General features: G+C 44.4%; 320 protein-coding genes, 6 tRNA genes, 1 pseudogene and 1 riboswitch (2 of these 328 cut by a window edge). Of the genes and pseudogenes, 183 read left to right on the top strand and 144 right to left on the bottom strand.

Annotation, left to right across the window (positions count from 1 at the left end; genetic code table 11):
- From K1Y79_RS03305 to pdxR, 7 genes are all read right to left on the bottom strand, one after another.
- Positions 1 to 396, bottom strand: the beginning of a protein-coding gene (locus tag K1Y79_RS03305) for a sensor histidine kinase (protein ID WP_220248571.1). 627 nt of this gene lie to the left of the window's left edge; the window shows 396 of its 1,023 coding nt (coding positions 1–396); the start codon lies at positions 394 to 396; its stop codon lies off the left edge, out of view.
- Between the two features lie 93 nt (positions 397 to 489).
- Positions 490 to 1,650, bottom strand: coding sequence for a DUF3095 domain-containing protein (locus K1Y79_RS03300; protein WP_220248570.1), 1,161 nt, complete (start codon positions 1,648 to 1,650; stop codon positions 490 to 492).
- Positions 1,651 to 1,682: 32 nt separating this feature from the next.
- On the bottom strand, positions 1,683 to 2,393 hold the full coding sequence (locus K1Y79_RS03295; RefSeq protein ID WP_220248569.1) for a hypothetical protein: 711 nt from the start codon (positions 2,391 to 2,393) through the stop codon (positions 1,683 to 1,685).
- A 342-nt stretch (positions 2,394 to 2,735) separates the two neighbouring features.
- Entirely contained in the window at positions 2,736 to 3,902 is a 1,167-nt protein-coding gene (locus tag K1Y79_RS03290; RefSeq protein WP_220248568.1) for a PKD-like domain-containing protein, read from the bottom strand.
- Between the two features lie 88 nt (positions 3,903 to 3,990).
- Complete coding sequence (locus K1Y79_RS03285; RefSeq protein WP_220248567.1) at positions 3,991 to 5,100, bottom strand: DUF5074 domain-containing protein; 1,110 nt, start codon at positions 5,098 to 5,100, stop codon at positions 3,991 to 3,993.
- 194 nt (positions 5,101 to 5,294) lie between these two features.
- A riboswitch (cobalamin riboswitch) is annotated at positions 5,295 to 5,486 on the bottom strand.
- Positions 5,487 to 5,659: 173 nt separating this feature from the next.
- On the bottom strand, positions 5,660 to 6,418 hold the full coding sequence (locus K1Y79_RS03280; protein WP_220248566.1) for a hypothetical protein: 759 nt from the start codon (positions 6,416 to 6,418) through the stop codon (positions 5,660 to 5,662).
- A 110-nt stretch (positions 6,419 to 6,528) separates the two neighbouring features.
- A complete protein-coding gene (pdxR, locus tag K1Y79_RS03275) occupies positions 6,529 to 7,950 on the bottom strand; it encodes a MocR-like pyridoxine biosynthesis transcription factor PdxR (RefSeq protein ID WP_220248565.1) in 1,422 nt (473 codons plus the stop codon).
- A 102-nt stretch (positions 7,951 to 8,052) separates the two neighbouring features.
- On the opposite strand from pdxR, the gene K1Y79_RS03270 reads away from it, so the two are divergent.
- From K1Y79_RS03270 to msrB, 5 genes are all read left to right on the top strand, one after another.
- Positions 8,053 to 8,553 (top strand): cupin domain-containing protein, encoded by a 501-nt coding sequence (locus K1Y79_RS03270; protein WP_220248564.1) that lies wholly within the window; start codon positions 8,053 to 8,055, stop codon positions 8,551 to 8,553.
- Between the two features lie 27 nt (positions 8,554 to 8,580).
- Positions 8,581 to 9,468 carry a dihydrodipicolinate synthase family protein gene (locus tag K1Y79_RS03265; protein ID WP_220248563.1) on the top strand — a complete coding sequence of 296 codons (888 nt, stop codon included), beginning with the start codon at positions 8,581 to 8,583 and terminating at the stop codon, positions 9,466 to 9,468.
- Between the two features lies 1 nt (position 9,469).
- Positions 9,470 to 9,700, top strand: a complete 231-nt coding sequence (locus K1Y79_RS03260; protein ID WP_220248562.1) for a thioredoxin domain-containing protein — start codon at positions 9,470 to 9,472, stop codon at positions 9,698 to 9,700.
- Between the two features lie 435 nt (positions 9,701 to 10,135).
- Entirely contained in the window at positions 10,136 to 10,813 is a 678-nt protein-coding gene (gene msrA, locus K1Y79_RS03255; protein ID WP_236059470.1) for a peptide-methionine (S)-S-oxide reductase MsrA, read from the top strand.
- 22 nt (positions 10,814 to 10,835) lie between these two features.
- On the top strand, positions 10,836 to 11,351 hold the full coding sequence (gene msrB, locus K1Y79_RS03250) for a peptide-methionine (R)-S-oxide reductase MsrB (RefSeq protein ID WP_220248560.1): 516 nt from the start codon (positions 10,836 to 10,838) through the stop codon (positions 11,349 to 11,351).
- A gap of 129 nt (positions 11,352 to 11,480) precedes the next feature.
- Here msrB and K1Y79_RS03245 read toward each other — a convergent pair whose 3' ends face one another.
- Both K1Y79_RS03245 and K1Y79_RS03240 read right to left on the bottom strand, forming a co-directional pair.
- Complete coding sequence (locus tag K1Y79_RS03245) at positions 11,481 to 12,428, bottom strand: hypothetical protein (protein ID WP_220248559.1); 948 nt, start codon at positions 12,426 to 12,428, stop codon at positions 11,481 to 11,483.
- Positions 12,429 to 12,859: 431 nt separating this feature from the next.
- Complete coding sequence (locus K1Y79_RS03240; protein ID WP_220248558.1) at positions 12,860 to 13,375, bottom strand: GNAT family N-acetyltransferase; 516 nt, start codon at positions 13,373 to 13,375, stop codon at positions 12,860 to 12,862.
- A 261-nt stretch (positions 13,376 to 13,636) separates the two neighbouring features.
- Here K1Y79_RS03240 and K1Y79_RS03235 point away from each other — a divergent pair, with 261 nt between their 5' ends.
- The 5 genes from K1Y79_RS03235 to K1Y79_RS03215 all read left to right on the top strand — a co-directional run bounded on the left by K1Y79_RS03235 (position 13,637) and on the right by K1Y79_RS03215 (position 18,515).
- On the top strand, positions 13,637 to 14,368 hold the full coding sequence (locus K1Y79_RS03235) for a hypothetical protein (protein ID WP_220248557.1): 732 nt from the start codon (positions 13,637 to 13,639) through the stop codon (positions 14,366 to 14,368).
- 95 nt (positions 14,369 to 14,463) lie between these two features.
- Positions 14,464 to 15,303, top strand: a complete 840-nt coding sequence (locus K1Y79_RS03230) for a helix-turn-helix domain-containing protein (RefSeq protein WP_220248556.1) — start codon at positions 14,464 to 14,466, stop codon at positions 15,301 to 15,303.
- A 216-nt stretch (positions 15,304 to 15,519) separates the two neighbouring features.
- On the top strand, positions 15,520 to 16,311 hold the full coding sequence (locus K1Y79_RS03225; RefSeq protein ID WP_220248555.1) for an SDR family oxidoreductase: 792 nt from the start codon (positions 15,520 to 15,522) through the stop codon (positions 16,309 to 16,311).
- Positions 16,312 to 16,563: 252 nt separating this feature from the next.
- The gene (locus K1Y79_RS03220; RefSeq protein ID WP_220248554.1) at positions 16,564 to 16,944 is read left to right on the top strand and encodes a response regulator; all 381 of its coding nucleotides are present in this window, start codon (positions 16,564 to 16,566) and stop codon (positions 16,942 to 16,944) included.
- A gap of 77 nt (positions 16,945 to 17,021) precedes the next feature.
- Positions 17,022 to 18,515 (top strand): acyl-CoA dehydrogenase family protein, encoded by a 1,494-nt coding sequence (locus K1Y79_RS03215; RefSeq protein ID WP_220248553.1) that lies wholly within the window; start codon positions 17,022 to 17,024, stop codon positions 18,513 to 18,515.
- Positions 18,516 to 18,555: 40 nt separating this feature from the next.
- Here the strand turns inward: K1Y79_RS03215 and K1Y79_RS03210 are convergent, their stop codons facing one another.
- A complete protein-coding gene (locus K1Y79_RS03210) occupies positions 18,556 to 18,822 on the bottom strand; it encodes a hypothetical protein (protein ID WP_220248552.1) in 267 nt (88 codons plus the stop codon).
- 371 nt (positions 18,823 to 19,193) lie between these two features.
- Here K1Y79_RS03210 and K1Y79_RS03205 point away from each other — a divergent pair, with 371 nt between their 5' ends.
- Positions 19,194 to 19,703 carry a hypothetical protein gene (locus tag K1Y79_RS03205; protein WP_220248551.1) on the top strand — a complete coding sequence of 170 codons (510 nt, stop codon included), beginning with the start codon at positions 19,194 to 19,196 and terminating at the stop codon, positions 19,701 to 19,703.
- A 27-nt stretch (positions 19,704 to 19,730) separates the two neighbouring features.
- Here the strand turns inward: K1Y79_RS03205 and K1Y79_RS03200 are convergent, their stop codons facing one another.
- Positions 19,731 to 19,976 (bottom strand): VF530 family protein, encoded by a 246-nt coding sequence (locus K1Y79_RS03200; RefSeq protein WP_220248550.1) that lies wholly within the window; start codon positions 19,974 to 19,976, stop codon positions 19,731 to 19,733.
- A 67-nt stretch (positions 19,977 to 20,043) separates the two neighbouring features.
- Positions 20,044 to 22,749, bottom strand: a complete 2,706-nt coding sequence (locus K1Y79_RS03195) for a PAS domain-containing sensor histidine kinase (protein ID WP_220248549.1) — start codon at positions 22,747 to 22,749, stop codon at positions 20,044 to 20,046.
- A gap of 131 nt (positions 22,750 to 22,880) precedes the next feature.
- Between K1Y79_RS03195 and K1Y79_RS03190 the strand changes: the two genes are divergently transcribed.
- The 5 genes from K1Y79_RS03190 to K1Y79_RS03170 all read left to right on the top strand — a co-directional run bounded on the left by K1Y79_RS03190 (position 22,881) and on the right by K1Y79_RS03170 (position 28,650).
- Positions 22,881 to 24,659 (top strand): ABC transporter ATP-binding protein, encoded by a 1,779-nt coding sequence (locus tag K1Y79_RS03190; RefSeq protein WP_220248548.1) that lies wholly within the window; start codon positions 22,881 to 22,883, stop codon positions 24,657 to 24,659.
- 131 nt (positions 24,660 to 24,790) lie between these two features.
- Positions 24,791 to 25,870, top strand: coding sequence for a 23S rRNA pseudouridine(2604) synthase RluF (rluF, locus tag K1Y79_RS03185; protein ID WP_220248547.1), 1,080 nt, complete (start codon positions 24,791 to 24,793; stop codon positions 25,868 to 25,870).
- A 65-nt stretch (positions 25,871 to 25,935) separates the two neighbouring features.
- Positions 25,936 to 26,469, top strand: a complete 534-nt coding sequence (locus tag K1Y79_RS03180) for a DUF1877 family protein (RefSeq protein WP_220248546.1) — start codon at positions 25,936 to 25,938, stop codon at positions 26,467 to 26,469.
- A gap of 165 nt (positions 26,470 to 26,634) precedes the next feature.
- Positions 26,635 to 27,888 carry an AAA family ATPase gene (locus K1Y79_RS03175; RefSeq protein WP_220248545.1) on the top strand — a complete coding sequence of 418 codons (1,254 nt, stop codon included), beginning with the start codon at positions 26,635 to 26,637 and terminating at the stop codon, positions 27,886 to 27,888.
- 9 nt (positions 27,889 to 27,897) lie between these two features.
- Entirely contained in the window at positions 27,898 to 28,650 is a 753-nt protein-coding gene (locus K1Y79_RS03170; protein ID WP_220248544.1) for an RloB family protein, read from the top strand.
- A gap of 467 nt (positions 28,651 to 29,117) precedes the next feature.
- Here K1Y79_RS03170 and K1Y79_RS03165 read toward each other — a convergent pair whose 3' ends face one another.
- Positions 29,118 to 29,783: a M48 family metalloprotease gene (locus K1Y79_RS03165; RefSeq protein WP_220248543.1), complete on the bottom strand. Its 666-nt coding sequence runs from the start codon at positions 29,781 to 29,783 to the stop codon at positions 29,118 to 29,120.
- 3 nt (positions 29,784 to 29,786) lie between these two features.
- On the bottom strand, positions 29,787 to 30,287 hold the full coding sequence (locus K1Y79_RS03160; protein ID WP_220248542.1) for a hypothetical protein: 501 nt from the start codon (positions 30,285 to 30,287) through the stop codon (positions 29,787 to 29,789).
- A 594-nt stretch (positions 30,288 to 30,881) separates the two neighbouring features.
- Between K1Y79_RS03160 and K1Y79_RS03155 the strand changes: the two genes are divergently transcribed.
- The 13 genes from K1Y79_RS03155 (at position 30,882) to K1Y79_RS03095 (ending at position 88,604) form a co-directional block, all read left to right on the top strand.
- Positions 30,882 to 34,019: a non-ribosomal peptide synthetase gene (locus tag K1Y79_RS03155; protein WP_220248541.1), complete on the top strand. Its 3,138-nt coding sequence runs from the start codon at positions 30,882 to 30,884 to the stop codon at positions 34,017 to 34,019.
- 45 nt (positions 34,020 to 34,064) lie between these two features.
- Positions 34,065 to 35,705, top strand: coding sequence for an ATP-binding cassette domain-containing protein (locus K1Y79_RS03150; RefSeq protein ID WP_220248540.1), 1,641 nt, complete (start codon positions 34,065 to 34,067; stop codon positions 35,703 to 35,705).
- 42 nt (positions 35,706 to 35,747) lie between these two features.
- Positions 35,748 to 37,358 carry an MBL fold metallo-hydrolase gene (locus K1Y79_RS03145; protein WP_220248539.1) on the top strand — a complete coding sequence of 537 codons (1,611 nt, stop codon included), beginning with the start codon at positions 35,748 to 35,750 and terminating at the stop codon, positions 37,356 to 37,358.
- Positions 37,359 to 37,488: 130 nt separating this feature from the next.
- A complete protein-coding gene (locus K1Y79_RS03140) occupies positions 37,489 to 60,651 on the top strand; it encodes a non-ribosomal peptide synthase/polyketide synthase (RefSeq protein WP_220248538.1) in 23,163 nt (7,720 codons plus the stop codon).
- 17 nt (positions 60,652 to 60,668) lie between these two features.
- Complete coding sequence (locus K1Y79_RS03135) at positions 60,669 to 69,527, top strand: non-ribosomal peptide synthetase (protein WP_220248537.1); 8,859 nt, start codon at positions 60,669 to 60,671, stop codon at positions 69,525 to 69,527.
- A 40-nt stretch (positions 69,528 to 69,567) separates the two neighbouring features.
- Positions 69,568 to 78,216, top strand: coding sequence for a non-ribosomal peptide synthetase (locus tag K1Y79_RS03130; RefSeq protein ID WP_220248536.1), 8,649 nt, complete (start codon positions 69,568 to 69,570; stop codon positions 78,214 to 78,216).
- Positions 78,217 to 78,234: 18 nt separating this feature from the next.
- Positions 78,235 to 80,694: a TonB-dependent receptor domain-containing protein gene (locus tag K1Y79_RS03125; RefSeq protein ID WP_220248535.1), complete on the top strand. Its 2,460-nt coding sequence runs from the start codon at positions 78,235 to 78,237 to the stop codon at positions 80,692 to 80,694.
- Positions 80,695 to 80,745: 51 nt separating this feature from the next.
- The gene (locus K1Y79_RS03120; protein ID WP_220248534.1) at positions 80,746 to 81,972 is read left to right on the top strand and encodes a Fe(II)-2OG oxygenase family protein; all 1,227 of its coding nucleotides are present in this window, start codon (positions 80,746 to 80,748) and stop codon (positions 81,970 to 81,972) included.
- A 9-nt stretch (positions 81,973 to 81,981) separates the two neighbouring features.
- Entirely contained in the window at positions 81,982 to 83,373 is a 1,392-nt protein-coding gene (locus K1Y79_RS03115; RefSeq protein ID WP_220248533.1) for a serine hydrolase domain-containing protein, read from the top strand.
- A gap of 30 nt (positions 83,374 to 83,403) precedes the next feature.
- A complete protein-coding gene (locus K1Y79_RS03110) occupies positions 83,404 to 84,567 on the top strand; it encodes a glycosyltransferase family 9 protein (protein ID WP_220248532.1) in 1,164 nt (387 codons plus the stop codon).
- 126 nt (positions 84,568 to 84,693) lie between these two features.
- The gene (locus K1Y79_RS03105) at positions 84,694 to 85,053 is read left to right on the top strand and encodes a hypothetical protein (RefSeq protein WP_220248531.1); all 360 of its coding nucleotides are present in this window, start codon (positions 84,694 to 84,696) and stop codon (positions 85,051 to 85,053) included.
- A gap of 714 nt (positions 85,054 to 85,767) precedes the next feature.
- Positions 85,768 to 86,994: an FAD-dependent oxidoreductase gene (locus K1Y79_RS03100; RefSeq protein WP_220248530.1), complete on the top strand. Its 1,227-nt coding sequence runs from the start codon at positions 85,768 to 85,770 to the stop codon at positions 86,992 to 86,994.
- A complete protein-coding gene (locus K1Y79_RS03095; protein ID WP_220248529.1) occupies positions 86,991 to 88,604 on the top strand; it encodes a hypothetical protein in 1,614 nt (537 codons plus the stop codon). Before K1Y79_RS03100 ends, K1Y79_RS03095 begins: the two co-directional genes overlap by 4 nt.
- A 725-nt stretch (positions 88,605 to 89,329) precedes the next feature.
- Here K1Y79_RS03095 and K1Y79_RS03090 read toward each other — a convergent pair.
- Positions 89,330 to 89,413 (bottom strand) — tRNA-Leu (locus tag K1Y79_RS03090).
- A 246-nt stretch (positions 89,414 to 89,659) separates the two neighbouring features.
- Here K1Y79_RS03090 and K1Y79_RS03085 point away from each other — a divergent pair.
- From K1Y79_RS03085 to K1Y79_RS03060, 6 genes are all read left to right on the top strand, one after another.
- Complete coding sequence (locus K1Y79_RS03085) at positions 89,660 to 91,012, top strand: hypothetical protein (RefSeq protein WP_220248528.1); 1,353 nt, start codon at positions 89,660 to 89,662, stop codon at positions 91,010 to 91,012.
- Between the two features lie 35 nt (positions 91,013 to 91,047).
- The gene (locus tag K1Y79_RS03080; RefSeq protein WP_220248527.1) at positions 91,048 to 94,218 is read left to right on the top strand and encodes an RHS repeat domain-containing protein; all 3,171 of its coding nucleotides are present in this window, start codon (positions 91,048 to 91,050) and stop codon (positions 94,216 to 94,218) included.
- A gap of 19 nt (positions 94,219 to 94,237) precedes the next feature.
- Positions 94,238 to 97,774, top strand: coding sequence for a DUF6443 domain-containing protein (locus tag K1Y79_RS03075; RefSeq protein WP_220248526.1), 3,537 nt, complete (start codon positions 94,238 to 94,240; stop codon positions 97,772 to 97,774).
- A 518-nt stretch (positions 97,775 to 98,292) separates the two neighbouring features.
- Positions 98,293 to 98,697: a DUF3592 domain-containing protein gene (locus K1Y79_RS03070; RefSeq protein ID WP_220248525.1), complete on the top strand. Its 405-nt coding sequence runs from the start codon at positions 98,293 to 98,295 to the stop codon at positions 98,695 to 98,697.
- Between the two features lie 61 nt (positions 98,698 to 98,758).
- A complete protein-coding gene (locus K1Y79_RS03065) occupies positions 98,759 to 99,169 on the top strand; it encodes a hypothetical protein (protein WP_220248524.1) in 411 nt (136 codons plus the stop codon).
- Between the two features lie 60 nt (positions 99,170 to 99,229).
- The gene (locus tag K1Y79_RS03060; RefSeq protein WP_220248523.1) at positions 99,230 to 99,955 is read left to right on the top strand and encodes an SDR family NAD(P)-dependent oxidoreductase; all 726 of its coding nucleotides are present in this window, start codon (positions 99,230 to 99,232) and stop codon (positions 99,953 to 99,955) included.
- Between the two features lie 72 nt (positions 99,956 to 100,027).
- On the opposite strand, the gene K1Y79_RS03055 is transcribed toward K1Y79_RS03060, so the two are convergent.
- The gene (locus K1Y79_RS03055; protein WP_220248522.1) at positions 100,028 to 101,431 is read right to left on the bottom strand and encodes a S41 family peptidase; all 1,404 of its coding nucleotides are present in this window, start codon (positions 101,429 to 101,431) and stop codon (positions 100,028 to 100,030) included.
- 24 nt (positions 101,432 to 101,455) lie between these two features.
- Positions 101,456 to 102,628, bottom strand: a complete 1,173-nt coding sequence (locus tag K1Y79_RS03050) for a helix-turn-helix domain-containing protein (RefSeq protein WP_220248521.1) — start codon at positions 102,626 to 102,628, stop codon at positions 101,456 to 101,458.
- Positions 102,629 to 102,776: 148 nt separating this feature from the next.
- Here K1Y79_RS03050 and K1Y79_RS03045 point away from each other — a divergent pair, with 148 nt between their 5' ends.
- From K1Y79_RS03045 to K1Y79_RS03035, 3 genes are all read left to right on the top strand, one after another.
- Complete coding sequence (locus K1Y79_RS03045) at positions 102,777 to 104,249, top strand: nitrilase-related carbon-nitrogen hydrolase (protein ID WP_220248520.1); 1,473 nt, start codon at positions 102,777 to 102,779, stop codon at positions 104,247 to 104,249.
- A gap of 41 nt (positions 104,250 to 104,290) precedes the next feature.
- On the top strand, positions 104,291 to 104,866 hold the full coding sequence (locus tag K1Y79_RS03040; protein WP_220248519.1) for a C40 family peptidase: 576 nt from the start codon (positions 104,291 to 104,293) through the stop codon (positions 104,864 to 104,866).
- A gap of 115 nt (positions 104,867 to 104,981) precedes the next feature.
- A complete protein-coding gene (locus tag K1Y79_RS03035) occupies positions 104,982 to 106,202 on the top strand; it encodes a PQQ-dependent sugar dehydrogenase (RefSeq protein WP_220248518.1) in 1,221 nt (406 codons plus the stop codon).
- Between the two features lie 91 nt (positions 106,203 to 106,293).
- Here the strand turns inward: K1Y79_RS03035 and hmpA are convergent, their stop codons facing one another.
- From hmpA to K1Y79_RS03020, 3 genes are all read right to left on the bottom strand, one after another.
- Positions 106,294 to 107,499 carry an NO-inducible flavohemoprotein gene (gene hmpA, locus K1Y79_RS03030; RefSeq protein ID WP_220248517.1) on the bottom strand — a complete coding sequence of 402 codons (1,206 nt, stop codon included), beginning with the start codon at positions 107,497 to 107,499 and terminating at the stop codon, positions 106,294 to 106,296.
- 336 nt (positions 107,500 to 107,835) lie between these two features.
- A complete protein-coding gene (locus K1Y79_RS03025) occupies positions 107,836 to 109,572 on the bottom strand; it encodes a RagB/SusD family nutrient uptake outer membrane protein (RefSeq protein ID WP_220248516.1) in 1,737 nt (578 codons plus the stop codon).
- An 18-nt stretch (positions 109,573 to 109,590) separates the two neighbouring features.
- On the bottom strand, positions 109,591 to 112,665 hold the full coding sequence (locus K1Y79_RS03020) for a SusC/RagA family TonB-linked outer membrane protein (RefSeq protein WP_236059468.1): 3,075 nt from the start codon (positions 112,663 to 112,665) through the stop codon (positions 109,591 to 109,593).
- A 389-nt stretch (positions 112,666 to 113,054) separates the two neighbouring features.
- On the opposite strand from K1Y79_RS03020, the gene K1Y79_RS03015 reads away from it, so the two are divergent.
- The 7 genes from K1Y79_RS03015 to K1Y79_RS02985 all read left to right on the top strand — a co-directional run bounded on the left by K1Y79_RS03015 (position 113,055) and on the right by K1Y79_RS02985 (position 123,881).
- Positions 113,055 to 114,668 (top strand): DUF6377 domain-containing protein, encoded by a 1,614-nt coding sequence (locus K1Y79_RS03015; RefSeq protein WP_220248515.1) that lies wholly within the window; start codon positions 113,055 to 113,057, stop codon positions 114,666 to 114,668.
- A 92-nt stretch (positions 114,669 to 114,760) separates the two neighbouring features.
- Entirely contained in the window at positions 114,761 to 115,312 is a 552-nt protein-coding gene (locus K1Y79_RS03010) for an RNA polymerase sigma-70 factor (protein WP_220248514.1), read from the top strand.
- An 81-nt stretch (positions 115,313 to 115,393) separates the two neighbouring features.
- Positions 115,394 to 116,440 (top strand): FecR family protein, encoded by a 1,047-nt coding sequence (locus tag K1Y79_RS03005; protein ID WP_220248513.1) that lies wholly within the window; start codon positions 115,394 to 115,396, stop codon positions 116,438 to 116,440.
- A 91-nt stretch (positions 116,441 to 116,531) separates the two neighbouring features.
- Positions 116,532 to 119,708: a SusC/RagA family TonB-linked outer membrane protein gene (locus K1Y79_RS03000; RefSeq protein ID WP_220248512.1), complete on the top strand. Its 3,177-nt coding sequence runs from the start codon at positions 116,532 to 116,534 to the stop codon at positions 119,706 to 119,708.
- 20 nt (positions 119,709 to 119,728) lie between these two features.
- Positions 119,729 to 121,630 (top strand): RagB/SusD family nutrient uptake outer membrane protein, encoded by a 1,902-nt coding sequence (locus K1Y79_RS02995; RefSeq protein ID WP_220248511.1) that lies wholly within the window; start codon positions 119,729 to 119,731, stop codon positions 121,628 to 121,630.
- A 91-nt stretch (positions 121,631 to 121,721) separates the two neighbouring features.
- Entirely contained in the window at positions 121,722 to 123,206 is a 1,485-nt protein-coding gene (locus tag K1Y79_RS02990; protein WP_220248510.1) for a family 43 glycosylhydrolase, read from the top strand.
- Positions 123,207 to 123,683: 477 nt separating this feature from the next.
- Positions 123,684 to 123,881: a hypothetical protein gene (locus K1Y79_RS02985; RefSeq protein ID WP_220248509.1), complete on the top strand. Its 198-nt coding sequence runs from the start codon at positions 123,684 to 123,686 to the stop codon at positions 123,879 to 123,881.
- A 210-nt stretch (positions 123,882 to 124,091) separates the two neighbouring features.
- On the opposite strand, the gene K1Y79_RS02980 is transcribed toward K1Y79_RS02985, so the two are convergent.
- Entirely contained in the window at positions 124,092 to 124,976 is an 885-nt protein-coding gene (locus K1Y79_RS02980; RefSeq protein WP_220248508.1) for a hypothetical protein, read from the bottom strand.
- 416 nt (positions 124,977 to 125,392) lie between these two features.
- A complete protein-coding gene (locus tag K1Y79_RS02975; RefSeq protein ID WP_236059466.1) occupies positions 125,393 to 126,190 on the bottom strand; it encodes a M57 family metalloprotease in 798 nt (265 codons plus the stop codon).
- Positions 126,191 to 126,353: 163 nt separating this feature from the next.
- Here K1Y79_RS02975 and K1Y79_RS02970 point away from each other — a divergent pair, with 163 nt between their 5' ends.
- From K1Y79_RS02970 to K1Y79_RS02960, 3 genes are all read left to right on the top strand, one after another.
- Positions 126,354 to 126,977, top strand: coding sequence for a hypothetical protein (locus K1Y79_RS02970; RefSeq protein ID WP_220248507.1), 624 nt, complete (start codon positions 126,354 to 126,356; stop codon positions 126,975 to 126,977).
- Between the two features lie 606 nt (positions 126,978 to 127,583).
- Complete coding sequence (locus tag K1Y79_RS02965) at positions 127,584 to 128,993, top strand: MAC/perforin domain-containing protein (protein ID WP_220248506.1); 1,410 nt, start codon at positions 127,584 to 127,586, stop codon at positions 128,991 to 128,993.
- 99 nt (positions 128,994 to 129,092) lie between these two features.
- Complete coding sequence (locus tag K1Y79_RS02960; RefSeq protein WP_220248505.1) at positions 129,093 to 129,317, top strand: hypothetical protein; 225 nt, start codon at positions 129,093 to 129,095, stop codon at positions 129,315 to 129,317.
- Positions 129,318 to 129,537: 220 nt separating this feature from the next.
- Here the strand turns inward: K1Y79_RS02960 and K1Y79_RS02955 are convergent, their stop codons facing one another.
- The 4 genes from K1Y79_RS02955 to K1Y79_RS02940 form a co-directional block, all read right to left on the bottom strand.
- Complete coding sequence (locus K1Y79_RS02955) at positions 129,538 to 129,999, bottom strand: hypothetical protein (protein WP_220248504.1); 462 nt, start codon at positions 129,997 to 129,999, stop codon at positions 129,538 to 129,540.
- 14 nt (positions 130,000 to 130,013) lie between these two features.
- Positions 130,014 to 130,520 carry a hypothetical protein gene (locus K1Y79_RS02950; protein WP_220248503.1) on the bottom strand — a complete coding sequence of 169 codons (507 nt, stop codon included), beginning with the start codon at positions 130,518 to 130,520 and terminating at the stop codon, positions 130,014 to 130,016.
- Between the two features lie 239 nt (positions 130,521 to 130,759).
- A complete protein-coding gene (locus K1Y79_RS02945; protein WP_236059464.1) occupies positions 130,760 to 131,743 on the bottom strand; it encodes an ISAon1 family transposase in 984 nt (327 codons plus the stop codon).
- Positions 131,736 to 132,089 (bottom strand): ISAon1 family transposase N-terminal region protein, encoded by a 354-nt coding sequence (locus tag K1Y79_RS02940; protein WP_236059462.1) that lies wholly within the window; start codon positions 132,087 to 132,089, stop codon positions 131,736 to 131,738. Before K1Y79_RS02940 ends, K1Y79_RS02945 begins: the two co-directional genes overlap by 8 nt.
- 921 nt (positions 132,090 to 133,010) lie before the next feature.
- Here K1Y79_RS02940 and K1Y79_RS02935 point away from each other — a divergent pair.
- Both K1Y79_RS02935 and K1Y79_RS02930 read left to right on the top strand, forming a co-directional pair.
- A protein-coding gene (locus K1Y79_RS02935; protein WP_220248502.1) for an IS3 family transposase occupies positions 133,011 to 134,122 on the top strand; the annotation gives its coding sequence in 2 pieces (ribosomal slippage) (positions 133,011 to 133,263 and positions 133,263 to 134,122; 1,113 coding nt in all).
- Between the two features lie 42 nt (positions 134,123 to 134,164).
- Complete coding sequence (locus K1Y79_RS02930) at positions 134,165 to 134,368, top strand: hypothetical protein (protein WP_220248501.1); 204 nt, start codon at positions 134,165 to 134,167, stop codon at positions 134,366 to 134,368.
- 417 nt (positions 134,369 to 134,785) lie between these two features.
- Here K1Y79_RS02930 and K1Y79_RS02925 read toward each other — a convergent pair whose 3' ends face one another.
- The gene (locus K1Y79_RS02925; protein WP_220248500.1) at positions 134,786 to 139,015 is read right to left on the bottom strand and encodes a tetratricopeptide repeat protein; all 4,230 of its coding nucleotides are present in this window, start codon (positions 139,013 to 139,015) and stop codon (positions 134,786 to 134,788) included.
- A gap of 436 nt (positions 139,016 to 139,451) precedes the next feature.
- Entirely contained in the window at positions 139,452 to 139,685 is a 234-nt protein-coding gene (locus K1Y79_RS02920; protein ID WP_220248499.1) for a helix-turn-helix domain-containing protein, read from the bottom strand.
- Between the two features lie 472 nt (positions 139,686 to 140,157).
- Here K1Y79_RS02920 and K1Y79_RS02915 point away from each other — a divergent pair, with 472 nt between their 5' ends.
- From K1Y79_RS02915 to K1Y79_RS29085, 4 genes and pseudogenes are all read left to right on the top strand, one after another.
- Positions 140,158 to 141,099, top strand: a complete 942-nt coding sequence (locus tag K1Y79_RS02915) for an ATP-binding protein (RefSeq protein ID WP_236059461.1) — start codon at positions 140,158 to 140,160, stop codon at positions 141,097 to 141,099.
- A gap of 140 nt (positions 141,100 to 141,239) precedes the next feature.
- The gene (locus tag K1Y79_RS02910) at positions 141,240 to 141,659 is read left to right on the top strand and encodes a response regulator (RefSeq protein WP_220248498.1); all 420 of its coding nucleotides are present in this window, start codon (positions 141,240 to 141,242) and stop codon (positions 141,657 to 141,659) included.
- Between the two features lie 1,316 nt (positions 141,660 to 142,975).
- Positions 142,976 to 143,233, top strand: a complete 258-nt coding sequence (locus K1Y79_RS02905; RefSeq protein ID WP_220248497.1) for a hypothetical protein — start codon at positions 142,976 to 142,978, stop codon at positions 143,231 to 143,233.
- A pseudogene (locus K1Y79_RS29085) lies at positions 143,130 to 144,122 on the top strand (recombinase family protein); the annotation flags it as partial. The gene K1Y79_RS02905 and the pseudogene K1Y79_RS29085, both read left to right, overlap by 104 nt.
- Positions 144,123 to 144,702: 580 nt before the next feature.
- Here the strand turns inward: K1Y79_RS29085 and K1Y79_RS02895 are convergent.
- From K1Y79_RS02895 to K1Y79_RS02885, 3 genes are all read right to left on the bottom strand, one after another.
- A tRNA-Leu gene (locus tag K1Y79_RS02895) sits at positions 144,703 to 144,786 on the bottom strand.
- Positions 144,787 to 144,899: 113 nt separating this feature from the next.
- Positions 144,900 to 146,036 (bottom strand): glycoside hydrolase family 76 protein, encoded by a 1,137-nt coding sequence (locus K1Y79_RS02890; protein ID WP_220248496.1) that lies wholly within the window; start codon positions 146,034 to 146,036, stop codon positions 144,900 to 144,902.
- Positions 146,037 to 146,209: 173 nt separating this feature from the next.
- Entirely contained in the window at positions 146,210 to 147,022 is an 813-nt protein-coding gene (locus tag K1Y79_RS02885; RefSeq protein WP_220248495.1) for a 2,3,4,5-tetrahydropyridine-2,6-dicarboxylate N-succinyltransferase, read from the bottom strand.
- A gap of 90 nt (positions 147,023 to 147,112) precedes the next feature.
- Between K1Y79_RS02885 and K1Y79_RS02880 the strand changes: the two genes are divergently transcribed.
- The 5 genes from K1Y79_RS02880 (at position 147,113) to miaA (ending at position 151,962) form a co-directional block, all read left to right on the top strand.
- On the top strand, positions 147,113 to 148,243 hold the full coding sequence (locus tag K1Y79_RS02880; RefSeq protein ID WP_220248494.1) for a glycosyltransferase family 4 protein: 1,131 nt from the start codon (positions 147,113 to 147,115) through the stop codon (positions 148,241 to 148,243).
- Between the two features lie 3 nt (positions 148,244 to 148,246).
- Positions 148,247 to 148,816 (top strand): L-threonylcarbamoyladenylate synthase, encoded by a 570-nt coding sequence (locus K1Y79_RS02875; protein WP_220248493.1) that lies wholly within the window; start codon positions 148,247 to 148,249, stop codon positions 148,814 to 148,816.
- A gap of 30 nt (positions 148,817 to 148,846) precedes the next feature.
- Positions 148,847 to 150,280 carry a CCA tRNA nucleotidyltransferase gene (locus tag K1Y79_RS02870; protein ID WP_236059459.1) on the top strand — a complete coding sequence of 478 codons (1,434 nt, stop codon included), beginning with the start codon at positions 148,847 to 148,849 and terminating at the stop codon, positions 150,278 to 150,280.
- A 118-nt stretch (positions 150,281 to 150,398) separates the two neighbouring features.
- Complete coding sequence (locus tag K1Y79_RS02865; protein WP_220248492.1) at positions 150,399 to 150,974, top strand: plasmid pRiA4b ORF-3 family protein; 576 nt, start codon at positions 150,399 to 150,401, stop codon at positions 150,972 to 150,974.
- Positions 150,975 to 151,065: 91 nt separating this feature from the next.
- A complete protein-coding gene (miaA, locus tag K1Y79_RS02860) occupies positions 151,066 to 151,962 on the top strand; it encodes a tRNA (adenosine(37)-N6)-dimethylallyltransferase MiaA (protein WP_220248491.1) in 897 nt (298 codons plus the stop codon).
- An 80-nt stretch (positions 151,963 to 152,042) separates the two neighbouring features.
- On the opposite strand, the gene K1Y79_RS02855 is transcribed toward miaA, so the two are convergent.
- Both K1Y79_RS02855 and K1Y79_RS02850 read right to left on the bottom strand, forming a co-directional pair.
- On the bottom strand, positions 152,043 to 153,632 hold the full coding sequence (locus K1Y79_RS02855; protein WP_220248490.1) for an OmpP1/FadL family transporter: 1,590 nt from the start codon (positions 153,630 to 153,632) through the stop codon (positions 152,043 to 152,045).
- Positions 153,633 to 153,726: 94 nt separating this feature from the next.
- Positions 153,727 to 154,743 (bottom strand): hypothetical protein, encoded by a 1,017-nt coding sequence (locus tag K1Y79_RS02850; protein ID WP_220248489.1) that lies wholly within the window; start codon positions 154,741 to 154,743, stop codon positions 153,727 to 153,729.
- Between the two features lie 233 nt (positions 154,744 to 154,976).
- Here K1Y79_RS02850 and proS point away from each other — a divergent pair, with 233 nt between their 5' ends.
- The 3 genes from proS to K1Y79_RS02835 all read left to right on the top strand — a co-directional run bounded on the left by proS (position 154,977) and on the right by K1Y79_RS02835 (position 160,203).
- Positions 154,977 to 156,449, top strand: coding sequence for a proline--tRNA ligase (proS, locus tag K1Y79_RS02845; protein WP_220248488.1), 1,473 nt, complete (start codon positions 154,977 to 154,979; stop codon positions 156,447 to 156,449).
- A gap of 68 nt (positions 156,450 to 156,517) precedes the next feature.
- Positions 156,518 to 159,445 (top strand): sensor histidine kinase, encoded by a 2,928-nt coding sequence (locus K1Y79_RS02840; protein WP_220248487.1) that lies wholly within the window; start codon positions 156,518 to 156,520, stop codon positions 159,443 to 159,445.
- Entirely contained in the window at positions 159,442 to 160,203 is a 762-nt protein-coding gene (locus tag K1Y79_RS02835; protein WP_012793534.1) for a LytR/AlgR family response regulator transcription factor, read from the top strand. The genes K1Y79_RS02840 and K1Y79_RS02835 overlap by 4 nt, the downstream gene beginning before the upstream one ends.
- A 294-nt stretch (positions 160,204 to 160,497) precedes the next feature.
- Here the strand turns inward: K1Y79_RS02835 and K1Y79_RS02830 are convergent, their stop codons facing one another.
- Positions 160,498 to 162,036, bottom strand: coding sequence for a trypsin-like peptidase domain-containing protein (locus K1Y79_RS02830; RefSeq protein WP_220248486.1), 1,539 nt, complete (start codon positions 162,034 to 162,036; stop codon positions 160,498 to 160,500).
- Positions 162,037 to 162,356: 320 nt separating this feature from the next.
- A complete protein-coding gene (locus K1Y79_RS02825) occupies positions 162,357 to 163,349 on the bottom strand; it encodes an acyl-CoA reductase (RefSeq protein ID WP_220248485.1) in 993 nt (330 codons plus the stop codon).
- 93 nt (positions 163,350 to 163,442) lie between these two features.
- Between K1Y79_RS02825 and K1Y79_RS02820 the strand changes: the two genes are divergently transcribed.
- The 5 genes from K1Y79_RS02820 to K1Y79_RS02800 all read left to right on the top strand — a co-directional run bounded on the left by K1Y79_RS02820 (position 163,443) and on the right by K1Y79_RS02800 (position 167,959).
- Positions 163,443 to 163,790 carry a 4Fe-4S dicluster domain-containing protein gene (locus K1Y79_RS02820; RefSeq protein WP_220248484.1) on the top strand — a complete coding sequence of 116 codons (348 nt, stop codon included), beginning with the start codon at positions 163,443 to 163,445 and terminating at the stop codon, positions 163,788 to 163,790.
- Positions 163,791 to 163,968: 178 nt separating this feature from the next.
- Positions 163,969 to 164,958 carry a D-alanine--D-alanine ligase gene (locus tag K1Y79_RS02815; protein ID WP_220248483.1) on the top strand — a complete coding sequence of 330 codons (990 nt, stop codon included), beginning with the start codon at positions 163,969 to 163,971 and terminating at the stop codon, positions 164,956 to 164,958.
- A gap of 34 nt (positions 164,959 to 164,992) precedes the next feature.
- Positions 164,993 to 165,814: a PASTA domain-containing protein gene (locus K1Y79_RS02810; protein WP_220248482.1), complete on the top strand. Its 822-nt coding sequence runs from the start codon at positions 164,993 to 164,995 to the stop codon at positions 165,812 to 165,814.
- 53 nt (positions 165,815 to 165,867) lie between these two features.
- Entirely contained in the window at positions 165,868 to 166,176 is a 309-nt protein-coding gene (locus K1Y79_RS02805; RefSeq protein ID WP_220248481.1) for a rhodanese-like domain-containing protein, read from the top strand.
- A gap of 151 nt (positions 166,177 to 166,327) precedes the next feature.
- Positions 166,328 to 167,959 (top strand): FAD-dependent oxidoreductase, encoded by a 1,632-nt coding sequence (locus K1Y79_RS02800; RefSeq protein WP_220248480.1) that lies wholly within the window; start codon positions 166,328 to 166,330, stop codon positions 167,957 to 167,959.
- Here K1Y79_RS02800 and K1Y79_RS02795 read toward each other — a convergent pair.
- The 7 genes from K1Y79_RS02795 to K1Y79_RS02765 form a co-directional block, all read right to left on the bottom strand.
- The gene (locus tag K1Y79_RS02795) at positions 167,954 to 169,153 is read right to left on the bottom strand and encodes a hypothetical protein (protein ID WP_220248479.1); all 1,200 of its coding nucleotides are present in this window, start codon (positions 169,151 to 169,153) and stop codon (positions 167,954 to 167,956) included. The two genes, K1Y79_RS02800 and K1Y79_RS02795, sit on opposite strands and share 6 nt — an antisense overlap.
- A 42-nt stretch (positions 169,154 to 169,195) precedes the next feature.
- Positions 169,196 to 170,044: a type 1 glutamine amidotransferase gene (locus K1Y79_RS02790; RefSeq protein WP_220248478.1), complete on the bottom strand. Its 849-nt coding sequence runs from the start codon at positions 170,042 to 170,044 to the stop codon at positions 169,196 to 169,198.
- A gap of 17 nt (positions 170,045 to 170,061) precedes the next feature.
- Positions 170,062 to 171,162 carry a carboxylate-amine ligase gene (locus K1Y79_RS02785; RefSeq protein WP_220248477.1) on the bottom strand — a complete coding sequence of 367 codons (1,101 nt, stop codon included), beginning with the start codon at positions 171,160 to 171,162 and terminating at the stop codon, positions 170,062 to 170,064.
- Between the two features lie 95 nt (positions 171,163 to 171,257).
- Positions 171,258 to 172,364, bottom strand: coding sequence for an ATP-grasp domain-containing protein (locus K1Y79_RS02780; RefSeq protein ID WP_220248476.1), 1,107 nt, complete (start codon positions 172,362 to 172,364; stop codon positions 171,258 to 171,260).
- An 84-nt stretch (positions 172,365 to 172,448) separates the two neighbouring features.
- Positions 172,449 to 172,631, bottom strand: coding sequence for a hypothetical protein (locus K1Y79_RS02775; protein WP_220248475.1), 183 nt, complete (start codon positions 172,629 to 172,631; stop codon positions 172,449 to 172,451).
- 239 nt (positions 172,632 to 172,870) lie between these two features.
- Positions 172,871 to 173,716, bottom strand: coding sequence for a hypothetical protein (locus tag K1Y79_RS02770; RefSeq protein WP_220248474.1), 846 nt, complete (start codon positions 173,714 to 173,716; stop codon positions 172,871 to 172,873).
- 228 nt (positions 173,717 to 173,944) lie between these two features.
- The gene (locus tag K1Y79_RS02765) at positions 173,945 to 177,247 is read right to left on the bottom strand and encodes a TonB-dependent receptor (RefSeq protein ID WP_220248473.1); all 3,303 of its coding nucleotides are present in this window, start codon (positions 177,245 to 177,247) and stop codon (positions 173,945 to 173,947) included.
- A 369-nt stretch (positions 177,248 to 177,616) separates the two neighbouring features.
- Here K1Y79_RS02765 and K1Y79_RS02760 point away from each other — a divergent pair, with 369 nt between their 5' ends.
- On the top strand, positions 177,617 to 178,819 hold the full coding sequence (locus tag K1Y79_RS02760) for a bifunctional 3,4-dihydroxy-2-butanone-4-phosphate synthase/GTP cyclohydrolase II (RefSeq protein WP_220248472.1): 1,203 nt from the start codon (positions 177,617 to 177,619) through the stop codon (positions 178,817 to 178,819).
- A gap of 100 nt (positions 178,820 to 178,919) precedes the next feature.
- Here K1Y79_RS02760 and K1Y79_RS29395 read toward each other — a convergent pair whose 3' ends face one another.
- From K1Y79_RS29395 to ggt, 6 genes are all read right to left on the bottom strand, one after another.
- Positions 178,920 to 183,647, bottom strand: a complete 4,728-nt coding sequence (locus tag K1Y79_RS29395; RefSeq protein ID WP_220248471.1) for a translocation/assembly module TamB domain-containing protein — start codon at positions 183,645 to 183,647, stop codon at positions 178,920 to 178,922.
- A 197-nt stretch (positions 183,648 to 183,844) separates the two neighbouring features.
- Complete coding sequence (locus K1Y79_RS02750) at positions 183,845 to 184,717, bottom strand: TraB/GumN family protein (protein WP_220248470.1); 873 nt, start codon at positions 184,715 to 184,717, stop codon at positions 183,845 to 183,847.
- Positions 184,718 to 184,719: 2 nt separating this feature from the next.
- Entirely contained in the window at positions 184,720 to 185,766 is a 1,047-nt protein-coding gene (locus tag K1Y79_RS02745; RefSeq protein WP_220248469.1) for a hypothetical protein, read from the bottom strand.
- Between the two features lie 7 nt (positions 185,767 to 185,773).
- Positions 185,774 to 186,202: a hypothetical protein gene (locus K1Y79_RS02740; RefSeq protein ID WP_220248468.1), complete on the bottom strand. Its 429-nt coding sequence runs from the start codon at positions 186,200 to 186,202 to the stop codon at positions 185,774 to 185,776.
- Between the two features lie 6 nt (positions 186,203 to 186,208).
- A complete protein-coding gene (locus tag K1Y79_RS02735; RefSeq protein WP_220248467.1) occupies positions 186,209 to 186,739 on the bottom strand; it encodes a DUF1572 family protein in 531 nt (176 codons plus the stop codon).
- Positions 186,740 to 186,754: 15 nt separating this feature from the next.
- Positions 186,755 to 188,455 (bottom strand): gamma-glutamyltransferase, encoded by a 1,701-nt coding sequence (gene ggt / locus K1Y79_RS02730; protein WP_220248466.1) that lies wholly within the window; start codon positions 188,453 to 188,455, stop codon positions 186,755 to 186,757.
- A 196-nt stretch (positions 188,456 to 188,651) separates the two neighbouring features.
- On the opposite strand from ggt, the gene K1Y79_RS02725 reads away from it, so the two are divergent.
- The 3 genes from K1Y79_RS02725 to K1Y79_RS02715 all read left to right on the top strand — a co-directional run bounded on the left by K1Y79_RS02725 (position 188,652) and on the right by K1Y79_RS02715 (position 194,588).
- Complete coding sequence (locus tag K1Y79_RS02725) at positions 188,652 to 191,423, top strand: TonB-dependent receptor (RefSeq protein WP_220248465.1); 2,772 nt, start codon at positions 188,652 to 188,654, stop codon at positions 191,421 to 191,423.
- A gap of 171 nt (positions 191,424 to 191,594) precedes the next feature.
- Positions 191,595 to 191,999, top strand: coding sequence for a toxin-antitoxin system YwqK family antitoxin (locus K1Y79_RS02720; RefSeq protein ID WP_220248464.1), 405 nt, complete (start codon positions 191,595 to 191,597; stop codon positions 191,997 to 191,999).
- Between the two features lie 75 nt (positions 192,000 to 192,074).
- Complete coding sequence (locus K1Y79_RS02715) at positions 192,075 to 194,588, top strand: M14 metallopeptidase family protein (protein WP_220248463.1); 2,514 nt, start codon at positions 192,075 to 192,077, stop codon at positions 194,586 to 194,588.
- 171 nt (positions 194,589 to 194,759) lie between these two features.
- On the opposite strand, the gene K1Y79_RS02710 is transcribed toward K1Y79_RS02715, so the two are convergent.
- Positions 194,760 to 195,362 (bottom strand): redoxin domain-containing protein, encoded by a 603-nt coding sequence (locus K1Y79_RS02710; protein ID WP_236059457.1) that lies wholly within the window; start codon positions 195,360 to 195,362, stop codon positions 194,760 to 194,762.
- Between the two features lie 151 nt (positions 195,363 to 195,513).
- Here K1Y79_RS02710 and K1Y79_RS29250 point away from each other — a divergent pair, with 151 nt between their 5' ends.
- A complete protein-coding gene (locus tag K1Y79_RS29250) occupies positions 195,514 to 195,645 on the top strand; it encodes a hypothetical protein (RefSeq protein ID WP_262903153.1) in 132 nt (43 codons plus the stop codon).
- A gap of 143 nt (positions 195,646 to 195,788) precedes the next feature.
- Here K1Y79_RS29250 and K1Y79_RS02705 read toward each other — a convergent pair whose 3' ends face one another.
- The 9 genes from K1Y79_RS02705 to K1Y79_RS02665 all read right to left on the bottom strand — a co-directional run bounded on the left by K1Y79_RS02705 (position 195,789) and on the right by K1Y79_RS02665 (position 204,080).
- Positions 195,789 to 196,751 (bottom strand): YihY/virulence factor BrkB family protein, encoded by a 963-nt coding sequence (locus tag K1Y79_RS02705; protein WP_220248462.1) that lies wholly within the window; start codon positions 196,749 to 196,751, stop codon positions 195,789 to 195,791.
- 15 nt (positions 196,752 to 196,766) lie between these two features.
- On the bottom strand, positions 196,767 to 197,825 hold the full coding sequence (mltG, locus tag K1Y79_RS02700) for an endolytic transglycosylase MltG (protein WP_220248461.1): 1,059 nt from the start codon (positions 197,823 to 197,825) through the stop codon (positions 196,767 to 196,769).
- 85 nt (positions 197,826 to 197,910) lie between these two features.
- Positions 197,911 to 198,237, bottom strand: coding sequence for a preprotein translocase subunit SecG (secG, locus tag K1Y79_RS02695; RefSeq protein ID WP_220248460.1), 327 nt, complete (start codon positions 198,235 to 198,237; stop codon positions 197,911 to 197,913).
- Between the two features lie 10 nt (positions 198,238 to 198,247).
- Positions 198,248 to 199,492, bottom strand: a complete 1,245-nt coding sequence (locus K1Y79_RS02690; RefSeq protein ID WP_220248459.1) for a hypothetical protein — start codon at positions 199,490 to 199,492, stop codon at positions 198,248 to 198,250.
- A 48-nt stretch (positions 199,493 to 199,540) separates the two neighbouring features.
- Positions 199,541 to 200,056: an LPS assembly lipoprotein LptE gene (gene lptE / locus K1Y79_RS02685; RefSeq protein ID WP_220248458.1), complete on the bottom strand. Its 516-nt coding sequence runs from the start codon at positions 200,054 to 200,056 to the stop codon at positions 199,541 to 199,543.
- A 53-nt stretch (positions 200,057 to 200,109) separates the two neighbouring features.
- Complete coding sequence (locus K1Y79_RS02680; RefSeq protein WP_220248457.1) at positions 200,110 to 201,369, bottom strand: sigma-54 interaction domain-containing protein; 1,260 nt, start codon at positions 201,367 to 201,369, stop codon at positions 200,110 to 200,112.
- A 72-nt stretch (positions 201,370 to 201,441) separates the two neighbouring features.
- Complete coding sequence (gene miaB / locus K1Y79_RS02675) at positions 201,442 to 202,863, bottom strand: tRNA (N6-isopentenyl adenosine(37)-C2)-methylthiotransferase MiaB (protein ID WP_220248456.1); 1,422 nt, start codon at positions 202,861 to 202,863, stop codon at positions 201,442 to 201,444.
- 85 nt (positions 202,864 to 202,948) lie between these two features.
- On the bottom strand, positions 202,949 to 203,575 hold the full coding sequence (locus tag K1Y79_RS02670; protein WP_220248455.1) for a response regulator transcription factor: 627 nt from the start codon (positions 203,573 to 203,575) through the stop codon (positions 202,949 to 202,951).
- A complete protein-coding gene (locus K1Y79_RS02665; RefSeq protein WP_220248454.1) occupies positions 203,559 to 204,080 on the bottom strand; it encodes a sensor histidine kinase in 522 nt (173 codons plus the stop codon). The genes K1Y79_RS02670 and K1Y79_RS02665 overlap by 17 nt, the downstream gene beginning before the upstream one ends.
- Positions 204,081 to 204,739: 659 nt before the next feature.
- Between K1Y79_RS02665 and K1Y79_RS02660 the strand changes: the two genes are divergently transcribed.
- Positions 204,740 to 207,964, top strand: a complete 3,225-nt coding sequence (locus K1Y79_RS02660; protein ID WP_220248453.1) for a TonB-dependent receptor — start codon at positions 204,740 to 204,742, stop codon at positions 207,962 to 207,964.
- 68 nt (positions 207,965 to 208,032) lie between these two features.
- Here the strand turns inward: K1Y79_RS02660 and K1Y79_RS02655 are convergent, their stop codons facing one another.
- On the bottom strand, positions 208,033 to 210,207 hold the full coding sequence (locus K1Y79_RS02655) for a TonB-dependent receptor domain-containing protein (RefSeq protein WP_220248452.1): 2,175 nt from the start codon (positions 210,205 to 210,207) through the stop codon (positions 208,033 to 208,035).
- Between the two features lie 124 nt (positions 210,208 to 210,331).
- On the opposite strand from K1Y79_RS02655, the gene K1Y79_RS02650 reads away from it, so the two are divergent.
- From K1Y79_RS02650 to K1Y79_RS02640, 3 genes are all read left to right on the top strand, one after another.
- Positions 210,332 to 211,762: a sensor histidine kinase gene (locus K1Y79_RS02650; RefSeq protein WP_220248451.1), complete on the top strand. Its 1,431-nt coding sequence runs from the start codon at positions 210,332 to 210,334 to the stop codon at positions 211,760 to 211,762.
- A complete protein-coding gene (locus K1Y79_RS02645; RefSeq protein ID WP_220248450.1) occupies positions 211,759 to 212,451 on the top strand; it encodes a response regulator transcription factor in 693 nt (230 codons plus the stop codon). Before K1Y79_RS02650 ends, K1Y79_RS02645 begins: the two co-directional genes overlap by 4 nt.
- A gap of 219 nt (positions 212,452 to 212,670) precedes the next feature.
- The gene (locus K1Y79_RS02640; protein WP_220248449.1) at positions 212,671 to 215,070 is read left to right on the top strand and encodes an ABC transporter permease; all 2,400 of its coding nucleotides are present in this window, start codon (positions 212,671 to 212,673) and stop codon (positions 215,068 to 215,070) included.
- Between the two features lie 12 nt (positions 215,071 to 215,082).
- Here the strand turns inward: K1Y79_RS02640 and K1Y79_RS02635 are convergent, their stop codons facing one another.
- Positions 215,083 to 216,078 (bottom strand): hypothetical protein, encoded by a 996-nt coding sequence (locus K1Y79_RS02635; protein ID WP_220248448.1) that lies wholly within the window; start codon positions 216,076 to 216,078, stop codon positions 215,083 to 215,085.
- Positions 216,079 to 216,601: 523 nt separating this feature from the next.
- On the opposite strand from K1Y79_RS02635, the gene K1Y79_RS02630 reads away from it, so the two are divergent.
- Together K1Y79_RS02630 and K1Y79_RS02625 are read left to right on the top strand one after the other, a co-directional pair.
- The gene (locus K1Y79_RS02630; RefSeq protein ID WP_220248447.1) at positions 216,602 to 218,044 is read left to right on the top strand and encodes an amino acid permease; all 1,443 of its coding nucleotides are present in this window, start codon (positions 216,602 to 216,604) and stop codon (positions 218,042 to 218,044) included.
- Between the two features lie 101 nt (positions 218,045 to 218,145).
- The gene (locus K1Y79_RS02625; RefSeq protein WP_220248446.1) at positions 218,146 to 221,382 is read left to right on the top strand and encodes a S41 family peptidase; all 3,237 of its coding nucleotides are present in this window, start codon (positions 218,146 to 218,148) and stop codon (positions 221,380 to 221,382) included.
- A 99-nt stretch (positions 221,383 to 221,481) separates the two neighbouring features.
- Here K1Y79_RS02625 and K1Y79_RS02620 read toward each other — a convergent pair whose 3' ends face one another.
- The 4 genes from K1Y79_RS02620 to K1Y79_RS02605 form a co-directional block, all read right to left on the bottom strand.
- Positions 221,482 to 222,387 (bottom strand): hypothetical protein, encoded by a 906-nt coding sequence (locus tag K1Y79_RS02620; RefSeq protein ID WP_220248445.1) that lies wholly within the window; start codon positions 222,385 to 222,387, stop codon positions 221,482 to 221,484.
- A 207-nt stretch (positions 222,388 to 222,594) separates the two neighbouring features.
- Positions 222,595 to 224,304 (bottom strand): M56 family metallopeptidase, encoded by a 1,710-nt coding sequence (locus tag K1Y79_RS02615; protein ID WP_220248444.1) that lies wholly within the window; start codon positions 224,302 to 224,304, stop codon positions 222,595 to 222,597.
- Positions 224,305 to 224,319: 15 nt separating this feature from the next.
- On the bottom strand, positions 224,320 to 224,721 hold the full coding sequence (locus K1Y79_RS02610) for a BlaI/MecI/CopY family transcriptional regulator (RefSeq protein WP_220248443.1): 402 nt from the start codon (positions 224,719 to 224,721) through the stop codon (positions 224,320 to 224,322).
- A 127-nt stretch (positions 224,722 to 224,848) separates the two neighbouring features.
- The gene (locus K1Y79_RS02605; protein WP_220248442.1) at positions 224,849 to 225,235 is read right to left on the bottom strand and encodes a VOC family protein; all 387 of its coding nucleotides are present in this window, start codon (positions 225,233 to 225,235) and stop codon (positions 224,849 to 224,851) included.
- A 125-nt stretch (positions 225,236 to 225,360) separates the two neighbouring features.
- On the opposite strand from K1Y79_RS02605, the gene K1Y79_RS02600 reads away from it, so the two are divergent.
- The 6 genes from K1Y79_RS02600 to K1Y79_RS02575 all read left to right on the top strand — a co-directional run bounded on the left by K1Y79_RS02600 (position 225,361) and on the right by K1Y79_RS02575 (position 230,910).
- On the top strand, positions 225,361 to 226,359 hold the full coding sequence (locus K1Y79_RS02600) for a GlxA family transcriptional regulator (RefSeq protein WP_220248441.1): 999 nt from the start codon (positions 225,361 to 225,363) through the stop codon (positions 226,357 to 226,359).
- Between the two features lie 98 nt (positions 226,360 to 226,457).
- Complete coding sequence (eat, locus tag K1Y79_RS02595) at positions 226,458 to 227,789, top strand: ethanolamine permease (protein ID WP_220248440.1); 1,332 nt, start codon at positions 226,458 to 226,460, stop codon at positions 227,787 to 227,789.
- Between the two features lie 18 nt (positions 227,790 to 227,807).
- Positions 227,808 to 229,184 (top strand): ethanolamine ammonia-lyase subunit EutB, encoded by a 1,377-nt coding sequence (locus tag K1Y79_RS02590; RefSeq protein WP_220248439.1) that lies wholly within the window; start codon positions 227,808 to 227,810, stop codon positions 229,182 to 229,184.
- Positions 229,181 to 229,963, top strand: coding sequence for an ethanolamine ammonia-lyase subunit EutC (gene eutC, locus K1Y79_RS02585; protein WP_220248438.1), 783 nt, complete (start codon positions 229,181 to 229,183; stop codon positions 229,961 to 229,963). Before K1Y79_RS02590 ends, eutC begins: the two co-directional genes overlap by 4 nt.
- Positions 229,964 to 230,053: 90 nt before the next feature.
- Entirely contained in the window at positions 230,054 to 230,611 is a 558-nt protein-coding gene (locus K1Y79_RS02580) for a sigma-70 family RNA polymerase sigma factor (protein ID WP_220248437.1), read from the top strand.
- 44 nt (positions 230,612 to 230,655) lie between these two features.
- Positions 230,656 to 230,910 carry a hypothetical protein gene (locus K1Y79_RS02575; RefSeq protein ID WP_220248436.1) on the top strand — a complete coding sequence of 85 codons (255 nt, stop codon included), beginning with the start codon at positions 230,656 to 230,658 and terminating at the stop codon, positions 230,908 to 230,910.
- Between the two features lie 34 nt (positions 230,911 to 230,944).
- On the opposite strand, the gene K1Y79_RS02570 is transcribed toward K1Y79_RS02575, so the two are convergent.
- Complete coding sequence (locus tag K1Y79_RS02570; RefSeq protein ID WP_236059455.1) at positions 230,945 to 231,346, bottom strand: hypothetical protein; 402 nt, start codon at positions 231,344 to 231,346, stop codon at positions 230,945 to 230,947.
- Positions 231,347 to 231,438: 92 nt separating this feature from the next.
- Here K1Y79_RS02570 and K1Y79_RS02565 point away from each other — a divergent pair, with 92 nt between their 5' ends.
- A complete protein-coding gene (locus K1Y79_RS02565) occupies positions 231,439 to 231,645 on the top strand; it encodes a hypothetical protein (RefSeq protein WP_220248435.1) in 207 nt (68 codons plus the stop codon).
- 188 nt (positions 231,646 to 231,833) lie between these two features.
- On the opposite strand, the gene msrA (K1Y79_RS02560) is transcribed toward K1Y79_RS02565, so the two are convergent.
- Entirely contained in the window at positions 231,834 to 232,484 is a 651-nt protein-coding gene (msrA, locus tag K1Y79_RS02560) for a peptide-methionine (S)-S-oxide reductase MsrA (RefSeq protein ID WP_236059453.1), read from the bottom strand.
- Positions 232,485 to 232,691: 207 nt separating this feature from the next.
- Here msrA (K1Y79_RS02560) and K1Y79_RS02555 point away from each other — a divergent pair, with 207 nt between their 5' ends.
- The 7 genes from K1Y79_RS02555 (at position 232,692) to K1Y79_RS02525 (ending at position 244,642) form a co-directional block, all read left to right on the top strand.
- Positions 232,692 to 234,809 carry an endonuclease MutS2 gene (locus tag K1Y79_RS02555; RefSeq protein WP_220248434.1) on the top strand — a complete coding sequence of 706 codons (2,118 nt, stop codon included), beginning with the start codon at positions 232,692 to 232,694 and terminating at the stop codon, positions 234,807 to 234,809.
- Positions 234,810 to 235,393: 584 nt separating this feature from the next.
- The gene (locus K1Y79_RS02550; RefSeq protein WP_220248433.1) at positions 235,394 to 235,834 is read left to right on the top strand and encodes a MarR family winged helix-turn-helix transcriptional regulator; all 441 of its coding nucleotides are present in this window, start codon (positions 235,394 to 235,396) and stop codon (positions 235,832 to 235,834) included.
- A 284-nt stretch (positions 235,835 to 236,118) separates the two neighbouring features.
- Positions 236,119 to 237,000, top strand: a complete 882-nt coding sequence (locus K1Y79_RS02545) for a helix-turn-helix domain-containing protein (RefSeq protein WP_220248432.1) — start codon at positions 236,119 to 236,121, stop codon at positions 236,998 to 237,000.
- A gap of 330 nt (positions 237,001 to 237,330) precedes the next feature.
- Positions 237,331 to 238,512: an efflux RND transporter periplasmic adaptor subunit gene (locus K1Y79_RS02540; RefSeq protein WP_220248431.1), complete on the top strand. Its 1,182-nt coding sequence runs from the start codon at positions 237,331 to 237,333 to the stop codon at positions 238,510 to 238,512.
- Positions 238,513 to 238,615: 103 nt separating this feature from the next.
- Positions 238,616 to 241,786 carry an efflux RND transporter permease subunit gene (locus K1Y79_RS02535; protein WP_220248430.1) on the top strand — a complete coding sequence of 1,057 codons (3,171 nt, stop codon included), beginning with the start codon at positions 238,616 to 238,618 and terminating at the stop codon, positions 241,784 to 241,786.
- A gap of 33 nt (positions 241,787 to 241,819) precedes the next feature.
- A complete protein-coding gene (locus K1Y79_RS02530) occupies positions 241,820 to 243,244 on the top strand; it encodes an efflux transporter outer membrane subunit (RefSeq protein ID WP_220248429.1) in 1,425 nt (474 codons plus the stop codon).
- A gap of 414 nt (positions 243,245 to 243,658) precedes the next feature.
- Positions 243,659 to 244,642, top strand: coding sequence for an alpha/beta hydrolase (locus K1Y79_RS02525; RefSeq protein ID WP_220248428.1), 984 nt, complete (start codon positions 243,659 to 243,661; stop codon positions 244,640 to 244,642).
- Between the two features lie 170 nt (positions 244,643 to 244,812).
- Here the strand turns inward: K1Y79_RS02525 and K1Y79_RS02520 are convergent, their stop codons facing one another.
- Complete coding sequence (locus K1Y79_RS02520; RefSeq protein WP_220248427.1) at positions 244,813 to 245,703, bottom strand: AraC family transcriptional regulator; 891 nt, start codon at positions 245,701 to 245,703, stop codon at positions 244,813 to 244,815.
- A gap of 373 nt (positions 245,704 to 246,076) precedes the next feature.
- On the opposite strand from K1Y79_RS02520, the gene K1Y79_RS02515 reads away from it, so the two are divergent.
- Together K1Y79_RS02515 and K1Y79_RS02510 are read left to right on the top strand one after the other, a co-directional pair.
- The gene (locus K1Y79_RS02515; RefSeq protein ID WP_220248426.1) at positions 246,077 to 247,006 is read left to right on the top strand and encodes an AraC family transcriptional regulator; all 930 of its coding nucleotides are present in this window, start codon (positions 246,077 to 246,079) and stop codon (positions 247,004 to 247,006) included.
- A 170-nt stretch (positions 247,007 to 247,176) separates the two neighbouring features.
- Entirely contained in the window at positions 247,177 to 248,265 is a 1,089-nt protein-coding gene (locus tag K1Y79_RS02510; RefSeq protein WP_220248425.1) for a hypothetical protein, read from the top strand.
- 62 nt (positions 248,266 to 248,327) lie between these two features.
- Here the strand turns inward: K1Y79_RS02510 and K1Y79_RS02505 are convergent, their stop codons facing one another.
- Together K1Y79_RS02505 and K1Y79_RS02500 are read right to left on the bottom strand one after the other, a co-directional pair.
- Positions 248,328 to 249,860 (bottom strand): serine hydrolase domain-containing protein, encoded by a 1,533-nt coding sequence (locus tag K1Y79_RS02505; RefSeq protein ID WP_220248424.1) that lies wholly within the window; start codon positions 249,858 to 249,860, stop codon positions 248,328 to 248,330.
- Positions 249,861 to 249,990: 130 nt separating this feature from the next.
- A complete protein-coding gene (locus tag K1Y79_RS02500) occupies positions 249,991 to 250,233 on the bottom strand; it encodes a hypothetical protein (protein ID WP_220248423.1) in 243 nt (80 codons plus the stop codon).
- Between the two features lie 354 nt (positions 250,234 to 250,587).
- Between K1Y79_RS02500 and K1Y79_RS02495 the strand changes: the two genes are divergently transcribed.
- The 3 genes from K1Y79_RS02495 to K1Y79_RS02485 all read left to right on the top strand — a co-directional run bounded on the left by K1Y79_RS02495 (position 250,588) and on the right by K1Y79_RS02485 (position 255,880).
- Positions 250,588 to 254,541, top strand: a complete 3,954-nt coding sequence (locus K1Y79_RS02495; RefSeq protein WP_220248422.1) for a caspase family protein — start codon at positions 250,588 to 250,590, stop codon at positions 254,539 to 254,541.
- A gap of 149 nt (positions 254,542 to 254,690) precedes the next feature.
- Positions 254,691 to 255,443: a hypothetical protein gene (locus tag K1Y79_RS02490; protein ID WP_220248421.1), complete on the top strand. Its 753-nt coding sequence runs from the start codon at positions 254,691 to 254,693 to the stop codon at positions 255,441 to 255,443.
- A 35-nt stretch (positions 255,444 to 255,478) separates the two neighbouring features.
- Positions 255,479 to 255,880 carry a hypothetical protein gene (locus tag K1Y79_RS02485; RefSeq protein WP_220248420.1) on the top strand — a complete coding sequence of 134 codons (402 nt, stop codon included), beginning with the start codon at positions 255,479 to 255,481 and terminating at the stop codon, positions 255,878 to 255,880.
- A 107-nt stretch (positions 255,881 to 255,987) separates the two neighbouring features.
- On the opposite strand, the gene K1Y79_RS02480 is transcribed toward K1Y79_RS02485, so the two are convergent.
- The gene (locus tag K1Y79_RS02480; protein ID WP_220248419.1) at positions 255,988 to 256,566 is read right to left on the bottom strand and encodes a hypothetical protein; all 579 of its coding nucleotides are present in this window, start codon (positions 256,564 to 256,566) and stop codon (positions 255,988 to 255,990) included.
- 293 nt (positions 256,567 to 256,859) lie between these two features.
- Here K1Y79_RS02480 and K1Y79_RS02475 point away from each other — a divergent pair, with 293 nt between their 5' ends.
- A complete protein-coding gene (locus K1Y79_RS02475; RefSeq protein WP_220248418.1) occupies positions 256,860 to 257,459 on the top strand; it encodes a hypothetical protein in 600 nt (199 codons plus the stop codon).
- Positions 257,460 to 257,509: 50 nt separating this feature from the next.
- Here the strand turns inward: K1Y79_RS02475 and K1Y79_RS02470 are convergent, their stop codons facing one another.
- Positions 257,510 to 259,267: an amidohydrolase family protein gene (locus K1Y79_RS02470; RefSeq protein ID WP_220248417.1), complete on the bottom strand. Its 1,758-nt coding sequence runs from the start codon at positions 259,265 to 259,267 to the stop codon at positions 257,510 to 257,512.
- Between the two features lie 64 nt (positions 259,268 to 259,331).
- On the opposite strand from K1Y79_RS02470, the gene K1Y79_RS02465 reads away from it, so the two are divergent.
- Together K1Y79_RS02465 and K1Y79_RS02460 are read left to right on the top strand one after the other, a co-directional pair.
- Entirely contained in the window at positions 259,332 to 260,138 is an 807-nt protein-coding gene (locus K1Y79_RS02465; protein ID WP_220248416.1) for a patatin-like phospholipase family protein, read from the top strand.
- A 111-nt stretch (positions 260,139 to 260,249) separates the two neighbouring features.
- Positions 260,250 to 261,008 (top strand): basic secretory family protein, encoded by a 759-nt coding sequence (locus tag K1Y79_RS02460; RefSeq protein WP_236059451.1) that lies wholly within the window; start codon positions 260,250 to 260,252, stop codon positions 261,006 to 261,008.
- A gap of 117 nt (positions 261,009 to 261,125) precedes the next feature.
- Here the strand turns inward: K1Y79_RS02460 and K1Y79_RS02455 are convergent, their stop codons facing one another.
- On the bottom strand, positions 261,126 to 261,761 hold the full coding sequence (locus K1Y79_RS02455; protein WP_220248415.1) for a hypothetical protein: 636 nt from the start codon (positions 261,759 to 261,761) through the stop codon (positions 261,126 to 261,128).
- Between the two features lie 55 nt (positions 261,762 to 261,816).
- On the opposite strand from K1Y79_RS02455, the gene K1Y79_RS02450 reads away from it, so the two are divergent.
- Positions 261,817 to 263,637, top strand: a complete 1,821-nt coding sequence (locus K1Y79_RS02450; protein ID WP_220248414.1) for a glycoside hydrolase family 15 protein — start codon at positions 261,817 to 261,819, stop codon at positions 263,635 to 263,637.
- A 224-nt stretch (positions 263,638 to 263,861) separates the two neighbouring features.
- Here the strand turns inward: K1Y79_RS02450 and K1Y79_RS02445 are convergent, their stop codons facing one another.
- Positions 263,862 to 265,451, bottom strand: coding sequence for a hypothetical protein (locus K1Y79_RS02445; protein ID WP_220248413.1), 1,590 nt, complete (start codon positions 265,449 to 265,451; stop codon positions 263,862 to 263,864).
- A 226-nt stretch (positions 265,452 to 265,677) separates the two neighbouring features.
- Here K1Y79_RS02445 and K1Y79_RS02440 point away from each other — a divergent pair, with 226 nt between their 5' ends.
- The 7 genes from K1Y79_RS02440 (at position 265,678) to K1Y79_RS02410 (ending at position 272,881) form a co-directional block, all read left to right on the top strand.
- Positions 265,678 to 265,962, top strand: a complete 285-nt coding sequence (locus K1Y79_RS02440) for a hypothetical protein (protein ID WP_220248412.1) — start codon at positions 265,678 to 265,680, stop codon at positions 265,960 to 265,962.
- Positions 265,963 to 266,134: 172 nt separating this feature from the next.
- Positions 266,135 to 266,323, top strand: a complete 189-nt coding sequence (locus tag K1Y79_RS02435; protein ID WP_220248411.1) for a hypothetical protein — start codon at positions 266,135 to 266,137, stop codon at positions 266,321 to 266,323.
- A 163-nt stretch (positions 266,324 to 266,486) separates the two neighbouring features.
- A complete protein-coding gene (locus K1Y79_RS02430; RefSeq protein ID WP_220248410.1) occupies positions 266,487 to 266,771 on the top strand; it encodes a hypothetical protein in 285 nt (94 codons plus the stop codon).
- Between the two features lie 67 nt (positions 266,772 to 266,838).
- A complete protein-coding gene (locus K1Y79_RS02425; protein WP_220248409.1) occupies positions 266,839 to 267,126 on the top strand; it encodes a hypothetical protein in 288 nt (95 codons plus the stop codon).
- Between the two features lie 72 nt (positions 267,127 to 267,198).
- Complete coding sequence (locus tag K1Y79_RS02420; RefSeq protein WP_220248408.1) at positions 267,199 to 269,592, top strand: outer membrane beta-barrel family protein; 2,394 nt, start codon at positions 267,199 to 267,201, stop codon at positions 269,590 to 269,592.
- A 23-nt stretch (positions 269,593 to 269,615) separates the two neighbouring features.
- Complete coding sequence (locus K1Y79_RS02415) at positions 269,616 to 271,169, top strand: hypothetical protein (RefSeq protein ID WP_220248407.1); 1,554 nt, start codon at positions 269,616 to 269,618, stop codon at positions 271,167 to 271,169.
- Positions 271,170 to 271,222: 53 nt separating this feature from the next.
- A complete protein-coding gene (locus tag K1Y79_RS02410) occupies positions 271,223 to 272,881 on the top strand; it encodes an O-antigen ligase family protein (protein ID WP_220248406.1) in 1,659 nt (552 codons plus the stop codon).
- Positions 272,882 to 273,065: 184 nt separating this feature from the next.
- Here the strand turns inward: K1Y79_RS02410 and K1Y79_RS02405 are convergent, their stop codons facing one another.
- From K1Y79_RS02405 to K1Y79_RS02370, 8 genes are all read right to left on the bottom strand, one after another.
- Positions 273,066 to 273,932, bottom strand: coding sequence for an STM4011 family radical SAM protein (locus K1Y79_RS02405; RefSeq protein ID WP_220248405.1), 867 nt, complete (start codon positions 273,930 to 273,932; stop codon positions 273,066 to 273,068).
- Complete coding sequence (locus K1Y79_RS02400) at positions 273,929 to 275,233, bottom strand: STM4012 family radical SAM protein (protein WP_220248404.1); 1,305 nt, start codon at positions 275,231 to 275,233, stop codon at positions 273,929 to 273,931. Before K1Y79_RS02400 ends, K1Y79_RS02405 begins: the two co-directional genes overlap by 4 nt.
- Positions 275,230 to 276,036: an STM4013/SEN3800 family hydrolase gene (locus tag K1Y79_RS02395; protein ID WP_220248403.1), complete on the bottom strand. Its 807-nt coding sequence runs from the start codon at positions 276,034 to 276,036 to the stop codon at positions 275,230 to 275,232. The genes K1Y79_RS02400 and K1Y79_RS02395 overlap by 4 nt, the downstream gene beginning before the upstream one ends.
- Positions 276,030 to 276,659: an HAD family hydrolase gene (locus tag K1Y79_RS02390; protein ID WP_220248402.1), complete on the bottom strand. Its 630-nt coding sequence runs from the start codon at positions 276,657 to 276,659 to the stop codon at positions 276,030 to 276,032. Before K1Y79_RS02390 ends, K1Y79_RS02395 begins: the two co-directional genes overlap by 7 nt.
- 2 nt (positions 276,660 to 276,661) lie before the next feature.
- Complete coding sequence (locus K1Y79_RS02385; protein WP_220248401.1) at positions 276,662 to 277,768, bottom strand: STM4014 family protein; 1,107 nt, start codon at positions 277,766 to 277,768, stop codon at positions 276,662 to 276,664.
- A 3-nt stretch (positions 277,769 to 277,771) separates the two neighbouring features.
- Positions 277,772 to 278,689 carry an STM4015 family protein gene (locus tag K1Y79_RS02380; protein ID WP_220248400.1) on the bottom strand — a complete coding sequence of 306 codons (918 nt, stop codon included), beginning with the start codon at positions 278,687 to 278,689 and terminating at the stop codon, positions 277,772 to 277,774.
- Positions 278,690 to 278,885: 196 nt separating this feature from the next.
- Positions 278,886 to 279,605, bottom strand: coding sequence for an AAA family ATPase (locus K1Y79_RS02375; RefSeq protein ID WP_220248399.1), 720 nt, complete (start codon positions 279,603 to 279,605; stop codon positions 278,886 to 278,888).
- 134 nt (positions 279,606 to 279,739) lie between these two features.
- Positions 279,740 to 280,069: a hypothetical protein gene (locus K1Y79_RS02370; RefSeq protein ID WP_220248398.1), complete on the bottom strand. Its 330-nt coding sequence runs from the start codon at positions 280,067 to 280,069 to the stop codon at positions 279,740 to 279,742.
- 110 nt (positions 280,070 to 280,179) lie between these two features.
- Here K1Y79_RS02370 and K1Y79_RS02365 point away from each other — a divergent pair, with 110 nt between their 5' ends.
- On the top strand, positions 280,180 to 283,338 hold the full coding sequence (locus K1Y79_RS02365) for a SusC/RagA family TonB-linked outer membrane protein (protein WP_220248397.1): 3,159 nt from the start codon (positions 280,180 to 280,182) through the stop codon (positions 283,336 to 283,338).
- Positions 283,339 to 283,349: 11 nt separating this feature from the next.
- Positions 283,350 to 284,960: a RagB/SusD family nutrient uptake outer membrane protein gene (locus K1Y79_RS02360; protein ID WP_220248396.1), complete on the top strand. Its 1,611-nt coding sequence runs from the start codon at positions 283,350 to 283,352 to the stop codon at positions 284,958 to 284,960.
- Between the two features lie 189 nt (positions 284,961 to 285,149).
- Here K1Y79_RS02360 and K1Y79_RS02355 read toward each other — a convergent pair whose 3' ends face one another.
- Complete coding sequence (locus tag K1Y79_RS02355) at positions 285,150 to 285,992, bottom strand: zf-HC2 domain-containing protein (RefSeq protein WP_220248395.1); 843 nt, start codon at positions 285,990 to 285,992, stop codon at positions 285,150 to 285,152.
- Positions 285,931 to 286,809 (bottom strand): RNA polymerase sigma factor, encoded by an 879-nt coding sequence (locus K1Y79_RS02350; RefSeq protein WP_220248394.1) that lies wholly within the window; start codon positions 286,807 to 286,809, stop codon positions 285,931 to 285,933. The genes K1Y79_RS02355 and K1Y79_RS02350 overlap by 62 nt, the downstream gene beginning before the upstream one ends.
- 1,573 nt (positions 286,810 to 288,382) lie before the next feature.
- Between K1Y79_RS02350 and K1Y79_RS02345 the strand changes: the two genes are divergently transcribed.
- The 10 genes from K1Y79_RS02345 to K1Y79_RS02300 all read left to right on the top strand — a co-directional run bounded on the left by K1Y79_RS02345 (position 288,383) and on the right by K1Y79_RS02300 (position 300,362).
- Positions 288,383 to 288,541, top strand: coding sequence for a hypothetical protein (locus tag K1Y79_RS02345; RefSeq protein ID WP_220248393.1), 159 nt, complete (start codon positions 288,383 to 288,385; stop codon positions 288,539 to 288,541).
- A gap of 110 nt (positions 288,542 to 288,651) precedes the next feature.
- Positions 288,652 to 290,175 carry a pyridoxal phosphate-dependent decarboxylase family protein gene (locus tag K1Y79_RS02340; RefSeq protein ID WP_220248392.1) on the top strand — a complete coding sequence of 508 codons (1,524 nt, stop codon included), beginning with the start codon at positions 288,652 to 288,654 and terminating at the stop codon, positions 290,173 to 290,175.
- Positions 290,176 to 290,186: 11 nt separating this feature from the next.
- On the top strand, positions 290,187 to 292,013 hold the full coding sequence (locus K1Y79_RS02335) for an IucA/IucC family protein (protein WP_220248391.1): 1,827 nt from the start codon (positions 290,187 to 290,189) through the stop codon (positions 292,011 to 292,013).
- 18 nt (positions 292,014 to 292,031) lie between these two features.
- Positions 292,032 to 293,855, top strand: a complete 1,824-nt coding sequence (locus tag K1Y79_RS02330) for an IucA/IucC family protein (protein ID WP_220248390.1) — start codon at positions 292,032 to 292,034, stop codon at positions 293,853 to 293,855.
- Between the two features lie 35 nt (positions 293,856 to 293,890).
- Positions 293,891 to 294,655 carry a creatininase family protein gene (locus tag K1Y79_RS02325; RefSeq protein WP_220248389.1) on the top strand — a complete coding sequence of 255 codons (765 nt, stop codon included), beginning with the start codon at positions 293,891 to 293,893 and terminating at the stop codon, positions 294,653 to 294,655.
- Positions 294,656 to 294,658: 3 nt separating this feature from the next.
- Entirely contained in the window at positions 294,659 to 296,002 is a 1,344-nt protein-coding gene (locus K1Y79_RS02320) for a GNAT family N-acetyltransferase (RefSeq protein WP_220248388.1), read from the top strand.
- On the top strand, positions 295,980 to 297,308 hold the full coding sequence (locus K1Y79_RS02315; protein WP_220248387.1) for a lysine N(6)-hydroxylase/L-ornithine N(5)-oxygenase family protein: 1,329 nt from the start codon (positions 295,980 to 295,982) through the stop codon (positions 297,306 to 297,308). Before K1Y79_RS02320 ends, K1Y79_RS02315 begins: the two co-directional genes overlap by 23 nt.
- 19 nt (positions 297,309 to 297,327) lie before the next feature.
- Positions 297,328 to 298,734, top strand: coding sequence for an MATE family efflux transporter (locus tag K1Y79_RS02310; RefSeq protein WP_220248386.1), 1,407 nt, complete (start codon positions 297,328 to 297,330; stop codon positions 298,732 to 298,734).
- 15 nt (positions 298,735 to 298,749) lie between these two features.
- Positions 298,750 to 298,989 (top strand): acyl carrier protein, encoded by a 240-nt coding sequence (locus K1Y79_RS02305; RefSeq protein ID WP_220248385.1) that lies wholly within the window; start codon positions 298,750 to 298,752, stop codon positions 298,987 to 298,989.
- Complete coding sequence (locus K1Y79_RS02300; protein ID WP_220248384.1) at positions 298,986 to 300,362, top strand: AMP-binding protein; 1,377 nt, start codon at positions 298,986 to 298,988, stop codon at positions 300,360 to 300,362. Before K1Y79_RS02305 ends, K1Y79_RS02300 begins: the two co-directional genes overlap by 4 nt.
- 86 nt (positions 300,363 to 300,448) lie before the next feature.
- On the opposite strand, the gene K1Y79_RS02295 is transcribed toward K1Y79_RS02300, so the two are convergent.
- Positions 300,449 to 302,797: a TonB-dependent receptor gene (locus tag K1Y79_RS02295; protein WP_220248383.1), complete on the bottom strand. Its 2,349-nt coding sequence runs from the start codon at positions 302,795 to 302,797 to the stop codon at positions 300,449 to 300,451.
- 392 nt (positions 302,798 to 303,189) lie between these two features.
- Here K1Y79_RS02295 and K1Y79_RS02290 point away from each other — a divergent pair, with 392 nt between their 5' ends.
- Both K1Y79_RS02290 and K1Y79_RS02285 read left to right on the top strand, forming a co-directional pair.
- The gene (locus K1Y79_RS02290) at positions 303,190 to 304,905 is read left to right on the top strand and encodes an ABC transporter ATP-binding protein (protein ID WP_220248382.1); all 1,716 of its coding nucleotides are present in this window, start codon (positions 303,190 to 303,192) and stop codon (positions 304,903 to 304,905) included.
- A 338-nt stretch (positions 304,906 to 305,243) separates the two neighbouring features.
- On the top strand, positions 305,244 to 306,872 hold the full coding sequence (locus tag K1Y79_RS02285; protein ID WP_220248381.1) for a hypothetical protein: 1,629 nt from the start codon (positions 305,244 to 305,246) through the stop codon (positions 306,870 to 306,872).
- A 5-nt stretch (positions 306,873 to 306,877) separates the two neighbouring features.
- On the opposite strand, the gene K1Y79_RS02280 is transcribed toward K1Y79_RS02285, so the two are convergent.
- From K1Y79_RS02280 to K1Y79_RS02270, 3 genes are read right to left on the bottom strand one after another with little or no spacing between them, the layout of a single operon-like run.
- Positions 306,878 to 307,660: a galactosyltransferase-related protein gene (locus K1Y79_RS02280; RefSeq protein WP_220248380.1), complete on the bottom strand. Its 783-nt coding sequence runs from the start codon at positions 307,658 to 307,660 to the stop codon at positions 306,878 to 306,880.
- A gap of 2 nt (positions 307,661 to 307,662) precedes the next feature.
- Positions 307,663 to 309,117, bottom strand: coding sequence for a glycosyltransferase family 4 protein (locus K1Y79_RS02275; RefSeq protein ID WP_220248379.1), 1,455 nt, complete (start codon positions 309,115 to 309,117; stop codon positions 307,663 to 307,665).
- A gap of 13 nt (positions 309,118 to 309,130) precedes the next feature.
- Complete coding sequence (locus tag K1Y79_RS02270; protein WP_220248378.1) at positions 309,131 to 309,679, bottom strand: class I SAM-dependent methyltransferase; 549 nt, start codon at positions 309,677 to 309,679, stop codon at positions 309,131 to 309,133.
- Positions 309,680 to 309,793: 114 nt separating this feature from the next.
- On the opposite strand from K1Y79_RS02270, the gene K1Y79_RS02265 reads away from it, so the two are divergent.
- Positions 309,794 to 311,137, top strand: coding sequence for a UDP-N-acetylglucosamine 2-epimerase (locus K1Y79_RS02265; protein ID WP_220248377.1), 1,344 nt, complete (start codon positions 309,794 to 309,796; stop codon positions 311,135 to 311,137).
- A gap of 119 nt (positions 311,138 to 311,256) precedes the next feature.
- On the opposite strand, the gene K1Y79_RS02260 is transcribed toward K1Y79_RS02265, so the two are convergent.
- Positions 311,257 to 312,108 (bottom strand): polysaccharide deacetylase family protein, encoded by an 852-nt coding sequence (locus tag K1Y79_RS02260; protein ID WP_220248376.1) that lies wholly within the window; start codon positions 312,106 to 312,108, stop codon positions 311,257 to 311,259.
- An 89-nt stretch (positions 312,109 to 312,197) separates the two neighbouring features.
- Here K1Y79_RS02260 and K1Y79_RS02255 point away from each other — a divergent pair, with 89 nt between their 5' ends.
- On the top strand, positions 312,198 to 314,576 hold the full coding sequence (locus tag K1Y79_RS02255) for an outer membrane beta-barrel family protein (protein WP_220248375.1): 2,379 nt from the start codon (positions 312,198 to 312,200) through the stop codon (positions 314,574 to 314,576).
- On the opposite strand, the gene K1Y79_RS02250 is transcribed toward K1Y79_RS02255, so the two are convergent.
- The 3 genes from K1Y79_RS02250 to map all read right to left on the bottom strand — a co-directional run bounded on the left by K1Y79_RS02250 (position 314,573) and on the right by map (position 317,468).
- Entirely contained in the window at positions 314,573 to 316,276 is a 1,704-nt protein-coding gene (locus K1Y79_RS02250) for a biosynthetic peptidoglycan transglycosylase (RefSeq protein ID WP_220248374.1), read from the bottom strand. The two genes, K1Y79_RS02255 and K1Y79_RS02250, sit on opposite strands and share 4 nt — an antisense overlap.
- 262 nt (positions 316,277 to 316,538) lie before the next feature.
- Positions 316,539 to 316,610: transfer RNA gene (locus K1Y79_RS02245), tRNA-Met, on the bottom strand.
- A gap of 93 nt (positions 316,611 to 316,703) precedes the next feature.
- A complete protein-coding gene (gene map / locus K1Y79_RS02240) occupies positions 316,704 to 317,468 on the bottom strand; it encodes a type I methionyl aminopeptidase (protein ID WP_220248373.1) in 765 nt (254 codons plus the stop codon).
- A 93-nt stretch (positions 317,469 to 317,561) separates the two neighbouring features.
- On the opposite strand from map, the gene K1Y79_RS02235 reads away from it, so the two are divergent.
- The 4 genes from K1Y79_RS02235 (at position 317,562) to K1Y79_RS02220 (ending at position 322,258) form a co-directional block, all read left to right on the top strand.
- Positions 317,562 to 318,398 carry an AraC family transcriptional regulator gene (locus K1Y79_RS02235; RefSeq protein WP_220248372.1) on the top strand — a complete coding sequence of 279 codons (837 nt, stop codon included), beginning with the start codon at positions 317,562 to 317,564 and terminating at the stop codon, positions 318,396 to 318,398.
- Positions 318,399 to 318,535: 137 nt separating this feature from the next.
- Positions 318,536 to 319,384 carry a rhomboid family intramembrane serine protease gene (locus tag K1Y79_RS02230; protein ID WP_220248371.1) on the top strand — a complete coding sequence of 283 codons (849 nt, stop codon included), beginning with the start codon at positions 318,536 to 318,538 and terminating at the stop codon, positions 319,382 to 319,384.
- A gap of 191 nt (positions 319,385 to 319,575) precedes the next feature.
- Positions 319,576 to 321,063 (top strand): PQQ-dependent sugar dehydrogenase, encoded by a 1,488-nt coding sequence (locus tag K1Y79_RS02225; protein ID WP_220248370.1) that lies wholly within the window; start codon positions 319,576 to 319,578, stop codon positions 321,061 to 321,063.
- A gap of 223 nt (positions 321,064 to 321,286) precedes the next feature.
- Complete coding sequence (locus K1Y79_RS02220; protein WP_220248369.1) at positions 321,287 to 322,258, top strand: YeiH family protein; 972 nt, start codon at positions 321,287 to 321,289, stop codon at positions 322,256 to 322,258.
- Between the two features lie 200 nt (positions 322,259 to 322,458).
- On the opposite strand, the gene K1Y79_RS02215 is transcribed toward K1Y79_RS02220, so the two are convergent.
- Positions 322,459 to 323,601, bottom strand: a complete 1,143-nt coding sequence (locus K1Y79_RS02215) for an alkene reductase (protein WP_220248368.1) — start codon at positions 323,599 to 323,601, stop codon at positions 322,459 to 322,461.
- A 128-nt stretch (positions 323,602 to 323,729) separates the two neighbouring features.
- On the opposite strand from K1Y79_RS02215, the gene K1Y79_RS02210 reads away from it, so the two are divergent.
- Positions 323,730 to 324,152, top strand: coding sequence for a winged helix-turn-helix transcriptional regulator (locus K1Y79_RS02210; RefSeq protein WP_220248367.1), 423 nt, complete (start codon positions 323,730 to 323,732; stop codon positions 324,150 to 324,152).
- A 15-nt stretch (positions 324,153 to 324,167) separates the two neighbouring features.
- On the opposite strand, the gene K1Y79_RS02205 is transcribed toward K1Y79_RS02210, so the two are convergent.
- Positions 324,168 to 325,652, bottom strand: coding sequence for a hypothetical protein (locus K1Y79_RS02205; protein ID WP_220248366.1), 1,485 nt, complete (start codon positions 325,650 to 325,652; stop codon positions 324,168 to 324,170).
- A 112-nt stretch (positions 325,653 to 325,764) separates the two neighbouring features.
- Positions 325,765 to 326,019, bottom strand: a complete 255-nt coding sequence (locus K1Y79_RS02200; RefSeq protein ID WP_220248365.1) for a DUF3253 domain-containing protein — start codon at positions 326,017 to 326,019, stop codon at positions 325,765 to 325,767.
- A 217-nt stretch (positions 326,020 to 326,236) separates the two neighbouring features.
- On the opposite strand from K1Y79_RS02200, the gene K1Y79_RS02195 reads away from it, so the two are divergent.
- The 5 genes from K1Y79_RS02195 to K1Y79_RS02175 all read left to right on the top strand — a co-directional run bounded on the left by K1Y79_RS02195 (position 326,237) and on the right by K1Y79_RS02175 (position 331,206).
- Entirely contained in the window at positions 326,237 to 327,103 is an 867-nt protein-coding gene (locus tag K1Y79_RS02195; RefSeq protein ID WP_220248364.1) for a helix-turn-helix domain-containing protein, read from the top strand.
- A gap of 80 nt (positions 327,104 to 327,183) precedes the next feature.
- Complete coding sequence (locus tag K1Y79_RS02190; RefSeq protein WP_220248363.1) at positions 327,184 to 328,044, top strand: NAD-dependent epimerase/dehydratase family protein; 861 nt, start codon at positions 327,184 to 327,186, stop codon at positions 328,042 to 328,044.
- A 367-nt stretch (positions 328,045 to 328,411) separates the two neighbouring features.
- Positions 328,412 to 329,446: a sensor histidine kinase gene (locus K1Y79_RS02185; RefSeq protein WP_220248362.1), complete on the top strand. Its 1,035-nt coding sequence runs from the start codon at positions 328,412 to 328,414 to the stop codon at positions 329,444 to 329,446.
- Positions 329,421 to 330,182 (top strand): LytR/AlgR family response regulator transcription factor, encoded by a 762-nt coding sequence (locus K1Y79_RS02180; RefSeq protein WP_220248361.1) that lies wholly within the window; start codon positions 329,421 to 329,423, stop codon positions 330,180 to 330,182. The genes K1Y79_RS02185 and K1Y79_RS02180 overlap by 26 nt, the downstream gene beginning before the upstream one ends.
- 190 nt (positions 330,183 to 330,372) lie before the next feature.
- The gene (locus tag K1Y79_RS02175) at positions 330,373 to 331,206 is read left to right on the top strand and encodes a phosphatidylinositol-specific phospholipase C/glycerophosphodiester phosphodiesterase family protein (protein WP_220248360.1); all 834 of its coding nucleotides are present in this window, start codon (positions 330,373 to 330,375) and stop codon (positions 331,204 to 331,206) included.
- Between the two features lie 118 nt (positions 331,207 to 331,324).
- Here the strand turns inward: K1Y79_RS02175 and K1Y79_RS02170 are convergent, their stop codons facing one another.
- Entirely contained in the window at positions 331,325 to 334,204 is a 2,880-nt protein-coding gene (locus K1Y79_RS02170) for a LamG-like jellyroll fold domain-containing protein (RefSeq protein WP_220248359.1), read from the bottom strand.
- A 710-nt stretch (positions 334,205 to 334,914) separates the two neighbouring features.
- Between K1Y79_RS02170 and K1Y79_RS02165 the strand changes: the two genes are divergently transcribed.
- The 4 genes from K1Y79_RS02165 (at position 334,915) to K1Y79_RS02150 (ending at position 339,017) form a co-directional block, all read left to right on the top strand.
- On the top strand, positions 334,915 to 335,124 hold the full coding sequence (locus K1Y79_RS02165; RefSeq protein WP_220248358.1) for a hypothetical protein: 210 nt from the start codon (positions 334,915 to 334,917) through the stop codon (positions 335,122 to 335,124).
- 150 nt (positions 335,125 to 335,274) lie between these two features.
- On the top strand, positions 335,275 to 337,032 hold the full coding sequence (locus K1Y79_RS02160; RefSeq protein ID WP_220248357.1) for an SWIM zinc finger family protein: 1,758 nt from the start codon (positions 335,275 to 335,277) through the stop codon (positions 337,030 to 337,032).
- A gap of 240 nt (positions 337,033 to 337,272) precedes the next feature.
- On the top strand, positions 337,273 to 337,935 hold the full coding sequence (locus tag K1Y79_RS02155; RefSeq protein ID WP_220248356.1) for a putative polyvalent protein kinase domain-containing protein: 663 nt from the start codon (positions 337,273 to 337,275) through the stop codon (positions 337,933 to 337,935).
- Positions 337,936 to 338,105: 170 nt separating this feature from the next.
- The gene (locus K1Y79_RS02150) at positions 338,106 to 339,017 is read left to right on the top strand and encodes a hypothetical protein (RefSeq protein WP_220248355.1); all 912 of its coding nucleotides are present in this window, start codon (positions 338,106 to 338,108) and stop codon (positions 339,015 to 339,017) included.
- Between the two features lie 140 nt (positions 339,018 to 339,157).
- Here K1Y79_RS02150 and K1Y79_RS02145 read toward each other — a convergent pair.
- Positions 339,158 to 339,242: transfer RNA gene (locus tag K1Y79_RS02145), tRNA-Ser, on the bottom strand.
- Positions 339,243 to 339,388: 146 nt separating this feature from the next.
- Between K1Y79_RS02145 and K1Y79_RS02140 the strand changes: the two genes are divergently transcribed.
- Complete coding sequence (locus K1Y79_RS02140; RefSeq protein WP_220248354.1) at positions 339,389 to 341,431, top strand: T9SS type B sorting domain-containing protein; 2,043 nt, start codon at positions 339,389 to 339,391, stop codon at positions 341,429 to 341,431.
- A 21-nt stretch (positions 341,432 to 341,452) separates the two neighbouring features.
- Here K1Y79_RS02140 and K1Y79_RS02135 read toward each other — a convergent pair whose 3' ends face one another.
- The 6 genes from K1Y79_RS02135 to K1Y79_RS02110 all read right to left on the bottom strand — a co-directional run bounded on the left by K1Y79_RS02135 (position 341,453) and on the right by K1Y79_RS02110 (position 345,490).
- Positions 341,453 to 341,902 (bottom strand): MerC domain-containing protein, encoded by a 450-nt coding sequence (locus K1Y79_RS02135; RefSeq protein WP_220248353.1) that lies wholly within the window; start codon positions 341,900 to 341,902, stop codon positions 341,453 to 341,455.
- A 253-nt stretch (positions 341,903 to 342,155) separates the two neighbouring features.
- Entirely contained in the window at positions 342,156 to 342,731 is a 576-nt protein-coding gene (locus K1Y79_RS02130) for a histidine phosphatase family protein (protein WP_220248352.1), read from the bottom strand.
- Positions 342,732 to 342,788: 57 nt separating this feature from the next.
- Positions 342,789 to 343,457, bottom strand: a complete 669-nt coding sequence (locus K1Y79_RS02125; protein WP_220248351.1) for a response regulator transcription factor — start codon at positions 343,455 to 343,457, stop codon at positions 342,789 to 342,791.
- Between the two features lie 59 nt (positions 343,458 to 343,516).
- Positions 343,517 to 344,257 (bottom strand): sensor histidine kinase, encoded by a 741-nt coding sequence (locus K1Y79_RS02120; protein ID WP_220248350.1) that lies wholly within the window; start codon positions 344,255 to 344,257, stop codon positions 343,517 to 343,519.
- 33 nt (positions 344,258 to 344,290) lie between these two features.
- Positions 344,291 to 344,953 (bottom strand): hypothetical protein, encoded by a 663-nt coding sequence (locus tag K1Y79_RS02115; RefSeq protein WP_220248349.1) that lies wholly within the window; start codon positions 344,951 to 344,953, stop codon positions 344,291 to 344,293.
- Positions 344,954 to 344,977: 24 nt separating this feature from the next.
- A complete protein-coding gene (locus K1Y79_RS02110; RefSeq protein ID WP_220248348.1) occupies positions 344,978 to 345,490 on the bottom strand; it encodes a hypothetical protein in 513 nt (170 codons plus the stop codon).
- Positions 345,491 to 345,738: 248 nt separating this feature from the next.
- Between K1Y79_RS02110 and K1Y79_RS02105 the strand changes: the two genes are divergently transcribed.
- The gene (locus K1Y79_RS02105; protein ID WP_220248347.1) at positions 345,739 to 346,365 is read left to right on the top strand and encodes a MarR family winged helix-turn-helix transcriptional regulator; all 627 of its coding nucleotides are present in this window, start codon (positions 345,739 to 345,741) and stop codon (positions 346,363 to 346,365) included.
- Between the two features lie 25 nt (positions 346,366 to 346,390).
- On the opposite strand, the gene K1Y79_RS02100 is transcribed toward K1Y79_RS02105, so the two are convergent.
- Positions 346,391 to 347,872: an aminotransferase-like domain-containing protein gene (locus K1Y79_RS02100; RefSeq protein WP_220248346.1), complete on the bottom strand. Its 1,482-nt coding sequence runs from the start codon at positions 347,870 to 347,872 to the stop codon at positions 346,391 to 346,393.
- Positions 347,873 to 347,995: 123 nt separating this feature from the next.
- On the opposite strand from K1Y79_RS02100, the gene K1Y79_RS02095 reads away from it, so the two are divergent.
- On the top strand, positions 347,996 to 348,265 hold the full coding sequence (locus tag K1Y79_RS02095; protein WP_220248345.1) for an ArsR/SmtB family transcription factor: 270 nt from the start codon (positions 347,996 to 347,998) through the stop codon (positions 348,263 to 348,265).
- A gap of 61 nt (positions 348,266 to 348,326) precedes the next feature.
- On the opposite strand, the gene K1Y79_RS02090 is transcribed toward K1Y79_RS02095, so the two are convergent.
- Positions 348,327 to 349,754 (bottom strand): aminotransferase-like domain-containing protein, encoded by a 1,428-nt coding sequence (locus K1Y79_RS02090; RefSeq protein WP_220248344.1) that lies wholly within the window; start codon positions 349,752 to 349,754, stop codon positions 348,327 to 348,329.
- A gap of 169 nt (positions 349,755 to 349,923) precedes the next feature.
- On the opposite strand from K1Y79_RS02090, the gene K1Y79_RS02085 reads away from it, so the two are divergent.
- The 12 genes from K1Y79_RS02085 (at position 349,924) to K1Y79_RS02030 (ending at position 359,973) form a co-directional block, all read left to right on the top strand.
- Positions 349,924 to 350,454: an ArsR/SmtB family transcription factor gene (locus tag K1Y79_RS02085; protein WP_220248343.1), complete on the top strand. Its 531-nt coding sequence runs from the start codon at positions 349,924 to 349,926 to the stop codon at positions 350,452 to 350,454.
- A 4-nt stretch (positions 350,455 to 350,458) separates the two neighbouring features.
- Positions 350,459 to 351,364: a DNA-3-methyladenine glycosylase family protein gene (locus K1Y79_RS02080; RefSeq protein ID WP_220248342.1), complete on the top strand. Its 906-nt coding sequence runs from the start codon at positions 350,459 to 350,461 to the stop codon at positions 351,362 to 351,364.
- 1 nt (position 351,365) lies between these two features.
- Positions 351,366 to 351,854, top strand: a complete 489-nt coding sequence (locus K1Y79_RS02075; RefSeq protein ID WP_220248341.1) for a methylated-DNA--[protein]-cysteine S-methyltransferase — start codon at positions 351,366 to 351,368, stop codon at positions 351,852 to 351,854.
- Between the two features lie 223 nt (positions 351,855 to 352,077).
- A complete protein-coding gene (locus K1Y79_RS02070) occupies positions 352,078 to 353,484 on the top strand; it encodes a pyridoxal phosphate-dependent decarboxylase family protein (protein ID WP_220248340.1) in 1,407 nt (468 codons plus the stop codon).
- 38 nt (positions 353,485 to 353,522) lie between these two features.
- Entirely contained in the window at positions 353,523 to 354,440 is a 918-nt protein-coding gene (locus K1Y79_RS02065) for an EamA family transporter (protein ID WP_220248339.1), read from the top strand.
- A complete protein-coding gene (locus tag K1Y79_RS02060) occupies positions 354,421 to 355,353 on the top strand; it encodes a GNAT family N-acetyltransferase (RefSeq protein WP_220248338.1) in 933 nt (310 codons plus the stop codon). The genes K1Y79_RS02065 and K1Y79_RS02060 overlap by 20 nt, the downstream gene beginning before the upstream one ends.
- Before the next feature lie 109 nt (positions 355,354 to 355,462).
- Entirely contained in the window at positions 355,463 to 356,020 is a 558-nt protein-coding gene (locus K1Y79_RS02055) for an NUDIX domain-containing protein (protein WP_220248337.1), read from the top strand.
- 95 nt (positions 356,021 to 356,115) lie between these two features.
- A complete protein-coding gene (gene rlmB, locus K1Y79_RS02050; protein WP_220248336.1) occupies positions 356,116 to 356,910 on the top strand; it encodes a 23S rRNA (guanosine(2251)-2'-O)-methyltransferase RlmB in 795 nt (264 codons plus the stop codon).
- Between the two features lie 11 nt (positions 356,911 to 356,921).
- A complete protein-coding gene (locus tag K1Y79_RS02045; RefSeq protein WP_220248335.1) occupies positions 356,922 to 357,767 on the top strand; it encodes a hydroxymethylglutaryl-CoA lyase in 846 nt (281 codons plus the stop codon).
- Between the two features lie 10 nt (positions 357,768 to 357,777).
- Positions 357,778 to 358,755 carry a GSCFA domain-containing protein gene (locus K1Y79_RS02040; RefSeq protein WP_220248334.1) on the top strand — a complete coding sequence of 326 codons (978 nt, stop codon included), beginning with the start codon at positions 357,778 to 357,780 and terminating at the stop codon, positions 358,753 to 358,755.
- 116 nt (positions 358,756 to 358,871) lie between these two features.
- Positions 358,872 to 358,944, top strand: a tRNA-Lys gene (locus K1Y79_RS02035).
- A 240-nt stretch (positions 358,945 to 359,184) separates the two neighbouring features.
- Positions 359,185 to 359,973 carry a hypothetical protein gene (locus K1Y79_RS02030; protein WP_220248333.1) on the top strand — a complete coding sequence of 263 codons (789 nt, stop codon included), beginning with the start codon at positions 359,185 to 359,187 and terminating at the stop codon, positions 359,971 to 359,973.
- Between the two features lie 480 nt (positions 359,974 to 360,453).
- Here K1Y79_RS02030 and K1Y79_RS02025 read toward each other — a convergent pair whose 3' ends face one another.
- From K1Y79_RS02025 to K1Y79_RS29475, 3 genes are all read right to left on the bottom strand, one after another.
- On the bottom strand, positions 360,454 to 361,920 hold the full coding sequence (locus K1Y79_RS02025; protein WP_220248332.1) for a M56 family metallopeptidase: 1,467 nt from the start codon (positions 361,918 to 361,920) through the stop codon (positions 360,454 to 360,456).
- A 6-nt stretch (positions 361,921 to 361,926) separates the two neighbouring features.
- On the bottom strand, positions 361,927 to 362,283 hold the full coding sequence (locus tag K1Y79_RS02020; RefSeq protein ID WP_220248331.1) for a BlaI/MecI/CopY family transcriptional regulator: 357 nt from the start codon (positions 362,281 to 362,283) through the stop codon (positions 361,927 to 361,929).
- 103 nt (positions 362,284 to 362,386) lie between these two features.
- Entirely contained in the window at positions 362,387 to 362,701 is a 315-nt protein-coding gene (locus K1Y79_RS29475) for an ACT domain-containing protein (RefSeq protein ID WP_394370760.1), read from the bottom strand.
- Between the two features lie 285 nt (positions 362,702 to 362,986).
- Between K1Y79_RS29475 and K1Y79_RS02010 the strand changes: the two genes are divergently transcribed.
- The 3 genes from K1Y79_RS02010 to K1Y79_RS02000 all read left to right on the top strand — a co-directional run bounded on the left by K1Y79_RS02010 (position 362,987) and on the right by K1Y79_RS02000 (position 365,283).
- Positions 362,987 to 363,847, top strand: a complete 861-nt coding sequence (locus K1Y79_RS02010) for a chromate resistance protein ChrB domain-containing protein (RefSeq protein WP_220248329.1) — start codon at positions 362,987 to 362,989, stop codon at positions 363,845 to 363,847.
- A gap of 66 nt (positions 363,848 to 363,913) precedes the next feature.
- Positions 363,914 to 364,432 (top strand): hypothetical protein, encoded by a 519-nt coding sequence (locus K1Y79_RS02005; protein WP_220248328.1) that lies wholly within the window; start codon positions 363,914 to 363,916, stop codon positions 364,430 to 364,432.
- Between the two features lie 446 nt (positions 364,433 to 364,878).
- Positions 364,879 to 365,283 carry a hypothetical protein gene (locus K1Y79_RS02000; RefSeq protein WP_220248327.1) on the top strand — a complete coding sequence of 135 codons (405 nt, stop codon included), beginning with the start codon at positions 364,879 to 364,881 and terminating at the stop codon, positions 365,281 to 365,283.
- Positions 365,284 to 365,342: 59 nt separating this feature from the next.
- On the opposite strand, the gene K1Y79_RS01995 is transcribed toward K1Y79_RS02000, so the two are convergent.
- A complete protein-coding gene (locus K1Y79_RS01995; RefSeq protein WP_220248326.1) occupies positions 365,343 to 365,882 on the bottom strand; it encodes a hypothetical protein in 540 nt (179 codons plus the stop codon).
- A gap of 556 nt (positions 365,883 to 366,438) precedes the next feature.
- Here K1Y79_RS01995 and K1Y79_RS01990 point away from each other — a divergent pair.
- Positions 366,439 to 371,496: a PAS domain S-box protein gene (locus K1Y79_RS01990; protein WP_220248325.1), complete on the top strand. Its 5,058-nt coding sequence runs from the start codon at positions 366,439 to 366,441 to the stop codon at positions 371,494 to 371,496.
- Between the two features lie 32 nt (positions 371,497 to 371,528).
- On the opposite strand, the gene K1Y79_RS01985 is transcribed toward K1Y79_RS01990, so the two are convergent.
- On the bottom strand, positions 371,529 to 373,082 hold the full coding sequence (locus K1Y79_RS01985; RefSeq protein ID WP_220248324.1) for a phosphatase PAP2 family protein: 1,554 nt from the start codon (positions 373,080 to 373,082) through the stop codon (positions 371,529 to 371,531).
- Between the two features lies 1 nt (position 373,083).
- Positions 373,084 to 374,043, bottom strand: coding sequence for a hypothetical protein (locus K1Y79_RS01980; RefSeq protein ID WP_220248323.1), 960 nt, complete (start codon positions 374,041 to 374,043; stop codon positions 373,084 to 373,086).
- Positions 374,044 to 374,799: 756 nt separating this feature from the next.
- Between K1Y79_RS01980 and K1Y79_RS01975 the strand changes: the two genes are divergently transcribed.
- Positions 374,800 to 375,249 (top strand): DoxX family protein, encoded by a 450-nt coding sequence (locus tag K1Y79_RS01975; RefSeq protein ID WP_220248322.1) that lies wholly within the window; start codon positions 374,800 to 374,802, stop codon positions 375,247 to 375,249.
- A gap of 154 nt (positions 375,250 to 375,403) precedes the next feature.
- On the opposite strand, the gene K1Y79_RS01970 is transcribed toward K1Y79_RS01975, so the two are convergent.
- Both K1Y79_RS01970 and K1Y79_RS01965 read right to left on the bottom strand, forming a co-directional pair.
- Positions 375,404 to 376,393, bottom strand: coding sequence for a glycoside hydrolase family 5 protein (locus K1Y79_RS01970; protein WP_220248321.1), 990 nt, complete (start codon positions 376,391 to 376,393; stop codon positions 375,404 to 375,406).
- Positions 376,394 to 376,640: 247 nt separating this feature from the next.
- Positions 376,641 to 378,242 carry a C1 family peptidase gene (locus K1Y79_RS01965; RefSeq protein WP_220248320.1) on the bottom strand — a complete coding sequence of 534 codons (1,602 nt, stop codon included), beginning with the start codon at positions 378,240 to 378,242 and terminating at the stop codon, positions 376,641 to 376,643.
- A gap of 657 nt (positions 378,243 to 378,899) precedes the next feature.
- Between K1Y79_RS01965 and K1Y79_RS01960 the strand changes: the two genes are divergently transcribed.
- The 7 genes from K1Y79_RS01960 to K1Y79_RS01930 all read left to right on the top strand — a co-directional run bounded on the left by K1Y79_RS01960 (position 378,900) and on the right by K1Y79_RS01930 (position 388,263).
- Positions 378,900 to 379,796 (top strand): DUF6263 family protein, encoded by an 897-nt coding sequence (locus K1Y79_RS01960; RefSeq protein ID WP_220248319.1) that lies wholly within the window; start codon positions 378,900 to 378,902, stop codon positions 379,794 to 379,796.
- 167 nt (positions 379,797 to 379,963) lie between these two features.
- Positions 379,964 to 380,506, top strand: a complete 543-nt coding sequence (locus K1Y79_RS01955; protein WP_220248318.1) for a hypothetical protein — start codon at positions 379,964 to 379,966, stop codon at positions 380,504 to 380,506.
- 252 nt (positions 380,507 to 380,758) lie between these two features.
- Positions 380,759 to 381,427, top strand: coding sequence for an RNA polymerase sigma factor (locus K1Y79_RS01950; protein WP_220248317.1), 669 nt, complete (start codon positions 380,759 to 380,761; stop codon positions 381,425 to 381,427).
- Between the two features lie 459 nt (positions 381,428 to 381,886).
- A complete protein-coding gene (locus K1Y79_RS01945) occupies positions 381,887 to 382,216 on the top strand; it encodes a hypothetical protein (protein ID WP_220248316.1) in 330 nt (109 codons plus the stop codon).
- Between the two features lie 54 nt (positions 382,217 to 382,270).
- Complete coding sequence (locus K1Y79_RS01940) at positions 382,271 to 383,407, top strand: FecR family protein (protein ID WP_220248315.1); 1,137 nt, start codon at positions 382,271 to 382,273, stop codon at positions 383,405 to 383,407.
- Positions 383,408 to 383,544: 137 nt separating this feature from the next.
- Positions 383,545 to 386,832: a SusC/RagA family TonB-linked outer membrane protein gene (locus K1Y79_RS01935; protein WP_220248314.1), complete on the top strand. Its 3,288-nt coding sequence runs from the start codon at positions 383,545 to 383,547 to the stop codon at positions 386,830 to 386,832.
- A 15-nt stretch (positions 386,833 to 386,847) separates the two neighbouring features.
- Positions 386,848 to 388,263 (top strand): RagB/SusD family nutrient uptake outer membrane protein, encoded by a 1,416-nt coding sequence (locus tag K1Y79_RS01930; protein ID WP_220248313.1) that lies wholly within the window; start codon positions 386,848 to 386,850, stop codon positions 388,261 to 388,263.
- Positions 388,264 to 388,302: 39 nt separating this feature from the next.
- Here the strand turns inward: K1Y79_RS01930 and K1Y79_RS01925 are convergent, their stop codons facing one another.
- The 3 genes from K1Y79_RS01925 to K1Y79_RS01915 all read right to left on the bottom strand — a co-directional run bounded on the left by K1Y79_RS01925 (position 388,303) and on the right by K1Y79_RS01915 (position 390,746).
- Positions 388,303 to 388,542, bottom strand: a complete 240-nt coding sequence (locus K1Y79_RS01925; protein ID WP_220248312.1) for a hypothetical protein — start codon at positions 388,540 to 388,542, stop codon at positions 388,303 to 388,305.
- 28 nt (positions 388,543 to 388,570) lie between these two features.
- Complete coding sequence (locus tag K1Y79_RS01920) at positions 388,571 to 388,981, bottom strand: MauE/DoxX family redox-associated membrane protein (RefSeq protein ID WP_220248311.1); 411 nt, start codon at positions 388,979 to 388,981, stop codon at positions 388,571 to 388,573.
- A gap of 280 nt (positions 388,982 to 389,261) precedes the next feature.
- Positions 389,262 to 390,746, bottom strand: coding sequence for an MFS transporter (locus K1Y79_RS01915; protein ID WP_220248310.1), 1,485 nt, complete (start codon positions 390,744 to 390,746; stop codon positions 389,262 to 389,264).
- Positions 390,747 to 390,914: 168 nt separating this feature from the next.
- On the opposite strand from K1Y79_RS01915, the gene K1Y79_RS01910 reads away from it, so the two are divergent.
- Positions 390,915 to 393,155: a patatin-like phospholipase family protein gene (locus K1Y79_RS01910; RefSeq protein ID WP_220248309.1), complete on the top strand. Its 2,241-nt coding sequence runs from the start codon at positions 390,915 to 390,917 to the stop codon at positions 393,153 to 393,155.
- Here K1Y79_RS01910 and miaE read toward each other — a convergent pair.
- Positions 393,152 to 393,748, bottom strand: a complete 597-nt coding sequence (miaE, locus tag K1Y79_RS01905) for a tRNA-(ms[2]io[6]A)-hydroxylase (protein ID WP_220248308.1) — start codon at positions 393,746 to 393,748, stop codon at positions 393,152 to 393,154. The genes K1Y79_RS01910 and miaE overlap by 4 nt on opposite strands.
- A 26-nt stretch (positions 393,749 to 393,774) precedes the next feature.
- Between miaE and K1Y79_RS01900 the strand changes: the two genes are divergently transcribed.
- From K1Y79_RS01900 to K1Y79_RS01890, 3 genes are all read left to right on the top strand, one after another.
- A complete protein-coding gene (locus tag K1Y79_RS01900) occupies positions 393,775 to 394,884 on the top strand; it encodes an aminotransferase class I/II-fold pyridoxal phosphate-dependent enzyme (protein WP_220248307.1) in 1,110 nt (369 codons plus the stop codon).
- Between the two features lie 51 nt (positions 394,885 to 394,935).
- A complete protein-coding gene (locus K1Y79_RS01895) occupies positions 394,936 to 397,359 on the top strand; it encodes a penicillin acylase family protein (RefSeq protein ID WP_220248306.1) in 2,424 nt (807 codons plus the stop codon).
- Positions 397,360 to 397,431: 72 nt separating this feature from the next.
- Positions 397,432 to 397,504: transfer RNA gene (locus tag K1Y79_RS01890), tRNA-Lys, on the top strand.
- A gap of 81 nt (positions 397,505 to 397,585) precedes the next feature.
- Here K1Y79_RS01890 and K1Y79_RS01885 read toward each other — a convergent pair.
- The 21 genes from K1Y79_RS01885 to K1Y79_RS01785 all read right to left on the bottom strand — a co-directional run bounded on the left by K1Y79_RS01885 (position 397,586) and on the right by K1Y79_RS01785 (position 425,777).
- The gene (locus K1Y79_RS01885) at positions 397,586 to 398,284 is read right to left on the bottom strand and encodes a hypothetical protein (protein WP_220248305.1); all 699 of its coding nucleotides are present in this window, start codon (positions 398,282 to 398,284) and stop codon (positions 397,586 to 397,588) included.
- Positions 398,285 to 398,861: 577 nt separating this feature from the next.
- A complete protein-coding gene (locus K1Y79_RS01880; protein WP_220248304.1) occupies positions 398,862 to 400,346 on the bottom strand; it encodes an Hsp70 family protein in 1,485 nt (494 codons plus the stop codon).
- A 50-nt stretch (positions 400,347 to 400,396) separates the two neighbouring features.
- Positions 400,397 to 400,957: a hypothetical protein gene (locus K1Y79_RS01875; RefSeq protein WP_220248303.1), complete on the bottom strand. Its 561-nt coding sequence runs from the start codon at positions 400,955 to 400,957 to the stop codon at positions 400,397 to 400,399.
- A gap of 655 nt (positions 400,958 to 401,612) precedes the next feature.
- Positions 401,613 to 402,482 (bottom strand): helix-turn-helix domain-containing protein, encoded by an 870-nt coding sequence (locus K1Y79_RS01870; protein WP_220248302.1) that lies wholly within the window; start codon positions 402,480 to 402,482, stop codon positions 401,613 to 401,615.
- A 94-nt stretch (positions 402,483 to 402,576) separates the two neighbouring features.
- Positions 402,577 to 402,987, bottom strand: a complete 411-nt coding sequence (locus K1Y79_RS01865; protein ID WP_220248301.1) for a nuclear transport factor 2 family protein — start codon at positions 402,985 to 402,987, stop codon at positions 402,577 to 402,579.
- Between the two features lie 386 nt (positions 402,988 to 403,373).
- On the bottom strand, positions 403,374 to 404,816 hold the full coding sequence (locus K1Y79_RS01860; RefSeq protein WP_220248300.1) for a S41 family peptidase: 1,443 nt from the start codon (positions 404,814 to 404,816) through the stop codon (positions 403,374 to 403,376).
- Between the two features lie 231 nt (positions 404,817 to 405,047).
- A complete protein-coding gene (locus K1Y79_RS01855) occupies positions 405,048 to 405,728 on the bottom strand; it encodes a hypothetical protein (RefSeq protein ID WP_220248299.1) in 681 nt (226 codons plus the stop codon).
- A 25-nt stretch (positions 405,729 to 405,753) separates the two neighbouring features.
- On the bottom strand, positions 405,754 to 406,593 hold the full coding sequence (locus K1Y79_RS01850; RefSeq protein ID WP_220248298.1) for an alpha/beta fold hydrolase: 840 nt from the start codon (positions 406,591 to 406,593) through the stop codon (positions 405,754 to 405,756).
- 87 nt (positions 406,594 to 406,680) lie between these two features.
- A complete protein-coding gene (locus K1Y79_RS01845) occupies positions 406,681 to 409,137 on the bottom strand; it encodes a TonB-dependent receptor domain-containing protein (RefSeq protein ID WP_220248297.1) in 2,457 nt (818 codons plus the stop codon).
- Positions 409,138 to 409,278: 141 nt separating this feature from the next.
- Positions 409,279 to 413,271, bottom strand: coding sequence for a non-ribosomal peptide synthetase (locus K1Y79_RS01840; RefSeq protein ID WP_220248296.1), 3,993 nt, complete (start codon positions 413,269 to 413,271; stop codon positions 409,279 to 409,281).
- A gap of 12 nt (positions 413,272 to 413,283) precedes the next feature.
- Complete coding sequence (locus K1Y79_RS01835) at positions 413,284 to 414,042, bottom strand: glycosyltransferase (protein ID WP_220248295.1); 759 nt, start codon at positions 414,040 to 414,042, stop codon at positions 413,284 to 413,286.
- Positions 414,043 to 415,695 carry a DUF2141 domain-containing protein gene (locus K1Y79_RS01830; protein ID WP_220248294.1) on the bottom strand — a complete coding sequence of 551 codons (1,653 nt, stop codon included), beginning with the start codon at positions 415,693 to 415,695 and terminating at the stop codon, positions 414,043 to 414,045.
- A gap of 2 nt (positions 415,696 to 415,697) precedes the next feature.
- Entirely contained in the window at positions 415,698 to 416,444 is a 747-nt protein-coding gene (locus K1Y79_RS01825) for a class I SAM-dependent methyltransferase (protein WP_220248293.1), read from the bottom strand.
- Between the two features lie 22 nt (positions 416,445 to 416,466).
- Positions 416,467 to 417,813, bottom strand: a complete 1,347-nt coding sequence (gene hemW, locus K1Y79_RS01820; protein ID WP_220248292.1) for a radical SAM family heme chaperone HemW — start codon at positions 417,811 to 417,813, stop codon at positions 416,467 to 416,469.
- A 2-nt stretch (positions 417,814 to 417,815) separates the two neighbouring features.
- Positions 417,816 to 418,400: an adenylyl-sulfate kinase gene (gene cysC, locus K1Y79_RS01815; protein WP_220248291.1), complete on the bottom strand. Its 585-nt coding sequence runs from the start codon at positions 418,398 to 418,400 to the stop codon at positions 417,816 to 417,818.
- 29 nt (positions 418,401 to 418,429) lie between these two features.
- Complete coding sequence (locus tag K1Y79_RS01810) at positions 418,430 to 419,248, bottom strand: Stf0 family sulfotransferase (RefSeq protein ID WP_220248290.1); 819 nt, start codon at positions 419,246 to 419,248, stop codon at positions 418,430 to 418,432.
- A 4-nt stretch (positions 419,249 to 419,252) separates the two neighbouring features.
- Positions 419,253 to 420,467: a nucleotide disphospho-sugar-binding domain-containing protein gene (locus K1Y79_RS01805; protein WP_220248289.1), complete on the bottom strand. Its 1,215-nt coding sequence runs from the start codon at positions 420,465 to 420,467 to the stop codon at positions 419,253 to 419,255.
- Positions 420,468 to 420,479: 12 nt separating this feature from the next.
- Positions 420,480 to 423,614 (bottom strand): non-ribosomal peptide synthetase, encoded by a 3,135-nt coding sequence (locus tag K1Y79_RS01800; protein ID WP_220248288.1) that lies wholly within the window; start codon positions 423,612 to 423,614, stop codon positions 420,480 to 420,482.
- A 4-nt stretch (positions 423,615 to 423,618) separates the two neighbouring features.
- Positions 423,619 to 423,888 (bottom strand): acyl carrier protein, encoded by a 270-nt coding sequence (locus tag K1Y79_RS01795; protein WP_220248287.1) that lies wholly within the window; start codon positions 423,886 to 423,888, stop codon positions 423,619 to 423,621.
- Between the two features lie 6 nt (positions 423,889 to 423,894).
- Positions 423,895 to 425,307, bottom strand: coding sequence for a class I adenylate-forming enzyme family protein (locus tag K1Y79_RS01790; RefSeq protein ID WP_220248286.1), 1,413 nt, complete (start codon positions 425,305 to 425,307; stop codon positions 423,895 to 423,897).
- A 2-nt stretch (positions 425,308 to 425,309) separates the two neighbouring features.
- Complete coding sequence (locus tag K1Y79_RS01785; protein ID WP_220248285.1) at positions 425,310 to 425,777, bottom strand: tail fiber domain-containing protein; 468 nt, start codon at positions 425,775 to 425,777, stop codon at positions 425,310 to 425,312.
- Positions 425,778 to 426,003: 226 nt separating this feature from the next.
- On the opposite strand from K1Y79_RS01785, the gene K1Y79_RS01780 reads away from it, so the two are divergent.
- Positions 426,004 to 426,651 (top strand): LuxR C-terminal-related transcriptional regulator, encoded by a 648-nt coding sequence (locus tag K1Y79_RS01780; protein ID WP_220248284.1) that lies wholly within the window; start codon positions 426,004 to 426,006, stop codon positions 426,649 to 426,651.
- Here K1Y79_RS01780 and K1Y79_RS01775 read toward each other — a convergent pair.
- Positions 426,629 to 427,288, bottom strand: coding sequence for a response regulator transcription factor (locus K1Y79_RS01775; protein ID WP_220248283.1), 660 nt, complete (start codon positions 427,286 to 427,288; stop codon positions 426,629 to 426,631). The two genes, K1Y79_RS01780 and K1Y79_RS01775, sit on opposite strands and share 23 nt — an antisense overlap.
- Positions 427,289 to 427,529: 241 nt before the next feature.
- Between K1Y79_RS01775 and K1Y79_RS01770 the strand changes: the two genes are divergently transcribed.
- The 8 genes from K1Y79_RS01770 to K1Y79_RS01735 all read left to right on the top strand — a co-directional run bounded on the left by K1Y79_RS01770 (position 427,530) and on the right by K1Y79_RS01735 (position 432,300).
- Positions 427,530 to 428,285 (top strand): 4'-phosphopantetheinyl transferase family protein, encoded by a 756-nt coding sequence (locus K1Y79_RS01770; RefSeq protein WP_220248282.1) that lies wholly within the window; start codon positions 427,530 to 427,532, stop codon positions 428,283 to 428,285.
- Between the two features lie 157 nt (positions 428,286 to 428,442).
- Positions 428,443 to 428,871 carry a hypothetical protein gene (locus K1Y79_RS01765; protein ID WP_220248281.1) on the top strand — a complete coding sequence of 143 codons (429 nt, stop codon included), beginning with the start codon at positions 428,443 to 428,445 and terminating at the stop codon, positions 428,869 to 428,871.
- 6 nt (positions 428,872 to 428,877) lie between these two features.
- Complete coding sequence (locus K1Y79_RS01760) at positions 428,878 to 429,711, top strand: SOS response-associated peptidase family protein (RefSeq protein ID WP_220248280.1); 834 nt, start codon at positions 428,878 to 428,880, stop codon at positions 429,709 to 429,711.
- Between the two features lie 226 nt (positions 429,712 to 429,937).
- Positions 429,938 to 430,204 (top strand): hypothetical protein, encoded by a 267-nt coding sequence (locus K1Y79_RS01755; protein ID WP_220248279.1) that lies wholly within the window; start codon positions 429,938 to 429,940, stop codon positions 430,202 to 430,204.
- A gap of 46 nt (positions 430,205 to 430,250) precedes the next feature.
- On the top strand, positions 430,251 to 430,526 hold the full coding sequence (locus tag K1Y79_RS01750; protein ID WP_220248278.1) for a hypothetical protein: 276 nt from the start codon (positions 430,251 to 430,253) through the stop codon (positions 430,524 to 430,526).
- Positions 430,527 to 430,924: 398 nt separating this feature from the next.
- Positions 430,925 to 431,251: a helix-turn-helix transcriptional regulator gene (locus tag K1Y79_RS01745; protein ID WP_220248277.1), complete on the top strand. Its 327-nt coding sequence runs from the start codon at positions 430,925 to 430,927 to the stop codon at positions 431,249 to 431,251.
- Between the two features lie 294 nt (positions 431,252 to 431,545).
- Positions 431,546 to 431,791, top strand: a complete 246-nt coding sequence (locus K1Y79_RS01740; protein ID WP_220248276.1) for a hypothetical protein — start codon at positions 431,546 to 431,548, stop codon at positions 431,789 to 431,791.
- A gap of 260 nt (positions 431,792 to 432,051) precedes the next feature.
- Positions 432,052 to 432,300, top strand: coding sequence for a hypothetical protein (locus tag K1Y79_RS01735; protein WP_220248275.1), 249 nt, complete (start codon positions 432,052 to 432,054; stop codon positions 432,298 to 432,300).
- Between the two features lie 54 nt (positions 432,301 to 432,354).
- On the opposite strand, the gene K1Y79_RS01730 is transcribed toward K1Y79_RS01735, so the two are convergent.
- From K1Y79_RS01730 to K1Y79_RS01705, 6 genes are all read right to left on the bottom strand, one after another.
- Positions 432,355 to 434,943, bottom strand: coding sequence for an alpha/beta hydrolase family protein (locus K1Y79_RS01730; protein ID WP_220248274.1), 2,589 nt, complete (start codon positions 434,941 to 434,943; stop codon positions 432,355 to 432,357).
- An 89-nt stretch (positions 434,944 to 435,032) separates the two neighbouring features.
- A complete protein-coding gene (locus K1Y79_RS01725; protein ID WP_220248273.1) occupies positions 435,033 to 435,494 on the bottom strand; it encodes a hypothetical protein in 462 nt (153 codons plus the stop codon).
- A gap of 7 nt (positions 435,495 to 435,501) precedes the next feature.
- Positions 435,502 to 436,992 carry a RagB/SusD family nutrient uptake outer membrane protein gene (locus tag K1Y79_RS01720; protein WP_220248272.1) on the bottom strand — a complete coding sequence of 497 codons (1,491 nt, stop codon included), beginning with the start codon at positions 436,990 to 436,992 and terminating at the stop codon, positions 435,502 to 435,504.
- Between the two features lie 10 nt (positions 436,993 to 437,002).
- Positions 437,003 to 440,368 (bottom strand): SusC/RagA family TonB-linked outer membrane protein, encoded by a 3,366-nt coding sequence (locus K1Y79_RS01715; RefSeq protein ID WP_220248271.1) that lies wholly within the window; start codon positions 440,366 to 440,368, stop codon positions 437,003 to 437,005.
- Positions 440,369 to 440,494: 126 nt separating this feature from the next.
- Positions 440,495 to 441,628: a FecR family protein gene (locus tag K1Y79_RS01710; protein WP_220248270.1), complete on the bottom strand. Its 1,134-nt coding sequence runs from the start codon at positions 441,626 to 441,628 to the stop codon at positions 440,495 to 440,497.
- 103 nt (positions 441,629 to 441,731) lie between these two features.
- Entirely contained in the window at positions 441,732 to 442,289 is a 558-nt protein-coding gene (locus K1Y79_RS01705; protein ID WP_220248269.1) for an RNA polymerase sigma factor, read from the bottom strand.
- A 1,351-nt stretch (positions 442,290 to 443,640) separates the two neighbouring features.
- Here K1Y79_RS01705 and K1Y79_RS01700 point away from each other — a divergent pair.
- From K1Y79_RS01700 to K1Y79_RS01680, 5 genes are all read left to right on the top strand, one after another.
- Positions 443,641 to 446,031: an outer membrane beta-barrel family protein gene (locus K1Y79_RS01700; protein ID WP_220248268.1), complete on the top strand. Its 2,391-nt coding sequence runs from the start codon at positions 443,641 to 443,643 to the stop codon at positions 446,029 to 446,031.
- A gap of 615 nt (positions 446,032 to 446,646) precedes the next feature.
- A complete protein-coding gene (locus K1Y79_RS01695; protein ID WP_220248267.1) occupies positions 446,647 to 453,579 on the top strand; it encodes an amino acid adenylation domain-containing protein in 6,933 nt (2,310 codons plus the stop codon).
- Complete coding sequence (locus tag K1Y79_RS01690; protein WP_220248266.1) at positions 453,563 to 455,449, top strand: class II aldolase/adducin family protein; 1,887 nt, start codon at positions 453,563 to 453,565, stop codon at positions 455,447 to 455,449. The genes K1Y79_RS01695 and K1Y79_RS01690 overlap by 17 nt, the downstream gene beginning before the upstream one ends.
- Position 455,450: 1 nt before the next feature.
- Entirely contained in the window at positions 455,451 to 459,764 is a 4,314-nt protein-coding gene (locus tag K1Y79_RS01685) for a non-ribosomal peptide synthetase (RefSeq protein WP_220248265.1), read from the top strand.
- A 40-nt stretch (positions 459,765 to 459,804) separates the two neighbouring features.
- On the top strand, positions 459,805 to 461,373 hold the 5' portion of the coding sequence (locus K1Y79_RS01680) for a non-ribosomal peptide synthetase (RefSeq protein WP_220248264.1). The gene runs 1,083 nt beyond the window's last position; the window shows 1,569 of its 2,652 coding nt (coding positions 1–1,569); the start codon lies at positions 459,805 to 459,807; the stop codon falls past the right edge of the window.

Genomic DNA, 461,373 nt, shown 5'->3' with positions numbered 1-461,373 from the left:
ATATAACAAATGCAGGAACATGTAGAACATCAGGTTGATAAGTATACCCCTGACTTCTACCATCAGCATCACCGGACCGAAACTGAGTGTTGAGATCAGTAACTGCTGACCGAAAGCCAGTAATAACATAACTCCCATCCCGAATACAAGGCTGCTAAATAACCGGGTAACGGAGATGCCTTTATAGATATCTCTTTTGGAATACCTGGGCAGCGTATAGATGTTGTAATACCATACGAGCAGGGAAAATATAGCAGTGATGGCAGAGTTAACCACTGCTTCCCTCGTATTGAAGTGATGCTCCGCTATCTTGGGTACGGAGGCCAGTACTCCCAGAAATATGGAACTGAGCCAGATGATAAGCGGCGATACTTTAAATGAACGTTGATTAGTCACTGTAAATAATTGGCTGAAACAATACCGTTGTGCTCCTTCAAAGATATAGCTTCTTCTTTCCCGGGGATAATCGCAAAAGGGCAACCGGTCAGATTAAGCCGAGAGGTGGACAAATTTGAGCTTCAACACACCGGCGGCCTTGGTATATCCTCCTTCTGCGCCATCTACAAAATGGATGTGTTCATCCTTGTAGTCTCTAACATAGCAGGACATCACCGATTCTTTGCTGGCATAGAAAGCATAGAGTATACGCCCGGCATTTTCAAGTATATTGAGTTGCGTCACCAGTTCCTGCCGCTGGGCTTCTGTGCCGGCAATGACCGTATTAATCTTACCATCTATAACCAGCGTATCCGACATTTCAACCAACCGGCTCAGGTAAGTTCGCCCGGATTTAGTGCGGAAATACAAACGCCCTAGCAGGTTAGTCAGCCAGGTCTTCATCTGCTCTACGAATTTCTTTCTGCCAAACCTTGCTCTAAGTTCCAGCCCCAGTTTTGTAAAGGTGCTTTTCAACCGGAGTTGTGGGATGGAGATCGGCTGCCTTTTCTCAGGTAGTCCGTAGATGGTGTCTATATGTGTGATGACCTCCCTGAATACGGCGGATTGTGTTTCTTCTGCGGTTGATACCACGATCAGCGACACTACCTCATAATGGCTTTCCGGTGGTTTGATTTTGTCCCACCGGCATTGCATCCCAGTAAGATCCACTTCATTATCCGGCAGGAAATCTCCGGGCAGCAGGTAGTCTTCTCCTTTGATCTGTTTTTCGGCATAGTTAAGACCATTGCCTAATATAACCGGGATATGGAAGTTACCGCTGCTATTAAACTTTGTAATCCGCAGGGTGTGTCCGGCGGCATAGATATCCCTGACTGCAACTGTTCCTATCCGGAGATCTATATCAAAGCTCTCCTGTGTATTCTTTTTATACAACAGGAGCGCTTTGATAGCGGTATCCTTGATGGAAGCCGGTACGATAAAGGTCGCTCCGTCACCTCCGAAGAAAAATGGAACAGTAATATTGGCCCTGAAACTGATATTAAGTACCGCTACAATGCTGCCAGTAGCCACCAGGTTAACGGTTTCGTGCAGTCCGCTTTGTACAACGGCTGTCGATCCTCTGATATCAGTAATGATCACATGCCAGTCTTCAGGTACATGGTAAAACAAATGGGCTTCCGTTAACAGCTCACTCAGCGGAATACGATTTACCGGTAACCTGGAATAAAACTGATCATTGTTGAGTGACATAAACTGTATCTGAGCCTTTTTTGCTGAGAGAGTTAAAGATGTAATCTAAATTCCATAACCATTGCAGGGCCTGTTTTTCTGTCCTTGATCTGTGTATCAGGTACTTTTTCCCCACTATCAGTATATACGTTGGTAGTCTGCTGTATGGATGATACCAGGAATTGTGCACCAAAACTAGCTTTACCAGGTATTACTTCAAAAAAGGGGCCTATGCCTGCCAGTTCGCAGAAGGCATGTCCTTTGATCCTGGCATACTGTTCTTCAGCGCCGGCAGGAGAAACCATGGATTTAATATTCATAGGTCCCCATGTTGCTCCTACAATGGGCTGTAGAAAGAATGATTTTGATAGTGGAATGATGTACTGCACGATCGGACCAACCAGCATACTAAATCCCCTGTTGTACACACCGGCGCTTTTCTTATCCGCTATGTTCAGTCCTGCGGTAATACTCAGGCCAACAGACAGTTTATCAATCACATGATAACCACCCTTGCCGGAAAGTGTAGCTGCTGTACCTATATATTGGCCCATAGGCGCTACGGAGCCGCTTATACCAAGTCCGCCGCCTATCCACCAGGAGCCTTTGTTGATCTTCAGTGTATAAGGCTTATGCCTTTTCATGCTTTGTGATGGATCTATCTCTTGTGCAGCGCAGACCTGTACGGCGCTGAGCCAGCATACGGCTGTCATAAATAAGGTGAAGAGCCTGCTGGCAGGAGTTAAGCTGTAAGTGTTTTTCATCGGAAACTATTGGAGATTGATTAAAGATTCTGGAACAATGAACTTAATAAGTGGGATTTGCTCGATTTGCCATTAACGATTAAAGCTTAAAGGTTAATAATTACAACTTCAGCATCTGGAGGACAATGCTTCTCTGAATTGGTCTGATTTGGTTGAATCATTGGATACTGGTAGACAAATGTAATAACTTCTTTTAAATGTTGGCAAATTAACGCATACGCGAAATGCATCATAGATCCGGATATCCGGAGACCGGCAGACTATATGTTACAACAACAGATAGCAATAGCTGTTCCTTCGGGGAACGGCTGTTGCTATCTGTAATAAGTTGCTGGGAATGGGTTATTTCAGGTTGAGATCTACCAGGCCTGTTACCTCAGTAGATACTTCTCCCAGCCAGCCGGCTTCTGCGCGCATTCCCGTATGTACGCGGATAAAGTCTATTCCCGGCAGATGTACTGTCTTACCTGATTTGTCCACCGCCCAACTAATCCTGATCGCTGCATTTTCAGCATCGTCTTTTACATTGTCGGTATAGCCCCAGGCAAACGGCAGACTCACAAACATGCTGCCTTCTCCGGATATATCTCCCACATGTTTGTTGGTCAGACAGGTACCGGCAAACGAAATACTGTCACCTTTCCATTGTGGATAATACGACCCCGCATGGAACACATTTTTCGATACATACCCGGATTTACCCTGGTTATCTTTCCATCGGAGGTAGGTAGTATCGCTCAGGTACATACCGTCGGGCATAGGCGTTTTACCTTCGTCAGGCTTATAGTAGGTGATTTGATAATCATGTATCGTTTCAGGACTATTGTATTCCGCGCCTGCTATTTCATACCATTCGTCATCAGGCAGACCATTGCCGTTAACATCTGCAGATACCATTACTATACCTGGTTCTGACCAGTTATCAAAGGCATTACCCTTTACCAGGAAGCTGTAATCATCCGGCTTATTAATGATCGTATGACCGAGTCCCAGTACAACGTATCCACCGAAGCCTCCCAGCGAGATCATCCCCCTGTTATTCAGGGATTCCTGCGCTTTCGCAATTACCTGGGCGGCCGTATTACCTTGTTCCCATGCAGGCATACTGTTGATGAACTGTCCGGGAGCGGGGGAGTAGTCAAACACGGTAAGTATGCTGTTCTCATAGCTTTTTTCTGCCACGGTAACAACTACTTGCTGCTTTGTGGTACCTGCATTATTACTTGCTGAAAATTCAAGGTTGTAGGTGCCTCCTTCGGCAAATACATAGAGCAGATTTTTGTCAACACTGACGGTATCATTGTTAAGCGTCCACAGGAAGCGCGTAGTTGCAGAGTCGCCGGTAACCACAGGCTGTACTCTTAGCCATTGGCGGCTATCGACTTTAAAGCCCCCATCAGGAAACGTAATGGTGATCTGAGGCGCTGATGGCTGTTGGTTTTCCTCGTCTTTTGAACAACTGCTGATGCCAATTATAATCGCTAGTGCAGCCGGTAAAACTTTTCGCATGGTTTTCATTTTGGTTGTAATGGTATATTAAATTCACTCCTTCCGTCACCTGACTGTTGACGGAAGGAGTGAATACTATTGAGCTGTTTTATGGTTGGAATACTGGCATTGCCGGGAAATACCAGCCGTTGAATACTTTTGAATTGATCAAAGCACCGGTAGTAGCGTTGTAACGCAGTACTGTATTTACGCTGCCGGAATACGGACCGTTGATCGTTGTTACGACCAATGTATTGTTATGCTTATCATAGGCAGCGCCCGCTCCGTAGAAGTATTGACCGGTAGGCAGTGTAATAAAAGGCGTTGCCAGTGAAGCCGTATTACCAATTACGTAACGGTACAAAGTTGTGCCGCCCATAAATCCGTTATTGCGCACAATAAAGATGGTGCTATCTGTTGTGGAAGAAGTGATAGCGCTATGACGCCATGCACCCCAGGGAGATGATATAGTGAATGGCAGCTTTACAGCACTACGTGCCAGTGTTGTTGGATTGATACGCAGCAGGGAGTCTGATTTAGCTGCGTATACTGCGCCGTCTTTCCCCTGTGCGAAGCAGAGATTAGCCACGCCGAAGTTTCGCGCCACTGTCAGCGTTGCTGCATTATAAGCTACGATTCCTTCTGTTTGAGCGTGTACAAATATGTAATTGCCAACTTTGATCATATCGCCGGAGTAGCTGTTGATACCTGGCAATTTTGTACCGGCTACCAATCCTGGCAATGTAATAGGATATACGCCTCCACCGGTAGTCAATAAACCTTTCGTACTGTCCAGTCCGAGGAAGGCATGGCCGTCGTTGTCGGGCGTCGTGGTAAGTCTGGCTGTTTCTACCAGCGTGCCGGCGTCTGTTACTACCAGCGGACCGCCAGCTTTTACTACGATATAGAGCTTGTTCCTGAATACTGTGGCAAATTGCAGTGTATTGGTAGATCCGCCTAATGTCTTGCCCGGGTTCTCTGCTGCATAGACATTCAGCCGCAGGGTGTCTGCGCTGTAATCATAGAAGTGCAGATCACCGGATCCATGTCCGTACCAGCCTTCATTGGCAATAAAGAAGCCATTGGCATATTTGCCGGTAATAGCAGCTGGGTTAGCACCTATAGTAGTAGGCGTCAGCGATTCGTTGTCGTCCTTTTTACATGCATGCAAGAAGGTCAGTGCTGCTACGAGCACAGGGAAGTAATGTTTGATTTTCATATAAAAGGTTGAGTGGTTAAGCACTTTCAAACCTTTCATTCAAGCAGCTGATGAAGTGAGTAATGCATATACAGGCACGCCTGCCTCTTGCGAACAATAGCACAGCAATGAGACATTACAACGATCACATCATACGTACAACAAGCTTATGGAAGCATGTAGGACACACTCTTCGCCTTTCACCCGAAAGCGCTTGAATGAAATTGCAGCAGGCAGGTCTTCTGACTCCCTGATTTTTCGGTGGCCTTCCCATCCTGTCGGACAGTGGCTTGGAGAGAACCGAAACTTCGCTCAGGTTACAGCTACGGGGATAGTTCCGGATTTACACCGGATTCCCTTTTAATACCCGGCTTACAGCACAGGTAACCAATTGCAGGAACGAACTTACGTCAAATTTATGTAACACCCAACTTCATCAGAAGCGCCGGTGCTGCAACAGTGCGGTAGCTTGCAGTAAAACAGACTAAAAAGGGGGTGACTTTCTCAAGGGGGTTAAAATAACCAGGGCATTCCATATAATGAAATGCCCTGATGTTGTATAATAGTGGGTTAGTAAGTCTTATTCTATAATAGTAGCTGGTTGTGACAACAACGTTTTACCATCTTTATAAATTTTTAATACGGCAGGTGTTTGGTTATCCACACCCAGTAAAGTGAAATCACACTCATAAAGGTAACCATCATTTTTGAATTGATAGCGATGATTACCCCCTGTTCCTTCATGCAATACTTTCCCGTTTTCAATTACCAGGTCTGGTACATCGCCTTTACTGCTTTGTATCTTCCAGGAGCTATACCGGTAATTGTCCTTTCCCATATCATCAATCCTGATCCTGAACTTAGCTGTCTCCAGTACGTACACCGGTCGTTGATAATTCCTGACTGCCTTGTTCAGCTCTTTTCTATCCTCAGCAATCAATGCTTCTCTCTTTCTTTTTTCAATGGTAGACTCATAATTTACTGCAACAAGTTTACCATCTCCGTTTAACCATACTTTTCCCTGATCAAGCATCATGCCGCGCCATCCCATATCCTTCCAGTCTTTGTCGGGTTGCGACTCAATGATCAACTTTGTCAATGCTGCATCGAATATATCATTATACCGTTCCAGAAATTCCTGTTTGGTTTTTACCGGCGGAATCGGAGCATCCCGCCTGAGTGGGAATACCACCTTCTCAGCAAGCGCTGTCTTATTCTGCTTTTTTACATTGTTGATGAAATCGGCAATCACCTGCTGATTGTTATCAGTAGTTGCCTGTCCCCGGGCATTGATAAAGTGAGTGGCCAGTAATAAAATGGCTATTAATGTTTTTTTCATAGTTAGCTTACTGGAGGTTAGCACAAATGGATAAGCTGATTTTCTATCTGCAAGGTAAATCATTCCTGCATTTCATCGCTGATTCTTGTTGAATGAATGTGTCATTTTTATCAGATATATGCTGCCAGCGCTGCAATACCTTCTTCCAGCTGTACTTCACTCAGTGCGCCATAACTTAACCGCATGCCATTTACCGGTGTATCTATGCTGTAGTTATCAGGTGTAATAATGCGGATACCTTTGGCGGATAGCTTTTCCTGTATCACCTGCCAATTAACCGGTGAAAGAGGGGTAATCCAGAACGCCAGTCCACCTTCAGGCAGATGATATGTTACCTTGCCAGCCAGGTGTTTGTCCAGTAATGTTGCTGTAAAATCTCTTTTGGCTTTGTAAAGGCTGGTCGCTTTTCTGATGTGCCTTTTGATAGTACCATCTTTAATAAGCTGCAATACCGCTTGTTCCATGATAGCGTCGCCCTGTACATCAATGATCCTGCGCAACGCGCCTACCTGTCTGATCAGATCCACATTATTACTGACAAGATATCCTATGCGGAGGGCGGGAGCCACCACTTTACTCATCGTTCCGATATAGACATACTGGTTTAATTCGCTGAAGCTGGATAATGGCATAACGGGCCGGTAACCAAAACAGAACTCGTTATCATAATCGTCTTCTATAATCGTGAAGCCATATTCATTCGCAAGTTTGATCAGCGCCAGGCGGCGTTGCAGACTTAGTGTAACTGTTGTGGGATATTGGCGGTGCGGAGTCGTATAGATGGCTTTGATTTTCCTGCGGGATCTGAGGTGACGGATGACTTCTTCTATGATCATACCATCGCTATCGACTGATACTGGTAATAGCCGCGCGCCAGCGCTTTCTGCTGCTTTCCAGGCAGGTTTGTATCCCGGATTCTCCACCAGCACATAATCCCCTTTCTCTATCAGGCACTGAAATGCCAGGTACATAGCCATCTGACTGCCCCTGGTAATACAAATGCCGTCTTCTGTAATACTAATGCCGCGTTGGTGATTCAGCATGTGCATGATGGCTTTCCTGAATGCGGCATCTCCATATTCATCTCCATAGCCCATCATCTGCCACCTGGCTTTGCGGTTGAATATCTGCCGGTATGCCCTTGCGAGTTCTGTAACTGGCGCAATCTTGCTGTCGGGATGCCCGTCATCAAACTGTATATGATAACGGTTGCCTGTAGCCTCAGCAACTGTGATTGCTACCGGTACAGCTGGTTGCTTGCCGGAAAAAGCAGGTAAGGTTGCTGAAACAAAAATACCCTTCCGCTCGCGCGATACTACCCACTCTTCGTTGATCAACACCTGGAGTGCCTCTATCACCGTATTCCTGTTCACATTCAGTAACGCGGCCAGATTTCTGCTGCCCGGCAACGCATCCCCGGCTTTTAGTCTGCCGGAATGAATGTCTTTGATAATAGCATCTGCTATCTGAAGGTATATCGCTTTATCTGACTGATTGTCTAGCTGGATTTCCAGTTTCCAAGGTCTTAACATCTGGACTATCTGTTTTTGTAAAAACTGTATCAGTTTACTGGTCCAAAGGTAAACTACTTTTGTCATGCAATCCTGATACGATCACCAAAAAAACTAAAAAATATGTCTGATACAACAACAACGGTGTCAACCACCCCATCTGAGAAGGACCAGCAGAAACAATTCAGTTCCAAAGACTTTCATGAAACATTTGCCAGGCCGAAATTCGTCAAACCTTCACACCTGATACATAAGAATGTAGAACGTGCAGGCGAGCACAATCAGTTTTCTACAGAGCGTAAACACCCTGTATTTTTCGTAGATCTGCCCAGTAAGAATGTTAGTATGACAATCGGCGGACTACTACCAGGCCAGCTCACAAACCGCCACCGGCATACTTATGAAACAGTACTCTATGTTATTGAAGGCAAAGGCTGGACAGAGATAGAAGGAGAGCGTGTGGAATGGCAGGCTGGGGATGCTGTTTATATCCCTTCCTGGGCATGGCACCGGCATCAGAATGTAAGTGATACGCTGCCAGCAAAATACATTGCCTGCGAAAATGCACCACAACTGCAGAACCTTGGCGTAGCACTACGTGAAGAAGAAGGAAGAGATTTATAATAACTGCTTAAAGATTAGCTGAACAGCATGACAACTACAATATTAAAAGGCGTGATCGCCTATGCTATTACACCGTTTGACCGTAATGAGCAGCTAGACGTTCCTTTATTCAGGAAGCTGGTTGAGCGGCTGGTAACCTCCGGCGCTCATGCCATTGCGCCACTTGGCAGTACTGGGGTATTACCTTATCTGACTGACGAAGAAAAGGAAGCTGTTACAGAAGCCACTCTGCAACAGGTAGCAGGAAGAGTACCAACCCTGGTAGGTGTATCTAACCTGACTACAGAGCGGACTATCTATCATGCGAAGTTTGCGGAGAAAGCTGGCGCATCTGCAGTGATGATCATCCCAATGAGTTACTGGAAGCTGACGGATGATGAGATAGTGGCCCACTACGATGCGGTTGCCAGCCGTATCAATATACCGATCATGGCATATAATAATCCGGCAACAGGTGGTGTGGATATGTCAGCCAGTCTGCTAAAGCGCCTGCTTGAAATACCTAACGTCACGATGATTAAAGAGAGCACAGGTGATGTACAGCGGATGCATTACCTCCGTCGGGAGCTGGGAGAGGAAGTAGCCTTCTACAATGGTTCTAATCCGTTAGCACTGGCTGCTTTTGCCGCAGGCGCTACTGGCTGGTGTACTGCAGCTCCCAACCTGATCCCCACATTGAACACTGCCCTGTTTGAGGCGGTCACGGATGGTAATTACAGCAATGCCAGAAGCCTGTTCTATCAGCAGGTGGATCTCTTGAAGTTCATCGTGGCTACCGGTCTTCCCCGGGCTATTAAAGCAGGTCTTGAATTATTGGGGCAGGAAGCCGGAGAACTTAGAAGCCCTCTGAAGCCGCTTACAGCCAATGAGCGCAAAGTATTACAGGATATTCTTTCAACAATCAAAAATCAATAAAATGGGAAAAGCAATTTTTTATCACGCTGGTTGTCCGGTATGTGTAAGTGCAGAACAGGATATTTTACAATTTATTCCGGCTGACCAGGTAGAAGTTATTCATCTTGGAACTGATAAGGAAAAGGTGAAAGATGCAGATGCAGCAGGTGTGAAGTCAGTACCGGCGCTGGTACTTGCAAATGGTAATGTGTTGCACATCAACTTTGGTGCAGGAATAGATGACCTGAAGTAAGTTCATCTGCATTATCATGAAAAAGAGGCACTTCACCTGATGGGAAGTGCCTCTTTGATTGTTGTCAGTATTGTTATTTCCGGCGGACAATTAGAAGTTGATCAATGTTGAATCCGCAGCCCAGTTCTGGTTTACCTTGATCTGGTAATCCGGCCCTGACGGATAGGTAAAATTCCTGCACCATAAACCTCATGATAAACCATATGAGACTGGATATACTGTCAGCAAGGAAGGCAATTCTGTCAGGAATAGCAGCTTAAGCCAGGCTATTTCTCAGTTTGAATGATTTTTGCAGATAATTATTATGTTTTAGTTAAAGTTATAAGCGTGTTAAAATCCGGTTTTCGACACATCCCCACTGACGATCCGGCGTCGTTTTACGTATATAGTATTAGGGGTTTCACAATAAAAGATGAAATAAATATGAGGCGAAACATGATAAAATGGTCAGGCGTATACCTGATCCTACTATTTATCTTACCATTCTGGGCATGTGCGCAATCACATCCGGATATTAGTAAGAGTAACACATTTAAAGAAATGGAGAAAGCTGCCGCTAAGGCAGAGACTGGCAAAAAGCAGGATACTGCTACATTTGCCGCGGGCTGTTTCTGGTGTGTAGAAGAACAGTTTAAACAGCTGCAGGGCGTTATTAGCGTCACGTCAGGCTATACCGGCGGTACTGTTCCGTATCCGACATATAAACTTGTATGTACTGGTACGACAGGTCATGCAGAGGCCTGTAATATTATTTATGATCCTTCTAAAATTTCCTATGATGAGTTGTTAGCAGCCTTTTTTATAGCCCATAATCCTACCACGCTGAACAGGCAGGGGAATGATGAAGGCACTCAGTACCGGTCTGCTATATACTACCACAACGAAACACAGCATAAGCTGGCTGACTACTATATTAAGAGGCTGGATCAGGAAAAGGCTTACAGCGATCCGATCGTTACAGAAGTTGCGCCTTACGGCAAGTTCTACAATGCTGAGGATTATCACCAGAACTACTATGAAAATAATGCGTCCGTGCCTTATTGTCAGTTTGTGGTAAAGCCCAAACGCGACAAATTCCGGGAGGTATTTAAAGGTAAACTGAAACAGGAATGATGTTTGTTTAAATCATACGAAAATGAAAGCAGGTTTTGTTATAGCATTTTTTGCCCTGTTGCTTACAGCATGTCAGGGAAATGCACAAAAGAAGAAAGATATGAACAGGGAAAACAATCCATACTACTCACGTACAGACACAACTCATATAAACGTCAGTAACGCTGAATGGAAGAAGATACTGCCATCTGACCTTTATAATGTAGCCAGGGAACAGGGTACAGAACGAGCCTTCACAGGTAAATACTGGGATGCTGATGTTAAGGGTACATATTATTGCGCTGTTTGTGGCAATAAACTGTTTCGCTCGGATGCAAAGTTTGCCAGCAGCTGCGGATGGCCAAGTTTCTTTGAGCCGGAAAGGGAAAACAGTGTTATTTATAAAGATGATAATTCCTACGGTATGCACCGTGTTGAAGTAGAATGTGCCAGGTGTAATTCTCATCTGGGACACATCTTTGACGACGGACCAGCACCAACTTATAAGCGCTTTTGTATGAACTCCGTTTCATTGGATTTTGAACCGGGATTGAAGTAAGATTGAACTGTGTTAATTTTCCGGTAGGAATAATGATGACTACTTATGCAAACGGCTTACTGCCAAATAAACAGAAAAGACAGGCCATCGTCCTGTCTTTTCTGTTTATTTGCATGGGATAATACCTGCTTAAAATGGTATTTCAGGAAACTGATTCCATGTCGTGTCCAGCGAAATGGCGAAGCCGGTACCGCCGCCTAATGGTGCATATATGTTTCCGGACATCAGCGTTCTGTAACCACGGGAATATGGTACATAACGCATATCTTTTCTTTTGCGCTCACCGGTAACTTTATCAGAGTAAATGATTGTTACAGTCACTTCGCTGTAAGGATTCAACAAGTGTGTAGAAAAATTAGTGCGGCTATTCCGTTTCAGCAGCTTTCCAGGATCCAGGAACGGCTCGTCAAATGAATTGTAATACACACTCGTGCTACGGAATGCAGGAGAAGCATATACTTGCACACTGGTATCGCCGGGCCAGCCTGGCGCAGGCGCATCCAGTATATTCACTTCAACCTTACCCATGATACGGTTAGGCCACAATGGAATAGTCTGCGTCTGACCATAGCCGGTCACAGTAAAGCTGTTATTTCCAACAAATATGTCTGGATCTGATGCCTGCTCATCAGGCGAAGATGACTCAGGAATACGCAATCTCAGACCGTAAAAATAGGTCGTATCCAGTATCTGCACTGGTCCTGTAGATGCAATAAGGGAGATCATGTAGCGGTTAGCTGGAAGTGTATCCACCAGTGTACCAAAATCAGTAGCGGTATCCGCTGCGTTCTGATAGACCATCTTTACATACTGCCCCATATCTGTATAAAGCAGGAAGTAGAGGTGAGAAACTTTTCCAGCCAGTGCAGTGTCTCTGAGACCATTGGTAGTACCGCCGTTTCGGCCTCCGGGATCGGGCAGTTGTTCCAGCTTGTGTAGGAAGCCGGTAACGCTGAAGTTCACCGGAAATTTCTCACCACTGTTAGCGGGTGGATTAGGCGCAGATGGCACTGTGTCTTTTTTACAGGCGAACAGGGATACGGACAGTACTGCGACTGCCAATAGCAACTTTCTCATGGATGCATTTGTTTTTGAGGTGAAAGAGATTTAATAAACATGATGGATTGCCTGCGCTGTGTTTTTACAGGCAATAAAGTATAGGAGCAGCGTTTATCACTGCCGGGAATAGTTATGTTATATGTTGATAGAAATAGCTACAGATAAGACCAGGGCATTAGTATGCACTGTCATGGATAAAGAATCATGTCTTCATATTAAAGCTGATTAAACTGATAATGAATTGGTAAACCGGGCCAAACAATCACGATTTCAGGTAAAGGGCTACATCTAAAGTAGTTAATGGTTAACGAATGCGAACTTAGTAAAGTTTTAACATAAAATGATCAATGCCGGGAAAATTATTTTTATTTTTTACAAACTTCTCAAGTGAAAGATTAAAGAAAGCCGCAGGAGTTATCCCTCCGGCTTTTTGTGCTGCAATTGCCTTTTTAGGATGGCTTTGACAGTACCTTCTCATATGCTCTTCTCGCTGAACCTCTGAAGTACACTTCTCCGCAATACTGATAACCCAACTTCTCAAAGATGCGCATCATTGCCGGATTATCAAAGTTGGTATCAACCTTTACGCTAAACACATTATTTTCTATAGCATATGCTTCCACTGCCTCCATCATTTTTCCGGATAAACCTTTGCCCACATGCTGCTCTGACACTGCTACCCGGTGAACAACTACGAAATCTCCATTCGTCAGCCATTTTCCTTCAATATCTGCATAAGTTGGTTCGTCGTTTATCAAAACTGCGGCATAGCCAACAATCGTATCACCGTCTGTTAACACAAAACCGACTCCTGTTTCTACATCATTCCTGACCACTTCAGGATTCGGATATCCGTCCTGCCATTGTTTGCTGCCATCTGCTTTTCTGCGTGAGATTGCCTGTTGCAGAATTTCCCATATACGGGCCTCATCTGCCGCTACTGCTTTTCTGAATGCGTATGCCATTTGCTTAGTCTGTTTAGTTATAATACAACACTTAATGATACACCATTGACGTGTTGTCGTCGTTGGCTACCATGATCAATTCACCGAAATAAATAGCAAAGGTACATAGTTGGGCGTAAAAAGCAGCCTTTGTGCAGACGGAGTATTCCGTCCTTTCAGACTTCAAAAGGCAGTTTGAAGTATTAGTTTGGTAAAATGCCTACATTGGCAAATATTAGTTTATGTTTGAATAAATCAGATATCCGGAATAAGAGATAAAAAATGAACAAAGTGAGTCAACAGCAGGTAACCCTCTTAAGGCAGCGAGTCCCTATAGGACTTTCGGACGGTTTGCGGTTGCTGAAACAGACAGATAATGATATTGATCTTGCTGAGCAAATATTCAAGGAAGAAATGCTCAAAATGGTGGTAAATAAGACCGGCATCGAGCCGGATATTGCATTAATGCACTTGCATCAGCAGCGCTATCATGTGGATGCTGCCTTGCAGGCAATCAATGAGGAGCGCTTCTCATTGACAGAACGTATTTATAGGCGTCACGGTAATAAAGAATTTGCTTTAGAGCGCATCGTTGATACTGTTAGAAAAGCATATCATATAGATCTTAATAAACATTTGGAATTAAAGGATGTGCATAACGTGCCGCGTGAAGTATGCTGCCTGCTTGTGGTAATGGATTGGTTATGTTATACGGACTACGAGGGCTTCGATATAGGGTTAACTTTTGAGCTGACGACCATTACTACACATGTAGAAGAAGTGTTAGCACTTCCAGCACTGGCTCAGGTGCTTGAACGTGCGGCAGATATACGGACTTCTATTTTTAATGACTATGATGCGGAGATTGCGATTGAGAACTACATTACAGCAGCAAATGCATTAGCTAAAGATGTTAGCTTTCAGGAATGTGAAAGTACGTTTCTGTCTCAAAGAGTGCTCCTGATAGAACGTCTGTATGACCTGGTAGGCAATAACATCAGCAAGTTTCCATAATCTGTATTAACAGGAGATGTTGATCCGGTAATGTCTGTGCGGCAGTCACCAATTTCCGTGTAATTATTTACCTTCGGCTTCCCAACCAGCAGTCAATGAAAAATTCCAGCGATATTCCTTTGCATACATTGCCGGAACTGCCGTTTCTGGCTTCAGACCAGCGTACCGCATTCGGTGAGCATTGGTCCAGTCACCGGATCGATTTTTATGCGGTTATCTGGTTCACTGAAGATGCGGATGTTCATTTTATAGATTTTGAACCTTACCCGGTCAGGAAACATACTATTTATCTGCTAGGTCAGCATCAGGTACATGCTATTCCTGCCGAAGTCCGTCCTAAAGCGAATATCATTGTCTTTTCTGCTGCCTTCTTTCATCGCATAGAAGAACCGTTCCTCCGGCAATTATTTCTTCCTTTTGACAATAGGGGTATTATCGTGCCGCCTGATATGTGTGTACCCCTGACCCATCTTTTCAATCTTATCGTACTTGAAAATAACGGTGTGTCAGATCTTACTTTGCTGCTGAAATATACTACGGCTTTCCTGTGGCATCTATACCGGTTTGCTAGCCATCAACTTTCTTACACAGCCGGAGAAGACAGCCGCATCAGCAAGTTGTATGCGCTGCTGCAGACGCATTTTACAGAAGAACGTTCTGCCGGATTTTATGCGCAGCAACTGGGACTTACGACAAAACGCATCAATGAAATTCTGCGCGGGAAAACAGGGATGACCATCAGTCAGTTGTTATACCAGCTTTTACTGATTGAAGCCAAACGTGCATTGTTTCATGGAGAAATGTCTGTAAAAGAAATTGCGTATCAGCTGGGCTTCGCCGATCAGTCCTATTTTGCCAGGTTCTTTAAAAAACATACTGGTATCACTCCGGAACAGTTCAGAGAAAAAGAAAGTCCGCGTTTACAGACACTGTAATACGCTCAGATGTTCAGATTGTGCTAATGGTCGTGCAGATTGTGCTGTGTTTCCGGTGCTTTTTTAGGGAACTTAGACTATCACCGGGCAGATTATCTGGTACTACAATTTTCCGAATCAGACAATGTGGATCGGTCGATCGCTAGGGGGATGAAATCACGTGGCGCATCCTCTGCACAGGTCAGGTATTATTTCACACATTAAAAACTTATATAGATGGGACGTTTAAAAGATAGAGTAATTGTAATCACAGGAGCAGCAATGGGTCTTGGTTATGCAGCAGCATTGGAATCAGCGAAGAACGGCGCAATATTATCCCTCGTAGACTATAATGGTGAATCTCTGGAAAAGGCAAAAAGCGACATCTTGCAGCAATATCCGGATACCAGGATACTGACAGTAGTAGCGGATGTTTCTGATGAAGTAGCAGTGAAGAAGTATGTAGATGAAACTGTAAGGGAATTTGGTACCATTCATGGTTTTTACAATAATGCAGGTATCGAAGGAAGGCAGGCATCGATGGTAGAGTATGACCTGGATGTATTTAAAAAGGTAGTAGATATTAACCTGATGGGCGTCTATTATGGTATGAGATATATCATTCCCATCATGCAGCAGCAGTCTTATGGTAGAATTGTGAATGTAGCTTCCGTGGGAGGTATCAGAGGCGTAATGAATCAGACACCCTATGTGGCAACGAAACATGCGGTATCAGGAATTACTAAAAATGCTGCATTGGAATATGGTCGTTTTGGTATTCAGACCAATGCTATCGCTCCGGGTGCAATACTTACCCCGATGGTAGCTGAAGCTTTCCGACAGGTGAATCCGTCAGATCCGAAAGCAGCAGAAGCGGAGTATGCAGCTGCCAATCCAACCAAACGACTTGGTTTACCAGAGGAAGTAGGTAAGCTGGTTGTTTTCCTGCTCAGTGAAGATTGTTCATATGTAAACGGGCAGACTATCGCTATTGACGGTGGCCAGTCTAACAGCTATGGCAACGTCTGAATAGTTGCAACGAATCATTTCCTTTTTCCAATTGCAGTGTTCGATGAAAATACAAATGCCGGGGAGTTACTTCTCCGGCATTTGTATTTTCATCGAACACTGCTATAAATTTATTGTGTTAATTACTAGAAATATGAGTAGGATTATCTAATTTTAAATTGATAACTCAATGCCGACTACCTCATTCGGTAGGCAGAATGTGAATGCCTGTAGCAATTTATTACCATTAAGAGAATAACTGTTAAACTCACTATGCAGAAGATAATCGTACTTGATGATGATGACAGCATACTGGAGGCTGTATCTTTAGTATTAAAGCGGAGATCTATGGAAGTGCTTGCGTTGAAAGATGCTGCACATATTGAACAGCATTTGCAGAGTGAAAAGCCGGGCCTGCTGTTGATGGATATTTTCCTCGGCCGGTATGATGGACGGGGAGTATGTCGCAAACTAAAGAACAATCCATTATTTAAGCAATTACCCATTGTGCTGTTTACTGCACAGACTTATACGCCTGAGTCTGTTGAAGAAAGCGGTGCGGACGCCATTTTAAATAAACCCTTTTCGATTAATGCACTAGCCAGTATTATTGAAAAATTGATCATGAAAACTTCAAATATCCATACACGATAGCTATCGCCCCGGCTTGCTTTGTTTTTAAAATGGTAACTTTGACGCAATACGGCGTTAATTTAAAGCAGGGAATTTTTATGGGGGATACAAGTCTACATAGTTTCATAGCAGATTTTGAGCAGAAACTCAGGAAGATATTTTATGAGTCAAACGATATCAATCAACTGAGTCTGCAACGTGGACTGCCCGATAATATCTGGAAAGATATTATGGACATGGTGCCATTATCTGTAGGTATACCGGCTGAGTATGGTGGACGAGGTTGTATTGTTAAAGAATGTCTTTCCTTGCTATCGGCTGCCTCATACGAATCATTGCCGCTATCTCTGACTTTCGGTATTAATATCGCACTGTTTCTTGAACCGCTGGCCAAATACGGAAATGAAGCAGTAAAGAAACAGGTATTTGATAGCTTCCTTCATCAGCAAAGTATGGGCGGATTAATGATCACAGAGCCTGATTTCGGTAGTGACGCCCTCAATATGACCACCGCCTACCAGGAATATGATGACTCATTTGCCATAAAGGGTATGAAGCACTGGCAGGGGCTAACAGGCCAGGCTAATTTTTGGCTCATCGCCGCCAGGCAGGACATTGGAAAAGGGAATCTATCACGAGATATAGACTTTTTCCTGGCTGACAACAGTCGTCCGGAACAGAATATTGTTGTGGAATCCTACTTCAGCAATTTAGGTCTGTATATGATTCCGTATGGACTTAACCGCATAGACATATCCGTACCTAAGTCACACCAGCTGATCAAGAAGACGACGGGTATCAAGATGATGCTCGATATACTGCACCGCAGCAGGATGCAGTTTCCCGGTATGGGCATGGGCTTTATCAGGCGTATGCTGGACGAGGCACTGGAGCATTGTAAAAACAGGATGGTAGGGGCCAGTAACCTCTTTTCCATGGATTCCATCAAGTTCCAGTTGTCCCGTATACAAACAGCTTTTACTATCTGCTCAGCCATGTGTTATAAAAGCAGTAATATCAGCAGTATTGCAAATAATCTAGCTGCAGAAGGCCTGGAAGCAAATAGTATGAAGGCGCTGGTGACAGATCTGATGCATGAATCAGCGCAGTTATGTTTGCAGCTGTCAGGCGCAAACGGATATAAGATCAGTCATATTGCGGGGCGTGGAATTGTTGATAGCCGGCCATTCCAGATCTTTGAAGGGTCTAATGAAATGTTATACACACAGATTGCAGAAGCAGTGATCAAGGAAATGAAGCGTATGCAGATCAGGAATCTATATACCTTCCTGTCGGCATACCAGACCACTAAACGCGCTTCTCCTCATTTTAAAGAACAGCTGGATTTTAACGTTACAGAAACGCTTACGCAAAGGAAACTGGTAGATCTGGGTAAGATTATCAGCAGACTGATTTGTACGGGATACACATTGGAACTTGAAGACGTAGGTTATCGCTCAGATCTAGTACAGAGCTGTATCGGGAATATGAAAGTAGATATTGCTCATCTCATCTCTAATTTATATATAGAGAATGTAGCTACGCCGGTAGATGATTATAGGGAAGATAGTAACTGGGCAGCATTTATCTAAGTTGCTGGCAGCGCATAAGTATGCTGGTGTGGTATAACTACTACACCAGCGTAAAATGAACGGTCTCATCATGAAGCCTGTGCAGCATGATCTCATCACCATTCATCTCAATGCGGAACAGACTTTCATTGGCTATCTCCTGCAAAGCTTGCAGATAGAAAATGCCATCCAACATATGAATAACAAAAGGAACATTAGCGCGCCTATCTACAAAAAGAGAGCTATTCAGAAATCTGAATTTATGTTGCCCCGATTTTTCGTAATAAGATTTGCTATAAAGTATTGTGTATATCTCGTTTACAGTCATATTTTATATTTGGGTGATAAGGTTGCCTGGGAAAATAAGTATCACATCCTCAATTACAATAAGCACTTAGGGTAGACAAGAAATTATTGTGTCTGTTGATCAACTGTTTCCAAATAATGATTGAGATGATGTGGGCGGTAAAAAGAAGGCTAAATAAAGAAAACTTGCTTACTAGTGCCAATGGACTCAAACATCTTTGCTTAAAGGTATACCTATTTATCTTGGCAACCTAATTTATTATTGCTGAGGCAATTATTTAACATTTATCCTGTTAATAAATGTGTAAGAATAAGACTTACAATAGGTGTTATAACGCTTGTTTTCGCGTTTAAGTACCTCATTCTGACTTTGTCTTCGTACCTTAGATAGCTATGAAGCTAACCGAACAAGAAGAAATTCACACATTCGAGAGATGTATTACCTTTCTAAATGATATCGGTATTCAGACATCGTATCGTACTATTGATCATGAAAGTTTCCTGCCGGGATTACTCATAGAGAACGGGTCCATTGTAATTGACAAAGAGGTGCTGCAATATCCGGGAGATATTCTGCATGAAGCCGGCCATATTGCAGTAGTACCTTCCAAAGAGCGCAAACATCTTACAGAAGGTGCAATCATCAAAAGAAGAAACCGTGAAGCAGAAGAAGTGATGGCTATTGCATGGTCCTACGCAGCCTGCATCTATTTGAAAATAGATCCTTCCTATGTTTTTCACCAAGATGGTTATAGAGGCGGCAGCATCAGTATAATTGACAGCTGCAACAAAAATGAATATATGGGTATGCTGATGCTGCAAAGTGTTGGCATGGCTGCAGAGGCAAAACAATCAGCAGACAATCTTTCTTATCCTCATATGGAAAAGTGGTTGCGGGAGTAATAGCAGTATTTGTTGCCCGCTCAGCACTTATGGCTGTTGTTTCAACTTCCCTTCAAGTAAAGCATTTTTATAGAAATCTTCTACCTTAGTTCTTGCCCAGGGCGTCTTACGCAGGAACTTCAGACTGGATTGCACGGACGGATTGCTGATAAAACAGTTGATCCGGATCTGATATCCTAACTCATCCCATCCATAGCTTTCTACCAGCTGAGTAATGATTTTTTCAAGTGTGATGCCATGTAGTGGGTCTTTCGATGTATGTCCTGTGTCCATTTGCTATTCTTTGCAGGACAAAGATACTGTACATCCTGCAAAGAAACCGGCAGGATTTCTACTGGCATTACTCAACCGGCAACGTGATTGTAAAACCTGCTCCTTCATTTAACTGTCCGGTTGCCGCGATCGTACCTTGATGCCTTTCCACGATCTTTTTACATAATGCCAGCCCCAGCCCAGTGCCCTCATATTGATCTTTTGAGTGCAGGCGTGTAAATGTCTGGAAGATACGTGCGGCATACTTTGGAGAGAAGCCAATCCCATTATCCTTTAAGACAATTACCAGTTGCTTTTTCCCATCCTTTCTGGTAAACGATGAGGTAATTGTAATGACAGGAGCTCTTTCCGGATAAGAAAATTTCAGTGAGTTAAAGATCAGGTTATAGAACAACTGATACAGCAAAATACCTGCGCCATTCACTGTTGGAAGATCATCGAATACAATACTGGCATGTTTCTGTTGTATTAGTACTTCCAGGTCTGTTTCTACCTGGTGTACCACATCAGTCAATGATACTAATTCGAATGGTATCTCACTGCCGGCAATGGAGGAATATTTCAGTACGCCTTCAATCATACTGAGCATCCTGTTGGTTGCTGCAGAAATTTTATCGATATATATGCGGCCGTTGGCTGATATGTCGCTTTCCTTGTCAAATTCCAGCCTGTTTGTGAACAGTTTTACTTTTCTTACAGGTTCTTTCAGATCGTGTGACGCTACATGGGCAAATTGCTGCAGGTCTTCATTAGATCGCTGCAGTTCCCCCGTTCTCTCCCTGACCAGATTTTCCAGCCTGTCCTGACTGGCCTTAAGGTCATCGATATTGGTGAATGTGCCTACCCAACGGTTAATTTTCTGCTGCTGACTAAGTATCGGACTACCGGATACGCTGAACCATTGGTAACTGTCATCTTCAGCGCGAAGCTGTATTTCGGCACTGAACGCAGTGCCATGCAAAAGGCTTTGCTGCCACGTTGCGATCGTGGCGGTACGATGTTCCGGATGAACATATGTAGTCCAGCCGTCGCCATTGGAAAGCTCAGGGGTGCTACCTGTATATTTATACCAGGTGTCGGTAAAGAAGTCAAACTGACCGTCTGTGTTGGCTGTCCAGATAAGTTGCGGTAACGACTGAGTGAGTGAGCGAAATAGTTCTTCATTTTGTTTCAGGGCTTCTTCTGCCGCTTTGAGCTCAGAAATATCCCTGGTAGTACCAGCTATGGCAATCACTTCTCCATTCACACCAAATACTGGTGCAAAAATATAATCGTATATGCGTTTACCTAATGTAGCATGCGGGAATGACACGTCACCTCTGATTAGCTTCCGGGTGGCCACCACCTGGTCTATTTCACGTTCATGCATCTCAGCATGCCAGGGCTCATACCCATTTTCCAGCAGCCTTTTTCCGATGGACTGCTCCCAGGTAAGTCCCCACATATCCAGCAGGGCCTTGTTAGCATAGATAAATTCGTAATTCAGATTGAATACATATACCAGGTCGGGCGTACTGCTGGACACTGCTTCGAGCAAGCGTTTTGCCTGATCAGATTCATTTTTTGCAATACGCAGCTCATGTTGGGCATCTATCCGGAATGTAATATCAGCAGCTGCGCCAAACCATTCTATGATTTCGCCCTGCTCATTCATAATAGGAATGGCCCTGGAAAACACCCATCCTACAGCGCCATCGGCCTGTATTACCTGGTGTTCCAATTCAAATACTGCTTTTTTCCGGATGGCTTCCCTGATAGTCGCCCAGACTTTTTCTTGTTCCTGCAGGGGAATATAGTGTTCAATCCAGTTCTGAATAGGCTCGCCGGTATCGGCCAGAAAACCTCTGCCATCCAGCTGATGCATAGTAACCCAATCAGCGCTCATACGGTAGATGACATTAGAGGAGGTTCTTACCAGGGCACTATACAGCTTTTCACTTTCGGTAAGCTGCTGTTTGGAAGCTATCTGTGCGGTGATATCATTGGCGATAATTAACACACTATTAATCTGTCCATTGCCTTCTATAAACGGCAGACAGATAAAGTTGTAGTAATGCGTATTTTGTGTTCCGTTTACATTTTTTACGATAAATGGGGTTTCATCTCCATTGACGATCTTATTATTAACATACGCCTCTCTGAACATGGCTGCAATAGGCTGTTGCTGCGCTGGTGGCAGAACTTCTGCAAGCGGTCTGCTCAGCGCGTTTCTGTCAATACCCCATGCCTGGAAAAGAGTTTCATTGGCGACAGTCAGGATCATATCTTCACCTTGAAGGATGAAAACAGGTTCTGCAGATTGTTCAATAATGGTACGTGCAATTTCCGTCTGTTGACGCGGCGCCAGTTGTTCCGTTGTTTTAAGAACAGTGCATAACACACCGCCGGTAACGCCATTTTCGATATATATTGGGGTGTAATAATAATCATTACTGGTAGCGGACACTCCTTGTTCAAGTACCTGCCTGATTATTGACAGACTAGGAGCCTCTGCCCATGCTGGAGCAAATGTTTCGCCCGCAACAGGGGAATGGCCGCCTGTATGACGTAAATAGGCATCATTACAAAACTGAAAAAGTGCTGAGCCCCAAAGAAGTAATTGAGGCTGTGGTGCATGCAGGCACATTGACAGCGCTGTGCATAAACTCTGCGGCCAGTTAGGGGGAGCACTTAACGGGTGGTCGGTCCAATCTTTCTTCAGAATATATTTGCTGCCTTCACTGCGACCTAAAAAGCCTGGCATTTCGGGCTGCCGGGGATTCAAAATGCTCATAATGCCGGGAAAATACAAATAATTACCATAATACCAAGGCCATTATGCCATACTTGGCAGGCTGTTGCTTATATCATATTGATCATCATTCCCGCTTTTATATCTTTGCACTTTATTTAACAAATATTACTATGGCAAACCCATATGTATCTCTGTTGCGTACCGCATGGCGTTACGCGCGGAAGGAGCGGAAGAAGTATGTAGTGGTGTATGCCATGTTTGTCGTTTCTGCTATTATTTATGCCCTATACCCTGTGCTGCTGGGATGGTTTATCAGTAAAATCCAGCAGGAAACGCAGCAGGTATTGCATTATGCACTTTTGTATGCAGTCAGCTATTTTTGTCTGAAAGTTGTAGAATGGTGTTTTCATGGCCCCGCCCGCATTATGGAGCGGGAACTTGCATTTAACCTGAGCCGCAACTTTCTGCAGGAAAGATATCACCAGGTATTGCATCTACCAGTGAAATGGCACCAGGACCATCACAGCGGAGCTACTATTAATCGTATCCGCAAAGCCTACGAGGCACTAAAGACATTCTTTGACCACGGGTTTATGTATTTACGGGCAGTAGGTAAGCTCATTTTTTCCGTAGTTGCTATCATTTACTTCTCACCACTATTCGGAGCTATTGGTGTAGGGCTCGGTATCATCACTATCTGGGTTATTTTCAGGTTTGATAAGCCCTTTATCCGTACACTGGATGAAGTAAACGAAAAGGAACACGTAGTATCATCGACCTTATTCGACAGTCTATCCAATATTATGACGGTTATTACGCTCCGGCTGGAAAAAAGCATGGAAACCGGTCTGTTGGGAAAAGTGCATCAGATCCTTCCGCCGTTCAGAAAAAATATTCGCGTGAATGAATGGAAATGGTTTGTAGCAGACATACTGATCACTGTGATCTACTGTGTGGTCGCTGTTGGTTACATCTTACAGAACTGGGAACCGGGTAAAGTGTTTTACGTAGCTGGACTAGTGACGTTACTCGGGTATGTGAACCAGTTTACAAGCGTATTTTATGACTTTGCCTGGCAGTATACGGATATTACCCAATACAATACATCTGTGCAGACTGCCGCCAATATCGATGCTGCCTTCAGGCAGCACCATCGTCCTGACGCGCCTACAGACCTGCCGGCTGACTGGCAGGTGATAGATATCAGAAACCTGAACTTTTCGCACCGGGAGCAATATGATGCAACCCATGCACCGCAAAGCCTTCACCAGCTCAATATCAGCATACCGCGTGGTAAGCGTATCGCATTAATAGGAGAGAGCGGCAGCGGTAAAAGTACGCTGTTGTCATTACTGAGAGGTTTATATGATCCACAGCCAGGTATGACCCTCGATGTAGATGGGAAGTCGTATGATATGGATACGCTGAATGAAACCGTAACGCTTTTTCCGCAGGAACCTGAGATCTTCGAGAATACCATCGCTTACAACGTGACTTTAGGCCTGCCGTTCAGCGAAGAAGACATCAACTCGGTATGTGAAAGCGCTCATTTTACTGACGTGATCAAACAACTGCCGGGAGGGCTGGAGTCTGATATCCGCGAGAAAGGCGTAAACCTTTCCGGCGGACAAAAACAGCGGCTTGCACTGGCACGTGGTATCCTTGCTGCCAGGGAAAGCGATGTAGTATTACTGGACGAGCCTACAAGCAGTGTAGATCCGAAAACAGAGGTGATGATATATAGCAAATTATTCAAAGCCTTTGCAGATAAAGCAGTCATATCCTCTATTCACCGGCTGCATTTGTTATCACAGTTTGACTATGTCTATGTTCTGCAACAGGGACATATCGTAGCTGAGGGTACATTTGAGGAACTAAGGGAAAATAGTCCTGTATTCCAGGAGCTATGGCGGCATCAGAAAGAAACGATGGGAAAATATTATCATTAACAGTGGGGGTTTTGTAAGCCGGGGACGGTTCTCCGCACCTTAAAACCGGTATCTCCCGACGGTTTTTTCCATTCAATTACCGACCTTTGCACCTGGAATGCACTTGCATACCGTCTAAAATAAATACGTCATTGGACCAATCTATCAGTTTAAATAAGTTCATTAGTGATACCGGCTATTGCTCCCGTCGGGAGGCAGATAATCTCATTACGCAGGGGCGGGTACTACTAAATGACCGGAAGGCTGTACTGGGAAACCGGTATAAACCCGGAGATACGGTTGAAGTAGATGGTAGCCTGATCACAGCTGCCAAAAAGGAAAAGCGTGTATATCTGGCACTCAACAAGCCGCCGGGAATCACTACGACCACTGAATTACATGTCAAAGATAATATCATCAGTTTTGTAGGTTATCCTCAGCGGATATTTCCTATTGGCCGTCTTGACAAAGATTCTGAAGGGCTGATCTTCCTGACCAATGACGGAGATATCATCAATAAGATATTACGGGCTGCCAATAACCACGAGAAGGAATATGTTGTAAGGGTAAATAAACCCATCAATACCACCTTCCTGCAACAGATGTCTCAGGGAGTGCCCATCCTTGATACTGTTACCTTGCCATGTAAGGTACAGATGGTTGGGCGCCAGACTTTCCGCATCATTCTGACCCAGGGACTCAATCGCCAGATCAGGCGTATGTGTGAATACCTTGGTTATGCCGTAGTAGGCTTGCAACGTGTGCGTATTATGAACGTCAAGCTTGATAAACTTCCGCTGGGAAAATGGCGTTATCTGACCGATGCAGAAATGGCCTCCCTGAAAGAAAGTATTGCCGATTCCAGTGGAGAAAGTGATAAGGTAAAACCAGCAGCCAAACGTAGGAACGTTGCAGCTCCTGCAACCGCTGATAAAACGCAGCAAGCCGCTCCCGCACCCAGGAACAGACCTGCTGACCATCGCCAGAAACATAAAGCTGCGAAGCCAGGTACTAAAGAGCCGCAACCTGCTGTTGGGGGAAAGAACAGAACAGCTGAATTTCATCAGAAGCATGCATCAGCAAAACCAACTGCAAAGGATCACACTCCTAAAAAGGGACAAAGCACTGATAAACCAGGTAAGAAAGAACATGCTACGCAGAAATCTGCGCCTGCCCGCAAGGGAAGAGCAACTGGTCAGGTAAAGAAGACAGGTAAGGGGAGATCCAGATAAAACCAGGCGGTCGTAATATGCCGGAAATATTTTTTTCCGTAGTTTTGCTCCCCAAATTTTGTCGTATGAGTCAAAGTATAACGCTATACCGTATATCCCCGCAGCATTTTGAGATGTTAAAGGCAGATCCGGAAGGAACGGGCATACTCAACATCTCAAAAGAGCATATCGTATTTCCACAAACTTTTGAGGCGATCAGATTTATTTTATCAAAAGAGCAAGATGAGGAGACCGAATCTTTAATAAAGCAAATCTTTTATCCCGAAGCTTATATAGAAAGGAAAGTAGATATAGCGGGCATGGAAATGCTGTCTGATGACCTTGACCTGGACGATACTGCCATTTACTATAATCACGTAGATGATGTAGCAGATATGGATGCTTTTCTGCAAACCATCTCCGTTGAACAATTCCACAAACGCTACGATCCGCAGGAATTGAATAAGAACAATATTTATCCTAGCAAGGTCTGGACGGAAGAAGGTGCGCCCGATCGGGCATTTACCAGAAGTCACCTGGCCGGAGAATTTGCAGACCTGAAAAGTTTTATGGCAGCCGCGAAGTTGGATGGGGATTATGTTTTGTCATATGTGTGGTAAAGCAATCTTCACGATATACCTCAATTGCCTGCTAAGGTGATAAGATTCCCCACAGCAGATTAATAGCCCCAAATTGCCCTGTTTTTTTAAAAATTGCATAAAAATTGCAAATAGCTAAAAAGTTAGGTATTTTTGAAGGGGTGTATCATCATGAAAATATAGCTTATGATTGTGGATTTTAGCTTATCCAACTATAGATCTTTTAATGGCATGCAAACCCTTAGCTTTAAAGCGACCGGTTTGACATCCGTTGATGAATCAGTCGATAGGATGAATTTAATCGATGGCCACGGAGCTGATTATCTGAAAATTGTCGCTATTTATGGGGCTAATGGAAGCGGCAAATCCAATATTATTGAGGGACTCCAGTTTTTTAGCGCGATGATTGTCAGTTCCATCGAAGTTGACGATCTCCCTAAAATGACAATTCAACCATTCCTTTTTTCATCTGAAGAGACAGAAAACTTCGGATATTTCCAGATCATCCTGATATTAGGAAATAGTAAATATCGATATGGCTTCACCATTGGAAAAAGAGGAGAAATTCAAACAGAATGGTTATTTGGTCCGGCGTCACATAACGAAACTTATTACTTTAAACGAAGCACCTTAGGAATTGAAGTTAACCCGGAATGGTTTCCTGAAGGAATAGAATTACCCAAAGACAAATTACGCGAAGATTCCCTGTTTCTGACATTTTGTGCAGCTTATGATGGTAAAATATCACGTGCTATCCGGGATTACTTTAAGTCGCAAGTTAGTTTTGAGGGCTACTCAAGATATCCGGAATATATTTTTGACAGATCAAATACAAGATATGACGAGTCTTCCACAGATGAATTGGTGATTGATGGCAAAAAGGATTTGGTATTGACCTGGTTACGTGAGGCAGGTATGAATTATTCTGACATTGCGGTAGAAAAGACAGATGATGAAAGAAGAAGACCTCGAATAAATTTATACAAACATGTTTATGACAATGAAGGTAAGGTTGTCGGACAACGAAAATTGAATCTTGTCAGAGATGAGTCTCAGGGAAGTAGAAAATATTATAGATATATTGGGAGATTGATTTCAAAATTTGAAAATGGGGGGCTCTTTGTTTCTGATGAAATTGATAACAATTTCCATCCGTCATTATTGAAGAAGCTGATTTCTTTATTTCAAAATAAAGAAATCAATAAAGCTAATGCTCAATTACTGTTTACCAGCCATGATACAAATCTTATGAGTCCGGATTACATGCGGAGAGATCAATTTTATTTCGCAGAGAAGACTTTACTGGAGGATACCAGACTGTATTCTTTGTCTGATTTAAAAGGTATAAGAAACAATGCAGACTTCGCACGACAGTATCTGAGCGGCGCATATGGAGCGCTACCTATACTGGGAAATTATTTGGAGGAAACCGAAAAATGATATTAGCTAATGGCACAAAATCCGTGGGATATTAAAACCAACGATGAAAGACCATCAGAAACAATTAATGTATTTATAATTTTTTGTGAGGATGCCGTTAGTGAACCTGAATATTTCAGGTCATTTCAGACCGATAAGCTAAAAGTAAACCCTATTGGGAATGCGCGATGGGGTAAGCTAAATCTATACGAAACAATTAAGCAGTGTCTTGCCGATGGCCTAATGGAATTTAAAGCTGACGCATACAGGATCAAAGAAGGTGTTACAGATAATATCTGGTGTGTTTATGATCGTGACGCCAATAATAAAGACCTTGACTTAGTAACAGAAGAAAAGAAAATCCCCTGGAGTGTTTCGATACAAACGGCGACCGAAACAGGCTTAAACATCGCCTGGAGCAATGATGCATTTGAGCTATGGATTTTACTTCATTTTGAGGATATAGAACCAGGTAAGCCTGTCCACAGAGACTATATATATCAGCGTTTGACAGAAATTTTTAAAATAATCCAACCGAGAAGTCCTGAATTGGATGAACTCACCGGAAATCCCCAATTTTACTATAAATACGGTTTCAAAAGACTTAAATATTTTGCAGATCATGTTCTGTCTAAAATGAAACCTTTGACTCCGGTTGCTATAGAAAGAGCCGAAAAGTTAGCCGCTTATTATCAGAATGATATTCCCTTTCATGAGCGAAACCCCTGCACAATGGTTCATTTGCTCGTAAAGGAACTAATGGCTAATGACGGTGTTGCCTAAAATAACCTTTTTATCCCGATCATCTTACGTTCATCCTACGTTCATAAACGTAAGAAGAACGTAAGATACCCTTGTTAAAACCGACACATCCCGCCCTTTTTTTTGCCTCCGCAAATCAACACCTTTCTCCGTATTAATCATTGAATTTTTACGTCCCTTACACCACGTATCGGCGTCCTATGGACACGTTTTGGCGTCCTATGGACATCGTCTGAAATCGAAAAAGCAATATTGCTAACATTGTATCAGCAATGGCGAAAGCTATCGTGGAATGGTGATGTAAGCTGTTAGAATAGCAGTTTAAAGCACACTGGTTGCAGTGGTACAGGTGTTTAATAATGGTTTATTATCAGCAAGTTTGTTCTTTGACATATTGGGTAAATTATATCCAGGCAGTCTTGTCAGGATGTTATTTTTGATACTGACTTCTTAAATCTTAAAGTGCAGGTTGGGGTAATCGATTGATATTAATTATCGCTACAGCTCTCGCATCTGGACGGATCATAAGACCCTTTGACAGCGTCATTCCAGCCTTGTCTGATGGTGGCAGCCCGTGCTCGTTTATTTGGATGCGAACTTGTATCATAGTCAGTTCCGTAATACAAGATGCATTTAACTGCAGCCTCCTGATTTGCGCCTAATTTTTTTAGTATGTATCCACTCCAGTAGTCCGCATCAAGTTCACTCTTTAGCTGAGAGGTGTATCTGTTGAATCCTGCGATATGATGACCAACTTCATGTGCTATTATCGAAATAGCCGCCCATTGTGTTCCTGTTGATTTGTTTACTTTGTTCAGGAACAGCTGATCCGCGATAATCATTCGTACACCATTTTCGCCAATGGAGGCAAAACAATTGTCCTCTTCCGCCGCAATAAATACTTTTATCGGGACACTAAAATTTAAAGTGTTTTTTATTTCCTGTATCACGTCAGGAATACCAGAATTATCACCTTTTACGGCTTCTCTGGTAATATATTCTCTCGTTCCACCGATATTATAAAATCCGCTTTTCAAACTGAATCCGCAAAAGGACTTTCCGCCAAGCGCCGTAATTTTCACAGTTTTTTGCGCACTGGCGGGCATGCAGAAGAAGGTGACAAGGCTAAGCGTGCAAGCAATAATTCTATTCATGTGTCAGAATTTTGGTTTATAGCCAGACGCCGTTTTAGGTATTGATATTTTCAATGCTTTGTCCTCATCAATTCCAGCAGTTAATTCCTCTATTTCATCTGTGTCAATCTCAGAATTTTCTTCGTTGCCAGACCTCTTATCAGGTGCCGGACGAACGATCTCCGTAGACTGTTCTACCGCACATCCTCTTACTATCTGTGCATACCAATTGTTGACATACTGGCATTGTAGGCCATACCATTGATTAAGGGAACTTAACATCTGCCAGCGGCAATTCTGTACTACCTGAGGATTGACCGGAACAGCCTGTCCCCATTGGTTCGTTACATAGGCCGGGCACCGAACGTTTGGTATATTCTGCCAGTACTCATTCTGATAAATCTGGTTTACTTGTCCTGCATACTGTTGGAGTTGGCTGACTGCTTGTCCGCAAGTTACATTCTGGGCAAATGAACTTGTAGAGAAATAGCAGCCTACCAGTAAGGCTGAAACTATTTTCTTCATAACCTATATTTGGGGTGGTGTAAAAATAAATCGTAGCTCATGCTAATACTGACCGAAAGTTCGGATAATTGAGTTTTATAGAAAATACCAAGTAGTTTGTATTTTTAAGTAGTTCTCTAACCCTATCGTTCCTACACTATTTGACTGCAATGACAGGTGTTGTGAATCGTAAATTTCAAAAAATGTTTTTTTTTTAAATAGTTCTTTCTTACTTTTAAAACTACTGGAAAAACAGTGATAGCTAAATCACAAGAAGACATTGTTAATAGGTAGTTCCACTATTAACCCGAGTATAGTACTATATGTTTGTCATCCAATTATTAACCCGTAGAGATAATTTAAAATCACGCTCATGAGGCCAAGTTTACCAACTGAAGTATTTAATTAACAAAACTTTAGAAGATAGTCCATTCCCGATTAATGAAGAACAAGTGCAGAGATAATCATCTTCTATCTGAGGTGTATTAATCTGTTCAGGATGCTTTTTTATTGATGAAGATTTTACCGTATTAAGTATATCCGGGATGTTTTTAGCCTGCTGACTATAGACGATTCTTACAAGGATCTGTCTATATCAGATCCATATACACTGCTATGAAGATGTGCCAACCCTCTTTAACCCAGGAATTAATCTGGCTTGACCAGTTAATTTCTAATAACCCGTCAAAATACAATATTGGTGGTTATGTTATACTGCGAGGAAGTTTATCTCAGGAACTGTTTGAACAGGCGCTGAAAACGGTGCTTGGCATGCAGGAAATCTATTCCGCTATATTTACTGCCAAAGGTAAAGAGTTATCCTGGCATACCTCTGATGCTGCTACAGGTTTCAAGCTACAGGTAGTTGATTTCTCTGAAACAGAAAATGCTCCTGCGCTTGCCCGCGAGTGGATGGAGGAAGATTTTAGTATACCGTTTCAGATCACCGGTAATAACGACCACCTGTTCAGGATAACATTGTTAAAAATTACCGCAGATACACATTATTGCTATGCCAAAATACACCATATAATTGCAGATGGCTGGTCTTTTAAGCTGTTGCTTAATCAACTGGGTACTGCTTATGATGAACTATCCGCAGGAAAAATGCCTGCTGTCCGGCAATACCGTTACAGCGACTATGTAGCAGATGATGCAGCTTATCAGCAATCGGAAGCTGCTGCGGATGATAAACAATTCTGGTTGGACGAATATGCTACACAGCCCGGCGAATTATTTAAGGCAAACGTGCCGAATACCCAGGATAGTGCCCCTGCCGGTACTGCTACGCTATTCGTGCTCGCTGATCTGAAGAAACAGTTGCAAACTATCGCAGAAAACCATAAATCTTCTGTTTTCCAGGTCATTATGGGCCTTTTGCTGGCTTACCTGGCACGTACCAGGCAGCAAACCCACATCGCCGTAGCTCTTCCTGTGCTGAACCGGTCTAAAAAAGTGTACAAACAGACCGCAGGTGTATTCATGAACCTGATATGCCCTGTGTTTGATATTGATGTCCAGGGCAGACTGCCCGAGCTGTTGAATGAAATCAGAACAAAGATGTATGCCTGCCTGAAGCATCAAAGGTATCAGTATGGTAATCTGGTAAAAGATCTTCAGACATCGCATGCAGGGAAACCCGTTTATCAGCTCAGGGTATCATACGAGGACTTTGATTTTAATACCGCATTCGGCGGACTTACAGCCAGTACAACTGCCTTGTCTAATCACTATGAGGTAGAGCCGCTATCCATTTATATAAGAGATTATAACGACCAGGGGTTTGATGTACGGTTTATCTATAATAAAGCGTACTTCAATGAAGAGATGATTAACGCTATGTCCGCCGCACTCATGGAGCTGATATCAGCTGTGCCCCACCTGGCCGGCACGCCCGTGAAGGAGTGGCCTGTTATCAGCGAGGAAGAAAAAGCAAGGATATTGTCTTTTGCAAAAGGAGAAACCCGCAGCTGGCCTCAGGATACATTTGTCAGCATGTGGCGTCAGGTGGCAGATAGCCTGCCCGGCAACATCGCTGTAACTGCGGGTAAAGACCAGTTCACTTACAGGGATATTGACCTGCAGGTACGTGCAATTGCAAATGTTTTATTAAATAGTCACTCCTTTAAGTGCGGTGATACCATTGGCCTTTTGTTACCCAGATCTGCCGACATGGTAACCGGTATGCTGGGATGCATGACGGCGGGTGCGGTATATATGCCCATTGATCCGGAAGAACCTGCCGACAGGATACATACCTTCCTGAAGAATGGCGCTTGCACAAAGTTGATAGTTTCAGGGGATCTGGCAAAAGACTTTCAGTCCGGTGACATTGAAGTGATCAGGCTGGAACAGATAGATGTCAATAATGATAATGTTGTTTTGCCTGCTACAGTAGACATCCTACCGGAAAGTCCCTGTTATGTGATACACACCTCCGGGTCCACCGGCGTACCCAAAGCCGTAGCAGTCTCTCATCATTCTTTTATGAATTATGTCTGCCATTTTCAGCAATACTTCGGATTGACGTCGGAGGATGTGGTGCTGCAACACGCTGCTGTCAGTTTTGACATTGCTATGGAAGAAATATTCCCGATACTGGGAGTAGGTGGCCGGTTATGTATCCTTGACGACAGGAAGAACATCAGAAAGATCATCGAAACAATTGAACAGGAGAGGGTCAGTGTTATCAGTTCTACTCCGCTGGTGTTAAAGGAACTGAATGATCAACTGGCAGATACATCCTTGCGGCTTGTTATCAGCGGGGGCGATATACTCAGACCAGCATATATTGACCGCTTCCTGTCTAAAGATATTCCTGTATATAATACTTATGGCCCCACTGAATGCACCATCTGTGCCACCTATCACAAGGCCGAGAGGAATGAAGCCTCAATAGCCATTGGCAAACCCATCGCCAACTGTAATGTCTACGTCCTGGATAAAGATGGTGAACTCCAGCCTGTGGGTGTAGAAGGTGAAATATGCGTAGGCGGATCGGGAGTAGCCATTGGATATAAGAATGATAAAAACCTTTCCCTGGAAAAGTTTATTGATCATAAACTTGCGCCCCAAGGAAAATTATACCGCACTGGTGATATAGGTAAATACAGTGCCGACGGCCTACTGCATTACACCGGCCGGCACGATATACAATTGAAAGTAAGAGGTATCCGGATTGAGCCCCGGGAAATCGAGCGGTCCATCATGGAATGCCCCGGCATACGTTCGGCTGTAGTGATAGCTGCACAAGACCCGGGATATGGTACCATACCAGTGGCTTTTGTCATCTTTGACAATACCGGTACTGCGGATATACAATTGCCTGCATTACGGGCGTTGCTGCGGTCACGCCTCCCTGAATATATGTTACCTAGTCGTATTATACCTGTAGCCGATATTCCATTGAACGCCCAGGGAAAACCCGATCAGACGGCACTGCTCAAACTGATGCAAACGGCTGCGCCGGATACAAAAGAGCGGCCGCTGAAGATGCCGGCAAACCACACCGAACAGGTGCTGATGGACATCTGGATAAGTATATTAGACACCACAGCGATCAGCGTAACAGATAACTTCTTTGACCTTGGTGGGCATTCGCTGAAAGCAGCTGCACTGGTGAGTGAGATCTATGACAGATTTGATGTAGATATCAGCATCGGTGAAATATTTGCTGCGCCTACTATCCGGCAGCTGGGCGATCTGATCAGCCAACAGGAGGATAATCAGTTCGAGTACGTAGAGCTGTGTTAACATCGTAAACCCGGATGAATCAAAATACAAGTCAGATAATTCATCATGAATATTTTTAGATTGTTTCAGGCCCGGTCAAAGGGATTCTATGCTTTCCTGATATGTTTAAGTCTGATCAGCAGTCTGACGAATGTAGGCATATTGCTGTTTATTAACTCCGCTATCCGCAGTGTGGCCAGCCAGGGAATGGTAGAAATACAGTCGGCAGTAGCATTCTTCCTGTTAATTGGAAGTTCTTTCCTCGTTTCCTTCTTTTTCCAGAAGTATATGGTGGACATGACCAATGATATTACTTACGGCATTGAACTGTCCATACTGGAAAAGATCAGGCACGCCTCCTACGAGTCCTTTGAAAAATTGGGATACGAAAAAATATATGCCGCTATCAGTGACGCCAGGATACTCAGCCGTATGCCAACTGTCTTTATCAATCTGATCAACTCATTTATCACCATAGTCTGCACACTTGCTTATCTGTTTTATACTTCCTTTTTCAGTGGTCTCGTGCTGCTGGGTATCATGATTGCCTTACTGGCCATATACATGTACCGCGACAAGCACATTGCCAAAAATCTGGAAAAGGTGCGTGATCTGCAGGATACATATTATGGTTACCTGCGCGAACTATTACAGGGATTTCGCCAGGTGAGGGTGTCGTTGAATAGAAGCCATACGCTTTTTGACAGGTACCTTTTTGCCAATCGCACGGAAAGTAGGAAGCTGAATACAAAGGCTTCCCGCCAATATGCCTTTAACGAATTAACAGGCGTTTATAGCTGGTACATCCTGTTAGGCAGTATTGTATTTATCCTGCCGGTATTTATGAAAATGGATCCGATGCAGATTGTCGGTTTCGTGACAGCCGTGCTGTTCATGATGTCCCCACTTTCGCAGATTATTATCTTTCTCCCATCTTACGCTAGTTTCAAGATAGCGCTGAACCGTATCAATAAGATAGATAGTCAGCTGCAGGTCAACTTACCCCTGAAGCCTGCAGATCCCGTTGCTGTACAGTTTGAGTCGCTTCGCTTTGAGAACATTAAGTATAGCTACGACACAACCGATCCAAGGTCATTCCACCTCCACCTGTCCGAATTAACTATCAGTAAACAGGAGATACTGTTTCTGATCGGAGGTAATGGCAGCGGCAAAACAACGTTTATTAATCTATTAATGGGTCTTTACCAACCCCAACAGGGAAAGATATTCATTGACGAAAAGGAAGTGTCCTGGGAAGCGTACTGCCGCTTTGTAAATAATATGAGCGTCGTATTCACGAATCAGTATCTGTTCCGGGAAAACTATGACCAGCACGATCTGTCAGCTAATAACACCTTACTGAACCAAATGACGCAGCAGTTCAACCTGACCGGCGTGCTGAAAGTGCATACGGATGAAAACAGGGTTGATACAAACCTCTCCCGCGGACAACAGAAACGGGTTGCATTGCTATTGGCATTACTGGAAGAAAAGCCAATTATCGTGCTGGATGAATGGGCGGCAGAACAGGATACAATAAATAAGGATGCTTTTTATACCGAGTGGCTCGAATTGTTAAGGCGAATGGGAAAGACCATTGTCATAGTCACACACGATGATGACTATTTCAGCTGCGCCGACCGGGTAATAAAGTTCAAGGCAGGCAGTATTATGAACGAAAGAATGAATGATAAAGTAGCTAACTGAAAGAAGGATAATTAAATAATTTCCACATAAAAACGAATACGTATGAATGAGCCAAAAGTATATCTTAAACCTAACGTTGTGCTCGAACCATTAATCGATAAATGGTATGCATGGAGCCATTTGATTTCTCCCGCCACAGCTGCGATGAATATTACGGGCAGACACATTAAAATTATGGATTCGTTTATTGCCGCTCCTGAAGTGCATGAAGACGCAGTGAGGAACCCCCGGTTGCTTGGCGGCCCTTTTATGGATATCCCCAAGGAAAGAGCAGCAGAAGTGGTTGCCCTTAAAGCAGATACCCTCCAGCGCAGGAAGGATATGCTGGAACTGTCCAACGCTATCAAAGAGCTGGACATGATGTTATGGAAAGAAGCCAAAGGATTTGGCATAGAAACACTGTATAAAAAAGTGCCGGAGACCCTGAAAGGATATGTTGAGTTGTTCTATGACCGTAATGGAAATCCCGCATTCCGCTTCTTTGAATCATTATTATACAAAAGCCGTTTTTACAATAAAAACGCCCAGAGCATTGCGCTATGGGTAACAGATAACGATCACCGCCCGTTCTGTCTTAGTACTCCACGGCTGGATGAACCCAATGTACTTCAGTTAGATCTGAGTTTTGATCATCCAGGAATAGACGAACTTTCCAGGATGAAAAGAACACCAGCGCCTTTAAGTTACATCAAAGCGCAACTGGGAATAACAGAAGAACAAGCCCCGCTGTTTGAAACGTTCTTCACAGAAACTCCACATCCTACCTATGACAGGTACACCGGCGACAAGATCCGTATGCGCTACTTCGGACATGCCTGCATCTTGATTGAAACAAAAGATGTATGCATCCTTGCCGATCCCCTGATTAGTTACTATGGTTATCATTCTGATGTGGAGCATTTTTCAGATGCTGACTTGCCAGATGTTATCGATTATGTAATCATTACCCACAACCACCAGGATCATATATTATTTGAAACACTGCTGCCTCTGAGACACAAAATCAAAAATATCATTGTACCAAGAGCGAAAGAAGGTCGTCTCGAAGATCCGGATCTGAAGCTGATGTTCAATACGGTTGGTTTCAACAATATCATTGAGCTGGGCGAAATGGAAACAGTTCAGTTCTCAGACGCAACCATCACAGGTATACCTTTTACAGGAGAACACAGTGATCTGAATATTGTATGTAAACTATGTCACCTGGTAAGTATTGGCGAGTTTAAGTTATTGTTCATGGCAGATTCCAGAATTACTGAGCCTAATCTGTATAAACATGTGCAGGAACAAACAGGAGATGTAGATGTCATATTCCTGGGAATGGAATGTGACGGAGCCCCGCTCTCGTGGTTATATGGTCCTTTGCTCACCAGACAGGTACCCAGAGATCAGGACCATAGCAGAAGACTCTCAGGTTCTGATTGCGAAAGAGGCATGTTCCTGGTAGATATTTTCCATCCAAAGGAAGTGTATGTCTATGCGATGGGACAGGAACCATGGATCGAATTTATTACCAGCACCAAATACACGTCTGAGTCTAATCCGATCGTACAGTCTGATAAACTGGTGAAATTATGCACAGAACGAGGCATAGTAGCCGAAAGGCTGTTCGGTGAAAAAGAACTGCTCTATGAACGTGAAATGGTATTTTAAAGCATATTAAGATGTTGTTCGTATAACCCGCGGGCAACCGTTGTCAATAACCCGACCCTGTTGCATCAGCTTGTATAGTTGATGCAACAGGGATCTTTCCGCGTTTTAATTAAAAAATGTGTTAACTCATATGTACACTGATAAAGTAAAAAGTATCCTGGACCGTGCCAGAGAGAGTGGTGTAAGTTTTTTCGTAGAGGAGGAAAAACTGAAAATGAAAATTCCGAAAGGCAAACGTATTCAACCGGATTTACTGAAAGAGATAGATGAATGGAAAACGATCATAAAAGATTTTTTCATCAGCAACAGGCATCCGTCGCCTAACGATATCAGGTATATAAAACCCCGGGACAAAGATCTGGCGGTACAGCTCCCCTTGTCCTACGCACAGGAAAGATTGTGGTTTATTGACAAATTGCAGGGTACCATCCATTACCATATGCCGTGGGTGTTCAGGTTGGAAGGTGTACTTAATCTGAATGCACTGGAAAATGCTTTCAGGGAAATAGTCCGCCGACATGAGACACTGCGGACCGTGATCCGGGAAGAAGCCGGCGCTGGTCGCTTACACCTGCTTCCTGCGGAAGACTGGCAGCTGACCTTTGTAAACGCAGGTGATTTGTTGTCAGCAGGCACTGATATCGCCTCATACATAGGAGAGCAGATGACGACGCCTTACGACCTGGCTGCAGATTTTATGCTGAAAGTATACGTCATTAACAATGGCGAGAACGAGCATACTGTTTTGACCCTGGTACATCACATCGCATTTGACGGATGGTCCGTTTCCATACTGGTGAATGAACTGACTCAGCTTTACAGCAGCGCTGTTAACGGAAACAATTCAGTGCTGAACGAGCTGCCGGTGCAGTATGCAGATTATGCTTTATGGCAGCGTACCTACCTGAACGATCAGTTGATGGACGAGCAGCTGGCCTATTGGAAGCGCCAACTGAAAGACTTAACCCCGTTATCATTCCCGACAGACTATACCCGGCCTGCTATCCAGAGTACAAAGGGGAATACCATCTATTACAGGCTGGATACAAAGCTGAGTAAAGCATTACGACAGCTCGCCCAGCAGGAAGAAGCAACGCTGTATATGACAATGCTGGCGGCGTTCAAAGTACTGTTGTACCAGTATACCGGCCAGTCTGACATTTGTGTGGGCAGTGCTGTTGCCGGAAGAAAGCAACCAGAGTTGAAATCCCTGATCGGCTTTTTCGTAAACACATTGGCAATGCGCACTGAAGTGCGTCATGGCATGCCGTTTACGACTTTATTGCAACAGGTGAAGGCTACAGTACTTGAAGCGTATAACCAACAGGATATCCCGTTTGAAAAGGTAGTGGAATCGCTGAAGATTGACAGAGACCTGAGCCGGAATGCATTGTTCCAGCATATGTTTGTATTCCATAACACGCCACCTGTAAAACAGATAGACCTTGGCAATATTAAACTTACCCCCGATCAGCATGCGGTTATTGACAGTTCAAAGTTTGATTTCGAATTTAGTGTGACAGATGATGAAGATGGCATACACCTGAAAGTAAACTATTGTACTGACCTCTTTGAACAGTCAGGCATAGAGCGGTTGATAAAACACTATGAACGTCTACTTCAGATAGTTACTACCGATAAACATGAAGCTGTCGGACGTCTCTCCATGCTCTCAGTAGCGGAAAGGCAACAGCTGCTGTATGATTTCAATGACACAGCTATTGACTATGGCGTCAGCGGAACTATCGTTGACCTTATCGAAGCGCAGGTAGCGCTTACGCCGGACCATATAGCACTTGTACAGGATGACCGGCAACTGACTTACCGGCAACTGGATCACATCAGTAACCAGCTGGCGCATTACCTGATCCAACAGGGCGTAAGCAGAGAAAATCCCCTTACGCCGCTCTGTATGGACAGGTCGCCGGAAATGGTCATTGCCATACTCGGTGTGTTAAAAGCCGGTGGAGCATATGTACCTATAGATCCTGCTTTCCCTGCCATCCATATTGCCAATATATTGGAAGATACTGGTGCAAGACTTATTGTAACTGCCGGATTGACCGGGAAATTGCGTACAATTTGTGATGGTTTGCAGGTGGTCGATTTGCAGACAGATCTGGGCATAATAGAAAGGCAGCCGGGAAAACCTCCTGCTAACCGGATAAACATCCATGACCTCGCTTATGTAATTTATACTTCCGGATCCACCGGAAAACCTAAAGGCGTACTAAATGAACATGCCGGCTTGCTAAACCGCCTGTTATGGACGCAGCAGTATTTTAATCTTACACAGGATGATTGCGTATTGCAGAAAACGACTTATACCTTTGACGTATCCGTCTGGGAAATATTATGGCCGCTCTTCTCAGGCGCAAGACTGGTGCTCGCCAAACCAGAAGGACAGAAGGATGCGCGTTACCTGAAAAAACTGATTGACGACCAGCATGTCACCTTATCGCATTTTGTTCCTTCTATGCTCGAACTCTTCCTGGAAGAAACCGGGCCCGCATCCTGTCCTACCCTGAAGAAAGTATTATGTAGTGGTGAACAGTTGAAGCCAGCACATGTTAAACGCTTCCATGAAAAGTTACCCCATGTGGCGCTGTATAACTTGTACGGTCCTACGGAAGCTGCAATAGATGTAACATGCTGGGCTGTACCTATGGCACAAGAGATAAGAACAGTGCCCATTGGAAAGCCTGTAGCCAATACCAGTTTATTTATATTAAACGGTGTTGCCGAACTGGTACCTGTTGGCGTACCAGGTGAACTGTGTATAGGCGGCGTTCAGGTAGCACGGGGTTACCTGAACCGTTCCTCACTGACGGCAGAGAAATTTATTGATAGTCCATTTCTGACGGGTGACAGGTTATATCGCACCGGCGATATGGCCCGTTGGTTACCTGATGGAAATATAGAATATTTAGGCAGGATAGATGACCAGGTAAAGATCCGCGGTTACCGGGTAGAGCTAGGTGAAGTAGAAAGTGTATTACAGGCAGCTCCCGGCGTAAAGCAGGGCGTAGTGGTGGCCCGTGAAGATGGCAGTGGCAGCCGCAGATTAATAGGCTTTGTAGTACCATCCGGTATGTTTGACCGCACAGCTATCCAGCGGTATCTGTCAGAGCAACTACCTGAATACATGGTACCATCGCTGTTGTTGTCGCTTGATAAGCTACCACTGACATCAACAGGTAAGGTGAACCGTCAGGCGCTTCCTGCTGCAATTGCCGATGACCAGCGGCCGGACTCCTATGTGGCAGCGCAGACGTTACTGGAGCAGCAGTTATGCGGTATCTGGCAAAAGATACTGGGTGTACACCGTGTAGGTATCACTGACAACTTCTTTGAGCTGGGCGGTCACTCGTTGCTGGTGATCCGTGTGGTAGCAGCCATCCGGCGCGAACTGGAACGGGAGTTAAGTGTAAAAGACCTGTTCCTGTATCCGACCGTATCTGCATTAACCGCTTACCTGGAAAGTACAACAGGAACGACATTATTGCCTGCTGTTACGCCTCGTTTAAGTGATGAAGCTATTCCGTTATCGTTCTCCCAGGAACGTCTATGGTTCATAGATAAATTGCAGGGTAGCAGACAGTACCACATGCCATGGGTATTCCGCCTGCATGGGTCACTGGATGTAGCTGCGCTGACAGATTCATTCCGTGCAATAGTAGACCGTCATTCAGTACTGCGTACGGTAGTATACGAGTCAGAGGGTATCGGTTATCAGCAGTTGCTACCCTCGGCAGACTGGTCGCCGGTATACATGCGTGCATCTGATTTGTCAGCATCTGGGCAGGATCTGGAGGAATACCTATCAGCAGAACTGGACCGCGCTTATGATTTATCCAGGGACATGATGCTGCGTGTACACCTGATTGAAGAAGGTCCGGATGATCATGTATTACTGGTAATGCTGCATCACATCGCTTTTGATGGCTGGTCAGTGTCCTTACTGGTGAAGGAGCTAGGATTGTTATATCGAAGCTTGCAATCCGGAGAAGGCATACCGTCGTCCTTACCTTTACTACCGGTACAATATGCAGACTATGCTGCCTGGCAGCGCCATTATCTGTCGGGTGCATTACTGTCCGGCAAGCTGTCCTATTGGAAGCAGCAGTTGTCAGGCGTAAGTGTGCTGGAATTACCGTCAGACTATGTACGTCCGGCCGTACAGTCAGGAGCAGGGGGAGAAGAGCGGTTATTGTTACCGGCATCTTTGTCTACCGCATTAACAGGGCTGAGCCAGTCTGCAGGTGTTACCCTTTACATGACGTTGTTATCTGCATTCAAGGTGCTATTGTATCGTTACAGTGGCCAGGAGGATATCTGTGTAGGAACACCGGTAGCAGGCCGTCATCAGCAGGAAGTGGAATCGCTGATGGGCTTCTTTGTGAATACGCTGGCATTACGGAGTCAGGTAAGTGGAGGGCAGCGGTTTATTGACTTACTGGCGTCAGTGAAAACGACGACATTGTCAGCTTACGATCACCAGGACGTACCATTTGAGAAAGTGGTGGAGGTACTGGGTGTGGAAAGAGATATGAGCCGCAGTGCCGTGTTCCAGGTAATGTTTATCATGCAGCAGGATATAGCTTATCCTGATCTGGGAACCGTAACGCTTGCTCCGGTGGAGCGTACAGAACTGCCATCCAGATTTGACCTGGAAATGAATGTGACCCTCTCATCCACTGGTTTAGAGTTACAATTAGTATACAGCAAAGATCTTTACAAGGCAGATAGCATCCAACGCATGCTGGGCCATTACGAGCAATTACTGCATGCCATTGTAGCGTCGCAGGATACAACTATAGACAATCTGCCGATGTTAACATCAGCAGAATATACCCAGATACTGACGGACTTTAATCCATCTCCTCAGACCTGGCATACACCATCCGGAACAACAGTGCTGACATTGTTTGAAGAGCAGGCAGCTTTACATCCGGATGCAATAGCGTTGGTATATGAAGATCAGCAGTTGAGTTATAGCGAACTGAATGCGTACGCCAATCAGCTGGGCAGCTATCTGCGTACACGGGGTATAGGTCCGGATGTACGGGTGCCGGTATGTGCAGACAGGTCGCTGGATCTGGTGGTAAGTATATTAGGTATATTAAAGTCAGGAGGTGCATATGTACCGATCGACCCAGACTATCCGGAAGATCGTATTCGTTACATGCTGCAAGACACCGGGGCAAATATACTACTGAGTGCAGTCCGTAACCAGTCTTTATCGCTGCATGAACTGTTTAACGGAGAAGTGATAGATGTTATCAATAACCGGGAAACAATCAGCAGGGAGCCATCGGAGAATCTTACTCCGGTATTGGGTTCCTCACACCTGGCTTACATCATTTATACCTCCGGTTCCACAGGAAAACCAAAGGGAGTGATGGTGGAACATGGTAACCTGGCGAGTGTAATGAATGCCGGAACAGTGTTATTTGACTTTAATCAGCATGACGTCTGGACTGCCTTCCATTCTTTCAGCTTTGATTTTTCTGTGTGGGAGATCTTTATGCCGCTTTGTACAGGGGCAAAAGTTATCATGCCGGCAAAGGATACAGTGATGGATGTTTCTGCTTTTGGCAACTTGCTGGAACATCATCAGGTAACAGTATTAAACCAGACACCTTCTGCCTTTTATGCGCTACAGGAGCATCTGTTGAAAGCGTCCCGGCAGTTGGATATCAGATATGTGATATTTGGTGGAGAAGCCCTGTCGCCGGCATTGCTGGAGCAATGGGCCGTGCAGTATCCGGCATGTAACCTGATAAATATGTATGGTATTACAGAGATTACCATACATGCTACGTTTAAACAGATAGATGAAGATTGTATTGCGACGCATACAAGTAATATCGGACATGTTATTCCCACTTTACAGGCTTATGTACTGGGAAACAACCTTCAGCCTGTACCAGTAGGCGTTCCTGGTGAACTATATATCGGTGGACAGGGTGTCGCCAGAGGATATTTCAACAATGCAGACCTGACAGCAGCCCGTTTCATCAGTAATCCATTTGTGGAAGGGCAGCGCTTGTATAAATCAGGCGACCTTGTACGCCGCCTGCCTGATGGTGAAATGGAATACCTGGGAAGGATAGATGACCAGGTAAAGATCCGCGGTTACAGGATTGAGCTGAATGAAGTATCGCTGGCACTACAGCAGGCCCCTGGCATCAGGCAGGCAGTGGTGATAGCCCGTGATGACAGCTTTGGTAATAAACAATTGCTGGGATATGTTGTGCCGGATATCAGCCTGGATAAGGCAGCCGTATTTGCATACCTGCGTACACAGCTTCCTGAATACATGATTCCTGCATTCCTGGTGGCGGTCAGCCATATTCCGCTGACAGCAAACGGAAAGGTTGATAAAAAGAAGCTGCCGCCTATTGATACAGCAGTTATACCTGCAGCTGACTATACAGCACCGGTAACTCCCTTGCAGGAGGATATTGCAGCGGTATGGCAGGCAATTCTTAATATAGAAAGAATTGGTATCCACGATAACTTTTTTGAATCGGGCGGCCACTCGCTGCTGGTCACAAGATGTGTATCTGCCTTGCGTAGCAGGCTGGGAATCGAAGTGAGCGTAAGAGACATATTCGTTTATCCAACTATAGCTGCTTTATCCGCACAGCTTACACAGCAGCAGCCCAAAGATCTGCTGCCACCAATTACACCGCAGCCACGTCCAGCAAGAATACCTTTATCCTTTGCGCAGGAACGCCTCTGGTTCATTGATAGTTTACAGGGAAGTGTACAGTATCATATGCCATGGGTATTCCGCATATACGGTATACCGGATCTGAAAGTGATGGAACATGCTTTCCGGCATATCATCAACCGGCATGAAGTAATACGTACGCTGATTCATGAAGAAGATGGCATTGCCTACCAGGAAGTGATCAGTGAGCAATCCTGGAAGTTGCGCTTCACAGATGAAAGCAGATTAACAGACAGCAACATACTGCATAATTATATTCAGCAACAGGTCAGTGAACCCTTTAACCTGTCTGCAGATTATATGCTCAGAGCTGAGTTGATCCGCCTGGATGATGAAGAATATGTACTGCTTGTTGTCATGCACCACATCGCTTCTGATGGATGGTCGCTACCGATTATGTTACATGAGATGGTGGCAATATACGACAGCTTCATGCAGAATGCTGTACAGGTTTTGCCGGCATTACCTGTACAGTATGCAGATTATGCATTGTGGCAACGCAATTACCTGGAAGGGCGGGTAATGGATCAGCAGTTACAGTACTGGAAAGAGCAGCTGAAAGATGTTATTCCGCTAAAAGTACCTACAGATTACCCGCGGCCACTTGTACAAAGTACCAGGGGTAGTGCTGTATATCATAAATTAGATCCCATACTGAGCGAACAGTTGCAGCAGTTCTCAAAGAGAGAGGGTGTTACACTGTTTATGACACTGCTTACGGCATTTAAAGCGCTGTTACATCGTTATACGGGTGAAAAAGATATTTGTACAGGTAGTCCTATTGCCGGCAGAAAACAACTTGAAACTGAAGAGCTGATTGGTTTCTTTGTCAATACGCTGGCACTTCGCTGTACAGTCAATGAAGAAGATACGCTGCGCAGATTACTGGAACAGATAAAGGCGGTTACATTGGAAGCTTATGAGTACCAGGATACTCCTTTTGAAAAAGTGGTCGAAGCAATTGCCGGTAAAAGAGAAGTGGATGCTAACCCGCTGTTTCATATCGTATTCGCCTTACAAAATACACCCGAATTGCCAGCACTTGAATTGAACGGCCTGGTCTTATCCAATGAGGTACTCGAAGATCAGACTGCTGTATTTGACTTGCTGTTTGAACTGAGGGAGACGCCTGAAGGCATATTGCTGAAGCTTCGGTATTCGACGGCTTTATTTAGCGAAGCAACCATCCACGGATACATTGCGCATTATGAGCAGATATTATCCACCCTGGTTGAAAATGCAGAAAGGAAGATAGGTGACATAGCACTTGTAACTGCTAAGGAGCGCGAACAACTTTTGTTCCATTTCAATCAGCCCCCCGTGCTTTCCGCTTATCAGAAGACGGTGGTAGCGCTGTTTGAGGAGCAGGTAAGGAAAAGCCCTGACGCTACTGCCCTGGTATTTGAGAATGTACAACTAAGTTATAGGAGGTTGAACGAGCAGGCTAACCAGTTGGCCCGTTACTTAAGAAATAAAGGCGTAGGCAGAGATACTGCTGTGCCGGTGCTGATGTACCGATCTGCCGATCTGATTGTCAGCATCCTCGGTATATTGAAAGCTGGTGGCGCTTACATGCCTGTGGATCCCGAATACCCGGTTGAACGTATCCTCTTTATGCTGAATGATACCGGGTCTTCACTAGTGCTTACAGAAACTGCCTGCCTGTCACAGCTGCGGCAGTCTGGTGATAGTTACCCGGAAATAATAGATATACAGGCACAATGGCCTGTTATTGCACAATACACAGGCGAAGACCTTCCGCCGGTCAACCAGGTATCTGACCTTGCTTATATCATGTACACCTCAGGTTCTACCGGAAAGCCCAAGGGAGTGCTGGTAGAACATCTTAATATCGTTAGTCTGGCCACCGACCAGCACTATGCCGGATTCAGCGCTGAAGATATATTACTTTCCACAGGTTCGCCTTCATTCGATGCTTCTACTTTTGAATACTGGAGTATGTTGCTGAACGGCGGGCAGTTGGTAATCTGTTCCAGGGATACCCTGCTGACGAATGAATTGCTGAAGGAAGTAATGACTGGCAGAAACGTCAGTAAGATGTGGTTTACGGCAAGCTGGTTTAATCAGCTGGTAGAATGGGACATCAGCATTTTCAGTCAGTTGGATACAATACTGGTTGGAGGAGAAAAATTGTCTGAAGATCATATTCAACGGTTAAGAAGCGCATATCCGGACCTGAAGATTGTGAACGGGTATGGTCCTACGGAGAATACAACATTCTCACTGACCTATCTGATAAAAGAAAGTGGCAAAATCGGTGTTATTCCGATAGGTCGTCCGTTGCAGAACCGTACAGCCTATGTACTGAATCCTCAGCAGCAATTATGTCCTGTAGGCGTACCGGGAGAGTTATATGTTGGTGGTGCAGGGGTGGCGCGTGGTTACCTGAATCGTCCGGAGTTGACCGCAGAACGTTTTGTAAAAGATCCGTTCAGCGAAGATGCAAACGCCCGCCTGTATAAGACCGGCGACCTGGTAAAATGGTTACCTGATGGTAATATTGCTTATCTGGGCAGAATAGACGACCAGGTAAAGATCCGCGGCTATCGTATTGAACCGGGTGAAGTAGAAAACGTGCTCAATGAATTTGATGGGATATCCGCAGGCTGCGTCATTGTAAAGCAGGATAGCTTTGGCGGTAACAGGCTGGTCGGGTATTATGTACCGGAACGGCAGGTATTGCTGGAGAAAGAAGGTGAGTTGTACAGGCAACAGGTAGAGAGCTGGCAGGAGTTATACGAGACAGAATACGGAAAGACAGAAACAGCAGTAATAGCTGATGAGGAATTTAATATCATTGGCTGGAATGACAGTTTCACTGGTCAGCCAATCCCTGGCGCGCAGATGCGTGAGTGGCTGGATGATATACTGAACGTGATATTGTCCTGTCGTCCGGAAAATGTGCTGGAAATTGGTTGTGGAACAGGTCTGATTTATTATGGCCTGTCAGATCATATCCGGCATTATACGGGTACAGACTTTTCTTCTTCCTCTGTACGTCAGATTCAGCAACGGATTTCAAAGGGCGAACGTGTGTACTGTGACACCGCATTGCATGTATGTGCTGCACACGAAGTAGGCGCTTTGGATATCCCGGAGACAGACACAATAATACTCAACTCTATTGTGCAGTATTTTCCGGGTGAGCAGTATCTCACTACTGTAATCTCTTCCTGTCTCGAAAAGCTAAAGGGAAGTGGCAGGATAGTTATTGGCGATGTAAGGGACAAACGGCTGTTAAAGCATTTTAAAGGCCGGCTGTCGCTTCACAGCAATATGGAAAGTGTGCCCAAACGCGTATTTAACTTCGGACTGGAACAAGAGGTACTGACCGAAGAAGAACTGTGTATATCTCCTGAATATTTTTATGCACTGAAATCGCTGTATCCCGCTATCAGCCATGTGGACATCCGCTGGAAAAATTGTACAGCGGAAAATGAGCTGACGTTGTACCGTTATACCGTCATACTCCATATACAGGCGATGCCGCCGGTATTAGTGCAGGAATGGCTGGACTGGGAAACGCCAGGTATGGCAGATAATGTACATACATTGTTATCATCCCGCGCAACTGCTGTCAATATCCGTAATTTGCCAAACTACCGCTTAGAGAAGGAACGGTTGTTATCAGCGGGTATCGACGATCCAACTGTTAGCTCAAGTGGGGAGCTGAGAGAATATATATTACGTCGTTCAAAGACAGTTGATGAAGCGGAACAGCTGATATCAGCAGCCCGCGCTCAAGGGTATCATTGCACGTACTTATTACATGAAGATGCATTAAAGCTGAATATTATTTTATCCTTGCAGCCGGTAATGCAGGCGATAGCGCAGGTATACCAGGCGGAAAGTTCTTCCTTCAAAGCAGGAACATATACCAACATGCCGTTGTATGGAACTATTATCCAGCAAGTGCAGAAAGAGCTACGCAGCTATATGCTGGGCATGCTTCCTGACTATATGACGCCTTCAGAACTGCTGTCTTTACCTTTCCTTCCATTGACAGATAATGGTAAGATAGACCGTCAGTTATTGTTATTACAGGGCGGTACACAGGAACACGTTGCTGCCCTTCATCAGCTACCATCCGGAGAAACTGCTTTACAGCTGGCTGCTATCTGGCAGGAATTGCTGGGCATCAGTCGTATTGGTATCAACGATGATTTCTTTGAACTGGGAGGACATTCACTCCTGGCAACCCGGGCAGTATCTGCTATAAGGAAACAGCTGGGTATGGAAATCATGGTGAAAGACATGTTCCTGTATCCGACTATAGCCAGGCTGTCAGTCTACCTGGAAAGCCGTCTTCAACGCCCGCTGTTACCACCAGTTACTGCCCGTACGCACGATACGATGATCCCCCTGTCTTTTGCACAGGAACGCCTCTGGTTCATTGACAAACTGCAGGGAAGCGTTGCTTACCATATGCCATGGATATTCCGTTTAACGGGTAATCCGGATATTGCTGCGCTGGAACAGGCCTTCCGTGAGATAGTACGCAGGCATGAAGTACTACGTTCTGTACTCAGGCAGGGTAATAAAGCGCCTTACCAGGAAATTATTGACGGCACGGCATGGAGGATGGAGTATTATGAAACACCTGCTTTGACAGATCCAACAGCATTTGAGCAGTACGTGCATAAGTGGTTCCATGTGCCGTTTGACCTGTCAAATGATTATATGCTGCGGGTCAGACTACTGAAACTGTCCGCAGAAGAATACGTATTGCTTGTACTTTTCCACCATATTGCTTTTGATGGCTGGTCTGTATCTGTTATGGTGAGGGAGATGATTGCACTATACCGGTCGTACCGTGATGGACGTGAGTCTGCATTGCCGGAATTAACAGTACAATATGCTGATTACGCGTTATGGCAGCATGAACACCTGAACGGAGAAATGCTGGAAACACAGCTGGCATACTGGAAAAACAGGTTGCAGGATATCAAACCATTATATCTTCCAACGGATTATCCCCGGACGGCTATTCAAAGTACCCATGGCGATACCAAATATTTTTACCTGGATAGCTCGCTGACTGCTCAGTTACGGCACTTATCCAGAGAGCAGGGTGTTACGCTATTTATGACCATGCTGGCGGTATTCAAGGTGTTGCTTTACCGGTATACCCATCAGGAAGATATATGTACAGGCGTGGCTATTGCCAACCGTACACAAAAGGAAACAGAGTCTTTAATAGGCTTCTTTGTCAATGCTCTGGCATTACGAAGTAAACTGAATAATAAAACTGTCTTCAGCGACTTCCTGCAGCAGGTAAAAGCTATTACGCTGGAAGGATATACTTACCAGGATGTGCCGTTTGAGAAAGTGATTGAGGCAGTGGTAGGTAAGCGTGATGTAGTTGGTAATCCGCTGATACAGGTGATGTTTGTTTTACAGAATACGCCGGAAATTCCTTCGCTGGAAGTAGGCGATGTAACTTTTACAGGGGAAGTGTTTCAGAACGTGACTTCCAAATTTGATCTCACCTTTGACTTGCGCGAGAAACCTGATACGATAGAGTTCAGGGTGGAGTTTTGTGATGAGCTGTTTACAGGTGAGACTATCACAAGAATGTTTGGCCATTATGTACACTTGTTGGAGGCAATTGTACAGCAGGTATCAACGCCGGTAGGACAACTGAGGATGTTAAGTCTGGAAGAGGAACAGACTTTACTGTCTCAGTTTAATAAGCCGCAATCCGCACTACCTGCGCAAACATTTATCAGCTTATTTGAACAACAGGTGCTGATTACTCCACAGCACACCGCTGTATTTGCAGCAGACGCCATACTGACTTACCAGGAGTTGAACGAGCGCGCTAACCGTTTCAGTAATTATCTGCAGAGGTACAATCCGGGGCAGCATGCGCTTGTGCCTGTGTGCCTAGATCGTTCGGCATTGATGATGGTATGTATTCTGGGTATACTCAAAGCAGGATATGCTTACGTACCAATTGATCCGTCTTACCCGCAGGAACGGATCAGATTTATGCTGGAAGATACCGGTGCGTCGCTGGCAGTGAGCGTAAAGCAACACAGCGACCTGTTACAGCATGCTGGTAATCTGACCACTGTAATTGAAATAGATGAACAGTGGGATCAGATTGAATCATGTTCTGCGGAGAAAATAACGGAAAGCCCGCAGCCGGGACAGCTGGCCTACACCATCTATACTTCCGGGTCAACAGGCCGTCCCAAAGGCGTGATGGTGGAACATGGCAATCTGCTTAATTACCTCCTGAACAGTAAAAGGCGTTATATCGATGAAGATAACAATGAAGCAGGCAGTCTGCTGAATCTGCCTTATACTTTTGATGCCTCGCTGACCAGTATGTTTGTTCCGCTATTGGGAGGAAAGTCTGTAGTGATAGGCACAAATGAGGCATTGAAGGTATTTGAATCCCGGTTATTCATGGATGCTGCTCCTTATGACTTTATCAAACTGACACCATCTCATATGTCGCTGTTGCAAAACGCTATAGGAGCTACAGCGGGCGGTGTGTTAACCAAAAGACTCGTAATCGGTGGAGAGGCATTACAGCGTTCACATATTCAGTTTCTGCTTGACAGCAACGAGAACATGGAAGTAATTAATGAATATGGGCCTACTGAAGCAACAGTAGGATGCAGCGTATATTCATTTAATACCAGATATGGAAGAACAGATTTTGATCACCACGTACCTATCGGAAAACCGCTGGATAATGTAACGATGTATATCCTGAGCGCCGATATGTTACCAGTGCCTGTTGGTGTGGCAGGTGAGATCTATATCGGGGGCGCCGGGGTAGCGCGTGGGTATCTCAATCGCCCTGAGCTTACTGCCGCCCGTTTTATTAAAGATCCGTTCAGTAAGGAAGCTGGTGCACGGCTATATAAGACCGGCGATATGGCGAAGTGGCTGCCGGATGGCAATATGGTATATTTAGGAAGGATGGATGACCAGGTGAAGATCCGGGGTTACCGTATCGAACCAGGCGAGGTTGAAAACGTATTAAGTGAAAGTCCGGGATTAGCTGCCGCATGCGTAGTGGTAAAACAGGATACGATCGGTATGAATAAGCTGGTAGGTTACTATGTGGCAGACAAGCAGCTGCTGCGGCAGAAAGAAGATACTTTATACCGGCAACAGGTGGAGAACTGGCAGGCGCTATATGAAACAGAATATGGCAAAACAGAAGCAGTTGCAGCTGAAGACGAGGAATTTAATATCATCGGCTGGAACGATAGCTTTACAGGTCAGCAGATACCTTCGCATGAAATGCGGGAATGGCTCAATGACATACTCGAGGTAATACTGTCCTGCCGGCCGGAAAATGTATTGGAAATCGGTACGGGTATGGGCTTGATATATTATGGTTTGTCAGATCATATCAGTCACTATACAGGTACAGATTTTTCTTCCTCTTCCATTCGGCAAATTGAACGACATATATCCCGGAAGGAACGACCTTACTGCCAGACCTCATTGCATGTATGTGCTGCCCACGAAGTAGCAGCGCTGGCAACCGGTGAAATTGATACCATCGTACTTAATTCAATTATTCAATATTTTCCCGGCGAGGCATACCTGACAACAGTTATTGCTTCCTGTATCGGGAAACTGAATGGGCATGGTCAGATCGTGATTGGCGACGTCAGGGATCTGCGGCTGCTGAAAAGCTTTAAAGGCCGTCTGGCTCTGGAAAGGAACAGTGAAAGCTTATCTAAGCGTGTCTTTGGATTCGGTATTGAACAGGAGCTGCTGAACGAAGAAGAGTTGTGTATATCGCCTGCGTATTTTTATGGTCTCCAGTCACTATATCCGGAGATCAGTTATGTCGATATCCGCTGGAAGCAATGTGTCGCTGAAAATGAACTGACATTATATCGTTATACCGTCATATTACATGTGGGTGAAAAGCCAGCTGTTCAGTCACCGAAATGGCTTGACTGGGAAACTACCGGTGTGGCGGAGAAAGTCAGTGACTTGCTCGACGCAGGTGCGGAGATGATCAGTATACGTAATCTACCCAATTACCGGCTTGAAAAAGAACGTCTGCTGCTGGCTGGTCTGGAAGTTCCAACTATCCAAACGAGCGGTGAATTAAGGGAATATATTTCCCGCCCGTCATCAGCCATTGAATCAATAGAGAAGCTGATATTGATGGCGCAGTACCAGGGATATTACTGCAGATACCTATTGCATGAAGATGTCATGAAACTGAATCTGGTATTATCCCGGGAGTCATTAAGTACTGCTATTGAACAGGTTTTTAGTGAAACCAACGTTCCATTTGAAGCCGGTGCATATACAAATATGCCGCTATATGGAGCGATTATCCAGCAAATGCAGCAGGAAGTGCGCAACCATTTGCAGGAGGTGTTGCCTGACTACATGGTTCCTTCAGAGTTGATTGCGATACCATTAATGCCATTGACAGAAAATGGTAAGACAAACCGTCAGCTGCTCATTGCACACATCGGGCATCAGGAGAATACTACTACAGTACATCAGCCGCCATCCGGTGAGTTGCAGGAACACCTTGCTGCCATCTGGCAGGAATTGCTGGGTATTACCCGCATCAGCGTATATGACGATTTCTTTGAGCTGGGAGGACATTCACTGCTGGCAGTGAGAATGGTGGTGGCTATACGCAAGCAATTACAGATAGAGGTCGATATACAGACTTTATTTGTGCATACAACTATTGCCAGTTTATCCCAATACCTTGAACAGCATCATACCGCTGCCCTTTTGCCGGCGATCACAACTCAGCCACGGGATCAGGCAATGCCATTGTCTTTTGCACAGGAACGTTTATGGTTTATTGACAAGCTGCAGGGTAGTAAGCAATATCATATGCCATGGGTATTTCGTCTGCACGGGCCGCTTGATGTGGAAGCGCTGACAGCGGCATTCCGGGTAATAGTAGAACGCCATGAGGTATTACGTACTGTCATTGCTGAATCCGATGGCGTCGGTTATCAGCATCTGCTGCCATCATCACAATGGTCTGCTGATTATATAAGTCAATCCGATCTGGCTGTCATGGGCGCAGATATAGAAACATATCTGTCAGAAGAATTGAACCGGCCCTATGACCTGTCCCGCGATATGATGTTGCGTGTACATATAATCAACAAAGGTCCGGAAGAACATGTCCTGTTTGTGATGCTCCATCATATCGCTTTTGATGGCTGGTCAGTATCATTGCTGGTCAATGAGTTGAGTTTATTATATCGAAGCCTGCATGCAGGTGAAGGTATTCCATCTTCATTACCTGTCTTACCTGTACAGTATGCGGATTATGCGATATGGCAACGCAACTACCTTTCCGGTGATGTACTGGCGCGTAAGCTGGACTATTGGCGCGGGCAGCTGTCAGGAGTTGCTGTACTGGAACTGCCGCTGGACTACGTGCGTCCTGCTATTCAGCGTACGGAAGGTGATGAAGAACGACTTGTACTGGACCCATCACTGTATGCTGAACTTTTAAAGGTAAGCCAGCAAGAAGGCGTGACCCTTTATATGACTTTGTTATCCGCCTTTAAGGCGTTGCTATACCGTTACAGCGGGCAGGAAGATATCTGTGTTGGAACGCCCGTAGCAAACCGGCAGCAGCACGAGGTGGAAACACTGATGGGCTTTTTTGTAAATACCCTCGCATTGCGTAGCCAGGTGCATGGTAAAATGAGTTTCCGTAGTCTGCTGCAAGCCGTGAAGTCCACTACATTATCAGCATATGATCACCAGGATGTACCATTTGAGAAAGTAGTGGAAATACTGGGCGTAGAGCGTGATATGAGTCGCAGTTCCGTATTCCAGGTAGTATTTGTTATGCAGAATACGCTGGAAACAGGAGAACTTGATATGGGAGATCTGATGATCACAAGCGAATCCGGAAATGAGGTTACTTCCAGGTTTGATCTGAAGCTAAGCGCTACGGAGCTGGATGGAAGTATTACGCTCAGTATTAATTATCGTGTTGATCTTTTCCGTAAGGATACCATCAACAGGATGCTGGCACATTATGAGCAGATGTTGCTTTCTGTTGTATCCGATGTGAACAGGCAGATAGGCGCTATTAAAATACTGAGTGTTGCTGAGGAGCGTATGTTGCTCTCCACATTCAATAATACAGACGTTACTCTCCCTGATAAGACAATCATACAGTTGTTTGAAGAGCAGGTCAAACGTACGCCAGATCATACTGCACTTATGTTTGAAGGTGCGACATTGACCTTCGCTGAACTGGAGGAGCGCGCAGCGAAATTGGGTCATTATCTGCAATCCTGTAATATTGGTCCGGAGACATTTGTCCCTATCTGTATAGACAGGTCGCTGGAAATGATGGTGGGGATTCTGGGCATTTTAAAAGCCGGTGGTGCATATGTTCCTATTGACCCTAACTATCCGGAAGAGCGTATTGCTTTTATGCTGGAAGACACCGCCGCCCATGTTGTAGTGACGCTTGGGAAGTTCAGACATCTGTTACAGGCCAGAGGACAGGTAAATACCATCATTGCGTTGGACGAAGACAGCGAAATGATCAGTATGATGCCTGCGTCACCTGTAAACAGTGGTTTGCAGCCGGGCAACCTGTTGTACGTTATATACACGTCCGGTTCCACCGGAAAGCCCAAAGGAGTGTTATTGGAACACCGCTCATTGGTTAACTTCCTTTTCCATCAGGCACAGGTGTTTAACATCAGTAAAGAGGACAGGATACTTCAGTTCTATAATTTCTGTTTTGATGCTTCTGCAGAGCAGATATTTCTACCACTGATTACCGGGGCCACCATGGTGCTGATCAGAGACACTATCAGACTTGATCTGCCCAGGTTTGAGGCGTTTATGAGAGAATACAGGATTACTCACTTACAGGCTACACCCGGATTCCATTACAATCTGAGCGCAGATAAATATGGAGGTCTGAAACGTGTCGTGTCAGGTGGCGAGATCTGTAACATCGAGCTTTGGGAACGCTGGAAGGGAATCTGTAGTTTTTACAATAAGTATGGTCCTACCGAAAGCGCTATTTCTGCTACAGAGTACCACTGTTCAGCTGATATTGATCTGTCAGGAATGAGGACAGTACCTATAGGTAAACCTGTATCCAATACCAGAATTTACATATTGGATGCAGGTGGCACTCCTGTACCGGTAGGTGTATCGGGCGAATTGTGTATAGGCGGTGTGCAGGTAGCACGGGGCTATTTGAACCGTCCCTCACTGACGGCAGAGAAGTTTATTGATAGTCCATTCCTGACGGGTGACAGGTTATATCGCACCGGCGATATGGCTCGTTGGTTACCTGATGGAAATATAGAATATTTAGGCAGGATAGATGACCAGGTAAAGATCCGCGGTTACCGGGTAGAGCTAGGTGAAGTAGAAAGTGTATTACAGGCAGCTCCCGGCGTAAAGCAGGGCGTAGTGGTGGCCCGTGAAGATGGCAGTGGCAGCCGCCGGTTAATAGGCTTTGTAGTACCATCCGGTATGTTTGACCGCACAGCTATCCAGCGGTATCTGTCAGAGCAACTACCTGAATACATGGTACCATCGCTGTTGTTGTCGCTTGATAAGCTACCACTGACATCAACAGGTAAGGTGAACCGTCAGGCGCTTCCTGCTGCAATTGCCGATGACCAGCGGCCGGACTCCTATGTGGCAGCGCAGACGTTACTGGAGCAGCAGCTATGCGGTATCTGGCAAAATATACTGGGTGTACACCGTGTAGGTATCACTGACAACTTCTTTGAGCTGGGCGGTCACTCGTTGCTGGTGATCCGTGTGGTAGCAGCCATCCGGCGCGAACTGGAACGGGAGTTAAGTGTAAAAGACCTGTTCCTGTATCCGACCGTATCTGCATTAACCGCTTACCTGGAAAGTACAACAGGAACGACATTATTGCCTGCTGTTACGCCTCGTTTAAGTGATGAAGCTATTCCGTTATCGTTCTCCCAGGAACGTCTATGGTTCATAGATAAGTTGCAGGGTAGCAGGCAGTACCACATGCCATGGGTATTCCGCCTGTATGGGCCACTGGATGTAGCTGCGCTGACAGATTCATTCCGTGCAATAGTAGACCGTCATTCAGTACTGCGTACGGTAGTATACGAGTCAGAGGGTATCGGTTATCAGCAGTTGCTACCCTCGGCAGACTGGTCGCCGGTATACATGCGTGCATCCGATTTGTCAGCATCTGGGCAGGATCTGGAGGAATACCTATCCGCAGAACTGGACCGCGCTTATGATTTATCCAGGGACATGATGCTGCGTGTACACCTGATTGAAGAAGGTCCGGATGATCATGTATTACTGGTAATGCTGCATCACATCGCTTTTGATGGCTGGTCAGTGTCCTTACTGGTGAAGGAGCTAGGATTGTTATATCGAAGCTTGCAATCCGGAGAAGGCATACCGTCGTCCTTACCTGTACTACCGGTACAATATGCAGACTATGCTGCCTGGCAGCGCCATTATCTGTCGGGTGCATTACTGTCCGGCAAGCTGTCCTATTGGAAGCAGCAGTTGTCAGGCGTAAGTGTGCTGGAATTACCGTCAGACTATGTACGTCCGGCCGTACAGTCAGGAGCAGGGGGAGAAGAGCGGTTATTGTTACCGGCATCTTTGTCTACCGCATTAACAGGGCTGAGCCAGTCTGCAGGTGTTACCCTTTACATGACGTTGTTATCTGCATTCAAGGTGCTATTGTATCGTTACAGTGGCCAGGAGGATATCTGTGTAGGAACACCGGTAGCAGGCCGTCATCAGCAGGAAGTGGAATCGCTGATGGGCTTCTTTGTGAATACGCTGGCATTACGGAGTCAGGTAATAGGAGGGCAGCGATTTATTGACTTACTGGCATCAGTGAAAACGACGACATTGTCAGCTTACGATCACCAGGACGTACCATTTGAGAAGGTGGTGGAGGTACTGGGTGTGGAAAGAGATATGAGCCGTGGTGCCGTGTTCCAGGTAATGTTCTCTTTGCAGCACGCAGTAGAAACGGAAGATTTCGATCTTGGTAATGTAACCTTGTCCGCACTGGAGAGCACAGAACTGCCATCCAGATTTGACCTGGAAATGAATGTGACTCTTTCCTCAACTGGCTTAGAGTTACAACTGGTATACAGCAAAGATCTTTACAAGGCAGATAGCATCCAACGCATGCTCGGCCATTACGAGCAATTACTGCATGCCATTGTAGCGTCGCAGGATACAACTATAGATAACCTGCCAATGTTATCAGCAGCAGAGAATACCCAGATACTGACGGACTTTAATCCATCTCCTCAGACCTGGCATACACCATCCGGAACAACAGTATTGACATTGTTTGAAGAGCAGGCAGCTTTACATCCGGATGCAATAGCGCTGGTATATGAAGATCAGCAGTTGAGTTATAGCGAACTGAATGCGCGCGCAAATCAGCTGGGTAGTTATCTGCGCGCCCGTGGTATAGGACCTGAGGTGCCAGTACCAGTATGTGCAGACAGGTCACTGGAACTCATGGTATGTATACTGGGCGTATTAAAATCGGGAGGCGCATATGTACCGATTGATCCTGATTATCCGGAAGATCGTATTCGATATATGCTGGAAGACACTGGTGCTGGCGTAATACTAAGTGCAATCCGTAAGAGGTCGTTATCGCTGAGCAAATTGTTTGGCGGAGAAGTGATAGATGTGATTAATTGGGGAGTAATCAGCACGGAGCCATTGGAGAACCTTGTTTCCGTATCGGAACCTGCTCATCTGGCTTATATGATTTATACATCCGGTTCTACAGGAAAACCCAAAGGTGTGATGGTAGAACACGGTAATCTGTTAAATATCGTATACAGCTGGCGTAGGCAGTATGAATTAAATCAGTTTAAACCAGTGCTTTTGTCACTGGCCAGTATATCTTTTGATGTTTTCACCGGCGATTTTTGCAAGGCATTGACAAATGGTGGAACGATGGTGTTGATAGATAAGGAGCAGCACATGGATATGCGTTACCTGCAAAGGACGATACAGGCAAATCAGGTGAACATACTTGAATCTACACCGGGGCTGGTCCTGAACCTGGTGAAACAGTTTGAGCAGTCAGGCAGTGGGATAGAACAAATCCGTTTATTGGTGATCGGTTCAGAAATGTGTACAGCAGCTCATTATGAAGAATTGCGCAGTAGCTGTAAGGCTCATACCAGGTTATTGAACAGCTACGGAGTAACGGAAGCGACTATTGATACGTCTTACTTTGAGGGTGAGCTGAATGGCGCAGGTATCGTTCCGGTGGGACCTGCTATGGACAACATGCGTTATTATATCCTGGATGCCTCAAAGCAAGTTGTACCGGTAGGCGTGCCTGGAGAGCTGTTCATTGCAGGCACAGGTGTGAGCCGCGGGTATGCAGGGGCAGCAGCTAAAGAAAATATCCGGTTTACGGATGATCCTTTTTACCCCGGTAGCAGGATGTATCGTACCGGAGACCGAGCGAGGTGGCGTGCTGATGGTCAGGTGGAACTGATTGGCAGAATAGATAGCCAGGTTAAGATATCCGGTTACCGGATTGAGTTATCTGAAATAGAAAGTGTGCTGAATACGTCGCCGGCGGTAAGGCAGGCAGTCGTGGTAGACAAGGCTGACAGCTTAGGGAATAAGCGTCTGGTTGGTTTCATAGTGCCCGAAACAGTACTGGATAAACAGCAATTATCAGACTACCTCAGGCAATATTTACCTGCATACATGGTACCATCCGTGTTTGTAAGTATTGACCAGGTTCCGGTTACGCCGAATGGCAAAACAGATAAAGACAAACTGAGAAAGAAGGACATCTCAAACCTTACTTTACATATTGCCTATGAGCCGCCCCGTAATTTGCTGGAAGAGGGACTGGCAAATATCTGGCAGGAATTACTGAATGTGCCGCAGGCTGGCATTAACGATAACTTTTTTGAACTGGGAGGCAACTCTATTATCACCATACAGGTAGTAAGCAGGGCTCGTCGCCTGGGTTATGAATTGCAGGTAAGCGATTTGTTTAACTACCAGACTATCGCGGGAATTTCAGCTGCGCTGGAGCAACGTAATGCAGTCTCTGAAGATGGTCAGCCGCTTAGTGGAGAATGTGGTTTGTTGCCCATACAGCAGGCATATCTGGAAAATGCCGGCCGTGAGCAATCTCCGGATAATCAATCTGTATTACTGTCTATCCGCAAAGAAATTACGCTTGAAGTTGTAAATGAAGTTGTAAACCGGCTTTTATTACACCATGACAGCCTTCGGTTTGTCTATCACCAGGATGAAGCAGGTAACTGGCGACAGGCTTATGGAGATCAACCTGCATCAGTAATGTATTGTGATTTGTCGTTCCTTTCTGCGGGAATTATGGAGTCTTCCATGATGGAATGCTGCAATAACTATCAACGTCAGCTGGACATATTAAAGGGCGTCCTGATGAAAGTGGTATTGATACAGACCAACGTTAATGAAACGTATAACCGCCTGTTCATTACGATACATCGCCTGGCTATTGATAATGCCTCCTGGCATATTCTGCTGGAAGACCTGGAGACCTTATTCACTGCAGCCCAGGAAGACAGACGCCTGACCACACTTGTCAGAACAGCTTCTTACCGTCAATGGTACCAGCAGCTGGTGCGATATGGACAAAGTAGACGGCTGCAGACACAGCTTGCCCACTGGCAACAATCGATGACAGCATATCAGCCCCTGCCTGCGAATGATAAGCCTGGTAGGGAAGCAGCAGGACACTGTATCGCCAGGTTAGGCAAAATGCTGACACAGCATCTACTGGAGGAGATATCGCCGGTGTATCATACCGAGGTTACTGATATACTGCTTGCGGCGCTGGCTAAGGCACTGTGTGAATGGAGCGGGCGCTTATCAGTAGTGATCGGTATGAATGGAGATGGCCGTGTGGGATTGCCTGGTGATATAGATGTACGTCGAACCATTGGCTGGTTTAACGCAACATATCCTGTGCAATTGAAGTATGAAGCCGAACTGGGAGCCGCTTCACTGATAAAAGGTGTAAAAGAGACATTACGCCAGGTACCTGACAATGGAATTGGATATGGGGTGTTGCGGTACCTGCTGAAAGAGGAGGTGTTGCAAAGCAATACGTGGGATCTTTTGTTCAGTTACACCGGACAGGCCGATAATGTATTGAGGAGTGGTCAGTGGTTACAAGAGGAAATGGAACCTATCGATGCGACTGTATCAACCAATTATCCCGGAAAAGAGCGCATCCGTGTTGACGTAAAAGTATTGGCTGGAGAGTTAGTGGTACGATGGGATTTTAATGAACAGTATCACACTTCCACAGCCATCCAGGCACTCTCGGTTGCGTACATGGCTATACTGGAAGAGCTGATCAAGCATTGTCAGGATAGGAAGGAGCAGGGTGTAGCAGAGTATACGCCAGCAGACTACGGTTTGTCCGGAGAGATTACCCATGAGGAACTCGAAGGATTTTTAAATAACGATCAGTCCGGGACACCAGAGGCCGATCAGGACGACATTATGATTTTTTAACCCGCCAACAACTAAGTATGGAAATCAAAGAATTTATCAATAAACTTCAGCAGCATAGTTTTTCGTTAACCGTAGATGGCACAAGACTTATTCTGAAGGCCGACAAGCACAAGCTGACCGAAGCGGAGGTCAATGCTGTGAAGAATAACAGGGAGATCATCGACTTTATACGCAACAATAAAGAGAAGCTGATTGAATACATTAATGAGATAAAAAAACGTCCTGACAATAATATATCGTCTATTTACCGTTTAAGCTCTCTACAAGCGGGGATGCTGTTCCACAATCTCTATAATGCGGAGACAGGCGCATATCGTAACCAGTTAAAGTGTGATCTGCATGGATTGAAAGAAGCGGCTTTTACGCAAAGCTGGCAGTACCTTCTCAGGCGGCACAGCATTTTGCGCAGCAGTTTTTATTACGACGCCTTTAAGATCCCCGTACAGTGTGTACACAGAGAAGTAAGTATGCCGGTTGAGATTATCGATTACCGGCATCTGCCGGATGAAAGAAAAATAGAACAGGCACTGGCGTATGAAGAGGCTGACCGCCAGCAGGGATTTGACTTCAAAGCGGCCCCACTGATGCGTGTCGTACTCCTCCGGCTGGAAGATGACCACTACAGGATGTTATGGAGTTCGCATCACATACTGATGGATGGTTGGTCTATGCCTGTATTAATAGAAGAATTTCTACGCGCTTATGAAGCGTATGCCGCTGGTCAGGAACCTGCGGAAGGTGAAGAAGACCGCTATGAAGATTATATCCGTTACCTGGAACGTCGCGATAAGGAGGCAGAAGAATCGTATTGGAAGCAATACCTGTCCGGGTTGGAGGCAGGAACAATGCTGCCTTTTATTGCATCTTCTTCCCGAAGAACACATGGAGTAGGAGAGTTCCGTGAGGAAGTGATGCATTTTGGACCAACGCTGGCAGCCAGTGTAAACGACTATGCAAGAAAGAACAGAATCACAATCAATACACTGATGCAGGGCATCTGGTCCTACCTCTTGCATCAATATACCGGCAGTTCCGATGTTACTTTTGGCGTAGTGATGTCTGGTCGCCCGGAAGATTTACCGGGTGTTGAGAGGCGTGTTGGCATGTATATTAATACACTGCCATTGAGATCGGTTTTATGCGAGGACGGTGCCATACCGCAATGGTTGCAGCGCTTACAACAGGACCAGTCAGGTTCTCAGCGGCATCAATATTCATCTCTCTCAGATGTGCAGCGCTGGGCTGGTGTACAGGGAGATCTTTTCGATAGTATCATGGTTTTCCAGAACTATCCCGTATCTGATATGATTGCAGCGGCTGACTGGTCATTAAAAGTCGAAAACCTGGTTGGACTGGAACAGACGTCCAACTATCCGCTATTGCTGCGGTTCTCGCTGGATAGAGATATTACGTTGCAGCTCATTTACAAGGATGACCTGATTGCGCCGGTATATATCCGCCAGCTAAAAACACATTTTGAACAGGTACTTTTGCAGATCCTTTCACAGGAAGATCTTATACTGAAGAATATCAGTTTGCTGGACGATACCTCGCGGCGTCAGTTGTTATATGACTTCAATGATACAGCTGTAAGTTGGCCAGCGGAAACAGGTAAAACGCTGGTAGCATTATTTGAGCAACAGGTGCAGCGCACGCCTGATAAGATAGCTGCGTTCTACGAAGATCAGCAATTAACTTATAATGAATTGAACATACGCGCTAATCAGCTAGCGCATTACCTGCGCAGGGCAGGGGTTGGCACAGAAACGCTGGTACCGTTGTTTGCTGACCGGTCACTGGAAATATTAACTGGCATACTGGGTATTTTAAAAGCCGGCGGTGCATACGTGCCTGTTGATCCGTCTTATCCCGAAGCGCGGATACGTTATATACTTAATGATACCAAGGCCGCTGTAATGGTTACAAATGCGGGTCAGCTATCTACAACAGGACTGTTTGATGGCAGGGTAATCGATCTGGTCGCAGATAAACTACTGATAGCAGATGAACCTATCACAGACCTGGCGAATGTAACAGGTCCGGATAAGCTGGCATATATTATTTATACTTCCGGTTCTACGGGTAATCCGAAAGGAGTAATGATGGAACATGCAGGAATTGTAAACTTCCTGCTTAACCAGCGGGCTGCATTCGGTATAAATGAAACAGACAGGATACTCCAGTTTACAGGCTATTCATTTGACGCGTCTGTGGAACAGATATTTTCCGCGCTTACCACGGGCGCTACATTAATTGTTGCGCCGGACTATGTGCGGCTGGACAGGGAGCTGTTTGACCAGTTCATGCATACTAATAAGATCACACATCTGCATGCTACACCCGTGTTTTTACGGACCTTGTCGCCGGAAAGATATAAAGAGCTGAGAAGAGTAATCGCTGCCGGCGATGTATGTAAAAGAGAGCTGGCAGAGCGTTGGGCACCTTTCTGCAAATTTTATAACAAGTATGGTCCGACAGAGGCAGCCGTGTCTGTAGCTCAGTACCAGTATAACTCCGCATCTGTCATCACGGGCATTAATACCGTTCCTATTGGTCAGCCGCTGGCCAACACACAGATCTATATCCTGGACCGTAATGGTGTGCCTGTTCCGTTAGGCATAACAGGAGAATTATGTATAGGCGGTGTGCAGGTTGCCAGGGGGTATCTGAACAATGAGACGCTGACAGCCCAGAAGTTTATCAGCGATCCCTTCAGAGCTGACAACAGGCTGTATAAAACAGGTGACCTGGCCCGCTGGCTGCCAGGAGGTATTATAGAATATATCGGGCGTACAGATGACCAGGTGAAGATTCGGGGATACCGTATTGAGTTGGGTGAAATTGAGCATGTACTGCAGCAGTACCCAGGTGTTCATCAATGTGTAGCCATCGTGTCAGGAGACAATAATGACAATAAGCGATTGATTGCATACGTGAACACGTCGGATGACTTCAACCAGGAAGAAGCGATGAAGTATCTGAAGAGCAGGTTAGTAGAGTATATGGTACCATCCCTGGTTGTAAGATTGGAAGCCATACCGCTGACAATTAACGGAAAGGTAGACAGGAAAAAGCTGGCCGCGTTAGATAACAGTTCATTGCTGGCCATCCGTTATCAGGCACCCCGCAATGAAATGGAACAGGGATTGGCCACAATCTGGCAGGAGTTACTCAGTGTGGAAAAAGTGGGTATCAATGATAACTTCTTCGAACTTGGAGGAGACTCCATCATCACGATACAGGTGGTAAGCAGGGCGCGCCGCCTGGGTTATGAATTACAGGTGGGCGATCTGTTTAATTATCACACAATTGCCCGTATTTCCGCAGCTTTGCAGGAGCGGAGCGGCGTAGTAAAAGAGGAAGGCCAGTCCGCTGAAGGAGAGTGCGGTTTGCTACCTGTGCAACAGGATTATCTGCAACGCACCAAAGAGGACGTCTCTCACTATAATCAATCTGTACTGCTGAGCATCAGTAAAGAGATATCCGCAGCTGTGCTCAACGAAGTGACAGGACATATCCTATCACATCATGACAGTCTCCGGTTCAGGTATTACCAGGATGACAATGGCCAATGGCATCAGTCTTATACTAACCAGCAAACCGAAGTGTTTATTGCAGATCTTTCTTCCTTGGTATCAGAAGATCTGGGGACAGCTATTAAAGAACGTTGTGATTATTATCACCGCCAGCTGGACATTGAGCAGGGTATTCTGGTCCGGGTGGTACTGATGCAGACAGCCGATGCTGAAACGTATAACCGCCTGTTTATTACCATACATCATCTGGCAGTAGACGGCGTTTCATGGCGTATCCTGCTGGAAGACATGGAAATGCTGTTGTCTGCAATCCAGGATGGCAGCCGGTTAAAGTTGAGCCGTAAGACGGCTTCTTACCGGCAGTGGTATGAGCAGTTGGTACAATATGGGCAGCGCAAAAGTCTTCAAAGGCAGCTTGCATATTGGAAGCAGCTGCAGGATGCTTATGAGCCGTTACCAGTAGATGCCGCAGACAGAGAAACAGCATCTTCAGAAAGTCATGTGAGCCGTTTAGGCAAGCAATGGACAAATCAGTTATTGCAGGAGGTATCTCAGGTATATCATACCGAAATAAATGATATGCTGCTGGCAGGATTGACGAAAGTATTATGTGAATGGAGCAGTCGGTCATCATTGGTAATCGGGTTGGAAGGTCATGGTAGAATCGGCCTGCCTGGTGACATTGATTTGAGTCGCACGATAGGCTGGTTTACGGCAAAGTATCCGGTACGGCTACCATACGAAACGGCAGCAGGTACTGACCAGTTAATAAAAGGCGTGAAGGAAGCCCTGCGCCAGACTCCAGATAAAGGCCTTGGATACGGAGTAATCCGTTATCTGGTGAAAGAAGAGGCGCTTCAGGGAGACAGCTGGGATGTTTTGTTCAATTACCTCGGCAGAGCGGACAACGTTTTAAGTGGCAGCCAATGGTTTCACCCGGCGTCAGAAAATACCGGACAGGGAAGCGCTGAAAAACATATGGCGGCTGAAGGCATTAGCATCAATGCTGTGGTGGCAGATGGTGAGTTAGTCATTCGTTGGGATTACAATACCCGATATTATAATGCAGCAACAATCAGTGAATTGTCAGCGGCCTATGTAAAAGGTCTGGAAGACCTGATAACTCATTGCCTGAAGAGGAAAGAACAAGGTGTAGTTGTATTCACACCTGCTGATTATGGTTTGTCTGGCGAAGTCGGTTATGACGAACTGGACGTATTTCTACACGAGCCGCTATCTGACGGACAAACCAGGCAATCGCAGATTGAAAGCTGTTATCGATTAAGTCCGTTACAATCGGGCATGCTATTTCATAATTTGTATGATGGAGAAGCGGAGGCTTATCGTAACCAGCTGAAATGCGATCTGTACGGCTTGCAGGAGGAGGCGTTTACTAAAAGCTGGAGGTATCTTTTAAAACAGCATAGTATTCTACGCAGTAGTTTCCATCATGATAGTCTGAAGATACCTGTACAATGTGTATACCGGGAAGTTGATATACCCATCGAAATACTCGATTACAGGGAAATGACATCCAGGCAGCAGGAGGATCTGATAAAGGCGCGTGAAGAAGCTGATCGTCAGCAGGGATTTGATTTCAGTAGCGTGCCGCTGATGCGTATAGTGTTAATCAGGCTAACTGAAGACCGGTACCGTATGCTTTGGAGCTCTCATCATATACTGATGGATGGCTGGTCAATACCAGTATTGATAGAGCAGTTTCTACGTGCATATGATGCATATGCTACAGGACAAGAGCCGGAAAGCAGTCCGCAAGATCAGTATGAAGATTATATACGCTATCTGGAGCGCCGGGACAAAGATGCTGAGGAAACTTACTGGCAGGCATACTTGGAGGAGCTGGAGGGCGGAACCACCTTGCCTTTTATTACTACAAACGTAAAGGGTGCGCATGGTGCCGGTCAGTACAAGGAAGAGACACTTTCTCTTGATGCAGAAGAGGCCACACAGATTGTGGCATTTGCAAAAAGCCGCCGGTTGACTGTTAACACCCTGATGCAGGGGGTATGGTCCTACCTGTTACATCAATACACCGGCAGCAGTGATATTGTGTATGGAGTGGTGATGTCTGGCCGTCCTGAAGATCTTCCCGGAGTAGAGACGCGTGTGGGGATGTATATCAATACGTTGCCTTTACGGTCAAGATTGAAAGAGGATCAGCCTGTTGGCGATTGGTTGCAAAACTTACAGCAGGACCAGTTGCAATCCAGGATTTATCAATATGCTTCATTGACAGATCTGCAGAAATGGTCAGGTGTACAGGGCGATCTTTTCGATAACATCATGGTTTTTCAGAATTACCCTGTTTCAGAAGTATTGACAGCGGCAGACTGGCAACTGAAAGTAGATGATCTGGTAATGCTGGAACAGGCAAATTATCCTTTTTATATTTCAGTGGGCGTGGCAGGGAAGATTAATGTGAATTTCTTCTATAATGTTGCATTGTTTGAAGCTGCTTATGTGGAACAGATTAAAACGCATTTCCGGCATGTGCTGCTACAGTTCATACGCGAAGATAATCCGTTATTAGGAGATATCAGGTTGTTGAACGATGCAGCGCGCAGTAACATGATTAATATGTTCAGTAATGCAGCTGGCATAAGTCCGGCAACAACATATAAGACTGTAGTCGAACTGTTTGAAGCGCAAGCCACGCTGACGCCGGATCATACGGCAGCTATCTATGGTGATCAGGAGTTAACGTTCGCAGCACTGAATGCACAGGCAAATCAGCTGGCACATTACCTGATTGAAAAAGGCGTCGGTGTCGGAACGCTGGTGCCGGTATATGCTGAGCGCTCATTGGAACAGCTCATTGCAATCATTGGTATTATGAAGGCAGGAGGAGCTTATGTACCGCTGGACCCTGCACATCCGGAGCAACGCATAGCTTATCTGCTGGATGACACGGCCGCAAAAATAGTAATTACCGGACCTGCAGATAAAAAGCTTGTTCCGGAAAATGCATCAGCGCTTACCCTGGTAGATCTTGTTGCAGATGAAGAGTGCTTGTCTGCCGGCTCAGCCGCCAATCCGGAGATTGCTATTGCTGACACAGATCTTGCTTATATTATTTATACCTCCGGCTCTACGGGCAGGCCCAAGGGCGTGATGATAGAACATCGTAGCTTGTCTAATTACCTGTTGAATAGTCTGAAAAGATATACGGGTGCTGGCATGGGGAGCTTTGCCCATCTGTCTTATACCTTTGATGCATCCCTGACAGCGATGTTTGTGCCGTTATTAAATGGCCGATCGGTCATTCTGAGCGATGTTCAGCCATTAGAGGTATTCAAATCCGCCGCATTTACAACAGGCAATTTTGATTTTGTAAAGATGACGCCTGCCCACCTGCAGTTACTGGAAGATGTTATGTCATCCACAGTAATGAATATGCCTGGAAAGATTGTGCTTGGAGGCGAGCAGCTGAATTATGACCAGATACAGTACCTGGAAAATGCTGATGAGGAGATTACTATTATCAATGAATATGGTCCTACGGAAGCAACAGTAGGGTGTTGTGTATATCACCTCTCTAACAGAGATTTGACGGGAGTGTATGGAGCGGTACCGATAGGTCAGCCGTTGGATAACGTAAACTTGTATATCGTTGACAGGAATAATGAACCGGTAGCCCTGGGAGTAGCAGGCGAGTTGCTGATTGGCGGAGTGCAGGTGGCCAGGGGTTATCTGAATAATCCGGCATTAACAGCAGAAAAATTCATTGCAAGTCCGTTTATACCTGGTGACCGGTTATATAGAACAGGGGACCTGGCGCGCTTGCTGCCGGATGGGAATATTGAATTTGTAGGCAGGATCGATGAGCAGTTGAAGATCAACGGTTACCGGATAGAACCGGCTGAAATAGAAGCAGCTTTAAGAAATATCCGTGGAGTGAGAGAGGCAATCGTATTGCCAGGTAGTGCTGAAAAAGGACAAGGAGCAGGTATGAGGGCCTATGCGCAGGTGGATAGGCAGCACTTGCCATTACTTGCGAATTACCAGGGACTGTTGCATAATAAAGTAGTAACAGCTACAGACCTTCATGTATTGCCTAATGGCTTGCCAGTTCTCAGTGCAAATATCAATGAAGTAAGATTTCTGTATAAAGAGATCTTCCAGGATCAATGTTATATCAAGCAGGGACTGTATCTCAGGGATAACAGCTGTGTGATAGACATAGGCGCAAATGTGGGCTTCTCAACGCTATTCCTGCATCTGTTACACAAGGACATCACCATATATTCTTTTGAGCCAATACCGGAAGTGTATCATTATCTGGCGCAGAACCGTGCATTATACAATGTAAAAGGTAAGTCATATCAATGTGCTATTTCAGATAGCAATATGTCAATAGAGTTGACTTATTATCCGGAGGTAAGTATTGTATCTGGTATCAACGAAAGCAGCGCAGAGGCGAAGGAATTGGTAAGAGCATATGTGGAACATGCCGGTATAGGAGACCTGAGCGATACAGAGATTGATGCGATGCTGGATGCTAAGTTAACACATAAGCGGATCACCTGTCAGGCGAGGACAGTGTCCCAGGTGATCAGGGAGGAACAGCTTACAATGGTTGATCTTTTGAAGATTGACGTGGAAAACTCGGAAGAGTTTGTGCTGGCAGGCATTGAGGAAGAAGACTGGAATAAAATTAACAGTGTGATTATCGAAGTACATGATGTGGAAGGACGTCTGGACAGGATAACAGGTTTGCTGGAACGTCAAGGTTTCCGTCTATACACAGAAAAGGAACCATCGCTATCAGGAGACAATATTCTGTACAACATCTTCGCGTTCAGGCATGAGATCACTCCGAATATACCCGCATATACCGAACCTGATATGCAGATAGCTGAACAGTGGCAACATCCTGACGATTTCATCGGCACGATAAAGTCAGCATTGCAGCAACACCTGCCAGCATATATGATTCCGGCGCACGTTGTACTACTGGATAAAATACCTTTAACGCATAACGGGAAAACAGATAGGAAGGCGCTGCTGTCCTTGCCTGTCAATGTGGGCCGTCAGGAACAGACCCGTGCCTATACCGAAACAGAGCTGCAATTGATAGCTATCTGGAAAGAATTACTGGAGCTGAAAGAAGTAGGCGTCAATGATGACTTTTTCCACATAGGGGGCGATTCGCTGTTGGCAATACGTATGATATCTGCTATAAGAAAGCAACTGGGAGTGGAAGTGTCAATCAGTGCGTTCTTTGAATTGCTGACAATCGAAGAAGTTGCAAGATACATCAAAATGAACCGGCAGGATGAAGTGACAACTGCTGAAGATTATGAAACGATCCAGCTTTGATCACTGAGAGGAAACAGTTAATAAACACAAACAGTTCACCATGTCTGAATTTAATCTTGCGAGGGTTGTAAGACTACTTGAAAAGGCCAACGATACAGGAATCAGGATCTCCTTCAAAGAAGACAATATTATAGTGGAAGTGCAGAAGGGGAAGATGGCTGATATCAGTATTTTAAATGAATTAAAGGCAAATAAGCCGCTGCTGATAAATTACTTCAGGAACTATGCTGCCAGGAATAATCATCTTTTAGAGACAAGCCCTGTGCAGCATATTGGAGAAAGACCAGCGGGGTTAGCGCCACTTTCCTTTGCGCAGGAGCGCTTATGGTTTATAGATAAAATGCAGGGCAGCGTTCAGTATCACCTGCCCTGGATCTTCCGGTTGGAAGGACACCTGGACATTACTATCCTGGAGAAGGCTTTTAAAGCTCTTCTAGTCCGCCATGAAATATTGCGGACTGTTATCAGGGAGAAAGAGGGAGAGGTGTATCAACAGGTAATGCCGGCAGATAACTGGACGTTGACACTGGTGGAAGCAGATGAGATAGTGCAGATTTATGGTAGTGTACAGGCATACCTGCATCACCAGATTGCACAGCCGTATGATTTGTCTAACGACCCGGTACTGAAGGTATATGTGATCCGGCAATCGGCCACTGAACATCAGCTATTGGCATTGCTGCATCATATTGCCTTTGACGGCGGATCAGTACCTGTGATGGCACGGGAACTCACAGCATTGTATCAAAGTTACAGCCAAGGACAGCCGGTAGATTTACCTGCCCTCCCGATCCAATATGCTGATTATGCCATCTGGCAGCGGAGATCCATGCAGGGTGAGGCATTACAGCAAAAGTTACATTTCTGGAATACGCAGCTGAAAGACCTGGCTACCCTTGAACTGCCGACGGACTTTACCCGGCCTGCGGTACAATCAATCAGCGGCGATGAGCTATCCATTACGCTCAGCAAAACGTTGAAGGATGATCTGGTAAAGCTGTCCCGTAAGGAAGGAGTTACACTGTATATGACCTTGCTGGCAGCATTTAAAGTACTACTGTACCGCTATACAGCGCAGGAGGATATATGTGTGGGTACCCCTGTGGCAGGACGTCAGCGCCAGGAAGTAGAAACACTGATAGGCTTCTTTGTCAATACCATTCCCCTGCGGAGTCAGTTGTCGGCAGATGAGCCGTTTCATACGCTGTTGCAGCGTCTCAAATCTGTGGTCTTACAGGGATTTGATCACCAGGAGATTCCTTTTGAGAAAATTGTGGAAGCGCTAGGTTTGAAAAGAGAATTAAACCGGAATGCAGTATTCCAGGTGATGTTTGCCATGCAGCAGGCAGCCGGCGATACACCTTTGACCATGGATGGTATACAGTTGTACCTGGAAGATCATACAGTGACCACCGCTAAGTTTGACCTGTATATGAACGCGACAGAGTTTGAGGACGGCCTCCGGGTAAGGATTACTTATTGTACAGACTTATTCCGACAGGAAACCATCAACAACATGTTGCAACATTTTGAGCAGGTGCTGAGGGCTGTAACGGCCAATGCACAGGTAAAGGTGGGCGCAATTACTTTGCTGACACCCGATGAGGCGCTGGCGCTGGAAGCAATATTAGCTGGTGTTAATACCGGTGATAAAGTCGGGATAGTAACAGACCTCTTTGAGCAGCAGGCAGCGGCATATCCTGATCGGAGTGCGGTGGTGTATGAGTCATCTGTACTCACTTACAAGGAATTGGATGAAAGAAGTAATCAGGTGGCAACGTACCTGGTAGCGAAAGGCGTTGGTTCGGGCATATTAGTGCCCATTTGTATCGACAGGTCACTGGAAATGATTATCGGTATACTCGCTATATTAAAAACAGGCGCAGCTTATGCGCCGGTTGATCCCGCATTTCCCGATGACAGATTATCGTATATACTTGAAGATCTGGCAGCAACAGTGATATTGAGTGCAGGAGAGCAGGTACCGCGACTGAAGGCCTTTCTTGGCGAGCATACCGCCGTTGAGGTAATTGCGCTGGATGATAATCTGGCAGCTTTTACACAATACAAAGCCGATCGTCCTCAGAGAAATATTGTGTCTTCAGATCTGGCTTATGTGATCTATACATCAGGTTCCACCGGGAAACCCAAGGGAGTGATGGTAGAACATGGTCAGCTGGCTGTTTACCTGGAAAGTGTAGTTGAGAGATTCCGTTTAAAGGAGTGTAATAGTTTTGCGATACTGGCAAGTTTTGCGGCAGATGGCGTTATAACAGCCATGTTTGCCGCTTTATGTCATGGAAGCGTCCTGCATGTACTCAGTCTGGAATGTATTACCGATCCCCGACTGATGCAGGCTTATCAGGAAGCGCATGGTATTGAATGTTATAAGATGACGCCTACTATGCTGGAGGCGCTACTTGAATACAAAGATGTGCATGCAGTCATGCCACGCAAGAAACTGATGATAGGCGGTGAGGCGTTTACCTGGGAGTTGATCCACCGGGTCTGGCCATTATTGCCGGAGGGATGCAGCATTCTGAATCACTATGGCCCAACAGAAACGACTGTAGGCGTAGTAACCTATGAATTTCCGGATCCGCAGGCTTATGAGCGCAACCGGTTGGTGCCGATAGGTACACCTTTATCAAACGTACAGGCATTTATACTGGATAAACAATTATTACCGGTGCCGACCGGCGTAGCCGGCGAGCTATATATTGGTGGCCCTCTTGTAGCCAGAGGTTATCTGAAACGGCAGGAACTGACGGATGAAAGATTTATCAGCCATACCATATCAGGCCGGACGATCAGGTTATATAAAACCGGAGACACCGTTAGGTATCTGCCCGATGGCAATATTGCATACCTCGGTAGAACTGACGACCAGATTAAGATTCGCGGTTACAGGATAGAACCAGGGGAAATCGAAAGCGTATTAAGAGAGGTGGAGAATGTGAAGATGGCAGCGGTTAATGTAATGGAAGATGATCAGCATAACAGGTCCCTGGTGGCCTATCTGGTTACAGAAGGGGATTTGGATAAAGATACGCTGGCAGCATATGCCAGGAAGAAGCTTCCTGAATATATGGTGCCCGTGTACTGGATTAAACTGGATGCGTTTCCACTGACCGTTAACGGCAAACTTAACAGGAAGGCGTTGCCTGCTGTCAATGCAGACCATGTAGCTAAACGACCCTATACAGCCCCGGGGGATGATACAGAAATCGCACTTGCAAAGATCTGGCAGCAGTTACTGAACACAGACAAGGTAGGTATATACGACAACTTTTTTTCGCTAGGTGGGCACTCATTACTGGTCACCAGGATGATCGCAGCCATTCGTACACAATTGAAACTGGAGATCAACATCCGTGATGTTTTCCGCTATCCGGAGATTGCCGCATTAGCTGCTTTTTTGAAGACACAGCAGGAACAATATGTATTGCCACCTGTATCACCTCAGCAAAGAGGCGGATTGATTCCTCTTTCATTTGCCCAGGAAAGACTATGGTTTATTGACAAATTACAGGGCAGTGTACAGTATCATATGCCATGGGTCGTACGTGTCAAGGGCGATCCCGATATACAGGCGCTTGAATATTCATTCAGAGCAATAATCGAACGGCATGAAGTATTAAGAACAGTTATCCGTGAGTCAGACGGAATAGGATACCAGGAAATTCTATCCGCGGAAAACTGGCAACTACACCACCTGCAGGAGACGGAAATAGCCGGAGCTGGTGATACGATGGAAGCGTATATTACCAGAAGGATAGCGCAACCATACGATTTATCACGTGACTGGATGTTACAGGTGGACGTAATCAGCTGCAATGAGGGGGATCATCTGTTACTGATCCTGTTACACCATATTGCCGGCGACGGCTGGTCTGTGTCTGTAATGATCAGAGAACTGGCCTCGATATATAACAGTTATAAGCAAAAAATACCTGCTGTATTACCTTCTGTAAACGTACAATATGCAGACTATGCATTATGGCAACGCCGCTACCTGGAAGGGGACGTATTGCAGAAGCAGTTGCAGTACTGGAAGGGCAGGCTGACTGACGTGGTTCCTTTCAGGCTGCCTACTGATTTTCCCCGTCCAGCGATCCAGAGCGTCAATGGAAAGGCTGCGTTATATACACTTGATAAGGAACTGACCAGGCAATTGCAGCTGTTTTCACAGAAGCAGGAGGTGACCCTGTTTATGACCCTGTTGTCTGCTTTCAAGGTATTAATGTACCGTTATACCGGGCAGTATGACATCTGTGTGGGGACCAGTCTGGCCAATCGTACGCAGCAGGAACTTGAGCACCTGATAGGCTTTTTCGTCAATGCATTGGCATTGCGCAATCATATAAATCCGGCTGACTCTTTTAGTGCCCTGCTTCAGCAGATCAGGACCTCCACGCTTGAGGCCTATGATCATCAGGATGCACCATTTGAGAAAGTTGTAGAAGCTGTGGCAGGAGGACGTGATATTGGTAATACGCCTATCTACCCCGTGATGTTTGTACTACAGAATACACCGGAAACAGCGAAGCTGGACTTTAATGGTCTGGAGCTGGAAGGCTACGAGTTTCAGCATGTAACATCGAAGTTTGATCTGACTTTTAGCTTAAGGGAGACAGCTGATCATATCAGGATACATGTTGAATATTGTTCTGATCTCTTTGAAGAGACGACCATCAGGCGTATGATCAGTCACTATGAGAATCTGTTGAGGGCTGTTATCCGAAACTGTGAAGTACCCGTAGGTAGAGTACAGTTTTTGTCTGCCAGTGAGAGACAACAGTTACTGGTTGACTTCAACCAATCCGCTGTTTCATATCCTGAAGCTGGCAAGACTGTGGTTGATCTGTTCGGGGAACAGGTTATAGCTACGCCGCAGGCAATTGCCATAATAACAGCAACAGCGCAACTAACATATCGTGAGGTAGATGAGAGGGCTAATGAGTTGTCCCGTTACCTGATTGAACAGGGAGTTGGCAAAGATGCGCTGGTGCCTGTATGTATCCCGAGAAGTGTGGAGATGGTCATTGGTATATTAGGAGTACTAAAGGCAGGCGCTGCTTATGTGCCACTGGATCCCACATACCCGGCGGATCGTATTGCCTACATACTAGATGACACCCGCGCTTCGGTTGTTATAACCACAACAGCATATCGGCATCAGGTCAGGAAGGGGCAACTGCACATAGTAGATCTTCAGGAGATGAAAACCCTGCAGAATGAAGAATTTAAGCAGGTATCATCATCACCTGCTATTAAAGATCTGGCTTATGTAATCTACACTTCCGGATCAACTGGTAAACCGAAAGGAGTGCTGATACAACATGATAGTCTGATGAACTATCTGCTGAACTGCCGCAAGCGATATATGGGTACTACTGCGGGAGAGGGGAGCTTTTTCCATCTTTCCTACACCTTTGATGCTTCGCTGACAGCATTGTTTCTGCCGCTTATAACAGGTCGCTCTGTAGTGATAGCCCCTGCAGAAGTAGCAGCGGCAGAAGTGTTTCTGGATCCATTGTTTTATTCCCGGACATATGAATTTATCAAGGCGACACCCGCACATATGGGTCTGCTGGAATATGCTATGAAAGGTCATCCGGGAATTACACGAAGGCTGGTGTTAGGAGGGGAAGCATTGCAGGCGGGGCAATTACAGTACTTGGCAGCGGAGGGTATGGAAATGGAGATAGTAAATGAGTATGGTCCTACAGAAGCTACAGTAGGTAGTAGTGTGTATGTGCTGAACACAGCGTCAGGGCAATTGCCGGCAGTAATACCAATTGGCAAACCACTGGACAATGTTACCATGTACATACTGAATGAATTGCTCGAGCCATCGCCCGTAGGTATCGCCGGTGAATTATGTATAGGTGGGGTACAGGTGGCGCGAGGGTATTTGAATCATCCGGAGCTGACCGCCGAGAAATTTATCAATAGTCCGTTCAGAGAAGGGGAGCGTTTGTATAGAACTGGCGACCAGGCAAGATGGCTGGCAGATGGTAACGTGGAATTTATAGGCCGAATTGACGAACAGGTGAAAATACGTGGTTACCGGGTTGAGCCGGGGGAAGTGGAAAGTGTGGTGAATAAACTGGATGCTGTTAAAGTTTCGGCTATAGTAGTGAAAGAAGATGCCAGCTTGATGAAACGACTGGTTTGTTACTATGTACCTCATCCGCAGGCGATCAGTTCGAGAAAGGCAGAGTTCTTTGAAAGAAGAGTCAATACCTGGAAGGAACTGTATGAAACGACCTATGGACGAGCAGAGAATGAGGAGAAGATAGACGATGAATTTAATATAGTCGGATGGAATGATAGTTTTACTGGCGGTGCTATTCCTGCCCCGGAAATGAAGGAGTGGCTGGACGATATCAGGTCGGTTATTCTGTCGGAGCGTCCTCAGCATGTGTTGGAGATAGGATGTGGTACAGGGCTTATTTATTACAGTATTGCTGGACATATTACTAAATATACAGGGACAGACTTTTCTGCCGGATCTATTAATAGTATTACCCGGCATATCAGCGGAAGGGAAGACAGGTACTGCGAGACAACTTTGCGGGTATGTCCTGCGCACGAGGTAAGCGCCATGCCGGAAGAAGGGATTGATACCATTATTCTTAACTCGGTAATACAATATTTTCCCGGAGAGGATTATCTGACAGGAGTAATACGTAATGCAGTTAGTTCGCTAGCGGGAAAGGGCCGCATTATTATAGGAGATGTGCGTGACAACCGCTTATTGACATTGTTCAAAGCCCGTTTAACTATCGATAAGTTGAAACGTACAACCGGTATAAGGGAGTTTGCCTGGAGGACAGCGCAGGAGACCTTGAAGGAAGAGGAGCTTTGTTTATCGCCTGCTTATTTCTATGCACTGAAAACGATTTTACCTCGTATCAGTCATGTGGAGTTGAGATGGAAACAGGGAGACAGCTTAAATGAACTGACCTTGTATCGTTATAATGTAGTGATCTATGTTGACTGGAACAAGCCGCAGGTTACCCCTGAGTGGCAGGATTGGACAGGGGTATCAGACCAGCAAGGTGTAATATCACAGTTAGAACAGCGGGTACCTGTCTTAGCTCTTAGGCATATGCCTAATGTAAGATTGTGGAAAGAGCGGTATATCAGTGAGGCATTAACCGATAAAACATACGGTACTATACATGATCTTGTGAAAAAGATGCAAAAACCAGATGAGGAGGTAGCAGCGGCAGCAGGTATATTGAGTTTCGCAGGAGCGGCAGGATATACGTGTCATCTGTATCCGGATAAGGACCCGTTGAAAATGCATATAGTGATGAGCTTAGCGTCTGTTGAGGGATTTATTAAGCAGGAGAGCGATAATGTGTCCGATAGTGAACAAGTGACTAATAATCCTGTGTTCACAGAGATCAATGCATTATTACAAAGAAGAATGCGGGCATCTTTGCAGCAACGGTTGCCTGAATACATGATACCAGCAGAATTTATAGCAGTGGAGCAGCTGCCACTTACAGGAAACGGCAAAACGGACCGGAAGTTCCTGAGCAGCACCGAAGATTTGCGTACTGCCGCCAACAATGGTTATCAGGCTCCGGGCAATGAGTTGGAACAAAGAATAGCAGACATCTGGCAGGAGCTGCTGGGAGTAGAGCAGATAGGCGTAGACGATAATTTCTTTGAGCTGGGGGGGCATTCAGTATTGATGGTGCAATTGTTACATAGATTTTCAGATTGGCATATAACACTGAAGGATCTGTTTGTGCACCAGACAATTAAGCGACAGGCGGAACTGATTACCAAACGTGGAGATCATTCTGAAATATTTATACAAAAAAGGAGTGTTTTAAATAATCATTTATTATTATTGCGGTCAGGGAAAAAAGATCTCCCTGTATTTATTGTTCCCGGTTCAACAGGTGTAAGTGATTCCTATGAAGAACTTGCATCGTCAATCAAAACGGAATACCAGGTTTACGGCATACAGATGCAGGGTGCTTTTCCTCAAGAAGACCCATTGAAAGACCTGGAGACATTAGCCGCAAAACATATTGAATGGATAAGAGAAGTTCAGCCCAAAGGCCCATACAGGATTATAGGCCACTCTTTTGGTGGATATGTAGCATATGAGATGGCCAGGCAGCTTGAAATAGCGGGAGAGGAACTCGGCTTACTTTCGATTATAGATGTAGAAGCTGCATCCGTTAAGAAAAATCCGGAGTCAGAAGAGGAAATGATTGATCTGCTGATGCTGATGGCAGGAAGGATATTTGAGCGTTATGGAATAATTGAGCGGCCCTATCCACGGTGGATTGAGGAACTAAAAGCACAGCTGTCCGGCTTGCAGACAACAGATAACATGATCATGGCGATCATGCAATTTGCCAAAGACCGCTTCGCAGGAAAGAATGTAGCAATAGATGCACTGTTTCAGTTACTCAGATTACAGACAACCAACGCATTAATGTCCCGCAGCATTAATATGATGAAACTGAAAGCTTCGCTCGTGCTTGTAAAAGGAGCAGCAGAAGACTGGTCGGCTTTTGCACATGATCTGGGTTGGGAAAAATGTTTTGATAGTGTAGAAGTGTTTGTTGTACCCGGCAACCACGCTGACATGTTGCAGAAGAGTGCAGGAAAAATGGGAACGATCTTTACTGAAAAACTAAAAACCTTACAATAGAAGTTTATTCCGGTCGTTATGGTAAAAAGAAACATCCTGTTTTGTTTGACTATCTTTTTGATATTGCTGAATGATTGTTATGCCCAGGAAAACACGCAGGCTCATATAAAAGGAACCGTTAAGGATGGACGTACAAAAGAAAATGTACCCGGTGCTTCTGTGCTGCTGGAAAGTATTTCCGACTCTTTAAATAAAAAGACAGCATTAAGCAATAACAATGGTGCTTTCTCTTTTGACAATGTCACTAATGGTAGTTACAATCTTACCATCAGCTACCTGGGATTTAAAAAGCATAGGGTTGAACAGATCCTGGTAGACAAGCAAAACAGAGAAATTGTGCTTGGAGATATCCTGCTGGAACAAAGCAATGCAGCTTCACTGAATGAAGTAGTGGTAAGTTCACGTAGAGCATTTGTTGAGCAGAAGATAGACCGGGTAGTAGTAAGTGTAGATGCGCTGATTGCTAATACTGGTACGACTGCCTTTGAAGCCCTGAACAATTCTCCTGGCGTAACAGTCGATGATGGCGGTAATGTTAATCTGAGAGGGAAGGAAGGGGTAAGGGTTTTTATCGACGATAAGCCGACCTTTCTTACCGGCAGAGAGCTGGTGAGTTATCTCAAATCACTTCCTTCCGGCGTGGTAGACAAGATTGAGATTATGTCAAATCCTCCTGCAAGATATAATGCAGATGGTGCTGGTGGTATTATCAACATCCGGACGAAACGTTCCAAAACGAAAGGTTTTAATGGCAACGTCAATGCCAGTTACAGCCAGGGGGTATATCCACAGACCAACAATTCATTTAACTTCAATTACAGGAATGATAAATGGAGTCTCTTTGGCAATGCAGGTTATTCCCTGTTGTACAATTTTGTAAATTCCGATCGTACCCGCCGGTATGACTACAAGGATACTTCTCAAAACTACACCTTGCAACAGCATTATGTGGAGAAGAGCCGGCGGCAGGGTGTAAACTATAAGCTGGGCGCAGATTATAAGATCAGTGACAATAGCAGTATCGGCGTTATGTTTGCAGGTAACAATATGTCTCCGTACAGAGAGAATGGCAATTATGATATCGCTTTTCTGAAGCCACGGGGAAGTGTAGATTCTTCTATTTATATACTGAGTAAACTGAAGGAGAGATCCAGGAATCTGACTGCAAACGTAAACTTCCGTCATCAGTTTGGTAAAGCCGGCAATGTACTTACGGTAGACCTTGACCATCTAAATTACAAATATGAGCAGGATCAGCTGTCTGCAAGTACGACCTATCTTCCTGATCAGACGATATCTGCCTATTACAATCTTACGTCAGATAATCCTTTCCGTGCGAGAATTTACAGCGGAAAGGCAGATTACGCTCAGGAGATCTTCGGAGGCATTAAATTCGAGGCAGGAGCCCAGGCCATCTTATCTGAGAGAAACAGCGAAGGGATATACTTTAACAGTGTAGGGGATGTATTGCAGCCAGCTTCACATCTGAACAATAAGTTTGGTTATAAAGAAAACATCAATTCCCTGTATGTTAACTTTAATAAAGACTATAAGCGGTTTTCACTGGTGGCTGGTCTCAGGTTGGAGAATACAATTTCGGAAGGCCATATCTTTGAGACGGCTACCATGCCCGATTCATTGTTCAAGATTGATTATACCAACCTGTTCCCGAATGCTTACCTCTCTTACAAGCTGGACACGGCAGGCGTTAATGTACTGACTTTATCAGCAGGAAGAAGAATCTCCCGTCCTGGCTATCAGGATTTGAATCCGTCTGTATTTTTCTTTGATAAATATACCTCTTATACGGGCAATCCATTACTGCGACCAGAGTATGCCAACAACTTTGAGTTATCATACAGTAATGCCGGCGACTATACGGTTACCCTGGCTTATAGTCGTGTAGGAGGAACTATTACGCAGATTTATGAGCAGGTAGACAGCGCCTTGATTGCCAAGCCTGTCAATATCGATCTGGTGACGAATTTTGGTATCAATACGAACCTTTCCTTTGATCTGACAAAATGGTGGAGTGCTAACCTTTATCTTGAACTGGTCAGGGCTACCTTTAAAGGCAGAGTGGGAGCGGATGAATATATTGATAACAGTCGTACGACGTTCCGGGTGAATGGCAGTACTCAGGTAAAGTTAGGTGGAGGATGGAGTGCAGAGCTGAGTGGATTGTATAAGAATAAAATGGTCATCGGACAGGCTGTATTGGCCCCTGCATGGCGTATGAATGCAGCGGTGCAGAAGAAAATATTCAAGAATAAAGCAACACTTACCCTGACAGGCCAGGACATCTTCCGCAGTTGGATAGTGAATCGAGACATTTTTATACCGGAGGGCGTAGTATCGCTTTCCAACAGGTTTGACACCCATCGTATCACGCTCGGAGTTAATTACAGATTTGGTAAATCCGGTAATGCGCGAGAGCGTAAAAGTGGTATCCAGGATGAACAGAACAGGGTTGAATAAAGAACCCTTACAGATATACCCGCGTTTAGTATAACCCGTAAAACCGCCAACATGAACTGGATAAATTATCGCAGTACAAAGCCGTTGACCTATGCACGAGAAAATATTGCTGCATTCCCTGAAACATGCATATTGCAACTCTCTGCACAAGAGACCGAATTGTTTACCCAAATGGCCCTATCGATTAAGGCCAACCCATACAAAACAGAAGAACAGGAAGACTTTATTCTCGGAGCGAAGCAAATAGCCGCAGCCTTTTCACCAGCAGCTCGTCAGTTTATTGATCAGCATCTTCAACAGGGATTTGGGGCCGTACAGGTGAAAGGCGTTCCTATTGATGAAGATTTGCCGGAGACTCCTTCTATTGGTGGGCCACTGTCACCTGATTATAAGAAAACATTTGTGTCAGAAGCCATGTTAATGGCACTGGGCGCGCTTACAGGCGCAGAACCCTTTAATTTCAGGCAGGAAGGACAGGGGAAAGCGCCATTGATTGACAATATCGTACCTGTTTACAAACTGAAAGCACAAAAGGGAGCAGGCGGCTTCGACAATAACTTCCCTTTTCACTGTGAAAGCGCCTGGCACAGGAAGAGGCCTGATTACCTGATACTCCAAGGTATAAGGGAAGCGCCTGATGCTAGAACGCTGGTTTTCTCCACACAAATGTTTGAGAACAGCAAATGGCAGGATAGCAGCCTGGATATCAGCAACTGGTTCCGTCTGAAAGCACCTGATTTGTATGTACAGATGGAACAGGCGGGTATACCGATGGGTACCGCCAGCTATTCATTTGAGCCGCCATTATGCAGGGAAGCAGGTAGCTTTAGGTTGAATATTAACTTCAACGGCACAGACTGTATAGATATGGATGCGGTGAACTGGTTGTCTGAGCTGGAAGATTTTATAGAAGCAAAGACGGTAGGCGCGGTGATTGCGCCAGGTAATGCCTTACTACTGAATAACCATATTACCTGTCACACAAGGACCGGTTATACACCTACTTTTAATGGAATGGACCGCTGGTTTCTGCGTGGATATTTTAAGAAGGATTTATGGTCTGGAAGTACATCTACCGCAAACAACGGTGCATATGATGCTAAAGCTTTCAGTGAGTTAATGGAACTTGGCTGGATTACTAATGACGGTAACCTTACCAGTACCTTTGCTAAGTATATTTATCATCCGGAGGAAACGAGGCAGCTGACAGGCAGGATGGCAGAACTGGCAGCACTTGCGTTTCATTACACTCCTATGGCCGGAAGCCGCCTTGTTTAATGCACATCTATGAGGATAAGAAAGATCATTTACATCACTGGTATTAGCTTAGTTGTTGTTCTGCTGGCAGTGATCATTTACGTAGGTAACAGCACTTTTCCCATTATCAGTGGTTATGCTGCCAAAATAATGTGCTCGGAAGTCTTCATAGGCGGGCGTCAACCTGACCGTGTAACAGCGCAGGACCTGAGCGCTTTTCCGTTATCATTGGCCCGCTGTAGTGTTGATTATAAGGATAGCAGCGTAACTGCCAGTGTATTTGGATTTTCCGGGAGGAAGGCGCTTTACCGGAAAGGAGTAGGAGCTACATTGATCAGTGAGTTAGCAGAAGATGTTATTCGCAGACAATCATTTGCCATCCCTCCACCAGATACAATAAATATGTCAACGGTAGCATGGCCGATGGGAGATAAGGTTGCAGACACCATTCCCGCTAATGTAGATAACCAACAGCTTAATGAGGCCATAGACTTTTTATTTACCGAACAGGATAGCAGCCGTAGGAAGCTGACCCGTGCCGTGGTAGTTGTCTACCGGGGGCAGATCATTGCCGAAAGATATGCACCTGGCTTTTCGCAACACTCAATGCTACTCGGTTGGAGTATGGCGAAGAGTGTGACCGGTGCATTGGCCGGCTTGCTGGCACAAAACGGGCAACTGGATGTGGATGCTCCAGTTCCGGTTAGCGACTGGCAGCAGCCAACTGATAAGCGGCATGCTATTACTACAAAAGATCTCTTGCAGCAATGCAGTGGGCTACGCTTCGACGAAGACTACAGTAAACGGTCTGACGTAACCAGCATGCTTTACCTTAAAAGCTGTATGGGATGCTTCGCAGCAGATCATTCACTGGACACTGTGCCGGGTACCAGATTTAGATATACCAGTGGAAATACCAACATCGTTTCGCAGATTATCAGGAATGTAGTCGGGGAGCAGGACTATCATGCTTTCCCGTATAAGGCACTGTTCTACAAACTTGGAATGTATCACAGTCTGTGGGAACCGGATGCATCAGGTACTTATGTGGGTTCTTCCTACATCTATGCCTCTGCCCGGGATTGGGCGAGGTTTGCATTATTATACCTCAATAAGGGCCGTTTTAATAACGAACAGATATTGTCTGAGAATTGGGTGAAACAAACAATCAGTCCTGGTCCGGCAGCCAACTTTGATCGTTACGGATATACCTTCTGGCTAAACACAGGAAAGCAGAAGGGTGATGGCCACAGAACTTTTCAGGATGCACCTGACGACATGTTTTATGCTGACGGTTTTCAGGGACAAAACATCTTCATTATACCATCAAAAGATCTGGCAGTAATTAGGCTGGGAATGACGCTCAGAGGTGGCTACCGCGCCAACCGCACATTACAGTTAATACTGGCGGCTATTCATTGACATTGATTACCAACTTTAAAAGTGTCTATTATGAATGTTTTAGAGAATACACTGGATGTAATCCGGAAGAATACTGCTAATATTCATGTGGAGAATATCAGGAATGTACTGATAATATACGAAGAGAAAACCTTTTACATTGGGGATACCTGCATTCTGTTTGATAACCTGAGATATGTCAGGACATTTTTCCACAAAGCTAAGGTAGAACTGAATTTCCTCAATAAAAAGAATATGAGGTACTATCATGCCCTGCTCGCCAATAACCCGAACTTCGACAGCATCAGGGATGATGACTGGGCAGACATTGATTTCAGCAAATATGACCTGTTGATATGTGTGACTTACAAAGAGCAGGCATTGCTGGAGTTTCTGCATGATACATATCAGGACCTCCTGACCAAAGATCAGTTCAGACTGGCAATATGCTCATTTTCAGAAGGAATACTGGTACCTCTGAAGAATATTACCTATGTATTTCCGGAGTATCAACCCCTCAGGGATTATACCCTGGCTTCCAGTGCGACCACTCCCTGTGAATTATACTTAACCACAGAAGAAAATGAGTGGGCAAACACCTGGTTAGCCTCACAAGGAGTTGGCGAAGAAGATGATCTATATATTATGTTTGATTCTGCCTCTGAAAGACATAAACTGCTGGATATCCGTGTTTATTTTGACTTACTTGGCTGGTTGCTGGAACAGCCGAATGTTAAAGTGCTGATCTTTGACGAAAAGGATATTGGTAAAAGCGCCTTCTACCTGGAATGGCTTGGGGAGGAAAAAATGAACAATATCATTATTTCAAAGAAGCTTGGATTCCGGGAAGATCTGACCCTCATTGGCTCTAAGTACACAAAGGTGGTTTTGGGTCCGTGTACCGGGTTAATGCACTGTGCTTCCAGTATCTTCAATAATTTGCTTATCAATGGCTTAGCTATCGATAATATCCCGCTGCTGGTTACTTATACCGGACAGTATATAGGAGAGAACAATAATATTAATGTCTGGTGGGGAAATGCTCCCTTGGTGAATTGTCTGCTGTTAAAAGAGATTGATCAAAGGAAACAGATTGTGCTACTGAGGGATCTGACAGCGGAAGAGCGTAATGTAAAGGATTCGCTGCCCTGTAGTGAGTATACTTTCGAGATGCTGGTGGACTTTTTGAGTGCCCGGCTGCCCGTGAGTTTGTAAAACTACCAGGTAGTTGGTATTTTTACAACTTCGGAGACTAAATGCCTGGCTAGTGTGGCACCAGACGCTACTATTTGGCTGTTGCACCGCACTCATTTGGTTTCCTTTTAACTAAATCTTATGAAGATGTACAAACTATTATGTGGATTCCTGCTGCTTTTTTGTCTGCAGACCAAAGCGCAGTCTAAAGACTCGTTGAATGCAAAACTGGCGGAAGCCAAACGTGAGATATTGGCAGATGTCGTTATTAACGACAACGCTAATAAAGCATTTGATGTTTTAACACAGAAAGCTGCAGAGGCCTACCAGCATGACGGATCAAGCAAAAATCTGGCTAAAATCATTGAACGTTACCGCGCCTTGCTGACAGAAATCAAAGGTGCACAGACGCCGAAGACCAACAATACTGAGGAGTTTGAAGTTAGCTACGAATCTATCAAGAAAGCTAAGCTGAAACTTTGCCCGCTCTATCCTTTTTGTAACTAAGGGATAAGTTTAGTCTTGCAGAACGAAACAGAGCTGTAAAACAATAATAAATGGAAAGGTCGGAGGCATTTCTCCTGCCTTTCCATTTATGTTATAATCATTGGCAGTGTCAAAGTACATATCGACTGTCGTGTCAGAATTGTGAGTAAGAAGGATACCGGTTATTGGAAAGCTGGAGATAGGAATCAGTTAATCCTCAAAAAAAGGATAATTACGAATAAATAAAGTCAACTTATTTACATGTCAACTATGCCTAGGGTATTGAATTACTCCTGAATGAATACAATCACATTCTGCATATGTACACGATGATCATATATATGCGACTGCACCTAGATTTATACTTATAATCACAAAATTTGTTGTCTTTCTGACAACAAATGAACTTCTAAAAGTATGACTCCGAAATAAATGATGTTACCCAACTATAGTTTGAGCAACTTCAAATGATATTTTGTGTGTTACTCAGCCGAATTGAAGCTGACATTCTTTAATCATGAAATTAGCATTGCTTCTATTATCAATGTATAATAGTCCGGTATCTGCCGCTGGCTTACATCAAAGATAGTTATAGAGACAGCAGGCTTTAGGTAATATATTGAAATATATACATGTATAATTTATTGATATTTTCTAAAGAGCCATTTTATTAAGTAAATTTAATTTTGCTTAATTGCGGCTTAATTGTATTTTTATACTGCCAAAAACATTTGCATGAAAAAGGTCGATGTCCTAATAGTTGGTGGGGGTATCTTGGCTTGGGTCTTAGCTCAAAGAATCAGTCGATTGAATACGGTCAAAAGTGCTGTAATTATTTCGTCTCGCGAATTACACACGTCGTCACTTAGAAATCAATCTTGGTTGCAGAGTGGCCTTTTGTATAACCTCGATGACAGTGTGGAGCGCGAAGTCGCAGAACTTTGTATATTTCATGGCCGCAAACTTATGGACTTGCGAAATGAAAGAATGTTACGTCAAGCAGCCATAATGGCGGTGAAGTCAGAAGAAGAAGCAGAAAAAAAGATATCATTTCTTCGTGCCCATGGATTTATATATCCTAATCATTATCTCAATACAAATGAAGCAAGGGAGAAATTGGGAAATGATTTTTTAAACTCTGAAAGCTATAGCAAAGGATCTAAATTTATTTGGACGCCGGATCAGCCATTTGATGAAGGTGGGTTGTTAAGATTCTGTGAGGATTCAATAAGTTTTGCCAATTTTAAATTCTCATCTATAAAAGGAAACGCAGTTCTAAAAAAGAATGCATTAACAAAAAATGGTTATTCAGTTCAAGTGGATAATGAAGAATTTGATCCAGGTGTTTTATTTGTTTTGACTGGTTTGAATACTATACGCTTCCTCGAACCTTTAGGCATTGAAGAAAATATAAAAATTAAGGCTAGACGATGTGTATTAATGAAGTCTCTGAATTTTATAGATCTTAAAGTGCCAATTTTCATTAATAAGATTAATAATACAAATATTAACACTGTCAAGGATTTATCCGGCAAAAAGCTTCATTTACTCGGTGATTCTATTTATACTCCTGTTGAAAATATTCACCAGTTGCCGAAAGATATGAATGTAACGACGCAAGATAAAGAGTTGTTCCTTCAAAATTTTTGTCAATCAGGAGGATATCCAGACTTAAAAAGTAAATTGGAATTATTCCTTGAGGATGACAATAATTTTAGTGTATGTTACAAAACCGAAAGTGCCGCTTATTTGCCATGGATATATGACAGCAATACCTTTGATCAATGCGGTTATAAAAATATCTACATGGCAGGGCCAGGAAAAGCAACACTTGCTTTTCATACAGCTACAGAGCTGCTACGGATTGCAAAATTAGGTGAAGGAATTGAACAAACTAGCCAACTAAGAACAAACGGGAATAGTGAAATTAAAATGTGGTTTGAAGAAAAACAAACAAAATGAAAAATCTATTTAGAGAGATGTTGATCAAGTTAATTGATGACACTAAAGTCCTGAATCGTACCCAATGGAGCCAATACTTAATGGTTTCCGAGGCTGCTATTTCTCAATGGTTGACGGGAAAAACATTCCCTAAATCCGAGCATTTGCGCAATATTCTATCCTATTTGAATGATTTTGAAGATGCAAAAATACAAGACTCTCTATATGATTTTTATGAGATGTCTAACTTGCCGGTGACGGAGTCACTACCAGAAGATCAACAGGAAAAATTACGGGGCGTTAGAAGCATTTCAGATTATATCAACTTGGCTGATTTCTATGCTTTTCAGGTCGAATTAAGCCGTGTACATGGGGCTTTAAAAAAGGAATTTATATATCTATGTACTGAATTCGCTCGTTCCTTAAAGGAGTTTTCAAGTGTTAACTCAGAACGATCTGATATTAGAATCTTACGTGATGCATTGTTGAAAATTGAAAATGCACACATTAATGAATTCTTTAGCAAATTTATTCAAGAAAAGGTACCAGAACTAGAGGTTGCCGAAGAAAATCCAATTGAAATTCCAAGAGACGCTAAATGCAGTGGAGAAGAAAGCATTGGTTCAAAAATTATCAAGCCGTTACATAATCTGAAAAGCATTTATAGAATGGATGCTCCTAATTCTGGACCCGAATATAAGTGCGAGATTTTCATGTTGCATTTTGATGAAAATAGAGGACAAAAAATTGAGATTCCAGAGATAGAAGCAGAAGAAATTGTTTTTTACAAAATTGGTGGAGAATGCGAATGGATTTTTAAAGATTCAGAAACTCTTGATTTTAGGTCGAATAATATTGGTTGGCTCAAGTGTAATCAAAAGCTCGACTCTAAGGCTGTCTTACCTAAATCTCAACTAAATATTCATAAAAGTGGTTACGGTGTTTTGATTTTGTATAATGAAAGCGGGATAAAGTTTGAGAGCGGATTTAATTCGGAGAAGAGCAATCACTATTCCCATAGTCATTATTTTGATTATTATATAAATAAACTCCCGAGCAAGAAAGTAGATTACATTAGTTTGTTCAAAACATCTATGTCTAATGCCGTGTTTGATTTAAATAAGTTTAGTAATACAGTTTGGGAGGAAATTTATTTGAATAGCATTTTTGAGAAATGGCCTGCTTTCCGAGAGTCCGTTATATCCTTGAAACTTATAAATGTGCCAGCCCATCGAAAAAAGGAGAAAGCTGTGCGATTAAGTTCTCACTATGGTTATGAAATAATTATACCGATTTATTCGAGTTTGAATATTTTAACTTATCAGTCACCGATGGACAATAATAATCATGAAGATTTGCTCGTGAATATAGATAGTCCGGAAGTAATTAGAACTGAGATTAATGGACTTCATAAAGCCGGCTGTGCCAATTTGTATGTTTTAAATTGTGAAGTACCTCATTACTTTTATGGTGGGGATCAAGATACAATATGTCTTAATTTTAAGATTAAAAGACACACTGTGACTAATGCGGTTGATGGTAATCTAATTATTAAAAATCCAATTGTAGATATTGACAACCCGAATAAGTTCTATGAAAAAACTATTTTAAGAGATAATTTCGTGGGATAGTTCGGTATTGTATTACTCCATGTATAAGAGGTGTTGATTGTTGTTCCCATTTATTATCTGAGTCACTAATACGAGGATAAGTCACTATATTTTTTTCTGCTTAACAGCATATTTGGGTTGAGTGTCTTGTTAATTCGGATAGCTGAAACGTTTGGAGATATTTTTTATATAGAAACTGCTTTTACGGGCTTACCGGAAAAATTTAAGTTCCAAATAAAGCATATACATGTGAGGTCTTATTATTAAATGGATATAAGTGCTTCCATCGTTACAGTTGTATTCAAAGGAGTCAATACAGGTGAATATGTTCCTCTATTGTTCATACGAGCAGTGGGTAGCTGGTGGGAGGTAGTATGGCGGTTTTTTTTTGCTAAGGGCGCTATCTCTTCAATAGTTGGTAAGGGAGTCCGTTCGAAGCAGTATTTGCTAGCATGCGTCCGACTACGATTATAGTATTCAATTCAATTCAATTGTTTGAAGTATGATGTCCAGCTCATTAACGCTAATTACTAATAAATTAATGTCAACTAATACCCTTATTTTGTAACATCAGTATATTCATACTGTGATCATATGACGGTGTGAGTATTTGAAATTGGATGAGATGAAGAAAAAATAAAACCCGGAATCGAACCTATTCTAGCATGAAAATAAACGACTTATAAAAATGTTATAAACATTGAAAAACAGAAAAACCGCTACTAGAGCGGTTTTTCTGTTTTTAGTGCCCAGAACTGGATTCGAACCAGCACACCCTTGCGAGCGCTGCGACCTGAACACAGTGCGTCTACCAATTTCGCCATCTGGGCATCTATTGTTCCGTGTCAGGGACGCAAATGTATATACTTTTCTAATCACAATGAAATATATTTCTAAATCTGTATAAATTTTTTCCGTTATCTACTATTTGCTACCGTCAATTATTATTTGAACTTTATCCCCGCCTTCCGTGTTAACCAAATACTCAGATAATCAGCAACCACCAGTATCAAGCATTCTACTGTAGCACACTTACGTTTTAACACCAATAACCTTATATCAGTGAACCACGTTTTATGAAAAAACTTTTAACCCCACTGTTACTATTGATAACAGTCGCTTCCTTCGCACAGGACACCTCCTTGCCCAGGCAATACTATGTGAAAGTCCGGCAGAAGACGACCAAAATTAATAGCCTTATTCAGCAAAAGACCCAAAAGTCTTTGGATTGGTTTGTCTCACAGGAACAACGCATGCGGACAAAACTTATAAAAGCAGATCCAGCTGCCGCCCACCGGATCTTTGACCGGTCTATCGACAGCCTCCGGCATCTCCGTAAATTAGCAAAGGCTGGTTTGAAAACGGGGAGCAGCGTGCAAATATCCTACAACAGCCATCTCGATACATTGCAGGTAGTTGCCAGGTTCCTGTCGCCGTCTGGAGATCTGCAGGAACGCGTAAGTGAGTTGCAGGATGCCATTGGTCAATCCGCGCAGATAGGCCGTTATATGCAGGAACGACAGCAGTTGCTGAAAGAGCAGTTGTCCCGGTATTCCATGTTCGGAAAAGAGTTGCTGCAGCTTGGCAAACAGGTTTACTATTACAAAGAGCAGGTGCATACGTATATTGATATACTACAAGATAAAGATAAAGCTACTGAAAGGGCGATGGCGCTGTTGAGAAAGTCTACCGCATTCAAAGCGTTTTTTAATAAACACTCTGCACTTGCCAACCTTATGGGCGCTGGCAGCGCTATGAATGCTGAACAGGCGCTCGCTGGACTACAAACCCGAAGTCAGGTAGAAAGACTGTTGCAGCAACGGATAGGCACCGATGCCGGTGCCCGACAGCTTGTTACCGGACAAGTCAGTCAGGCCAGAGAACAGATCGAAGGATTGAAAGAGAAGTTTCCTACCCTGAATAATAGCGCAGAAATGCCCGATTTTATGCCGAACCCGATGAAGGGTAAGCGATTGCTGCAACGGATCGAATTAGGCGGAAATGTACAGTTCCAGCGAACGAATAACTGGTTCCCGGCTATTGGAGATATCGCGCTTCAGGCGGCGTATAAATTTAATGGAAAAGGCAGTGCCGGTATTGGTGTAGCCTATAAGTTAGGCATGGGGTCGCTCGATAGAATCGCCCTCTCCAGTAAAGGAGCGGGGTTGAGATCGTTTGTTGACTACAGGATCAGAAATGCTTTTTCCTTGAATGGTGGTATGGAAATGAATTACTATTCGGCCCTCTCACACATCGCGCAACTCAGGAACTGGAACGGCTGGCAGACAAGTGCCTTGTTGGGCGTACGGTATTCTTACAAAGTAAGCCCCAAACTCAAAGGTAATATCACCCTGTTGTATGATTTTCTTGCAAGACAACAAGCACCTTTTACGGAACCACTGAAGATCCGTTTCGGCTACTCCCGCTAAATATTATTGCTATCACCTGCTTAAGTTCTACAGACATGTTGTTATATCAATCCCTTACGGGAGCACACCGTTTCCCGGGCGCTGTTTTTATAGTATTCCTGCTGTTGTCGATGCAGCTGCCTTTAATGGCCCGACAGCAACAGCACCTATTGCCGCAGCTAGTTCCACAGTCCCATGATGTTCTCGCTATCCAGAATAGTGTCCGCATCCCAGCGTCAGAAAGTATCGGTATTCCAGACATTAGTATACCCCTGGCAGATCTGCGTATTGGCTCATTCCCATTACCGATCAGGCTCCGGTATCATAGAAGTGGCTTAAAGGTTGACGAAATTCCCTCTTCCGTCGGAGATGGCTGGTCCCTGCACTATGGAGGTGTCATCTCCTTCCGGCAGAATGGCCTGCACGATTTTAAGCCTGGCGGACTCTTTGACAGTGGTACAACATCCCTTTCCATGACTAACCTGAAAAGTTTCCTGAAAGGCCATATGAGCGACGTACAACGAAACATCTACCTGGAACAGGTTGTTAACGGTAACGCTGATGCTGCCTTCGACCAGTATTATTATAATTTCTCCGGTACACAGGGGACCTTTTACTTTGATACAATGATGAACGTTGTTACCGCACCCAAACGGGACTTCCGCATCTTCAGACTTAACAACGAGATCAGTATACTCGACAACCAGCACAATAACTACTACTTCGCGGCTGTTGAACCATCAAGGGCGGAAGACTCCTCTATAGCACAGTATAATCCCGCATTTAATGATATCGCTGCCTATTATCTGTCGCGGATTGTTACCAATGAAAACAGAACAATTCTCTTCAAGTATAAAAAGTATAGCTATACTATACAACAAAAAAGGTCTGCTATCCAATTCACCCCGGCTACTGGTATCTGCGGAGCCGATAACGGTATGAATACTTATTCTCATACCAGAGAGATCAGCTGCCTGCTGCCAGATTCTATCATCTTCGATCAGGGAATAGTAAAGTTTATCGTCAGCACCCTGCCAAGGGAAGATATAAAAACACTCCAGGATAGTGCCGCTGTGCCCTATATTTCCGGACTCAGGATCTTTGCAGGGAATAATAAAAAGATCAAAGACTACCGCTTTGTGCAAAGCTACTTTGATACGAATAAACGGCTGAAATTATCTGCTATACAGGAATGGAATGGTTCAACCCTGGATAAACAATGGCTGTTCAGCTACTATAACGAAAATGATACCTTCCCGGCCTTATTCTCTAACGACCAGGACCACTGGGGATATTACAATGCCGCCGGTAATACAGGCCTGATACCAGACGTCAATTACGCTGCATTAATCCCCGGTTGGACAGATCCTGTACTAAACTACGCACGTCGTCATTCTGATAGTGCTGCTGTCTACGGTATGCTGCAATCTATTGTGTTTCCTACCGGAGGCAGCGTTGCTTATGAATATGAACCGAATCAGGTGAAGGTGGAGGACTACACGCAACTGACTTTGCTTTCTCCCTTTCTTACTACGCCCGTAGGTACGCCAGCGCCATACCTGGTCGGAGGAGTAAGACTGAAAACAATCATCACAAACGACAGTACCGGCACTCCATCAAGCTATAAAACATATAGTTATGCAGACAGCCTTCGTAATATTGCATTGCCGGATATTCCATACTATATTTCCAACCTTCAACATAATAGGGATAGCGCCGGAAGCTGCGTGTCGTGCGCCCTTTCGGCAACCGTCTTTGATCATAGTATCCGGGCACATGAAGGTGTTCCTATTGTATATAGTCGCGTCACGGTGTATGACTCCAGCATAGCCGGCATGCAGGGCAAAACAGAAAATGTATATCTCCTGCCGGTGAATGCTGCTAATACCGACACACTTCCTGATATACCGCCTGTAACTACATCATGGTATATGGTGCAACTGCTCAACCGGAAAGTATATACTATCATGGACAGTGCTTACCAACTCGTAAAAGAACATCGTCATACATATAATGAGCTGAATAGGCAATACCTTACCACCGGTATCCAGGCTGGTTACACCACCTATTGCCCACTGGAAGGTCCTGCTAATAACAGCTATCAGGTGTCTCAACGTGTGCTGTTCTCGGATCGCTTCAGTTTGTTACAGTCGTCTGAAACAGACTACTTCTCCGGACAAACCCTCACCAGGCAAACAGATTACAGCATTACTAGTGACAGGCATACACTACCCTCTATCGTTACAAAACCGAATAGTAAAGGTGAACAGATACATGAACGTACCATCTATTCGTTTGACTATGATACTGCTGCTATCACTACCGCAGACGCCATCGGCATACGTAATCTGAGACGTCTGAATGTATTAAAGCCCATCGAACAGATACAGTATCGCACAATTGATGGCATTGATTACGTCACCGGCGCTACCCTGACTACTTACCGGCAAGACCGTCCTTTCCCCGATAAGGTCTACCAGTTAAGCCTCAATACACCGCTACCTATGTCGGAGTATACACTCAGTTCCATTACTGGCGGTAATTTGATCAAAGACAGCAGATATGAACTGATCACAACATTCAGCAGTTACGATGCAAATAACAATGTTACTGAAATGACTGGTATAGATGGCATCCCGGTCTCTTACCTGTATGCTTACAAGCAACAGTATAAAATAGCGGAAGTTTTGAATGCGCGCAGATCTATGGTACTCTATACCTCTTTTGAGACAGAAGAAACTGGCGGATGGAGCTATTCAGGTACGCCTGTTAGTGATACCACCTCTCCGGTCGGAGAAAGGTGCTATGACTTGTCCAGCGGTACATTGTTTGTCGCCGGACTGAATTTTCCTACAGGTATACTTACTTACTGGAAGAAAGGCAATACCCCCATTTCCTTTCCATCAGAAATACCATTCACTCCGGTAAGAGGACGTACTGTCAATGGATGGACCTTTTTCCTCCACTGGATATCCGGCGGCTTTACGCAGCATATCACATTCCCTTCCAGCGGTATTATAGACGATCTCCGGTTTTTCCCTATGAGCGGACAAATGACGTCTTACAGCTATCAGCCACATACAGGTATGACGAGCGTCTGCGATGACAGGGGTAATATCACTTACTATTCTTATGACGAAACCGGCCGGTTAAATATGGTGAAGGATGGGGAGAAAAATATCATCAAACTGATAGATTATCAATATCAGCAACCTATTACACAATAACCTGATCAGCAATTGTCATATGCGCACACATCAACTTGCTATAGGGCTTTTATTGCTTTGTATAAAGCAATCCGCTATTGCCCAGCACATACCTGTAACCGTTCCTCCATATACTCCTGTAACAACTCCGGCGCCGCTGCCTGATCAGCGTACAAAGATCAGTTACGTCCGCACATGGCTGCCCCGTATGCGTACCGCAGATCCCGCAGCTGTTATGTCGCCGGCGGCTGGACGGTCTGAGGTCAGGCAGTCAACTACCTACCTCGACGGACTAGGAAGGCCCTTACAAATAGTGGAGAAACAGGGTAGCCCATCCGGTAACGACCTCGTGATGCCTGCTTTACATCAGGTGGAGGGAAAAGCTTATTATCAGCACCTGCCGTTTGTACCTCTAACTGGCAATACCAACGACGGTACTTTTAAGGCCGATCCATTCCAGCTACAGGAAGTATTCTATAGGAATACAACACTAAATCCCGGCATCAATGGAGAAAGCTATTTCTTTCACCAGACGGAATATGACACCTCACCACTCGGGTATACTCAAAAGACCTATCTCCCCGGCAATGCTTACACAAAAGCCGCCGGTAATAAACCCCGCCTCCTACGGCGAATTACAAATACAACCCACGATTCTGTCAGAATCTGGGGTTTTGCTGATGGCGATCTGCTACCTGTTACCAACCAGCTGTATGCTCCCGGAATGTTATACAAAAAGGTTACGATAGATGAAGATGGCCATCAAATGATTGAGTACGCTGATTTTGAAGGACATATTATTCTACGTAAGCTACAGGCGGAAGATTCACCGGGCACTGGCCACGCCGGCTGGGCTTGCACCTATTACACATACGATGATCTTGGAAAGCTCCGGGTAGTTATCCCGCCAAAAGCTGTACAGGCCATTCAGTCCGATTGGATTATCACGCCTGCCATTGCTGACCAGTTATGCCAGCTGTATCGTTATGATGCACGCGGCAGGATGATCATCTCTAAACAACCCGGGAGTGATTCGCTCGAGCAGATCTTTGATATCAGGAACCGGCTGATCGCCGCCAGGACCGGTGTACTGAAAAGCAGATATACCTGGGAATTGTACTACTATGACGATAGTAACAGACCCCGCTCCACCGGACACCTTATTAGCACTGCCTCCCGGGACTCTCTGGTGAAAAGGATCAATGCGGCCCCCTATGATCCTGCCAAACCTGTTCCCGGTGTCAATACCGACTCAAATTATACACTCATCTCCCAGGTGATGTATGACAACTATATCTATGGCGGTAACCTGGCCTACTCAGGCGCAGATGCACTGAAAGTAGAGGCAGGCAGCAATCAGTATACCGATCCGCCCTCGCCTGTAGCTGTGAATATGCCCCACAGGCTCGTAACTGGACGCGTTACAACTATCCCCGGACTTACCCGGCAGTTCCTCACCCGCTATCATTACGATAACAAAGGAAGACTGGTACAGTCGGTTGCAGATAATGCGATGGCCGGTTATGACGTCACCAGTTATATGTACGATTTCGAGGACAAGTTAATTTGCACCTACCTCCGTCAGGCAAGTCCGAAAAGTATTGTTACTCAGCAAACAACCCTGCTGACCATCTATCACTATGATGCGGACGGAAGGCTCGATACTATCACTAAACGATTAAATGATAACCCCGCATTACAGTTATCAGTAGCTGCTATGGACTATGATGCGTTGGGCCGGCTCAAGACCAAGAAACTCTCTGTAAGCGCCGATAGCGGGCCACAGGAATCGCAGGTATATGAGTATGACCTGCGTGGCAGGCTGACTGGTATTAACCGGCCGTTTGTTAATACTCCCAATAGCACAGCGAACTGGTTCGGACAAACACTTTCATATGAGTCAGGCTTTACAAATAACCAATATAATGGATCTTTGTCAGGTATCAAATGGAAGAGTGGTAGCGATGGTACAGCGCGTGCTTATGGATATAGTTACGATCATATGAACAGGCTGACAACAGCAGACTTCAACCAGCAGAACAGTGGAGGTAGTGTATGGTCGGCAGATAAAACTGATTTTTCCATGACAGGCGTATCTTATGACATTGGCGGAAATATACGCGCTCTGCGGCAGAAAGGGATGAATGGTATGGCAATACAGACTATCGATAGTTTGAAATACGGGTATCATGAAAATACCAACCGCCTTAGCTATATCACAGATGACGCTAATAACCCACAGACGATATTGGGCGACTTCAGGGAAACTGTTAATACTACCAGCGCTGATTATACTTATGATCCCGATGGAAATATGTCTAAAGACAGGAATAAGGATATTGACAGTATTATCTACGACCAGAACAATCAACCTTCAGTGATCTTCACAAAAAAGGGAATGATCTATTTGCAGTATAATTCTGTTGGAGAACTCCTGAACAAGATCATTATTGATACCAGTGCACAACAGGGTAGTACCCGTGTAATTAACTATGTGAATGGCTTCGTGTATGAGCGTGATACGCTTCGGCATATTGCTCATGCAGACGGTCGCATACGTGCCATCTATACGCCGTCGCAACCAATAAAGTATGTGTATGATGTTTTTGTGAAAGATCACCAGGGTAGTGTACGTGTGGTGCTGGGTCATAACCGCGATACGGCTGATTATTTTGCTTCTATGGAATCTGCCAGGAGTGGTGTTGAAAATACCCTGTTCAGTAATATAGACAATACCAGGGCTGCATTACCCAGCGGATATCCTGTTGATAATACCACAGATCCTAATAGTTATGTGTCGAAACTTAATGGAGTAGATGGCGCTAAAATAGGGCCATCCCTGGTATTGCGTGTTATGAAAGGCGATACAGTTGCTGCCGTTACAAGGGCATTTTATAAAACTGCTGCGGCCAATACTTCTGGTAATACCGCTGAAACCATGGTCGCTGCTTTATTACAGGCCTTTAACACCGTGAGTGTTTCACAGGGCGCACACTTCTCTGGTGGCCCCAATTCTCCATTAGCCACGAGCTTTAGCGGTAATGCCTATCAGCAGCTGGTAAACCAGGAACCTGCGCAGAATTATCCGTTGTGGCCCAAAGCATATCTCTCCTTCGTTTTGTTTGATCATCAGTTTAACATGGTGCCGGGCAATAGTGGTGTACGGCAGGTACAGGGCCCGCCGGATGTACACCTGAATGTAGTGCTTCCGCAGATGGTGATAGAAAAGTCTGGCTTCCTCTACATCTATCTGAGTAATGAGTCTGCGGCAGATATGTACTTTGATAACTTCACCGTGCGCCATCTGTCTGGTCCGTTGCTGGAAGATACTCATTATTATCCTATGGGTCTACTCATGGAAGGCATCAGCTCAAAAGCACTGAAAGGCACTTCCTATCTGGAGAATAAACATCGTTACAAAGGCAATCAGCTCCACAACAATGAAATGAGACAAGGTCCTGGACTGGACTGGTACAACGAAAATAATAGGATGTATGATGTGCAGACAGGCAGGTGGTTTTCAATACCATCAAGGCCCAATAACCTGTTAAACCCTTATCAGTACAATATAAAATAACGAATATCATAGCTGGACAGATCATAGGTGATATACATTTGCTGCAGCATTCAGCGTATCATCCGTTCGTTCGTAAAAGTCAATTGAATCCAGCATTCCTGCGGATGTGCTAAAAGAAATCCAATATGAAAAATCCCGTTTGGCAGTATGGGGATTACATATTGGGATTTTCTGGTAGCTACCACCCGGCATATTGTCCATAACGGTCTGGCAGCGTACCTGGTGAGGGGTAATGGATGACTGCGTTACCCCCGAAGGTATAAGGGTATAACAAGGGTAGTACTAGGGTAGTCCAAGGGTAGTCCAAGCGACGAACAAGCGACGAACAAGCGACGAAGAAGCGACGAAGACAAGATGGACTTGATTAGTATTTTTTACCCGGTCAGGAGGAAGACAGTTCTTATATGGGAAATAATCTATATTGCGGAGGTTGCCGCAAGAAGAGAGTCTGAGCTCCAACTCGTCTCACTGGCCTGTATGTACTGGCAATCAATCAAAATAACATTCAAATTTAGCAAATGCGGTACCCGATATTTTTGGTAGTGGGTCTCCTATTGCTGGTCGCCTCACTTGTCAGGCTGAAAGCAGCCATTGAATTTGCCAAAGGTGCAGAGCGGGTTACCGGCGTCGTTACTTCTCTCGTGCCCTTTGAAGAAGCTTATTACCCGGTATTTGCCATCAGCACAAAGGATGGTACCGATATTACCTATCAGCATAATGAAGCTAGTTACCCGGCCGCCTGGTATATAGGGGAGAAAACGACTTTCCTTTACCACCCGGACCGTGGCTCGCAGGTAGTTATGATCGGTTACTTCCAGGTGTTCGGCATGGCTATATTGCTGATAGTTGTAGCGTTACCGCTGATTATCATCAGTGCTGGATATTATTTACTCAATCCACAGCGTCAATTACTCAAACAGTAATGAGCGGTAATCCTGCAGGTAGCCCTTCAATGACTTTCACTGTAAAAATAGGCAATAACTGATGTTACTCTATTCATTTGTACTGATCATTGGCATAATATTACTCGCTCTCGGCCTGGCCGATCTGCAACGTTGCCGCAGGTTGTTAAGGCAAGGTAACTGGCTGGTAGGTATAGTAGTGAGGTTGTTGGAGGATCAGGGGGCGGATGCGAAACACTACCGTCCTTTTTTCGAGATCAGGACCGCAGACAATCAACTGCTTACCTATGAAGGTATATATGGGACCTCCATGCGGCGGTGGAAACCAGGGCAGAAAGCCGTGTTTGAATATCTGCCTGGGCAGTATCCCGCTGTGAAGATGTTGAGTTACTGGGGTATATTCTGGTGGCCTGTTTTGCTGCTGGCTATCGCTGCCGACCTTATCGTAGTGGCAGCCGGATATTTTTTGCTGAGCGGCTATTTCCAGGTATAATACTGACGCGGTGTCAGCCTTTTTCGCCCAAATCGGACAAGACTATCTATATTTACGTGTATGCAAAGAAAAACTGTTCTCCTGCTCGGTGCTAACTCAGACGTCGCAAAGGCGGCCATGCTGAGGTATGCCGCAAAGGGATTTCGCATAATGGCTGCCTCCCGCAATACAGATGTACTTTCGTCTTTTGTCAGTCAGCATCCTCCACTCAGGGAATTGGCGACCGTCTTATACTTTGATGCCGCTGATGTGGACAGCCATGCTGCATTTTATGCGCAGCTGCCCGAGAAGCCACATATCGTAGTATACGCAGCCGGTTATCTCAGGCACAATGAAGAAGCCCTGCAGGATTTTGCGGGTAGTCTGCAGATGATGCAGGTCCATTATATCGGGGCAGTGTCTATACTCAATATTATTGCGATGGATAAAGAGAACGCAAGACTGGACAGGATTATCGGTTTATCCTCCCTGTCAGGTGTGCGTGGCCGGAAAAGTAACTTTATATATGGCAGTACAAAATCAGCTTTCACACAATACCTGGCCGGCCTGCGCCAGTACCTTTTTAAAGGCAGGGTAACGGTCAATGTGATCGTTGCTGGGTACATCCGCAGTAAGATGACCGCAGGATTGAATCTGCCGGAGTCGCTGATGCTGGAGCCTGACTTTATTGCGAAGGCAGTTGTAGAAGCCGGCAATGGATTCATCATCGTACCGGGATTCAAATGGAAGATCATTTATAACATTCTGAGAATAATGCCGGAAAGACTGGTGGCAAAACTGCCCTGAGCAATATCGCTGACGAATGAATGTATAACATATTGGCAGCGGCGCAGCATACAGATGTTGCGCCGCTGTTGTTTACCGTGCCCCGGCAAGTTGCAGCGCCTTTTCCATCACAGGATCCCGCCGTTGTAGTATATCTTCAGCCGAGGGAATAATGATATGGTCTGCCGGAATCCCCCTGTCAGTAGCAAATGGCTGTTGCAACTTCATATAGTAACCTAGCAAAGGAACGTCCAGTCCGAGCCGCGTGTGTGGGAGTGTTACCATAGCGAAGCCACCGCTGGAATTACCTTGCATGGCCCCGCCGCTTTCTTCACCAATAAATACTGCCCGGCGGTTATCTTTTGCGATAGCTGCAAATTCTGCTGTCACCGAAAAGCTACGCCCGTTCTGTAGAATATATACATTACCGCCAAAGGCATTAGTCGCAGGCATCAGCGTATCCAGGCCTTCCTTGTAAGTGAAATGGTAGGCCTCTCCAACTTTTACGACAAACTGTTTCAGGTAGTCTATCTCGGCCGGAAACGTAGCATGTGCTGCAAACGAGTATGGCCCTGTACCTGCTACTGTCAGCTTCTCATAATAACGGAAAGGGGAACGGGCAAGGAAAGCGTAAAGCGTTTGTCCCAGTTTGTCGGTTCCGCCTTCATTATCACGCAGATCTATGATAAGGGTACTTATTTTCTGATGGCTGAACTGCCCGAATGAGCTGTCCAGGAATGCTGCGAACCCTTGCATGCCTTCTTTTTCCATAAATACCGCAATGCGTAATAATGCGACGCCCTTAGCAGGATAGGTTAACGCATATGGCGCTGCTTCTTTTGTCTCAGTTGTAATCTGTTTAGCATTTATGGATTTTAAGACGGTTTTTACGCGTTTGCCCCCTTGTTCCTTGTAACTGATGGTAAATTTGGGGAAAGCGCCTGTAAAGGTTCCGTAATGTCCGGCAAAGGCATTATTCAAAGCGGCATACCTGGCACTACTCACATTGCCATCAGCATATAGCTGTCCGGATAGCCTTTCCGTCAGCCGGCTGATTGGCTCTCTATTGATACTGAGTATGCGCACGCCGGCAGGCAGCGTAGATACCTGGCTGTAACTTCTCAGTACAAACGCCTGTCCTTCTCTGAAGTAGAGCTGCAATGGGAAGTAACCCTCCTCGAAAAATGCATAAGGATCATCCGGTTTACCTTGCCGGTGAAACTTGATATGACCATCACCTATAGCCGCAATCAGGGGATTCACCAGCCTGAAAAACGCATGTTCGGTCATACCCTTTTTAAGCTGCTGCCCGATACGGGTAAAGTGCCGGTCTACCTCTTCTTTGGAACGGTAGCGGTATAAGCCGGGATGTGCCTCTTCAAGTGCCTGACGGATAACTGTCAGATCTGCCCGCAGTTCCTGTGCCGTAAATACCTTTTGTGCTGCAGCAGATATGGCTGTCAATAGCAGGCATATTCCCAATACCATTTTTTTCATACGATGTTCTTTTTTTCTGCGAAGCTAGGCCGGACTTAGTCCTGCATCGACCGTGCCGACAGGATTGGACCTCTTTTTACAGCTTTTCTGGTATGCCGACGGAGTCATACCTGTCAGCTTTTTGAAGGTTGTATTAAAGGTGGCCTTGGAATTGAATCCACAATCCATCGCGATGCCCAGTATACTGAAGTTCCCGGCTTCCGGCTCCGCTAACCGTTGTTTTACGGCCTCAATCCGGAAACGGTTGATGAAATCATGAAAACTGCTGCCGGATTGTTCATTGATAACCTGGGAGAGATGGTGACGTGATACCTGTAATTGTTCTGCCAGCATAAAAATAGTCAGGTCTGGCTCCAGGAAGGGGCGACGCACAGACATATGTTCCAGCAGTCGTTCGTATAGTGTTTGCTTTTCGGCCATCTGCAAACCAGACTTCCGGTATTTTGGTGTAATAGCTTCTTTTGTATGGTCTATGGTAAATAACTCCGGCTGCAACAGGTATCTGCCGGCCAGCCAGTATACCATGGCTACCACAAGCAGATAGTTATAGTGGTAAAAGTGGGTAATCAGGGGGATTTGCCATTTTCTTCCGTAAAAGCCTAACCCTGATATAACCAGGATACCAAGTATAACATATATGAATTGCAGTAACCAGGACAACCGGTGTTTGCTGGTGTCAGACAAGGTATCTTCTGTTGCCTTCCTGTATTGTCTTATCCGGGTCAGAGACAGTAGCAGATAAGCAGTGATCAGAAAAAGGCTGCATTGATTCAGCCAGCCGAAGTCAAGACGGCTCAGGCCATCGAAATCCATGAGGGCCTTCCGCTTTTCCTGTGCCGATTGCAGGAACCAGGGAGCGAGTACGGTCAGATAGCCGAGAAAGGGCAACAGATGTAGGGCGTCCTTCAGCGTCAGTCGTAGCCCTCCGTCGGTAACTTTCTGTGTAAATAAATAAATGAGTGGTCCAAAAAGGCTCAGCTGCAACCACGATATCCGGCTCAGATGAGGAAAGGTCAGGAAGAAGTCGCGGGTATCAAAGGCGTTCAGGAGTGCCTGGAAAGATACCAGTAGCATAAAGGATATCAGCAGCAGGCTGGTAGTGTCATTGCGTTTACGGGAGAATAGCAGCGCAGCGAATAGTGCGGCATTTATCATCCCTGCGGCTACGAAATAACGAAAAAGAGATGCAACTATCATATTGTTTGGGCGTCATTAAAGCTGTAAAATTGATCTAAAGACGGTAATAGCTATTGTTGGTTGCTTTGATACAACAGGTAATTGTAAAAAGGTACGCCGCAGCTACCGCACAATATGAGACCATTAAAGCTGTTATAAAATATACTACATGCCTTTTAGTCAGCCTATGCACAAAACCTTAATGACCATCGGACTTCTCTTTTCTGCTGTCTGCTGGTATCTTACATTCAGCCTTTCCGGAGCATACTGGTACCTGTTATGGTTAGCGCCGATACCTGTTTTATACTATTCGTTTTTGCTCAAAAGGAAATGGGCTTTCCTGATCGCTTTTACTGCCTACCTGATTGGCAGGTTAAGCTGGTGGGCATATTTGCAAAGTCTGATGCCGTTGCCGCTGGCTGTCATCTTTACACTATTGTTTCCTGTAATATTTGCCTTGATTGTATTGGGCACCCGTGCTATTGTAGGTAGGTATAGGCATTGGTCCGCAGCGTTTGCATTTCCTGTGCTCACTACTACCTTTGAATATGTAATGGGCCTCTTCTCGCAGGATGGTACCGCCGGAAGTATTGCCTATACACAGAGTAATTTTTTACCGGTAGTGCAGATTGCATCGGTAACCGGCTTTACTGGCATTACCTTCCTGGTAACGCTGGTACCTTCTGCGGTGGCTGTGATGCTGTATAATCATAAAAGACAGGCAGCCGTTAAGCCTATTGCCTGGATGACGATCAGTATGACTGGTATAGCCTTATTTTTTGGAATGTGGCGATTACATGATACGCCTGCCATACAGCAGCCACCTGTCCGGATAGGTATGGTTACTATTGATGAGCGGGCATATTATGATAAGTATGCTACCCGCGTGGATAAACAGGCGCATCTTTCCCATCTTTACCTGAAGCAGGTAGCTTCGCTGGCGCATGATGGCGCAGAGATAATTGTATTCCCGGAGAAGATGTTCCGCTTTACAGATAGTATCGGGCCTGACATGCTTCAGGTGGTAAAAGATACTGCCCGTACATACCGGGTGATGATTGTTGCCTGTGTAGACCAGAACAGGACAGGCTTTTATGAAAACCGTGCCTGGGTAATATCGCCGGAAGGAGAGCTGCTGGCTGATTATCAGAAAGGCCATTTATTTGCCGGGGAGATACGAGATTCCGTAAAGCCGGCTCAGGGACTGGCATTATTTACACGTACCGGCTCCAGGGAAGGAGTGGCTATCTGTAAAGACATGGACTTTCCTCAGTTTATAGCCGGTTATGGTAAAGCAGCAAGTAATCTATTATACGTACCTGCCTGGGATTTCGTACGCGATGGCTGGCTGCATTCCCGTATGGCTATGATGCGAAGCGTGGAAGGGGGCTATAGCCTGGTGCGGAATGCGCGGGAAGGCCGGTTGACTATCAATGACTGTCATGGTAAGATTGCTTTTGAAGCCAGCAGTGAAAGTGGAGCGCCGGTCAGGTTATTGGGAAGTGTAGTACCTGCGCATCATCAAACCTTGTATAATGTGCTGGGAGACTGGTTTGGGATACTGAATGTTGCAGCAGCCGCTGCCTGGCTGATCGCTTTGTTGCTGAAGAAAAGGTCAGCCGCTTTAGGTGAAAGAATATAGTCAGGAAGTTGTTACATGTGGTATTTTAATTATATTTGAGTATGGCCAAAATAACCATTCTCAACATATGCCTGCTGGTATTGTATGTGAACGCATACGCCGGTAGCAAAAATGAATACCTGCAGACAACTGTTGACACATCGTTGACCGGGTCGTCAGCTACACTGACGAAAGTCAGGCAGTCTGGTATCGTTACTGGCAATACCAGGCCTTCGGAACTAATCAGATTTTCACAGACACTGAAAGGTATTGCTTACAAGTATGGTTCTGCTGATCCGAAGAAGGGGTTTGACTGCTCAGGATTTATCACCTATGTATTTAATCATTTTAAGATAGATGTACCGAGAACTTCTGCAGGATTTACAGATCAGGGCAGGGAGGTGCCATTATCGGCCGTAAGACCCGGAGATCTGATTCTCTTTACGGGTACCGACAGCAAGATAAGGAAGGTTGGGCATATGGGAATTATTACCCAATCGGGTGAGCAGATTGTATTCATTCATTCCACATCGGGAAAGGCGTATGGCGTTACAGAAACCACACTGAATACTTATTATATGGGCAGGTTTGTAAAGGTGATAAGGGTTTTCAATAGCCTGGATCAGGAAGGTAAATAAGTCCTGTTTAAAATGGCTTGTTTTACGAAAGAAAGGCATAGAAGTTGTTAAGTGATTGCTATACTAGTGAACATTACTTATCAATAACCCTTTTTCTCATAACACAATTTAAAAGATGAAAAACCTACTATTGATTCTTACCGCCACTGCCACCTTGGGGCTGCATGCATGTTCTGAAGACGACAACGGGGGAAATGACCCTAAGTACCCGCCTGTTGAAACGCAGGACCCTAACACAAGCTATAAACCCGCTTTCGCTGGTCAGACCAGAGCAGCCGGTGTGCGAACTACAACAAAACTTGATACAACCGTCCTTACTTCAGGACTGAATAGCCCGTGGGGCGTAAGAAGTCTTCCTGATGGACGATTGCTGGTAACACAAAAGAGTGGCACCTTACGCATTGTTACACAAACAGGTGCGTTGAGTGCTCCTATTACCGGCCTGCCTAATGTCAACTCCAGCGGTCAGGGTGGATTACTGGGTCTGGCACTTGACCCGGCCTTCAGCACCAACCGTATGATATACTGGGTATTCTCTGAAAATATAGCAGGAGGTACCGTTTCTTCAGTAGCAAAAGGTCGCTTATCTGCTGATGAAAAAACAATAGAAGGTGCTACCGTGATTTATCGTGCATTGCCTGCTTATAATGGTACCTTGCACTATGGTGGCCGTGTTGCATTTGATGCACAGGGTAACCTGTTTGTAAGCACCGGTGAACGTTCTGATCTCGCTACACGACCATTAGCCCAGTCTACTACTGCTGCACTGGGTAAAGTGCTGCGTATAACTACAAGCGGTCAGCCAGCTGCCGGCAATCCTTCTTTTGAGGGCGGAGAGGCGCTACCGGAATTGTATTCTATCGGTCATCGTAATCCTCAGGGATTAGCCATTCATCCCGAAACAGGTGAACTGTGGCAGGGAGAACACGGCCCAAGAGGCGGTGATGAGATCAATCATGTACAGCCAGGCAAGAATTATGGATGGCCTACTATTACTTACGGAATTGAGTATAGCGGTCAGACAATCGGCGAAGGTATCCAGCAGAAGGAAGGACTTGAACAACCTATATACTATTGGGACCCTGTTGTGTCTCCAAGTGGTATGACCTTCTATAGCGGTGACCGGGTGCCTGAATGGAAAAACAATCTGTTCATTGGTTCACTGAGTGGTATGCATATCATACGACTGGTTATCCAGGACAACAAGGTAGTAGGAGAAGAAAGACTGCTGGCTGGTCTGAACCAACGTTTCAGAGATGTAACACAGGGTACGGATGGTGCGATCTACGCAGTTACAGATCAGGGCCGTTTATACCGACTGGGTAAAGGAGAATAATAGTGATACATATACAGATTACAAAGGGCGGTTCATCACCGCCCTTTGTGTTCATAGCTCAGCCGGGGATGATTCAACTCCGGCTTATGATTTATTCAACCACTAGTATCGCCGGACCAAACTCTTCAAAGTGAATCGCACTGCTGGCAATTCCCTGTGACCGCAGATAATCTACCTGTTTTTTAATAAAGATCCCTGGTCCACAGATATAGTAATCTGCATCCGGCACAATCGCCTTCTCCACACGCTGAAGGTCTACAAACCCTTCATAGCACTGATCACCCGTGTCGCGTTCCAGTTTATCATAAAAGGTATGCACAGACATCGTCGTACGATTACCGCTTAGTGCTGTTACCCTGTTTCTGAAGGCATGTACATCATACCCCCGGCAACCATGTATCCAGGTGATAGGGCGGTCTTTATGTGCTTCCGACAGGTATTCCAGCATGCTCATAAAAGGGGTAATACCTACGCCGCCACTTATGAAGACTGCGGGCGTGTGTTTGTTCATATCCAGGGTGAAATCTCCGGATGGAGCAGCTACCTCTATCACGTCACCTTCTTTTACCTGCTGATGCAGCAGATTACTGACGTAACCGGCAGGACGTGCAGCAGTTCCCTGTTCTCTCTTCACAGAAATCCGGTAATATGCCCCGTTGGGAGCGCAGGATATACTATACTGGCGGGGCTGAAGCACCTTCAGTTCAGGTACATACAAGCGCACTGTGATGTATTGTCCGGGCAGGAAATCAACAACCTTACCACCGTCGGTAGGGTAGAGGTAGAAGGAAGTGATCTCAGCAGATTCTTCTACTTTCTTTTGTACTACGAAAGGTCGCCAGCTGCTCCATCCGCCTTCTTTTGTAGCAGTGGTGCTATACAAATTGGCTTCAGTACCAATCATAATACCTGCCAGCTGATTGTAGGCGATGGCCCACGCGTCTATCAGTTCCGGGGTGGCCGCTTCACCAAGTACTTCGCTGATGGATGCCAGCAGGTGGCGGCCAACGATGGCATATTGCTCTGGCCTGATATCCAGGCTGACATGTTTATGTGCAATCCGGTTGATGGCATGTGCTAGTACACCCGGATTATCAATATGTTCCGCATATGCCAGTACCGACATGGCAAGGGCAGTTGGCTGCACGCCAGAGTGCTGATTGGCGCTATTAAAAACGTTTTTCAGCTCCGGGTTTTTCGTCAACATACGGTTATAGAAATATGTTGTCAAGGCTACCCCATGTTCCCGTAAGACGGGTACAGTTCCTTTCACTAATTCTTTTTGCTCGTTTGTCATGACTTTGATATTAATATTAAAATACCTTTTTATCTTTTAATACTGCAAACCTAGGGGTTTTTCAATTAAGGACAAAAAAGTCTTTAATTGAGGGGGTAGTATCCGTCAGATATGTGGCCGGAGGTATATGGGTTATGCACTTCTTTGATTAGTAGGAGCCGGCGTATGGAAAATGGGTGTGTGTGGATGTATTGTCAGGCCGGAGAAATTTTAGGATAGGGTAGCGGTAAAAGAAGAAAGGTGCAGTGTTTGAAACTGCACCTCATCAATCGGAAAGAATAGGGCGGATAAAACTGCTACGCCTTAGCATGATAGGCGCAGCAGTTAATATATTGATTAGTAGCCTGGGTTTTGTACAAATTGTGGGTTTGCGCCCATGATATCCCGGCCAATCGGGAAGATGGCTGTATGGTTATCACCGTCCGGTTGTTTATCCCACCAGGTACCAGTATTGAATACTCCCCAGCGGATCAGGTCAGTGCGTCGGCGGTTTTCGCCCAGAAACTCACGTCCCCACTCATCCAGCATCTCCTGGTCGGTTAGCTGACTGCCATCCGGGTTATACAGACTTGTAGAGCCTTCGGGATAGTTGCGTTTACGTACTGCATTCAACAAGGTAGCTGCGGTTGCCTTATCTCCGGCCCGGTATTTACATTCGGCCAGTGAATAGTAGATCTCTGACAGACGTACCTCAGCGTAGGCAGATGTAATACGGTTCGGATCCGGCGTTGGATACAGCGGGTATTTTACAATGAACACACCTGAATTATGGTCGGCATGCCCCATATTGGATTCTTTATCAGCAATACGCTGTCCTGGTTTAGCATCCAGGAACCAACCCACCTGGTCACGGATAAACAGGGGATAAGGGCCTTTATTGCCACGTACGGTATCATTAACGGTCACGCCATTCACCGTCCGCTGGAAAGGCAGGTAGCCATATAGGAACATACCTTCCCGCTTACTGTTGCCCAGATTCTTATAGAGCTTCAGGCGCAAGTCATCAGGATAGCGCTGGAACTTAACGAAGGGTTTACCTAAAGCGAAGCTGTATTCAACACTATCTACATCTCTTCCTGGCTGCAGGGCGAACCTTGGATTTGACTGACCAAAATCTGTAAAGCCACAATACAGTGGAGCAGCATCATATGTCAGTGCCCAGAAGAACATACCGCCATCATATTGCCAGTGAGTACGGGAAAGGCTGGAAGGGAAGCCATAGAGTACTTCTGAGTTAAGGGAGGTATTGGTATAATCAAATGGCGCATCCCAACGCGTATCCAACTGGTAGTTGCCATATTTGCCATCGATAATCTCCTGACATACAGTAGCGCAGTCATTAAATCTGTCCTGGTTGATATATACCTGGGCATTCAGGTACAGTCGCACGAGCAAAGCAGCAGCCCCTGCCTGCGTCCACCGGCCTATGCCTTTCTCTCCCAGGGTTTCTCGTTTGGGAAGGTCAGGCAAGGCTGCTCTGAGTTCTGATTCTATGTATTTGAACATCTCTTCAGGAGGAGATTGCTTCTGACCGGTAGTGGTATTCTTTACATCGGTCACGATCACAATATTGCGGTAGAAGTCAAATGCTCTCAGATAGAACCAGGCCCGGAGTGTTCTGAGTTCCGCCTTGAAATCAGCCAGCTCAGTCGGTGTAATATTCAGCTTCGCAGGATCAGTGATACTTTCCATATCCTGAAGGGAGTTGGTGGAAAGTACTATACCCTGGTAGAATGCAGTCCAGGCACCATTGGTGAAACCATCCTGGTTAGTCCAGGTATGCTGGTGCATACGCTGGTAGTAGTTACCATCCTGCCAGTCACCCTGCCGGTTAAAGGTCCCGATTTCGTCTGTTGAGTTTTCACCAACAGCATAGATATCGTTCCCCTGGATACTCCAATAAGCATGTTCAAACGGACGTAGAAAGTCTCTGATCACATCATCGCGTCTGGTCAGGAATCCTGATTCGTCTACTCTGTCATATACAGTTTCATCCAGTTTGGTACAGCTGCCGAATAATAACGCGGTGGTTAATGCAGTATTTATAATAAAGTTGCTATAGTTCTTTTTCATCTCTTTACCGTTAATTGTTTAGAATGTTACCTGTAAACCGCCTAATAGTTGAATAGTAGCAGGGTAGAAGTTCAGATTACCCTGAACGCCTGGCGTTAAGCCGTTTACCGGGTACAGATCCGGATCGCCTCCGTTAAAGCCGGTGAAAGTATACAGGTTCGTTGCCGCCGCATAGATTCTGAACCCATGCAGGTATTTGGAGTTAAGCGTTCGACTATAACCTAGGGTTACGTTGTCAATCTTGACAAAAGAGCCTGATTCAAGGAAATAGTCAGAAGCCAGAGATAGTGTAGATGAATTAGTCAGCTTTGCGTATTTGTTGCCTGGTTCGTAAGCAGATCTCAGCGTATTAGCATCAGATTGGGTAGCAGGTGTACCCAGGTAGAATGCCTGCATGTTAAACAACTTGTATCCAAAGTTGCCTCTGAAGAAAACGTTCAGATCCCAGTTTTTGTACCGGAAGCTATTACTGAGAGAGCCGGTAAATTTCGGTAAGCCATTGCCAACAAACTGTTTGTCGTCAGCATTAGCCTGGGTGGCCGTTACAATACTACCATCTTTCTTGTATACCTGCAGCGCACCATTCTCATCTACCCCTGCTGACTTTAACATATAAAAGTCGCCAATGCGGTGTCCTTCCTGCAGGCGTTGAATATTGCCCGGACTACCCGGTGCAGGCAGCCCTGCTACATCCTGGAATGGTGCACCTGAGTATATTTTGTTGGAGAAGGACACGAATTTGTTGTTATTATATGCCCCTGCCAATGTGATGTTATAATTAAAGTCTCCGCCTTTTATTACTTCTGCTCCGAGTTGCAGCTCAATACCGGAGTTCTTCATAGTACCCACATTAGAGAAGGTCTGTGATTGCGGATTCGGAGGAAGCGGCACATTATAGTAGCCCAGCAGGTCTTTGTTAGTGCGCACGTAATAGTTCAATGAACCTGTTATACGGCTGTTGAACAATTCAAAGTCGATACCAGCATTGAAGTTAATGGCCTTTTCCCAGCCCAGGTTCGGGTTGATATTCTGCGATGGGCCATATACCTGGTAGATTGTTCCATTGAAAGGGAAATAGCCATATCCGCCATATAGTAAGAGGGACAGGTAGTTGCCGAAGTCCTGGTTGCCTGTTACGCCATAATCAGCTCTCAGTTTCAGGTCGCTTAACCAACTGATTTTATCTTTCAGGAAGCTTTCATCAGAGATACGCCATGCCGCAGATACAGCAGGGAAGTTACCCCACTTGTTATTTCTCCCGAATTTAGAGGAGCCTTCGTGCCGCAGGCTGACAGTCAGGATATACTTATTATCAAAATCATAATTGATCCTGCCAAAGAATGCCGCAAGCCTGGAATCGTTCTGTGTCGAAGATACTGCGTTCTGTCCGTTACCCTTTTCGCCGCCATTCCAGATTCCTGAGCCAAGGTTATTCCACAGGAAATTGTCAAACGGGAAGTCGTAGTTATTGGCGCTGAATGCCTGGTAGTTGAAGTAACTATAGGAATATCCTCCCAGCACCTTGAAGTGATTCCTTTTCAGGTTGAGGGCATAGTTGACTGTCCACTCCAGGTTCCGCTGATCATTATCCTGCTGCTCCTGCGATGCATAGTTCGTTCTGGTAGTCTGACCAGTATGAACGATGGTAGTTAGGGTTGACGGAGAAAAGTTCAGATTCTTATAGGAAGCCCTGATATTAGACAGAGTGATAGTCGAATACAGGTTCCTGTTAATATTTACTTTAAAGGATCCGCTAATATCCAGTTGTTTGATCTCTGCCTGGCTTTTAACCAGGCGGGCGCGCTCAACCGGGTTATTGGCGAAGAAACCTGTATTGATATAGCGATAACCCGTACTATCATAAACAGGCATTGTTGGATTCAGGGTGATGGCATTATTAAAGTTAGCCTGGTCAGCATTGCTGGTTTTCATATACCTTGGAGCAACGTTGAGGGATACCGTATAGACATCCTCCTTCGAGGTATGGTTGATATTCAGACGGGCACCATACTCCTTTTTATAGGCTCTTAGGTCAATACCATCCGCATTCCGGTAGTCGGCAGAGGCAAAATAGTTATCCCTGGCATTTCCACCTGATATCTGTAATGTGTGTTTCTGCGCATAAGCTGTTGGGCGGGTTACCGCCTTCATCCAGTCAGTATTACCGCCATAATTGATGCCCTTGGTAGGATTGGCGTTTACACGATGCTGAATAAACTCATCAGTAGTCAATACATCCGGTCTGTTGGTCAGGTTATCCATGCTGAAGTATCCGTTGTATACCAGCCTGGAGTCTCCGGTGCCTTTCTTGGTAGTGATGATGATTACGCCGTTGCTACCGCGGGTACCGTAGATAGCAGATGCAGCACCACCCTTCAGTACGTCAATGGATTCTATATCATTCTGGTTAATATTGTCGATGTTGCCGCCGGGTACCCCGTTTACTACATACAAGGGACCAAGACCGGCGCTACGGGAAGATACCCCACGCAGCTGGACACTGGGGGAAGAGTTTGGGTCAGCTGTAGACGTGTTAGATATGTTTAAGCCTGCCACTTTTCCCTGTAGCGACATTAAGGGATTGTTAGCCGCCACCGATCTTAGCTCTTCCGCCTTGATATGGGTGATGGCGCTGGACACCTCCCTTTTGTCCATGGTACCATAACCTACACTTACTACCTCTACGCCTTTCAGGTCGCGGGTTGACGAAGCCAGTTTTACCAGTAAGGTCGTCTGATTACCTACGGTTATAGTTTGTGGCAAATAATGGATAGAGGAGAAGATCAGCTGGTTGACAGTTGCCGGCATGGTAATGCGGAATGCTCCATTACCATCTGTAGCTGTTCCGGAATTAGTCCGGCCTAGTCTGATGGTGACACCCGGCAATGGGCTATTTGTCGTTGAGTCAACTACCTTTCCTTCAATAACCCTTTCTTGTGCAAAACTAGGGTGAACATTGACCAGTACCAGGGTCAAAAAACTAAATACTCGTAGAATTTTTGATAGCATAACGTTCTGCTTGATTGGTTCATTAACGCGGAATATCATCTTACATCGCTGCAGCTCCTGATGGATGAAGCCTACGTCGGTCATGACGTTTAGTTAGCTGGGGGCAAAATAAATGACTAATCAGCCGTGTTAAGCAGTACGACCCCTGCTATGTCCGAAAATCTAACCGATATCAGAGTGTATAGATTGACAGTCAATTAGTTATTTATCTTCCTGCCTATAAAAATCTAAACCTTTCAAAAAGGTTTTTGCTATCTTAATGGCCCTTTTGAACGAGTTTAAGACCGGTTTATAGCCTACCGGATTCAGCTTTTGATTGATACTCAGATGATAGTCACTGAGGCATCGTCTTATTGTGATCTACATTTGTCAGTGAGAATGATGCATTAATATCTGAAAAGGAAATCATGTGAAGGGTATGCCGTTGACAGTGGGCAGGGCATATATTAACAATCAGGGGACTACAGATCTATATGGAGAAAGTATTATTTGTTTCAGTTTTTCTATTACTCTTATTAAGTATGGGTCATGCTCAGACTAAAAGGTCAGATAGCCTTATAATAGTTTTAAAGTCGGAACTGGCAAAGGATGGGCAATATGATAAAAGTAAAGAAAAGCGGATTGAGCAGCTGAAAATGCACTTGGTGGGTATTGGAGCGGAAGATTTTAAGAGCAGGTTTAATCTGTATACAGATATTTTCAGGGAATACAGCTCCTATAAGTTTGACTCAGCCTTCCAGTATGTTAGACTAATGACTGACCTGTCTGAGCAGTTTGGCAAGAAACAAGAGCTGATTCAAAGTCAAATCCTGATGGGAACAACGTTGGTAAGTTCAGGCTTTTATAAGGAGGCTTTTGACATTACCGATGCTATCTCAAGCGACGAGTTGCCAAATACCTTAAAGACAGATTTCCTGTTCCTCCGCGCCCGCCTGAACGCGGGCATTGCTGATTATGATAACGACGCCTATTTCTCCAGGGAGTATTATAGGCAGTCAGCTGAAGATTTTAAAAGTGCAGAGATTGCTACCCCCTCTAATGATTTCGAGCAGACCATTAATCTGGCTTTTAACAAAGACTCAGTGGCTGCCCGGCACCTGACGCCTGATTTCTTCTATCATACAATTATCCGCCAGTCCCTGCCAGCACATAACGTTGCTATGGTGGCCACCAGGGTTAGTTATGCTTATACGGGATATGACCGGGTGCTTTTCCTTACATTGGCAGCAATTAACGATGTTCGTTCCTCAACCAAGGAGACGCTGGCCATATTCCTGCTGGGGCAGGAGCTATTTAAATTAGGCAAAACCAATGATGCCTATGAATTTATGCAGGAGGCAGCAAAGAATGCCAAGTTCTATGGTGCCAGGAACCAGGTAGTACAGATTGAGTCGATGTTGCCGCTGGTCGCAGGTAAGATAATAGATGAGAAACAGCATGAAAAGGACAAGTTGCTGATAGGCCTGTTAATCTTCCTGATCGTTGCCGTTGTATTATTCTTCCTGCTGGTTATCTACCGCCGGCAACTCCAGCGGATCAAAGTGAATGAGCAGATGATCAGGGAGAAGAATACTGAGCTGGAAGACGTGAATGCGAAACTATGGGAGTCATCCAGGATCAAGGAGGAGTTGATAGGGCTGTTCTTTAAAACGTGTTCGTCTTACATTGATACATTGGACAAAATCAAGCATAAGACCCTCCATAGTATCAAATTGGGCAAGTATAAGGAAGTCAGTCAGTTGCTGAAGGAAGTGCAGGTCGAAGAGGAAAAGGATCGTTTATACGAGATGCTGGATAGTGTTTTCCTGACGATGTTCCCTAATTTCATTGCCTCATTTAATGCGTTGTTAAAGAAAGAAGATCAGATATGGCCTAAATCAGGAGAAACGCTGAATGCAACACTGCGCATATTTGCCTTGATACGCCTGGGGATAACAGAGCACGAAGCTATAGCCAAGATATTGGATTACAGCGTGAGTACCGTTTATACCTATAAGACACGTATTAAGTCCCGCGCGCTGGTGCCCGCCAATGATTTTGAGCAGAGAATAATGGAGATAAAGTTTATTGATAGTAACTATTTTTAGCTGGCAGACGTCTATACTATACATTGCAGTGTAACGTCTTATTTTGGTAATAGTAAATTATAGGAAAAGAAATTTCTCATTATATTTATAGTATGTCCACGTTTAGTAAGATTTCCGCGTTGAAAGAAGGAGACTCTTCGGTTTTCAGTGACTTATTTCACGAATATCACCGGAAGGTCTATTTCTACGTGCTGGCTAAAACTCATTCCTCCTATATCGCTGAAGAAACCACACAGATTACCTTTATCAAGCTATGGAACTATCGGCAGCAGCTGGATGAATCTATGCCGGTAAGCAGATTAATCTTCCATATAGCCCGGGCTACATTTATCGACCTTCTCAGAAAGGAAGCCGTTAAGGACCGGTACCTTGAGCAGGAACAGTCAGCTGGCACTGATAACAGCAGTACTTTTGATATAATCCAATCCAAGGAACTACTACTAAGAATCAAGGAGCTGGTACAGGCTATGCCCCCGATGAGGAGGAAGGTCTTTGAACTGAGCCGGTATGAATTTAAATCTTATAAAGAGATAGCTGAGCAGCTTTCCCTGTCTGTGAAAACTGTAGAGAATCACATGTCTTTAGCACTCAGTTATTTAAGGAACCTTTTGCTCCTGTTATTACTACTGCTCTACCGCTATTAAAAATATTTTTCCTGCCATTAGGGGTTCCCCCTTCTTTCAAACGATACTATTATAAAGCGCCTATTATCTTAACTGACACTGATGCAAAGGGAATTGATCGACAAATATTTCAGAAATGAATGCTCTGATGAGGAACGAAGGCAGGTACTGGAATATTTTCGGAATAATCCCGGAGAATGGGATAAGTATGCCACTGAAGAAGACTGGGACAAATTTGACATAAATGACCAACTGGCGCCTGATCTGACTGAGAGGCTATTTGACAACGTAAGTAGGCAAACCTTCAGGAAACGCAGTAAGATAGTATTTTACCGGATAGCAGCAGCGGCTTGTATAGTACTGCTTGCAGGTGCAATATGGATGTATTTTTCAGGTAGGCCGACTTATGTTGCGAAAAGAAGCGTCACTAATGATCAGTCAAAGCAACTGACGGAAAGGAGCAATATCTCAGATACATTAATGCAGATATTACTGGATGATGGATCTGTTGTGCTCTTATCTCCTAAAAGTAGCATCCGTTATAAGGAGCCGTTTATGGCAGCGCCTGACAGGGATGTGTATCTTGCAGGAAAAGCGTTGTTTGAGGTAAGTAAAGATAAAAGTAGACCATTTATTGTACATGCAGACAGGCTGGCAACCACTGTACTGGGGACATCTTTCACTGTTGAATCGTTTGAAGAGAGTACAGCTATTAAAGTAACATTGCACAAAGGGAAAATACAGGTAGCCGCCGTCAATAATATCCGCAAGAAATGGAATGGTAGGGAAATACTGAAGCCAGGGGATGAATTTATATACGATAAGATAACTATGCTGGCAAGTGTTACACGTTATGTGCCGGCAGAGAAATTGGTGAAAGCAGGATTAGCCGATAATAAGGGCAGGAGCGTAAACAGGCCTGATTACTATACATTTGATATGTCTCCATTGTCAGAAGTATTCGATCAGCTAAGCGTTTACTACCAGGTTGATATTTACTATTTCCCTACCGATATACAGAATAAGTACTTTACCGGTAGAATGCGTAAAACAGATGCGCTGGAAACTATTCTAAGTGATATAGCAGTATTAAACCAACTTAAAATTGAGAAGAAAGACGAACACTACGTTATAGGTAAGAAAGATTAGCCAGAAATATGATACTTGAAAAAACTATTGAGATCGTTGCACCTGTCAACGATAGGACCTTATTTGCCTAACTCAACCTAGCAGATACAAAATGAAAAATTGGTATTCCACGTGCGTTCTGCTCATAGTAGCAGTCATCTACAGCTTTATCCCATTATTTACTAATGCCCAAAGTCAAAATCGCTCTGATGTCTCGGGTATTGTCAAAAGCGAGACAACGGGAGAGGCGCTTTGGGGAGTAAGCGTCACTGTTAAAAATGCAGCAAGTAATTTCACAGCCTCCGTCCAGACAGATAGTATGGGGCTTTTTACGTTCAGTAGGTTACCTGCCGGTCCAGGATACAGCTTCTCCTTTTCATTTATTGGATATGAGCAGCAAGTACTGTCAGGATATAACCTGAAGGCGGGGGCAGACTTCTCTTTAAGGGTAGATCTGCGAAATTCTGAGCAGCGGATAAATGAGGTAGTTGTAGTCGGGTATGGTTCTATGCAGAAAAAGGACCTGACAGGCTCTATCAGCCAGCTGAAAACTGCAAAGCTTGAAAAGGAGAGTCCACGCTCTATACAGGATATGTTGCGCAGCGGCGTTCCTGGCTTACAGGTCGGACAAAGCAGTTCTGCCAAAGGAGGCGGGGATATGTTAGTCAGAGGCCAACGGTCCTTAAAAGCAGCCAATGATCCATTGATAGTACTGGATGGAGTGATCTTCTTTGGAGAGCTATCCGAAATCAATCCACAGGATATTGAGCACTTTGATGTCCTGAAAGATGCTTCTGCAGCCGCCATTTATGGCGCTAAATCAGCTAATGGTGTAATCATTATCACCACCAAAAAGGGGGCGTCAGATAAGCCAACAATCCGCTTTGATGCAAATACAGGTATAGGTACACTGGGAGCGAAACGTCCGGTCTATGATGCTGCCGGATACCTTCAATTTCGGTCTGATCTCTTTAACAGTACTACACGCTGGGCAACTCCTGCAAAATATATCAATCCTACACCAGAAAATCTCTCTAAGAACGGTATCAGTCTGAATGACTGGCTTGCCTACGATGCATTAACAGGATCACCTGAAGAAATCTGGTTGCTGCGTATCGGTTTATTTGAAAAAGAACGGGCAAACTATGCCCGAGGTAGAACACACGACTGGTTTAATGCCTCATTTCAACAGGCTCTTCAGCAGAACTATAACATCAGTTTTTCAGGTCGGAACAAGGATGCGCTCAATTATTATGTATCAATGGGCTATCTGAATAATGAGGGTATTGTTGCAGGGGACAAATACCGGGCTTACCGCTCTAACATAAAAATTGACGGCAAGATCAATAAGTGGATGCATACAGGTGTAAACATCAACTTTCAGGACCGGTCTGACGGAAATCTTGCCGTTGACTGGGAGGCACAGATCATTAATAACTCACCTTTTGCTACCCCTCTTGATTCCAATGGTATACTGGATGGACAGCCAATGGGCGCAAGCGTAAATCAGGGTATCAACTCTGCATATGACAATCAGTTTAAGACATTGGAGAAGGGATATACGGTGTTGAATACAACTATATACCAGACTATCAAATTTCCTTTTAATATCACATATCAGCTGAACTTTTCACCTAGGATGCAATGGTTCTATAACAGATACCATGAATCTTCAAGGAATCTTTTATGGCCGGATAATGGAAAAGTGATCAGAGAGAATACCAAGAACTTTGACTGGCAGATAGATAATATTATATCCTGGGATTATACCTTCGGACGTAAGCATAAGGTTAAAGCGACGTTATTACAGAATGCGGAAGAGCATACATCATGGAATGAGATTATTACCGCCAGGGACTTTTCTCCGACAGACGCGCTTGGCTTCCATAATATCGGAGCTGCCAATCCGTTAAAGACGACTATCAGAAGTAATGATACACGGAGTACTGGTGATGCATTGATGGCCCGCTTATTTTACTCATTTGATAATCGTTATTTGTTAACTGCGTCTGTACGAAGAGATGGTTACTCCGCATTCGGAGCATCCAATCCGAGAGCGACTTTTCCTGCATTAGCTTTTGCCTGGAACTTTGCAGATGAGCGTTTTTTCAATTGGTCGCCAATGAATCTGGGTAAACTGCGTTTGTCATGGGGCATGAACGGTAATCGTTCCATTGGTATCTACCAGGCTTTATCTAATCTTACTACAGGCTCGGGTAGATATGCATATGTACAAAATAATGGTACTGTGTATGAGTTGTCTCAGCTTTACGTGGATCGTATGGCAAATTATGGTCTGAAATGGGAAGCTACTTCCTCCTGGAATGTTGGCCTTGACTTTGGCTTATTTAATAATAGGATCACCGGTAACATTGAAGCCTATTATATGCCAACTACAGACCTGCTAATGGATCAGTCGTTGCCAGATTTTACTGGTTTCAGTACAGTAACTACCAATCTGGGCGAGGTTGTGAATAAAGGATTTGAATTAGGGCTCACTACACAGACGATGAAAGGTAAGGATATAGAATGGACAACTACATTAGGATTCTTCTTTAACAGAAATAAAGTCAGACACCTGTATTATACTTACGAAGATGTGCTCGATAATGATGGCAAAATTGTAGGTTCCAGGGAAATCGATGATATCTCCAATGGCTGGTTCATCGGCCGGGATATCGCCTCTATCTGGACTTACAATGTACAGGGTATCTGGCAGGAGAAAGAGCGTGAGCAGGCTGCCAAATATGGTGAGATCCCTGGAGATGTAAAAGTGGAAGATGTGAATGGCGATGGTAAATATACAAATGAAGACAAGCGTTTTATGGGCTCAAGGACGCCTCGTTTCAGATTCACTTTGCGTAATGATTTCACCATCTTCAGGAATATTGATTTCTCTTTTAACATCTACTCCAACTGGGGACATAAGCAGACATCTACAGACTACCTGAATAATCAGGGTTCACAGACTGACAGGAACAACTCTTACGTAAGGGAATACTGGACACCTGAAAATCCATCAAATACATTTGCCAGATTAAACTCCACAAATGTCCAGAATATCAATCCACCGCGTGTAATCGATAAAACTTATATCCGTCTGGACAACGTTTCAATATCCTACTCATTCCCTCCCCATATCACCAGAAGGATGGATATGGCGCAGCTAAGAGTATATGCCGGTGTGCGTAATGTGGCTGTATGGGCCAAAGACTGGGAGTATTGGGATCCGGAAACCACCTCACTGATGCCGAGGTACTATACAATGGGAATCACTGCCTCATTTTAATGTTTTCAAACTGAAACAATATGAAGAGCTTTATAAATAATATCAACCGCCTGATATTGCTGGCAATTATTATATTCTTACCACTGAGTTGTTCAAAGAATTTCCTTGCACCTGATCCGCTTTCGTTTTACGAACCTGCTATTACCTTTACATCAAGGGAAGGTTTAGAAGCTGCAATTACCAGTTGTAATAGGAATCTTACCTACGTATGGACAGGAGAGGGGGCACCCCTGCTGACTGACCTGCTGTTTTCAGACGTAGCAATAGACGGTACTACGGACAAATCAGGCCCTGCGCAGGATCTAAATGCCATGATAACGCCTACATCCAATAACAATGATATCAATACAAATAAGATTAATTGGTTCTGGTTTGAGGGATATAAAGGTATAAAGTATGCGAATACCATCATCTCTAACCTGCCACGTGTGGAAGGGCTGGATAGTACCCTACGGGATCAGATGATGGGCATGGCGTACTTTCATCGCACATTCCGTTATATGTGGCTGATCTTCGATTTTGGAGATGTACCATTGCTAACGAAGGAGATTACAGAACCCAAGTTCAACTTCCGCTCTACCAAAAGAGGGGTTATTTTGCAGCAATTAGTCGCTGATATGGAGTTCGCTGTAAAGCATGTTCCTGCTATTGCTGACTATGGTATGGTAACGAAAGGGGCTTGTCAGCAACTATTGATAAAATGCTATCTCGCAGCTGGAGAGTTTGACAAAGCAATTGAAGTAGCTAATAATCTGATCAGTAATTCAGGTTATTCTTTGATGACGGAACCTTTTGGGACATTTGTAAATCCCATGCCGGCCATACATAATATCACCAGGAATGTAATATGGGATCTGCACCGGGCACCTAATAAATCTATACCCACCAACAGGGAAACTATCTTTAATATTATCAGCAGGGAGGCATTCGAGAACAGTAGGCAAAGTATGGTTACAATGCGAAATGCATTACCATTCTACTCAGGTGCTGGTAATCAGCTGATCAGTACTCCTTCCGGGAAACAAGGGATGAGTACCAGTTATTCACTCACTAAGGATAAGATTGATTTAAGAAAGACTTATGGCAGGGGTATTGCCAAAACACGGCCTACCTGGTATAGTAGCCACACTATATGGGATGATACAAGTGACCTCCGCCACAGCACAGGCACCGGCAACTGGATGCGGATGGAAGATATGGTCTACAATCATCCGTCTTTGCTCAACAGCGGTGATCCCTATTACGGCCAGCAATTGCAGAAATATAATAGTGCGGGTAAACTACTTGTCAATGATACTATCAGAACATGGTTTGACTGGCCGCATTATAAACTGTGGATTGAGACTCCCAGAAGTGAAACAATAGACAACTACGACGGTGGTGCGAGTGACTGGTATATATACCGCCTGGCTGAGACATACCTTTTGCGGGCAGAGGCTCATTTCTGGAAAGGTAATCTTGCCGCTGCTGCCGATGATGTAAATGCTATTCGCCGACGCGCCCATTGTACGATGATGTATACAGCGGCTAACATGAATATGGGGGCTATTCTTGATGAAAGAGCCAGGGAACTGTATTATGAAGAGATGCGGCATGTAGAACTCAGTCGTATTTCTTACATCTTCGCACGTACCCATATACCTGATGAATTTGGTAAAACTTATGATGAGGATAACCTTTCCAGAAGCAGCTATTGGTTTGAGAGGATCAGCCGGTATAATAATTTTTATAATAAAGGTGTCAGGACGGTTTATGGAACTGAATTTACCGCAAGCCCTTACCATATTTTATGGCCGGTTCCCCAGGGTGATATTGATGCAAACAGAAACGGAAGAATAAACCAGAACTTTGGTTACTCTGGATACGAGGCTAATCAGCCGCCTATAGAAACGCTTGAAGAAGCGATAAGTGCTCAGAATTAGTCATCCCCTTTACATTTCCCAGGCGCCTTTAAAGGCCCTCTTTTCAGGGCGCTATTAGCACACTTTTTATTAATAGTTAATCCTTTAATCCATGAAAACGAATGCCGGTTATCTGCTAGGCTGGTTATGCCTAGCGCTTTGTTCTGCCTGTCAAAAGGTATGTGACCCGCCTGAGCCCCAGGCTGCGGATATGATTTCTGAAAGCACATTCACAAATCCACTTATACCCCGGGGAGCAGATCCTTGGGTAACGCAAAAGAATGGTAAGTACTACTTTACCTATACTCAAGGAAGTAAGCTCGTACTTTACGAAACAACGGCCTTGTCCGAACTTGCTTTAGCGCCTCAACATGATGCCTGGATCCCTGATCCGGAGGGACCATACTCTAAAAACATCTGGGCACCCGAGCTGCATGAAATAGACAACAAGTGGTATATGTATTTTGCCGCTGATAACGGTTCTAATGCGAATCATCGTATGTATGTAGTTGAGAATAGTTCGCCAGACCCTATGAAAGGCGAATGGGTCTTAAAGGGTAAGGTCAGTGATCCCTCTGATCAATGGGCAATAGATGGCACCGTCTTCAGGCATCAGAACCAGCTATACATGTTATGGTCTGGTGGTAATGCAGGCGCTGCCCCTCAGCATATCTATATAGCGAAGATGAGCAATCCCTGGACGATAGAAGGTGAGAAGGTGGCGATAGCCAGCCCGCTTTATCCCTGGGAGAAGAACGGTGGTGCCATTAATGAAGGACCACAAGTACTCATTAATCCAAATGGACAGCTATTAGTGGTCTATTCGGCAAGTGGCTTCTGGGTTGATACCTACTGCCTTGGACTACTAAGCCTGAAAGTAAATGGTGACCCTATGAATCCCGGGGACTGGACTAAGACGCCACAACCTGTCTTTTCCATGTCGGCAGAAAGCGGCGCTTACGGTCCAGGGCATAACGGATTCTTTGAATCTCCAGATGGCAAGGAAGACTGGATTATCTATCATGCCCGTAGCGCCCCTGGAGGTGGAAGCAGGAATGCCCGTATACAGCGTTTCACCTGGAACATGGATGGTACACCTAACTTCGGTACGCCGGCTAAAATCGGTTTCCCTTTGGAAAAGCCATCCGGTGAGCCCATACGTAAAATATACCGTACAGAGGGTTGGTCTATTGCAGGGTATAGCTCAGAAGAACTGGTTAACGACCGGTTGGCGATAAGATTAATAGACAATAATGAGTCAACATCATGGATTGCACGTTATTCTACGTCGCCAACTAACTACCCGGATCATTTTGTTACAGTGGATATGGGACGTGTATTACCCGTAAATGGCTTATACTTTGTTCAAAAAAGCGGTGACCGGAAAATCAAGGAACTGGAGCTTTTTGTGGGAGATGATAATCAAACCTGGGAGAGTGTTGGTGTGGTTAAACTACTCGATCTGAGTCCTAACCGTCAATACTACAACCTGCCTGCAACCAGGCAATTCAGGTACTTTAAGCTGGTACCAGTATCGGGTCACGATACGCAAAGTCAGCCAGGACTGGCAGAAGTGGGTGCTTTTATCCTCCCTTAGAGGTTAAAAGAGAGATCCCACAGAAGTCATGAATTTACCTGTACAATGTCAAACGCCGGAGAGCACGTGTTCCGGCGTTTGACATTGTAGTGAATAATGATGTGTAAGCCCAGTCTAATAAATGTTATAAAGATGCTGGTTTGATCTTGTGCTTTAATGAGCAGTTTCTGTAAGTATACATTGATCTGCGGCTACAAATTTCTTATATGTCGGTAAGCGGCGTATTGAATTGTATCCTGTTTTGCGAGAACGTTACCAACGCCATCAATTACAGTATGAAGAGTAAGAACAGGAACCTTTTCATATCTAAACTTAATGAAAAATGTCAGATTGCATTGTTCTCATTTGCTAATTAGTTGCCTGAATCCCTGGATGCAGACAAATGTGTACGATTTGTTGCCGTAGAGACACCATCAGACGTTGTCAACAACGGGTCGGCCCTGGTAGAAAGGAGGAGTATATTTTTTGTGTTCAATTATGAAACTAATTACAATGAATGATATACATGAGGTTCCTCCATCACCTGCAGCTGACAGTGAAAGGTTGCCAGATGATATGTTACATGATGGATCTGTGCCGACGCCAGAGAAAGATAAACAGCAGGTAATACAGGAATTGTTGCCTCCCGGTAATGTTGATCAACCTGTTCCTCCACCCGCAGTCGAGGGACAGTAAGTGTATTATACAGGAAGAGTTGATATTAGAGTAAATGTAATGCTGGGAATGATGTAGGTTGGGGCTATAGCTGTGACACTGAACTACTGGCAACCCGGTATTTCGATATATGCTTATGTTACAATGACGCTACTATTTTATTCGTATAATCATCGCAACATAAGCATTATTAAAGAGCATAACTGCGTCTTAATATTGGACTACCTACACTTAGTTTTTTGGTACTTTAATATACTCAAATCTGATAGTGCTATGCGTACGTGATTCTCCTGAAGAATACTTAAGCCAATAAGAGTTCAGTAAACCAAGGCCATTCTTAGTATAATTTACACTGAATGGTTGGTTACCCTGCAGGCCATTACGGAATACATAATCAGAAGGATTCAGGAGCTGGGTGAAATTCAGCTTAGGAACTGAATTAGAGCCAAACAAGATGAAGCTTGCTCTTACTGCTAGTACCATGTTGTAAGCGTCAGAGAATCGGATTGTCGTGTCAGTAGAAGCTTCTAAAGAAGTAGGCAGGATATCTCCAAATCTGAGATGAGTGATCGTATCAATCTTGCCAGCCGCATTTCTGATATATGAAAAGTTCCCAAACTCTACTGGCTCAACCCCTTGTCTGTCGAATATAGTTGCAGTTTTCAGGCGATTATTATCATCATAAGCCATTGTATAAGAATAATTTCCTTGCCACTGAGTACTATCTATCTGGCGCAAACTGTCCAGACGATTATTGGTGTTGTAGTAGAAGTGATAAAATTGCTTGTAGCCCGTAGCGAATACGCCGGTTCCCTTAGCACTCATCTGCGTCATTTTACCCGCCGTATTATATGTAAATAGATAATTAATGGAATCATTCAACGATGCTACAGCTGCAACTCTTGCGATTTTATCGTTATTGTAGTATACAGTATCCACATATGAAGGGGTACCAGTGCTATCCCCTGCATAATAGTAAGCTCTGCTGATCACATATGTTGAATCAGGTACAGGTGTAGGTGTTGTAATTTCATTGTTCTCATCTTTTTTACAGGCGTGTAAAATAGCAGCGCAGCCAATCACGGCAAAAATGCGGGTTAATGTTACTGATTTCATAGTATAAGGTTTGTTTATAAAATGCTGACTTAAAAAAGTAGGGATCTATTAAAAAAAGAGCACAAATATACGTTTAATATTTAATGTAATGTATATATGTGTGGCATTTTATAAACAGAAACAATAAGTACTCTGTAAAGGCTAAACGATTTCAAGTTAATCATAGAAGATCGAAGCTTTGCTACTGAATTTACTCTGCTTCCCAATAACTGATCAATAATCCTTAGTAACACTAGTACTGACTGCATGCAGAGTAAATTGTTTATTATCAAGGATTAATGTTGATATTTATGATGTACCCCTTGAACTATAAATGATTGTATTAACTAGTAATGCGCCTGAAGAAGCAAGAAATCCTTCACAATTAGTTAAAGGAATTCTTGCTTATCTACACCAGATATCATCCTGGTCGTCTATTAGAACGGGAACAAAATTCTTGTTGCCTGCACATCTCCTGTTGTAAATCCGTTCCATGGGAGAATGAATGAATTCATTACTGAATATGGATCTACTTGTGGAGGATCGGGAATCCACGGTGTTCCGCTGGTAATAAAGAACCCGACATTCTGATCCGTATGATTGAATCCAACTGTATGGCCGAGTTCATGCGTTATGGCAAATAACTTTTCACTTGGAGTTAGATAGTTATAGTAGGTATTGATCTCAATACTTACACCGGGACGTCCGTTGGATGTAGGTAGGTATGCTCGGGCAACCCAGTTAGCGCCACTTTCGTAACCAGCGAATACGCGGGTATGTGCCTGGAACAGTGTGCTCACCAGAGACATACCAAGGCCGCTGCCAAGGGTACTCCAGTTTGTCACTGCTCCCTGTGTAGCGGTTTGCCAGTCCGCCGGCACTGCAGGGTCAATGTATACCCGCACGTCGTATTGGTACGTTCTGCTGACAATATAACGGTGTCGCCAATGTTCGGTCTGCGGGCCATCGCTAGTACCTTCGCTTTTAATTCGAGCGGCAACCTCGTCCTGGTTAATCAAAATGTCATTATCAAGAATGAATTTGCCATTCTTAAATTCAATATTTTCCTTTTTAAATCCTTTACTGTTTAAATACGCGATTTGCGAATCAACTACCTTGGTGTGAGAAGTCGATTCCGATTCTTCCTTTTTGCAGGAAAACAAGCAAGACATTGCTAACAATAAAAAGGCTAATAAGTGGGGTACACGCAAAATAAGCGCATGGTTTTTTAACATAAGATAAGGTTTAATTTGAGGGAATAAAATCTACTATTAAGATACGAATATTTCCTTAAATTTTGATCATAAAATGAACAAAAAATCTACTGAAAATAAGTATATTTTTGTGTCAGGTAGTAGCGACGCATGCTGCTTATAATCTGTTAAAAATGAGATCGAAATGAATAAACTAATCGCCGTATTTGAAGAGTTGCTTATGTGTAAAAGTACAGGAGAAGTCGATAAATTATTAGAGCGTCATAATATAGATAAGAAATTCCATTTTCCTGAGAAAAACTATCCTAAACTCACTTTCAAAATTCTACCTGAGGAGATAATAACTTTGAAAGAAAAGGGTATTTTGTCTGAAGACAACAGCCTAAAAGACACAACTCATTTTACCACTACTGAGAAGTTACTATATGCGTTAGTTTGGAAAAATGGAGATCTCCAAAAGTTGAAACATATCATTAATGGGATTCTCGCCGATGCAGATAACGATATAGCGGAAGCAGTTGTATTTAACCAATTTGGAAGATATCTGAGTGGAAGAGTTCATGAGCCTATTATAGATCAGCATGTGCTCAGGGCATTTGGGGTATACATGTACCGCACAGATGTACTTGCTGTTGAGCGGTATAGAAGAATGACGATAGTCACTAAAAATGAAGGCGACTTAATAAAGCGATATAAGCATTGGATCAGTAACGAACTTGATACTTCATTAATGGCCCAGCAGGAGTACAATGTTCATGTGGATAAGATTTTATTTGGATTAGGACGATATATTAAACTCAAGCCTTGATGTATACAGGATGATCTTCTGTTTCTTTAAGTCGGCATCGGCTAATGCTTCCTGACGAGTAGACGCTGTCCTCATACATAATAATTATCTATGGGGACAAAAACATTATTTTGTATTTGAATATTCCTTTATCTTTGCATCGATAATTAAATATAACCATAACGTTACCCGTACCATTAAATACACTGTTTTGTAGAAAGATATTCCTATAGAAGGTACCATTAGAATACAATTGACTACTTGCCTGAAGCACATATATACTTCCATAAGTCTTGCGTTTCTTTTATGTTTTTGTATCAATAATATTGCGTGCTGCACGCAAATTCATTGTAGCAACATGCTGTTTTCCTGAATATACCAGCTTTTACGAGATGAAAGACTGCTTTAAAAGCAGGTCTTGACAAGGATTGGTATGCATTGTTTAACCGGATGTTTTACTTCATCATTAACTATATAATATAAACTGCCATGTTATTATTATCAACCATTTCTTAGAGTACCCGAATTAACGTATTACACCACCTGTTCATAACATACTGTTTGACGTGCTATCAGACACGACATAACATTCCTATGTATTTTATTAATTACCAATAAACCATTATCATGAAAAGAGTTTTGCTGCTAAGTTTTGCAGCCTTCTGTTTCTCCTGTCAGAAAGAAAGTAAACAAGACATCCCTGTTCCTGATGAAGTTCGTAAACCAACCACTGAAGCTGCCGGCGATGGCGCTTATGACGTTATCGGTTATGGCTGTGATGTTACCGGGCCGTTCGCTGATGCCGCGTCCTCCCGTCACGCAGTGGTTGATCTGGCTGCGTTCCAGGCTGCCTTTCCCAACCGCGTGCTGGTTACCAACCCTAACAGGCAGAGCTTTTTCGCAGAGTCAGGCGCTGATGCTTCTTCAATGTTAAAAAAAGTATCGTTAAGTCTAAGTGCTACTGCCACTTATACGGCTTTCACCGGCACATTAAAAGGTAATTTCACCAGCAACAATTTTATTTCTTCAAAGGAAGTTTACGGTATTTATAATCTGTTAATGGAACGCAAACAGATTCAATTAAATACAGATGCCGCAACCTTGAAGAATTATCTGACAGCTGAGTTTAGGTACGATCTCGCAAACCTTCCAGTACATAGTCTGGTTGAGCGTTATGGTACACACGTGCATGTGAATATTATCACCGGCGGTAAGTTGCAGATCATTTATAAAGCTGCTACCAAGAGTGCGCGCCGTGCTACTGCAGCCGCCGGCGGTCTCGAAGCTGGTATTGGAAAGGTATTCGCTATTAAGTTTGATGCTGGAGTAGATAAAACAGCTGCGGACAGTAACTACGCAGAATCTGTTACCTATCATGCTGTAGGCGGTGGGGTTCATGTACCGCTGGTAACCGTAAATGTGGCCGGTAGCACCTTTAATCCCAACGACTGGCAGCGCTCGGTTAATGATCAGAATATAGTACTTGTAGCTATTCCTAAACAAGGTTTAATTGCAATCACTGATCTTGTGGATGATCCGGCAAAAAAAGCTGAACTCGCGTCATACATTGAACAATACATCCTTAATAATGCAATCAACCTGCAATATGGAGAAGTGCCGCTATACCGGTATATGTTCTATAACGGATCCCTCATCGATAATCTGTTGACTACCACGCCTACTGAAGTAGCTGGCCTGACAAATTGGACTAACACTGGTATTATCGGCAAAATGTTTACTGATAACTCAATGCCTGGTACTATTCCTATCTATAGATATTTTCAGAACAACAGGACCCACTTTTACACCAACAATTTCAATGAAATCGGTAATGGTGGTAACCACGGAAAGTTCGAGTGGATTGAGGGATATATTTACGCCAAAGCAACAGCTGGAGCAATTCCTATCTATAGATACAATTCAAACGGCATGCACTGGTATACTACCCAGAATGCCGGACAGAGTTTTTACTATGGCGCAGGCATCTTACGTAAACAATTCATCTTTGAATCAATACTTGGTTATATCCCACAGTAATTGACAATCTCATTTTATATAAAGCGAAGGCGTATTCTATGAAGAAGGCACCTTCGCTTTTATAATTTCCTTTGACAGATTACATAATAGTTATGTCGTATGACTGGTAACTGGTTTGGTCAGGACCTGAGTTGCGATTATGGCTTTACGGCTAATCAGTTGAACGGTAACATCGCCGGTGCAAAATGGAAGACACGTGCAGACAGGGCTTTTGCATATGGTTATAGTTACGACAGGGCAAACCGGTTAGCTAGTGCTTATTTTACCCAGCGAAACGGTGCCACAGAGAGCCAAGGACTTTTCTGTGATCAACCTAAGTTATGATGCTAATGGTAACATCAAAAGTTAAAAAATGTCGAGAGCTAATCCAGCCACCGTACCCAGCAGGTGTCGTTTCGCTCGGCTCCGCTCCGCCTCACTTCACTCCACCTGCTGGTGGTATTAGTCGATACAGTTGAATATATGCTTACACAAAGAATTTTACACTAACTCAATTATTTAAAGCAGCTAACGACCCTTTTTATTTGAGTATTTAATTTGATTGTCAGTTGCAATAGCTTCTATCTACATAAATTTTTGAGCCTCCAGACATGTAATAGCATCCACCTCTTGGTCCTCTAATATATCTGATAGATTGTTTGTACGTTTGTTTTTGTGTCGAGGAACCTCTTGTTTCTGAAGTAACGCGACTTGTTACTACCGGTGTAACATTTTGTTGTTCTGGAATGTATTCGTAGTTTGGCTCGTACTTGTAATAACGTCTGCTTTTGTAGGTTGCTATATCAGCGTTTGCCGCTTCTATTTTATCTATGCTATCGGACAAATCATTTTTATTTACAAAACCCTCTATATCTTCCAAGGCAACTTTCACATAAGGCGTGTTATCATTGTAACCTAAAAATTTCAGATATGAACCTAAATAAACTTTCCCAATGGTTTTGCCTTTGTCAGAAGGTTTGTTTTTTAAAAGAGTGAACTCCTTGTTTACAAATAAATAACCTTGCACTCTTTTGGCAAAAGCTAAACTATCAGCAATTCTTTCTTGCTCTGCTCTCTTTGCAGTTTCGGTGCTGTCTTTGATATGCTTTTCTGTCTGTGTGAGCTTTGTTCATAATTCCGATATTCTTTCAATTCGTTTTCATAGTACTCTGTCGCCCAATCTTTGTCCAAAGCTTCTAATGTGTTTATGTCGCTATAGTAATAAGGTATTGTTAAATGCTCGTTATTCTTGTAAAGCTCGTAGTAGCTGTCAAGTTGATTTTGTATTCTTACGATGTAGCTTTTTGCATCGCTAATTATCTTGTTTTCCGGCACACGTAGCACTTTAATCATTGAGCCGTTGATTTCATGCTCAGAAATGGAACTTTCAATTGACTTTTTCTTTTTGCCATCTTTGATTTTCCCTACAATTCCTCTTCCCAAACCTGCGCCTAATTCAATAGCAGAACCGGGGGCAATTTGTGCAGAACAGGTCAACATCGAAAGAATGCAAATTACAAAAGCAAATAGGTTCAAAAAATATCTCATAATTATAGGATTGTAAAATAGCAGATAACGTTTGTTACCACTATTATACACTATTTTTTAAAAAAAAAGCAATTTCCACTCGTGCCGGTGTTCGCAAGGCCGTTGTCGTGTATTCTGACCTACAACAGAAGTGGGTAATAGGTTAACGGGGTTAGATCGAAGCGACACAATCTGCGGGATCTTCCTACCGCCCGTATCCGGAAGACGTTGGATCAAGTTGAAAAGTTGGGGGATTGCCATTAGGCATATAGTTTAACGAGCCTAAAAAGGAAGAAGTTCACGTCCCTTACTCCTCTCATGGCGTTTCTAAATGATTTTACCTTCGCATTAAATGATTCTGCTGCGGCATTGGTGGCCCGGTTGTTAAAGAAGTTCAGGATACCTAGATAATGATTTTGAACAGTTCTGGACAGGGTTTTGAAGGATTCTATTCCTGAGGTATCTACATCATTGTACCATAGTGCGAGCCTTTTAAAGGCTTGTTCTTTGCTAGTACATATTCTGAACACATCTCCAAGACCCAACGACAGTTGATATGCTTTTTGGATAACAGGATACCTGGTAAACAATAGTTCCGCCCGTTGCTGCTGCTCTCTAGTCCATAATCGTGGCTGTTTGAACAGTAAGTATCTGCTTCGGGCTAGAAGCTGTTTGACAGTATCTCCATTATGCAGCACTTCTGGCTGATAGGCAATTTTCTGCTTTCTAGCTTGTTCATAGGCCTTATTCTCTTCCTCAAGGGCTTCCCATCTATATTTTATACGGGTTTCCTGTACCGCATCAAAGGCTAGTTGTTGAACATGAAAACGGTCAATTACACGGTCTGCATTAGGGAAGCACCGCTTAATAGCTAGGTTTAGGCTTGCAGACATATCGATCGTTACTTCCAATACTGTCCTGCGAAGCCGTTTAGGGATCTTGTTCAAAATATTAATCAGATAGTCCGCCTGTGTGCCTTTAATCATTGCTACAATAGAGCCCCTGCGGCCTTTTGCAGCCTTATTCGTCACTATCGTATACAGTTCTCCACTGGAAAATGCTGTTTCATCAATGCTTAGATAGGGACCGATATTTTGCTCAAAGACCATCCAGTGTTCAGCATGATCCTTCTGCTCCCATTGGTGATAGTCGCTTAAATGATTCTTGTATTGTTGTTGTAATTGTTTACCATCTACCTGAAAAAAGTGGCCTAGTTGTACGGGACTGATGGGATAATTATCCAAATATCCCTTTTAAAAAAAGCCCGAACTCTGTTGTCATTCGTGCTCCTGCTCTTACTAGCGTCCAGTCTCTGGTTACTATTTCTCCTGTCGATTGCACCTCCCAGCGTCTGCGTTTGATGCATAGGGCAACCTTATGCCCCCTAATAGGAAAGTCCTGTACTTGTATTTCTGGTAGAAAACCTTTGGAGTGAAGTAATTGATCTTTGTATTCCTCTGGAACAATATTTTTCTCTTCCAGGAAGATATTAATTCCTTTAGAATCCTTTGTGGTATTGGTTAACTCGAAGTATTCCAAAATGCCTGCTGGAAGCATTAATTCTATTAACTGGCGGTAGTTCTGATCCAAAATGTCGATTTAGACAGCAAAACAACAGCTTTTGATCTAATCCCCCAAGTTTTCAACTTGATCCCAAGTTTTCAACTTGATCCGTTAAAACCTGTGAAAAATTGACAAGCATAAATTAAAAATGGCCCTGTAAATCAATTGATTACAGAGCCATTACGTGCCCAGTGGCGGAGCGTTATCGAACCAAATGGTGTTAGTTATCAGTAAATTACATGAAATGTGAGCTCCGATTCATTGATTCTTAGCTATATAAATTATATATAGTTAATTTCTTTGACCTGCGGGCAAAATGCATTAATGCAGTATTTTTGTGCCGACGTTAGTCCAACGTGATACCGAATATCTGCCGAGATATTCAATTGCATTTCAATTGGACTTTCACAAGAAGAAATGCAATGATTTTCGGGCAACCCAAACTTAGTGTATGAAACGCACCAGTTTTGGAATGAAATTCCGTATCAGTATCGGGATATTTAGTTTTCAGTTTTTTATAAAGAGATACGTAAAATAGGGAAGATTCTTTTTATAAGGAACTGCCTGAAGGATCCTCCTGCATCTTTATCCTCAATTTCAAATTTCAGGAGCTTTATATTAAGGATATCGCACAGGATTAAGACTACAACAAGAAAAGCCGGAGACATCTCCGGCTTTTTACAAGTAATTGAAATAGTTGCTGGCTATGAGATGATCTTATCTGTTCGGGAACTTGGAACTTCTATCTGTTTAAAAAAAGGAATTTACTAAGAAAAATGGCTAACTTTTTTCATATATACAGACTTTCTTCACAGTTAAAGAGGGCATTATCTGTCAGCGGTTACTAAGTAGAATTTCTAAACATTTATAACAAAGTTGTAAGTACCCCTGAACGGCAGACAGTTTAAAATTAGATAAAAGTGTTAATTTTAAACTAATCTGTTCATCATGAAAAAGACAAGATTTACAGAATCCCAGATTGTTGCTATCCTTAAACAACAAGAATCCGGGATACCGACCAAAGAGATCTGCCGAGAACACGGTATTTCAGAAGCGACTTTCTATAATTGGAAGAGTCGTTATGGAGGTATGGAAGCCTCAGATGTAAGGCGTTTGAAAGATCTAGAAGAAGAAAATGCGCGTCTGAAAAGGATGTATGCTGATGTATCCCTGGATAATCAGCTTCTTAAAGATCTCTTCACAAAAAAAGGCTGGGCCCTACCACCCAAAGACAAATAGCGCATGAGCTGGTTAGTGAAGAAGGTATTTCTGTGAGTAGGGCCTGCAGACTTGTATCCTTTCCACGATCTCAATTCTATTACAATAGCCGTAAGAATGATAATGCAGTTATTACTGCATTGCAGGAACTGGCTTTTAAGCATCCTAACTACGGCTTTAGGAAGCTATCCTCCTATTTGCGGAGGGCAGGCCATAAATGGAATCATAAACGGATTTACCGTGTTTATAGGCTATTAAAACTCAACAAACGTAGGAAGGGAAAAAGACGATTACCCGCCCGGATAAAGCAACCACTTATCAGGCAACAAACGATTAACGTTAGTTGGAGTATGGATTTTATGAGTGATAGTATGACTGGTAACAGACGCTTCCGGACTTTTAATGTAATGGATGACTGTTCAAGAGAAGCATTGGCTATTGAGATTGATACATCCCTATCTGCCAAGAGGATTACGAGGGTACTGGACCGAATATTGGCAACGCGTGGTAAGCCGAATAGTATACGAGTTGATAATGGACCGGAGTTCACTTCTACAGAGTTTTGCCTATGGTGCAAAACGAATAATATCATCGTTCATTACATCCAACCAGGTAAGCCAATGCAAAATGGATATATTGAAAGGTTTAACCGTCTATATCGTGAGGCTGTTCTTGATGCATACTTATTTTTTGACCTTAACCAGGTAAGAGAGTTAACGGAGGAGTGGCTGGAAGAATACAATCTGCGTAGGCCACATGAAGCGTTAAATAATCTTACTCCAGAAGAATGGAAAAACATGGTTCTGGAAGAAACGATTCTCCAGAAGAATACTGTTTGCTAAACGGGGTACTTACAAAGTTCAATCAAATAAAAGTTCAAATTTATGAGAAAGAGACCCCTTATTGAAGACATTGAGCGCAAGTATGATCAAGGAAATGAACATGGTATAATGGACCAATATATTATAAACATTAGATCTGCAGATAAAGCCGAAAGAGCGGCAAAAAAAAGTGACGTAATTGCTTGGCTGTCACTTTTGGTAGGAACTTTGGGAACTATTGCTGCTATTATAGCTTTATTTCAATGATGCTCCAATTGAATTTTTGAAAATTGTAGTTATTTCAGATTGATCGAACCGCTTTTAGATTGATTATAAAGGATTTACTGGAGATCTCCAATTGATATAAAAATAACAAACCCGCTCTTAGAGCGGGTTTAGCTATCTTTAGTGCTCAGTAGCGGTAAATTCTCAAACCAAATTATTCTGGTTGTCAGACATATTATTTCTCAAAGGAAACGTAGTGTTGACTCTTATGAAAAGTACATGGTTCTTCATAACAAGCATTTAGAAAATAAATAAACGATGCTTACTCCCCCTGGAGGATAAGCCGATAGTTATTAGGACAATCAATATTGGAAAAATATAATATAAAGAGTAAAGAAATTGTGTTCGATACCCCCTGAGTGCGGCTATTGCGGACATATGATGTGTGATTAATTTCGATTAAATTTTTGACCTTAACATCACGGTGGCTGCAATATAGTTCCGCCCTTTTGTATCAGTGATCGCTACCTTATTCAAAAAGTCTACCGTTATTATAACTTCTGTATCTACTGACAAATCTTTCATTCTACATTTCCTTAGATGTTTTTCTCTAAATGCAATATCTTTATCGAGTTCCTCGCATTGAATGTATCCATTGTTGCCTGATAATAGTTTGATTTTACCAAAATAAGAGCTTGCGTTTAAAGGTCCATTTTTTGCTTCTTTAGTAGCAATTCCCTTTGCGTCAGGTAAGACGACCTGTCTTATGACACTGGGAGATTTTATTTGGGGAATATGTGCTTTAATGTCAATAGGCTTAGCTGTCGATAAATTGTTGATATTTCGTTCTTCTATCTCTTCAGAATCCTCAATTAGATCTTTTAATTCATGATAATCATGTTTTTTTATCGATTCATCTCGATGTTTATTTAGCTCTATGACAGACCAGGCTTGAACTTGATCATACCGAAATCCTATATAGCATTTTATTCTTTCATTTATATGTCTTTCAGTAAATCCGCCGACATTAGGTACGAAAAACGCTTCTAATCCTGTATCAAGTTTTATAATTCCTTGTTGAGTACTATTTATTTTATGTATTCTACCAGTAACTTCTTTTAGCAAATGTGTGTTTCGTACAAAAAAATCGCTTGAAAACTCGCCAAGTTTTCTATGATTAACCATTTGTTGGATACCGTTTCCTGTCCCATACCATTCGTAGCAAAATTTATCATTTCTTAGGTATGGCTTCATTTTGTTTAATACATCGGTTACTACTTGGGCACTACTAGGGTCGAAGCTGCCGTCACATAAGATGTTGATAGAGTTTAACACATATAAGTAATAGTAGCCTTCTAGAAGTGATGTGTCGTTTTGTTCTGTGATTTGTGCCCATCTGCCAATTTTTGATATACAATTAACGATACTAGGAGGGCTACTTACGTGCCTGATTGCTTGAAGCCATAATCTAATATTTTGAGTATTGGTAGGATCTTCGAAAATATTCTCCTCCAAATATTGTACGCATTGACTAAGTTCATACTCTGATATTTCAGACCAAGCCTGGAAGAAGTCCTTTTGATTAGTAGCTTTTGATGCCAGCGAGCAGATAACAAACATCCTACGATAATGTGGGCGCATATATTCGTAACCTTTCGGAGTACGTTTAATTAAGTCTTCAAATTTGCTTTTTGCGGTAAGATGTTTTCCTAGTGTTTTGAATAACAGTGCTTCGCAATCAAAGACATAAGCTGCTGATCGTTGAATTCGCTCCTTATTTTCCAAAGTTTTGGCTTGTTCTATAACGAATAGAGCCTCTTCTAGTAGACGTGAAATTTTATCTAGTCTTTCAGCATACCAACTATTTTGTGGATTAGTAATAAACGCCTCTTTGGACGCCGTCGATCCATATATTTTGTATCCGAAGTCCAACGTTTTCAAAATAACTCTCATCTGTGATTCGTATCCATAAATATCATAAGGATCTTCATTTATACAATTATCAAAAACATCACACGCTTGTTCTGTCAAATTTTGAATTTGTTCTTCAGCTTCTTCTGCTGATATACCTTGTTGTTCAAATGTATATATTAAATTTTCTGTCTTTTCTCTATAGCACATACCTAGAGTATGCAAAAGACTCGGATTATTGGGGTATATCTTTAAAGATGCTTCCGCTTCCTCAATCGCTCTGTTGTATTGTTTTAATCCAATTTTCGAGCTGTAGAGATATCTTGAAAAATGACCGTGAAAATGAGCTTCATCCGGATAGGCATTCGTCAATGCTTCAAAAATAGCAATTCCGTCTTCTGGATTGGGTAAATCACTTATTGTCCTGGTAAACTCTGAATCTGGACCATTATTGTCATAATATGGGCGTTCTATAAAGAGTGCGTCAAATATTTCAGCAGTATCTCGGTTGATATATGGTTCGGACAGTTTAACGAATTTGATTAGTTCAATTAACCATTGTGCTAGATAAGTCTTCCAATTCTTTGTATATTCAGCTCCACCTGAAAGTATTATCTTCATTCCTTCCTCACCAAGTATAGCATATCTGGGACGCCAGATATTGTAATAATCATCATCTGGACCTTCTTCGTGCAATAATTCAAACAATGGACTTTCTGATCCTAAAAGGAATTTCATATCACATTTACTTCGTTCAACATTAAATAATGCACTAAATAGCTCCGCAGGTACTGATTTCTGAGTATAGTGGTAAATTAGACATATAAAGCCGGCAATTTTCTTTTGCTCCAATGTAACTCCGTTCAAGCACTTGCTAACATAATTTGCCAAACCATTATAATTTTTTCCAAATGCAGTGAGTGCATAAAGTACAGGAGAAATATATTTTGGAGTATATCTAAACTCCTTGGGAATATTTCTGATTTTTTCTTTCTTGTCTGGTGCTAAAAGAATATAGGAGCTTTCAAATGCATTCATTTCTGTGCCCTCTAATTGTGCCTTAACGAAGAACTTTTTATTTGATGACTTAGATAATTCACCACGATGCACAATTACTATAATTGCGTTTTTCTTTGCGGTAGCTAGGTCTTTATATAACAAATGGCTGTCCCTAACTTCAAAAGACTCTATTAATATTAATAAGGGTAAGCTACCCTTGGTATACTGATCATAGATTATTCTTAACCCTTCGACAGTTCTCTTATGTATATAGCTTCTTATTACGACGGTAGGATAATCAGGTGATATTTTATAGGCGATTAATCTCGCTAAGGTAGACCCTCCTGCTCCTGCCTGATGAATAAGTTGTATTTCTTCAAGTTTATTTTCGCTTAGCCAAGATATTATTTTTGAATAAATATGCTCCAACACATTGCGATTAATTGGCCTTTGTTCAGAAAGATCTCGCCATGTGGCTGTACTTCCCTTAAAGAATCGATGATCATCATCAGTTGGAATCGTTTTTTCAATTCCCTTAAAGACAATTTCTATACCTAGTGAGTAAAGATAGTCATAATGATCTTGCGTTATCGAAGAGTATAATTTTTTTTCTTCTCTAATAATTGGAATACTTATAAGTCCAACATTTGAGGTGTCGGTATCTAAATTAAGGGTGTTATTTATACCGTTGGCAACGTCTATAGACGAAATTCCTAGCACTGTAACTATGTTGGGATACTTAAACTTAATGGTTTCATATGTCTCACTTTCGGAGCATAGAACGAACTGCACATTCCCTTCATCGAGGCTGCTAATTTCATCTATTATATCATCTGCATATATGGGAGGAATGTCAATCATCGTAACAATACGAGATTTTAGTCGTGAACCATTGATAAATGCATGATATAACTTAGAGGACAAAAATTTCTTATATTGAGTTCGCCATGTAGGATAATCATTCGTTGGAAGTACATTATTGTGCTGTCCGTTTGCTAAAAACCAATAATGAGAAAATAACGGGTCGAACTCTATTTTATCTTTAATTGTAAAGGTTTTCTTGTATCCTTGCCCTTTTAATTTATTAAACTGATATAAGAGGCCATGTTCGTGTTCATCCGTGTAAGGATCAAAGTCGATAATTAGTCTCCATGGCAATTTACTTAATGCATTTGCTACATATGCATCTTCATCAAGTGTTTGAGGAGAAACAAGTATATATTGAAACGTCTTTTTGTCGAAGTTTTTACATGCAATCTCAAATTCCTGCCATTTCTCAATAGGAGATTTTAGTAGCGAATGTGTAGGCTTTCCGATAGAAGCATTCTGAATAGTAGAAGGAATTTCTTGTTCTAATATTGCCTCATACAACCAACGGATAATTGGTTTTATATTGGCATTACAGATGTCTAAATCTTGAGCAGTAACTTTATCCGCTGATTTGTTTGCTGAGTGAGACCCAGGGTTTGCCCGGTCTCTAATTAGTTCAAGTTGTAGTTTGATCGTTTTTTTTTGTGGAGCATTTATATCATCAAGAACCTGAATAAGATCTACTAACTTTAGCTCTCCCTTAGTTATTCGTTTTGAAGGGATTTTTACATCTTTTCCAAGAATAATTTGGGTTCCTGTCTTTTCATTTGTCAATTTTAAAATTGCAGCCTTACATATACCTTCAGCAACAATCCTTACCGTATTGGTGGTAAGTTCTTTTCTTTCATATGTGCCAACCCAGTACGTATAGTTTAGTTCAATTTCATTAAGTTTGTCTGAGATCGTCATGGTGAGGGTTTATTAGTATATTATGAAGTTTTGTGTTTAATTGGCTTTCCTGCTTTCTTTACAGCATAATTGCCATGTAAAAATGTAAAAATAGAATGATTATAAGATGAAGTTGAGAGGTTATTGCATTGGTATCTGGGCTTAATAACTGTCGGAAATACATGTTTTATATTTGATGAGGGTGATATAAAATAAGGGATGTTACAATTAATGAACATTCTTGAAGTTTGGAATAGAGGTATATCTAATAATGCCAATGATACTTCCATTAACCTTTGTTCTTGTGTATATAGTTGCTAGATGTTTATTGACTATAGAACTTTAAAATATATAGTCGTGAGGTATTTTTTTTTTGACTATAGTATATATGTATTGAAATATATTTTTGTATTTTTTAAAGCCAAATTTCAGTTCCAGATGAAACTATCTGAAAATATTAAATTGGCTCATTCGGAATAAAGTCTTTGATTGAACATCCGAAAAATTTAGCTATTGCATTCAAATGTTGGAGATTATACTTTTCCCTTCTCTTCGGATTCTCACAATGCCCCACAAATGCATCATTAAATCCAGCCCCCTGTGACAAATCAATCTGACTTACCTTCCTGGCAGTTCTCATTTCCTTTACTTTCTCAATCACATATTGGTCTAGCGGGGACTTAATATTCATCTTTTTGCTGGCGAATAAAAATATTATAAAAATATTCAGCACATGTACTTGTCCATGTATTTTTATTTCTTATCTTAGAGCTACAATTATCAAATTAACTATATGAGACAGTATATACGTATAACTAATACGGATACAGGATAGTTTTGTACATTTACAGCCTCAAAAATATTTTATTGAAGCTCGCTTCTTACTTAATCCAGCCCGTGGAAAGTCGAAATTCTCAGGTATGCTAGGATGATAAGGAGAGTGCTCACGTTATTGGCGTGGGCCTTCTTGTCTGCATACAGCCCTTCGACTGGCTCCACGGCGGCAAGATGTGCTTGCGCCTTTTTCTTTTAGAAAAGGTACAGCCCTCTTACGTCTATACGCTTCCAAAAATCATTCGAAACTTACAGAATTTGAAAAACGGCAGCCGAGATATCCATCTTGGTCCGAGATCTTGTTACCTAAAAGCTGTAAATCATTACAAATGAAAAAACAAATGACTTACTCTGAAAAGAGTAGGAGTAGCCAATCATTGCTTACTAAAAGCGAAACCGAATATCCTTTACAGGTATTCAATAAGGTTTTCATGAAGTATAGCTTGGAGTCTATTCTTCAGAGTATCAAGGGCGTTTTCACAGCATCATTCAATATTGATCTTCAAAGAATAATTGAGGCTGGGCATATTCTGGCATGTTCATCACAAGAGCATCGGACAGATGAAGAATGTACGAACTGCATATATGCCAAGCTATTGTTAGTAATAGTAGATATGATTGATGCTCAATTAGGGCTTGCTGAAGTCGCCATGAACAGGCTGGTGGAGGAACACGAATTTCATCTATTTGCAACCAGGCCAGAAGTAGCCTGTTACATAAGCACATTTCGCCTGATTGTGGCCCGGAGCAGACATTTATTAAAGGATATTAATCATAAACTAAAGTTTGGTGGAGGTGACTTCACGTTAAATCCCAATATGACCAAGTTCAATCTGGCAATTTTTGTTGACGAGATAACAGCTTCATTTAAATTATACGAAGATGCGACAGGCAGGGTGATTGAAATAAGGAACACAGTTGAATCAAGTCAGAACCTGCTAACGGATAAGGTCATGCTGGACATAATAATGTCCAGTCTTATACACGTTGCATATGCCCACAGTAGAAAATCTACAAGGGTATTCATATTAGTCGAAGCGGCAGATGAACGGCTTTCATTTAGCGTCAAAAGTGAAGGAAAGCAAATGTCCAACGCCGAGGTTGAAAACCTATTTAAACCGCTTAATGGTTCGATAACATTAGCCAATAATTGGGGGGCAAACTTATATATGGCTAAGAAATGCATTGACGTATTAGGTGGCGTGATACGAGTACTTAGTGAAAAATACGAAACTGTCATTCAAGCCAACCTACCATGCCTTTTGAGATAGTCGTGGCTGTGATTATGCCTTATGCGCTTGATTTATCAATGTGCCGGTGAAGTAGAACTTAATACGGGCCAACAACGAACCATTGTTTAATAATCCCTTGGCATTATCCTTTGATACAGCCGAGGAATAAAAATCCCACTATGACTCCTGTACGAGCTAGAAAGAAACTGTCAATTTGTTTGGTTGATGATAACCGATTAGCTAGGTGCGACTTGGCTAATGTCCTGGACAGTATGAACGCCTACATACCAATCGTTTGTTCCAATATCTACGAGTTAATAGATGAGTATTTATGTTACACACTAAAAGGGCCGCCCAATTTTATTATCTCGGAATGGTACAAAGACTTTTCTGATCCTGATTTCCTGGTCATTTTTAGTGATAGTCCACTGGCTACAATTCCGATAGTTATCTTGACGGATACAAATAGGGCAAAATCTGTTAAACCGCCGCCTGAGATGGTAATCATTGGTACACTCGGGAAACCTGTTAATAGAAAGAATCTCAAAGAAATGTTAACCGATTATATAAAACATAAAAAAGTAGAAGAATATGACTGAAATAAAGCACTATTCAAACAATTTTTTAAATGACTTAATGACTTGCCTAGAGAATGCACCAGATGAATTCACTAGCGCCATCTGTAAGGGGCTTAGATGGAGTAAAACAAAGTTCAAATCGAATTTAAACACTGAGATACTAGGGAAGGTCGATACAATGTCACCAAGGGAGGTTGAGCATGTTTTAAGATTATATCAGCATTCTATCGCCTTTCAGCTACTCTTGAAACGATCGCTATACTGGAAGAAAAGACTGAACACTTCACAAAAGCCTATTCAAAACATGCTGAAGTTTCCAGACACATTTGCCAATACCATGATAAAAGACTTGTTCACCACATTGGAGAATGCACCGGCCTTGTTCCGTGAATGTGTTTGTTCAAATTTGAAGTGGCAACCTACTAAATTCGATTCATATCGTCTGGCTCCTATAGTTAAGGATTATGATACATATACTGTTTTTAATAAGAAGCGGATTAGCATAATCATTCCAATCTATGAATCCCTTGTTATGTGCCAGATACATGATAGAGCGTTCAAATGGGATAAACACAATCTGACTCAGTAATGCTTCTAAGCAGGTATTATAGTCAGATCTATGTTATGAAAAAATACCGATGCGAATTTTCGTGAATATCCATAGCTGAAATAAACATAGGGTTATATCTTGAAGGGAACACCGGTAATGGATTCTTCCTCCGCCGGTTTTTTATTACCAACCATAAAAAATAACTATATCCATATGAGAAATTTACCTGAATGGCACGAGAAGCCATTGGAACTGACAGTTGAAGAGATTTCTGAACCGATGTCGGTTGTTTCAGATTTCCTTCATTCTTATCCGTTGCCGGAATTTAGGGAGTATCTGAGATCGCTTCTATTAATGGCATGTAGCGATCAAGATTGTAACGCTTCATTTAATATCATTCTGTGTGAGGACGTTATTCGATTAGTAGAGGCATGTAGTATAATCTTAAAACAGCGCTATGGGGAAGCAAAAGCGTAGAGATAGCAGATTGGCGTGTCTAGGTTTCTACCGTTTTCCGACTCTTTTTAACTTTTTCCAATCTTTTTCAACTAAAAGTCAAATGGATTTCAACTCGCGGTCAAATGGAAGTCGACTGTTAGCCGACGAAATGTATCTCGTCATGAAAGAGATTTACACCAGTTTAAATGACCCTGAATCCGGTTTACGATTGAATGACGGAAAATAATCTGAGCAAATTCGAGCAAGTTTTTTACCATACATGACATTTCGAGGAAAAGCGGGGAAGTAGATTTTTGGGTGGCTGTATATTGGTCTCTTATTTAATCATATGAAACATGAAGTCCAACGTCAGTTACTCGAAAAACCCTCAATTGAGGAAGCAACAAGAATCCTCCAGGCAGATCAATACGCTTATACAGATGAAGAAGTTACCATAATAATAGACTTTATACATCGTCTGGCCGCTATTGATCTAAATATATATGAACAATCAAATCCACAAATCCATCACCTTAAAGACTACAACAATGATCACGCAAAGAAAAGCATTCCTATATCCAAGAGTAAGCACAGACGAGCAAGCTGACGGTTATAGCTTGGCCCATCAGGAAGAGGTGTTAATACGTTATTGTGAGAAAGAGAACATCCAGGTGGTCGGCATTTATAGAGAAGACCATTCTGCAAAGACGTTTGACAGGCCGGAGTTCCAAAAGATGCTGCATGTAATCAGCAAGAACAAAGGTATTGTTGACCTGATACTATTTTCTAAATGGGATCGGTTCTCTCGAAATGTTGCCGCTGCCTATGAAATGATCGGCAAGCTGAAAAGGCTATCCGTAGAACCTCAGTCCATTGAACAGCCTTTGGATATGGATATACCAGAAAGCAAGATCATGCTGGCTATTTATCTTACTACACCAGAGGTCGAAAATGACCGGAGAGCTTTAAATACGCTTCATGGTATGCGCAGAGCCAAGAAAGAGGGGAGATACCTGGGCATTGCCCCGATTGGCTATAAGAACGGACGTGACGCTCAGAACAAGCCATTTCTTATTCCCGATGAAAAGGCGGAAATAGTCCGTTGGGCGTTCGAAGAGCTATCCAGAGGTATGTGGGACATTGATACACTCCGGCGTATGGCTAATAGACAAGGATTAAAAATAGGTAGGAGCCAGTTTTGGAGCCTAGTCCGTAATCCAGTCTATTGTGGGAAGGTTTTCATAGCTGCCTATAAAAACGAACCAGCTCACAGTGTAAAAGGTATTCATGAGCCTATCATCCCTGAAAGTCTATTTGACGATGTTCAGGACGTCCTGAAAGGGAAGAAGCGGAATGTTAGGGTGAATACCTTCACAGAAATTGACCAGCAATTACCCTTACGAGGCTTCCTGATCTGTCCTAGATGCGGGAGACTATTAAGTGGGAGTGGATCAAAAGGAAACGGCGGTGTCTATTATTACTACCATTGCCAATCCGTCAAGCTATGCAAAGAGCGTTTCCGGGCAGATACCGCCAACGAGGCATTCGTTAGACAATTAGGTCAGATAGCAGTCAATGCACCTATCATCGACTATTATTGCCAGCTTATCAGTAATTCATTAAAGAAGGATAACCAAGGGAAGGAACAGGAGCTTAAAGAAACGCAGGCAGAGATAGACAAACTATATATAAGAATACAAAACGCACGTTCTTTACGCTTAGATGATGAATTTACAGCAGAAGAATTTAAAGAGATTAAGACAGACCTGACCAGGAAGATAGAGGAACTAGAAAAGAAGAAAACAAAGCTATTATCCACCAACGACAACTACCAGGAATACCTCTCCCAAGGCGGCGAAATCATGAAGAACATTGCTACTCGCTATGTTTCCGCTTCCCCAATCGGCAAAAAACAAATCATTGGTTCGATCTTCGCAGAAAAGCTGATTTTTTCGGAAAACAAATTTCGAACCACGGAACCAAACATCATCCTCGAGCTGATAACCAAGCCCAGAAAGGATCTTGACCACCTTAAAAAGCAAAAGGTCGGAGACATCTCCGACCTTTCCGCTTTTGTGCCCAGAACTGGATTCGAACCAGCACACCCTTGCGAGCGCTGCGACCTGAACACAGTGCGTCTACCAATTTCGCCATCTGGGCAACTGATTTCCGTGTCAGGGAGTGCAAAGGTAAACATTTCCTTCAAACCTCCAAATATTTTTTTAAACAGATACCCCCTTCGCTGATCTCAGACCAGCGAAAGGGGTAAAATATTAGAACAACCATACGCCATTCATCATCGCCACACCATTCGTCGTCTCGAAAGAGTTGAGATAGTTATCCGGTGTTCTGCGCCACCATTGTCCCCACATCAGACCATTGGAGTTGCGGTAGTTCCAGGCTTCTGCTGCGTTGTAGTTAAGCCAGCTGGCATAGCTGCTCTGCAGGCTGTGATCCTTGACGAACCTGCAGGCCCAACGGGCAAAGATAGCTTTGAAGCCCTGGCAGTCATCACAGTCATATTCATCCGGTAGCAATCCCTGCGCATTACACATATTACTCCTGGTATAGTCCATCGCTTTGATAGCCATGTTCCTGAAGTTAGAGGACGGGTATGCATTGTGCAACATGCTGCATGCGCCGATAAAGGTTCCCTGGGTGTAGGTCCGGGCACCTTCGGTAATCGTGCCGGCAGCGTTGATAGCACCTTTCACTTCACCGTTAGAGCTATAGAGGCGGCTTACCATCCAGTCGGTCAGCTGTTTGGCTTTGTCCCGGTAGCTAACATCTCCTGTTACCTGGTACAGGTACATAGCGCAGATGGCGGCGGGGGCATTTACACAGGCATTTTTAGTGGCTTTGGCGGTTGTCCACCACAGGCCGCCGCCAAGGTTGTTATCCCAGGCGCGGTTCCAGACCATGTCGAAGTTATTTTTCGCCATATCCTTCATACCTCCGTCGTTGGTGATCAGGAAGGCGCGGACGCACATCAGGGCTCCCCATATCACATCATCATTGAAGGTGTTGGCGGTCCATAGCAATCCGTGAGCATCGCGCATACCATTGTACAGGTACACGATCTTGTTGCGAAGGTCTGCATTGTTATTGACGTTGTAGGCGTCAATTAATGTCTCAATAGCTTCTGCCTGCCGCCAGAAATCCATTCTGCCGGTGCGTGTCACATCAGAATAATAATAGGCTTTAAAAGATGTTCCATAGGTGCCGTATTGATTGTAAAAGGCATTGTTGTAACACTGCATGGCCAGCAGTGCTTCTGAGCGTACAGGTTGGACGGCGCTGATAGTCCCGAGTTCATTCGTGGATAGTTTTTCGGTGTCTTTGATCTCCTTTTTTCCGCAGCTGCCCATAACAAGGGCCAGGAGTACTGCCGCAATCGGTGGAATTTTCATGTGTTTCATTTTTATGAATAAAGGGTACTTGCTAACGTGGAAAAATCTTCGTGGAAACCGGGTTTTCTTACTGGTATATTATAGGACAGGCAGACGGGGAAAACTACTTACAAAGCATATAAAAAAAAGCCGCTTCTGGTAAAGAAGCGGCTCATAAAGTATTTTCAGATAGCTTATACAGCTACGCTAAATTCTCTCAGGGTGTCGTTCAGACTGGTTTTCAGATCTGTAGACGCTTTACGCTGACCGATGATCAGTGCACAGGATACCTGGTATTCACCTGCTGGGAACTTCTTGGTATATGTACCCGGGATCACTACGCTGCGTGCCGGTACACGGCCTTTATATTCAATTGGTTCAGGACCACTTACATCAATGATCTTGGTACTCTGTGTCAGTACTACGTTAGCACCCAATACCGCTTCTTTTTCAACAATAACACCTTCTACCACGATGCAGCGGGAACCGATGAAGCAACCATCTTCGATGATCACCGGACTAGCCTGCAATGGTTCCAGTACGCCACCGATGCCTACACCGCCACTCAGGTGAACGTGCTTGCCGATCTGCGCGCAGGATCCTACTGTAGCCCAGGTATCAACCATGGTACCCTCGTCTACATAAGCGCCGATGTTTACATATGATGGCATCAGGATCGCTCCTTTAGCAATAAAAGCACCGTAACGGGCAACAGCATGAGGTACAACACGTACGCCCAGGTCTTTGTAACGGGATTTCAGTTTCATTTTATCATAGAACTCGAACGGTCCTACTTCCATGGTCTCCATTGGCTGGATACTGAAATACATCAAAATGGCCTGTTTAACCCACTCATTTACCTTCCAGCCATTCTCTCCGGGTTCTGCCACTCTTGTTTTCCCTTTGTCTACTGCCTCGATCACACATTTTACTGCATCACTATACTGTGACTCCTGCAGTAAGCTACGATCGTTCCAGGCTGCTTTTATTAATTCTTGTAGCTCCATCGTTGAAATTTTTTGCAAACATAAGGAAAACATGTTAGTAGTTGCAAGCTGGCAGCGATTCCTTACCTTTACCACCCTTTAAACATTGCTATGAATATTGCCTTCGATGCGAAGCGGGCCTACCAGAATAATACCGGACTGGGGAACTATAGCCGTACCTTAATCAGTTCCCTGGCTACCTATCATCCGCAGCATAATTACTTCCTGTATGCTCCTAAGCTGACTACCATGTATCAAACTGCGGGGTTTGCAAATATGCAATCTGTGCTGCCGGAGAAACGTCTGCACCGCTGGTTCAGGAGCGCCTGGAGAAGTAAATATGTAGTAAAGGAACTCGCCGCTAAAGGGATCGATATCTACCACGGATTAAGCCATGAAATACCATTTGGTATCCATACCAGTGGTGTGAAAAGCATTGTCACAATGCATGACCTCATATTTGAACGCTACCCTGGACAATATAACCCTATTGACGTTCAAACCTACCGGCGGAAAGCAAAATATGCCTGTAAGTATGCAGATCATATCATCGCTATCAGTGAACAAACAAAGCAGGATATCATTCATTATTATAAAACGCCGGCAGAAAAGATCACAGTCGTATACCAGAGTTGCGATGAGTTCTTTGCCACGATGCATGATGCTACCCGTATCAGCAAAATGAAAGCGCAATATGGATTGCCTGATTCCTACTTCCTGTATGTAGGCTCTATCATTGAACGTAAGAATCTGCTGGGTATCATCCAGGCCATGCTGCAGCTGAAAGGTGATGTAGATTTGCCATTGGTAGTACTGGGCGGCGGAAGCAGCTATAAGAAAAAAGTGAAGGCATTCATAGAGAAACATGATATGTCAGACCGTATCATCTGGCTCAATGAAAAAGGCCGTCTGGCAGATGCAGACCTGCCGTTGTTGTACCAGGGCGCGGAAGCATTGATATATCCTTCTATCTTTGAAGGTTTTGGTATTCCTATCCTGGAAGCGTTGTGGAGCCGTACCCCGGTTATCACTTCTGCCGGTTCCTGTTTTGGTGAAACCGGAGGTAATGCAGCCCTGTACGTCAACCCGCTGCAGCCTGGTACTATTGCTGATGCCATGAAGAAGGTACTCCGCGAACCTGATGTTGCTGCGGACATGAAAACAAAAGGGTGGGCACACGCACAGTTGTTTACGCGTGAAAGATGTGCCGCCGGCGTAATGAAGGTCTACGAAAGTTTATAAATTATGACTGATTTTGAAAATGATGTAACTGCCTCCCTCCAGGTGCTACGCTCCGGAGGATTGATATTATATCCCACTGATACCATCTGGGGGATCGGTTGTGATGCGACCGACGAAGAGGCAGTAAAAAAGGTATTTGCACTCAAACAACGCCCCGAGGCGAAAAGCCTCGTCATTCTGCTGGCAGATGTGAAAGATCTGCTGAAATATGTGGCCCATCCCAGCCCCGATATCGCAGATGTCCTGGCAGGCTTTGACAGACCTACCACCGTCATCTATGAAGGTGCACTTGACCTCGCTCCCAATGTAATCAATAGCGACGGCACTGTAGCCATCCGTATCGTAAAAGACACCTTCTGCCGCCATCTCATCAAACGGCTGCGTAAACCGTTAGTATCTACTTCTGCTAATATCAGCGGACAACCATCACCTGCTACCTTCGCTGATGTAAGTATGGCAATCAGGAACGGTGTAGATCACGTGGTGGGGTACCGCCAGGATGACACCACCCCCGCGCAGGCTTCCAGGATCATCCGGTTGCGGAAAGATGGCAGTATTGAAGTGATCAGATAAAAAAACCTATTTTTGCCGTTTTATTCGTTTATGATCAGCAGAAAGCCTATAGATATTCCCTGTACCCTGCAGGAACGGAAAGTGTTGGAACAGATAGCTTTAGCAGCCCAGGAACTGGGTACGCCCTGCTATTTGATCGGTGGCTTTGTGCGGGACAAATTATTGAACAGACGTACCAAAGATATGGATGTCGTATGCGTAGGAGATGGTATTGCCCTCGCGCATAAAGTAGCCGGCTATTTCGACAATGCGAAAGTGAGCTTCTTTAAAACCTATGGTACCGCCCAGGTGAAATGGAACGACCTGGAAATAGAATTTGTGGGTGCCCGTAAAGAAAGCTACCGCCATGACTCCCGTAACCCCGATGTGCAGCCTGGCACACTCAGAGATGATCAGCTGCGCAGGGACTTTACGATTAACGCCCTGGCTATTAGTCTGAATGAAGAAGATTACGGCAGCCTCGTAGATCCTTTCGGAGGAATCGCTGATCTCGAAGCAAAGATTATCAGAACGCCACTGGAACCTGCACAGACTTTTATCGATGATCCGCTTCGTATGATGCGGGCCATCCGTTTTGCCTCCCAGCTACAGTTCACTATCTCTGATGAAGCCTTCACGGGCATCAAAGAGAATGCAGAACGTATAAAGATTATCACCCAGGAGCGTATTACCGACGAATTTAATAAGATCATGCTCTCCCCGGTACCATCCGTAGGACTGGATCTGTTATATAAAGCCGGTATCATGAAGATCATTCTGCCCCAGATGGTAGACCTTGTAGGAGTGGAGATGGTAGAAGGAAAAGGCCATAAGGACAACTTCTATCATACTTTACAGGTGGTAGATAATATCGCCCGTAATACCAAAGATCTCTGGCTTCGCTGGTCAGCATTACTGCATGATATTGGTAAACCAGCCACTAAACGCTTTGAACCCGGACATGGATGGACCTTTCACGGACATGATGCAGTAGGTGGTAAAATGGTAACGCGCATCTTTACCAAAATGAAACTACCCCTGCATGAAAATATGCGGCTCGTAAAGAAACTGGTAGAACTTCATCTGCGCCCCATCAGCGTAACAAAGGAAAATATAACCGACTCTGCTATACGTCGATTGCTGTTTGATGCCGGTGATGATATAGAAGGACTCATGATGCTCTGTGAAGCAGATATCACCTCTAAGAACAGGGTAAAAGTAAAGCGCTACCTGGAAAACTTCGAACTGGTACGCCAACGCCTGAAAGAAGTAGAAGAAAGTGATCGTATTCGTAACTGGCAACCACCGGTTACCGGTGAAATGATCATGGAAACCTTCGGCTTACCCCCTTCCAGAGTAGTAGGCGATCTCAAAAATGCCATCCGCGAAGCCATCCTGGATGGGGTTATTCCCAATACCTACGATGCCGCCTATGCTTTCCTGCTCGAAAAAGCGAAAGCAATGGATTTGACGCCAGTTAAATAAAAATGTTAATTTAGTAGTGTTAATTAATGTTAACACTGCTCTTTTCAGGATTAGGTGTGATGTTTGCATGTATCCCTTTTTCTGAAATACCAGATTATTCATAAAATCTTTTATTGTCATGCCTGTTTTGAAATTCAGAGTTTACTGGGAAGAAGATGAAAGTGTGTACAGGGATATTTCCATTAAGCCAGACCAGACATTTTTACAATTTCATCAAACTATTTTACAGTCATTCGAATTTGACAATAAACATAAAGCGACCTTTTTCCGTAGCAATGATAACTGGCAACGGGGCAGAGAGATTATCCTCGAACAGGATGGCGCTACCCGCAAAGTTGAGCCGCTGATAATGGAAGAAACGCCTATCGCCGCTGCTGTAAAAACACCCAACCAGAAGTTCATATACCTCTATGACTATGCGAAAAACTGGACGTTCCTCGTAGAACTCATCGGTGTATCCAAAGACGAAAATGCTAAAATTGCCTATCCTTTCTGCACCAGAAAAGAAGGTCTCGCTCCCAGCCAATACGGTACCAAAGGTCTCGTTGGCGATAAACTCGTTGAAATGGAAGAGAAATATGACCTCAATAAAGAGGGCATGAGCGAAGACGGCTTCGGCGAAGAAGGAGAAGAAGATAATACCGACCAGGATGATGATGGCGGTGAAGAACAAGGCAACGACGATATGTACTAGTCAGTCAGGAATTAAGGATTACTAACACAACACATCCTGTGAGTATTAATCCTTAATTCCTGATTTTTTAATTCTAATCAGTTTATTGCCGTTGAAGTCAATTATAATTATCGCTGGTCCTACAGCAGCGGGTAAAACAGCCAAAGCAATCGAAGTGGCCCAACACTTCAATACGGCCGTTATCTCTGCCGATTCCCGTCAATGTTATCGTGAAATAAGTATTGGTACCGCAAAACCCAGTCCTCAGGAACTGAGTACTGTTCCTCATTATTTCATTAATTCGCATGCTATTCAGGAAGAAGTCAACGCCGGCCTCTATGAGAAACTGGCCCTGGAATATGCTGCGGAGATCTGGAAGACTAATGACGTAGCGGTTATGTGTGGCGGTACCGGCCTATATATCAAAGCCTTCTGTGAAGGAATAGACAATATCCCCGCGACTCCGCCGGCGATCAGACTGTCCATCCAGGAGCGTTTTGAAAAGGAAGGAATGGCCTGGTTACAGCAGGAAGTACAGGAAAAAGATCCCGCCTTCTACGCAAATGCGGAAATTCAAAACCCGCACCGCCTAATGAGAGCGCTGGAAGTATTGTACGCTACCGGCCAATCCATTACAACCTATCGTACCGGCAATACGACAAAGCGTGATTTCCAGATTGTCAAAACCGCAGTAACCCTGCCTAAAGAACAACTGCACGATAACATTGCCCGCAGGGTACATCTGATGGTTGCACAAGGCCTGTTGGAGGAAGTCCGGGCAGTATTACCCTATCGTAATCACAACGCGCTGCAGACTGTCGGCTATAAAGAGGTCTTTGACTACCTGGATGGTAAGATATCCTGGGAGGAAGCGGTAGAACAGATCATTATTCATACCCGCCAGTATGCCAAAAGACAACTGACCTGGTTCCGGAAAGATACAAGCTTTCAATGGTTTGAAGCCGGTCACGGACTACTGGATAGTGTGGTAAAGAAACTCAGTAAATAGCCTGATCACATGGATCATATAAAAAAGGCGTACGATGACTAATCGTACGCCTTTTTTTATACCAGTTAGTTACGCTCAGCCTAGAACTTCCATCCGAAAGTAGCATTTACATTTGTTGACTTACTTCTGATCGTAGCTGCACCAGGAGTCGTATAGTTATCCAGCGGATCTGCATTGGAGGATAACACATATGGTTGGTCTGTACGGTTGTTACTACCGTATACCAGACCCAGGTCCATATAGAAGCCACGGTTCCTGTAACCTATACCACCTGTGAAGAACTCACGTTTGCCATCAATCTCACTATTCTTGTATGGACTTGCATACAAGGCATAACCCAGACGGAATGCGATGACATGCAATTTTAACTCGCCGCCCACACGGATGTTAGAAGCGCCTTTGTAAGTATCTTTTATAGCGTCATTGCGCAGCTGTGAATCTTCTTTATCGAATACCTGGTCGTTACGGAACCGCATTCTCATAGACGCATAGTCCATATATTCGTAGTCAAAGGAGATGAACCCTGTTGGTTTCCTTGTATCAGCAGAGGGACTGAACAGGTAAGTAGCACTTAACACGCCTTTCCATGGTGTACGGATGGTATACTTGGATTCATCATCAAAACCATTGTTGGTCTGAGTAGAGGAGGCTTCCAGTACCTCAAATGTTTTAGTAGAAGTCACCATTGTGCTCCTGTAAGTATCCGTGAATGTCATCCAGGAAGGTGAATGGAAAGTAGCGCCCAGGTTCAGTGACTTTACCGGACGATAGATACCACCTATTTTCAGATTGATACCCGTTCCTTCAGACTTCAGCGACTCAGTTACTGCAAACTCATTCAGATCGGTCGGAGTTGTGTTCAGATTCGTTTCTCTCCAGGTCCTGTCATGTTTGTAAGTGATGGTAGGAATATTTGCACTACCACCCAGGTACAGTTTATCATCGTAGTTAGCGCCAAAAGCAAAGGAGATCTCATTTGCGCCGCCTCTAGCATTGATCATATTCTCCTGCCTTACCAGCACACTTCTATCTGTAGCCTGCGCTGCGGAGTAGAAGAAGCCATCCGGCTGATTATTCACTGTAAACGGAGAGATCAGGCCGGTCTGATAGGCGAGGGCCGATGTGTGTGCCAGCGAACCAACAATCTGGTCGCCATTAACACCTAACTGATTTTCCGGATCTCTGATACCCGCTGCTTCCGCATCCAGGTAGTAATTGAGTGACAGAGAAGAACTGTTGTTTGTCCCGGTATAGTATATCCGCTCGTTATAGTTCTGTGTACGGTTTAATCCCAGTCCGAAGCTGAAGTTCTGCCATTTACTGCCGGGCTTTTTCCTTCTGCCTCCGTATATCATGGTGATATTGGAAATCAGCGGAATGAATTTATTATCGCTATCGGTTGTATTCAGGTAGGTGCCGGTATTGGAAATATTCTGTGCACCTACGGTGAAAGAAAAGTCGTTTGTTCGGAAGAACCCAATGGTGGCCGGGTTCATATAGATGGAAGATGGCTCCCCGCCCAGTGCTCCTAATGCACTACCTACAGATTGTCCTCTTGTAGTTCCTGACGGTGAACTTTTGCTGAATCTCAATACGTCTTCTATCGTCTGCGCATGCAGGGAAACGGACGTTCCTGTCAATGCAATGGCGAATACCAGTCTTTTTAGCATATAGTAGAATTAATGATACTTATGGGTTAAAAAATACCCTGGCCTTTGACCAGGGTACAGTTTAGAATATCAATGATCAAATCATCTTTCGGTATTAGTTTCTGGTCCTTCCTGCGCGACCACCACCGCCGCCGCCGCCAATGGAACCACCACCACCGCCAGATCTTGGCGTATAAGAAGGAGATGGGCTTGGCTGGTAAGAACGTTGTGGCTGATAAGACCTGGTCGGAGGATTGTAACCACCGCTGTTACGGCCGCCGCCAACACTACCACCTACAGGACGTTCGCCGGAGGAAGGCGTAAATGTTCTTCTTGGTGTGTAAGAACCATCGCCTCTGCCACGGCCACCAGGATTAGTGTTAGAACCTGTTACAACACGGCCTCCCGGGTTAGTACCGCCGTTACCTCTTCTTGATGGCGTATAATCTGTTCTGGTCGTACGGCCACCTGGAACCGGCGTTCTGCCACCAACAACTCTGGATGGCGCATAGCTGCTACCAAAGCTGCCACGTGTACGTCTGCCAGGGAAAGCTGATCCGTAGTAACCACCGCCATGACCGCCCCAGAAGCCTGGATGACCATAGTATCCGCCACCATAGAATCCACCACCATACCATGGGCTGTAACCCCAGCTGTTCCATGGATTATAACCCCAGCCTGGTCCCCAACCGGAACCCCAGCCCCAGCCGTAACCAACGCCAATGCTGATGGATGGACCCCAGAAGGAGTTGTAGTAAGGATTACCAAATCCCCAACCGCCTCCGTAGAAGCTGTTCATACCCCAGGCGCTGCCATAGTATGGACTACCATAGAACCCTGAGTATACGTTAGGGGAGTAAAAATCGTAGTAAGAGCCCGTGTGATTACGGTTAAACCTGCTGATACGACGGGAATAATCACCCGGATCTTCATCCTCATAAGTCACATATGTATCACCATCATTTGAGTTAGCATATGCATCATTGTCGTCATCACGGTTGTTATTTCCGTAGTCGGGTTTCACTCGCGGAGAGTAATAAACGTCGTCCGGCGTCTGCGTAGTTTTGTATGCTGAAGAGCAACTGCTTAAGACAAGCGCCGCCAACAAAGCAAGGTATGGAACTGATTTCATTGTCGGAATTTTTTAGCCTGATTTCTATAGTAAATTTACACTATTTTTAGCTCAAAGAAAGGTTAATGCTACATTAATATCTAACCACTCATAATATTTTAGCAAACTATTTGCACGTTTCTGATTTTCATGTAGGTTTGTGACATTTTACCTTTTGGTAATATATTTAGTACAAATATTAAGCCATATTTATATATTGTGCTATATCAGGTTATAAATATTTCAATTTTGATATGAGTAAAGAGATCACAGCCCGTTCTGAAGATTATTCACAATGGTATAATGATTTAATTCTGAAAGGAGGATTGGCAGACTACTCTGCCGTGAGAGGTTGCATGGTAATTAAGCCATATGGTTTTGGGCTTTGGGAAGGCATGAGAGACGTGCTGGACGCCAAATTCAAAGAGACTGGACATCAGAACGCTTATTTCCCCTTATTCATCCCCAAAAGCTTTCTGAGCAAAGAAGCTGAACACGTAGATGGATTTGCAACCGAATGCGCCGTTGTGACCCACCATCGTCTGATGAAGGATCCCGAAGGCAAAATGGTTGTTGATCCCAGCGCTAAACTGGAGGAAGAACTGATCGTTCGTCCTACTTCTGAGACAATTATCTGGAATACATATAAGGACTGGATTCAGTCCTACCGGGATCTGCCGCTGCTGATCAACCAATGGGCAAACGTTGTACGCTGGGAAATGCGTACCCGCCTGTTCCTGCGTACGGCAGAGTTCCTCTGGCAGGAAGGACATACTGCCCACGCTACTGCGGAAGAAGCCATCGCTGAAACGCAGCAGATGCTGGAAGTCTATGCTGACTTCGCTGAGAACTATATGGCGCTGCCAGTAGTAAGAGGTGTTAAATCTCCGGCTGAACGTTTTGCAGGCGCGCTCGACACTTATTGTATCGAGGCATTAATGCAGGATGGTAAAGCGCTGCAAGCCGGTACCTCTCATTTCCTGGGTCAGAACTTTGCCAAAGCATTCGACGTGAAATTCTCTAATAAAGAGAACAAACTGGACTATGTATGGGCTACCTCCTGGGGTGTGTCTACCCGCCTGATCGGTGCGCTGGTAATGGCGCATAGTGATGATGACGGTCTGGTTCTGCCTCCGCGCATCGCACCACTACAGGTAGTGATCGTACCAATCTATAAGGGGGACGAGCAGAAAGCGAAAATTGATGCCAAGGTAAATGAACTGACCGCCGAGCTGAGAAAAGCTGGTGTTCGTGTGAAATACGACGATTCAGATAATAACCGTCCGGGTTGGAAGTTTGCAGAATACGAAATGAAAGGTGTTCCTGTGCGTATCGCACTGGGTGCACGTGATCTGGAAAATAATGTGGCTGAAATAGCCCGCCGCGATACTAAAACTAAAGAAAGCCTGCCACTGGATGGCCTGGCTGACCGTATCGTTGCACTGCTGGAAGAAATTCAGCAGCAGTTATACAATAAAGCACTTGCCTTTAGAGACGATCATATTACGCCAGCTGATACCATAGAAGAGTTTGAACGCCTGCTGGATGAAAAAGGTGGCTTTATCTCTGCTCACTGGGATGGTACCTCCGAAACAGAAGGTAAGATCAAGGAGCTGACAAAAGCAACCATCCGCTGCATTCCATTAAATAATAAACTGGAAGAAGGTACCTGTATCCTTACAGGTAAACCATCTACGCAGCGTGTACTCTTTGCCCGCGCTTACTAAAGATTTACCGGCAGTACCTGCAGTCGCGCAGTACTGCCGGGTTTTACATTTAAATCAGACACATCTGGATGCCTAAGGTCCGTTATATATTCTTGTGGTGGATATTACTGGTCCTGAGCACAGGTTATCATGCCGCTGCTCAGGGGCTGATGATCCGTAATTATAACGTAAAGGACGGCCTGGCTAACGCTACCGTCTACGACGCCGTGCAGGATAAAGATGGTTTTATCTGGTTTGCTACGCCTACCGGCGTCAGTAAATTCGACGGCAAACGCTTTCGCAACTACCTGAAAAAAGACGGACTTACTGATAACGATGTCGTAAAACTATCCGCCGACTCCAAAGGGCGGGTCTGGTTCTCCACCCTCAACGGTCTCCCTTCCTTTTACTGGAACTCCACCATCCATACCGGCCAGAATGATTCTTCACTGCATGTCGATTCCCGCGGACAATACATGCAATACATGTTCGAGGATTACGCCGGCTTCATATGGTTCCTTAATTCTGACAACCGCATCATCCAATACAGCGGCAGGAAAACAACCTATGATAAACTAGGCGCTAAACCGACTGACGTATTCTACTTCCTGCGCAATGATACTATCTTCAAACCGCTGCAGCAGTATTTCAACCTGAATACGCTCAAGGATATCTATAACCCTAATCAGAAGATACTTAGCAGCTGTCCTTTCCCCCTACCCAGGAATGTTATCCAGCGTATCCGGAAAAATCCGGTGGTCATCATCAACAATAATCTGTACGCCTACTCTAAAGAAGAAGTGGTCTGCTTCTTCAATGGCAATGAATGGGGTATCAAAGATGAGATCAGCAATATCTGCGTAGATAACGACAACCTATGGATAGGTACGCCCAGAGCCCTATATTACATGAAAGGCTTTTTCAGTGGAGAACGGAACCTTGCCCGGCTACTGGAAAATCATTATATCACCTCCCTGCTGAAAGACCGCGACGGTAACATCTGGATCACGACCTTCGGTGATGGCGTTTATAACATCCCTTACAAGAACTTCTACTTTAACTACCTGGATAATACCAATGGATTGTACTCTCACTCCATCTTCAGTATTGCCAGGGATCCAAAGACGGGTACCCTGCTGGTAGGACAGAATGCCGGTGTACTCAATACAATAGATAGCAATAACAGGATCAGGCAGTTTAACCTGGACACCACCAGTGGCCGTAACAGTATTGTAACCATCCTGCCTTATAAGCGGAATGAAATGCTGATCGGGGCAGATAATGGCTTGTTCCTTTTCAATATCGCGCGGCAGAAGGCTTCCCTGCTGAAACCTGTCAAGACACTGAAGGATGTGGATATCACTCCTGCAGGTAAGATACGGGTCGCTACCAAAGACCAGGTGATCTCTGACGGTTACAGCGTTGGGGTAGAGGATGACCTGATCACCTCCGTGACCAGCATTAATGACTCAGCCTATTATGTCGGTACCAGCGCCGGATTATTATATGGTAATGATGCCCTGCGCACATTACGGATACCAGGTACCGATTCCGCCCTTCACAGAAGTGTTAAAGACCTGAAGTGGATCGATGGGCACCTCTGGATCGGTACCAGTGACCATGGCCTGTATGTATTGCGTAACAACAGGGTGGTTAAACACCTGAGTACTGCCGACAAACTGGTAAGTGATATCTGTCAGCAACTATATTATGATGGTATAGGCCGTTTATACCTGTCTACCAACAAAGGCGTATCTGTTATAGATGTAAAGACCCAGACACTGATCCGTAATATCACTTCAAATGATGGACTGATGAGTGACGACACCCGGGGTGTATATTATCAGCAGGGCGTTCTGTATATAGCCACGTCTAACGGACTGAGTTATTTCCTGGACGACAAGATGCCTGTAGATACGATGCCTCCGGCTATTTACCTGAATCATGTACGTTATGGCGACAGTACCTACCTGCCGGGTAAGCAGTTTGTACTCATGTTTCAGCGTAAAGCCTCGTTTGAAGTGGAATTTGGCGCTATTGCCTACGATTTGCCGGACCTTGTTGAGTACCAGTACAACTTTTCCAGTGATACTTCCAGCGGATGGATCACTACAATGTCCAATATTGTACCTTTCCCCGGCCTGCAACCAGATACTTATCAGTTACAGATCAGGGCCAGGAAATACCGCAGTAACTGGAGTCAGCCGATGGTGATTACGGTAACGATACTACCCCGCTGGTACCAGCAATGGTGGGCAAGGGGAATTTTGATCCTGCTGGGTATGACCCTGGTTGCCTTTATCCTGCGGGATGTGATCAGGAGGATACAACGGGCGGAAATGCGTAAAACAGAGTACAACAGACGGATAGCAGAACTGGAAGCCAAGGCGCTTACCAATCAGATGAACCCGCATTTTATCTTTAACTCCCTGAACTCAGTGCAACACCTGATCATGGAAAAAGAAGAGAAGCAGGCACTGAACTTCCTGGCAGACTTTGCCACCCTGATGCGCCAGATGCTGAATAACTCGCGGAAATCGCATATTTCCCTGGAAGAAGAGATAGCTTTCCTGAACAGGTATATTGAACTGGAAAAGATCCGGTTTGCCAACGTGTTTACCTACCAGTTTGTCCTGCAGGATGACTTAAAAGATTATACGATCTACATACCACCCATGATCATACAGCCAATTGTTGAAAATGCTATCAAGCATGGTTTAGCGCCCAAGAATGCCAGCGGCAGACTGGAAGTGAAACTGGTGCTCCGGGAAGATCTGTTATACTGCTCCGTAGATGATGACGGCATCGGCTGGGACCGTGCCAATGAGATCAAAAGTGGCCGGCTGGTGAAGCATGAATCCACTGCACTGAGCGTGATCAGAGAACGGTTGCAGATTATAAAATCTTTTAATGGAAATGTTGGAAAGTTAGAAATTATTGATAAATTTAAGTCTGGTTTCGGCAATAAGGAGGGTACCCTGGTTGAAATTCTGATTCCCATTGTTAAGATGTTATGAGTAATATAAAAGCTGCGATCGTAGACGATGAAGTCCGCAACATCCATATTTTGCGAAATATTCTGGAGAATTACTGTAAAGATGTTACGGTAGCGGGAGAGGCGCAGAACATTCATGACGCGGCGGAAATGATCAAGAATACCCAGATCGACGTGCTGTTTCTTGATATTGAAATGCCGCCCCATAATGGTTTCCAGTTACTGGAAATGTTCCCTGTCCTTAACTTCGAGGTTATTTTCATTACGGCCTTTCAGGAATATGCTTTACAGGCAATTAAATTTGCCGCCTTGGATTATCTGCTCAAGCCTATCAAGGTGAGTGAGGTGGAAGATGCATTGGAAAAAGTAAAGAAAAGCAAGAAAGGACGCCTGAATGAACTGGCTTCCATCCTGAAGGACTACGTTAAGAATAACGATAACGCATTCTCCAAAATAGTGATTCCGGTAAATGATGGTTATAACGTCATTGATCTGAAAGACATAATTTACTGCGAGGCATTTGACAGCTATACCAAAATACAGCTGATCAACAACGTATCACACCTGATCTCCAAGTCATTGAAAGAGTACGAAGAAATGCTATCTGACAAAGGCTTCTATCGTGTACACAAATCTTTCCTTATCAACATTCATCATATCGTAAAGATTATAAAAGGTCTTGGTACTGCGGTAGTTATGAGTGATCAGAAAAACATTCCCATCTCTTCCCGCAAGAAAGATGAATTTTTTGCCCAACTGAAAGGGGTCATCAATTTATAAGCAGGAATAACCCATTGTTTTCACTGACGACGCTGTAATGGCGTCTTTTTGTGTTTGTTACAATTCATAATCAGCGAGTTATCGCCTGATGCCGCTTTATTATTCATATTTATCAGGCATCAAAAGGTCATCTTAAGGGCACTTCAATATCCCGGGGATATCGAAGTGCCCTTAAGATGACCTTTTGGTAGCGGGATGGCGTAAAACTTAAACCGGCTGCAAAGCCCGCAAAAGAAAAGTCCCGGGATAACTCCCGGGACCCTCCATCCTTAACCTATAAACCTATATGAAATCCTAAAACTCTTGTCCGTTAGCCAGATCGATATTATAATAATATACACCGTTTAATTCCGGGTATACCCCTTCAAGCTGGACCTTCTTTTCTTTATCAAGTACCTTTTTCAGGTCCTCGATGGAATTTACTGGTTGTCCGCCCGCTTTCAGTATAATGAAGGTTCTCTTCATATTGGTTTGTTTCTTCAGTATACCGCTGCTGATGTTATTGACATATACACCGCCGCGTACACCCGCTCTTGCTGCTTCTGATTTACTGAGTGTATACAGGTCTGCACCCAGTGCATCCAGTACGCTGCTCTTTACAATATCTGTAGTACCATCGGCATTTTTCAGTACGGTTGACTGTGAATATTGTTTACCATCACGGATATAGCTGATGCTGATCTTATCACCTGGTTTATAACGTGCAATCTGTTCTGTCATCTGAGGGATGGAAGGCGTCTGCACACCATTGATGCCTGTGATAATATCACCTTTTCTGATACCTGCAGCTGCAGCGGAGCCAGTTTCCAGAACACCGGTTACTGGTACGCCACTGATATCTCTTCTGATACCTGCTTCTTCCCATTTATCTTCAGGAATGCTGTTAGGATCCTGGTAGTAGATGCCCAGGTAAGCGCGTTGTACGTTACCATATTTCATCAGGTCATTTACTACTTTCTTTACCAGGTTCACCGGAATAGCGTAGGAGTAACCTGCATAAGCGCCCGTAGGGGAAGCGATTGCGGAGTTGATACCGATCAGTTCTCCGGCAGTATTAATCAATGCGCCACCACTGTTACCCTGGTTTACGGCAGCATCCGTCTGAATAAATGATTCAATCGCATTTCTTCTTACCTGTTTGTTAATACCGATCGTACGTGCTTTTGCACTCACGATACCTGCAGTTACAGTAGTCTCCAGGTTTAACGGATAACCTACAGCCAGCACCCATTGTCCGATTTCTACATCGTCAGAGTTACCATACAGCAGGTAAGGAAGATTCTTAGCGTCTACCTTGATCACTGCCAGGTCAGTGCTTGGATCAGTACCAATTACTTTTGCCTTGTAAGTCTTGTAGTCATTTAATGTCACTGCTATTTCGTCAGCATCATCCACTACGTGGTTGTTGGTGATGATATAACCATCGTCAGAGATCAGCACACCGGAACCGGAGGCCATCTGACCTGGAATATAATATTTACGGCCGCCGCCTTCTCCCTGAAATTCATCTCCGAAGAAATCATCCCCGAAAAGGTCCTGCAACACACTTCTTCTTCTCTGCAGATTATTGGTAACCTGTCTTGGATTTATCTTGGTCTTAATGTGCACTACACCTGGTACAGCAATCTTTGCTGCCTGGCTGAAATCAGTTGGAGGTGTGGCGTTTTTAGCATTTGCGCCGGGCATGTAGCTGGCGTAATTAACCGGGATATCCTGTGATCCATTTTGATAGGGGCCTGTCTGCCGGGGTTGGTATCTGCTGTACACATAGATGCTGGCAACAGCAGTTGCCGCGCTGATAAGAACAGTTGCCGCAATTTGCCGGAATTTCATATGTTTCGTTGTTTAAAATTTTAAATGATAGTATAAGGAATGAATATCAATTTACATGCCTCGTGACACAAATTTAAGGGGGCGTAACAGTGAACGTTGTATACCACGTTTACTTTAACACATTTTTATATGAATAGTTAATATGATCTTAACGCGGAGACTGACAGATTGTTGCTTTTCATGACAAGATGATGTCTATTTAACCGACAGAACCGTCATTCTTACAGGGTATAACACATGACGGTTTATCAGTATCCTGGAAATGCAAACGGGCAGCTCTGTCAAAGTGCTGCCCGTAATAATATATGAAGTACGGCCTGTTACAAGCCAGTCAGGAATTGCATGGTATCCACGCCGTCAGCATAGTCTGAAAGGCCGGGTTGCTGTGCATTACCGAAAGCGGTATATCCGTGACCCACCAGGCATTGGAGGTCATTGCTGGCTTGCAGCTCCTCTGCCAGTGTAGCAGCGCTGGTGTAATAGCCATAGTGCAGCACGCTGATTGGCGAAAAAATAGACCCCGATTCTACCAGGATGATATTGTCATTTGCCATATAAGGCGATCCATTCAGCAGGATGAGGGCCAGGTTATAGTCGTAATTGTTCTTGTACTTATGGTGATCGGCCAGGTGGGCATACTTGCGGAAGGCTTGTATCAGCGCTTCAAAGTTATATCCTTCAGGCACGAATATTTTGGTAACATTCCTGCATCCCAGGCCAAAATACAACATCACATCATCTGCGAGGGCTTCCAGTTCAGCAACTGTTTCTGTACCATCAAGGATAGCTACAGAAGTACGGTTGCGACGGATAATATGCGGATACTGTGCAAAGTAATATTCAAAATAACGGGCAGAGTTATTGCTACCGGTAGCAATATAGGCGTCGCAGTTTTTCAGCATGTCCTGTACAAGGGTTTGCTGTGCATATTGCGGATACCATTCGCTCATCTTGTCTATTACATGCTGCATGAGCACTGTATCTTTGGAAGATAACTTCAGGCGTACCTGATGGCCGCTCAGGAAACCGCACAACCAGTCATGGAAACCTACCAGCGGAATATTGCCGGCTGCCACGATCCCGACTGAACGGGGAGAAGCGGTGGGAGCAGGATAACCTGAGAGCCAGCTGTTCAGCTTTGACTCGTCAAGATAATAACGGCAAATATTTTGCAGGGATAGATCAATGAAGTTGTGAGTGAACCATCCGTTAGCCTGAAATGCTCGGTCTTTCACAGTCTGTAACGCAGAATCGTTGCCTGACAGGTATTGACCCAAACGCACGAGGGCTGCTACTTTTTCTATACTGCTCATTGAATCTGTATAAATAATTAACTTTTTAAACCTAGATATTCTATTTTTGTCTGCAAAATTAATGGCTTACTACTTAAACAAAAAGTTTATACTATGGCAATCAAGATAACAGATGAATGTATTAATTGTGGCGCATGTGAACCGGAGTGTCCAAATAACGCTATTTATGAGGGTGGTGTTGAGTGGGCAATGGCTGATGGTACATCAATTAAAGGCCAGTTCGTAATGATGGACGGTACTTCAATTGCTGCTGATCAGCGTAATGCGCCAATTGCTGTAGATAGTTATTACATCGTTCCAAACAAATGTACAGAATGCCAGGGCTTCCATGAAGAGCCTCAATGTGCAGCTGTTTGCCCGGTAGACTGCTGTGTTCCTGACGAGATGTACCAGGAAACAGTAGACGAACTGCTGGCTAAGAAAGAAAAATTACATATGTAATATCATCATACAGGAAGCTTAAGGAACTAACCGGTAACTGGTCATCGATAATAATCGGAACGCATGCCGGAACCTGAAGGGAAGAAAGGATCAAACTTTCTTCCCTTTTCTTTTGTCCTAAAAAAAGTGCACATCCACTAATTTCTATTAACTTTATCCGCTTATTATTAAATTATATATGAAAAAGAACATCGCCCTGGTAGCCGGTGGGTACTCCGGTGAATATGTAATTTCAGTGAAGAGTGCAGCCGTGATAGAAAAACATCTTGATAGCAGCAAGTATGATGTCTATAAGATCTCTATCACCCGCGATGGATGGAACTACACAGGTGCAGACGGTCAGCTGGTAGCGGTAGATAAAAATGATTTCTCATTGACTATCAATGGAAACAAGGTGACATTTGATGCTGTATTTATCGGTATACACGGTACGCCGGGTGAAGATGGACGTCTGCAGGGATACTTTGAAATGCTGGGTATTCCGTTCACCAGCTGCGGCATGGTATCTTCTGCCCTGACCTTTAATAAGAGCTACTGCAACAAAGTAGTAGCTGCTCTTGATGTTGTAAACGTATCAAAATCAGTACATATCTTCAAAGATCAGCCTTTTGATACCCAGGCTATTCTGCAGGAACTGCGATTGCCGGTGTTTGTAAAACCCGCCGAAGGTGGTAGCAGCATCGGTATGTCTAAAGTAAATACCGCTGAAGAGCTGGCGCCGGCTATAGAGAAAGCCTTCCATGAAGATGTACAGATTCTCATCGAAGAGTTTGTAAAAGGAAGGGAAATTACCTGTGGTTTATATAAAACCAATGGTCAACTGACCGTACTTCCTCCTACAGAGATCATCAGCGGTAAAGAATTTTTCGATTACGAAGCCAAATATACACCAGGCGTATCCAGGGAAGTAACGCCCGCCGAAGCGCCGGCAGATGTATTGACGCTGATCCAGGAGACTGCTAAAAAGCTGTATGATAAGCTGAACTGTCGTGGTATTGTAAGGATGGATTTCATCTGGGAAGAAGCAAACAACCGCCTGTTTTTCCTGGAGGTTAACACTATGCCCGGACAATCAGAAAACAGTATCGTTCCTCAGCAGGTAAGGGCCGCCGGTATGACCCTGCAGGAGTTTTACGGCACATTAATTGAAGAATGCCTGAGGAAGTAACACCTGAGTTCATTTTAACGTTAAAATATAATTTGTGTTCAAGTCAATAACCAAACGCTCCTTCGGCTTCAACCTGCTGGTTGTAGTAGGCATATTTGCCGTACTGGGGCTGCTTTTCTTTTCATTACTAGGGTTTATCACAAAACACGGGGATACCCTTACCGTCCCTGATGTATACAAGAAAAATATACAGGAAGCCACTATGATCCTCGAAAATGCAGGATTCGGAGTGGATGTAAGAGATTCTATCTTTGTAGACAGCCTCCCGGGCCTTGCTGTGTGGGAACAGACACCTGCCAGAGGATCTATTGTAAAAGTAGGTCGTACTATTTATCTTACAGTAAATAAGGTCATTCCGCCGATGGTGCAGATGCCTGATCTTACCGGTCTGACCTTCCGTAGTGCAGAAATGACCTTGCATAGTCTCAGGCTGAATGTAGGTGATACTATCTACAAACCTGACTTTGCCACTAACACGGTGTTACAGCAGTTACTGAATGGTAAACCTGTTAAACCAGGCCGTGATATTCCGGAAGGCAGTAATATCACCCTTGTACTCAGCAGTGGTACCGGTAATACCGAAAATCCTGCACCAGACCTGGTAGGTATGACCTTCATGGAAGCAAAAGAAACACTGAGCGCCAGCAACCTCGGACTTGGTACGGTGATCATCGATCCTTCTGTAAGAGATACAGCTAACGCATTTGTAGTGAAGCAGACACCGATGCGCAGAAACAGCCTGAATGAACTGAATATGGTGCGTGCGGGTGAGTCTGTCGATATCTGGCTATCCAACACCCGTCCTGAAAAAGATAGTGGTGTAGTACCTGCTCCACCGGTTGAACAGGAGGATTAATCGTACAATACCTTATATTGCTGTATAAATCAAAAACTTAAAAATTCACAGCCATGGAAAATATTAGCGCAGCAGAAGTGAAACAGCGCATTGACAGCGGCGAAAACCTGCATCTGGTAGATGTAAGGGAACCGCATGAACATGAGGATTTCAATATCGGCGGTAAGCTGGTGCCATTAGGCGACATCCGTGCCATGCAGGTGGATGAACTGGAAGACCTGAAAGGAGAAGAAGTGATTGTTTACTGCCGCAGCGGCGGTCGTAGCGGACAAGCAGCTATGATCCTGGAAACAATGGGCTTCCAGAATGTTAAGAACCTGGCTGGTGGTATGCTTGCATGGCAGGACCAGTTTGGTAAATAATCCATCAGTTGATAAAATAACAATGCCTTCCGGCATGTACCACGCTGCAGCGCGATACTGCCCGGAAGGCTTCTTACTTTGTATAACCACTATATTTCCACCCCGGGCCACCCATCCGGATCCCTGATGTCAACCCGCTCAATCCACCGTTATGAAATACCTGATAGCACTGTGCCTTTCGTGCTCCCTGTCATTTACGCATACCATTGCCCAGACCACTACAGCAACTGACATTGTTATTTATGGCGGCACTTCCGCGGCTATTACCGCTGCTGTACAGGCCAGCAAAATGCATAAGTCAGTCGTTGTTGTATCACCTGATAAGCATCTTGGCGGTCTCTCTTCCGGCGGCCTTGGTTTCACTGACACCGGTAATAAAGAAGTAATCGGCGGACTGGCCCGCGAGTTTTACCATCGCATATACCAGCACTACCAGCAACCAGGAGCCTGGAACTGGCAGCAGCAATCTGCCTATGGTAATAAAGGCCAGGGTACCGCAGCCATAGATGGTACGGAACGTACCATGTGGATATTTGAGCCTCATGTGGCTGAGAAAGTGTTTGAAGACTTTGTCAAAGAATATGGTATAAAAGTGATCCGGAATGAATGGCTGGATAGAGAGAAAGGTGTCATTAAAAAAGCCAACCGCATCACGGCTATCAAAACCCTGAGCGGTAACACCTATGAGGGTAAGATGTTTATAGACGCTACTTATGAAGGCGATCTGATGGCAGCTGCGGGCGTGTCATACCGCGTAGGAAGGGAAGGTGTGAAAGAGTTTGGAGAAGAGTGGGCAGGTGTGCAGACAGACGTATTTCACCATGGCCACCATTTTAAGAAACCGGTAAGCGCTTATAAGATTCCCGGAGATGCTACCAGTGGCCTGCTGCCGCAGATATCTGCCCTGCCGCCGGGAGAAAAGGGAAGTGGTGATAACAAAATACAAGCTTACTGCTTCCGCCTCTGTCTCACCGATCTTCCTGCCAACCGGATGCCTGTGCCTCGTCCGGCAGGTTATGATTCTACACAGTATGCATTGCTGCTGCGCGTATTTGAAACCGGCTGGAATGAGACGTTTAACAAGTTCGATCCTATCCCTAACCATAAAACGGATGTCAATAACCATGGTCCGTTCAGCATGGATTACATTGGCATGAATTACGATTATCCGGAAGCTACTTACGAGAAGAGGAAGGAGATTATTGCTGCGCACCAGACGTATCAGCAGGGACTATTGTATTTCATCGGAACAGATGCCAGGGTGCCTGAACAGATACGCAACCGCATGAAGGAGTGGGGATTAGCCCGTGATGAGTTCAAAGACAATAATCACTGGCCGCACCAGCTGTACATCCGTGAAGCCAGACGCCTGAAAGGTAGAGAAACGATGACAGAAAATGAGGTACTGGGCAAAAAGCCGGTATCTCAATCAGTAGGGATGGGCTCTTATACCCTGGATTCTCACAATACCCAAAGATATGTGCAGGCAGATGGCACTGTACAGAATGAAGGCGATATAGGCATTGAAATACCAGTACCTTACCGCATCAGCTATGGCGCTATTGTTCCTGAAAAGCAGGAGTGCAACAATCTGCTGGTGCCGGTGTGTTTGTCCTGTACACATATTGCGTACGGTTCAGTGAGGATGGAGCCAGTATTTATGATCCTGGGACAAAGCGCTGCTACTGCCGCTGCCCAGGCGATTGACAGTAAAAAAGCTGTTCAGGATATCAGTTATGATAAGCTGAAGACGCAGTTGCAGAAAGACAAGCAGAGCTTATAGTTCCTGCTCAAAGAAGGCGCAGCTGCCACCTGTCCACTGTTGAGGCTTACCTTGCGTAACGCCGATCATCTTACTTTTACTGATGCGGGCCAGGTTATGTACGAGTAATGGCTTCGGACTATCGTCCGGCCATATGTACATCATTCTGATTTCGCAGTAAGCAGGGCCTTCCGGAGTAACAATGGCAGGGTCATATTGCACTTTGTGCTGCAATATCCAGTTCTCAGGATCAGTGATCCTGTCAATATCTGCCTGCGTCACATCGATCAGTACACCTTGTCCGGCAAAGGAGAATAAAGGCTTCAGTACATAATTTTCCAGATCAGCAGGAATGACCGGCAGTTCATGGAGGAACCAGCTCTTTGGTGCATATTCGCTGTGTATGAAAGGTAGCATGTATTTACTGATGCGGTAAAACCAGTTGGGGTGGGTGACCCATTCCACGTCAAGATCCTGTAACAGACTAACATGTTTGCCAAGGTGTTCCTGTTGGCGGTGCAGATCGTCAAATATTACCCGGTTATAGATTCTCCTGATCTGTACTTTTCCGCCGCCGGTTTCGTAGTACAGTTTTTTACCTTCCTGTATCAGTTCAGTTACACATATCGGTTTAATACCCAGGCGTTGTTCAGTATAGTAGAAGTCTATCCGTGTTTTCTGTTCATGAGGTTTGACTTCCAGCAGCACGACTTCTTCAGGGTTGAAGTTGCCGACAATTACCTCTTTCAGCAGCTGGAAATAGCTTTCACTGTCTAATCCGCCGAAGAAATTGTTGACTGTATCCGGGATATTGAAATGTGTGCGGAATTGCCGGGCCATCAGTTCCTGAAAGGCATACAGCGATGGAAAACCCTGCAGTTCTATTAGCCGGGGCGTAAGTTCTCCATGTTCGTCCCGGCACACTGCAAAGTCAATCACGATGAAATGAGGATGATCATTTTCATGAGGGGCTTTCAGCTGGTGAGGGATCGCATGGCGGGTGAGTTCTTTAAAGTCAGGCCGCATGATCACGGCAATGATTTCATCACACGCTTGTATGAGTTGGGCAGTAAGGGTTGCCGGGATAAACACCGGGGTTTCTGCCACTTTAAAAACAGGTGCTTCACCTGCTTCCAGCGCAATACCTTCGAGAAAGTCGTGGTATTGTTTGTCGGTGAACTGATGATTATATGCTGTACGTATGGAAGGGATCATGATGGTAGATTAAAGTCTGTTGGCGGGTAGTGAGTTACTTGCTTATACTTCCATGTTATTGCCTGAAACGGACTGTTTAAAAATTGCGTTATCGAGGAATGCCGGGATAAATTCATCGTGTGTCAGCATGATTTTGTCAGGATCTGAGAGCTGTTCAAGCATGCTGTAATATTTTTCTGCGCCATAGTTTGTGATCACCTGGTTCTTTTTCTCCTGCTGCATCAGGTACATGCGCATGCCGGTAGCATCAGCTTCCGGGTGGAACTGGGTACCGATACAGTAGTCACTGAAGCGGATGGCCATGGTTGCTCTTTCCAGTGGTACATGTGGCCTTTCTTTTTCAAGCGCCAATACTTTTGCGCCGGTAGCGTCCATCTGTTGCTGATCGAGTTCTATCACCTGCCAGTTGCGGCTATCTACAATGAAATATGGATCTGGCAGTTCACCGAATACCTGTTCACCTTCACCAGCATCAGTTTTATGTACAGGGAATACTCCGAATGCAGGAGATCTGCGTCTGCATACATTACCTAATTTGAGATGACGGCACATCAATTGAAAGCTGTGGCATATGAGCAGGACCTGTTTTTTGTCTGCCGCCGTATCATTCCACTGCCTGATATCTTCCATTAGCTTGAAGTAGCGGGCTTCCCACTCGCTGCCTTCGCTGTCCAGGGGGCTGCCCGGGCCTCCGGTAGAGATATAGATATCGTAGGAGAGATCCGGTAATTGTTGTTCCACGCGGACTTCATACTCATGAAAGACCATATCCAGACCATGCTGTGCTGCATAGCTGTTCAGTATTTCCCGTATACAGCGCATACCCTCATTGGGTACATGCTCATACATATCCAGAACGGCAATTTTCCAGTGCTGCTTAGTAGATATCATATCACAAAGGTACAGGTTTAGCAGTCTTTGAGAAACCTGTTAATGACAAAGTCTGTTACAGACACCAGATCCTGGGTATCTTCATATACTTTCAACTGCTGATCAGCGCCGGTACCATTATTCAGAATATCCAGCGTACGTTTGATATAGTGGCGGCTGCCCAGTTCATCGACCACATCATCTACAAAGTCAAGTAATTCATGGATCAGTGCCCTGGCATTAACTTCCTGTTCTTTTCCAAAATCTATCAGATTACCATCGATACCATAGCGGGAGGCGCGCCATTTGTTTTCATTGACCAGCGCCCTGTTATAGATAATGAAGTTCAGGTTCTGCATGCGCAGTTTATAGATCTTGGCGCATACTGCCTGGAACAGCGCAGCGAGTGTGCAGGTTTCCATGACGGTAAGTGGCACATCGCAGATGCGAAACTCTACCGTATTAAAGTAGGGGTGTACCCGCAGATCCCACCAGACCTTTTTAGGGTTGTCGATACAGTTGGTCTTTACAAGTAGCTGTATGTATCTGTCGTATTCTTCTATACTGGCAAAGTAATCGGGGATGCCGGTACGGGGGAATTTATCAAAGACTTTTGTGCGGTAGGATTTGAAGCCGGTATTGCGGCCTTCCCAGAATGGAGAGTTGGTACTAAGTGCAAATACGTGCGGCAGGAAATATCTTACAGAGTTGGCGATGTGCAGGGCCATTTCCCTGTTTTCCATACCGACATGTACATGTAGTCCGAAGATGAGGTTAGAGCGTGCGGCATCCTGCATTTCATTGACGATCTCAAAGTAGCGGGGATTGTCGGTGATGTGTTGCAGTTGCCATTTAGAGAAAGGGTGGGTACCTGAAGCGCCGATGGAATATCCGAGTTCACCGGCTATTCCGGCAATGGTCCTCCGTAGCATGGATACGTCCTCACAAGCTTCGTCGATGTTAGCGCAAATCTGCGTACCTACTTCCACCACAGCCTGGTGAAATTCGGCTTTTACTTTATCTCTGAGCACCCTATGGGCTTGTTCTACGATCTTTTGTTCATGGGAGCGGAGTTCTCTGGTCTGAGGGTCCATTACCATGTATTCCTCTTCAATTCCGAGGGTGAAGTTGTTAAGCATGAGAAGACAATAAAGCAATTAGGTATCAGGGATGAGGAATCGGGCCTTGGAGTTGACCAGTAGTGCCTGATTCCTCACTCCTAATTTCCTCAAAGTTATTCTTTCTTTTTAGTCTTTTTCACTGCTGTCTTTTTTGCCGGAGTTTCTTTTTCCTGACCTGGTTCTTTGAGTTCCATGGTATCTTTCGGCGGCTTGGCGGGTGATACAGCTGCAGGTTTTTTGGCAGCCGTCCTCTTAGCGCCGGGAACAATGGCTGTTTGCTGTCCGGAAGTAGCCTGTTTCAGGAAGTTACCCCAGGTAAGGTTGTCTCTACCCGCTGTTTGTTCCTGTGCACGCTGTATAGCATAGGTGGCGGCCGTTTCTACTACCCACTCGAAATTCTCAGTACCGATTACCTTTTCATTGGTTTCGGGCGCTGGGTTCCAGAAGTCGATCACGTATGGTACACCACCGCGGATGGCAATTTCTACAGAATTAAAGTCATAGCCCAGGTATTGGTTCAGGGTTGCCACCTGATCTGCTACTGTGTTGATGAGGGTGCTGTCTCCGCTATCTTCGGTGAGGTAACGTTGATTTTCCGGTTGGTAAGGATCGTAAGGTATTACGCGTACGTATCTGCCACCGATGCAATAGCAACGGTAATAAGATTCGTACTTTATTTCCTCCTGCAGCATCATAACCAGTTGTCCGGTGCGCGCATGTTGGGCAAAGAACTCCTCACGGTCATGTATTTTATACACATGTTTCCAGCCTCCGCCATTATATGGCTTCATGTAGGCCGGGAAACCGATATGCTCGAAGATAGATTCCCAGTCAAAAGGATACTCCAGGTTTCTGAAGGACTGGTCTGTTGTGTTGAGTGGAAGGTCTCTGGATGGGATGAGGGCAGTCTTTGGAACTTTAACACCTGTGCGGTGAGCCAGTTCATTATTTACAAACTTATCATCGGCACTCCACCAGAAGGGGTTGTTGATGACGGCAGAACCGTCCAGCGCGGCCTGTTTAAGCCACGTACGATAAAAGGGAACGTCCTGTGAGATACGGTCAAGAATCACGGCATATCCTGATGGGGTGCCCTGTATTACTTTGTCGATGGATATTGCCTCTGCTGTGATTCCGTCTATCTGTTTGTCATTTACACGATCAATAAAAGCCTGTGGAAAGCCATTTTCCTGGCCGAAAAGGAGTCCTATTTTTTTCATCTGTAAAAGAGTTTTACTGTTTGGTTATCCGTCGTTTACAACAGTTGCCGAAGGAAATCAATATTCGCGCCAACAGCTCAGGCACTATTTGATCGGGGAAAGGTAGTAAGGCAGCATCTCCAGCCAGTTAGGCCAGTCGTGTGTCTTATTGGGCCTTACGTCCAGCCAGTGCATAATATCTTTATTATGAAGGATGCCGGACATTGTTTCGTTCTGGGCAAGGGTAATATCTTTATCGGCAACGTCTATGATATCCCTCTTCTCCATACACCAGCATTTCAAACTCATGGCCCGGGTGTGGGGAATGCCATTTGTAATGATATTGCTGCATTGTTATAAATATAAAGAAAAAATGCTAACGCACCTTCCTGTAACAGACGGACATCTTATTTCTATGGTCGCGGCAGGGCGTAAAATACAGAAAGCGCCTCACGGGGTGTGAGACGCTTCATTGTATTAATATATTGGTACAGGTTAAAGCTGGAATATGTTATTATCCTCAGGTATTAATCCATCAGAAAGGTATATTTCAATTGATAGCTGGTAGTAACCGCTGGGCGACCATTACCATTGATCGTCCACTTCTCTGTCTGGTGCAGGGCTGTCGGATAATTATCCGTACCGTAAGTATAGACATTTGTCACAGTCAGTATAGAATCGCCCGCAGGGTTGGTTATCGTTTTAGTCACTACATTGTTAGCCGAGGACCAGCTGGCGCTTTCTGACTGATTAACAATGAAGTTAGCAATAGTCATCCCCTGGTAATTGGATTTATCATCGTAGGTATAAGCAACAGTAGTGGTGTCCTGGCTCTGAACGTTTCTGATAACCGGAATGCTGTAAGAGACGGTTACATTACCTCTGCTATCACGGATGTAGATGTCCTTCTTTGCCAGAAGGTAAGGAGCCATTACGCCATCAATCTTATAATGATAGAGAGCTGTTACCCTATCGAGGTTGTCATAGGCAACGCTGTCATAACCTTCTATCAGGCCGCTGTAAGAAGAAAATAACTTTAATTTGCTAACCCTTCCGTAGCTATCGTATTCCAGCTCTTTGGCTTTCATACCTACATGTTCCTGTTCGGTGGAAACGTATGTGAAAGATGCTTTGCCGGTAGTGTCAAATCTGATCACTTCTGAATAGAACTTCTCTACGTTATTGGTAACGTCCATTCTTTGTACAGTCATGACCCTTTTGTATTTGTCGTATGAATAGGAAAGGGATTTCTGATAAAATCCGGTTTCAGCGTTCATACTGGCAAAAACTTTGTCACCCGGAAGGGTTTCTTCCTTGTTACAGGCCGTGAACAGTGTCGCAAAGATCGCTGTGCTGAGCAGAAGCTTTCTCATGATTTAATAGGTACAGGTTAAGTATAGGGTGATCGGCTACCTCTTCAGTTCAAATCAAGCACAAATATATACGTTATTTCAGATGCGTGTATCACTTCGGGGGTAAAGATGGATACTATTTTTTGGGCGGGGAAGGGGTGGGGGTGCTAAGTAATTAAGCGTGAAGTATTAACAAAAAAAGGCGTCTCTTACAAGAGACGCCTTTTTCATATGTTCAATCGTCGTAGATTATCTGAAGATGTAACGAAGACCGAGCTGACCCTGCCAACGGGCAGACTGTAAACCGAAATCATCGATCTGAGCTACAGTTTTTCCATCAAATTTAGCAGGTGTTTTGAAGTTGTATGTAGGTGTAGTACCATCAGCTGCAAAACCTACGAAATCAATGATTGCGGCGTTGTTGTAGAACATACCTGAACGGGTAGTATACATGCGGCCCCAGTCGTTATTGATCATGTTACCCAGGTTGAATACATCGAAGCTAACCTGTAAGGTGTGACGCTTACCGTTTCTCTGAGTAATGTAGAAGTCCTGTGCAATGTGCAGGTCAAAAATATGAGTAAAAGGCGTTCTTACACCATTTCTCTCAGCATATTGACCTCTTTGTTTGCTTAAGTATTTATCGCTATTGATAAATGCATCCAAAGCAGCCCATTGTTCTTCAGGAGTTACAACCACATCAACATTGTTCACTTTTGTGGTATAGGCTACCAGATTAATATCTGCAGCTGTCCTTGGAACATAAATCAGGTTCAGGCTCTTATCACCACTTGAACCATTGTAGTCGCCAACGATATTGGTGTTAGGCACATCTCTGTAGCCATAACCGAATCTTTCACCTGACTGGCCGGTGTAGTACAGGCTCACAGTAGTACCGAAGTGTTTCAGGTATTCTTTCTTATAGGTTACAGAAGCAATAATTCTTGAACCCATATCGAAAATGGAGTAACCCAGATCAATATCGTTACGTCCTCTTACGTTCGGTACTCTCCACTGAGAAGAGTTCTGAGACGACTGACCGTCATTCAGTGCTTTGGAACGACCATAGGTATAAGCAGCCATTGCGCTGAATCCACCCTGGAAGGTTTTCTGTAACTGAGCGGTCAGGTTATAAGAGTAACCTTTGCTGGTATTCTCTGCATACATGATATCTGTGTAGTTACCCAGAATATCTCTGCCAACGTTTTTCCAGATAGGACGGTTGTCCGGACCATTCCCTGTTACTGTATTTCCTGAAGGGATGTAAGACAGGTTATAGTACAATACGTTGTTGATATTTTTAGTGTAGATGGCTTCCAGGCTACCTACCATACCCCAAGGCAGTTTCTGATCGATAGCTAAGCTGGTTCTGAATACCTGAGGGAATTTGAAATCTCTTGCAAACAGGTCAACCTTACCAGATGGAGCAGCCGTGATGCTAGGCTGAGCAAAAGGATCTGTGATAAAAGGTATAGGCTGATTGGTCGGAGACGTTGCATTAGCAGGGTTGTAAGATTGTCTGATACCGCCCAATGTGATACCGTTATTGTTGTAGATGCCGCCCAACCATACGTAAGGGATACGGCTGGTAAAGATACCTGCACCACCACGGATCTGCGTAGTCTGATCACCTTTCACGTCCCAGTTAAATGCTAGACGCGGAGAGATCAGGATCTGTGCTTTAGGTTTTGTACCCACCTGTGCACCGTCAATATCCCATTTGCCTGCAGCAAGTACCTGTGGCAGTACATCTGTATTGAAAGCTGAATTTACAGCAGGGGTAGTTAACAGCATTGGGATATCTGCACGAACACCCAGAGACAGGCGTAAACGGTCATTTACTTGGTAGTCATCCTGTGCGTAAAAGCCAAGCTGTAATGCTTTAAATTTAGCAGCAGCGTCGGTATTGTCACCAGTAGTCTTATCTACGTTAGAGAATGAACGGTTATACTGAACCGGAGACCTGTCGTTCATGAAATCATCCAGGTTTGCGAAAGTATAAGAACCATAGTTCTGACCAATGAATACGTTGGTCATGTTATAGAACTCATTGCTGGTACCCAGGGAGATAGTGTGCTTACCTCTGTACAGTTCCAGGTTGTCAGTCAGGGTGATTACATCCTGTTTCAGCAGGTTAGCAGCAGAAAACTCTTCTGTGCCAAAGCTGATTGATTCTCTTGAGATGAATACGGAAGTATATGGACTACCCATTACACTGCGATCATCTCTTACAAAGTTCGCACCTACCAGCAGGGAGTTGGAAGCTCTGTTACCGAACTGGCTTTTCAGCTCAGCGGTGGTAGCATTGGTAGTAGATGGGAATAATACACCTTTATTAGAGAAAGTGATAGTATTAGCGCTAGATCTTCCAGGGCTAACGCTTTCACCATGAGTATACTGATGACGGATAGTAAACTTGTGGTGATCGTTGATATTCCAGTCTAATCTTGCAAAGAATTTCTGGCCTTCCAGGGTATTGTTTACAGTTTCGTAAGTTCCCGGATCATATCCATCTGCACGCAGTTTAGCAGCCAGGTCGTCCAGTTGTTGTCTTGAAGCGGGGTTTTGACGGCCAGCATATGTTTCATATGCAAATGGCTGCGGACGGTTATCTTTCTGGAACTCTGCGTTAACAAAGTAGAACAGTTTGTTTTTAATAATCGGACCACCTAAACGTACACCGTAAGTTTTGGAAGAGAAATCTGCCAGTTTGGTTCTTTTAGATTCGTCTTTGATTGGTGTTTTACCAGCCAGTGCTTCATTACGTACGAAGTAGTACGCAGAACCTTCTATATCATTGGTACCGCTCTTGGTTACAGCGTTAATCGCACCACCAGAGAAGCCGCCTTGTTTTACGTCGAAAGGAGATACGTTGATATTGAACTGGTCAATGATATCGATAGAGAATGGAGAGATACCGATCTGACCACCGTTTGTACCATTTTCTGCCAGACCAAATACATCGTTCTGTACAGCACCGTCAACGAAAGTAGCATTGTACTTATTGCTGGTACCTGCGATTGAGATAGTCTGGTTACCGCCACCGTCTTTGGTCAGTTTAGCCTGGGGGGTTAAACGTACAAAGTCGGTCAGGTTTCTACCTACAGTAGGTAATGCTTCAACCTGTGTGCGGTTCAGGGTAGTCTGAGCACCTTTACGGTTCGAGTTGAACACGGTGCTTCTCTGTCCTACAACCTGTACTTCTTTAATGTCCCTGGCTTTTTCGCCAAGGCTGATGTTTAATCTGAATGGCTGACCCAGAGCGAGGAAGATCTCATCCTGGTTAAATTCAGTGTAACCAATGAAGGTAGCAGTTACTTTGTAAGGACCACCAACGTTCATGTTCGGGATACGATAGTAGCCTTCTGCATCGGTAGTAGTTCCGTACTTGGTACCTGTGGGCTGATGGATCACAACAACGGTAGCCCCGGGTAACGCCTCCTTCGAAGGACCGGTAATCTTACCCAGCATGCTACTGGTAGTTACCTGTGCGAACGAAGTAATTGCGCTGAACAGGACAATGAATGTAAATAGTAGTCTTCTAAATCCCATATAAGAGCAGTTTGATTTATGACGCAAAGGTGGTAAATAAATTTTTATCGAATTTAACTCTACATTAACAAATTGTTAAGCGATTGACCTTATTAGAATTACCTGTTACAATTTTGGATAGTTGTTTGTTTAAACAGGCTTTTGCTGGAGTTTGTTCAAAGATTTGCCCTGGAATTTCTAAAAAATCGAATAAGGAAGTTTCAAATACTTGAATTAGGGCCGGGTACGCTTGGAAAACTGACGTTTTAGCAGTTATAGTGTGATATGTGTTATATTATATATATCTAGGCTTACCTGGAGGTAACCAGAAACCAGGTGAACATCTCTTATTTTACCATAACTTTGCACATTAATCTATAATATAGCTCTATGTTAGATACAATAGAATCAGCCATAGAAGATATCAGGAATGGTAAGCTCGTGATAGTGGTGGATGATGAAGACAGGGAGAATGAAGGAGATTTTGTTACAGCAGCAAGGAACGTTACGCCGGAGATCATTAACTTTATGAGCCGCTACGGCCGTGGTTTAATATGCGCGCCTCTTGTTGAGGAACGTTGCGAGGAACTCAAACTCGAAATGATGGTGCGTGACAATACTGCATTACATCAAACCCCCTTTACTGTATCTGTTGACCTGCTGGGTCACGGTTGTACCACCGGTATCTCTGCCCATGACCGCGCTAAAACTGTGCAGGCCCTGATTGATCCCAATACCCGCCCAGAAGAATTGGGTAAACCTGGACATATCTTCCCTCTGAAAGCAAAAAGCGGTGGTGTACTGCGCCGTACCGGACACACTGAGGCCACCATCGACCTGGCCAGATTGGCTGGTTTTGAGCCTGCCGGCGTACTGGTTGAAATTATGAATGAAGATGGCTCCATGGCCCGTCTGCCGGAACTCCGCGAAATAGCTACTAAGTTTGACCTGAAACTGATCTCTATAAAAGACCTGATTGAATACCGCCTGGAGAAAGAGACCCTCATTGAGGAGCAGGTAACGGTCCATATGCCTACAGCATATGGCGACTTTGAACTGGTAGCTTTCAAACAGCTTAACTCAGGCGAAACGCACATGGCCCTCAAAAAAGGTACCTGGGAGAAAGGAGAACCTGTTCTGGTACGTATACACTCTTCCTGCGTAACAGGTGATATCCTTCATTCACTCCGCTGTGATTGTGGAGAACAGCTCCATAAAGCAATGGAAATGGTTGAGCGTGAGGGTAAAGGTCTTATTCTATATATGAACCAGGAAGGCCGCGGCATCGGTCTGTTGAATAAGTTGAAAGCATATAAGTTACAGGAAGAAGGTCGTGATACCGTACAGGCCAACCTGGAGCTCGGCTTTAAAATGGATGAGCGCGATTATGGAGTAGGTGCCCAGATCCTTCGTCATATGAACATCTCTAAGATGCGCCTCATTACTAACAACCCACGAAAAAGAGCAGGTCTTAACGGATATGGTCTTGAAATAGTGGAGAATGTAGCGATCGAAGTACATCCGAATCCGCATAACGAGTTCTATCTCAAAACAAAACGAGATAAACTAGGTCATGAAATATTAAAAGGCTAAGCCATTTCCAACAGAAATGAGCATCAGGAACTGATGCCTGAAGACTTAACCATATAAAAGAAGAGGGCGTATCACAACCGATACGCCCTCTTCTTTTATATTAGTTAGCTTTTTCTTCTCTTCTTCGGGCAGAGTCTTCCCGTTCTTTTTCTTCCAACCTTGCCGCTTCGGCCCTCCGCATAGAATCCAGCATCCGGCGCCGATTACGCTCATTGAATAATTCAGAGAACTTATTATACTCACGTACATAGGAAATACCCAAACCGGCCTTGTTTCTGTTTACCAGATTATATACGTCATAGTCTGACTTACTGAAAGCATTGATTCGGATACGGCCTTCAGGTGTCAGCAGGTATTCTGCCCGGAAGTCACCGGCGAAACGGTTTGCATTGGCAGACGTATTGGCTTTACCCCAATCGTAATCTCCTCCAACATATAATCTTATTCTATTATTATAAAGGTTACTGGTCACCCCCGCGCTAACCTGATTACGGTCCAGGGACGCGTTATCCTGGTTACCTATATTATAAGCTCTATAATTCACATTAATACCAATTCCGCTGTTTTTCAGCAGGACGCCTGTAATATTATTCAGGATGGCAGAAGCCTGCGCACTTAACGCCTGACCTACACTATTTTTACCAGTTGTAGCAACGTTAGCGCCGCCGGCAGAGTTGGGGTCTTCGGGAAGGAATTGATTGAACAGCAGTAAACCTGCCATTTGCTGCAGGGCCTTGTTCTGGTCCTGGTTGATCTCACGCAGTTTTGCTGCCACGCCGCTTTCATATGCCAGTGACCCTACATCCGGTAGATTAATCTCGTAGGTGATGTCGGGTTTCATCAGATCATTCCGCAGATTAATCAGGATATCTACCCTTTCTGTACGGGTGGCCAGTTTGTCACTTGCAGTAGATGCGGTACCCACCAGGTTGTACAGGCTTACTTTTGAAAGGGAGTATTTGGCATGGACGTCAACCTTTGCTTCGCTGGGGTCGCCATTCCAGGTGATAGTACTTGCCTTGTCAATATCAAATTTCCAGCTTGTAAGTCTTTGGAGGGTAAAGTTGTAAGATCCGCTGTTAATTTCATAGTTGCCAAACATGTTGAAGTCGCCTTCTGTGTTTACCATAATCTGCAGATTACCTGTACCATTGGCAGAGATCATATCGCCGGAAGCTGCATCCATGATCACGTCAATCTGGGCATCAGGGGTAGCAGTAATATCTAGTTTGACGTTCAGCTTAACGTTATCCTTCTTCTTTTTCTTCTCTTCTTTCAGCTCTGTTCCGTAACTTTTGAATGTGATATAATCTGAACGACCTATGTCTTTACTGTCGGACAGGGGAAGGTAGAAGTGGGTGCCTTTACCTGGTCGTGCCTGTATGCGTAACTGCAGATCATTCAGCGGGCCGGAGAAGTACACTTTACCGTCCGAGATCACATCGCCATAGAATAAGTCGCTATCTGCCGCGCCGGTATTAAGGAATACGAAGTTCCGGGCGTTCACATCGAAATCAAAGTTGAGATTGTTGAAGTGATCATGAGAGATATATCCACTAGCGCTTGCGCGACTGTTGTTTTTATCAACGATGGTGAAGTTGCCAAATTCGATCAGGTTATCATCAATATTGACATTCAGCTTTGGAATAGTGTAACGGGTGCCTAAGTATAATACCTTCATACCTACACTGTCAATCCGCATATTGCCCCTCACTGAAGGCAGCTTAGTCGTACCTGAAATGGTCAGCTTACCGGATGCATTTCCTTTCAGATCAATCACATATTCATTCACAAAGCGATCCAGCAGGCTGAGTGAGGTACCATTCAATTCAACATTGGCCTGCAGTCGGTTATTAGTCTCTGATACGCCTATCAGCCCTTCAGCAAAAAGGTTCTTGCCTTTGTTTTCGGATCTGACAGCGAAGGTAACATCATCAGTTTCCTGCCTGTATCCACCCTCAAAGTTTACAAGTCCTATGGAGTCATTGTCAATACGTAGTTCGCTCGCAGTAATATTAGCATCCACTGCGAGGCTATGTGTAGGGTCTGCAATCTGAATATTACCGTTTGCAAAACCTTCAATACGCATGGCGGTTAGCTGGGACGGTATTACATCTGTCAGATTGAGGTTCTTCAGGTTAACGATGAATTTAGACTCATCAGGATTGAACTCATTGGTTTCCACCGTAATGCTTTGTTCATTCCTGGTTACCTGCAGATTATTAATTGTAAGGAAGTCTTTACTCCAGTATATTTCGTTACCGGGTGTCACGTTCCACTGTCGTTCGTTAACCGTAAATGCACTATTCAGGAAGTTGATCTTTACACCCTCAGCCACTGTTACTACCCGGGCATAGAATCCGTCCAGGGAAGATGAATCCCCAGCCTGGAGGTCTACTTTTATATAAGATGTATCCCTACTGGAGTTGGCCAGAATGAGTGGGTGTTGCAGCCATACCTGGTCTCCGGAAGAAACTTTACCGATGCTGGTACTGATGTCTATCTTATTGAAAGAACCGGAACTTTTCAGCTGAAGGTCTTCAAAATGGAAGTTCATATAGGATGCCAGCGGTACGTTGATATTCAGGGAGAGATTACCTTTGATTGTGTTCAGCGTACCTTCAATAGTAGAATTATCGAAGCCAGAAATATCTTTTGAGAACCCACGGATCAGTTTATCTACCTGCCCCAGGTTGAAGGCAAATGAGAAATCCTGTTGGATATTATCTTTAGGCGCAGTAGGGAAGTAGCTGGGATAATACTTATTCAACAATAGTTTAAAGGCATCCTGGAGCTGCATAAAACTATAGTTTCCTTTCACATATCCTCCAATTTCACTACCCTGTATAGCCAATACTTTTGTATTGTTTTCCAGGTGGGTGGAGACATTAAGGGAGTCAAATTCCAGCCTGCGCTGATCTTTAAACACGGAAACGTTGTAAACCCTGGCCGAACCATTGAAGTTATCGATGTTACTACCGGCAAAGTTTAATGCCAGTTTAGCCTGTAATACGATAGAATCATTTGTTAGTTGCAAAGCCTGCAGGTTACTATGACGTATATCAGAATCAAAGTCAAAAACAGGGACATCCTGGTTGAAGTCGATAGTACCGGCGAAGTCCATATCCAGATTAGGATCATTAGCAGTGAGGGAGCCGTTAAAGAACTTCCTGTTCATATCTCCCTTAGTCTTGATATTGCTATAGGAATAGCCATTCAGCGTAATCTGCTGTACATCAGCGTCTACTGCCGCTTTGAGCGTTTTGAAGTTAAAACCTTCTCCATTCAGCTTTGCATTCAGAGAGAGGCTGGTGAGTTCTGGTACTCCAAGCAGGCTACCGGCATTAAAGGCGTCAGTCGTCAGACTACCGGAATATACCGGCACGTCCCGGTTGGTTTTGAAGTTGATATCGGAATTTAGGTTACCCAGATTGGTTTGAAACTTACCATAGGCAACGAAGTCACTGACAAATCCTGTAAAGCTACCTGCAAAGCGGATGTTAGAGAGCCTGTCAAGTCTAAGTGGGTCTATATTACGTAGTTCAGGCGTTATTGCAAGGATATCTGGACCGGTAGTCAACAGTTCGTCTGCACGGAAGTCGATATAGGTATTCCCGATATCGGGTAAACCTCTCATTTCCAGGCCTCCCGACAGGCGGGTAGTATTTCCGGCCTGCAGGTTAATATTGGTAGCTTTCAGATTACTTACAGGTCCGCTGGCATCTCCGCTCAGCTGTATTTCTCTCTTCCAGTCAGACAGTATAGGAGCAAAGTAGGCAATATCGTCCGAGTGCAATTTACTGTTGACGATATGTGCACGCATATACACGGCATCTACGTAGGCATTCATATCGCTGATGTCTGCATATTGCATAGTGTAGTAATCTCGCAGATGACTTTTGTTAGTAATGAGGTCCATGTGAGAGAACTCCATTTCCACAGGCGACATCTTAAACCGGGCCGTTAACTTTTTAACATTGAAACCACTGCGTTCTTTGGTGCTCATTGTCAGATCGCCAAGAATGCTGTCCTTTACCATACTGGTATTGGTCAAGGATAGATTAATGCTACTGAAGCGGATATGATTAGGTGCGAAGTAGCCATTCTCTACTTTTGCAGAATCTTCGAGGTCATCTACCCCTAGTGTACCATCTTTAATAGCAATTTCTTTTACCAGCAGTTTCCAGTTATCGCTGTTCCAGCGTAAGGCCGGAATAGCCGAAGTATCCGTGAGCTGTGGCGCGGGTGGGGCAGGCCTCTTCTTACGGAGGGGAGAGGCAGGATACCTGGTAATGATAAATGTCGGCTTGTCAAGTAAGATCTCCTGTATATCAATATTATGTTGATTCAGGTCTATGTTCTTGGCATCCAGATAAATGCGTTTAGCAGCTACACGCATGTCTTCACCGATCCAGGCATCTACCTGGTTAATACGAACATTACGGAGGTCCGTTTTGCGCAGATCAAGGTCGATACCTCCACCGCCTTTCGGCCTGGGACGAGTGGTATCCGGTGGAGCGCTAAACTCATCGATGATGAACTGATAGTTCCAGACAGAATCATTCCGGTGTCTTATCAGGTTTACATCGGCGTCTTCCAGTCCGATAAATTTTAAAACGGGTTTGTCCTGAAAAAAGAACCAGTCAGTTATACGAACCTGTAATGCTCCGGCATAGAGCAGGGTATCTTTGTGACGATCTTCAATAAGTGTACCCTCCAGCCGCAAACTGTTGAAGAGCCGGATGTTCACATGCTCTATTTCAACTTTCGTCCTCAGCTGCCGGGATAAACGGCTTGTTGCCTCATGCACAAGGAAATTCTGTACCACCGGAATGTTTACCAGGACACCTATGAGAATGACAAGGCCCAGTAAACTCAGTAAGATAACAACTAATATTTTGCGTACTTTTTTCAGGCTGCGAAATTTAATCCGGCAAAAATAGTTGAATTACTCCAGAGTCGGTAGTAAATAGGCAGGAGGAATCAGGAATTAGGGATTCTTTACCATTCCTGATTCCTTATTGGTTAAATTGGTTTTACCGTATAACCTTGCTTACGCAATAATTCAATTACTCCGGTATCCCCACCCAGATGTCCTGCGCCTACGGCAAAGAAGGTAGACGCCTTTGAAGCCTCACCGGTAATAATGGGAATCCAGTTACGGTTACGCTGATCCAGGAGAATGTCTTTAAATCGGGCAATGTCTTCTGTTTCAGCCATCAGTTTCGTCATGTCTGTAATATTCTGTGCCCGGTACGCTGTTAGCATGCGCCGGTAGAGTTGCTGAGATTTCTCCGGCTGTTCAATACTTTCCAGGAGCATTTTAGCTTCTTCTTTATCAGGGATGCTGTCAAAAATAGCTACCTGGTCAGTGGCTTTTTCAAGTCCGCGAACTGGTAACTGCTGTGCCTGCGCTAGTTTCATCAGTTCAGCCTCACAATAGGCAGGATCGCTGCAGGCTGAATTAAAGTGTTGCCGGGTAATGAGTGAAAACAGCACCAGCGGTTTGAAGCGATCTAATGCTGCAATGTCCATATGCAGGGAATCCTGGCACCACTTCGCTAGTTGCTGATACTCACCGTCATTAAACAGGTTTTTGAATGAATAGCCTTCCGGCATCATCAGGGCAGACTGTAAGGACTGCATCTCCTGCTGGTCAGCCATATTGATTTCCAGAAAGAGCGATTTTGCTTTTTTCAGAGCATCCTGTGTAGCAGATGAGAACTGGATGTCTTCTTTGCAGGCGATATGTATCGTACCATACAACCAGGAGGGCGTTTGGAGGTCCTTACCTGAGATTTCCCACAAAAGGGAGGACTTTTCTTTGGGTTGTTGCGCTTTGGCGGTTAACAACGAGAAGCTGCACAACAGCAGCGTACCGAGTTTTTTGAGTAACATAGTTACGTGTTTATGAGTGATGCACTTAATTCTTCCAGGTCTTTGACTGTATGCTGGGCGGAAATAATGATCCTGTTTACCGGCGGACTATCCGGATCAGGATAACCGAATGAAGAGATCATAATACCATGTTTCAATAGATATTGCTCAACACCATTACCTCCTTTCAATACAAATATGGGGAGATGGAATGGATTATGCAGCTCGTCCCTCCCTGCTGTTAGCTGCTCAAAGTACGCTATTCGTTGTCGTAAGATATTACGTTGAGCTGCATGCAGTGAAAAGCTCTGTAAAAAGGCCCAGGCATTTGCCGGCATCATGGGTGTTGCACCTGTGAAAAGCGCAGTTTTTTTAACGGCTGTAATATCAGCTGTATGTCCGGCCACGATACCTCCCTGGATGCTGTATGCTTTGGCCATCGAAGCGGCTAACAGATAACGTACTGCCGGATGTTGCGGTAACCGGCTGATTATTCCGCTGCCATCATCAGAGACAATTCCTATGCCATGTGCATCGTCAATAACGACTATTACCTGTCGGCGTATAGCAGTCAGCCAGCTGAAATCATTGATAGTGCTCGTTAATGCATTCACACCATCGGCTACAATCACAAAAGTATTATCTGGATGAGCATTGACTTTATCGGTAGTTTTGACAGCCCAGTCAGCCCAGGTCTCTGACGGTATGGCCGGATTGCCAGTCCACAGTGCAGGATGTGTGTTAGGCGCATAGAGCAGAATGCCCTGTGTGGCGGCATATTGAACTGCTGCCTGAGATGCCAGATAGCCCGATGGGAAAGATGCTGCTGTCTGTTGACGCAACAGCGCCGCCAATCTCTGTTCCAGTTCCTCATACAACTGAAGGCGGGTATTGGCGATCCTGGAAGAAATAAACACAGTTCCGTACCTGTCAATCCCTTCCTTCAGCAACTCCTTAAATGCAGGATGACTATGTAATCCCAGATAAGAAAATCCGGAAAAGAAAAGGTAATCTGTTCCGGAGATAGTGATTGTGCCGGTAGGCGTAGTATGTGTGAACTGTGCCTGCATCCTTATATTACTCCGCTTTTGTTTTCAGGATGAAGTAGTATTCTCCGGATTTGACTTTCATATCAAAGTGAGTTTCATCGAGCTTTGTAATAGTGACCAGATTTTCTGACGAGCGCTGGCCGTTAGATGCAGTAACTGAGATGATCTTACCGTCGCTAAGCAAGGAATATTTACCGGAGTCAGGTTTGTTGTCGATAGTAGCGATGAATAGATTATTATCAAGGAACTGGTAATATACATTCTGATAATAGCCTCTTTTCAGATCAATAGACTGTGTGATCTGTGTATTATCGTATGCGCTGCCTGGAGGTACTACTACATCATATACACGCCACTTCTTGTGCAGCAGCAGTTTGTTAACACGGCCACTATTACAGCTGGTAGATACAATGGTCAGCAGGACCGCAAAAAGGATCATCCGTGATTGGACTTTCATGTCTGATTACTGTTTTTTATTGAACATGTCCTGGTTAAATGCCTGCGATTTCCCTTTAGGGATAGACAAACTTTCCCAGTCGTTCTTTTTTATCATTTTAGCAATGTACACAATTTGGCCTACATGGTAAGGTATATGAGCCAGCTGCCTGTTAATAGCATCTAATACGGTATGCGGCTCATGGCGTATGTATACGGTCTTTTCGAGATCACCAGGCTGTAAGGCACGGATAGCCTCCAGCATACATTGCCATCCCTCTTCCCATAATGCCTTGACAGCTGCGGCAGATGCAACATCATCCTCAAACTCTCTATCCCTGTCACGCCATGGCTTTTCACCATCGCTATGCAGGAAGTCTGTCCAACGGGAGCGCATATTGCCACTCATGTGTTTGATGATCAGGTAGATGCTATTAGGAGCGCCTTCCGGCTGCCAGTGTAATTGCTCTTCAGTTAATACTGCAATACTCTGATCGCCCAATGCTTTATAGTAGGCAAATCTTTTCAGCACACTGTCTAAAAATATTGTTGCTATCATGGGTGATGTTTTTTATTAATAACCGGCAGCACTATCGTCACCGCGTTTATCTCCTACTGCTTCCAGCATACCTTTTTCATTGATTTTTATCAGTTCTACTCTGCCGATGGTAGTGCCTCTTTCGATTTTATACCCCATTCGCTGCAGATGATCGAGCGGCGTCTGATCAAAGTCTTCTTCTACTACAACTTCGTCTGGCAGCCACTGGTGATGGAATTTAGGCGCATCGACTGCCTGCCGGGCAGAGAGGTTAAACTCCAGTACGTTTATGAGCGTCTGGAACACTGACGTAATGATGGTGGCCCCTCCTGGCGTACCTGTAACAAGATAAGGCTTACCTTTTCTTAATACGATGGTTGGCGTCATGGAGCTGAGCATCCGTTTGCCCGGAGCTACAGCGTTGGCTTCCGCACCTACAAGTCCGTACATATTAGGTACACCCGGTTTAACACTGAAATCGTCCATTTCATTATTCAGGAAAAATCCGGCACCGCCCACTACTACTTTCGAGCCGTAGCTGCCATTTAGCGTGGTAGTAACAGATACTGCATTACCTTCTCCATCCATCACAGACAGGTGGGTTGTTTCTGTACTTTCGTATATGCTGCCGGCGGGAACATATTTGCTAATACCCGCTTTCTTTGGATCATAGTCTGCCATGCGGCCCTTCAGATAACTGGCTGCGGTCAGTTCTTTTACAGGCACTTTCACAAAATCAGGGTCGCCCAGGTATTTCGCACGATCGGCATATGCACGGCGTTCTACCTCTATCATCAGTTGTATGGCAGCCACAGAGTGGAATCCCCAGGCATTCAGCGGATATGGTTCTACCATGCCCATCATCTGTTGTAATGCGATGCCTCCACTAGACGGCAGGGGCATAGTTACGACCTGGTAGGCCTTGTAGGGGAATGTGACTGCGGTTCGTTCCTTTGCTTCATAAGCTTTCAGGTCGGCTGTAGTAATCAGTCCATGGCCGCGTTGCATTTCTGCTGTAATGAGGCGCGCTGTTTCTCCTTCGTAAAAACCAGCGCGGCCATTATCTCTAATACGCTTAAGGGTAGCTGCCAGGTCTTTTTGTATAAGTGTATCGCCTGCCTTCCATAACGGCGCTTTTACAAAAGCGTTCTCCTGAGTATTCAGTTTTTTAAATTCATCTCTGCGTTTATTGAGGGAGCTAGCTTCTCTTTCTGTAATAGCATATCCCTTTTCTGCCAGCAGAATAGCCGGGGCGATTAGTTGCTGAATGGTAAGTTTGGCGTACGGTAGCGAAGCGAACAGTCCTGCGACAGTACCTGGTATGCCGCAGGCCAGATGTCCGTCCTGACTCAGTGCGGTATTGGCATGTCCGTTCTGATCAAGATACATGTCACGCGAAGCTGCTGCCGGGGCTTTCTCCCTATAATCTATGGCAATGTTCTTCCCGTTCTTCAGATGTGCTACCAGGAAGCCGCCTCCACCCAGGTTACCGGCAGCTGGGTATACTACTGCCAGCGCCAGCTGAGTTGCAATTGCTGCATCCACTGCATTACCGCCCTGGCGCAGCATCAGTAATCCGGCCTGGCTGGCTAGTGGATGTGCGGAGACAACGGCCCCCTTAGAAGCAGTGATAGCTTTTTCAATCTTGTAGTGATAAGCGTCGGTTTTTACAGGACCCTGTTGGGCATAAGCCGTACCGGTAAGGGTTATTGCCAGTATTAATGAAATGCTGCGCATATGTATGAGTTTATCCTTGATAATATCCTGAGCTGAATATTTGCAAGTTATTATAAAATGCGCTTTCAAATTAGTATTTTAGATCACAGAGATGGGCTAGTGTAACCTATGTAGCAACTATAACCAGCAAAATAACTCAAAGCCATAAACCCGGATAACCGACATCTTTAAACCTAAAATCTAAATCAGAACCCTTATGTTACACGTGGTAACCCGCCTGCGAAGCATTGTGCTTCCCTTTCTTTTCCTGTGTCTATCAGCCGTCTCGTATGCCCAGACAGGCTTTATTACCGGCACCGTCACTGATGGCAAAGGCCCGTTGGCTAATGCTACCGTACATATTGAAAAAACGAATAAAGGTGGCTATACCAATTCACAGGGTAAGTTTTCCCTGGAAATAGCCCCTGGTGCGCATACGGTGCTGATCAGTTATGTGGGCTTTGTGTCCCAGCGTAAAACGGTGACTGTCACTGCCGGGCAAACTGTCAGTATTGATGTGGCCCTGGCGTCCAGTACAACAATGAACGAGCTGGTAGTACTCGGCTCTCGGAATGTGCCCCGCACACAGACCGAAACTCCCGTTCCGGTAGATGTAATTGATGTGAAAAGGATCGTTTCAGATGCGCCACAGGTGTCTGTCAATCAGATACTTAATTATGTGGCTCCTTCCTTCAGTTCAGGTACACAGACGGTGGCAGATGGTACCGACCACATAGATCCGGCCTCTCTCCGTGGCTTAGGGCCGGACCAGGTATTGGTGCTGGTAAATGGTAAGCGCCGTTATAATACCGCCCTCGTTAATGTAAATGGTACTTTCGGCCGTGGCGCTGTCGGTACAGATATGAACAGCATCCCTACTGCTGCTATCGACCGTATTGAGATCCTCCGTGATGGTGCTGCAGCTCAATACGGATCTGATGCGATCGCCGGCGTGATTAACATCATTCTGAAAAGTTCTGTTAACCGCCTGTCGGTAAATGTAACTACTGGCGCTAATGTCACTTCACAGTCGGTAGACAATATTGACGGACAAACCGTACAAACCGGTGTGAACTACGGTATTGCTATCGGACAAAAAGGAGGATATATCAATTTCGGCGGCTCTTATGATTACCGTAATTACACCAATCGCTCCGGTGCCTGGGAAGGTCCTATCTACAGAACCTATCCCGGCGCTGTGGATAAAACGGACTCTTTCCTGGTGGCTAATAATATCACACGCAATGATATCCGTATGCGGGCAGGACAATCCAGGCTGCGAAGCGCACAGCTGTTTATGAATGCCAATATTCCGCTGGAAAACAATGCAGAGGTCTATTTCTTTGGTGGTATAGGTTATAGGAATGGGAATGCCGCTGGTGTATACCGTTTGCCGCATGATAGCAGGAACATTATTGAAATCTATCCGCTGGGATTCCTGCCGCAGATTCAAAGTGATATATATGACCGATCTTTTGCCGGAGGAATACGTGGTAACCTGGGTGAGTGGAAGGTGGATTTCAGCAATACTTACGGGCGCAACGAGTTTGGTTTTAAGGTGGAAAACTCACTGAATGCCTCTTTACAGAAGGCGTCTCCTACCAGCTTTACCTGCGGCGGACCTGTATTTACTCAAAACACCACTAACCTCGACTTCTCCCGCCGGCTGGATGTGCTCGATGGACTGGATATTGCTTTCGGCGCTGAACACCGCTTTGAACAGTATCAGCTGATTGCAGGTGCAGAAAATTCTTATACTGACTATGGCCGCGCCAGAAATATTGGTACTGATATTAATGGTAATCCGATATTGATCCCTGATCCGCAGGGACCTGTAAATACCATCTTCGGGCCTGACGGATCAGCAAGAGCTGGTGGTGCGCAAGTGTTCCCTGGTTTCCGCCCGGAGAATGCTGTAAAGGCAACCCGTAGCGCTATATCCGGTTATGTAGATGTGGAAGCTAACTTCAGTAGTGCGTTCCTGCTGGGAGGTGCACTACGTTTTGAGAACTATAATGATTTCGGTAGTACACTTAATGGTAAACTGACCACCCGGTATAAGCTAAGCGACAAAGCAGCTATCAGGGCGTCGGCCAGCACCGGTTTCAGAGCGCCTTCCCTGCACCAGCGGTATTACTCTTCAACATCTACCTTGTTTGTTGATGGAGTCCCTTATGAAGTAGGTACTTTTACCAATGATAGTCGTCCGGCGCAATTGCTGGGTATTCCTGAGCTGAAGCCTGAGAAATCCAAGAGCGTCAGTGCAGGTTTTACCGGCAGCTTTGGTAAGTTTAATCTGACACTGGACGGTTACTTCACCCATATAGATGACCGTATTGTATATACTGACCAGTTCTCAGGCAACAATGCTGATACAGCTTCTGCTATTGACAAGGAGATTTACCAGCTGCTGTCGCTGGCTAATGCTAACAGGGCAGCATTCTTTGCTAATGCAATCAACTCAGAAACCAAGGGCGTGGACCTGGTATTGACTTACAGTACCCGGTTGGGAGGAGGTACCCTGCGGGCAGACCTTTCCGGCACTTACAGCTATACACAAAGGGTAGGCGCTGTTAAGGCGTCCGAGAAACTGCAGGGAAAAGAAAATATCTATTTCAGCAGGGCCAGCAGGATCTACCTGGAAAGAAGCGTTCCGCGTGATAAAGTCAATCTTACTTTGTCCTATAATGTTGGCAGATTCAACGCATTCTTCCGTGCTGTACGATTTGGCAGCGTAGAGGAAGCAACCAATGATCCTAACTTCTACCAGACATTCTCTGCCAAAATTGTAACTGACGTGGCCGTTGGTTATAAGCTAACAACTGCATTGAAGATCAGTGCCGGCGCTAACAATGTCTTTGACGTATATCCTGACCTGGTAACTAATCCAGCAAATACTACCAATAACCAATTCCGCTATTCCAGAAGGGCTACTCAATTTGGCTATAATGGGCGTTTCCTGTTTGCAAGACTGGAACTAAACTTATAACCCTGTGAAAATCATTCGGTAATCAACACAATAAAAAGGCACGAAAATCGCTTATACTCATGTGTAAGCGATTTTTGTTACCTGCTCTTCTTTATATTAAGATATTTCTCTATATTCGGTAGGGCTTTTTGAGGACAAGACCGGAATGAGATGCCCGGTGAACATATTTCTATGACTAACTACAGCAGATTACTTTCAGGATTATTATTGCTGTCACTGACAACTGTTGCCTGGGGCTGTGCGGATGCTGAAGAGCATAATACGCAGCTGCTACGGCAAATATTGCGTGAAGAGAATGGTTGTATCCGCTGGAAAGTATATGGTTTTTCAGATGATCCCCATAAAGAGAAGGTGGAAGTATATTTCACGAATGGTAAAGTAAAGGAAGTTTTTTACCGCCATCAGGGGCACCTCGAAGGACTTCGTACAGTCTATTATGACAATGGTGCTCTGTCAGAATCAGGTAATTGGCACCAGGATAGTCGTGTAGGTGAATTTCGTTACTACCGCCAGGATGGTCAGCTGGAATGTGTACAGTATTATGGCCTGATCGGAGAAAGTATAGAAGCCCGTTAACCCCCGCCTCCGCCAACCGGACATGTATATAAGTCTGCAATTGTTTACCTTAGGTGCATAAACAGAAGGACTACTATGCGCAAATTCCTGTTATCATCCCTACTACTGCTGATCATGCAGACAGGCTTTTCTCAGCACCTGCCTACGCCTGACCAGTTTCTTGGTTATGCGCTCGGGACACAATTCACCCCACATCATCGCGTACTGGAGTATTTTAAGGCCGTTGCGGCTGTTACACCTAACATGCAGCTGACGCAATATGGCTCAACTTATGAAGGCAGACCCCTGATGCTGGCAGTCATCACAGCTCCGGAGAACGCCGGCAAAATAGAACAGATCCGCACACATAATCTTGAACTATCTAATGGTACAGGTACACCTGCTGCCGGCGATCCGGTAATTGTCTGGCTCAGTTATAATGTACATGGTAACGAAGCGGTGTCTACAGAGGCTGCTATGACTACTTTGTACATGCTGGCTAATCCGGCCAATAAAGAACAACAGGATTGGCTGAAGCATGTAGTGGTCATCATTGACCCCTGTTTGAATCCTGACGGAAGGGAAAGATATGTCAGTTACTACAACCAGATACATACCCGGTATCCGGACCCGCTACTTTTCTCCAGAGAACATAATGAGCCATGGCCCGGAGGAAGGGCCAATCATTACTACTTTGACCTGAACCGGGACTGGGCATGGCAAACACAGGTAGAGTCGCAGCAACGCGTTGCCTGGTATAGCCGCTGGATGCCACAGGTACATGTTGACTTTCACGAGCAGTCAATTGATGCGCCTTACTATTTTGCTCCTGCGGCAGAACCTTTTCATGATATTATAAAGCCCTGGCAACGTAGTATGCAGATGCTGATCGGAAAGAACAATGCCCGTTATTTTGATAAGGAAGGCTGGCTATATTTCACGAAGGAGTTCTTCGATATGTTCTACCCCAGTTACGGAGATACCTATCCTACTTACAACGGTGCTATTGGCATGACCTATGAGCAAGGGGGAGGAGGAAGGGCCGGACTGGCAGGATTAAAGCAGGATGGAGACACCCTGACATTATCCCAGCGTATTGCCCATCATCGTACTACCGGTTTATCTACTATAGAAATAGCCTCACAGGAATCAGCGCAGTTGCTGAAGGAGTTTACAAAATACTTTTATGATGCATTACATACTCCCGACGGCCCTTACCAGTCCTATGTAGTGAAGGCTGCGGGCAATAGTGAGAAACTGGCTTCTCTGGGTAACCTGCTGAACAAAAACGGTATCCGTTTCGGGTATGGTGCAGGTGTAACTAAAGCAAGTGGCTTTAACTATTTCAGCGGGAAGACCGAGAATTTAACCATCGAAAAGGAAGATATGGTCATCAGTGCAGCCCAGGCTAGGTCTAACCTGCTGAAAGTACTGTTTGAACCTGACTCTCGCCTTTCTGACTCAGTTACCTACGATATCACAGCATGGTCTCTGCCATATGCCTACGGATTGCAGACGTATGCCTTGCGGCAACCACTGACTCCTGCAAAGGATAGTCTGCAGGTGACTGTTAACACGGCCTTGGTTGCCCAACGCCCATATGCTTACCTGGCCCGATGGAACAGTGTCAAAGATGTTCGCTTCCTGTCTGCACTGTTGCAGAAGCGGATCAGGGTCAGATATGCTGAAGGCGACTTCATAGCAGGCGGTAAATCATTCCCGGCAGGAACACTGATTATCACCCGCTCCGGTAATGAAACAGCCGGGCCACAGTTTGATGAACAGGTTGTCAATCTGGCCAATACCTACAAGACAACCCTGGACGCTGTCAGTACAGGATTCGTAGAAAAAGGGGTTGATTTCGGCTCTGAAAAAGTACGCTTCATTAAGCCTATCCGCGTGGCTGTGGTGATGGGGGAAGGCGTGTCTTCCCTGGCTGCCGGGGAAGTATGGCATTTCTTTGAACAGCAGATCGGATACCCGCTGACTATAGTAGACGAAAAACAGTTGTCCCGCATCAACTGGAAAGCCCTTGATGTATTGATACTGCCTGACGGAGAATACCGCTATCTGAGTGAAAAAGACAATACCAATAAACTCAGAGACTGGATTACCGGTGGTGGCAAGCTAATCGCCATGCAGGATGCACTTGCGCAGATTGCGTCGCTGGACTGGGGCATTCATCTGAAGAAAACAGATGAAGATAAGGAAGACAACAAGGATGAATATGCTTTGCTTAAGCCATATGCTAACCGTGAAAGGGAAGGCGTTAAGCAGATGATTCCCGGCGCTATATACAAAGTACAGCTGGATGTTACTCATCCGCTGGCATTCGGGTTTCCTGCGGTATACTATACCCTTAAACAGGATAGCCGTATCTATGACTACCTGGATGAAGGTGGCTGGAACGTCGGCATTGTCAAAAAGGACAACTATCTCAGCGGCTTTGTAGGCACTGAAACGCGTAAAAGGTTAAAAGACGGATTGTTATTCGGTGTACGGGAAATGGGAGAGGGGAAGATTGTAATGATGGCGGACGATCCTTTGTTCAGAAGCTTCTGGGAGAATGGTAAGCTGCTATTTGGAAATGCCTTGTTCATGGTATGGTAAGCAAGTGGATATCAAGAAGCAGAAATGAAGTATACATACTCAGGAATTAGCGTATGCCTTATTCAGCAACTATCAGCTATCAATGGTATATGGAAAGAGCCTGTATCGGACTACCGGTACAGGCTCTTTCCATATGTATATTCCAGCATCTTGATTGTTGATGCCTGGTTATCAGAATCTTTTGATGTTACAGCCTAGTGCCGGCGTCGAACTTATTTTTACCGCTTTACCTGCCAGCATTTCACTGATGGCAATATTAAGGTGTCGCATCTTCACAGCGTCTGCATTGCCCGGATTGTCATCAATTGCGCCCTTATAGACCAGCTTTGCCTGCTGGTTAAATAAGTAACACTCCGGCATATGATTCGCCTCAAAAGCGTCTGCTAATTCGGCTTTTTTATCAGCAACATAATACCAGTTATACTGTTGACCGGTAGCATATGTTTTCATTGCTTCCAGGATAGCCTTTTCATCCGCACCTGTAGTATTGGAATTAACCAGTACTACCCCGATATTATTACTGAGGGCATATTTGCAGATTTCCTGGGTGCGTAGCTGATTCCTTTCGATATACGGACAGGTATTGCCCGAGAACATGACCAGCAGACCATTGTCCATTCTGGCTTTATTCAATGTAATTTCCCTACCGGTACAGTCCTGTAATACAAGGTCCGCTTTAGGTAAGGGGGCTCCTGGTTCCAAAGGTATGGACACAGGTGCGCGCATGGCTACCAGCCAGCAGCAGAGTAAAAGTTGACAGTGTAGTGTTTTCATAAATATAGGTTTCAGGTTAACGGTGTTTGTCGCTTTATCACGACAATATGAAACAATGCCTGGAACCGACCTGAGATTCCTCTACAAAGATACGAATATGTGAGATTTTTATCTAATTTATGCACTTCCCTCCCGTTAAATAAGAGTCCCTATGATCCTTCTGCTGGTAAGGGTTTCGGCCGCTTTGCCGGAGGCATTTCCGGTACTGATACCTGTTGAAAAACAGTCCCTTGTAAACGCAATGATGCACCCCGATGACCTTGAGCAACCACTCACTCCCTGACACCGGCAAACAGTGGTAAATTGGCTGAATTAAAATGTAAATCAATGCTTTAATCTCTTCAGGAGCAGGGGAGGGGGCTATGGTAAAAAGTTAACATAGAAGAGCGACCGAAATGCCAAATTTTACTGAAATCAGTAGGCCTGTTACTCTACTTCCTGTGGCAGATCTTCCTTTTTCATATTAGAAATCTCTTTCAGAATACGGATACTCGTATTCAGTTCAAAGCCAATTAACAGGATATAGGAATAGAAGTAGACAGACAACATAAGTATCAGGATGGTACCAACAGAACCGTAGATTTTGTTATAGTTACCGAAGTTATTGACAAAGAAGGAGAATAGAATGGTCATCAATATCATCAGAACGGTGGCAAATATAGAACCTGCTGTAATAAACTTCCACTTTTTAGTAGTTGCCGGCACGAACCGGTAGATCACTGATAGCATAGAAAAGAACAATAAACCAATCAGTACCCAGCGTGCCACGTCAGCCAGCGACAATATACGGTGGTTAGTAATACCGAAATAGTTGAAAATGAAGCTCAGGATAGTACCCTGTGCAATAATCAGGATCACTGTCAGCAGTAACAGGAAGATAAGCAGGGCCGTTAGTTTGAGGGCCATCAGGCGTTTCTGCCACCATTTCCTTCTGCGGAATCCGGGTAGTTTCTTATTGAACGACCTGGCTATACCCATTACAGCATTCGATGAGGCAAAGAAGCCCATCAGGAACGCTATGGACAACAATCCATTACGGTGGGTATACAGGAAGTCATGGATCATGTCCCGTATAATGATGTAGGTATTATAGTTTGGGGTAACGTCTTCAGCCAGCTCGTACAAGGTAGCTTCCACATTCTTCATGGGAATATACGGTACGAGTGTAAACAGGAAGATAAAGAATGGGGGAATAGCCAGCAGGAAGTTAAATGCAATAGCTGCTGCCCGTTCCCCCAGACTCCTGTTATTCATTTCCTTCAGAAAGAACTTCACCACATCATACAAAGGTACCCCCTCGAAACCTGGTAATACCAGCGTCTTACTGATATTGACCAATCGGCGAAAAGGCTTTGATTCAAGAATGATCTGTTCGGGTCTGAATGGCATCAGGTAAATCAGTGGTTATATACCTCTTGCGTTGAGCGCCTGGTGGAATGCACGTGCATTCTTCATGTGCTCTGCATAGGTAGCGGCGAAGGCGTGATATCCGGAGAAGTCGGCCTTTGCACAGAAATAGATGTAATCGGTATCAGGTGTATTCAGTACTGCTTCAATCGATTTGATAGAAGGGGTACAGATGGGTCCCGGGGGCAGGCCGGCTACCTGGTAGGTATTGTAAGGCGACTCGTAATTGATATGCTTTTCCCTGATCCTTCTGATGGAGAAGTCCTGCAAGGCAAACTTCACCGTCGGGTCGGCCTGCAGGCGCATACCTTTGCGGAAGCGGTTCAGATATACGCTGGAGATCATCGGTTTTTCATCGTTTTTATTGGTCTCTTCATCAACGATAGAGGCCAGGATAACTACCTGTACCGGCGTTAGTCCCAGGCGGCGGGCGGAAGCCTTCCGTTCATCTGTCCAGAACTCTTCTGTTTCCTTCTGGATCTTCTTAAAGACATTCTCTGCGCTGGTGTTCCAGTAGAACTGGTAACTATTAGGCATGAAGGCACTCATGACCGTGTTAGTATCCAGGCCAAACTGGCGGAGGTATACCTGGTCGCTTAATAACGCCCTGAAGGTAGCTGAATCAGCTTCCAGGTTGTGACTGATCTTCCTGGTAAGGTCCTGCTTTGTACGCAGTTTGGTGATAGTGAGGTTGACAGGAACCTGCTTTCCGGAGCGCAGCATTTTGACCAGGTCAAAATTGCTCATGCCCTTGCTGATCTTGTACTTACCTGCTTTTACCTTACTTGGGTAACTCAGTTCGCGGGCCACCCAGTCAAAGCTGGTGCGGCTGCGGATAATTTCCTGTTCTTCGAGTCCGTCGAGTACATCTTTATAGGTACTGCCGGTGTGTACATAGAAGAACTTAGTGTCGCCAAAGGTTTTGGTATTGGGTCCAAACACACGATAACCTACGTATACCAGCAGGCCGGCTATGATTGCGGCGGCAGCTACCAGCAGACGTTTCATCCATACATTCCCGGGCTGACTTTTTTTTGCTTTACTTTTCTTTGCCATAGGATGATATTCAATAAAAAACCTCGCTTGTAAGGGCGAGGTTCTGAAATAGCTTTTACAGCACTGATTACTTTCCTGGTGCTGGCTACGGAGCCGGAGTTACCGGAGTAGCAGGTGCCGGAGCCGGAGCTGTTGGCACGTTAGCATTTTGTTCCATGATTGCTTTCCTTGTTTCAGGAGTAGTACCTCTGCTGATGAACAGGGAAGATGTCAGGCAAAGAACGGCAATGATAGCAGACAATACCCAGGTACCTTTTTCGAGTACATCTGTAGTCTGGCGTACACCCATCACCTGGTTGCCAAATCCACCTAAATTACCGGATAAACCACCACCTTTTGGGTTCTGTACCAGTACGAAAAAGCCCAAAAGCACACAGGCCAGGATGATTAAAATGCCGAAAATCAATAACATAGTATATAAGTTAACTTTTTTCTGTTAGTAACTGAAGTTCTTTAATCTTTTGCGCAAAATAAGCGCTTTTGTTGGGATTAAGCAAACTTAATTTTTGATATATATGGATCGCTGTCTGGTACTTCTGCTGGCGGGCCCAGATCTCTGCAAGTGTCTCTGATACAATGTCATTGTTCAGCGTAATAGACTCCATTGCCATCTTCTCTACTGCCTCAGAAACTTCCGGATTAGCATCTTCATAGCTACGGTTCATCTGCTCCTGGTACCACTTCTTACTGGCCTTTTCTGCAAAGGTAGTTTTCATCTCTCTCAGCCAGGAAGTGAAGCTCTTCATTTCTGCTGCTCCCTTCTCGTTAAGGGTTTCAGCATGCTCCGGATCTTTCAGGCGTTTGTATGCGAAATAGTCATCGCTATATAATGGCTGGAAGGTCAGTGAGTTATCTTCTGGCGCTGAAGTATCCAGCGGGAATATCTTTATAGTGGCCGGCGCAGGTGCTGATGGCACAGCCTCAACATGTACAACCGGTGCTTCCGCTAAGGGTGCAATAGCCGGTGTTTCCTCCACAGGCGCTGTTTGTACCTCATTTGCAGTCACCGTTATAGCTTCCTCTTCCTCCTCCTTTTCTTCTTCCTCAGCAGGGGTGGTAACTGGTTCATCCCATGCTGAGATATCGGCTTCCTCTTCTTCAGCCGGCGTATCCTCTACCGGCGGAGCTGCAGGTGATGCGGCAATAGTAGCGGCTGTAACAGGCGCTTCCGGTATAAATGCAGGCGGTTCTGGCGTCGGCTGCTGTGTCGTTATTGCCTCAGGCTCAGGTATTTCTGCTACTGTAGCAACAGCTGCCGGTGCTTCCGGCACTGGTAAAGGTGCTGGCGCTTCAAATGCTGCAACCGGCTCATTTACAGGTGTCTGTACTGGTTCCGCCACTGGTGCGCTTTCCTCTACAGAAAATACAGGCGTCTCCTCCGGAGCAACAGCTGCTGGTACTACCGGCGCTTCTTCCACAACAGCGAGACTTTTCTCGTCTGTAGTGACAAAGCGGTAGAAGTAGTGCATATTGTTGCTGTACTGCTGTGCCTTCTTAACAGCTGGCGACAGCAGGTTTTTATGTATCGTATACTGTTTACGCGCCAGCAGCAGGCGGGCAGCCGTAAAGTACGGATAGGAAGACACCAGTCGCTCAAGGGCGGACTCGTCAACCAGCTTGATATCAGGTTGCTGGAATATGTGTTGGACAATCCTGTTTGCGGTCATGGCTGCTAAAGTATGAAAAAAAGTTAAATACGAAAGTTTTTGTAATACTTACCAGTTAGCAAACGCTTTATTGAAAATGTCATCTACGATCTGTGGCAGAATAGTTGTTTCCAGCAGGTTATTTTCCACTGTACTCGGAAGCGCAGATGCGGAGAAGTCAGCAGAGCGGGTAAACGACTGGGTAAACCCTTTCTTGTCACCGATACGCTTTATAAAAGTAATACTGATTGTTACTGTCAGCCTGGAGGTAGCTGCCTGGTCCACATTCGTTACTGCGGCATTGCTGAAAGAGTAACCAGTCACATTGCCCTTAAACTCATAGTCGGCCCCTTCCTCATTGATCTGTACCAGTTTAGTCTGCGCCTGCACTTTGTTACGCAGCCGCTCAGTCAGGTTCTGGCTTAGTGTAGGGTTGTTGATAGGAGCCCTGTTTTCGATGAAACGGACATTGACTGTTTTAGCGCCTTGTTCTATACTTGCTCCTGATGCGGAATAATGAACTGAGCATCCACCCAGTACAAGCACTAAGCTGATGGCAAGTAATCCCTGAATTAATCTGATCATCTTACATGTATTGAGGCTGTCTACCGGAATATCCATTCCGGCAGACAACCAGCTTATTCGTTAATGTTGTATTCTTTCAGTTTTCTGTATAATGTTCTTTCAGAGATACCGAGGTCCAGCGCAGCATCTTTCCTTTTACCCTTATGCTTTTTCAGGGCCTTGACGATCAGTTCTTTCTCTTTGTCGGCAATAGATAACGTCTCTTCCACCTCTTCGTGGTGATCTATTTTGTTATTATCCTGTTGCAGTATGATCGGTTGGGGGGATGAGATAGCCTGCGGTACTGATACTGCTGTAGCAGATACCTCTGACTGCGGATGGAAACTGTGCAGTACGTGATTGTCCTGGAAGTTACCATTGTGTGCCATGGCAGGGTTCTGCAGGATATCGAAAAACATCTTTTTCAGCTCTGTCACATCCTTCTTCATATCAAAGAAGAGTTTGTACAGGATATCCCTTTCGCTGGCAAAGTCGCCACCGCTTTTGGCCTGTGGGGAAGCTAACATAGGCAGTCTGGAAGCCTCGGGAGCATCTTTCAGGAACGTTCTGAGCTGATCGGCATTGATCAGTTTCTCTGGCGATAATACCGAGATCTGTTCTGCCATATTCTTCAGTTCACGCACGTTACCTCTCCACGGATAGTTCACCAGTATGTTACGGGCCTCTTCATCCAGCTGGATAGCCGGTGTTTTGTAGCGCTCAGAGAAATCTACACAGAACTTACGGAACAGGATAGGAATGTCTTCTTTCCTGTCTCTCAGGGCCGGAACGCGGATCGGCACTGTATTCAGACGATAATAGAGGTCTTCCCTGAACTTACCCTGTTGCGTATGATCCAGCAGGTCCCTGTTGGTTGCTGCAATGACTCTTACGTCTGTCTTCTGTACTTTGGAAGAACCCACCCTGATAAACTCGCCTGTTTCCAGTACGCGCAGCAGGCGGGCCTGTGTACCCAGCGGCATTTCCCCGATCTCATCCAGGAAGATAGTACCGCCATTTACGGTTTCAAAATAACCTTTCCGGCTATCTACTGCTCCTGTAAAGGAGCCTTTCTCGTGGCCGAAAAGTTCTGAGTCAATAGTCCCTTCAGGGATGGCACCGCAGTTTACGGCAATAAACGGATTATGTTTACGGGCACTCAATGAATGGATAACATTTGAAAACGCCTCTTTACCAACGCCGCTTTCCCCTACTATCAGCACCGTCAGATCCGTGTTGGATACCTGTGCTGCTACCTGCAATGCATAATTCAATGCAGGAGAGTTTCCTATAATGCCAAACCTGTTTTTAATGGACTGTATGTTATTATCCATATCATCCTCAATTTACCCACTTACAGGCCATGAGGCACTGTAAATAGTGCTGTGATCCAATTAATTTGTCTTTTAAGCTCGCCCTGTCGAAGTTCCCAGTAAGGTGCCGGCAGTACAATCATCTACCTTCACCCAAACATATTCACCTTTGCGGAAGTCCTCTTTCGGGAATACTACCACCTTGTTATGATCTGTTCTGCCGAAAAGCTGATCTTCGGAACGTTTAGAAGTACCTTCTATCAGTACTTTGAACGTTTTACCAACGTCCTGCTGCATACTTCTGAGTGACTGTCCACGGTGTAGTTCCACCACTTCTGCCAGTCTGCGCTTCTTCACCTCTTCCGGCACATCATCCTGGTAACGGCGTGCTGCCAGCGTACCCGGACGTTCAGAGTAGAAGAACATATATGCCAGGTCATAGCGGGCATAGTCCATCAGGGTCATCGTATCCTGGTGGTCTTCTTCTGTTTCTGTACAGAAACCGGTGATGACGTCGGTAGATAAGGCGCAGCCGGGTAGTATCTCGCGGATGCGGTCTACCTTTTTCATGTACCATTCCCTGGTATAGGTACGGTTCATCAGCTGCAGTATACGGGTACTTCCGCTCTGCATAGGCAGGTGGATGTATTTGCAGATATTCTCGTACCTGGCCATAGTATGCAGGACATCGTCAGTAATATCTTTGGGATGGGAGGTACTGAATCGTACTCTGAGCAATGGGCTGATCTGTGCAACTGCTTCCAGCAGATTGGCAAAGGTGGTGATATCATCATTATTATCCGGGTTCACCCAGTAATAAGAGTCCACATTCTGCCCCAGCAGTGTTACCTCGCGGTAGCCCCTGTTGAACAGGTCTGTCGCTTCCTGGATAACAGACGCTGTATCCCTGCTACGCTCACGGCCACGGGTGAATGGTACCACACAGAAAGAACACATGTTATTACAGCCACGCATAATAGAAACGAAGGCCGTAACACCATTGCTGTCCAGTCTTACAGGATTGATATCACCATAGGTTTCTTCCCTGCTCAGGATAACATTCACGGCTTTCTGGCCGGTTTCTGCTTCTTCGATCAGGGCCGGCAGGGTTCTGTAGGCATCTGGGCCTACCACCATATCTACCAGTTTTTCCTCTTCCAGTAGTTTGGCCTTCAGGCGCTCCGCCATACAGCCCAGTACTCCTACCAGGAGTTCCGGGTTACGCTGCTTTATCTTACGTATTTCCGTCAATCGCTTGCGTACGGTTGTCTCCGCCTTCTCACGGATCGAACACGTATTCAGCAATACCAGGCTGGCTTCCTCCACATTACGGGTAGGACCAAAGCCTTCCTCTTTTAGAATGGATGCCACGATCTCACTATCATTAAAGTTCATCTGGCAACCATAGCTCTCTATATAGAATTTCTTTGTATAAGTCTGTGATTCTCCGGCCACAGGCGCGTAAGCCTCGCCCTGGCGACTTTCGTCATGCACTTTTGTAACCTGTTCCAGCATCCTTTTCAAGTAATTTTAAGAAAGCAAAACTAAGTAATAAAATCCGAAAATGACAGAATGGCATGGTAGATGCTGTGGCGACTGGTTACAGCCCTTTCTCCAGGAGAAAACGGGTCAGGGCTGCAGGACTTTTCAGGTGCAGTTTCTGCATAATATTTTTCCGGTGTGTTTCGACGGTATAAATGCTCAGATACAGATGCGTAGCAATCTGCTGATTGGTAAACTGTTGATTGATAAGGTGTAAGATCTCCGTTTCCCGTCTGGTAAGGTTAAATTCCCTGAAAGGGAGGTGCTCTGCCTCCTGTTCTGCCTGTTTATGGACGCGCGGAAAACACTTCTCTCCCTGCATGACCAGGCTGATACCCTGTAATAACTCATACTGATTACAAGTCTTCATCAGGTAACCGTCTGCCCCATATTCGAGGGACAGCGATATCAGATGGGGATCATTATAGCTGGAAAGGATGATCGTACGGACCTGGGGGAGGTCTCTCCGGATAACCTTTGTTACTTCCAGGCCATTCAGCACGGGCATGTTGATGTCCAGGATGGCAAGATCGGGCTGGTGGCGGTGTAGCATTTCTATCAATACCTGGCCATTAGAAGCGATGCCCTGTACTGTAATGTGCGGCACCTGTTCCAGCAGGGCGCGGATGCCGTCGGCAAAGAGGGTGTGATCATCTGCGAGGATGACGTTAAGGGTTGGCTGCATGTTGCGGAATTACGGGAATTTGAATGATAAAGGTGGTGCCGGAAATACCGGAATCGATGTGTAAATGTCCTCCCATGGATTTCAAGCAGGTATGCACGCCTGACAAGCCGATGCCTGAGGGCCGGGCGGTAGTAGGTGGTAGTTTGACGCCGTCATCCTCCACCAGCATCTCCGGGTAGTCAGGATAATACCGCATCCGGATGGTAGCGCCAGCTGCTATCCGCTTACGCTCCGCTTCCTGTATATTTACCTGCTGTACGGGTACCATTACCTGTCGCTGCTTCAGCTTGAACAATAGCTCATGCTGCCGCTTCCCATAGACATCCGGTCTTTTGATGATGCTAACGATCCATATGGCAACAATGCTCCAGCAGGCTACAGGCAATATACCCGAGATAGTCAGGCAGGTATTCCATGGCCAGGCGACCCGCAATGAAAGCAGGAATCCCGGTTCGGAAATAACCGGTGCTGAGGGGATGATGCGCATAAAGAGGTCCTCACGCATAGTACAGAGAAATATGGGGTCTAAGTAGTAAAATATATTAGTTGACTGACAGATGTTCGTTTGGGGTAGTGCTGAAAAGTTTGTCCCTGAATCTTTACACAAGTCTACAAAAAAAAGTGTTGCTACGGTAATTTTAAGGCGTACTTTGTACAAAATTAACCTGCCGGCTTCACTATAACATCGCCTGACTGCGTCAACGCGCTGTACCCCCTGCCGGTTATCCAACTACACACCAGCAAGGGTGTGTTTCAAGTCCACCTCTTGTTCGTCGCTAGTTCGTCCCTTGTTCGTCCGGAAGCTCTCCGTCCATTACCCAATACTCCTCTTATCCCTATTCTTAATTAAGAGATCATTCAATAAGACAATAGTTCCTTGTCCCTCATGATAGATCATTGCCTAACTACTACCCGGTGGTTAATTATAACAACCGACCTGCACCCATACCGTCACAGCCTCCTCTTTACTGTCGGGAACTAGACTTTCTGCCTCACATGTTATACCCTGAAATAGGTGTTTAAACACCCGCCCGACACTGAGTAATTTGCATTACGACAGCAATAAATCCGCGAAAATTGGAGTAACTTGTACCCGTTGTTTGTGATTGTACGGCGCGTGCTTACGTTATTATTTGTAGCCATTAATCACCCAATTCATACAAGATGTATCAACCAAATCTAACTAAGCTATTAGGAAGCCTCTTTATTGCCTGTTTGTTGCTACTGAATACGCAAGCCCAGGTGACCACCGCCACCTTAAGCGGTATCGTAAAGAACGAAGCAGGTCAACCCCTGCCTGGTGCAACCATCCGGGTAACCTTTGCCGACGCAGGTATCAATAAAGGATTAGTCACCAAGTCAGACGGCAGTTTCGTAGTACCTAACCTGCGTGTCGGTGGTCCATATACAGTTACGGCCTCATATACGGGCTTTGCGACCGAAACGGCTACCGGGGTGTACCTCACTCTCGGACAAAACACTGCGTTAGACCTTCGCCTCTCAGAATCGACAGGCAAACTTAATGAAGTAGTAGTCAGCGGTCGCTCTACCATCTTCAACGATCAGCGTACCGGAGCATCTACCAATATCAGCTCCCAGCAGATCAGGCAACTGCCTACCATCTCGCGTTCAGCGGATGATTACCTGCGTCTTACTCCGTCAGCCTCTCCGACATATAACGGAATTTCATTTGCCGGCAGAAACGGACAGTATAATAACTTTTCACTCGATGGCGCTGTGTTCAATAACCCGTTCGGACTGGATGCACCTGCGCCCGGCGGGCAATCAAATGCGCAACCTATATCGCTCGACGCGATTGATCAGATACAGATTAACATCGCTCCTTACGACGTGACGCAGTCCGGCTTTACCGGTGCAGGTGTAAACACAGTGACCAAAAGCGGTAGCAATAAGTTTGGCGGAACGGTATATGCATTCTACAGGAACGATGCAATTGCCGGAGATAAAATAGACGGTCAGCAACTCAAAGTACCTACGCTGGACCACTTTCAGGGTGGCTTCTCCCTGGGCGGCGCTATCAAAAAGGATAAACTGTTCTACTTTGTCAACTTCGAGACGGAACAACGTACTGACGGTGCTAGTGCCTATGTAGCCAGAAATAACAGCAATGTAGGCGATGTAACAACCTCCCGTGTACTGGAAACTGACCTCATCGCTGTTAGCGATGCTTTGCTGGACCGCTACGGATATGTTACAGGTCCCTACCAGGATTATGAGTATAAGCGGAAGAATTATAAATGGCTGGCCAAACTGGATTGGGTGATCAACAGTAAACATTCCCTGTCGTTTACCTATAATGGCCTGGATGCATCACAGGAAAAAGGCGCGCACCCCAACGCTATTAACCGACGCGGACCAGACGCCATCACCCTGCAATTCAGGAACTCCGGTTATAATATGATCAACAAACTGCACTCATTCGGCCTGGAGCTGAAGTCAAATTTCAACGATACTTATTCCAACAAATTCCGCGCTGTATTTACGTCCTTCAGGGACAGACGCGATCCTTTCTCTTCCCCGTTTCCGGTATTGAATATCACAAAATATAATGTACCATACATCGTAGCCGGCTATGAGCCGTTTTCAATTAATAACCGGTTGAATCAGGATGCATTACAGCTGACGGATAACTTCAACATCATCCTGCCTAAACATACACTGACAATAGGCGCTTCCTATGAACAGTTTAAGTTCGGCAACTCTTTCAACCTGACAGGCTTTGGCTTCAACGTATTTTCCGGAGTGGATCTTACCTCTTTCCTGACCAATGTCGGTACAGGCTCATATGATGCCAGCGTAACCTATGCCAAAAACCGGGTAGCCGCTGACCAGTGGACGTGGTACTATCTTACTGTCGGACAGGTATCAGCTTATCTGCAGGACGAGTTTAACGTAGCGGGTAACTTTAAACTGACCTATGGCGTACGTTTTGACAAAGCCCTTTATTTCCCGTCGAAGGCCAGCTATAATAGTCCGAACGTAAACCAGGACGGTACTTTCTCGGGTACCTTTGTAACAGGTTCTCCAACTGTTCCTAATACAGATAACCTGACGCTGTTTGATGAAAACGGTAATCCTGTGCAGAATGGTCCGGGAAAAACCATTGACAATACCAGCACGCCAAGTGGTAAGGTACTGGTATCTCCACGCCTGGGTTTCAATTGGGATATCAAAGGCGACAAGACTTTACAGTTACGCGGCGGTACCGGTATCTTCACCGGAAGATTCCCGTTTGTATGGGTGGGGAACGCTATAGGAAATCCATTTACCGGTTATTACAATGTGACAGGCAGGAACTTTAAATGGCCACAGATATGGCGCTCCAATATTGGGCTGGATGTTAAATTGCCTACAGGTACAGTGCTTAGCGCAGACGTTGCTTATTCAAAAGATATTAACTCCATGATGGTACGCGACTTCGGACTAGGTAGGCCAACAGGTACACTCAATTCGGGTACCGGCGATACCAGGGAGGTGTATCAGGCTACAGATAAAGGTAGTACGGGTACTTATGTATTCACCAATGTGAAAGCAGGGTATTCTTTCAATGGTACATTCCAGGCGCAGCAGACGTTTGGTAAGGGGTATTTCCTGATGTTAGGGTATAACTACCTTATAGCAAAAGATGCCAGCTCTATCTCGGCAGAGATCTCAGGAGATGCTTTTGACCGTAACCCGATACTAGGTAATGCAAATCGTGCAGTAGAATCCACCTCTTTGTATGGTAATACCCACCGTTTCACCCTGGCAGGTATCAAGAAGTTTGAGTATGGTAGTGGTAAATATGCTACCACTATATCCTTCTTTGGCAACTGGACAAGTGGCAACCGCTTCTCTTATGTATACGGAGGAGATGTAAATAACGACGGCTCATTTGCCAATGACCTGATGTATGTGCCTACTACGGCAGAGATCAGGAACATGAACTTTGCAACCCTGACCGACGCAGGAGGTAATGTACAGGATGCGGCCGCACAGGGGGCTGCACTGGAAGCTTTTATAAACCAGGATAAATACCTGAGTGGTCATCGCGGTCAGTATACAGGCAAATACGCTGGTGAAACGCCCTGGTTCAGCCAGATAGATATGCGCGTATTACAGGACTTTAACTTCAAGGGCAAAGAAAAAATCAGTACTGTACAGGTTAGTCTGGACGTAGTCAACCTGGGTAATCTGATCAGTAGTCAATGGGGGCTGCGTAAGTATGCGAGTAATAGCGGGTATTATCAGCCAGTGGGCTTTGCCGGCAGAGATGGTAGTGGTAAAGCGATCTACCAGTTCGATCCTTCACAGCAGCAGACGTTCATCACTAACCCGGACCTGATCTCCAGGTGGCAGCTGCAACTGGGGGTACGTTATATTTTCTGATAATTGTTAGTGTTCATACAAAAGGCGTCCTGTAAGTGACAGGACGCCTTCCTTCTGTAGTGTATTTGTTAGTTAGCTCTTCTTCGTTCCTCTTCGCTGGCAGTTTGTCTTTTGCGCACCGGCGTGATGTTCTTACCAAACTTATAAGAGAAGGACAGTGCAACATTCCTTGTATCGTTTTTGATGTGCATACCGTTCCGTTGCCGCTGATAAGCGATGTCCAGCTGATACGGGTTATCATAAAATATGTCAGCAAAGGCAAGTCTGATAGTACCCTGTTTATTGAGCACTGATTTACTGATACCAATACTTACATCAGAAGTGTGCGCTACATGCAGTACACCCTGGTATACAGGTGACTGATACCTGGCATTCAGCTCGGCTTTCAATCCCCACTTCTTACTGATATCAAAGGCATGTGTTGTGCTGAAGTCGGCTACAAAATTGCCGGAGGCGAAATAGCCATCGATGAACATAGAGTGTTGTTTGCGGTAGGCACCCCAGAGTGTTGCGGTCACCTGCCACCAGCTGGTAGGGTTTACGTTGGCCATCACCTGCAGCGAATATTCGCGGATCACATCCAGGTTCTGCTGCGTGTCATAAAATGTTTTGGATGTATTATCCTGTACAGTCACATTACTCATCAGACCTTTCATCTGGTTGAATCCTGCTGAGAAAGTATATTGCTGTTTATAAGTGTAGCTGAGTTCTCCGCTGGTGAACACTGCAGGTTGCAGTGCAGGATTACCCTGCTGGTAGCTATAGGGACTGTTGTACACCCGGGCAGGATTAAGCTGCATATATCCGGGACGCTCTATGCGGCTACTATAGTTCAGGCCGAATGAATGATCGTCTGACAGTTTGTAGTTAACAAATAAAGTAGGAAAGAGGCGGAGGTAATTCTTTTTGTTGATGGAATCTAACGTTATGGAATTGCCGGTGGTGCGGGTATATTCCGTTCTCAGACCCGCCTGCAAAGACCATTTGCCTAGCGTGCTGTTAATGCTGGTATAAGCAGCAGCTGTATTCTCAGTATATCTGAACTGGTTACTTCTTTCAGCGTCGAAGGTTGGTTTAGACAATACATCATAATAGAGAAATGAATTGTCGGAAGAGATGCTGTTATATTTTACCCCTGATTCCATATTCCATTTTTTGAAGGCTTTGTAAGTCAGATCTATCTTTCCAGACCAGATATTAATGCGCTGCGAAGAGGGGGTGAGGATAGCGAAGTTATTATTGTACTTGCCATCCGGCAGATGTGTCGTTGTATTTACATACTGCTCAGCCGTGTTTTTATACGGTACGTAGTCAACGTCGATATTCATGGAAGTACCTGCGCTATCCAGGTTAAGCTTATAGTTAAGATTGAAGCTAAAGTTATCAGTAGCGCCTTTGGCGCGGTTGCCGGTCAGCAGCAGGGAATCAGCTACGGAGCGATAATCGTTGTAAACAGTTGTGCCGATACGTGCGGACGTAGATCTGCCGGAGTTGAAACCTGTCATGCGCACACCGAGTACCTGATTATGGTTAATGTTGTAGTCAGCGCCAAGCTGGTAGCTATGCGTATTGGTTTGTGGATTAATGATCCGGTTGTTTCTCCAGTCTGCATAAGATGCAGGCGTTTCATAGATCGTATAACCGTCAATGAGGCGGCGGACTGACCTATCCGAATAACCATAGTTGCCATAAATGTTGAGTTTATCCTGCCGGTAGTTGAAGGTGGTGCTGGCCATATAGGCAGGCAGTGTAGCCTGGGTATAGGCGGCACTGGCGGTACCGTTGAAGCCTTGCTTCCCTGACTTTTTCGTGATGATGTTGATGATACCACCACCTTGTGCATCATATCTTGCGGGAGGTACCGGCATTACTTCAATCCTGGAAATGTTATCAGCAGGTAATCCGCTGAGGTATGCAGACAGGTTTTCGCCAGTCATCTGTACAGGTTTACCGTCAATGTATATGGTCATACTTTTGTTATTGGCAGTGACCTGACCATTGTCGTTGGTCTGTACGCCGGGCGCTCTGCGCAGGGTTTCCCACACGGTGCTGCCGCTGGCGAGGATACTGTTCTGTACATTGTATACAATACGGTCTGCCTTGCGTTCTACCTGCGGAGTACGGGCGGTGACAACTACGTCTTTCAGTTGTTTAACTTTCATGGTGTCAGCAGGAGGTTGTTGTTGTGCGTTGGTGAAGAATGGCGGTAAGGAGAGGGCGATTATGTAAAGGATTGTTTTCATCATATCTGGTTTGATGATGCAAACGTACCTGTAAGGGGTGTAAACGAACGTTAAGTTCGGTTAAATAAAGTTAAATCGGCGCGGGATGGGCGGTGTGACCTGATAAAATGTATACTTTCGGGATATGAAATGGCTTTCTGCAAAATACGCTTATCCGCTGGTGATCATCTCGGTACTGGTCAGCATACTGCTGCAGGTAACGTGGCTGCGGCAGTTGTTTACAGCGCAACGGGCGCAGGCAGAGCAACAGATAGAGCAGATCGTGATCAATGCTGCCCGGGACAATATGTATCACAGTGCAAAACATGTAGGTATTACGGATACTACATTGAATCCTTTCTTACTGGGACCGGAGTGGGGGCTGATAAGGCGAGGTTTTGACGGACTCAAAGCGCCGAATATGTATAAGTCATTTGAGCTGGCAGATAATAGTGAGGACAGTACCCTGATTGCGTTCAGGTTTGTGTTTTATCACCCAAAGAGTACAATAGCCAGGCAGAAAAGACGCCGGTATTCTTCCGGTCTTGTACCAGGTTTTGATTCAATATCTGTTGTACACATGCATCGGCTGGTATCTGAGCAGATGGCGAAGATGGGTATTGAGAAAGGTTTCAGATACGTGTTGCATGACTATACCGGCACCACGCCGGAGAAGCCGGCACCTGCAGGTGGTAAGTATGTCAGCGGCAGGTATACATACAACCTGGATTACCTGCATCAGTATCAGTTGATTGTTGAAAGCCTGAACGGATATCTCTGGTATCAGATGCGCTACCATGTAATATCAGCAGTGCTGTTGCTATTACTTACCTGTGCTGCTTTTCTGTTTATCATAAAATTGATGCGCAATCAGCGGTTGTATGCGGATGCGCGGGTAGCCTTTACCAGTAATATGACCCATGAACTGAAGACACCAATTGCGACGGTGTCGTTGGCGCTGGAATCTATTACACGTTATAACCTGGTACAACAACCGCAGCAGCTGGAAGAGTATCTGGCCATCGGCAGGCATGAGTTGCAGCGACTGAACCTGATGATAGAAAAAGTACTGAATTTGAGCAGGGAAGAAGATGCAGCCTATCCTATGAACACGATGCTGTACGATGTGCAGACCGGTCTGCAGGATGTGGTACGATCTATGGAACTGCAGCTGGCCAATGCCGGTGCCGTATGCAGGCTGTCCTTGTCGCCGGAGCCTTGTTTTGTCAATGGTGACCCGGTACATCTTACCAACGTCTTCTATAACCTGATGGAAAATGCTATTAAGTATGCTGTACAGCCGCTGGAGCTGGAGATTAGTTGTGCGCTGGTACATGATAAGGTAGAGCTGCATTTTAAAGATAACGGGCCTGGTATTGACAGGTTATACCACGATAAGATCTTTGACCGGTTTTTCCGTGTGCCGGTCAGCGGAGATACGCATGATGTAAAAGGGTCTGGACTGGGGCTGAACTATGTCAGAAACATAATTGAGCATCACCAGGGCACTGTTACCCTGAAGAGTGAACCAGGTAAGGGCAGTGATTTTATTATTTATTTACCGGCAGCAGTATGAGTTATAAAGTATTGTACGTAGAAGATGAACCCTTTTTGTCGCGGATAGTCAGTGACGGACTGAAAGCGAGCGGCTATGAGGTGATGCTTGTCACCGATGGTAAGAAGGCATTGTCAGCTTATGAAAGCTTTCGCCCAGATATCTGTGTGCTGGATATCATGTTGCCTTCTAAGGATGGTTATACCATTGCAGAAGAGATCAGGATGATGGACGAGGAAGTACCTATTATATTTCTGAGTGCAAAGTCATTGACAGAAGACGTAGTGAAGGGTTTTAAGACAGGGGGTAACGACTACCTGAGGAAGCCGTTCAGTATGGACGAGCTGCTGGTACGTATCGAAGCTCTACTGCAACGGTTTGCAGGCCGGCGGGAGCGGGCGGCAGAGCAGAAGGAAACAAGATACCAGTTTGGGAGCTGTACGCTGGATACGGTGCAGCAGGTGCTGGTGACATCAAAGGGAAGAAACACATTGTCTTTTAAGGAGTCGGCGTTGCTGGAGATGCTGATCATACGTAAGAACGACATTCTGGAAAGGCAGGAGGCGTTGTTAAAGATCTGGAATGACGATAGCTATTATAATACCCGTAGTATGGATGTTTTTATGACCCATATCCGGAAGTTACTGAAGGATGAACCAGGGATACAGATTATCAGTATCAGGGGAGTGGGGTATAAGCTGATCTGCTGATCCGCGTTATACGTTCATCCCTGGATGGGAGTGGACAAGTGCTATAGTAGAGTGGACCGGTGGCGAGCCGCTATGTATGGAGATCAGCTAAAACCGGACAAGCCATGTATCAAAAGCGGACATTTCTGCTGATAGGTACTGCTATAAATGATTGATAACCATTGTGTGGGTAAATTGTCATTGTTTTTGTAACTATCTGTTCTGTAAGCTATCCCATTTATGATCAACAACTATATCAAGACAGCGCTCAGGAATCTGCTGAGAAATAAGATTTATTCAGTTATTAATATTCTTGGCTTAAGCATAGGACTGGCCTGTGGTATGCTGATTATCTTGTATGTGAAAGATGAGGTCAGCTATGACAGGTTTCATGATCAGCTGCCTAATATTTACCGTATCAGTTCGATACAATATGATCCGAACGGGGGCCAGGAAAATTATAATCCTTATTCCGGCTATTTACAGGGACCCCGGTTTGCCGCGCAGGTACCGGGAATAAAGGCATTTGTGCGTGTGCAGAGTGATATGTGGGATGTGAAGAAAGGCGTTGATATTAAGGTCTGGGAGGTGCACCAGGTAGATTCGGCATTCTTTTCGGTCTTCTCGTTTCCATTGCTGAGTGGCAATCCGGCAACAGCGTTACTGGCACCGGATGCGGTAGTAATCTCTGAAGAAGTAGCGCAGGAGCAGTTTGGCAGTACAGATGTATTGGGTAAGGTGATGATGATGAAGGCGCGTGATGAGGCGTTTAAGCCGTTTACCATTACCGGTGTAGCAAAGAAAACCCCGCAAAATTCTTCGGTAAAATTCAAGATATTATTGCCTATCAGGCCATCTGCACAGGAAGAAGCAAACAATGATAACTGGTTTAGCTTCTTTCTGAACACCTTCGTATTGCTTGAACCTGGCGCAGACCAGGCGGTGGTTGAGCGCAGGATGGGGGAAGTCTATACTGCTAATTCCGCCGATGCACTGGCCAGCCACGAGAAACAGTATGGTGCGTTAGGTAAGACAGTGTATCAGCTACAGCCCATGGCTGACATGCATCTTAGTACCCGCTATCGGGCAGATAACGGTCTGAAGGACGCCAGTAATCCTGTCTACTCCTATATCTTGTCTGGTATAGCACTATTTATATTACTGATTGCCTGCATCAATTTTGTTAACCTGACCATTGCCCGATCTTTGAAGCGTGCCAAAGAGATTGGTATACGTAAGGTCGTAGGTGGTGATCGGCAGCAGTTGATAGCGCAGTTTATGGGCGAGTCTTTCCTGTTAAGTACGGCTGCGTTCCTGGCAGCGCTGGTACTGGTGCAACTGGTGTTGCCGGTATTTAATGAGTTATCCAACAAAGCGCTGGCCATCAGTTACCTGTTTGACCTGAGGTTGGTCAGCGGATATCTGCTGTTATATGTACTTACTGGCTTCCTGGTCGGCTTTTATCCATCGCTGGTACTGTCAGGGTATAATCCGGTAAAGGTGCTGTATAACCGTTTTACATTGTCAGGAAAGAACTATCTGCAGAAAGGACTGGTAGTATTACAGTTTACACTGGCTTCTCTGCTGATCATAGGTACCATCACAATCTATTCTCAATTCAGGTATCTGACTACCAGACAGCTGGGTTATGATGATAGTGACCTGGTAGTATTAAAACACAATCGTATACCATATGAGCGTACAATGCCTTTGGAGGCAGCGCTGATGCAATCAAAGGCTATTGCTGACGTGACTTTTAAGAATCAGGGAGACTGGGGTACAACGGCACGGGTAAACGGGGAGAAACAGATGAACTTCAAATATGAAACTGTTAATGAGAAATATCTGCCATTGCTGAAGGTATCCCTTGTAAAAGGAAGAAATTTCTCAAAAGCATTTCCTTCAGATTCTACACGTGCTGTATTGGTGAATGAAGCATTTGTAAAGGAGGCGGGATGGAAAGAGCCATTAGGGCAGCAGGTGAATTTCTGGTACAATGAAGGAGAGGTATATACAGTGGTCGGCGTGGTGAAAGACTATCATTTCAACGCGGTGACCCAGAAGATAGGTGCACAGCTGTTCACCATGAAGCATCGCAATCAATATGGAAAGACATTTATTAAGATAAAGCCAGGTATGGAAACGGCCGCTTTACACCACATTGCCGGCGTATTTAAGAAGTATTTCCCACTGAGCCCTTATGAATATAAGTTTCTCAATGAAGAGAACCGCCGGAACTATGAAGCGGAGGAGAAATGGAAGCAGATCATCCTGTTCAGTGCAGTGCTGACGATCTTTATTTCCTGTATAGGACTTTTCGGGCTTTCTGTCTTATCCGCAGAAAAGAGAACAAAGGAAATAGGTATCCGGAAAGTATTGGGCGCTTCTGTGAGCGGGGTTGTCACCATCCTGTCGGCAGACTTTCTGAAACTGGTACTGATATCCCTGGTGGTGGCTATACCGGTAGCCTGGATGGCAGGAAACAAGTGGCTGGAGAACTATCCATACAGAGTGTCGTTAAGCTGGTGGATGTTTGGGGGAGCCGCCTTAGGGGTGGTGGTAATAGCTTTGATTACAGTCAGCTTTTATGCGGTCAGGGCGGCGGTAGCCGATCCGGTGAAAAGCCTGAGAATAGATTAGCTGCGGGTCTGGTCAGCGTTGGCATTTGATATCATACAGCATTCTGCCAGGGCGGCCATTCGCTTTCCGGACGAAGTGTAGTTCTACTTCATTACCAGGCAGCACCCTGGTACCGAGGTTTTCGATGGGCCTTACCAGGAACAGCTTTTCGCCGATACGGTAATATACATCACCGGTGCCCAGGTTAGGCCGGATAGTAGAGATGATCTCAGTAACCTTCCCCCGGATAATGATCTTGCTTTCAGCGCGGGTATAGCTGTTGTATACATAGTAGGCCGGCATAGCCAGCAGGAAGAAGGTAAGGTATACTGCAGCGATGAGTACATAAAGATTGACGTAGTTGCCTTTGGCAATACCCCCTAACAGCAGCATAAGGGCCAGGCCGGTACACCCGGTAAGGAACAGCTTAACCAGGGTAGATTGCTTCTCTTTCATGAGCTGCAGATCATCGGTGGTGATGCGGCCGGTTGTTTCGCGGTAGTTGGAATGGGGATATTCTGCTTTCAGCAGGATGTTGCCTTCGAGGCTGATATGTAATACGACTTCGTAATTAGTTAGTCCGGAGATATTGCTGATGGCCGTCTGGTGATAGGTACTGCGTTGTTCATAGAAAAAGCTTCTGTCAGGAAGGGCAGCCCGGGCATCAATGATTTCATGATTATGGGTGATGTATTGGAGCTCGCCTTTGTTGGAGGCAAGGACTGTTTTGAGGCGGGCGCGTATCAGCCTCTTTTTGCCGCTTTTCAGACCGATTCTGCTACGGTTTCTCATCTTCAGGGCACTACGCCACATAAACAGGCAAACAATCAGGTTGATACAGGATGCTACGGATACCGGTATATATATACCAGACTTTCTTGCGCATACTGCCATTAGCAGCAGGGCTGCAAGTATGAGCGTAATAGCGGAGAACAGCAGTAGTAGCAGCCATCGTATACCCGTAATTCTTCCTGCCGTTTTCAGGAGCCGGATATCTTCATTGGTAAGAGGGCCTTCTTCTTGTATCATGTATCTAAAGTTAGAAAAAAAGAAGCTTCAGCGGAAAAGCCGTTATAACGCTGTTAGTCATACCCGTAATATGCACAGTATAAAACTGCGTATTCTCCGGTAATGGTCATAAATGTTGAAAGGGGATTTATATATATGGGAGGTACGGACATTCATTACCGGATGGGCGGTAAGGTGATGGATACAGCAGGAGCGGGGTATGGTAAAGCGGTGGCAGAAACAGTAAATAGAGTGGTATGCGGGCTGAACGTGTTGCGGGTGAAGAGATTATATAATTATAAAACTGATGAGGGTGGGATCATAAGGGCCTAAAAAAAGATAAGCCGCCCTATAAAGAGCAGCTGTCTGATATCCCTATACCTATGAAATATATGGTCTAAGATATAAAAGAGGTCGATTGATATGGTTAATGAGTTGTTAACAGAATCAAAATAATTTTAGTCAGCGCAGTGTCATGATAAATCCTATTAATTTTGTAGGGTACTGTTAACCGATTACCTTTGCAGCCAAACCAACTTTACCTGTGATAAGAAAATCGATAGAGAGTTTGCAGCAGGAAGCTGCACAAAGCGGGGCCAATTCATTAAAGCGTAATCTGGGCGGTATTAATCTCGTTGCCATAGGGATTGGGGTGATCATAGGCGCAGGCCTGTTTTCACTTACAGGTATTGCAGCGGCTAATAATACAGGTCCGGCAGTCATCCTTTCTTTTGTATTAGCAGCGGTAGGTTGTGCCTTCAGTGCACTCTGTTATGCGGAACTGGCCTCTATGGTGCCGGTAGCGGGTAGCGCGTATACGTATGCATATGCCACCATGGGAGAGTTGTTTGCCTGGATCATTGGATGGGACCTGGTGCTGGAGTATTCTGTCGGCGCTGCAACTGTTGGTATCAGCTGGTCCAGATACCTGGTTAGTTTCCTGAATAAATTTGACATACACCTGCCGGCGCAGCTGGTAACATCACCCTTTGAGACTGTGAAGCTGGCAGATGGTACATTGATACATGGGTTTATCAATCTGCCTGCTGTACTGATTATCGTCTTCATTACGTCTATTATCATTTTCGGTACGAGAGGTTCCGCCTTATTCAATGCGATTGTTGTGGCATTGAAGATCAGCGTGGTATTGGTGTTCATTGCACTGGGCTGGAATTATATTAATCCGCAGAACTATCAGCCTTTTATCCCGGAGAATACCGGGGAATTTGGTCATTTTGGTCTGAGTGGTATACTGCGTGGGGCCGGGGTCGTGTTTTTTGTTTTCATTGGCTTTGACATTGTAGCTACGATGGCACAGGAGACTAAAAACCCGAAGCGGAACATGCCGATTGGTATACTTGGTTCGCTGATCATTTGTACGATCTTGTTTGTATTGTTTGGTTATGTGATGACCGGACTGGCACATTATACAGAATTTAAGGACAATGCTGCACCGGTAGCGGTAGCCATTGCACATACGCCATATGAGTGGTTGTTTCTGGCAGTTATCGGAGCCATCCTGATTGGTTATACCTCGGTGATACTGGTTGACCTGCTGGGGCAATCCCGCGTATTTTACTCCATGAGTAAAGATGGATTGCTGCCGCCTGTATTCTCGGTACTGCATCCCCGTTTTGCAACGCCTTACAAGTCCAATATTGTGCTTTGCGTGTTTATCAGCCTTTTTGCCGGACTGGTACCTATTCATGTAGTAGGAGAGATGACCAGTATTGGTACGCTGCTGGCCTTTGTAATGGTATGCCTGGCTGTGATTATCCTTCGCAGGGAACAACCTGATCTGCCTAGAGCATTTAAGACACCATGGGTGCCGGTGGTGCCTATCCTGGGTATTCTGACCTGCCTGCTGATGATGTTTTCGCTGCCGCTGGATACCTGGATAAGATTAATTGTATGGCTGCTGATCGGATTTGCCATTTATTTTGGCTATGGGCGCAAGCACAGCGTGGCACGCCATGGAAAGTCCTGACCATAGGTAAGTCATCAGGACAGCGCGCCTTTTATCAATTACGTTTATAAATAAGCGGTTGCATTTCCTATATTGAGAAGCGAAATAACAGCCGCCTATTTATGAGAAAACTACTACTTGCACTTACAATGTGCTGTACCTATGGCCTGAGCCATGCACAGGAAGCCGCACAATGGTTACGATATCCCGCTATCTCTCCGGATGGTAAAACCATCGCCTTCGGTTATAAAGGAGACATCTACCGCGTTGATGCCAACGGCGGTGTGGCTGTTCCTGTTACCATACATGAAGCACAGGACATGATGCCAGTCTGGAGTCACGACGGAAAGCACCTGGCTTTTGCCAGTGACCGCTATGGCAACTTCGATGTATTTGTCATGCCCGCAACAGGCGGTACACCTGTACGCCTCACCTTCAACAGCGCTAATGATTACCCGTACGACTTCACGCCTGATAGCAAACAGGTGCTTTTCGGCAGTGCCCGTAATGCCCCTGCCTCCAGCGTAAGGTTCAGTTCCAGCCTGTTTGCCAACCTGTACACGGTACCTGTAACCGGTGGCCGCCCGCTATTGATCACTGCTGCCGGTGCAGAGTCTGCACGTTATAATGCCAAAGGTACCCAGATCATTTTCCAGGACCGTAAGGGTTATGAAGATCCGTGGCGTAAGCATCACGTATCAGCTGTTACCCGCGATATCTGGGTATATGATATCGCCGGAAAGCGTTACCAGCAGATCTCAGGCTATGAGGGGGAAGACCGTGAGCCACTGTTCGCCAACGACAATGACGTGTATTACCTGAGTGAGAAAGGCGGCATTGCGCAGAACATATTCAGGGCTTCTACTACCGACAAGAACAAGATGCAGCAACTGACCCGTTTTGAGAAGCACCCGGTACGTCATCTATCCAAGTCAGATGACAACCTGCTTTGCTTCACCTGGAACGGAGAAATTTATACTTTAAAAGAAGGCCAGCAGCCAAAGAAACTGGCGGTTCAGATATTCAACGATGGCCGTTCTGCAGTAACGAAACCTATTCCTGTCAGCGGTAACGTAACCGAATTTGCGATGCGGCCTGACGGAAAGGAAATGGCATTCGTAGCGCGCGGGGAGATCTTCGTGACCAGCGTAGAGGGCAACCTGACCAAACGTATTACCAATACCCCACAACAGGAACGTTCTGTAGCGTGGTCTCCCGATGGAAAGAAGCTGATATATGCAGCTGAAAGGAATGGTAACTGGGATATTTATCAGTCTACCATTATACGCGGGGAAGAGCCATATTTCTTTGCTTCCACGCTGCTGAAGGAAGAACCGCTTATCGCTACAGAAGCGGAAGAATTTCAGCCGGTATTCTCGCCTGATGGAAAAGAGATTGCCTATGTGGAAGACCGTAATGTACTCCGCGTATTTAATATCGCATCAAAGAAAAGCCGTACTCTGCTACCAGCAGGCCGTAACTTCTCCTACTCTGACGGAGACTGGGAATTTGTATGGAGCCCTGATAGTAAATGGGTACTGACAGCAGATCACCAGGGATATTTTAATGTATCCAATGCCGCTATCATCCCAGCAGATGGGAAAGGGCAGACAATCTACCCTGTGTTGAGCGGCTTTGGCGAGCGTAATTCCAAATGGAGTGCTGACGGTAAGATCATGACATGGGAGAGTGATCGGTATGGCCGCCGGTCGCTGGCACGCCAGGGAAGCAGAGAGGTGGATGTCTTTGGTGTATTCTTTGACCAGGAAGCTTTTGACAGATTTAACCTGTCCAAAGACGACTTCAACCTGCTGAAGGAAAAAGAGGATAATGCAAAGAAAGCAGGCAAGGACAGCTCCGCAGCAAAGAAAGACACTGCTACACTTAAGAAGCCATATACTCCTGATTTTACCAACCTGGATGCACGTATTGTACGCTTTACGCTGAACAGTGCCTCTATCAGCGATTATGTGATTAACAACGACGCCAGCAAGATCTTCTACACCGCTTCATTTGAGAAGGGATACGACCTGTGGACAACAGAACCCAGAACCGGTGAAACAAAGCTACTGGCTAAACTGGGTGGTACTCCGGGTAGTATCGTACTGAGCAAGGACGGTAATACACTGTTTGTCAGCAATCGTGGCAGTGTAGTGAAAGTAGATGCCACTTCAGGTAAGATCACTCCTGTGACCATCAGTACTGAGTTTGTACTGGACCAGGAGGCAGAGCGCCGTTATATTTATGAACATGCCTGGAAGCAGGTAGTAGACAAGTTCTATGATCCGGGCACACTTAAGAAGATTGACTGGGAAATGTATGCGAAGAATTACGAACGTTTCCTGCCATATATCAGTAACAACTACGACTTCCAGGAATTATTGAGCGAGCTGCTGGGAGAACTGAATGCATCTCACACAGGGGGGCGTTTCGCAAGTGGACGCTCTGATGGCGACAATACAGCTGCATTAGGCTTATTGTATGACGAGACCTTTACCGGTAACGGCCTGAAAGTAGATGAAGTAATACCTGGCGGACCGTTTGACAAAGCATTCAGTAAACTGAAGAAAGGTAACATCATCGAGCGGATTGATGGTGAAACTATCTCTGCACAGAAAGACTGGGCAATATTACTAAACCGTAAGTCAGGCTCCAATATATTGGTTAGCCTCTTCGACCCTGCTACAGGCAGACGCTGGGATGAGTCGGTAAAACCTATTTCCGGCGGTGAAGAAGGTAATCTGCTGTACAAGCGCTGGGTAACTAATATGCGCAATATGGTAGATAAACTGAGCGGCGGTAAAGTAGGATATGTACACGTGCAGGGTATGAATGATGCAAGCTACCGCTCTGTATATGATGAGGTAATGGGTAAAAACAGGGAAAAACAGGCGCTGATTGTTGATACCCGCTTTAATGGCGGTGGTTGGCTGCATGATGACCTGTACAACTTCCTCAGCGGTAAAGCTTATATGAACTTCGCACCGCAGGGCTATCGTACAAAAGCATGGGAGCCGCAGACCCGCTGGACCAGACCAAGCTGTGTGCTGATGGGTGAAGGCAACTACAGTGACGCACACATCTTCCCTTTCATTTACAAACAGGATAACCTGGGTAAATTGATCGGTATGCCAGTACCAGGTACGGGAACGGCAGTATGGTGGGAACGGCAGATTGATCAGTCGCTGGTATTCGGTATCCCGATGGTGGGTGTGATTGGAAGAACTACTGACCGTCCTTTGGAGAACCTGCAGCTGGAGCCAGACATCCGGGTGCCTCTTCGTTATGAAGATGGACTGACAGGTAAAGACAACCAGCTGGAAGCAGCGGTGACTGAAATGCTGAAAGATATCAAATAATAAATTGCGTATAAAATTTCAGAGCCTGCCTTGATTCAAGGCAGGCTCCTTTGTTTATAACGGTCTCTTAACGAGACCGGCTCTATCCTCCAGGATATGCTATTGTCCATTCCATTTGCGCTGAATCTGTACATGACCATTCTGTGCGCTGTAGGAGATGCCGCTTTTAATGGCGGCCTGGTATTTAGCCAGGTATCTCCTGTGTACATCAGCGGATTGTTGCGCGCCATTTACTGTCATTCCTTTTGAGTCGATGATCAGTTCCCGTATGTCGCTTTTAGTAGCAACGAGTTTGTCGGTTACTACGTCAGATACCAGGTTACCAATCAGTTTTTTGTCTTCTTCTGCTGCAGCGCGGTCTATTTCTGCCCGTTCACGGTCTTTGTCTGCTCTTGCACGGTCAATATCTGCTTGCTTTCTGTCTCTTTCAGCAGCTTGTCTGTCGCCCTCTGCCTGCGTACGATCTTTCTCTGCCTGTGCCCTATCGCGTAATGCCTGTTCGCGGTCCTTATCTGCCTGTATACGGTCAATATCTGCCTGTTTTCTGTCTTTTTCAAACTGTTCCCTGTCACGGAGGAACTGTTGCCTGTCTCTTTCTGCCTGTTGCCTGTCCAGGTTAGCCTGTTGGCGATGTTTATTGGCCTCCAGTCGGTCTTTTTGGGCCTGTTCCCGATCTCTCCTGGCCTGTTCCTTGTCTTTTTCTGCCTGCAACCTGTCTTTCTTCAATTGTTCTTGTAACGCTTTAACAAAGGAGTCATATTCGTTCCAGTTCTCCTTTGGAATCTCTTTGCCGTCAATGGCCAGGCTGGTCATTTTACCTTCTTCAAGTATGATGTGATATAGCTTACCGTCTTTATCAGTGGTGATCTCTTCAATGTCAGTGTTGCCCTCTTTGGTGATGTGTGTACCATGAACCGCAGGGGCGGCTTTTTGTGCATAGCCGCTGGCGGTGAATACAAGTAGACCTGTAAGCAGCAGGTAGCGCATGGTGTGAATGCTTTTCATGTTCTGATGGATTTAATAATTGTGAATAATATGCCGGAGATAGAGGCAAATAGTAGCCTGTTTCAGCCGGTGGCGGTGAAAAAATGATAGTTGCTAACTGATAATATGAATGGTATGGCAATAAGCTGCCATCTGTGCAGTGCACAGTATTTTAAACGAGATGTTTTATGGGTAAATAATCAGCCTGAATGGTAGGCAGGCCAGGTCTTACTGTATATTATTTTCGTTATTATGCTGGTTAGTAGTATTACGGTCACCGTTGTTATGATGCTCGGTGGTGCCGGAGTATCTATCCTGATAAAAGGCTTTACGCTGCAGTTCGTACTGAGCGGCCGCACGTGCATGTTCTCTTCTTTCTCTTTCAGCATTATTGCGGTCCATAATAGCTTGTTGCCTGTCTATTAAAGCCTGCTTACGATCCTGGTCAGCCTGCATTCTGTCTTTATCTGCCTGTATGCGGTCTAAGCGTGCCTGCTCCCTGTCTTTGTCAGCCTGTTTCCTGTCACGTTCCGCCTGGAGGCGATCCAGCGCTGCCTGATGCCGGTATCTTTCCAGCTGTGCCCTTTCACGCCGGAGCTGTTCTTCACTTTGCCGTGCGATGTCTGCTAAGGTATTGTCTGCTGCTTCTTCAGTCACCGGTGCATACATATTATCTTGCTCATCAGTGGGTATAGGTACCTGTACCGGTACACTTGTACGCGCCGGAGGTAGCACCGTGCTGGCAGGTACCGCAGCTACGATCTGACTGGCTGATTTGACGATAGTTTTATATACAGGAGCCTGAACGGCCTTCTCCTTCGGTGGTGCCATTAAGGTGATAATAGCCTCTTTCTGTGTAAGCAGGGCAGGCGCTTCAGCTGTGGTGCGACTGTCGGGGTGCAGGTATGTCATTGCGGCTGCCGAGAGTATTATGCACAATATTCCGAGGCCAATGAAGAAGCATGCTTTTTCACCAGTACCCGGCGCTTGATGCTGATTATTGATAATACGGCTAACACGCTGGAGCAGCTGGTTCTTACTACCGGGGAAAGCAACCGCGGTTACTTGTGCTGTAAGTGTGTATTCCTTAAAACTCACCAATGCCTGTATAAATGTTTTCTTACTACCTGTCTGTTGCAGGGCAACATCGTCACAGCAATGCTCCCTTTCATCACGCAGTATAGACGATAACCACAGCACGCCGGGATTGAAGAAGAAGAATGTTTCCAAACAGGTCTGCACCAGGTTGATAAGGTAGTCATGACGACCTATATGCGCGAGTTCGTGCAACAGCACAGCCTCTATCTGTGCAGGCGGCAAACCTGTCAGCAGGCCGGCTGGCATAAGTATTACAGGTTTCAGGTGTCCCGCTACCATGGGTACCTTGATATAGGTAGATTCCAGCAGTTGTACTGTACGGAGCACCCCTAAGGTATCGCATAACTGTTGTACCCTTTGTTGCCACATAGCAGGAGCTTTATACACCTGCCGCTGTCTGGCATGTTGAAGGAATCTTAATCCCTGAATCATGCGAAGTGAACGGATAGAAAAGAGCGCTGCCCATATAATAACCAGCAGGGGTGCATTCGCAGAAACAAGATCAGCGAAGCTGACAGCCAATGAAGAGAGCAGTGCGGTGTTGAACCGGAAAACAGTAGCCGCACTCTCCTGTAGACTACCCGCAGCAGTTACTTCCTGTGCTGATGCAAAGCCGGCAAGTTCACGGAAGAAGGTAATAATACATGTCAGCACAAGCAGCAGGAAATGAGCCAATACCATATTATACCTGCGTGCCGAACCTGCTTTGCGCATCAGCTGCAGTAGCGCTACTGCTATTAATGCCAATAACATACCCTGCCAGAGGGAGTGTACCAGCATCCAGCTGAAGGCCTGTAAGAGGCGCTCGCCAAAGGAATATGTATTGACAGACAGATACATCAGGATGTTTTTTAACTATTTATCTTCTATATCTTTCAACAGATCTTTAATCTTTTTCAGCTCGTCGGCAGATGTCCTGTCATTGCCCAGCAATGCCATCATCATATCGCTGGGAGAGCCATTATACATGGTGTCCATAAAGCGGCCCAGCATTGTTCCTTTTATCTTATTCTCTTCTACGGCAGCGCTGTATACGTGCTTCATACTGCTTTCATCCCGGTTCAGCATGCCTTTTTCTTTCATCACCTGCATCAGTTTCAGGGTACTGGTATAAATGACCGCTTCTTTCTGCTCGTTCAGCTTATCATGCACAAAACGTACAGTCGATGGGCCGTACTGCCAGAGTATCTGCAGTACATCCAGCTCTGTCTTGGTGGGCACTATTTCCGGAGATATATCTTTCTTGAATAAGCTCATATTCCAAAGGTATGTATTAAAAACGTACGTTGGTGTACCTAAGCTCTTTTTTTTATAAAAAAAACCGTCCGGTACATACCGGAACGGTCATTAGTAACTTGGGGCAGTCGGTATGAGCGGGGGTATATCAGAATTGCTGGTACAACATCATATAAGCGCCTGCGGGGTCCTGGATCAGGCAATAGATCGCATCTTTACCCATTTTGCGCTGTTCCCCGAGCACCTTTCCACCCAGGGCTGTACATTGGGCCAGACTATGCTCCAGGTTATCTACTACCACATACACCAGCCATTGCGGAGGAAGATAGGCATTGCCTCCCCGCGCATGGCAGATGCCGGCTTCTGCACCTTGCGGGCCATTGTCAGCGTGCTTCATCAGATAATCGTCATAGTCGCCCATACTAAGCTCGATCTTCTCCCAGCCAACTACCTGTTTGTAAAATTCGCTGACCGCTGCTGCATCGGGAACGGTAAGGTCGTGCCATAGGATGGCTCCTGGTTGCTTCTTTTCCATAAACGTTATTTACCTACCGAATATACGGACGCTTATTCTATTCATGAGTACTACAAAGCGCCAGTCATAGGGGGTATTTGAGACAAATGTTGTAACTTACCGTACTTGTTTAAAAACCTGTAATAATGACGAACCTGGCACTGTTGCTTACCTATAATCACCGGCTTATTAGCACTGCCGCCATCCTCGATGTCTTTGAGTCTGTCAACTCCATGTATGCCGCCAGTCAACAGCCACCTTGCTTCAACCTTCAGCTGGTACTTCCTGACCAGGAAGGAGTAGACCTGTTGCCTCACTATGGCCGTCACGTTACTGTAGCATTGAAAGATGCCGTGCAGCCAGATATTGTACTGATCCCGGCTTTTATTTCCGGAGATGTGGACACTGCCATCACTGCCAACCATATTTTCCTTCCCTGGATCCGGCAACAGCATCATGCCGGCGCAGAAATAGCCAGTTTCTGCACGGGGGCATTCCTCCTGGCTGCTACCGGTCTGCTGAATGGTAAGCCTGCTACCACGCACATGAATGCGTGTTCTGCATTTGCCGGTCACTTCCCGGAAGTACTGCTGCAACCCGACAAAGTGCTTACAGCTGCTGCCGGTATCTATACCAGCGGCGGTGCAACCAGCACTTTCCATCTCCTGCTGCATCTCGTAGAGAAATGTTGCGGACAGGACATGGCCGTAAGAGCTGCAAAACTATTTGCTATCGATATGGACAGGGATACGCAATCTTACTTCGGTATGTTCCTGCCAGACAGGAGACATGCTGATCCATTGATCACAGAAGTACAGCAACGTATGGAAGCCAGTTTCCGGGAAGCACGCAACGTAGAGTCCTTTATGGAAAACATTCCTGCCAGCCGCCGCAACTTCGTACGACGCTTCAAACAGGCTACAGGTATAACTCCGATTGAATACCTGCAGAAAACAAGGATTGAAGCAGCCAAGAAGATGCTGGAACAGACCGGTAACAGTATACTGTCTGTCATGCTGGATTGTGGTTACAATGACATCAAAGCCTTCCGGAAGGTGTTCCGTAAAGAAGTGGGTTTAACACCCACCGAATACAGGGTCAAATTTGCCGGAAGCCGCAATACTTCCCTGCAGGTGGAAATGTGATCTTTTTACGTATCTTGACAAGACTTCACCAGGGAAACGGGAACAGATTATATCAACCAAAGGTAGTGCTACAACACTACCACTAATCCCGTATTTATATGTCTGCTCAGGAAACTGTTTTAAAGAAAGTTATCAGGCCCATACATCTCTGGGCTATTGGTGTCGGATTGGTTATTTCCGGTGAATACTTTGGCTGGAACTATGGATGGGGCATAGCAGGTACCGCCGGTTTCCTGGTCGCAACGCTGATCATCACCCTGCTATATGTAACGTTCATATTCAGCTTCACAGAACTCACTACTGCTATCCCGCAGGCAGGTGGCCCTTTTACCTATACACATAGAGCTATGGGGCCTTTCGGCGGACTTATAGCCGGATATGCCACTGCTGTCGAGTTCCTGCTGGCAACGCCGGCTATCGCCTTTGCACTGGGTAACTATCTGCACTTCCTGCATCCCTCACTGCCCGTATTAGGCTGTGGTATCGTGTTTTACCTGCTACTGACTGGCGTTAACCTGCTGGGTATTAAAGAGTCTGCACTTTTCTCCCTGGTCATTACCTTACTTGCAGTAATCGAACTGCTGATCTATATGGGCATTGTAGCGCCCTCATTCCGGTTGTCCAACTTCATGCACAATGCTATGCCTGCCGGCTGGATGGGGGTGTTTGCTGCGCTGCCATTCGCCATGTGGCTGTATGTGTGTATTGAAGGTATTGCCATGGTGGCGGAGGAGGTAAAAGATCCAGCCAGGAATATCCCCAAAGGATATATCTCTGCAATGCTTACACTCGCAGCCCTAGCGATCGGAGTAATGGTACTAACGGGTGGCATTACAGACTGGCAATTACTGTCAGGTATTGACTACCCGCTACCTGAGGCGATCGGAGTAGTACTAGGTAAACAAAGCGGTATCACGAAGGTATTTGCGGGCATTGGTCTCTTCGGATTGATTGCTTCCTTTAACGGTATCATTATCAGCTACTCCCGTCAGCTGTTTGCACTGGCAAGAGCAGGATACCTGCCGCCGGTACTAGCCGTGCTTAGTCCGAAAAGACAGGTTCCCTATGTTGCACTGATAGCCGGCGCTGTACTGGGCATCATCGCATTATATTTCGGCAGGACTGACCAGCTGGTGATACTATCTGTCATGGGGGCGGTAGTTATGTATATTCTGAGTATGATCAGCCTGTTTATACTCAGGAGAAAAGAGCCAGGGCTAGACCGTCCGTTCAGGGCACCATACTATCCCTGGTTCCCTGGTATAGCGCTGGTATTATCTATAGTATCTCTGATCGCAATCATATACTATAACTTATTACTGGCGGGCCTGTTCTTTTCAGGCATGGGGATCGCTCTGCTTATTTTCGTCATCATGGGCAGACATAAAGCGCCGGCAATAAACACGGATGCGAAAAATGTAATTGCGTAAGAAAATAAAAATATTGTTGTGTCTTATCAGCATACCATACAATTCAGGACATACCAGTTCGACGACCTGCGCACATTGCTGGCAAAGGCCACGCCTTTCCGCTCGGGAGATGCTCTTGCCGGCCTCGCAGCTGCTACCTATGAAGAACGGGTAGCTGCGCAGCTGGCGCTGGCAGATGTGCCACTGAAGACTTTCCTCCAGGAAGCAGTCATACCATATGAAGAAGACGAAATCACCCGCCTTATTATAGATACGCACAACCAGGCAGCATTTGCACCTGTAAGCCACTTTACGGTAGGCGAACTGCGCGACTGGTTACTGAGTGATGATGCAGATACGCAAACCTTGCAGCAGCTGGCCCCGGGTCTTACGCCTGAAATGGTAGCGGCAGTATCTAAACTGATGCGCAACCAGGACCTCATCAGTGTGGCGCAGAAGTGCGAGGTAGTGACCCGCTTCCGGAATACTATCGGACTAAAAGGACGGCTGTCCGTACGTCTTCAGCCCAATCATAATACCGATGATCCGAAAGGTATTGCTGCCAGCATTATCGACGGACTGCTATATGGTTGTGGCGATGCTGTTATTGGTATCAACCCGGCTACTGACAGTCCGCAGGCTGTCATACAGCTGCTACACATGCTGGACCAGTTACGTGAACAGTTTGACATTCCTACGCAGTCCTGCATCTTATGTCATGTGACCACTGCTTTGCAGGTAATGACTAAAGCCCCGGTGGATCTTGTCTTCCAGTCCATCGGTGGTACAGCCCGGACCAATAGCAGCTTCGGCATACATCTGGGATTATTACAGGAGGCGTATGACGCGGCGCTGTCACTGAACAGGGGGACAATCGGCAATAATGTGATGTACTTTGAAACGGGGCAGGGCAGCGCTTTATCTGCAAATGCCCACCAGGGCGTAGACCAGCAGACATGTGAAGTACGCGCATATGCTGTGGCCAGAAGGTTTTCTCCGTTGCTGGTAAATACGGTAGTAGGCTTCATCGGACCTGAATACCTGTTTGATGGAAAGCAGATCATACGGGCGGCGCTGGAAGACCATTGCTGTGGCAAACTACTAGGGTTACCGATGGGTGTGGATGTCTGTTATACCAACCATGCAGAAGCTGACCAGGATGATATGGATAATCTGCTTACACTTCTCGGCGTAGCCGGATGTAACTTCATCATTGGCGTGCCGGGAGCCGATGATATCATGCTTAACTATCAATCTACTTCCTTCCATGATGCACAGTATGTACGGAAGGTACTTGGCCTCAAAGCAGCGCCGGAGTTTGAAGGCTGGCTGCAAAGACAGGGTATTACCAATGCCGGCGGACAATTACAGCCTGTAGGCAACACACATCACTTATTAACTTATCAGGCAGGATGAGCAATATACAACATCGTAATACTGTACAGGAAGATCCATGGAGTGCATTAAAGGCATATACAACGGCACGTATAGCGCTGGGCAGAACGGGTACGGCTATACCACTGAAGGAAGTACTGTCTTTCCGGCTGGCACACGCACATGCCAGGGATGCCGTATACTCCCGCCTGGATATCAACCTGCTGCTGGAAGAGCTACATGCGTTCATGTTGCCGGTAGTACAGCTACATAGTAGCGTTGCCGGCCGGCATGAATACCTGCAACGGCCGGATAAAGGGCGGAAGCTGGATACAGGCAGCATAGAAATACTACAGGCGCAACCGGCTGCTTTTCGGCAGAAGGATGTTGTGATTATTGTGGCAGATGGTTTGTCAGCTACCGCTATGAACCTCCATACCGCTCCTTTGCTGAATCACCTGTTACCATTACTCAAAACAGCGGGCCTCTCGATAGCTCCTGTATGCCTGGTAGAGCAGGGCAGGGTAGCCATTGGGGATGAGATAGGAGAACTGATACAGGCCAAAGCAACATTGATGCTGATAGGGGAGAGACCCGGACTAAGTGCTGCAGATAGTATGGGTGCATATATCACTTTCCAGCCACGTACGGGCAATACTGATGAAGTAAGGAATTGCATTTCAAACATCCGGCAGGACGGGCTGCAGTATATTCCTGCCGCCGGTAAGATCTGTTACCTCTTGCAGGAAGCTTTACGCCTGCGTTTATCCGGAGTAGAACTGAAAGACAACTATAAAGACCCGTCATTACTGACAGGCTGATCCCCGAGGTACAGCTACGTGTTATCACCTTTATTTTTCCCGGTAACTATTTAAAAAAAATAATACTTTGTGCGCCACTCAAGATAACCGATGCCGCACGAAAGACACGATATTTCTGCTGATGATGCCACTAAAGCCTTCCGTAACCGTGATGCGGATGTCTTCCGGGAAATTTACACTGTCTACAGTGAGGAGTTGTACCTGCTGGCGTATCGCTGGGTCAAAGAACAGGACCTGGCCAGGGATATAGTGCAGGGGCTATTTACGTATTTGTGGGAGAAGGGACCTGAGATACAGATCACTGGCAATCTGCGGCACTATCTGTATCGCGCCGTCACCAACAGGAGTATCAATGAGTTAAAAAGGCGGGCCCGCCATGTCAGTGAGGAGGCCTTGCAATGGCAGGCAGATACGGGCACGCTGCACGAGATAACCGACCATCTGTTGTTACAGAAAGAGATATTGCGCCTTTCACAGGAACTGGCACCCCGTTGCCGGGAAATATTCCTGCTCAGCCGCTTTGACGGACTGGAACCTTCAGAAATAGCCGCCCGTCTGGATATTGCCATCAACACTGTGTATTTCCAGCTGGCCGTGGCGCTGAAACACTTACGCACACACCTGCTGAACGGGAAAAGATTGGAGTAATATCAAAGTAGTCCCGCGCTGGATTGTCGTAATACGTATAAGCAATGAACAGGAACGATGTAACGGAATTTGTCATAGATTGTCTGACGGATGCCCGCAATGCGGACAAGCAGGCTGCTTTACACCAATGGCTGCTGGAATCACCAGGGAATCATACCATGTACACTGAGCTGCAGCGCCTATGGGAAGCCGCACGCACATTACCGCCTTTACCTTTTAATATTATCTCCGGCTGGGACGAACTGGTACAACAAACCAGTATCATTTCACCCCAGCAACAGCTATCTCCTCATAAATAACAGCATAGTCAATTGCGAGATAACCCCGGTAACCTTACATCGTTTCAGGTTCATCCGGATGGCGCGGCCTGTACCAGCAGTAGTAATAAGCCAGTATCAGCACACCCGATACGAAAGGAATTAAAGCCAGGTGTTTATAGGTAACCGTGCCTGTAACAATATTGGCGTCAAAGTGCAGGAACTCACTAACCATCCAGTAAGAGTTGGCCGTAATCCATACCAGTATGGCCAGGTTGTGGCATAACTCAGCCATAAATTGCCGGGTACGGTAAGCAATCACGATTGCAATAATCAATGTAGGGAAGATCATGGTAATGCCTAGCGACTTCCAGATCAGACACCAGCCGATATCTTTCAGCAACCAGAAAACAATATGCAGATTTTCCATTCTCCGGTATTTTAAGGGAATGCTGTAGACAGGTGTGGTTTCAGCCATATGTGATGTTGATTGTGGCGGCAAAAATATAAAATCTGGCATCAATTGGTATAACTCTTGTATTATCCATTGCGGACCAAAAAATTTTAGCCATGAAAAAAGCATTAATAGCCGCTACTATTGTAGGCGCAGCAGCAGCAGGAGTAATTGTTTACCTGACCCGTAGTAAAAACGGTATGCAACGTCTGTTAGACGGTGCCGGCGCAACTGCAGATGACGCACAACGTTATGCCAGCCGTCACCTGCGTAAAACACAGAAGAAAGTTAACAACATGATCCATGAGTCAACAATGGAATAATACTGAGCTGACCCTTTTACCGGGGTGACATCCTCATAGCTGTTTCCCCGGTAAAAGGACTGCTTTTCTCTCCCTTATAGCTCCCTCTTCCCTTGCCTGTTCAGGTGCAATCAGTCCCTGGCAACAAAAAAATAACGCAAACAGCATACAAGCCATCTGCGTTAGTCATTACTTCCAACCACCCCTTGTCAATTCGACTTTAACTTATCCTTAAATACTTTCCGGAACTTTTCCAGTTTAGGCTTTATCACAAAATGACAGTACGGCTGTGAGCCATTCTGGCTATAATAGTCCTGGTGGTAATCTTCTGCCTTGTAAAAATCGGTGGCAGCGGTGATTTCAGTTACCAGCGGTTTATCATATGCGCCGGAAGACTGTAGCTTTTTCATATACAATTCTGCCAGTTCACGTTGATTGTCATTGTGATAGAAGATGACAGACCGGTATTGTGTACCTACGTCATTACCCTGCCGGTTCAGCTGGGTGGGGTCGTGGCTTTGCCAGAAGGCCTGTAGCAGCTCTTCGTAAGAAATTTTCTCAGGGTCATAGGTAACCTGTATCACCTCTGCATGACCGGTAGTGCCGGTACTCACATCATCATACGTAGGATCGGGCACTGTGCCTCCTTCGTAGCCGGATTCAACCCTGGTCACACCTTCCAGGTACTGGAACTGCGCTTCTGTACACCAGAAACACCCACCGCCGAAGGTGGCTTTTTCCGTTTTTATACTGTTACTGACTTCCATATCTTCAGGAACTTTATCTTTTGAATTTTCACCCTGCGTACAGGCACTGATCATTAATGCCAGTAAACAGCTTAATATTGAGTATCTTTGCATAATTTTTTACACGTTGTAAAGTGGCATATGAAGGAGCTGGGTTCAGATGCCCCGACGGGTTAAATTACGACAAGATTAACGGTTTAGATCACCAGGTTAATTAACTTTAACATTCTTTTTGCCGTACCATCAACCAGGAGGAACGGCATAAGCCAATTTTAACCGTCTGTAAACAAGGGGTTTACAGGCTTTGTATGGATAAGTAAGATGAAATATTTTCCCGATTCAGCACTAGTACAGCTGGAGTTTGACAAGGTACAGGCTTTGTTAAAGGAGCATTGTAAAACGGAGCTGGGCAAGCAGATGGCAGATGACCTGCGTTTGCATACCCACATTGACTATGTAAAAACAGCACTTCAACAGGCCCATGAATACAAGCAGCTGACTTTGCTGCAGGAACACTTTCCCAACGATTACGTACTGAATCTGAAAAATGAACTGCGTATGCTCGGTATTCAGGGCGCAGTACTAAGTGAGGAGCAGATCATGCTGCTGCGCAAGCTGGCTGAAAGTATGCACAGCATTGTGCGGTTCTTTGATCACGACAGGCGTGTTACGTATTCAGGGTTGTTCAGTGTGATTTCTCATACACATTATGAGAAAAAGATCACCGCGCTCATTGATGAAATACTCGATGAACATGGAGAAGTGCGTGACAATGCGACTCCCGAACTGGCAAAAATCCGCATGAACCTGTTCCGTAAAAGGAACGAACTGAGACGCGCCTTCGACCGCGTACTCAGCAAACTGAGTAAACTGGGCTACCTGGCCGATACGGAAGAAGCCTTCCTGAACGGTAGAAGGGTAGTGGCTATTTACGCAGAAAACAAACGTATGGTGAAAGGTATCCAGCATGGAGAATCTGATACCCGCCGTACCACTTTCGTAGAACCGGAAGAAACGATAGAGCTGAATAATGATGTGGCTTCCCTGGAAAGGGAAGAGGGCAAGGAAGTGTACAAAATATTGCGTACACTGACACACGCACTCAGCCAGCATGGGCACCTGCTGAATAACTATCACGAGATACTGGGCCTCTATGACTTTATCAGGGCTAAGGCGAAACTGGCGCTGGACATGGATGCAAACTATCCTATGCTGACGCCGCACGCAGAAGTACACCTGGTCGATGCTCATCACCCGCTGCTGCTACTGTATAACCGCCGTAACCAGAAGCCGACTATTCCGGTAAACCTGACGCTCAACAAAGACAATCACATCCTTGTGATCAGTGGTCCGAACGCAGGTGGTAAAACAGTCACGATGAAAACGGTCGGCCTCATACAGCTGATGCTGCAGGCAGGTCTGCTGGTGCCGGTACACCCAAGTTCCCAGCTAGGCATTTTCCGTCAGCTGATGATCCACATCGGTGATACCCAGTCACTGGAATTTGAACTGAGTACCTATAGCTCTCACCTGAAGAACATGAAGTATTTCATGGAGAACGCCAACGGTAAAACCATGTTCTTTATCGATGAACTGGGTAGCGGCTCTGACCCTAACCTGGGTGGGGCCTTTGCGGAGGTAATTATGGAGGAACTGGCCAAGAAACACTCTTTTGGTATCGTTACTACGCACTATCTTAACCTGAAGGTAATGGCGAATAAAGTAAGAGGTATCATCAATGGTGCTATGGGCTTTGACGAAGAAAACCTCGCACCTATGTATAAACTGATCGTAGGTAAGCCTGGTAGCTCTTACACCTTCTCCATTGCCCAGCGTATCGGTCTGCATCCCGCATTGATCAACAGAGCCAGGAATCTGGTGGATGAAGGCCACTTCCAGCTGGATAAACTCCTTAACAAAGCAGAACAGGATCTCCAGAAGATAGAAGCCAAAGAGAAAGAACTACAGAAATTGCTGAAGGAAAATGAAAGGCTGAAACGTGAATACGAAATCCTATCTGATAAAGAAAGGAAAACACAGCAGTTCACCACCCTCAAGCTGCAGAACAAAATCAAGGAAGATGACCTGCAATACCTGAAGGATATGGAGCGTAAAATGAAGCAGATCGTGTTTGAGTGGAAACGCACAGAGGATAAGCAGAAGGTGATGAAACAGGCGGAAGCCCTGTTATTCCATAAACGCCAGAAGCAGGTGAATGAGCGCTTTGAGAAGAAGATCCAGGATAAATACCAGGAAGTACTAGGCTCTGACCTTAAACTGGGCGACCAGGTGAAGATCAGAAGTAACGGCCAGGTAGGTAAGCTGATGGAGATAAGAGATAAGCGCGGTATTGTGAAGTTGGGGAATATCCCGATGAACGTGGCTATGTCAGACCTGGTACTGGTCAAGGAAAGACCAAAAGAAGAACTCAAGAACTGATAAGGTAAAATGATGCGTTGACATCTACCGCCTGAAAAGGTCAATATGTGAATGATCATCTACTCTAAAGTAATATTGAGAAAGGGCGCTCCGGCAGGAAGCGCCCTTTTTTATTTCGCCGACGCCTTATTTATCCGCAGATATTAGCGTCCATATAAACGTGCATCCAGCCCCCTCCCTTGCTATATATGTAATTGATAATCAATACATAATTTACATTTCTCCGATACGCACATCTATAACTGGTACAACATGTATTGTTTCTTCAGCCCTTAACAAGGGTCGGCTGACCGGTCATTTTCCTTCACCACGGTAAAGTTACATGCATAGGAAATAATCACATTTTCCCGGTTTGATGAGGGTCTGTACTTCACACTGTCCCTTCACAAAGAGGTCACTAAAAGGTCACTTCAATATCCCGGGGATATTGAAGTGACCTTTTAGTGACCTCTTTGTGCTAAGATGGATAAAAAGACTGACCGGGATTAGGCATAAGGAGAACATTGGGCGGACTGTACCGCCATTATTTTTTCCTTCAGATAATTTATTTAGCCGGCTAATAAAATATTTCTATATTTGCCTTCATGAATAGACCGCTCATGTGCAGTACCATCAGTCATCTGATTACGCAGATCTGCAAGGTACACCGGAATAAAGGCAACCAGCTGCTGGCTGCCTATAACCTTCACGCTGGTCAGGAGCAATTCCTGGCAACTGTGATGTGTGGAGGAGCGATGACGATGAATGAGCTGACAGAACACCTGGAAGTGACGCCCGCCACTGTAACGCGGATGGCCGAGCGCCTGGAAAAGAACGGCTTCCTTAATAAAGTGAAGTGCTGCAACGACCAGCGCGTGGTAAGGGTAAGTCTGACGGAGAAAGGAACGGAAGCTGCATCGCAGATTATAGATACTACCTGGAATAAACTGGAAGAACAAATGGTGAAGAATATGAGCACGGAAGAGAAGATATTGCTCAGAAGATTGCTGATGCAGGTGCTTGACAACATTGAAGAAGAAAAATAGAAGGGCGTCATTGCCTTTTTTTTAGATTATTTATTTAGCCGGCTAACTAAATATGGTGCTGCAAAGTAGGGCACAGCGTATAGAACTAAATTATCAAGTTCTAAAATAAAATAGGAAGAACTAATATGAAATGCGGGTGGAATTTATACTTTTGTACCACCATAACGAAAACTATACGTTAATACTACTTGTTACCACCTGCTTCTGTCCGGATCAAATAATCAGATCTGCCTGATCCCCTTATTTACTGTAGTGACCATTACTAATACCAAATTGTAAGTATTATGAGGAATAATGTAATGATACCCGTGTATGACTATGCTGACGTCAACAGGCCTGGTAATCCTGTGAAAGGATTTCATATAGATCGTACGACGTATCTGGTACAACCTGGAGATGTGTCTGAACCGCACAGACGTTCTAATTACAGCCTCACTTTATTATTATCAGGCGAAAGCGTACACTATATCGATTTCGAGAAGTACGTCGTAACAGCGCCGGCAATGATCATGCTGATGCCTGATCAGATCTATCATTACACCGGTGATAGTCTGTCTGAGATAGTCAATATATCCTTTTCACAAGAGTTCCTGTTGCCGGATGCATCCGGTACCGGCATGGTGTGCTGGGCATGTATGTTTGAAAAAGGAATTGTGCCTTTGACAGATGTACAGCTGAAAGAACTGATGGCCTTCGCACGTCTTATGCTGAGAGAGTCAGACAATCCGCAGCCACTCAGCGATATGATTATACGTAGTCAGCTGAAATCACTGATGGCTGCAACAGCCAGGTTACCACAACTGGATATTGCATCTATACAGTCAGATACATTGCCTAACCGTATTGTGAGACAATTCAACGAATTATCAGATATACATTATAAGGATAAGACCCAGGTAGCGCATTATGCAGACATGATGTTTGTAACGCCAGGGCACCTGAATGATACGATCAAATCTGCATTGGGTAAGACTGCAAAACAGATCATTGATGAGAAACGTATCATCGAAGCAAAACGTTTACTGTACTGGGGAGAGCAGAGCATCAAAGAAATAGCGGGTCAACTTAACTTTGAAGATGATGGTTATTTCAATCGCTTCTTTAAGAAGCATACAGGTACAACACCTGCATCTTTTCAGAAAAGCATCCGGGAAAAGTACAACTAATACCGTAATTAGTTAAATGGTTTTCTTTGTTGTACGTGCTACTTTTGTATTATAGGATGGAAACAGTTTTAGCAACCGTCAACTAAAACAGAAAGCTCATGAAGTATATCGATCTCGCCTGTTAGTTATCAGAAACAGGATTCTCTTATTAGCTATTAATCGTAAATCTACCTCGTAGAACTAACAACTACGTAACAACTATTTTTTTCCTTTCCATTAACTGCGGAAAGGGCTAGGCAGGATTTGCCCATAGCTCCACGACGTATCTGAAATCGCCATAGGATTGCAGACTGGATGTCTATTGTCAATAATTTAGAAAACACAAACAGTATGAATTACTTATTTCAACAAATTAACAAACAAAAGCCTGTAGGCTTTCTCTATAGTCTGATACTGCTGGCAGTATTATCAGGTTGTGCATCATCTTCCGCAAAGCCGGATGGGACGCCGCCTCCGACTGTATTGCCAGTATTTAAGGCAGCTGCAGTTCCTGCTTCTACTCACCGTGAATATAATGCTGCAATCGAAGGTAAAGTGAACGTAGAGATCCGTGCGCAGGTAGATGGATATCTCGATAAAATATTTGTAGATGAAGGTGCTTATGTAAAAGCAGGACAACCTTTATTCCGCATCAATGACCGTCCTTACCAGGAGCAGTTGAGTAATGCATCTGCCAGTCTGCTGGCGGCACAGGCCAATGAAGAAAAAGCTTCACTGGAAGTATCCAGACTTACGCCACTGGTAGATAATAATGTGGTATCTGATATTCAGCTGAAGACTGCTAAGGCAGCTTATCAGGCAGCTAAAGCAAATGTATCCCAGGCACAGTCTATGGTCAGCAATGCACGTATCAATCTCGGCTATACATTAATTACAGCGCCTGTAAGTGGTTATATAGGCCGCATTCCTTACAAGCATGGTAGCCTGGTAGGACGTAGTGAGGCGCAGCCGCTGACAGTGCTTTCTGATGTTAATGAGGTGTATGCTTACTTTTCAATGAGTGAAGTTGATTTCCTGCAATTCAAAGATAAATTTAAAGGCAACACTATTGCTGAGAAAGTAAAGCAACTGCCGCCAGTAGAGCTGGTATTGCCTGATCATAGCATTTACACACAGAAAGGCCGTATCGAAACAATGGAAGGACAGTTTGATAAGACGATGGGCGCAGTAAGTTTCCGTGCAGTATTTCCTAATCCTGACGGCTTGTTACGCTCTGGCAATACCGGTAAGGTGAAGCTGTCTGAAACCTTTGACGCTGCACTCGTAGTACCGCAGGAAGCCACATTTGAGCTACAGGATAAAGTCTTCATATTTACTGTTGGTGATAGTAACAAGGTAGCCAGCAAACCAATCACCGTATCTGGTAAGAATGGCGCTTACTATTTCGTAGCAAAAGGTATAGCTGCAGGCGAGTCTGTAGTATACACCGGATTGGACCGCCTCCGGGATGGCATGGTGATAACACCACAACCCATATCAATGGATAGTCTGCTGAAGGCCAGACCACTATAACTGACTACTGACCTGTACTGTGTTTCCGATTTGACGGTCTGCAAAGACCGCAGGGGGATAGTACGCTTCAGACATCCTGACAAACAACTAACGCAAGAAGATTATGTTAAGAAAATTCATAGAAAGACCCGTACTGGCAACAGTGGTGTCCATTATCCTGGTACTGCTGGGACTATTGTCACTCGTCACTTTGCCGGTCACACAGTTCCCCGATATCGCTCCGCCCAGTGTGGCTGTTATAGCTTCCTATCCCGGTGCGAACGCGGAAGTGGTAGCCCGTTCAGTAGCTACGCCTATTGAAGAGGCAGTGAACGGTGTGGAGAACATGACCTACATGACCTCCACCTCCAACAACGATGGCTCCATGACCCTGACTGTATACTTCAAACTGGGCACGGATCCGGATCTGGCAGCAGTAAACGTGCAGAACCGCGTAGCGAAAGCTACCAGTCTGCTGCCGACTGAAGTAGTGAGCGCCGGTATTACTACCCAGAAGCAACAGAACAGTATGATCATGGTAGTGAACCTGATCAGCGACCAGGAAGAATATGATGAGAAGTTTCTGCAGAACTATGCAAAGATTAACATCATACCTGAAATACAACGTGTAACGGGTGTAGGTCAGGCGATGGTATTCGGTGCAAAGGACTACTCCATGCGTATATGGCTGCGTCCTGACAGGCTGGCCGCTAATAACCTGTCTCCGCAGGATGTACTGGGCGCGATCAGAGAACAGAACCTGGAAGCAGCTCCCGGTCGTTTCGGTGAAAGCAGTAAAGAAGCATTTGAGTATGTGATCAAGTACAAAGGAAAACGTAATCAGAATGCACAGTATGAAGACATCGTGCTGAAAGCAAACGCAGATGGTTCCCTGTTAAGACTGAAAGACGTGGCGCGTGTAGAATTTGGTTCGTTTACCTATAGCAGTGACACCCATGTGAATGGTAAGTTTGGTATCGGTATCGCTATCTATCAGACCGCCGGCTCCAACGCCAATGAGATACAGACACAGGTGAATGACCTGATGAAGAAAGCGGCAGGATTATTCCCTAAGGGCGTTGACTATTTTAATATCTACAGTACCAAAGAATACCTCGATGAATCTATCGATCAGGTGAAACATACATTGATAGAGGCATTCATACTTGTGTTCATTGTGGTGTTCATTTTCCTGCAGGACTTCCGTTCTACACTGATCCCTGCTATTGCAGTACCTGTTGCCATTATCGGTACCTTCTTCTTTATGCAGCTGTTTGGATTTACCATTAACCTGCTGACACTCTTTGCCCTGGTACTGGCCATTGGTATCGTGGTGGATGACGCCATTGTCGTCGTCGAAGCCGTACACTCAAAGATGGAGAGTATTAATATGTCTCCACGTGCGGCAACAGTAACCAGCATGCAGGAAATATCCGGTGCAATTATCTCCATCACCCTGGTAATGGCCGCAGTGTTTATTCCTGTTGGTTTCATGCAGGGGCCTGCGGGCGTATTTTACCGGCAGTTTGCCTTTACACTGGCCATTGCGATTCTGATATCGGCATTGAACGCGTTGACTTTAAGTCCGGCGTTGTGTGCCTTGCTGCTGAAGAACAATCATAGTAAAGATGCACATGGCGCAGCTTATACCAAAGGTTTTGGCAAACGCTTCTTTACTGCCTTTAACTCCGGTTTTGAAGCAGTGACCAATAAATATATCAACAGTATCCGTTTCCTGGTAAGACGTAAGTGGATTGCGCTGACAGCCCTGGCAGTAGTGATAGGTATAACAGTATGGCTGGTGAAGAGAACACCGACCGGCTTTATCCCTACAGAAGATAACGGTTTTGTGGTGTATTCAGTGACCATGCCTCCGGGATCTTCCCTGCAACGTACACAGGAAGTGGTGAACAAAGTAGAGAAGGAAATGAAGGCGCTGGAATCAGTAAACAGTTTCCTGAGCGTATCCGGATTCAATATCCTCACCAACTCTAACAGTTCTGCATATGCAGTAGGATTTGTGAAACTGAAGAAACACCAGGACCGTGGCCAGGTGAAAGACCTGAAGGAGGTGATGGGTATGATGCAGGCTAAACTGGCAGACATCAAGGAAGCCAACATCTTTATGTTTAACATGCCGACTGTGCCGGGTTTCAGTAACGTAGATGGTTTTGAGGTGATATTGCAGGACCGTACCGGCGGACAGCTGGATAAGCTGGCGAATACGGCTTATGGTTTTATCGGAGAACTGATGAAGCGGAAGGAAATAGCTTTTGCCTTCACCACCTTCAATGCCGGCAACCCTCAATACAACCTGGAGATTGACGAAACAAAGGCGAAGCAGCTGGGCGTATCAGTATCAGATATCCTGCAGACGATGCAGGTATATTATGGTAGTACGTTTGCTTCTGACTTCAACCGTTTTGGTAAATACTACAGGGTGATTGTACAGGCAGAAGCGCCATCACGTGCCGAGGCATCGTCGCTTAACGACATCTTCGTTAAGAACAGTTCCGGAGAAATGGTGCCGATCAATGCGGTTGTAAACCTGGAAAGAGTGTATGGTCCGGAAACAGTGACCCGTAACAACCTCTTTAATGCAGTAACGATTAATGGTCAGCCGAAACCAGGTTACAGCTCCGGCGACGCTATCAAGGCAGTAGAGGAAGTAGCACAGCAATACCTGCCAAGAGGTTACTCATATGAGTGGGTAGGTATGACGAAAGAGGAGATAGCAGCAGGTGGACAGGCAGGTATTATTTTCCTGTTGTGTCTTGTGTTTGTATACTTCCTGCTGGCAGCACAGTATGAAAGCTACATCCTGCCATTATCAGTAATACTGTCTATACCACTGGGCATATTCGGAGTGTTTGTTTTCATCAACCTGTTTGGTATTGACAACAATATATATGTGCAGGTTGGTCTGATCATGCTCATAGGGTTGCTGGCAAAGAATGCGATCCTGATTGTGGAGTATGCCGTACAGCGCCGCCGCAATGGTATGGGACTGCTGGCATCAGCGCTGGAAGCATCGAGACTGCGTTTGCGTCCGATCCTGATGACATCCTTTGCATTCGTGGCCGGTCTGACACCACTGATGCGTGCAACAGGATCTTCTGCATTGGGTAACCGTTCAATCAGTACCGGCGCAGCCGGAGGTATGCTGACAGGCGTAATACTGGGTGTATTTGCGATACCGGTATTGTTTATCATCTTCCAGTATCTGCAGGAGAAGGTAAGCGGTAAACCGTTAAAGACAGCACATCCCGACGTAGCAGGCGATGCCACTGTATAACGGCAATATATTTAAAGATTAAAGAATAACAGGATGACACTAAAATATATTCATTTTTCAATCGTCTCTTGCCTCATAGTTGTAGGATTGGCATCGTGCCGGGTGGGCCGTAATTATGAACGTCCTGCCCTGGTACTGCCGTCCGCCTATAGCGATACAACGGTAGCGGCAACTGCAGATAGCAGTATAGCGACATTGGAATGGAAACAGTTCTTTACAGATACAACACTGCAGGGATTAATCGGAAGGGCGCTGAGCGGGAACTATGATCTTCAGCTGGCTATTAAACGGATAGAAACGGCACAGGCATACCTTAGACAGGCAAAATTAGGTTGGCTGCCAACTGTGAATCTCCAGGCGGCAGCGTCTACTTCCATCCCTTCAAAGAATAGTCTGAATGGTACCAGTCTGAGTACATTCCTTGGTACCGAACATATAGAAGACTATAGTCTGAATGCCGCCCTCTCCTGGGAGATAGATGTGTGGGGAAAGATTAAGCGCAGGAAAGAGGCAGCGCTGGCTAACTACCTGGCTTCATTTGAGGGTAAACATGCCGTGCAGACAGGACTGGTATCAAACATTGCCAATAGTTATTATAACCTGCTGATGCTGGATGCACAGCTGGAAATTGCAAAAAGCAATGTGTCGCTTAGCGATACGATTGTGCAGATGATACGCCTGCAAAAGACAGCCGGCGAAACCACTGAACTGGCCGTACAACAGGCAGAGGCACAACGGCAGACAGCCGCCCTGCTGATACCACAGCTGGAACAGGCAAAAGCTATAGAGCAGAATACCCTGCGCATACTGGCAGGAGAACTGCCAGGTACGATTGACTACCGCAGTACACTGATCTCAACGCCACTAAGAGAGATCATGCCTACGGGCGTACCCGCTTCACTGCTGAGCAACAGACCCGACGTAAAGGAGCTGGAGATGGCATTGGTAGCAGCGAATGCACAGGTAGGCGTAGCACAGGCCAGTATGTATCCGGCACTGAATATTACTGCGAATGGCGGTGTCAATGCCTTCAAAGCGAGCGACTGGTTCACACTACCCGCTTCACTGTTTGGATTGGCAGCAGGAAGTCTGACACAGCCATTGTTTCAACGCGGACAATTGAAAGCTAACCTGGCAGTGGCAAAGATAGAGCGGGAAGAAGCTGTAATCCGTTTCAGACAGGTAGCACTGAATGCAATAGGAGAGGTGTCTAACTCCCTCGTAAGACTGGACAAACTGAAAGTACAACAGCAGATAGCCACTAGTCAGGTGAATACACTATCACTGGCAACCTCGCATGCCAGAATGCTGTTCCGCAGTGGCATGGCTAACTACCTGGATGTGATCACAGCACAAAGCAGGTCACTACAGGCGTCGCTGACACAGGCTGATATTACCCGTCAGCAATTGAGCGCGTCTGTGGAATTATACAGAAGCCTGGGAGGAGGATGGAAATAGGGTATTAAGTAAACAAGACAGTTGTAATAGGTAGATATAATGTTTGTTACCCAATAGCGCCACAGCTCTGTGGCGCTATTTCTTTTTATTGGGGATAATAAAAAAGCTGTTCCTGAAAAGAAACAGCCGTTTGATAACCAATGCCAACTTGATAGAAATATCAGGTTTAATTTTTGCTGATGATCCGATATCTTTTATTGATAACAGTACAAAGATGAAAAATTAGTCCCTGCTGTGCAATGCCGGAATCAGGGTTAAACTTGTATTAATCATGGGCGTTCAGAATAATTGCCCGCTCGATGAAAATGACAACAGTTACTGGCATTTGGCAATTGATCCGCCGCAGGATAACAGATAGCTTTGTGAACATTGATCAGACACAATTGTTAATTCAACTAATAAAAACTCAATACAATGAGCACAGACATCAGGTTACCACTCGACCCCGATACAGATCCATCCATTGACAGTAAGGTAAAAGCTTTTTTACATGCATTGAACAACAGCGGCGGCGAGCCGTTAGAGACTTTGTCGCCGGTAGATGCACGAGGAGTGCTGACAGGTGCACAGGAATCGGTGACAGTTGATATTTCCGGAGTTGAGTTTTCAGAGAAAACGATCACGTCGGAGGGGCTGACTGTCAAATTGGATATCGTACGTCCTGCCGGCGTAAGTGGCAAGCTGCCGGTATTCATGTTCTTTCATGGAGGAGGCTGGGTACTCGGCGATTTCCCTACACATAAAAGACTGGTACGCGACCTGGTGGTGGCATCGGGAGCAGTAGCGGTCTTCCCTAACTATACACCTGCGCCGGAAGCGAAGTATCCTACGCAGATCAATGAGGCATATGCGGCTACAAAATGGGTGGCAGAACATGGCGACGAGATAGGCGTGGATGGTAAAAACCTGGCGCTGGCAGGTAATAGTGTGGGCGGTAATATGACCGCTGTAGTGTCTATCCTTGCGAAAGAAAAACAGGGACCTGCTATCAAAGGACAGATATTACTGTGGCCCGTAACGAATGCTGATTTCGATAACGGTTCATACAACGAGTTTGCAACCGGTCGTTTCCTGACAAAGAACATGATGATCTGGTTCTTTGATAACTATGCTACTCTGCAACAACGCAGCGATATCCATATCTCACCTTTACAGGCTACTACTGAGCAGCTGAAAGGACTACCGCCAGCGCTGGTGCTGGTAGCAGAGAATGACGTGCTGCGCGATGAAGGCGAGGCATATGCACGTAAGCTGGACCAGGCCGGAGTACCGGTAACACTGGTACGTTATCAGGGAATGATTCACGACTGGGGATTGCTGAATCCACTGGCAACAGTACCAGGTACGCAATCTGCAATGGCTCATGCAGGTGCAGAACTGAAGAAATACCTTCGTTAGTTCGTTTTACCTTTTTTATATAAAGCTCCTGCCATACCCGCATAGGTAACGGCAGGAGCTTTTTGTTGGTAAGGTGGTAGCAGATACAGGAAGAGGTTTGTTCAGACAAAAAAAATGATCACATGATGAGATGTGATCAGCGAAAATGATTAGTAGGCAGGACTACGGGTTTAGTGTACCGGACTGATAACCAGGCATTCCTTTCTGAAATCAGAGAAGGTAGCGCCTGTAGCATTCTTAAAGAATTTGCTGAAGTGTGCAATGTCCGTAAAGCCGAGATACCACGCTACTTCTTTCATGCATTCGTCAGAATAGGCAACCCTTCTTTTGGCTTCCAGCACAATACGCTGACGGATATGATAGCTGGCAGGATACGCAGTGATCTTTTTAATGATTTCATTCAGGTAGTTGGGCGTTACAGCCAGGAGTTTTGCATAATCAGCGACTTTCCTGTGCGTTTTGAAATGAACTTCAACCAGTGATTTGAACTTTTCTACCAGGTCAAGGTTGCGGGTTTGTACAACCGTTTGTAAGGGGCCCTGGAATTGACGGGTAACATATATGAGGAAGATTTTCAGATACCGGCGCAGCATTTCTGTTTTAAACAGGTAAATGTTATTGCTTTCTTTCAGCATCTTGGTGGCTACTTCCTGCATTTCGCGGGCTACCTCGCTGTTTAATCTGATGCCTGCTGAGCGGGAGAAAGCCTGGAACAGGCCGGAGTTATACATCAGGTCAAATTCCTGTTCGCCCATATGCAGGAAGGCTTCTGTAAATGAAAGGATGTAACCTTCAGTGTCTTCATCTTCTCTGAGCTGATGGAGCTGTCCCGGGGTAATACAAAATACACTGTTGCTTTGTAGCGTGAACATTTCCAGGTCAAGCACGAGGGTACCGCTCCCCTTAGTGATCCATACTATCTCTATGTAGTTCTGTTTATGCGGCGTAGCGTTGTGTTCTACAATTGCATCGCGCATTTGTTGAAATGTTTGTATCTGAAAGGGCAGATTGGCGTCTATATCTTCGATTTTCAATAAAGGGCAGTATTCTGTGAACTTCATACGGTTGTGGTTTTATGCTTGTAGAGTAGGCCAATTGTGTGCCTGAGCTATTATTTGCTGATAATCATTTAATTATGTGTTATGGGGCAATCAAGAAACTACGATATTTCGCCATATCGCCGTTTATCACGGAAATAAAGCGGCTGTTTTTTATGAAATAGCATAATTCGATGGTCAGGGCGTGTACCGGTCTTGCAGGCAGTCACGGATATTCACTAAATAGAGTGAGCAAAAGCAGTGAATTGACTAAATATAGCTAATTATCAGAGGGTGGTTTTTAAACAAAGTATTATAAATCAGTAGTTTGGGTGAGTGGTATGTGTTTTGTCTTTCTAAGGGTGCTATACCAACGTCACACCATTAATCAGACCATATGATAAAAACTCACCCTGCCTGCATCCGCCAGCAACCCACGAAGCGTCATGCAGCCCAGACCCTGATACAGGAAGGAAGGCCGCCTATGCCATTTGAGATCTACAGGCTGGAAGACCTGTCAGGAAACAACCAGCTAAAGGACGGCATGCCGCATGTCCATAACAGCTTTGAGCTGATATGGGTAATAGCTGGAAGCGGTAATTATTTTGTCGATAATGAGCAGCATGTGGTGATGCCTGACCAGGTTTATTGTCTCGCCCCCGGGCAGCTGCATCATTTCAAACCAGCTATTGCCGCCACCGGGTATGTAATCACTTTCAGTCCGGAGTTTTTGCTAATGCCGGAAGATAATGCCGCTATGATATTTCACGCACATTCTTTTCAATCGTTGTCCCGTACCACTATTATTCAGCTGACAGAGGAGGTACAGGTAGAAATGAGAGACCTGGCAGGGAAGATGGTGCGTGAATTTGACAACTACTTCCTGCTGCGGGCAGAGATATTGAGAGGGCTGCTGAATATCTTCATGATTTATCTGACCAGGCAATACCGTCCGTCAGAAGGGCCAGTTGTTAAATCGGGCAACAGGGCGCTTGTGAACAGGTTTTTTTCGATAGTAGAGCAAAAATACATGGAATATAAGCTGGTGGCCGAATATGCCGGCGAACTGGCAGTGACCCCTAATCATCTGAATGAGATGGTGAAGAAAGTATCCGGTTTTCCGGCCAGCCATCACATACGGCAGCGGGTAGTACTGGAGGCGAAACGGCTGGCTACCTATTCAGGATCGAGTATGAAGGAGATAGCTTATAGTCTGGGGTTTGATGATATCGCCCATTTCAGTAAGTTTTTTAAGAACTTTTCAGGCAGTAGTTTTACGGATTATAAGAAAGAAGCGATGCAACAGTTTCTCAGTATATACGCCTGATAGTATTGATGGGAAAGGGGGTATGTGTACAGGAAGCAAACTTTGCGGGGGACATCGTTTACACAGCGCGGTTTGATTTCATGTCTCAACAGTTAAATTTGTTTTAGGTACGTCTGTATGTAGTAAGAACGTAATAATCCTCAAAATTTCCTAACCAAAAACTGATAATTATGAGATCCCTTTCTGTCAGAGCACTGGCTTTGGTAACAACTATCGCTGTTGTTTCCTGTAACAAACAATCTGCTGTGGAAAAACTGAATCCGGATGGCAATGCAGTTGCCGCTACCGCAGAGCCCAGCCGTGATGCCCGTTTGTTAGCAGATCTGTTTAAGAGTGCTGCCCCTAAGACCTCTTTCTTTACCGTATCTGCTAAACAGCCAGGTACATTGTCCACACCTAATGGCACCAGGTATACTATACCTCCGGGTGCTTTACGCAGAAAAGATGGTTCTGTACCTACCGGTCCGGTTAGTGTAGCTATCAGAGAAGTATATAGTCCGAAGGATTTTGTACTGACCAACAGACCTACAGCTACCAATGGACAATACCTGTTGTCATATGGAGAGTTCTTTGTAAGGGCTACAGAAGGTGGAGCAGACCTTACACTGGCAGCGCCGATTGCAGTGCAGGCACCTGTGAGAGCACAGGTACGTCCGCAGGAAAAAGTGCCTATGTGGGATGGCGACACGTCAGTATACTTTACTGTGAATGGTCATAATCAGTTTAATCAGCCAACCAGCGTTATACAGCCAGCCTCTCAGGATCCTGGTATCAATTGGAACGCAGCGCCTGATTTCGCCTTATTTAACCCCGGCACCGGTACACTGGATTTCCAGTTATCTCAGCTAATACAATGGAGAAACTGTGATGTATTCAGTGGAACAACCGGACCAAAGACAACAGTACTGGGTTACTTCAACATTTACAATGATGATACCCCTAGCTCATCTCCTGAGCAGCCAAGTATGCTGTTCTTCAAACCGAAGACGATCAACTCTGTTGTAAAGTTCTTCAATATCATTCTGAATGCGCCTAATGGCTTTAAAGGCTTCCTGAGCTATCAGAATGTAATACCGGTAGGACAGCAGGGTAGCTTCCTGGCAATTACTGCCCTAGGCGGACAGTTCTATGCTGAACTGAAAGACGTAACAATTGCTCCCCCTGCAAGTGGTACTAACTATACGCCGGTTAGCTTTAATCTGCAGCCGGTAACAGGAGCACAGCTACTAACATTAATCGCAGATCTTAACAATAGATAAAACGGAGAGTAGTGTGGCGGCATAACCAGCCACACTACTTTACAACAAATACGTTCTGCCTGTTACGGCTGGCTGAGTAACCGTTCCAGGGCTTTGATCCCGTCTCTGTTGTCTGGGTTTAACGCAATGGACTTACGGTACATACGGATGGCTTCCTGTTTGCTACCGGTTACTGACAAGGCTTCTGCGTAGCTGTCATACGTATTGAAGCTGTCAGGGAAATATGAGATATTAGTCAAAAAAGTGGCTACTGCCAGTTGCGCATGACCAGGAACAGAGGAGAGATAAAGAAACTCATATCCCAGTTTGTTCATCTCTTTCTCACTCAGGTAATAGCGACTTGTATCGTTCACCAGGACATGCATATTATTAGCAGCAGTTGTAAGACCATATTGTAACAGCTGCTGACCGAAGAGTCTCGCTAATGAGGTTTTTATTGTTACAGGCGTAGCCGGTTGGTTATTCAGCAGATGTAGTGCAGATGTTACGATGCTACCAAACGGAGGCCCGGGGAAATTATCAAATGCGATAATTGTTTGCTGTTTATCCAGATTCCTGTAGTAGAAGGTAGCCAGACCGAAATTGAAGCCACCATGTCCTACGGCTTTGCCAAATGCAGGTTGTTCAAAGATTTCCCATCCAAGTCCATAACTGCCTCTTCCTTCTCCCTGCATAGTATCCATATGTTCCCAGGTGGTATCTCCATTGTTAAGCACCACAGGAGTGAAGGCCTCCTGCATGGATGTAGTGCTTAATAATTTACCGGCAAAGAATGCTTTGTCAAACAGCAGGAGGTCATGTACTGTTGTAACAACATTGGAAGCGCCGGTAGCTGCACTATTGTTGTACGAGGTATACCGGTATCTTTTCAGCTTAAATGCCGATGTACAGGCAGTGTCGTACAGCATGTCATAGACATGAGGAGTAGCGATGTCTTTGTCTGCCGGCTCAAATGAGCACGCTACTGCGTTGGTCATTAACATACCGGCTGGCCGGAATATATTATCCACGAGGTATGCCTGAAAGGATTGTCCGCTGAGTTTCTCTATCAGCAGGGCAAGTAGTGAATAGTTCAGATTGCAGTAGCTGAATTTACTTCCCGGTTGAAAATACAGTTGCCGTTTTTCCTGTATAAGCACAGGAATAATGATGTTGTTGGTAACAATGGTGTCGGGATAAGCTTTAATTATAGGCTCGTATAGTTCCAGATCGGGGAGGCCGGAGGTATGCGTCAGCAGATGCCTGATGGTAATACGGTCATAGGGAAACTGAGGGAGGTAATACCGGAGATTGTCACCTAGCCGAAGTAGTCCTTTTTCTTTTAGTTGTAATATGGCGGTAGCCGTAAATACCTTGGTAATAGATGCAAGGTTAAAACGTTGGTCGGGAGTATTAGGCGTTGCAGCAGCATGATCGGCATAGCCGAAGGAACGTTGATATACCGGCCGGCCATGTTCAGCCAGCAGGATGTTCCCGTTCATGTATTGTTGTAGTGCAATATTGTTGAAGTAGATATTGAGTTTCCCTAACCGTTGTTGCGCCACTCCTCCGATAGAGATGAGCAATAGGTTAATAAGAAATATAGCGTATTTCATTGTCGAGCAGCATTTGATGGCAATACTAATAAAGCCTTTGCTGACGGCCAGTTAAATGTGACGAAACGCGGACGATAAGTGACAAAATAAAGAAAGCCCCCGCTTTACGGAGGCTTCCCTGAAAGTTAGCTTATTGGGGTATTGAATCATTTCTCCAGGTAGTATCCTTTTTGTTCTTGTTCTTCATCTTTTTCGCTTTGTGTCTGGAAGTGTCAGTGCGGGGAACTGTGTCCTGGTTAAACTGGCTGTTGCCAGGTACATATACTTCATCGCTTGTTGTGTCAGCTGCGTATGAAGGAGAGGAAGATCCTCCGAAGTAAATAAACCCGCCTGTTACCAGCAGGAAACCGATTGTTGCGACATGCTTTTTCATGGCTCAGTATTTTAGAGAATGTGAATAATCGTATTTATCACTAAAATCCTGCTCGGTTTAATACTAGAAGGGAGACCACTAAATATCATGCTATTATATCTCACGATTAAATAGGTATTGAGCCGAGTTAATATGTTAATGTGGACATCCTGATAAAAAGGGGGTAAATAAGTATACAGGCACAGCAGCGGTAACCGGATAAGTATCGTAATGTAAGGAGAATCAAGTGTTTCTGAATATTAAATCATATATTTGAGGTAGACATAATCAGTGAGTAGTTAGCTTCGGGAATCCACGTCGTAAGTAAGAACTTGTTATTTTTTCCACCGCCCCATAAAACTTAAATTTCTCTACATGAGATTCGACTCCTTGCCCCAGCTAGAGGAACGCTTCAAACGTGAAGCGCAACCCTTCCTGACACCATTTTCACTGCCGGTGCCTAATGAGCAGTTGGTACTGAACGGCCAATTGTATAAACCAGGACGCAGCAATTATTTCTATCCGGCAGCGCATAACAAAGAGCGCATCGTACTCCATTTTACTGCCGGCAACCTGAGATCTGATATGCAAAGTCTCACTACGCAGGACAGGCACGTCTCTGTACCATTTGTAATTGCCAGAGATGGCACGATCTACCAATTGTTTCCTTCGGCTAACTGGTCTGGTCATATTGGCGCAGGAGTGGGTAATCAGGGTACAAAGAACGCCCAGGATAAGGTCACTATTGGTATAGAGTTGTCTAACTATGCTTTTCTGGTACCCCGGGACGGTAACCTTGAAACTGTCTACTCCCGTCAGCCGGTAAATGGCAAACCGGGACCAATAGATGTGTACTCTACACTGAGCAATAGCGCTGCTTATACCAGGATTGATCATCCGTTCAGGGAACAGTCTTATTATGCCTCTTACACCCCCGAACAGATAGAAAGCACTATTATATTGTTACGTTTCCTGACAGCGAAATACAATATCCCCCGGCAATTTCTGCCTGAGGACAAAAGATTTATCACTACCAATGACGTATTGAACTTCAAAGGTATTGTGACCCACGTTAACTATCGCCCTTCAGGCAAGTGGGATATTGGTCCGGCTTTCGACTGGGACACGTTGATCAGTGGAGTCACAGCAGCTACCTTCACACCGGCAGTAACCGAAAGGTCTCTGGGATTTGCGACTCGCTCCCTGTCTGCTGCACTGAGTTCAGATGCTGATATCTCAGCACACTTTGCCGGCGCAGCTAATGACGAGGAGGTGGTAGCCGAAGCTACCGATAATGATGGTTACAACCCTTTAAACTACGAAGAAAGCCTGAACAGGGAAGTGGCACCACCCAGTGGAAAGGTCTTTGCCTTGCTTACAGGTATCAATGCCTATGACAGAGTACGTAAACTGAATGGCTGTCTGCATGATGTACAGCAGGTAGAGGACTACCTGATACACCGTACAGCTTTTGATTGCAGGATAAAGAAGCTGACTGACGCAGCTGCTACCAGGGATAATGTGATAAAAGCATTTGAGGAGCACCTGGGACAGGCTACTACGGAAGACACTATCCTGTTTTATTATTCAGGCCATGGTACCCAGGAAGATGCTGCTCCGCTTTGGGAAGAAACAGATGACAAACTGGAATGCCTGGTATGCTATGATGGCGGTGCCGAGAAACCGTCTGACTACCTGCTGACAGATAAAGAACTGCGTTACTTGCTGGCGAAGCTCTACCAGAAAACAGGCGCTCATATCGTCACTATCTTTGACTGTTGCCACTCAGGAGATAACACCCGTGGTCAGCTGATTAACACTGCCTATCAGCAGGATATTGTTATCAAACGTATGGTAAAGGACGGCTCCCGGTATTCAGGTGCTTTCCCGCAACGAGCATGGAATGACTTTGTCTTCTCAGCAGAGATCAAAGAGGAGGATGTAAAAGGTCAGAAGCTGTCAGACTTCCTGCCAGAGGGTGTATATATACAGATGGCTGCCTGCGAGAGTAATCAGTCGGCAGTTGAAGTAAATGGTGAAGGCGTCTTTACCAAAAAGCTGTTAGGCGCACTGGATGCCTGCACCGGCAATGTATCTTACAATGAATTGAGCAGCCGCATCCGGCAATATCTGAGGTTCAGCTTTGAGCAGACGCCCAAAATATATGTCTCCAATAATATGGATGAGCTGCTCAGCACTGGTTTCCTCAACAGGAGCCTGAGTGATCAGGCTACAATAGCAGAAGTCACCAGTCATGTAAAAGGCTGGCAGATCAATCTGGGCGCGATTCACGGTGTAGACAAAAACACCAGGATCACCATTGTGGATGCGACAGACAACAACCGTAAATGGAGAGGTCACATCGACAATGTATTTATTGACTATAGTATCATTACTATTGACGGGAATCCCGATCAGAGCAGAGCGCATAAGGCGTTTGCAGAAGGGCTGATGAGTGGCAGGATACTTCTCGAATTGAATAATGTGAATGGTAATCCGGCAGAGATGGCCCAACTGGTGGATGACATAGAAAGTAATGCCGGCGGACAGTTTGAGTTTCAGTCAGCCGCAGACGAGTATGGAAGAACCGCTGACTATACCCTGCATATACGTGCAGGAGAAGCTGTCATCACGAAAGCCAATGATCCATTCCGCCCTGTCGTACGTCCGCTGGAACTAATTAAAGAGAAGGGTGCTACCGCATTGGTGGAAACACTGAAGCACATTTCTCAGTGGCACTTCATTAAGTCACTTCAAAACAATACGGCCCCTGATGCGTTTCCAAAGCAACCATTGAGAATCGAACTGACAAGAATCTATACTGATGGTGGCCGGCAAAAGCTGAATATAGCTGACGGTAAGGCCGTGTTTGATTTTGAACCAGGCGACGACTTGTGGGAGGGCGCTATGGAAATAAAGCTGACCAATACTACACATCAGCATTTGTATGTAGCCGCCCTTTACCTGGGTGTGCAATTCAGCAGTTACCTCGATTATCAGGAAGACTCGCCACGACTACTGGAGCCGGGTAAGTGCCTGGTGCTGGGAAGAAAAGGCAAAGACAGGATTGTTATCCGGCAGGATGATTTTGTCAAAGAGTATAACTGGCCACTGAGTATGGAAACACTCAAGATCATAGTCAGCACAGATGCCTTTAATGTGAAAGCGCTGTCATTGGGTAGCCTCCCTGCGCCTTATGTACTGGCCGACCGGGAGAAAGGGCTGGTAAGAAGTGCGATGGAGGTAACCAAAGGCGCTGTTATGGATGAAGAAGACACTCCCGCCGTGTTCAGTGGATGGATGACGCAGACGCTGGCTCTCATCTTCAATAATCCATCATTCAACCGTATTGAGTATAAGACCCTGCAGGAGCTAATGGACTACGAAGAGACGTCCTATTACGCCGCAGGTGTATATTACGACCTTGTTAATGATGAAAGGGGACAGCCTACACAACTCAAACTGAAACCACAGATCAAACTGCCTGAAGAGGAAAGAGGGCTGTGGGGTAATGTAGTGCTGTGGGCAGCAAATACGATAGAAACACGTCAGCGTAGGAGACTATATAATCAGTTGAAGCATACTGACAGACTGCGTATTGTTGCGGAAGGCGATTCCTGGTTCCAGTACCCGATTAGGTTGCAGGATACGCTGGATCACCTGTACAAGTTGTACGCAATACGTAGCTATGCAGAAGCCGGCGACACACTTGAGCATTATATGAAAGAAAAGGAATACCTGGATGCCATCAGGGAAGAACAGGCGCAGGTATTTCTGGTGAGTGGAGGCGGTAATGATATATTGGGTGAACAATTCCAGCAGTTCCTGCGGGATATGCCTGCAGAAGCCGACGATACAACCAGCCGTTATCTGAAAGGTGCATTCACTGACAAGCTGGATGACCTGGAACGGTGGTACAAAGAGATGTTCACAGAGCTGCATCACCGTTATCCTAATCTGCGGATACTGGTACATAGTTATGATTATGTCATACCTGTAGATACTGACATTGATCCGAAGAAAACCAGCTGGCTGGGGAAATATATGATCTTGAAAGAGATCCGGCCCCAAACAGAACGGGAGACACTGATCAGGTTTATTGTTGATGAATTTAACGAGCGGCTACAGAAGGTGGCAGCCGCGTTCCCGGGAGTGGTATATTATATCAATGTGCGTGATATTGTTGCACGTGACTCCTGGTATGACGAGATCCATCCTACAGACGAAGGGTTCCGGCTTGTAGCTGATAAGTTCATTGCCGTGATTGAGGCATTAAAACCAGACCTGCAACCATTTACAGAAGCTGTAGCACTGTCTGCTCAATCCTGATAGGATTGTTTTTGTTTTGCATAGGAAAAAGGGGATAACTGTTATCGGTTATCCCCTTATTATTTTAAATAGTCCTAATAAGTGTAGTTAAAAAGATTGTTGGGAAGAATTGCAGCGGGAATACTAATTTTAGTGCTCAGAAATCTCCTATGTCACACATAAGAATCTATATATTATATTGTGCAGCCGCCTTCCTTGCTGGCTGCCAGCCACGTACTGCAGATACAGAAGGTATAGCTGCAGCACAAACGATCAGCCTTGCTACCACTAAGGGAACAGTAGCAGATAAAGATGACAATATCCAGCTTTTCCCGATTGACAGGGAAGACGAACGTTATGATGACGGAGACAAATGTCCTTTGGACACAGTGACGGCCAGTGGGTGGACCATTCAATACCTGGTCAGAAACGATGCATCCAAGTACAAAGACCTGTATATTGTCTGTTCCAAAGGTAATAGTAAAGCGGTGATCCTATCAGATTTTACCAACTGGAAACATATACCGGTATATGCAGGAGAGAATAAGAGTCATATTTTCTTTGAGCATTATTGTGGCTTCTCCTGTCTGTCAGTAACGACCGTAACCAAGGCAACCAAACCTGCGGATAAACGTTATGAGCAGGTACTGGATTATGATATCAGCAGTGGACAGTTAGTCTACAACGTGTCAGGCAATGATCCTGATGATAGTGTAAAAGTGACAGCGGTAGATCTGTCCAGCAAAAAGCAGCAGTTGGTAGCTTTTAATAATCTGCGGCCCTGGCAGAGTCTCAACGCCGGCGTAGACAGTATCGTATTTAAAAATGGCTCCATTCAGCTGTTTGCCGGTCTAGTAGACAGGAATGACCCTGACGAAGAGGATATTGTAAAGGAATCCCGCGTTGTCTCGTTTGATAATTAGAATATACCGTTATACTTGCAGAAAGAGATGTTATCATGATAGAAGCAAATGACGTGCGTACAGGCAACCTGGTATGGTATTATGATCTGTATATGAATGAAACGGTGTTTGAAGTGGAAGGCTTACTGGACGGCTTTATCTATAACTCTTCATTACCTAAAAGTAAACTGCCGCTGGCAAATGTACATCCCCTGACATTGGACACCCATCATCTTCGCAGCCTGGCGTTTGTGCGGGGGGAGAAAGAGCATGGAGAAGATGAGCAGGTATATTCCTACAGGTATAATCGTAAAGACAATATTTATATAAGGGATGAGGGTTATTCCTTTCAGCCTTTGGCAGCGGCAGGCGGACAAATGATACCGTATGGGCAGCCTTTGGTATATGTGCACCAGTTACAGAATCTGGTGTATAGCCTGACCGGGAAAGAGATCTGAGATCCGGTGAGGGCATTCTGTAAGAACGTGCTCACCGGATCTGCAGGATCAGTAAGTATGCAGTTATTCAGTCATGACAGGGCCATCTAAGTCAGTATGATAACTGATCATGGATGTGGCCCCATGCAGGTGATGGATACACCATCAAAAGTTCCTTTTACAGTAACAGTTTTTTCGCTGCCTGAATCAATATCATTAGGACCTGTAAATTCAAAGTTGCCGGAAATGATCGCTTTAACATCATCAAACCTGATATTTGTTAAAGTGAAAGTGCCTTTTTCCGCAGTGGAAGAGATGTCTTTTCCTGACCCTTCATCCGCACTTTCGGTTTCCTCATCCTGCGGATAGTTCAGGAACTGCACAAAGTTACCTGGTTCTTCCTCATTGGCCGTTCTGGCAAAAGCAACCGTTCCAGGCTGAAATTCCCCTATTTTCTTCAGATCAAACCTTAAGGATAAGATGCGTTTCCCGTCGCGTAATGTACATTCGAGACTCATGATAGCCTGTTTACTGCTACCAATTGTCGCACTCCCCCGGATATCTTTCGAGGAATAGACTCTGTCATTTTTTTCGATGTTCAGGGTACCCGGATTGAGTACTTTCTTTTGTGCGAGTACGGTAGTTGCGCTCATGCAGAAGATAACAACGATAGCGGTTGTTATCCGCGATAGTGTTTTCGTTTTCATGTAGGTGTCGTTAGGGATAGCTGAATTGATGCTGAAAGATAAGAAAAATATTTTATTCGTTGCTTGTTCGTCGCTTGGCCGTCGCTAGTTCGTCGCTTGGACTACCTGAGTATACCCGATGTCCATCCCGGATCGGAGTATGACGCCGAAGGGCAACTCCGCACACCTGCCCCCGTGAGATTTTGTATAACTCGTTGGTAATTAAAGGATGTTATCAGGAATAGGCGTGAATAGTGTATTGATATTGCTGAATATTATTATATGACATATCTTGCGTGTCCTTAATACCTGTTATGACACAAATCTGGGCCAATCACCACCAAGGCGATAAAGTTATTGCCTTCGCCAATGCAACTATTTACAAAGCAAATCCTAAAGAAGCGGAAGAAGCATTTCTCATTGCCCGGATGCAGGCAAATGATTTCAGCGACCCCTGTTTATTCAGCCTTCCGCTGGATTATGTGAAGCAGATACACCTGCAGGAAGGTAAGGAGTATATCCAGGTATTCTTCGGCATTGACGCTGAAGAGCATTTCGTTATACCAGATAAGGCGCGGAGAGAAGAAATCTTCCATCATTTTAAAACGCATATTCCGGGTGCTTCTTACGAGGAGATACGGATAACTCCTATAAAGGCTGCCCGCAAACCGATGATTGGTCTGGCGATTATCTTCGCCATATTTATCTATTCGCTATCATCTATGGCTGTGATGGATAAAGGTGGAGAAGTAGTTGCTATCGGACGCATAGGAGCATTGATATTAGGCTTGACCTCACTGGGGCTGGTTAACGTATTGCTGATCTATGGCGCGTTAATAGGTGCAGTGGCATTTACTATGCTCAGAAAGATGAAAAATCCGCCCGTGATACATGTAATTCATATCGGACGATAGAAGGCATATAAAAAGGGGCTGTTTAGCCGGCAGCCCCTTTTTACAGTTGTTTAGTATACAAATGACACCTTTGCAATCTTACCGTTCTCTATTGTGTAAATAGCAATAGCTTCGAGCACTTTACTTCCTACTCCTGTCACCTTCTCCTGATCAACAACGATATTACCCATTACCATTCTGTTAACCAGTTCGCAATGTAGCTCCTTCGCCCTTTCAAACAGGCCTGCGTACCGTTTCCGCATTTGTTCTTTGCCTTGCAATTGCAGCTTTCCGGTAGCCTGATCGTAAATAGAGACGCTGTCGCTGTAAGGAGCGAGGAATGCCTCAAGATTTCTGGCATTATAAGCGTTCAGCTGCTGCTGAGCAAGTATTTCAGGAGTAACAGGCAGCAATGTCCGGGTATCTAACTTTTTCCCACGGTGAATAACGGTGGCTATATCTGCCAATACCTCCAGATCCTCCGTAGGGTCTTTCTCTAATAGTAGCAGGTCTGCCATCTTACCACGCTCCACGCTACCATAGTCTTTTGCCTTTCCGAAGCCGATGGCTGCGTTGATAGTGGCCGCACGGATAATATCGCGGTTACTCATGCCTGCCGCCTGCATCGCCTTTAGTTCTGTCAGGTACGAAGAGGCATGTAATGTACCGATATTACCGGCATCAGTACCTGCCACGATATTGATACCAGCTTCCCGGGCCAGTTGGAGGTTTTGCCGCATAATAGTATCTGCTGCGGAAGGCAGTTTATGACGGCTGCGAAGATTTTTATAATAGAAGCCGGCAGCGCTGGTATCCATATGCTGAAGGTCAGTAAGGGTGCCTAGCATGAAGGGATCTCCGTATTTCAGATCCTGGGCTGGGAAGTCGAACTGTTGCGTGAATGCCCGCTTATATCCATTTGTTACTGTAAGCGTAGGAATGTATACTGTCTGCTTACTTTTAAGCAGCTGTAACATCGCTTTATCAAATACTTTGTCATCGACGCTGTGAACCAGAATATCTGCTCCGGCGGTTACAGCCAGCCGGGCGGTTTCCAGCTGTGTAGCGTGTACAGCAACTTTTAATCCGTTTGCATGACTTTCTGCAATAGCAGCACTGACAATAGGCAGGGTGCTTTCAGCTGGTTGTCCGGGTACGACGATATACCATATCTTAATAAAGTCAGGCTGATAGGGCAATTGTTTTCTTACCAGTTCCCGTGCTTCTTCTGGTGTAGTAACCTTTACAATGGGTGGATCTTTTTTGTCAAGGTTAGGTGGCAGGTAGGTAGATACCAGCGGACCGGTTACCCAGGCGTTTGGATGTAGGGATTCTTTGCCGGCTTTGTCCCGGATACGGAAGTTACTGAGCGGACCGCCCACATCTGCAACAGTAGTAATGCCACAGGCAAGGTATCTGGCCATCATATCATCCAGATGATCTTTTACCCATTGCTGATCTTTCTCATAGGGGTAAATAGCGGTGAGGTTGACTGCATCCGGGCGGGTATATAGTCCGCCGCTCTGGAAGAAATGTACGTGGGCATCTGTCATGCCAGGCATGATATATTTACCGGTAGCATCTATGATTACTGCATCAGCAGGTGGCTTGATCTTCGCTGTCGGACCGGTCTGGGTAATGCGGTCCTGTGTAATAACAATTGTCTGGTCACGCAGTGTCTTGTTGTTTATAACATCTATCACATTGGCATGTGTAATGCAGATAGGAGGAGTGCCGGTATTTCCGGTGGGAGGGGTGCTGATTTGTGCACATACAGGTAGTGTATGCATCAGTAGGGCGGCTTTCAGCAGCAGATAATAGCGTTTCATCCGGATTATATTTGATGGTAATAAAGGTAGCGGATTTTAGTTTGTTTATATATATTAGTAGCTTATGAATCATCAGTTGAAAATCCCTATACGCCGTCCGTTTGTACTTTCCGGTGGCGGCGCACGTGGTTACGCACACATTGGCGTGTTGAAGGCATTTGAGGAACAGCATATCTTTCCTGCAGCAATTGCTGCTACCAGTGCAGGCTCTATAGCGGCTGCGTTTATCTGTGATGGATATACCTCCGATGAGGTGAGGGCCATCTTTCAACAGACAAAGATGGGCTTATCCATGCAATGGAAAAACATGAAATCGGGCTTTCTATCCCTTAAAACTGTCGAGAAAGTGCTCCGGCAAACCTTAAGACATACCACCTTTGAGTCCTTGCCAATACCCTTGTATATTACTGCGACAGATTATAACACCGGCAGACAGGCCATATTTTCCAGCGGAGAAGTAATTCCGGCTGTACTTGCAGCCTCTACGATTCCTATGTTGTTTCAGCCGGTGGTCATAGCAGGCATACCTTATATTGATGGTGGTATATCTGGTAATCTACCTATAGAACCCTTATCAGGTAAATATGAGGATATTGTAGGTGTGCATGTAAATCCGCCGACGCCATATGATCCGTCAGGTAGTATGCTGGCGGCTATGGATCGTACGATGCATATGGCAATACAGGAGCCGGTGTTGAAAAACAAGCAGTTATGCAGCCTGTTTATTGAGCCGGCCGCATTAGGGCAGTTTGGGATGTTTGATTTTAAGCGTTTTGATGCTATTTATAATGTAGGATTGGAGTATGCCAGGGAGGTATTGCAGGTAGAGAAAGGGGAAATGGCAAGGGCGGGCAATCAACTTGTCAAGTAGCAAAACAGCCAGGGTTTGGAAGGAGTGGAATGTACGAAAAACGATGTAGGCGCGTTTATATAGTCAGATCGCGTTGTTCATTTGCCTCCTATCGTAAACCCACTCATCAACATGAGACACTCGCTTAAAAATTCCATGATTATCGGTACCCTTGGTATCTTTTTATTATCTGCCTGTAGCAAATCGGCAATTATTTCACCAGAAGAAGCATCCATTCAACCAGAAACGAAGACCGAAGGCGTAGTCAGCGCGCAGGCCGTACCTGTAGGCACGGTAATTTATACCAGTAATGGTTATCAGCTGACGCTGACAAACAACGACCCTAATTTCAGCGAAACGGTACGTCAGAAGATAGTAGACATCTTTTTTACCAAGTACCCGCAGCTCCTGACGCGCTTTAACCCGGGCGTTACCAAGTCAATCAAATATGTAATTGATCCGAACTACAATGGAGTAGCGTATACTTCCGGTACAACGGTTACGTACAGCGCTGCATGGTTCCAGAACAATCCGCAGGATGTTGACGTAGCTACGCATGAGATTATGCATATCATTCAGGCTTATACAGGCGGTACACCCGGCTGGCTGACTGAGGGTATAGCTGACCTGGTACGTTACCGCTATGGCGTTAATAATGCAGCTGCAGGATGGTCCTTGCCTGCATATTCCTCTTCCCAGCATTATACAAATGCTTACCGGGTTACAGCACGTTTCCTGGCCTGGCTGGAAAATCGCGTAAATGCGTCGATTGTCACCAATCTGAATACCGCCTTACGTAACAAGACTTACACTGCCAATACCTGGGTAACGCTGACAGGTAAAACTGTTGATCAGCTGTGGGCTGATTATGCGGCAAATCCTGCGTTATAAGAGGTATTGTGTTCAATAGTGTTGCTGTATTTAACCATCACCCGGAGGTGATGAACGGCGATCTTGTAGGCAACACTATCTGCTATCCTGGCTGACAGACAGCCGGGATAGCTTATATCAGTCAAAAAATGGTTCAGGCGGTGTTCTGTCTATACGAAAAGCCTGGTCAAGGTGGTACAATACCGTTTCAGGTGCCTTGGCTGTTCTGACCAGGTCCCGCAATGGCGTCACAATTCTTGGATATTCATCAATAAACTCCAGGCCTTCAATAAGAGGAAGGTCATAAGACTGCATCAGCAGGCGGAACCTTTCTAGTTCTGCTCCCCAGTAACGAATGTACTTGCTGGCACTAATCCCCAATTCGATGAGTATGTCTTTTGTCTGGAACAACATGCTGGCCTCGAGCTGGCATTCCTGTGTCAGTTCGTTCATATATTTTGATAGTTCCTTCAGAACAAAATCTTTCTGTAGAAGAGGAGTTGTCACGTTATCCTCTTCGTATATACCATAGGCGCAGCTCACCTTTGCCGGTAATGTCTCGGCCAGGGACAGGAAGAGGTCCCACAGCCGGTCGTTATCTATATTAACCATCGCCTGAAAGCGATAGGGCAGACGTGGGTTGTTATTGAGTTGAAGGGAATATCCTTCCATGATTTTGGCTTTCCTTCTCCTGAACAGAATTTCATCTACATCAGGGCGGTCAGTCAGTTCTCCGTCAGTGGGAATACGCACGGTAACAGGCAATTGTAACATGGCATAAAGGTAAGGGATCGGTTTGTTTTAGGCATGGTTCATGATAAATACCCGTATGAAGCATACTGAACGGCCATATCAGCGTATTGAGAATTACGGTATTATAGGCAATCTTGAAACAGTTGCCCTGGTATCATTGACGGGATCAATAGATTTCATGTGTTTTCCCCGTTTTGATTCTCCGACTATCTTCGCGTCATTACTGGATGCGAATCAGGGAGGTTATTTTTCTGTGGAACCGGAGCTGAAAGACTATACAGCGAAGCAGCTGTATATTCCAGGCACCGCTATTCTGCTGACGCGGTATTTTTCTGAATCAGGCATAGCCGAGTTGACGGATTATATGCCCATTCTTCCTTTAGAGGATGAACCAGACAGTACCATCGTCCGCAAGATTAAGACTATCCGAGGTAATATCACATTTAAGGTACATTGCGTACCCCGGTTTGACTATGCAGAAGCCAAACACGAAGCAGTCCTTGATGAAGAAAAGAACGAGATCGTATTTACAGCCATTAACGACGGTAATGTGCAGTTACGGCTGATAGCCGATGTGCCATTGCAACTGAAGAAGAAAGACGGTTATGCGGAGTTTACCCTGAAAGAATCTGAAACGGCACACGTAGTACTGCAGGCGGTCAGGAAAGACCATACTACTGCCTTTGCAAACATTGGTTACTATGCACATGATACTTATCATCAGACCATTTCCAAATGGCGCGATTGGATAGGAAAATCGACCTATAAAGGACATTACGGGGAGCTGATCACCCGATCAGCGATTACGCTTAAACTGCTGACGTCTGCCAGGTACGGTTCTGTTGTAGCAGCAGCCACCTTTGGTATACCCGAGACGCCGGGCGGTAGCCGGAACTGGGACTACCGGTTCACCTGGATCCGGGACGCTGCATTTACCATGTATGCATTTCTGAAGCTCGGCTTTTTTGACGAGGCAACCGCTTTCATGGATTGGATATCCAGTCTTTGTAAGGAATCTCAATTACAGTTACTCTATAACATTGACGGTACTAAGAGCGGTGAAGAGCAGGAATTGAAACACCTGGAAGGATACAAGGGCGCGAAACCCGTAAGAGTAGGAAATGCGGCAGCCAAGCAACGGCAGATTGATATCTACGGAGAGCTGATCGACACCATTTACATTTACAACAAATCATATAAACCGATCACTTACGAGTTCTGGACGCTGATACAGCAGCAAGTGGAATGTGTAGTCCGGGACTGGAAGGCACCTGACCACGGTATATGGGAAATACGGAACGCAGAAAGAGAGTTCCTGCATACGCGGCTAATGTGCTGGGTAGCGATGGACAGAGCTATCAAGATAGCTGAGCATCGTTCTTTCCCTTATCCGGAAGTAGAGTGGCAGGCTGTGAGAGATGAGATCTACACAGATATTTATCATAATTTCTGGAATGAGGAAATAGGTGCATGGGTGCAATACAAAGGTGCAAAAACAGTAGATGCCAGCGTATTGCTGATGCCATTGACGCATTACATTACGCCACAGGAACCCAGGTGGTTGTCAACCATGAAGGCAATAGACCGGGAGCTGCGCCTGGATGTACTGATATACCGTTATAAGAATCACCTGGAAGGTATTGACGGCCTGGAAGGAGAGGAGGGTACTTTTAATATGTGTTCGTTCTGGTATATCGAAGCATTGGCGAAATGTGGTCAGGTAGACCTGGCAGTGGAAAGTTTTGAAAAGATGATCGGATATGCAAACCATCTGGGATTGTTCAGTGAGGAACTGGGTATGAAAGGGGAGCATCTGGGCAATTTTCCACAGGCATTTACGCACCTGGCATTGATCAGTGCCGCGGTAGAAATCAATAAGCAGTTGAGCCGCCAATAAGCTATAAAAGGCAGCTACGGTTCATAAGAGGAACTTTCCTTTTTAAAGCTGATTATACCCGTTTCATTCAATAATGCTTATACCTGTAACTGTTAATATGCAATATTTGCTGCGCAGTAAAATTACGGTTTTACAATTGCAGTTAGTAGCAATTGAACAGTTGTAGGTATAAGCAGTACACCCGCCATTCCTGGCGGGTGTTATTTACTTTGAAGGCAAAAGGTTTACCACCACTGTTGTACGCCATTGGCTACAGTAAAGCATCGCTCGCGCTGCTTACCATTGCTGGCAGTTACCCTGTATAGACCATTCGCGGGAACATCGTTGAATACCAGTGTGCCGTCCTGTTTAGAGAGCGTATTTACTTTCTCCCATTTATCTTTCCAATAGTATAAGGTATAGGCTTGTCCGCGTTCGGGAGCCGCGCGTTTCTCATCCCGTTTAATTTTGTCTAATCCGTCAGTGAACATTTTATGGCCCCAACCCAGGTGCTGATTTTCAGCAATGAAGGCTACTTCTTCTGCTTCCTTGGAACGGAGCTGCGTAACGGCCACATCGATGGTCGTCTGCTGTGGTTCCAGCACCTTTACAATGCCGGTACTGTCAGCATATACCGGATGGCCTACAGGTTCGTATAAATCGTTCTTCAGTAGTACAGGCATGTACAGGATGTTTCTTGTCATATCCTTGAAGTGCGCGTTTCCCTTATCATCTATTAAGGAATAGGCGGTGATCTTCCAGGTGCCGTTAGTGAAAACAGCCAGGTAGGCTGCGTGTTGTTTATTGTTTAACTGTGCAGGCGTGAAGTGTACGTCGATATTGGCAACAGGGAAGTATTCGGCGGTAACGTCTTTTATTCTGTAATCGTTAAACAGTTCAGGTATTCTTTCCTGGTTGGTGTTTTTAGATACAAGACTGTTAGGGTTGATCTCAAATTGTCTGCGGTACACTTTACCTGGAACACGATAGGTAGATTTTTCAGGATGTTCCTGATCGTCTATCAGTTTGAACGGTTCATATTGATATGGATCAGATTCCAGTCCCATGAAGGGAACATTCTTGCCACCATTTTGTAATAATACATTCCATTCGTGACCGCCGCCATCGACATTACCCCATGATGGTGTGAAATCGACAGTAGCAGGTACACCGTAAGATCTTAGGGGAAATAAAACTGTCTTACACATTTCAGCGCAGTTGCCCATATTCTCTGAAGATAGGGCAGTCCAGTTTTTGATATCACCATAGTTTCCTTCACCTTTATAAACGAATCCTTTAACCAGTTGTTTATTAAATATCCGGCAAAGCGAAGTGTCAGAAAGCTGAGCGTAACCACCTAGTGAATCCAGCATGGGCGTATAGCGTTCCTGGATTTTCTTCCGCCAGTTTTCCAGTGGTTCATAATCGATCCTGTAGGGTAATACATAATTACAGAAGTCGGTAAAGCTTAGCGAGCCCTTCACTATCTTAGTACGGCAGGCGTCCACAGCATTATCGATCTGTTCAATAAGATAATCCGTCGTGATGTACTTCGTATCCTTGTGGAGCACGACTTTCTGTTGCTCTTTATCTACCGCCAGAGAGCCTATGCCTGCTATGTTATTTATAATAAAGTAGCAGGACTTTATCTTCAGGGAATCTCCTTCCGGCAGATAATGATCGAGTAAATTTTCAAAAGTCTGTCTTTCATTTTCTGACAATACACTAAGGCGGAGCTCGATATCTTCCGGGCGTGCATTTCTTGATTGGCAGGACGGGAATAGTGTAATTGCCAGGATGGCAATTAAAAGGTAACCAGGAATGTGTGTGTGCATAGCGCGGGTTATTAATGGTATAACGGTAAGGGTTATTTATGTTTTCTAAATTATACGATAAGTTGAATAATTTATTTTTTTTTATCGTTTAGAAATCTCTATCTTTAAAATGCGTGGCCAACTAAAATCACAACATTCAAAAGTCAAATTAAGACACATTTATTTTATCGACCCGATTACCGTTTTTTATCAAACCCGAATTAAACAATTCCTCAACACATCAATTATGAAAATCAATTTCAAAATCGCTCTGCCTATTCTGATGGTTGCTCCTATTGCTTTGTTTGCTTTCAAAGCTCCAGCTTCCAATACAGCTTCCAACAGCCTGCTGAAAGGTGCTGAAGTAAGCGCTGCTTATAGCGAACTGCATAGCTCTGCTGACGCTTTCGTAGTAAAAGCCAGAGCTACAAAATCAGCAGAATCTTCGGTTGCAGAAGAATCAATCGTAACCCGCAGCATGCCAAAAGTAAACGATGCTTACATCCAGAACATCCTGGTGAAATACGAATAGTCGCATTACTGCCACGCTATATTTGCATTGCTTCTTATTTGTGTGATCCTCATACCATTTACCCATGACACGTAATCCAAGATTTGTTTTGCCTATACTATGTATGGCACCAGCCTTTCTGTTTGCATTCAAAAGTGTTTCTCCTGTTGCATCAGTATCTAATAGCAGCTTAATGCTTAACGTTGTTGAACAGACAACTAACGATGTCCTTTCTGTTGATGGCTCTATTATAGTTCAGAGCAGGATGGACCATTTTGCTGAGGTGGTAATCACTACAGAGGCGAATAAGCTGGGCTCCGTTACAGGTAATCAGGTGATGGATCAGCAGGAAATACTGCAGATACTTTCCAGGTATGAATAGCTCATATTGAGGGGTATTGTTCGTATTTAAATTAAGACCTATTTCTGGCTTCGCGTACTCTCTGTCAACGAAAAAACAGGGCCTGCTTCAGGGCTGTCTTTTTCGGTCTGACCCGTATTGTTTTTATTTAATCCATTTTATCAAATCCATTAACTTCTGACTTATGAAATTCAACGCAAAATTTGCCCTGCCTATTCTGATGGCCGCTCCTATCGCTTTGTTTGCTTTCAAAGCTCCAGCATCCAACACTGCTTCCAACAGCCTGCTGAAAGGTGCTGAAGTAAGCGCTGCTTATAGCGAACTGCATAGCTCTGCTGATGCTTTCGTAGTAAAAGCCAGAGCTACAAAATCAGCAGAATCTTCCGTAGCAGAAGAATCAATCGTAAGCCGCAGCATGCCTAAGGTAAATGATGCGCAGATCCAGAACATCCTGGCGAAATACGAATAGTTGATTTGATTGGCCACGCTATTTTCCAATCCCTTTTTTTATTATCCGGTCCTCATACCATTTACCCATGATACATAATTCAAAATTTGTTCTGCCACTTTTATGCATGGCGCCAACCTTTTTGTTTGCATTCAAAAGTGGACCTGCTGCCGAAGCAGTATCACAAGGTAGTTTGATGAGTAATGTAACCGCCACTACAGTCAGCAATGAAAATGTATCTGTAAACGGTCACATTGTAACTGTTCAAAGCCTCGCTGAAACTCAGTTTCACAACACTATAGGCGTTCACTCCGTGACTCGGTTTCGCGCAGTTGATGAAGACGCACTGCTGAAAGTACTTTCAAGATATGAATAAGATTTTGGGGTAAATGTTGATGTGTATTTTATCCAGCTATTAAAATTATCTGTTCTTCGCGTATTAGAATCAATGAGAAAAATTGAAAACCAGTTCGGAATTAAGGCATTCCTATGCCTCTTGATGCTGACCACTGGCAGGGAGGTGTATGCTCAGACATGTACGGTTGTCATACTAGATAGTCAAACTAAACATCCACTACCTGCAGCAACTGTTGCAGTAAAGGGTAATGGCTTGCCAAATACTGTCCTGACAACAAACAATAAGGGCATAGCTACCCTAAAGACAATAAGCGAAGGACAGTATGCAGTTTCAATCAGCTATCTGGGATATAATACATTGGATACGGCAATACTTATTAAGCGACAACAGGATCCTTTACAGTTCCTGTTGTCTCCTTCTATCAGTGCCCTTAAAGGCGTAACAGCAGTAGCAAAAAAGCCCTACCTGGTACTAAATAAAGGCAAGATGATACTGAATGTATCTGAAAGTGCATTAGCAACTGCAGGTAATGCCTGGGACGTATTACGTTATGCCCCCACTGTTGAAACATCCGTGTCCGGCAAACTGAATATCCGTGCACAGGCAGCCACCGTATATGTCGATGGCCGTAGAATATATTTACAAGGCGATGAGCTGTTGCAGTATATGCAGGGCATCAATGGCGCTGAAATAGATCAGATCGAAATTATTAATCATCCCGGACCTTCTTATCCGGCAGATGTGCAGACTGTCATCAGTGTCAAGACCAAAAGACTCAGGTCCAGGGGCATGAGAAATACACTCATGCTGGCGGGTATACAGGGTATTTATCCGAGGTATAACATTACCGAGCGGCTGGACGTAAGTACACGAAGCCTGGACATTCAGGCGGGCTACTCTTTCACACATTTCCAGAAAGGAACAACTTCTTACTTTGAGACATTGCAGGGCGAGATTTATCCCTGGAATGTTAAACAATATAACAAAACCAGGCAGGACAACCAGCGTGCCTATATCAATACGGCTCTACACCTTCCGGGAGGAAGCCTGTTGACGTTTTATGGTGAGTTGCCCATTAACAGCAATGATGCTGTAATAAAATCAGGCAATGGATTGGCTACGTCAGACAGAATCAGCAAAGGAGATTCTGTATTCAGGTTTCATTCAGCAGTACATAACAAGACCATCATGCCTTTTGCGCAACTCAGCTTTGAAAAGAAATGGGATAGTAGCAGGCAGGCTGTTAAGTTACAGGCTGAATACCTTTACAACGACAGAAAATACACAAATCTATATAGCATCAGCAACTTCAGGGATACCGGTTTTATACGGGAGCGATTTCTGAAGGACAGTCTGCCACAACAACTACGTACACTAGTATTTTCAGGTTCTTACAACAGACGGATGTGGGAGGGAGAACTGAATAGCGGCGTACGATACAGTCAGACCAGACTGGATAACGACAATAAAACTGTTTCACTGCTTTCAGATAAAACGCTGGCTTTATCTGACCTTATATACAAAGAACGAAACTATGCACTTTTTTCCACCTGGGCAAAGCAGCGGGGCAAGTTGTATTATGAAGCTGGACTTCGATATGAGCACAATAGTGTTACTGCATGGAATAATGGCAAATATGATAGTGCAGCGCCTACTATCTCTGTACTACTACCGTCGGCACTATTGCAATGGCAGATTTCGGAAACTCATGCATTGATACTTTCTTATAAACGGGTAGTCATGAAGCCTGATTACTTTCAGCTTAATTCTTTTTCCCGGTTTACGGATAATACAACCGCGGTATTCCAGGGTAATCAGTCTATCCGTCCGCAGCTGAATAACGATATCGATCTTACCTGGCAGGCGGGGTCGTTGCTGACATTATCAGCGGGCGCACAGATGGCAAAGGACTTTATCAATATCATATTTCTGAGAGATAAGAACAATCAACTCTACCAGCAATATAGCAACTTTGACAGGGCCAACATCTTTTATCTGAATACAACGTTCGCTGCGGATGTCACCGGTTTCTGGCAGATGCGACTGAATACAAACAGCTTTCTTGCTGATATAAGATATAAGTCAGTGCCCCGTTCCAGGGCAACACCGTCTTTGAATATGAGTTATCAGAACAGTTTCACCTTACCGTTTCATATTAAGCTGGAAGCTGCATTGAGTTATAACAATACATTCAGTGATGGGTTCTTCAGGCATGCAGAATATGCAGTTGCAGACGTTGCCGTACGTAAACAGATTCCAGCCAGCAATCTTACCATCAGCCTATCCGGATCGACCGTATTCGGTCCGAATGAAACAAACCGGGCTATTTATAACAACATTCAGTATAACGATCGTATCTACCACGACGCCAGGTTTGCCCGGTTCATTCTTACATGGACTTTGGGTAAGCAGACTATCAGAAGTATTAAAAAGGGTACCTCTGCGTCTGAGGGAGATCAAAAAAGAATTAAAGAAAAAATCTGAGTTAACAATTTTTGCTTAATCTTATGAAATCAGTGTATTGCTTCTTCACGGAACGGAAAAGTAGTGATGACCTTTTCCTGCCCTTCTTCCGCATCTCGGTGAGTCTGTTTTTTCTGATACATTTTCTTGCAGTTATTCCCGACTTTGCGGCACTGTATTCGAGGGAGGGTATTATTCCTGCGGATCTGGGAGAGCTTTTCAGCCATTACTTTGTACCGACATTATCCAGCTTCTCTGCATTATTGTATAGCTGGTTTCACCTCGAAGAGGCAACATCACTCAGTATATTCCAGGGGCTGTACATTACCTGCTGTCTGACGCTATTGATCGGTTTCTGCAGTCGTGCTTCTGCCATCCTGCTTTTTATACTGCATACCATTCTGATAAGTGGTGCGCACCTGTATTCCTATGGTGTAGACATGTTTACTACCATTATGATGTTCTACTGCTGTGTGTTTCCACTTGGGGCTGACAAATCCATAGATAAGCATTTCTTTTATAGGAATAGGGAAGTAAATCCCACTCAATACCGCCGGCTGTTACAGATACACATCTGCCTGGTGTACTGGGCTTCCGGCCTGGGAAAGATCGTAGGCTATAACTGGTGGAATGGAGAGGCTATCTGGAAGGCGCTGCATCTGCCTTTTATTCATGGTACAGATGCGGTGAGCTATGATGTTCTGGGCGAATATCCGTTATTGTCGCTGTTAATTGGGTGGGGTACTGTACTGATAGAACTGCTGTATCCTTTATTTATCTGGAAGAAACCCTGGAAGAACATCTGGCTGGCATTGGTGATCATGATGCACCTGGGTATTATTCTGGCGCTGAATCTCTATTTCTTCTCCACATTGATGATCATCTTTAACCTGTCAGCCTTCCTGAACCTGGAAAATAAGAAAGAAGACATCCAGGCACAGGGTGCAGGAGATAGTGATGCTGTCGTCCGTAACCGGCGACCTGTTTTCGTGACCTGGGCATTGGTGCATATAGTGATGATCCTGTTTGTTTGTGTCTATAGTGTTTTTGATGATTACGATGCGTTTTACCACGGCAATAAGAAAGACTACAAGCGGCCCGTTGCATTGGAACGAGTGCAGTCGGTACTAGGTATACCCATATTGGCAGACTATCTCCGTTTTGCAGGTATAGATACAGGGTATGGCTTTTTTGCCCCAAATGTAGCCAGTGCTTATGTGATTGATTTCAGACTGATGAATCAGGAAGGGCAGGTTGTTAAAAGCCAGTATCTGCCGGAATTGAAAAGTGGAGAGAGTGTTGTCAGGTTTGGCACTTTACTGGGTAATTTTCAGCGGAAGCTTAAGCTGATGGAGAAAGGCGAAAACAAGAAAGGCCTATATGGCAGGTACCTTGATGCATTGGTAAAAGCCATGGGCCAATCTATACTAAAGCAAAATCAACAGGCGGATGTGTCAACTGTAAAAGCTGTGCTGTACATGTATTCATATCCCAGCCTGAAGGAAATCACCCTGGAAAAGCGTGAGAAGAAACTGATACCGCTGGATAGTTTTACCGTAGTGAAGAAAGCCCCCTTGGTGTTGAATAACATTGACTGATTACACTGGTTATGAATTTTATCTTTTCTTTCGAATACCTATACCCTATACTTATGATACTGGTAATAACTATTACCAGTATCATGATACCGGGGAAAGCGCAGGTGCGTAGTCAGGCGCTGACGTTCACTGTGTGGGATCTGTTAATGGGGTTATTGACTGTCTTTATATTTATTAATATCCGGCAGTCATCACCGGCTGGTCTGACATTCCGGGATGTGGCATCACCGCTCATATGTATGGCGCTATATAGCGTGGTAAGGTGCTTTATGCCATTGGCTTTTTCGGGCCCTACACGTGTTGTATTTGCCATTGTGATACTGCTTGGAGGCATTGAGGTACTTATTGGTTCGGCCCAGGCATCCGGCATGCTTAAAAACAGTATATCGCTGTTTAAGATTGCCGGAAGTTTCGGTAATTCAGGTATCTACGCAATGTTCCTGCTATCCGTGCTTCCTTTGGCATTATATGTCTTCCTGGATCAACGGCAGGCTAAACCAGTATATGGATATTCTGCGTTGGCTATTGCTGCCTTACTGATATATGCCTTGCTATGTCACGCCGATTCGCGGATCGGATGGATCACCATGGGGGTGATCATTGCCGGATATGTTTATGCGTACCGTAGGATCCCTGTATATGTCACAGCGGGTTTTGCTGTAGTAGGTATATTGCTATTCATTTTCCTGCTGGGGTATAAACAGGACTCTACAGACGGACGTTCATTTGTCTTGTTAAACAGCCTGCAGTTAGCGAAGCAGCATTTCTTATGGGGAGTAGGGGTAGGTAACTTTGAGAAGTACTATAACGATTTCCAGGCGGCATATTTCAGTACACATAACGATATTGCTCATGAGCGGCTGGCTGCATTTATTATTGTCGCCTACAATGAATTTCTTCAGTTCCTGATAGAGGGAGGTGTGATTGCGCTGTTGATCATGATTGCGATAGCGGTGAAGTTTTTCTGCTTTGTGCGCGTGGTATTCCGGAATGAGGCCGATCATATGCTGAAATTCCTCGTAGTTGCAGCTTTATCTTTCGTGGTGACCAGTATGACGACCTATCCGTTCAGAACGATGGCTACACTGACCCATATTGTGCTTGTGGTCGCCTTACTGGGTACTGCGGATAAACAGGTATTGTTCCGGGTAAATGTGCTTAATATGTATGTCAAAGGACTCAGTATTGCCACCTGCCTGGTTATTACCTGGCAGGTAGCCGTTCTGGCCAACAGCATGTTTAAATGGGAAACATATGCCGGTTATATCAGTAAAAAGGAATCAGCGCCCTCCGTTGTGGAAGTAAAGACATTATATCAGAAGGCGTTTGGTCAACTGTCAACGTCTGCGTTGTTCCTGCATGACTACGGGGAGAAGTTATATTTTGCAAAGGATTACCCGGGTGCAATAGTGCTAATGGAACAAGCGGCCTTGCGCTCCAGTCATTATAGTATATATGAGTCATTGGGAAGAGCGTATGAAGCTGCCGGTAACTTCGCAGCTGCCGAAAAGGCCTTCCTGAAGTGCAGCCACCTGGTTCCTAACCGCTTTTACCCTAAGTACAGCCTGATGTTATTGTACTTGAAACAACAACAGCCTGAGAACGCCCGTAAATGGGCAAATGTCATAACCGGTATGCCTGTTAAGGTAGATGGTGAGGACGTACGCAAGATAAAGCAGCTGGCACAACGCGTGACGGCTACAGGAGAGTAAGGGTATAAAAAGGACACTGCACAGTATTTTGATGCTAAATTCCGAATAAACGCCTTAAAACGGCAGCATCCAAAACTGCTTACAGAGATGCGCCCTATGCATATAAGAAGCAGAGTGGCGGTTAGGCTACAGCCTGTAAGTATATAGTGACCAGAAGGCTATCCGGCAGGTACTGCAACAGGTATCAGCAGGATAAGGGCTTTCTATCCGGCACTATTCTTTCCAGTTCTCTTCCCTTGTATAACTCATACAGGTTTAAGTCATCCATGTGTACATATCCTATATGGCAGCCACAGGTGGCATTTGTACAGGTTCTGGGATATAACGCTGATGTGAAGTCGCCGGTATAGATATTGCCAATCTTCTCCTTAATAAAATGACACCTATACATATTCCCGTCTCCGTCAAGGCTGATAACGCTATGTCCCGTTTTGCAGTTTTTCCCAAAGCTGTCATAGTGTATCATATTATTGACTACGTAGGGGTCGATAGCTGATAACGTGGCGGTTTCTTCTGCCGTATAGTAGTCTGCTTGTTTCTTCAGTGCATTTACCCACAAGTATGTCTCGGCGGGTAGTGCTGCCCGCAGCGTTTCAATTTCGGGAATCACTTCCTTGAAACCGACCACTCCGACGCTATAAGATACCTGTAATTCATCCAGCTGCCGGCATTGTGATAAAAACGTGGCCCTGTCTGTTTCACCGGGGTGATAGGTCGTCCATAATGCCAGTTTGCTTTTATCTGCCTTATTTAGCCATTCCAGTCTGCAGGACAGATTAGTTTGAATGGCTACCTTCTCTACATTGGGTAGCAGGCTTAAAGTGACCATTGCTTCCTGGTAATATCTGCGGATCAGGGCTTCTCCCCAGGGGGTAAAAAGTATCTTGAATTGTATACCGGCTTGTTCACTTACAAAGGTGATGAAGCGTTTCAGTTGTGCAGCATCCCTTTCCAGCGTTTCCCTGGAGTCTTTCCTTTTGGCAAAGGGGCAATAGTTACAGCTATAGTTGCAGCTGGAAAGTGGCCCCCTGTATAGTATGGATAACGTCATTGTAGTACAAAGTTGTTAATGAGCTCCCGGATCGGATTTGAATACAGCCAAGGTCCAATAGCGTCTGAATAATCGATACCGCTGGTAGTAAGACGGAAAAGTGTGCCTTCTGTGACGGCCATGCCATTGTCGGTTAACAGTTGTAACTGAGGGAAGTCTTCCAGGGGATGACTTCCGTATAACTGTTGGTATCGTAATGTATCAAGGCCGCTGTTATGCAGTATAGACTTAATAATAAAGCGTCTCCGTTGTTCTTCATCCGGCAATATAATACCGTAGTCGGCCTCACTGAAGTCGGCAGCTGATTTCACCGAGTACTGATCTATGATAGATTTGATATTATGTCTGGCTACTGCATATTCAGATGAATAGTGTACTGCTTTGGTGTAGGAGCGTGCACCGGCTCCTAAACCGATCATGCCATCTTCCTGGCAGGAATACATGACCTGATAAGTGTTGTCTGCCGATTTCCGTCGTCTGAACATCCGCATGGATACCTGTTCATAGCCGGCGGTCGTCAGCAGTTCTTTGGCCGCGAGGTACAGATCAAAGCGATTATCTGCGGGGGCATTCCCTGTCTTGGTGATACCAGTTAAAGGCCTTACATACAGCGGGTAGATAAAGATCTCATCTACTTGGTAGGCTATAGCTGTTTCTACCGAATACAACCAGGAATCAGGTGTTTGTTCATGGGCACCGTAGATCAGGTCTATATTCACCGTAGGGAATCCCTGCTTTTTCAGCAGATCGAGGGCTGCGAACACTTCCTTGTTCTTCTGTGGACGTCCGAGGGATTTCTGCTCCGTCTCCAGGAAGCTCTGTATGCCCATACTTACCCTGTCAACACCCTGTGCAAACAGGAACCGGGCTTTCTCTTCATTAATAGTCTTCGGAGACATCTCAAAGGATACCGGCATCTGTTCCGGTTGTGCCCCTATGCTGCGAATAATGCGGAACAGCCTTTCCAGCTGGCTTACATCCAGGAAGGTAGGTGTGCCACCACCTACTGCCATCTGACCAAAACGAACGGGTTGAATAAGCCTTTGCAGGGTTGTGGCCTCTCTTTCCAGGGCATCCAGGTAGGTGTTTACCATGTCATCTTTCGGATTGGCAATGGTAAACAGGTTACAGAATCCGCAGCGCATCTCACAAAAGGGGAGATGTATATACAGAAATAACGCGTCCTTTTTCTCTTCTTTCCACAGGTCTGCCAGGGGCATAGGCGCTAACCGCCGGTAGCTGTGTTTGTGCGGATAAGAGTACGCATATGCATCAAATATATTGTCGAACAATGCCGTCATGCTTTCTTTTTAAGTATAAAACTGGCCATTGGCACATCCCATACGCTGGGATGACCAATACGGTGACCGTAATATCCATCCTCTCCATATGCAGTGCCATGGTCAGAACAGATGATACAAAATGTGTCTTTGTCCAGTTGTTCCAGTGCAGCTGTCAATATGGGCAACTGGCTGTCCACATATTCCAGTGCCGCTTTATGCGAATCTAATGTATCTGTTGTATGGGAGGTGGTATGATAAAAGTAGTTAGGTTGATGAATAGCAGAAACATTAATAAAAAGGAATAGCTGTCTGCCATCACTTCCACTGATCACCTCTGCCGCTTTCTCAAACTGGTGTTGGGTGGACGCAGGATCTGTTACTCCATATGAGCGGTCCCAGTAGCTATCCTGGAACAGGGATGGTAAGACAGTACCTAATGCTGTTTGTTTGTTAAAGAAGCCCACACCTCCTATGCAGACGGTTTTGAAACCCATTCCTGCAAAACCGCTGACAATGTCAGCAGTGTCAAAGACCAGGGTCTTTTCACCGGTAGTCTCGCTACCTGCAAATCTGGCGGCAAACATTCTCGGCATTTTCTCCGGTATAGCCGGAGTGGGCAGGAATCCTGCAAAAAACGCATGATGTGCTGCATAGGTAAAGCTACCTGGGGAACTGCACCGCTGCCATCCCTGGGGCAGATATTTCTGAAAATTGGGCGTCTTATTCTCTTGTAACAGGGACGCTGCTGCATCATACCGCAGACTATCCAGCGTAATGAACAGGATATTCATATCACTTGCTACTTCTTTCATGTTCAGCATTCCGTCCATATTGGCAGCTCTGTAAGGTGAGTAATTATTATTTCAGGGGTGATGCCAGCTGCTTTCCTGCCCTGCGACACCCAGCAGGTATCAAGACCGCATTGTTGCGCAGGTAGTATGTCATTTGCAGTATCATCCCCGGTCATCAGTATCTTTGCAGGTGAAACCGCCAGCACATCCAGTATATGCTGATAAAATGCGGGCGCTGGTTTAGCCAATCCAATTTCTCCTGAGATAAAGATATGTGTAAAGTAATCTGTCAGGCCGCAGGCTGCAAGTTTCGCACGTTGTATAGCACTACTGCCATTGCTGGCCAGCACTAGCTGATGTTTCTCCTTCAGTTTCTCCAGCATTGTTAATACCTCGCCGTCCGGCTTTAGTGCCTGTAATAGCAGGCGCTGGATGTTGCGCAGTAAAGATGTTGTGTCTGCGCCAGGCATCAGCCAGTGACAGAAAACGGCCCTGTCAGTATATCCGGCATTATCATAAGCCATCACCTGGTCTAGTGAGTAAGTAACCTGCGGATGCTGTTGCAACCATTGCCTCATTGCTTGCCGCATAGCCGTATCGCGGTCAATCAGTGTATTATCAAGGTCAAAGATCAGTGTGTGGTATTGCTGCATGACTATAATGATTGCTGTTGGAGAATAGCTGATATTTCTGCCTCATAACAGGTTTCTCCCTCGTCCAGCAGATTGGGTAGGAGGTCGCCGAAAGCATTGACCTCAAGTACATAGGGCCGGAGGCTATTGGCGGTCAGCATAATATCCACTCCCATGTACCAGGTAGCAGGGAAACAGGCTGCTGTCTTTTCTGCCAGTTGCCTGACAGCATTCAATGGTTCCTCTCCATAAGCATGCAGGAATGTCTGTATATCTCCGCGTTTATTACCGAGATGAAGATTGGTGATTACCTGTTTACTGGTGCGTATCACCGTGTGCCTTGCAGTGCCGCCTATCACTAATACCCGGATATCAAAATAGCGGTCCTCCAGGGTAGCTTTGGGTAACCATTCCTCGATCTGTACACCCTCAGCAAGTATTCTGTTAATAAGATCCGTTACATCAACCGGGTCTGTGTATGTACGTACTTTCAGTGAGTTGAATAGCTTTATACCTGCGGGTGTTCTGGTCAAGTCAGCTGAGGAGACAGCTTGTACCTGTTGACCGCTCTTTCTAAAAGCAATTACCCCGGAGGCAGAAGAAGCATGTGCAGGCTTAATAAATACACGGTGCATTTTTGACTGTTCCATGGTATTGACCAGTGACAGATAGTCTGTTACCTGAGGCAGTATGCGTGGTACTGGTATATGCTGTTCATACAGATATTGCTGGCAGGCAGCTTTATCAAACATTATACGGATATCTTGCGAATTGTTCATGCGTATGACTTCCCGTGGCATGAGCATCTTGTCAATGTCAGCAAGCAATTGACTAAAGCCAGTGTACCAGGGGCGCATGTACCGTATAATACCCTGTTCAGGTATATACAGATCAGCGGGGACAGGCTTGTCAGCAAGTCCCCGTTGAATCAATAACGCTCTTACAGCCTCGTTTTCTCCCGGAGAATCAATCTTAACAATACTTCCTGCCGGGATATCTGCTACTGTTCTGCCAGTCAGCAGATCAATATAGGGTATGACTATCACGGGTGGTAGTCCCTTTGCAGCTGCCGCTTCACAGAAAGCAATCGTTCTTCTGTTCTCCGCATTCCCAAAAATCACCACATGCATAAGTTACTCAGAGACTTCTATATATGGACCGTATTTATCGGCTGTTTCCTGTTCATCCAAATTTATTTTGATGCCCAGGGACTGCAATTTGCCCATCATTTCATTGCTGAGATAATGATGTCGTAAGTCAAGGAAGGACAGTTCTTTAACAGCAGGACTGTTCAGCAGGGCTTCGCCTCCTTTGTCACTCAGCACTCCCATTGACAGGTCGAGTACATCCAGTTGTTTCACGAAAGGAGAGGTGCTGAGCGCTATTGCAATTTCATCCTGGATCTCGCTGTTTTTAAGGCCCAGCGACTTGAGTCCGGGGAATTTCTCACCTGAGATGATAGTGGCGTAATCTTCTACAGTAGAAGCGAAGCCATAGTTCTCAGATCCCAGCCATAGCTCCAGTTTCTCCAGTTTAGGCAGGTCTGCAGCCATGATATCTTTAAGGGTATCAGGGCCCAGTCCGCCTGTTTCAATGATGAGCGTATTCAGGTTAGCGTGGGCAAAAGCAGTGATCCGCAGCCCGTCGCCGCCTCTCACCCGGAAGTATTCCAGTTGTGGGAATGCAGCCAGCAAAGGAGACATGTCAGATTGCTGTATCCATGATATCTCACATTCCTGGTAGGTAATATCGCCAATAAAAAGGTGTGTAAGTTGCTGCAGTTTGTCCTTGAAGGATACCAGTTTGTTAACCAGCGATTCAGTAGTAGTCGAAGACTCCTGGTCAAACATGCCGATAATCAGTTGTGTAACTTCACCCACTCTTGCATCATTTGCGAATGCATCCAGCTTTGCATCAAATTCTTGTGCTGCTTCGTCGTAGTCTGTGTTGATGCGGTAGACTACAGTTTCGGGATTAACAATACCAGTTTCGGGGTTGAAATTCTCCACTCTTTTACCGAGAAATTCGTTCAGGTTGGATGCAATAGTCATTCTCTTTTTTGTGGCTAATATAAAAGTTTTTTTTCAGAGATATTGCCAGTATACACGTTATTAAAAGCAATCGAGCATATACTATCGTTTCTTTCCTGGTAAGTTGGTAGTAGGAGCGAAGGCAGTATAGGATTGCCTGCAAGTGAAACAGCCTTCAGGAATGGCTGAAGGCTGTCTCACTTGCAGGTCAGTCTTATTAGACAGATACCTTCACCTGGCGCTCTAGTCTGGCAATAAACGCTGTTTTTATCTGCGTATAAGCATCATCTTTTGCCTCAGCAAAGGAGATATTGTATTTGCGGTCAATAGTGCGCATTTCCTCCGGAAACTTGTCCAGCAATTTATTATAGTACTTATCCAGTTCAGCGGCATCTGGCAACTGATACGTAATCTGCAGCTGAAAGCGCCTTAACAATGCCTTGTCGATAATATGCGCATGATTGGTAGCCGCGATCAATAGTGCCTTTTCAGGGAAGTAGTCAATGAGCTGAATGAGGGTATTCACCAGTCTGCGCATTTCTCCTACATCTTTATCATCATTACCGCGTGCTTTGCCTACCTGATCAAATTCGTCAAGGAAAAGCACTGCTCTTTCGCGTATTGCTTTATCAAATACCTGCTTTATATTCTGAGAAGTTTCGCCTATACGGGCAGACACAATACTACTCAGGTCCAGTATCAGTAACGTTTTATTTAAAGCTTTGGCAATTGCTTTGGCAGTAGTCGTTTTGCCACATCCTGAGCTGCCGTGCAGCAGCACTTTATTATTGACGGGCAAACCTGCATTGTGCAGTTCCTCAATATAATAATGCTCTTTTATTAGCTGTTCAATGCTGGTTTTGTTCACATCACTCAACTGTACGTCGCTGAGGGCGACCTGTTCTCTATCAGTTATAAGTAGATCAGAAAGGTTCATGTATACCTGCTTATTTAATCTTTGTTCAATGGCCAGACGCTTCACAACTGCAGTTACGCTGATCTATAACTATTGCAGCCATCTTGTGCCGGCTGATAATATTATTTCCTGCCATTCAACTGGCAACTGCAAAATTAGGCTAATAAACTACACGTTTCCAGGGCCAGGATATAAATATTTAGGTAGGCCAAAGCGCAGAGAATAACTGTGGTAGGAATTTTTTTGACGGGTAAACATCGCTGTATTCGGTTAATAATCAACTGCTTCCCGGCGGCGCTGATTTTCTTACCAAATTCTAACCTTGCTGTATGCGTTAATTTTTTATCTTGCAGACGTAATAATTCAAGGCCAAAATCTAAATCAATAAAATCTAAACCATAACGTAGAACAGATCCAGTATCTGAATTAACTATTGTGCTGTATAGTAATGCCATAGAAACGCATAACAACTTCTGATCTCCCATAGATAAACAGATTATAAGGCCGTAAGTGATGACGGTGGGGAAACACTATTGGGGTAAATTCTGAAGTATACTTAAAAACACATCAACCAAGTTCTAAATCAAATCAGCGTATGAAAAAAAGTCTACTCTTGTGGCTGTTTATGGCCATAAGCATGATGCATGCATTGGCACAATCCCGCACAGTTTCCGGGAAAGTCACAGATGCAAAAGACGGGTCGCCATTGCCTGGCGCGACTATCAGGATCAAAAGTACTTCTTCAGGAACTGTAACAGATGCTACAGGCTCTTTTACTATTAAAGTGCCCACTGAATCCACTGTATTACAGGTATCCACAACCGGGTTTTTATCAAAAGAAGTCCCTGTAGGTACCAGCGGCCAGCTGAATATTGCCCTTTCCAGTGATGAAAAAGCATTAAGTGAAATCGTAGTCGTAGGTTATGGTACCCAGGAGCGTAAGAATGTAACAGGTTCCGTAGGTACTGTAAAAGGCGAATTGCTGAAGAACCTGGCTTCTCCCAGCTTTGATAAGCAACTGGCTGGTCAGGTAACAGGTGTACAGGTAGGCGTTGCTACCGGCGCTTTAGGTCAGCCGGCCCGCGTTCGTATCAGGGGTGTTAACTCCATCACCAACAGTTCTGATCCATTGTACGTAGTTGACGGGGTGCCTTATATCTCCGGAGACCTCGGTGGTTCTGCATCTGTATCTTACAACCCCCTGGGCGATATCAATCCTGCTGATATTGAGAGTGTGGAAGTATTAAAAGATGGTTCTGCAACTGCTATCTACGGTTCACGTGCTTCTAATGGTGTTATCCTGATCACTACCAAACGTGGTAAGCAGGGTAAAACCAGTGTTGCCTATAATGCATGGGTAGCTGCTGCAACGCCTTCCAAGAAGTTTGACCTCCTGGATGCTAATCAGTTCATCGATATTACCAATGAAAAGCTGACAAATGCCGGCCTGGCGGAAGCTGCTAAGCCAACCCTGGACCCAAATGGAAATCCTTACAATACTGACTGGCAGGACGTAGTATTACGTACCGCTTTCCAGCAGAACCATGCGTTGTCATTCAGCGGCGCTACTGAACAGACAAACTACTATTTCTCACTCGGATACTCCAACATGGATGGTATCTCTGTAGCTAACGATCAGGTACGGTACAATGTACGTGCTAAGCTGGAACAAAAAGTGCTGGAAAGAGTCACCTTCGGTATCAATGTCGGTGTTACCCATACGACTGACAGAGGTCTGAACGCAGGTACCAATGCGCTCTCCGGCAACATCGGTGGAGCGATACGCCTTTTCCCGAATGTACCTGCTATGTTTGAAGACGGCAGCTACAACCTCAGCGCAGATAAACAACGTCTTGGTAAAGGCGCTAACCTCCGCGAGATAGACGATAACTATACCAACCTGAAATATGTGCTGGATCACAATGTATTCCGTAACCAGAGTATGAATACCACCGGTAACGCCTTCGTGAGCGTTGAGCTGGCAAAAGGTCTGACCGCCCGTAGCCAGATTGGTATTAACAATCTAAACGTTGAATACTACAGATATTATGATCCTGTTCATGGAGACGGTAGGGGGGATGTAGGTAGTACAGCACAGTATTCAATGCCTCAGTTTAGATACAACTGGCAGAATACCCTTACCTACAACAGAACGCTGGGCCTACACAACATCGGTGTAGTAGCTGGTGTGGAGCATCAGAAAACAAGAACCCGTAACTTCTTTGCCAGCGCTACGAACTTGTCTGATGTATTCTTCGGTGGTCAGAATATTATCTCTGATGCCTGGGGTACCAAGAATCTCGGCGGTAGCGTAACTGAACGTGCCTTTGAATCTTATTTTGCACGTGCCAATTATGCCTTCAATGACCGTTACCTGTTAACAGCTACCATCCGTCAGGATAAAATCTCTTCTTTGCCATGGGGTAATCAGGGAGCAACCTTACCAGGTGTTTCAGTAGGTTGGCGTCTTTCCAAAGAGGCCTTCTTTGAGAACGCAAACCTGAGCTTCATCAATGATCTGAAAATACGTGGTGGTTATGCAAAAGTAGGTAACGTAGAAATCGATAACTACCCTTATGCAGGTATATTCAACGCTGTTACTTACGGAGAACTGAATGCTATTCAGTATGGACAGATCGGTAACCCGAACCTGTCTTTTGAAACCAGTAAGAAGCTGAATGTCGGTCTGGACATCGCCCTGCTTGATAACAGGATACAGTTTACAGCAGATTATTTCCAGAATAATGTAGATAACCTGATCCTGGCAGCGCCTACTCCTCCTTCACTGGGTGTACCTAAGAATAGTATCAACCTGAACGTAGGTGAGATGAATAACAAAGGTTTCGAGTTTGCTTTGAACGGTGTAATTGTCAATAGTGAGAAATTCCGCTGGAACTCCAACCTGAACTTTACCATGGTAAAGAATAAGGTGACCAGGCTTGCCAATAATAATGCCGACATTATCGATCTTTACAACATTACTCGTGTTAATAACTCCATCGGTGCATTCTTCGGCTTTGAATCCAAAGGTGTAAATGCTGCCAATGGTAACCCGCTGTGGGAAAAAGCAGACGGATCTACTGTACAGGGTAACCTGGATGCAAGTGGCAACTTCAGATTCTATGCTTACGATCCTAGTAAGCCAGCAGACCTGACTGCCCCTGTTGCAGCCCTGGCATTTGCTGACAAACGTATCCTCGGTCAGTCAAACCCAACCTGGTATGGTGGCTTTAATAACACCCTGAGCTATGGTAGATTTGATCTGAATATCAACCTCACTTTCTCTGGTGGTAATAAAGTATACAACGTTACCCGCCAGGAGAGCCTCACTAACATGAAATTCCAGAATGCAGGTAAAGAGCTGTTACGCCGTTGGACAACCGCAGGTCAGGAAACGGATGTACCACGTCTGTTCTATGGTAGCGGTGCAGGTAACTCCCTTAACCAGGCAGGTAATACCAATAGCCGTTTCCTTGAAAATGGTTCTTTCCTGCGTGCACAGAACATCGGTCTCGGTTATGCGCTTCCTACGCCAGTATTACAACGCCTGAAGCTGAACAGTCTGCGTATATACGCACAGGTACAGAACGCGTTTGTTATTACAAGCTACACGGGTCTTGATCCGGAGTTAAATGCTTACGCACAGGCAATCGGCGCTACTACGCATGCAATTACCAACAGACAGCCGGGACTTGATTTCAACACGAATCCGGTACCACGTACCTATACTTTCGGCATTAACCTGGGATTATAAAAACTATTGTAATGAAAAGAATCAGATATACATTTAGCAGAACAGCCGTTATGGCGATGCTGGCTGCGGCTATGTTAGCAACACCTTCCTGCAGTAAGTTTACTGAACTGGAACCTATCAATACTCCTTCAGAAAATTCCGCATTCCAGAGTGCATCAAGTATAGAGCTTGCTATGCAGGGCGTTTATGAAGCTGCTGCTGTGGGTAGTTACAATGGAGATAAGGCTGCTGCGCGTGGATATCCTTTTGGTGCTGCTGCTATCGAGCAGGACGAGATGAGAGGTGAAGACATGCTGAACGTTGCACAGTTCTATGCCATCACTTATGAAGGTACCTACACACCAAGTTCCGCCAACAATGTAAATATGTGGAACGGGCTGTATGCGTTGATCAACCAGACGAATGTGCTGATCAAAGGCGTACAGGGTGCAGGTGCTGCCGGTGTTATTACTCCGGAAGCGGCAGCTGCTTACGAAGGTGAAGCACGTTTTCTTCGTGCACTGGCTCATCATGAACTACTTATTCACGTAAGTTTCCCTTATGCTGATGGTAATGGTAGTAAGCCTGGTGTACCATATAGAGAGAAGGCTGTTACCAGCCAGGCCGATGTTACAGAAGGCTTAAGCGTAGGCAGAGGTACAGTTGCAGAAGCATATACCAAACTGCTGGCAGATCTGGATTATGCTGAAACTAACCTGCCTGCTACACAGCCTAAAGGCCTGTCAAGGGTGTCCAAAGGTGCTGCTATCGCTTTAAAAACGCGTATTAAGCAGCATATGCAGGACTGGGATGGTGTAATTGCGGAGGGTGCAAAACTCGGTACAGACAAACAGCCGGCTACACACTTTACCAGTCCCATAGGTGGATATACCCTGACTGCAAGTCCGGAGACTCCTTTCACCAGTTTCAAAAACAATACAGAGTCTGTATTTTCAGTAGCTAACGGTCCTAATGCGAATGGTGGTACCAATGGTGCGCTGCCTTCAATGTTTGGTCCGGCTGACAAAGGTGCCCGTGGTCTGGTGGCAACCAGCCCACTGTTGTACAATGCGTCTTTCTGGGTAGAGGGAGATCTGCGCAGAACATTATTGCAGATCCGCCAGGTAATAGGAGAGAAATACTCCTTCAACAACAAGTACCGGGACTATGTTAACAAGACAGATTACGCGCCTATTATCAGGTATGCAGAGGTGTTACTGAACGTAGCAGAGGCCTATGCAAGGAAAGGTAATAATGCACAGGCATTTCTGTTGCTGAATGATGTACGTAACCGTTCAGTGCCGGCAGATAAACAATTCACTACTCCTCCGGCAGATCTGATACTTGCTATCCTGCAGGAAAGACGTATTGAGTTTACCGGAGAAGGACGCAGATGGCCTGATATCCATCGTCTGGCGCTTGACCCTGTATATGGTACCAATGGTGTTCCGGCTAAGTTAAAAATAGGACAGATGAAACTGGATGGATCAGATTACAACAATGTTACCCCTCCGGTATTCCCGGCTACGGGTGGTGTCGTTGCATATCCATACACTGACTTCCGTTTTCTGTGGCCTATTCCTGCGGATGAAATAGCCGCTAACCCACTGCTGCGCGAGCAACAGAATGAAGGTTACAAATAACCAGGAATGCCATATCATCTGATGCAACGTGCAGCAGATAATATGCTGCTAAGCTGCACTTCTGTCGCACAACACTTATAAACATAAAAAAGGACAAATCATCACTCGTATGATTTGTCCTTTTTTTATCATCAGAATGCGTCTTATTTGCTGCCGGCCTATCTGCCTGCGCAGGGAGGGAAGAAGTAATTATAATTTAGTCAATGCCGTCTGGGCTCTTTTTTTCATACGGCCATTCATACTTACCAGTTCTTTAAACATGTTTCTTGCTTTGGCCTTCTGTCGTTTGTATTTAAAACACATGGCGAGCTGGTAGTGCGCCAATTCTCTGTAACGGCTGGTTGTATCGCTGGTTAGTTTTGTAAGTCGGGGCATTGCTTCATCCAGCTGGCCCTGGTAGTAATATGTCATGGCGGTTTTATACAGCACTTTATCCTGATCGGTACCTTCGCCGGCAATACCTGCTAGTGCTGCTTCATCAGCTGCATCATCACCTTCGGCGGGCTTCATGGCCTGTACATCTCGTACAGACTTGGTAGCAGCTGAATGACCACTGGTTACTGTCAGTACTTTATTATCTGTTACAGGCTGGTCAGCAGGCGGAATCACCTGTGCAGTCTTGGCAACAGTAGTATGCATGTTTTCGAGCTCTACCTGCCGCTGTACCAGGAAGAAACAGCCTATTGCAAGCGCTATGGCTACTGCGCCCCAGAAGTATGTCAGCACGTTTTCTTTGATCTGTACGTTTTTCTGATATCGTTCAGCTTCTAAAACAGGCGCTATATAACTGCTCTTCCGGATGTACTGCTGCACTTTAATACCCATTGACTGGTATTGTGCTTTATATTTTGATTCCTGTAGTATCTGTACAGCATCACTACAGAGTTCACAATTTACAAGATGTTGCTCTAAGAGATGTTTTTCGACGTGTGTAAGACGTCCGTCTACGTAACGTGGCAGCTGGTCTTTGTTAAAACAATGAACCTTGCTGAAGATCTTTAATATCTTGTCCTTGTTTTCCAGATTTTGCATATCCTAAGTTTGAATCTTGTTCTTGTTTTACAATTTTAGTGTATCCTGTGCGCAGACCTTGTTCCTGTTTACGGGGTTTAGTCGTGTCTGCAAATTTCTTCGGCTTTTGGGTCACCGCTTTTGGGTATACTATTTCTTCTACTTTCGCCTCGAGTTCGAGGGGTATATATTCTGTATATAACTTTGCTACCTGTGGTTCAGGAATAATTGCTTCCGGAATGAAGTCCTGTTCCTGTCTTTCTGCTTTTGCATGTTCCAGATCTGCCAATACCAGCGAAGCAAGTTCCTGCTTGGATCTTTTCAGCTGCAGTCTTACCTCTTCTATTGTAGTTCCTTGTTCAGCAGCAATCTCCGCAAAAGTTTTCTGCTCCAGGTAGAACTCCTGCAAAGCTTCTCTGTCAGCTGTTTTCAGCTGGTCAAAGGCAGTGTTCATGCTTGATACCAGTTGCTGTTTCTGCAACAGGTTGCTGTTGGCTTTTTCGGTCTTGTATTCAACCCTGGTAATATCACTGGAAGCGGAAGTAGGGAAGTAATACTGATTCCTTGCTGTCCTGTTACCCTGTGATTTTACGAAGAACTGCATCCATTCACCTAGTTTGGGGATCGTCTGTGTTTGCAGGCTTTTAAACAGCCTTTGCAATAATGGGGGGAAGAAGTCATCCGGTGTATTCCCGTAATTATTCAAAGATGGTAGGGAGACTGCCGCCAGCAAATGACAATATCGTTCGAGCAAAATCCCTGCAGCTTCCTCATCTTTCAGTTTCCTTGCTCGGGCCATCAACTCATTGTCTGGCAAATTTGCAAGCTGTTGTAGCATAGTTTGAATTAATATTTACGAATAGAAATATATAGGAAATTATCGCATTGAGGTTTTAGCCAATAAGTATGCCGTACGTGATCAGGAAATTATTGCGGACTGAACTTACCACTTTTATAACGCTGATAATCAGCAATTCTCGCACAAGTTTGTGTTCTTTTCATGGGAATTACCAACATAACCTGCTTAGCTTGATAAACTAAAATCTGTAATTTGTTTGTAATTGTTTGAAAATCAACATATATACCTCTTACTCATTTATATAGCTGGTCAGGGTAAAAAATCGTTATTTGTTATTTAAATGAGTACAAGTCAGCAGATTGCACTTTGGGGAATACACGTTTGCAAACTGTCCCATTTTGGGGAAAATACAGTTACAAACTGAGGAAGTATTGCAGAGCTTTTTCTCACTTAAATTTCATAAAAAACGTATATGATTTGTAATGCCGATGATGATATATAAAATACCTTTTATGCATCCTCGAAAATACACTCAACATATGATGTTTTTTTGTTCTGAATCAGGGTGAAATTGCCGCCCTTTTTTGACGCTATCTATATATAAATGATAACAGCGTGCGGAGAATATTATTTATTTAAGTAAGATGATCGTGTTGGCCTTACTCCTTGCCAGCAGTACCCTTCAGCGGAATGCGTAAAATTGGTGAGCGCTGGTGGGTCGATACATTGCCCGACTTTTTTGCATACAAAATGCAACTTGTTTATACCATATGATACATGCGATGATTTGCTGCTGATTGTTCATTGAAATGCGCGCATAATTCTTCGTAAAATTAGAGTGATAAATCGGACAACTTTTACCCGAAAATTTTCACCTTAAACTACTGCAACGGTTAACTGAAAAAATGATCAGTTACTGCATGATGATTTCATCCGAAAATAGATGGATCAGGGGTATGTATTCTATAGGTTAAAACAGGCTTTATCTTTCATATCATCCAGGCTTTAAAACGGCATGTTAAGGGCATCTGTATATCCCGGGGATATTGAAGTGCCCTTAAGATGCCCTTTTGGTGGACCGAACATGTGAAAAATAAAGCCTTATCTAACGAAACAGATACTAACGTCGGTAAAAGGAGATGGAAGTTGATGTAGATACGCTGAAATGCAGATTATAAAGCCATTTTCAATGCGCTGATTTCTCATTCCACTGAAAATAAAATACTTATTCAACGCTTTTAATATTATGTCATTTTCGCATTGCCGGCATCGGGAAAAATCGTATTTTTGCAGTGTTAGTTATCCCATTTACTTCTCGAAGAATCATGTGAAAAATTGATGTTTGCATGCTTTCATTTCAGTAGTCTTAATGATAAAATAATTTTGTTAACCACCAAAAACCAACAACACATGTATTTTCCTTATTGCGTAAAATGTTTTCCGCTTTCGATTATCTCACTCGATACAGATGATGCAAATTTGTAGGGCTTAGTTAATCCGTTAAGCATCGTAACATTAAAAGACCTTTTACCTATTGTTGTTGCTGCAATAACAACGTACGGTTAAAGACATGTTAATCAATTCCAGACCTCGACGTTAAAAAACTTATCGAATGAGACCCTTATACGTAGTACCCACAATTAGTCCGGGGGCGCATCCTGCTCTCCGCTATAAGCATATTGCTGCGCAACATATGTATCATGTACCGGCCGGCCAGCAATGGCTATTAGAACATTATCCTGTATGTGCAGTAGAAAACGAGCGACTATAATTTAACATCATCATCAAGTATATATTTCACATCGGCGTAGCCATATCATTGTATATAGCTATCGCCTGGTAAATCTTTTGTCAAAACCCAGAAAAAAATAGCATCAATATATGAGTACTACCGCATTTGCAGGCTGGCAACAGCCCCTGCATAACCTTGTATTGCCTGTAAAGGAGACGTATAAAGACATCTTTCATCAAGGATCGGCTGCTGAATATGAAAAGGCAATCAATGGCGCGCGTGAACTGGTAACGAATTTTCTCCATCACAACCGCCAGCCTTTTAGCGGTGTATCCTCCGCTACATTAAAGGCATCATTTGCGGCTGTGGATTTTGATACGCCGTTACCCGACTATGACAGTCTGCTAAATGAAGTGCAGGAGCTATACGTAAAACATGCTACTGCATTTCATCTGCCCGCATATATCGCTCACCTGAATTGTCCTATTGTTATACCTGCCGTTGCTGCTGAAGTGCTCATTGCGGCCATTAACTCCTCTCAGGATACCTGGGATCAGAGCGCAGGAGGTACCTTGATGGAACAACAGCTGATTAGCTGGACTGCACGTGAGATAGGCTTCAGCAATCTGGCTGATGGTGTATTCACCCCAGGCGGCTCGCAAAGTAACCTGATGGGCCTTTTATTAGCCAGAGATCACTATGCTATCACCCATGCCGGTCATAGTATCAAAAAGCAGGGATTACCTGCCGATGCCTCCCGATATCGCATCTTTATTTCTGAAAAGGCACATTTCAGTAATCATAAAGGTGCCGCTGTACTCGGACTAGGCGAGCAGGCATTGGTAGAGATAAAGACAGATGAGCGTTTTCGTATGGACCCTGTGTTACTGGAAGAAGCTATCAACCGGGAAATACAGCAGGGTAACATCCCTATCGCAGTGGTGGCTACCGCAGGGACTACCGACTTTGGTAACCTCGATCCGCTGGCTGCTATCGGAAACCTGGCCATCAAATATAAATTATGGTTCCATGTAGATGCCGCTTATGGTTGCGGACTTTTACTGACAGATAAATACCGCCACCTGCTGAATGGTATAGAAACAGCTAATTCTGTAACTGTGGATTATCATAAGTCTTTCTTCCAGCCCATCAGCAGCAGCGCCTTCATTGTGCGGGATAAACAATACCTCCGCCTGTTGCGCATGCATGTCGATTATCTGAATCCTAAAGACGAAGACTATGACGACCTGAATCAGATCAATAAATCCATTGTACAAACCACCCGTCGCTTTGATGCACTGAAGCTATGGTTCACCTTACGCCTGATGGGGAAGCAGAAACTTGGCGCTTATACAGAAACGATTATTGAAACAGCCGAAACAGCTGCACAGGTAATTGCCATGGACCCTGAGCTGGAATTGCTGAACTATTCAGATATCGGCGTATTACTGTTCCGCTATGCGCCTGAACATATCAGTGGTGAGAAACTAGATAACCTCAATCAGTATATCAAGAAATCCATGTTCAATGAGGGACGTGCGCTTATAGCCAGTACTCGTGTGAACGATAACTTCTACCTGAAATTCACCATGCTTAATCCGTTAACCACCATGGATGACGTGCATTTTGTACTTAATACCATCAAACAAACCGGTGCTGCATGGCGCCAATAAAAACCGTGATTATGAATCAACAAGCTATTAATACATCAGCAGTAGAAGCCGTAGCGCATCTGGAGCCTGCTACCTGGCTAAAGGTGAATAGATTACACGTACGCAAGATTATAGCGGAATTTGCACATGAGCTGCTTATTACGCCTATTTTGACGGGTACCGATGCAGGATGGGGGTTGTACGAGCTAAGCCCTGCTGAAGGAATTGAATACCGGTTCCGCGCCAAGTTACTTAGTCTTGACCACTGGCATATCGATACTGCCTCCATCGATAAAAAAGTGAATGGTACTGCCGTGCCACTCGATGCGGTACACTTCATCACTGAGTTCAGCGAGCAGCTCGGATTTGACCCTGTATTACTGCCTACCTATCTGGAGGAAATCATCAGTACCCTGTATGGCAGCGCCTACATGCATACCTATAATACCATTACAGCCGAAGAACTGACCACGGCCGACTACCAGGATATAGAACATGCTATGATGGCCGGTCATCCATGCTTTGTGGCAAATAACGGGCGCATAGGCTATGATACGGTTGATTACCGGAAATATGCGCCTGAAGCAGCTACACCTTTCCCTGTTATCTGGCTGGCTGGTCATAGAAGCAGAACGGTATTCACCGGAATAGATACGCTTACCTATGATGATGTGCTGCGCCAGGAATTAGATGCAGATACGCTGGATACTTTCTATAGCATATTAAAGGAAAAAGGTCTTCAGCCGGAAGACTACTACCTCATGCCCATACATCCATGGCAATGGTATAACAAACTGGCAAGCATCTTTGCGCCGGATATTGCTGCGAATAACCTTGTATGTCTCGGATATGGTAAAGACCTTTATCTGCCACAGCAATCAGTGCGTACCATGTACAATGTCAGCACACCTGAACGCTTTTATGTTAAGTCAGCATTATCGATACTCAATATGGGCTTTATGCGTGGTCTGTCCCCTTATTACATGCGTACCACTCCTGGTATCAATGAGTGGGTCAGCGAAGTGATAGAAGGTGATGCTTATCTGCAGCAAAAGGGATTTACTATGCTGAAGGAAGCTGCAACAATGGGATACACCAACCAATATTTTGAGACAGCCATTAAAGGGGAAAGCGCTTATAAAAAAATGCTGGCTACGCTATGGCGGGAAAGCCCTGTAGGTAAATTGCAAGCCGGTCAGCGGCTAATGACCATGGCTGCGCTGCTGCATGTGGATGCACATGGCCAGGCGATGTTGCCTGCACTGATCCGTGCATCAGGACTGGATGTTTCCACCTGGGTACAGCAGTATATGGATGTTTATCTAAGCCCGCTGTTACATTGCTTTTACTATTACGATCTTCGCTTTATGCCACATGGTGAGAATGTGATACTGGTGATGGAGAATCATGTGCCGGTAAGAGCAATCATGAAGGATATTGCTGAAGAAGTAGCGGTAGTCAACAGCGAACTTAAACTGCCGGAGAAGGCAAAACGTATTGTTATACCCGTACCGGAAGAATTAAAGATACTCTCCATTTTCACACAGATATTTGACTGTTTCTTCCGTTTCGTATCTCACATCCTGGTAGAACACGCTGATTATCCGGAGGAGCAATTCTGGTCGCTGGCAGCCGAATGTATCCACAGATATCAGCAATTGCATCCTGAACTGGCAGACAAATTCAGTCGTACGGACCTGTTTTCAGATGAGATCATCAAGACCTGCCTGAACAGATTGCAGATAAGGAACAATCAGCGAATGATAGAGCCGAATAATCCTTTTAAGAGTCAGCAGTTTGCCGGTACGTTCAGAAATCCATTGGCAGCGTTTAAGCACAGACAGGTTGCGGCCGTTTAACTATTTAAAGATATTGACATGTTTCATACAGTTACTCCCCAGGATGCAGTGGCCCATCTGCAACCGGAAATATGGGCAAGGGTGAATCGCCTGCACATCCGCAAGATGATTGCAGAATATGCCCATGAACAGATCATACAGCCTTCTTACAGGCATGTGAAAGAGGGATGGGTGTGTTATGTATTGACCGCTGATCAGCAGGGTGTGGAGTACCGTTTCCGGGCTAAAATACTGCGCCTGAATCATTGGTATATCCAGACGGAATCTATTGAGAAACTCGTGAATGGTAAGGCGGTTGCGCTGGACGCACTGGCATTCATTGTGGAGTTCAGCGAGCAGCTGAATATGGATCCGGCAATGCTGCCGGTGTATATGGAGGAAGTGTCAGCTACCTTGTATGGCAGCGCTTATATACATGCGCAGGAGGCTCCTTCTTCCGCCTACCTTGCCGGCGCAGGTTACCAGGAGATTGAGCACGCCATGACGGGACATCCCCGCTTTATTGCTAATAATGGAAGGGTAGGCTTTGACGCGGCTGATTACCGTGGTTTTGCACCAGAGGCAGCCACCCCGTTTGCTTTACTTTGGCTGGCAGGACATCATAGTTGTACAGAGTTTACCAGTATACTGCCACTTGACTATGCGCAGGTGAAGCAGCAGGAGCTGGGTCAGCTTGCGGCAGACTTTGATGCAATACTCGAAAGCAAAGGTCTTGATGCGGCAGATTACTACTTTATACCCGTGCATCCGTGGCAATGGTATAATAAGCTGGCTAATATCTTTGCGCCTGATATAGCGGCTAATAAACTGGTGCTGCTGGGTTATGGAAAAGATCAATACCTGCCGCAGCAATCAATCCGTACGTTCTTTAATATTGATCGTCCGGAGAAGTTCTATGTAAAGACAGCTTTGTCCATATTGAATATGGGGTATGTACGGGGATTATCACCTTATTTTATGCGTACGACACCGGGTATCAATGAGTGGGTAAATACGCTGGTGTTACAAGATGCATATCTGCAGGAGACCGGTTTTTGTACACTCCGTGAGATTGCCGCTACAGGCTATTCCAACAGCTATTATACGCAGGCCACTAAGACAGATAATCCCTACAAGAAGATGTTGGCCGCGTTGTGGCGGGAAAGCCCGCTATCCCGTATTGAACCAGGACAACGTATCATGACAATGGCTGCTTTGCTGCATGTAGATACGCAGGGGCAGGCATTGCTGCCGGCACTGATCAGGTTATCTGGTCTGGATGCAGACGCCTGGCTGAAGCAATACATTCATATCTATATGAGCCCTTTGCTGCATTGTTTTTATCAGCATGATATGGTGTTTATGCCGCATGGAGAGAACATTATTCTTGTGCTGGAAGATCATGTGCCGGTACGTTCTATTATGAAAGACATCGGCGAGGAAGTATCTGTGCTCAGTGAAGACATCGTATTACCCGAAGTAGCCAGCCGTCTACGTGTTAGTGTACCAGATGAGGTGAGGACATTGCCACTGTTTACACAGATATTTGACGGCATCTTCCGCTTTGTTGCAGCTATTCTGGAAGAGCATATGGATTATTCCGAAAAGCGTTTCTGGGAGCTGGTGGCAGAGGTAGTACTGACATATTGTGAGCGGCATCCGCAGCTGGAGCACAAGTTCCGGCAATTCGACCTGTTTGTGAAAGAGATCAGTCCGGATGCCTTAAATCGCTTGCAGATCAGTAATAACCGTCAGCTACGCAACCGGGCGAATCCTTTTGACGTACCATCAATCGGTATAGTGGATAATCCTATAGCAGCTTACCGACCGGCAACATTCTTCACTAAAATGCAGGTAGTATGAGGACGATCGCAGGCATCATTTGCTTATGCTGCTGTATGAGTATACGTGTATGGTCACAGCAACCTGCTCAGGTACTGATGGAAGCGATGACCTCGCGTGAACTGGCAGCGAATATTGCATCAGGCACAAATACTGTCCTGATCTTCAGTGGAGGTACAGAAGCTTCCGGTCCTCACCTGGTACTGGGAAAACACAACTACCGGATATACAGGTATGCCACACAGATTGCAGATAGTCTCGGTAATACACTGGTAGCTCCTGTATTACCGTTTGCCCCTAATAGTGCAATACTGGAGCAATATCCCGGTACGATATCACTCACTGAACAGACATTTTCTGATGTAAATGAGCAGCTGGTGAGAAGTATGGTAGCATCCGGTTTCCGCTATATTGTACTGATGAGTGACCATTATAACAGCCAGCGTCCGTTGAGAAACCTCGCAGCAAGGTTGGATAGTGCATACCGTGCAAAAGGTGCGCGGGTATTTTTCTCCAGTGATGGATACGGTAAGGCGAGGGTGCAGATAGAGGCCGGCATTGCGCGTCAGGGCTATGTGCCCGGCGGACATGGAGGGCTATGGGATACTGCGGAGACATGGGCGGTATTGCCAACAGCAGTACGTACCGCTTATATGGCTACCGGAGATACTACCCATCTGGGTAATGGCCCGTTGGATGCAGCAGGTGTATCCGGTGATCCATGTCCCGCAACTCCTGAACAAGGAAAAGCATTTGGCGAACTGCGTGTGCAGCTTGCTGTAAAAGAAATCAGACAATGGCTGTCACAGGTAAAACAATAATGAATGGACACTAATTTGCTTACAGCCATCATCAACAGCTATTGCAGAGGTTTTTCCAACTGGAGCTGTTATGAGGGTATACCCCGGTATGATAAAGCACTGGCAGACTACTTTTCTGTTACCGGGTATCAGTTTCATCTGCGTTTGGATTTCAGCGCAAATGGTATGGATGTTTTTATTCCTTTACGTTATTTCTCGGAAAGCGGTTATCATGTATTTGATTTTCCGGCAATAGAGAGAACAATATCCAATGATCAGATCACAGCGCTGGATGCAGCAGGACTGATCAAGATCATAGCGGCGCATTTACAGGATACCTATCCTGCAATAAACCTCGGGACTATACTGGGTAAATTAACAGCATTCCCTTGTCCGCCGCAGGTGGAAGAAGTGGGCATAGAAGAATTTAACAGGCTGCTGTCTGTTACAGAGATAGATCGTCAGCCGGAGCCAGCGGAATGGTTAGTCAACCAACTGTTGCCGCTTATAGCAGCGCTGGGTTACCGGCAGCAGGCAGATGAAACAGCACTACTCAGCCTAGTGTATAAACAATACGAGCAGGTATTACCTAATCATTCCTTGATAAAGGACAATAAGTTGTCGGTTCGTAATGAGCTCTTATCGTTTATGTTGGGTGAGGAGCATGTAACACGTCCATACCCTAATCCGCTGCATAAGTACTTCTATTCACAAGCATTGATACAGCCGGCAGGAAAAGAAGCTGTATACAGCCGTTATTTCCCCAAGGAAGATATCACGGTAAGCATCAGGCCATTTGACATATCGCGTGACCTTGAGATGGTGCATGACTGGTTTAACCGGGACCATGCAAAGAAGATATGGAAGATGGACTGGCCATTACGTGAACTGGAACTCTACTATCGTTGTCTGTTACCCGGAAACTGGTCATATAGCTTTATCGGCGAGATCAATGGTACCCCGACCTATAACTTTGAGGTATACTGGGTAGTGCGGGATATATTATCCGACTACTACGACGCATTGCCATCAGACTATGGTACACATCAGTTTATTGCTCCCGTTGATCCTAAGCTGAAGTTTTCCTCTCCTTCTACTCAGTGTATGCTGGACTGGGTATTTGCACAACCAGAGGTAGGTAAAATGGTAGGAGAGGGTTCTGTGGAGTCCTTAGCAGCACTGATGAACAAGGCACATGTAGGCTTCCGGGTTGAGAAAGTGATACAGCTGCCGCATAAGAAGGCTAATCTGAACTTCTGTTACCGGGAATGGTATTGGGCGAAGTTCCCTGCCAACCAACACATTTCTATACACACGGCTACATCCACAATTAAACAAGCGCATCATGAAGCACTCTCAGGTATATAATCTTATTGGTATCGGCATAGGGCCGTTTAATCTTGGACTGGCAGCACTACTGCATCCTGTAAAGGATGTCAGCGCTGTATTTTTTGATCAGGCAGACGGTTTTGACTGGCACCCCGGTCTGATGCTGGAAAGCGCAACGTTACAGACGCCGTTTATGGGTACTGACCTTGTAACAATGGCAGATCCTACCAGCTGGTTTAGTTTTCTGAATTTCCTGAAGCAGACAGACCGTCTATACCCGTTCTTCATCAGGGAGAACTTCTATATGCTGCGTAAAGAGTATAATCTGTATTGCCAGTGGGCGGTTGAACAGTTACCTTCCTGCCGCTTTTCGCAGAAGGTATCACGTCTTGTCTACGGAGATGGCCTGTATGAAGTGACAGTACAGCATACCAAAACAGGAGATGTAACGACCTGGTATGCAGAGAAGCTGGTGTTGGGTACAGGCACACAGCCTTATATGCCGCCGTTCATTAACAGGGAGCAGCTGCCCGGAGTGATGCATACATCGGCATATCTTCCTAATAAAGCAGACATCCTGGAGAAAGGTAATCTGACTATTATCGGCTCAGGTCAGAGTGCAGCAGAAATATTCTATGACCTGTTACCAGAGACGAAGAATGGTCTGCAACTAAACTGGTTCACACGTGCAGACAGGTTTTCCCCTATGGAGTACTCTAAACTTACATTGGAACTGACTTCTCCTGAATATGTGGACTATTTCTATCAGATGCCGCCTGAGCGTCGCAGAAAGGTACTGTCAGAACAGAATACCCTATACAAAGGAATCAACTACGACCTCATTAACGAGATATTTGATCAGATGTATCAGTTGAGCGTGGGCAGTAAAAAACTGAGCGTGCAGTTAAATACCAATAGCGAACTGACACAGATCACACCAGCTGAAGGTTCGCATCAGTATACATTGCATTTTAACCACTTGCAGCAACAGCAGCGTTTTACCTTAGATACTAACTCTGTAATACTGGCAACAGGTTATAAGTATAACGAGCCGGCCATCCTGAGTGGAATTGAAGAGCGTATCCGCCGTACACCGGAGAAGCTGATGGATGCACATCGTAACTATACAGTGGATATCAATAACAGTGAGATCTTCGTACAGAATGTCGAGCTGCACACACATGGTTTCGTCACACCAGATCTTGGAATGGGCGCGTACCGAAATTCGCATATCATTAATGCCATTGCAGGCAGGGAGGTATATAAGATCGAGCAGCGTATTGCTTATCAGGACTTTGGCGTAACCCAGGTAAAAGAAACGGCTGCTGATCTGGCCATATTGTAACGTTAAACCATTACTACGAATGAATGCTGTGCTGTTAAGGGCCCGTTCTATATTGAATTTGTTTAAGAGCGCTATTGCAGGTACCGAGAAGGATTTTACTTCCGGTAGTGTAAATCGTGCTACGTTCCTGTTGTCAGTGCCATCTATGCTGGAACTGGCTATGGAGTCTTTATTTGTGATGGTAGACCTTCTATTCGTAAGCAGCCTCGGGGAGAGAGCCATTACTATTGTTGGAATTGTTAACTCAGTAGTGATCGTCTTTCACTCGGTGGCTATGGGGCTGGGGATCGCAGCTACTGCCATCATCTCCAGACGGGTAGGAGAGAAGAAGCCGCGTATTGCCGGACTAGCTGCTATGCAGGCCATTTACCTCGGTATTGTCATTTCTGCATTGTTCAGTATACTCTCCATTGCCTTTAACAAAGGTATTCTGCAGCTGGCGGGCGCATCGCCTGAACTGGTGCAGGAAGGGGATCTGTTTTCACGTATTATGTTTGGTTGCATTTTGCTTGTCGTGATGAGAGTACTGCTGAACGGTATTTTCAGAGGGGCAGGCAATGCAGCCATGGCTATGCGTACACTATTACTCTCGAATGCAGTGAATGCTGTATTGTGTGCCGTTTTTATATTTGGAGTAGGTCCTATTCCTGCCTTCGGACTGTTAGGAGCAGCCATCGCCACTACTATTGCTAATCTTGTCGGCGTTGGATATCAGTGCTGGTATTTTGCAAAGGTAGAGAGGGTAATTACTATAGGCAGGCAGCAGCTGATGCTGGTACCTGCTATTATTAAACGGCTGTGTAAGCTGGCAGCTTCGGGTACTATGCAGTACCTGATTCCATCTTCCAGCCGGTTCCTGATGATCATCATTGTTGCTAAACTAGGCGAGAGCGTATTGGCAGGTTACATTGTGGCCAATCGCATTGTCATGTTTACAGTATTGCCGGCATGGGGTATCGCCAACGCAGCAGGTATACTTACCGGACAAAATCTGGGCGCTGGTCAGCCGGAGAGAGCAGAACAGTCTGTATGGAAAACAGGCGCATTCAATATGTGTTTCCTGGGCAGTATTGCCTTATTTCTGCTGGTATCGGGAGAGAGCCTGGTACGCTTATTTACACAAGAGCAGCAGGTTGCCCAGCATGCAGTCCTGTATCTTCGTTTTATGTCAATAGCGTACTTCTTCTTTGGATATACAATGGTCATATCACGTGCATTGAATGCAGCAGGTTCTGTCAATGCCGTGACCCTGATGTATATACTGATGTTTTATGTAACGCAGCTGCCTCTGGCCTGGTTCCTTGGTATACATTCCGGATGGGGAGCGCAGGGTATATTTATTTCAATACTGGCATCTGAAGTGATTTTGGCCGCCGCCTGTCTCATTGTATTTCGCAGTGGTAAATGGAAAAAAGTAAAGATCTGATTAAAATATTGCTTTATGAACACAACTCAAACCTTACAGGATATTATTGCAGCAGCATTATCTATACCCGCAGCGCAGGTAACCGATGATCTTAGTTATCAGAGCATACCTGAGTGGGATTCAGTATCACATATTTACCTGATTACAGAACTGGAAGCAGCTTTCAACATTACCATCGATACAGATGAGGTATTGGAGATGAGCAGCGTAGAAAAGGTCAGGGAAACACTTAGAAAGCACAACGTTAACATATGAGTTTATATGGATTAATAGCCAGGAACCAGCATTTGCGTTATGTAGATGCTATTACAGGCAAGCACTACACACTGGCTGACTTACAGGCTACTGTGGAAGCTCCGGATGAGCAGGCATTGGCATTTCTGTATTTGGATAATTCCATTGCTTCTGTCAAGATGCTGTTGAATTGCCTGAATAGCCGGCTGACGTTAGCATTGCTTAGTCCGAAGTTGCATATTGAATATAAGCAGCGGCTGGAGGAGGTGTATGCACCTTACTACATCTATGACACTACCAGGGACGAGATCCCTGATTTTGATATAGAGGAGAGTGGATTGTACCGCAGCCATCGGGGTGTGAGGAATGTCATACATCCGGATATTAAGCTGATGCTGAGTACATCGGGTACAACCGGTTCTCCGAAGTTTGTAAAGCTGTCTGAGAACAACCTCGTACAGAATGCCTTGTCTATTCTCAACTATCTGCCGGTAAACAGTAGCGATGTAACTCCGCTGAATCTGCCGGTGTTCTATTCTTATGGCTTGTCTGTATTTACCACCAATAGTATTGCAGGAGGGCAGGTAGTGTGTGGGAACAGGGACGTAGTGCAAAAGGAGTTCTGGGAAGATATGGAACGGTATGGATACACATCTGTTGCCGGCGTGCCATATGTGTATGAGGTATTGCACCGTATTGGTTTCAACCGGAAGGAATACCCTTCGCTCCGGTATATGACCCAGGCCGGAGGGAAGCTGAGTGCAAGTCTGGTTAAGTCATTCGGAGAGTATTTATCTGAAAGGGATAAGCACTTCTTTGTGATGTATGGTCAGACGGAAGCAACCGCCCGTATGGCTTATATGCCGCCACATAACCTCTTACGTAAGATAGGTGCGATCGGCATACCTATAAAGGGTGGCCAGTTCACATTAGCGCCGGAGACAAATGAGTTGTTATACAGCGGACCTAACGTCTTTGGTGGATATGCTGTTTCCGCAGCTGATCTTGGCACCTTTGAGCAACCCCCGGTATTGCACACAGGAGATGTAGCCAAGGTTGATGCGGATGGCTACTATTACATTACAGGCCGTTTGAAGCGCTTTGTGAAGTTGTTTGGTACCCGTGTGAATCTGGATGAAGTAGAGATGATTCTGAATCAGGAGATACAGGGAGAGACCTTCGCTTGTATAGGTATGGAAGACAAGCAGCTGCTGGTATTTCATAGGCACGGAATACAGGACGATGCCAGTATCAGATCACTGCTGGCAAAGAAGCTCGGATTACATCCTACCGCTTTTAAAGTACAACAGATAGATGACTTTCCATTGACGCCAAATGGTAAGTTGGACTATACTGCATTGCAACAGGGTGCTCTTCCCCAGGTGCAGGCATAAAAAATAGGGAGTATCAAAAGTAAGATACTCCCTATTCATATTTTTATACCGGATAGTAACAGTTTGTTACCTGCCTGATGTGAGCTTTAGAACTTCACAGCAATACTGCCCAGGAAGTTAAGTTGCTTCTGGGGTGTACCCGCTGAGTTCCAGTATTGCTGATTCAGCATATTATTAGCTTTCACAGACAGTCTGAATGTTGGTTGATCGTAAAATACAGTTGCATTTACGAGTGTGTAGCTGGGAATAACGAAGGTATTAGTTGCTTCAAACCAGGAGTCGCTGATATAGTTTGCACCAGCTCCAAAGCCCAGGCCTTTTGCTTTACCACGTGTCAGGTGATAGCTTACCCAGATGTTGGCAACATCTTTCGGACTGGCTACCACATACTTACCTTGCAGGGCAGGGCTGGCATTGGTGTATTTGTTCTCATTGTGCGCGTATCCCGCAATGATGTGTAAGCCTGGTAAAGGACTTGCCGTGATATCAGCTTCGTAACCCTTGCTATGCTGCGTACCATCCTGACGGGTAAATGATTTGCCATCGAGTACTTCCGCACGGGTAGAGTTTGTTACAGCAATATCATAATAGCTGGCGCTACCACTCAGTTTCCCATCAAGGATGTCTACTTTAACTCCACCTTCCCACTGGTTACCATACTGTGGTTTTAATTCCAGTAGGGTGTTATCAGGCTGAGTAACAGGAGCCAGGTTAACGAATCCATTCATATAGTTACCGAAGATGGAAACCTTTTCCTTCACAATCTGGTATACAAGTCCGAGTTTGGGAGATAGTGAATTTTGGCTGTATTTGCCGGTATATTTGCCCGTTGCAATAGCATAGGTGCCATCCGTAGTATAACGATCTGCACGGAGACTCAGCATGGCCATGAGCGAAGGTGTTATGTTAAACACGTCTGAGACATAGGCGCTGTAATTATAAGCTTTGGTGGCAGAGCCTACAAAGCCTCTCTGATAGGCCAATGCATTTATTTTCTCAGCACTGATATCTGGCAGGGGATTGTGAATATTTACTTTGTCATATGCTACAGTGGTACGGTACAGCTGGTTATAATTATAGTTATAGTCTAAACCAATAACCATTCTGTTCCTGAAGGATCCGATGTAGAAATCACCGATAAAGTTCTGCTGGAGCTGAATGTTCCCGAAAGTTTCAGGCGTCTGGTTTCTGACAGTACGAGACATCATGGAGTCGCTTACAAGTGACAGGGTAGTCCAGTTAAAGTGTTTGTAACTACCTTCAGAGTACAGGTAGTTTGTTTGGGACGTCCAGTTGTCAGAGATCTTGTATTCTGCCTGCGCCTGGATATTATTAATACCATTTGCTATGTCCACGCTGTTATTGATATAGGAACGGTTGTAGTCAATTGGCAGGTCTTTGAAGCTGCGGGCAGTGACTTTGCTCATAGAATCTATGGCAAAAGACGTGGTGGTGTAGGATGCCCTGGTAATTTCTACGTCTAGGGTAAGTTTCAGTCTGTTAGTCAGCTGATAGGTAATAGTCGGAGCGATAGTATAGTTCTTAGCGTAGCCCTGGTCCTGGAAGGAGCCCTCTGTCTGTATACCTGTGTTCAGGCGGAAGAGTAGCGTCTTTTCCTTATTAAGCGGAGTGTTGATATCAGCAGTAACACGGCCAAACTGGAAGCTGCCACCTGTAGCGGTTACTTCGCCTCCGAAAGCATCATATGGTCTTTTGGTAACGTAGTTAAATACGCCGCCGAAGGTCACATTACGATTACTTCCGAATAACGTACCGGAAGGCCCTTTGATTACTTCAACGCGTTCCAGGATAATAGGGTTCAGTGGTACAATTGCACTGGTAACCATTCCATTACGCATGCCGGTTGCGTTTGCAAAGCCACGTATAGTCATTCCCTGGGAGCCACCTGCAGCAAAGTTTGGTACAGCACCAGGAATATTGCGGTACAGGTCAGTTCTTTCGGTAATGACCTGCTCTTCAATGAGCGCCTTACCAGCGATCTGATATGTTTGAGGGTTTTCCAGGTTCCTGATAGGGAGACGTGCGATCTGCTCGCTTTCCCTACGGCCAAACTTGTTCTGACTGGAGATAATAGCGATCTCCTTCAGTTGAGTACTGGAAACCTGTAGTTGTAATGCCAGCTCAGTGACTTTACCTTTTTCTACAGTTACCTGTTCTTGCAGGGGAGTATAACCTACAAGGGATATTTCCAGTTGGTGTGAGCCTGCGGGAACGTGTGAAATGGTAAATGTGCCGTCTTCGTTGGTAAGAGTGGTCTTTTTTGCATCTCTTATCACAATAGTGACCGCTGATGCCGGACGGTTGTCGTTCGTTGTAATTTTGCCTTTAATGGTACCAAAGTCGTTCTCTTCATTCGCAGATGCCACACTATAGAAAGGTAACAATAAGAGGAAAATCTGTAGAAATTGCCTCATGTTGATCGGGTGTAATTTGCGCAAAAGTCCGCTAGTCAGCCCTATTATCATTTGAGGATTCGGGAAATTGATTTACGCAAAAGGGAAAAGTTTAGGCGTGGATGAATAAGAGATTAGGGAGTTGTTGTATATCAATGTGATAATACATTTTGAATATGTTGAATATTTCTGGCTTGTGGGCTTTAAGAGCTACATAGAATGGCGTTCAGGTGGCCTTTTATATACTACTAATCTCGTCCCGTATGATCCGGCGGCAAGTTATTGCCGTAGTATTGGTAAAGAATTTCGGTCTTTTACTTTCCCGCTGCAATTAATATCTTTATATTACAGTAATCAAATACCCGGTTTGTTTGCAACCTAAAATAACCAGGATCACAACATAAATAACATTGATGGAAACCCGGAAGCCTGACCCTGCCTACGTAAAGCGGTTTATACGATACTTGCGTCCGCATATTGGAGCAGAAATACTCTTGTTACTGATGATGCTGGTGGCCAGTGCGGGTTCACTTGCGACACCTTATATACTGAAGATTATCATTGACGACATCTTTCCGAAGGGCAATTATTCGCAGCTGATTACTATACTGGTGATACTGGTGGTAATCTATCTTGTGCGTATTATCTGTTCGCTCTGTACAGATCTGCTGTATTCCAGGATAAGTCAGCGGGTGATTGCAGCTATACGTACGGATGTGCTCAATGCTATTTTTAACCGTCCGATACTGTTTTTCCGGGAGGTAAAGCCAGGGGATCTGCTATTTACAGTGATGAATGATGTACAGAATATCCAGGTGTCTGTATCATCTTTTGCGTTGACATTTACACTGGACCTGCTGACTGTGATAGGGATAATGATCATGTTAGCGATACTTAATCTGAAGCTGACGGCAATCAGCCTGGTTATATTGCCGGCGGTAATATTCAGTATAAGAAAGTTTACTCCGCATTTGCAGTCGAACTTCAGGGATATTCAGGAATTGCAGGAGCGACTGAATAACTTTGTGCTGGAGAAGATCAGGAACATCAGGGTAGTGCGTAGTTATAACGCTACCCGGTTTGAGCAGGATAATCTGGCGGCACTACAGCAAAAGGATATCCAGATCAACACCCGTAATGCGGTGCTAAGTTCACTGAACACTAACATCACTGTGTTTCTCATTGCAGTAGGTCCTGTGGTAGTACTGATGTATGGAGGTAAGGCGGTATTTGAAGGTGCATTAACTATTGGTTCGCTGATTGCATTCATACAATATCTGAACAGGTTATATACGCCTTCCATGAATATCATGAACAGCTACAACAAATTTACCAAAGCGTTGGTATCTATGGAGCGTGTAAGCAGGTATCTTCCGGAGGAACAACCTGGCAAACAAAGTGCTGTTAAGACACCTGCTTTCAGCAGTATCACCTTCAGGAATGTATCCTTTTCTATAGAAGAAGCTAAGATATTGGAGGAGGTTAACATGCGGTTTGACAGAGGAAATATTTATGCGATTATAGGACCCAGTGGTTCGGGTAAGAGTACACTTTCCGGTTTGCTATGTGACTTTATTCAGCCTACAGCAGGCGAGATATTACTGGACGAAGAAGTTCCTTTATCATATCTATCTGACTGGCAGCATTCACTGGGGCTTATAGAAAAAGAGAACCAGTTATTCAGCATATCTATTATGGAAAATATCAGATATGGTAGTTTCCAGGCATCAGACCAGGAAGTATTAAAGGCAGCAGCTGCTGCCGGGTTGTCAGAGTTTGTAGGCAACCTGCCTGATGGCTATAATACGAATATTAACGAATCTGCTACTTCACTGTCTGACGGTCAGAAGCAGCGTATATCTATTGCGAGAGCATTTTTAAAGAAGGCAAACGTCATTATCTTCGACGAAGCTACCGCTTCATTGGATGTAAAATTAGAACAGCAGATCATAGAAAGCGTCAGAAAACATCATCAGGATGCGATAATTATTATCATTACACACAGGCTGCAAACATTGCGTTATGTAGACTATGTATATAATATTGAGAACGGTGTTGTAGTGCAGGAAGGTCCTCCGAATGCATTTGTAGTGGATGGATTGTCTCATCATTATATTACCAAACAATAAAACTATTTTTTCAGACAATAATATGTTTAAGTTTAAGAGGATTTTGTTATCTTAGATATGACATCAGAGATTTTATAACCCTAATTGTAATGTTATGAACCCGAACCAGTTTTCCAACACTGACACAGCGGAACTTGAAATGGAAGCACCCTCAGCTTTATTTGCTAAACTTTCAGATCTGACATCTTTTTCAGAACTGGAATTGTTAAGAGGTTGCTGTACACAGGGCTGTTGTGGTTCTGAGCACGAAATACTGCAATAGTAGTACATTTTTGGAAGGGGAGATCCTTCCATGGATATCCCCTTCCTTATTGTTCCTGTATTTACACATTTAACCCATGAATACTACCCGTTGGTGGCCCTTTTCTCTTTCTCCCCGTTTAGAACAAGCATTCACAGACCTTAAGACCAGGCTAACTACAGAAGATGTATCGCTTAATTCAGCACAAAATACATTGATCGTTTCCAGGCTTGCAGAGGTTATGGCACATCACATTCCTGAGATTATTGAACGGGATGGCCTGCCCTACCTTTGTCATATCATGAATGGATGGGGTAATGTAACATATAAAGGAAAGGAAATAATAAATGAACTGCTTCCCTTTATTCACCGTAACGAATCTGATGCACCATTTATCTTACAGTGCGAACCTGAAGGAGATTTTCATCCTTGGCAGACCTTTGCCTATGTTATTATGGCAGGTGTTAGTCCTGACAAAGAAATAGCTGGTGCCGGTGCTACTGTAAAAGAACTTGCACGTAACAGTCGCTACATCAATATCAAACAGGATCAGGGACAAGAGCTTGGGCATTTACTGTATGCATTGTCATTCATTGATGCAGATAGCAATACTCCTCCATTTATAATAGAGAATACTGCATATAATCTGCGCGAGTTAATGGAGAAAGCAGTACATGCACATAAATTCGGAACTTTTGAAGTATGCAGAAAGGTACATTTAACTGAAGGACTTTGTACCATCAGTGCTAATGTGCCAGAATTTGCTCATTATAAGCCAATAGCTGAGGTATTTCTTAACGGCCAACTAGATATACTGTTTCTCTTATGTATTGCCGTGGTTGAGGCAAAGAATGCTTTGGACGAGAAGATCACACCTCCGGCTGATTCCCTGCTTAAGGAAGTGAGGAATGAACTGAAGATTGCAGATTTTCTTGAGAACAATGCATTTTATATTGGTCACCTGGCAGAGTTGGCAGCACTTGCAACAAAAGCAGGATATAAAATAAAACGTGAGCATATCAACGCACTCAATCTTGCTGTTAATACGCTCAATGAAATCATTCCCCGCTACCTGCCATACCTGTTTTTTGAAGATTGTTTCCTGCATTTTGGTCATTACAGACGAGGTGTCAGCCTATTAGATGCGGTAAACGATGCAGCGAATAGCAACACCACTGTAGCGGTAGACCTTACTGCATATACTACCAACCTGGATGCACTTACACCCTTCAGAACAAACCCTGCTGATGCTGTAGCGTTATCTGCTATAGAGAAAGCAGTATTCAAGCTTTCCAGCCCTGTAAACCAGGAGCGTGAGCGTTTTAGTACGGTACTGGAACATTACAGTCAGCAAGCCAGGCGCTCTCTTGAACCAAGAGGCCGGTTTAAGCATTTCAGGCGTATAGGTCCTCCATCCTGGCCACGATCTTTTCATTATGAGTTCCTGGACTACGGAGATAAAATAGGTTTAGAGATTCATATCGAAAGCGATACGGTAAAAGAAATGACAAATGCAGTAGCGCATGTCGCGGAAAGTGTACAACACCTGTTTCCCGAGAGAGCGGTAGAGTGGGATCCTAAGTGGTATAAAAACAAAGGACGCTTACGTGTACTTTTTGACGACAACCTGCCTGAACCTCAGATTGCCGATGCTATGGAGCAGCTGATCACCAGAACTTTCGATAAGTTTGATCCTATAGCCAGCCATTTAAGGATTAGTCAGTAAATATACTATTGAATATCTTCTTTGTAAGTGCCTGTGTAATTACCCTGACTGTAATTATCCAGGCATTTTGCATAGTTGGCTGCCTCACTGGCTTTCCGTGAATTGTTATTAATAACACGCTGTTGATCTGTGTGCGTCAGGTGAATAGCGCTGCCGCTCTTTTTCCATTTAAGTGATAGTTTAAGCTGCAGCCTGCATAACAGATCATTATCTTCCCATCCCCAACCGGATAAAGCAGTGTTCATACCATTCACTGCCAGAAAATGTGCTTTACGCAGTAAGACAAGTCCCGGGGCACTTCTGCCTTTTTCATTAATATAATGCCTGCTGGTTTCTATCACAGCGCTGTTATCATGTATATCTTTGATCTCTATAAAATAGGCCAGTTCAGCAATGAAGCTTTTACCTCCGGCAGTGCTTTTCTCCGATTCATACACTTTTCCGATGGTAACGAAACAGTCGGTCTCAAGTAAAACTGCTGCTGCTGACAGCAAATCTTCCTCTAGCATAATATCTGTATCCAGCAGAAACAGGTACTCTCCACCAGCAACCGATACTCCCATATTCAGTGCAAGGCATTTGTTAAATACAGCGATATCGGTACGCTGAACTACCTTAAAAGGGTAGGAGAAAGGTTGCAGTATTTCCTGCAACAATTCAGTATTGCCACCTATATTACTGATAATTACTTCTGCGGCATGCTTTTCAAACAGCGGCAGGTTTTTCTCAAGTGTGACTGATAACTCTTTGCGATTACACCAGGGTATAATAATGGAAAATGAAGGCATTCTTATTCTTTTTCATAACTGTAACTAAGTAGTCCTGCATCGATCAGGGCCGCTATCTGTGAAAGATCCGTATTACAGTTATTGATCAGTGTTTTGATTTTTACAGGGGTCTTGCAGTAAGAGATAATATGTTGGGTAACTTCATTTGTCTCATAGACTGCCGGCCATGCCGGATCATCCAGTTGTATGCTGGTGGCAGAAAGCTGTATAAGCGGAACAGCAGTGTATACCAACATGTCTTCATCAATACTGACTTGCTGATTACTCACATAATACCTAATCTGTTCTTTGTAGTATTTCCATGGTACGTCTATCTCAGGGAGATATTCGTCTCTGCTGGTCATAGCAGGTATTGGTGAAAGCCGGGTGTTTGCCTGTAGCTTCGCAAGCTTATAACTCTCTACCGCTTGAGATACTGCATTGCAAAGAATGTTTGCACAAACTTCCTTACGATAATTGCCCGCATGGCTTAGTGCTGCTGCAGACATCTCTGTTTGTAAACCTTTATTTTTTAATAGTTTTACAGCAAACTGTATAGCTGTATGAGTGTCCATTCTGATACCTGCGTCAGTTATCCATGTAGGCATCAGGAAGCCCGTTCTACCGGAGAGGACAGTATCTTTCAATCCACCATAAGCAGCACCAAGCACCGGAGTACCGCAGGCCATTGCCTCTACAGGTGCGTATCCGAAATTCTCATCAATAGAGTTTGTCGGATGTATAAACAGGTCCATCGCATTATAACAGGTAGCAAGGTCATTATTTGACAGGTTAGCAGGGAAATAAAGGATGTCACTTTTCAATCCACGGTCACTGATCATTTGTTGTATGTAGGCGGGATAATTACCGGTTTGATAATTCAGCACCGGATAGTCAATCCAGTATTTACCGATGATAATGCCTTTTACCTTACGCGGATGCAGCTGCGCTTTCAGTTCAGACAGTATGTCCAGAAAGCGGTGCAGGTTTTTCTGTGGCAACAGCCTGCTGACAAACCCAACAACAATATCATCTTCCTGTATACCCATCTGCTTCCTTACTTTTTCTTTGGGCATAGGCCTGAAACAGGTATCATCTACGGGTAAAGGCAGGTGACAAAGTACAGGGGCGTTATCAGCAAACATATTCTGCAGTATATCAACGTCTGACTGACAATTCACAATCAGCATATCTGAAGGCCGTAGCTTTTCAAGGTGTGCTCTCAGGAAGTTCTGATTAAGAATTGTGCCTCCATGAATACCAAAGATCAGTGGGCAGTCAGGATGTGTTTTTAGTTCCCAACCTGCATTACCCATAAAGTTGACAATTGCATTCGGAGTGTTATCTACTTCGCCATTACTGTTGATACTGGTCATACAGGTATCAAACCTTTTTGTAAGGGCATCGAGGTAAAAAGCTTTTGTTCTTTCCAGACTGGGCCAGATAGATTCATTAAATTCCAGTAATCCGATTTTCATAGTGTGCTATTGTTTATTTGTCGTACCGGTAAATACGACAATGCCATCTGCCTCTCTCATTTTCGGTAATGGTAGCTTCCGTTGCAGGGTGAAGTTTTTCAACGGCATCTAATAACTGCTGGTTGGGTGGAGTTTCATATACCGAAAGTATGATTGCTCCACCTGGTTTCAGGAAAGAAAAATACCTTGTCATGAGTTCAAGAGGATAGCTGGCATAATATAATGACTCATTGAAAATGATGATATCAAACCTTTGACTGTCAGGCTGCCATGTTTCCATATCGGCAGACATATATCTGTTTTGGGCATTCCAGAGATCTTCAGTACGCAGAATAGCAACATTTGAAACATCAATACCAGTGAATAAGTTATATAGCTGTCTATCCATGCCGCGCTGTAACAATCCTTCTCCACAGCCTACCTCCAGAATATCTCCACCAGGTGCATATTTATATATGAAGTTGCGCACCGATTCAAAGCGTTTTTCCTCCAGGGGTGATTTCAGTACTTCCCATGCGCCCTGCGTATATTGCTTATCCCATGTTGAAGGCTGTATGAGCATTTTGAGGGTTAATTTGGTTTTATCAAATATAGAAAAATTTGTTCGCCGGTGGTGATAAAATGTTATATTTAAGATTGAATGAAACCCGAATATAATTAACGAATTTCCATTAGTATGTTAATGCCGATCACTATCGATCATCTGGTGGATGAGCAGATACAACTGGCGAATGCTACTTCCAGACCACTTTACTTAATAATTGTTGCAACTAAACCCTGTTATATCAAACTGGCAAGCCTGATACTCGCACTTAGCCGGAATGGCAGCGCCTTTTTAGCAATTGATGTCGGGCAGCATTATGAGAAAAAGCTGGTACATGCACGTCATGAGTTACAATATGAACACCTTATATCAGTGTATCTGAACGTAAGAGGTGATTTGCTTGGAAGGACAGCTGAGCTGGCAGAACGTGTCAACTGGTTATACTTATATCTGAAGAATAGGCAGTTTAAAGGTCAGGCAATCCCTGTAATATCAGGAGATACCTCTACTGCTGGTATGTTCCCCATCCTCTGGTATTTTAAAACCCGCCTCCGTAGTATACATGTAGAGGCAGGGCTGAGATCTTTCTCGCCTTTTATCAGACAGCAGATACCGGATAGTTTCTCTGAGATTCTTGATATGCAGCGTGAGCGGCAAGGCTGGAACATGATACAGGATGAGCCATTCCCTGAAGCAGCAGATACCCGTCTGGCATCTGTATGCTCCCAATTATTTTTTACACCTGTGTCTCTTAATACCCAAAATATGCTACGGGAAGGTACAGATAGTAAGGACATCCATCAGGTGGGCTCGCTAAGTGCAGATGCCTTATCTCTTATTATGAAAGAACCTGTAGAGACGTCCGTATTCGATGTGTATCCATTTTTAAGCGAAGGACGCTGGTTAAGAATAGATATACACCGGCGCGAGAATATCAGTTACCAGGTATTGTCAGAACTGTTTAAAGCGATACAGGAATTATGTGGTAAAGGAGTTCGTATCGTTATTGTTGTATCCAATGCCTTGAATAAAGGCATTCGTACATTAGGCCTGGAAAACGTATGGGCTGCCTTGCAACAGCAGGAAGGTGTACGCGTAACGCCCTTGTGGACCCACTATCAACACGTCATTGAATTTATGCGTTCCCCACATTGCCAGGGCATCTATACAGATAGCGGCGGGCTGCAGGAAGAGACACAGGTGCTCGATATCCCCTGTATCACCTGCAGGTATAGCACTGACCGCCCCGAAACTATCTTACACGTCCAGAATAACATTCTGGTACCTCCATCTAGCGCCTCCCTCATCAGTAGCTCGCTTGAGTTTATATTGGAGAACGGCAGAAGCATTTTCACTAACAGTGATAAGCTATTATATGGTAAAGATGTAGGGGATAGGATCGCGGGTATTTTGGGAGAATACAATCCTTTGCCCGTTCCTGCCATGCAGGATATCTTTGACGATAGTGTTTTGTAAATAAACAATAAATAGCAGTAACCTACTTCGGGACAGCAGGCATATCATCCATATAGACACCATTGGTGGTGACTGCCGTACCAGAATTTTCAACAAATGTTGATGGGATAGTAGTGTCCTTATTTTAAGCTGGGGGATGCAAAGGGAATATTGTTATATTCATCAATTGTATGAAAGGTAGCACCAGTTTCCTTGAAGTATTCAATCAGCGACTGTAATTCTGCTGTTTCTTTTTTACCTGTTCCTGCTCTGAACGCCCGCTCATGCATCAGTAGGATAACTTTATTGCCTATAGCCGTTTTTAGCATTTTATTTCTTACTTCCTCCCATTGTTCAACTGGCCGGTCCTTCCAGCTGTTCTCTAACGCATACCTGTCAATATCAGACGACGCGTCATGGTAGGAATCAAACGTCATACGCCATTCAGTATTCCATCCAAAGATATCATAGCCTGCCTGATACAGTTCTTCGGCTCCTGTCTGACTGTCTGCTTCCAGATACTTTATCAGTGGTTGTGTGCGATCTCTGATATTTCCCGGGACAGAGACATACCATGTATTCCGCCCGGGCAGCCTTGCTACCGACATTCTTTGTAGCTCAGCAAATAATTGCTGATGAGAATAAGCTAATCCCGGTATGGCTTTCACCAACTGTACTATCGTCTTTTTTGACTTCTCGAAATCCATTAGGATGGAACGCCGGTTACCCTGATCATCTATACGTATGCCGTTATTACTATAGTAGTCGGCATACTGGTCATGGGCATGGGAGTAACTATGATTGGCTATCCGGTGGTTTAGAAAAATTTCCTTCAATAGTCTTGTTGTCTTCTCCGGATTTTTCCTCATAGAGAAATCAAGCTGCAAGCCAACCAGGAAAAATGTAGCTCTTACCTGTGTCTCTTGTAATACCGCCAGTACTTCTTCAGTACCTTCCTGTATACCATCGTCAAAAGTTAGATAAACCTGCATATAAATACATTTCTTTTGAACGTTTTTGTTAAAATAAGGAAAAATTATCTAAATTAAACGTTAGAAGATACCGCTTTTAAAACCCTCTGATGACATTAAGATATATCCTGTTAATTCTGTTGTTAACTTTTACTTACAAATGTTTAAATGCCCAGCATACGCTCACGGGGAAAATCATTGATTCTTCCCGTAATCCATTAGCCTTTGCCACCGTCATTCTACATGCCGATACGAATTTCATAGCAGGTGCTGCCACAGATGAGAAAGGCGGCTTCTATATCAATACAAACGAACCATTCCATGGTCAATACACCCTGACTGTGTCGCTAATAGGTTTTCAGACGTATACAAGAAGTTTTAGTTATCCTGATACAGGCTTCCTATCTCAGATCACGCTGTTGCAGGACAAAAAAACATTAGCAACCGTTACAGTTGCTGCTAAAAAGCCGCTCGTGATCAGAAAGGCTGACAGGTATATTGTAGATGTAGAGAACAGCTTTCTTGCTAATGGTAATTCCGGATTAGATGTATTAAGGAAGTCGCCGGGTGTCTGGGTAAGTAATAATGGCGGTATCAAGATTAAAGGCGCTCAGTCAGTCATGGTGATGATCAATGACGTGGTACAGCGTATGTCGGAAGAAGAACTTGCTGAATATCTCAAAACAATCCGCTCTGAGAACATCAGCAGGATTGAAGTGATCGCTAACCCTCCGTCAGAGTTTGAAGCTGCGGGAGCAGGAGGTATCATACACATCATTCTTAAAAAGGTCAAAACAGAAGGATTTAACGCAGGTATATCCACACAATACCGGCAACAGGGTAAAAAGCCATATTATGGTGGAACCGCTACAGCAGACTATCGTGTGAAGAATCTATATCTCTCTGGCGGATACAGCTATGTAAAAGACAGGAGTATTTATCTGGCCACAAACGATATCATATACCCTGATAAAAGCATTTATAACAGCCGTACTGACAGAAATAATAATATCGGCAGACAACAATACCGCCTCGGAATAGCCCTTGACATTGGAAATGATCATACAATTAACCTACAGACATTGGCTACCACGAATGATCTGCATGAGTCTTTTATTACCGGCATACGCTTCCTGCCTGGTGGAGATACGATTACGGGTATCGCTAATTCAGGCAGAAACAGAGATGCCAGTCTGCAAAGTACAACACTTAACTACGTCTGGCGGATAGACAGTACCGGCTCTCAGCTGAAGGTGATTGCAGATTATACCATCAGTAGCAAGACAGAGCTTAATAATTTCTATTCCCGTTACAACGATCCGCTACGCAACTCCACCTACAGGAACCATACACCCAACAGCACTGATATATTAAGTCTGCAGGCAGATTATACGAAGGTTCTCAGTAATAAAACGGAAATCAAAGCGGGTAGTAAGTTATCATCCGTTAAACGGGATAATGAAATTATCCGAGAAGATTACACTGATAACAAGTGGGTCTTCAATAGTGGAGGTAGTAATCATTTTATTTATAAGGAATACCTGCTGATGTTTTATTCGTCATTAGAGAAAACGATCGGGCGATTGGTACTGAAAGCCGGATTGCGCGCTGAACAGACTTACACCAAAGGTAACGCTGTACCATCTGGCCAGGGTTTCAACCGCGACTATTTCGGCCTGTTCCCATCCATGTTTATGATGTATACTGTTAATGAGAAGAAGGGTAATTCAGTACGGCTGAATTACACGCGCCGGTTGCAACGGCCTTCCTTTAATGCCTTGAATCCATACCGTTTACAGTTTGATGATTATACTGTGCTGATAGGCAACCCGGACCTCCTGCCACAGTATAGTCATAATATCTCCGCTGGTTATACACTCAGGAATGACTACTCTGCAGAGCTGTATTTTTCCAGGACGAATAATGTTATTGCTGAACTGGCCTCTTCTGCCGGTAACAATGTTGTTGAATATCAATCGAGGAACTTTACTAATAGTACTGAATATGGTATTAGCCTGGAGGCTCCTTTTAAACCAGCTAAGGGTTGGACAGTCAATAATAGTTTTTCACTGTATAACCTTTCGTATCGTATTGAAGATTACAGCATCAACAGAACATCTTTCTCTGTGAAGTCTATTCACACTATTGTATGGAAAAAGGTAATGGATGTTGATGTCATAGCAGATTACAGATCCCCTTATGTAAGCGCCAACTCCAGGGTACCATATATGTTTACCTTCGATGTAGAATTTACCAGAAGTATTCTGAAGAATCAGGGTAGAGTACGACTCTTTCTGGCCGATATCTTTAACACCCAGCGTGAGAAAGAAACGATTGATTACAAGGGTACACAGATTAACTTCTATCAGAAACGACCTACTCGTGTAATAGGCGTCGCATTTACTTATACTTTCCGAACCGGGAAGAAATTCAGTAATAAGCGAATAGATCAGGGCAATACTGAAGAAAAGGGAAGAATAGGCAGCTAAGCGCCGGCAGTTTGTAACAATGAAAGTGTTTTTCCCTGGATAGTAATGTTCATATCAAGTGAATCATATTGCTCTTGTGTAGCGATGCCCTGTAGAAATAAGACTCTGCCAAATCTTTTGATATGCGTGTGTAAATTCCGTTTCAGCTGCAATGACTCCTGTTGAAACGCTTCCAGGAAGAATTTGGGTCTGGGGATGATGTATGATAATACCAGGCATTCAGTCAACGATAGCTCATTCACAGATTTGGAAAAATAGAACCAGGAGGCACTTGTTAGGCTATTTATACCTGGCCCCATTTCGATAATGTTGAGGTAGTGTTCCAGCATCCGCATCTTAGGCACCTTAAAGAAATGTTCCAGTAACAACGCAATAAATACCTCTTCAATTTTTCGGTACACCGTCTTTTCATGATTCAGGAACATATTGCGTACCAGTTGCATGGTAATGGTACTGGCTCCCCGTTGAAAGCTCCTGTTAATGATATTCTGAATCAGACTGTAACCAATTGCGACTGGGTCCAGCCCACGGTGTTTAAAGAACGTTGTATCCTCTGTGCATAATATGGTCGCCAATAACAACGGCTGTATCTGCCGTACATCCATGTAATGCTCACTTACATTTGCAGGTCTTTCATGCAGACTATGCCAATCGGCAGGATGTTCTTTCAGTTTTAGCTGATTACCTGACATGTCCAGCTGAAAAGTATGTTCCCATATATTATCCGTGTTACAGGTGAAGTGAATCTTCGCGTAAGCCACGGTTCCATTAAAGGATAGCTCATATATCTTCCGGTAGCTGAAATCGGGGAAAGTTTTCAAAAAGTCTGCTATGGACGTTTCTTCTAATTGTATCCCAGCCTCATACTTCTTTGATGTAAAATCATGGCTGGCGAATAATGAAAATTGCAGAAGATTGTATCTGGCTTCAGCAGTCTTTACCAGCTCGAATACCTTATCTGACAGTGTGCATTCTCCACTGAATGACAGCTCGTCAATGCCAATGTCTTTTGAAGAAAGGATGTGACTACGAATGTTACCCTGTTTGAGCTGCAAAGCTACAGACATTGTATGCCCTGTTATCTTTGTAAGCTGCAATTGCATGTTGTCGCTATTGACAGATAATCCTGGCAATTGGGCTTCTTTGGCTGAAAAGTACAGCTCTCCGCCAGACTTACCCATCGCCAGGTCTTTAAACATACATGTGTGCCGGCCGTTCTTTATAGTAAATGCCTTAATTTCTGTAAGCAGGGGAAGGTGTTGTTGCAGTCTGTTGAACAGTCTGAACATCATTTGATAATGCCATATCTGCAATGGGAAAACCGGCTGTTTTGCTTGTGTATTGTTGTCTATCGGGGGCTGATTTGGAGATAGTATAGCTATCTGTACCTCTTCCGCGGCAAATGATCTTAGTAGACCTTTTCTGGTAAATAGTGCTGGTAGATGAACCTTTCCCGAAACGGTATCTGCAATTACTACTAACTTATCGTTCCGCTGTACACGCAGTTGATTTACGGTAAATCGGCCGTTCAATCTCCAGGTCAGCTTGTCTATTTGTAAGTTGATATGAAAAGCTTCTCCCAGTTTTTTCGCTGCACAGGCTTGATTAGCAGCCGATGATCTGCTGCGGGGAAATACATCTGCGAACAGTATGATGAAGAGTTGTCTGAAAACAAAAAACAAGGATGGGCGGGGTTTCATCAGCGGAACAGGTTATGACTTCTAATATACAAAATATGTGTGGAAGCGTTTGCCGGTAAAGGCTACTTATTTCTATTATGTTAACGGGAGACAGCGGCGTACCAGGCGGTTTATTTGAAGATTATCTCGGGTGCAATTTATCGCTGGCAGATTATACTTATTCGTTTGTCAGCATGCAATCTAACCGGTGTAGCGCATGATATATAACAGGTGCTCGCTTAATACCATAAAAAAAGTCCCGGAGACTCCAGGACTTTTACTGTAGCGAGGAGAGGATTCGAACCTCTGACCTTCGGGTTATGAGCCCGACGAGCTACCTCTGCTCTACCTCACAATGTGACTACAAATATACATAACAATTCCTTTACGGCCAAATACTTTTCATTTCGTGTACGCTTTAGCTATAGTTTTTCCTCTAATGGGGCTCTTACTCCCATATACCATTTGCTGCTGTGAGAATGATAGGTTCGCCGTCAGTAACTACTATTGTATGCTCATGTTGTACTGAAAATCCGCCTTTATCACCAATAAGGGTAAATCCGTCATTTTGGTCAACTGACCATGTGGAGGCTGTACTTATAAAAGTCTCAATAGCCACAACGCTGTTCTTCCTGAATCGCCGCATATCCATCCTGTCTTTGTAATTAAGTATGCAATCCGGCTGTTCATGAAGCCCTCTTCCTATACCGTGTCCTCCCAGATTCTTTATAACCTTATATCCGGCTTTCTTAGCTGCTTTTTCAATCAGTTCGCCAATTTCATTGATTTTAACACCTCCTCGTATGCTGTTGATAGCTTTCCGGAGAATGTCCCGGGACGTATCCACCAGGTGCTGCTTTTCGTGCAGGTCTTGTCCGACAATAAACGAACCGCCATTATCTGACCAGTATCCGTCCAGTTCGGCAGAAACGTCAATATTGATCACATCGCCTTCCTGAATGATGCGCTTGTCAGAGGGTATCCCATGGCATACCTCATTATTCAGACTAATACAGGTAAATCCGGGGAACTTGTAGGTCAGCAGAGGAGCGGAGCGTGCTCCGAAGGAACTCAACAGCTGTCCTCCGTAATTATCTAACTCCTTGGTAGTCATGCCTGGTTTTGTATATTCACGCATTCCTTTTAAGGTGAGCGCTACTGCTTCGCTGATGGCCTGCATGCCCTGCAATTCCAGGTCGTTTGTGATCGTCATGTCGTTTTACGGGCAAAAGTAGGATCGCAAACAGGTTGCTGACAGTAAAAATTAGACATCTGTTCTCCGGGTAACAAATGGTATCTTCGCGGCATGCCTATCACTTTTTTCAGACATATCCACATGCCCGATAATGATCTCATTACCAGGATTAGTCCGGATGAGATCCTGACCGACTTCGTTGAAGGGTTCTATGTGTTCAAGGCGCAGGATCTTTCCGGCAGGCAGCTTTTCTTCAATGACGGCTACCCTGTAGTGGCCCTGATGCAGCAACGTGAAGGTGGAATGCGTATTAATGTAAACGGTAAAACTGTCAATATTGGTAATGCATGGGTGTGTGGTGGAATGCTGAAAAACATTTACTGCGAATCATCCGGTGATACAGCGGCCTTTTTTGTAATCCGCTTTCACCCCGCTACGTTTTTCAAATTATTCAATATCCGGGAGAATATCTTTGAACATAACTCCGTATTCGATCTGATGGAAATCGCTCCTCATGACGCGAAGCTTTTTCTGAATGATTTCTACAGCGCCTCTTCTGTTGATAAGAAGGTGACAGTAGCCGCTGATTTCCTGTCCCGGAAGATATCTGCTATAGCAGTTCCTGCCTTGCTGGGAGAGTTGATTAATCATATTGAAAAGAACCCACATCTGACTGTCAAAGATCTTTCAAAGGCATATGGTGTGCGGCTGAATTACAAATGGCTGGAAAGAAACTTTAAGAAGTATATTGGCATATCCCCCAAAGAGTATCTTTTGCTGAAGCGTTTCCTGAATGCTTACCGTAGTCTGGATGCCTTGTCTTCTAAAACACTGCTAGAGATAGCGCTGGATAACGGATATTGCGATGATAACCATCTTATTAAAGACTTCCGGATCTTCTCCGGACAATCCCCTAAAGCCTTTTTCCAGGACAATCGCCGGGCATGATGATGCCTCATTCCGCCTATTAAGTATCTCCGCTCATCACTGGTGGCATCCAATGTCCGGAATGGAAATGCACCCTTGACTGTCAGGTTGTGCCGAAATATGTAATATAATATTGATGCTTTATCTATATTTGTTATATGTTAAGTAGCATTGGCCTCGTATCCCTTATCCTGATTTTTGTCAATCTTGTCTTTACTTACAAAGGCTTGAAACACGCAGAAGTATTTGAACAATACTCTTTCCATGTTGATAATATCCTGATATACAAGGATTATAAGCGTCTTGTAACATCAGGATTTCTACATGTCAACTGGATACACTTCCTGTTCAATATGATGTCGTTATTTGTGTTTAGCCAACGCATGGAATTTCTTGTAGATACCTCCGGATATCTTAGTATCTATTTTATTAGTCTGATAGGGGGTAATCTCTTAGCGTTATACATTCATCGTAATCATGGCGACTATAATGCTGCGGGTGCATCCGGGGCTGTCTTCGGAATTATATTTGCCTGTATTGGCTTAAACCCCGCAATCTCAGTAGGTCTGTTTTTTATCCCGGTTTACATCCCAGGCTGGGTGTTCGGAATCTTGTTTGTATTATATTCTGTTTACGGTATTTATTCAAAGAAGGATAATATCGGTCATGAAGCACACCTGGGCGGGGCCTTGCTGGGATTAATTACCGCCGTTATCACACACCCTACCTCTCTATTTGATAATTACCAAGTAATTCTGGCTATCCTTGTACCTGGCGTGTTCTTCATTGGTATGATGGTGACCCGTCCGCATCTGCTGCTCATCGATAAACCATTCTCAAGAAAACATAAAACCCGTGTCATTGACATTGATGACAGGTATAACATAAATAGAACAGCCCGTCGGGAAAGTGTCGATACAATTCTTGAGAAGGTTCACCGGAAGGGAATCCATAGCCTTAGTAGGAAAGAGAAGGAGTTACTGGAACAGCATGGAGGTTCCGAGTAGCTGATTTTGTATATGAAGTGTTACGGAATCAGTTTCATTCATTTTATCCAGGCTGCAACAGCACATAATGCCGTTTTTTCTAATACTGATCATATAGCCCCTGCCGGTCATCAGCAGCGTTTCATAGACGTATCCCTATCCAATGGCATAAAAATCGCCTGCTATTGGTTAAACGTTAAACCTGGATATTGATGAAGACGCTTAAACTAATGATTACTTTATGCCTGGTAAGTTGCTATATATCAACCACAGCACAGATTGTCCAGGAGCCAACCAGAGAAAAGTTTGCCCGGAGAGTGATTGCCAGCGGACTAAGTAATCCGTGGACGATCATTTACGGTCCGGATGATTATCTGTGGATCACTGAAGGCAACAGCTATGAGGTGAGTCGGATTAATCCTGTTGATGGGAAAAAGACTGTCTTACTGAATATTAGTCAGCAGCGCAACTATCCCCGTTATGACAGGATGAAAAGAGAAGAATCCGGTGGTAAACCCTGGCCTCCCAATGGCTTAATGGGCATGGCGCTTCATCCTCAGCTCTTAAAAGGCAAACCTTATGTATACGTAGCATATATCCATCACTTTGAGGGTGCTGACAAGCCAGGCAAGGGTTGTGCTGATAATGACGGTGGTTGTATGTTCAAGACCAGGATTGTGCAGTATACTTATAATAGTAGCCAGCAGAAACTTGAACATCCTGTCATCATATGTGATACAATTCCCGGTAGTAATGATCATAATGGTGGTCGGTTGCTGATTGCCCCGGTGGACGGAAAAGAGTATCTGTTCTACGCCGTGGGTGATATGGGAGCTGGCCAGTTCAGTAATGCCGGCCGCCTGAACCGCGTACAGCAGATCACATCTTATGAAGGCAAAGTGCTTCGGTTCAATATCCTGCCAGACGAAGACCCCGGTACTTATAACCGCTGGATTCCCAATAACAATCCTTTTAATACCGCACAACGTCAAAGCGCGGTATGGACAACCGGTCATCGTAATCCCCAGGGCCTTGCCTATGGAGTAATTGACGGCGTTGGACGAATCTATTCATCAGAACATGGGCCGTATTCAGACGATGAGGTTAATCTCATCGAGAGGGGTAAAAACTATGGACACCCGCTTGTCATAGGTTATGCTGATGGTAATTACGACGGTCTGGCAGCAGGCGTTTCTGATAAAACAAACTTGCCGGGAGAATGGCATACCAGTTATCCATTCATTGCCAGTGAAAAGGCAAATGCCCGCAGGATAGGCGCTGAGACTTACAGAGATCCGTTGACGACACTTTATCCAAACGCTGCCAGCTTCTTACAGGCATTGTTCCAGAAAATCCGGTCAGGTGGTGAAGATTCAGAATGGCCATCAGAAGCACCGAGCAGCATCGCCGTATACACACATGCTACTATTCCGGGATGGCGTAATTCCTTACTAGTTCCAACTTTGAAAGGTGGAAAACTAATACGGCTCAAGCTGGATGAGAAAGGAGAAAAGGTAGTAGGAGATACCATTAATTACTTTAAGGGAAAGGAACGTTACCGTGCTATTGAGATCGCACCCAAAGGAGACAGGCTATTTCTTTCTGTGGATAGTACCAATATCACCTCTGGTCCGTCGAAGGAGAATCCGCAGCAGATATCATGTAGCGGCTGTATTATCGAATTTACCTGGAAGGAGTAGCAATTGATTGCTGCCGGTTGTCTGCATAGTGGAGGAGCGGGCTTGAATTAATGTCACATTGCATGCCCTCCCTGGCCTTCATTTTCAATAACATGATTCCGCCCTGGGTAATAATTATTTATTTTGATGATCATAACGTCCGGTTATGATGTATAACCAATGGCGATTTCCTTTCCAAAGTGACAGCGCTGATCTTTGTGACACAAAAATATCAGGCTATATCATGGAAAGTGGAGTTAAGCCCACCATCGGGGCAACATTTTTAGACCTTACAATTACTACAAGAGAAATCATTTTTATACTGGCAGGCATCTGCTGTTTGTTACCTGTTATCACTCCGCCAATAGCTTTAATAATGGGTATGGTGATAGCGCAGTTCGTAGGGCATCCATATCTGCATCTTAATCATAAAGCGACGCATATTCTCCTACAGGTTTCTATAGTAGGGTTAGGCTTTGGCATGAATGTAAGCAGCGCCGTTAAAGCAGGGAAGGAGGGGATCGGCTTCGCAGTTGTTTCTATTATCTGCACGCTGGTGTTGGGTGGTGTGATGGGAAAATTACTGAAGATAGATAAGAAAATCTCTTATCTGATTGCTGCCGGAACCGCCATCTGCGGAGGCAGCGCTATTGCAGCCGTTTCTCCGGTTATAAAGGCGGAGGAGAAACAGATCTCTGTGGCACTGGGTACTATTTTCACCTTGAACGCTATTGCACTATGGCTATTTCCTGTTGTAGGGCATGTGCTCAACTTATCTCAGGCGCAGTTTGGCCTATGGAGCGCTATAGCAATACACGATACCAGCTCGGTTGTAGGCGCGGCAGACAGGTATGGGGCAGAGGCGTTAGCTGTGGCTACAACTGTCAAACTAGCACGGGCGCTGTGGATTATTCCGGTGGCCTTCCTATCTGCATTTCTGTTTAAAAATAAAGGTAGTCGCATTCGTATTCCCTGGTTTATCGGCCTGTTCATGCTGGCCATGCTAGCCAATACATACGTGCCACTTATACATCAGTATAATGGCTATCTGACGGGTGTTGCCAAAACAGGTCTGACGGTTACATTATTCCTGATCGGCTGTGGTTTAAACCGGCAGCTGTTGCAGTGCGTCGGTCTAAAGCCCTTAATTCAGGGTGTGGTACTATGGGTAGCGATCTCTGCTTTGGCACTGTGGGCGGTGTTATCTTTTGCCTGATAATCAGTCAATTCGGTATTTTCTTCTTTATCCTGGTGAGGGATAGCCTTGAGTAAAAGTCAGGGTTTGGTTTCGCTTAGTGTTTTATACCATCCAGGTACCAATAGGTCATCAAAAGGTCACTTCAATATCCCGGGGATATTGAAGTGACCTTTTGATGACCTATTGCAGCTGTTTTGGATTAAAGAATGAAGCGGGAATTAGTGAAAAACAGATCCGGGAGTATTGTGAGAGGGTAGAGGGGCCTCCGGATAATCCGTATACCCGGTTTCGCCTCCGCTATAATAGGTATCTCTGTTACCTGCTGACAAGGGCAAATGATGTCTGAAGCGTTCCACCAGGTCTGGATTTGCAATGAATGGAGCGCCAAACGATACGAGGTCTGCCGTCCCGTTTTTAAGGATTTCATTACCACTTTCCTGGGTAAAACCCAGGTTAGCCATCAGTCTGCCCGTATAGTGGCGGCGGAAGTGGCTGAAGTAATTGTCTTGCAGCGCCTCAACCGGTGTACCGGTCAGATCTTCCGCAGGGCCTACGATGTGGAGGTAAGCGAGGTGATAGGTATTTAGTTTTTGAAGGATATACTGGAACATGGGAATCGTCTCATGATCAGGAGTAATGATGCCTACGTTACTGAGTGCGACTGGCGAAAACTTGATGGCTACCCGCGTGCTATCCCAAACCTCAATCACCGCGTCTAATATTTCAAATACAATGCGTGCACGGTTTTCAATGCGGCCTCCATATTCATCGGTACGGTGATTGGTTGCCAGACTCAGAAACTGAGGAATTAGCATGCCTACTATGGCATGTATCTCAATGCCATCAAAGCCTGCTTCTTTGGCATTTTGAGCAGCCTGTTTATAGTCCTGTACAGTTTGTTTGATCTCAGGGATGGTAAGCTCGCGTGGTGTAAGTGTATCTTTGAAGCCTTCCGGCGTAAAAGAGCGGGTTTGTGGGTTGATGGCTGAAGGTCCGGCGGGAAGTTCACCTCCCAGGAAATCGGGGTGTGATGCAGCGCCGATATGCCCTAACTGGGAGAAGATCAGACCACCTTTATCGTGAACAGCTTTCGTTACCAGTTTCCATCCTTCTATTTGTTGTTGGGTGTAGATGCCCGGCACATTAATAAAGCCGATGGCCTTCGGACTCATCCATGTGCCTTCACTTAATATCAGGCCTGCAGAAGCGCGTTGCGCATAATATTGGGCCATCAGTGGCGAGGGTACGAGTCCTGGGTTAGTGGCACGTCCGCGTGTCAGTGATGCCATCACTACACGGTTCTTCAATGTTAAACTGCCAAGCTGATATTCTTCTAACAGAGGTTGTGCGGTATTTTTCATCTTTTTTTCTGCAAACCTCGGGCATGTATGCTATGGATACAATATGGGAAAAACTAAAGGCATAGGGATAAATTTATCCCTATGCTGAATAGATATACATTACGTATTTTTGAGTAAAGTGAAGAACTATGTATGAGAGAAAGACTCCGCTTGCTATCGACTGCGGTTTGCACCTGACGAGGGAGGTGCTGAATGGCAAATGGAAGCCGGCGTTGTTGAATGCTATTTCAATGGATATAAAACGTCCAAGTGAGATGTTACGCTTATTGCCTGGAGCAACCCGTAGAGTGTTAAATGTACAGCTTAAAGAATTGGAGGAGCACGGAATGATTGAGAAGAAGATATATTCTGAGGTACCGCCGAAGGTGGAATATTCCCTTACGGAGATCGGCTGGTCGCTGATGCCTATAATTGATGCTATGAATCAATGGGGTGATACCCATCGCAGTTACCTGGAGACTGTTATCACACAGGCCCCTAAGATCGGCGAAGTTTCAAAATCAGTATGCCAGGGTTACCGGGAGATGTTTGCGCGAGGCGAGACAAGGTGAGGCATGCTGATTTAGCTACTTTTTTAAAGCGATTCTTTCCTCTTCCATTAATGTGCCACGGGTAGATTCTCCTGAATCATAAGCCGCATTTCTGAGTAGTATTTTGTATCTATTTATATCCGACTCAGCAGTTTGGATGTTGTTTTTGATGCCTTCTTCTGCTTTCTTTAAACCTTCGATTTCATCAGAAACCGTTTGTTTATTCGCTTCAAGTTTCAACTTATTTTCATTTAGCTCTTTTGCTCTTTTTTCAGGTATATTGGTATTTTTGGTTAATGCGTAATCTATGCCGTTGATTTTATTAGTCAATGCGTTAATTTCTCTTTCTTTAGCTTCTGTATCCTTTTTATTCTGTTCTAATAAGGTTTTATAATTGGTTAATTCCTGCTCTTTTGTTGTTAAGGCATCGTAATTACCTTTATATTCATCATCCTGCTGTATATTTTCTTTTACGTCAGGGCCTCCCCAACCTTTGTGTGAAGGATTTCTTACAATTGAAGTATGAGGAATGCTGTTTGTTATTATTTCCTTGTTTCTATACCCACTCATTATCACAACCTGGTCACGCTGCTTGAATTGGTCTTCATTCCCGAGCGGGACGTGCGCATCTTCTTTTAACTTTACTTTATGTCCGTATTGCTCATCGGTTCCCCATTGTGCAGCTATTTCATCCCTGGGGATCATTTTCAGATCCGTCAGAATTGCTCCGTTAGGATAGGTTCCGAAGCTCAGGTGATCATTACTTAAAATAGGCCGCTTAGTAGACGTATGACTAAATGCAAACTGGTTATTTCCTCCGCCGGTACTTTGTTGTAAAAACTCTCTGTGATCAGCAGAGATTGTATCATTCGGATTAACGCCGGTAATATCTGATACTTTGCGTTTGTCTAACAGATCTTTATAAGTTGAAATGCCTGTAGGATTTAAGTTTTGTCCGCTGGAGACAGGGCCGGTATCATTCCTATTTAACTCTCTTCTTACATAACGGGGAATAAATGTGCCCCGCTTATCTCTTACATATTCTTTTTTATTATCTGAGCGTATGTAGTGATTATCAGTTCCCTGCTGATCCCCATAATATTGATCTCCTGATATGTAAGCGTCTTTCACATCAGGTAGCTGGGTTTCAGCGAGATGTCTGATCTGCTGTTCGTATTTTTTGCGGATCTCCTCAATTTGATTATTATAAGTTATATCATCCTCTTTACCGTGTGTATCATCTTTACTATCACTTGTCGCCCAATTGATAGTCAAGCCCTTTTTTCCGGTTCTTTTTTCTTGCTTAAATTGTTCTATTTCCTTTCTGATCATTTCTCTTTTGCCTTCTTCAATTTTGGACAGATCTATCCGCCCTTTTGCCTGAATAACATTCGTGCCTGAGCTGCTTTTTAGCTGAAAGGGCTTTACAGCAGGACGAGATATTCCTGAATGGCTGGAATAATAGGTTGCGGCTGAAGGAGCCATGTCAGTTTTTTTTGAAAGGGAATTTTCTTTGGACATAGGGGTCATAGTGTTAGAATGATAGGATTATATGTATAAATATATAACTTGTTAATTGAAAAAAGATGAAGCTGTAAAAAAGTTCTCCATCTTTTTCAAACACTCCAATAAGTTAGTTATATGAAGAAAGTTTTATTCTGATTGGACCTTTAAAATCATTGATATCAACCGGTGCCCCTTTTTGGGTGATAATGACCAATCCCTTCTTTTGTAATTCAATTGCTACATCTCTAACCTGCTGCATATAATTTCGCCAATTGTCAGGGAAGAGCATTCTGGCTATCTCAGAAGGGCATGTGCTTTTGTCAGGGCCTCTCTGGGTAACAGTAGCAATTATTTGTTTAGATATGACGCTGTTATGATGCATAAGCAATAATAATCAGTTCCTGGAATGATGCGAGTAGTTTTGGGCAGATGAGCTATAGCTGTTGCAATAATGAGCGTTCAGCAGCGCGGTTTTGGTATACATTGTAGCATGATGTGAAGTTAGTAAACTTACAGTGTTAAAAATAGCCTCTTGTTCGGGGGGCTGCCTGATGATATCCGGGTTATGGCTAAAGTTTGATTTTTATTAGTTTTGTAGCATGACATTCCAAGAAACTACGGATATTCCCGGATTGGATTTGACAGACTTGCGATTAAACGGCTTTAAGGTTTATGCACTTCCTGCATCAACGGAGGTGCCGCCTGTCAAGGCAGGCCGGCGCGACTTCTATAAAATGGGCCTGGTAAATGGCGACATGACCATCCATTACGGCGGCCAGCTATTGGATATTAAAGGTCCAGTGCTGATTTTTATCAACCCAAGAGGCCCGCATTCTTTTGTCCGCCGCTTAAACCGTACCAGCGGTTACTCCTGTATCTTCACAGAAACCTTTATCAGCGGCCGGGAATTACAGTATTCCCCGCTTTTCCGTGTAGGAGATAACCCTGTCATACCTCTCAATACTGAACAATCGGACTTTATGACCGGCTTGTTTGAGAAGATACTGGCTGTGTACAACGGAGATTATCTTCATAAAGGTGAATTGATCAAAAGTTGCATCACACTCATCATACATGAAGCGATACGTATACAACCAGCGCAGCATGTAGTACCTGTAAGAAACGGCATTCATCGTATTGTTCATTTGTTTATAGACCTGCTTGAAAGGCAGTTTCCCATTGAGCGCAGCAGCGAACCGCTCGGGTTGCGGACCGCCCAGGATTATGCCGGTCAGCTTTCCATACATGTGAACTACCTGAATCGTGCTGTTAAGGAGGTGACCGGTAAACCAACCTCTGCGCATATTGCCGCACGGATTATTGCCGAAGCCAAAGCGTTATTGCAGCATAGTGACTGGAGTGTAGCTGAGATCGCCTATGCACTCGGTTTTGAATATCCGGCTTATTTCAACAACTACTTCAAGCGGCTTACCGGCATCACCCCAAATGTCTTCCGGAAGGTTTGAAAATCATAATAATTGGTTTGATAGTGATTGGCTGTCCTTGCGTTTTCGGCAGAACTTTGCCCAACATTAAATCATTAACTATGAAAATTTTAGTAACAGGGGCAACAGGGAAGGTAGGTAGCCGGTTGGTGCCACGTTTGTTAGCGAAAGGGTATGACGTATCTGTTCTGGTTAGAGATGCAGACAAAGCAAGCCCCCTGGTAAAAATAGGCGCAAAAGCTGTTACCGGGGATCTGTATGTACCAGCTACTTTACCGCCAGCAGTTGACGGTATGGACGCAGTGATTCACCTGGCTGCGCTATTCCGTACCTTCACTGATAACGAAGGTATCATCAAGACCAACCGTGAAGGCAGCATTGCATTAGCGCAGGCAGCCCTGGAAGCCGGTGTTAAGCGGTTTGTTTTCACCAGCACTTCTAACGTTTACGGTACAGGTTATGGTCGCCCGGCCAGGGAAGATGAGAAAGTCGATATTAATGATCCCAGGGCTTACTCTTCCAGCAAGATCGCGGCGGAACAGGAACTGATCGCTTTGCAACAAAACCAGGGCTTTGACGTGCGTATCCTGCGTTTGGGATTTGTCTATGGCGACAAGGACCCGCATATTGAAGAGATCATTCCGCTGCTGAAAAAAATGAAGGCGCACTCAGGATCGCGCATGCATATGGTACATCACCTGGATGTTGCTCAGGCGGTGATGCTGTTGCTCAATACCGAAGGATTGGATGGAGAGATCTTTAACGTTGGCGACGATGCGCCGATCACTTTGTATGAATTGGCGGACTCTTTCGGAAAGGCAGCCGAAACATTCGATGAAGGAGAAGGACCTCTCAAGGATCCGTTCCAGGGGGTTCAGGATATTTCGAAGCTCCGAAGCAGAACAGGTTTCCGGCCGCTGGTATCAAGCTACTATACCGCTCGTGACCTGGATCTGCTGTAACACAAACAAACTTCCCGAATTTGATTGGAAAGTCCGTCATGTTGGCTATCAGCCATTTTAATGGGTGGTTTAAACAGAGCGGATCGTTGTGCAGTGATCTACTGATAAAGAAGCCTTCAGATACGTCTGAAGGCTTTTTTATGAGCAGGCTAACCGGGTCAACTTTCGCGCCTTTTTTTTGATGAAAATTTGGATAGTATCAACTGTTTGTCTAAAACATATTACCAGAATCACCAGCTACTTAGTGAAGTACAGCATAATTTTTTTGGATCCGCATAGGGGTAAGTGGCTTTAAAGCGGTCATAATGGGATAGTACAAATTTGATAGATGACGCGTTTTAAACAAATTGCAATTCGCTGACTTTTTATGTGGAAACAATACCGGATACTAGGCTTTATGATATCACTCGGAATTGGTCTGGCAGCAGTACCTATTAAATTGACGGGAAGTGATGTCCATTCAGGCGGTCTGTATTTAGCGGTACGTACTATCAGATACACTTTCACAGCAGGATTTCTTGCGTTTTTTTTACATCTTTGGTTGAATCGGAAATATGCCTTGCTTTATAACAGAGAACGATATCTGGCATATTTGTTCAGTATCATATTTGTTGCTATAGCTATTTTTCTAGCTTCTATCTTATTCGATCTTGTTTTTAGCAGAGTATCCACAAACTCCTCATTATCCATTGCTATAGAGGATCTAAACTGGTATCTCATCATCTTAAGGTGCTTATTAATCAGTTCGGTACAATTTCTTATTGTGTTTTATCTGCAATTATTAAGGGAGAGGCAAAATCGTATTTTTGAATTGGAGAAGCTGAAGCAGGCACAGTTGGAAGCCGATTTATCCAATTTGAAAGAGCAGATGAGTCCTCACTTTTTGTTTAACACGCTAAATACTTTAATCTCAATAACACGGGAAAAGCAGGTAAAAGATTACGTTGCTGATCTTGCGAGTGTTTACAGATACATGCTGGTTCATAACAAGCTGCATGTTGTTTTCATAGAGAACGAATTGAATTTTATCAAGTCCTACCTCTATATTATTAAAACACGACTAGGAAGTGCAATTGAAATAGACATTGATCTTGACAGGAAATTGATGCAGACCCTGATACCGCCTTTAACATTTCAGCTTTTGCTGGAAAATGCTATTAAGCACAATGTAGCATCTGTTGTCAAGCCTTTAAGAATACAGATTTATAATGACTCGTCGTTCATTATCGTAAGCAATCATCTTAACCCAACGAAATCGCAGTATTATTCAACTGGGGTCGGACTAAGTAATTTGCTAAACCGCTATCAGCTACTATTTTCCGGAAATTTAGTAATTGAGAAAAGTTCAACGATGTTTACTGTAAAGTTGCCAATATATGAGGATTTTAATTATAGAGAATGAAATCAATACAGCAAAAGAATTGGAAAGAATATTGGTTGATCTGGATGCATCCAATGTTGTAATGGCCGTCCTTGATTCCATAGAAGATAGTGTGAAGTTTTTGTCAGGAAATGACTTGCCAGATCTGATTTTTTCTGACATTCAACTGGCAGATGGCGTGTGTTTTGACATTTTCAGGGAAGTCAATATCAAAGCACCCATAATTTTTTGTACTTCCTATGATGAATATATGCTCGATGCTTTTAAAACAAATGCAGTAAGCTATTTATTAAAGCCTATCACTAAAGATTCGGTGAAAACAGCCATGGAGAAATATCAATCACTGAAATCAGTTTTTGAATCAGCCACTGCAACGCTTACTATTGAAAAAATAAGTCAACAATTTAAAAACAACTACAAAAAATCTATACTTGTAGAGCAACGGGAAAGTATCATTCCTCTTCCTGTAAACGACATTGCTTATATTTATTTAGAAAATACGATAGTTCAAATCGGAACAACCAAAAATCACCAATATTTCATAGCGTCAACGCTTGACGAACTGGAGAGAATGCTTGATCCTGAAGTATTCTATCGCGCCAATCGTCAATTCATCATTAACAAGCTGTCCATTGTTAATGTAGAAAAAATATTCCCCCGGAAGTTGCTTGCTAAGCTTACTGTAAAAACACCCGAGTCGATAGTAATCAGCAAGGCAAACGCATCAGCCTTTCTCCGATGGCTGGAAGGCTGCTAAATCTTTCGCCGCTCTTTTTCTTTCCGGCATATCCCGTAAATGGACTATGGCCTATGCAATAACAGATGCTTAATATAGCAGGTCATTTTTAATGTATGTCCGCTTTAGCGGCTTTTTTGCCCGCCTCTCACTGATTATCCCATCAAAATTTTTCGATTACAACTTCATTTGTAGCAGAAACGAAAGTTGTATGAATTATTTGAAGTTCTTCGGATTTACACTAATACTGATAATCAAATTGTCTGTCTTTCCTGCTGCCGCACAGCTTCTTCCGCTTCATCATGGTTATGCGCATAATGACTACCATCATAAACAACCTTTGTATGAAGCACTTGGAAATGGTTATACCTATATTGAAGCAGACATTTATCTCTGGCGTAATCAACTGATTGTAGCTCACGTAATACCACAGCTACGTCTACATAAAACACTTGAACGTCTGTATCTTAAGCCACTACTCAATTGCATCAACGGAACTGATCGCACAAATATCCTCCCTGATGCGCCGATCACGCTTATGATTGATATCAAGTCGGCTAGTGAGCCTACCTATCAGGCCCTGGCTACATTGCTGAAAAAATACCATGGAATACTTTCAGAATATCGTGACGGAAAGATCATTCAGCGTCAGGTTACCATTGTCATTACAGGGCACAAGCCGACTGCATTGCTAAAAGCACAGCAACACCGTTTTGCTTTTATAGATGAGGACCTGATGCAGGTACAGAAAGATACATTAACGACCAACCTTTATCAAACGGCCAGCTGCAAATACTCCCGCTTGTTGAAATGGAACGGCCGGGGCGATTTACCTGCAGAGGAACGCCGTATACTTTGTGACTATGTCAGACAGGCGCATCGATACGGCAAAAAAGTGCGTTTGTGGGCCTCGCCTGAAAACCCTGTGGTATGGAATGCGCTATTGGACTGCGGTGTTGATCTCATTAATACTGACCGGCTTACTGATTTAAAGGAATTTTTAAACGACCGCCAGGCGATTGCCAATGTATCCCCTGGAACTTAACCTACAACTGAACTGTATATTAGCCGGGATAGTTTAAGGTGATAAGGCTTATCAGTAGGTAAAGCAGGATGAGTAGATTTTTCACGGCTACTCATCCTGCTTTGACTTGCAAGGTCTTTTACCGTTTCAATATCTTATGTGTTGTTCGCAATCCCTTATTATTGATAATATCCAATATATATGTGCCTGCAGGTAGAGCAGTAAGATTTAGTGCCTCTCTGGTACTGCCTTGATTGAGTTGTGTAGTCTTTTGGTATACGCGCCTTCCCGACATATCGGTTACAGTAACTGTTGTTACTGCCGGTATAGAAGTATTTATATCAAGACTCAAAAATCCTTCGGTTGGATTTGGATATATTTTTGAAATGAAAAATTTGTTATTTGTTATTTTTCCAGGGTATTCTGCTAGCGCTAAACTTGCTTGATTGCAACCACTTGCAGCGGTAGCCAGACTACTTTGGATATAGTTATGATAAAAGATAGGGCTCGGGTATGAAGTGCCCAATGCAGCAGCGGCGTATGAGGGATTGGTATCGTCATCCAACGGCCAGTATAAAAACAGACTGTTGGCATTTGGGTGGCAGTTGCCCAGCAACTTATTTTTCCAGGAATTGATGGTACTGGACGTGAGTGCCGTACCCCAAACGCGTACCTCATCAATAGCCAGCAGTAGGGATGCACTAGGGTCGCCACCAAAATGGCATACGGGTGTTGATCCGGAGGTGATGGCAGGAATAGCGCCTGTAAAACTAAGTGTTTGCTGCACACCATTAATATAGATTTTCATCCGGTCGGTATTGCCTGTTTGTGTGCCATCAAATACAGCAGCAACATGATACCATGTATCCGGGCTTACTACATTAGCTGCGGTGTATCCTTTAACATCCGTACCATTGGCTAATGTAAAGTGAACAGAGTTAGTTGCTTTTTGCACATACAACCTGATTCTGTCGGTATTACTCACATAGTTACGGAAAATGCCGGCTTCCGCATTTGTCCAGTCTGTGGCAGTACCATCATATTTGAAGTACGCTTCTACGGTAAAAGCAGTGGCGTTTTTAAATTGGGCAACGTTTCCCGCAATTATCCTACCTCCTATAGCATTAAAAGTTACCGCTTTTCCGAGATCAACCGGACATGGGATGGGATCTAATCCTAATGGACTTTGGATATAGCTATTATAGAAGATAGGGCTGGGGTATGAGGTACCCAACCCAGCAGCGGCGTATGATGGATTGGTATCATCATCCAACGGCCAGTATAAAAACAGACTATTGGCATTTGGGTGGCAGTTGCCCAGCAATTTGTTTTTCCAGGAATTGATGGTACTGGACGTAAGTGCTGTACTCCAAACACGTACCTCATCAATAGCCAGCAGTAGGGATGCACTAGGGTCTCCACCAAAATGGCATACGGGCGTTGATCCGGAAGTAATGGCAGGAATAGTGCCTGTAAAACTAAGTGTTTGCTGCACACCGTTAATATAGATTTTCATCCGGTCGGCATTGCCTGTTTGTGTGCCATCAAATACGGCAGCAACATGATACCATGTATCAGGGCTTACTGCATTAGCTGCGGTATATCCTTTAACATCTGTACCATTGGCCAATGTAAAGTGAATAGAGTTAGTTGCTTTCTGCACATACAACCTGATTCTGTCGGTATTACTGACATAGTTACGGAAAATGCCGGCTTCCGCATTTGTCCAGTCTGTGGCAGTACCATCATATTTGAAGTACGCTTCGACGGTAAAAGCAGTGGCGTTTTTAAATTGGGCAACGTTTCCCGCAATTATTCTACCTCCTATAGCATTAAAGGTTACAGCTTTACCATTGGTAGGTGTGGTAACATTAATGCTGACAACACTTTTCGATATACCCGCTCGGGCATCAACTACAGTTAGTTCAAATTGATATGTACCGGCTATTGTCAGGCCGGAAATGTTCTTTGTTTTGTGAGCAGCCGCAGCAGTCGTTGAGCTGGTATAGGTATTGGATATAGTAATGGTCTTCGGTCCGGAAATCTGTCTCCACAAATACCTTACTATTCCGTCTGCATCACTGGAACCACTTCCATCCAAAGTTGCATTTCCAGGAATTGTTGAAATGTTTTGTGTAGGTCCGGCATTTGCAACGGGCAATATGTTTGCGGGAAGACTTTTATTTTGACCAAGAAACCATTCATATAAACTAATAGGATTTTCATAAACCCCGTTTGGTTGATTTAAGTGATAATAGACAGCATTGTATGTTTTCCAGTCGTGTGCTCCGTTAGCGATAATGGAAAGTCTGGCACGCACAGCGGGGTTAAGCGAATTAATGCCATTTACTACATTTTCACTGTGTATTGGGGGTGTTAGGTCATCTAATGCGCCTACAAACGCCCAGAGGGGAAGGTTTGCATTTTTCACATAAGTTGGCCCGTTGGAGTTGAAATGAGCTGGTGAAGATACTGGTGCCGCTGCCGCAATTCTTCGGATGAAACTAGTATTTACGGAGATATAGTTCAATGTTCCTCCTCCTCCATAGCTTAGGCCTGTAAGATAAATCCTGTTGGTGTCCACCTTAAGATTGTTTATAGCGTAATCGATAGTTGCTTGAATATATTCAGTGTTCCATCTACTTAAATTGTTAATGGAACTACTGGCGCGGCTCATAGGTGCCATGACTACAAAAGATTCAGTATTTCCATTCCAGTTAAACGCCATTGTACTACCATCTTTTATGACTAGAGGAAGTCCGAGATTCTCAAGTTTTGGTAAATCGTTGATATTGTCACTACGTTCACCAATACCGTGCAGGAAAATGATTAGCGGGTGCATGATATTACCAGTTGGGTTGTAACCTTGTGGTCTATATTCATAAGCATAGAAGTTTTCACCGTTGGAAGTCGTTAAAGTTTTCGCTTGCCTGCTCATAACCATTTGAGCATTGGTTTCTTCGTTGATAAATGTTAAAAGCAATAGGTATAAGCCAATGAGCTTTAATGTTCTTTTCATAAATAGGAATGATTTTTTGAGTGATTTAAAAGGGAAACAGAAAATTAAATAGGGCCAAACTAAACAGTCGTTGCCAAGCTAAGGGCTTGTAATCTGGGGCATTATTGCTGTGATTATGGTAAAGTTAAACTATATCGCGTGACTAGCATATTCTAATCTTATCTAAAGTTCTGCCATTTGAGATTTGGGACGTAGTGCGTCCTGAATTGAGCCGGCCCCATTGTCGTATAATACGTAGAGTTGAAAATCAGTCATTTAGATTCCAATTGCTTACCCATGCTATTGAAGGGGATTGGAATACTTCGCGTGATATATGGAAGAAAAATCACACTTTTATTAATTATTTATGCTTTTTCTTTTTTTGATATGTTAGAGCCAAATAGAACACCAATTTGGCTCTAACGTATTATTTTTGTGGATTTAGAGCCAAATTGATGTTATGGGCAAGTTAATTTGACGGGAAAAAGAATTAAAAGTATTGAAGCTGGCAAAGGAATCTGAGACTGCTCAAAAGCCAAAGGATTAACACATTCCGAGATAATTGATGATACCGCGCTATCTAATGCTGGAAGTACAACAAGAATACTAAATGAACTGGAAGAAGGCGGCTTTATACGTAAGTATACATCATTTGGTAAAAAGAGAAAGGTAGCCTTTACCAACTAATCGATTTTATTCCCTGTTTTACATCAAATTTATACAGGGAAACCATGCATTTGTCAGAAATTCAACGTGCTCTGGGTATTAGCGGTGTTCAAACAAGCAATTCTTCCTGGATAAATACGGGTGACGGAAATAAACGCCAAATAGACCTTGTTATTGATAGAAAGGATGATGTTATTAACGTTTGTGAAATGACGTTTTCTATTGCTCCTTTTGCTATTGATAAAAAGTACCAGGGGTGTTACGAGATAAAATAGACACTTTCCGAATGGCAACATGTACCAGGAAAACTATTTTTTTGACCATGATCACCACTTTTGGAGTGGTCAAAAATATGAATGGGAATAGTATAGTTCAGAATAGTATAACTATTGATAATTTATTTGGATAATAAAAGAATTGATCAGATGCTCAATTTAAAAAATTTTGAATTACAGATAAGTGATAAGATTGTATTTCGGGGAAGGGAATATTTTGAGAATGATGCTGTTGTGGATCTGGAAGAAACTGAAGAAGGTTTATGGTACGCGGAAGTGATGGGAAGCGATACATATGAAGTAGAGGTGAAACTTTCGGGAAATAAAAAAATAGAATCATATTCATGCGATTGCCCCTATGACGGTGATATGTGCAAACATATGGTAGCTGTTTTATTTATTCTCAGGGAAGAATTACTGGACAATATTGTGAAAAAGAAGACTGCTACGAAAACTGATTTTAAGAAGTTATTGCAGAAAATAAGCCTGGAAGAATATCAGGAATTTATTCAGGCTCATGCTGCAAGTGATAAAAAGTTCAAATCATTAGTTCAACGTTACTTCGCAGATAAAGATAGTCAAATGGATATAGCTAAAAGCTATACCAAACATTTAAAAAGTTTGATAAGGAGCCGTTCGAGTGGAGATTACATTGATTATAGATCTATTTATGGACTGGCAAATGAGATTAATGGATTACTTGATGAAAGCCAGCTTCTTATAGAAAAGGGTACTTTTCTCAATGCGTTTATTATAGCACGATCGGTATTGATAGAAGTTATTGAAATAATTACTTATTGTGATGACTCTAGTGGCTACATTGGAGATATTATCAATAGTTCTATAGGATTGATAAAGAATATAGCGGAAGAAGTAAGCGTAACAATAGAAGTACAGAAAGAAATTTTCAGCTTTGTACAATCAGCGATAAGCCTTCCCATCTATTTTGATTATGGTGATTTTGGATATGATATGGTAAATATCTATTCTATCCTCGCCATAAAGTTAAATAAGCATACTTCTTATTTAAATTTTATTGATGGTCAGATTAAAAAGGCATCAACAGCCGAATATTCTTACAGGAAAGATTATTTTCTCGTGCGGAAAATAGCGTTTTTAAAAACTATAGGTAATATTAGTGATGCTCAGGCACTTGTTCAAAAAAATTTGGATATTGTTGATGTTAGACGCGGCGAGGTAAGTCGTTTGGTAGAAGAAAGAGATTTTTTTTCCGCAAAGAAATTAATAATTGAAGGAATTGAAATTGCCAGAAAAAAAGACCATCCAGGGATAGTGACGGGGTGGGAGAAGGAGCTGCTACAGATTGCTGTTTTAGAAAACGATATAGAAACAATAAGGTATTACACAAAGCATTTTGCTTTTGATCGAGGCTTCCATCTGATTTATTACAATCAATGGAAGAGTAGCTATGATATTGCTGCGTGGGAGCAAGAAATAGAAGAATACATTGAGGAAATAATATCAAGGGTTGAAACCAAATATCAAAATGAGAAGGGAAAGGTATGGTACTCACCACATACATTATTGCTCGGTTTACTCGCCCCTATCTATATCGAAGAAAAATATTGGGATCGGTTACTAAGCCTTATAAGCAATGAAATAGATTTGGATCGGTTATTACAATATCATGATCATTTATTGAATATTTACCCCGTACAGCTATTAGCATTATATCTTCCCGCCTTTGAACGGAAAGGTGATATAGTAGGAAACCGTCGGGAATATGCGGATTTGGCTAGTAAAATGATAATGGTAATAGAGACTATTCCTGTGGGAAAAGACGAAATCATTTTCGTTGCAGAGGAGATATGCCGTAAATATCCCCGGAGGCCTGCTATGATAGATGAACTGCGTAGGGTTATCAATATACGAACTAAGATGACGTGAGCCTTAAATAAGTAAAGTGGATATAATAAGCAAGTCCTTGCTTAAATATATCCACTTTTACTTTCTGCGGGGTGGGAGGGACAACTTTCGAACCTATTCTTATCAGATCTGGAGAAGATAGCTTCATTTTACAATGAGTATATTTAAATATATGAATATATTTATTTGATTTACAGATGTTTGTATTCATTTGAATAGCCTATTCGCGTGTTTTCCATTTTTTTGGTAATTTTACTTCAAATGAATATTAATGATACCAGAAGTAAACTTAAAAATATCATTGACGGAGTTATCATTGAGGGGGCAACAGATAATTGCACAGCAACCAGAAATATCCTATGCTCAAGCTTTAGCACAAGTACAACGGTTAAGAGAGACTTCGAAAGTAAATCAATCTCAAAAAAAGAGCAGGTCGAATTCTTAAGGAAATATGCCTTAGAAAACGCTCTATTAATAGAACAAGCCCCAAGCGAATCCCAATTTCTTGCGAGAGGAGGTGAAGCAAAAGTTTATTTTGAAGCAGAAACAAAAAGTGTCATTAAAATCAATGATGGAATTTACTACGCTACCTGGCTGGAGTTCTTTAACAGCATCGTGATTCACAATCTTCTTTTTCCAAATACAGCTTATAGTTTTCTTGGATTTATTGAAATTGAAGATGATTTCTTTGCCGTCTTAAAACAGCCATTTGTTACAGCAGACGATGTAGTTGACTTATTAGATGTTAAGAAATTACTGGCATACAATGGTTTTGAAAATACATTAAGAAAAGGACTGCCCACTAATAACTATTATAATAAGGAACTAGGTTTGATACTTGAGGATATACACGACGAGAATGTTATAGTCAAATCCAATACACTTTTCTTTATTGATACTGTATTCTATACTGCTTTTCAATAGCAATAATTATTGCCTGTTTTTTGGATGCTGATGGATTAATTTACATTCACAATAAGTAAAAGATAAAATATCGAAAGCCCACGCCTTCCAAATCAATTTTCTTAGAGAATAATTTTTAGTCATGTTAAATCTGATCCCCTATCAACATCTTGAACTTTTTTAAGTCCCTTATGCATAAAAAGCAAGCATTGCTCATTCCTGAAGACTATAATGATTTTTTTTACTGGGTGAAGGAAAGAACGGAAGCATTCTGGAGTAAAAGCAAATCCTCAAACAATACAGAGGGATATCCCTGTCCTGAATGGGCAGAAGGGGCAAAATGGATCGGAATGACCAATGAACAAATCGATTCCATCGAAGCAAAGTATGGCATCACGTTTATGCCAGAGCATAGAGCCTTCTTACACATTCTGCATACCATAGACAGGAAAGAGGTAAATGAGTATGAAGAAGAAGGAGAAACCCAAACTTATCAACGATCCTTTTTCTACAATTGGTTGGAAGATGAGGATGAAATCGTTTCTAAACTAGACTGGCCTTATGGGACCATATTTGAGGATGTATCACCATCCCAGGGTGTATGGCTAAAGTCCTGGGGCGCCAGGCCAGCGTCTGTAGAAGAGAAAGAACGCATTTTTGCCGACTGGTATGCGAAAGCACCGAAATTACTACCGCTTACATCACATAGATTTTTAGTTAGTCAGGCAGGTCTGGCTGATCGTCCCGTGCTCTCTGTTTATGGGTCCGATACTATTATATATGGATGGGATCTCCGGTTGTATCTGCTTAATGAGATCACAGATCATTTGGATCTCTACATGCCGGTGTTTGACGAAGAGGATCAATGCTATTATCCTGAGTATAGGGATGAATTAAGGGAAGTGTTTGACCTTGCTGGACAAAAGTTACCTGGTAAAGATATTCCATATTGGAAGGAATTAATACTGTATTGGAGCTCAGGTTGGTCAAGCTTTGGATTAAAACCTCCTGGTGACAATGGGGAGATGGTCCAGCCTATTATGCCTACATATGTACCAGAGGAACAGGAAGCTACTCAGAAAACGTTTAGAACGTTTGGATAAATGAGGACATAAAGGAACTCATTTGGTCCCGCATAACGTTTGTGGTCAAACAAAAGGGGGAGAGCCTGATCTTTTTTATGGGAAAAAACGATTCAACAAAAAAGCCTCCAAGTCTTTCAACTTGAAGGCTTTCCAGCTTGCGGAGAAAGAGGGATTCGAACCCCCGGACCTTTGACAGTCAACGGTTTTCAAGACCGCCGCATTCGACCGCTCTGCCATTTCTCCGCTGCAAAAGTATAAAACTGATTGAATTTACAAAAAAATATTTTTGCTAATACATGCTCATCCATGTAAAGTCCTTTATGATATTGGGTTTGCTCAGGAAAAAAAACTATTTTTAGGCATCACAGATACCCAGTACGGACTTAAACATGCAAGCTAAACTCAATTTCCTGTACCCATTTTTTATCCTGCTGTTTGCCAACATTGCCAATTCGCAGGCTCAGTTGACGTGTACAGAGATCGGTCAGAACCCCTCTACAGCATTTCCCGTCTGTGGAACTAAAATATTCAGTCAGGAATCGGTACCTGCCTGCGGTGGAAAGACCATTTTCGGCCCTAGTTGTACTAATGAGGGAGACGGCTTGCATACCGATATCAATCCGTACTGGTATAAGTTTACCTGTTATAAAGCTGGAACACTAGGATTTACGATCACGCCAAAGGAACTGGCGGATGACTATGACTGGCAACTATTTGACATTACCGGGCATAATCCGGAGCATGTGTTTTCAGACCGTAACCTGAGCATGTATGTCTGCATGAACTGGTCAGGGGAGGGCGGCGTTACCGGCGCTTCTGCAGCAGGCACTTCTTTCGATGTATGTGGAGGAATGGGACAGCCGTTGTTCAGCAGAATGCCAACGCTGGTGCAGGGGCATGAATACCTGTTACTCCTAAGTCATTTTACGCCTGACTCTCAGTCCGGATACGATCTGGAGTTTTCGGGTGGCACTGCTGATATTACCGGTCCGGGTATCCCGGCTATCAGGTGGGCTAATTATTATTGTCTGGATAATGCAGTTGGCATTAGGCTTAGTAAAGGGATACTTTGTAAAACCCTGACTACGGCAGGCACCGAATTTGCATTGACCAGCGGTAGTGGAACAGTAGTATCCGCTGCCGGCATTAATTGTTCCACTGGCTTTGATACAGACTCTATCTTACTGAAATTTAACGGGCCGCTGCCACCGGGTGATTATACTCTTTCTGTCAGAAATGGCAATGATGGAAATACAGTGTTGGATGTATGTGGTAACAGTCTTGCGGTAGGTGAGCAGGTGAGATTTCATATAGCCCGTCCGCCGGATATTTTGCTAAGAAACATGCTGCCGGTAGGATGTGCCCCTGAGAGACTTAAAATTCCCCTTTCAGGAGCTGTGCGTTGCGAATCTATTGCGGCAAACGGATCGGATTTCAGGATTTCCGGTACGCCACAGGCAGTAATCCGTAGCGCTGCCGGGATATGTAATGGTAGTAATCTTACAGATACTGTTGTCCTGGAACTAACACAACCATTATACAGAGAAGGAAATTATACCATTACGTTAACTACCGGCAGCGACGGCAATGCTATATTAGGGGAATGCGGACAGCCGGTCGCTACCGGACAAACAGTAACTTTCAGCACCGTCGATACTGTGTCTGCAAATTTTGCCCTGGGACTTAACAGAAATTGTAAGGTAAGTGTACTGGACCTGACGCATGATGGCATCCACGATGTGAATTTCTGGCGCTGGACTTTTGACTCTTCTGATGTCAGATACACGCAGAATGTCAATAAAATATACGGGGATTTTGGGTTGAAAAAGGTGTCGCTGTATGTTTCTAACGGCGTATGTTCAGATTCTGTGTACAGGGAGATTCCGCTGGATAGAAGTCTGGGGGCTTTTTTTGATGTGGATCCGGGACCTTACTGTCCGATGGATGTAATTACTCCGGTAAATAAAAGCTTTGGCAGTATTATTTCCTATTCCTGGGACTATGGGAACGGTGTCACCAGCACAGCGCCTGAGCCTGTAGCACAGCAATACTATCCTACCAGGAAGGAGCAGGACTACCGGATCAGATTGATCGTGCAGGATACTGAAAATTGCCACGATACTGTAGATCACGTTATTACCGCCGTTACGAGTTGTTATATTGATGTGCCGACCGCGTTTTCGCCTAATAATGATGGGAAAAATGACTTCCTGTACCCTTTGAGTGCCTATAAGGCAACCGATCTTGAGTTTTCGGTATATAATCGCCTGGGACAGCTGGTATTTCAGACTACAAACTGGACGCAGAAATGGGATGGCACTGTCAATGGTTTACCCGCCGACATTGGTACCTACGTCTGGATGTTACGTTATACGATACGGGAGTCTGGTAAGAAGGTATTCCGTAAAGGAACAACAGTACTGCTGCGTTAGTGGCGGTACTGGCTGACGTGATCAGGCTGCGATTGAAGAAGGAGTTTGAGCGTTTGAAGTATGTACTTCGCAGCCGCGACAACTTTTCCAGTTTTTAATATGAGCAGTAATAAGTAAAGCCGCACCACCGAATTTGAGTCCCATTTCGATGACGCTGCCATGAATGAAGTTGCCAGCTATCATCAACAGTAATCCTGCTGCGAAATAGAACAACACAGATTTTTGTCCGTGCAAGCGCTTATATCCTCTCCAGATAGCCCAGCCTCCTATACTCATAGAGACAAATACTGTCAATACTTCCAGATAAACATTCTCAAGAATATCTATGTCAAATAACGTCAGCGTCGTAAAGATGACTGGAAGTAAAATACAGTGAATTGCACAGGCTAAAGAAGCGCCTATACCAATTGCATCCCATTTCATTTCGTAGGCCTGACCAGCCTCCCTGTTACTTGTTCTAAGTTTATCCATAATTCCTCTTTTCGTTCTGCGGGGAAACAAAAATAGATAAATGAAACCGGGATGCAAAAAATATTTACGCTAGATAGGGAGATTAGATAGTTCTCTGAAAAATAACTTATTGGTAATGAATTAGCTAGTGCCAGATTTGCCATCGCTTTCTGAGGTGGTGAAGTGAAGGGAGGGGCAACCGCCAATAAAAATCCCGGACCAGCATAGAGGATTGTCCTCATTACATAGTCCGGGATCAGTTATAAATTATAGATTAGACGAGATGTGCGGTACAATTATACAGTTCGCACTCCCATTTGTCGTCGTTTACTGTAAACCTGGTGACAGAGGTGTTTTTCAAGGTTGCGTCCTGCACCAGCGATGGAGCCAGTTGTTTTAACAGGTGACGGATGAAGCTGCCATGGCTGACCAGAATAATGCGTTTTCCGGCATGTGCTATGATCAGATCATCCAGGAAGGACATTCCCCTGGTCAGTACGGTTTGTTCAGTTTCCATACCTAGTTCCAGTTGACGCCATCCAGATCCCCACTTCACCAGTCTCTCAGCTTCTGTAGTTCCTTCGGTTAGTCCACCGGAGACTTCCATCAATCTTTTGTCTTCGCGTATATCATCAATACCAAGGCTGGCAGCAATGATTTCGCCTGTCTTTTTAGCACGGGATAACTGGCTGGTATAGATAATATCCCAAGGCTCATCGGAAAGACGTATACCAAGTTTCCTGGCTTGTTCCAGTCCTTCATCATCCAATGGGATATCTGTGCTTCCCTGCATTTTTCCCTCTTTGTTCCATGCTGTACTTCCGTGACGGATCAGGGCGATACGTGTCATAGGCACTCTTGTGTTGGTTGCCGCAAATATACGGCATCATTCCCGGGAATGGAAACTTCAGAGCAATTCGGCCTCGCTGATAAGGTTGTTTTTCAGTGCAAATACTACTACTCCGGCAGTGTTTTTAACATTCATTTTTTCCAGTATGCGTGTACGATGTCCCTCAACAGTACGTTTACTCAGGAATATCTTATCGCCGATTTCCTGAGCGGTAAATTGCTGGCAGATCAGTCGGATAATTTCTTTTTCACGGTCTGTAAACGTAACGGCCGTATTGTCGCGGGTTGGATTGAATCGGCTCCTTACAATCATGGATGCGAGCTTAGCTGAAGTCTGGCGGCAGTAGAAAATGTTATCTTCGTAGACGCTGTTGATAGCTTCGATTATCTCGTTTTTGTCAGCATTTTTTAGCAGATATCCCTTTGCGCCGGCTTCCAGCATTTCAACAATAAGCTCTTCTTCGTCAAACATTGAGAGGGCTATGATTTTAACCTGCGGATGACTTTGCAGGAGGGTGCGGGTGGCGGTAATGCCGTCCATGAGTGGCATTTTCAGGTCTGTCATGACAACATCTGCTTCTACCGTTGTTAGCAGTGCCAGCAGTTCCCTGCCATTGTTGGCCTGTCCTACGAGGGTAATATCAGGTTGTCTTGAAAGCATCAAGGCGAGTCCGTCACGGAATATCTCATGATCGTCGGCTATCACTAGTCTGATGGCGTGATTCATTAAATGTATTAATTGGGGTATGAGTGTGTGTCTGGGAATTAACGTAGTATAAAGTTACATTATCCGGCTGGTATTTTCACGAAATAGTTAGTGCCTTGCCCGGGCACAGAATCTATAGTGAGCGAGCCCCTGAGGATATCAGTACGGATAGCGAGACTTTTCATGCCTAGTCCTGTAGACTCAGCGCTTGCTTTTTTAACGTCAAAGCCGATACCGTTTTCTTTGACAAGTACAAGATAAAAGCCGCTTTCTTTTGTCAGTACAATCTGAAGCTGTGTGGCATTGGCATGTTTGAGTGTGTTATGGGTAATTTCCTGTATGATGCGGAAAATGTGTATTTCCTTGTCCTGAGCGATTTCTATCTTGCCGGAGGTATGAAATTTAATGTCAAGGGGCTGCTTTTCCGATAGCTGGCGGATAAATTCGTGAAGTGCTTCTGTCAGTCCTTTACGTTCTAATGTAGCTGGTAGCAGGTTGTGAGATATTTGCCGGAGCCCTTTGATTACATCATCGATATAACCGGATGAACGTGCAATGATCTGGTGATCTCGCTGGTCTGTCACTTCGATACTGTGCAGATTCAGTTTTATGGTAGACAGCAAGGGGCCCATACTATCATGGAGATCTGCGGCTATTCGCTTACGCTCGTTTTCCAGGATGGTAATCTCAGCAACAATACGTTCACGTTGCATTTGTATATAACGACGGTGATACAGGACAATGGATACGACAAAAAATACAATGATAACGGCTATCAGTACAGAAATGAAGATGGTGATATAGAATATTTTGTCATCCATGGAGTATCGTGATTTGGGGCGTTGGGGCGAAGGCTATGCATCAAAATGCTTATTAAAATAATAGGAAGGCTTAACAGGAATACATAGCACTGCGATTGCGTATATCAAATTTACAAAAGCATTGATATAATTAAACATAAAAATAATTCGCAGCGATAATACCGTGTCAGAACCTATGAACATAGCGGCTTCATAGATAATCTGATAAATGAAGATGATTATAAATCCCATACAGACCAGAAAGCGGGCGTTTCTGAATAATGATTTATTATCCTTCACAATCAGGTAGTTGATTTCGTTGATACTGAGGAGGACAGAGATAAAGGCATAGGTTACCCTGAAATACGGGCTGAAGGTCTCTAATTTGTTGAAGATGATATTTTCGGTGATCCATATCGCTGCAAAACCGGATAATAATCCGATAAAAAGCAGTCGTTTTCGTTTGAGCGTACCCCATACGAAGAACTGGTATATGATCACAATTGACTCTGCAAGGCCATATAAGTTTACTGTAACAGCATTGCTGGTATGCATGATACGGATGCAGATGAAGCTGATCGTTTCTGATAGGAAAGCCAGCGAAAGAAGTAACAGGAAGGGCTGAAAGTTTGCAACAGTCTTGTTGAAACGTATCAGCCCTATCGTTAACGGAATAATGACCAACTGGCTTACCAGGAAGGCGCCTATATTATTCATCAGGACAAGGAGAATGTGGAATGATTATAATGCGCTTTTACACAGAGGAGGACAACGCTGTCCACTCTCCATAGCCTGTTCCATTGAAGCTGCTCTAGCAGGAGCAATACCAGGAATATTCGCCGCCTTCTCCCGGCTTACAAGGGTAGTTAGGATGTCTTTGCCATTGGCGTCAACCGGAAGTAACACCATTCTAACCTGTCCTTTCTGGTCTTTGCCAAGGTAAATGCGGAGGCCTTCTGCGCCTTTTGCATTGAGGATAGCAGCAATAGCATGGCGATTAAAGGTTTCGCCTTCAGGAAGATTAAAAGCACTGTCAAGATAATTGCCTGGCAGTTTACTTTGTAATTCTCTTCTTCCTATTAAAAATCCCTGTCGCAGACTACGTGCTTCCTCTATGGGAATGACATGTTCAAAGGCTCTTCCTTTATCCAGTGGGATGTCGCCTTTAGGAGGACGGGGTTTATCTATACACGCTGAAAATGCCGCCAGGAGCAGCGTTGCAAAAAGAATGCGTGTCATGTTGCAGTAATTCATAATTGAGGTTTTATGATGAATGAATAGCTAAACTAATGGATACGGGTGGTATTGTTGCAGGTATAAATGCTGAAATTGAAGCGTATAAATACGGGGGTGAAATTAGTAATAAGGAGGCAGGAATTAAAAATTATAAACAGACTTAGTGATTTACTGAGCAACTGGTCCAGAATATAGGATAATTATAATATCTGGTACTTATATCAGTAGCTTGGCTAATCTATTTTTGTCCTCCTTTTACATTGACAATGAAAAAAATATCAGGATTCAGTCCTGAGCAGCAACTGACTTCGCTTGATGCAAGGTTATTATTATCGTTGCAAAGGCTCAGTGACATGCTCAAGGCAATGCAGTGGGAACAGGCGAGAATCCTGGGCATCACACCTTTACAGTTGCAGATACTATTATTTACAGGCCATCACACGGCCGAGGTAAACAAAGTAGCCTACATTGCCACAGAGCTGCAACTTAGCAGGCCAACAGTTAGCGATGCAGCTGCTGCACTGGTGAACAAAGGCTTTCTGCGAATAGAGGAAGATCTCAAAGATAGACGCAGTTACTCTTTCCTGCTGACAGATAAAGGTAAAGAGATGCTGACGCAGGCAGAACAATATATCGCAGAACTGGATACAATTCTGCAGAAAAGGCCATTGATGGAGAAGGCCAGCTTGTACCAGACGGTGTATACCATGATTGCCGGACTGTATGATAAAGATAAAGGAGGTATGCAACGAATGTGCTACAGCTGCGCTCACTATGAAGGCAATAAGAAAAGGCAGCACGCATGCCGCCTTTTTAAGAAAAAATTATTATCTGCGGAGTTACAGATAGATTGTGGTCATCATTCCAGTTTAACCATACCCGATATTCTCTGATAGATGTATGATGTTAACCCCACAGCTACAGTTGCTGTATTACCTTTGCCAGTTTCCCTAGCCCTTTAATAATATCTGCTTCATCCATTGAAGCATATCCCAGGCGTAAGCCCGGTGCATGACCCAAAGTGGGATTATAGTAACTAAGCGGATTTACCATATTTACACCTGCAGACTGTATTTTTTGTAACAATTGCTCCGGTTCTACCTGTTTATATAACTGTAACCAGATAGCCAAACCTCCCTGCGGGCGGGTATATAGCGCTTGTCCTGCAAATACTGAGTGGATGATGTTGTTGGCGAGTTCAAGTCTCTTCATATACACGTACCTGGTGTTATGAATATGCTTCCTGATATCGCCTGCAACCATCAGGTTAGCCATTGCCTGTTGCAAAACGGGATCACCATCTCTGTTTATTATGCTCCGGTAAGCGGCAAGCGACTTAATAAATGCAGCTGGTCCACATACGAAGCTAATCGGCAATGTATGCATGACAGATCCTATGTATATCACATTATCGGCATGAGGCATACCCGCTAACGGTATATAGTGTATATTGAAGTGATACTCATGATCATAGTCGTCTTCAATGATCATAAAGTGGTATTGCTCACTTAAAGCAAGTAATTGCTGTCGCTTCTCTACAGACAATGTACTGGTAGTAGGGTATTGGTGGTGAGGCGTAATGTATAACGCCTTTAGGGGAGTTTGTTGACAGCGTAGCTCAAGTTCTTCCAGATTGATACCATATTGATCAGAATGAATATAGTGTATCTGTGCGCCTGCCATTGAAAAGGCCTGCCATGCAGGTTGATACCCCGGATGTTCCACAGCAATATGATCTCCTGGCTGTAATAAGGTCTGCGCAGTCAGATATAAAGCCATCTGTACACCTTGGGTAATACATATATTGTCTGTTGTAACAGCCAATCCACGGTCATTATTCAACATCGCATTGACTTCCTGGAGCAGATACTCATTTCCCCGCTCACTATTATTATTGTAAATAGTGCGTTGGTCATCCTGTTGAACCAGTCTTCTGCATTCTTTTGTGATTTCTGCTACAGGAATTAATTTGAGGTCGGGCAGGCCATCGTCAAATATGATGTCGTAGTTACCACTCGGATTAGAAGGGGGAAGAGATATATTGATATGACGGAAGGGTATATGGAGTGCAGGACGCGATCGTATATCCTGTCCTGGTGGTCCCGTATGTCCCGCCGGCATGCTATCGCTTACGCGGGTGCCGCTCTTGTAGTGAGAGGTTAGCCAACCCGCGGCAATAAGTTGGTCATACACAAGCATAACCGTATTCCTGTTCACTTTTAATTGTTGAGCCAGTACCCGGGAGCCTGGCAGCAGGGCCCCTGGCAGCAGTCTGCCTCTAACAATTTCGTTGATTATGTATGCTTTAATCTGCTGGTATATTGGCTCTTTGCTGTTAAACGACAGCTGGATCTGCACATGCCTGTAACTCTTCATAGCTGGCAATAAGGTGTCTCTCATATACGCATGTCAGCAGCGTACGGTTGTTAATTTTTGTTAATGAAGAAAATATTTATAAGTATGAGCTCGCTATTTCCAGGAAGGTGTCGTTACGGGGAATTGAAAAATATCTATTTTTACACAATGGACGCAGTTACGATAGAAAAAGCAGCAAACGCAATAGCTGACAAGCACAGGTTAACCATTATACTGGCAGCCTCCAGGCAAGCTACCATACAGTGCTGCGAAATTACGGAACTGACAGGGTTATCTCAACCTACTGTGTCTCATCATATTAAGATCCTGGTAGACAGTGGTATACTCATTTATGATAAAACCGGCCGCAATGTACAGCTAACTATTAATAAGGAGATGATGAAACACTTGTCCTTTTTCTTCGGACAGTTAAGCTGATGGATACTTGGATTGTTGCTTTGTGAGTAAATAATACCTGATTCCGCCCATCTATATTATATTAAGACATCTTTTTAATTAGGCGTCCTAGTGTTTTCAAGCCTTCATCAATCTGTTTACTCCAAGGGTTACTGTAGCTGATACGCATACAGTTATTGTAGCGTTCCTGCAGGGAGAACATACGCCCGGGAGCGAAGGAAATCTTATGTTTGATAGCTTGTTCATACAGTTCATACGTATTTACTTTAGGGTTTAACTCTATCCACATCACAAATCCGCCCTGTGGCCTGGACACGCAACAGTCTTCGGGGAAGTATTCCCGTATAGCCTGTAAATGACGCATATATTGGGTATGTAGTGCTTTGCGCATGCCCCGGAGATGATGTTCATACCGGTCGTTTTCAAGGAAGCAGGCAATTGCTGCTCCTGGCAGGGAAGGAGAGGAGATTGAATGGTGTCTCTTCAGGTTGAGAACTTTTTCCAGATATCTGCCTGGTACAGTCCAGCCGACCCGGTACCCTGGTGCAACGGATTTGGAAAAAGAGTTGCAGAGTAATACAAGTCCATTGGTATCGAACGTTTTACATACCCCGGGACGTTCTTTTCCGAAGTACATGTCTCCGTATATATCGTCTTCTATTAAGGGAATCTCATATTTCTCAAGCAGTTTGACAAGGGCCTGTTTATTGGCATCGGGCATACAGGCTCCCAGCGGATTAGTAAAATTTGTAACGAACAGGCAGGCCTTGATTTTAAATTTAGGAATTGCTTTGTCGAGGTATTCCAGATCAATGCCTGTACCAGGATGTGTTGGTACTTCCAATACTTTAAGCCCCAAGGTTTCTGCCAGCTGCAAGGAGCCATAATATGCCGGACTTTCCAAAGCAATCGTATCGCCAGGTTGGGTAACTGCTGACAGACATAATGTAAGCGCGTCCATACAGCCGCTGGTTGTAACAATCTCGTCTTCACTGATTGCGCCGCCCCAGAGTATGGAGTTACGAGCGATTTGCCTACGGAGATCAGCATTACCCTGTACAGCTTCATATCCTACACCGGCAAAAGGAGTTTTTCTGAGTGCCTGTATAAGTGCTTTTGATATCTTGGCTGCCGGCAACATGGTTTCAGGAGGAGCCGCGGAAGCAAAGCGGGTAATATTGTCCAATCGCATATCCTGCGATACCTGGGTGATCATTTCATGAACAGTGACTTCTGATGGCTTTCTTACAGCTTCACAAGCTTTGGGCATATCCGGCATGCGCCGTGGGCTGAAGATGACATAATATCCTGATTTAGGCCGTGACTCTATAAGTCCTTTGGATTCAAGGTGATAATAGGCCTGGAAGGCGGTGCTCATACTTACGCCTTGTTCCTCACTCATAGTACGGACAGAGGGGAGTTTGTCCCCGATTTTCAATACTTCTTTGGCAATAAGTTGTTCCAGCTTGTCTGCAATTTGCAGATAAAGATGTTCTGCTGTCTTTAACATGGCTAAACAGATTGAACTGATATGGTTCAAATGTAGTAAAATTTGAACTGATATGGTTGTACAATCTCGCTTACTAGTTATCATTCTATCTTACACGATAATTTTAATGAATATTTCATATTGTGCAATAAAAAAGTTGCATAAATTTATGCAACTAAAAAATTGCATAATGGGTGAGCTTTTTAAAGGAGTAGCAGATCCGGTAAGGAGGGAGATGCTGTCCTTATTGCGTTTACAGCCATTAAATGTTAATCAGATTAATGAACATTTTGCCGATATCAGTCGTCAGGCGGTCTCGAAACATCTCCAACTACTGGAGGAGAGTGGTTGGATAAAGATCTATCAGGCTGGACGGGAGCGGTATGGTTACCTAAACAAAGCAGCGTTCTATTCCTTCAAAGAATGGGTAGACGGCTATCTTCAATGGGGCGAACGGTCGTTGGACAATGACCACGGCGTATTCCTGGAAGATGCAAAATATAAAGAAGGGATGCCACTCACACAACCAGTTATGTTGCAGGCTATGTTGAGTAAGGACCGCGAATTTGACGGCATATTCTATAATGCCGTACGAACTACCGGGATATTTTGTAAACCATCATGTTCAGCAAATCCAAAGCCTGACAATGTAACATTTTATACGACACGGGAAGAGGCATTAAAAAACGGTTATAGAGCCTGTAAAAGATGTAAACCCTGATCATATGGACAGAAGAAGAACAATAGACATACCGGTCGCAGATTATGGTAACTTTTCTTTTGCGGAATGTCTCGTATTTCTCAGCCGTTCAGAGAAGGAATGCCTGCATTATGTAAAGGATGGTATTATTCAAAAAATGGTAGTCTCCAATGGATATCCGCTACTGGTAGAAATTAAGGACAACCCTGTGGGAAAAGGCTTAAAGGTGACTATTGCGGATGGTCCAGATGCCTCAATCAGCGAGTCGCATATTCGTAGTTATATTAGTCATTGGTTGCATCTCGATGCTGATCTACGTCCGTTTTACCGTTTTGCTGAAATAGATCCTGTATTGGCTCCATTGGTAAAAAAATATAAGGGATTGAGACTGATAGGAATAGCAGATCTATTTGAGGCGTTAACATGGAGTGTTACCGGGCAGCAGATTACCCTCGGATTTGCCTATACACTCAGGCAGCGGTTCATACAGGCATTTGGCTATCATGCGGTAATTGAAGGTAAAGACCATTATGTGTACCCGCATCATTCGGTTATTGCAGCATTAGACTCAGAGTCGCTTACAGCTATGCAGTTTTCTCGTAGTAAGGCCGACTACATCATAGGATTAGCAAAAGCAATGTCAGATGGATTGCTGACGGATAAACAGCTGTGGGAAATGGACTATCAGCAGGCAAAAGCGCACCTTATCTCTTTCAGGGGTATAGGTAACTGGTCCGCTAATTATGTACTTATGAAATATCATCGTCACCATCAGGCATTGCCATTAGAAGATGCAGGATTACATAATGCACTGAAGCAGCAGATGCGACTCGATGCCAAACCATCACTGGCTAGTGTCAGAGAATATACGCAGCATTGGGGGGAGCATGCAGCGTATGCAACCTTTTACTTATGGAGATCATTGTATTAATATGGAAACAGTACATACGCATATTATCAGTACGCCCGTGGGAGCTTTGACCATTGTTGCGGATGGCCATGTCATCAATATGCTGACATTTGTAGAGGGGAAACAGGCTAGTCATGCCCCCCTGCCTGATGTTGTATTACAATGTGCTGATGAGATGAACGCTTACTTTTTAGGCAGTGTGAAATCTTTCACATTTCCGATAGCCCAGCCCGGAACTGATTTTCAACAGTCTGTGTGGCAAAAACTCCGTGCCATTCCATATGGTCAAACCATCTCTTATATGCAGCTAGCCAAAAAGATCAGTAATCCAGGTAGCATCAGGGCAGTAGGTACAACTAATGGCAGGAATAGAATTGCTATTGTTGTTCCTTGTCATCGAGTTATAGGTAGCAACGGATCGCTGACAGGTTATGCGGGAGGAATTTGGCGAAAGAAATGGCTGCTTGAACACGAGATAAGGCACAAATACGGCTCGCTCCAGTTATTCTAACGGCCTATAACCCCAAAGCTATTTTCTATCCTATTCTTTGTAATAATCCGTAATGAAATAAAACACATATAAAACGAAAGGTAACAACCCAAAACTGCCAACTAATCAAGTCCATTGATTTTACATCTGATCTGGTCAAAAATCGAACAACTGAATCTGTTTTATGTGCAGTATTTATGTCAATTTTGATCTCGAATTAGATAACAGATAAATGGACCTTCTCATGAACCAGTTATTGAACCAGGATCTGCAACAGATGGATGCTTTATTGCAAGAGATCAAGGACTATAGTATCCTGTTCCTGTCTAGCATAGATACGTTGCCTGTCAAGTCCGCAACTGCTTCATTTGAGTCGTTTGAGCTGCCTCAGAAAGGATTTGGAGGGATGCAGACAATGCACCAATTCAGAAAACGATATGAGGAGCATCTGGCAGGTAATAGTGGTCCGCGGAACTGGGGATTTGTAACTGGAGGAGCGACAATACCTGCTATTGCTGGTGACTGGCTAACGTCAGTTTTTGATATGAACGCATCTGACAGAGATACACTGCCATTTAAAATAGAAACGGAAACGATAGCAATGCTCCGGCAACTATTTGGGTTGCCGGATGCATTCTCCGGTGCCTTCGTAACCGGCGCGACAATGGCTAACTTCTCGGGCCTGGCTATCGCAAGGCAATGGATTGGACAGCGGCTGGGAGTAGACGTTGCTCAGGAAGGAATGGCTGCTTTGTCAAAGGTCAGGATAGTATCCTGCACGCCGCATTCCAGTACAGTTAAATCAATGGCCATGCTAGGTTTTGGTCGAAATGCCCTGGTAAAATTGCCAACCTTGCCTGACCGGGAGGCAATTGATATAGATTCGCTGACTGAATATCTGAAAGCAAGTAATGGAGAACAGGTCATCATTGTAGCAAGTGCCGGAACGGTAAATACTGTTGACTTTGACGATCTTCAGGCTATTGCGCAGCTGAAAGAAGAATACGGATTCTGGTTACATGTTGATGCAGCTTTTGGCGCTTTTGCAGCTTGCGTTCCAACATACCGCGAATTGCTCAAAGGATGGGAGTCAGCAGATAGTATCACCATAGATGCGCATAAATGGTTAAACGTTCCATATGATGCCGCCATGATATTCACCCGTCATCAGCATCTTCAACTGGAGACTTTTAAGAATGCAGGTGCGGCTTACCTTGGCGACCCTGAAAAAGACTATAAATACAGTAACTATATTCCTGAAAATTCACGACGTCTACGTGCACTACCCGCCTGGTTTACCTTGGTAGCTTACGGAGCAGAAGGGTACGAAGCTATCGTCAATAATAACATTGATTTGGCCCGTCAGCTCGGATTATTGATAAGTAGAAATAACTCATTCCAACTGCTCGCCCCAGTAAGATTGTGTGTTGTATGCTTTACACTAAACGTTCCTGATGAAGAAAAGCAGCTTGCCGTTGACGCTTTTATACAGGTAGTGAATGACGAGGGTAAAGTGATGTTGACCCCCACTGTATACAAAGGTATACCTGCCATCCGGGCTGCTTTTGTCAACTGGCGTACGACTGCCGAAGATCTTACTATCGCCTGGGAAGATATGCGACAACAGGCAGCAGCGCTGACAGTAGCTTAAATATTTGATATTACTCATTCTCCATAATACATCAGCTTATGAAAAAGTCAAACACGAATGCCTATATGGCATTGGTGGTAGTCAGTATTTTCTGGGGTACCACTTACCTGGCTTCCAGGATTGGTGTGCGCCATACCCATGGTCTTATGCTGGCGGGCGTTAGACAGACGATTGCCGGTCTTTTACTAATAGGTTTCTTCTTACTCAGAGGATATAAATTTCCTGAAAGAATCGTTTTGTCGCGTTTGTTTGTTATTGGCGTGATGATGCTTTGCCTGAGTAATGGCCTTATTACATGGGCAATGCAATATATTCCTAGCGGACTTTGTGCTATTATCGTAGCCACTGTGCCTATATGGATAACAATATTCAGTTATTTCCTTGTACAACGTACGAAGTTTACCATATTATTAGTAACGGGTATGTTAGTCGGTCTGATGGGAGTAGGTGGTATTTTTTACGATTATCTTTCCAGTCTGACCAATCCGCAGTTCCGTTTTGGCATATTGCTTACTATTATTGCCTGTATTAGTTGGGCAATCGGCTCTGTATTAACAGCCAGATGGGCACTTAAAATAAACTTCCTATACGGTGCAGGTTTCCAGATGCTCTTCAGTGGTATCGTAATGACGGTTATCGCGAGTATTATGGGGTATTCCTTACCAATCGACGCTCTGAATATCGAATTGTGGGGTAGTCTCCTATACCTGATTTTTATCGGTTCCATACTTGGATATTCGTCCTATGTTTTTGTACTTAATAACCTGCCGCCTTCTTTGGCTTCAGTTTACGCCTATATTAATCCGATAGTTGCGGTACTACTGGGGTGGCTGATCCTCCAGGAACATCTGAACTGGACGACAGGTATATCTTGTCTAGTGACCCTTGGAGGTGTTTATCTTGTAAATATGGCAGTAAACAGAAATAAAAAGCAATATGGAACTACCAAATCATGAGGTGGCCCTGGTAGACTATGAACCCGCCTACCAGCCTCACTTCGAGCGATTAAATAAGTGGTGGATAGAGCGGTATTTTGTTCTACGACCAATAGATATTGACGTATTGAGTAATCCTGATACACATATTATCAGAAACGGAGGGAATATCATTTTTGCTTCCCTGGAAGGCAAAATGGTAGGTACGGTAGGATTAAAACGGATCGATGAAGTAACCGCCGAAATGACTAAGTTGGCTGTGGATGAGGCTTATCATGGTCGTAAGATTGGATGGAAGCTTGTAGAGGGTATACTGCAACTGGCAAGAAGTAAAGGTCTGGGAAAGGTTGTACTATACTCAAATACAGTACTTGTGCCGGCGTTAGCAATGTATCAGAAGCTTGGCTTTAGGGAAGTGCAGGCGGAAGGAAATAGTCACGAGCGTAGTACTATCAAAATGGAGATTGTACTTGCAGAGCAAAACCCTCATTACGACGTAGCAGCACAACTATTGGAGGTAGTAAATTTTGCCGCTCCACTGTTACGCGAAATTCCAGAAAGTGTAGCAGCAGAGAGACCTTCGAGGTATAAGTGGAGTTCAAAAGAGATTATTGGACATCTAATTGACTCAGCAATTAATAATAATGTTCGTTTTATACGATCACAACAGATATCTTTGCTGGAAATTCCTGGATATTCGCAGGAATTTTGGGTAAAGGGACAAGCCTGGCAGTTGAGCACCTGGCAGGAATTAATTGATTTATGGGTGGGGATGAACAAACATCTTGCGTTGACAATACGCACGATACCCGCCGCAGCACTAAATAACCTTATCAGAATTAATGAGAAAGAACCTGTCACACTGCAATATGTGGTGACGGATTATTTGCATCATTTAAAACACCATCTATCACAAGTGAAAATAATATTATAAAGATACGATTTAGATTTAGGTATGATGTTCAAAAGGTATTTACCGCCGACATCTGGTTGACACCGTCTCGTTTCTTAACGAGGCGGTTTTTTTTTGTTTTCTTTGTCATATGGAAACGCAACAGAACCCCTGGACAATATTATCCAGTGAAATGAAATATGACAATCCCTGGATCAGTATTACTGAGCATCAGGTAATTAACCCTTCAGGTGGCAAAGGCATCTATGGCGTCGTGCATTTTAAGAATGCGGCTATTGGCGTAGTTGCCCTGGACGAGGCTAATAATATATATCTAGTAGGGCAGTACCGCTTCCCATTAGAGCAGTTTAGTTGGGAGATTCCCGAAGGCGGAGGCCCCTTGGGCATAGACCCTCTACTAGGTGCCCAGCGGGAATTGTTAGAGGAAACTGGGCTTATAGCTAAAGAGTGGCAACCAATTGTGAGGATGCACCTGTCAAATTCGGTATCGGACGAAGCGGCTGTAATATTTCTGGCGCGAAACCTGGAACAAAGAGAGGCAGAACCCGAGGAGACAGAGCAGCTGTTCAACAAAAAAGTCCCTTTTGAAACAGCTTACCAGATGGTTAAAAACCATGAAATCACAGATTCCATGTCTGTTGCCGCGATCCTGAAAATCAAGCTAATGATGCTGGAAGGTGAGATCTGAAAAGCAAACGAGTAACCAACAGATGTCAAATATCAATCTTTTCTAATTCTTAATTCCTAATTCCTAATTGACTTTAAATTCCGTTCTTTGCAGTAATGGAACAACGAAAATTTAAAAAGCCTGGCGGTGGTTTCCGTCAGCAGGCACCCAAGCCCAAGGCTTCGTCCCTGGTGATAGGCAGGCAGCCAATTGTGGAAGCGATCAATGCTGGGAAGGCAATCGAGCGTATTTTTATGTTGCGTGGCGCAACAGGGGATATCATCCCGCAAATCAAGCAGTTAGCCGATCAATATAACATTCCGATCAATCTCGTTCCGGTTGAAAAGTTGAACGGATTGACCTCAGCTAACCATCAGGGCTGTGTCGCTATAACGGGTAAAGTATCTTATCTTGATCTGCAAGATGTGATCTCCCATGTTACCGAACAGGGGCAAACTCCTTTGTTTCTGATCCTCGATGGTATCACTGATGTACGTAATATCGGCGCTATTGCGCGTAGTGCTGTTTGTTGCGGGGCACAGGCTATTATTATCCCTGATAGGGGCATTGCTGCGCTGAATGAGGAAGCTATTAAATCTTCCGCAGGCGCACTGGAAAGAATCTCCATCTGCCGGGTTAATAGTCTGCTAAAAGCAATTGACACCCTTCATCTAAATGGTATCAAGGTGATTGCCAGCGAGATGGAGGCGGAAACCAAGCTGTATGATTGTCAGCTGCAGGAGCCTGTAGCAGTAATTATGGGCTCTGAGGACAAAGGTGTATATCCAGCATTGAGAAAAGCTTCGGATACTTTGTTCAATATTCCTATGGCCGGAAACTTTGAGTCTTTCAATGTCTCTGTAGCTGCGGGCATCATCCTGTATGAAGCCATGAAACAGAGAGGCGCATAAAACTCCAGTAAATGAAACTGATCGAATGTCCACGTGATGCCATGCAAGGCTGGCATAGGTTAATAAGCACGGACGAAAAGGTAATGTATCTGAATGCCCTGTTGAAAGTCGGATTCCATACACTTGACTTTGGCAGCTTTGTATCGCCGAAAGCGATTCCTCAAATGGCAGATACTGCTGAAGTCATCTCCCGCCTGGAAATGAACGGCTCTAAAAGTAAACTGTTGGCCATCGTTGCTAATCAACGTGGAGCTGAAGAGGCTGTGGTTTTCGATGAGATAGCTTATTTAGGATATCCCTTCTCAATTTCAGAGACGTTCCAGTTGCGCAATACCAACAAATCGATCAGGGAATCGCTGGAACTATTAGATACCCTGCAGGAACTATGTATTAAGAATAGTAAACAGCTGGTAGTGTATATCTCCATGGGATTTGGAAATCCTTATGGAGATCCCTACGATGCCGCTGTTGCTCTAAAATGGGTAGACGAGCTGGTACAACGTGATATTCAGATCATCTCATTAGCTGATACAGTTGGCATTGCAGATCCCGGAATCATCAGCCAATTGTTCTCTACACTTATCCCTGCATACCCCTCAGTGGAGTTTGGTGCGCATTTTCATTCTGCTCCTCATAACTGGGAAGAAAAGGTAGCAACAGCCTATAACCAGGGATGCCGCCGCTTTGATAGTGCTATCAAAGGTATTGGTGGGTGCCCTATGGCCAAAGACGAACTGGTAGGCAATCTGGCTACAGAGCGGTTACTGGATTTCAGCGTGCAGCGCCATGAACAGTTGGGGCTTGATTTTACAGCATTGCAGACCGCCTTGCAAATAGCTGAAAGCATCTTTTATTAGTTATTGTATCATGACAAACTTTCGTTTGACCTTTCCGGTTGCGCCGCTTTCGGTACCACTCAGATATACCGATAAAATATTGATGGTGGGATCCTGCTTTGCAGAGGAAATCGGGCAGCGTCTTCAACAATATCATTTTGATGCCATTCTAAATCCACATGGTATCCTTTATAACCCGATCAGTATTACCCAGGCGTTACATACCTACCTGGACAGAAAGCATTATACAGCTGCTGATCTGTTTTCTCACAATGATCTCTGGCATAGCTGGGACCACCACAGCCGTTTCTCAGGTATGGACCAGGAGGAGGTACTTGCAGGTATAAATGCTGCCCAGGACGTAGCTTCAGCGCGACTGGAAGATGCTGATTGGTTGATTATTACCCTAGGCTCAGCATTTACCTATACACTTGCTAACGCCAATCAAGTGGTGGGTAATTGTCATAAAGTACCTTCGGCTTCTTTTCATAAGCGATTATTGTCTCCTCCGGATGCTATCTCAGCATTGGATAATCTTATGCACCGTTTGTTTTTCCGTAACAGGAAAGTGAAGATAATGTTTACCATTAGCCCGGTGCGCTATATCCGTGATGGGGTTATTGAGAACAATCTTAGTAAGGCCATACTGATGCAAACTGTCCATCATCTTGTAAATAAGTTTGACAGATTGTACTACTTTCCTGGTTACGAGCTGGTAATTGACGATCTCAGGGATTACAGGTTCTACAATGAAGACCTCGTACATCCCAATGAATTGGCGGTTGACTACGTATGGGATCACTTTACGGACAAATGTCTTGGAGAAGAAGACAAGCTCATTCTACCCAGAGTTGGGGAAATCATCCGTGCCAGGCAGCATAAACCATTTAATCCGGATAGCTCACAGCACAAGCAATTTCTTCAAACATATGCACGTAAAACGAAACTGCTAATAGAGGAATTTCCATTTCTTAATATGGAGGAGGAACTAGCTTACTTTAGTCAATAACTACGTGTATATCTACTAGAGAGATGCGAAAAGCTAAGTTTTTTATAAAAAAGGTAAACATATTTGTGAAATTGTAAATCATTTAACGTAATATTGCAACCCCGTTTGACGGGAATGATTCCGTAGCTCAGTTGGTAGAGCAATACACTTTTAATGTATGGGTCCTGGGTTCGAGTCCCAGCGGGATCACAGGGAAATTAAACGCTTCAGGTTGAGAGACTTGAAGCGTTCTTGTTTTACGACATATTGTATACTAAACTTATTATCAAACATTTAAAAGGTTCGAGTCGTGGTGAGGATTTTTTGTCATCCTTTAATTCTTTTCAATAAATATTAAAGCCATTAATTTCATTATTAATTTGAATCTCCTATGCTGAATAATATCTCTCTAAACGATATCTATGATTTCTTTTAAAAACTGGACTGTTAATGGGACCTGTACCTGAAAACTATACGGATTTTTTGTATTGGTTGAAAAATCAAACTGAAAATTACTGGAGTCAAAATCCAGCAACTACGGCGAATGAGGATAAATGTCCGCAGTGGGCATATGGGGCTAGATGGATCGGTATGACCGATGAACAGATCGATCAAGTACAGGAAAAATATTCAATAATTTTCACACCAGAACACAGAGAATTTCTGAAGATCCTTCACACGATCGATAGAAAAGTGAAAGTGTACGAGCAATATGGAGAAGGAGAATATTGTGAGTATTCATTCTTCCGCAACTGGCTGGAGGACGATGAGGACATAAGATCAAGGTTAAATTTTGTATATGAAACTATATCCGCGGATATCCTTAATCATGCATTCTGGATAAATTCTTGGGGCAAAAAATCTGACGATGTCGCGGAAAGAATGAAGACATTTGATGAGTTATATGAAAAAGCACCAAAGCTAGTTCCTGTTATGGGCCATCGATATCAGGTAGCGGATTTATCTTTAGATGAAAGACCTGTGTTTTCTATACTGGGTGCTGACGTTGTTTTCTATGGCTCAGATTTCCGATATTACCTACTTTCCGAAATTCGTGAACATCTCAATATATACCATCTTGAATATAATGAAGAAGATCAAACATGGCATTCAACTCTCAATAAAGAATACAGTGACATTTTTGAATATTATGATAAAACAAAGATTCCGGATACACCTTTTTGGAAGAAGTTCGTGTTGTTCGATTGGACTGACCATACGAGGAATGTCAATTTGTAACTTTGCCAAGTTGGTGTAGACGTAATTTAGGTAGGTGTGAGCCTTTCAGGTGCCAGAAGAACCTCATCAGGAAGAGGCTGCATATACGAACATCCCAATGTCCAGCACTAAGCTCGTTCATCAAACTACTCATTCACGGGCGGCAATCACCACACACTGCACCTCAATTATATACTTTGATCTGTTTGGCATTAAAAAGAATGCACTAGCCATGGTGGAAGTATTCATAAAAATGAAGAGGTACAAACTGTTGACGATGCTGAATCTTTAAACATGCAATGGTGGATTAATAACTTTAAGATAGCAGCAGCTTTTTTATTACAAGACTTAGAGAAGTCAGGGTACTTATACTAATGTGACTGGCAACGATGCGACTTGCATAACAACCATACAACAATGGGCCGCTCATCACACGATGAGCGGCCCATTGTTGTATAATAGCGATGTCTTTTTAGCTATCATTCCGACGACGCTTGCCGACTATTGCGCCTTATTCTGACTAGTCTGTTCAGCTGTTTTTGCCGAGGCATTTGTACCTGTTGTCTGAATTTTGACGCCGTCCACAGTAGTAACTGTTTTCACAGACTGTGTAGTCCGGATACTGGCGTCTCCAATGTAAGCCTTGGTGTAAATAAGCACCGCTCCGTCTTTAGCTTCGCTACCGTACAATTTTACGGCCGTTTCGCCTTTTAGCACATTAACTGAACTGATGTCGTTTGTATTGAGGTTAGCAGGTGCCTCCAATCCATAATGAACGTCGTCTACATAAAACACCGGCCTCATTTTAACTTCGGGGTTCGCTTTCCTGATGGCTACGCCGCCACCGGGAAGTGGTCTTTCCTCCATATCTTCAACGAGAGCGCCCAGTGCTGAAGCGGGCATCGGTGTTGTTACCGGCTCCATTCTGATCTCTTCTACTATAGGTTGCGGAGGTGGTGGAGGTGGTACCGGTTTGCCTTTCATCTGTCTAGCGGCAGGAGCGGGAGCAGGTGGAGCTGGCGGTGGAGGAGGAGGCGCTGTAAAGATAACCGGTGCTGGTTTAACAGTATCATACGGTAAAACCAGCGCTGTTATATGCCTGGCAGAGGTTTCTGCTTTTACAGCCGCCCGGGTGAAATTCAGTGATAATACTGCAATTCCTATGATCGCACCCAGTACTGCATAGCGCACTAACTGATAGCGGGATGATCTTTTCTTATTCATCATCATAATTCTTTGTTTTAAATGTGAGAAATTAAAGTTGTTTGCGATGGCCGTCGCATATGGGATCCCACTTACTTTTATCAGACTGTATTGATAAGCTTTTGCATCCATTCCCTGCTGTAACACACACCTGTCAGTAATGAACTCAAGATTCTCTCGAATAGCAATGCTCATTAGCCACGCCCCAGGATTAAACCAGTAAAAGATCCTGGTGAGTTCCCCTAATAACACGTCCAGCGTATGCCACTGTCTTACGTGTACCTGCTCATGCCTGATGATGGAAATCAGTTCCTCAGGACTATGCAAGGATGGATTGATATAGATATTCCGCATGAAAGAGAACGGATTAACACGACGCGCTGTCACACGTAACCTCTCGTTTCCGTATATCCTTTTTGTTGTGTTTTTATGCAGCTTTAATAATGACAGTAATTGTATCAGTAATCTTGTTCCCATTACCCATACACCGCCCCAGAAAATATACTCAAGCACCTGGTTTATAAGCGGCTTCTCACTCCGCCTGAACATAGAAAGATCTGGTAAGGTCTCCGCTACCGCATTTAGTCCGTGATGATGTTGAATAAATACAGATGGGTCTATCAACGGTCCTGCTGCTGCACATATGATTGCTGCAATCAGGAAAAACCTGTTCAGTGTATAAAAGGTCAAACGTCTTAAGCCAAAGCGATAAGCCAGATAAAACAGGACCAGTATAATGTTGGCTTTTAACAGATAAATCAGCATAAACAATTACTTTTTTTCTATCATTCTTACGATGTCTTTCAGTTCTGCCGGCGTAATTTTCTTCTCCTTGGCAAAGAAAGTGACCAGCGCCTTATAAGAGTTCTCAAAGTAATCTTTCACAAAACCATTCATAAATGCCTGTTTGTGCGCTCCTTCCTGAACGGCCGGCGTATATGTATAGACATTGCCTGTCTTGCGACTGGTCACATATTGTTTCTTCTCCAGGTTTCTGATAGTAGAAGCCAGTGTGGTGTACGGCGGCTGCGGCGATAGATGGTTCTCCAGGAAGTCCTTCACAGACCCTGAACCCGTCTTCCATATGGCGAGCATTGCCAGCTCCTCCTGCTGCGTTAGCTTTTCCATAAACGTGCATTTAAAACAAGCAGTTACGATTGTTTCGTAAATCTACGAAGTTTTCGTAAACTACCAAATAATATTAAAAAATATTAGACTCAAGAGCAACTATTTATCCCAAAACCCCCCTGCGAGGGTCTACAGACAAGCTCGCGGCATCATCCGGCCTACAGGAAGATTTGGCTAAAGCTGAAGGTACTTCCAACGTAATCCGGGCAGCGACATGTGTAAACGCCAGTCCTGATGCCTTTGCATTGGCTTCCAGCATCACTGCTATAACCGTTTCTTTTTCCCGGAACATACATAACACCTTCGACAGAGGAACCGAACCAACATCACTGATGTGGACAAAGACATAATGACACTCCTGTAGAATGGGAGTAAGATGCTTCAAAGCCGCCATCAAACTAACTTCCCCTGTATCAATGTCGCCTTCTGAGTCAATTTACTGGTATACACCTCTGATCAATTTATCAAATGATGAATTGAAGAGGACAAAGCTGTTCCTCACGGGTATCGCTATTCCTGATAAGCTATCTGTATAATTGGTTTGAATGACACACATTTACTTTGGGTAATGGTCATTACATCTTTATGCGGCAGCCGCTGCACTCTTTGGTTCACTCAAATAAGAACACACGTACCTGTATTTATTTTTATTGTTTTCTTTCAGTTTTGGTAGTTTAGAGTCAAATAGCTGCAAAACAGTAAAATGAAATGGATTACACGGGAACGCCCGAAAATTGACAGAATAGCCTGTCCTTGGCTCATTAAGCGCTTTATAGATCCGGAAGCGGAAATCATCTATGTACCATTTTCAGACGTAATAAATCAAGCAGATAGACTAAAAGCCATTCCATTTGACATTCCTGATGTAGAATACACGCACTATGAAGGCCAATGCACCTTTGATTACTTTATCAAGAAGCACAAACTGAATGATCCGGCTCTCACACGAATGGCCGCTATTGTTAGGGGAGCAGATACAGATCGTCACGACTTCGCTCCACAGGCAGCAGGACTGGAAGCAATCTTCGCGGGACTGGCACATAATATCAAGGACGATCATGTATTACTTGAGTTGGGAATGACCATATATGACGGACTATACTCATGGGCTAAAGACCTATATCATTTAAAGCATACGCAGGCAGGCCCGGCAGAGCAAATGCTATTAGAAATATTCAACAGGTATATAAACAATGCTGGCAGCTCAAAGACACCAGAGTGGGTGGCTGAACTAAAATCGCTTATTCAAGATCAAATAGATACCAACCTGAGTATTACATTAAAGGACTTATCAAAAGACCTTGATGTGAATCCTTCATATCTTTCACGGGAGTTTTCCAAATATTTTGATAACCTATCTTACGGGGAATATATAAGGAAACTAAGAATTGACCGCGCCGTCGATTTGCTTAAAACATCCAAATACTCATTAACGGAGATCGCGTACTTAACTGGCTTTTCCGACCAAAGCCACTTCACGCGCATTTTTAGACAACAAATGGGCGAAACGCCCTCCCAATTCAAAAAAAAGCTCCTCAAAAGTAAAAAGGATTCCAAAAGTTAATTCTGTTCTATTCTGGAAGTTGAAGGAGAAATATAATTGCAGTTTAATTCATTTCAGGGAAAGAATATGAAAATAGCTGTGATTCTAAAAACAACCGCTCTATCATTATTTATTACTGGTATTCCGCTAAGAGTCATTTACGCCCAAACAACGGCTTATCCAAAGATTACTGGTTATGTCGGGGTCCTGCACCCTATTGTAACGTTTGGAAACGGTGGTGTACATACAAACTTCGACGGTGCCTACGTCGGAGGGTTACCTACAGGCATAAATATCTGGAAAAGTCCTAAAATAGGCTTCACTTTCGAAGTGGTCCCATTTATCCGAGCCGCAGATGGAACTAGTAAAATGAATAACCTGCTCTTTCATCCTGGCTTACTGGTTTCGCTGGGACATGGTTTCACATTAGCTAATAGATTGGCTTTTGAAACGTCCGGCAGGTATGGAGTAACTCCAGTTCTTAACAAGGTCATTAAGAAATGTAAGGATTACAGTTACTTCATTGCTCTGCCTGTGCCAGGAAGGTTCGGAAACAACCAACCTGCCACGCTGGGCGTAGGTTTTCAATTCGGTGTTGCCTTCTAAATTGCCCACTATGAAAAGGAATGATGCAAACTACACTCTTTGTCAATTTACCATTTACTTTCTAAAATTAGGAACGTAAGGCTTCCGTTGTCCTGTTGCACTTGCTGGTTATATGCACCGCGACCTGGTGGAGCGGAACAAATGAATAAATGAACAGGACTACGAAGAAGGTTTGGCGCTTGTACAAATTTTACCCGGCATTCTATCTAAGTAGCATTAATCCAAAATGAAGCAATCCCGGACTTATACAACAGTCAGGTATTGCCTGGCGACGCTCTTAGTTCTCCACATCTGCTTATAAATAGACTGCAGTTTTGAATATTGTTTGACTTATAAGTTTGAAGATTAGTTGGTAACAAGCTTTTGTTCCCTGAGCAAAGGTAAAAGCGACGCTCCGTTCATCGACGCGTTGTCTATTGTACGCTAATGGTCGTCTATTCCTTCACTTGACATTTTTATCCACCAGGCAAATAAGATATTTCAATCCGCTGCAGTATAATGCAGTCAACTCCCTAACCCTGGACCAGGCGCTTAGCCCAAACCTTGAATTATTCGCGGCCTTATGCCAGGTGCTGGGTAATAAGACATCCAGATATAATGCAATCAACTCCGCGACCCTGGACCACGCACTTAGCCCAAACCTTGAATTATTCGCGGCCTTATGCCAGGTGCTGGGTAATAAAACATCCAGATATAATGCAGTCAACTCCCTAACCCTGGACCAGGCACTTAGTCCAAACCTTGAACTATTCGCGGCCTCATGCCAGATGCTGGGTAAAAACCAGATCCTATGGATGCTGCTGCTACTGCTGCATGCTGCGCTGCCAGGGAGTCATCCACAGTGGCCATAACTAATATATCCATACTACCTCACTCACAATAGCCCCTTACAGCAAACTGTCGTCATTGACTATAGTAATAACAGCTCTCTCACCGTCTCCTTACCCGGTAGATCCACCGCAACAACTATCACCCTGCCTCCCGCAGGCAGCAATGTAGGCCGGTAATGCCAGTCTACGCCATTTCTGGCAAGTACTGCCTGACCGCGCTCCGTAATACTTCCTTCCGCATCTACTACCTGCACCCTCACCTCCGCAACGCGGAACTGATCCTTCGCTGTCACAACCACCTCCTGATCTTCCAACCTGATCTGCTGAATTTCAGGGGAATGATAAGCGTCCTTTACAGCCATATTATATGCGTTCTGACCTGGCCCTGCCAGCGAGGCGTAATAGGCTTTTAATGCCGGATCTGCCAGCAGCTTTAACGCGTATGCCGCCGCAATCCGCATCTTATAACGGGCTTCCAGCTGCCTGGCGGTAGCCTTCTTACCCGACGGACCCCGTTTCTTCGCCATAATAATCTGTCCGTTGCGTTCGTAAATGGTGACTAATCTACCAAGAGAACCCCGCACAAGCTGGAGGAGTATATTATCCTTTACAATAGCCATAAGCGTCAATTTTGAAGTGTGCAAACTCAAAGTTAGGGTATGATACTGCTGTGGTATTTATATTAAACCATTACTTTATCGTCACATAGAGGTCACTCGAATATCCCAGGGATATTCAAGTGACCTCTATATGACCTTATGGTGATGCCATCATATGAAACACAAGCCCTGGTATAACAGAAGGAAGTTGAAATACCCGATCCCTTTTTTTCCACTACATCCAACCTGTATATCCCCGCCAGCCGCCCAGAAATATCAGTACCGGGAAATGTGTAAGGTTTGCTTTTTGGGCGTATCCACACCTCACCTGTACCTTCATGCCCGGGGAGGGTATCAACGTCCGCAGTAAACATTCGTTTCATTTGTCCATGCTCTGAACTTTGTCAAGCAGCCTGCTGCTGATCACCATACCTGCCTGCATTTTTATCGCGGGCATACTTTTAGCGATAAACTCCAAGGACATACCATCTCCTCATTCCAGGCGCTGCACGTAAATGCTACAGGAGCGAACTCTCTGCTGATGCAGGGGAGGTGTCATCATATATAAGTATTTAAAATGAATAATTTTCTTGTTGCTGGCATCGGTGCAGCTGAAGGCGGTATTGAGGCGCTGGAGGCTTTCTTTCAAGTTACACCGGTCAATGCTGGTATCGCGTATATTGTCCTACTACATAGTTCTCCCGGTCATAATAGCCCACTTGCAGCTGTCTTGCAGCGTTTGACAGCAATGCCGGTAATGCAGGTTACACATAGGACGGCTATCCGGCCGGATGTGGTTTACGTGATCCCGTCAGATAAGAACGTGGAAATTACTGACGGATACCTGACGGTTACTGACAATGCTGATATAGCTACGCAGCGCGCGCCAGTAGATGTTTTTCTGCGCTCCCTCGCAAATGCCTATGATGGCCGCTCTGTATGTATACTATTGTCAGGACTTGGGGCGAATGGCTCCATGGGATTGAAGCGTGTGAAGGAAAGGGGAGGCGCTGTCTTTGTACAGCATCCCGGGGAAGCGAACTTCAACGAAATGCCCCGGCATGCGATCGCTACCGGTATGGTAGACGAAATATTGTATGCGCGCGAGATCCCGGCAAAAATTATCAACTATCGCAAAGCCAGCAGTATTCTACATATCGATGATAATGCTGACGAGCAAGTACATCTGGATGAACAGGTGCTCCGCTCAATTTTAACCGAACTACGTTTGCATACCGGGTATGATTTTACCGAATATAAAGAGCAAACGCTGCTGCGCCGTATTGGTCGTAGACTCCCTCTTCACGGACTACCCGACTTGCCGGCTTATGCCACGTTTCTTCGCCAGCATCCTGATGAATCCAATGCTTTGCTGAAAGACCTACTGATCTCTGTCACCAACTTTTTCAGGGATAAAAGGATATTTGAAGAGCTGAAGACCATCATTTTACCAAAGATCCTGGATGGCAAAGCCCATGGTGACGGAATACGCATCTGGATTGCCGGCTGTGCTACAGGTGAAGAAGCTTACAGCATCGCCATGCTCTGTGCCGATCTGACGGCAGATATTCCTAATCCACCTAAGATACAGCTCTTTGCTACCGACATAGACGAACGGGCCATCCTCGCTGCCAGAGAAGGTTTTTATACTATCAATGATGCTGCAGACATACCTCCGGATCTGCTGGGCCGCCACTTCATCAGCGAGAAAGACGGCTACCGGGTGCGTTCTGAACTGCGGGAAATGATCCTTTTTGCCAGTCATAATTTCCTGAAAGATCCCCCTTTTTCTCACATCGACCTTATCAGCTGCCGTAACGTGCTGATCTACCTGAACCGGTCAACGCAGGAAAGAGTAGTGCAGTCCTTCCATTTTGCGTTAAATCCTGGAGGCTTCCTGTTACTGGGTACTGCCGAAAGTGTGGATGGTGCCAGTGAACTATATGATAACTATAGCAGGGAGCTGCATATATGGCAAACCCGTCGCTCATTACCCAAAAAGGTTGTCATATCCCAACGCCCTGTTATTAAGGAACTACCGACGCCACAGCAGAAAACAAGGCTGCGCGCCCGTCCTGAACAGCCGTCTTTTGGTCCGCTGCATCTGAGGCTGCTTGAACTATACGCGCCACCGTCACTGATTGTTAATGATGCATATGATATCGTTCATAGCAGCGAACATGCAGGGAAATACCTGAGAGTAGCTGGAGGCGAGCCTACGCGTAAACTGCTGAAACTTGTTCCTGAAGAACTAAGGGCCGATCTGCGCACTGCACTGTATACAGCCTCCAGGCACAAAGTCGCTGCTACTGCTTCTGGTCTGAAAATGTATGTCGCCGATCAGGCTGAAACGCTTAATATTCATGTAAGGCCAGCGCCTGAATTATATGATCCTGCTGCGGGGGACTTTCTGCTGGTGATATTTGAAGCAGTTACTGATCAAAAGTACGAAGTAACACACGTCGTTGCCAGTGATGAACCTGCCAGACGCCTCGATGAGGAAATAGTTGTACTCAAGGCCCAGTTGCGCGCAGTAAATGAAAAACATGAACTGGCTATCGAAGAACTGAAGTCAGGTAATGAAGAGCTCCAGGCCATGTATGAGGAACTGCGCGCGGCCTCTGATGAAATGGAGTCAGGTAAAGAAGAGTTGCAGAGCATTAATGAAGAACTCAGGGCTGTCAACCATGAGCTCAAGATCAAGGTTGAGGAATCGAGCATGACAAGCAACAACCTGCGTAACATTATCAACTCTACTGATATTGGTACTATCATACTTGACCGTAACTTTCAGCTGGTGCTCTTTACACCTGCTGCCGGTAATATATTCAATCTGATTCCTGCTGATCTGACCCGGCCATTGTCCGATATCACCAGCCGGTTAATCAAAGATAACCTGGTCGCCATTGCAGAGAAGGTACTTTTGACGCTCCACAGCGTTGAACAGGAGATGGAGACTTCGGATGGCGGGACCTTTCTTACCCGGATCACCCCTTATCGTACCGATCAGGACCGCATTCTCGGTGTTGTTATTTCCTTTGTAGATATCACCGCCAGTAAGAAGGTGGAAAGAGCCCTGAGAAATGCGGAGGAGTGGAGAAAGCTGATTATCGAAAGCGCGGCAGATTATGCCATTCTAACCCTGGACCCCGACCGTAAGGTAAATAGCTGGAACAGCGGGGCTCAGAATGTATTCGGTTATGCTGACGAGGAGATGATCGGCAGGTCAGGAGATGAACTGTTCGTACCGGAAGATCGCCTGAAAGGTGATCCGGAAAAGGAAGCAGCGCTGGCATTAACTGTTGGAAGAGCAGAAAATGAACGCTGGCACCTGCGCCGGGACAAATCCCGCTTCTGGGGATCAGGTATTACCCATCCCCTCCGTGATGACAATGGCAACCCTGTCGGCTTTGTGAAGATAATGCAAGACCTCACCGGACGTAAACATGCTGAGCAAGCTTTGATGCAGGCACATACGCACCTGTCAGAGATACTCGAAAGTATAGGCGATTTCTTCTATGCACTGGATAAAGACTATTGCTTCACCTATGTTAACAATAAAGCGGAAGAAGCCTGGGGCGTACAGCGGTCAGCTATATTGGGTAAGCCATTCCTGGCAGCTTTTCCCCAGGCTGCCAACAGCGAATCATGGCGTATGCAGCTGCAGGTAATGGAAACCCGTGAATCAGTACATTATGAAGTAGTGTCCCCTTTTCTGCACCGATGGATCAGTGTAGGGATATTTCCTTCCTCCAGTGGAGGCATTTCTGTATTCTTTCACGATATCGAAGACCGCAAAAGGACGGAGCATGCACTACGCGCAAGCGAAGCCCGTACCCGTACGCTGGCCGATACGATACCACATATACTCTGGGCGAACGATGTGGCGGGGCAGGCTATCTATTTCAACAAACGCTGGTTTGATTACTCCGGCCTTTCGGAAGAAGATGCTATTGGCCCCGGTTGGCAGGCTATTGTACATCCGGATGATGCTACCCAGGCCATTGAACGCTGGAATATGTCATTTGCGGCAGGAGAAATATTTGATACAGAATTTCGGCTGAGACGCCATGATGGCGTATACCGCTGGTTCATCGTTCGTAACGTGCCCTTGAAGAACCATGCAGGTGAAATGTTGCACTGGTTTGGCTCTGCTACAGATATTGAAGAACTTAAAAACCTGCAGGATCATCTTACCCGTAGTGAAGAACGGCTACGTGTTACTACTGAAAGTGCAGTCGATTATGCCATTATCAGTATGGACCTGAACCGTATTGTCCAGAGCTGGAGTAGTGGCGCAGAGCGCATTTTTGAGTATACTGAGCAGGAAATGCAAGGCAGGAGCGCAGATATCATTTTTACCCCGGAAGACCGCGCAGCAGGAGCGCCGGAACAGGAGATGGTCATGGCCCGCGATGAAGGTAGAGCCCCCGATGAACGCTGGCATATGCGGAAAGACGGCAGGCGTTTTTACATGAGTGGAGTAATGAGGCCCATCTATCACCAAGGTACTATTGCCGGCTATGTTAAAGTAGCCCGCGATATGACCAGACAGAAAGAAGGTGACGAAATGTTGCGCCTTTCGGAAGAACGTTATCGTATTGCACTAGCCTCTGCTGAAATGGCTGCATGGGACTGGAACACGGAAACCGATAGTGTTGTGTGGAATGAACAGCATTTTCATATACTGGGACTTATGCCCGACGGCAAAGAAAAGAGCCTGGACTTCTTTACCCGCTTTATTCATACAGAAGATGTAGACAAAGTAAGCGAGGCCCTGCAAAATGTAGTAAATGGCGAAAGTCAATTTAATATGGAGTTCAGGATCAGGCGGGCAGACAATGATCATATCCGGTGGATGAGTGGTTTCGGACGGGCGGTAACCCGTGATGAACATGGACATGCTGCGCGTATGGTTGGGGTCATGTATGACATTACGCCACGCAAACGGATTCAGGAACAGAAAGATGAGTTTATCAGCATTGCCAGTCATGAACTGCGTACGCCGGTAACGAGTATGAAAGCCTATACACAGCTGTTACAGGAGATATTGGAAGAGCGTGGCGATACACAGAATGTATCGCTGATGAAGAAACTGGACAGACAGGTAGACCGGCTTATCTCTCTTATTTTTACCCTGCTGGACGCCACCCAGATCACCGAAGGGAAACTGAAGCTGCACAAAACAGACTTCCCGATAGATGAGCTAATAATGGAAGTAGTGGATATACAGCAGGGCATCGCGGGTAGTCAGCAGATAGTACCAATGTTAAAAGCCAATACTATCATACATGCTGACCAGGAGCGCATCCGGCAGGTGGTTATCAATCTGATCGCTAATGCAATCAAGTATGCGCCAGGGACAGAGCAGATTATTGTAACATCCGGCCTGACCGACGGCAGTGTGACTATCTGTGTACAGGATTTCGGTGTCGGCCTTGATGAAAGGGAACAGCAAAAGATATTTGAACGTTTCTTCCGGGATGAAGATGTGGGAAGTATCTCCGGCCTGGGGCTCAGCTTATATATCAGCGCTATGATCCTGCGCAGGCATGGCGGCGGGATTACTGTAGCGAGCCAGAAAGGAGCGGGGGCACTGTTTTGTATAACACTGCCCATCCGCGGTGATGAATAAAGTTGATCACTTGCTGTATGATGAAACGGCCGCTATTCTGCACCGTCTGTCTTCGCTCGTTGTATGGCATAATTACCTACATTCCTGCCTACGACCAGCCCGACCCCACAGTCGCTTTTGTTGTAGTGAAGTCCTCCAAGGAATCTGGATCTGGCTGCTTCCTCCGCCATGGCATCATAGGCAGCGGCCCTCTCAGGAATGATATGTCCGAGAATCTTGGCAGCTGCGCCACTGAAGGTGGAATGTCCGGATATATAAGAAGGGAAGTTCGGTACACCGGTCAGCGACCTGATATTAGGATTCATCTGGCAGGGGCGGGGGTTGAAGTAATGATACTTGGTATCCCAGCATACAATAGCAGCGTCCATTTCGGCCATTGCCAGCAAAGCAATATTCCTTGCCCAGCGTACTTCACTGAAGTCTTTCCTGAGAAAGTCCTCACAGGCAATAGACATCCAGTGGCCGGTAGGCGTATAGGTACCAGCGCCGTCAGACCAGAAATGTATGATACGGATATCTTCCCGGCTTGCCCCTGACGTCTGGGTAAATACTTCCTGGGTCTCTGCCTTCATTTCCTCCCCGGAGGTAGAAGGTGGTGGACCAGGGCGCAGCGCGATGACTGTCAGCGAGTCAAACAGGAAAGGCTTTACCTTACCAAATAAGGGTAGCATTGGCGGCCGCTTAGGCGTTTCAAGACTTTTCCATGGTATCTCTCCTTTAGCAATACAGGCGTCTTCCATTTGTTTCCAGATGGCAGGGTTACCTGCTGCAGCACCGGCTCTGTCACCACGGGCCCTGGCTACAAATTTCTGCGCTATTGCCTTTCCCAGCGCTTCCCCTGCTTCAATATCACTGCGGACGTTGGCCCCGGCAATGATGCGGGCACGCTTTTGTTCTTCCGCCTTCTGCTGAATAAACTCCTGGTCACCAGGAAACAGCAGCTTCATCATCTCTGCCGCTGCACCTGCCAGCGCGGCATCTTCCGACGGATAAGAAGGTAGCGTGGATGCCGGCACCAGTAGCTTTAGACTGCTGTCTACATGATAAGGTGCTGCCCTGTTGTACAACGTCTTGTAATACCAGGTAGCCACCAAGGCATCATACTGGGCAGCTGCCACATAAGCGTATGCCCTGGCCGCATAAGGCGGATTGGCAAATGGGAACAGCGGGTATGCAAGCGGATTGTTAGGATTGGGAGCAGGGTAGGTACCATCCTCATTCTGATAAGGCGGTAAGTTATGTTTGGCTACCAGCTCACGCATGATTTCATTCCAGCGCAACACAGCGCCGGCACTCCAATACTTTACGATCCGCTGTTCTTCACCAGTGAGGTCTGCCTGCCAGGACTTAATCTCATTGATCTGCGCAATGTAGTCTGGCGAAGTAGTAGCTCCGGGAGCTGCGACGGGTACTTCTGATGGTGAGGACAGCAATACAGGTTTCCAGGTACCTGCATCCAGGTCCTGGTTGTCAGGGTTGAGCGCCGGTATATTATCCGTCCTTCCCGATATCTCTTTATTACAGGCAATAATGATGATGGCCGCAGTTGTAAGCAGGATCAGCGGATAAAGAATGATCTTCTTCATATCAGTTAGGTTTTGAGGATGGAGCGGTATGGAGAGACTTATGGGAGAAGTTCAGTATATAGAAAAGGGAGCCATAGACCGTATTGGCCTGCCCCATATTCCTGCCGGCAATAGTGGTATTACCACCACCCACAAAGGAAAGCTGGGGTAATGCCGGCACTACGTATTTGATATTAATACCTGTTGTAGTAGCATTCATACGATTACTCGGGAAAGGCATATTATTCCTTGTTATGTCAAATCCTCCCAGTGTATTCCAGATATTCACGACACCTTCAGCTATCCACCGCCGGTTCCTGAAGCCGGTACGGAAGTTATAATTGGCAGCATCCGGCATACTTACCTCGTGGGTATTGTGCATTTCCGTTGTGTAGTAGGACTCCCTGTCTATGCGGATATTATCCCGGAGAATGTAGGTGGCCGACGCTGTGACAAAGAAGCTTCCCAGCTTATAGTCAACGATTATTCTGCCCGTAGCCGTTTTGCTATGAAGACCTATGGATAGCGGCAGGTAGTCAGGCGTATAGTTGGTGAGGGGGAAAGATATACCCGCAACGCCAAGTACAGATATTCTGCCGTTGCCTATCATGTGTTGGATAGGCCTCCATTTCAGGAACAGGCTGAGGTCCTGTAATCCCTGCATGCCTTCCAGCGTACCTGCAGAGGCGTTGGTTTTAACGTATGGTACGTTGAATAATACGTTAAACTTCTTTGTGATGCCATAATTGCCCATTACGGCAATCATTCTGGTGGAGACAGTTCCCAGGTTCTGGTTGTCTCTTTTCCGTGTTCCTTCCCAATAGTTCTTCCAGCTGCTGTAACTGTACATAGGGCCTATGCAGAACTCATTCTTTGACATCATAAGCGCGTCAATGTCCGTCTGCGCTGAGAGAGAATGAGGCCGAAGCAGGGCGCAAAGCACCATAACAGCCACTACCATTGGGGCGGTTGATCTTTTCATTGTTCGGAAGATTTTGGTCACGAATCTCATAGATCGGTTGATTATATCAACAACATACTTGTTCTACGAGTAATAAATATTCAATTTGTGGGTAAGTAGATGCCACAGAAGGATACGCTGTTACTGCACATTATATCCATTCATAACAAAAAAAGTAAAGCATATCGTGTTGGCTCTATTCCACTGTCACTGTATATCTCATTGTCCCTTGTTAGTACTTCATAACATTCACTATAGCAAAAGTGTGGTGATTGTACTTAAAGCTATATAAAAGTTCGCTGAATTATGTCACATGAACGTTTTATACTTTCATAATCAGCTGTCTTTTTTTTATGCCGGTGACCGCAGCTACACAGGCGGTATTGAGGAGGAGTATAGTAGGTCCTGCCGGCATGGATACCGCAGGTCATTAAAGGCAGCAATTGTACGTGCTTATTTTTTCTGTTGCTGCAATGTTTTTGGGGATTGTCTGCTGAGGTGTTTTGCATCAGTAAATGGTGGTAAAACGGGCTGCTGATAATATCGCCCATAGATTGCAGTAATTGTACAAATGGGGCTGGGGAGATGTTAAATGATATTGATAGCCATGTTGATAAAGTGTATATTTTATTATATACGAGGGCGGTTCAGGCCAAAAAAACAATGTCAGCGGGGATGATCTGGTCTTGCATAGAACCATGCGTCAGGAGATGCGTTATCTTTAAGTTGAGCAAGATTTTGTGATGGATGCATTTTTCACCCGTAACATTATTTAAGATGAGTCATACCAACTCAACCCAGAACATTTTCCGCATTATTTTAGGATCACTGCTGGTATTTACAGGCATCGGACACCTTACCTTTCTGAACGTTCCCTTCCAGTCGCAGGTACCTGTATGGGTACCACTGGATCCGGTGCTTGTTGTAAACCTATCCGGCGTGGTAGAGCTGCTGATTGGCCTATCCCTGTTATTCTGGACATCCAAACGTGTCCTGGTAGGCTGGATAGCTGCTATCTTTTTTGTGTTGATCTTCCCGGGTAACCTGGCACAGTATCTTAGCCGGACGGACGCTTTCGGCCTGAACTCAGATGCATTACGCCTGACAAGACTGTTTCTTCATCCCCTGCTGGTAGCATGGCCTTTGTGGTGTACCGGCGCATGGAGAGCATGGCGGCAGGGGAGGAGTGCCTCAGGCATGAATTTACATGGTAGTGCTGTCAGGTAGTTAAAAGCCCTGGAATCAGCACGGTTAGTATTATTCATGTTGCAACAGGAAGTATTCAACAGGAAAGCCCGGATGCTATGAGCTCCGGGCTTTCCTATAGTGTAATATTGTGTTCTTTCGCTGTATTAGTTAGCCATACCTTCCTGAAGGGTAGCTAGCGCTGACTGCGCATATTTTTTCTGATAAAGAGGCCGGCTTCTTTTAGCCTGTCGGTTGTCCATACATTACCTGCACAGGTACCGGAGGTCCATATAGCGCCGCTGGCTTTGTTATCGCTAAAGTTCCAGTTAGTCCAGCTGATCTTCTTTTTACGCATCAGGTCCATGTACCGTTGTCCTAACACCAGGTCATTTGGACCATCGCCTGAAGCTTCCTGGGTACCAAATTCTGTTACGAAAACGGGTAAGCGGTCAGAAGCCCAGTCCAGGTGTTGCAGGTAAGCTTCCTGGTGAGTTTTAGCGTAAAAATGAAAAGAGTACATGATATTCGGATAGGAGAGTGTATCGTCCAGGATTTCCTGCGCGCCGCTTTTCTCTGACAGCCCCAGAGAGGACCAGCCTCTTGTTCCTACGCAGATCACCGCGTCATTATCAATAGCCCTGATCACAGGGATGACCTGTTCCGCATATTTTTTAATGCTTGCCCAGTTGACGCCATTGGGCTCATTACAAATTTCATAGAGCACATTGTTATTGTTCTTATAAGTATTAGCGATGTCAGTAAAGAACCTGATGGCATTGCCGGTATTATGGTTAGGATCTCCCGGCGTCAGGATGTGGAAATCGATCAATGCATACAAGCCCCTGGCAGTTGCCTTATCAACAAATTGTTTTACCAGCGCAGTATACTTATCTGGGTTTGTTTCATAGCCTCCTTCCTGTACATACATGGATACGCGCAGTATATCTGCTTTCCAGTCACGGGTCAGCGTATCCAGTGCCGCATCTGTAATACATCCGGCATACCATTGAAGCCCCTGGGTACTCATACCTCTGAGCTGTATAGGGTGGCCCTGCTGGTTACAAAGCTTTGTACCTGCTACATGAAGCTGCCCATTGGTAGCCACAGGCGTCTGGGCGTGGCTATAGCCAGTCATGCATAGGTTGAACAGTAATAACAGGGAACTGATAAAAGCGTTTTTCATTTTGTGCTTGTTTATAGTAAGAGCTGTTAGTAAGTGCCAGCAGACCGGCAACCGGGTAACAGCAACGTGAAATAATACAGCCGGAAGAGATAAATATATAATGTAAAATGAAAACCGGCGGTAATTATTTTAACCCGTTGTTGTTCACTGACTGATGGTGGGGTTTGCCCTTATTTGTATAATGAGAAAGTCTCCGGGTATGAACCGGAGACTTCCAGGCTGGCAACGTATAGTTATTGCCAGTAGATCATAACCCGCCGTGTTTAATCTTGTAGGATAGGAAGGATGCTATTTCCTGTGCCTTATATGCATTGGGGAAGCCGGTATTGGATAAGCTTCTGTAGAGAGTCAGCTGGCTCTCCTTTACCTGACTGCTATCCCCGAGGCTGTGTTTGAATGAGGATAGCTCCTCAAAGTGATATTTACCTGCCAGATTTTTACTTTCGTCCCTGCGTTGGGAGTAACCATTGGAAAAAAACTTGGGTGCCTGTGTTACATAGAAGACGTTATTGGTCTGATTGGCCTCATTGCTGCCGCCCTTGTCGATGTACATAACGAGGTAATAGTTGCCGGAAAGAGTAGGCATATAATAGTCCCAGCTGATATAGGGAAGGCCAAAGATGGTCTGGCCCAGGGATGCGCCGGGCGAAAGGTCGTAATTGATTCTTGCATAGTTGGCGTTAATGTTCTGATAGGTATTCTGGGGAATGCTGGTAGTAAACTCTCCCCTGAAGATAATGCCGTAGTTATTTGCGTTGAAAGCATCCATCCACAGGTAGTATATATTCCAGTTGGAGGCCGCCTGGATAGCCTGCGATCCGACGTTTTTTACATCGAAGAAGGTCCTCCTGGCGTTGGAATAGAAGTTTTGGGTAGGATATAGCGTGTAATCTGACATGACCATCGACGTAAGATCAGGACCTCCATTGGTTGGCGTCTGCGGATCGACCGTAGTAGTATTGTCATTGAAGGCAACAAATAGTGACCGCTGACCGCCCTGCACACAGAACTTATTGACCAGAAAGTCATATCCTACCCAGGCATATCCATAGTCTCCCCAGCCTGTTCCCCAGGAGTTGATGATCCGGAATGCATTACGGGCATCATCATATCCTGCAATTACCATGGCATGTCCGCTTGCATCAGCACCGTAGTTCAGGTTATTCAGCACAGCGCTACCCTTCCAGCGTTGAAACTCTCCATTTACCATGGCACCCAGTACAACAGGTACCCCTTGGGCCAGGTATTCTTTGATTTCTGTCACCGACCCCTGTATACGCCGGAAGTTTTTGATCTTGTTGGCAGCAGCACTGGAAGGGTTACCTGGGGAACTTTGGTGGCATACCTGGTCATAAGGCACGCTTAACAGGGTATTTACCCCTCTGTTAATGAGTACATTGAAAGCGTCGTCGAAGAAGGTGCCAGTGTTACAGGCTCTCCTGGAGGGCTCGATAGCAAAGAACAGATCAGTAGGAGAGTATTGATAGGAATTGTTCTGTAACTGGGATTGGGACAGATTTCTGGCAATACCGTCCAGGTAACTTTTGGTATTGTATCCTACCGCCCAGGCTACACAGGTACCCAGCATTCCCTGATTACCAATGGGAGGGAATTTGCCTGTCAGGTCTACACTGGCAGGGAGTGAGCTGCCGGACTGGTAATTGCCGTAATTGATGGCAACGGGGATTGTTTGTGAGTAGTTTTCTCCGCTGTTCCATCCGGTACTGAACTCGCAATTTGTACAGTCAGGAGGTTGTGGGGTGGGATCATCTGCTTTTTTATCATCTCCCCAGCAGGAGATCGCAGATAGAGCCAGGATGATAAGTAGCGGGCGTATTGCTGATTTCATAACTAATGGATTGTGCATGGTGAATGTTGTTGGTTTGCTGTTGCCGGGCAATTGTATAGAAGCGTTTTATCTGGAGTTACTGGTGTTCTGTACCGGCTGTTGTAAGTGTTGGATGACAATCAGGTCCGTTTGCTGTTTCATTGATCAGTTGCTTATGAGTAGCTGTATGCGCAGGCAGCTATACTGTTGCGAAGTTAAAAAGGGTGGAACTGGCAAAAAATACAAACTAGTTTGTATTTTTTGCAGCAGATAGAGACCTGTTTTCGATTGCATGGAATGTAACAGTTGAAGGTAGCGGCAGGTGATTGTTTGTAGCGTAATGTCGGGGCTATATATGGAAAGATGTCTGATGGCGTTCACTAGATGGTTCTCCAAAGCATTATTCCAAGTTTTCTTGTAGAGCCATTAGTCGAACAGTGTTAGTATAACTGCTCTTTCTGTGGATGGATGCCAGGCAGTCTTTCGCTTATCCATCTAACTTAACAAATGCTGTTGTAAAATTAACATAAAACCGGGTGGAGATACTGTATTAAGGCGACAAACACCGCTTTGGGGATACTGATTGTCAATAAGGGCAATAGTGTAGCTGAGATGCTTATTAGGAAACTGTATAATCATTTTTATATATTTGTTTTTTAAAACCAATAGTATATTCCTATGACCAGAAAGACAGTTGTCCTGTTGGTGGGCCTTATCTCCATTTCAACAATTTTGACAGGACAGGTTAAAAAGACAATTATTCCAGTTTTACATCCGGGTGAACAGTACATTTTCAGGAGTACTATTATTTCAGACATTCACGAAGATGGTGTAAAAGCCATTAACCAGAGCTATTCCTATAGTTGGTTCCTGCGTGTAATAGGAAAGAATGCGGCGGGGAAGAACTTGATCAGGGCTACTTACCTGAAGATTAATCATAAGACCGAGCACCTGTTTACACGTGAGAGCTCCGGTTTCAATTCAGATGATTTTAAGGAGTTTGTAGTAAAAAGCCTGAATGACGAACAGCATAAGCAGAACGACAGGCTGCGTAAGTTAGGTGAAGGCATGATGGGTAAATCATTTACACTTTACTTCGACGAAAATATGCAGATTAATGAAGTTACCGGATTGGATACACTGATTAATATTGCATTGGCAGGTATGGAAGAAGAGAATACGCCCGCACAACAGGAATTTGAGAAATCTACCAGGGGGCTGATCAACAATGAAGAGGTGCAGAAGATATTTGAAAATGCATTTGCTTACGTAACAGAGGATGCTGTAGGTGTAGGCGATAAGTGGAGCAGCAATGAGACACATAATGTTGGTCCGGTAAGAGTGGAGTATGTTGTTAAGTCGGAAGATGGCAGTAACCTGGACATCACGGCTTCATCCACAACAGTTACCAACAATGATATACAGGTAGCTTATTCGCGTAAAGGTACTATTACGGTAGATAGCAAAACAGGCATGCTGGTGAATGCAACCATCAAAGATGATATGAAACCGCGGGGAGGTGCAATATCGAGGCTGGTTATAAAGACGATGAAGAGTGAATTACAGAAGAAATAGTTCATACAGCATTACCGGTGCAAGCCGGTATATAACAAAGGCCTCTAACCAGAGGCCTTTGTTGTAATTACTCCTGATAAATAAATAATTTACTGTTAACTTCCGGTTTTCGGAGGCATGAATAGTCCGTGTCTCGTCATTGATGATCCTGTTAATATTCGTTGTTTATGTCAGAACTCAGCTCGTTATTTGTAAAACTCAAGATGAAGCAAGATAGTCTCAAACGTTTCTTTGAGGCCAGGCCGGCTGCGCCAATACCCGATGAAGACTGGGCGGCATGGTGGAACAGCCGGGATATGTATTCAAAATCTACGCTACAAGACATTCCTATGTCATCAGCTGCATCTAATGGAGAAGTCTTTGAATCCTGTTTGCAGGCTCCGGAAACATTTAGTCTGATTAAGACGGAGGAAGATATCTATATCTTTACGAGTCTGATGTTCAGCGAGAATTACTATGAGATACTGCCGATGCTGGCAGTATTGAAAAGCGTAGCGCAATATATGGAGCCGGGGGAGGAAGGAGTTGCGTTTATCTATGACTATTTCTGGGGAGGTGCAGCGGTGATGGCACACCTGGAATTGTCAGCAGGAAAAGCGGTACTGAAGCATACTAAAGATACGTCAGAGATGGATGAAGTTTTGGTGAATGAGGCAAATGCGGCATTGCAGGAGGCTATGGACGCTTTGTCGGGTAAGGAGACTGACTGATACCGGCCGTACGATGAATAACGTGAGGGGGTGTACTGCTCCAGGCAAAATAGTTTAAAAAGCTGCTCTTACAGGAGCAGCTTTTTCTTTATTGTTCAGGCTCATTTTTACGAATAATTAACATTAGTTAAATACATGTTAATCCATCTGTTAACGTGATGATAATGTGCAGATCATTATGCAATAGTAGGTAACTTCGCGCCTTCATGTGTCTTTCCTGTACATATTCGTAGACAACCAAAATCATCATCCATGAAGAGATACAACAAACATACAGATACTCAGCTGATAGAGTTGCTCAATAAAAAGGACCGGATTGCATTAGGGGAGGTCTACAATCGTTATTGGAAGAGACTATATGACCATGCCGTTTCCGTTATAAAGGATAATGGAATAGCTGAGGATGTAGTACATGATGTTTTCATGTCTCTTATAGTGAGAAAAAAAGCCTTAAATATTAATTGTACCCTATTTACTTATTTGTGTAAAGCGGTGATAAACCGTAATCTTAAGGAGGTTAGAAGAAAACCTGTACGCAAAAGATTCTTCCAATCCTATACAGAATGGCATATGGAAGGTGCCAAAATGGTGGATGATGCCATCCGCGAACGGGAAATAGTAGCTATAATACATGGTGTTATCAGGACATTGGCACCGGATACGTGGGAGGTTTTCCGGCTCCACACGGACCATAAGCTAAGTAACAGGGAGATAGCAGAACGTATGAATCTGACAGAATCAGGCGTTAAAAATCGTATTTATAGGGTAGATAAGGCGTTGAAAAAGATATTGAGCTTCTTTGAATGGGCCTGTATTATCAGCGTTATTTACAGTCACTATGCGCAATCGGGTAACCTTAAAAGTCCGTCGTCAAAAGCCCTGGCTCCTGTTGAAACCGGTATTACTACTCCTAGCTGCTAACAGATATCAACCCTGACTAAAAAAAAATATTTATTTACGCGCGACTTTTGGCCTGCTTAGGGGACTATATATTAAACCAGCCACTGAAATAGAGGAGAAGCAAAATCATCCTGGAGTTTTAAGTCGGCCAATATGCTATTATCAGCAATACATTGACCTGATAGACCTCATAGCGTACTGCTAAATGGGTATCTCGTGTCCGCGATATATACAGTTCTGACCTCATTCAGGACGCGGTCTTGTATTGCCGTAACAGTAGGTTACTAGCTAAAGTATAATTGTTATCAGCGCCAAAACGAGTCTATTTTGGAACAAAAAAAATGTAAGCCATGTGATCGGTCACGCGTGTGCCCGAAAGTGACGACCTGTGTGCGTACTAATTCCAGGAGATGTGGGATAAAAGCCAATCAGCGTCGTGCGTGCAGGAATGCACCATATAATCAACAGAGAGGTAGTTCAATGCCAGTAAATACAGGTATTCCGCCCCCGAACGTATCAAGGCCGGGCAGTAACCTGAAGCTGATCTGCTTTGTACTGCTTGCTTCAGTTGTATTATTATGCCTGATGCATTTCTTCGGCTATATGGCCAATAATATTGCATGGCCATATTTTATTGCCGGTATGATATACCTGCCTGGTTTATTCCTGCATGTATTAGTGTCGGGACTGAGATTCACTGATTGTATTACAGAAGAGAGTTACATTAAGCTTACCCGGCTGATATATCAGCATAATATAAAAGACTTCAGCAGCTTCATTAAATACGCAATGAGAAAGTATAAGAGTTGACATTGTTACCTGCTGCTGTTAGCAGGATCCTCCAAATAAATTAAATCCCCAGGTATGTTAAACAATCTCGAATTTAAAAAACTACTTCGCCGCTACCAGGAAGGTAAGTGCAATAGTGATGAAGTATCAGAGGTGGAAAGCTGGTACTATTATCTGACCGTTATGTCAGAACTCCCAGGCCAATACATCCCCAGTGAAGAGATGAAGGAGCGAATCTGGTCAAAGATTATGTCCGCCGATCAGTTTGATAAACGCAGGCGTAAGATCCATCAGATTGCTTATGGTGTAGCTGCTGCTGCCATTCTTTTGATATTGCTGACCATCTCTTTTCCTCGCCTTTTCAGCAGAGAAGGAGCTGTCAGGCAGCAGGACCCGTTTGTTGAGCAGGATGGGGTACTTAAGCTGTCTGATGGCCGAAGGTATGTGCTGAACCAGCATCCGCGTAAAAGAGTATTGGCAGATCTGCCGCATGTGAGTATATCTCTTTCCGATAGCGGATATGTCAATTACCGGCTTAAACAATCAACGGTATCAGGTGCCTCAATATTTTTTGATCCGGGTTTGGATGTATTGTCTACTCCTGCCGAAAGGCAATGCCGGATGTCGCTGCCAGATGGTTCAATTGCCTTTCTGAATGCGGGTAGCAAGCTAACTTTCCCGTCAGTATTTACAGCATATGTAAGGCAGGTCGAACTGGAGGGGGAAGGTTATTTTGAAGTAGCCAAAGATTCTTCGCGCCCGTTTGTAGTTATCAGCGGAAATCAGCAGGTGCAGGTATTAGGTACACATTTTAACATAAGATGTTATCCTCATGATGCGGTACGTACAACACTTCTGGAAGGCAGTGTACAGGTAAGGGTTGGTACAACTGGTGAAACGGTCAGCCTTGCAGCAGGTGAACAGACAGTGCTGAATGGCAATAGTCTTGTTAAAAGTCAGGCGAATACAGCCATGGAGATGGCCTGGACTACTGGTTGGTTTGATTTTAAGGGAGTACTGCTAAGGGATGCGCTTATGCAGATATCTCAATGGTATAATGTGCCGTTGCATCACCACATCCCCGAATTGAAAATACATGCGCATCTTGACCGTTCCTTATCTCTGTCGGAAAATCTTTCCTGGCTATCTAAATCAAGCAAGATGAGTATTGCTTTTCAGGATGGCATGATTCAGGTCGAACCTTCTCATTGACTTTTTAATCGTCCCTCACTATGCCATTAGGCTCCGGTAGTAAGATATGCTGCCGGAGTTGCCGGAATGCTATGCGATAGGGTTTTACAATATTATTTCAGCAGATTTATCAAAAGGACAAAAACTAATTCCTAACTATGTACACTTTCAGGATGATTTTCTTCCTTATGACTGTGATGTTCGGGACTATCAATGCAAATGCACAGTCAGACAAACAGATCACTAATAAAAACAAACTTGTAACATTAAATGAAAAGGGGCGCAGTCTGTATGATGTAATGACAAGATATTCAGCACAGACAGGGACCAGCTTTTATTTCATACCCGGTGCTGAAGAACGATCTTCACCGGTGTACGTGGAGTGTAAAGATATACCTCCAGACATGGCGTTGAAACAGATATTCTCAGCTCAGACAGGCGTAAAATATATACTGCAACCAGGGGGCCAGATTGAGATATGTGTGAAAACGGCGGACGTTCCGTTATATGATTCACCGCCACTGTCTATACCCATTCTCCATGGTATAGTAACTGACAAACATTATCTGCCACTAACAGGTGCTGTAGTCACTTGTTTATACAACAGAAGAATCTCGACTGTTACAGATGAAAGTGGCCGATACCGGCTGTTGAGAATGCCCCTCCAGGGTAACTTGCTAGTCAATTGTCCGGGATATGAGCCAAAGGTTATTAAATATAATACTGATCAGGCCCCGCCGGCCCATCTTGAGTTAAGGACCAGGCAGTTGAATACTACAGTCGTAAAACCGGAATACCATTATTTAATATCCACAATCCCTGATAGGAAAGCCCGGGATTTTATTACTGGAAATGAGCTGGAGGGTCAACTAGTAAATGACCTGGGACATGCACTGGCAGGTCGTGTGTCAGGTCTGCAGATTACTCAGCTATCCGGTGTTCCCGGTTCTGGTACCAGAACGTTTGTACGTGGCTATAATAGTATGCCGGATGGTATAGGTCCGCTGTATGTACTGGATGGTGTTATAATGAATACCACATCTCTCTCGCAAACCGCTAATGCAGCAGGGCGGATTAGCCCGTTATCGTCCTTAGATCTGTTGTCTATCAGCCATATTGAGATATTAAAAGACGCAGAGGCAATAGCCAGATATGGATCAAGGGGAACTAATGGTGTGATTCTTATTACTACCAAGCGTGGGCAAGCAGGCAAACCACGTACACAATTTGACTATAGTAATGGTATTGCAATCTCGGGAAGAAAAGTGAAGCTGATGAATACAATGCAGTATATACAGATGAGGAGGGAAGCAATGCAGAATGATGGTGTGGGGCCTGGTAGTACCGATTATGACATGAATGGTACGTGGGATACAATAAGATATACAGATTGGCAGGAGTCTTTAATAGGAAATACAGCACGTCAGGAAGAAGTAAGGCTCAGTCTTTCACAAGGTAGTGACCAGACACAGTATCTGATATCCGGTAAGCTAAAGAATCAGACAACAGTATATCCGGAGGACTTTAACAACAGGCAGATCACCAGTCATGCCAGTATCACACATCAGTCACGCGACCAACGTCTGAAATGTACATTCAGTAACTTTTATGGTACTAATAGCTACCATCTGCCGGTAGTAGACCTTGCAAGCCTTATTTTCTCCTCACCGAATAGTCCGCCTGTTAAGACAGCAGAGGGCAAACTTAATTGGGAAAATAATACCTACAACAACCCTTATGCAGTTGTATCTCAATATACTTTTATCAAAGAAAAGAGCCTTGTTAGTAGTATTTACCTACAGCAGGCATTGACAAGTAAAGTGTACATGCAGGTATTACTGGGGCACGCGTTTAACCGTTTAGACGATATGTCTGCGCTTCCTTTCGTCTCGTTATTACCAGGGAGCAGCAACCCGGAGGATCAGCGTTCGATGTCTGCTGGTAGTAATCAGTCCAGAACCTGGGTAGTTGAGCCGGAGTTGGTATATAGCAGTAGTAAGCGTCTGCATAGCTGGGAAATGGCTGCCGGATTTACCATGCAGAGAACAGTCAGACGTGGGCAGCTTTTCTCAGGAAGAGGTTTTATAAGTGATGAGCAGATGCGCGATATTAATAATGCGCGGCATGTATCGTTTTCGGCCACAAAAGAAGACTATCAGTATGCCTCTCTGGCTGGCAGGGCTAGTTATAGTTATGCTGGCCGCTATGTGCTAACAGGTACAATGAGAAGGGACGGTAGCAGCAGGATCAGTAGTAACGGACGATACAGGCTGTTTTGGGCAGCAGGAGCAACCTGGGTTTTTTCAGAGGAGCGTTTGTTGGGTACACCAGAATGGCTGATAAAGGGGAAGTTGCATGTAGGGCTTGCAAATACAGGCAATGATCGAATACCCTACGATGTACCGGTATCGACCGCTTATCAGACAGGTTATGGTTATATGGGCACATTGGGGCTGACGCCTGGCAATAATGCCGTTGCAGCCCTGCAATGGCAGATTAATAAAAAAAGTGAGCTTGGAATAGAGCTGGAATTACCGGCATCTGTGACCGTCAAGATGATATACTACAGGAATAAAACGAAGAATCAGCTGGCAGGCCGGACATTGCCCGCGACAACAGGGTACGAGACTATGACAGCAAATATGAAGGCGCTGATACTGAATACGGGACTTGAAGTAGATGCCAGAAAGGCATTGTCTCAAACGGTGGAAAGTAATAATCTACGTTATGACTTATTCTGGAATCTCACCGTGCCCCGCAACAAGCTGGTGTCTTTCCCTGACCTGGAAGCCTCGAGCTTCGGTGAGCTGTATAAGGTTGGCTATCCTTTGAACGTCAGGATGGTTAATAAAAGTACAGGCGTGGATAGCCAGACAGGCATCTATACATTTGAGCAATCAGATGCTCCTGGAACATCCTCGCGATTAAAGAAAGAACCTGTTGTTATCGGACCTGTGTTTTATACAGGACTGGGGCTGGGTATTACTTTTGGCAGCGTCAGGCTTGATGTTCATTGTCAGTATGTACATCAGCAAGGAATGCGCATGCCGCCGGTTTCAATGGCAGGGCAGTTTATCCAACGTGGTTCTAACCAGTTGCAGGAGCGAGCAGACAGGTGGCGAAAGAGTGGTGATCGTACACCTTATCAGAAATACTCCAGCATAGGGGATCATGCAAAGGCAGCCAATACGGAGTTTCAGACAAGCGATGGGATGATACAGGATGCCTCCTATGCACGCGTAAGAAATATTTCTTTACTATGGGCTTTACCTGTTTCATGGTGCGAAAGAGTCAGTGTTAAAAGTGCCGGGGCGCATCTAAATATGCAGAACCCGCTGACCTTTACAGGTTATACAGGTACGGACCCGGAAACACAGGCATCTGGTAATCATTCAGTGGTTCCTCCCTTAACGGTAATCAGTACTGGTGTAAGAATAGTCTTTTAATACAAAACACAGATAATGTTTACAACAAAATATTTTTTTACGCTATTGCAGCTCTTATTACTATGTTCCTGTGTTAAAGATGCACAGGAGTTGCAGCAGCAAGGGCGTATTGCGTATTATCAATCAGATAGCAGCGCAACCCGTATTGTAATGGGTATCTACGCCAGGATGGCCGACGGATCAGCATCTAGTTATCGTACAGCACTTTTGACAGGCGTTTCAGGAGATGAGCTGACGGTTTTTACAAAGGCTGAACTTTCAGATCTATACAGGAATAAAATGCAGCCCGACAATATCTACGCATACTGGTACTGGAAAGACGCTTATGCTTGTATATATATGGCTAATGATGTATTGGATGGTTGTGGACAATCATCTGTATTAACGCCTGCTGTTAAGTCCCAATTGATGGGAGAGGCTTATTTTATAAGGGCGTATGAATACTTTTACCTAGTCAATTTATTCGGTAGCGTACCTGTGTCAACATCTATTGATGTCAGCGAGAATGCGAAGCTGCGAAGGGAAAGAATTACAGCGGTCTATGAGCAGATTGTAGCTGATCTAAAGAAAGCATGCGACCTCCTGCATGATGGTTACGCTGCAAGTAACAGCCTGCCTGGAAGCCAGGAAAGGACGCGCCCCAATAAAGCAACCGCTGCCGCACTGCTGGCCAGGGTGTACCTGTACTCGCAGAAATACCCGGAGGCAGCATCACTGGCCTCGTCATTGATCGAGAGCAAAGACAGATATGAATTGGTAAGCCCGGAACATGTGTTCTTAAAGAATAGCAGAGAAGCTATCTGGCAGCTAATGCCGTCCTCTCCTAATTATCTAAACCTGAATACTCATGAAGGACGTGAGTTCATACTTATATATCCACCACGACTGACTACTCAGGTTGCTTTGGCAGCTGATTATGTGAACTCCTTTGATCATCAGGATATACGGAAGTCATTGTGGATAGGCAGGCTTAATGATTCATCTGTAAATCCCAGGGTGACGTACTACTATGCCTACAAATATAAGGTGAGATCAGGCACCCAGCTGTCTGAGTATACCATGATATTCAGACTGGCGGAGCAATACCTGATCCGTGCAGAAGCAATGGTATATATGGGTAAAGTAAAAGAGGCCCTTGCCGACGTAGATGTATTGCGCAGGAGAGCAGGACTATCACCACTAGCCGGAATTGAGCCGGTCATCAGTGCTGAGGATGCACTGAAAGTAATTTTGAAAGAGCGACAATGGGAGTTATTTACAGAAGGCGGGCATCGTTGGTTTGATCTGCGCCGCACAAATAACATAGATGTTATTATGCCACAGGCGTGCGCCGCCAAAGAGACCCAGTGGCGTACAGAAAAGCAACTGTGGCCGGTGCCGGCAGAAGAAATCAGGCGAAACGCTAATCTTACCCAAAATAAAGGGTACTGAATATAACGTATCAGGAGCGGACACTCCGCTCCTGATACGTTATGGCCTTACCGGGTTCATTCTTAGTCCTGACAAAGTATAGACCTGAAACGTATTGTTGTTCCAGGAGGTGTAGATACACCCTTCCCCGATTGCAGGGCAATTGAATGGAATCAGTACAATGGAATAGACTCCTCCATCGACGACATAACCAAAGAAGGATCTGGCCTTGAAGGCGTAAGCTGCACTGACAGCCGTAGCTGCTATTATAAGTGCAAGCATCATTTTTGCTTTTTTCATATAGTATTGCGTTAAATAAGTGAATGTTTTATTTTAAAAGATAGGTTAGCCTATAGCCAACTATAGCAAGGAACAGGAAAGTTATATTGAATACCAGGTGTTGATTCCAGGAAAGATGACGGATAAGGCCTCCGCAAGTACAAGGTCTTTCCGCCGTAAAAATGAGTACATAAGCTACGTAGATAGTGAAGCCTGCCATAAGTAGTACAGCACCTGCAAGTCCGTAACGACGGGTGGAGTCGGCTATGATGAGGAAGGCAACTAATAGCTCCATGACTGGCACCAGGACCGCTATAGGTATTGCATAAGATGACAGCAGTGGGGACCTCTTAAGGTCGTATATATAGAAGTCATATGCAAATAGCTTATTCAGACTGGCGTATATAAACAGAAAGAACAGCGCATAGCATATCCATGCGAGAACCGTATTAGCCTTCATAGTAGTTTAGGATAAGGAATGTAAATAACTGATAAAGAATTGTGTATACGCTGTTAAGACGTACATACGATGTAATGGGTTAACTGCCTGTTCTGTTTGTATTGATTGACTTGGCTATAGGTAAAAAGAGTTAACAACGTCTGTATGCTAATGTACTCAATTTCGCTAAAATTGATAACTAATTTTAACAAATAAGGGATTTTTCCGGGAAAAAGTAAGAACCCGGATAGGCTAGGCTGCCATCCGGGTTTGGTTACTATGCAGAGACTATATCTTTGTATTATTCTTTGGCAATCATATTACTTCTTATTCCTGTAACACCTATCAGGAAGCAGACAAGCGCGATGGAAATAGGATATAATAATCCCGCCAGGTGATTCTGAGTTTCTGTTACCAGCAGCGTTGCAACTGTAGGTAGAAGTCCGCCGAAAACACCATTTCCTATATGATAAGGCAATGACATGGATGTGTATCGTATTCTTGTGGGGAAGAGTTCCACCAGAAATGCTGCAATCGGGCCATATACCATAGTGACAAATATAACCTGTATGAATACCAGAAAAATAAGCTGCCACTGCTGGCTGTTACTGACAATTATTTCTCTGACAATTTCCTGTTTACCGTCTGTGGATATAGTTGTTTCCCTAAATTTGGATCCGTCAGTATAGGTTTTGACCTTAACGGACTTTTCTACATTCTCCATTTTATCATTTCTGGTGATGGAGTTCTCTATGCTATAACGACTGGTGTCCTCATTTTTCAGTCCAAGATCAGCTATTCTGTCCATACCGGCATATATGGGATAGTACGCCAGTGCGGCAATGATCATTCCGGTCATCATGATTTTCTTCCGGCCTATTCTATCTGATAATTTACCGAAGTAGATAAAAAAGGGAGTGCCCAGCAACAGTGCAACAGCAATGATGATGTTGGACTGTACAAATTCTACCTGCATGGTCTTCTGGAGGAAAGATAAGGCATAGAACTGGCCGGTGTACCAAATTACACCCTGTCCCATGGTTGCGCCAAAGAGGGCCAGCAATACCATACGCAGATTTTCTTTCTTACCAAAGCTTTCTCGGAGAGGATTGAGGGACGTCTTACCTTCAGCCTTCAATTGAGTGAACAGAGGAGATTCTTTCAATTTTATCCTGATATAATAAGACATTATGACCAGGAGAATGGATAGCCAGAAAGGGATACGCCATCCCCACCCGTTGAAATCTTCGGGAGTAAGAGCCGTCCGGGTAATGAGAATCACAGCCAATGACACGAACAGGCCTAGGGTAGCAGTGGTTTGTATGAAACTGGTATAGTATCCGCGCTGATGATGCGGGGAATGTTCTGCAACATAGGTTGCTGCGCCGCCGTATTCTCCTCCGAGTGCCAGCCCTTGTAGCAGACGAAGCAGTAATACCAGGATCGGAGCCAGTAATCCGATACTGTCATAACCGGGTATGAGTCCGATGGCAAAGGTCGAACCACCCATGATTAATAAGGTCAGGAGAAAAGTATGTTTGCGTCCGGTCAGATCTCCAAGTCTGCCAAAGACAATGGCACCAAAGGGCCTCACAATAAATCCTACAGCAAAGGTGGCCAGCGTGGCAATGTAGGCAAGATCCGGATTGCTAGGCGGAAAGAATTTCTGGGAAATGATGGCGGACAGACTCCCAAAAATATAGAAGTCATACCATTCGATAAGCGTTCCGGCAGACGAGGCTAATATTACCTGCCAGATGGATTGAGAGGTTCTGCTGTTAATCATATACGTGGTTACTTGGTTGATATCGATGTATAATATAGGCAAATTGTCGTAAATGTTATAGTATTTACATATTTAAATAGGGGAACAATGGTGATTATCCGTCTGATATTATAAGTAATTTCTACTAACTTTATTAGGGACTTTGGGTTAGCACCACACAATTGATATATGCGTAAACGACCGGCTTTAGCTTTATTGTTCATCTCGCTGCTGCTTTCAGTGGCAGTTGTTGCCCAACAGGCACCTAGGCAGCCTAGGATTGGGTTGACATTAAGTGGTGGTGGGGCTAAGGGACTAGCCCATATAGGTATTTTACAGGCATTGGATAGCGCAGGACTGAAAATTGACTATCTGACTGGTACCAGTATGGGCAGTATTGTGGGCTCGCTTTATGCCATGGGTTATTCCGGGGATGCAATTGAGAGGGTGGCCAGGCAGATGGACTGGGACAATCTTTTCTCAAATCAACCTGTTCTTACTGACATTTCCTTTGAAGAGAAGCGGGAGTACAACAAGTACATGATAGAGATCCCGTTTGAGTATGGCAAGCCTAAGCTGGCGTCAGGTGTGATAGCCGGTGAACAACTCTGGCTGGAGTTGGCCCGCCTTTGCTGGCCTGTGAACAATGTCAGAGACTTCTCAAAATTTAATATCCCTTTTAAATGTATTGCTACAGATGTCACTACCGGTCAGGTGGTCACATTAGATTCAGGTGATATAGTAACAGCAATCCGGGCCAGTATGGCCATCCCTTCTGTATTTACAGCCGTGAAGATCGGAGACAAGAAGCTGGTGGATGGCGGGGTAGTCCGAAACTTTCCCGTCATTACCGCAAAAGAGATGGGGGCTGATATTGTAATTGGCTCTAATGTAAGTAATGGTCTCCGTAAAGCTGACCAGCTGGTTACACCATTAGATATTATATATCAGTTGGGTTTCTACAAGGATGCGGATGACTTCAGAGAGGCAAAGAAGCTGACTGACATATATATACAGCATCAGCTGGACGATTATAGTGCAGCAAGCTTTGGGAGTGTAGACTCATTATTGGATATAGGCCGTAAGAAGGGGGAGGAGATGTATCCAATCTTTAAGCGCATGGCCGATTCATTAAATGCCTTGTATCCTCCGGAAAGACCATTCCGGAAAGATCGCCTGCCGTTTACCCCAGATATTGAACTGATGGATATTAAGGTGAATGGCCTGGTGCATTCCGACGAGAGCTTTTTCAGAGGTAGGCTCGGATTAGTAAAAGGCGGCTGTTATACGCCTGCGGATCTGAAGAATGCCGTGCTGAATGTATTTGGTACCCGTTTTTTCAAAATGATCACCTATAGGCTAGAGCCACAGGGAGACTGTAAAAGTATTATGGACATACAGGTTGAAGAGAATCCTTTGACCTATGTAAAGTTTGGTTTACAATATAATAGTTTCACGAATGCAAGCGCAATTGTCAATATCTCACAACGGAACTTTGTTGTTCCTAACTCGCGTTCATTTGTGAGTTTGGCAATCAGTGAGAATCCGCGAGTGCAGGGAGAGTTCTTCAAGTACCTTGGGCCGAAACGGAACTTTGGCTTTGGATTGGGAGTGTATTACGAGGATAATGAGCTGACGCTATATAGGGACTTTAAAAGACAGATGGAATATCATATGAAGTATCTGAATGGTGAAGCAAAACTTCAATACACGCTGAATAGTATGATGGCTATGGGGGTTGGTACACGGTATGAATTTCTGAATCTGACACCGAGATATGAGTCAGTGGAAGTACTCAGGGGAAATGGCAACCAATTGAACAGTTATGTATTTTTTGGGGTGAACTCCCTTGATAGAAAGATATATCCGCGGCGGGGAATGGATTTGCAATTTGAATCCGGGTGGGTATATCACCAGCAGACGGGATATCGAGTGTACAAAGATGGAGAAGAGACTATGCCCGCAGATTATGGGTATAAATTCAATGATTATCAGCGTACACTGTTACACATGAAGTATCATGTACCATTTAACAGTAAGGGCACTATGCAGATACAGGCAGGAGCAGGAGCCAATTTTACTCACCAGCAGGGCCCTATCAATGCATTTGTAGTAGGGGGGCTAAATGCTGTAATGCGTAATCAGCTACCTATTGTTGGCATTCGGGAGGCGGAAATTACCACTTCTAGTGCGGCTACGCTCCAGCTATCCTATCAGTATGAATTTATGCGTAATACTTATGCAATTCCCCGGGCAGGCGTGGTGATGTATGATTTCCTTGGAGATATTTCAGCTAAGTATAAATATATGAGTGGCTATGGATTAACAGGAGGTTATTCCTCCTTTATGGGGCCAATAGAAGCGTCCGTCATGTATTGTGATCAGGACGGACGCTTAAGAATGTATGTTAATATAGGATTTAATTTCTAGTGCATTCTGTCACCACGCACTTCCAGATTGCTAATAATTTCAGCTTCGAGCGTCAGCCATTCCTGCCAGCGTGCCCTGACTTTGTCTTCTGGCACATATTCGTTAGCTAAGTCAATGAAGAGGCGATAGTGTCCTGCTTCGGATATCATAAACTTCCGGTAAAATTCTTTCAGATATTCGTCTTCAAGTCCTTCGCTGAGCAGGCGGAAACGTTCTGCACTACGTGCTTCGATTAGTGCAAATATGAGTAGCCTGTCCAGCAACACTGTCTGAGGATCACCGCCTTTATTCTGGTGAGACATCAGGGCGTTTACATACATGTCTTTTCGTTGTTTACCTAGCGAGAATCCTCGTTTACGCATTTCAGCCAGCACCTGGCGGAAATGACCCCATTCTTCCGTAACAATAGGAGCTAATTCCTGTACCAGTTTATCTTTCTCAGGATAACGCTGGATCAGGGAAATACAGGATGTGGCAGCTTTTTGTTCGCAGAAGGCGTGGTCTGTCAGAATCTCTTCCAGAGAGATGGCAGCCAGGTTCACCCAGCGCGGATCGGTAGGAAGATGCAGGCCTAATATGGAGACTTTACTCATAGGGCAAAGTTACTTAGCTTTGAGAGATGAAAGAAGATTTTCTTTTGCAGCAATTAGCCCAGCGTGAGGCGCAGCATGCGTTCCGCCGGCTGAGGGTATCTGTTCCGGGATCAGTTGATTTCTGTTCTAATGATTATTTGGGCTTGTCTCGAAGCGTAGCAATGCAGGAAAGCGTCCATATGCTGCTCCAGGCAAGGCCCTATATGCATGGTAGTACCGGATCAAGGCTGTTGGCAGGTAATTATCCCTGGGTGGAAGAGGCTGAGGAAATGCTTGCAAACTTTCATCAGGCACAAGCCGGTTTGATATATAATTCCGGATATGATGCCAATCTGGGTCTGTTTTCAGCCGTTCCGCAAAAAGGAGACACTATTGTATATGATCAGCTGATACATGCGTCTATCCGTGATGGAATAAGGCTTTCAAAGGCACAGGCTTACTCATTTCTGCATAATGATCTCGAAGATCTGCAGAAAAAGCTGCAGCATAGTACAGGTAATATCTTTGTAGCAGTAGAATCTGTCTATTCTATGGATGGTGACTTTGCTCCATTACAGGCAATGGCTTTATTATGTGAAAGGTATGGCGCTCACCTGATTGTGGATGAAGCACATGCCACAGGCGTGGTCGGCGTTAAAGGAGAGGGGCTTGTTCAGCATCTGGGCTTACAGGACGCCTGTTTCGCAAGAGTGCACACTTTCGGAAAAGCTGTAGGCTGTCATGGAGCGGTTGTCTTAGGAAGTGGCGTTCTGCGTGATTTTCAAATTAACTTCTCCCGCTCGTTTATTTATACAACTGCTTTACCGCCCACAGCGGTAGCTGCGATTGTAGCAAGTTATGAGCTGTTTCCATACATGCGGGCCGCTAGGGAGCACCTATTATCCCTTATTGCCCGATTCAGAAGCGGAGTAGCCGGACTGTCCACATTGCATAGTGATACCCCCATACAGATTATTCTTACACCGGGAAACGAGAATACCCAGGAAATGGCAGCCGGCTTACAGGCCTCCGGAATGGACGTAAGAGCAATCCTTCATCCTACGGTCCCCAAAGGGAAAGAGCGTTTACGTATCGTACTGCACAGCTTCAACACAGTAGAAGAGGTGGACAGACTTATTCAGGCGTTGAGACGGTAGCGTAGCGTCTGCATTATATTTTATGTATATTAGCAGAACAAGCTAGCACGTATGAGATTTGTTCCCTTTACCGTTTCAGCGGTTATAACCATTGCACTAATTGTTTGCCTTGATCGTTCCTGGGGATCCCTTCCTCCACTCGGACGTTTGTTAAGTCCACAGGAAGGTTTCTGGCAGAACGCGACTTCCATCAGCAAAAATTACAACGAAGAGTTGCAGTTACCAGGGCTACAGGGTAAAGCGGAGGTCTGGTTGGACGACAGAATGGTTCCTCATATTTTTGCTGAGAATACCAACGACGCCTATTATGTGGAGGGTTATATGCATGCGCGTGACAGGCTATGGCAGATGGAGTTGCAGTCTTTTGCTGCAGCCGGCCGTCTATCAGAGATTCTGGGGGCAAGAATGATTAGTTATGATCGTCATCAGCGACGTACAGGGATGCTTTATGGTGCTGAGCAGGCATTGAAGGCTATGGAGGCAGATGCTGTTGCTGCGCCGGCAATAAGAGCCTATGCAGAGGGGGTCAATGCTTATATCAACACACTCACAGATGCCACGCTTCCATTGGAGTATAAGCTACTTAACTATAAACCTGAGAAATGGACGACGCTCAATTCGGCTTTGCTTTTGAAGATGATGGCGGCAGATCTTGCAGGAGGGGCAAATGACCTGGTTTATACAAATGCACGCCGTCTGTTCAGCAAGGCAGACTTCGATAACCTGTATCCCGACTTCGGAGACAGTATTGATCCGATTATACCACATGGTACAGTTTACCCAGCAGCTACGGCCAAGGTTAGACCGCCGGCAGACAGTATTCTGAATGCGGCAGGTATATCCTTGCACTTTAAAGAGGAAAGGCCTGATCCTGATAATGGTAGTAATAACTGGGCGGTAGCAGGTTCTAAGACACGCGCCGGTGCGCCTATCTTATGTAATGACCCCCACCTGGGACTAAGTTTGCCATCGCTATGGTATGAAACGCAGATTCATACTCCTGAGATGAATGTATATGGCGCTACATTACCAGGTGCGCCTGGGGTTATAATAGGCTTTAATGATCATATTGCTTGGGGTGTTACCAATGGTTCAGAGGACGTAAAGGATTACTACCAGATGCAGTTCCGTAATGGTAAACAGCAGTATCTCTTCAACGGAAGCTATCGTGATGCCGACTTACGTATCGAAAAGATAAATGTAAAAGGTGGCAGTCCATACTATGATACCGTCGCATATACTGTATGGGGGCCAGTCGTATATGACAATGTCTTCCCAGATACAGCAACTAATAACCAGTTCGTGGCAATGCGCTGGAAGGCGCTAGACCCTTCTGTAGAGATCAGAACTTTCCTGGAATTGAATAAAGCGCGTAACTATAATGATTATCTGGCAGCATTAAAACATTATACCTGTCCTGCGCAGAACTTCGCGTTTGCTGCTAAATCCGGCGAGATTGCCCTGTGGCACAATGGTCAGTTCCCTTTGCGCTGGAAAGATCAAGGTAAGTGGATTATGCCAGGTAGCGACAGCAGCTTTGCATGGCAGGGCTACATACCACAGCAGGAGAATCCTCATATGTACAATCCCGCAAGGGGGTTTGTAAGTTCTGCAAATCAGCATCCAACTGACAGTTCTTATCCATATTATTACCTGGCCGACTTCGATCTGTTCCGCGGAAAACGTATCAATGAAGTGCTGGCAGCAGATAGTCAAATCACCATACAGGATATGATGGATCTACAGAATGATAACCTGAATCCATTTGCCAGAGCAGCATTACCACTAATACGTAAACACTTGCCGGTATCATTGTTATCGGCTGACCAGAAGAACTACTGGGAAATGCTTAATAAGTGGGATCTGCAAAGTAGTCCGGATAGCAAAGGCGCAACTATCTTTAACATTTTCTGGGACCAGCTGCAGTCATCTATCTGGAATGACGAGATGGTCGTAGATAAGACACCTATGCAGCAACCTTGGGAAAAAACAACACTTCTCTGGCTGATTCGCGATTCATCCATGAAATTCATTGATAATGTCCATACTCCGGAAAAGGAAACGCTTTCCCAAATAATATTGCAGGCGTTCACTACTACAGCTGACAGTGCGAAAGCCCTCGATGCAGCTAACAAGCTGGAGTTCGGTCTTTTCCGTGGAACAAATATCCGTCACCTTACACGGTCCATTGCTCCATTCAATGCCATGAATTTGCGGACAGGCGGTGGTCGCCATATCGTAAATGCCACTAAACAATTACATGGGCCCTCCTGGAAGATGGTCGTACAGATGAGTGCAAAAACAGAGGCTTATGGCATTTATCCTGGCGGCCAAAGCGGTAATCCGGGTAGTCCTTATTATGATAATGCTGTGCAGGATTGGGTACAGGGGAAGTATTACTTGCTGCATGTTTTTAGCCGTGAGGAAGAGGCGGATCCGGCGATTAAGTTCAAGATCCATTTCAGCAAAGGATAGAATAGTTAAAAAATATTTGGAAGAGAATATATAATTCCTATCTTTGCACTCCCAATCACAGAAAGGGTGATTGATTCCGTAGCTCAGTTGGTAGAGCAATACACTTTTAATGTATGGGTCCTGGGTTCGAGTCCCAGCGGGATCACAGGCAGGTAAAGGCTTCAAGTTGTAAACTTGGAGCTTTTTTCTTATATAGAATCGTTGGTATTTCAACCGTTCTAGGATTCTAATATATCTTCTCATCGGATTGTTTCCCAATAAGTAATTTACCGATATTAAAAATCTCTGCATACCTGGATGACAAACCAAATACGAGAATACTTTCTTCATCTACGACGGTACTAATTTCAAAAAGCATTTTTTTATTATCTAAATTCACGTCTTCTTTACTACTTCTATATGCTTCGAATTTCTTAAAATCTTTCAGATAAAATGCTGGAACTTTAGCGATGACAATTGTTTTATCGACTTTCACTCCGTTATAGTAAATATCGCCATGCAGATTCGGTGAAACCGCCAGGTTTGATACAGTATCAACACGACGGCCAACAAAAATTTCAAATTCGTCGGGTATAACGTCTTCCCATGCACCAGTTATTTCCCCCCTAAGGAAGAATATTCTTCCATCCTTATCTAAAGTTATTTTAGCAGGTACTATCTTCAAACCTCTTTCTTCGGTCTCAGTAGAGGTGTGGATTACCGAGTCTTTTTTAATATCGACTAGCTCAGTACTGATTTCAGTTTTAGTGTAATCTCTAAAGCATGGTATATTTCCTGACATGCTAGGCAACCAGCCGTAATCAAATCTGTTCTCGTCAACTTTCAGTTCAAATAATTTATCCTGTTCCACTACTTCAATACGCGTTTGCGCTATGGACAGTATGGTAAAGAAACAGATAGTAAAAGTGAAAAATAGTTTTCGCATACTTTTATTTATGACAACTAATAAATAGATATTGTGTTTCAAAGTTAAATAGATACCATTAATTACTTGATAATAACGCCATTTCAGGTTCAATTTTCTATTGCTTTTTTGTGTGTCGTTATATAATAGTAACTTATACCCAACACCAACCTCGAACTTTTACTATTTTATTTAAACCAAATTTAGGTTAAACTCCTTCCAATTAGTTAATTCATGCACAATCTGGTTCGAGTTTCCCATACCTGGGGTCACGAGAAATTAGGCGCTTCAAGTTGAAAGACTTGGAGCGTTTTTGTATTTAAGCATTTGACACAACGATTTAATTATCAATTTTTAAGCAGGTTTGGGTCTCAGCTGGTTTTCGTTTAACGGAGGCTTGAAATTATACTGACAAATTTATAGATACATTAATGTTTAGATAGCTGGTGGATCATAAATTTTAGAGATGAAATTGGAAATTTAGGGCATTAGTTGACAAAATGGTACATCTTTACCGCGCTAGCAGCCACATAAAGTGAATTTTAACCTTTTTTTCTATCTAGGCTTTCATTTGCAAATAGGCAGAGACGAAAAGGCGTTAACCAATATTTCTAAAATAGAAACTTACTTGATGATTTGCATCAATTTCCAATGTCAACCGCATATTATTCGTTCCTCCGTTAACCGAAGCACGAAGCTCTTGCAGTAGCTCGATACCTCCACTTTGGAAGTCCGCTTCATAGATCGGCAAGATTAATTCTTTTTGCTCTGGATCACTAACCTCTATTTGAAAATTAAAATGTTGTTTTAAAGGTATTGTTGTATTTGGGTTAATTAAGTTGCAGAACTGTGTATTAAGCGCCGGAGTTGAGGCCATGCTAATCACTAAACGAATGGTATCTTTATCCCGAAAACCTTTGTTTATGGCCTTGATCATAAATATTGAGTTGTGTACACTTAGCAAAAGTTCATTTTTGACAATTCCCTGAAGTACTCCCGCTTGACTACCATTACCTAAGCATACTGCGTTTTCCATGAACTGATCAATTACTGGTATATCCGGATACATATTATTGATCAATTCGCGTACGGTAAAAATTTTTGCACCCTGACCTGTCAACATTACGGCATTGATGTTATAATCATTTTGTGTAGGTATTTCGTTTGCGGTTGCCATACGCATGACGTCTAGTAAATAAACTGAAACTCGCTCATTTAATGCTGAGGTACATTCTCTGAACTCGTTTCTGCTAATTTCGACTGTAAAATCGGTCAGATTGCCATCATTTAAATCATAGTCTTTGATCAAGAAGCTTACATGTTGCATGTCGCTAAGAGCCTTCTTTACACGCTCAGCCTCAAACAGTAGGGCTTCAAAATTCTGGTTAGCAAGTATGGGATATCGTTCTTTCATTTTTCGTTCAGCCAGAGCTAATACAGCCAGGTCATAATCTATCCCCCCCAGCCTGTTATTACCAAGTACTGCTTTAGTTTGATAAACACCATCTTCAAAGTCCTGTACTGATAAGTCGAGTGTTCCTCCGCCAAGGTCCACGACTAGGAATCTAACGTAGCTGGATAATGCTGCTTGTTGTGTAAACGCCTTTGGGTACAAATAGCAAGGAGCAGTTCCCTCATCAAGCATTCTGCAAACATTCAAACCGGCTTGTGTGAAGACCTCCGTTAACATTTTGGCTTGCCGCAAATTGAAATTTGTAGGTTTGGCAACGACCGCGTTTTTAAATGCACAACCAAAATACTCTTCAGCACTTGTTTTCAGTGAACAAATAATAAGTGTGGCCAGTTGAGCTGCACTATAGCGTTTACCGAAGATGTCGAAATGCGTCTCTGAAATCAAATAACGTTTAATATTCGAAAAACTTAATATTCCTTCATTGGTGACTTGTGCGAGTTGCGGGTTGCCTACAACATAACTTCCATTTTGAAAAAAACTGATACAAGAATGAAGCAATATTTTGCCACCAGCAGTTGGAACTAATTCCACATTTCCCTTTTGACCAATTACACCGCAGAGCGAATAACTTGTACCAAAGTCTACAGATAATATTGGATCGGTTGGCAAATTAAAGGTATAATTGCGGAGAACTGGTATCTCACGGATCTCATTGTCGGCTATAACGAAAGCGTATAGATGTTTTGTTTAGCAAGTAGCTGTTTAATCTGAGCCATTTGGTCGCCCGGACTCAGCCAATGATCATAGGCCTGCCGTACATCTGCATTATTAAGGAGTAATTTGCACAGTTCATCATAGGCAACAATATAGATTCTGGGAATAGTGTTTTTATAGTGCTCAGCCAGCGCCTGCATTTTATCCCGGCCGCCACGCTGGTAACCAGCCGTTAGTACCGCATTAGTGACAAAAATATATTGGTCTGGTACCGGATAATTACCCGATTTGAATTTTCGCATTTCGTTCTTGAATTGCCGGCTGATCCAATCATACTGTTCATGATTATGCACATCTCTCGATCGGAATTTGGCCTGTACAATCCAAAGACCGTCATGAAATTCGTACGGCGAAGCAAAAGCTGCACGTCCCCGAAAACTTAGTTCGCGCCCGCCATCCGCTCCAAGGCCGTATATTAATGAACTATTCCCAAGTACTCTTTGAAATAGCGCTTGCACTAGTTCTTCGAAATCCAAAGGATTAAACCCATAGAAATCATAAGCCATGGAAATCCATTATTAATTGTTTAAAATCGCTTATCAACGTTGATACTAGCTTGTTCATTGTGTTTGGGGCTTTATCTAATATACAGGATTATTAGAATTTAGTGAAATAAGATACTGGTGATAGTAAATTATAACCAAGTGTCAATTAAGGAGAGATATTCGTGGAACGTCAGATAGCAAGGGACATCAGGGATGAATACTTCTTTCCTAATGAAGGAATAGCCCATCGATAGTAGTCCGGGAAAGTCGAGTAAGATAACTCCGCCAGTATATGAAATATTATTCAACCATATAATTATCTGATTATTAAATATTAAATATGCCAGATTAATCAAGATGCTGTAATCGAAGTCTTGATAGTTGGCTCAACATACATGAAACTAGGGCATACACCTCGAACTTTCATTATATTATTTTGACTCGTTGGCGTCATATCTTACTTAGGAACTTAGTTGTAATGTGATGGACAAGATCTCAAGGCTCAATACCTTCGGGCGAAGATCCTGCATTCCGCCCTGCTTCATATCCCGATGTACTTATCCAAGTCTTTCCATTCGGTGTATGCTGCTAATAAAGTTGATTTCAGAAGTGCCGCCAGTTTCATAGCGGCGGATAAATTCTATCACTTCTTCGGAAGCATTTGTTAGAAACACAATTACAATGTCTTCCGGAAAGTTTCAGGTGACATCCCTGTCTGATTTTTAAAAAGTTTACAGAAGTAAGAGTTATCGCTGAAATTTAATTTGTAAGCAATTTCGGTTACTGTCAGCTCTAGGTTGATTAGCATACGTTTGGCTTCCAAAACAATTCTGTTTCGTATCAGGTTCCCTGCAGATATGCCTAATAGTTCTTTGCAGATAATATTCAAATAATTCGGCGTAACACATAAAAGTTCAGCATAGTCTTTAGGTAACCTGAGTCGAAGGAAATGCTCATCTATCAATTGCTCAAAATTTCTGAGGACGATTTGATTGTGGTTCTCCATACCTCTTAACTCTTCTGATTCTCCTTTGATGTCTGCAATTAAAAAGAATAATTCTAATAGTATAATTCTGAGTTTATCTAATTGGAATTTGCCTGTACTTTCTACTTCGATTAGTGCCTTGTTTAATAATTCGATCACAGATGATTGATCCTTTTCGTGAATATCTACCACGGAATGTTGAACCTTGCCGTTTAAAAATTCAAATTTTTTTAAGTATTGGTTGTTTAGGAGAAAAGATTTAAAGAAGTCAGCTGAAAAATTGATTACATATCCATCAATATCACCTTCAAAGTTCCATCCGTGAACCTGGCCAGGAGCCATGAAATAGCCATGATAGGGTTTAATCTGAAACTTCTCAAAATCTATGGTATGGCTGCCGCCGCCCTGCGTAAAGATTATTAGATGATAAAAATCGTGACGATGGGGAAAATGAAGTTTCCTCATGGATCTCAGATAAGGCGCAAGTGGTTTTATAATAATTTCGTCTTGCTGTGCGTAAGAAAACTTGCAAATATCATAGACTGGAAATTCCTTTTTCATTCTAGTCGCTGTCATTTTATTTGATGATAAGATAATTAAGGATTTTCATTGAAAAGGGCGGTACCTGACCCGCCCTTGATACTTGCGGCTGTTGTTATAACCTACGGTCTGTTTCGTCAATTTTTACATCGTTTATGCTGGCATATCTTTTCTGCATAAGGCCATTTTCATCAAATTCCCAATTTTCGTTTCCGTATGCCCGAAACCATTGACCTTCGTTGTTGTGGTACTCGTATTCAAAACGTACCGCGATCCTGTTGTCTGTAAACGCCCAAAGTTCCTTCTTTAATTTGTACTGGTGTTCGTTCTCCCACTTGGTAGTTAAGAATTTTACAATCGCTTCGCGGCCATTTAAAAAGGTAGACCGGTTACGCCATTCGCTGTTTACAGTGTAGGCTTTTGATACTTTCTCAGGATCTTGGGTATTCCAAGCATCTTCTGCGAGTTGAACTTTTTGTATTGCCGTCTCATAAGTGAAAGGCGGCAATGGAAATTTTTGTTCCATGATGGCTATCGATTTAGATTGTTAATTATTTACCAAAGGTAGTGCTTCACCATTTCGCCCTATGGTGTTTTTTATCGCCTCTGCGGTACAATTCAGATATTCTAATGTGATACCGTGGAAATACAGTTCAATTACCTGCCAGATGCAAACAAAATTGGAGAGAGGTTAGACCATCGTTGAAGAACTACAATAATACTGAACAAAGGGCAAGACAGCAGCGGAATGCCGCTAGTCCCGACCTTGTAACGACCACAGGAGAAGACGCTAAGTTTTGGTACGGCTATAATACTGTTGATCAACAAGAAATTCAGCAGTGGCTCAATGAGCAGTATATATTCATATGAACATTGACAGACTAAAAGGCAAAGATGCTATGCGGGCGGTATTTATCGGAGCAAATCCCTAGCAACCTTCATCTGCACATCTATATTCATGGTCACATCTTTCCAGCTTGGGATGACCGGATAATTTGGAATAACGCCCCTTCCCCTCAGTTTTTCCCTGACCGCCATTTGGTATTCGATAAGGCCGAAAGAGATTTTAATACCCGTGTTGGGGAGAGTCAGATCGGAAAGTACGCCGGAGGTATTGCCAATGTAAGCGCCACCAGTTTCCTGACCAACAAACAGTCCACGCTTTTCAGAGGCCGCCATGGCGCAAAATTCAGCCGCCGTAGAAAATGTCAAACCATTAATCAGAAATACGACCGTAGCTGTATATGGATAGCGCGTTGGCTGCTGCATTACCAAATTGGAATGTGCTGCTGGTTGAAGTATAAAGCCATCAGTTACCCTGGTTAATAATGATGGACGGAGGTTATTGAAGGAAGAAGCCTCTTTCAACAGCTTCTGATAAGGCAATTGGTCCGTTACTGTCGATAGTTTCTTATAATATTGAAAAGGCCGGGTTGCAAGGTAGCGGTATAACAATGCCCCATACAAATCTGTCCCGCCACCATTGTCACGAAGGTCAATGATCAGCTTACCGATCTGAAGATGATCAATCTGCTCGAAAGCTGATTTGATAAAAGCCTCAAAGTCTAAGCCATCAGCAGACAATATTAATCGATCGAAACTTTTGATGCGCAGTATTGCAACTCCATCATTAACGGTCAATTGTAGAGCCTTGCCGGAATCGTCATGTTCGAGCGCAGCAGGGACCTGTGCTTCCGGGACAGCCGAGACCTCGATAGTGGTAGTACCATCAGGCGCTTTGAGCTTCACCTGGAACTTTGAATATTCTCCAAACGCCAAAAAGTAATAAATATGGAATACATTGTTCAGGATTTCTATCTTCTTCGTCGTTATGTTCCCATCACCGGGAATATATTGGAAAAGTGTTTTCTTTATGTTTGACAAAGATTTGCCATTAATGGAAATTACTTCAGACCCGACAGGATACTTGTCAGAAAGAGCATTTACTATGTACGCCTTGTCCCCTGCAAAGTAAAGTCTGAGGGGGAAAAAGGTAGCCTCCGATTTTATATGGCGAACAATGGAAGCAGACGGACCAGCATATAAGTGGCCGTCTTTTAGTTCACTAACAATATATTTCAGGGCTCTAAAAAATTGCAAATCCGTAGTGGAGTCGCTGATACTACTTTTGATGGATGCAAACAGCCGGTCGATCTGATGCCGGGTATGATAACGGTATAGCGATGGATACCGGAGAGTCAAGGTATCTCTTAAGGTGTTTAGATCATCTTCCAACCGAACTTTATGGGAAACAGTTGCTTGCCCCTGGCAGAACATAGTACTTATGCCGAAGCATACAATTAAGCAACATCTCTTGATGAGCAGCGATAAAAGAGGTTTATGAATAGGGTTCATCTGACAAAATTAGAAGTTTCTGCCACAACATTGATTGATACAAACCTATAAGGTGCAAATAAAGACATGGAGTAAGCCTTGCCTTTTTAAGTAATTGACTTCCTGCATGATCTGGTTGGAGTTTCCGATGCCTGCGAGCTCAAAAAAGCCCGGCTTCAATAGAGCCGGGCTTTTTCTATAAGAAATATCATTAATCAACTAGGTTACTCCTGCATTCCCTTAGTACAAAAGCTATTTCCGTGCATTTATCTCAAGATCAGCAAAGTCTCCGCCTGAGTTATTTCCTGTCATCAGACCAATTTTACCGTTGCGCTGTTTACTTAATTGTTTTATGACCAATGACGGCGTTGCAGCTTTATCTACATAGACTTTAATATGCGGATAGTCTATCTCCACACTCATCAGAAACCAGCCGTTGGGGTCTGGTACAGGTTGAACGTCATGCTCATATTTCCCGGGGAAGTCTTTTCTTAACACATCCCACTCATATCCCGGATAGGATACATATTGAACTGAATGACTTCTGCGGATGCTATCCGTGGACCGGAAGTTAAATGGCCGAAAATAAATAGCGTCAAATGTACTATCGTTTGCCGCATGGAACGCAATACCGATAAAGCTACGTTGAAGTACATCTTTACCTTTTAGCCGCATTTTGATGGTGCCATTGCCAAACTGGCTATCGTTGAGCCATACGAATCCTGAGCCTGGCTTTTCATCCAGATGTATCCCTTGATAGCCTGCGTCTTCCGGTAACGGACTCGCAGTTCTGTTGACAGTGGTAACTTTATTTTCCTGCAGCATCTTTTTGAGGCTAATCTTACCAGTTGTCTTTTGCTGGGCATTTACCTGTAACAGTGCGAATATACAAGGCAGCAGTAAGGACAGAAGCTTTTTGCTTACAGCTTTCATATTACTTAATTATTGGTGAATGATTTTATTTCTGGTTCATAAATGGAAGAATGACTGTCGTCAGATAGTCTGGAGCACGTATCACTTTGACATGTCCTGCGCCGGGGACGATGGCAAGACTTGAGCCTGGAATGGCGTTATATGTTGCGACAAAGGCTGCCGGAGTAAAGTATTCGTCTCTGTCTCCGCCCACCGTCAGTACCGGACATTTAATATTTTTAGCTTGCGCCTCTGTGACGTATACATCCTGAAACCAGAGCTTCTTTAGTTGTTCTATTAGTTCTCCATATCTTTCCGGTTGGGGCATAATTGCTTTTCTTGCAGCGACAACTTTAGGTAACTGTTCCGTGGCAATTTTGTCATTCATTTCCCTTAGTTCCTTTAGTGACGACGGTTTGTAGGCTTTCGCATTCAGTGCTCCTGCTAATGCCACCACTTTTTTAGCGGCGGTAGGATAATGGGCAGCGATGTAATAACTTAAAACCGCACCTCCGCTAAAGCCCATGATGATCGCACTGTCAGTGGTTTCTTTACGTAGAATTGCCAGTGCATCTTCTGCCAGTAATTGATAGGTGAGCGGACGGTCTCCAAGTTCCGACCTACCATGTCCGCGGGTGCCGACGGCAATTACCTTGTACTGCTTGCTAAGTAGGGGAATGTAAGCGGAAAATTCTGTTATATAACCATACAGGTCACCATGAAGTAACAATAGTGGTTGTCCTTCACCATACGTCTCGTAATACAGCTTAGCGCCGTCATGTACAAGATACTTACCAGCAGCCTGATTATTTCCGTAAACTATTTCCTGAGCTTTTGTCTGCCCCATTGATAAAAGTAGCACTAACAGCAGCAATTGTTTTTTCATGTAAGCCTATTTTTGCTTTATAAATTGATCTTTAACGGTATATTGACAACTGTCTATGTGTTACAATAGCTGCCCGCTTATTTGTGGTCAGATACTGTTTCCTACACGTTTTTGCTCATCTTCCAAACCTGCTTTGCGTTGCCGTGCGGATTTCAGCGATTTATTACCAAAGTTATATATGAATGTCAATCTTACGTTACGAGTATCCTGGTAATTATTTACTCGCATATGCGTATTTAAATAGTCAACGCTTCTTCTGAATCGGATGCTGTGAAAGATATCGTTAAAGGCCAGGTTCAGCGAAGCTGACTTCTTCCAGAAAGAACGTTGCAGACCAGCATTTACCTGCCATACTTCGTCAAAATAGGTAACGCCGGCAATACGCGGTGACACATAAGATGCGGTTAATTCACCAGACAGATTCCAGGGTAGAGAAAAGCTGTTATTCATTTTAAGGGAAGCGGTGAGCTTTTCAAACTTAAATGGAACACCTTCCTGGTAATTATACTGATTATAGAATATATCAGCAGATTGTCGCATATTCCACCATTTAGTAATGGTCACAGGAAATCCTATGCTGAGATTTATATTATTGAGCGTTCCGAAATTGTCCGTTTGTACGGTAAGTTTATTAGTCACAGGATCCTGTGTACGTATTGTTACGATCACATCTGAAGTCCTGTTATATCCCAGACTTACATTTACACGATTTCTATGCGTATAGCTTGCTTGTATGGAATTTGTGTACTGCGGCAGCAGGAATGAGTTGCCCGCAAAGTCTGAGAAGGGGTCCAGTACATACACAAACGGGTTTAGATCCTGGTAGTTTGGTCTATCGATCCGGCGGTTGTAAGACAAACCGATGGTGTTACTTTTGTTTATTTGCCAGGATACACTGGCAGAGGGAAATAAGTCAGTATACTTCCGCTCAAATCTATTCTTATCCGTAAGGGATTGTCCTGTAGATTGTGTATGCTCCACGCGCACGCCTGCTTTTAATGACCAGCGGCCAATTGTATGATTGAGACTAGCATAGCCGGCATGAATATTTTCTTCGTACAGGAAATGATTGGTACGTCCCGAGTCAATCTTCCAGGTACCCTGCTCCAGTTCACGAAAAACTACATCGTTATCAGAGTTTACAAAGCTGCTTTTCCAGCCAACTTCGGCTATAGTGTTCTTCGTAAAGGAGTGCAGGTAGTCAGCTTTCACTGATTTAATATTGACAATAGAGGGATAGTTATTGGTCTGCAATAATTTGCTGTCGGTGAAGTCCGTTGTCATATCATCCGAAGGCTTAATGCTATTGCGGGAGTAGTCCGCATCAATAGATAATTCACGCAAACCACCAGGATCTCCCGCTTTGCTGATCGTATATTTATAATTTGCATTAGCTGCGAATCTATTGGAGCGCCTGGTAGAAAGATTGACAAACGAAGTATTATCCAGCACCTGGTTGCCAAGGTACTGATAATTGTCATTTCTCAATTGGTTATCATTATTACTGAAGCTGCCATTTACCATTATACCTAGGACTTGTTTGTCAGACAAGCTGTAGTCAGCACCTGCTTTTACAGTATGGGTAAGATCCTGGCTTGGCCAGTACCCGAGCGTATGTAAAGTAGTATTGCCATTAGCAGTGTAGAACAGTCTCTCTACATCCATTTGTACAAAATTCTCTCTATAGTCAATATTATAGTTGCTAAACAGGTTGATTTTATTACTTCTGAAATTCAGCGATGCACCTCCGTTCAGTTTTGGCAATACTCCATATCCAACGCCGGCCGTAACACTACCATTCAGCCCGTGTAGCTGGGTGTTCTTTTTCAGCCGTATATTGATGATGCCCGCGTTACCTGCTGCATCATATCTTGACGAAGGATTAGTGATCAGCTCTATGCTTTGAATGCTATTAGAGGGCATGCTGCTTAAGAGGCCAAGTGCTTCCTGAGGAGACAGATAAGTAGGTTTATTATCGATCATGATAAGCACACCTTCACGTCCTCCCATGCTGATCCTTTTCTCCTGTACATCAATATTTACGCCTGGTGCCATGTCCAGTACATCGGTGGCACTGGCACCTTTTGATACAATACTATTTTCGACATTCAGGATGGTTTTGTCCGGGGTCTGCTGAATGAATGGCTTTTTGCTCACCACATCTACTCCCTTGAGCGATTTTACCTGCTCCTCCATGATGAGTGAAGGTGCTGTTGTATTGCTCCGTACATCAAATGGCATTGAAACAACGGTGCTATGTCCCATAGATGCAGCCGAAATATAATATCTGCCCGGCAGAATATTTTTGAACATGAAATAACCTGAAGAATCAGATACTTCACCCTTCACAAGGGTAGAGTCGCTTGTACGAAACAGACCAATACTGGCTAAAAATACTCCCTTGCCGGTAGTAGTGGTAACCCGTCCGCTAACTTCATACTTAACGGTCTGGCTAACTGCAGGACGGTTATATAGACAAAGAAATAGCGATAATAGAATAGATAATTGATGACAGCATTTAATCGGGCATGATGGGATGTTCATTTTATCTATTTGGGTTTACGTGGTTTGTTGTTAGGTCAATTGTGGTCTTAACCAGCTTCTGAGGGCACTGATACAGCAATACTTAACACTTCAATGGTTTTCTACGTGGAACTACAATCGATTGCTATATCCTAATCTGGGTTAAATATATGAAAAACCGTGAATTTTCCTGAACTGTTCAAATAATTTAGCTGCCTCTTTGCTATCAGCCACTATGGATGTATGGTCTCCAGGAGAATGTATTATCTCCAGCTGAGGGATATATGGCAGCCAGCCAAAGTCGAAAGCCTTATTGCTCCGCTGAATGCCGTCCTGAGCTTTAGCGAGTACAGCCGGCGCTGTTATCTGACCGGTTACACCAGACGGCATCGAAATATTTACCAGTGCAAGTGACAATGCACTGGCAATTGCAGCGGCCTGCTCATGCAAGACAGAACCTGCAATATGTTGTAACTGCCGTAACAATACTGGAATATCATCGTATGAGTATTCAGAAAGACTTTCAGGAAAGCTTGGGCACTGCACATGTATGGATGACCAGGTGGTACCCTGGCTACGGCAGATATCATCTGCAAGATCATTAATGTCTATTTGGTAAGATAGGGGAGAAGCTACAGCGTCCAACAAATAAAGATATCCGACTTTATCTCCCGTAGCTTCCAGCTGTCGTGCCATCTCATACGCTACCCTTCCTCCAAAAGAGTGGCCGGCCAGCCAATACGGACCCTTTTGTTGCAGGGCTTTAATAGCAGATATCTGCCCGGAGGCAATCGCAGCTATTGATAACAGCGGTGACTCCCCTGGTAGTAGTCCGGTCATATTAAAGCTATACACATTATGGCTCTTGCTAAATGCTTGCGCAAATGGAACATAGCTGCTGCAAATGCCCATGTAACCAGGTGCCAGGAAAAGATTTTCGCTGGCATCACCAATCGCCGGGGACAATAATACCAGATTTGCCGGAATAGCTTTTATTGATGTATTATTATTTTTATTATTCTTTGACAGGACTTTTTCCTGCATGAGTACCGTCGGATTATTAAGAATGTCTGCCACTGAAATATCTCCGTTTAGTTCATTAGAGATCCGGGCATGCAATCTGATTGCAAGGATGGAATGTCCTCCAAGTTCAAAAAAATCGTCTGTAACACTGATAGCACGTACGCCTAACAACTCCTGCCATATCCTGACCAGTTCTTCCTGTATAGCCGATTGCGGATGGACAATCCTTTCATCAGTCAGCAGTTGTGAAGAGTGCATTGCAGGCAATGCCTTTTTATCAACTTTACCGTTTGGCGATAGTGGTATAGCATCCAGCGTGACCAGCATGCCAGGTATCATATAATCGGGCAATGTTTCGCGCAGGAAGGTCATAAGGGCCACCTTGCTGAAAGCGTTAGTAGGAACAACGTACCCGGTTAGTCGTGTAGTGCCTGCACTATCCTGCTGGGGAAGCACAACTGCCTGTTCCACATACCCACTTCCAACGATCACTTTTTCAATTTCGCCTAATTCTATACGAAACCCCCGGACTTTCACCTGCTCATCGATACGCCCCAGAAACTCAATCCGGCCATCCGGTAGCCAGCGGGCCAGGTCTCCTGTTTTATAGTATTTTCGGCCCTCCCCATTATGAAATTGGATAAATTTGCTGTTAGTTAATTCATCTCTTCCCAGATAACCCGCTGTTACACCAGGCCCGCTGATACATAATTCCCCCGCTACACCAATGGGTTGTATATATCCTTGCGCATGGCGGATATGTACCTGCATATTGGTGATAGGTGTGCCAATAGTAACTATTTGGCCGGAAGCCAATTGCTGACTGGTTGCACAAACAGAACATTCTGTAGGCCCATATTCGTTAATGATCGGCACCTCCGGCATAATCCGGTAGTGTTTGTCTACAAGAGCAGTATTCACACTTTCTCCACTGATCGTAACCATTCGTATGCAGAGTTTTCTCTTCTCCATTTCATCCAGCAATATACCATAGATGGAAGGAATGGTCAGCAGCCGGGTCACTTTCTCCTCCTCCATTATTCTTGCAAGCAATAGCACATCCTTTCGGTCAATTTTGGAAAACAATAACAGGCGTGCACCTGCAATAAGATGTGAATAGATCTCTGTAACTGAGCTATCGAAGGCAAATGAAAAGAACTGAATGGCCGTATCTGCAGGGCTAAGCCGATAGTAATCTTTTGCCCATGCTAATGTATTTACTACCGTGTGATGTTTTACAATTACTCCTTTGGGTTTGCCGGTCGATCCGGAAGTATAAATCACATAAGCAATATCTTCAGGGGTGGCAAGACTTGCCATGACGAAGGGAGCTGTTGCTGATATCTCAGCTGCCGCTTCGTCAAGATTTACAGACAGGCTGCTTCCGGGGAGTGCCAGCAGCTCATTTACTTTTTGTTGGGTAGCGTTCTCTGTCAGTACGACGTTAAGTGCGGCGTCTTCTACTACAAAACGTATACGATCAGCAGGATACTCCGGATCTATAGGGACATATGCCGCCCCGGTTCTCATCACTCCAAGCATAGCAATGACCATATTTATCCCGGTAGTTACACAGATACCTGCCATGTGCCCTGAATGAAGCCCTTTCTGCCGCAAATAAGCACAAAGCTGCCTGGACTTTTCCTGCAATACTTTATATGTTATTGATATGCCCTGGAATGATAATGCAATATTCTCGGGCGTTCTTGCCACCTGTTCATCGAAGAGACTAACCATCGTTGCCCCTGTAGGATAATGACCGGTCGTATCATTAAATTGTTGTAATAACTTATGTTCTCTTGACGTAAGCAGTGGCAATTCATTCAATAACGTGTCTTTTGATTGGATGAGTTGTAGCAGGATAGCCTTATAGTTTTCCAGCATAAAGCTGCCAACTTGTTGGAGGATGCTGTCCGCTTTCCATTCCAATCGTATACGCACTGAATTTATTCTGTCCAGTATATACAATGAAAAGTCTTCCTGTCTGTCTGCCGGTAACTCATGGCCCACCTTCCTCGTTGTATCCCGCCTTAAGCCAGAAAAATCCAGCTGTCTTTCTATTACCTTCATCATATTGAACGTGGCAGTAAAGAGTGTCGATAAGCCTGTTTTACTGATAAGATTCATGTCGCGGCGTAAGTCATCGAAAGGCACAGCTTTCTCAAATGCCTCCATCAGCTGCGTATTGGTTTTCTGTAACAAGCTTCCCAGCGTTTCCGTTTCGCTGATAGCAGACAACAGCACTTGTCTGTCTGCAAACAAACCCATTGCGCCGTAATTAATTCTGTTCTGACGCCCATTAATGATGTTACCAATGAGAATATCCGACTGATTCGCATATTTATGCAACAATACAATATAAGCTGTCAGGAAGACCGAGGAATATACCACTCGATTTCTGAGCGCAAACGATTTTATTTCATGCACCAGTGATTCCGTAAGATCAAGTTCCTCAAAATGTATTGCTGCTTCCGACGGATTGTGATACAAACGGAAGTTCAACATCGGAAGTTCACCTGCTAGTTTTTCCAGCCAGTATTGCTTTCTGTGAATGTACTCCTGTGTGGTTAAGAAGTTATCCTGATCGGCAGCGAAATGATAATATTGTCTTTCAGGTACAGCATGTATGGTCGATTCCCCAGTGAGGTAATTATTATAGTGCGATATAAGATCTTTCCAGAATATCTGGTTAGAGGTAGCATCCGTTATCAGATGATGAATCACTGGTATTAAAACTACACCATCTGAGAAGTGTAATACCCTAAAACGGAAAAGGGGTGCCTTCTCTAAATCTAATTCAAGCGCAGACAGCCGCCGTACTTCATCAGTAACCAGCTGTTGACTGGAAGCCAAGTCGCCTGATACTATGTTATAATGTAATACTTCAGATACCGGTATCGTTGTAGCTATAACCTGAAACAATTTTTCCTGATGGATACTGAACTGTGTCCTTAAAGTGGCATGCTGACTGATAACCATGTTCAGTGCAGATGTAAAGGCCTGGAGGTCAAAATTCCCCTGGTAAAATCTTGCCCGGACGATATTCCAGAAGGATGGACGGTGCTGTATCGCATGAAACCATATACCCTCCTGTTGTGGCGATGCTGGTATCCATTTCGGTTCTAAAGACATACAATAGTTATTTTAGGAAATGGCTGCCATCGAGCCGTTTACATACTGATAGAGCCCGGTATTCATCCCCGGCGCTGCAAAAGATGTTGTATTGATCTCTCCTTTAAGAAGATTCTCACGGGAAAGATTGAAGTTGTATCTGTTCATTTCCTTGTATGACAATCTTGATTGCGTGTTTCGCATACTATCCTCCTTAGTATTAACAAGTGCGGTATTGTATGCGGGATCGTTCACCAGTTCATACCGCAATCCGTAGCGCATCAGGCGTTTGATCAGATCTATATCCTGGTAGCCCATGGGTAGGAATGATTCGTTATACCCACCGATCGCCATGAAGTGTTCCCTGGCCATGCCTATTCTTCCAAAACTACCGTCGGCAAAGTGTCCGCTGAATTGATGAAGTAAAACGTCAGGCCCATAGGTGTCATATAGATCCAGGATAAACTGCCCTCCATTCTCACCGGTAAAATTGTCACAATCCAGATTTACCAATACCTCGCCTACACTGAGTGCATGCGCTGTGTTCTTGGCAATGGATGCGTGCCAGGAATCCATAGCTGAAGTATAATAGTAGCGCAGATATCCCAGCTCCAACTCCTCCCGGAAATGACGAAGCACATGCTCCTGTAAACCATCTTTGCTACCGAAATCCACCAGAACAAATTCAATTGCTGCATGATGGGCACGATTCATCTTCAGGTTAACCGGTAACGTTTGTTCTATCTGGTGAAATCTGTTTTTACACGTGATGCAGAATGATAGCTTCTTCATTTATCGTTGGTTAGATGTGATCAATAAACCAGCATCATAGAAATTTGATATGATTTCGGATACTTCTATTTTGGTAAGCTCGTCATTGTTGGTTGCTAAATATTCCAAAAGATCGGTCACCCTTGGATGACCATCTGCTAATTGACCAAATGCTTCCAATACCATTTTTTGATTTGACTGTAGGATCATTGACTTGACCAGATGCCGGGATATATCATGGAAGATAGCAACTGCATAATCGCCTGGTGGCATTTGAGCATCTCTGAATATCACACTCCGGACTTTATTACTAATGTCTGCCGGAAGTTCCATTCGCATCATATTCGGATGTAGCCTTAACGTGAGGCTCAAAATATCCTGCGGTTGAACTACCTTTTCTATTGCATGGTATGGATATGCCTCCCGGGCAATGATCATGCTCCTGTTGTGTAGTTCCAGTTCATAAGCATGATGTTGCATGATATCAGATCTTCTGGATACTCCCAAGTAGGAAGAATATTCGGACAGCAGGCAATGCAGCGCATCCTGTGTCTGAAGATCGTTATATGTCAGCTCCCGACAGATTTTTCCGGAACGGCCCAGGCTAAATTGCAGCATACCAATGGTATTTTCAAACGTATTGTGCAGCAATCGCCGGTTCAGTTCCCGGACAGTCATCTGCAGATTACAGCCATCAATATGTTCAGCTCGCGAGATCTGCCCTTTGCACCCACTTAGCAGGTTTGCGGTAATTACAATATCGTTGACAATATCTCTGGGTAATGAGGTACAGAGACCCTGGAGAAGCTGATCCCGGTACTGCGCTAGTACCGGAGACAGCTGCGTATCTGATGACGGACTATCTATGCCGCTACCTGTAGCAAGCGCCAGTAGCGAAGCATTGATAGGTAATTTAGGTACTTCTACCGTTACTGGTTGTCCATTACTTATATTCTCCTCCAGAGAGCTAATATATTTCCGGGACCTTCTGCTGAGTTCATAGAATGTATCGTTTCCTGTGAAATCACCAAGCTGTTGCCAGGTGGCGTAAAGCAGATATTGCAGATGTAATGTTTCAATAGGGGACTGCACTGCTGCTGGTCTCCAGTATATACCTTCATCACAGATTGCAGCATTGCTGATCAGTTTACCAGCTATAACATTGATGCGGCCCATCAGCTTCTTATCGGGCCACGTAGTGTATAGTTCCTGTAGTAGAGACAGCATATTTGCTTGTACATCTATATGGGCGGTAGGCGCATTGCTACTTTCGTACAGTCTGTCAGCCACTACCTGCGCTTTCAGCAAATAGTAATCTTCCTCCGTGAGACGGTACATTTCAAGTAACGCCGGGATAATATTACGGCCCTTGTAGAGGTATGGCAAATTACTATTACAACATTCTATCAGATGGACAGCTGCAATTTTTGCTTGGCGCAGGCGATCCTGATTTTTTTCCACCTGATATATGCCTGTAAGACACCTGATCAGGGAGGCGAGTTTTTCTGCATGTTCATTCACGGCCGCTTCAGCATCACTTTTCACGAGTATGCTCATTGTAAGCGTAATATCGTCCAATGCAGGGTGGCCATGCACGTGCTGCAGATAATGATGTGCAATATTCTTATCGGAGCGGCAGATCGCTTCCTGCTCGTATACCTGTTGTTGCATCATTCTTATTTTTTAGCGACGATTAGCATAGATCTGGCCATATTATCGTACGGAGCGCCGGTCAGGTCACCAAAGAAGCTGACCTCACTAAAACCAGCCTCTTCCAGTAATCTTGCCATTTCCGTTGCTGCATAAAGCCGGTGTGCATACCTGGTTTCATAAACCTGCTTATCCCGGATAATAGTCCATTTGCATTCCAGCCAGCTCCAGTTATTAGAGATGGTTGTATGCGTGATGACCTGGTAATCGCCGTATGACAGAACATCTTTTGATTTGATATTAGCAGCGACTACTTCCTTTCCCAACATTTCCAGCATCAGGATGCCGCCGCTATGTAAAGACTGGAAGCAATTGGATAGTACCCGTACGTCATCCTCGCTGTCAGTAAAATATCCGAAGGAGGTAAACATGTTGATGATTAACCCATAAGTATCCGGCTCACAATAGGTACGCATGTCGCCCTGTACATAACGTACATCGACTTTTTGACTGCGGGCATTTTCTGCTGCTGTAGTAAGGAAGGAAGCCGTCAGGTCTACACCTGTAACTTCAAAGCCGCGACTGGCAAATTCAAGTGAATGCCTGCCAATACCACAGCCAAGGTCCAGCACTTTCTCCCCGGGCGTCAAGGCTGTTAGTTTAAGAATACGGTTTACTTCCAGGAAAGTATTGCGTATGCGTTCTGAATTGAAAATAACAGGCTTTTGTAATACCCACAGATCTTCCTGCATAAACCAGTTCTCTGCTACCATATCTTAGTTCTGTATAGTTAAATTAATAAGTAAATCCAATCTTATCCTTTCCCAGCACATCTTTGACGGCGGATGCAAGCACTTTTCCAACAAAGTCTCCGAACAGAACGCCCTGCCGGGTCAGTTCCAGTTCTTCCCGGTTGCCGGTGATGTATCCTTTCTGTTCCAGTTGGTGTATAGTGTCAGGAATGAGCTGGAAATAGTCAAAGCCGAACTTCTGCATAAACTCTGCTTTACGATAGGAAGACAGTCTTGCCGCACAAAGCAGTAGTTCCCTGATGATCGCATCCTTTGATGTCGTATTGTATGTTCTGAACACAGGAAGCTGGTCCTGCTTTAGCTTGTCAAAGTAGAGTGCGGTATTGTTGATGTTCTGGTAGTTGATATTACCTATCTTTCCAAAAGATGATGCGCCGTACGCAATGAGGTCCTGGCCTCTCCATGTATTTTCTGCATATACATTAATGCACCCTTCTCTTGTGAAGGCGAAGTTACTCCAGCGTTGATAACCTGCGCTGTCAATTATCTCAAGGGCTCGCTGCATGAAGCCGATCTCTTCTTCATTATCCGGCAATGTGATCTCATTGTTGTGCACGCCTTTCAGGAAGAAGTTCGTATTGGCATACGTTTTCATCTTGTATATAGTCAGCATGTCCACGCCCTGTGCCAATGCAGTATGGACTGACTCCTCCCAGGTATTCATTTTGTCGCCTGCAAGTCCGCTAAGTAAATCAATATTCAGTTGAAAGCCCCCCATTTCAGTAACCATTCTGATGGAGTTGATGGCCTGTGCGCCATTATGTTTTCTGCTGCTTAGCTTAATCACTTCATCATTGAATGATTGCACGCCCATGCTGATCCTGTTCACTCCACTGTCTTTATAGGACTGCAGCTTGGCTTTGCTGAAGGTGCCTGGTTCTGCCTCAAATGAAAACTCTGGTGTACCAAATTTGTGATATTTATGAATGGTATCTACTATTCTTTTGAACTGCGCTTCTGTTAAAACGGATGGGGTACCGCCGCCGATATAGATGGAGTGAACTTCACGGCGTTGCAGTCCAAAAGTCTCACTCACCAGCTGAATTTCTTTACAGAGGTAATCAACATATTCATTTACCTGATCTTTTGATTTGATCAGATCCTTCATATAGAAGCAATAATCACAGATCTGAATACAGAAAGGGATATGAATGTAAATGCTGATGCCGGCAGGAGTCAGCAGTTGCTGATTATGCTGACTGCCCCAATATTTATAAAAGGGGTAATTGGTGTAAAATTCTTCCCGGGTCGGGAGTACATCAGCTCCGTCAATTTGTAGCTGTATTTTCCGGAGGTCTGGCTGGGTTGAGGTTTGAAGTGTTTCTTCCATGATTATTTGTTTACTACTGAAGGTTGAGTATAAATGTTTTGATGAACCTGTGGGATCGTCGCAAAACAAAGCTGTTGCAGACAATGTTCATATTCTTCCTTGTCGGTTTGTAAGATGAGATCCGGGTTGGCGGGAGATTCAAATATGTCTGTGATCCCTGTGAAATTGGGTAGTTTTTTCTCCCTTGCCTTTTTGTATAACCCCTTCACATCCCGCTTTTCGCACTCTTCCAGTGGACAGGCTACAAATACTTCCAGTAATGGGCAATCATGGAGCATCTCACGCACCATATCACGGTCATCCTGATAGGGGGTGATAGCTGCTACAATAGCTATCTGGCCAGCATTACTGAACAAGCGGGCAATTTCAGCAATGCGTCTGACGTTTTCTTTTCTGTCTTCCCGGGTATATCCCAGGTCGCTATTGATCCCTTTTCGTAGAAGGTCGCCATCCAGCAACATGCAGGAAATTCCATATTCTTTGAGCTGTTCTTCCAGCCCTCTGGCAAGTGTTGTTTTGCCGGCTCCCGAAAGCCCGGTGAGCCAAACGATTTTTCCTTTGGCAGGTTTGGATATATTATTTTGCATGTCAGTGGAATTACACGGTTTGAATGATATTATGCATTAAAGTAGTGCGCCCATCTGGTATCTCTGAAGGCGGTCGCCAAGGCCCGGTAGTTTTGTACTACATCCCGGATCGGTGCAGTTACCTGCTTTTTAAGAATAGTGGAAGCTTTTCCGGGTGATATGTCCAGAAATTGACATACGCGTTGCAGCACGGCGTCCTGTTCGGTTGCCAGGTCTTCGTAAGAAAGTTCCAATATGTCATGTGCCGCAAACATTTGGGCATATTGCTTTTCATATGCTTCCAGCCGGTTGAAATACTGTGCACATTCCTCCTCGCCAAGTTCCAGTTTAGTGGTCATGGTATGGCCGGCTTTGTATGCCATCCATTGGTTGGTTACAAATGCAGTCTTTAATGACACCAGCGTATCGAGTTTATTATTTCTTTTTAGGTGAATCACTTTCAGCTGCTTGTCAGCAACCAGATGTTCCCATAATTGCGAGAATCTAGTCTCCAGCTCTTCCGCAGTGTAATGCGTGCTGATATATTGTTCGATATTCTGAAAGCGTTTCCTTAACTGCTCATCTGCCTCTTGTGGATCTACCGGCTTTTTGAAATAATCCGGCGTAAAGTGATCGTAAAATATCTTGAACCCTACCGCCTTTTTGCTGTCCGACAGATTTCGGAATAGCTGCTGCTCCATATAGGTTACCGGAGTATCTAACGCTTGCGGTAATGCATCTGGCGGGATAGTGTCCAGATTAAACAATTCTCCAAGCACCCTTATCTCCTGATGTCCGCTCAGTAAAGAGATAAGCAGGTTAGAACCTGTGCGGGCTGTTCCCAGTATGATAAATCTTTGTATTGGCATCATATCAGTTTTGATGTATAAAGAGGTTGGTTGTCTGCTCTGTCGGCTGACTCAGGTAATCATCGATTAAAGATGCGGCCGTTTTACAGGCATTATTTCCCTGTATGCCAGCGTTGATATCTCTGAGTGCCAGTAGATACTTTTCCCTGTTTGTCAATATCTCACGCAGTGCTGACTCGATATCTTCAGGTTCCGGGTTGTTGCCGGCATTTATTCCGATCTGCAATTCGGATATCCTTTCTGCTGTTATCTGCTGTTCAGGTATATCCGGTATAACCAGCATTGGTGTATGGGTACAGATGGCTTCCTGCACACTGGCCATACCTCCCCGGGTAATAAATACGGCGCATTGCTGCAATATCGCCAGCTGATCAACATAGGCGCATATCTGTATCTGTGGAGGAAGCGGGCCTAAGTCTGCGGCTTGTATCGCATTCCCAATAGATATAATAGCGGTATGGTTGAATTGCGTCAGCACCTGAATAATTTTTTTAAAAAGGGTAACATCTTTATTCATGACTGTTCCCATAGAAATATAGATAGTATCCCGACTTGCTAGTTCGGGAAATGGTGGCATGTGAAATCCTACAAAGTGAAAATTTTGCGCTAGTAAATCCCTTTGCGGCTGTAGTAACGGATGTATAAACGAGATATTCACCGCTTCCCGGTTGACATATAGATCCCATATGTCTGGTTGCTCCCCGATTGAAAGTTGCTGTTGCAATTTCATCAGCTTACGGTATAGGGTAACAGCATCCTGTATATTTTCTACACTGCCATCTTTGTTACTTTCTCTCAATTGTTTCAGTCTGGGTAACATGATTTTCTCGTCCAGCACAAAGGTTGAGAACAGGGACACTGCAGGAATGTTGAAGTATCTGGCCGCCAGTTTGCCCCAGGGTGCCAGATGAGAGTGTAATATGAAATCCGGCTTCTCAAACGCTATTTCCTTGCATATATCTTCAATAACATAAGCAGCGGTACGCAGCAATATGTCTGCGAACTGAAAATAACTGATGTGTGGTGCAATGTTAACGGTTCTGTAACCCTCAGCATAAGTGGTATATTCCCTGAACAGTGCTTTACTGGCTATGCGATCTCTATAATCGGATGTATTGAAGTAGGTGATCTGGTGTGTATCGCACAGCTCATCCACCAATGGCAGTAAACTTTTATTAACGCTATCTGACGGAAGACTGAAGAAAAAACCTTTTGCCATAAACGGTAGTTGTTAAACTGTTTGTATGGTACTTTCAAGTATGGGTGTCTGTAACAAGGAGCTAATCGTTGTATTGTCGCTGGTTATAACTTTATCCAACAGCTCCATATATCTTTTTGCTAACTGGGCCAATTCCTCCTTGTTGAAATAACCGGCGGATGACAGCGCACGCAAGTATAGCTCGGTTCCGTTGTCCGTCACTTCCAAAGAAATAGGTAATACCTCTTTAAATTTCTCCTGGATATGTAACTTTAGCGATGCGTCTTTTAATGTATAGGTCTGTGGGAAGTACAGATAATTGAAGAAGGTCTGTGAAAGTGGTATTTTCTTCGGGTCATGGCCCATTGCGGCGTATGCATCATGCAACAGCTCATACGGATACTGCTGATGGTTCATGCTATTGATCAGCGTTTCCCTACTGTTTTCCAGAAACTCCCTGACGGTTATCTCTGTACCTACCGTTAGCCGGATCACCAGTTTGTTGGCCAGTAACCCTACAATATGATCAAACCCTTTCTGACCTCTGTTAAACACGGGTACCATCACAGCAATGTCGGTATTGGCTGTTAGTTGATGAAGCAGTAGGGTATAAGTGCTGACCATCAGTTGGAATGCGGTGAGTTTTTTTCCTTGCAGGAAGTTGTCCAATCTGGTTTTCAGGTCAGATGGGAATGCTACTACCATGCTCGTACCTTGTCGTTGTACCCCGGAATAATTACCGGCCCTTGGTGGTAATTGAAGTAGGGGTACTGGTTGACGGAACTGTTCCTTCCAGAAAAATGCATCCTGCTCTACCTGTTTGCTGTTGAGGTATCTGTGTAGAAATTGTCTGAAGCTGGAAAATTGTGCTTTCCGTTCTTCAGGCTTTTCTCCATTGTACATGTTGGCGGCCTCTCGTATAATGATGTTCAGCGATGTGCCGTCCGAATTAATGTGTGGCATATCTACATACAGGTACTGCCGCTCATCCGGCATTTCAATATGGAATACCCTGATCAGAGGGGCTTCCCCAAAATTGAAGGGTGTAGTGAGTTGATGTACCAGCGTGTCAATACTGCTTGTTTCAGCTACTATAGTTTGAATTGAAAAAGATTGTTCAGGAGCCTGTACAGTATGAATTACCTCACGTCCGTGGATTGCATAGCTGGTATGCAGACTTTCATTTAGTGCGATGACCTGTTGAAATGCCAGGTTAAGTTTAACTATATCCAGCATTCCTGTAATTTCATATACAATGCCGGAATTGGGAAAAGACTCTGCCGGATTCAGTCTGTTCCTGATAAAGAAATTACGTTGGGTGAACGTAACTCCATTTGTTGTGAAGCCTGCCAGGTCGCTTCCTGCATGGTCATTATTGGTCAGTTTTTGTTCGAGCAGCCATTGCGCCATCTTTTCTACGGTAGGATCGCTGAATAAAATATCGAAAGGAATATTAGCATTGAATGTTGCTGAGAACTTATTGTATAGTTCTATCAGCATCAGCGAATATCCACCCAGCTCAAAGAAAGTCTGCTGTGTTCCTACGGGCGATATCTCCAGTAATTGTTCCCAAAGTGCAGCTATCTGCTGCTCCGTTTCATTTTTGGGCGGAATATAGTCTTCATTAAAGGTGGGCGCAGTTGGAACCGGCAGTGCCCTGATATCAATTTTCCCGTTAGTGGTTAGCGGCATTGAGGGCAGAGTCATCCAAGCCCTGGGTATCATGTATTCCGGCAGCGTACCTGCAAGTATGGTTACGGCTTTTTCCTGTATGTAGTTGTCAGCAGGTACGATATATGCGGTAAGATACTTCCGCGTATCAATATGTTGACAAACGACGGCTACCTGCTGTACTAGTCCACTTTGCAGTAATACTGCTTCTATTTCCCCTGGCTCAATACGAAAGCCTCTTATCTTCACCTGATTATCTGTCCTCCCAAGAAAAACGACGTTACCGTCTGGTAGCCATTGTCCCAGATCGCCGGTTCTATACATCCTGGAACCTGGGATGTTTGAAAACGGATCAGGTGAAAAGCGCGTATCAGTAAGAGCTGGTTGATTCAGATAACCTTCGCCTACACCAGCGCCTCCTACATATATTTCACCTGTCTCCCCCTGGGTACAGCTGTTGCCCGCTGTATTGAGAAGGTATACGGTACGGCCGGGCAATGCCGTACCGATAGGAATATTGTCTGGTATTGATGAGGAAGGTATACGGTAAGTCAGAGAGAATGTAGTATTCTCCGTCGGACCGTAGCCATTGATAACCTGCAATTGTGGATACTCATGCAGTAGCAACCGGATGTGATGGGCAGATAACTTTTCTCCGCCTGCAAGAACAAATTCAAGTCCCTCAAATATTCCCATGTCTGTATCTATCAGCTGATTTAACCAGCTGGATGTCAGCCACATGGTATTAATATTGTGCTGACGGATGGTCATCTTCATTCGTACAGGGTCCAGTAACTTGTCTTCGTTGCTGAGTACCAGTAATCCGCCATTCAGCAACATACCCCAGTATTCAAAGGTACTGGCGTCAAATGCTGGTGAGCCAGTGGATAAGAGCCGGCTGTCTTTATCCAACCTGACATAATCTATGTTGCTGACAAGGTTAACCACATTACCATGCCTTATCATTACTCCTTTAGGCTTTCCTGTAGTACCAGAAGTATACATTACATAAGCCAGTGTTGCTGCATCTGGTGCAGTGTGCACAAGCTTTTTTACAGCTGACGGCAGGAGATCTGGTTGTATTTGTACCAGTTCTACCGGACTGTCAGCAATGGCCAGGGATAGGTTAGCCGGTACCTGGCTGCCCGTGACAATAATAGGAGTGCCGGTATCTTCCAGTATAAACCTGATTCGCTCTACCGGGTAAGAGGGATCAATCGGTACATACGCTGCATTTGCTTTGAGGATACCCAGGATGCCCGTTACCAGCATAGCGCTTCTTGGCATGCAGATGCATATAAGCTGTCCCTGGCTAACCTGGGCTTCCAGTAATCTGGCGGCTATCCGGTCGGAGTAGTCATCCAGTTCCTGGTAAGTCAATTCCCCTTTGTCATCACAGATAGCAGTACGTATTGCATGCAAGGCAGCCTGTTCCCGGAACAAGGTTACTATAGAAGCTGTGTTGTTAGCAGGGCTGGAGGTTATACTGGTCATCATTAGCTTAGTCTTTAGCTTTGCCGGCAATAAATTCAGCCAGACTGTTGATGTTGCTGAACAGACGGGAGGATATTTCGTTTTCACCAAACTGGATATCGAATCTTTTTTCAATTGTTACGATGAAATTGACGATCGAAATAGAGTCAAGTCCAATCCCATCCTCATATAAGGACATATCATCCCTGATCTGGTCAGTTGTTAGATTGATATTCAGATCATCAACAATAATTTCTTTCAGTTTGGATTTAATGGAGTCTAATGCAATTGTTTCCATGTGAGATTATTTAATAAGAGCTGAGAAATTCTTTGTCAGAAAGGTGTAGTCTGTTTTGCCATTTGGCAGAACAGGCAGCGTATCTAATACTGTAAATACTTCCGGTACGAGATGAGCAGGCATTTTCCGCATGCATGCAGATCGTATACCGGAGGTGTTCAATGTTTCTCCCGGTGCAGCTTCTAGGAAGGCAGCAAGTAAGGGGGGGGTATCAGCATGTTCCTGACCTTCCACCACGATTACCTTGCCTGTGTTGCCCAGGTTTTCACTGATCAGCGCTTCAATCTCCTGCAGGGGGATCAGGAATCCATTCCGGTTAACACATAGATCTATGCGACCTGCGACCATAAATCCGTCCTCGTTTTTACGGCTACCCATATCCCGGGTGGCAAACCAGCTATCTGTAAAGGGCTGCGCAGTCATTCGATCATCTGTTATATGGATGTAGCCACTAAAGGGGGCATTGTGCCGGACACTTATTTCACCGGTATTTATATCTGCAAAGCGGATACTTACCTGTGGTAAGGGGGTAATAATGTCGGCAACTGCAAATTGCCCCTTCTCGGGAACAGGAGTAGTTCCGATTACTCCCATTTCCGTAGATCCATAGAGATTAATAAGCGTGCCGTAACGTGCCTGGAATGCGTTAAAGGTCTCTTTTGAGATTCTTTCCCCTGCGGTAACATACCTTCCTCGGTGCGATATATCTTTATTAAGTACCAGCAGCATTTTACAGATTGCCGGCGTCAGAAATGCCGTATCAGGTAAGAAGGTATTGAGTTGAGAAAGGAGGTTTACTACATTACCTCGTTCCGCAAGACATACATCCGCGCCTGCCAGTAGTGCAGGCAACAACCCAGCTCCCAGGCCATACATGTGACTGATGGGTACAGGAATAAGCACTTTGTTTTTATCGGTCAACTGAAATCTTGCAACAATATTGGCGGCGTTCAGTAGTAATGTTTTCTGCTCAAAACAAATATATCTTGGCGTGCCTGTAGTGCCGGAAGAGGAAAATATTGCCTGTGCCGTTGCCGGCAGTAAATCTTCCTGCGCAATGTAATATGGGTTGTTCTCAATACATATTGTATCAGCAGGTGAAAAAAATACTTCTTTATGATCCCGTACGTTCAATACAATATCGCAAAAGGGAGGCAGCTTCTTACCTGCAGCGGTGTGATTACTTAATATGAAAAAGTTCTGCTGCTGTTGCAGCAAATATAGTAGCAGGCAAACGCCAGGAATATTGTTTTGCAAAGCTAATGCAATACAATTACTGGTATTTAGCTGATGCTGCACGAAAAAAATATGCAGTTGCTCCATGTAATCGGAGATAGCGGCATATCGCAGGGTCCGGTGCTCGTCAGTGATGCTACTATGCAAAGCTGCAGGCGGAACCAGGAAGTCATTTCTCATCATGCTTATTGTCTTTTGAGTGATTCTTCGCTGAAGTACTCAATGATAAAACCTATATGCCTGCTACCTACCCAGTATTCATATTCTTTCTTCCAGAACATGCCTCCGTTTACATTCATAATAGCAGCGATACGCCCGTCATTGCCGGTAGTCACTGTAATATTTTTCTTAGTGATAACTGTTCCATCATTAAGTTGAGTAAACACCTTTCCAATTGGTGTCAGGGAGTTGGTCAGCAGGTCATATTCTTGTGGTGTTAATGCTGATTTATACAGATTGCTTTCGCAATACAGCATCGGATGTGCGCCACCCTGAAAATGCAGCTTTACTACTCTTTTAATCATGCAGGCATATCCTGATTGTTCTTCTGATTGAGAATCAATTACCAATTCCAGGGTTTTACCTTGTAATGCCTCTAAAAAATAGGTAGTTGAATCTTCCAGTTTCTTCAGACTGTCAATTAATGCTTCCATAATGTTTTACAGGGATATTGGGTTAAGACTTTACAGGTGTATTGAGTTAACAGCCATCGTGCCGGTTACAAAACTAAATAACAGGCTGATTTACCTATTAGGAATAACCGGAAATTTTTTTACGGATTATACTAATTGTTTAAATTTCTGACCAGGATGAATTATATTAGAAGTAAGTATTCCAAGTTGTGAGAAAATAACTGTTAAAGGACTTAACCCGCTATCTATGCCTCCCAGAATAATAAGTACTGCCATCGTCAGTGAGAATACCCTTTTCCGTAAGGTATTGGGATATTACCTGGCATCACAGGAGTACATTTATGTAGCAGCTCAATATCCGTCATTGACCCAATTGCTGTCTGCAATACAAGCAAGCCGTTCATCTATTCATGTGGTCCTGCTCGACCTTTGTAATACTGGCACTATTCAGCATCATTTACAGACCTGGAAACAGGAGATGCCGGATACCAGGTTTGTATTACTGGCTGGCGCTACGGATCTCGCCTCGCTTCATCGTCTGATTTGCGGTAATGTACTTGCCTGCGTAGGAAAATCGGAAGATCCCGCGCAGGTACTAGCTGCTATAGAGAGTGCGTCTGCCAGGAAGCTGTATCGTAACCGGTTATTGACAGAAACAATACTCCTCGAAAGGGAAGAACATATACATAAACCCATCCAGGAGCCAATGCTGGATGATAGAGGTGAAATGCTGCTGCAACTATTATGGGAAGAGAAAAGCAACAGGCAGATCGCTGATCACCTGTGTCTTTGTGAAAGTTCCGTGGAAAAACTTAAATCTGATGTAAGGAAAAAGCTTGGGATCAATTCATCAGTAGGACTATTAAAATACGCTATTCTGAACAGGATGAGGTAGTTTGCTTTTCTTCGCCTATGCTGATTATCTGGCGTTCCAGACCTTTTTTCAGCATACCGATAAGTGAGTGCGCAGACAATTTTTCTTTGATGTCCAACCTCATTTTTTCAATTGATTTAACACTGAGAAAAAGTTTCTCTGCTATTTCACGATTAGTCTTTTCTTCCCACAACATCTGTAATACCATTATTTCCCTTTCAGTCAGCTGGGCCGGCGTATTTGAGGGGGCAGATTGTTGACTGATGAGTAGTCTTTCTTCTGCAACACGGCGGATCATATCAAACAGATCTTCCGGGGATATTGCAGCGCTTGCATAACCGGATATATATTCTGCAAGCAGGTTCCCGTCCGGAGTAATATGTTTTTCAGCAGATAACAGAATAATCCTTAGTCCGGGAAGTTCACTTTTAATGTGTCGTAGTTCATCAGCTATTTTGACAGATGGCAGGCTATAATCAAAGAGCAATACATCAATACGCTGGGACGCTGCATGTTCCATAAATTGCTGGGTACTGTCACAAACGGCATGTAATTCAAAATTAGCCTGCTCAGATAGATAATCTTTCAGTAATGTTCTGACCATTGCGTATTCGTGGATGATTCCTATGCGGATGGTATTTTGAAGGGTCTGCTTCATGGGTTATCTTATTAGTTAACTAAAGTGGCACCGGACTGCAATAAATTATAAAAAAATGCTTAAAAATAAAGGTGTAGGAGGCTATTTTAACATTAATTCTGCATTTCATGCAGGCTGCTGTTTTCAGCACTTTGGGCGTATAACGGTAGACAGCTGATATATAGTTTTTCAAGGTAGTTCTCACTGTTTGCTGATATTCAATTTTTTAAAACACCGGGTATCTGCATAAACTGCGGTAATAATGACTAAGATCAGTTCTTCGTTTATGGCAAGTAAACAGGAAATTTGCTTGCGAAGACCAGGAAGAAATGACCTGGCAATAATGTCAATTGCTGTGGGAAATCCTCCATTGACATTGTTACATCCATCGGAGAAGGAACGCTACTTGCAGTTGCAAACGCCTGCTCGCCGCAATAGTTTTCTGCTGGGAAGATGTGCTGCGAAGACAGCATTGTCTGGTTTGACCCCACATGTCGCTCCGGCAGCAATAAATATTGCGAAAGGTGTATTTAATTTTCCGGTGGTGTATGGTATTGGGATGGATAATCTACAGGTATCTATTAGTCATAGCCCTCCATTTGCCATCGCCATTGCTTTTTCTGAAGCTCATCCGCTGGGTATAGATATTGAAAAGATCAAGGTCGCCAATGGCGATCTGCTACGGCGTGTGATGTCGCCATGGGAAGTTGACCTTACAAGCCAGCTGGGACTTGATGCTTCAATAGGTAATACCGTGATCTGGTCTGCAAGGGAAGCATTATCCAAGATTATCAGAACCGGGCTATCTGCCGGCTTTGACTTACTACGTGTTCAATCGATGGTTTATTATGAACAGGCTTTACTATTGTCATTTGTCAACTTTCCCCAGTACAAGGCTATTGTAATTATAGAGAACAGTTATGTTTTTTCCCTGGTGATTCCCGCAGGAACAGGTATTGATATTGTCACCTGGCAGAAGGATGTTTCAGCAGGTGCCGGGTTATTGTTATTCTATTAGGAAAAGACTCCGGGCGTAGGTACCACAGCCATCCGCGCAAAGCATACGTACCAGTCACAACCATAATGCTACTAATTTATTTAGTATTTTTGCTAAAAGGGGAATAATCAATACTTCAGCATCATATAATCCATTTGAGAGGATAACACCTGTATTTATGGACATCCTTATCCGGGCTGGAAGGAGTTGGGTAGTTGCCCAACGTTTTCGTTGGCCAGGTATATCAAATGGTAAAGGCTTTATGCTCACAGCTTATCCGCATCCGGAGCTGGCACAAAGACATGTAGGTGTTCTGGATGCTGGTGAAGGCAAAGTGCTGGATTTGAAGGCAGTAGCTAATATGAAGAAACTAAAAGACCTTTGTCATCCTGACTCAGGATATCAGTTTTTTTACAGTGCTACCAGGGATAGAGATGCACGGAGGAAACTTGTTAAGACGTATGCCGAGAAGGTGCAAAAGTACTCTAAGGAGCATTATCGTGGCAACTTTGCTTTTGATATCCGTGTAGAGGCCGGTCAGCTTTATGGCACTTATAGCTACGAAAAGCAAACAATCGGCGTTCTTTTTTATGACATCATAAAATGATTGAATATGTGCAGAATGATATCGCAGAATGGGGAGATAGATCTGATTACTGATCTCTTTCCGGAACTTGAGAATGTGAAACAGCTACAATTCAGTGTCGAGCAGAAGACACTTGTTAATGCCAATGCTTTTCAATCTGCCGATGTGATTGTGCGTCATAAGGAGCGCCTTTTATTGGGTGAAATGGAGTGGGGAGTACACCCCATATTTGAGACCGACAAAACTGCTTTTCATAGAAGGAGATTGAGTATGGTAAATGCACGCCAGGAAAAGCTGCTTGATCCCGATTCCTTCTGGCACAATCAGGGCCTTGTTAAAAATCCTGTACTTATACCAGCCACCAGGATATATGAGCACCGGCACATAGACACCTGGAGCAGTCATGTACCCTATGCAATAAACACAAATCACCAGCCAGAGGAGGAATATTTTTACATTCCTGGTATCTATCAGGTTTACGAGACTATACAGCCGAATGGACAGCGGATTAAAGTGTCTGGTTTTGCGATGATCACTACGGAAGCCAATCAGACGATGCGCTATATCCACAATCATGGAGAAAACAAGCATAGGATGCCGCTTTTTGTACCATTAGAGATGGCGAAACAATGGGTATCTCCCACAAGAACCTTCGGCGATTTTAAGGCGATCATTAATTACCGGTTACCTGCTGAGGATCTCTCTTATTATACAGTGCACACGCTTACAGGCAGACAGCAGCGTCCCGATGGCAAATTGAAAGATGCAGCATGGACCTGGCCAGGGTTGCCGCCATTAGGTAACGATCAACCTATTGACATCAGCAAAGTGTTCATTACTAATTTGCAAAAGGCAGGATAACTCATACCCATCAAGCTGACGTAAGCTTACATTAGCAGGGATAGATATTCATCTACAAAACAAATCCATAAATGTTATCTGCTCGTTAACCAGCCTCTTAAATTATGACGTACTAAATAATTTAGTAATTTTGACATTGTCATGTGAATGGGAATCAGCAAGAATGCCCATATCATTAATCTATGCCGTCAAATTAAGCAAGCTGCCGTCAGCTATAATCAGTATTATGGAACGCGAAGAGGAAAATAAGCGCTACCGCTTTAGGTTGATGTATTTTCATTGCACGAACAACCAGGTCATATCACCTAACACACATATGACCAACGCATATCAATTTAAGGAAACTGCTGAAAAAGCCATTAACAATCGTAGCTTCCCATATATGTGGGAGAACAGAGAGCAGCGCCCGCCGCAAAGTAGAATTGAAGGCTTCTATCTCGTACATGAAAGCCTGTATGATCTCATCTTAAAACCTTTTGTAAAGGAGGAATAAAAAAATGCTATAAATTTGTGGCCTCAATACCTGAATAATACCGCGTGTGATGGATAGAATATTTCCACATAATTTTACTACTAATGCTGACATAAACGGGCAATCTACATTATTTGAATTTACCTCAATGAATATTAAGGTGTTGCAATTGTTCCAGGTTTATTTCAGTCTTCCTGATCAGAAACAGCGAATCAGGTTTCATATGCAGAAAGACAAAGATGGTCAGTTTAGAGTTACCGATAAACACCGTTTGCCTGCAGGAATAGAAATTCCTGAGCAGCAACTTGCTGCGGCAATAATTAATGAACATCCGGGGTTATAAACAGTGTAGGCATGGTAAGTCTAATGTTACCGGCGTTATCAAATATCGTAATGGCATATCCGATGTTTTACAGATGTCATACGTAGGGGATCAATGTAGATATTACATCAACTATAAAATAAATTATCCTGGAGGAGCATTAGGTGCCTACTTTCAGAAAGGAATGTGCGGCGGAAACACAAAATAACTGCTTTATTATACTATATAGGAAGGGCGCTGCTCATAGCAGTGCCTTTTTGGTTTCTTGCCAGCATATCCAAAATGTATATGCTATCTCCTAAGTGTCGGGTCAGGAGAGTTTTTAGATTTGTGGCTACTTTTTAACAGTTGTTCGTGTTTTGACAGCATACACTTTCGATATGCTGATTATCACCAAGACACCAGGTTAACCTTATCATATGCCAATAAAGCGAATTAACCCGAATAGAATCAAATCGATTGGTGCCTACATCGCATCGCTTCCCGAAAAACGCTTCACGATAGCAGAGTTAAGTCTACATTTTGATATCAAACCGACTACCCTGAAGGCTGCCTTTAAAGCGCACTTTGGTGTTCCTATACACCAATATCAGCTGCAGGTAAGTATGCATAAGGCACGGGAGTATTTAAAAGCAGGGAAACAAGTAAAGGAAACAGCTCTTCATTTTGGTTACAGGCATATTGGGAACTTTTCCCGTGCATTTAAGCGGGTTCATAAGACTCCGCCTGAAGTGCATAAGCAGTGATCAATTATTCAATTAAACTACCCGACTTTTTTGATAAGCGATTTATTGTGTTTGATTGAATGTAGTGCATTAACTTAGTAGAGTAACGAAAACGAAAACCTTTGTTTAACCCAGACTTCCACCTAAACGAATTTTAAATCATAATGCTTATTCAGCCTAATGATTCGGCGAAAGTAAACGTGTCGCCGTAAGTGCCGGAAAAGCGATCACCATATTTTGGCCAAAAAAAGGGGGTACCCGAAAACCCTTGAACAGAGTAGGGGTCTACAAATCAAAAACACAAAAACTTATTTTATGAAAAAAGCTAAATTTGCGTTAGCGACAATCGCTATGTTTGCTGTAGTAGGTGGTGCATTTGCATTTAAAGCAGCAAGGTTGAATCAACGTATATACTATGCAACAACTGCAAACCAGCCAGCTACGCTGACTATAAGCTCAGCCACGCTTGCTCCTGGTAGCCAATACTTAGGAACGGCGTATGCTACGACAAGCTATAGTTCTGTTGTTACAAAAACTACTGCTTATTATAGAGGTCTGTAGTAATGGTAGAAGGGGACTCAGAGTTAATTGAGTCCCCGTTTTTTTACTACATTTAGGTTTGGCAGCTACTGTAAAATCAATTCATTCCAAAGCAAATATTATACTGCCATACTCTCTGTTGTAAATCTGATCCATTTCTGCAGTCAGCAAGAATATGTGTTTCCTCATATTGAAGAGGTGTAACGGTGAATTTCCTGTAATCCTTCATTCTGATAAATTAGCTTATAGCGGTAGAATATCCGTTGATAATAACATACAATATGGAAAAAGCGAAATTTACATTGATAGCAATTGCTCTGTTTGCCGTCGCTGGTGGCACATTTGCATTTAATGCGACGAGGTTAAATTCAAGCATTTACTACGCCACAACCGCAAATCAGCCAGCAACACTAACTATTAGATATGCAACAACTGCTCCTGGTTTTGGAGCATATGCAGGTACGGCTTACGCGACCACATCCTATAGTGCAATTGTGACGAGATCAGTACCTTATTACAGAGGTTTGTAATAATTCATGGGAAGGGTACTCAATATCAATTGGTACCCTTCTATTAATTTGGTATCAGATGTGCATGTTCATCCACTGTGGCATTGGCTCATTTCTAAGTAAATAATTATAAAACTGCAATACTTTCTGCTGTAAATCTAGTGTATTCTCTTCGTCATCAACAATATGAGTCTCTCCCTCATATTGAAGCAACCATACAGGTAGCCCTTGCCGTCTCAATTGAATAAACAGTTGTTTACTGTGCATGACTGGAACTGCACTATCATTGTTATTATGGATCAACAATAATGGAGTAGAAACTTTATCGGTGGACAATATGGGAGAGTTTTTGATATATGCGTCGGGAGCATTGTGTAATTCAACCATCATTCTGGGAGGGCCTTCAATATAATAATCAGCCTGAGAATCTCTATCACCCCACATTCCGGTTACTCCGTCAATCATGTTAGATACTCCCGCCTCTGAAATTGCTGCAGCAAATCGATTTGAATTTGTAATAAAGTAGTTTGTGAAGTATCCTCCCAAACTATGGCCAAGTATACCTAGTTTTGTGCTATCTATCCATGTCTGTTTACATAAGTATTCAGTTACCGCCAGCACGCTTTTTAAGGCAGATTCACCTGGTTTCGATCTTTCTATATAGAGATTTGGCCTCACAACTAAATAACCAGCGTTCAATAGCAATGGAATATTAAAACCAGTATTCTCTGGTTCAGGTGATATGTATTTATTGAACCGTGTAGTTTGATCAAGATAGTAGTTGATAATGACGGGATATTTATGCCTTGGATCAAAATTTTCGGGTTTATAAAGAATACCCTCGCATTGTTTACCATCTGCGTCATTATATTTAATGATCTCTGAAGTTAGCCAGTTATAATCTAATTGGGGGTTTACATTTGAAAGTGTATCGAATGTTTCAAAGTTATCTGTGAATATGTAGTTGGATGAGCGCATTGAATGTTCAGTAACAAAAATATATTTATCTGCATTTTTAGCTTTTAAAAAACGAGTGTATGGATAGCTGAATGGCTCGACCAGATAATCTGTTGTATGGAATATTTTCTTGCATAGTTGCTTTTTTAAATTTAGAGTATAGAATGTCGTAGCTCTGGTGGCATAATCGTATGATGTGATGGGAATATTTTCTTTTAGATCAATGTTACTTTCTGCATCACTGAGTTTAAAAACGGTCTTTCCATTCGAGGAGCACATCGAAGTTAAATTTGTTGACTTTTCTTTTCCGTTAAGATCAACACTCCATATATTGTACCTCCCACGAATAATTACTTTATTGCTATTGGATGCCCATCCATTAATCCCTGCCAATGCAATTTTTTCCGTCTCATCATAGTATTCAATATTATCAAAAGGGACCTCAGGTATGTCTTTTCCAATGATACTTTTTTTACCCGTATTACAGTTGAAACTAATGTATTGCTTTGATTCTGTGTCGTAATAGACGAAAAAATCATTATTTTCAGAAAATCCGAATACACTGATTTCATATTTGCTTTGATGCTTTATTGTGTCAATTTTTCCAGTTTTACTATGACACAGGAAATAACTTGGAAACAGATCCTTATTCCAAGGTACTTCAATACTTCGTCCGTATGAAGATTTAACAAAAAAAACATCAGTTTGCTTCGGCATGTGGTTGATCTTTTGATTTCCTTGAAGAAGTTGACGGATGCTCAGGCTGCTGATATCAATAACTGAAAGATTTTGCCCATTTTTGATGGAAGCTTTTTTTGCGTCGTAGTCGCCAGGTAGATATGCATCTTTATAATTCCATACTTTGAATTTAGCATTGCTAGTGACATGCTTATTTATAGACTTTTCTTTTTGTGTAAAGAATATTCCACGGCAGTCAGAAGTAAACTGCCAGAAATCTGTTGAAAAAGTTTTGTTAATAGCAATTGCACTATCAGAAACGGTTTTCAAGGTGTTATCACGTCTGTTGTATATCCCGATGCGCTTTATTTCTGTATTTCCGATTGTAAATGCCAGTCGATCCCCGCATTTGTCAAATATGAAGTTGTTTGTGTTTGCTGTTTTTGCGATACTTTTTGTTATTCCTGATACTAAATCGAGAAGAAACAAATTTTCTGTCGAATCATTGTCTGTTTTTCTTTTGTAGAGGATACATGCCCATTCATTGTTTACAATAAAGTCAAGTACTCCAGGAATTGAATTAGTTTTACCTGTCCTAAGATTTTCAATAATAATTGTATTGTCAGCTGTTATTTTCTTGTACACAAGCCATTCTGATCGATTTTTAGAAACCAATGAATAGTTTGAGCAATACGGTAATATTGTAAAAATATCTGATCTGAGTTTTTGCCGAAGAAGCGAATCCTGTCTAATCCCAAATAAATATTTACCGTCCGAACTGAAGTGCGTATTTGAAACATCAATAAACCGCTTTTCCCAGGTTTTATCGGTTGATGTTACTACGAACGTACTTTTTTGGGAAGGCTCATTAATAATTGTGTAGCCAGCAAATTCACCATCATCACTAATTACACCATATCGCACCTCTTTCCAGTTTTTATAGGTGGTATCATTTATCGGTCGTTTTTGCCCTGATAGTAAGACAGGTTGGAACAAACTGTAGAATAGGCATATAATCAAGTATCTCATTAGTTTATATTATGTTTTGAGCAATGTATAAATTTAAGTAGGCTCACTGCGAACTGCTTTCCATTTTGAGTTGTCAACAATTGCTCTATTTATCGCCAGGTTGGGATATTTTTCTTCATTTTTTGGATGTTTTCTTTATAAATCTTAACCCGATCATCTGCCTTCTGGGATTCTGCAATAGTAAGGGCCTTTTGCTGTTGTGTTATTGCCTCTTTTTTCCGACCTATCTTATATAGTAGTCCGGCGTATGTGTCAATCCAGGCATCCTCTTCTGGATTGGATTTTAATAAGATAGTCATGTATTCCAAACCTTTTTTAATAGCTGATGAGTCATCACTATGCATAAAAATAATATCATAGACCATATTGTTTAACATGACTTTACCTAAGCCTGCGGTATCTAAACCGTTTTGTTCAATGTTATTAATATGCTGATTAACAATGCTAGGCCAATCTTTCTTTTCTTCTTGTCTGTGAGTTGTATCTGTAATGGTTTGTGCGAAAGAAAGAGATGGCAGTAACCAAAAAATTAAGATGGTAAGTTTTTTCATTTATTGTTTAATTTAAATATCCAGGATTCTGTGTGATTGATTTATTATACAATATTTCCCGAGATGGAATCGGAAAAATGGATTTGTAACTTTTCCAAGATGCCCCTTTTCCCAATGCATGCTTACTCATTACGGAGTCAATAATATTTGTCCGTTTCATGTCAAACCATCGATGACCCCATTCTGTAAATAGTTCGGAGCGCCGTTCATTAAGAAGGATTTGTCTGAGTAATACCTTACTTATATTCTGTCTAATGGGCGGTAGCGGTTGCGTTATATCGTCAGTTACTGGAGCTCTACGTTTACTGCGTAAGGTATTTACATCCTCTATAGCGCCATTCGTATTACCAATCTCATTTCGTGCCTCGGCACGTATCAAGAATTGTTCGGAAAGTCGTAGTACAATATCATATTCCCCAATATTAGCTGAGCCGGGGATAACGGGGATCTTGTATTTGGTTGGATAGTGATAGTAGGATCCGCCTTTTTTAACCGAATCAATCCAAGATATTTTTCTTTGGTCGCCGGGTTCAAAGTGATGAATAAGGGAGTTCGAGAGGAATAAATTATAGTCGCCTCCGTCTGGTCCACTTTCCGGAAGCAGCAAATATCGTCCTGCAAATGTGTTTATACCATATGTCACAGACTGTAATCCCCATATCGTCTCAGAACTATTCTTTAAAAATGTGTTTTCCAAAGTAGTAAGCGAGTAAATGGAATTTGAAATGACCTTGGTTGCTGCTGCCTCTGCCGAATTGTAGTCCCTTTGATTTAGAAAGATTCTAGCCTGAAGTGCGTTAACAGCACCAAGATTTGGACGGACACGTTCAATTGTGAATTGAGTTACATCTGCACCTACATAGTCAATAGTCAGTAGTCTTTCTGCTTCTGAAAGGTCGGTTATCATTTGATCGTATATTATTGAAGCAGGTGTCCTAGCCGCCTTGGCGTTTGTCTCTGGATCTGTGGTGAGAATAAGTGGCACATCTCCATAGAAATTTACAAGATAGAAATAGCAGAATGATCTTAGGAAGTAGGCTTCTCCCAGAAGCCTTGTACTCACAGATTTGTCGAGATGTTCGTTTGCAGACAACTTAATGATGGCATCATTTATTGTATATAGTAGATCATAACATGTGTGCCAATAGGTCTGACCTTCATCGAGATATTTGGGGTCAAGATCATTTGTATAATAGCGAGTAGAGTGCCGGCTTGAATTGACGTCGTATAAAGTAAGATTATCTGCAGACAGATCGCCAAAAACAGAGAACGAGGCAAGGCCACCATTGAAGAATTTTTGGCTGATTCTGGCATAGAGGCCAATAAATACTGCTGAGGCTGTACTGTTGTCTTTGTATACGTTGTCTGTACTCGTACTAGTATCTGGGGCATCGACTTCAGCTAATTTCTTACATGCACCAAATAGAAGGACGATGCTAATAACCAGCATCAGTAAATGCCCTCCTAGAAGTTTAATGAGTCCCTTTTTCTTATCCATCTTTTCATAATTAAAACGTTAATTGAAATCCTGCGTTAACCATTCTTAGTGGTGGTATAGAACCAGTCGCCTGAGTTTCTGGATCAAGGCCGATATATTTGGTATAGGTCCACAAATTTTGCCCCTGAATAAATATTCTAGTCCGGCTTATATTGAATTTTCTCATTAGTTTTTCCGAAATAGTGTATGATAATGCGAAATTTTTCAATCTTATATATGATGCGTCTGAAAAACTTTTATCACTATTAAGTGCAGCATCGTACGCTACAATGGCATCACCGCTTAAGGAAATTTTTTGTATTGAGGCCACATCCCCTGCTTTTTGCCAACGATCTAGTATGTATCTTTGTTGATTGGAATTGACATAACCGGCATAGTTCCCAAATCTGTCGGCAATACCATTTTGACTCGTGAACTGAAAAAGAACGTCTAATGTAAACCTGGCATATTCAAAAGTATTATTGAAGCCACCATAAAATCTTGGATTCATGTCAATGAGTTCTGTCCGATCGGTAAACGGACTAGGATTTGAAGTAGGTTTACCGTCAGCTCCCATAAACTCGTATAGGCCAGTATTGGTATTTACACCCATGTATTTATAAACTTTCGCTAACGAAAATGATTTGCCAACGACCATGCGGTCCGCATATGTTGAATTTTCAAGGTTAGGAAACGAAATCAATTTGTTATTTGGAAGTGTAATATTTACGGAGCTCCGCCAGTTAAATCTGCTGTTAGAAATTACTTTAGCGTTCAGCTGCATTTCTATACCTGTATTTTGCACAACTGCAGGGAAATTACGATCTATGTTACCAAAACCTGTGGTAGCGGGCAGATCTTCAAGAAGTAGTTGATTGGAAGATCTATTTCTAAAATAATTTGCGGTTAGAAATAGTTTGTCTTCGAGAAAACCCATTTCCAGTCCTAAATTAAACTTATGAGTCTCCTCCCATTGTAAATATGGATTAGAAATGTTAGTTGGATATATACCGCTTGTACCTAAATATGGTATATTAGTATAATAGTTGTTCAGCAGACTTAAATATCTATAGTCACTGATTTGATCGTTTCCAGTGGTCCCATAATTAATCTTTATTTTTCCAAATGACAACCAAGGCAAATCACTGTTAATAATTTCCTCTTTACCAAATAGCCAGGCACCGCCAATGCCATAAAAATTATGTAATTTGTTTTCCGGTCCGAAACGACTGCTACCGTCTCTTCTAGCCGTAAGATTTAATATATATTTATCTCTCAGTCTATAATTAAGTCTTCCGAATAGTGCGTTGTACTTATATTTGGAAGCTACATTTATATCAACATCAAGTTGCGGTGCTGCGGCTATGTTTTTTAGCTGCGCATCACTTGAATGCCCTGATCCTATTTGCTGAAGAATGTTAGAATTTGTTTGTTGAACGGTGCCACCTATGAGCAAGTCCAGTACTCCGAAATTTGTTACTTTATTATAGGTAATTTGAGGTTCGGCAATCCATGAGTTGACTGATTTAGATAAGAAACGAGCTGACCGGATCTTGTCAGGATTATCCGGTCTAAAAAGAGTCAGGGGGCTTAATTTCGTTTCTTCGCCATTAATTCGATTAATTCCAAATGATCCCTTTATAATAAGCCCTGGAACAACTTCATATCCTATATTATTATTAGCAAGTAGATTATTGGTTTTTCCCTCGAATGGTTTGCCTATATATACCGCTGGATTGACAGTGTGGGTGTAAAATCCGGGATTTTGCGGAGCCGGTGCCCAATTGATAGATCCGTCCGCATTATACATGTCTGGAGCATTTGGGGCTAAAATAATCGCGCTTCTCATTAAGTCTTCGTCATTCAAGGTGTTAATTCCTTGCAGGTAAGTAGCACTTAGCGTATATTTAAATTTGTTATTGGATGAACTATGATTTAGATTGAAATGAACATTCCCTCTTTTATTAGAAAGCTTGTTTGGATATACTGTCGTTTCCCGAATGTATCCATAACTCGTCAGGAACTGTGTATTTGCGTTTCCTCCTGATAGGGATGCTTGTATATTTGTTAACATGGCAGTTCCCCCGACAAGTTGTTTTTGCCAGTCATTGTATTTATTGGGTGACCAAACACTTAAATCATAGTTAGTCCAATTGACTTCAGATCCCAATGTTGGTATAGGTTGTCCATCATTAATATATTGTTCTTTTCTGATAGTGAGATATTCTTCGGGAGTTAGCAAATCATACATTTTGCTTATCCTGCCCCATCCATTCTGGATATTTATATCTAACTGGGTTTTTCCTGCTTTTCCCTTTTTGGTGGTTATTAATATTGCGCCGTTTGCTGCCCTTGAACCGTATATGGCCGTTGCGTCAGCGTCTTTCAGCACAGAAATACTTTCAATGTCTGCCGGGTTGATTAGGTTTAAAGCGCTGCCACTTAAACCAGCAATTGCGCCTTCCATCAATGATGCATTTGTGAACTGTGCAGTGTAGGGAATACCGTCGATTACGTAAAAAGGTTCGTTGCCATTACCAATGGAATTTTTGCCTTGAACTGTAACGTCAACACTACTTGCTGAAATGCCTGATCCTTGTTTTATAAACAAGCCAGGTACCCTGCCTGACAATGCAAGTTGAACATTAGTGACAGGTTGATTCTGAATATCTCTTGCCGATATCACACTGACATTACTCGTGTTAAACTCTTTTCTTACTGTACCATATGCTACAACTTGTATCTCTTTTAAATTTGCATCTGTTTCTTTAAGTATTATTTTTAATTGCTTTTCTGTTGTATACCCCACCTCTTTCGTCTCTCTACCAATCATCCTCACTACCAGCGTCCCTTTATCCGGCACACCATCAAACAAAAAATTCCCATGCTGATCTGTCACTGCCATTTTCCCACTTTCTTCCTTCAGGATCACGGTAACTCCCGGCAGTGGATTGCCTTCTTCATCTGTTACTTTACCACGTACCGTGATCACCGAAAAAAAATTGGCTACCTTATCAACGGTGGATGGTGGTGCTGGTCTGACGGTGATCATTTTACCTTTTATGGCGTATTCAAACGGCTGACCTTTGAATACAGTACTTAAGGTCGTTTCCAGTGTGGCATTAGTAAGTGATACGGAAACAGGTGTAGCTTTTTCCAGGTATTCTGAGGCAAAGAAGAAGTAGTAGCCTGTTTGTTTGCGGATACTTTGCAGTACGTCGCGTAGGGGGGCGTTTTCGTAGTGCAGAGTGATCTTTTGCGCATAAGTAGCGGCTGTAACCTGTATACTGATGATGGTACAGATGAAGAGAAGCTTTGTGATCAGTAAAAGCTTATGGATGGCTGGCCGGTATGGGGGAAATGGCTGGCCCTCATTGCGTTGGTAGCAATAATTCATAACATTACATTGTTAGTAGTGAACTAATTTGAATTACGTTGGTGCAGTTAATTAACTAGTAAGCGTTGGTTTTTGTACAGTTCCTGATATACGTGGAACTATTGCTTTTATTCCTTTAGTGTGTTTTTATTGTTGAATGATTTTTCTTCCAGTTATTTTAAATTTCACATGACTATTTTCGGCGATGACATTCAATAATTCAGATAATGGCTGGTCTCTTGGTATTTCTCCATCGAATGTAATATCAGGTAGTTCAGTATCTGGCGCTTCAACATCGTACCAGCGGCAGAGTTGTTGCAGCACACTTTTTACAGGTGTATGTCGGAATACGAACAGGCCGTCTTTCCAGGAGATGACATCGCTGGGATCTACTGGTGTGACCTGCCAGTTATCCGTAGTCAGCGTAGCCTGTTGACCTGGTTGCAGTATCTTGGGCAGCAGATGGCCATTAGTGAGTTGGATACTACCTTCAGCGAGTGTTGTTGTCACGGATTCGTGTGGGTAGCAGGAAATATTGAAATGTGTGCCCAGGACTTTTACTGTTTGAGTGCCGGAGATCACCAGGAATGGCCTGGATGCGTCTGACCGGATCTCAAAGTATGCCTCGCCGCTCAGGTGTACCTGACGGAACCTCTTGCTGAAGGTGACCGGGTATTTCAGCGTAGTCGCCGCGTTCAGTATCACATGACTGCCATCTGGCAGAAACACTTCATATTGACCCCCGTTAGGCGTAGTGATAGTATTGTATGCAGCTCTGGTGTCGGCTGAACCACTACTGATGGTGTATACCAGTTGTCCCTTACTGTTTTTAGTGATTGTTACACCATGTTGCTCCTTGATGGTATTGGTACTGCTATCATTTAAGATGACCTCTTTACCGTTTGCAAGTGTAAGCACCGCTTTATGGCGGCCGGCAGGTCTGTCATTAGCCTGATTGTAGGCATACAGGTCCTGTGTATTACCTGTGTCAGGTGTAACCCTTGGAATATGAAAATACCAGATACTGATGGCAATGATCATAGCTATTGCAGCAGCCGCTGCCCACAAATAGATGGGCTTCCGGTTTGAAGGCCGGTCACCGGATTTTTCTAATGCACGCTGCCAGATGTTTTCGTGTGCAGCAGGAGAGTGGTCAAAGACTTGATCAGGTAGTCGATTCTCAAGATCTGCATACCATTTGTCCATGAACGCTTCTTCCTCCGGAGTGCATTGGCCGGCGGCATATTTTTTTAAAAGTGCTGCTACTTCCTTTTCAGTCATGATAAACTCACTCCAAAGTCTTTATCACAAGTTTTATAATCGCTGTTATGTGAGTAAGACAGTTGACTGAAACAATATGTATACAAACCTGTAAAAAAAATTATCAGAAAAGAATTGAGGTGAGTTTAGAGCGAAGAATCTTCAGCGCCCGGTTTAATTGCGTATTGACCGTCCCTTCAGTAACACGTGTTACCTGCGCAATCTCTTTGCGGGATAGATGCTCTTTTCTGCTTAGGTCAAATATCTCCCGCATTTTGGGGGGAAACGCGGCTACTGCGTTTTCGATCCGGTGCTTAAGCTCTCGTTCGATGATCAGTTCATCAGTGGCATGTGTGCCCCTGCTATAAAACTCTTTAATCGAATTGACATAACGTTGCCTGTGCTGTTCTTTGTCGAATTGATTAAGCACACTGTTTTTTACCGATCTATAAAGATACGATTCAAGTGAAGTATTGATCTTTAATTGCTGTTGATTGGTAAGCAGATTGGCAAAGACGTCCGAAACAGTGTCCGCCGCAAGATCATCATCTCCCAGCATCTTTCTGGCATAGTTTAGCAATGACTCCTTATACCGTATATAGATTTCTTTTACGGCAGCCTTGTCTGCATGCGGCAGCTGACCAGCAAGTTCTGCATCTGTAAGAGATTCTACAACACCCATATTCTACTATTAGCTAGTTTTACAATTATCAGGGATAATTAATATCATTTTGTCAGCGTCTGCCGGTAATACCTGACATACCCATTCAATTCATGATTATTAGTAAAACCAAGGGAAAAGCTGTCATAAATGTAGTTGATCCCGTTTCTTTTTTTGTTAATGCCAGGTTAACAGAAGTGAATTTCTGGCTATTTGAAGAAAAACATTCCCATCTGGACCGCTTCGCCAGCTGTCACATTGAGAAAGCTGATATAGATATGCATATTGCCAACGTAATTAGCAAGCAAGGTTGTTAGTAAGCACTTAGGCGTGTCATATTATAAACTGAATGTTTGTCAAACTTTTTGCAGGGAAATATAACTTTTAAATTTTCCGATTATTCTACATGTAAACCTGTTTCAGGACGATTTACTCTTCACCATCTTACGTTGATCCTACGTTCATAAACGTAGGATCAACGTAAGATCAAAAGCTTCGGACTGCCTTAAGCCCTCCTGTCGTCAAGTTTAATTCAGCCATTTTCACCTCCCTCACACCACAATTTGGCGTCCTGTGCACATGATTTGGCGTCCTATGGACATTGCCAGATTTCAAAAACACATAAGACCTATCATTGCAATAGTAATCCTGATGAACCTTCACAAAGGCAAAGCACATGCGGATGAAGCGTTTTGTAAATAACGTCAGACAATTTATCCGCCTGTTTAATAGTTGTCAGGCATACTTTATAACAAGGGTTCATGCGTCATCGTAGTAAAAGTAGTGATGGTGCACGACCCATGGTGTAAGTTCTTTGAAATATTGGGACTATAACCCATATAGCACAGACTGAGCGTCAGCGCAAGTGGGTTGTAGTAAATGAATGAACATGTTACAGACGTCTCCGTGAAATATCGGTTTTTATGCCACGGAAAAAACGGTACTGAACGTGTCATTTAGTATCATGATAACATGAAAGTGAGTAGCACAGACAATGAGTGTGATACTGGCTGCAATACTACCGCAGTTAGTACCCTTTTTGTGGTAGAAATGACGTGAATAAAATTATCTGGTAATTTCAGATTAATATTTACTTTTGGCGGATCAGTCCCTTGCTGAAATAAATACAGCAAAAAATAACCTGAACTGATATGTTACCCGGCAGGTCTCCAACTTATGAAAAGACAGTTAACCACTACTTCGAGTGAAGGCGGTCACCGGCAATTCCATTATCGTTCATGGCATTCCAATAGTAGGATATTCCGTTGATACAGCGTTAATAATGAGAAAGATTTTTACCGATTTAGCAGCCCACAACCATTATAGAAGAGCAATAAACAGTTTTCTTTCATGTCTCTTTTTACTGCTTTCCATGCAGTTGACTGCACAAAACAAAACCCTCACCGGTCAGGTGCAGGATGCAGCTTCGCAGCAGGCAGTTGCTTACGCAAGTATCTCGCTGCTGTCCTGGAATGATTCCTCCAATGTGCGGATAGCTATAGCCGACAGCGCCGGCAAGTACACACTTCGCGATATCGCCGAAGGAAGGTATTACATATATACCAAATGTATTGGTTATAAAGATCAGTGGGACACCATTCGTCTTCAGTCAGCTGCTGCCACAACCGCAGTACGCAATATAGTAATGTATGCTTCCGAGAACTGGATGAATGAGGTAGTAGTGGCAGGCAGAACGCCACCCATCGAAGTGAAGACCGATAGAGTAGTGATGAATGTTGCCAAAAGTATCACTGCAACCGGTAGCACCTTATATGACCTGCTATTGAAATCACCTGGTGTACGCGAAGGTACGGATGAAAATATAATCATCAACGGAAAACGAGGTTTGCAGGTATACCAGGATGGACGACAGCTTACCCTTAGCGGTAAAGAACTCACCAACCTGCTCAGAAGTATACAGGCAGCTGATATCGCAACCGTCGAAATCATTACGAATCCTTCAGCCAGATATGAAGCCGCCGGTAATGCTGGTATTATTAATATAAAAACGCAGAAAGGCGCTGCCCTTGGTTTTAATGGTAACGCCAATCTAACGCTTGGTTTCGGCTCTTATAACCCCAAATATAGCGGTGGTCTGAATCTCACATACCGCGCTAACAGGTTTACGGTATATGGCAACTATAACTATTTTACGGGTAACTCCCTGCGGATGATTGACTTCTTCCGTTTACAGCAAAACCGTCTCGGCCAGCTAACCAATTATGACCAGCGATACCGCGGTGTCACTCACAGTGATATACACTCATTTAAGGCAGGCGCAGACTTTAATCTGAGTAGCCGTAGCACCTTGGGCATCGCTGTCGATGGTAACATCCCGGCTACAAAAACCAGGGCTAACAGCACAACGCCTATCTACCAGTCGTCCGGCAATATAGATTCCACATTATATGCCAGCAACAGGGAACATAAGAACAGTGACCTGTTGAACTATAGCGTCAATTACCGGTACGCCGGAAAAGAAGGCAGAGAGTTCAGCGCATCCGGCAGTTACCTTCATTATAACCTGGATGAAGACAATTACCTGCCAAATATCTATCGCGATGTAAACAATACCGCACTATCCTCGACTATTTTCCAGAGCTACGGCGCTGCCCGCATAGACGTACTGGCTGGAAAAGTGGACTACCAGCAACAACTGCTGGGCGGCCTGTTCAGCGCCGGTGCTAAAGTCAGTGCGGCCAAGACAGACAATGCACTATCCTACTTTTATGCAAATGGTGAGAAACTGATCCCGGATACTGCACGTACCAATCAGTTCGTGTATAAAGAAAATGTCTATGCCGGCTACATAAACTATAGTATCAAGCTGAAAAAGTGGGGTATTAACGCCGGACTGAGACTTGAAGCTACCCGCGCAGAAGGAGTGCTCGATCTCATTACAGGAAAACAGTTGCAGTCAATCGATACGCAGTACGTGAACCTCTTTCCGAACGTAGCGGTTACCTATAATATGAATGATCAGCATACACTGGAGCTGTCTTTCAATAAACGTGTGGACAGACCCGCTTACCAGGACCTGAATCCCTTTGAGACTGTCCTGGACGAACTATCCTATATAAAAGGGAATCCCTTCCTCCGGCCACAATTTGCCAGTACTGCAAAGTTATCACACGTGTTCCGTAAGTACCTGATTACTGCTTTCAGCTATACAGATCTGCGTGATTATTCAGTACGCTACAGAGATACAATACAATCCGGGAAGACGTTTGAAACATTTGTTAACATAGCTCATCAATATACTTATAACCTGTCTACTACTTTACAGCTGGCTCCTGTGAAATGGTGGTCCTTTTATTATACCGTAGGACTTTATCATCAGCGTGTTACCGGTCTGGCAGGAACAGCCAGGGTACCAGTGAGTATGTCTAATAACTTCTGGAGCATCTCCGGAAGTAATACGTTCAACTTCGGGAAAGGCTGGAATGCTGAATTAACAGGATTCTATAATTCAAAATTTCCGGATATACCTGCCATTATCAGTCCGCAGTGGCAGATTGATGCCGGTATACAAAAATCGGTGCTGAAAGGTGCAGGTGCGTTAAAGCTGAGCGCAACGGATATCTTTAATTCCTACGAATTTCGGATGCGGCGAGACTTTGGTGGACTTGCCAATACCGGGCGGGGAAAACGGGAAACTCAACAGGTGAAGATCTCATTCACTTACAGGTTTGGGAACAGCCGCGTGAAAAATCCGTCTGCAACAGACAGCGGATTAAAAGAAGAAAAGAAGCGTATCAAATGATTAATAAAATGGATAAAATTTTGGCCTGGAAAGTAAAAATTTGTAATTTCATTGCTCCCAATTTATAAAACGCATCGTTCATCAGTTTAGAAAATTAACGCGTGATTTACCTCAGATTGGCGTATGAAATATCCGATCTGAATTTATACACAACATTAGTAACCCGTTTGGAGTTTGATAACCAGCAAAAGTAACCACGCGTTAAACAATCTACAAAATATCAGAGCGCTGAAAACATTTGAGAATATGTTACTCATCTGAATTTATTGAATTGGATTGTACATGCTATTTAAAAGCTTATAGAAAATTAGGTGAAACAAAAGTCTGTTAACTGCAAGTACACCACTGGTATCAGGGTGTCTGCCTCTCGAAAACTATGATGTCCTTATGTTGTAGAATTACATGCCAGACCAGCTTTAAGCAGGCAACATTAAACTTTATAAAGCTTATACTTACGTTACCACGACGATATTAACAGCTAATATCCTGATGTAAGTCCGATAAGAAAAAAACATACCGTTCCCGCATGGGGATGCAATATGTTATTGCCTCATGTTACCCAGCCGGATATAGCAATATCCTCCGGTTACATACTATATTGAAATGAATGTCGATATGAGTTCTTTAGAGCCGTTAGCATTGGTGAACGCCACTAGTACGGATACGATCAGTGTATCAATAACATCAGACGAAATTGCATACTTCTACAAACTGACCAACCAGAACGAACTATCCAGGTTCTCGGTAGTGGCAGCAGTTTACAGTATGTTACTGCATAAATATTTTGACCACGCAGGTCATTCACTGGTAGTATATCTGCAGTTAAACGGGCATGAGCTTGCATTCCCACTTGCTATCAGCCAACCCGATGTGACACAGCCATTCAGATCATTGCTGCAACTAATCGCCCGCTCACTCCAGCAAACACTGGAACAGATCAAACAGGGAGAGATACTGCCGTTAAGTGCAGATTATAAATATGCTATCACCTTTAATTCCGGTAAGGATATTGAATTGCTTGGAAGACATCTGCTGGCCGGCTTACAGGTGAATGACGAAGGTATCAGTCTAGCATTGACATTTAATAACACAATCATTCATCCACATATCGCCAGCCAGTTTGCAACGGTTTTCTGCCAGACACTCAGCGGTCTCGCAGCATTGCCGGATCAGCCACTGCGTGACATTCCATTTATCTCCGCAGAAGATGTACAGCTGGTGTCCGCTGCATTTAATGATACTAGCGTTCCCTATCCTGACAAGGAAACGATTGTATCACTGTTTGAAGACAGGGTAAGGGCTTGTCCTGAAAATGTTGCCATCACTTATGCAGACGGAACAATCAGTTATCAGGAACTTAATCAGCTGGCCAATCAGTTTGCCCATTACCTACGCACTATCTATCATATCACCCCCGATCAGTTGGTAGGTATTAAATTGCAGAGAAGTGAATGGATGGTCATCACCATCATCAGTATACTGAAAGCAGGTGGTGCATACATACCAATAGATCCGGAATATCCTGCTGCAAGAATCAACTATATACAACAGCATTCGGGCGCAAGCATCATTATTGATGATAAAGTGTTGTCAGCATTCCGCGCGCAGCAGGCCCTATATCCTCTTACTGATCCACAGTCTGACGTACAGCCAGGCAATCTGGCGTATGTCATCTATACCTCAGGAACTACCGGTAATCCTAAAGGAGTAATGATCACACATCGATCGCTGGTGAACCGCCTTGTATGGATGCAGAAAGTCTATGCATTGGATATGACGGACACTATCCTCCAAAAAACAACATATTCATTCGATGTATCAGTGTGGGAGCTGCTCTGGTGGGGATTGTATGGCGCTGCTGTAGCTGTGCCTGAACCGGGAGCAGAGAAAGATCCTGCTGCGCTGGTAAGAAATATCGCCCGGCACCAGGTCACCGTTATGCACTTTGTACCTTCGATGCTGGCCGTTTTCATGGAATATATCCTTGCACATCCGGAAGAAAAACCGCTGCTGAAAAGTCTGCGGCAGGTCTTTGCCAGCGGAGAAGCACTAACCCTGCATCACCGCAATACCTTCCTGAGAGAATTACCTGACGTAAGTCTTATCAACCTGTACGGCCCCACTGAAGCCTGTATTGACGTCAGCTATTATGATTGTGCAGAAGAACCAGCTATCAGCACGGTTCCTATCGGTAAACCCATTGATAATATACGTCTGCATATCCTTAACGATGCTTTGCAACTACTGCCCGTCGGTGTGGCCGGAAAACTATACATCTCAGGTGTTGGTGTAGCCAGAGGCTATCTGAACAATCCGGAACTTACCCGCGAAAAGTTTATACCAGCCCCTTTTAATCCCCACGAGGTATTATACGATACCGGAGATATTGCCCGCTGGCTACCTGACGGCAACATCGAATACCTGGGTAGGAAAGACCACCAGGTAAAGATCAGGGGATACCGCATCGAGTTTGGCGAAATAGAAAATGTAAGCTCCGGTTACCAGGGCATCAGACAGGTAGTCGCAGATACCCGTGAAGTAAACGGGGAAAAAGTACTCGTGCTGTATTACACAGCAGATGGTACGCCCGATAGAAATACCCTGAAGAGCTATCTGCGCCAGCAGTTACCCGAGTATATGACGCCTTCTTACCTGGTGCAGGTACAGCAAATACCACTTACTCCAAACGGAAAGGCCGATAGAAAAGCATTGCCGGGCATACAGGCGGATAATCTGGTGCGGAATACATATGTGCCGCCTGCTAATGAACTGGAATACGAACTGACCGCTATCTGGCAGGACGTACTTGGCATCACACGCGTGGGAATTACAGATAACTTCTTCGAACTGGGAGGCCATAGTCTGCTGATAGGCCAGGTCATCAACCGGCTGTATCAGCGATTGTCCCGTACCATTACCTTCCGGGATTTCCTGCAGACGCCCTATATTAAAGACCTGAGCGGCAAACTGCGCAATAGTATCTATACTCCTTTGCCTGTTTATCCCTCAGCTGAAAGTTATCCGCTCAGCGCTGCACAGCAACGCTTATGGATACTGAGTCAGCTGGATGGAGGCGAAAAGGCCTATAATATCGTTGCAGGCGTAGTAATTCACGGCATGCTGGATACGACCCTTATTGAGAAAGCAATCCAGATGCTGGTAGCCAGGCACGAAATACTACGTACCCGATTCCCACCAGCTATGGCAGACGCAGAAGTACGGCAGCAGGTAATCCAACCTGAAGACGCCCGGATTACATTAGATATACTTACAACTACTGATATTGAGGCATTTACTAATACCGTATTTGACCTGAGCACCGCTCCGCTTATAAGAGCTGGAATCGCGCCGGTTGCAGCGGGCGAGCATGTTCTCCTCCTACTCATGCACCACATTATCAGTGATGGATGGTCGGTTGAACTACTACTTGCTGAAATACTGGAGACTTATAGTCATCTGCAAAAAGATATCAACTACCAACCTGTAATGCCTGTGCATCAATACAAAGACTATGTAGGCTGGCTACAGGATAGCAAAGAACAGGAACGATACCATAGTGATGAGCAATACTGGCTGCAGCAGTTCCAGGGCGATATTCCGCAGCTGGCACTGCCCGCTTTCAGGAAAAGGCCGGTAAAACAGTCCTTTAAGGGGGCAACTATTGTGCATACCTTTTCGACAGAACAATATGTGCAATTGAAGCGTTTCTCTCAACAACATCAGGTCTCCCTGTTTATGACGCTCATGACAGCGGTCAACGCATTGTTGTACAGGTATAGCGGTCAACCTGATCTGATTATTGGAACACCAGTAGCGGGCAGAAGACATCCAGACCTTGAAAAAGGAATTGGCCTGTTCCTGAATACACTAGCCATCCGGACATTAATCAATGATGAATGGACCTTTACAGATCTGCTAAAAGAGCAAAAGCGACTGCTGGCAGATGCTTACACACATCAGGATTACCCATTTGATGAACTGGTAAGTAAATTACAACTACAGCCAGACAGAAGCCGCTCCGTGCTTTTCGATGTTATGGTAGTGTTGCACAACCAGTTCGGATTGTATCTGCCCGGGCAGGAAACTGGACTCGCCATCAGTGAATATAAAGTGGACACAAAGACTTCTCACTTTGATATGACGTTCAGCTTCATGGAAAAAGAAAGCCTGGAGCTGGCAGTTACTTATAATACAGATATCTATGATGAAAGGCTGATTGAAAACATTTTCCCACATCTTAATAGTATACTCGATAGAATTACCGTTGACCCAGATAGCCTGATTGCCCGCACAGGATATATTTCAGCAGCAGAAGAACAACAATTACTGCTGGGCTTCAACAATACAACTGTTGATTTTCCGGAAGATAAAACATGGCTGCACTTGTTCGAGGTACAGGTACACTTGCAACCCGGTAAGGTCGCAGTAAAGGATAGTATAAAAACATATACCTATCAGCAGCTTGATGACCTGTCAGATAAAATAGCCGCATATCTGCAAAGGGAACTGGGAACCGGCGATCAGAGGCCTATTGGCGTAATGCTGGATAGGTCTGCTGATATGGTGGTGCTACTGACAGCTATCCAGAAAACAGGAAGGCCCTATATTCCTCTTGATCCATCATATCCGGCAGAGCGTATTGAATACGTCGTTAAAGAAAGCGGCGTTAAGCTGCTCATCGTTAGCAATGCACATACCGAAAATGTGTCAGCTGATATGCAGGTGTTCGCATTGGATACAATAGTATCCAATACTACCAGTGCTGATCATGTGCCGTTGTTATATAGGGTATCGCCGCAAGATACCGCCTATATCATTTATACATCAGGATCCACAGGTAATCCTAAAGGGATTGAGATTGGCCACCGGTCGCTGTTGAACCTGCTGACAAGCATGATGATGTCGCCAGGTATGAAACCTGAGGATCTGGTGTTTGCTGTTACATCTTATGCATTTGATATTTCTGTGGCAGACTTTTTTACAGCATTAATAGCAGGCTCCACGCTGTATATTGCTGAACAGCACCTGTTATCTGATCCCACTGCATTGATCAGTACTATAGCCACTGTTGATCCTACGTTTATACAAGCCACGCCCAGTTTCTATCAGCTGTTAAGAGATAGTCACTGGAAGGGGAGTGCCCGACTTAAAGTACTGTGCGGGGGAGATGTGTTCAGTGATACACTCGGTAGTTTCCTGCTGGATCATTGTCAGGAAGTCTGGAATATGTACGGTCCGACGGAAACAACTGTTTACTCCTGCAGGAAGCAGATATCTAAGCCGGAAGATGTGGCAAGTATTGGCTTTCCTGTTAATAATACCCGCATTTATATACTCGACAGGTATTATCAGCCGGTACCGGTAGGCGTGAAGGGGAATATGTATATCGCCGGCGATGGTCTGGCAAAAGGTTATTATGGTAACCCTGCGCTGACCGCACAGAAATTTATACCTGATCCTTTTGATGAAGGTCAAATGTATGAAACAGGAGATATTGCCAAATGGGACTTTGATGGCAATATCATATTCCTGGGTCGTAATGATCATCAGGTTAAGGTGCGCGGTTTCCGGGTGGAACTGGGTGAGATTGAATCCCAACTGGTGAGATTACCGGAAATTAAGGATGCTGTTGTACTCCTGAATAACGAAATGCTGGTAGCCTATGTATTGACCGACCAGGCAAGCATCAGCAGAGAAACAGTGATAGCAGCGCTGAAGCAGCACCTCGTTCATTATATGATCCCCCAGGTAATTGTGCCATTGACAGTATTCCCACTGACACCCAGCAGGAAAACAGACAGAAATGCGTTACTCCGGCTGCCATTAGAGGCATACATATCCAGCGAGGCGCAGGTGCTGCCCACTAGTGCTGTCGAGGCATCTTTTGTAAGCACCTGGCAGGAAGTGTTAGGCCGTGAGCGCATAGGGGTTACTGATAATTTCTTTGAGGCAGGTGGAAACAGTATCAGGGCATTTCGCATGATCAACCTGATTAACCAGCAATACGGGTCAAACCTGAAGATAATGGACGTGATAGACGCGCCTTCTATCAAGGAGCTGGCCCAACTGGTGGAAAAGCGGCTTGCTACTAGTATTACTTTGAATAAGCACATATTTGCTCCTGGTGAAAAGTGCTCATTGTCCAGCAATCAACGGAGACTATGGATCTTAGACGCAACAGACACCAGCTCTAATGCCTACAATATAACAAATGGTATATTAATCGGAGGTAACTTCGATGCACAGCGCTTTGCAGCAGCGTATACTACGCTTTGCCAACGCCATGAGAGTTTCCGTACCACTTTTGCATTCGATGCAGCTGAGCAGGCACCTGTGCAATATGTAAAAGATGCAGTGACGCCTGCTATAGAATGGGAGACACTGGAAACAATGCCTGATAACAACGGGCTGACGGCTATCCTCAATCGTGAAAACGGCTACAGATTTGATACGACACTTGCTCCGTTGTCAAAACTTAAAATTATCCGACTGCCAGAGGGTAAATACTTTGTGGTCATTGTTATGCATCATCTGATCAGTGATGCCTGGTCAATGGATATTCTGATAAAAGAATGGATTGCCTTATATAATGAGCCGGTAGCGCTCTCCGCTACAACATCCTACACCTACAGGGACTTTGTTTTATGGCAACAGCGATACTATGCCAGCGACACTTTCCTGGATACGGTAGTTTATTGGAAGAATCGTTTGAAAAAACTGGCGGTAAGTGAAAACTTACTGTTACAACAAAGGAAACCTGCCCGTTCCGATAATGCAGGTGGTAATACGCTTAGCTTCCAGGTTCCGGATACGATACTGACATGTCTTCAGCAAATGGCTGCAGATAACGGCGTATCGCTATACCCGCTGCTGCTGACCGCTTTTAATGTCCTGCTGCACCATATATCAGGCAGGGCACGTATAACACTTGGTACATCAGTAGCAGGAAGACCGCAACGCGGCTTGGAACACGTGGTAGGATTCTTCATTAATACAATACCTGTAAGTCTGGTTATTGATCCCGCATTGCCATTCAAAGAACTGCTACGGAATGCGAACAGGGACATTAACCAGGACATCCAGCATCAGGATATATCCCTGGATGAATTACTCCTTCAGCTGAACCAGGACAGGCAGGAAAAACATGAAGCACTCTTCCAGGGGCGTTTTGTTTTCAGCGAAGAATCTTTTGATGCTAAAATGATAAGCCGTACCACGGGCATCAGCGAGATTAAAAGATATTATCCCGATCAGGCAGATGTTAAATTTGATTTCAGCCTGCATATGAAAGTAGCAGAAAGTCATCTCTCCGGTGTATTTGAGTTCCGGACTGCCATGTATGACAGGGACTTTATAGAACTGGTCATCCATGCCTATTGCCAGCTATTGCAGAAGATCACAGATGATATCAGAACACCCGTTAACCTTTTAAATACGTTCAGTGAGGAATATACCGCTTTCAGAAAGAAGAAGACGGCTGCCTTACAGAACCAGTTATTTGATAGTTTCTCCAGCTTTAAAAAACAAAAAGATGAAAAACACTCTTGAAGATCTGCTCAGATCTAAACCCAAAGAAATCAAAGCAGGTGTACAGGCACCGGCAGATGTAACCCTGCAACAGATAGGTAATGAGTATACGAAGATTAGGGTCGTAACTGCCGTAGCGCAGGGCACTTCTCTTCAGCAGTGGATAGAAGCCAACAATGAATGGGTAAGGTCTTTGTACAAAAAAGATCGCATACTGCTTTTCAGAGGATTTGAGGTCAATGGTAAGCCGGAATTTGCAGAGATTGTAAAGATCACTTCTGATAGTAAAGCACTGGAGTATTCAGAACCTTCTACTCCGCGAACTAAACTGGATGACGCTATCTATACTTCAACAGAATATCCGAAAGAACAGAAAATACCTCAGCATAATGAGCATTCCTATTCCGATTTCTGGCCAAAGAAGCTGTTCTTCTATTGTGAACAGCCATCAGAAACCGGCGGACAAACCCCTGTATGTAGCAGTGCGGCCGTATTAAAGCAGATACCTGCATCCATTGTAGAACGGTTTGAAGCTCGGGGTGGCATCATGTACGTCCGTAACTTCTCAGACGAGATGGACATCAGCTGGGAACAGTTCTTTGGCACCGGTGACAAAGCTGCAGTAGAGGCCTACTGCAAAGAGCGAAAAATGACCTTCAAATGGCTGGATGATAACCGGCTCAGGATATCGCAGGTAGCACAGGCAACCATTATTGACAAAATTTCCGGAGAGAAGATCTGGTTTAACCAGGCGCATCTCTTTCACTATTCCAACCTGAATGAAGACGTAGTGAACTATCTCGTAGAGACTTATGGTAAGGAAAATCTTCCAAGGAACACTTTCTATGGAGATGGATCTGATATCGCTGTGGAAGACCTGGATGCAGTACGTCACGCCTACGATAAAGTCATGTTTAAATTTGACTGGCAGAAAGGTGACCTGCTACTGATGGACAACGTGGGTTATACCCACGGTCGTGAATCTTATACGGGCAAAAGAAGCCTCTTCGTATCCATGTCTGAAGAAGATGGTATTAAAAACTATGCCCCGGTAAAACAAGAGAGTAACACTCCTGAGAATATTGTTAGTAGTTCCCGCCAGAATACTGCCCGTCACTTCTTCACAAAAGAGTCCAGATATGGTAACAGCAAACAGATGCTGAAGTACAAGCTTGCCCTGGCGTGCCGTATGTTGCGGATGCTCGATCTCGACGAAGGAAGTATCAGTGGGCATATCAGTGTGAAAGTGCCAGGGTCTGAAAATCTGTTCTGGGTAAACCCTTTCGGCGTACTGTTTGACGAAGTGACCCCTGATAATCTCATCCTGGTAGACGAAAATGGCAACGTAGTAGAAGGCGATCACCCAATTAATGTGGCCGGGTTCTGCATACATTCCAGTATCCATCAGGCAAATAAAGATATTCATTGTATCGTTCATACTCACTCTCCATGGGGTACCCTGTTCTCCGCCCTGGAAGATTGCCGCATATTGCCAATAGATCAGAACAGTTGTATGTTCTACGAAAACCATATTGTTTACAAGGACTTTGATGGCCCGGTCAATAATCTCGACAGCGCAGCAAAACTTACCAGCGCCCTACAGGATAACAGTGTAGCGATACTGGCAAATCATGGCAGCATTACCTGTGGCGATGATATTGAGACTGCCATCATGTATACTATCTGTCTTGAGCGGGCAATGCGCCTGAACGTAAAAGCCAGGGAACTAAATGCAAAGATCAGTCTTGTTGACAGCGATGTTGCACGTGAATCCAAGGATTGGATTGCTAATCCGCTAGGTTTTAAGATAGAGTTTGATGCTCTTGCCAGAAGAGTAGAACGTGAATACCCTGACCTCGGTGAGTATTACCCGGAATCCATAAATATATAGCATGCGTAAACAGACCTATGAATTGTCGCCCCAGCAACAACTCCTGTATATAAACAGTAACGACCGGGAACCCGCACAGACCACTATGTCGTTTCTCGTACAGGTGGCAGATAGCGGTAAGTTGGATACTGCCATCCGGGAGGTGAGCTCCGAAGAACCACATCAACAGATGGTGGTGCGTTATTATGAAGAAGAAGGTATTCCTGTAGTAATGCAGGAGGAAGGACAGTTACCGGCATTGCGTATAAAACGGACGCCTGCTCAGGATGGCGCTATGCTGGTGGAGATGGAAGCAGATAGCTATTTCTACGACAGCTGGAGCCTGGTTGCTTTGATGCATAAGATCCTTGCAGCATACAACGGAAGGCCGGCGGCCGCGCCGGAAATAGACTACCTGCAATATGCTGCCTGGAAAAATCAGTTGCCTGCAGGGCAGGAGGATAGTAACCGGCAATATTGGGAAAACAATACCCGCGCAGACATACCGCCGAAAATCAGTTTCAGCACAGTTACCGGTAAACCTGCAAAGCTGTTTAGTCATACGCTTACCGCCAATAAGACGCTAGCCACAGCATATGCAGAGGGTTCCCAGAAAGAAGTAATGTTGCTGGCAGCCTGGTACCTGGTACTATGGAAGCTTTCCGGTGAGGAAGAAGCATTCCGCATGGGATATGTGCATCATGGCAGAAGTTTTAGTCAGCTGTACCAAAATACGGGTGCATTCGCCATCACGCTGCCATTTCAGCCGGGTACGGTCACCCAGGATACAACTCTGCCTGACTATATCTCAATTATTCAGTCAGCGCTGAACAACATTGAAGAACAGAAGGAATTTGTACCTGTAAACGAAACCTATGCTAAGTTTGCTATGACGCAACTAGGCTTTCAGTTTGAATATATTGACCAGGAACTGTTTGCAGAAGAAGACACGTTTACAATTGCGGGGAGCAGTGTAGACGATCCTGCACTAAGACTCAGATTGCAGGTGCATCATACCAACACAGCAATAACAGCGACCTATATATACGATGCCGCCCAGTTTGAAGAAGAAGATGCGGCCTTCGTGATCCAGTTGTGGGCCCATTACTGCATGCAATTGTTATCAGGTGGTGTAGCCACAATCGGACAATTACCTTCACTGACTACCGCAATGCCGGCTGAAGAAAATGTTACGGCGGCGCAAACTGAGACGGTGACAAGTATATTCTTATCACTTGCAGACGAGTACCTGACAAAGACTGCAGTTGTAGATGAAACTGGCTCATATACTTACGGACAACTGGATAAAGATGCTACCGCGCTGGCAATGCTGCTTGCCCAGAAAGGCATCGGCAATGGAGATCGCATCGGTATACTGTGCGATGCCGGATATTCGCTCATGGTATTCATGCTGGGAATATTAAAGGCCGGAGCAGCTTACGTACCAGTGGACGCTACAGACAGCCGGGAGAGAATGATACACATTGCGGCCGATGCAGCGCTGAAGTATATACTCACCGAAGAAAAATATACAACGCTGACAACTGCTATCCCAGATGTTACGCCACTTTATTACAGGCATGAGCAGCAGACAGTAGTAAATGTTAAATTGCCTGTCCGGAACCCATTAGACGTTGCCTACGTGATCTATACATCAGGAACGACAGGCAAGCCAAAAGGAGTTGCTATTACTGACAGTTCATTAGTGAACTACGTACAATGGCTACAGGCAGATTTGGGTGTAGACAGTGGTGACAGCTCCATACTGCTATCATCCTATGCGTTCGACCTGGGCTATACCGCTACCTGGGGTACAGTACTTTCTGGAGGCACAATTCATTTTGTGGACAAAGAAATGCTGTATCAGACAGACGAGGTCTTAAAGTATATCCTTTCCCACAGCATCACCTATCTTAAACTGACGCCCGCCTACTTTGGCTTGCTGATAAATGCGGTTAATGCCGGAACCCTGGAGCATTCGGCGTTAAGAATGATACTGCTTGGTGGAGAGAAAATCAACGTAGCGGATGTACAGCAGGCACATCGTATTGCTCCGCATATACAGTTCGTGAATCATTATGGTCCGACAGAGACAACCGTTGGATGTATAGCGCATCGAATAGACATAACCCGGCTGGATGCCTATCAGGCACGTCCTGTTATCGGCCAGCCTATTCATAATAATACAGCTTTTCTGCTCGACGCATTGCTTTCGCCAGTATCGCCGGGTGTGATAGGGAACATTTACATAGGAGGAGCCGGACTGGCACAGGGATATCTGCATCAGCCTGTACTGACTGCGCAGAAATTTATTGAGCACCCTGTGTATGGCAGATTATATGCGACTGGAGATGTGGGTATTCAGTTCCTGAACGGAGACATCTTATTCCTGGGTAGAAGTGATAATCAGGTTAAGATCAGGGGGTACCGTGTAGAACCTGAAGAGGTGAGGCACGTAATCGCTGCTTTGCCAGGCATAAGCAGGGCAGTAGTATATGTACAGCAGACCGGTGGAGAACCGGTGCTGGTAGCCTTTTTGATCTCGGCCGAGAAAGTGGATACGGATAACCTGAAGGAGACATTGAAGGCTTTCCTGCCTGACTATATGGTTCCTTCCTTCCTGGTGCAAACAGATAAAATTCCCGTCACCGCCAATAATAAAACTGACTACAAGCAGTTGGACAAAATGCTGGAGAAGTCGCCCGTTGCAGATATGCAGGGTTACTCCCCGGTACAGCAGCAAATGATCAACCTTTGGAGAGATGTACTGAAGGCCCCTCACCTGGAGGCAGATGATAACTTTTTCAGTGCAGGAGGTCATAGTCTCAAAGCGATTCAGCTGCTGAGCCGCGTACATAAGGAATTTTCAGTAAAACTTACCCTGAAGGATATTTATAATAATCCAACGCCTTACCTGCTTGCCGGACTATTGCCGGTATCCGGGCAGGAATGGTATGAACATATTACACCCGTTCCTCAACAGGAGCGCTATAAAGTGTCTAATTCACAGAAGCGGATGTGGTTGTCTTCTTTAAGAAAAGAAAACAGGCATCTGTTTAATGTTCCCTTGTCTTATAGGATTGAAGGCGCGTTGGATACTGCGCTGTTTACTGATGCATTCCGGTATCTGATAGCAAGGCATGAATCGCTCCGTACACTGTTCCGTTTTGCAGACGGAGACATTTATCAGTACGTACTGCCTGCTGATCAGGTAGCATTTGATATACCAGTCATTGAGGTGAGCGGAGACCCGGCAGAGCTGATCAAAACGGAAAGCCTTACACCTTTCGATCTTGACCAGGATATTCCTATCCGGACTACCTTACTGAAGGTAGCAGACGATGACCACATCCTGTTGATCACACTACATCACATTGTAAGTGACGGGTGGTCCCGGGAAATTATCTATAAAGAGGTAATTGCGGTATATAATGCCATGTTCAGTCGCATCACCCCGTCACTGAAGCCGCTGCAGATACAGTATAAAGACTATGTATACTGGCATGAAAGAAAGTATGCAACCCAGGAAACATTCTGGAAGCATTTTCTGAGCGCAGGTATCCCTTCAGTGAGCTTCCCCCTGGATAATGAACGGCCGGCGATGATCTCGCATGAAGGTTATGCAAGAACGCTGGTGATAGATGGAGAACGGCTGGAAGGTATCAGGGCTGTGCTGGAGAAAAAGAATATCAACCAGACAGATTTCTGTATTGCTTTATTCGGCTTGTTACTGTATCAGTATACTGCGCAGGAACAATTCATTATCGGTACCATCACTTCCGGCAGAACGCATATTGATCTGGAGCCACTGATCGGTTCATTTATCAATTTTCTCCCATTGAAGATGACTGTTGATCCAGCGCTGACATTAGAAGAATATGTGAGGTACAATAGTCAGGAGTTTCTGAAAAGCTATGCAAATGAAGACTATCCGTTTGACCTTATGGTAGAGCAGTTTGTGCAGCACACTGATTATTCCAGGAATCCTGTATTTGATACGACCATCATTTTCCATCATGAAGAAAACATGGCGTTAAACCCCAGGTTGGCGAGTGGTGCGGTCATCAGTGAGTATACATCTTCCGCAGATCTGATGGACGTAGCAAAGATTGACTTTAAGATAGATGTTACGTTCCGTCGTAGTGAGATGCTGCTCAGACTGGAATACAACACAAGGTTATTCCGTCATGAAACAATGTTACAGTTCCTCAGCCGGTATGAGCAGATGCTGAGCACTTACCCTGCCTTCCTCGACAGGACCATCGGCACATTACCGGAAGAGCTGTCAGGTGTAGCAATGACAGGCGACGATGAATTTGGAGAGTTGATCATCTAACGGCGGGAATACTTATTCAATAACAAGAATTGAAAGAAACATGTTGGAATTAATCACACAACTAAGAAATAAAGGTATAGACCTCCTGCTGGATGATTCCGGGAGCAACCTGCGTCTCGTAGGGGTATTGAAGCACCTGACAGAGAGTGATAAGGCCTACCTCGGAGCGCATAAGGAAGCGCTGATAACATACCTGCGCAGCCGTCAGCAGGCGCACGACCAGCAATACTGGGAAAAACAGTTTGAAGAAGAGCAGCCATTGACAGATCTGGCCTGCTTCAGGGCCGGCAATGAGACTGTAAGCGGGCCTGTTCAATTAACCCATATTCTCCGGGAATCACTGACTACCCGTTTAAAAGACTTTGCCATACAGCACCAGGTATCGTTGATAACGCTGCTTAAGGCAGTGGTAAGAACCCTGTTTTACAGGTATACTGGTCTGAAAGATATCAATATCTGTTCTTATACTACCGGTCAGAATGATGTGCTGACTGTCAGAAACTGCATTGATGCCGGAAGTGGTTTTGATGCAGTATTGGAAAAGGAAAAAGTAACAGAAAAAGAAGCAAAGCGACATAACACTTTCGGTTTTGCAGACATTGTGCAGCGCTTCCGTTTGCAGAGCGGAATACTGGTGACGGATACGGATGACTTACCCGTAACGTTTCCCTGGGACATCGTTTTTACTATAAGCGGCGACACGACGCTGACAATTGGTATGACGTGTAATGGGAAGGGCTACCACCCGCAGTTGCTGTTGAGAACATTTGTACACCTGGAACAGTTGCTGGCGGATATCCTGTTGCAGCCCGCAACTGTTGTGGAAGAGCTTTCATTTATGACAGCTGCTGAAAAAGAAGCTATTATTCATGGCTTTAACGATACAGCGGTTGCATACGATAGCGCTGCAACATTGCTGGATCTGTTTGCTGCGCAGGTAGCCCGTACACCAGATAATACCGCCGTATCCTTTGAAGGAAGAAACGTGAGTTATCGGTCACTGGACGAACTATCTAACAAGTTTGCTCATTACCTGTTACAAAAAGGCAATGATAGCGGCCGTTATATCGGACTGACCGTACGTAAATCAGATGATCTGATCATTACGCTGCTGGGTGTGTTGAAATCCGGCCATGCCTATGTTGTCGCTGATCCGAATCTGCCGGAAGAACGCCTGAAGTACATTCTTAAGGACGCCGGCTGTATGCTGACAATAGATGAGCATATTGTGAAGGAGTTTCATGCAGAGGCAGGGGGCTTATCCGCCGCTGCAACTGGTATCAGCATTACTCCGGATGATATCGTATATCTGATGTATACTTCCGGTTCTACCGGTAATCCGAAAGGCGCAGTCAATACCTATCGCGGTTTTACAAATACCATCAATTGGTACATACATGAAATGGGTATAACGGCTGCAGACCGTGTAGGTATTATCAGTAATGCCAGTTTTGATCTTACACAGAAAAATTATTTTGCTCCGCTGATAGCAGGAGCAACCATATATCCTGATAATGACTTCCACCCTCAGCGTACCGCTGCATTCATCGGGACGAACAAAATCACCATTATCAATGCAGCCCCCGTGCTGTACTATAGTCTGCTGGAA

The organism is Chitinophaga rhizophila (assembly GCF_019492185.1).
Classification (GTDB): Bacteria; Bacteroidota; Bacteroidia; order Chitinophagales; family Chitinophagaceae; genus Chitinophaga; species Chitinophaga rhizophila.
This window is presented reverse-complemented; position numbering and strand designations above follow the sequence as displayed.

Bases quoted from the DNA above. Each gene is read 5' to 3' on its own strand.
- K1Y79_RS02750 (WP_220248470.1), bottom strand. From the start codon at position 184,717: ATGTTACTCAAAAAACTCGGTACGCTGCTGTTGTGCAGCTTCTCGTTG.
- K1Y79_RS01825 (WP_220248293.1), bottom strand. From the start codon at position 416,444: ATGGTAGCAGAGAACTGGTTTATGCAGGAAGATCTGTGGGTATTACAA.
- K1Y79_RS03195 (WP_220248549.1), bottom strand. From the start codon at position 22,749: ATGAGCATTTTGAATCCCCGGCAGCCCGAAATGCCAGGCTTTTTAGGT.
- K1Y79_RS02150 (WP_220248355.1), top strand. From the start codon at position 338,106: ATGCATAAAAAGCAAGCATTGCTCATTCCTGAAGACTATAATGATTTT.
- K1Y79_RS03070 (WP_220248525.1), top strand. From the start codon at position 98,293: ATGCGGTACCCGATATTTTTGGTAGTGGGTCTCCTATTGCTGGTCGCC.
- K1Y79_RS02135 (WP_220248353.1), bottom strand. From the start codon at position 341,902: ATGGATAAACTTAGAACAAGTAACAGGGAGGCTGGTCAGGCCTACGAA.
- K1Y79_RS03200 (WP_220248550.1), bottom strand. From the start codon at position 19,976: ATGGACACAGGACATACATCGAAAGACCCACTACATGGCATCACACTT.
- K1Y79_RS01950 (WP_220248317.1), top strand. From the start codon at position 380,759: ATGAAGAGATACAACAAACATACAGATACTCAGCTGATAGAGTTGCTC.
- K1Y79_RS02645 (WP_220248450.1), top strand. From the start codon at position 211,759: ATGAGTTATAAAGTATTGTACGTAGAAGATGAACCCTTTTTGTCGCGG.
- K1Y79_RS02825 (WP_220248485.1), bottom strand. From the start codon at position 163,349: ATGAGCAGTATAGAAAAAGTAGCAGCCCTCGTGCGTTTGGGTCAATAC.
- miaB (WP_220248456.1), bottom strand. From the start codon at position 202,863: ATGCTGGAACAGGTTACAAAAGTGCATGACGAAAGTCGCCAGGGCGAG.
- lptE (WP_220248458.1), bottom strand. From the start codon at position 200,056: ATGATCAGATTAATTCAGGGATTACTTGCCATCAGCTTAGTGCTTGTA.
- K1Y79_RS02250 (WP_220248374.1), bottom strand. From the start codon at position 316,276: ATGAAACCCCGCCCATCCTTGTTTTTTGTTTTCAGACAACTCTTCATC.
- K1Y79_RS02565 (WP_220248435.1), top strand. From the start codon at position 231,439: ATGAAAAAAGCATTAATAGCCGCTACTATTGTAGGCGCAGCAGCAGCA.
- K1Y79_RS01935 (WP_220248314.1), top strand. From the start codon at position 383,545: ATGTACACTTTCAGGATGATTTTCTTCCTTATGACTGTGATGTTCGGG.
- K1Y79_RS02175 (WP_220248360.1), top strand. From the start codon at position 330,373: ATGAATTATTTGAAGTTCTTCGGATTTACACTAATACTGATAATCAAA.
- K1Y79_RS01990 (WP_220248325.1), top strand. From the start codon at position 366,439: ATGAATAATTTTCTTGTTGCTGGCATCGGTGCAGCTGAAGGCGGTATT.
- K1Y79_RS03295 (WP_220248569.1), bottom strand. From the start codon at position 2,393: ATGAAAAACACTTACAGCTTAACTCCTGCCAGCAGGCTCTTCACCTTA.
- K1Y79_RS02275 (WP_220248379.1), bottom strand. From the start codon at position 309,117: ATGAAAATCGGATTACTGGAATTTAATGAATCTATCTGGCCCAGTCTG.
- K1Y79_RS01810 (WP_220248290.1), bottom strand. From the start codon at position 419,248: ATGCCAATACAAAGATTTATCATACTGGGAACAGCCCGCACAGGTTCT.
- K1Y79_RS02915 (WP_236059461.1), top strand. From the start codon at position 140,158: ATGAAAAAACAAATGACTTACTCTGAAAAGAGTAGGAGTAGCCAATCA.
- K1Y79_RS02515 (WP_220248426.1), top strand. From the start codon at position 246,077: ATGATAAAAACTCACCCTGCCTGCATCCGCCAGCAACCCACGAAGCGT.
- K1Y79_RS01790 (WP_220248286.1), bottom strand. From the start codon at position 425,307: ATGATGAGAAATGACTTCCTGGTTCCGCCTGCAGCTTTGCATAGTAGC.
- K1Y79_RS02435 (WP_220248411.1), top strand. From the start codon at position 266,135: ATGCTTAACGTTGTTGAACAGACAACTAACGATGTCCTTTCTGTTGAT.
- K1Y79_RS03025 (WP_220248516.1), bottom strand. From the start codon at position 109,572: ATGAAAAAGAACTATAGCAACTTTATTATAAATACTGCATTAACCACC.
- K1Y79_RS01855 (WP_220248299.1), bottom strand. From the start codon at position 405,728: ATGAAAGCTGTAAGCAAAAAGCTTCTGTCCTTACTGCTGCCTTGTATA.
- hemW (WP_220248292.1), bottom strand. From the start codon at position 417,813: ATGGAAGAAACACTTCAAACCTCAACCCAGCCAGACCTCCGGAAAATA.
- K1Y79_RS02780 (WP_220248476.1), bottom strand. From the start codon at position 172,364: ATGAAAAAAATAGGACTCCTTTTCGGCCAGGAAAATGGCTTTCCACAG.
- K1Y79_RS03040 (WP_220248519.1), top strand. From the start codon at position 104,291: ATGGCCAAAATAACCATTCTCAACATATGCCTGCTGGTATTGTATGTG.
- K1Y79_RS03260 (WP_220248562.1), top strand. From the start codon at position 9,470: ATGGGAAAAGCAATTTTTTATCACGCTGGTTGTCCGGTATGTGTAAGT.
- K1Y79_RS02620 (WP_220248445.1), bottom strand. From the start codon at position 222,387: ATGAAAAGCATTCACACCATGCGCTACCTGCTGCTTACAGGTCTACTT.
- K1Y79_RS01910 (WP_220248309.1), top strand. From the start codon at position 390,915: ATGCGTAAACGACCGGCTTTAGCTTTATTGTTCATCTCGCTGCTGCTT.
- msrA (WP_236059453.1), bottom strand. From the start codon at position 232,484: ATGCAAAGATACTCAATATTAAGCTGTTTACTGGCATTAATGATCAGT.
- K1Y79_RS02580 (WP_220248437.1), top strand. From the start codon at position 230,054: ATGCCGCACGAAAGACACGATATTTCTGCTGATGATGCCACTAAAGCC.
- K1Y79_RS02155 (WP_220248356.1), top strand. From the start codon at position 337,273: ATGAATATTAATGATACCAGAAGTAAACTTAAAAATATCATTGACGGA.
- K1Y79_RS02995 (WP_220248511.1), top strand. From the start codon at position 119,729: ATGAAGAGCTTTATAAATAATATCAACCGCCTGATATTGCTGGCAATT.
- K1Y79_RS02835 (WP_012793534.1), top strand. From the start codon at position 159,442: ATGAGTAATATAAAAGCTGCGATCGTAGACGATGAAGTCCGCAACATC.
- K1Y79_RS02400 (WP_220248404.1), bottom strand. From the start codon at position 275,233: ATGACGGCATTGTTCGACAATATATTTGATGCATATGCGTACTCTTAT.
- K1Y79_RS01730 (WP_220248274.1), bottom strand. From the start codon at position 434,943: ATGAGATACTTGATTATATGCCTATTCTACAGTTTGTTCCAACCTGTC.
- K1Y79_RS01765 (WP_220248281.1), top strand. From the start codon at position 428,443: ATGGACATCCTTATCCGGGCTGGAAGGAGTTGGGTAGTTGCCCAACGT.
- K1Y79_RS03000 (WP_220248512.1), top strand. From the start codon at position 116,532: ATGAAAAATTGGTATTCCACGTGCGTTCTGCTCATAGTAGCAGTCATC.
- K1Y79_RS02715 (WP_220248463.1), top strand. From the start codon at position 192,075: ATGCGCAAATTCCTGTTATCATCCCTACTACTGCTGATCATGCAGACA.
- K1Y79_RS02045 (WP_220248335.1), top strand. From the start codon at position 356,922: ATGAAACTGATCGAATGTCCACGTGATGCCATGCAAGGCTGGCATAGG.
- K1Y79_RS02325 (WP_220248389.1), top strand. From the start codon at position 293,891: ATGAGTATACGTGTATGGTCACAGCAACCTGCTCAGGTACTGATGGAA.
- K1Y79_RS01985 (WP_220248324.1), bottom strand. From the start codon at position 373,082: ATGAAGAAGATCATTCTTTATCCGCTGATCCTGCTTACAACTGCGGCC.
- K1Y79_RS03015 (WP_220248515.1), top strand. From the start codon at position 113,055: ATGGAGAAAGTATTATTTGTTTCAGTTTTTCTATTACTCTTATTAAGT.
- K1Y79_RS02575 (WP_220248436.1), top strand. From the start codon at position 230,656: ATGAACAGGAACGATGTAACGGAATTTGTCATAGATTGTCTGACGGAT.
- K1Y79_RS02220 (WP_220248369.1), top strand. From the start codon at position 321,287: ATGGAAAGTGGAGTTAAGCCCACCATCGGGGCAACATTTTTAGACCTT.
- K1Y79_RS02360 (WP_220248396.1), top strand. From the start codon at position 283,350: ATGAAAAGAATCAGATATACATTTAGCAGAACAGCCGTTATGGCGATG.
- msrA (WP_236059470.1), top strand. From the start codon at position 10,136: ATGATAAAATGGTCAGGCGTATACCTGATCCTACTATTTATCTTACCA.
- K1Y79_RS02785 (WP_220248477.1), bottom strand. From the start codon at position 171,162: ATGCTTAACAACTTCACCCTCGGAATTGAAGAGGAATACATGGTAATG.
- K1Y79_RS02925 (WP_220248500.1), bottom strand. From the start codon at position 139,015: ATGACGATCTCAGACAAACTTAATGAAATTGAACTAAACTATACGTAC.
- K1Y79_RS02520 (WP_220248427.1), bottom strand. From the start codon at position 245,703: ATGAAGTTCACAGAATACTGCCCTTTATTGAAAATCGAAGATATAGAC.
- K1Y79_RS02340 (WP_220248392.1), top strand. From the start codon at position 288,652: ATGAGTACTACCGCATTTGCAGGCTGGCAACAGCCCCTGCATAACCTT.
- K1Y79_RS02295 (WP_220248383.1), bottom strand. From the start codon at position 302,797: ATGAGGCAATTTCTACAGATTTTCCTCTTATTGTTACCTTTCTATAGT.
- K1Y79_RS02195 (WP_220248364.1), top strand. From the start codon at position 326,237: ATGACATTCCAAGAAACTACGGATATTCCCGGATTGGATTTGACAGAC.
- K1Y79_RS02410 (WP_220248406.1), top strand. From the start codon at position 271,223: ATGATACTGGTAATAACTATTACCAGTATCATGATACCGGGGAAAGCG.
- K1Y79_RS02850 (WP_220248489.1), bottom strand. From the start codon at position 154,743: ATGAAATCAGTTCCATACCTTGCTTTGTTGGCGGCGCTTGTCTTAAGC.
- secG (WP_220248460.1), bottom strand. From the start codon at position 198,237: ATGTTATTGATTTTCGGCATTTTAATCATCCTGGCCTGTGTGCTTTTG.
- K1Y79_RS03155 (WP_220248541.1), top strand. From the start codon at position 30,882: ATGAAGATGTGCCAACCCTCTTTAACCCAGGAATTAATCTGGCTTGAC.
- K1Y79_RS02350 (WP_220248394.1), bottom strand. From the start codon at position 286,809: ATGCTACAACAGCTTGCAAATTTGCCAGACAATGAGTTGATGGCCCGA.
- K1Y79_RS02535 (WP_220248430.1), top strand. From the start codon at position 238,616: ATGTTAAGAAAATTCATAGAAAGACCCGTACTGGCAACAGTGGTGTCC.
- K1Y79_RS02505 (WP_220248424.1), bottom strand. From the start codon at position 249,860: ATGAAATACGCTATATTTCTTATTAACCTATTGCTCATCTCTATCGGA.
- K1Y79_RS02180 (WP_220248361.1), top strand. From the start codon at position 329,421: ATGAGGATTTTAATTATAGAGAATGAAATCAATACAGCAAAAGAATTG.
- eat (WP_220248440.1), top strand. From the start codon at position 226,458: ATGTCTGCTCAGGAAACTGTTTTAAAGAAAGTTATCAGGCCCATACAT.
- K1Y79_RS02110 (WP_220248348.1), bottom strand. From the start codon at position 345,490: ATGAATTACTGCAACATGACACGCATTCTTTTTGCAACGCTGCTCCTG.
- K1Y79_RS02200 (WP_220248365.1), bottom strand. From the start codon at position 326,019: ATGCATCATAACAGCGTCATATCTAAACAAATAATTGCTACTGTTACC.
- rlmB (WP_220248336.1), top strand. From the start codon at position 356,116: ATGGAACAACGAAAATTTAAAAAGCCTGGCGGTGGTTTCCGTCAGCAG.
- K1Y79_RS02005 (WP_220248328.1), top strand. From the start codon at position 363,914: ATGAAAATAGCTGTGATTCTAAAAACAACCGCTCTATCATTATTTATT.
- K1Y79_RS02315 (WP_220248387.1), top strand. From the start codon at position 295,980: ATGAAGCACTCTCAGGTATATAATCTTATTGGTATCGGCATAGGGCCG.
- K1Y79_RS02820 (WP_220248484.1), top strand. From the start codon at position 163,443: ATGGCAATCAAGATAACAGATGAATGTATTAATTGTGGCGCATGTGAA.
- K1Y79_RS02330 (WP_220248390.1), top strand. From the start codon at position 292,032: ATGTTTCATACAGTTACTCCCCAGGATGCAGTGGCCCATCTGCAACCG.
- K1Y79_RS02285 (WP_220248381.1), top strand. From the start codon at position 305,244: ATGAATACTACCCGTTGGTGGCCCTTTTCTCTTTCTCCCCGTTTAGAA.
- K1Y79_RS03245 (WP_220248559.1), bottom strand. From the start codon at position 12,428: ATGAGAAAGTTGCTATTGGCAGTCGCAGTACTGTCCGTATCCCTGTTC.
- K1Y79_RS03240 (WP_220248558.1), bottom strand. From the start codon at position 13,375: ATGGCATACGCATTCAGAAAAGCAGTAGCGGCAGATGAGGCCCGTATA.
- K1Y79_RS03285 (WP_220248567.1), bottom strand. From the start codon at position 5,100: ATGAAAATCAAACATTACTTCCCTGTGCTCGTAGCAGCACTGACCTTC.
- K1Y79_RS01795 (WP_220248287.1), bottom strand. From the start codon at position 423,888: ATGGAAACAATTGCATTAGACTCCATTAAATCCAAACTGAAAGAAATT.
- K1Y79_RS02100 (WP_220248346.1), bottom strand. From the start codon at position 347,872: ATGAGAGACACCTTATTGCCAGCTATGAAGAGTTACAGGCATGTGCAG.
- K1Y79_RS02970 (WP_220248507.1), top strand. From the start codon at position 126,354: ATGAATAAACTAATCGCCGTATTTGAAGAGTTGCTTATGTGTAAAAGT.
- K1Y79_RS02480 (WP_220248419.1), bottom strand. From the start codon at position 256,566: ATGAAAACGAAAACACTATCGCGGATAACAACCGCTATCGTTGTTATC.
- K1Y79_RS02335 (WP_220248391.1), top strand. From the start codon at position 290,187: ATGAATCAACAAGCTATTAATACATCAGCAGTAGAAGCCGTAGCGCAT.
- K1Y79_RS02635 (WP_220248448.1), bottom strand. From the start codon at position 216,078: ATGATACAAGAAGAAGGCCCTCTTACCAATGAAGATATCCGGCTCCTG.
- K1Y79_RS01710 (WP_220248270.1), bottom strand. From the start codon at position 441,628: ATGACTGAAAAGGAAGTAGCAGCACTTTTAAAAAAATATGCCGCCGGC.
- K1Y79_RS03095 (WP_220248529.1), top strand. From the start codon at position 86,991: ATGAAAAATCTATTTAGAGAGATGTTGATCAAGTTAATTGATGACACT.
- K1Y79_RS02910 (WP_220248498.1), top strand. From the start codon at position 141,240: ATGACTCCTGTACGAGCTAGAAAGAAACTGTCAATTTGTTTGGTTGAT.
- K1Y79_RS01970 (WP_220248321.1), bottom strand. From the start codon at position 376,393: ATGAAAAACGCTTTTATCAGTTCCCTGTTATTACTGTTCAACCTATGC.
- K1Y79_RS01975 (WP_220248322.1), top strand. From the start codon at position 374,800: ATGAGTCATACCAACTCAACCCAGAACATTTTCCGCATTATTTTAGGA.
- K1Y79_RS03055 (WP_220248522.1), bottom strand. From the start codon at position 101,431: ATGAAAAAAATGGTATTGGGAATATGCCTGCTATTGACAGCCATATCT.
- K1Y79_RS02130 (WP_220248352.1), bottom strand. From the start codon at position 342,731: ATGACACGTATCGCCCTGATCCGTCACGGAAGTACAGCATGGAACAAA.
- K1Y79_RS02540 (WP_220248431.1), top strand. From the start codon at position 237,331: ATGAATTACTTATTTCAACAAATTAACAAACAAAAGCCTGTAGGCTTT.
- K1Y79_RS02440 (WP_220248412.1), top strand. From the start codon at position 265,678: ATGAAAATCAATTTCAAAATCGCTCTGCCTATTCTGATGGTTGCTCCT.
- K1Y79_RS02735 (WP_220248467.1), bottom strand. From the start codon at position 186,739: ATGATAGCAACAATATTTTTAGACAGTGTGCTGAAAAGATTTGCCTAC.
- K1Y79_RS03065 (WP_220248524.1), top strand. From the start codon at position 98,759: ATGTTACTCTATTCATTTGTACTGATCATTGGCATAATATTACTCGCT.
- K1Y79_RS03235 (WP_220248557.1), top strand. From the start codon at position 13,637: ATGAACAAAGTGAGTCAACAGCAGGTAACCCTCTTAAGGCAGCGAGTC.
- K1Y79_RS02310 (WP_220248386.1), top strand. From the start codon at position 297,328: ATGAATGCTGTGCTGTTAAGGGCCCGTTCTATATTGAATTTGTTTAAG.
- K1Y79_RS03230 (WP_220248556.1), top strand. From the start codon at position 14,464: ATGAAAAATTCCAGCGATATTCCTTTGCATACATTGCCGGAACTGCCG.
- K1Y79_RS01805 (WP_220248289.1), bottom strand. From the start codon at position 420,467: ATGGCAAAAGGTTTTTTCTTCAGTCTTCCGTCAGATAGCGTTAATAAA.
- K1Y79_RS03205 (WP_220248551.1), top strand. From the start codon at position 19,194: ATGAAGCTAACCGAACAAGAAGAAATTCACACATTCGAGAGATGTATT.
- K1Y79_RS02125 (WP_220248351.1), bottom strand. From the start codon at position 343,457: ATGAATCACGCCATCAGACTAGTGATAGCCGACGATCATGAGATATTC.
- K1Y79_RS02370 (WP_220248398.1), bottom strand. From the start codon at position 280,069: ATGGGAGATCAGAAGTTGTTATGCGTTTCTATGGCATTACTATACAGC.
- K1Y79_RS01770 (WP_220248282.1), top strand. From the start codon at position 427,530: ATGACTAAGATCAGTTCTTCGTTTATGGCAAGTAAACAGGAAATTTGC.
- K1Y79_RS01930 (WP_220248313.1), top strand. From the start codon at position 386,848: ATGTTTACAACAAAATATTTTTTTACGCTATTGCAGCTCTTATTACTA.
- K1Y79_RS02430 (WP_220248410.1), top strand. From the start codon at position 266,487: ATGAAATTCAACGCAAAATTTGCCCTGCCTATTCTGATGGCCGCTCCT.
- K1Y79_RS02485 (WP_220248420.1), top strand. From the start codon at position 255,479: ATGATAGAAGCAAATGACGTGCGTACAGGCAACCTGGTATGGTATTAT.
- K1Y79_RS02605 (WP_220248442.1), bottom strand. From the start codon at position 225,235: ATGGAAAAGAAGCAACCAGGAGCCATCCTATGGCACGACCTTACCGTT.
- K1Y79_RS01775 (WP_220248283.1), bottom strand. From the start codon at position 427,288: ATGAAGCAGACCCTTCAAAATACCATCCGCATAGGAATCATCCACGAA.
- K1Y79_RS02380 (WP_220248400.1), bottom strand. From the start codon at position 278,689: ATGACTATTGCATCCAACCTGAACGAATTTCTCGGTAAAAGAGTGGAG.
- K1Y79_RS01895 (WP_220248306.1), top strand. From the start codon at position 394,936: ATGAGATTTGTTCCCTTTACCGTTTCAGCGGTTATAACCATTGCACTA.
- K1Y79_RS02080 (WP_220248342.1), top strand. From the start codon at position 350,459: ATGGACAGAAGAAGAACAATAGACATACCGGTCGCAGATTATGGTAAC.
- K1Y79_RS02720 (WP_220248464.1), top strand. From the start codon at position 191,595: ATGACTAACTACAGCAGATTACTTTCAGGATTATTATTGCTGTCACTG.
- K1Y79_RS02085 (WP_220248343.1), top strand. From the start codon at position 349,924: ATGGGTGAGCTTTTTAAAGGAGTAGCAGATCCGGTAAGGAGGGAGATG.
- K1Y79_RS02230 (WP_220248371.1), top strand. From the start codon at position 318,536: ATGTTAAGTAGCATTGGCCTCGTATCCCTTATCCTGATTTTTGTCAAT.
- K1Y79_RS02920 (WP_220248499.1), bottom strand. From the start codon at position 139,685: ATGAATATTAAGTCCCCGCTAGACCAATATGTGATTGAGAAAGTAAAG.
- cysC (WP_220248291.1), bottom strand. From the start codon at position 418,400: ATGCAAAATAATATATCCAAACCTGCCAAAGGAAAAATCGTTTGGCTC.
- K1Y79_RS03115 (WP_220248533.1), top strand. From the start codon at position 81,982: ATGAGGATAAGAAAGATCATTTACATCACTGGTATTAGCTTAGTTGTT.
- K1Y79_RS02885 (WP_220248495.1), bottom strand. From the start codon at position 147,022: ATGGAGCTACAAGAATTAATAAAAGCAGCCTGGAACGATCGTAGCTTA.
- K1Y79_RS02445 (WP_220248413.1), bottom strand. From the start codon at position 265,451: ATGCACACACACATTCCTGGTTACCTTTTAATTGCCATCCTGGCAATT.
- K1Y79_RS02165 (WP_220248358.1), top strand. From the start codon at position 334,915: ATGCATTTGTCAGAAATTCAACGTGCTCTGGGTATTAGCGGTGTTCAA.
- K1Y79_RS02010 (WP_220248329.1), top strand. From the start codon at position 362,987: ATGAAATGGATTACACGGGAACGCCCGAAAATTGACAGAATAGCCTGT.
- K1Y79_RS01760 (WP_220248280.1), top strand. From the start codon at position 428,878: ATGTGCAGAATGATATCGCAGAATGGGGAGATAGATCTGATTACTGAT.
- K1Y79_RS02775 (WP_220248475.1), bottom strand. From the start codon at position 172,631: ATGGAGAAGAGGGATATCATAGACGTTGCCGATAAAGATATTACCCTT.
- K1Y79_RS01735 (WP_220248275.1), top strand. From the start codon at position 432,052: ATGGAAAAAGCGAAATTTACATTGATAGCAATTGCTCTGTTTGCCGTC.
- K1Y79_RS03050 (WP_220248521.1), bottom strand. From the start codon at position 102,628: ATGATAGTTGCATCTCTTTTTCGTTATTTCGTAGCCGCAGGGATGATA.
- K1Y79_RS03080 (WP_220248527.1), top strand. From the start codon at position 91,048: ATGTTGTTATATCAATCCCTTACGGGAGCACACCGTTTCCCGGGCGCT.
- K1Y79_RS03060 (WP_220248523.1), top strand. From the start codon at position 99,230: ATGCAAAGAAAAACTGTTCTCCTGCTCGGTGCTAACTCAGACGTCGCA.
- K1Y79_RS01800 (WP_220248288.1), bottom strand. From the start codon at position 423,614: ATGATGACCAGTATAACCTCCAGCCCTGCTAACAACACAGCTTCTATA.
- K1Y79_RS02305 (WP_220248385.1), top strand. From the start codon at position 298,750: ATGAACACAACTCAAACCTTACAGGATATTATTGCAGCAGCATTATCT.
- K1Y79_RS01995 (WP_220248326.1), bottom strand. From the start codon at position 365,882: ATGGCTATTGTAAAGGATAATATACTCCTCCAGCTTGTGCGGGGTTCT.
- K1Y79_RS03170 (WP_220248544.1), top strand. From the start codon at position 27,898: ATGGCACAAAATCCGTGGGATATTAAAACCAACGATGAAAGACCATCA.
- K1Y79_RS01840 (WP_220248296.1), bottom strand. From the start codon at position 413,271: ATGTCTTTAGAACCGAAATGGATACCAGCATCGCCACAACAGGAGGGT.
- K1Y79_RS01835 (WP_220248295.1), bottom strand. From the start codon at position 414,042: ATGAAGAAGCTATCATTCTGCATCACGTGTAAAAACAGATTTCACCAG.
- K1Y79_RS29250 (WP_262903153.1), top strand. From the start codon at position 195,514: ATGATCCTTCTGCTGGTAAGGGTTTCGGCCGCTTTGCCGGAGGCATTT.
- K1Y79_RS02655 (WP_220248452.1), bottom strand. From the start codon at position 210,207: ATGAAAACAATCCTTTACATAATCGCCCTCTCCTTACCGCCATTCTTC.
- K1Y79_RS01850 (WP_220248298.1), bottom strand. From the start codon at position 406,593: ATGAAAAAACAATTGCTGCTGTTAGTGCTACTTTTATCAATGGGGCAG.
- K1Y79_RS02890 (WP_220248496.1), bottom strand. From the start codon at position 146,036: ATGAAAATTCCACCGATTGCGGCAGTACTCCTGGCCCTTGTTATGGGC.
- K1Y79_RS02235 (WP_220248372.1), top strand. From the start codon at position 317,562: ATGCCTATCACTTTTTTCAGACATATCCACATGCCCGATAATGATCTC.
- K1Y79_RS03145 (WP_220248539.1), top strand. From the start codon at position 35,748: ATGAATGAGCCAAAAGTATATCTTAAACCTAACGTTGTGCTCGAACCA.
- K1Y79_RS02210 (WP_220248367.1), top strand. From the start codon at position 323,730: ATGTATGAGAGAAAGACTCCGCTTGCTATCGACTGCGGTTTGCACCTG.
- ggt (WP_220248466.1), bottom strand. From the start codon at position 188,455: ATGCGCAGCATTTCATTAATACTGGCAATAACCCTTACCGGTACGGCT.
- K1Y79_RS02215 (WP_220248368.1), bottom strand. From the start codon at position 323,601: ATGAAAAATACCGCACAACCTCTGTTAGAAGAATATCAGCTTGGCAGT.
- K1Y79_RS02390 (WP_220248402.1), bottom strand. From the start codon at position 276,659: ATGCAGCAATACCACACACTGATCTTTGACCTTGATAATACACTGATT.
- K1Y79_RS01720 (WP_220248272.1), bottom strand. From the start codon at position 436,992: ATGGATAAGAAAAAGGGACTCATTAAACTTCTAGGAGGGCATTTACTG.
- K1Y79_RS02670 (WP_220248455.1), bottom strand. From the start codon at position 203,575: ATGCAGCCAACCCTTAACGTCATCCTCGCAGATGATCACACCCTCTTT.
- K1Y79_RS01740 (WP_220248276.1), top strand. From the start codon at position 431,546: ATGAAAAAAGCTAAATTTGCGTTAGCGACAATCGCTATGTTTGCTGTA.
- K1Y79_RS02550 (WP_220248433.1), top strand. From the start codon at position 235,394: ATGAATAGACCGCTCATGTGCAGTACCATCAGTCATCTGATTACGCAG.
- K1Y79_RS03280 (WP_220248566.1), bottom strand. From the start codon at position 6,418: ATGAAAAAAACATTAATAGCCATTTTATTACTGGCCACTCACTTTATC.
- K1Y79_RS02650 (WP_220248451.1), top strand. From the start codon at position 210,332: ATGAAATGGCTTTCTGCAAAATACGCTTATCCGCTGGTGATCATCTCG.
- K1Y79_RS02625 (WP_220248446.1), top strand. From the start codon at position 218,146: ATGAGAAAACTACTACTTGCACTTACAATGTGCTGTACCTATGGCCTG.
- K1Y79_RS02280 (WP_220248380.1), bottom strand. From the start codon at position 307,660: ATGCCTTCATTTTCCATTATTATACCCTGGTGTAATCGCAAAGAGTTA.
- K1Y79_RS02705 (WP_220248462.1), bottom strand. From the start codon at position 196,751: ATGCCATTCAGACCCGAACAGATCATTCTTGAATCAAAGCCTTTTCGC.
- K1Y79_RS02555 (WP_220248434.1), top strand. From the start codon at position 232,692: ATGAAATATTTTCCCGATTCAGCACTAGTACAGCTGGAGTTTGACAAG.
- K1Y79_RS02790 (WP_220248478.1), bottom strand. From the start codon at position 170,044: ATGATATCTACTAAGCAGCACTGGAAAATTGCCGTTCTGGATATGTAT.
- miaE (WP_220248308.1), bottom strand. From the start codon at position 393,748: ATGAGTAAAGTCTCCATATTAGGCCTGCATCTTCCTACCGATCCGCGC.
- K1Y79_RS02690 (WP_220248459.1), bottom strand. From the start codon at position 199,492: ATGACCGCAAACAGGATTGTCCAACACATATTCCAGCAACCTGATATC.
- K1Y79_RS03180 (WP_220248546.1), top strand. From the start codon at position 25,936: ATGAGTCAAAGTATAACGCTATACCGTATATCCCCGCAGCATTTTGAG.
- K1Y79_RS02355 (WP_220248395.1), bottom strand. From the start codon at position 285,992: ATGCAAAATCTGGAAAACAAGGACAAGATATTAAAGATCTTCAGCAAG.
- K1Y79_RS03120 (WP_220248534.1), top strand. From the start codon at position 80,746: ATGAACTGGATAAATTATCGCAGTACAAAGCCGTTGACCTATGCACGA.
- K1Y79_RS02795 (WP_220248479.1), bottom strand. From the start codon at position 169,153: ATGATCCCTTCCATACGTACAGCATATAATCATCAGTTCACCGACAAA.
- K1Y79_RS03105 (WP_220248531.1), top strand. From the start codon at position 84,694: ATGTACAAACTATTATGTGGATTCCTGCTGCTTTTTTGTCTGCAGACC.
- K1Y79_RS02415 (WP_220248407.1), top strand. From the start codon at position 269,616: ATGAAATCAGTGTATTGCTTCTTCACGGAACGGAAAAGTAGTGATGAC.
- K1Y79_RS02805 (WP_220248481.1), top strand. From the start codon at position 165,868: ATGGAAAATATTAGCGCAGCAGAAGTGAAACAGCGCATTGACAGCGGC.
- K1Y79_RS02815 (WP_220248483.1), top strand. From the start codon at position 163,969: ATGAAAAAGAACATCGCCCTGGTAGCCGGTGGGTACTCCGGTGAATAT.
- K1Y79_RS02965 (WP_220248506.1), top strand. From the start codon at position 127,584: ATGAAAAGAGTTTTGCTGCTAAGTTTTGCAGCCTTCTGTTTCTCCTGT.
- K1Y79_RS01685 (WP_220248265.1), top strand. From the start codon at position 455,451: ATGCGTAAACAGACCTATGAATTGTCGCCCCAGCAACAACTCCTGTAT.
- K1Y79_RS03020 (WP_236059468.1), bottom strand. From the start codon at position 112,665: ATGACCGACGTAGGCTTCATCCATCAGGAGCTGCAGCGATGTAAGATG.
- K1Y79_RS02170 (WP_220248359.1), bottom strand. From the start codon at position 334,204: ATGAAAAGAACATTAAAGCTCATTGGCTTATACCTATTGCTTTTAACA.
- K1Y79_RS02105 (WP_220248347.1), top strand. From the start codon at position 345,739: ATGAAAAAAATATCAGGATTCAGTCCTGAGCAGCAACTGACTTCGCTT.
- K1Y79_RS02365 (WP_220248397.1), top strand. From the start codon at position 280,180: ATGAAAAAAAGTCTACTCTTGTGGCTGTTTATGGCCATAAGCATGATG.
- K1Y79_RS02930 (WP_220248501.1), top strand. From the start codon at position 134,165: ATGAGAAAGAGACCCCTTATTGAAGACATTGAGCGCAAGTATGATCAA.
- K1Y79_RS02745 (WP_220248469.1), bottom strand. From the start codon at position 185,766: ATGCAGGCACAGTTCACACATACTACGCCTACCGGCACAATCACTATC.
- K1Y79_RS03190 (WP_220248548.1), top strand. From the start codon at position 22,881: ATGGCAAACCCATATGTATCTCTGTTGCGTACCGCATGGCGTTACGCG.
- K1Y79_RS02680 (WP_220248457.1), bottom strand. From the start codon at position 201,369: ATGGATAATAACATACAGTCCATTAAAAACAGGTTTGGCATTATAGGA.
- K1Y79_RS02665 (WP_220248454.1), bottom strand. From the start codon at position 204,080: ATGCGTGAGGACCTCTTTATGCGCATCATCCCCTCAGCACCGGTTATT.
- K1Y79_RS03220 (WP_220248554.1), top strand. From the start codon at position 16,564: ATGCAGAAGATAATCGTACTTGATGATGATGACAGCATACTGGAGGCT.
- K1Y79_RS02255 (WP_220248375.1), top strand. From the start codon at position 312,198: ATGACATTAAGATATATCCTGTTAATTCTGTTGTTAACTTTTACTTAC.
- K1Y79_RS02710 (WP_236059457.1), bottom strand. From the start codon at position 195,362: ATGAAAACACTACACTGTCAACTTTTACTCTGCTGCTGGCTGGTAGCC.
- K1Y79_RS01965 (WP_220248320.1), bottom strand. From the start codon at position 378,242: ATGAAATCAGCAATACGCCCGCTACTTATCATCCTGGCTCTATCTGCG.
- K1Y79_RS02065 (WP_220248339.1), top strand. From the start codon at position 353,523: ATGAAAAAGTCAAACACGAATGCCTATATGGCATTGGTGGTAGTCAGT.
- pdxR (WP_220248565.1), bottom strand. From the start codon at position 7,950: ATGTTAAGACCTTGGAAACTGGAAATCCAGCTAGACAATCAGTCAGAT.
- K1Y79_RS01875 (WP_220248303.1), bottom strand. From the start codon at position 400,957: ATGGCTTATGATTTCTATGGGTTTAATCCTTTGGATTTCGAAGAACTA.
- K1Y79_RS01915 (WP_220248310.1), bottom strand. From the start codon at position 390,746: ATGATTAACAGCAGAACCTCTCAATCCATCTGGCAGGTAATATTAGCC.
- K1Y79_RS02265 (WP_220248377.1), top strand. From the start codon at position 309,794: ATGTTAATGCCGATCACTATCGATCATCTGGTGGATGAGCAGATACAA.
- K1Y79_RS03005 (WP_220248513.1), top strand. From the start codon at position 115,394: ATGCAAAGGGAATTGATCGACAAATATTTCAGAAATGAATGCTCTGAT.
- K1Y79_RS02260 (WP_220248376.1), bottom strand. From the start codon at position 312,108: ATGCAGGTTTATCTAACTTTTGACGATGGTATACAGGAAGGTACTGAA.
- K1Y79_RS02320 (WP_220248388.1), top strand. From the start codon at position 294,659: ATGGACACTAATTTGCTTACAGCCATCATCAACAGCTATTGCAGAGGT.
- K1Y79_RS02875 (WP_220248493.1), top strand. From the start codon at position 148,247: ATGACTGATTTTGAAAATGATGTAACTGCCTCCCTCCAGGTGCTACGC.
- K1Y79_RS01955 (WP_220248318.1), top strand. From the start codon at position 379,964: ATGTCAGAACTCAGCTCGTTATTTGTAAAACTCAAGATGAAGCAAGAT.
- K1Y79_RS03210 (WP_220248552.1), bottom strand. From the start codon at position 18,822: ATGACTGTAAACGAGATATACACAATACTTTATAGCAAATCTTATTAC.
- K1Y79_RS01690 (WP_220248266.1), top strand. From the start codon at position 453,563: ATGAAAAACACTCTTGAAGATCTGCTCAGATCTAAACCCAAAGAAATC.
- K1Y79_RS02455 (WP_220248415.1), bottom strand. From the start codon at position 261,761: ATGTTACAATTGCCTGTTACCGTGCGTATTCCCACTGACGGAGAACTG.
- K1Y79_RS01715 (WP_220248271.1), bottom strand. From the start codon at position 440,368: ATGAATTATTGCTACCAACGCAATGAGGGCCAGCCATTTCCCCCATAC.
- K1Y79_RS03225 (WP_220248555.1), top strand. From the start codon at position 15,520: ATGGGACGTTTAAAAGATAGAGTAATTGTAATCACAGGAGCAGCAATG.
- map (WP_220248373.1), bottom strand. From the start codon at position 317,468: ATGACGATCACAAACGACCTGGAATTGCAGGGCATGCAGGCCATCAGC.
- K1Y79_RS01960 (WP_220248319.1), top strand. From the start codon at position 378,900: ATGACCAGAAAGACAGTTGTCCTGTTGGTGGGCCTTATCTCCATTTCA.
- K1Y79_RS01885 (WP_220248305.1), bottom strand. From the start codon at position 398,284: ATGCGAAAACTATTTTTCACTTTTACTATCTGTTTCTTTACCATACTG.
- K1Y79_RS02570 (WP_236059455.1), bottom strand. From the start codon at position 231,346: ATGGCTGAAACCACACCTGTCTACAGCATTCCCTTAAAATACCGGAGA.
- K1Y79_RS02160 (WP_220248357.1), top strand. From the start codon at position 335,275: ATGCTCAATTTAAAAAATTTTGAATTACAGATAAGTGATAAGATTGTA.
- K1Y79_RS02800 (WP_220248480.1), top strand. From the start codon at position 166,328: ATGAAATACCTGATAGCACTGTGCCTTTCGTGCTCCCTGTCATTTACG.
- msrB (WP_220248560.1), top strand. From the start codon at position 10,836: ATGAAAGCAGGTTTTGTTATAGCATTTTTTGCCCTGTTGCTTACAGCA.
- K1Y79_RS01860 (WP_220248300.1), bottom strand. From the start codon at position 404,816: ATGAACCCTATTCATAAACCTCTTTTATCGCTGCTCATCAAGAGATGT.
- K1Y79_RS02950 (WP_220248503.1), bottom strand. From the start codon at position 130,520: ATGAGATATTTTTTGAACCTATTTGCTTTTGTAATTTGCATTCTTTCG.
- K1Y79_RS02190 (WP_220248363.1), top strand. From the start codon at position 327,184: ATGAAAATTTTAGTAACAGGGGCAACAGGGAAGGTAGGTAGCCGGTTG.
- K1Y79_RS03010 (WP_220248514.1), top strand. From the start codon at position 114,761: ATGTCCACGTTTAGTAAGATTTCCGCGTTGAAAGAAGGAGACTCTTCG.
- K1Y79_RS02040 (WP_220248334.1), top strand. From the start codon at position 357,778: ATGACAAACTTTCGTTTGACCTTTCCGGTTGCGCCGCTTTCGGTACCA.
- K1Y79_RS03265 (WP_220248563.1), top strand. From the start codon at position 8,581: ATGACAACTACAATATTAAAAGGCGTGATCGCCTATGCTATTACACCG.
- K1Y79_RS02475 (WP_220248418.1), top strand. From the start codon at position 256,860: ATGACACAAATCTGGGCCAATCACCACCAAGGCGATAAAGTTATTGCC.
- K1Y79_RS02765 (WP_220248473.1), bottom strand. From the start codon at position 177,247: ATGGGATTTAGAAGACTACTATTTACATTCATTGTCCTGTTCAGCGCA.
- K1Y79_RS02500 (WP_220248423.1), bottom strand. From the start codon at position 250,233: ATGAAAAAGCATGTCGCAACAATCGGTTTCCTGCTGGTAACAGGCGGG.
- K1Y79_RS02055 (WP_220248337.1), top strand. From the start codon at position 355,463: ATGGAAACGCAACAGAACCCCTGGACAATATTATCCAGTGAAATGAAA.
- K1Y79_RS02060 (WP_220248338.1), top strand. From the start codon at position 354,421: ATGGAACTACCAAATCATGAGGTGGCCCTGGTAGACTATGAACCCGCC.
- K1Y79_RS02510 (WP_220248425.1), top strand. From the start codon at position 247,177: ATGAGATCCCTTTCTGTCAGAGCACTGGCTTTGGTAACAACTATCGCT.
- K1Y79_RS01780 (WP_220248284.1), top strand. From the start codon at position 426,004: ATGCCTCCCAGAATAATAAGTACTGCCATCGTCAGTGAGAATACCCTT.
- K1Y79_RS02880 (WP_220248494.1), top strand. From the start codon at position 147,113: ATGAATATTGCCTTCGATGCGAAGCGGGCCTACCAGAATAATACCGGA.
- K1Y79_RS01755 (WP_220248279.1), top strand. From the start codon at position 429,938: ATGGAACGCGAAGAGGAAAATAAGCGCTACCGCTTTAGGTTGATGTAT.
- K1Y79_RS02610 (WP_220248443.1), bottom strand. From the start codon at position 224,721: ATGAGCTTATTCAAGAAAGATATATCTCCGGAAATAGTGCCCACCAAG.
- K1Y79_RS03140 (WP_220248538.1), top strand. From the start codon at position 37,489: ATGTACACTGATAAAGTAAAAAGTATCCTGGACCGTGCCAGAGAGAGT.
- K1Y79_RS02855 (WP_220248490.1), bottom strand. From the start codon at position 153,632: ATGCTAAAAAGACTGGTATTCGCCATTGCATTGACAGGAACGTCCGTT.
- K1Y79_RS02640 (WP_220248449.1), top strand. From the start codon at position 212,671: ATGATCAACAACTATATCAAGACAGCGCTCAGGAATCTGCTGAGAAAT.
- K1Y79_RS01745 (WP_220248277.1), top strand. From the start codon at position 430,925: ATGCCAATAAAGCGAATTAACCCGAATAGAATCAAATCGATTGGTGCC.
- K1Y79_RS02075 (WP_220248341.1), top strand. From the start codon at position 351,366: ATGGAAACAGTACATACGCATATTATCAGTACGCCCGTGGGAGCTTTG.
- K1Y79_RS02290 (WP_220248382.1), top strand. From the start codon at position 303,190: ATGGAAACCCGGAAGCCTGACCCTGCCTACGTAAAGCGGTTTATACGA.
- K1Y79_RS02205 (WP_220248366.1), bottom strand. From the start codon at position 325,652: ATGTCCAAAGAAAATTCCCTTTCAAAAAAAACTGACATGGCTCCTTCA.
- K1Y79_RS02990 (WP_220248510.1), top strand. From the start codon at position 121,722: ATGAAAACGAATGCCGGTTATCTGCTAGGCTGGTTATGCCTAGCGCTT.
- K1Y79_RS02495 (WP_220248422.1), top strand. From the start codon at position 250,588: ATGAGATTCGACTCCTTGCCCCAGCTAGAGGAACGCTTCAAACGTGAA.
- K1Y79_RS02070 (WP_220248340.1), top strand. From the start codon at position 352,078: ATGAACCAGTTATTGAACCAGGATCTGCAACAGATGGATGCTTTATTG.
- K1Y79_RS02760 (WP_220248472.1), top strand. From the start codon at position 177,617: ATGTTAGATACAATAGAATCAGCCATAGAAGATATCAGGAATGGTAAG.
- K1Y79_RS01695 (WP_220248267.1), top strand. From the start codon at position 446,647: ATGAGTTCTTTAGAGCCGTTAGCATTGGTGAACGCCACTAGTACGGAT.
- K1Y79_RS02905 (WP_220248497.1), top strand. From the start codon at position 142,976: ATGAAACATGAAGTCCAACGTCAGTTACTCGAAAAACCCTCAATTGAG.
- K1Y79_RS02870 (WP_236059459.1), top strand. From the start codon at position 148,847: ATGATCAGCAGAAAGCCTATAGATATTCCCTGTACCCTGCAGGAACGG.
- K1Y79_RS03035 (WP_220248518.1), top strand. From the start codon at position 104,982: ATGAAAAACCTACTATTGATTCTTACCGCCACTGCCACCTTGGGGCTG.
- K1Y79_RS03110 (WP_220248532.1), top strand. From the start codon at position 83,404: ATGAATGTTTTAGAGAATACACTGGATGTAATCCGGAAGAATACTGCT.
- K1Y79_RS01700 (WP_220248268.1), top strand. From the start codon at position 443,641: ATGCAGTTGACTGCACAAAACAAAACCCTCACCGGTCAGGTGCAGGAT.
- K1Y79_RS02975 (WP_236059466.1), bottom strand. From the start codon at position 126,190: ATGTTAAAAAACCATGCGCTTATTTTGCGTGTACCCCACTTATTAGCC.
- K1Y79_RS03135 (WP_220248537.1), top strand. From the start codon at position 60,669: ATGGAAATCAAAGAATTTATCAATAAACTTCAGCAGCATAGTTTTTCG.
- K1Y79_RS03160 (WP_220248542.1), bottom strand. From the start codon at position 30,287: ATGAAGAAAATAGTTTCAGCCTTACTGGTAGGCTGCTATTTCTCTACA.
- K1Y79_RS02470 (WP_220248417.1), bottom strand. From the start codon at position 259,267: ATGAAACGCTATTATCTGCTGCTGAAAGCCGCCCTACTGATGCATACA.
- K1Y79_RS02395 (WP_220248403.1), bottom strand. From the start codon at position 276,036: ATGCTGAACATGAAAGAAGTAGCAAGTGATATGAATATCCTGTTCATT.
- K1Y79_RS03045 (WP_220248520.1), top strand. From the start codon at position 102,777: ATGCCTTTTAGTCAGCCTATGCACAAAACCTTAATGACCATCGGACTT.
- mltG (WP_220248461.1), bottom strand. From the start codon at position 197,825: ATGGCAAAGAAAAGTAAAGCAAAAAAAAGTCAGCCCGGGAATGTATGG.
- K1Y79_RS02450 (WP_220248414.1), top strand. From the start codon at position 261,817: ATGAAGCATACTGAACGGCCATATCAGCGTATTGAGAATTACGGTATT.
- eutC (WP_220248438.1), top strand. From the start codon at position 229,181: ATGAGCAATATACAACATCGTAATACTGTACAGGAAGATCCATGGAGT.
- K1Y79_RS02345 (WP_220248393.1), top strand. From the start codon at position 288,383: ATGAGACCCTTATACGTAGTACCCACAATTAGTCCGGGGGCGCATCCT.
- K1Y79_RS03175 (WP_220248545.1), top strand. From the start codon at position 26,635: ATGATTGTGGATTTTAGCTTATCCAACTATAGATCTTTTAATGGCATG.
- K1Y79_RS02270 (WP_220248378.1), bottom strand. From the start codon at position 309,679: ATGCTCATACAGCCTTCAACATGGGATAAGCAATATACGCAGGGCGCA.
- K1Y79_RS03075 (WP_220248526.1), top strand. From the start codon at position 94,238: ATGCGCACACATCAACTTGCTATAGGGCTTTTATTGCTTTGTATAAAG.
- K1Y79_RS02425 (WP_220248409.1), top strand. From the start codon at position 266,839: ATGATACATAATTCAAAATTTGTTCTGCCACTTTTATGCATGGCGCCA.
- K1Y79_RS02420 (WP_220248408.1), top strand. From the start codon at position 267,199: ATGAGAAAAATTGAAAACCAGTTCGGAATTAAGGCATTCCTATGCCTC.
- K1Y79_RS03085 (WP_220248528.1), top strand. From the start codon at position 89,660: ATGAAAAAACTTTTAACCCCACTGTTACTATTGATAACAGTCGCTTCC.
- K1Y79_RS02840 (WP_220248487.1), top strand. From the start codon at position 156,518: ATGCCTAAGGTCCGTTATATATTCTTGTGGTGGATATTACTGGTCCTG.
- K1Y79_RS03100 (WP_220248530.1), top strand. From the start codon at position 85,768: ATGAAAAAGGTCGATGTCCTAATAGTTGGTGGGGGTATCTTGGCTTGG.
- K1Y79_RS02830 (WP_220248486.1), bottom strand. From the start codon at position 162,036: ATGAAATTCCGGCAAATTGCGGCAACTGTTCTTATCAGCGCGGCAACT.
- K1Y79_RS03215 (WP_220248553.1), top strand. From the start codon at position 17,022: ATGGGGGATACAAGTCTACATAGTTTCATAGCAGATTTTGAGCAGAAA.
- K1Y79_RS02140 (WP_220248354.1), top strand. From the start codon at position 339,389: ATGCAAGCTAAACTCAATTTCCTGTACCCATTTTTTATCCTGCTGTTT.
- K1Y79_RS02115 (WP_220248349.1), bottom strand. From the start codon at position 344,953: ATGAATAATATAGGCGCCTTCCTGGTAAGCCAGTTGGTCATTATTCCG.
- K1Y79_RS02300 (WP_220248384.1), top strand. From the start codon at position 298,986: ATGAGTTTATATGGATTAATAGCCAGGAACCAGCATTTGCGTTATGTA.
- K1Y79_RS02960 (WP_220248505.1), top strand. From the start codon at position 129,093: ATGACTGGTAACTGGTTTGGTCAGGACCTGAGTTGCGATTATGGCTTT.
- K1Y79_RS02525 (WP_220248428.1), top strand. From the start codon at position 243,659: ATGAGCACAGACATCAGGTTACCACTCGACCCCGATACAGATCCATCC.
- K1Y79_RS01925 (WP_220248312.1), bottom strand. From the start codon at position 388,542: ATGAAAAAAGCAAAAATGATGCTTGCACTTATAATAGCAGCTACGGCT.
- K1Y79_RS03270 (WP_220248564.1), top strand. From the start codon at position 8,053: ATGTCTGATACAACAACAACGGTGTCAACCACCCCATCTGAGAAGGAC.
- K1Y79_RS02600 (WP_220248441.1), top strand. From the start codon at position 225,361: ATGACGAACCTGGCACTGTTGCTTACCTATAATCACCGGCTTATTAGC.
- K1Y79_RS03130 (WP_220248536.1), top strand. From the start codon at position 69,568: ATGTCTGAATTTAATCTTGCGAGGGTTGTAAGACTACTTGAAAAGGCC.
- K1Y79_RS02530 (WP_220248429.1), top strand. From the start codon at position 241,820: ATGACACTAAAATATATTCATTTTTCAATCGTCTCTTGCCTCATAGTT.
- proS (WP_220248488.1), top strand. From the start codon at position 154,977: ATGAGTAAAGAGATCACAGCCCGTTCTGAAGATTATTCACAATGGTAT.
- K1Y79_RS01830 (WP_220248294.1), bottom strand. From the start codon at position 415,695: ATGATGCAACAACAGGTATACGAGCAGGAAGCGATCTGCCGCTCCGAT.
- K1Y79_RS02460 (WP_236059451.1), top strand. From the start codon at position 260,250: ATGAGACACTCGCTTAAAAATTCCATGATTATCGGTACCCTTGGTATC.
- K1Y79_RS02025 (WP_220248332.1), bottom strand. From the start codon at position 361,920: ATGCTGATTTATCTGTTAAAAGCCAACATTATACTGGTCCTGTTTTAT.
- K1Y79_RS03165 (WP_220248543.1), bottom strand. From the start codon at position 29,783: ATGAATAGAATTATTGCTTGCACGCTTAGCCTTGTCACCTTCTTCTGC.
- K1Y79_RS01845 (WP_220248297.1), bottom strand. From the start codon at position 409,137: ATGAACATCCCATCATGCCCGATTAAATGCTGTCATCAATTATCTATT.
- K1Y79_RS03300 (WP_220248570.1), bottom strand. From the start codon at position 1,650: ATGTCACTCAACAATGATCAGTTTTATTCCAGGTTACCGGTAAATCGT.
- K1Y79_RS01980 (WP_220248323.1), bottom strand. From the start codon at position 374,043: ATGAAAAGATCAACCGCCCCAATGGTAGTGGCTGTTATGGTGCTTTGC.
- K1Y79_RS02770 (WP_220248474.1), bottom strand. From the start codon at position 173,716: ATGAGAAAGCTTCTGCTCAGCACAGCGATCTTTGCGACACTGTTCACG.
- K1Y79_RS03290 (WP_220248568.1), bottom strand. From the start codon at position 3,902: ATGCGAAAAGTTTTACCGGCTGCACTAGCGATTATAATTGGCATCAGC.
- K1Y79_RS02465 (WP_220248416.1), top strand. From the start codon at position 259,332: ATGAATCATCAGTTGAAAATCCCTATACGCCGTCCGTTTGTACTTTCC.
- K1Y79_RS02185 (WP_220248362.1), top strand. From the start codon at position 328,412: ATGTGGAAACAATACCGGATACTAGGCTTTATGATATCACTCGGAATT.
- K1Y79_RS03125 (WP_220248535.1), top strand. From the start codon at position 78,235: ATGGTAAAAAGAAACATCCTGTTTTGTTTGACTATCTTTTTGATATTG.
- K1Y79_RS02405 (WP_220248405.1), bottom strand. From the start codon at position 273,932: ATGACGTTATCCATACTATACAGGGGGCCACTTTCCAGCTGCAACTAT.
- K1Y79_RS02615 (WP_220248444.1), bottom strand. From the start codon at position 224,304: ATGTATCTGTCTGTCAATACATATTCCTTTGGCGAGCGCCTCTTACAG.
- K1Y79_RS02980 (WP_220248508.1), bottom strand. From the start codon at position 124,976: ATGAAATCAGTAACATTAACCCGCATTTTTGCCGTGATTGGCTGCGCT.
- K1Y79_RS02385 (WP_220248401.1), bottom strand. From the start codon at position 277,768: ATGCATGTGGTGATTTTTGGGAATGCGGAGAACAGAAGAACGATTGCT.
- K1Y79_RS01705 (WP_220248269.1), bottom strand. From the start codon at position 442,289: ATGGGTGTTGTAGAATCTCTTACAGATGCAGAACTTGCTGGTCAGCTG.
- K1Y79_RS01785 (WP_220248285.1), bottom strand. From the start codon at position 425,777: ATGGAAGCATTAATTGACAGTCTGAAGAAACTGGAAGATTCAACTACC.
- K1Y79_RS02985 (WP_220248509.1), top strand. From the start codon at position 123,684: ATGAAACTAATTACAATGAATGATATACATGAGGTTCCTCCATCACCT.
- K1Y79_RS03150 (WP_220248540.1), top strand. From the start codon at position 34,065: ATGAATATTTTTAGATTGTTTCAGGCCCGGTCAAAGGGATTCTATGCT.
- hmpA (WP_220248517.1), bottom strand. From the start codon at position 107,499: ATGACAAACGAGCAAAAAGAATTAGTGAAAGGAACTGTACCCGTCTTA.
- K1Y79_RS02865 (WP_220248492.1), top strand. From the start codon at position 150,399: ATGCCTGTTTTGAAATTCAGAGTTTACTGGGAAGAAGATGAAAGTGTG.
- K1Y79_RS02225 (WP_220248370.1), top strand. From the start codon at position 319,576: ATGAAGACGCTTAAACTAATGATTACTTTATGCCTGGTAAGTTGCTAT.
- K1Y79_RS02120 (WP_220248350.1), bottom strand. From the start codon at position 344,257: ATGGATGACAAAATATTCTATATCACCATCTTCATTTCTGTACTGATA.
- K1Y79_RS01945 (WP_220248316.1), top strand. From the start codon at position 381,887: ATGCCAGTAAATACAGGTATTCCGCCCCCGAACGTATCAAGGCCGGGC.
- K1Y79_RS02030 (WP_220248333.1), top strand. From the start codon at position 359,185: ATGGGACCTGTACCTGAAAACTATACGGATTTTTTGTATTGGTTGAAA.
- K1Y79_RS01940 (WP_220248315.1), top strand. From the start codon at position 382,271: ATGTTAAACAATCTCGAATTTAAAAAACTACTTCGCCGCTACCAGGAA.
- K1Y79_RS01725 (WP_220248273.1), bottom strand. From the start codon at position 435,494: ATGAAAAAACTTACCATCTTAATTTTTTGGTTACTGCCATCTCTTTCT.
- K1Y79_RS02740 (WP_220248468.1), bottom strand. From the start codon at position 186,202: ATGAAAGTCCAATCACGGATGATCCTTTTTGCGGTCCTGCTGACCATT.
- K1Y79_RS02375 (WP_220248399.1), bottom strand. From the start codon at position 279,605: ATGAACCTTTCTGATCTACTTATAACTGATAGAGAACAGGTCGCCCTC.
- K1Y79_RS02095 (WP_220248345.1), top strand. From the start codon at position 347,996: ATGGACGCAGTTACGATAGAAAAAGCAGCAAACGCAATAGCTGACAAG.
- K1Y79_RS02660 (WP_220248453.1), top strand. From the start codon at position 204,740: ATGTATCAACCAAATCTAACTAAGCTATTAGGAAGCCTCTTTATTGCC.
- K1Y79_RS01870 (WP_220248302.1), bottom strand. From the start codon at position 402,482: ATGAAAAAGGAATTTCCAGTCTATGATATTTGCAAGTTTTCTTACGCA.
- K1Y79_RS02725 (WP_220248465.1), top strand. From the start codon at position 188,652: ATGTTACACGTGGTAACCCGCCTGCGAAGCATTGTGCTTCCCTTTCTT.
- K1Y79_RS02545 (WP_220248432.1), top strand. From the start codon at position 236,119: ATGAGGAATAATGTAATGATACCCGTGTATGACTATGCTGACGTCAAC.
- K1Y79_RS01865 (WP_220248301.1), bottom strand. From the start codon at position 402,987: ATGGAACAAAAATTTCCATTGCCGCCTTTCACTTATGAGACGGCAATA.
- K1Y79_RS01900 (WP_220248307.1), top strand. From the start codon at position 393,775: ATGAAAGAAGATTTTCTTTTGCAGCAATTAGCCCAGCGTGAGGCGCAG.
- K1Y79_RS02090 (WP_220248344.1), bottom strand. From the start codon at position 349,754: ATGTTAAAGACAGCAGAACATCTTTATCTGCAAATTGCAGACAAGCTG.
- K1Y79_RS01920 (WP_220248311.1), bottom strand. From the start codon at position 388,981: ATGAAGGCTAATACGGTTCTCGCATGGATATGCTATGCGCTGTTCTTT.
- K1Y79_RS02490 (WP_220248421.1), top strand. From the start codon at position 254,691: ATGTCACACATAAGAATCTATATATTATATTGTGCAGCCGCCTTCCTT.
- K1Y79_RS02020 (WP_220248331.1), bottom strand. From the start codon at position 362,283: ATGGAAAAGCTAACGCAGCAGGAGGAGCTGGCAATGCTCGCCATATGG.